The following is a 461373-nucleotide window of genomic DNA, read 5'->3' as shown; positions in this document are numbered from 1 at the left end:
CCCTTAAGCGCATTGCGGGTTATCTCCTGCCATTTAGGCAATGGCAGTAGTCTGTGCGCGATCAAAGGTGGTCGCTCTGTTAATACCTCTATGGGATTCACACCACAGTCAGGGGTAATGATGGGTACCCGAAGCGGGGATATCGACCCCTCGATTTTGCCCTGGGTAGCATTAAAAGAAGACAGGTCGCCGCAACAACTTAACGCCCTGCTCAATAACGAATCAGGTCTGCTCGGAATTTCTGGGGTATCGAACGATTTTCGCGATGTCGAGCAAGCATCTATTGCAGGCAATGCGCGCGCAACACTAGCGCTCACCCTGTTTGCTGAACGTATCCGCGCCACTATCGGCAGCTATGTAATGCAGCTCGGTGGTCTGGATGTCCTGCTGTTTACCGGCGGCATTGGCGAAAATTCCGCTCGAGCCAGAGAGGCCATCTGCCACAACCTGCATTTCCTGGGGCTGGACGTTGATGCCGAGAAAAACGGCCGCAACGCCACGTTTATCCAGACTGACCATTCGGTAGTGAAAGTTGCCGTGATCAATACCAATGAAGAACTGATGATTGCCCGTGATGTAATGCGCATCGGGTTACCGGAATATGCGGAGGCAGAAGCATGACAGGTAAAGTCTGGCTGGTGGGCGCAGGCCCGGGCGACCCGGGTCTGATGACCGTAAAAGGATTAAACTGCCTGCGTGAAGCTCAGGCCGTTGTTTTCGACAGGCTGGTTAACCCTATCCTGTTACAGGAAGCCCCGGCAGGTTGTGAATTGCACGATGTGGGCAAAGAGGCGAACCGCCACCCTATCCCGCAACCGCAAATCAATCAGATCCTCATCGATTGTGCACGCAGAGGGCTCAGAGTTGTGCGCTTAAAAGGCGGTGACCCGTTTGTTTTTGGTCGCGGGAGCGAAGAGGCGCAAGCGTTACGGGAGTGTGGTATCGAATGCGAAGTCGTGCCAGGCATCACCTCTGCCATTGGCGGGCTTGCAGCAGCGGGCATCCCGGTAACGCACCGGGACTTTGCCTCCAGTTTTCATGTCGTGACCGGGCATTTACAGGATGGTAAAGAACCGCAGGACTGGGGAAAACTGGCGGTTCTGCCGGGGACGCTGGTGATCCTGATGGGGATGTCGCAGATACAGACAATCTGTGCCGCTTTGATATGTGCAGGTAAACCAGCCGATACGCCTGCGGCTGTGGTGATGCGTGCCAGCACACCGGAACAGAAAGTTCTCTGTGCCCCGCTCTCTGCGCTCGCTCAAGAGAGCGAGGACGCCGGATTTCACGCCCCCGCGCTCATTGTGATTGGCAGTGTGGTGTCATTACGTGAAATTCTGGCGTTCAGCGGATCGGCGTGACACTATCCCGACGTTACGAACCACAATGAGAGGTTGAACTTGGCGCTGGCACAGTGTCCCGCATCCTGCGGCGAAATCATTCAGGGATGGATCCTGGGCAGTGAAAAGCTGGTTTCCTGCCCGGTCGACTGGTACAGCGAGGTTGAAATTACAACCGGTACGCCTTTGCCTGCTGAACGCCCCCTGGTACGGGCGATGGTAAAACAGGTGCTGGCACACTGGCAGCTACCAGCGTCATTAAGCAATGAAATCCGCATTGACTGCCGCTCGACCATTCCCGTTGCCAAAGGGATGGCGAGCAGTACTGCGGATATTGCAGCCACGGCAGTTGCCGCATCTCGTCATCTTGGGTTTACGCTTGATGACGTGACCCTCTCCCGGCTTTGCGTGGCGCTGGAACCCACCGACAGTACCGTTTTTCGTGCGTTGACCTTATTTGATCACAACACTGCACAAACGCGCATCTCCTGCGAACATGTTCCCGCGCTCGACGTTTTATTACTGGAAAGCCCGCTAACGCTTCGTACAGAAGATTATCATCGCCTGCCGCGTCGTGCTGCGCTGATGACCAGTGCTGACACTCTCGATAGCGCCTGGCGCAAAGTAGAGCGCGCCTGCCTGACAAACGATCCTGCACTACTGGGCGAAGCGGCGACGCAAAGCGCCATGGCAAGCCAGACGCTGTTGCCAAAACCCGGTTTTACTTCGCTGATGGGCATTGTTGAGCAGTGCGATTTGTACGGGCTGAATGTCGCCCATAGCGGTAGCGTTGTGGGACTATTTCTGGACAGAGAACGTCATGATCTGGCAAAAGTGCGCGCGTTACTCAGTAAGCCTGCATTGCGAGAGCACTGGCCGCAACAACATCTGTTGCGCATGGTGGAAGGCGGGGTAAGAGAACGGTGAGAGAGAACCTCTCACCGTCAGAGGATTACTCTGCTTTCGGCTCAACGGGTTTCTGTTCACCCATTGTTTTCAGTTTCTTGGAGATCTCACGGCGTTCTTTAGAGATCTCGGCGTTTTTGATGATGTAATCATCCACGCGGTCTTCGTAATCGCTTTTCATGCTGGCGATGATGCCCTGGATAGCTTCAACGCTCATACCCGGCTTGATATAGTCGCTCAGGTTGTCCAGCAGCAGTACACGTTTCTGGTTATCACGGATCTTTTTCTCAACATCCTGGATTTCGCGCTGCAGTTTATTCTTACGACGGAACAGACGAACAAACTCCAGAACGTCCTGGAATGAAGGCTTACTTGTTTCCATTTTGATACCCCTGCTAATGTGAGATTCGGATTCGTTAAAGCAACCGCCTAAGACCTTACTTTTAGCCGTTGCTGATGACAATGATTTTATCCTTTTCTCTATCATAACCCCAAATCGGGCTGAATCGAAACAGCCGGACTGCTTTTCCGAATTGTGTGAGGCTTATTTGCGCAGCGCCCGACACATTAAATGGGACATCAGCTCCAGTTGCCGCGCCAGTTCCATGCTCAGCCATACATAGCCGTGAATCGAATTCTCTGCCAGGGCATCGCCCTGATGTTCGCGTAGCAGGTCACGTAATTCGGCGACAATCTCTGTCAGCTTTTCAGTATTGGCCAGAATCGGCTGCGGATTTCCTTCATAGAGCGCGTGGGCGATGGTTAGCAGCGTCTGCTGCGTCATTTGCTGCGTTTCACGCAATGTACTGGCATTGAGCATAACGAAGTGGCTCGAACGGGAAGCCCAGTGCGCATTCATTTGTAGCTCCAGCACACACACCATATTGCGACTTACGGTCTGGATAGCTTCAAAAATGGCTTTCTGAATATGCGTCTCTTTACTGGCAGGAGTAATCAGGCCACGCATCTTCACCACGTCATTGAGAATTTTTTGCAGATGCTTGTCCAGACGCGGACGTTCAACAAGGTTACGCGAAAAACCAGCCTGATAGACCCGGTTAAAGGCCGTAACGTAGTTCGCCATTTGAATGCGCCAGTGCAGGAAGGCTCGCTGCGGCCAGATACCGGTGAACAGCATTGCCAGCAAAGAGCCCAGAATGACATCGCCGCTTCGCCACAACGCCGTATTCATATCCCCGGCCGGCGCGCCAACCACAACTGACAGCGTGATACCGATAAGTAATGCCTGATAGGGTTTTTTACCCAGCGCCAGCCAGCCACAGAGGAACATGGCCCCCGCACACCAGATGACCATCAGCGGAAGAGAGATCAGCTCAAGCTTAAGAGCAACAAGGCCCAGCGCGGAGCCGCAGATTGTGCCGCCAATACGCTCAAAGGCCCGGGGAACCACATTTCCCCAGAACGAAATCGGCCCCATGATCACCACCAGAGTGATGAGTGGCCAGGTGCCCTCGGGGACATTGAGCAGACGAACCAACAAAAAGGTCAGAATGAATGCCAGCGCAATACGTACGCCGTGCACCACGCGATAATGTCGGTAAAGGCGGATCTCAAAAGGACTGAGTGATTTGTCGGGACGCACACCCGCTCTCCAGTCAAAAAACAACGAAGGCGCAATTGTAGCGATCTTTCTGCGGCAAAGGTCACTGTTTAGAACAAAAAAAGGTTCACTGGTTAAAATCTAAACAAGCCACTTACCAGCGAACCTCATCAAAAGATTGTGCGATCAGAGAACTTTCGGTTCTACGGGAATATACATATCGATTTCCCAGTAGCCATCCTCCTGTGCTGAATTCAGATAGACCTCAAAGCAGGGACGTAAAGCAATCTGGTACTGCTCGTCAGCCATCAATTCATCAAAAAAAGCATTCCACGCCTGTTCGAACTCTTCGTTATATACGCGAGCACGCGCCACTGCGTTCAGGCCCGCCGGTATCTCCGTACGCATCACCCCTTCACTGTTTTCGGGAATGACGAAATCAGTCGGAACCGAAACAACCACATCAGCACGCAGCTTTTCAGGAGGCACTTCATCAGGATTGTCATAGTAAACCGTGATCCATTCCTGTGTCTGGACCTGTTTACCATGAACCCACATTGCTAATTGCTCGAAGCCTTTTTTAACGGTGACATCCCAGGGGCCGACCAGATGAAACCCGGCGATAGTGCGTTTATCAACCTGCTTTACGGTGTATGCCATGTTACCCTCCTCATTACTGTTCATTTGTACAGTATAGTAGAATCATGGAAACCCGGAACCTTTGAAAGATGAATTATGTGAGCGGACTCGCGTCACGGCCAGTCCGCATCAACATCAGGCCTTGTGATGCAGATAGTCGCTCAAACGCGAGAACCAGCCGCCTTTACCGACACTGTCCAGCGTCACCAGTGGCAAGTGCGCGACCACTTTGTCACGGTCATAAAGCTGGATTTCACCTACACGCTGATGTGCGGCAAGCGGCGCTTCCAGGCTTTTATTGTCCATGACGTAACGTGCCTTAATATTGGGCAGTTCCGCTTTCGGTAGCGCCAGCCAGAAGTCCTGATCGGTACCGACCGTCATCTGCTCTTTGTCACCGTACCAAATACGCTCACTGCCGACTTTTTTGCCCTTTTGCAAAATCTGCACGGTATCGAAGTTTTGCTGGCCCCAGTGCAGCAGCTTACGCGCCTGATCTTCACGTCCTTTCGGGCTTTCTGCCCCCATCACTACGGCAATCAGGCGGCGCTGCCCATCAACGCTTGATGCTATCAGGTTAAAACCGGCACCCGAGGTATGCCCGGTTTTCAGACCATCGACATTCAACGATGAATCCCACAGCAACCCATTACGGTTCTGCTGGGTGATACCGTTCCAGGTCAGGCTTTTCTCACTGTACATATGATAAAAATCCGGCTCGCCGCTGATAATGGCACGGGAAAGCACCGCCAGATCATAGGCCGAACTATGCTGGCCGGGCGCGTCCAGGCCATGTACGGTTTCAAAATGGGTATCACGCAAATTTAGCTTTTGCACATAATCGTTCATCATGCTGACAAACTGCGGCTGGCTTCCCGCCACATAATCGGCCAGCGCTACACAGGCATCGTTGCCCGAATCGACAATCAGCCCGCGGCTCAGGTCACGCACCGTTACGCGATCCCCGGCTTTCAGAAACATTAATGAAGAACCGTCAAAGACAGGATTACCCCGCGCCCAGGCATCTTTGCCGACCGTCACCACATCGCTGGCGCTGATACGGTGGCTATCGATAGCACGATCCACAACATAGCCAGTCATCAGCTTGGTCAGGCTGGCCGGATTACGCTGCTGATGTTCATTGCCTGCAGTGAGGATCTGCCCGGTGGTGTAATCCATTAAGACCCATGAGCCTGCCTGAATTTGCGGCGGCTGGGGAGAAATCGGCATATCATCTGCCAACGCGCAATGGATCGTCGCGGACAAAAGAGAGAAGGCAAAAAACAAACGGCATTTCAAAGAAATATCCTCATTTACGTCAAATTAGCCGTTCTTTTTACGCAACTTAATATGTCGATACTGGGACAAATTGCAAACAAATGTGACGAAAGTCATTTTTTTACGTCATGAATCTCTTCGGTTATGGCGCTCTGCCGCGGGTTTTCCTTCGGAAGATGCGACGCAATGGTTTACCATAGGCAGGTTATTGATCAACAGGATGAGCTCAGGTGTCTGATTCAACGGCAACGCCCACATATCTTTTCCATGACTACGAAACGTTCGGTACCAGCCCTTCGCTGGATCGCCCAGCACAGTTTGCCGCGATTCGTACTGACGCCGATTTCAACATCATTGGCGAGCCAGAAGTCTTTTACTGCAAACCGGCGGATGACTATTTGCCTCAGCCAGAGGCGGTGCTGATTACCGGCATTACGCCGCAACACGCCAAAGCGAACGGCGTTAATGAAGCTGACTTTGCCCGCCGCATCCATGATTTATTCACCGTGCCAAAAACCTGCGTGCTCGGTTATAACAATGTCCGCTTCGACGACGAAGTGACGCGTAATATTTTCTATCGCAACTTTTACGACCCCTATGCCTGGAGCTGGCAAAACAACAACTCGCGCTGGGATTTGCTCGATGTGATGCGCGCCTGCTATGCCCTGCGCCCGGACGGCATCAACTGGCCGGAGAATGATGATGGGTTGCCGAGTTTTCGCCTTGAGCATTTGACGAAAGCGAACGGTATTGAGCACAGCAATGCCCACGATGCGATGGCCGACGTTTACGCGACTATCGCCATGGCGCAACTGGTGAAAACCCACCAGCCGAGACTGTTTGATTATCTGTTGAGCCATCGTAATAAACATAAACTGGCGGCCTTGATTGATGTCCCGCAGATGACGCCGCTGGTGCATGTTTCCGGCATGTTTGGCGCCTGGCGTGGCAATACCAGTTGGGTGGCCCCGCTGGCCTGGCATCCGGAAAACCGCAATGCCGTGATCATGGTGGATCTCGCAGGTGATATGTCGCCGTTGCTGGAACTCGATGCTGACGCGCTGCGCGAGCGCTTGTATACGGCGAAAGCCGAGTTAGGTGACAACGCCGCCGTGCCGGTGAAGTTGGTGCATCTGAATAAGTGCCCTATCCTGGCTCAGGCGAAAACGCTGCGTCCTCAGGATGCTGAACGGCTGGGGATTGACCGTAAGCAGTGCCTGGATAACCTGAGCGTTCTGCGCAATAACCCACAGGTGCGCGAAAAAGTACTGGCTATCTTTGCCGAAGCCGAGCCTTTCGTTCCGTCGGAGAATGTGGACGCGCAGCTGTATAACGGCTTTTTCAGCGACGCAGACCGTGCTGCAATGAACATTCTGCTGGAAACTGAGCCGCGTAATCTCCCGGCGCTGGATATCACCTTTGTCGATAAGCGAATCGAGAAACTGTTGTTCAACTACCGGGCACGCAACTTCCCCGGCACCCTCGATGATGACGAACAGCAGCGCTGGCTGGAGCACCGCCGTCAGGTGTTTACACCTGAGTTTTTGCAGGCCTATGCCGATGAGCTACAGATGCTGTACCAGCAGTATGCCGAGGATAAAGCGAAGCTGACACTGCTGAAATCACTCTGGCAGTATGCTCAGGAGATAGTGTAGTCGTCGAATAACCGGCAAAAAAAACCGGAGGCCATAGCCTCCGGTTTTTTATTCAGTCATGACTTACTGAGCGATATCTTCATACTGCGGTACCGGGTTGCGGAAGCTTTTCGTCACGCATGCCAGGTAAACCAGACCGACACCGCCCCAGATCAGACCCAGAATCATTGAGCTCTGCTCCAGGTTAATCCACAGCGCGCCTACGGTGAGCGCGCCACAGACCGGCAGTACCAGATAGTTGAAGTGCTCTTTCAGCGTTTTGTTACGCTTTTCACGGATCCAGAACTGCGAAATCACTGACAGGTTAACGAAGGTAAACGCCACCAGCGCACCGAAGTTAATCAACGCAGTCGCTGTTACCAGGTCGAATTTAATCGCCAGCAGCGCAATCGCGCCAACCAGCAGTACGTTCCATGCCGGCGTACGCCACTTCGGATGAACATAACCGAAGAAACGGGTCGGGAAGACGCCATCACGGCCCATCACATACATCAGACGCGAAACGCCCGCATGTGCCGCCATACCGGAAGCCAGAACGGTGACGCTGGAGAAAATCAGCACGCCCCACTGGAAGGTTTTACCCGCCACATACAGCATGATTTCCGGCTGAGACGCATCCGGATCTTTAAAGCGCGAGATATCCGGGAAGTACAGTTGCAGGAAATAAGAGGCAACGATAAACACCAGGCCGCCAATCAATGCCGTCAGGAAGATGGCCTTCGGAATAACGCGCTCAGCGTCTTTGGTCTCTTCTGACAGAGAAGAGATGCCGTCAAAACCGAGGAACGAGAAGCACAGGATAGTCGCACCAGTAATCATCGGCACAACGTGCGCGCCTTCAGACCAGAATGGACGCGTGCTGGTCAGCGTACCTGCACCTTCACCGTGAGAGACACCGTAAATGATCAGACCAACGATAACGGCGACAATGCCCATCTGCAGAATAACAATCAGGGTGTTGAAGTTCGCCACGGTCTTGATGCTACGCAGGTTAGAGACGGTCATGAAGGCCACCAGCGCAACAACAAAGATCCACGATGGAACGGAAGGCACCAGCGCTTCAAAATAGATTTTCGCCAGCAGGATGTTGATCATCGGCATGAACAGATAGTCCAGCAGCGAAGACCACCCCACCATAAAGCCAACCGCCGGGCTGATGGATTTCTGGGCGTAGGTATATGCGGAGCCCGCAGACGGGAAACGGCGTACCAGTTTACCGTAGCTCAGTGCCGTAAAGAGAATGGCGACCAGCGCAAAGGCATATGCCGTCGCAACATGGCCGTCGGTCAAGCCAGAGACGATACCAAACGTATCGAACAGCGTCATAGGCTGCATATAGGCGAGGCCCATCATAACAACCGGAATCAACGTAAGTGTTTTACGTAATTCCACGCGAGAGGTCTTTGGAGTAGCGTTATGCGACATAGTTATCCCCTTTTACGGTGAACGCCAGCGCGTAAGCAAAAGATTGCCCCATTTCTTTATATTCCTCAGCGACAACGACTGTCGGTTTTTAGTAAATATCTATCCGGTACGAAGCCCGGCCTCTTGGATTGAATGACGTTTCTATAGTGCAAAAAAAATAACCGACGTCTTGTTAACGTCGGTTAGTTTCAATTTTTTTGCAGCGACATATTTTGCACCAAAGTGAGGCGTTTTGACAAGCCTGTGCGATGGTGCTCACAAAGCCGTAACACCTAACTTACTGAATTTAAATAATTCACTTTGAATTTGGGTAAATTAATAGCACTTTTTGCTAAAAGATAATCGCACTGTTTCGGCTAAATCGCGATTTTCCGCTCTCTCAGTGCATTAACCTGTTTAAAATCAGTCCAGTGGCATGGTCATCGGATTCGGATATTCGTACTCAAATCCCAGTTCGTGGCATATGCGGTTGCCATCAACCACTTTTCCCTTCTCGCCGGGCGCAGAGTCGAGGAATTGCGGCTCAGGTAAACCAAGCTTGCGTGCCATGGCCGGGTAAAACTGCGCTCGCGCCGGGTGCTCAGGTGCGCATAAATTATAGATATGCCCGCCCTTCGGCGCCAAAAGCAACAGCGTGATGGCCGATATGACATCCTCCAGATGGACAAGGTTTACCCCCTGTTGACCGTCTGGCGCCGTTTTTCCGGCAAAAAAACGTCCCGGATGACGGGCCGGCCCCACCAGCCCTGCCAGGCGCAGAATATCCACGGATGTCCCCGGCAAATTGTGCAGCCAGTCCTCAAGCTCTTTCAGTACGCGTCCGCTCGCCGTTGACGGATTGCGCGGCGAGTTTTCCTTTACTGTGCCATGGGTGTCGCCATATACCGAAGTGGAGCTGGTAAAAATGATGCGTGGAATGTGATAGGCCAGCGCGCTATCAACAATCTCTTGCATCGCTTGCAGGTAAAAAGCCTCGCCGGGGCCACTGCGTCTGGCAGGCAAAGTGATAACCAGCGCGTCAACATTCATTAATGCATCCAGATCGTCTGGCTCGCAGAACAGGTCCGGTTCAAGTTTCAGCACGTAGCTTTCAATGCCGCACATACGAGCCGCCTCCACGCCATCCTGAGTGGTTTTGCTGCCGGTGACCTGCCAGCCGCGTGCCGTTAATGACAGCGCCAGCGGCATGCCCAACCATCCTAATCCGACAATTGCGACCTTTTTCATGCGTCTCTCCCGACATTTCGCAGATTCCATTTTAAGGCTACGCCAGCCCGATGAAACTGACAATTCATACAACGAATATGAAATGATTTAATGATTAAAAAAAGCCCTTGCCTTTGATGGTGAAAGTGGTTTAGGTTAAACGACATCAAATGAATAAACATTCATCGAGAATTTTATGACAGGCGTTCAATTTAAACTTCACCATCATCACCATCATCCTGACTAGTCTTTCAGGCGATGTGTGCTGGAAGACGTTTGGATCTTCCAGTGGTGCATGAACGCAAGAGAAAGCCCCCGGAAGATAATCTTCCGGGGGCTTTTTTTTGGACCAAATTCAGCAGGATAATGAGGAAAACAGAATGTTAGACAATACCCGTTTGCGCATAGCTATTCAGAAATCAGGTCGCCTGAGCGATGACTCACGCGAATTACTGGCCCGCTGCGGCATTAAAATCAACCTGCATACACAGCGTCTGATTGCCCTGGCCGAAAATATGCCAATTGATATTCTGCGCGTGCGTGACGACGACATTCCGGGGCTGGTCATGGATGGCGTGGTCGACCTGGGTATTGTGGGTGAAAACGTCCTGGAAGAAGAGCTGTTGACCCGCCGCGCCCAGGGCGAAGATCCGCGTTACTTTACCCTGCGCCGTCTTGATTTCGGGAGCTGCCGCCTGTCACTGGCAACCAACGCCGACGAGGAGTGGAAAGGCCCGGCCTCACTTGATGGTAAACGTATTGCCACCTCTTACCCACACCTGCTCAAACGCTATCTCGACCAGAAAGGCGTCGCCTTCAAATCCTGCCTGCTGAACGGTTCCGTTGAAGTGGCCCCACGCGCCGGTCTGGCGGATGCCATCTGCGACCTGGTCTCCACCGGCGCTACCCTGGAGGCGAATGGTCTGCGCGAAGTTGAAGTGATTTACCGCTCTAAAGCCTGTCTGATTCAACGCGACGGCGATCTGCTGGATGGCAAACAAGAGCTGGTTGATAAATTACTGACCCGTATTCAGGGCGTGATTCAGGCACGTGAATCAAAATACATAATGATGCACGCGCCGACCGAGCGTCTGGATGAAGTGATTTCTCTGCTGCCGGGCGCCGAACGTCCAACCATTCTGCCGCTGGCAGGCGATCAGCAGCGTGTCGCGATGCATATGGTGAGCAGCGAAACCCTGTTCTGGGAAACCATGGAAAAACTCAAAGCGCTGGGCGCCAGTTCTATTCTGGTGCTGCCAATCGAGAAGATGATGGAGTAATCCACCTTACGATTCGCCCGGTGGCGCTATGTCTGCCGGGCCTGGACACCTGGGCCGGATAAGCGAACGCGCTACCCTGCCTATAAAGGAAAACGATTATGAGCTTTAACACAATCATCGACTGGAACAGTTGCAGCCCGCAGCAGCAACGCGAGCTGCTGATGCGCCCGGCGATCTCTGCCTCAGAAAGTATCACCCGTACCGTTGTGGAAATCCTCGACAACGTGAAAAGCAATGGCGATAACGCCCTGCGCGAATACAGCGCGAAATTTGATAAAACCGACGTTTCTGCGCTGAAAGTCACCGCGCAGGAAATTGCCGACGCCAGCGCCCGTCTCGGTGACGACATCAAGCAGGCGATGGCTGTGGCGGTGAAAAATATCGACACCTTCCACCTCGCACAGAAACTGCAAACGGTTGATGTGGAAACCCTGCCGGGCGTACGTTGCCAACAGGTGACCCGCCCTATCGCTTCCGTTGGGCTGTATATCCCGGGCGGTTCTGCGCCGCTGTTTTCTACCGTGCTGATGCTGGCCACGCCGGCACGCATTGCGGGCTGCAAAAAAGTGGTGCTCTGCTCCCCTCCCCCTATTGCGGATGAAATTCTCTATGCGGCGCAACTCTGCGGTGTACAGGAAGTCTTTAAAGTGGGGGGCGCGCAAGCGATTGCGGCTCTGGCATTTGGCACGGAATCTGTGCCCAAAGTCGATAAAATCTTCGGACCCGGCAACGCCTTCGTGACCGAAGCCAAACGTCAGGTGAGCCAGCGTCTGGATGGCGCCGCTATCGATATGCCGGCAGGCCCGTCAGAAGTGCTGGTCATTGCCGACAGCGGCGCCACGCCGGATTTCGTCGCCTCCGATCTCCTGTCGCAGGCGGAACATGGCCCGGACTCGCAGGTGATCCTGCTGACGCCAGATGCCGACATGGCCCGCGCCGTTGCGCAGGCTGTGGAACGTCAGCTGGAAGACCTGCCCCGCGCGGAAACGGCACGTAAGGCACTCTCTGCCAGCCGCCTGATTGTGGCCAAAGACCTGGCGCAATGCGTACAAATCTCAAACCAGTACGGCCCGGAACACTTAATTATTCAGACCCGTAGTGCACGCGATCTGGTGGATGATATCACCAGCGCCGGTTCGGTCTTTTTGGGCGACTGGTCGCCGGAGTCCGCAGGTGATTATGCCTCCGGCACCAACCACGTCCTGCCGACGTACGGTTATACCGCCACCTGCTCCAGCCTGGGGCTGGCCGATTTCCAGAAACGGATGACCGTTCAGGAGTTATCGCGCGAAGGCTTCGCGTCTCTCGCTTCTACTATTGAAACGCTGGCGGCCGCTGAACTGCTCACCGCCCACAAAAATGCCGTCACCCTGCGTGTTAACGCCCTTAAGGAGCAAGCATGAGTATTGAGGAACTGGCTCGCGCCAACGTACGTGCCCTGACCCCGTATCAGTCTGCCCGTCGTCTTGGCGGTAAGGGCGATGTCTGGCTGAACGCCAACGAATTCCCGACGGCGGTGAAGTTTAATTTCACTCAGCAAACGCTGAACCGCTACCCGGAGTGTCAGCCGAAAGCGGTTATCGAAGGGTATGCGCAGTACGCCGGGCTTAAGCCGGAACAAGTGCTGGTGAGTCGCGGCGCTGATGAAGGTATTGAACTCCTTATCCGCGCGTTCTGCGAGCCAGGTAAAGACGCTATTCTGTTCTGCCCGCCGACCTACGGTATGTATAGCGTCAGCGCAGAAACGTTTGGCGTGGAATACCGCACGGCCCTTACGCTTGAGGGCTGGCAACTGGATCTGCAAAACATTGCCGACCAGCTTGAGAACGTCAAACTGGTGTATGTGTGCAGCCCGAATAACCCCACCGGACAAATCATCAATCCACAGGACATTCGTGCCGTGCTGGAGATGACGCGCGGCAAAGCGCTCGTGGTAGCCGACGAAGCGTATATTGAATTTTGCCCACAGGCGACGCTGGCGGGCTGGCTTGAAGAGTACCCGCACCTGGTGATACTGCGCACGCTGTCGAAAGCCTTTGCGCTGGCAGGCCTGCGCTGTGGCTTCACTCTGGCGAATGAAGAGGTGATCAACCTGCTGATGAAAGTGATCGCCCCCTACCCACTCTCGACACCCGTGGCCGATATCGCGGCCCAGGCCCTGACCCCGCAGGGGATTGTGGCGATGCGTGAGCGTGTCGCGCAAATCGTGGCCGAGCGCGAGTATCTGTCAACAGCACTTCGCGACATTCCCTGCGTGGAGACGGTGTTTGATTCAGAGACCAACTACATTCTGGTACGCTTCAAAGCCTCCAGCGCTGTCTTTAAATCTCTGTGGGATCAGGGCATTATCCTGCGTGACCAAAATAAACAACCGACCTTGAGCGGCTGCCTGCGTATCACTATCGGCACCCGCGAAGAGAGCCAGCGCGTCATCGACGCTTTACGTGCGGAGTCTGTATGAGCCAGAAGTACCTTTTTATTGACCGTGATGGAACCCTGATTTCCGAGCCGCCATCTGATTATCAGGTCGATCGTTTTGACAAGCTGGCCTTTGAACCGGACGCGATTCCGGTTCTGCTCGCGCTACAAAAGGCGGGCTTCAAACTGGTGATGATCACTAATCAGGACGGTCTGGGCACCAGCAGCTTTCCGCAGGCCGATTTTGACGGCCCGCATAACCTGATGATGCAGATTTTCACCTCGCAAGGCGTGGTGTTTGAAGAGGTCCTGATTTGTCCGCACTTCCCGGGCGATGAGTGTGATTGCCGCAAACCGAAAGTGAAAATGGTGGAACGCTGGCTGGTTGAGCAAGCGCTGGATAAAGCGAACAGCTATGTTATTGGCGATCGCGCAACGGATATTGAGCTGGCGGCCAACATGGGCATTGCCGGGCTGCGTTACAACCGCGAAACCCTGAACTGGGCAGCCATTGGCGAGCAGTTAACCAAACGCGATCGCTACGCCCACGTTGAGCGCAAAACCAAAGAGACGCAGATTGACGTCAAAGTGTGGCTGGATCGCGAAGGCGGCAGCAAAATCCGCACCGGCGTGGGCTTCTTTGATCATATGCTCGATCAAATTGCCACCCACGGCGGCTTTCGCATGGAAATCGACGTTAAAGGCGATCTCTACATTGACGATCACCATACGGTGGAAGATACCGGTCTGGCGTTAGGCGAGGCGCTGAAACTGGCGCTGGGCGACAAGCGCGGTATCAACCGTTTTGGTTTTGTGCTGCCGATGGACGAATGCCTGGCACGCTGCGCGCTGGATATTTCCGGGCGTCCGCACCTGGAATATAAAGCAGAGTTTACCTATCAGCGCGTGGGCGATTTGAGCACCGAGATGGTTGAGCACTTCTTTAGCTCTCTTTCTTACACCATGGGTGTCACGCTGCATTTGAAAACCAAAGGCAAAAACGATCACCACCGCGTGGAGAGCCTGTTCAAAGTCTTTGGTCGTACGCTGCGCCAGGCCATTCGCGTCGAAGGCGATACCCTTCCCTCCTCGAAAGGAGTGTTGTGATGAATGTCGTTATCCTGGATACCGGCTGCGCTAACCTCAACTCCGTGAAATCGGCCATTTCGCGCCACGGCTACGAGCCGCTGGTGAGCCGCGATCCGGACGTGGTGCTGCGCGCCGACAAACTCTTTCTGCCAGGCGTTGGCACTGCCCAGGCCGCCATGGCTCAACTGCAAGAACGCGACCTGATTGAACTGATCAAAGCCTGCACCCAGCCAGTGCTGGGCATCTGCCTGGGTATGCAGTTACTGGGGCGTTTCAGCGAAGAGAACAGTGGCGTGGATTTACTGGGCATCATCGACCAGGACGTGCCGAAAATGGAAGATGTCGGTTTGCCGCTGCCACACATGGGCTGGAACCGTGTCTATCCGAAAGCAGGCAATCGTCTGTTCCAGGGGATAGATGACGGCGCGTACTTCTATTTTGTTCATAGCTACGCCATGCCGGTTAACCCTTACACCATCGCCCAGTGTCAGTACGGCACGCCGTTTACGGCCGCGGTGCAAAAAGACAACTTCTATGGCGTGCAATTCCATCCGGAACGTTCAGGACGCGCGGGTGCACAACTGCTGAAAAACTTTCTGGAGATGTGATGATTATTCCGGCTTTAGATTTAATTGATGGAACGGTAGTGCGCCTGCATCAGGGGGATTACGGCCAGCAGCGCGACTACGGCACCGACCCGTTGCCGCGCCTGCAGGATTACGCTGCGCAGGGTGCCCAGGTGCTGCACCTGGTGGATTTAACAGGGGCGAAAGATCCGGCGCGTCGCCAGATCCCATTGCTGAAAACACTGGTTGCCGGGGTGAATGTGCCGGTACAGGTCGGCGGCGGTGTACGTACCGAGGAAGATGTCGCCGCGCTGCTTGATGCCGGTGTCGCCCGTGTGGTCGTTGGTTCAACAGCCGTGAAATCACCCGAGGTCGTTAAAGGGTGGTTCGCGCGTTTTGGTGCCGATGCGCTGGTCCTGGCGCTGGATGTACGTATTGATGCCGCAGGCAATAAACAGGTGGCGGTAAGCGGCTGGCAGGAAGATTCCGGCGTCTCGCTGGAAGCGCTGGTAGACACCTACTTACCGGTTGGCCTTAAGCACGTGCTATGCACCGATATCTCCCGCGATGGCACGCTGGCGGGTTCGAACGTATCGCTGTATGAGGAAGTGTGCGCGCGGTATCCGCAGGTTGCGTTTCAGTCTTCCGGCGGTATTGGCGATATCAATGATATCGCGGCACTGCGTGGAACAGGCGTGAAAGGCGTGATCGTGGGTCGCGCGCTACTGGAAGGTAAATTCACTGTAACGGAGGCCATCCAATGCTGGCAAAACGGATAATTCCCTGTCTTGACGTACGCGATGGTCAGGTGGTGAAAGGCGTTCAGTTCCGCAATCACGAAATCATCGGCGACATCGTGCCTCTGGCGAAACGCTACGCCGAGGAAGGCGCTGACGAGCTGGTGTTTTACGATATCACCGCCTCAAGCGATGGTCGTGTGGTCGATAAAAGCTGGGTCTCTCGCGTCGCGGAAGTGATCGACATTCCGTTCTGTGTGGCGGGCGGGATCAAATCTGCTGACGATGCCCACAAAATTCTCTCTTTCGGCGCGGATAAGATTTCCATCAACTCCCCGGCGCTGGCGGATCCGGAGCTTATCACTCGCCTGGCCGATCGTTTTGGCGTGCAGTGTATTGTGGTAGGTATTGATACCTGGTTTGATGCATCGAGCGGCAAATACCACGTCAATCAGTATACCGGAGATGAAAGCCGCACCCGCGTGACCACCTGGGAGACGCTGGACTGGGTGCAGGAAGTTCAGAAACGCGGCGCCGGAGAGATCGTGCTTAACATGATGAACCAGGACGGCGTGCGTAACGGTTATGACCTTGAGCAACTGAAAAAAGTGCGCGAGGTTTGCCACGTCCCGCTTATCGCTTCCGGCGGCGCGGGTACCATGGAACACTTCCTTGAGGCCTTCCGCGACGCCAACGTCGACGGCGCGCTGGCGGCATCGGTGTTCCATAAGCAAATTATCAATATTGGTGAGTTAAAAACGTTCCTGGCAGGCCAGGGCGTGGAGATAAGGGTATGTTAACAGAGCTGCAACTGGCCCAACTGGACTGGGAAAAAACCGACGGACTGCTGCCCGCCGTGGTGCAACACGCGGTCTCCGGCGAAGTATTGATGCTGGGGTATATGAACAAGGACGCGCTGGCGAAAACGCTGGAAAGTGGCAAAGTCACCTTCTTCTCGCGGACCAAAGGACGTTTGTGGACCAAAGGCGAAAGTTCTGGCCATTTTCTGAATGTGGTGAACATTGCGCCGGACTGTGATAACGATACCCTGCTGGTACTGGTGAATCCCATTGGTCCAACCTGCCACACGGGAACGTCCAGTTGCTTTGGCGACAATGCCCATCAGTGGCTTTTCCTCTACCAACTGGAACAACTGCTCGCCGAACGCAAAACGGCAGACCCGGCCAGCTCATATACCGCTAAGCTGTATGCCAGCGGCACCAAGCGTATCGCGCAAAAGGTGGGTGAAGAAGGTGTGGAAACCGCGCTGGCGGCCACCGTTCACGATCGTGAAGAGCTGACCAACGAAGCGTCTGACTTGATGTATCACCTGCTGGTCTTGTTGCAGGATCAGAACCTGGATCTGACCACAGTTATCGAAAATCTGCGTAAGCGTCACCAGTAATTGCTATGGGGAGTGCCCGCACTCCCCCTCTTCCCCACTGAATTAACAGTTATCATTCTGCTTCTCAACAGGTATGATCCGCCTCATGGTTCAGCGCCGCTCCTGCCGCGCTGCATGTTTTGCATCACCAGACATTGAGGTTGAAGATGAAATTTTTGGTCACCGGCGCGGCCGGCTTTATCGGCTTTCACGTCAGCGAACGTCTGTTACAGGCGGGCCATCAGGTCACAGGGATAGATAACCTTAATGATTATTATGAAGTCAGCCTGAAAGAAGCACGCCTGAACTTACTGGCAAACGAAAACTTTCGCTTTGTGAAATTGGACCTGGCAGACCGTGAAGGGATGGCACAACTGTTTGCCGAAGAAAAGTTCGATCGCGTTATCCATCTTGCCGCTCAGGCGGGCGTACGTTATTCACTGGAAAACCCACATGTTTACGCCGAAGCTAACCTGATTGGTCATCTGAACGTGCTGGAAGGCTGTCGCCACAATAAGGTTCAGCATTTACTGTATGCCTCCTCCAGTTCTGTTTACGGCCTGAACCGCAAGATGCCTTTCTCTACGGAAGATTCGGTTGATCACCCGGTATCGCTTTACGCCGCAACCAAAAAAGCCAATGAGCTGATGTCGCATACCTATTCACATCTTTATGGTTTGCCGACCACGGGACTGCGTTTCTTTACGGTTTACGGTCCGTGGGGACGCCCGGACATGGCATTGTTTAAATTCACCAAAGCGATGTTGGAAGGCAAAAGCATCGATGTCTATAACTACGGTAAGATGAAGCGCGACTTTACCTATGTGGATGATATTGTTGAAGCCATTATCCGCATGCAGGATGTGATACCGCAGGCTGACCCGAACTGGACCGTTGAAAGTGGCTCGCCGGCCACCAGCTCAGCGCCTTACCATATCTACAACATCGGCAATAGCTCACCGGTGGAGTTAATGGATTACATCACGGCACTGGAAGAGGCGCTGGGGATTGAAGCGCAGAAGAATATGATGCCGATTCAGGCGGGCGATGTGCTGGAAACCAGCGCCGATACGCAGCCGTTATATGACACCATCGGTTTTAAACCGCAGACATCGGTTAAAGAAGGCGTGAAGAAATTTGTCGAGTGGTACAAGACGTATTACAACGCGTAAAAAAACGGCCCTGACGGGCCGTTTTTCTTTCTGGCTTAGTCGTTACCGAACAGATCGCGGGTATAGACTTTAGCTTCCACATCCGCCAGTTCCGGCGCCATGCGGTTTGAAATAATCACATCCGATTCTTTCTTGAACGTTTCCAGGTCACGGACAACGCGAGAATGGAAGAACTCGTCTTCCTGCATTACCGGTTCATAAATAATGACCTGTACACCCTTCGCCTTAATACGCTTCATAATCCCCTGAATAGAGGATGCACGGAAGTTATCAGAGCCGCTCTTCATAATAAGACGGTAGACACCCACCACCTTCGGCTTACGAGAGAGAATTGAATCAGCAATGAAGTCCTTACGCGTGCGGTTGGCATCGACGATTGCCGCGATAATGTTATTCGGCACCGACTGATAGTTTGCCAGTAATTGCTTAGTGTCTTTCGGCAGACAGTAGCCACCATAGCCAAACGACGGATTGTTGTAGTGATTGCCAATACGCGGGTCAAGACAAACCCCTTCGATAATCTGGCGCGTATTCAGCCCCAGCGCTTCGGCATAGCTGTCGAGCTCATTAAAGTAAGCCACGCGCATTGCCAGATAGGTATTGGCGAACAGCTTGATGGCTTCGGCTTCGGTGGAGTCGGTAAACAGCGTAGGGATATCTTTCTTGATAGCCCCTTCCTGTAGCAGGCCCGCAAAACGCTCTGCACGTGCTGAACGTTCACCAATGACGATACGGGACGGATGCAGGTTGTCGTAAAGCGCTTTCCCTTCGCGTAAGAACTCCGGGGAGAAGATCACGTTATCAATGCCGAGCTCTTCTTTGATGGACTGGGTGAACCCTACCGGGATGGTAGATTTGATAATCATCACCGCATCCGGGTTGATTTCGTGCACATCACGGATGACCGACTCGACGCTGGACGTATTGAAGTAGTTGGTTTTCGGGTCGTAATCAGTCGGGGTGGCGATAATGACATAATCGGCGCCACGATAGGCATCATGCTTATCTGTGGTGGCGCGGAAATTCAGTTGTTTTGTCGCCAGATACTCTTCAATTTCTTTATCAACGATCGGCGATTTTTTCTGATTCAGCATATCGACTTTAGCCTGCACGATATCCAGTGCGACCACTTCATGATGCTGCGCAATCAGGATACCGTTTGATAGGCCAACGTAGCCTGTTCCGGAGATTGTTATTTTCATTCGATAAGCATCTTTTGTAGTTTGAGTATATGGGTTGGAAGTAAAACCAACCTTGCCTGTTAATTTTGCAGTCGGAATATCAATGCCGTCAAGCAAGAGCAAGAACTAGTTACTGCCCTGTGATTGAACATTTAATTACTGTACGCTAAGTAGACAAAACATTAACTTACAGCACAATAGTTAACTTAGAATCTCCACAAAATAGGAAAACCCTCAATTAAAATGCTGTACTCCATTCGAGAAAATTCAGACTAATCGTCAAGGTAAGCTCACGCAATCACTTTCTGGCGTCAAAAGGTGCAACTGGTTAAAAATAAGAATAATTGCATGCCATTTTCACAAAAATAAAGTTGAGAAAAATCCTAATGACAAAGCAATAAAATGAACATGTATTTACGCTTGCTACGTCTTATTAAAGATCAACACAGCGGAGCTAGTTTGGGAAATAAACAACAGGAAGGAGACATGTTCAAAAAGGCATTGTTTATAGATATATAAGCAAAATATATGCGTAGAACAAGAACTGACAAAGAGGCTGTGAACAGAAAAAAATTTTAAATTGTGGCCGACAGAAACCTAAATTTTAATTCTCAGGGTAAGTGTTTTTAAAGAGAACGATAATTTATTGTTGAACACCATGCGCTATAACACAAACAACACAATGGCACATACGATGTCTTATAAGTCCTACTCATGGAAAAATCCTTATCTGTTAGGATGAGTAACATATTCGAATTTTCCATGAGTAGTATTGCAAATCCAGTCTATTATCGACCACCATCACAGGAGAAGTGTTTAGATGTGTAGTCAAAACTGACCGAGTTTTCTATTTGTTAAACTTTAAGTCAAAATTAATATTGCTACACATATAAAGATTATTGCCGCGAATACCTGCAAGACTGACAGAGTAATTACCGCTTAAATTTTTAATATTTGCAAGCGCTGAAAAACCCGCAGTACTGAGGTTAGAATGATGGAAAGCATCTGCAACATCAGGTCTATTGCTTACATCTGTAGCAAAGTATATTGCCTTACCCTCTTTAGACTTTAGCACGACCAGGCTTCTATCATACAATTCACCTTTCGAGCTTGACGCGGCAAGCCAGCCTTGCACCTGAAGACTCGATGCATCGTCCAGTTCCTGACTCTCAGCCTTTTTATTGTTGATTACATCGATGCTGCCATCACAATAGATAGGATTAACGCCAATGCTATTAGCTAATGTCTCTACCTTGTTGTAATTGACTATACGCGGTATCACATGTATTTGATTATTTTTAAGTTGAACGAACTTAGCTGTAAAAGTTTCATGAAGATACAATTTCGTATCTGTTTCAAACATTATAGCTTTTACCGACTCTCCTTGTACGCCCTCAGATGAAAGACCTGTTAGCAAAGGTGATGCCAATACGCCGCTCGTAGAATTGAGTATGTTCAGGCGAAACTCTTTAATATCACCACTCTCAAGTTTATATTTGACCTTAACGATACCGCCCCTAAAGAGAAGATTCTTGAGACGCCCTAACAGGGTAAATTGAAAATCCGGTTGTACTTTGATAATCGCATTATCTACTTGCGGTATCTTGTACCAAATCCCGAATTGCATTTCTTGTTGTGATAAGGATGTATATTCCTCTTTATTAATCTCAGCTTTTTGCTTCATTAACGCAACTGGAATATTACCACGCCCATGACTAATAGCAGTGATGTCATAATTATTTAAAATACTTGTGCTGGTAAGAGGATCTTCGTTAAGCGCGTATTTATAGTCAAAGCCTTCAAATATATTGCAATCTTTTGAATAGCACGTTAATCCACCAGTCCACAACACAAATTCTGGCCGATTATTAGACTCAAAGAAATCTTTATTCATTTCATCTAGTTGCGGCGTGAGCGTCATATAATTTTGAAATAGCGGACGAGTAATATAATTAAATTTATTAGCAATCATATACTCGTTATTATAAGGATAAACATCTATTGTGGAATCCTTAACTGTATCTCTAATCTGCTCATCTAATTTGTATTCAGCATACGTATTTGCCATTCGGTCATTATAATTTTGATCAAAATTAAAAACCGTTGAAAATGGTTTTATCGTAGCTGCCCCAGGAAACGTTTCATGTGTTGCCATGTATAGCAATGACACAAAACAAATTCCATACACAAGACGCCCAATCGGAAATTTTTCGCAAACAAGCACGAGCGACATAACGATCATTGGAACAACAAAATACGTGCTGTAGTGATCAGCCCGACCAAAGCCTAATTTAAAAAGAATGACCCATAACGCGATATATGTCAGTAGAATATATCTACGTACCGTTAAACACTGAATAATGAAACACGCAAGAACAATAAATGCACATACATAGGTCGCAAAAGTGTTTTCAACATCCAACGTCATATCAACTGCATTACCAAAATTAAGCTGCATGTTGATTTTCAGATAATTAACTATGCTGGCAGAATCATGGAAAATGATGAGTCCTATCACAACATATGCTACGGGTATGGAAATACAGAAAGCGATCAAAGCCTTGATTGCTTTCCTGGAAGGGAAATGACTAAGTAAGTATGTCGAGAAAATAGCTGTAGCGATCAATCCAAAAAAGAAACGAACATAAAATTCGGCGCCAACAATAACCCCAAGGACAATACAAATTGTCCATGATAAACTTATTTGACGTTTCCTGTAAAATTCAATATATGCTAAAACCATCAATGGCCAAAGGAATAACGCACAATTAACCTGTAATGTAAGAATAAAAATAAGAAATGCTGCCGCAAATGAAAAATATCTTTTAGAATCTATACAAATAAGAACAAGTACGGTCCAAAAGAAAGCAAAATTGATTGTTAAAAATAAAACCGCAGCCCAATACGTAATTTGATTAAATGGCGTTGCAACCCCACCGACGAGCCAATACAACGGACCATAACTAAACAAAAAATCCTGATTGCGCGCAAACATTGAATTTGTCAGATTTATCCATTGCTCCACATTACCAATAGAACTCGCAGGATAAAATCTTACAGATGAAAATATCAAAATAAATAAAGAGAAAAATATAAATAGTTCTCTTTGATGTCCATGTAAAGTAATTTTCAACTTGCTAAAAAACGGATTCATAACGGTTCTTCTCAGCGTTTATTATAATGTCCCAGGCAGGATTTAAATAAGATCTTCAATACAGCTAAATTACCCTTAAAGCTGCTGATTTTTGTCGGTACTTCCCCTTCCGGGTAGATACGTGAGGTCGGCAGTTCGATACAACGGAAACCGAGTTTTGGCGCAATATATGACAGATAGGCTAATAACTCATACGTCATAAATACATCACGGAATGGCGCAACACGCTCGTCCAGTAACATTTTACTGCTGTACGCGCGGAATCCCTGCGTTGTATCAGTCCAGTGGAAACCTGAAGCAATACTCAATACGGGTGCGTGGATGAATTTTATCGCGAAATCACGCGATTTAGGTGTATTAACCGCCACGCCACCATTCACAAAGCGAGAGGCCTGTACAAAATCATACCCCTGTTCTAACGCGGCGATAAATTCCGGGATAGGCGCAGGATCGTCCTTGTCATTACCGTCAATGGTAATAATATTCTTATAGCCTTTTTCCAGAACAAACGCGTAGCCGCAGCGCAATTGTGCGCTTAACTTACCTGGCCCCGTTTTTACTAACAAGCCGCTGACGTTAAGTTTTATTAAATTTTCTGTTTCCAGCGAGCCATCTGTACTACCGCCATCCACGATAATGATATCGGCAATGCCGCTAATATTCAGATTGTTCATCTTCGTGAGCAGGCTGACGATGCGGTTACCTTCATTAATGACCGGAATCACGACGCAAGCATCGTGCTTTTTTTCCGTCCACAGAGTGACATTGTATGCAGGAACTTCCCATTTTTTTTCGTGAGTCATAGCAAAATCCATTCTTCTCAAGCCGCTTTCGAGGTGATTAATGCAACACCGACGATAACAAAGGCAACACCCAGTATGGTCGTCCAGTGAAATGTTTCGTTAAAAACAACGACCGACAGTATTGCCACCGCTGCAACCGCACCAGTTGTGAGTACGGGGTGTGCAATGTTAAGTGGCAATACTGCAAGCGATGCGGCATACAGGACAAATGCGCCACCATACAGCGCCAGCCCTAACCAGAACGGCCAGTTTGTTAATGACGCGAGCGGGTCTGCCAGTGAAGGGAATTTACGCGGTGGCATCATTGCCATTTTAATTAAAACACTGGCTGAGGCATTACATGCAATGCCTAAAATGAGAATTAACCATTTCAAGGTTGTGGTACCTGTTTAGCGATATAAGGAAGTGACATAAGAAAGAGCGCGGCGGATAGAAACGAGATGCGACTCCTCTTTCGTAGCAAGCATTTCAATCGTGGCCGGAAAAGTTGCCAATTGCGTTTTTAACACTTCTGCCAGCGCGGCATGTCCGGGGAACGTATCGCCAACCGTTGCAAGTTGCGCCTCACTGATATGCACATGGCCGATAACATCCTTCGCCTGTGCCACGACAGCCTCGATACTTTCCCGGTTAATAATGACGGCCCCGGTATCAAGTTGCATTTTAATGTTGGGGTGAGCGATGGCCGTGACAACATCACAGGTCTCACTGCTTGTTGTCATAAAATTGGCGCCATAAACCGCCGGGTTGGGCTCCAGGCAGACAATGACACCCTGATCGGCAGCAATATTCCCAAGCCTGCGAAAAAACGTATGAGCAACACGCTCTGTTTCTGCAGCGCTGAGGCCGCTGCAATCACGATTTTTTGGCGAACCGAACACCAGTCGGGTGGCACCCAGAACGGACCCAATACGACAAATATCAGCTAAATGCTCCAGCAGTTTTTCCTGGACCGCTTGCGAACCAAATACATTTAACCCTGTGGTACCGAATAAGAGTGATTGCATGCCGATAATGTCAACCCCCTGCTCTTTCCACCAGGTCTTTACCGTCAGGATATCGGCGGTTGTTGCTTTGGCTGGCTCAGGGAAATATTTCCCAGGCGCAATATCGATAGCATCAACCTGAAACTCTTTAAGCAAAGACAATACGTCAACATCTTCACGAACATCCCAGGCAAGGTTTGAGATAGAAATTCTCATTTCTTATCTTCCTGAGCTTTCTTAGGTTCTGACTGCGCGTAATGTCTGACCGCCTGTAGCGTTTCCTTCGCAGAGTACTGGTAATGCGCGGTGCCGCCAAATAATGTGCCATATACGCTGCGCATATCATAAGAAACGGGGGACGCAGCCTGTTGTCGGGTGAATTCGAAACCAAAGCCTTCACCCGCAATTTGTGCAACAGAAACAGGTTCAGCGGTCAGATGAACAAGGGGGATATTATTTTCAAGCGCTTTGTTAATATCAAACCAAAGGTTAACCATCGGATAGAACTGAAAAACGCTACGGCTTTCAATTTTGTCGACATTATTATCATTAAGAAAATCGAAAATGATATTTTTACGCAGCCCGGGGCCGACGAGACCCGGTAATCTCACGATCACATGGCGTGAAAATTTTTGCGCAACAAACTGCTCAAGTCGGTAGCGATTCAGACCATAAGCATGCAGATCCTGCACATCAATCGGTGTATTTTCATCAACACCCACAGGGGTTTTGAAAACATCAACCGTACTGATTAAGACAAAGTTCTCGCATTCAATACTGTCGAGGCAGGCAATCAATGAGTCAATTTTCTCACGGTCACCCTGCGGATCGGCATTGGCAATCCATTTCTGCGCTGGAGCGCCAGCACAGACGACAAGATCGAATTTTTTACCTTTAATATCGTTGATATTTGTTGAACGATAAAAATCGTCAAACTGAGTTTGCTTCATCAATGTGGTGCCAACAAACCCGGTATATCCAATTAACGCCTTGGCCATATTCTCTCCTGTAATTATCGGTCGCGTCCGGTCTGCACAAGATTAGACTCTTCAGCAGTAGCATCGTTTAAAACGTTTACGCGGTCCTGATTAACCATTACCGCGCTGTTTTTCTCAAATACGACGGAATAAGCCGCTTGCTCGCTTCGATCATCCAGCAGTCGGCTGAGGTATTCACCAAAAAACGCCAGCATGACGAACTGGAGCATAAAAAGCACCGACATAAACAGAATGGTTGTCGTCCACCCTTCCACAACATGGCCATTAATGAGATTGACCACAATACTGTAGATAGCAAACAGCAACGCGCTTGTACTTCCGATGGTTCCAACAACTGACATCCAGCGCAGTGGCCGTGAAGAGTTAAAGACCATCAGTCGGACTAAATTACGAAAACCATACATAATTGATTTTTTAACATGATTTTCGCTAATTGGTTCATAAACCAACTCGCTTATCGGGTAGCCAGTCTTTTGGATACGCAGATAAAACTGGTGATGAAAACGGCCAGTATCCGTCACTGCATTCACCGCACGACGACTTAAGCAGCGCAGACCGGTAGAGTTTTTTGGAATATGGTAATCAATGGCACTCAGGATGCGCGACGCGGTATTACGCATGAAGCGATATACGCATGGCAGAGGCTGGTTAGAAACACCGACAACGACATCATAACCAGACTTACATTCTTCAACGGCGCGATGAATAACGTCGACCGGGTCGGTCAAATGATCATAAAGAACCACAAAATCGCCGATCGCATTTTCAAGCCCGGCAGCCCAAACCACATCATCATGTGCTGCACCGGAAAGCTGCATAAAGCGCACGCTGGGAATAGTCTCTAAAATTTGATCCACTGCGGACTTTCTCGGTACGTCACGATAAGGTCCTTTAGAAACAACTAAAATTTCGTAATCACTATAATTTACATCCAGTAATTGCTGGATCTGCCGTAATTTCGATGACAATTCACCCGAGAGATCATGTGTTTTTAAAACAACAGAAACAAAAGATTCGCTTTTCACTTGTGTAGTCTCTTTTTATTCTTAAATAACGTTCATTTTCTTAATTGCTTCAACGGCATCATATACGTTATCTATCTTGCCACCCATAATACAATGAAACCCATTCATGCCATGATTTGGTCTGAAAAGAATAGGACGAGAGTCATCTGTTTCACTACGTGGCAACAACGTTTTTACTTCCCAGAGCGACCGTTCATAACGACAATCATTGAGAATAGGCATATAGCGAGAGGCATCTTTAACCATATACTGCCATGCGCTGTTTCTCTGATCCTCATCAAATTTCACATGCGAGTCGCGGTATTTTTCACCCGGTGTATCGTGCCATTCATAATGCGGCGTATAGCGTACATGACTAAAAGAATGCAGGCCTACAGAAGGGAAAGGCATCACCGAGAAAAATGGGCCGCACATGATCGTAAACCCGGTTTTTTTTAATTCATCGGGCACATCAACCAGGCACATTTCCGTCATTTCATGCTTAAGTGGAATAAGTTCAATCCCGGAATTATCAAGCAAATAATTCAAATGTGAATAGGTGCAATTAAAGACATGATCAGCATGATGGGTCTCAACTTCCCCACTATTTATGTTGCGTACATATGCTGTAATTCTGTCATTACTGCTTTCGACTTTATCTACCGAGTAACCACAACGGTACTCTGCGGTAGAACTCTCCAGGCGTTGCAACATCATATCACGAAGCTTGAATGCATCGAATGCAAACTCTTTGACCGTAAAACAGGCATCGATCAATTGTGGGTTGACCATGTTCTGAATTTTAGCTGGCGCTACATCGCAATCGGCACCGATACGCTTACAAAACATACGGAACTGCCCTGCTGACACTTTGCCAAGCAATTCGCTGATTAAATAATACTTATCAAAATCAGAATCTACACAATCTCTAAATTCTTCAACAAAACGGGGGAAAGAGATGCGAGAGCGTAAAGCGGTTAATATACTTCGGGGATAGTGGTAACCATTATGCACACGAGCCTGATTATTATAAGACGCGCGGGACATATAGTTACTCTCTTTCTCAAAGAGTTTGACTCCGTGTCCTAACAGAGAAAATTGCTCGGCAAGGTACATGCCAAAAAAACCACCGCCGACAATTATTATATCTTTGCGCATGATTGCATTAATGCCTTTAATCAAATGAGATTTATGTTATTCCTTTTACATTCCAGAAGGTCAGAAATAACTTTAAATTAAAACTTATTTCAAAATAAGGCCATCCGTTTGGATGGCCTTGTATATTCTAATATTATAAAATTAACTAATTAATCAAGCCATTCCGTATGGAACACGCCTTCTTTATCAGTACGTTTATAAGTATGTGCGCCAAAGTAATCACGCTGAGCCTGAATCAGGTTTGCCGGCAGTACCGCAGCACGGTAGCTATCGTAATAGGCAACCGCAGCGGCAAAAGTCGGCACCGGAATACCATTTTGTACGGCATAGGCCACAACATCACGCAAAGCCTGCTGATACTCATCGGCAATTTTCTTAAAGTAAGGTGCCAGCAGCAGGTTAGCAATTGCCGGTGTTTCTGCGTATGCATCGGTAATTTTCTGCAGGAACTGTGCACGAATGATGCAGCCAGCGCGGAAAATTTTCGCGATTTCGCCATAGTTCAGATCCCAATTGTATTCGTCAGATGCGGCACGCAACTGAGAGAAACCCTGAGCATAAGAGACGATTTTACCGAGATACAATGCGCGACGGACTTTCTCGATAAACTGCACTTTATCGCCAGCAGGCTGAGCCTGCGGACCGCTCAGAACTTTAGATGCGGCAACGCGCTGCTCTTTCAGCGACGAGATATAGCGTGCGAATACGGATTCAGTGATCAGGGAGAGCGGTTCGCCGAGATCCAGCGAGCTCTGGCTGGTCCATTTACCCGTACCTTTGTTGGCCGCTTCATCGAGAATCACATCGACCAGATAGTTACCCTCTTCATCTTTTTTAGTGAAGATGTCCTTGGTAATGTCGATCAGGTAGCTGCTCAGCTCGCCTTTATTCCACTCGCTAAAAGTGGTGGCCAGCTCTTCATTAGACAGGTTCAGACCACCTTTCAGCAGAGAGTAGGCTTCTGCAATCAACTGCATGTCGCCATATTCGATACCGTTGTGAACCATTTTAACGTAATGGCCCGCACCGTCAGCACCGATATAGGTCACACAGGGCTCGCCATCTTCGGCAACGGCTGCAATTTTGGTCAGGATCGGTGCGACCAGTTCATAGGCATCCTTCTGACCGCCAGGCATGATGGATGGGCCTTTCAGTGCGCCCTCTTCACCACCGGACACACCGGTACCGATAAAGTTAAAGCCCTCAGCAGACAGTTCGCGGTTACGACGAATGGTGTCCTGGAAGAAGGTGTTACCGCCATCAATAATGATGTCGCCTTTTTCCAGATAGGGTTTCAGGGAGTCAATAGCAGCATCTGTGCCAGCGCCCGCTTTCACCATCAACAGGATGCGACGGGGAGTTTCTAAGGATTCAACAAACTCTTTCACGGTGTAATATGGAACCAGCTTCTTGCCGGGGTTCTCGGCAATCACTTCTTCGGTCTTATCGCGGGAGCGGTTGAAAACGGAAACGGTATAGCCACGGCTTTCGATGTTAAGCGCCAGGTTGCGCCCCATCACGGCCATACCAACAACGCCGATTTGTTGCTTAGACATTACTTACTCCTGTCAGGTGTGAACTCACGTAAGATTAGCAAAAGAATAATATTCCGAAAAATACTTTTTGAGCTCTAATTTGCAAATCTCTTAATAATACTTACTTTGATAACCGTGTTAACACAAATCAAGTGGGTTGTTTTAACCTGACTGATTTATAAGCAAGGATTTTTTTACCTAAAGCCATCCCTGGGATTTCAACATAATGATAAGTGAAGTATGACATAATTAGTGTTATTGTACTTACCGTTAACATTGCAATGCAAAAAGAAGCCTCACCAGACTCAATAGTAACAGAAATGTAATTAAAAAAGCCTGAGAGCTTCAAAAATAAAATAACGATTGAGTGATTGAGATAGATACTATAACTCGCCTTACCTAAGAATCGAGTAAAAACGTTGTTTAAAAAATGCGGAAAACCTACTACAGATATTGAAATCAAGATCAACCAAGCTAATGAATAGGTTATATATAGGTTTATAGTATTGTTATCAGAATAAAAGTAATTAAGCAGATAGATACCAACACACACAAGAACAAGCAATGATACTAAATTAGCATTCTTATTTAGTTTCCCTCGAATCTTCTCCATTTCCGGCATGAGCAAGTAAGCCAGGATACCACTGATAAAAAATGGCATGTGGTTGAGAATATTCATATATAAACTGGTGTATGGTGCTTCTATTTTTAACATCTGAACTGAAACATAACAAGCGATACCCCAAGCGAGGATAGCAATTGACTTCGTCCTAATAAAACAAATTAATAATGGATAAATCAAATAGAACAGCCATTCAATACCTAGTGACCATCCCGCCCAGACAAGGCTATCTTGCATTGTTGGGACCAGACTAAATAAAAAACTAAAGGATAAAAATGCAGCAAAAGGATCAGGAGAATGATTGTATAATATATAGACAATAAATGCTTCAACAAAAAAAGCCAAATAAAATAGCGGTGCTAATCTAAATATACGTTTCAAATAAAAAGAATGAAATTTATCTCTCGAAAAAACATTATCCCCATATGAATATGCTATTGAGAATGCACTTATAGCAAAGAAGAAAGTTACGCACGCAGTAAAATGACCGCCAATTTTCTCAATATAATGAGGAAACTTTAAACCTGAATTACCAATGAGATGTACAACAATAACTGATAACGCAGAAATCCCACGTAGAATATCTGGCCCATCAATACGTGGTTTGTGCTGAACTGTTGTCATAGAAGACATTAATCACCTATTTCAATGTAATAAGAACATGACCATAAAATCACGTTTAATTGTCCGACCAAATAGAAATGAGTTTTGATGTATATTCCGCAACACTTAGCGGTGACTTACATTTATTCCCAAGCCGCTGTAATTTATCGGGATCAGATAAAAGCCCTCTGAGCAGTGCATTTAACTTTACACTATTACCTGCTTCAAATAGAAGACCATTTTCTTCATTTTCAACCACTTCGGATATACCAGGTAGATTTGATGCAATTACCGGACAGCGGCATGCATGTGCAGAGTAAATAACTAACGGAGTATTTTCATACCAAATCGAAGGCACGACTAGTGCATCAAATTGCGCAATCACTTTGCCAATATCGGCATTCGGAAAAGTACCACAAAACTCAATATTGGAATTTCCCTGTGCAAGCTGTTTCAGTTCTTCAAAATAGTCCGGAAAATCTATGTTACTGCCATAGATTTTTAATTTAACCGATACTGGTGGTAGATCTTGCAAGGCTTTGATAAGAATATGGCACCCTTTATGAGGCGCTAACGTTCCAATAAAGCCAAGTTGTAATTTCTGATCTTCCTTAGTTGTTCGCTGAGCAGAAACGACGGAAGCAACATCAACGCCGAATTGACAATTATAAATAAGCTTACTGTTAACACCATATTTGACGAATAAGTTCGTCATGAAATCATTAGGTGAAACAATACCATTAAGTTTATTTAATGCTCCGACTGTATTACTTAATCTTTTGTTAAGCGCACGGACTTCATTACTCATCGGGTACTCAATAAGCTGACAATTCTTCGTGATACTTGAAACTTTAGCAAAAACAACATCTGGAACTTTGTCAATTAATCCACCTGCCAGCCCTTTTAATCTGTCACGGGTGAAATGTTTAATGCAGTTACCAGCATCCGAATCCGGTCCATCACAATAACGCCCTTCACCCAACATGAGTTGAGCTGTCGGACAGATCATCCAAAAATCGGTAGGTGTATAAAATTGGGGTATTCCCTTCATATAAAGAGAATCGATTAAACCGATGCCCAGGCGATTCAAATGAAAGTGGTGAACGCAATCCGGACGAAATTCCGTAACGATTTCATTAAAATAATGCTGAGCCAATAGGTTATAATACCCAATTTCAATCATCGACGTTTGCCCATGCATAGGCACATATGCATGATGAAACCGAGAAACAGTTATTCCTTCGTATTCAAATTGCTCAAAACGTTCAGCATCGCTAAGATTTGCAGCACCTGGATGCCCAGTAAAAATATGTACTTCATGCCCTATAGCAATCAGTTCTTTCGCCACTGAAAGTGTCAAAACCTCAGTTCCAGCTTTAAAATCAGGGAAGAACTGATGGACAGTAAGCAATATTCGCATAGAGTTTCACTCAATCACTGACTTGCAATTTATTTTTGCAACGTCTCTTTCATCCATGCTGCTGTACGCGTCAGGCCTTCTTGCATTGTTACTTGCGGTTCCCAGTTCAGCTCGTTTCGGGCAAGTTGATTACACAGCACACTAATATCAATATCAAACGAACGGCCAGGTTTATAATTCACCTGAACAGGTTGTGCGATAATACTTTTCATCATCTCGACCAACTCATTCAGACTAATACCTTTACCTGAACTAATATTAAAACATTCCTTATCGCCATTATAAGTAATGGCTTTGGCAAAGGCATCAGCTACATCGCTCACATGAATATAATCACGTTGGACGCTACCATCGCCCCAAATTTCGATCGGCTTATCTTTTAAGATATTATGCATAAAAATACCGATCGCACCCTGTGCGGTTTCAACGCGTTGCCGTTCTCCATAGGGATTTGCCACGCGCAGTGTTACAGCTTTGATGCCGTGCAATTTACTAAACATATGCAAATATTTTTCAATCGCCAGTTTCGTAATACCGTATGAAACAACGGGTTCAGTTGGGTGTTTTTCATCGATTGGAATATATTGCGGATTACCATAAACGGTTCCGCCAGATGAAATGAAAACTATCCGTTTCACCTGATGCTCAACCATAGCGTTCAGTAGATGCAAACTTGGTACGATGTTTGTCTCGACATCGTAAACAGGATCTTCATTTGAACTTTTGGGCAATGTCGTGGATACAAGATGAACAACACCATCCATACCTTCTATGGCATCGCGCAAATCATGTGTACTACTGAAATCACCGGTGGTCCACTCAACATGCTCATTTTCTGCAAAATGGCGATAAGGTGGAACGCGTGGGCGCTCAAAAATTCTTAATTGATGGCCATCCGCTAATAAACGCTCACAAATTGCTGATCCAATGAATCCACCACCGCCAAAGACCACAAGTTTCATTTTCCCTCCGAGTCACAATAATTTTGTCTAATCAAACTTCCACCGGATAAAGAATTATCCGGTGTTTAAAATTAGTTTACTGATACAGGCTAAATGTTTCTTCTGCCATAACCTTTGTTGTACGCAGATATTCTGTTGTCAAAGACAATTTTCTTAATAACCCAGGAGTCTGAATTATATAAGACAATTTTTTCGCCAGATCATCTGAATCACCACGTTTAAAGCTGAAACCATTTTCCCCTTCGGTTAGAAACTCGGTCATACCTTCAACATCAGAAACAACAACGGGAGTATGTGTCGCCAATGAATTTAAAAGTACCAGCGGACTGTTTTCATACCAGCGTGAAGGAATAACAAACAGATCGATATCGCGGAATATTTCAGCGGTACGCGATTGTTCGAAAGTCCCCATGAAGGTGATACCATCAACACCCTCACTTATTTTTCGCAACTCTTCCATATAGCTCAGAGACTGATTCGTTGGGCCATATATTTTGAGCTGAGCACTGCCTTTAGGAAGCTGTTTAAACGCCTCAATCAGTAAATCGGTGCCTTTGTGAGGCGCAATTTGTCCGATATAGCCGATGACTGGAATATGCTCATTGCTACGCTCTGGCTTCGGCAACCGGTCAATATCAATGCCAAACCAAATTTTAGTCATTGGAACCGAAATTCCATTACTTTCGTATGCTTTTTTCAGGAATGCTGTTGGGGCAACAGCGCCCTTATAGTAGGTATTGTACAAGTAGGATAAGGTTTCCGGGCGGCGGATAAGATCTTCGGCCAGCCCTTGTAAATAGCCATTTTTTAACAGGCCGGCTTTATGAGTACCTACAAGCCCTTTTGCAATGATAGTCGCAGCAGTTGGCATTGCCGCTTTTTTCATCCACCCACTGGCATAGCCATTTTGTGCTGACTCTTTAAGGTAACATGCAACACAGTTTGCACGTGAGGCAGATGGCCCGGCGCACAAATCTCCATTTGCAGCCTCCAGCTTATTATTGAAACAAAAGCCAAAGAAATCCGTAAATGTTGTATATGTTGGAATTTGCAATTTGCCTGTGACTTCCAACAATACAGCCGTATGGTTGATCAAATGTGTGATATGGACGACATCTGGTTTAAGCTCTTGCAGAACATCAGTCAGTACATCACGCATTTCAGGCTGATAGTATGTTTCCTTAATTCGCGAGTGCGGAATGGCATTTTTATCAATTGCTATTACCGGAATGTCATCCCATGTATAGCGATTAATCAACTCAGGTTGTTTAGGTTCCCCCTGAAACACGGCGGAAACGACAGCCACATCATGACCCCAATCACGATAATGTTTCGCTAAACCTAATGTATAGGTTTCTGTACCATAGAAATGGTCGGGGAAGAAACAATGTACAAAAAATACAATTTTCATATTGCGCCGTATTATTTTTCCGTTATCTCAGCATACAAACCAGCATAAGCGCTAATCATCGCCTGCACGGAGAAATGACCCACCGCCCGTTGTTGATGTTCACGTCCTAACATTGCACGCAGTTCGTCATTATTAAGTAAGTCAATGGCTATATCAGCTAATCTCTCAGCATCTCCGGCCGGTGCCAACATTGCTTTTGAATTCACAATTTCACTAATTGCGCCAACATCATAACCGATGACGGGAACGCGCATATTCATTGCGAAAGGACTGACTTGTCCAAAACTCTCTTTCCACACAGGAGCGATAAAGAGTGACATACGGCGATAATAATCAGGCAAAGTGTCATACTCGACATAGCCGGTAAACTCAAATTGTGCTTCCACGCCCGCTTCTTTTACTGCTTCCTGGAATGGTGCCAACAAGCTGCCGCCACCGACAATAAGAATTTTCGTCTGTGGCCGTTTCAGTGCGATCGCAATAAAAGGTTTAATCGCATCTTCATTCAATTTGTCGCGCTCAAGACGATAAACCATCCCAACACAATCTGGTGGAACAGGATCATCATCGTTACGCATGAAATGTGAAAAATCAGAACCTGGGTAAACAGTTACATGAGAATCATCCGGACGACCAAATACATGGCGTACATAATCACTCACATATACATAACGTTTAACCGCTTCCGAAAAATGAGGTGCGATAGGGGTATTAATATTCTCAATGACCGGAATATTGAGCACTCGAGCCGCTTCAATAGCCTGAGCATACCAGGGTTCATCCACATCCCCCCAATAATGGACGTGAACAAAATCAGGTTGCTTCCATTTAAAGTAGTTAATAAATGGCGTGATATCATTGCAGTCGCGTTGCTCATCAATCTGCAATCCGACGTAAGCTGGCGGGTTTGGCGCGTAGCTGGTCAGAACAAATTGCTCATAATCACTTCCCAAATATTCGACAAGATCAACAACCAGACGCGAGGACCCGCCAGTCATAAAGTTGGCGATGACATGGGCAATCTTCGGAGCACCAGGCTTCGTCACAGGCATTTTGACCAGATAACCCGTGTTTTCAGTAACCGGAGTTGTACTACTCTCGTCAACGGTTTCAACGGGTGCCCCCACCGGCTGTGGTCTACGTGAGAAACGACCTCGCAGCCATCCCGTTAGCGGAGATACCTTACGGCGCAATACCATAGGGGTCATTAAGGATGTGGCAAGGTAAGTCATATGCATGACCTTACGCGCTCCCCATGGCTGGTAAAGCATTACATTACGCAAACGCATTATACGGGTATGCATAATCGCATTTAACTGACTGATATTCGCTGATTGCTCCGCGATGGCCTGGTCCTTAAGTTGGATTGTGTGCTCAAGCCCTGCCAGTGTTTCTTGCTGCTTCGTGATGAGTGCGTTCTGCGCAAGAATCGTTGTTTCTTTCACCGAAACTGCTTTTTTGAGTTCTTCATTTTCAGCAGGCATTTTGCTGAATTCAAGAATGCGCTCGCGCATGAGTACGTTGTTTTGCGTGAGCAGGCAATTAAGATCGGCAGCAGTTTCAGCTTGTTCGGTTAAATGATCACTATTAAACAGCTGGTAAAGAGACTTGATAATCTCAATCTTCTTATCCATCGCTGGGTATTGCGTTACTTCACACCCAGAAATAATGGCAAGAAAATTCCAAAGCTGGGTATTTCTATCCTGCAATGCAGCCAATTCCTGGCTGTTTTCATCAAGAGAAGCGATCAGCTTTTTATTTTCTTCACGTAATGCATCAAGTGCCTGACTATTCTCATCTAACGAAGTCAGCAGATAGCTATTTTCCCCTTTCAGCGCATCCAAAGCCTGACTGTTCTCTTCAAGGGAATTCGCAAGAATTTTATTCTCACTTTCCAGATTTGTATGAGCTAATTCTTTGTCTTCAATGGTTTCGCTAAGTTTGGCATTCTTAGCTTGCAGTTCTGACACAGCAAGGCTGTTATCTTCCAGTGATCGGAGTAAACGGATATTTTCGCTCTGAAGAGAGACCAGCGCCTGGTTATTGCCTTCAAGGGAATTCAATAAACGTTGATTCTCTTGCTGTAAAGCCTCCAGAGATTTGTTATTACCCTCCAGAGAATTCAGAAGCTGAGTATTTTCTTCCTGTAAAGATGTTACGGATTTATTATTCCCTTCCAGTAAGGCAGCATATTTATTCAATGAAGAAATTTGCGACCTAAGCGCAACGTTAAGCGCTCTAAGTGATGCCGCCTGAGCCTGCGGGCTACGGCGCAACTGCAACCACCACCAGGGTTTATCTTTAAAACTATCCAGATTAACCAGGGCATATGCGCAATTACTTGCATAATCGAGAATCGACGATAATTCTGGTAAACCAAATTCTACCGGGTCGCGTAAATCACCCAGACTTTGATTCCAGTCAGCATTCAGAGCTCGATAAGCAAGTTCAATACCTGCTGCCCATTCTTCGCGCGCACCTGATTCATCATTGGAATTAAGCCGAATGACACCAAGGTATAAACGAGCTTCAACAACCCGGTTTGCTAACAAGGGGCTAAATACCAGCGGATCGATTGCAACACATTTCTCAAATGATGTGCGTGCCTGCGAATGCAGGCCAGCTTTTAACCACAATCTTGCCATCACGAAGTGGAGCGAAATCATCCAACGGATCGCGTGTGGTGTTACTGGTTTAAGAAGAACGTATTCATCAATGCGCTCAGAAATTTGCTTGAGTTCATCAATAGACGAGGGAACTGAACCATTTAATAATTGGTAAGCTCTGACGCAAAGCGCTGCACCCGTATCGGCGCTGTTATCATGATTGGTGTCATAAACAATTTCAGCAAGCTCTTTGAGCGCATCATCATTTCTTTGCCTCCAGCCAATATCGACCATGGCACGGACAAGCCAGGGATTTTTATAATCACGCGAGAAGGCTGTAACATTCCAGTCAGGATCGGAAAATGTTTTATGCTGTGTATCGTGATAAACAACCTCTTCGCCATTAAGCGGCGATTTCATCCCTACAGCCAGCCACCATTCTGATGCAGGTGCAGTGGATTCTTCAGCATCAGTCGGAATGCTATACAGCTCTCGTTTCGCAGCAACCCAGTTTTTACTTCCCGCTTTTTCTTTATAATGTGTTGCGGATTGAACAGTAATATTTTCCAACTGGAATTGCGCTTTTATCTGATCGCGCAATTTATCTAACGTATACACATGCAGGTGGAATGGGTTCGGATCTTCACCGGTTTCATCACTCCAGTCATTTGGCACGCTAACAATGATACGGCCGCCAGGCGTCAGAATACGCTGGAACTCTTTAAGCACGGTTTCAGGGTCAGATATGTGTTCAAGCGTTTCAAACGAGACCACAACATCTACTGAATGATCGGCAAAATCATAAAGTGCTTCTGGAAGCATTCCCGCAGAAAAGCTGAGATTACTCACATTAGGTACGAAATTAAGGTTGGCATAATCTATTGCATAATTGCTGCCATCGATGCCGATGGTTTTGCCAGCCATAGTCCCACACTGCAACAGATAACTACCATAACCCAACCCACATGCGGCATCGAGTACAGTATCTCCCGGGCGCACGAAGGTAGCAGCCCACTGGTAACGTGCGATATGAGCATCTGAACGTTCACCAGCTTCACGCGTCATGTCCATATGCAGGTCGCGCTCTTCTTTCAACGCTTCCAGCGGATAGCGCTCAAGAGCCGTTTCTGGAATACATTCCAGCAGGATAATTGCTTCTCCGCTTTCGCGTCCTAATGCTTCATAATCGTTGATCAGATAGTAAGAAGGATGCTTGCGAAGACCTTCGGCAAAGAAAATGCGTTCCCATTCATTACGCCCAAGCACAATGGAGCGCGGGTCATTTTCCTGTTGATTACCTGTGGTGACACGAAGATAAATCGAACGTTTCGTAACGCGCTTAATTTCCCGAACAGCCTGAGTCAGCTCATCCGGGTTGATGTATTCAAGGCTATAAAGCGCGACAGTTGTATCAAATGCCTTATCTGCATAAGGTAATTTCGATGCAACGCCAAGGGTAAAACGTTCTGGCATAAAACTATTGCCATATGCTACCGCTTCGCTTGAATCGTCAATACCCTGTGCATCCATCCCAGAGGAAAGCAGTTCCTGTACTAATTGGCCATTCCCTGCGCCAATATGAAGAAACTTCTGTCCACCACATGAGTTCAAAATTTCGCGTACTATAACGTCAGCGTTTTCAATATTCTTCATTTATTTAGCCTGTATTTCCAGGTTTTGGTTTTATCAAAGAGCTTATTGTAAATATTTGATTATTGGTTAAAGCAAGCCGCTTACCATACGCAGATCCGCCACACCACCAAAATGATATGACTGGGGTTGCGTATTGACGGTAAAGAAGGCAGCTTCGTCAATCCAATGAATCATCCTTTGTTCTGCATAATAAGGCTTACCCTCTTCCGTGATAGATACCTGGATTTCATAGAGATTTGGTCCCATGCCACAGATAAATTCGAATTTAACGCTGAATTCGCTACCCTGAGCAAATTCTCGTTGCCAGAAAACATCACCAGGTTCTGCGGCACCGCTAAGTATAGCCATATCCTGATTTAGAGTTCCCCAGGAATACATTTTCACGCCTTCTTTATTACGAATGCGTAAACCGACGTTCAGATGATTAAGCGCCGCATGTGTTTTACAACGCACAATAACTGTAACTTTATCTCGGGGATCAAAATTAGAAGCGGGTTCACCATCAGCATTAAAGAGAGATACATCAAGAACTTCTGCATCAAGATCGCCAAACGAATAAGCTTTCAGTCTCTCGGAAAACGCGGGGGTGGTTGAATCTTCGCTTGCCGAAGTAGCCGTATTGTCTTGTACAATACTCGGCTCAAGTTTTTCTTCTTCTGCTGCCTGCTGAATTTTTTCTTGCGTAGCAACACGCGCCTGCCGTGCTTTTTCCTTAAGATGTTCCGCCACCTGACTCAGTCGTTTTGATTCAACCTCATGTAACGACTTACGATATTCCAACAACGCATCTGCAGAGGTGCCGGAAAACTTCACGACTCCGTGTTCAAGGAAAATCGCTTTATTCGTCATGGTTCGAACTGACTCTTGGTCGTGCGAAACAAAAAGCAAAGTCGTGCCATTTGTGCGGAGTCTGTCCATACGCTCAAAGCAGCGCTTCTGAAATAAAGCATCCCCCACTGCGAGCGCTTCATCGACAATAAGAATATCGGGTTCAATGCATACCTGAACCGCAAATGCTAAACGCACAAGCATACCACTAGAATATGTCTTGGTCGGCTGGTCAATGAATTCACCGATATCGGCAAATGACAGAATCTCGTCAAATCGGTCATTGATTTCTGCTTCTGAAAGACCCAGTACCGCGCCATTCATATAGACGTTTTCACGGCCAGTAAATTCAGGGTTAAAACCAGAGCCAAGTTCCAGCAGCGCAGCAACGCGACCATTTGTCTTTACAGTGCCAGAAGTTGCGTTCAGCGTACCGCAAATTAATTGTAGTAACGTAGATTTACCAGAACCATTTTGCCCGATGATACCAACAGATTCACCTTTAACGATATCAAACGTAATATCGCGAAGAGCCCAAAACTCCCGGAACAAAGGTTTGGCATTTTGTCCTACAAGACGACGCAGGCCAGTGTAAATAGATTGCTTAAGTCTGTCAGAAGGACGATCATAAATTTGATAACATTTACTCAGGTTTTTTACCTGAATAGCAAAATCAGAGCACATCAGCAAACCCCTTACGCGTTTTCTGGAACCAGGCGAAACCAATCCAGGCAATAATAAATGCAGCAATCCAGTAGACGGCAAGAATGTCAAAATCGGGTTGTTTCCCCCAATACAGAACATTTCTCGTCTGTTCAATTACAGTTGTTAAGGGGTTAAAATACATCAACTGACGAAACTCAGGTGGCAGTATTTCAGCCGAATAAAAAACAGGACTTAGAAACATTAAAGCAGTCGTAAATAAGGTAATAAACTGATTAATATCTCGCAAATAGACCCCTAATGATGCCAGAATCCAACTTAGGCCCAGTGTAATTATCATTAGTGGTAGAAGAATGAGTGGGAAATACAACACGGTTAAATGCGGGACATCGAAGAAAACAAAATATGCCACTAACCATACCGCAAGGCTGATCATTGTATGAAATAGCGCAGAGCCCAGTGATACTACCGGCAATATTTCAAGGGGATAGACAACTTTTTTGACATAGTTTACGTTTGATAGTATCAACTGTGGTGCTTTATTTAAGCACTCAGAGAATAAGTTAAAGACTATTAAACCGGCAAATAAGACCAGTGCGAATTCACCTTTTGATGTACCGCCGCCATGCCAGCGGGCATTAAATATCTGGCTAAAAACAAACGTATAAACTGCCAGCATAAATAATGGATTTATCAGCGACCAGATAATTCCAATGGAAGATCCTCGATAACGCCCTTGAATTTCACGTATCGTAGTCGTTTTGATTAAATATCTATTACGCCAAATAGTTGCCAGCATTTCAAGCGGGCTTATTGGGAAAGATTGCATTAAAACACCCTATTAACAATAACTCCAAAACTACGAGTAAATCTTCGCAATTCTGCGATTAAATTTTTTTCAGCAATGCTGAAATAAAGATAGCAACCGTGTCTATTGCGCTTTGCCGATATACTCCAAGTCGTAAAAAATAAAATGCACGCAGGAATATATTCCCCGAATGAATAAGTTTAAACCAACCTATTCTTTTCTGATTTTCCGCTGATAAGAGGAAAAAACATTTTTCGAGTTCACGGATATGCGCGGCATTCCATGTGCGATATTGACCCTGCATGATTTTTTTAAATCTACACAGGCGAGCGCGAAAGCCGAGGTTCGAGCCGATAAGATTCTTTCCATGCTGCCTGTAACCCAGGCTGGGTTCAGGGTCATAAAAAATCTTACCACCTACGCCTGATATTAAAATATACATCCACCAATCATGACTGATGACGTCCGCAATTCCAGCCCGGCTAACAATTTCTCTCGCCGCCTGATTGATTACCATCGTATTCCCACCACCAATGTTTTGTACCAGAGCGTTGCGGAAAGACGGTGGGCGTTTAAAAAGTGGTGAAAGACCTAAGCTTTCGCCGGTATTGTCTACCAGATGAGTTCGAGAACAATACAACGCAGGAATATCAGAAGGGATGCTTTTTAGCCATTGAATAGCTCGTTCAAGTTTATCCTTGTACCAAATATCATCCTGGTCAGAAAAAGAATAATAGTCAGCTTTAATATCTTCTCTTAGCAATAATGATAAAAAATTGCTGACAAATCCTTGTCCGGGGCCAGCAACAACAGTAACTTTTGATACATTTCTGGTTGCAAACTCATCAATAATAGAAAGCGTATTATCAGTCGAACCATCATCAGAAACAATCAACTTCCAGTTTTTATATGATTGTTTTTCAAATGATTTGAGTTGCTCATTAATATATCGCTCACCTTGGTAGGTAGCCATCAGTATGGCAGCATCATCATTTGCAAATGTCATTAAACGTTATCTCGTAAAAACATCAAGTCAAAAACATCAAGGCTGACAAAGTATTAATTGGTAAATTCAAATCATTTAATTTTAGATGTTATTTAATTATAATTATTAATTATAATACAAGGCTTCTGAAAATGATTTTCCGGCTAAATCCTTCTGCGACAACTGAATATCCTTCACTTCTGGCCATTCGATATTAAGCGTAGGATCATTCCAAATGATGGAGCATTCAGTCTGCGGAGCGTAATAATTAGTCGCTTTATAAACAAATTGCGCTCTTTCACTTAAGGTTACAAAGCCATGGGCAAAGCCTTCTGGGATCCAGAGTTGTCGCTTATTTTCAGCACTTAAAATAACGCCAGTCCATTTACCAAAAGTGGGGGAAGACTTGCGGATATCTACTGCAACATCAAAGACTTCACCAGCTACACAACGCACAAGTTTACCTTGAGCACAGGGATCAAGCTGATAATGAAGCCCTCTTAATACCCCACGTTGTGATTCAGAATGGTTATCCTGAACAAATTCAACACTACGCCCTACAGCTTCATCAAATATTTTTTTGTTATAGCTTTCAAGGAAGAAACCGCGAGAATCACCGAACACTTTTGGCTCAAATATAATTACTTCTGGAATATCTGTTTTTACTATATTCATTTTTAACGCCTGATTATTTTTGTAAAATCTCAGTTACGACGCGCTCTACTCCAACCTTCCAGTCTGGCAAAACGACATTGAATGCCCGTTGAAATTTCTCATTTGACAGACGCGAATTTAACGGACGCTTTGCTGGAGTTGGGTAAGATGATGTAGGCACTCCGCTGACTTCTTTAATCATTAATGACTCACCTTTCTGGCGGGCCAATTCAAAGACATGCTGAGCGTACTCGTACCAGGTTGTTTCACCACTGGCAACAAGATGATAAGTACCATACAAGGACGAATCCAGGACCGTAGCGCGTATCGCTATGGCTGTACAATCTGCTAACAGTTCAGCGCCTGTTGGCGCGCCGTGCTGATCATTAATAATAGAAAGCTGCTCTTTCTCTTTTGCCAGACGAAGCATCGTTTTGGCAAAGTTGGCTCCGCGAGTCGCATAAACCCAACTGGTGCGAAAAATAAGGTGCCGGGAATTATGGCCCCTAATCGCCATTTCACCCGCTAATTTACTCTCACCATAAACATTTAATGGTTCCGGCTGCTCATTCTCAGTGCGATAGTGCTCGCCCTGCCCATTAAAAACATAATCAGTAGAGTAATGTATCAACAACGCACCCAATGCCGCTGTTTCTTTAGCGATAATTTCAACACTTGACGCGTTGAGCTGCTGAGCCAGCTCTTTTTCACTTTCGGCCTTATCGACTGCTGTATGAGCCGCCGCATTCACCACGACATCAGGCTGCACTGCGCGGATAGTTTGTGCGATACCTTCTGGTTTGGTTAGATCGCCACATAACTCAGTATCAAAAAAATCAACTGCGACAAGTTCACCCAATGTCGACAAAGAGCGCTGCAGTTCCCAGCCCACCTGGCCATTTTTTCCAATTAATAAAATCTTCATGATCTTCTCGTCCGCGCAGCCCAGTGACTATTTTTCGCTAATCAGCAGTTGCAAATAACGACCATAGTCTGTCTTCGACAACTTTTTGATTTGTTCTGCAACTTGTTCTTCGTTCAGCCAACCTTTACGGAACGCAATTTCTTCAAGACAGGCGACTTTCATCCCCTGGCGTTTCTCAATGGTATGAATAAATTGCGATGCTTCAACCAGGCTGTCATGGGTGCCCGTATCGAGCCATGCAAACCCACGCCCCAACAATTCCACCTGCAGCTCACCGCGGTCCAGATACATCTGGTTCAGTGTAGTAATCTCCAACTCGCCGCGAGCAGAAGGTTTCACCTGTTTTGCCATTTCGACGACATTTTTGTCGTAAAAATAGAGACCAGTTACTGCCCAGTTTGATTTTGGTTTAAGCGGTTTTTCCTCAATGGATAACGCAGTGTAATTTTTATCAAATTCCACAACACCAAAACGTTCCGGATCCTGTACCTGATAACCAAATACCATCGCACCAGAGGTTAACTGCGCTGCACTTTCCAGTTTCTTACCGAAGCTTTGACCAAAATAGATGTTATCGCCCAGCACCAGCGCACATGGCTCGTTATTAATGAATTCTTCGCCAATGATAAACGCCTGTGCCAGACCGTCCGGCGAAGGCTGTACTTCATAGGTGAGACGGATACCGAACTGTGAACCATCACCCAATAAACGCTGGAACGATGCCATATCTTCCGGCGTCGTGATAATCAGAATGTCACGAATGCCGGCCAGCATCAGTACAGAGATAGGGTAAAAAATCATCGGCTTGTCATACACCGGTAACAACTGTTTTGACACACCCTGAGTAATTGGATAAAGGCGAGTTCCGGAACCGCCAGCTAATACAATACCTTTCATCATTCCGTCCTTATAATTTTATTCTGCAAGCCCCAGGCGTTCACCAGCATATGAACCATCCATCACACGCTGCCACCAGTCCTTGTTAGTTAAATACCATTCAACCGTTTTACGGATACCCGACTCAAAAGTTTCCTGCGGTACCCAACCCAGTTCATCTTTAATTTTGCTCGCATCAATGGCGTAACGCAGGTCATGCCCCGGACGGTCAGTAACATAAGTAATTAAATCTGCAAAGCTACTAATGTTATTAGGTTTTGCGGTAATAATGTCATCCAAAATAGCGCAGATGGTTTTTACCACCTCTATATTCTTACGCTCATTGTGGCCACCGATATTGTAAGTCTCACCCGCAACACCTTCAGTGACGACCTTATATAAAGCACGTGCGTGATCTTCAACAAATAGCCAGTCGCGAATTTGCTCGCCATTGCCATACACCGGCAACGGCTTACCAGCTAATGCATTAAGAATGATCAGTGGAATAAGTTTTTCAGGGAAATGGTACGGGCCATAGTTATTTGAGCAATTTGTCACCAGGGTCGGCAAGCCGTAAGTACGGCGCCATGCGCGAACCAAATGGTCGCTGGACGCTTTCGATGAGGAGTATGGGCTGCTGGGAGAATAAGGCGTTTTTTCGGTAAACAGCGGCAGCACGGTTCCGGCAGGAACTTCATCAGGATGCGGCAAATCGCCGTAGACTTCGTCCGTTGAGATATGATGGAAACGGAACGCGGTTTTGCGGGGTTCATCAAGCTGCGCCCAGTATTTGCGCGCTGCCTCAAGTAGAATGTAGGTTCCTACAATGTTTGTCTCAATAAACGCGGCTGGCCCGGTGATAGAGCGGTCAACATGGCTTTCTGCGGCAAGATGCATGACCGCATCCGGCTGATGTTCCGCAAAAATCCGTTGCATAGCTTCGGCGTCACAGATATCGGCGTGCTCGAAAGCATAACGATTGCTGTTTTCAACCTCAGTCAGAGATTCGAGGTTGCCTGCGTAGGTTAATTTATCGACATTAACCACAGAATCTTGAGTATTATTAATGATATTACGAACGACAGCAGACCCGATAAAACCTGCTCCACCAGTGACCAATATTTTCACGAGAATATTCCGTTTACTTTGCTAGTTTAACTATGACGTTGATATACAAGGAGCAGACCATGGGGACACATTTGTTTAGACACGCTACCGCCCCTGGCTCAATAGCTACCAGCGTACTGTGTATAACCGCCAACAATTTCCATAAACATAACAGTGTTTCGGGTAGCGCAATGAATGCCGTTACCTGCACAAAATGTTAAACGACCATTTTCTGCTTAAACGCCAATGGAAACAAGGCAAATCTGAATCCAATAAGTAAATTCCGATCGGGGTGTAGATTTATTATCCGTTGATTTCACAGAATATGTATAAAAAAAGCAGAGAGGGCGGTCAAAGCCAAAAGCCTCAGTGACCACTCTCATCTGCCCTTTTGTAAGTTAATACTTATCTGTTTTTTTTCTAACTGATTACTGGGTCAAAAGTTTCTTAATACTTTCGCGGAATTTTTGACCTTCTTTCAGATTACGCAGTCCGTAGTTAACGAACGCCTGCATGTAACCCATTTTTTTACCACAGTCGTAGCTCTCGCCGGTCATCAGCATCGCATCCACGGACTGCTTCTTCGCCAGTTCCGCGATGGCATCGGTTAACTGAATACGTCCCCAGGCGCCTGGCTCAGTACGCTCCAGCTCCGCCCAGATTTCAGAGGAAAGCACATAGCGGCCCACCGCCATCAGGTCTGAATCCAGCGTTTGCGGCTGATCCGGTTTTTCGATGAACTCGACGATACGGCTCACCTTACCTTCGCTATCCAGCGGCTCTTTGGTCTGAATCACTGAGTACTCAGACAGATCGCCTTTCATGCGTTTTGCCAGAACCTGGCTACGACCGGTTTCATTGAAACGAGCAACCATTGCCGCCAGGTTGTAACGCAGCGGATCGGCAGAAGCGGAATCCAGAATGATATCCGGCAGGACAACCACGAACGGATTATCACCAACAATGGGGCGCGCGCAAAGGATGGAGTGCCCCAGGCCCAGCGGCTGTGCCTGACGAACGTTCATAATGGTCACGCCTGGGGGACAGATAGACTGCACCTCGGCCAACAGTTGACGTTTAACACGCTGTTCAAGTAACGCTTCCAGCTCATAGGAGGTGTCGAAGTGGTTTTCGACAGCGTTTTTGGAAGAATGTGTCACGAGGACGATTTCTTTGATCCCTGCAGCAACAACTTCGTCGACGATGTATTGAATCATTGGCTTATCGACGATAGGTAGCATCTCTTTAGGAATAGCTTTGGTGGCGGGTAGCATATGCATCCCCAAACCTGCTACCGGAATAACTGCTTTCAAATTAATCATTATGCCTTCCACCTGTAAATGATTGATAAATTATAGACCTTCAACTTCTTTTCGCCAGCGTCCACGGGACGAGTTGCCGCGAAATATGTTACGCCGATTGTCTTATAATTGCTGTAGATGTAATCCTGGCAGCGAAATAAAGTCACCAGGATTCATCGTAAAAGCGGCGAAAAACCGGCTACCGCGATGCTGCCGGCAAACGGAAGTTGAGATTTTGCACATTCACAACCTGATGATCGATACGATCGATATCAACGGAACTCTGCCCTTTTTCGTTCACCGCCTTAATATTGGCCAGCGAAAGCAAGGTATCCTGACGCGCCATAAAGCGTCCCCGCACATCCTTGCGTAAATCGAAGTTAAGCTTGAGCGCCGGCCCCACAGACGCCTCTTGCATGACATTGATGTTTCTCAGGAAAAGATGCTGCGGCTTGTTATGAAACTCCAGCGTTGCCCGCTGTAAGTTGAGATTGGTAATGGCCACAAATGAGGTGGCGTTACCGGACGATATCTGGATACCGCGCAGCTTGTACTGACTCTGTGCATTTTCCAGGTGAATATCGTTCAGTTTGAAATTTTGCGGAATGGACAAATAATCGCCTTTGATAACCCCGTAGCCGATGAGCATCCCGGCGCTGTTGACCATCGATACGTTGTCGATGACAAAATTGTCACAGCCATATATCGCCACCGTCGCGTTATCAATACCGGCTTTTTTGCTGAAGTCCGGCGTAATATTTTCTGCCTTAATGTTACGAATAATAAAATGTTTGCCGTTTTCAACATGGACCAGCTGTCGGCAATTGCTGCCGGTGATGTTGGCAACAACAAAATTCTTCACCGCCTGATCTTCCGGGTAGGTGTTATCGTAGGTACTGCCCGCCAGCCCAATGCCGATTCCCCAGTTGATTTTACCGTTGGTACAGTCAATGTGATCAATGACATGGTCGGAGATGAGGATATCGCGATCGTTAATGGCGACGTTCCATTCCACCGCGTCCCCCTGCAGGTAGCTAAAGTGGCTATTGGTGATTCGGGCGCCAATAATCTGATTATGAAAACCCTGGCGCAGGATGGCGTAGTTAGCTTTCGTGACGGTGATGTTATCGATGGTCAGATTGCGCATCACCTTCGGCTCTTTACCACCGATGTAGATTTGCGCCACCGGGCCATAACCGCTCATATTTAATCCCTGAATAACACAGTCTGAGCCGCGCACATCCAGCGTCAGATTGTACAGGCTACCGCCCTTCTCGCCGATGACCTTACAGCCATCCTGCAATACCAGACGCCCGCGGCCATTGCTTTTAATACTCCCTCGCACCAGCAGCGTTTTCCCTGGCGGGATGAAGACCCCGGTATTGAGATTTTCACACACCACCCCTTCCGGGATTTCGACCGTTTGCGCGTCGTTAAAGGCCTGCTTCAACGCCGCAGGCCAGTCGGTTGTCTGATAGCGACGGATATCCACCGTGTCGGCGCGCGCTGTGGCGACCGGTAAAAAAGGCAGCGCCGCAAGAGCGGCGCCAGCAGTCAGGAAACTGCGTCGGTTAAACGCAAATCGATGCTTTTTTTCAAACTCAGACATAGGACCTCGATTCAGAGCGCCTGTAGCAGCGTGGCAAGTTGCTGATTGATACGTTGCTGGTTGAAGTCGGTTTCGATTTTTTGGCGAGCGCAGGTAATCACCGGTGTGAGATCCTGACGCTGCATCGCGCTGAACTCAACGAGTTTATCCGCCAGCGTGCGGGCATCATTTTCTGGTACCAGCCAACCTGACTCCCCCGGGTTGATCAGTTCAGGAATACCGCTGTGCACCGTCGACACCACCGGAATACCCACGGCCATCGCCTCCATGAGCGCCACGGGAATCCCTTCCATATCGCCATCCACACCGGTCACCGACGGCAATAAAAAGAGATCGGCTTCATCCAGCATCGCTTTGACCTCATGGCTGGGCTTAAAGCCCGGCATATGGATCACATCATCCAGTTGGTATTGCTCAATCAGGGTGCGCAAGCGCCGCTCCCACGGGCCAATGCCCAAAATGGTCCAGGTAAAGGCCACGCCACGCTCTTTGAGCAAACGGCAGGCTTCAATACCCACATGCAGCCCTTTTTTCTCGGTCAGTCGCGCGACAGAGATCATCTGTAGCGGCGTTCCGGGGGCTTTCACCGGGCGCAGGGTAAAACGGGCGATATCCACCCCCATGCGCGAGATGGCAATTTTTTCTTCCGGACAACCCATACTGCGTAGCCGTCCGGCCCACAGCTCACTAATAGGCAACATCAGATCGCCCCGGCGAAAAAGCTGTTGATATTCTGGGGTATAGTGACTAAGTACATCCCGGTGCGAAATATCAATGCCGTGGAAAACAGTGGCAATCTTGCCCTGTAACAGACCCAGTTCGCGCAGTTTCGCCGCCGTAACCCCTGCCGGGCCAAAATGGGCAATAAAGACATCGGCACGAAAGACCTGCGGTGTCAGACCGCAGATGGCTGCCAGAATCAGGTTTCGTGCCTCATCACCGTAGCGCGACATATTGAGCGCTTTCCAGGTGGAGGCGCGCCCCGCGCCGCGTAATATCGCTTTTCCGCGATAGCGCAGTTTCGCCAGCTTGCCCTCTGGCTCGTCCAGTAGCCAGTGGGTTTTCTCCGCCAGGCGATACTCTGTCCAGGCGCTATGGGTGTTCTGCAAATCGCCCTTATGCAGCGCGACGATTTCCACCTCATAGCCCATGTTGATAAACGCCACTATCTGATTCAGAACAAAAGTTTCTGAGGCGAGCGGGAATTTCAGCAAGAAGAAGCTGACTTTCATTTCACCTCCCGAATGCGATCCAGCACCGATTTCACCATCAACGCGCCTTTCTCACGCTCGGCCGCCACGGCGGTAGCAAGGCGTTGATTGAGTGCAGGCAGTTGTCCGAGCGTGTCAGCCGCCATGGACGCCAGCGAGCCATCCAGCAGGTGGCGAATATCCACCGCCATCTCCGGCATACCGAGCTGCTGCATAATCCCGGCTGATTTGTGTTCGTAGTTAATGGCGATAGCCGGCGTACCGAAGTTCATCGAGATAATGGCAGAGTGCAGACGCGTTCCTACTGTCAGATCGCAGGCGGCGAGAATTTTGCCCATTTCGAGGTCGTTAAGTTCATCCATCACCACATGGTAGCGGGACGGGTCGCTAATATACTGACGCAGATTGAGCGCCACCATTCGGTCATCTTTGTTGTAACTGTCGATACCGGTACAGGTGGAGAGCGCGATCACCTGCCAGCCTGCATCCAGGATCCGGTTTACCACCTCAGCAAAGGCTTTTTCATAGGCTTGCTGGGTGGTATTGAGACGGCGGTCAAACGGGGCAAGTTCACGCAGCGTAATAGCGACGGTTTTCTGTTTCGCCGCCACATCCAGCCAGTGACGCACGGCATAGCTGGGGGTAAACGACGCATCATCTTCCACCAGCCAGGCGGTATCGACGCCCTGTTCGACTTTCTCGGTCGTGATTTCACTCTGCTTCATCAAATTCAGACTGACGCTCTCACGCAGGATCAACGCGTCGCAATGGCCAAAGACGTAATTAGCCAGTTGATTAAACTGCGGATCCTGGAACGGCCCGACGCTGTGACCAATCATATACAACGGTTTTTTGGCCATAAACGTACACAGAGCATGTTCGAACTGCGGGACGCCATAAAGGTCGACAAAAAAGGAGCCGCCGACCTGGATAATCGCATCATAGCCTGCCAGCAGGCGGACAAAATCGGTAAAGCCCTGGGCAATGGCAATGTTGCGCAGCTTTCCGCTGTCTGTCACCCGGGAAAGCAGAACCTGGTGCTGGTAGCGACGGCGCAGAACCTTTTTCACCCGCCCCACTAGCCCGGCGGCCGTATTGTGCGCTTTCATCTGGCTGTAAAGCGGGTCACCCATTACCGGACGGTTCAATAGCCAGGAAGAACTCACCGGATAGCGGCTCATTACGTCCACTTCCGCTTGTGGTTCGATGCGGGCAATCGCATCCAGCAACCCGCGCAAAATGGCGCTGTCGCCACGGTTGCCGCAGGTGTGATTGCCAAGAATTAATAATTTCATAATGACCTCTCAGAGAATTCCCCTCACCCTGGCCCTCTCCGCTGGGGCGAGGGCTGGGGTGAGGGGGAAAATGAATATCAACCTGCACGCAAGAGCGTTTTCATCTTTTCGTTGCGGCAAAACTGGCGCTTCATCTCCACCACCAGCGCATTGCGTGACAGCACAATCATCGCCGCGAACGCCAGCGCGCCCGCCGCCACCTGAACGGCAAGCAGTGCCGACACCGGCAGACGCCCGGCGAGTGCCAGCCCCAGCCCGTAGCTCACCACCAGCGTCGGCAGTGATAAATAGAACGGCAGCCAAAGACTCAGGATGTACTGGCGATAGCTGGATCCCAGAACAGGTTTGATCATCACGAAATAGCTCAGGACGGTGTTGATAATCTGCACCAGCAGAAAGCCCAGCGTGACGCCAATCGCGCCTGCCAGGTGACCGCCGACAATGATGGCGGGAATAAACAAAAAGGTTTTGAAGACATTAAATTTAAAGCTGATATCCACCCGGGCTTTGGCCATTAACAACGACCCAATCGGATTGCCGACCGCACGCAGCAGACCCACAATGCACAACAGTTGCAGGACAGGAATGATGCTGCTCCACTTCTCGCCAAACACCAGCGGCACGAAATTGTTCGACACCACCAGCAGCCCCAGCAGGATCGGGAAGTTAATGATCCCCACCACCGACAACAGCTTGTAAAAATTAAGCCGCAGCTTTTCCGTGTCATCCTGAATTTTGGCAAACGCCGGGAACAGGACGCGCGTAATAATGGGGTTGAGTTTCATTGGCGGAACGACGGCCACGTTATAGGCCAGGTTGTAACCGCCCGCGACGCTGGCCCCAAGGATGCGCGCCAGTACCAGCGTGGAGAGATTGGTGTTCAGGTAGTTAATGACGCTGTCCGCCGTAAGCCACGCGCCAAATTTGAGATTGGAGCTGACCGAACGCAGCGAAAAGTGCAGGCCAGGACGGTAGATCTTGCGGCCAAACCAGCCGAAGAGCAGCGTACGCACGGCGCTGTTCACCAGATAACCGAGGATAGCGGTCATTGCCAGCGGCCAGAAAAAGGCGCTGACCACCGTAAAGGTAAAACCTGCCAGCACCGAGACGGTTTCAATACTGCCGATCTTGTTAAACTCCAGCTCCTTTTGCATCAGCGCCCGGAACTGCTGACCATGCGGAATCAGCACAAAAGCCAGCGACAGGGTTTTTATCAGCGACGCCAGATCCGGGTTATGCAGCACGCCGGCAATCAGATCGCTGAGTAAAAAGATAGCCACACAGACCACCAGCCCCAGCCCGACATTCAGCCAGTACAGGGTGGTGAGTTCGAGGTGGCTTATCTCCTTACGCTGGATGATGGAGTTGGCAATACCAAAATCCGATAGCGTATCGGCGAGCGCGATAATCACCAGCGAGACGGTGAGCAGGCCAAACTGGTGGTTATCGATAATGCGCGCCAATACGGTCATCTGTACCAGGCCAAGCCCGATAATGGTCAACGTTGCCATGGCCGACCATTTCGCCCCGCTGATGGTTTTTTCACGTAAGCTCATGACCACTCCTTAATACGCCGCTTTATTCACAAACCCTTTAAAGATGGTCAGAAAAACGATTTTGATATCGAACCAAAGACTCCATTCACGGATGTACTCGAGGTCGAACTCAACGCGTTTTTCCATTTTTTCCAGCGTATCCGTCTCGCCGCGCCAGCCATTGATTTGCGCCCAGCCGGTAATACCCGGTTTCACTTTGTGACGCAGCATGTAGCCTTCAATGAGCTGACGGTACTGCTCGTTATGGGCCACCGCATGGGGGCGTGGACCGACAATTGACATCCCGCCCGTCAGCACATTGATAAACTGCGGCAACTCATCCAGTGAGGTCCGGCGCAGGAAGCTGCCGACTTTGGTCACGCGCGGATCGTTTTGCGTGGCCTGGGTCACCACCTTGTCGTTCTCCATCACTTTCATGGAACGGAATTTCCACACCTTGATGGGTTTACCGTCCATGCCATAGCGGGTCTGGCGAAAGATAATCGGCCCCGGGGAAGTCAGTTTCACCGCCAGCGAGATCCCCAACAGAACCGGTGAGATCAGCATCAGGATGAGGGACGCCAGCACAATGTCTTCGAGACGTTTGAGAATGCGGTTGACGCCCGACAGCGGCGTGTCATACAGCGGTACCACCGGCACTCCATTCACCTCTTCAATCCGCGAATGCAGAATATTGAAGGTGAAAACATCAGGTATCAGGATCACCGAGCAGGTGGTGTCCGCCAGTTGGCGCACCAGATGTTTGATGCACTGCGCGTCGTTCATTGACATGGCGATGTAGACGTTATGGATTTTCCCGGCACGGGCATCGTCAAGCAGTTGGTCATAATTGCCGACCCAGTCACTGCTCACGCCACCCGGTTTCGCGTCGTGATAGACACCGACCACTTCAAAACCCAGCCAGGGTTCATTACGAAAGCTCTCCAGCAGTTCTTGTCCGGCGGGAAGGTCGCCCGCCACCGCAACGCGACGCGTGTTATAGCCATGATTACGCAGCCAGCCGGCGGCAAAACGGATAATGCCACGGCAAATAATCAGCCCTGAGCTGCTGAGCAAATACCAGGCAAAATAGAGGGCAAAGGTATTGTTAAGTTCGCTGCGAAACGCCACCAGACCGGCGCTAAAGACAAAACTGAGGGTCCAGTTTTGCAGCAATAACACCAGCTCGGTCATAAACCGCACACCACGCCATGAACGATAAAAATCGGTCATGCCGCCGATCATCTGGAACACCACCAGGGTAATCAGCGCCATCAGCAGATGCTGATAAAAGAACGGCAACGTATTGAGCCTACAGACGATGTACAGGCCACCGAACATGATGGTGATGTCTGAGAATCGCTGCACGATAGAGATTAACGATGCATTCGTTTTGGCCCGGTCGCGCTTTTTTAGATTTGTCATCGTTGTACCTATTCATTCGTTTTCCCCCCACCGCAGCCCTCTCTCCTCGCGAAAGAAGGTTAGAGTGAGGGGGAAAAACAGGGATTACTGTTTCAACAACGCCAGAATGTCCTGTGTTCGCGCCTCCATCAGCGCAGTGTCGCCGCGCGATTCCACGTTCAGGCGCACAACCGGCTCGGTATTGGATGAGCGCAAGTTAAAGCGCCAGTCCGGGAAGGACATGCTGATGCCATCGGTACGGTCAACGCTAAGCGCAGAACCGGTGAAATGGGCTTCGACGCGGGCAATGGCAGGGGCGGCCTGATCCAGCTTTAAGTTGATTTCGCCGCTGGCCGGAAACGCCGCCATGCGATCGCTGACCAGCGCCTCCAGCGTTTTGCCCTTGAGACAGAGCAGCTCAGTCACCAAAAGCCAGGGGATCATGCCGCTATCGCAGTAGGCAAAATCGCGGAAATAGTGATGCGCGCTCATCTCACCGCCGTAGATCGCATCCTCTTCACGCATGCGCTCTTTAATAAACGCGTGCCCGGTTTTCGACATCACCGGCTTACCGCCCGCCGCGGTTACGACATCCACCGTGTTCCAGGAAAGGCGCGGGTCGTGGATGATCTTCGCGCCGGGGTTTTTCTCCAGGAATGCCTGAGCCAGCAGACCGACAATGTAATAGCCCTCGATAAACTGGCCGTTGCCGTCAAAGAAGAAGCAGCGGTCAAAATCGCCGTCAAACGCGATACCGATATCCGCGCGATGTTCGATGACCGCGTTGCGGGTATCGTCGCGGCACTCCGGGAGAAGCGGGTTAGGAATGCCGTTCGGGAAGTTGCCATCCGGGGTGTTATGTACCTTGATAAAGGTGACAGGAACATTGTGCGTCTTAAAGCGCTGCTCCAGGGCATCAATGACCGGTCCTGCCGCCCCGTTCCCGGAATTGATCACCAGTTTTAACGGTTTGAAATTCGCCAGGTCGACATAGCTGAGCAGGTGATCGATATAGGCATCACGCAGGTTGATTTGCCGATAGCTGCCGCGTTTTTGCGCATTCACCGGCGGGAAGTCATTCGCTTCGGCCAGGCGCTGAACATCGCGCAGCCCCGTATCACCGCTGATTGGACGGGCACCTTTACGGACGAGCTTCATGCCGTTGTAGTCCATTGGGTTATGGCTGGCCGTGACTTCAATACCGCCATCTACGCCCAGGTGGAAGGTGGCAAAATAGATCTCTTCGGTGCCCGAAAGCCCGATATCCAGAACATCCACACCCGCATCTTGCAGCCCTTTGGCCAGCGCCAGTTTTAATGTTTCGCTCGTTAAACGGACATCGCCGCCCAGCACGATGGTTTGCGGTTTTAAATATTCGCCGTAGGCCCGGCCAATCCGCCAGGCAATATCTTCATTCAGCTCTTCACCCAGCTTGCCGCGAATATCGTAGGCTTTAAAACAGGTTAATTTTTCCATCATTACCTCGTTTTCAGGCAACAGTTAGCCCTCTCCGGTGTGGAGAAATAATCAAAAAGAATTCATTTGTTATATCTATCCGACGTCGCGTTGCGGCAAATCAGCAGCGGCGCGAAAGATGTCGGACAGTGTCAGATGCGTCCGTAACGATCTTCAAACCGCACAATATCGTCCTCTTCGAGATAGGAACCGGAGCGTACTTCAATTAAATCGAGAGGTATTTTTCCCGGGTTCTCAAGACAATGGCGCGCACCGAGCGGAATGTAGACCGACTCGTTCTCACCCAGCAGTTTGATCTCGTCATTGATGGTGACTTTCGCCGTACCCGCCACCACCACCCAGTGTTCAGCACGATGGTGATGCATCTGAACCGAGAGCCCTTCGCCGGGTTTCACGGTGATGCGCTTCACCTGATAGCGATCGCCTGCGTCAATGGAGTCATATTTACCCCAGGGACGATAAACTTCACGGTGGATGTGGTGTTCATGGCGGCCATCCGCTTTGATTTGCTCGACCACTTTCTTCACATCCTGCACGTGGTTACGGTCCGCGATCAGCACGGCATCCTTGGTCTGCACCACCACAAGATCTTTCACGCCGACGGTGGTGACCAGACCGGACTCCGCATAGACGAAGCTGTTCTCGGTATCATGACTGATGACGTCGCCGTGATGGACGTTTCCCTCAGGAGTATGGGCGCTGATTTCCCACAAAGAGGACCAGGAGCCCACATCACTCCAGCCAGCATCCATCGGCACCACCACCGCATCGGCCGTTTTTTCCATTACTGCATAGTCGATAGACTCTTCCGGACAGGCCAGAAACGCGGCTTCATCAACACGGATAAAGTCCAGATCCGGATCCGTCACATCCATCGCGCGCTCGCAGGCCTCGTAAATATCGGGACGATATTTTCTCAGCTCCTCCAGATAGCGCCCGGCGCTAAACAGGAACATGCCGCTGTTCCAGTAATATTCACCGCTCGCCACATAACCCTGCGCGGTTTCCAGATTTGGTTTTTCGACAAACTGCGCCACATCGAAGGCCAGGCCATCGCCTTTGCCTGGGGTTACCTCGCCACGGCGAATGTAGCCATATCCGGTCTCCGGCAGGTCCGGTACGATGCCAAAGGTCACCAGTTTGCCGCTTTCGGCATAGGCCAGAGCCTGACGAACCGAGGTACGAAACGCTTCTTCATCCTGAATCACATGATCCGCCGCCAGCACCAGCATCAGCGGGTCGGAGGTCGGGTTATGACGTGTGATCGCCATCGCGGCCAGCGCGATCGCGGGTGCGGTGTTGCGCCCTGCGGGTTCAAGAATGATGTTCTCCGTCAGCTTGTTAAGCTGGCGCAACTGCTCGGCAACAATAAAGCGATGCTGTTCATTGCAGATAACCACCGGACTTTCACACTCCACCCCATCCAGGCGGCAGACGGTGGTCTGCAGCATGGTCAAATCACCTTTCAGGCAGAGGAATTGTTTGGGATACAGGACACGGGAGAGCGGCCACAGGCGGCTGCCGGAACCCCCGGCCATTACCACCGGATACAGTTGTGTTTGACTCATGATTTATCCCCATTCCCTTCGTAATTCAGACGTTCGTCTTGCGCATGGGCAGCCTGCCCTGCGCTCACCGTCGGATCGCGTCGGGAGATATCAGTCATAAACTGGGTTAACACGCTCTCTTTCTCGAGCGTGCGTTCGGCATATTCACGTGCCACCGTGTTGGTTTTGGGCATCAAAAGTGCCTGTTCGATGCCCGCCGTCAGCGCCGGCACGGATTCGGGTTCCACACACACGGCGATACCCGGCGATGCCAGACAAAGCTGGCCCAGCTCGGTGGACGCTTCGGCGGTGATAACGGCATTGCCGCCCACGGCGAGAATATTGGTCAGTTTCGATGGCAGCACGGCGTCCGCCGCGCCACGTTTTTGAATCACCAGATGGCAATCGGCCATCTTGAGCAGCGCTGGCAAGGCGTCGTAAGGCTGCAACGGAAAGAATTTCACGTTATCCAGCCCCTGTTGCAGGGCTTGCTTTTCCAGTCTCGCTTTGCCGCCGCCCTGCCCCACAATCACAAACAGCCACGGTTGTTCGCGGAGGTTAGCCGCAGCCGCAATCACATTTTCAAGCCCCTGCTTCTCACCGATATTGCCGGAGTAAAGAATGATTTTTTTATCCTCAGGCAACCCCAGAGTCTGTCTCAGTTGCGCGACATCCTGCGGATCAACGTCGCGAAAGCGGGCCACTTCTGACCAGTTCGGAAAGAAGATTATCCGCCCGGCTTCCACCCCTTTTTCCCGTGCTTTGTTCATCATTGAGCGGGAGATGGTGGAGACATTGTCGACATTGTGCAGAGCGCTGCGCTCAAACGCGGTAGCCAGTTTCGCCACTTTGCCGGTTTTGCCTTTCCCGGCCATCCCTAAGCCAAGCATGGCGTCGACTTCATAATCCTGAATATGCAATAGCGTGCGGGCACCGGTGAGTTTTGCCAGCAGACGCATGCCCGGTGTACAAAACAGCGTCGGTACCACGCCGATGATGCGATCCGGCTTCCAGCGTCGCTGTGCCATCAGCGGAAAAAAGCTGCTCACGGCGAAGCTGGTCAGATGGATCAGTCGTTTCAGTGTCGAGGGCTGTTTCGGTACATACAGTGGACAGCGCCAGACGGTCGCGGCACCGCTTTCCCGGCGATAACGCCAGGTGGAATACGCCTTACCCACCTGCCACTCCGGGTAGTAAGGCGGCGCGGTAATGACACGCACGTCATGCCCCTGCCGGGCCATCCATTCAACCATTTCGCCCGTGTATTTACCGATACCGGTTAATTCCGGCGCATAGTTGATGCCGTAAACAAGAATTTTCATAAGCCCGGTACTCCCCGCGCTTCCTTGAAATAGGCGCGGCTATTGTCATGTACCAGCGGATCGGCAATCAGCACATCGGGCGTCAGCCAGCGATAGTCATCGTGCTGTTCTGTCGGCAGCGCCAGCGTGGAGGCATCGACCCGTAAGCGAAAACCGAGCACGATGTAGTGGGTAGAAAAATCGCTGCCGGAAAAGTTGTCGTCATAGAAGTGCTGCCAGACGCCATAAAACTCTCCTGCCGACATCGGCAGGAGTACGCCCAGTTCAGCCAGCGTCAAACGTTCAAACGCGCTCGCCAGAGGTTCATCTTTTTGCACCCGTCCACCCGGTACAAACCAGTAACCCTGCGCCGGACGATTCGTACGCTTGCCGAGCAAAAACTCGCCGCTGTCGTTCTCCACAATAAGATCGATGGAGATAAGCGGAGTCGAACGCACGACCGTGGCAAAATCTTCCGGACGTAAAAACATGCTTACCCCCTGAACCGTTGCTGATTTTCGAGGAACCACTGGTAGGTGCTTGCCAGCCCCTGCTCCAGCGAGATCTCGTGATACCAGCCAAGCGCATGCAGGCGGGAGACATCCAGCAGTTTGCGTGGCGTACCATCCGGCTTAGTGGCGTCAAAGACCACCCGACCTTTGTAGCCCACGACCTGAGCGACCGTTTGCGCCAGTTCACGGATCGTGCAATCCAGCCCGGTGCCGACATTAATGTGCGACAGCATCGGTTCGGTATTCTCCTGCCACACTTCGCGATCCAGCTCCATCACATGAATGCTGGCTGCCGCCATGTCGTCCACGTGGAGGAACTCGCGCATCGGCGTGCCGCTGCCCCATACCACGACGTCAGGCGCATTGCTGAGCGTGGCTTCATGAAAGCGACGGAGCAATGCCGGGATCACGTGGGAGTTGCTCGGGTGGAAGTTGTCATTCGGCCCGTACAGGTTAGTCGGCATCACCGAGCGATAATCACGGTTGTACTGGCGGTTGTAGGACTCGCACAGTTTGATACCGGCGATTTTGGCAATCGCATACGGTTCGTTAGTCGCCTCCAGCGTCCCCTGAAGAAGCTCACTTTCCGCCATCGGCTGGTGCGCCAGCTTCGGGTAAATACAGGATGAACCGAGGAACAACAGCTTGTTCACGTCATGCAAATGCGCCGCGTGAATGATGTTGCACTCAATCATCATGTTCTCGTAGATGAAATCTGCCGGGTAGGTGTTATTGGCGACAATGCCACCTACTTTCGCCGCCGCCAGATAGACCTGGTCGATACGTTCGCTGGCAAAGAACGCCTGCACCTGCGCAGAATCCAACAGGTTCAGTTCGTCGCGGTTACGCAGTACCAGTTCTACGTCTTCACGTTGCGACAGCAGTCTTACGATGGCCGACCCGACCATGCCGCGGTGACCCGCGACAAAGATACGTTGTTTCGTCATTCTCAGGACTCCAGCGCGATGGCAACCTCGTAACCGTGAGCTTTCAACAGCGAATGTTTTTTCGCCGCTTCAAGATCTTTGGCTACCATCTCAGAGACCATCTCCTGCAGCGTGGTTTCCGGTTTCCAGCCCAGTTTTTCGTGTGCTTTGGTCGGATCGCCGAGCAGAGTTTCCACTTCTGCCGGACGGAAGTAACGCGGGTCAACGGCAACAATGACATCGCCCGGTTTCACGCCTGGCGCGTCATGGCCGGTGACGGAGACAACAATCCCCTTCTCTTCCACACCCTTGCCTTCAAAGCGAAGTTTGATACCCAGCTGCGCCGCCGCCATTTCCACAAACTGACGCACGGAATACTGCACGCCGGTGGCGATAACGAAGTCTTCCGGATGGTCCTGCTGCAGCATCATCCACTGCATCTTCACGTAATCTTTCGCATGGCCCCAGTCACGCAGAGAATCCATGTTGCCAAGGTAGAGGCAAGATTCGAGCCCCTGAGCGATGTTGGCAATGGCGCGGGTAATTTTGCGGGTTACGAAAGTTTCGCCACGGCGCGGAGACTCGTGGTTAAACAGGATGCCGTTGCAGGCGTACATGCCATAGGATTCACGGTAGTTTACGGTGATCCAGTAAGCGTACAGTTTGGCGACAGCATACGGAGAACGTGGGTAGAATGGCGTGGTCTCTTTCTGCGGGATTTCCTGAACCAGGCCATACAGTTCAGAGGTCGATGCCTGGTAAAAACGCGTTTTCTTTTCAAGGCCCAGGAAGCGGATGGCTTCCAGCAGACGCAATGTCCCCATCGCATCTACATCGGCGGTGTATTCTGGTGATTCAAAAGAGACCGCGACATGGCTCATCGCCCCAAGGTTATAAACCTCATCCGGCTGCACTTCCTGCAGAATACGGGTCAGGTTAGAGGTATCCGTCAGATCGCCATAGTGAAGGTGGAATTTCGGGTTACTGGTGTGCGGATCCTGATAAATATGGTCCACACGCTCAGTGTTGAATGAAGAGGCACGACGCTTGATGCCATGAACTTCATAACCCTTTTCCAGAAGCAGTTCTGCCAGATAAGAGCCATCTTGCCCGGTAACGCCGGTGATGAGAGCGACTTTAGACATATTTTATTCCTCTATTACTTATCAGAAGTTATTCAGTTTTTACGCGTTCGCGCGTTACCACTGCGGGGTTGCCACGGCAAATTGCATTTGCCGGAAGCGTCTTAAAAACACTGCTGCGCGCACCGACAACCGTTCCGTCACCAATACGCACGCCGGGAGCAACAAAGACATCCGTTGCCAACCAGCATTTATCGCCAATCACGATGGGCGACGCGGTAATATCAAAGTGCGCGCTCATAAAATCGTGACTACCGGTACACAAATAACATTTCTGCGAAATCACAGAATTAGCGCCGATTGAGATCTCGCCCAGGGTATATAAAACAGCGTCATCGCCGACCCAGCTGTAATCACCCAGCGTTAATTTCCATGGATACGTTATTTTCACTGACGGACGGATCACTACGTTTTTTCCGATTTTTGCACCGAATAAACGCAGCAGAAAGGCACGCCAGCGATACATAATTTGTGGCGACCAGGCAAATAATGTCGACTGCACCGCCCACCACAATTGAACCTTAATAGCACTCCCGCCCCGAAAGCCTTTCGGCACGGAGAATCCTTGTAAGTCTTGCATCGTGTTTCCTTATACGTTGCCCTTTATTCTTCAAGCTACCGTTGCGTTGACTAAATTCGTTTAACCGCACCGTTTACTTAAGTCAGCGCATCGAAATTCTCTGACTTGCCGTCATTCCGCAACTCGAATTACTCAGGGCATTCACATTACGCTTTGTTATATAAGGCTTTCGCTTTACCGGTAGTGCGCAGGCGTAACAGATACGATAATTCCGCCCAGAAGCCCGGCACATGTAATATTTTTCGTTGGACGTTGCGAGCATCCCGACATAATTCAAGGTTATTCGACGTAGAAACGCCACCCATAGAAAATTCGGATACCAGACCGTGCAGGCGTTTGAAGCGAAAGCCTGCTTTGAACATTCTGGCTGCCAGCGCGTAATCGGAAGAGACTTTATATTGTAAATCGTAGGGGTAGGTTTTCAGGCCGCTCATCGGGAAGAATATGGCCTGATGGCTGGCAGGCAAGCTGTGATAAATATACCAGCCACGTTTTGCACTACGGCGTATTTTTGTACCATCGCCGAAATCTAATAAGGCATCGCCAATGTACATTGCATTGTCACGTTCTTGTGCCAGCTGGCGGATAACTTCAACGCTTTCCGGATGCAGGATATCACCTGAATTGAGGAATAACGCGAAGCGGCCATTGGCCATACTGATGCCTTTATTCATCGCATCATAGATGCCGTTATCTTTCTCGCTGACGTAACGTAAGTGGTACTGCCCGTTGAGATTTTCCAGAAACTCTGCGGTACCGTCAGCAGAGCCACCGTCCACAACAATCCACTCGAATGCGATATCCTGCGCCTGTGCCAGATGGGCCAGCGATTTCCAGGTTTTCATCACGCCTTCATAATTACGAAACGCAACAGTAATAACGCTTAGTAACATGTGACCCACCTCGTCATATGCTCGAAATATTTAACGCCTTGCGGAAAATAAACGGGCAAACAATTAAAAATGCGTATTCAGGGCTAAAGATCGATCCCGTAAAAAACCACGATATAGGAGCGAACAGATAAAGCTGAACACGAAAATTCTGATTATTACCAAACGCATTGACAGTCATTCTTGCAACTTTGAACAAATACCAACCGGTCAGTAATACGGCAAACCATGAAAAATAGATAATTAACAGATACAAGCCATTGTCTATGGTTTTGCCGACATCTGCACCGTTAAAGATTCCGAATGATGCAACATATTCGTAAAGTGAGCCAAATCTTACAGCACCATCAATGTTTGTCAGGGAATATCCCACCATCGCCAGCGGTCCGATAATGCGATAATAAGAGGAGGAGCCTTCTGTTCCTAAATCACCGAGACGTTCCGCAATATAAGGAAAGGCGAACACCACCCCGACAACAAATACCGCCAGTGAAATAATTGCCAGCGGCAATTTCTTGCGTATCGCTTCCTTGTTTAAATACTGAAATGCCCATTCCAGTAGATAAAAAAGGATAAATGTCATTACCCCTGAAAACGATCCCGAAAGAACTATCCCTGTCAGAATCATAGCATCTGTCTTCGGCGTTTTGATACCAAACTGTTTGATGCTGAGCCAAATTGAGATTAATGCCAGGGCGAAGAATGCCGGTTCGAAATAGAGTGCCGTCGTCCTCTTACCACCAAATTTGATAAAATTCAGTACGTAGCTGTTACTGTAAATCAGATATTTCGAAATTATCTCCATGAGACTGCTGCCGCCAGAGAGAATAATTTGCGCCATTTCCGCTGCCGCCAGCATCACCACCAATGCAACCACTACATAAAAGAAGCGAAGTATTTTGCGGTAGTTATGCGGCGAAACCGTTTTGAAGCGAATACTCCATACCATGCCGATGATGATAACGATATAAACAAACAGCATCGTTGACGTCACATACTTACTGGCGTTCAGTGACTGCCCAAAAATGTAATTAAACAGCGTCAATCCGGCACCGGTGCCCAGGGCTATCATCAACTTTTTCAGATTGATTTTTTCCACATAGAGCAACAGCAACAGCGGTAAGAACGTAACGATGGTTATCGGAAAGCTTTCGCCAAGCTGGAAAATTTTCACGTTAACCAGCAAGTAAATCAGCGGCAGCAGGAGATAACTACAGACCCTGATAGAATGAGACATATTCCTCCAGCATCTGTTGCCCGCTATATGCGCGACGGCTGCGCGCCCGAAACGCATCCAGCGATGTGCCAAACACGGCCTGCGCGATATCGGCTTTATGAAGTTGCGCCAGCGGCACAACTTCCGCTTCGCTAAAGGTCTTGCCGCCCGACTTCTCCAGAACTTCACGCGCGGCATCACTGTGCGTGGCGATAACCGGCACGCCGATGGAAAGCGCTTCACACAAAATCAGCGGATAGTTGTCCACGCGTGAGGTAAAGAGCAGCGCATCCATCTGGTTGAGTTCGCTCATTAACTGACGCTTATCGGTCAGAAAACCGTGGTTGACTACGTTTGGTCCCTCAAAGGGAGAAAACTTGCCAAAGGTATGCAGTTCAACGCGCTCGCCCAGCGCCATCACGTCACGAACAAGTTGTTGATTAGTCTTACCGTCATAGCGCAAATCGTGGGCCACCACGGCGATTTTCGGTCGCCCATGGGTGACGGTAACCGGGGGCAAATCTGCAAGAATGGCTTCGGTCGCTACATCAATACCATTATTGATAATGCGGCAACGACCCGCGCCGTACAGGCTATTGAATGCCTCGGCCACATGCTGACTGGGGGAAATAAACTGGCAGCCCAGCGCCATCATCTCGTTAAACAAACGGCGTTTCTCATCCACCAGTTGCTGCGCGCGATCCACTTTTACCGGCGGATAGTTCGTCAGCGTCGGGCACTTTTTGCATCCCTGTTTCCAGCCTTCACAGCCATCAGTGAATGCACAACGCCCGGTGACGCTCCAGTGATCATGCAGCGTCCAGACAAAGGTCACATCAGGCTTATGCGCTTTCAGTCTCTGGCAGAACGCCACCAGGTCTTTCAGGTTCAGCCAGTAACTGTGCATCACGTGAAAGTGCAGCACCACCGGCCCTTTGGTGCGGCTGACGCTGCGATAGAGATTATTAAGATTGCCAAAGACATCGCGGTTAAACAGGCGAAACAGCGCCAGGTTTGCCATTGAGGTCAGACGCGGCGTCTGTTTAAACACATTGGGATACTGGTCATGGCTGACGCTTTTCTTGCCGCCTTTCCCGTAGCCGTAAACAAAGCGTGAATGCATGCCCTGCTGCAGCGCCCGCTGGTGTAAATCCAGCGCGACACCTGCCGCGCCGCCCTCTGCGAGGCGAACGTTAAATTGTAATATGTTCATTTGATTGCCTTCACCCGCGCTTTTTCACCCACCACCAGCGCATTATCCGGCACGTTGTCGAGCACAACGCTGCCTGCGCCAACCATGACGTTATTACCAATGGTGATATCACCCAGCAAGACCACGTTAGCCCCGAGTTCAACGTTGTTGCCGATAACCGGACAGGCCAGATTGTCTGCGCCACGATTACCAATGGTCACACCATGGCGAATGGTGAAATCATCCCCCGCGACCACATGCTTATTAATGACCACGGCGTAGCCATGATGAATGGTGAAACGACGGCCAATGGTCGCCGCCGCCTGGATCTCATAGCCAAACAGACATTCCGTCATAAAGCGGTAAACCACTAGCACGGGCGCCGCCCACAGGTTGTTGAGCACATTTTTCTTGCGCCATACGGAGCAAAAATGGGCGACGCGATAGGCCGCGACCATGCAGCACGGGCGCAAACTCCATTGATTAGCGCGAAAATCTTCTAATCGCATCATTTCCCTCGCAAACCATCAGCCAGACGCTTGCCATTGCGTACCGAGAAAAGCGTCAGCAGCGTGCGCCAGTTCATGCGCTTATTACGGATCTGGTAGAGCGTGAACAGCTGATATTTCTTGCTGGCGCGGTCAAATTTAGCTTTGTGTTTCCGGTAGAAGTGGAAGTAGCCCGAGAATTTTTTCGGCGACGAGGTAATCTGCATTTCACCGTGATTGATGTGCAGAATTTGCGTCGCTTTTTCGATTTTCCACGGCTCGCCATACTGCTCCACCATGCGCAAAAAGATGTCGTAGTCCTGTGCCGCTTTCAGTTGCGTATCGAACAGGCACTCCTTAAAGCGCCAGGACCAACTGAACACCTGGTTGCCCACAATGTTGCGCTTGTAGAACAACTTGCGGGAAAACGGCGATTTTGGGTAAAGCGGTAAGCTGGTCGGTTGTGAATAGACTTCGCCCTGACAGACATAGTCGTTGGCATAGAGAAAAGCCCGCGATACCAGCTGGTGTTTATGTTCCAGGAAAACAGACAGGCGGTCCGGCGTCCATTCATCGTCATCATCAATACCGGTAATAAACTCGCCTTTCGCCTGCATGATGGCCTGGTTGCGCACCGCGCAGGCGCCGGAATTAAACGCGTTACGGGTATAGGTCACACGCGGGTCATTCAATTCGGCCACATAACTCTGGAGTTGCTCAAAGGCAGTTGAGCAGTCGTCTACAATGATCAATTCCCAGTGGGTATAATCCTGACGCAGCACCGATTTGATAGCGCGAATAGCCAGTTGTTGACGGTTCCATGTCGGCATATAGATCGAGATTAACGGACGTTCTGTGGTCATTTTCTTCCCCGATTGATCAATATTCCTCTCACCCTCTCCCTCTCCCTTGAGGGGCGAGGGAAAGCTGTACGCCCATGTGCAAGCGAGAGCACTCTTTTCCCCTCTCCCCGGTGGGGTAAGGAAACGGTTGAGTCCATTTACAAGCGACTACGCTTTTCCCCTCTCCGCTGTGGGAGAGGGACGGGGTGAGGGGTTAGGGTTAAACGTTATTTGCTATCAGACTTGTATTCATATTCGTAATAGCCGTAATCCTGATAGCCGGTAGCACGGCGGAAAATGGAGTTCAGGATGACGCCTTTGACCTGAATACCGTTTTGCTCAAAGCGGCTCAGACTGGTCTGCACCTCTTTCACCGTATTCACCGCATAACGCGCGACCATCAACGTGGTGCCCGCGTGGCGTCCCACGATCGCCGCATCCGTCACCGCGAGGATTGGCGGGGTATCAATCAGCACCAGGTCATAATGTTTACTCGCCCAATCCAGCAACTGCGTGAAACGCTCGCTCATTAAGAGTTCGGACGGGTTCGGCGGGATCTGCCCACGCGGCACCAGATCAAAGTTCGCAATGGAGGTTTTTTTGGCACAGTTTTCAATACTGCCCTTGCCAACCAGAATATCCGACAGACCATTAACGTTATCGGTACCGAGCAGTTCGTGGGTATAGCCTTTGCGCATATCACAGTCGATCATCAGCACGCGTTTATTGGTCTGGCTAATCACCGCCGCCAGGTTGGCGCAGACGAATGTTTTACCAATCGACGGGCTCACCCCGGTCATCATCAGGACATTATTGGGTGCCTGCATCATGGCGAAATGGAGACTGGTGCGCAGGCTGCGTACCGCTTCAATCGCCAGATCCGCCGGGTTACCCACCGCCAGCAACTGGCGCTGTTTGTAACGTTTGCTGCCCTTGACGGTTTTGACCGTATCGCGCGCTTTTTGCCACTCCGACAGCGGAATGCTGGCATAAACGCTGATCCCCTGCTCTTCCAGCGACTGCGGGCTTTCGATACCACGATTGAAGAGTGAACGCAGAAGAACCACGACCACAGAGAGGATTAGCCCCAGGATAACGCTGCCGAGAATGATCAGCGCTTTTTTCGGTTTCAATACCCCAGGCTGAGTAATGGCCGCATCAACAATGCGTACATCCCCCACGGTGCTGGCCTCGGTAATACGCAACTCCTGTTGTTTGTTCAGCAACTGCATATAAACCTGCTGACCGGACTCCACATCACGCGTCAGGCGGACAATCTCCTGCTGCGTTTTTGGCATTGCCGTCACGCGGGTGTTGAGTTTGGCCTTTTCATCTTCCAGCGCTTTGCGTTTTTCCAGCAGTGTGCGGTAAGCCGGGTGCGCTTTGGTGTACAGCTTGGAAATCTCCGCCTCTTTAAAGGTCAGTTCGTTCAACTGCGCATCGATGTTAACCATCGAGTCGAGTACCGATTTCGCTTCCAGCGGCAGGTCAACGGAGTCTTGCTGCTGGCGATAGGTATTGAGTTTGTTTTCGGCCACGTCCAGTTTGGCGCGAACTTCCGGCAGTTGTTTATTCAGGAACTCCAGGCTCTTCGCGGCTTCTTCGGACTTACGCTCAACGTTCTGTTGCAGATAGTTGCGGGTAATGCTGTTAAGAATGTCGCGGATCTGATCGCGATCTTCGCCGGTATAGGTCAGGCTGAGCACACCGGTATCTTTACCGTTCTCGGTAACGCTCAGATTATTTTGCAGGTTATTGATCATTCCGAGCGTGGAGAATTTCGTCACGGTGAATTCGCTGTCGTTCGCCGCCTGAATAGCGCTAACCACCATAGTCACACCGTCCTTGCTTAACGGTTGCCCCACTTCGCCATGTGCGCTAAAGCCTCCGTCGCTGGTCAGAGAGTACTGTTTCGGCCCCAGCACCTTAAGGGTGAAGACCTGATCTTTCATCTCTTTAGGGAGGGTGAACGTCGTGACTTTGACCGTATCATCTTGCCGACCCATCAATCTGTCCCAGCCCGCGCCAAAAACCGGAAAGGTGTTTTTGGTCACGGCGATATCCAGATTTAAATCATTGACGGTTTTGCCCAGCACCAGCCTGGACTGAATCAACTGAATTTCCGCTTCCGACGCAGGGGGTTTGTTAGCCAGCGCCGAACCGATATCCTGCACCAGGGAATTACCGGTATTCTGCTCGATCTGTACCAGCGCATCCGCGCTGTAGATTGGCGTGGCAAACAGGCAGTAAACGATAGCGGCCACGGCAAATAAGCCGGTGATCCCCAGCACCCACCAGCGGGCCTCGACGACTGTACCGATTAATCGCCCTACATCGATTTCATCATTTCCCACCGTCGACGCGGCGGAATGGTGTGTTTTCTCTGTCATTGTTATCCCTGCTGAGCGTTCAGTGCCTGCGCCCACTGGCGGGCAGACTGGTCAAGTAAGGTGTAAACGGCCTCGAAGGCGTCGCGGCTTTTGCGATATGGATCGGGAATTTCACGTTCATCGTCCCAGTGACCAAACAGCATCACTTTGCCGCGCATTTCCGGCGCGATTTCGCACAGTGCGGCGATATGCCGTTTTTCCATGACCAGAATCAGGTCGAAATCACGGCACATTTTTCCGGAAACCTGCCGGGCGCAGTGCCCTTCAAGGGACAGATCGTTTTTTGCTGCCACGCGCGCTGCCTCCGCATCCGCGCTTTTACCTACCAGCGCTCCTAGCCCGGCTGACTCTACCGTCAATGCGGGCTGATACTTTTTCAGCAGCCGCTCCGCCGTGGGGGAACGGCAAATGTTCCCCACACACACCACCAGAATTTTGTTAAACATCGCCTATCACCAGGTGTGAATGTCGCGCGCCGTATCCGTCATGTAGCGAACGCCACTGATGGTTGGCAGCAACTGATTGATGAGACGGTTCCAGCGAGCAACCGGTGCGGTCGTCACATACACCACGTCATACGGCTGGAGGCGGAATTCGGTTGCCATCACCAGCGAGGTCGCATCGGACATATCAAGCTGATAAATGTTGGCAATCTTGCCGCCGCGACCGTTCTCGCCTTTGAGCGGACGAATCACGAAGATGCCGCTGGCGTTGGAGGTGGTCAGATCGATACCTTCGGCCTGGCCCAGCGCTTCGGTTAGCGTCATGCCACTGAAGTCCATTTTGAGGGTGCTCTGTTTTTTAACTTCACCCATCACGAAGACTTTCAGATCGTCATTACGCGGTACGAAAAGAATGTCCCCCGGATAGAGCAGGCGGTTTTGGCTCAAATCGCCGTTTTGCATCAGCGCCTGCAGGGAGATACGCTGTTCCTGACCATTATGTGTCAGCACCACGTTGCGCCAGTCGGCGGCATCGGTAAGTCCGCCCGCGGCATTAATGGCATCCAGCACGGTCAGCGGAACGTTAGTGATAGCCTGCTGACCTGATTTATTGACCTGTCCGGAGACATAGGCTTTTTGCGAACGGAAAGCGGCGATATTAACGTCCACCTGCGGGTCAGCGATGTACGTCGCTAAGCGGCTGGTAATATCACTGCGAATTTCGCCAAGGGTTTTGCCGACGACATGGACTTTGCCAATGTAGGGATAGAACATGGTGCCGTCGGGCTGTACCCAGTTACCGGTGTCGCTTGAACTGCGGTACTGGCCTGCAGGTGTGGTCAGTTCAGGGTGGTCCCAGACGGTGACGCTAAGTACATCCCCTGGGCCAACGCGATATTGATAGTTTGAGATTTCCTGATCCAGCGACATATTTGGCTGGGCGACATTCGGGCGCGGACGTAATTGCTCAACCAGACGAGGCGTCAATGGATAGACATTCACCATGCGGTCTAAATCAAAATCGGCGTCTTGTTGTTTAATCACATCTTTTCCCATTGTTGACATATTGCTACCGGGAAAGACTGTGCAGCCACTCATCAAGCTCATGGACACCAATAATGGTATCAATTTCGTTTTGGATTTCATCATTGATTAATTATCACTTTTGCAGAGTAATTATCCTGTGTATTTAAATAAGCGACTGGTCATCACGGAATCAGAATGCAGTTAATCGGAACGTAATATAACTGGTATCAGTCCTAAAAATCGCTTATTCAACCACATGCTATTGACAGAATAATCCAGACTTTTTGACATGCTGTCAGGCAGGCTACCGCCCTTGGCTTTCAGCTACCAATCCACTGATTAAACAGTAAGTTATTGAAAACACCCTTTTCTACTCCGACCCTGATAGAGAATATTCCTGGATGCCTTAAATAAGGCAGTCATAAGGATTTACGCTGTTTAGCTGCATTAAAAATAACTTCACAGGTATATTTGAAACATGCTGGAGGAATTGTTGCAGCTAAGCGAATTACAGGCAAGGCAACATCCCACCCTAAACATATTTTTAAGAATAATATTAAGAGCAAATATTTAGCTTTTTAGGATTTTATTGATATTGACAAAATCTTTACTGGCATTTACGCATGCGAAATATCCTAAAAACCATTTTCATCTGCTGACGAAAATAATCCCATTACTAATAAGGAAATAGATTTTTAATTTCTCTCCCGGGTCCAGTCAGAAATAAGATAAATCGCATACCGGCATTGCAATTTAGATTGGCTTTATCCATGATCAGATAACGACAATTGTTAGAATTGATAAGGTGTTACGCATACGATGGAATGGATTGCCGATCCATCAATCTGGGCCGGATTGATCACGCTGATTGTGATCGAACTCGTGCTCGGCATTGATAACCTGGTTTTTATCGCGATACTTGCGGAAAAACTCCCGCCGGCGCAACGCGACCGCGCCCGTGTCACAGGGCTGCTGCTGGCAATGGTTATGCGCCTGCTACTGCTCGCGTCTATCTCGTGGCTGGTTACGCTTACCAACCCGCTTTTTGCCTTCCGCGATCTCAGTTTCAGCGCGCGCGATCTGATTATGCTGTTCGGCGGTCTGTTCCTGCTCTTTAAGGCCACCGTTGAGCTCAACGAACGCCTGGAAGGTAAAGACAGCGATAACCCCACGCAACGGCGAGGGGCGAAGTTTTGGGCCGTCGTGGCGCAAATCGTCGTTCTGGATGCCGTTTTTTCTCTCGACTCGGTGATTACGGCAGTCGGGATGGTTGATCACCTGGCCGTCATGATGGCCGCCGTCATTGTCGCCATCTCGCTGATGCTGCTGGCCAGCAAAGCGCTGACGCGTTTTGTAAACAGCCATCCGACGATTGTTATTCTTTGCCTGAGCTTCCTGCTGATGATTGGCTTTAGCCTCGTTGCCGAAGGCTTTGGTTTCCATATCCCGAAAGGTTATCTGTACGCCGCGATAGGTTTCTCGGTCATGATTGAAGCGCTTAATCAGCTCGCTATCTTCAACCGCCGCCGTTTCCTGTCGGCCAACCAGACGTTACGCCAGCGCACGACAGAAGCGGTAATGCGCCTGCTGAGCGGCAGAAAAGAGGATGCGGAGCTTGATGCACAAACCGCGTCGATGCTGGTCGATCATGACAGTAGCCAGCTTTTTAACCCGCAAGAGCGTCGGATGATTGGCCGGGTGCTTAACCTCAATCAGCGTACGGTGAGCAGTATCATGACCTCCCGACATGATATTGAACATATCGACCTGAATGCCCCGGAAGAAGAGATTCGCGATTTGCTGGAGAAAAACCAGCATACGCGCATGGTGGTGACCGGCGGCAATGACGAGACCGATTTGCTGGGCGTGGTACATGTGATTGATTTACTCCAGCAGTCGCTACGCGGCGAGCCGCTCGACTTGAGAGTACTGGTCCGCCAGCCGTTGGTCTTTCCGGAAACGTTGCCGCTGCTACAGGCGCTGGAGCAGTTTCGTAGCGCGCGTACCCATTTTGCGTTTGTGGTCGATGAGTTCGGTTCCGTTGAAGGTATTGTCACCCTGAGTGACGTCATGGAGACCATCGCCGGGAATCTGCCGAATGAGGTGGAAGAAATTGATGCCCGCCACGATATTCAGAAAAACAGTGACGGTAGCTGGACCGCGAATGGCCATATGCCGCTGGAAGATCTGGTGCAATATGTGCCGCTGCCGCTGGATGAAAAACGGGAATATCACACCATTGCCGGGCTATTGATGGAATATCTGCAACGGATCCCGACGCCGGGGGAAGAGGTTCAGGTAGGCGATTATTTAGTGAAAACGCTGGAGGTGGAAAGCCACCGCGTTCAGAAGGTCCAGATCATCGCCCTGAATACGGGCGACGCGCTGGATTATCAGGTCTGACTGGCGCCGGGTCTCCCGGCGTTACAGTTTGTTGAGCAGTTTTTTCAGGTCTTTACCATTCTGGCTGTCTTTGTTGCGATCCGCCCACTCACTCAGTCGGCGTTTCGCTTCATCCTGCAAATGTTTACGCAAAATCTGATCAACCTGCAGGCTGTAATTCAGCGACTGCCATTTACCGTATACATTCAGCGGGATGTCGGTGGATTTCAGGTAGTCGATCAGTTTGCTGTCACCTTTCCAGCCCTCAAGTACGCGGATGGTAAAGTGGGTGTCACATTGCTCACGCACCAGGTCCATCTCACCCTGCCCGGACAGGCTCAGCAGCGGTGAACTGCCCTGCATATCCGCCAGCGTCATGACGCCTGTGTCCAGCGACACATCCGTGCTGAAAGTGTCGAGACGCGTCACGTTATCGTAATTTTCCTGTGCCTGCACATCGCTGCTGCGGGCAACCGCCTGCTGGACCAGCTGTTGGAAATTCAGCCCTTCCATCTGGCTGTCTTTGATCTCGACATGGGCATCGCCCTGCCAGTGGCGGCGAAAATCATCGGCATCAATCCGGCTACCCGAAAAATCGCCCGCCAGAGAGAGCTTACCCGTAAGGGCAATGGGATAATTGAACGCTTTCAGGATAGTGCCAATTTCGACGTTATCCAGCCGCGGCTGGAAGACTGCGCGGGAATTATCACGGCGCACATCCAGCATGCCAGGCAGCGAGATATCCCCGTCACCCATTTTGCCCTGTAAGGTAGAGATATTGAGCAAGCCGGCGTTATTAGAGAACTGTCCCTTGACGTTATCGAAGCGCATTCCGCGCCAGCGAATATTATTCGCGGTCAGGGATACCTGCGCGGTGAAATCACGAAGGCTGGTATATTCCGGCTCTATGTTATTAGCGATCACCGGTCGCGGCATACGCGCCTGCGCCTGCTGCCCTTGCTGGTCAGGAGAAGCATCAGTGGACGCGGTCTCTTTCGGCGCCAGCAGGTTATCCAGATTCAGCGTGTCGAACTGTAAATCCAGCAGCCATTGCGGTTTTTCGGAAAGAATGACACTGCCTTTGCCGCTAAAGGCGCTGTCGTTGGCGCTAAGATGCAGATCGCTCAGGGAGATTTGCTGACGATTGCCCTGCCACTGCGCGGAAAGGCTGCCCGCGCCTGTAATCCCCTGAGCCGGGACGTCGCCCCCCTGCAACAACCATTTCAGATCGCTGATGGTCGCCGTGAGATGGCTCGGGTAGTCGCTGGCATCCACTTGCGCTTTCAGGGATAACGAGAGATCGCGCTGATCGCGATTCACACGCCCCGAAAAATCCAGTGTCGCCTGATGGGCTGCATCCTGTTCCATCTGCAGGCGAATATCGCGCACGGTAATCTGTTCGTCGTTTTCATGTTGGAAAACCAGCACGCTATCGGCCACCTGTAGCCGGGCAATATCCCACGACCAGCCGCGATCTTCCGCGGCCTGCGGCAATATGTTCTCTTTCGGGGCAACCGGCGCATCATGCTCTGGCGCCGCATAGGTCTGCGGCGTCAGTTGAATAACCGCTCCCTTGAGCATCACCTGTTTCACCTGGAGCTGATGGGAGAGCAGCGGTAATAGCCCAACGTCCAGGCGCATATTGTCCGCTTTCACCACAGGGACTTCCGCGCCCGGTGCGGTCAGGGTTACACGCCCTGAGAGAATGCTCAGTTGCGGCCAGACGTGCCAGCGCAGGGGGCCGTCAAGTTTCAACTGATAGCCGCTACGGGCTTCAACCTGACGTACCATGTAGTCACGGAAATCGTTAGGGTTGACCATGACGACCAACGCCGAAAGGCCGGCTACCAGCACGACCAGTAAAATCATTAGCGTGGTTAACACTCTTCTCATGGCAGCCTCAGTGGGTACAAATCACTCAGTCTTTATCAATGCGGCTGGCAACCGCACCCTGCTGGTCGCGATACTTCGCGTCCTGGCGGCGGTTATACGGACGGTCGGCCGGGCCGGAGAGCGGCTCAAAGCTCAGTGCGCCGATCAGCATGCCGGGGCGTAATGCCAGCGGCAGTTTGCCAGAATTATAGAACTCCAGCACGATGCTGCCCGACCAGCCGGGATCGATTCGGTGTGCGGTGACGTGAACCATCAGCCCCAGACGCGCCAGTGAAGAACGACCATCCAGCCAGCCCACCAGATCGGCAGGCAACGTCACCGATTCAAAGGTCACGGCCAGCGCCAGTTCGCCAGGATGCAGGAAAAACGCTTCGCCGTCGGCAAGAACGATTTCATCGCTCATCACGCGATCAAGCGCCGCACTGACTTCGTCTTTCGGACCGCTCAAGTCGATGAATGCGGCGGTATGACCACGAAAGGTACGAAATTTGTTGCCCAGGCGGACATCGACAGTCGCGCCATTAATACGCTCAACGGGGGGACGCGGGGTAATCGACAGACGCCCCTGATCCAGCCAGGCTTCAATATCTCGGTCGCAAAGACGCATGGCACTTTCTCCTTTCGTGCATGACGCCCCTGACAATTCAGGGGCAAAGCAAAGTAAACTAAAGGGTACAGCCTATCATGTATTATTCAAAAAACTGGCTGATTTTGGCTTTCAGAATATCAATCGCGATACGGTTTTTACCACCGCGCGGCACGATGATATCGGCATACTGCTTGGACGGCTCAATAAACTGCAGGAACATCGGACGAACGGTCTTCTGATATTGTGCCATCACCGAGTCCATTGAACGGCCACGTTCGTTCACATCACGTTTGATACGGCGCATCAGGCAGATATCCAGCGGGGTATCAACGAAGATAGAAAAATTCATTTCATCACGCAGGCGCGCATCGGTCAGCAGCAGAATACCTTCAAGAATGATGACTTTTTTCGGTTCGATGTGGATAGTTTCCGGCGTACGGGTATGTTCGACATAACTGTAGACCGGTAATTCAATGGCCTGGCCGCTTTTTAGCATCTGCAGATGCTGGAACAGCAGACTATGATCCATGGAGCTTGGATGGTCATAGTTGGTTTTGACACGCTCTTCCATCGACAGATGGCCTTGATCTTTATAGTAACTGTCTTCTGGAATAACGCCGATATGCTCATCACCCACCTGCTCACGAAGTTCACGATAAAGCGTGCTGGCAATAAGACTTTTACCTGAAGCCGATGCGCCGGCGATGCCGATAATGACGCACTGATGTGACTTATCAGTCATAAATTTAGCGACCTGATTAACCTGGATGTAAAGGAAGGACGACGCCTGAGCGTCAAACGCGGCAATTATAGGGATTTCGCGTCCATGATACCAGTCGAATACGTCCAGTACGCCGTTCGGCAAAAAAGCCTTGTGCTTATGACGCAAAATCCACCTTTACGCAAATCAGAACGTTCAAATTAACAGCGCTTGTTGGCTTTTTCCCGGAAACTAAGTAATTAATAACATTATGATGTCAAATTCTGAGCGGACGGCATAGGAATTGTAAATTGTTTGTACTAGCATAATCCGAACTCATAATTAACTCGTCCGGACGCCGTTCCTGACAATGTAGGGATTGCGGATTAAGCGGTAATGATGAAACAAAATCAGCGAGTCTTGATGGCCACCCCTAACCTTATACTGCGTCTGTTCAGTTTGGGGCTGTTGTCGTTCATCTTTTCATTATTCTCGCTGGAACTGACCCACTTCGGAACTCACCTCTCGCCGCTATGGTTTCCCTCCGCTCTGATGATGGTGGCGTTTTATCGCCACGCGGGAAAGATGTGGCCAGGCATCGCTGTGGTCTGTTCAGTCGGCAGTGTCGCGGCGACCATGGTGATGTTCCCGGCAAGCACACTGAATCTCTGGTATACCGTCATCAATGTTATCGAAGCGGTGACCGGGGCAATGCTACTGCGTAAATTTTTGCCCTGGTATAACCCGCTACAAAATCTGAACGACTGGATACGGCTGGCTATCGGTAGCGCACTCATCCCTCCCCTGCTGGGCGGGACGTTAGTTTGCCTGATAGTCCCCACAGACAATCTCGTGCGCACTTTTATGCTCTGGTTCCTCTCGGAGGCCATTGGCGCGCTGGCGCTGGTTCCGGTTGGTATTCTTTTTAAGCCGCACTATCTGCTGCGCCACCGCAAGCGACAATTGCTTCTCGAAACGCTGGCAACCCTGGCCGTGACGCTCGGCCTGAGCTGGCTGGCGATGAACTATCTGCCCTGGCCGTTTACTGCGGTGATCGTGCTGCTGATGTGGAGCGCCATCCGTCTGCCGCGTATGGAAGCGTTCCTTATCTTTCTGATTACCGTAATGATGGTATCGCTGGTTGTGGCGGCCAATCCGCTGGTGCCCGTCACGCCAAAAACCAGTGTGATGTTGAACGCGCCATGGCTGCCGTTTTTGATGATCCTGCTGCCCGCTAACGTCATGACAATGGTGATGTATGCCTTCCGGGCTGAACGTAAACATATTAGCGAAAGCGAAGAGCGCTTCCGTAATGCGATGGAATATTCCGCCATCGGGATGGCGCTGGTGGGTATCGACGGGCAATGGTTACAGGCCAACAAAGCCCTGTGTAATTTTCTCGGCTACACCCAGGACGAATTGCGGCTAATGACCTTCCAGCAGCTTACCTGGCCAGAAGACCTGAATAAAGACCTTGAGCAGTTGGACCTGTTAGTTCGCGGGGAAATTAACACCTACTCGCAGGAAAAGCGCTATTACACCCGAAGCGGCGATTTGGTCTGGGCGCTGCTGGCAGTGTCGGTAGTACGCCATGCGGACGGCTCGCCGCGTTATTTTATCGCCCAGGTCGAAGATATTAACGATCTGAAACAGACTGAGTGGGTCAATAAACGGTTGATGGAGCGTATCACGCTGGCGAACGAAGCCGGGGGGATCGGTATCTGGGAGTGGGAACTGGAGCCGGATATCATCAGTTGGGACAAGCGTATGTTCGAACTGTATGAGGTGCCGTCGCACATCAAACCGACCTGGCAACTTTGGTATGAACGGATTTTACCTGAGGACCGGGAAGAGACCGAACGTATTATTCGCGACTCGTTGATGTCGCGGATCGCCTTTAAACTCGAGTTTCGTATTGCCGTAAAAGATGGCATTCGTCATATCCGTACGCTCGCCAACCGGGTACTTAACCGCAATGGCGAAGTGGAACGCTTGCTTGGCGTCAATATGGATATGACCGAGGTGAAGCAACTCAACGAAGCGCTGTTTCAGGAAAAGGAGCGCTTGCATATCACCCTGGACTCCATCGGTGAAGCGGTACTCTGTACTGACGTTGATATGAACGTCACCTTTATGAACCCGGTCGCCGAGAAAATGAGCGGCTGGTCGCAGGACCAGGCCATGTCGCAGCCGCTGCTGAACGTGCTGCGTATTACCTTTGGTGAAAGCGGCCCGGCGATGGAAAACATTCACAGCGGCGATATGTCGCGCACCGCCATCGAGCAGGACGTGGTACTCCACTGCCGTACCGGCGGTACATATGATATCCACTACAGCGTGACGCCGCTGAGCACCCTGGACGGGCAAAATATTGGCTTCGTACTGGTGATTCAGGATGTCACTGAGTCGCGTAAGATGTTGCGCCAGCTCAGCTACAGTGCCTCTCACGATGCCCTGACACATCTGGCGAACCGCGTTAATTTCGAAACCCACCTTAAGCGTCTGCTGAAAAGCGTGCAGGAGTTACACCAGCGTCATGCATTAGTGTTTATCGATCTCGATCGCTTCAAAGCGGTGAACGATACCGCCGGGCATGCCGCTGGCGATGCTCTGCTTCGCGAGCTCTCCTCACTGATGCTGAGCATGTTGCGCTCTACCGATATCCTGGCCCGTCTGGGCGGCGATGAGTTCGGCCTGCTGTTGCCGGACTGCAATGTCGAAAGCGCGCGCTATATTTCCGGGCGCATTATTGAGGCGATTAACGACTACCACTTTATGTGGGAAGGCCGCATGCACCGTATCGGCGCGAGTGCCGGGATCACCATTATTGATGAAACCAACCACCAGGCCTCGGAAGTCATGTCGCAGGCCGACATTGCCTGCTATGCGTCGAAAAATAATGGTCGCGGACTGGTGACGGTCTACGAAGCGCTGCAGGGACAGATGCTCCAGGAACGCAGCAAGATGTCGCTGGAAGAACAGTGGCGGATGATCAAAGACAATCACATCATGATGATTGCCCGCTGCGTCGCCTCGCCGCGCGTACCGGAAACCTGCAATTTCTGGCTGCTCTCTCTGCGCCTGTGGACCAGCGAAGGCGAAGCGATGGAGGAGCGCGCTTTCCGTGCCGGGTTAAACGAGCCGGAGTTGATCCGTGCTCTTGACCGCCGCGTATTCCATGAGTTTTTCCGTAACCACGCCACCGCCGTTGCGGCGAAAGGGCTGGGTGTTGCATTACCGTTCTCTGCTGCCGGGCTTTCCAATAGCAAACTGGTAGAAGAGGTGCTGGACCTGCTGGAGCGCGGCCCGATGCCGGGTCGCCTGCTGCATCTGATGATCAATGCCGATGCCCTTATGCGTCAGGGCAAAGAGATTATCGATAACCTGAAAAAACTACGCCATGCGGGCTGCCGTATCATCCTGAGCCACATTGGTCATGACCTGGAAATCTTCAACCACCTTACGCCGCACACCGCCGATTACCTTTTGCTCGACCAGGAGCTGGTGACAAATGTTCATGGCAACCTGATGGATGAAATGATGGTGACGATTATTCAGGGCCATGCTCAGCGTCTGGGCCTAAAGAGCATTGCCGGGCCAACAAACCAGCCGATGATGATGGATACGCTCTCCGGTATTGGCATCGATTTGATCTTCGGCGACACCATTTCGCAGCCTCAGCCGCTGGATATCATGCTCAACACCAGCTATTTCGCTATTAACTAACCGTGAGATGTGGCTGCCAGCCCTCGGTATACCAGATATGCAGCAACGCGTAAGAACGCCATGGCTGCCAGCGCTCAGCGTAGCGGCGAATCTGCGCGGGCGTCATCCCGGCAAAACGCTGCTTAATCAGATAATCATCCGCCAGGAACACATCTTTCGCCTGCCAGCCGCGAAGGGCGAAATAGTTGGCCGTCCAACGGCCAATCCCCGGAAAAGTTTGTAGCGCTTTCATCCCACGTTCTACGTCATCCGGCATCGTCAGGGGAAAGGTCCCGTCCAGCACCGACTGTGCGAGAAAGATAAGCGATTCCGCCCGCTTTACCGGCATACCTAATGCTTTAAGCGCCAGCGGATCGGCCTGCGCCAGTTGCAATGGTTGCGGGAACAGAACGAACTGTTCATCGAGCCTGTCGCCGTACAGGGCCGCTACGCGGGAAGTCAGCTTTGCCGCCATCGCCACGCTCACCAGCTGGCCTAAAATCGCGCGGACCGCCTGTTCAAACGGGTCCATGCAGCCAGGAAGCCGCAGGCCGGGCCGTGCGGCACCCACATCCCCTAACGCTTCTGTAATTATCTGTGGCGTGCAGTCGAGATCAAAAAGCTGGCTAAGTCGCTGCAAACAGAGATCAGCCACCGGTAGCAGCCCTTCACTCAGCGTAACGTTAAGGGTTGATGCAGTCATATCCGGCGCAGCGGTAATCACACCGCGATACCCGCCAAGAGCAAATGATCGGGTGTACGTAGTCTGCGTAATCACTTCAACGCCCGCGACCGTACGCAAGCGTAAAAAATCCAGAATCCATGCCCAGTCATAGGGCGGCTGCCAGCGCAGTGTGTACATACCATCTCCTGTCATCACCGGCTAAGAGCATATACGCATTCGTGATTTTGCGCTTTGCTTTGATATTCCAGTTGTCCTGCCGCGCGCATTCGGCTAAAGTCGCCCCCCTTCTTCACTGGCATGGGGATAAACACGTGTTTGTAGGTTTTGATTACGGCACCGCCAACTGCTCGGTCGCCGTTATGCAGGAAGACACTCCACGACTGTTAAAAATGGAAAACGACAGCACATTGCTGCCGTCGATGCTCTGCGCGCCAACGCGCGAAGCGGTGAGTGAGTGGCTCTATCGTCACCACAATGTCCCGGCAACGGGGAGCGAAACGCAGGCGCTGTTGCGCCGTGCCGTAAGCTATAACCGCGAAGAGGATATCGACGTCCAGGCGTCAAGCGTCCAGTTCGGCCTGAACTCGCTGCGCCAGTATGTGGAAGACCCGGAAGAGGTCTACTTCGTTAAATCGCCGAAATCCTTCCTGGGCGCAAACGGGCTCAAGCCACAGCAAATCGCCCTGTTTGAAGATCTGGTTTGCGCCATGATGCTGCACATTCGCCAGCAGGCTGAATCACAGCTTCCGCAGGCAATTGACCAGGCGGTTATTGGTCGTCCGATTAACTTCCAGGGACTGGGTGGCGATGATGCCAATGCCCAGGCGCAGGGCATTCTTGAACGCGCGGCAAAACGCGCCGGTTTTCGCGATGTCGTGTTCCAGTATGAGCCTGTCGCAGCCGGGCTTGATTTTGAAGCCACGCTGAGCGAAGAAAAACGCGTGCTGGTGGTGGATATCGGCGGCGGGACAACCGACTGTTCCTTACTGCTGATGGGCCCACAGTGGCATAACCGCCAGGATCGTGAAACCAGCCTGCTGGGCCACAGCGGTTGCCGTGTCGGCGGTAACGATCTGGATATCGCGCTGGCGTTTAAAAACCTGATGCCGTTGCTGGGTATGGGGGGACAGACCGAAAAAGGCATCGCCCTGCCCATTTTGCCATGGTGGAACGCCGTCGCGATTAACGATGTACCGGCGCAAACCGATTTCTACAGCGCGGCAAATGGCCGTCTGTTAAACGATCTGGTGCGCGATGCCCGCGAGGCGGATAAAGTCGCCCTGCTGCAAAAGGTGTGGAAGCAGCGCTTAAGCTATCGTCTGGTGCGCAGCGCCGAAGAGAGCAAAATCGCCCTCTCCGGGCAGATGGAAACCCAGGCGCAGTTGCCGTTTATCAGCAAAGAACTGGCGACCGCTATCGATCAGGTCGGGCTGGAAGCGGCGCTGAACCAGCCGTTGCAGCGTATTCTGGAGCAGGTTCAACTGGCGCTGGAAAGCAGCGACACGACGCCGGAAGTGATTTACCTGACCGGGGGTAGCGCGCGCTCACCGATTATCAAACGCGCACTGTCACAGGCTCTGCCGGGTATTCCGATTGCCGGTGGCGACGATTTTGGCTCAGTAACCGCCGGTCTGGCGCGCTGGGCGCAGGTAGTATTTCGTTAAGCATTAAATAAGCTCGCGTAAATCGCATCATGTTTTACGCGGGCATCCTTTCTTTCTGTAAAACGCATCAGGCATGACAGTTGCCTGTCTCTCATCAACGCCAAATCATTAACATCCAGATTCCTGGAGCCAATAATTCAGATAAATAAAATCCATAAGCCCTCATCTTTGATGGTTATTTCATCACATGAAATGGGTTAATTTCCCGACGAATAGCGCATTAAGAAAACAGTAATTTGTTACGCGGTAGCCGATAAATCATTTTGCCTCTTGCGGTATAAGCGAAGGCAGGCTGGAGTATGGCATTACGTATCAGCGCCCCGAAACCTGGTGATATGTTCGCAAAAAGCAGACATTGCAGATTTTCCCGTTGAAAAATCGCCCTAACGCAAATTAGATTCACACTCAGACGTTTCCAGACAGTACTTCATATTCTCTCCATTTTTCTGACGCCTGCGCTCACTAAACTAGTATTATTTCAGGCAATGTTTCTGGATGAGATACGCATAACGATGAAAGGCAGAAAGTCTTCCCGCCTGGTGATAGCAGCGGTGGTGGTCATTGCAGGTATTACCGCTATCTGGTACGGGTTCGGCCATAAGGAAACAACGCCTGCAGCCGGGGCAACAAATGGGCAAACGCAGCGTCCTGGCGCGGGCGGTGGCCGTCATGGCATGCGCGGTGGCGCGCTGCCGCCGGTACAGGCGGCAACGGCGACTCAACAAGCGGTTCCGCAATATCTTACTGGCCTGGGGACGGTCACGGCCGCCAATACGGTAACGGTACGTAGCCGTGTGTCAGGGCAGTTGCAGGCGATCCATTTTAAAGAAGGCCAGCAGGTTAAAGCCGGCGATCTCCTCGCAGAAATTGACCCCAGCGCATTCAACGTCGCACTGGCGCAGGCGCAGGGACAGCTGGCGAAAGATAAAGCCACCCTTGCTAACGCCCAGCGCGATCTCGCCCGCTATCAGCAACTGGTAAAAACCAATCTTGTCTCTCGTCAGGATCTGGATACGCAGCAGGCGTTAGTCAGTGAAACACAGGGCACCATCAAAGCCGATGAAGCGTCTGTCGCCAGCGCGCAACTCCAGGTCGACTGGAGCCGCATTGTCGCCCCTATCGACGGTCGTGTCGGCCTTAAGCTGGTGGATATCGGCAATCAGATCTCCAGCAGCGATACCACCGGTATTGTGGTATTGACCCAGACCCACCCCATTGATCTGGTATTCACCCTGCCGGAAAATGACATCGCCACCGTAATCAAGGCGCAAAAAGCCGGGCAAACATTAAGCGTTGAAGCCTGGGACCGTACGAACAAACAGAAGCTGACCACCGGTACGCTTCTGAGCCTCGATAACCAGATTGATGCCACCACAGGGACTATCAAGCTAAAAGCCCGTTTTGATAATCAGGATGACACCCTGTTCCCGAACCAGTTTGTGAATGCGCGTATGCTCGTCTCGACCCAACAGAATGCCGTCGTCATCCCGACTGCCGCCCTGCAGATGGGCAACGAAGGCAACTTCGTCTGGGTGCTCAACGATAAAAACCAGGTCAGCAAACATACGGTGACGCCGGGTATTCAGGACAGTCAAAAAGTGGTGATTGCCGCCGGGCTTTCCGCCGGTGACCGCGTGGTAACGGATGGGATTGATCGCCTGACCGAAGGGGCGACTGTGGAAGTGGTCGACGCCAAAAACGCAGACCAGATGCCCGCCAAACGTGAACGTCCGTCGAAAGGAGCGCAGTCCTGATGCAGTTGCTTCCGCCAGGCAGAACCGGCGGCCCTTCGCGCCTGTTCATTATGCGTCCTGTCGCCACCACCCTGTTGATGGTGGCGATTTTGCTCGCCGGGATCATCGGCTACCGCTTTCTGCCCGTCTCCGCGTTGCCGGAAGTGGACTACCCCACCATTCAGGTGGTGACGCTCTACCCCGGCGCCAGCCCGGACGTGGTGACGTCGGCGATTACCGCACCGCTGGAACGCCAGTTTGGTCAGATGTCGGGCCTCAAGCAGATGTCATCACAAAGCTCCGGCGGCGCCTCGGTGGTGACCTTGCAATTCCAGTTGACGCTGCCGCTTGATGTCGCCGAGCAGGAAGTGCAGGCGGCCATGAACGCCGCCAATAGTCTGCTGCCCTCCGACTTGCCCAACCCGCCGGTATACAGCAAAGTTAATCCGGCAGATCCACCGATCATGACGCTGGCCGTCACCTCTTCCGCCATGCCAATGACGCAGGTAGAAGACATGGTGGAAACCCGCGTGGCGCAGAAAATCTCCCAGGTATCGGGGGTCGGCCTGGTCACGCTTGCCGGAGGCCAGCGCCCTGCTGTGCGCGTCAAACTCAATGCGCAGGCGGTAGCGGCGCTGGGGTTGACCAGCGAAACGATCCGCACCGCTATCAGCAACGCGAACGTTAACTCCGCCAAAGGGAGCCTCGACGGCCCGGCCCGCGCGGTCACCCTGTCCGCAAATGACCAAATGCAATCCGCCGAGGAGTACCGGCGTCTGATTGTGGCCTATCAGAATGGCGCCCCCATCCGCTTAGGCGATATCGCAACGGTTGAACAAGGGGCGGAAAACAGCTGGCTGGGGGCGTGGGCCAACAAACAGCAGGCCATTGTCATGAACGTTCAGCGCCAGCCGGGCGCGAACATCATCAACACCGCCGACAGTATCCGCGCCATGTTGCCGCAACTGACCAGCAGCCTGCCGAAATCGGTTGAAGTGAAAGTGTTGTCGGACCGCACCACCAATATCCGCGCGTCTGTCTCCGATACCCAGTACGAATTAATGCTGGCTATCGCGCTGGTGGTGATGATCATCTATCTGTTCCTGCGCAATGTCCCGGCCACCATTATTCCGGGCGTCGCTGTACCGCTCTCGCTGGTGGGAACCTTCGCAGTCATGGTGTTCCTGGGTTTTTCCATCAATAACCTGACGCTGATGGCGCTCACCATCGCCACCGGTTTCGTGGTCGATGACGCCATTGTGGTCATTGAGAACATCTCGCGCTACATCGAGAAAGGCGAGAAGCCGCTGGCCGCCGCGCTTAAAGGGGCTGGCGAGATAGGCTTTACTATTATCTCGCTGACCTTCTCGCTGATTGCGGTGCTGATCCCGCTGCTGTTTATGGGCGATATCGTCGGGCGACTGTTCCGCGAGTTTGCCGTCACCCTGGCGGTGGCGATTTTAATCTCGGCGATTGTGTCGCTTACCCTGACGCCGATGATGTGCGCCCGCATGTTAAGCGCGGAGTCGCTGCGTAAGCAGAACCGTTTTTCCCGCGCCTCGGAGCGGTTTTTCGAGCGCGTGATCGCCGCGTATGGTCGACTGCTCGCCAAAGTGCTTAACCATCCATGGCTGACCCTGGGCGTCGCCATCACGACCCTGCTGCTGTCGATATTACTGTGGATTGTGATCCCGAAAGGCTTCTTCCCGGTGCAGGATAACGGCATCATCCAGGGCACCTTGCAAGCACCGCAGTCGTCGTCATTTGCCAGCATGGCCGAGCGCCAGCGCCAGGTCGCGGATATCGTGCTCAAAGACCCGGCGGTACAAAGCTTGACCACCTTTGTCGGCGTCGATGGTACTAACCCGGCGCTCAACAGCGCGCGGCTACAGATAAACCTTAAACCGCTCAGCGAACGTGACGATCGGGTGCCGACGGTCATCGAGCGCCTGCAACAGTCGGTGGCGAACATTCCGGGCGCAGCGCTCTATCTGCAACCGACGCAGGATTTGACCATCGATACCACGGTCAGCCGCACGCAGTATCAGTTTACCTTACAGGCCAATTCGCTGACGGCCCTGAGCGAATGGGTGCCGCAGTTGATGGGCACATTGCAGGCCTTGCCGCAACTCGCTGATGTCAGCAGCGACTGGCAGGATCAGGGGCTGGTGGCCTATGTCAATGTGGATCGCGACAGCGCCAGCCGCCTTGGGATTAGCATGTCCGATGTGGACAACGCCCTGTATAACGCCTTTGGTCAGCGCCTGATTTCTACGATCTATACCCAGGCGAATCAGTATCGCGTGGTGCTGGAACACAACACCGCACAGACGCCGGGGCTGGCAGCGCTGGATAATATTCGCCTTGCCAGCAGCGGCGGGGGTACCGTGCCGCTGAGTTCGATAGCCAAAGTTGAGCAGCGTTTCGCGCCGCTGTCGATTAACCATCTGGACCAGTTTCCGTCTACTACCATCTCCTTTAATGTGGCGGAGGGGCACTCACTGGGCGACGCCGTTCAGGCGATTATCGACAGCGAGAAGACGCTGAACCTGCCGACCGATATTACTACGCAGTTCCAGGGCAGCACTCTGGCGTTTCAGGCCGCGCTCGGCAGTACTGTCTGGCTGGTCGTTGCCGCCGTGGTGGCGATGTATATCGTGCTGGGCGTGCTGTATGAAAGCTTTATTCACCCGGTCACCATTTTGTCTACGCTGCCAACAGCGGGGGTCGGCGCGCTGCTGGCGCTGCTTATCTCCGGGAGCGAACTGGACGTTATCGCCATTATCGGCATTATTTTGCTGATTGGCATCGTCAAGAAAAACGCCATCATGATGATCGACTTCGCCCTCGCCGCCGAACGTGAAGAGGGCATGTCGCCACGCGATGCCATTTTCCAGGCCTGTCTGTTGCGTTTTCGTCCTATCCTGATGACCACGCTGGCAGCACTGCTGGGCGCGTTGCCGCTGATGCTCAGTACCGGCGTCGGGGCGGAATTGCGTCGCCCACTGGGGATTGGCATGGTGGGCGGTTTGATGGTGAGCCAGGTACTGACGCTGTTTACTACCCCGGTTATCTATCTGCTCTTCGACCGACTCGCGCTCTCTCTGCGTCGCCGCTTCCCGCGCCGTGAAGAGGAGGCGTAAATGAAGTTTTTTGCCCTCTTCATTTACCGCCCGGTGGCGACAATACTGCTCTCCATAGCCATCACGCTCTGCGGCATCCTGGGTTTCCGGCTGTTGCCGGTAGCCCCGCTGCCGCAGGTGGACTTCCCGGTCATCATGGTCAGCGCCTCGCTGCCAGGCGCCTCGCCGGAAACCATGGCCTCGTCGGTGGCGACGCCGCTGGAGCGCTCGCTCGGGCGAATCGCCGGGATTAACGAAATGACCTCCTCCAGTTCGCTTGGCAGCACACGCATCATTCTGGAGTTTAACTTTAACCGCGATATCAACGGCGCGGCGCGTGATGTCCAGGCAGCGCTGAACGCGGCGCAAAACCTTTTGCCGAGCGGCATGCCAAGCCGTCCGACCTATCGCAAAGCCAACCCGTCTGCCGCACCGATTATGATCCTGACGCTCACCTCTGATACCTATTCGCAGGGTGAGCTGTACGATTTCGCCTCTACGCAACTGGCGCAAACCATCTCGCAGATCGACGGCGTTGGCGATGTGGATATCGGCGGTAGTTCGCTACCCGCCGTGCGTGTTGGGTTAAACCCGCAGGCCTTGTTTAATCAGGGCGTCTCGCTGGATGCGGTGCGCACCGCTATCAACCAGGCTAACGTTCGCCGTCCACAAGGGGCGATTGAAGACGCGACCCACCGCTGGCAGGTACAGACCAATGACGCGCTGAAAACTGCCGCCGCTTATCAGCCGTTGATCATTCATTACAATAATGGCGCCGCCGTACGTCTGAGTGATGTCGCGTCGGTGACCGACTCCGTTCAGGATATCCGTAACGCCGGGATGACCAACGCTAAACCGGCTATTTTGCTGATGATCCGCAAACTGCCGGAAGCCAATATCATTCAGACCGTCGACAGCATCCGCGCTCGGCTGCCCGAGTTGCAAAAGACCATTCCGGCGGCCATTGACCTGCAAATCGCCCAGGATCGCTCACCCACCATCCGTGCCTCCCTCGCCGAAGTGGAGCAGTCGCTGGTGATCTCTGTCGCGCTGGTTATCCTGGTTGTCTTCCTTTTCCTGCGTTCCGGACGGGCGACGCTTATTCCCGCGGTGGCGGTCCCGGTGTCGCTGATTGGGACTTTCGCCGCTATGTACCTGTGCGGCTTTAGCCTCAATAACCTCTCGCTGATGGCGCTGACCATCGCCACCGGTTTCGTCGTCGATGATGCCATCGTGGTGCTGGAGAATATCTCCCGTCACCTGGAAGCCGGAATGAAACCGCTGCAGGCGGCGCTACAGGGAACGCGCGAAGTTGGCTTTACGGTGCTCTCCATGAGTATCTCGCTGGTGGCGGTTTTCTTGCCGTTATTGCTGATGGAAGGGCTGCCAGGGCGCCTGCTACGGGAGTTTGCCGTCACGCTTTCGGTGGCCATCGGCATTTCGCTGGCTATCTCGCTTACCCTGACGCCAATGATGTGCGGTTGGTTGCTGCGTAGCCGCAAAGCCCCGACCACCACGCGTAACCGGGGCATTGGCCGTTTGCTTCTCAGCCTGCAGCGTGCCTATGCAAAATCGCTTAAATGGGTGTTAAACCACGCGCGGCTGGTAGGGGTGGTACTGATTGCCACCATCGCGCTGAATATCTGGATGTATATCACCATTCCGAAAACCTTCTTTCCGGAGCAGGATACAGGCATCCTGATGGGCGGTATTCAGGCGGACCAGAGTATTTCGTTCCAGGCGATGCGCATTAAGTTACAGGACTTTATGAAGATCATCCGCGACGATCCCGCCGTGGATAACGTGACCGGCTTTACCGGTGGGTCGCGGGTCAACAGCGGCATGATGTTTATCACCCTTAAAGCGCGCAATGTTCGCAATGAAACCGCCCAGCAAGTGATTGACCGGCTGCGCGGGAAGCTGGCAAAAGAGCCGGGGGCCAGTCTTTTTCTGGTGGCCGTCCAGGATATCCGCGTCGGTGGACGACAGTCCAATGCCAGTTACCAGTACACGCTACTCTCCGACGATCTGAGCGCCCTGCGCGAGTGGGAGCCGAAAATCCGTAAAGCGCTCGCCTCTTTGCCGGAGCTGGCGGACGTTAACTCCGACCAGCAGGACAACGGCGCGGAGATGAACCTGACTTACGATCGCGAAAGTATGTCGCGCCTGGGGATCAACGTGCAGGAGGCCAACAGCCTGCTCAATAACGCCTTCGGTCAGCGGCAGATTTCCACCATCTACCAGCCGCTCAACCAGTACAAAGTAGTGATGGAAGTCGATCGACGCTATACCCAGGACATTAGCGCGCTGGATAAGATGTTTGTCATTAATAACGAGGGTAAACCGATTCCGCTGTCCTATTTTGCCCGCTGGCAACCGGCGAACGCGCCGCTGGCGGTCAACCATCAGGGACTGTCGGCGGCGTCCACGATTTCCTTCAACCTGCCAACAGGGATGTCGCTATCCGAAGCGAGTGATGCGATTGACCGCGCCATGACCCAATTGGGCGTGCCCTCGACCGTACGCGGCAGTTTCGCCGGGACCGCACAGGTCTTTCAACAAACTATGAACTCGCAGGTGATCCTGATCATCGCCGCCATCGCGACGGTCTATATCGTGCTGGGCATTCTTTATGAGAGCTACGTGCATCCGCTGACGATCCTCTCGACGCTGCCCTCCGCGGGCGTCGGGGCGCTACTGGCGCTGGAGCTGTTTGGCGCGCCATTCAGTCTGATTGCATTAATTGGCATTATGCTCTTGATTGGTATCGTGAAAAAGAATGCCATCATGATGGTGGATTTTGCGCTTGAAGCCCAACGGAAGGGAAATCTGAACGCGGAAGAGGCGATTTTCCAGGCCTGTCTGCTGCGTTTCAGACCCATTATGATGACCACGCTGGCGGCGCTGTTTGGCGCGCTTCCGCTGGTGATTTCGGGTGGCGACGGTTCCGAGCTGCGCCAGCCGCTGGGGATAACCATTGTTGGCGGTCTGGTCATGAGTCAATTGCTGACACTGTATACCACGCCGGTGGTCTATCTGTTCTTTGACCGCCTGCAACGCCGGGTTGCCCGTAAACGCAGAGAGCCTGTAACAGAGTGACAGAACTACCGAAAAATGTGCGTTGGCAATTGTGGATTGTGGCATTTGGCTTCTTTATGCAGTCGCTGGACACCACGATTGTCAACACCGCACTGCCCTCCATGGCGCGAAGTCTGGGAGAAAGCCCGCTACATATGCATATGGTGGTGGTCTCCTACGTACTGACGGTTGCCATCATGCTGCCTGCCAGTGGCTGGCTGGCGGATCGCGTCGGGGTACGTAATATCTTTTTTACCGCCATCATTCTTTTTACTCTGGGCTCACTGTTTTGCGCCCAGGCCAACACGCTTAATGAACTGGTGATGGCCCGCGTATTACAGGGCGTTGGCGGCGCGATGATGGTGCCTGTCGGCAGGCTGACGGTGATGAAAATTGTCCCGCGCGATCAATACATGGCGGCTATGACCTTTGTCACCCTGCCCGGCCAGGTGGGCCCACTGCTCGGTCCGGCGTTAGGCGGTATACTGGTGGAGTATGCCTCCTGGCACTGGATCTTCCTCATTAACCTGCCCGTTGGCGTGGTGGGGGCGATAGCCACCCTGTGGTTAATGCCGAACTACACCTTACAAACTCGTCGTTTTGATATCTTTGGCTTTTTGCTACTGGCATCGGGAATGGCAACGCTGACGCTGGCGCTTGACGGGCAAAAAGGGCTGGGGATTTCACCGCTGCTACTCGGCCTTCTGGTGGCGGGCGGCGTGCTGGCGATTGTTATCTATCTGCTGCATGCCAAAGGGAATGCGGGAGCGCTGTTTAATCTGCGTCTGTTTCGTACACCGTCATTCTCCCTTGGCCTGCTCGGCAGTTTTGCCGGGCGCATTGGCAGCGGCATGCTGCCCTTTATGACGCCGGTCTTTTTGCAGATTGGTCTGGGGTTTTCGCCGTTTCATGCCGGGTTAATGATGATTCCGATGGTCATTGGCAGTATGGGCATGAAACGCATTGTGGTTCAGTTAGTCAACCGCTTCGGCTACCGTCGTGCGTTGGTCTGTTCAACGCTGGGCCTTGCCGCCGTCAGCCTGCTGTTTATGGGGACCGCGCTGATGGGTTGGTACGCCCTGTTGCCCTTTGTGCTGTTCGCGCAGGGCATGATCAACTCCATGCGCTTTTCCTCCATGAATACCCTGACGTTGAAAGACCTGCCCGATGAACTGGCCAGTGGCGGCAACAGCCTGTTATCGATGATTATGCAGCTTTCGATGAGTATTGGCGTCACCGTCGCAGGACTGTTACTCGGGCTGTTCGGCCAGCACAATTTGTCCGTCGACAGCGGCGTGGCTCATCACGTCTTTCTCTATACCTACCTGTGCATGGCTTTCATCATCGCCCTGCCTGCCTTTATCTTTGCCCGAGTCCCGAATGATGTCAGTCAGAACGTGGTCATTTCCCGGCGCAACAGGAGTCAATCATGAAAATCTGGCGACCCGGTATTACCGCGAAGCTCTTTCTGGCTATTTTCGCCACCTGTATCGTGCTGCTTATCAGTATGCACTGGGCGGTGCGCGTCAGTTTCGAACGGGGTTTTATCGACTACATTAAACGCGGCAACGAACAGCGTCTGCAATTGCTCAGCGATGCCCTCAGTGAACAATATGCACAGCATGGCGACTGGGTTTTTTTACGCAATAACGACCGCTTTATCTTCCAGATCCTGCGGTCATTCGAGCGTGACAATGAGCGTGAAGGCGGACCTGGTGGTCCGGGGCAGGAGCGTGGTGATAACCACGAACATGAGCCGCCGCCAGGCCCGCCACCTGGCCCACCGCCTGAACCGGGCAACGGCATGCCGCCCCACGGCTGGCGGACACAATTTTGGGTGACTGATGCCTCGGGGGACGTGCTTGTTGGGCCGCGTAGCCCGCTACCGACCGACGGTACACGGCGGGCCATTACCGTTAATGGCCAGGCTGTTGGCTGGGTCATCGCCTCGCCGGTGGAGCGCCTTACGCGTAATACCGATATTAACTTTGACCGTCAGCAGCGACGCACAAGCTGGCTGATTGTCGCGCTCTCTACCCTGCTGGCCGCGCTGGCAACCTTCCCGCTGGCTCGCGGCCTGCTCGCGCCGGTAAAACGGTTAGTCGATGGTACCCACAAGCTGGCGGCCGGGGATTTCTCCACCCGCGTTAACCCTGGCAGTCAGGATGAACTGGGCAAGCTGGCGCAGGACTTTAATCAGCTTGCCAGTACGCTTGAGAAGAATCAGCAGATGCGCCGTGATTTTATGGCGGATATCTCCCATGAGTTGCGTACCCCCCTGGCGGTGCTGCGCGGCGAGCTGGAAGCCATTCAGGATGGGGTACGACAATTTACGCCGGAGTCGGTGGCGTCGTTGCAGGCGGAAGTGGCCACCTTAACCAAACTGGTTGATGATTTGCACCAGTTGTCCATGTCGGATGAAGGCGCGCTGGCGTACCAGAAAAGGCCCGTGGATGTGGTTTCATTACTGGAAGTGGCCGCCGGGGCATTTCGCGAGCGTTTTGCCAGCCGTAACCTGACTATCACGATGACGTTACCGGACAGCGCGGTGGTCTTCGGCGACCCGGACCGGCTGATGCAACTCTTCAACAATTTACTGGAAAACAGCCTGCGTTATACCGACAGTGGCGGCGGTATGCACCTCTCCGCCACACCGGAGGGCAATACGCTGGTCATTGATTTTGCCGATAGCGCCCCAGGCGTGAGCGATCTGCAGTTAGGCAGATTATTTGAACGCTTTTATCGCACCGAAGGTTCGCGCAACCGCGCCAGCGGTGGCTCTGGCTTAGGTCTGGCCATCTGCCTGAATATTGTCGAAGCCCACGGCGGCAAGGTCCGCGCCGCGCATTCGCCTTTTGGCGGGGTTAGCATTAAAGTTGAATTACCCCTGGAACGGGACATAGCGAGAAACGTATGACTGAGTTACCTATTGATGAAAATACCCCACGCATTTTGATCGTGGAAGACGAGCCAAAGCTGGGTCAGTTGCTGATTGATTATCTGCGTGCGGCCAGTTACGCGCCGTCGCTGATTAACCATGGCGATCAGGTACTGTCGTATGTGCGCCAGACGCCGCCGGACCTGATCCTGCTGGATCTGATGCTCCCCGGCACCGACGGACTGACACTGTGCCGTGAAATTCGTCGTTTTTCCAATATTCCCATCATTATGGTGACGGCAAAAATTGAAGAGATCGACCGCCTGCTGGGGCTGGAAATTGGTGCCGATGACTACATCTGCAAACCCTATAGCCCGCGCGAAGTGGTGGCGAGGGTGAAAACAATCCTGCGCCGCTGTAAGCCACAGCGTGAAATACAGGCGCTGGATGCAGAAAGCCCACTTATCGTCGATGAGGGTCGTTTCCAGGCAAGCTGGCGCAACAAACCGCTGGATTTAACGCCTGCGGAATTTCGTCTGCTGAAAACCCTCTCCAGCGAACCGGGGAAGGTCTTTTCGCGCGAACAGTTGCTCAATAACCTGTATGACGATTACCGCGTGGTGACGGATCGCACTATCGACAGCCATATCAAAAACCTGCGCCGTAAGCTGGAATCGCTGGATGAAGAACAGTCGTTCATCCGCGCTGTCTATGGGGTGGGTTATCGTTGGGAAGCGGATGCCTGCCGTCTGGCATAATGTTCTTTCGTGCAAAAACTTCATAAGGAATGTGTTATGTCTTTTATACGTCCGGCACTATGCGCGCTCGTGCTTCTGCCCTGTCTTGCCCACGCAGATGATAGCGATAAGGCACTCGCCGCCGAATGCGCAAAAGTTCCTGGCTACGTTCAACAGGGCGAAGCGGCTTATAAAGCCCGCCAGTATGCGAAAGCACAGGATGCCTTTGTACTGCAGGTCGCCTGGGGCGAAACCTGCCGCCTTGACGATAAGTTTCTCGCCACCGCTTACAACAATGTCGCCCTGGCCCTGATTCGCCTGGGCGACTATCGCAAAGCCAGCGCCTGGTTGAGCATCGCCCCGGATGATCCCAAATCGATTTACAACCTTGGACTGATAAAAGACAAGCTGGCGGCGCTGCCTGTTCCTGCCTCACCTGCCGGGGTTTACTGGCAGTATGCAGGCATGGGCGCATGGAATACCCTGACCCTGAAAGCAGAAAAAACCGCGAATTTCTACAAAGCGGATTTTGAGGGCTACTACTTCGGCATGATGGGGCTATGGAGTGGGCCGAACATGGGCGAATTCAGCGAGCCGGTACAGCTTAAAGAGAACAAAGGCGTCATCGCGCTGCGTGAGGAGGATTATATCCACTGTGATATCAGCCTTACCGTGGTCCCCAACGGGCTGGATCTGCAGACCGACCAGCCTGAACAGTGCGGGTTCGGGCATAATGTCAGCGCCAGCGGGCACTATATGCGAGTGGAATAACACGATTTACTCTCCCCTTCGCAGAGGCTACAATTCCCGCCCTAAATTTATGGGATCTCCCCAGCCGCCTCACCAGGTGAGGCGAATCTGACCTGTCATCAGAACGAGAACATCATGTTTAAACCGGAACTCCTCTCCCCGGCGGGAACGCTGAAAAATATGCGTTACGCTTTCGCTTATGGCGCCGATGCCGTTTATGCGGGCCAGCCGCGTTACTCGCTGCGTGTACGTAATAACGAATTCAACCACGAGAATTTGCAAAAAGGCATTAACGAGGCCCATGACCTCGGTAAAAAATTCTACGTCGTGGTGAATATCGCGCCGCACAACGCCAAGCTGAAAACGTTCATTCGCGATTTGCAACCCGTGGTGGATATGGGGCCGGATGCGCTGATTATGTCGGACCCAGGCCTGATAATGCTGGTGCGCGAGCACTTCCCGGAGATGGATATTCACCTGTCCGTGCAGGCGAACGCCGTAAACTGGGCGACGGTGAAATTCTGGAAACAGATGGGGCTGACCCGCGTGATCCTCTCTCGCGAACTGTCGCTTGATGAAATCGCCGAAATACGCGCCCAGGTGCCGGACATGGAAATCGAAATTTTCGTCCACGGCGCGCTGTGCATGGCCTATTCCGGCCGCTGCCTGCTCTCCGGCTATATCAACAAACGCGACCCGAACCAGGGGACCTGCACCAACGCCTGCCGCTGGGAATATAACGTTCAGGAAGGCAAAGAAGATGACGTCGGCAATATCGTGCACAAATACGAGCCGATTGCGGTGCAAAACGTTGAGCCGACGTTGGGTATCGGCGCGCCAACGGACAAAGTGTTTATGATTGAAGAGGCCCAGCGTCCGGGCGAGTACATGACTGCGTTCGAAGATGAGCACGGCACCTACATCATGAACTCCAAAGACCTGCGCGCTATCGCCCACGTTGAGCGCCTGACACAAATGGGCGTCCACTCGCTGAAAATCGAAGGCCGCACCAAATCCTTTTACTACTGTGCCCGCACTGCACAGGTCTATCGCAAGGCCATCGATGATGCAGCCGCAGGCAAACCGTTTGACACCAGCCTGTTAGAAACCCTTGAAGGGCTGGCGCACCGTGGCTATACCGAAGGCTTTCTGCGTCGCCACACTCACGACGATTACCAGAACTACGAGTATGGTTACTCCGTTTCTGAGCGGCAGCAGTTTGTCGGCGAGTTTACCGGCGAGCGTAACGGCGAGCTGGCGGCCGTAGCGGTGAAAAACAAGTTTCTCGTCGGCGACAGCCTTGAGCTGATGACGCCGCAGGGCAACGTTAACTTCACCCTGGAACATATGGAGAATGCCAAAGGCGAAGCCATGGAGGTTGCGCCAGGAGACGGTTATACCATCTGGATGCCGGTTCCCCAGGATGTGATGCTGGAGTATGCACTGCTGATGCGCAATTTCACTGGACAGACCACGCGAAATCCGCACGCTAAGTAATTAACCTGGGTTATTTTTTCACTCGACAAGAATCTTAGAATCGGATCACATACCGTTGCGGTTATTATGGGTATTATCCTCATCGCTGAAAAACATAACCCATAAATGCTAGCTGTACCAGGAACCACCTCCTTAGCCTGCGTAATCTCCCTTACGCAGGCTGATTTTTTTATCTCCCCTTTTTCCCAACCTTCCAGGCGCGCTTTCCGGTCGTGAGATACACTTTGCTCATGGTATTTTCGAAGAGCGAAAAGGATGAGCAATTTTCCAGGCAGTTTATTGATCCTCAACGGTAAAAGTGCGGGTGACGACATGTTGCGCGAGGCCATTCATCTCCTGCGCAGCGAAGGGATGGACATTCAGGTACGCGTCACCTGGGAAAAAGGCGATGCCGAACGTTATGTGGCAGAAGCCATTGCGCTTGGCGTCGAAACCGTGATTGCAGGCGGTGGCGATGGCACCATCAATGAGGTCGCCAGCGCGCTGGTACACAGTGAGAGCGACCACACACCCGTACTGGGGATTCTGCCTTTAGGCACCGCGAACGACTTTGCCACCAGCGCGGGCATCCCGGAGACTCTGGATAAAGCGCTGCAACTCGCTATCGTGGGCAAAGCGGTGCCCATCGATATCGCCGAAGTGAATGACAAAACCTGTTTTATCAATATGGCTACCGGCGGATTCGGCACACGCATTACCACCGAAACGCCAGAGAAACTGAAAGCCGCGCTGGGTGGCGTCTCTTACATCATTCACGGCCTGATGCGCATGGACACGCTTAAACCGGACCGCTGTGAAATCAAGGGCGAGGATTTCCACTGGCAGGGCGACGCGCTGGTGATTGGCATGGGTAACGGACGCCAGGCAGGCGGCGGACAGCAGCTATGCCCGGACGCCCTCATTAATGACGGCCTGCTGCAACTGCGCATTTTCACGGGCGATGAGATCCTGCCCGCGCTGTTCACTACTCTCACCCAGCCGGAAGACAATCCGCATATCATTGACGGTAAATCTGCCTGGTTTGAGGTAAGTGCGCCGCACGATATCACCTTCAATCTGGACGGCGAGCCACTCACCGGGCAGCATTTCAGTATTAACATTTTGCCTGGCGCGTTGAAATGCCGTCTTCCGCCTGACTGCCCGCTGCTGCGTTAAGCCTTACAGTAGATTGACGGCGATCGGCTGGTAAAAAAGAGCCAGTGATTGCCGCAAGAAGATATTTGCACGAAGAGAAGTGAAAAGCGCATCCCTCCCCGCCTTGCGCAGAGGGATGCGTGTTTTATGCGATAGTGACTTTCTTATCGAGATAAACGTCCTGAACGGCATTGATTAATTTCACACCGTCAGCCATCGATTTTTTAAACGCCTTACGGCCAAGAATCAGGCCCATGCCGCCCGCACGCTTGTTAATAACTGCCGTACGCACCGCATCGCTTAAATCAGTATCGCCGCCCGCTGCACCGCCAGAGTTAATTAATCCGGCACGTCCCATGTAGCAGTTCGCCAGTTGGTAGCGTACCAGATCGATAGGGTTATCACTGGTCAGCTTGCTGTAGACACGTTCATCGGTATAACCGAAATTTACCGCTTTGTAGCCGCCATTGTTTTCCGCCATTTTTTGTTTGACGATGTCCGCACCGATGGTTGCCGCAATATGGTTTGCCTGGCCGGTCAGGTCGGCGGAAACATGGTAATCCACGCCATCTTTTTTGAATGCCGGATTGCGCAGGTAAGCCCACAGCACCGTCACCATCCCCAGCTCATGGGCACGCTCAAAGGCGGCAGAAATTTCTTCAATCTGGCGGCGAGACTCCTCAGAGCCAAAATAGATGGTTGCACCAACGGCAACGGCCCCCATGTTAAACGCCTGATCGACGCTGGCGTAGAGCGTCTGGTCATATTCTGTGGGGTAGCTCAGGGTTTCGTTGTGGTTAAGCTTAACCAGGAACGGAATACGGTGCGCGTAACGGCGCGACACGGAGGCCAGCACGCCATAGGTGGAAGCCACACAGTTACACCCGGCTTCAATGGCCAGTTCAACGATGTTTTTGGGATCGAAATAGAGCGGGTTGGCAGCAAACGATGCCCCGGCTGAGTGCTCGATACCCTGGTCAACGGGCAAAATCGACAGATAACCGGTTTTGGCGAGTCGCCCGGTGTTATACAACGTCTGCATGTTACGCAGCACCGCTGGCGGACGGTTGTTATCCATCATTACACGGGTGACGTAATCCTCTCCCGGCAGGTAGAGTTGGTCGGCCGCAATGGTCGTGCAACGGTGTTGTAAAAGGGTGTCGGCATCGTTGCCTAGTAACTGCACAATATCAGTCATCGCTATACTCCCGTAAGCTCCGCACGAAGGCGGATATGGTTTGTCCTGACCCGATGAATGGGCAAAATAAGCCTGGTACCGATTGTCGAGGCTTGCCACCATAACGCCATTTTTCAGCATTTTCTGCTGGCACGTTTCGGGTTGTGGTTTACCGCTGTGCGGCGCTCAATATTTTTCCCCCGGTCCCCCTACCCGGCTGGCGCTGCGCTGAGCCGGGTGAAGTATTACGCGTAGCCTGATCGCCATCCGGGAACCGCTCCCTCACCACCACTGATGAAAATGGTGTACCGGGCCGATGCCCTGCCCCACTTCCAGCGTGTCTGCCTGGGCCAGTGCCGCCGACAGCCAGCGCTTGGCTTCATTGACCGTTGAAGCCCAGTCCGCATGACGTGGACGCAATGCCGCCAGGGCGGCCGACAGCGTACAGCCCGTGCCGTGGGTATTTTTGGTTTTTATACGGGGTGCGGTGAAACGCTCGGTGCCATTACGGGTAAACAGCCAGTCCGGACTTTCATCATTATCCAGATGCCCGCCTTTTATAAGCACCGCTTCGCATCCCAGTGCCAGCAGCGCTTGACCCTGTTCATGCATCTCGCGTTCGTTGCGGGCGTGAGGGGCATCCAGCAGCGCGGCGGCCTCGGGCAGATTGGGGGTAATCAACGACACCTGCGGCAACAGATGTTGTCGCAGCGCCGTTACCGCCGAAGGGGAAAGCAGCGGGTCGCCGCTTTTTGCCAGCATGACGGTATCGAGTACCACATTTTGCACCTGGTAGCGGCGCAAGCGCTCCGCCACCGCTTCCACGATATCTGTTTCCGCCAGCATGCCGATTTTAGTCGTATCAATGCGTACATCGCTGAACACCGAATCCAGCTGTGCGGCGACAAAATCGGGCTCAATACGATAGACCGACTGTACGCCGCGAGTATTTTGCGCCACCAGCGCGGTAATGACCGAGCAGCCATAGGCGCCCAGCGCAGAAAAGGTTTTCAGATCCGCCTGAATACCCGCCCCACCACTGGGGTCCGTTCCGGCAATAGTCAATGCGTTGATCCGCTTCATGCCAGTACCTCCCCATGAAGCGCATAGAGGGCGTCGAGAAACGCAGGAATAAAACTGCCAGGTCCGCGTGTGGTCGCCACTGCCAGACTGCCCGCCTGAGCCATAAACGCGCACGCCGCCGCCACGTTATACAGGCGATCGCCCGGCAAGGCGCAACAGGCGGCTACCACTGCCGACAATGCACAGCCTGCCCCCACCACGCGGGTCATCAGCAGATCGCCGCCCGTCACGCGCAGGGTACGAAGACCATCGGTGATGTAATCCACCTCGCCGGTCACCGCAACAATGGCCCCCGTCTGGCGGGCCAGCGCCTGGGCCGCAGGCAGCGCGGCAATCGCGGTATCGGTGGTGTCCACACCACGTCCTCCGGCACTCATCCCGGCGAGCGCCATAATTTCCGAAGCATTACCGCGCACGGCAGCAGGCTGCAAAGCCAGAAGCTCGCGACAAAAATCGCTGCGAAAAGTTAATGCTCCGACGGCAACCGGATCCAGCGTCCAGGGCTTACGCGCGGCGGTGGCGCTTAAAATGGCCGTCTGCATCGCATCGGCGCGTTCGCGGGTCAGCGTGCCGACATTAATCAGCAGCGCGTCCGCAATGGCGGCAAATTGCTGTGCTTCGTCGCGGTCAATCACCATCGCCGGGGACGCCCCCAGCGCCAGCAGGACATTGGCCGTAAAGGTCTGCACCACGTCGTTAGTCATGCAGTGAACGAGCGGCGTATGTTTACGAAATTGCTGAAGAATTTGCGCGATTTGCGCACGGTGAAGCAGGTCAGGTTGCATCGATTCGCTCCTGCCCGGCGTGAAGAAGGGATGCCGGGCAGGCATCTGACTTCCCTACGCTGGCATTATCCAGATCAGGTAATACGGGTATTTCTCAGCCCTTCGTGAAAAGGGGCACCCCGAGTCAAATAAAATCAATAAGTTGTGATTAACGTTTGTTAATCCCGGATCAGGATAAAGCCACGGAGAAGTCTTGTAAACGATAAACCCGTTTTCCTTACCATGGTATCAGTAAGTCGGCGCAGAAAACGGTGTGAGGAAACTTGATATGTCTGCTTATTCTGCACCCAGGACGAGCATTCTTTTTGAGAGTACACACATAGCATACTCCCGTTTGCCCTGCCCGGATGAGTTACTCCGCCACACCCACGACATAGTGGCCATCCTTGCTCTTGATCGTGTATCTGCGTGTATCATCACAAATCACAATCAGAGAACCACCGAACGCGGCGGGATAGACGCCCTCAACCTTGTTGCACTCATGTCCAGACTCGCGAATCAGCCTCTGGCTTTCCACTTTCAGTTGCGGTGATCCAGAATCAGCAAGAGCGCCAGCGCACATGCCCACGCCCAACATTACAGTTAGAATCCGTTTCAAAGCAGCCTCCTTCGCCGGGTAAGTAAACGTATCATCGGCAAAAAGTTAAAAGAAATTAATCAATTCAGTCGATAGAAAAGACAATTTTGAGCTTAAAAATAAATAGTAACCGGGTGCACAGATTTCAACGCAAGGAGGCGATGATTAAAACCACGGCCCCTGCTGTGCTCTGCTGCACACCGCAAAATGCCGCGCAAAGCACTCTGCCATAAGGAGTAGCGCCCTGTCACTGCCCCGCGTCAGAAATTTTCCGCACCGGGGTATTCCACGCTATTTTCACTCCTGCAGGATAAGTGCTCACCTCCCGCCCGGGTTTTTCACTTACCACCTGGCGAACTAGCATAAACACATCCCCTGACGAATAACGACATTACGGAGTATTTATGAAAGCAATCGCCATTACACAGGCCGCACAGAACGGCAGCAACCTTGATTTTTTAACCGACATTGAGTTACCGACGCCGAAAGCCGAAGGGCATGATGTGCTGGTCGAGGTGAAAGCCGTCTCCGTTAACCCGGTGGACACCAAAGTGCGTGCCGGGTTTAACGCCGATAAACCTCGTGTGCTGGGCTGGGACGCGACCGGTGTGGTTACCGCCATTGGCGATAAGGTCACGTTATTTAAGCCCGGTGATGAAGTCTGGTATGCCGGGGCATTGACCCGTCCTGGCAGCAACAGCGAATTTCAACTGGTGGATGAGCGCATTGCCGCCCGTAAGCCAGCCTCACTGGATTTCGCCTCTGCCGCGGCCCTGCCGCTGACCGCCATTACTGCCTGGGAAATGTTGTTTGACCGTTTAGGCGTGCGTGAAAATGGCAATGAAGGCGACGTGCTGCTGATTGTCGGCGCCGCCGGCGGCGTAGGCTCGATTCTGACGCAACTGGCGCGTAAGCTGACCCGCCTGACCGTGATTGGCACGGCATCCCGCCCGCAAAGCCAGCAGTGGGTCAGTGAGCTGGGCGCGCATCATGTTATCGATCACAGCAAACCATTAACCGAGGAGCTGGCGCGTATTGGCATTAAGCAGGTCAGCCACGTTGCCAGCCTCAACAACACGGAGCAGCACTATCAGCAGTTGATTAACGCCCTGCAACCGCAAGGTAAACTGGCACTCATTGACGATCCGCAATCCCTGGACGTTGTGCCTTTAAAAGTGAAAAGCCTCTCTTTGCACTGGGAATTTATGTTTACTCGCTCGATGTTCGAAACGGCCGATGTCGCGGAGCAACACCGTTTGCTGACGCGTGTTGCCGCGCTTATCGACGATGGGATTATCAAAACGACACTGGGAGAACACTTCGGCGCCATCAACGCGCAAAATTTGCGTAAAGCACACCAGTTGATCGAGACGCAACGCGCGGTAGGCAAAATCGTGCTGGAAGGATTTTCTGCGCACTAACGTGTTGCAATTCAGCCAGGATTTCTCTTAAAAACACCTTCATGTTCAGGCGGATAGCGAAAAAAGCGTTCCGCCTCGCCTGCTGTTCTCTTCTTTTGCTTACACTTTTTACCAAAGCCTTATTTTCATAACATTTTCGCGGTTGCGGCGTCGCCAGACAGTAGTTGATGATAAGTCCCGCGAAATGAGAACCCACGACACCTGGAGAGATTATGGGTAAAACAAAAATGTTACTTCTGGGAACATTGCTGGCAACAGCCAGTACCACTTTTGCTGCACCGCAAACCCCTGCCACGACAGGCGGAACCCAGTCTTATGAAGTGAAGGATTTTGTTGCTGATTTCACTAAATTCACCATCGGCGATACGGTACCCGAAATGTACCGTAGCGAAGAATACAACATTAAGCAGTGGAATCTGCGCAATTTACCCGCGCCCGATCCGGGCAGCCACTGGACCTACATGGGTGGAAACTATGTGCTTATTACGGACGCCGACGGTAAAATATTGAAGGCCTATAATGGCGATATCTTTTACCACCGTTAATTTCAGGAAATCCTATTGATTATTCGTCCCTGGCAAGAGAGCGACCGCCCTTTTCTGCGTACACTGTTCCTGCATTCCCGCAGAGCAAACTGGACATGGCTGGACGGTAGCGACTGGCAACTGGAAGACTTTGATGCCGTCACCCTTGATGAAACCATCTGGGTGGCGGAAGAAGATGGACACCGGCTGGGCTTTGCCGCCGTTTACGTGAACGACAATTTTCTGCATAGCCTGTTTGTTGACCCGGATGCGCAAGGCAAAGGGGTGGGCAGCGCGTTGCTGAAAAAAGTGCAGGCTGAATTTACCAGTACAGGTTCACTGAAATGTCTGACGCAAAACCGCCACGCGCTGGCATTTTATCAGCACCATGGCTGGCACGTTGAAGCGGAAGGCACATCGCCTGACGGGGACTATCTGCTCCTGCATTATCGGCTGCCCTGACGGGCAGCCTTATCAACTCATACCGCGCGAAATGCAATATCACCGGGAATGACTTCACCCTGCCAGTAAAGCTGCGCCGCAACGCGCCCTGCCAGCTTGCGATACAAACCGGTAAACTCACTGTCCGGACGACTTACGACCGTCGGTTGCCCCCGGTCGAGATCTTCACGCAGGCTAATATGCAGTGGCAGTTGCCCCAGCAGTTGCGTGTGGTACTGTTCGGCCAGCTTCTCTGCCCCGCCGGTACCGAAAATCGGCTCGTGATGGCCACAGTTGCTGCAAATGTGCATGCTCATGTTTTCTACGATACCGAGCACAGGTACTTCCACTTTCTCGAACATCACAATGCCTTTTTTGGCATCAATCAGGGCGATATCCTGCGGCGTGGTCACCACCACCGCCCCGGTAACGGGAATATTCTGCGCGAGCGTAAGCTGAATGTCGCCCGTACCCGGCGGCATGTCGAGGACCAGATAGTCCAGATCCGGCCACAGGGACTCTTGCAACAGTTGCAACAGCGCCTTGCTGGCCATCGGGCCGCGCCACACCATGGCATTATCGTCGGTAACCAGGTAGCCGATCGAGTTGGTCGCCAGTCCGTGTGCCATAATCGGCGCCATATGGGTGCCATCCGGCGAGGTCGGGCGTTCGCCTTCCGCACCCAGCATCATCGGGATTGAGGGACCGTAAATATCCGCATCAAGAATACCGACCTTTGCCCCTTCCGCTGCCAGCGCCAGCGCCAGATTGACCGCCGTGGAGGATTTCCCTACCCCACCTTTACCCGAGCTGACGGCAATGATGTTCTTCACCCCATTGACGCCAGGCTGATTTTTCACCCGTTTTAAGGTGGCAACATTGTGGGAGAGCTTCCAGTCAATCGCCCGGGCCCCCGTCAGTCGCAGTAACTCGGCACTGCATTGCTCTTTCAACTCTTCAAACGCGCTCCGCCAGACAAAAGGCATCACCAGTTCGATATGCACGGTGTCATCCAGCCAGGCAACATGATGAACCGCCTTAAGCGCGGTAAGATTATGCTTGAGGGTTGGGTGCTGAAAATTGGCCAGCGTTCCGGCGACGAGCGCACGCAAGGCTTCCGGGGATTTGGCCTGGGATTGAGAGTTCATCCCGACTCCTTGTTATGTTGTACTGAAAAGACATTGTTAAGGTTCAAGTTTACTCCACTGTCACCCATTTTTCATTTCTCAATAGTGCCCAATCGAGGTCGCGCTTTTATGGCACAACTTTTCCCTTTCAGGTAACATCAAGACCCCCTTTTTACTAAAGAAGAAGTAATACCCACTATGACTCAAGTCGCGAAGAAAATTCTGGTAACGTGCGCATTGCCGTACGCCAACGGCTCAATCCACCTCGGCCATATGCTGGAGCACATCCAGGCTGATGTCTGGGTCCGTTACCAGCGAATGCGCGGCCACAATGTCAACTTCATCTGCGCGGACGATGCCCACGGCACGCCGATAATGCTCAAAGCGCAACAGCTGGGCATCACCCCGGAGCAGATGATTGGCGACATGAGTCAGGAACACCAGACGGATTTCGCTGGCTTTAATATTAGCTATGACAACTACCACTCTACGCACAGCGAAGAGAACCGCGAGCTGTCGGAGCTGATCTACACTCGCCTGAAAGAGAACGGTTTTATCAAAAACCGCACTATTTCTCAGCTTTACGATCCGGAAAAAGGCATGTTCCTGCCGGACCGTTTTGTCAAAGGCACCTGCCCGAAATGTAAGTCTCCGGATCAGTATGGCGATAACTGCGAAGTGTGCGGCGCGACCTACAGCCCGACCGAACTTATTGACCCGAAATCCGTGGTGTCCGGTGCAACGCCTGAAATGCGTGATTCCGAACACTTCTTCTTCGACCTGCCTTCTTTCAGCGAAATGTTGCAGGCGTGGACCCGCAGCGGCGCGCTGCAGGAGCAGGTGGCCAACAAAATGCAGGAATGGTTCGATGCCGGCCTGCAACAGTGGGATATCTCCCGCGATGCGCCCTATTTCGGTTTCGAAATCCCTGGCGCGCCGGGCAAATATTTCTACGTCTGGCTGGATGCGCCTATCGGCTACATGGGTTCCTTCAAGAACCTGTGCGATAAACGCAGCGACCTGAACTTTGACGACTGGTGGAAAAAAGAGTCTGATGCCGAGCTGTATCACTTTATCGGTAAAGACATCGTCTATTTCCACAGCCTGTTCTGGCCCGCCATGCTGGAAGGCAGCAATTTCCGCAAGCCGACCAATCTGTTTGTGCACGGTTATGTGACGGTGAACGGTGCGAAGATGTCCAAATCTCGCGGCACCTTTATTAAGGCCAGCACCTGGTTGAATCACTTTGATGCGGACAGCCTGCGTTACTACTACGCGGCGAAACTTTCTTCCCGTATCGATGACATCGACCTGAATCTGGAAGATTTCGTTCAGCGCGTTAACGCCGATATCGTCAACAAGGTGGTGAATCTGGCATCCCGTTGCGCCGGTTTTATCGCCAAACGTTTCGATGGCGTACTGGCCGCTGAGCTGGCGGATCCGGCACTCTATAAAACCTTTACCGATGCGTCGTCCACCATTGCAGATGCGTGGGAAAGCCGTGAATTCGGCAAAGCGATTCGTGAAATCATGGCGTTAGCCGACGTTGCCAACCGTTATGTTGACGAGCAGGCACCGTGGGTAGTCGCGAAGCAGGAAGGTCGCGATGCCGATCTGCAGGCGATTTGCTCCATGGGTATCAATCTGTTCCGCGTACTGATGACCTGGCTGAAACCGGTTCTGCCGACCCTGAGCGAACGCGTCGAAGCATTCCTGAATACCACGCTGGTATGGGATGCCATTGAACAGCCGCTGCTCGGCCATAAAGTGAACACTTTCAAGGCATTGTATAACCGCATTGAGATGAAACAGGTCGAAGCGCTGGTTGAGGCGTCAAAAGAAGAAGTGAAAGCCGCTTCCGCGCCGGTCACCGGCCCGCTGGCAGATGACCCGATTGCCGAAACCATCAGTTTTGACGATTTCGCGAAAGTCGACCTGCGCGTGGCGCTGATTGAAAACGCCGAATTTGTCGATGGCTCTGACAAACTGCTGCGTCTGACGCTGGATTTGGGTGGTCAGAAGCGTAATGTCTTCTCCGGCATTCGTTCCGCCTACCCGGATCCACAGGTGTTGATCGGTCGCCTGACGGTGATGGTCGCTAACCTGGCGCCGCGCAAAATGCGCTTCGGTATCTCCGAAGGAATGGTAATGGCCGCAGGCCCCGGCGGGAAAGATATCTTCCTGCTAAGCCCTGATGAGGGTGCCAAACCTGGTCAACAGGTAAAATAAATCGCTGAAAGGCGCTGTGAAAACAGCGCCTTTTTTTTATTGCACTATTCTTCAATGGACAGGATTTTTCTAACAAAAGGGGCTGTATGAATATGTTTAAAAAAATGATCGCCATCGCACTGACTACTCTGGTTTTATTTGTCGTTAGCGGCTGTGGTGACAAAGAACAGAGTAAGACATTTAACTGGACGGATGGCAAAACCGAGATATCGCTGACGTATTACTATAAAGACGACGTGGTCTTACGTCAGACGGCAAAGAATAAGATTCAGTACGCCAGCCTGGGTGCGGCCAATAAAGAGGCTGCCATGCAGCGCCTGGGGCCAATCAGCGAAAAATACAAATCGATTCAGGGCGTGACGGAAAGCATCGATTATCAGGATACTTACGCGACAGAAACCCTGACCGTCGATTATACCAAAGTCGATCGTAACGCATTGCAACAGGTGCAGGGTGCGGCGTTCACCGGCGATGTGAAAGATGGCGTCAGTATGACGAAATCACAGCAGCTTCTGGAATCTCATGGTTTTAAAGAAGTGAAATGATGAACGTGCCAGCGCGTGATTCTCGCGCGCTGGCATCGCCTTTACTTAGCCGCCGCCTTCGCGTGTTCACGCACTGCCAGTCCCCGCAGGAAATAACGTAAGAACTGATCGCCGCATTCACGGAAATTTTTATGCTCGGTCGCCCGCATCATGGCGGTAATCTCCGGCATGGAGACGCGAAATTTCTGCTCGGTGAGGATCGCCAGAATATCGTCTGTTTTCAGCGAAAACGCGATGCGCAATTTTTTAAGGATGATGTTGTTGGTCATCTTACGCTCGGTCACCAGCGCAGGCTGAGACTCGTCTTTACCGCGGCGCTCATAAATCAGGCCATTGAGGAAGACAGACATCATAATGTCAGGACAGCGCTGAAAGCCCTCCTCATCTTCTTTGTGCAACCAGCCGACAAGCTGCTCGTCGCTCACCGGGGCGTCCGCCAGCGCAAACACGCGCTTGAGGTCGCCGTTATTCATTTTCAGTGCGTAGCGTAAGCTACGTAAGATATCGTTATTGAGCATAAAGCCTTCGAAAAAATCATCGTAAGCGCGCAGTCTACCATCAAAAGCTACAACCCCAGCGCTTCTTTTAGGTTCTTAAGATAGCGGCGGCTAACCGGCACGGTTTGTCCGTCGCGCAACAGCAATTCAGCCTGGCCGTTATCTTCCAGACGGATCTCTTTCAGATGCGCCATGTTCACCAGATATTGTCGATGGCAGCGCAGCAGTGGCGTACGGCTTTCCAGCGTGCGCAGGGTCAACTCGGTGAAGCCCTCTTTGCCGTCGTGGCTGGTGACATAGACACCACTCATGCGACTGCTCACAAAAGCAACCTCATCCATCTGCAGCAGATAAATGCGGCTATGCCCGGTGCAGGGAATAAATTTCAGCGAAGCCTGATTTTCCGGCAGTACCGACATATCCTGCACATTGCGTTCCTGACGCAGTCGGGTGAGAGTTTTCTCCAGGCGGCGCGCCTCAATGGGTTTGAGCAGATAGTCAAAGGCGTGTTCCTCGAAGGCTTTCACCGCATACTCGTCAAACGCGGTAAGAAAAACCACATACGGCCGATGTTCCGGGTCGAGCATGCCCACCATCTCCAGCCCGCTAATGCGCGGCATCTGGATATCAAGAAACAATACGTCCGGGCGCAATTTATGCACCGCGCCAATGCCCTCAACGGCGTTAGCGCATTCGCCTACAATCTCAATGTCGCTCTCTTCCTGCAGTAAAATACGCAGATTTTCACGCGCCAACGGTTCATCATCAACAATCAGCACTTTTAACATGCGCTTTCCTCCAGCGGGAGTCGTAGGGTAATTCGGGTAAAGATATCCGGCTCACAGGCAACCGAAATGCCGCATTCATCGCCAAAGCGCGCCCGCAGTCGCTTATCCACCAAACTCATCCCTAAACCACTGGCATCGGTTTTGGGCTGATACAGCCCGGCATTATCTTCAATATCCAGCACCAGATGGTCACCGTCCTGGCTGGCATTAATGGTGATTTCGCCTACCCCAAGCAGTTGCGACGTACCATGTTTAATGGCGTTTTCGACAATCGGTTGCAGGGTGAATGCCGGCAAATGGAGATGCGATAGCGCGTCCGGCACGTGCAGTTGAACCTGCAGCCGGGACTGAAAACGCGCCTTTTCAATTTGCAGATACGCATTAACGTGTTCAAGCTCATCGGCGAGGGTGACGATTTCCGACGGCCGCTTCAGGTTTTTACGAAAGAACGTCGACAAATATTGCACCAGCAGACCGGCCTGATCGCTGTCGCGGCGAATCACCGCCATCAGCGTGTTCAGGGCATTGAACAGAAAGTGAGGATTGACCTGAGCATGCAGTAATTTGATTTCCGACTGGGTCAGCAGCGCTTTTTGCCGCTCATACTGCCCGGCAAGGATTTGTGCCGACAACAATTGCGCAATCCCTTCGCCCAGCGTGCGGTTGATGGAGCTAAAGAGCCGGTTTTTCGCTTCATACAATTTGATGGTGCCCACAACGCGCTGGTTTTCCCCACGCAGCGGAATCACCAGCGTTGAACCCAGTTTGCACTGGGGATGCAGTGAGCAGCGGTACGGCACCTCATTACCATCGGCATACACCACTTCGCCACTTTCGATGGCTTTTTGCGTCCAGACGGAAGAGATAGGTCTGCCAGGCAGATGATGGTCGTCCCCCGTGCCGGTAAACGCCAGTAGCTTCTCGCGGTCGGTAATCGCCACCGCGCCGATATCCAGCTCTTTATAGAGCACCTGGGCGACCTTCATGCTGTTTTCTTCGTTAAACCCCTGACGCAAGATCCCTTCCGTCGATGCCGCGACTTTGAGCGCCGTGGCAGAAAACGCCGAGGTGTACTTTTCAAACATGGCCCGCTTGTCGAGCAGAATACGCATAAACAGCGCCGCGCCTACGGTATTGGTCACCATCATCGGGGCCGCGATGCTTTGCACCAGATGCAGCGCGCTCTCATAAGGTCGGGCGATAAGCAGGATGATCAGCATCTGCGTCAGTTCCGCGACGCAGGTAATGGCCCCGGCGGTAAGCGGATTGAAGACCCTGTCGGTGCGGCCACGCTTGATCAGAATACTGTGAACCAGCCCGCCGAGCAGCCCTTCCACAATGGTGGAAATCATACAGCTCAGCGCGGTCATGCCGCCCATTGAGTAACGGTGTAATCCGCCGGTTAACCCCACCAGCCCGCCAACCAGCGGGCCGCCGAGCAGGCCGCCCATCACCGCGCCAATGGCCCGGGTGTTGGCAATCGAGTCTTCAATATGCAAGCCGAAATAGGTCCCCAGGATGCAGAAGATCGAAAAGGTGACATAGCAGAGCAGTTTGTGCGGCAAACGCACCGTGACTTGCATCAGCGGAATAAAAAGACGTGTTTTGCTCATCAGCCAGGCGATAACCAAAAACACACACATTTGCTGGAGCAGCAGCAACACCAGATTAAATTCGTACATACCCGCAGCACCGCGTTGACTGAAAGCGCGTACCTTACATGGAGTCGCGAAGAGATTCTTTGAGGGTTTCCAAAAAAATGTTAATTCGTGCTCATTATCACAATCCTGAAAGGATAATGATACGAAAGGGATACATTTCGAACATTAAACAAACAATTCATCCTGGTTTAAGTCAGAGCGGCTAAAGTTAAAGTGGGGGATTTCTTGCAAAGGTGACATCATGGCGCTTTACACGATTGGTGAAGTGGCGATGCTATGCGATATCAATCCCGTGACTTTGCGGGCATGGCAGCGACGCTATGGCTTATTCAAACCGCAACGTACAGAAGGCGGTCACCGGTTGTTTACCGACGCCGACATCGACCGAATTCGCGAGATTAAACGCTGGATTGATACCGGGGTCCAGGTCAGCAAAGTGCAGACCCTGCTCAATAATGAACCCGAAAATGAACGCAATGGCTGGCGCGCGCAGCAAGAAGTCGTATTGCAGATTCTGCAAAGCGGCAACCTGCAACGGTTGCGTCTGTGGATCAAAGAGCGCGGCCACGACTACCCGGCAGAAACCCTGATAACCCGCCTGTTTATCCCTCTTCGTCGTCGCCTGCAATCCCAGCAGCCCGCCCTCACCGTGATGCTCAGTCTGCTGGATGGGGTATTGATTAACTATATTTGCGTCTGCCTGAATACAGCGCGCAAGAAAAACGGGCGCGACGCGCTGGTTGTCGGCTGGAATGTGCAGGATACGACCCGACTCTGGCTGGAGGGCTGGATGGCGAGCCAGCAGGGCTGGCGGGTCGACGTGCTGGCGCATTCGCTGAGTTATCTGCGCCCCGAGATGTTTGAAGGGCAGACCTTACTGGTGTGGTGCGGCGAGGCGCCCTCTTCGTCACAGCAAAAACAGTTGCACGACTGGCAGCAAAGTGGACATGCCATTTTTCCCCTTGGCATTTAATGGTTCATTAACAGCCCCGCTTCCTCGTATAATACTTTTCTTAACAAAGGAGCGAAAAATGAACCTGTCCAAACTTACCGTCATTGCGATTTTTCTGCTGATGGCGATCGGCGGCATCGGCGGCGTGATGCTCGCAGGCTATTCCTTTATTGTTCGCGGCGGTGCAGGCTGAATAACCGAGCCAGACGCTCGAACCCTCTGTCGACAATAATAGCGGCCAGGGCAACCAGCACGGCCCCTTGCACGACATAAGCCGTATTAAACCCGCTCAGCCCGATGATGATCGGCGTACCCAGCGTGCTGGCACCGACCGTAGACGCAATGGTCGCCGTACCAATGTTGATGATAACGGACGTGCGGACCCCGGTGATAATAACCGGCGCGGCCAGCGGCAGTTCAACCCTGAAAAGTTGCTGCAAGCTGCTCATACCCATCCCTTTTGCCACGCTGTGTACGCTCTCCGGTACAGCGGCAATTCCTGCCAGCGTGCCCTGCAATATCGGCAACACCCCATAGAGAATAAGCGCGATAATGGCAGGTTCGCGGCCAAATCCCATTACCGGTACCGCAATGGCCAGTACCGCCACCGGCGGGAAGGTCTGTCCTACTGCGGCAATGGTCTCCACCAGCGAGCGAAACTCACGGCCCCAGGGGCGCGTCACTAAAATTCCCGCCCCCAACCCAATGACGATCGCCAGCAAACTCGACACGCCCACCAGCCAGAAATGGGCGAGCGCCAGAGCGACAAAACTTTCCTGCTGATAGACGGGTCGTGGCAATTGGGGAAACAGCGAGCCAAAGAGCGCGCCGCTGTATGGCATCGCCAGCAGCAATGCGATGAACACGGCGATAAGCCAGAGCAGCGGGTCACGCAGATGTTTCACTCAGCGCCTCCGTTCTGAGCAGGTCGCGAAAATGCAGCGTGCCGCAGGGTACGCCTTGAGCATCGGCAACAGGCAGCACTTCGCACTGGCGGGCGACAAACAGCGATAAGGCTTCGCGCAATGTCATATCCTCGCGCAGGGGGTCTCCCGCCACCGTTTCCCCCGGTCGCATCCAGGTGCTGACATGGCGCAACGAAAGCAAACGAACGCCCAGTTCGCTGCGGCCAAAAAAGTCGCGCACAAACGGGGTTGCCGGGCGCGTTAACATCTCCAGCGGAGTCCCCTGCTGCACAATCGCCCCACTGTCCATCAATACCAGGTGATCCGCCAGTTGCAGCGCCTCATCGATATCGTGAGTAACCAGAACAATAGTACGACCCAGCAGACGGTGAATACGAATCATCTCCTGCTGCAGCGTACCGCGCGTGACCGGATCCAGCGCGCCGAAGGGCTCATCCATCAGCAATACCTCCGGGTCAGCCGCCAGCGCGCGGGCCACACCAACACGCTGCTGCTGTCCGCCGGAAAGCTGATGGGGGAAACGATCGCGCAGACTTTCATCGAGACCCAGTAAATCCATCAGTTCATCCACCCGCGCGGCGATTTTCGTCCGTGACCATTTTTGCAATTGCAGCACGGTGGCAATGTTGTGCGCCACCGTCCAGTGCGGGAACAGACCTATCGACTGAATGGCGTAGCCCATCCTGCGGCGCAGCTCCAGCACCGGCAGGCTGCGGATCTCTTCGCCGGCAAATAAAAGGGTACCTTCATCGTGCTCCACCAGCCGGTTGATCATTTTCAGGGTAGTGGACTTCCCGGACCCGGATGTCCCAATCAGCACGGAAAACGCGCCGGTTTTACATTCAAGATTCAGATCGCTGACCGCCTGTTGCCCGGCGAAAGATTTGCTGACATGCCTGAATTCAATCATGGCTGTTTTACCTCCAGCAGCGCGATACCCAAAGCAAACAGTGCGTCCACGACCACGGCGAGAGCAATAACCGGGATCACACCCAATAAGACAAGATCCAGTGCGCTACTTAAAAGCCCCTGAAACACCAATGCGCCAAAGCCACCGGCGCCAATGAGTGCCGCAATCACCGCCATGCCCACAGTTTGTACCGTCACCACCCGCAGGCTACGCAGCAAAATGGGTAACGCCAGCGGCAGACGGATATGTAAAAAGCGCTGACGACCGCTCATCCCCATCCCTTTGGCGCTTTCCAGCACATCGGCTGGCACCTGATTTAAGCCCGCCACCACACCGCGAACTAACGGCAGCAACGCATAAAGCACCAGGGCAATCAGCGCTGGCGTGATGCCGGTTCCCGCCACGCCAAGCGAACCCAGCCAGGGAAACTGCGCCACCAGCCCTGCCAGGGGGGCGATCAACAGGCCAAAAAGCGCAACGGACGGCACGGTCTGTATCACATTCAGTATGGCAAATACCGGTTGCTGACGCGCCGGATGGCGATAGCACCACAGGCCGATCCCCAGACCCAGTACCAGCGCGGGCAGCAACGTGCCAAACAGTAATTTCAGATGTTGCGCCAGCGCGTCGTTAAAGACGTCCTGCCGATTCACATACTCTTTAAGCAAAGAGAGCGAATCCAGTTGCCCACTGAGCAACAGCCACAGCGGCAGGAGCCAGATTTGCGCATGCAGCAGCCAGCGCCAGACCGGGTTAACGGTTAACCGCCGGATAGCATCACTGCTGGCCAGTAACGATAGCGCCAGCCACAGCCATAAGCCGCTACCGGGGGAGGTACGGGCGAGCGCACTGCCTGACTGCGCCAGATCGCTGGCCGCCCTGCCCGCGCACCAGACTAAAACGCAAAAGGACGCTTCGCTAAGCAGTAGGGCAGCCAGGCTCGCAAGCCGATGCGGGAGAAAGCTCAAAAGCAGTAGCGCCGCCGGGAAAAGCAGTCCCCAAGCGGCAAATGCGGGCCAGACCTGCCAAATTGCACGACTTTCCCCGGAGACCAGGCGGTTAGGGGCGTAATTCACGAAGGGCAGTGCCATTGCTGCCAGCGCCAGTACGACCAGCAGCAACAACACGCGATTATGACAACGTCGCTCCACGTTTATTTAATCAGTCCCTTTCCTTTCAGGTAATCGGCGGCCACTTTTTTGGCGTCGAGACCTTCCACTGCGATACTGGCATTCAGTTTCTGCAGCGTTTTTTCATCCAGACTGGCAAATACCGGTTTCAGCCACTCATCCAGTTGCGGGTAGGCTTTCAGCACGGCTTCGCGCACAACCGGAGCGGGCGCATAAATTGGCTGAACCCCTTTCGGGTCGGTCAGCGTTTGCAGCCCCAGCGCCGCCACTGGCCCATCTGTCCCGTAGGCCATCGCTGAATTCACACCGGATGTTTGTTGTGCGGCTGCTTTGATGGTCACGGCCGTATCGCCCCCCGCCAGCGACAGCAACTGCTGCTGGTTGAGCTTGAAGTTGTAAGCTTTTTCGAAGGCCGGCAAGGCATCGGTGCGTTCGATAAACTCGGCGGAAGCAGCCAGTTTAAACGTGCCGCCCTCTTTCAGATAGCGGCTGAGATCCTCAAGGGAGACCAACTTGTTTTTTTGCGCAACATCCTGGCGTACCGCGATAGTCCAGGTGTTATTGGCAGGCGCTGGCGTCAGCCACACCAGTTTGTTTTTCTCCGCATCCAGCTTTTTGACTTTGTCATAGCCTTGTTGCGCATTTTTCCACGCCGGATCGTTCTCCTCTTTAAAGAAAAACGCACCGTTGCCGGTATATTCCGGGTAGATATCCAGTTCACCTGAGGTTATCGCACCACGCACTACCGGGGTGGTACCCAACTGGACTTTGTTGACGGTTTTCACGCCATGGCTTTCCAGTACCTGCAAAATGATATTGCCCAGCAGAGCGCCTTCGGTATCAATCTTGGAACCCACCTTAACCGGCTCAGCCGCCTGTGCGCCTGCGGCCAGCATCAACAACCCTGCTGCGCTCCATTGCGAAAGTGATTTCATGCTCGTTCCCCATTGTTTTTGTGGTATCTGGATTTCTGGCTGTGCAAAAAGCGTAGTAGAGAATCGACCGGGAATAAATCAGTCGTTCAGATTTTGATGTTTCTGATTAGACGAAGCGGTTATAACGCGAAGGATTTAAAGATGAAAGGCCGCTAAAAAGCGGCCTCGGAAGATTACTGGAGGGTAAATTCGCCCTGTTTCACACGGGCTGAATCCAGACCGATAAAGACATTGAATTTGCCAGGTTCTGCATCGTATTTCATGCGTTGATTCCAGAACTTAAGCGCCTCGATATCGATCGGGAAGCTGACCGTTTTGGTTTCGCCGGCTTTGAGATCCACTTTTTCGAAACCGCGCAACTGCTCAACCGGGCGACTCATCGAAGCCGTTACATCCTGCAGGTACAGCTGAATGACCGTTGCACCGTCGCGTTTGCCGGTATTGGTGACATCAACACTGGCCGTCACTTTACCGTCGCGGGTCATCGTCGGCGCCGACATTTTCACATCGGAGACGCTAAACGTGGTGTAACTCAGGCCGTAACCAAACGGATAAAGCGGGCCGTTGGCCTCGTCAAAGTAACGGGACGTGTACTTGTTCGGTTTATCGGCATTATACGGACGCCCGGTATTCAGGTGGCTGTAATAGACCGGGATCTGTCCGACAGAACGCGGGAAGGACATCGGCAGTTTGCCGGACGGGTTGTAATCACCAAACAGCACATCGGCGATGGCGTTGCCGCCTTCGGTACCGGCAAACCAGGTTTCCAGGATGGCATCTGCCTGCTGGTCTTCTTTCACCAGCGCCAGCGGACGACCGTTCATCAGTACCAGCACCAGTGGTTTGCCCGTCGCTTTCAGCGCGGCAATCAGGTCACGCTGACTTTGCGGAATGGTCAGGTCCGTACGGCTTGACGCCTCGTGCGCCATCCCCTGAGCCTCACCGACGACAGCCACGACGACATCTGATTTCTTCGCCGCTGTAACGGCTTCATCAATCATCTCCTGCGGGCTGCGTTTGTCCTGCACCACAGCTGGTTCATACAAGTTGAGGAAATCGACAATGCCTTTATCCTCAGTGATATTCGAGCCACGCGCGTAGAGAACAGTCCCTTTCGGCCCCACGGCATTACGAATACCCGTCAGCACGGTCACGGATTGCCCCGCCACGCCAGCAGCGGACCAGCTCCCCATCATGTCACGTTTGCTGTCCGCCAGCGCACCGACCACCGCAATGGTCGCGTCTTTTTTCAGCGGCAACGTATCGAGACGGTTTTTCAGCAGCACCAGGCTTTCGCGCGCCACTTCACGGGCTTCTTTACGGTGCAGACGGCTTTCCGCATTGGTGTCTTTCGGATCGGACTCTTTCGGCCCCAGGTGACTGTACGGGTCATTGAACAGCCCCATGTCATATTTCACGTTGAGCACGTGACGGGTCGCGTCGTCGAGTTCTTCCATGGTGACCTTGCCGGATTTGATAAGCCCCGGCAGGTATTTGCTGTAGTACTCGTCGCTCATGCTCATGTTGATACCGGCTTTGAGCGCCACGCGTACGGCATCTTCCGGGTCGGCGGCGACGCCGTGTTTGATCAACTCTTTGATTGCGCCATGGTCGGAAACGGTGATGCCTTTAAAGCCCCACTCATCGCGCAGGACATCTTTAAGCAGCCAGGAATCGGAGGTGGCCGGCGTGCCGTTTAGAGAGTTCAGTGCCACCATCACCGCGCCGCTCCCCGCATCCAGCCCCGCTTTGTACGGCGGCATATAGTCGTTGAACAGGCGCTGCGGGCTCATATCAACGGTGTTGTACTCTTTGCCCCCTTCCACTGCGCCATAGGCGGCGAAGTGCTTAACGCTGGTCATCACCGAATAGCGATCCGCCGGGCTTTTGCCCTGCATGGATTTGACCATCGCGCGGCCCATTTCGGTGGTCAGGTAAGTGTCTTCGCCAAACCCTTCAGAACCACGGCCCCAGCGCGGATCGCGGGAGACATCGACCATCGGTGCCCAGGTCATGTTCAGGCCGTCATCTGCTGCTTCATACGCAGAAACACGACCGACGGTTTTCACCGCTTCGAGGTTAAAACTGGAGGCCAGGCCAAGGCTAATCGGGAACACGGTCCGCTGACCGTGAACCACATCGTAGGCAAAAAACAGGGGAATTTTCAGGCGGCTAAGTCGCATGACCTGATCCTGCATAGCGCGGATATCCGGGCGGGTCACGGTATTAAAGATGGCGCCAACCTGGTTTTTGGCAATCATGTCACGGATGGCTTCTTTCGGATTGTCCGGCCCGACGCTAATCAGTCGCAGTTGCCCAATTTTTTCATCCACCGTCATTTTTTTTAGTAATTCAGTGACAAACGCATCCCTTGCTTGCGGCGTCAGAGGATGGTTACCAAACATCTCTTCCGCCATCACCGGTTGCAGCGCAAGGCTTACGGCGACACCTACCGAACATAGCCATTTCATGTCGTTCACTCTCTCGTTTATACAGCCGCTCACGGGCCTGACCATGAAAAAAACGCAGTGTGCCATAATCGTAGTCTGGCTTGCAGAGTTATTCTCTGATTTTTCTGAGAATTCCTCACTTTCAGACACTATGCTTTAAAGCGAGAATGCTGTTTCACCACCAGGGAGAGGAAAATGTCTTCTACAACTTCCCAGCACCATATCGCTTTTACCCGTGAACTCGGACGTCTTGTTGGCGCCTCGCATGTCCTTACCGACCCGGCCAAAACCGCACGTTACCGAAAGGGTTTTCGCTCCGGTCAGGGCGATGCGCTCGCCGTTGTTTTTCCCGGCACACTGCTTGAATTATGGCGTGTGCTTAGCGCCTGTGTCAGCGCCGATAAGATCATCCTCATGCAGGCGGCGAATACCGGTCTGACCGAAGGGTCCACACCAAACGGCAACGACTACGACCGTGACATTATTATCATCAGTACGCTAAGGCTGGATAAACTGCATTTGATCGACGACGGTAAGCAGGTGCTGGCCTTTCCTGGCACCACGCTTTATTCGCTGGAAAAAGCGCTCAAACCGCTGGGCCGAGAGCCGCATTCGGTTATCGGTTCATCCTGTATTGGCGCATCGGTCATCGGCGGGATTTGCAATAACTCCGGCGGTGCACTGGTGCAGCGCGGCCCGGCGTATACCGAAATGTCGCTGTTTGCGCAGATTGACGAAAATGGGACGCTGCGCCTGGTGAATCATTTAGGCATTGAGCTTGGCAGCACGCCGGAACAAATCTTAAGTAAGCTTGATGACGAACGGGTGACCGATGCCGACGTGCGCCGCGACGGGCGTCATGGTCATGACCATGACTACGTTAGCCGTGTGCGTGATGTGAATGCAGATACACCCGCGCGCTACAATGCTGACCCGGACCGACTGTTTGAATCGTCGGGCTGTGCCGGCAAACTGGCGGTCTTCGCAGTACGTCTGGATACCTTTATCGCCCCCACGCGCCAACAAGTGTTTTATATCGGCACAAACCAGCCGGAGGTGCTGAGCGCGCTTCGCCGCCATATTCTTAGCGAGTTCACCCATTTGCCGGTGGCGGGGGAATATATGCATCGCGATATTTACGATATCGCTGAGCGCTACGGCAAAGACACGTTCCTGATGATCGATAAGCTCGGTACCGACAAAATGCCTTTCTTCTTTACCCTGAAAGGCCGTACCGATGCCCTGCTGGCAAAAGCCCCGGTATTTAAGCCGCACTTTACCGATCGGGCCATGCAAAAGCTGGGGCACCTTTTCCCCTCGCACCTGCCACCGCGGATGAAAAGCTGGCGGGATAAGTATGAACACCATCTGCTGCTGAAAATGTCGGGTGACGGTATCGCCGAGGCGCAACGCTGGCTGGCGGAGTACTTTGAAACGGCGGAGGGCGGGTTCTTCGCCTGTACCACAGAGGAAGGGAATAAAGCCTTTCTTCACCGCTTCGCTGCAGCGGGCGCGGCGATTCGCTATCAGGCGGTACATGCCGATGAAGTAGAAGATATTCTGGCGCTGGATATTGCCCTGCGGCGCAATGATAACGACTGGTTCGAACATCTGCCGCCGGAAATCGACAGCCAGTTGACCTGGAAGCTCTACTACGGCCACTTCTTCTGCCATGTTTTCCATCAGGATTATATTGTGAAGAAAGGCGTTGATACGCACGCGCTTAAAGAGCAGATGCTTGAATTATTGCGTCAGCGCGGCGCGCAATATCCTGCCGAACACAACGTTGGCCATTTGTATGAAGCGTCCGATCATTTAAAACGTTTTTACCTGGAAAATGACCCAACTAACAGCATGAACCCTGGGATCGGAAAAACAAGCAAAAGAAAAAACTGGCAATAGGCGACTGTCTCAATACTTCATCACTGTCTAACTGAGATATATGTTTAAGCCAGGCTGTATTGTGCTCTTCATTCGTACTAAAGTAGCTGGCCAGAGAAACGTTTCTCTGACCTGCTACATTGAGGAGCCACTCCATCATGTCTGCCGTTGATGTTCTGTCCGAAAACGCACTCGTGGTGCGTGATGCCACTCTTGATGATGTTCATGCGATTTCATCTCTCTATGCCTGGCATGTGCTACATGGCCGCGCCTCTTTCGAAGAAGTGCCACCCACTATCGACGAGATGCGCCAGCGTATGCACAAGATCGCCAGTGAGGGGCTTCCCTGGATGGTCGCGCTCTATCACGGCATCATGGTGGGGTATTGCTATGCGAGTCCTTATCGTCCGCGCCAGGCCTACCGCTATACCCTGGAAGAGTCTATTTATGTTGACGCCAGTATGACCGGACGTGGCATTGGTAGCATGCTGATGGATGCGTTGATCGCGCGCTGTGAAGAAGGACCGTGGCGGCAGATGATTGCGGTGATAGGCGACGGGCAAAACAACGCCGGCTCCCTGCGACTGCATAAAAAACACGGCTTCGAAATTGTCGGGCAGTTGCGCAGCGTCGGCTACAAGAAAGGTGACTGGCGGGATACGGTTATCATGCAGCGCCCACTCAACGAGGGTGACTGGACGCTGCCGGAATAATTAGTCGTTTTGCGCGGTTTGTGCGCCGTGGTTTTCCACCATTTGCGCCGCTTTCTGGCGCTTGTAGCTTAACGCCGCAGCAGGCACAGGCTGTGCTTTCCCGGTTTCAATCCAGGTACGTAGACGGCTGGCATCCGCAAAGTGGGTATACTTGCCGAAAGCATCCATGACCACCAGGGCAACCGGCTTATTGTTAATGACGGTGCGCATCACCAGGCAGTGACCGGCCGCATTGGTAAACCCGGTTTTGGTCAGCTGAATGTTCCAGTTATCGCGATACACCAGATGGTTAGTATTACGGAACGGCAGCGTATATCCCGGATTACTGAATGTCGCCATGTCTTCCCGCGTGGTGCTCAACTGGCCCAGCAGTGGATACTGCTTCGTGGCCACCAGCAGTTTAATCAGGTCGCTTGCCGTGGACACATTGCTGGTTGATAAACCCGTCGGTTCAACATAGCGGGTGTGGGTCATGCCCAGCGCCTTCGCTTTCGCATTCATCGCACGAATAAACGCGTCATATCCGCCAGGATAATGGTGCGCAAGGCTCGCCGCCGCGCGGTTTTCCGAGGACATCAGTGCCAGCAGCAGCATATCTTTGCGACTGATTTCACTGTTCAGGCGTACGCGGGAGTAAATCCCTTTCATTTCCGGCGTATGGCTGATATCGACTTTTATTTTTTCATCCAGCGGCAGATGAGCATCCAGTACCACCATTGCGGTCATGAGCTTAGTGATAGAAGCGATAGGACGCACCAGCTCCGGGTGGCTGGAATAAATAACCTGGTTAGTTTGTAAATCGACAATCATCGCGCTACCGGAGGCAATTTCAGGTTGCGCGGACGCCGTTGCCGCAGCGGTTTTTGCCAGCGCCTGCGGTGCGACGGGCACGGCAAACATAAGCGCGAGGCTTAATAAAGAAATTCGGATTTTCAGCATGGTGTGACTTCTGATGATTATTCATGCACGTAATTACGCACACCGCATCTGTTTTGGAAATGAATAACAGAAGCTGGCCCTGGCATAATAGCCGCCACGCCCGCATGTCGCCACACAAGATTCATTGCAGAAGATTGCGTTGCGGGTACTTCAACCAGCAACGCAATGTGATTAGAACAGACGGTAGCCGTAACCCCAAAGAATGACCGTGAGCGCCAGCAGCACTTCAAGGACCAGCACGCCAATCGCCAGAGTCGAGCTGGAAAAACTTAACCCTTCCTCTCTGTTGATATTGAGGAAGGTCGGTATCCCGACATAGAGCAGATAACCGGTATAGAAGAGCGCGACGGTACCCACCAGCGCACACAGCCAGACCAGCGGATAGAGCGCCACAATTCCGCTCAAAAATAACGGCGTTGCGACATAACCGGCAAACACCATACAGCGTGCCAGGGAAGGACGCTGAGGGTAGTTCCTTGCCATCCACCAAATGACTCGGCCCATCACCGCCACACCGGCCAGCATCAGGGCATAGAAGATCACAGCCAGATAAAACGCGGTAAACCAGTTCAACTGAACCACGCTCTCTTCACCAAAATTCCAGCCTATTTGGGTCGTGCCAATAAAAGCACAGATAACGGGAACGGCCGCCATGATCAGTACATGGTGGGTGTAGTGATGCGAAACGGTTTCGTTTTCGCCCTTGATGACCTGCATTTCACGATCGGGATGGGAAAAAAGTCCCCAGACATGGTTCATAACGCCCCCTTGCTGAATGCCCGAATACAGACTCCCTAAGTATACGTCACTCTGCTGGTTATTTTGTGTTCAGATCAAAAAATCCGTCACGACAATCGGTGCAGCGAAGCCGTAGTTATCGGCGCAATCAATTCATAGGGTGTATGCTTATGGGGTTTAACGGGAGAATTGTTGGACCTATGGATATGAATCATCTTATCAGCCAGTACGGCTATGCCGCGCTGGTTGTTGGTAGTATTGCTGAGGGGGAAACCATCACTCTGCTCGGTGGCGTTGCCGCGCATCAGGGGCTGCTGAGGTTTCCGCTGGTGGTTATGGCCGTTGCGCTGGGTGGGATGATGGGAGACCAGTTGCTCTATTTACTGGGGCGGCGGTATGGCATGAAAATTCTGCAACGCTTTTCCCGCCACCAGGACAAAATTCACCAGGCGCAACGCATGATCAACCGTCGCCCGTGGCTGTTTGTGATCGGTACGCGGTTTATGTACGGCTTTCGTATTATTGGGCCGCTACTCATCGGCGCCAGCCATCTGCCCCCGAAAATCTTCCTGCCCTTGAATATTTTTGGTGCCATCGTCTGGGCATTAATTTTCACGACGTTAGGTTATCTGGGCGGGGAAGTTATCGGGCCATGGCTGCATCAGTTTGACCATCACCTCAAAAAGCTGATTTGGCTGGTGCTGGCCGTGGTCGTGGTTTTTTCCGTACGCTGGTGGCTGCGGCATCGGCAAAAAAAACGCCGCAACCCACCGTCAGAGTAGTTAATGATGGCTGGCGTTGAACTGTGGATTCGCCAGCATAAAACCGCCGTCCACAATGAACGACTGCCCGGTGGTATAACTGGCATCCTCCGAACAGAGCCAGGCCACCAGGCTTGCGATCTCCTGCGTTTTACCGGGTCTTGCCAAAGGGATGATGGGCATGGAGCCCGGTTTGGCATCATCATCGCTCATATTATTCATTGGCGTCGCAATCGCACCGGGCGCGACCGCATTAACCAGTATGTTGTCACTTACAAGCTCCAGCGCCATGGATTTGGTTAATCCGCCCAGCGCATGTTTCGCCGCCGTGTAGGCGCTGGCCTCGGGTAGAGGGGTGTGTTCATGCACAGAGGTGATATTCACAATACGTCCCCCCTGCCCCTGCTTAACCATATGCCGGGCGGCAATTTGTGAACACAGCAGCGCCCCTTCGACATCCACGGTAAAAATCTTCCGCCACGCTTCCAGAGTGACATCCAAAAACGGTGCTTTGGTCATTGCGCCGGCATTGTTAACCAGGGCATCGACACGACCAAACGCGTTAATCAATGTCTCGATGGCATTGGCGCCGTCCGGCAGATGGCTTAAGTCGAGCTGGATAATACGGGCCTGTCTGCCGCGTGCTTCAACCTGTTGCGCAGTCTCGCGCGCCCCGCTGTCATCCGAGTGCCAGGTAATGCCGATATCAAAACCTTTTTCTGCCAGCATTAGCGCGCAGGCTTTACCGATACCTGAATCCGCTGCGGTCACAATAGCGACTTTCTGCATTGTCTTTCCCCTCCGGTCGTGAAGCCAAAACTTCAGTATAGAGAAAAGGCATATTTCTGAACGATTGCTACACTTTGCGGTGAGTTACACGATCAAGGGAGAGAAAAAATGTTGAAGGTATTGCTGTGGGTTATTTTGATTATCTTTTTGATTGGGCTGTTGGTGGTCACCGGCGTGTTTAAGATGATTTTCTAAAAACTCCCCCTCACCTCTGCGGAAGTGAGGGGTTATTTCGAGCGACGACCGCCGCTTAGCGCTTAAGCGATGCCCCGTTACTGCCGATCACCTCTTTATACCACCAGAAGCTTTTTTTACGGCTGCGAGCCAGCGTACCCTTGCCTTCGTCATCGCGGTCAACGTAAATAAAGCCGTAGCGTTTGGAAATCTCCGCTTTCGACGCGCTCACCAGATCGATAGGCCCCCAGCTGGTATACCCCATCACCTCCACGCCGTCGTCGATGGCTTCGCGAACCTGTACCAGATGATCATTGAGATAGCTGATACGGTAATCGTCATTGATAGTGCCGTCGGCCTGGAGTTTGTCTTTCGCGCCCAGCCCGTTTTCCACAATAAATAGCGGTTTCTGCCAGCGATCCCACATGACATTCAACAGCGTGCGCAGGCCAACCGGGTCAATCTGCCAGCCCCACTCCGAGCTTGCGAGGTGCGGGTTTGGCACCATGCTGAGAATGTTGCCGCGTGCTTTCTGGTTCAGCTCTTCGTCAGTGGTGACGCAGCCGGTCATATAGTAGCTAAACGAGATAAAGTCGATGGTGGTGCGCAGCGCGTCGCGATCCGCATCGGTAATGTCCAGCTTGATGCCGTTATCACGGAAGAAACGCCGCATATAACCCGGATATTCGCCACGGCACTGCACATCGCCAAAGAACTGCCAGGTACGGTTTTGCTGCAGTGTTTCCAGCACATCTTCCGGCTTGCAGCTTAGCGGATACATCAGGCCGCCGAGGATCATATTGCCGATTTTGGCATCCGGAATAATGTCGTGACAGGCGCTGACCGCCAGCGCGCTCGCCACCAGTTGATGGTGAATTGCCTGGAAGATCTCTGCTTTACTGCTCTTTTCCGACAGGCCAACACCGGTCATCGGCGCATGCAGCGACATGTTGATCTCATTAAAAGTCAGCCACAGTTTCACCTTGTGCTTATAACGTTCAAACACCGTGCGGGCATAACGCTCAAAGAAGGCAATAGTCTGACGGCTACCCCAACCACCGTAGCCTTTCACCAGCCCCCACGGCATTTCGTAATGGGATAACGTCACCAGCGGTGTCATGCCTTTGCTCAGCATTTCGTCGAACAGCTTGTCGTAAAATGCCAGACCTGCTTCGTTGGGCGTGGTTTCATCACCGTTAGGGAAAATACGCGTCCAGGCGATGGAGATACGCAGGCAGCTAAAACCCATTTCAGCAAACAGGGCGATATCTTCCGGGTAGCGGTGATAAAAATCGATAGCAACATCTTTCAGGCCGCTGTCGCCTGCCACTCGTTCTACCACGTCACCGAACACGCCTTTTGGTTGTACGTCAGAGGTGGAAAGGCCTTTGCCGTCTTCCAGATACGCGCCTTCCACCTGGTTTGCAGCGATAGCGCCGCCCCATAAGAAGTCATTCGGGAATGTATTCATTGATATCTCCTTTGATTAACGATTGACGGCCAGCAGCGGCATACCGGATTCCACCGATGTCGATGCCACGGTCGTCACAGCGCGATAGTCGTCACTGTTGCTGATAATGATGGGCGTTGCCAGATCGTATCCGGCTGAGAGGATCGCATCGCGATCGAACTCCAGCAGTAAATCGCCAGGCTGTACTTTATCGCCAACGCTGACATGCGCGGTAAAGGGCTTGCCCTCCAGCCTGACGGTATCGATGCCCACATGAATCAGCACTTCAATACCACTGTTGCTTAATAAACCGATGGCGTGTTTGGTCTGAAATAGCGACGCCACTTCACCAGCAAACGGTGCAATCACTTTATTGTCCGAGGGAATAATCGCTGCCCCCTGGCCGAGCAGCCCGGCGGCAAAGGTACTATCCGGCACCTGCCCGAGCGCCAGAACGGTGCCGGTCATCGGAGAGAGGATGTCGTCTTCACCCGGCACAACGGCAATCGGTTTTGCCACCACGGTCGTTTTCGGCATCCCCGCCACAAAGGTCAGGATGCACGCGAGCAACAGGGAAACTACGGTGCCCAGAATCCCCCCCCACAGCGTCGCGTCCACACCGCCCGGCGGGATCATCTGTGCCAGCGTAAAGACATTCGCAAAGCCAAACGAGTAAACGTGGCTGTTGCTAAAGCCAACAATCGCGCCGCCGATAGCGCCGGAAATACAGCCGAAAATAAACGGACGGCGCAGTGGTAGCGTCAAACCATAGACCGCGGGTTCAGTGATACCGAAGATACCGGCGGTAGCCGCCGAACCGGCCAGTATTTTCTGACGAGGGTCGCGGGTACGCAGGAAAATCCCCAGTACCGCCCCTACCTGGCCCAGCACCGCTGGCAGCAAAATGGGCAGCATGGTGTCCTGGCCGAATACGGTCAGGTTATTGATCATCAGCGGTACCAGCCCCCAGTGCAGGCCGAAAATCACACACACCTGCCACAGCGCCCCCAACGCTGCGCCAGCAAGCCAAGGCGCAAAGATGTAAATGGCCTGATAGCCGTACGCCAGCCCCTGGCTCAGCAAGGTCGCCAGCGGACCAATCACCAGAAAGGTCAGCGGAACCGTAATCGCAATACAGATCAGCGGACCAAAGAAGTTCTTCACCGCCGAATGGAGGTATTTATTGCATTGCCGTTCTATCCAGCAGCTAACCCAGGCGGCAAGAATGATCGGAATAACCGAACCACTGTAGTTGATAAAGGTAATCGGGATGCCGAGAAAGGTTTCGCTTATCGCCCCAGGCGCCTGACTTGCTTCAAAGGCTTTAATCATCAACGGGTGGGTTAACGCCCCGCCAATGGCGAGGGTGACAAAGGCGTTACCACCAAATTTCTTCCCGGCGGTGTAACCGAGTATCAGGGGGAAGAAGAAGAACAGCGCGTCGCTGGCAGCAAACCAGATTTGATAAGTTCCGCTGTTGGTTGTCAGCCAGCCGCAAACCACCGCCAGCGCCAGCAGACCTTTCAGGATCCCGGAGGCTGCCATAATACCGATAAAAGGGGTAAAAATACCGGAAACGATGTCGATTATGCGCCCAACAAGAGAGACTTTTTCTCCCTGAACCGGCTCCGCAACCGACGTTTCATCCGTAAGCCCGGCTTCATCACGCACCGCCTGCCAGACGTCATGAACGTGATTACCGACCACCACCTGAAACTGACCACCGCTTTCCACCACCATAATGATGCCAGGGTTGGCTTTCAGCCCGTCTGCGTCGGCTTTCTTATTATCTTTGAGCTTAAAGCGTAACCGGGTGGCGCAGTGCACCAGGCTGGTAATGTTCTCCTTGCCCCCGACGTGGCTGAGAATATCTTTCGCCAGCGCTTGATATTCCATGCTTTTTCCTTACTTCTTATGCCCGAAGGCTATGACTGAGATAAAAAAAAACCCGAGTCCAGCACCTCGCGGGCCGGGCTCAGGTTTTGCCTGCGAGATGCAGTTACAATCCTGTTTTACACTTCATGCTTCACGCTATTTTTAGCGTTTGTCTTTTCGTACACGCTCAATATGAATCGCCAGGAACATAATCTCTTCGGTGGTGAGATTCCGCTGATAGTTTTGTTCCAGATGGCGCGCCACCTTTTCTGCACAACGCCAGGCGCTGGCGTAGTTCTCTTTAACGGCCTGATGCAGCGACACATCATCATCTTCGACCACCGTGCGCGTTAACATCCGCTGCGAGAAAAATTTCAGGTGCGTGACGAACCGATGATAGCTGAGGGACTCTTCGTTATAGTCGAGTTTCAACTGATACTTCACGATATGCAGGATCTCCTGCATCACTTTGGTGATATGCATAACATCCGGCATATCACTGTTAAGCTGGGCGGTGACCAGGTGCAGCGCGATAAACCCGGCTTCATCTTCCGGTAATTCCACCCCCAGCCGTTTGGCGATGATCGCCCGCGCCTCTTGCCCAATCTGAAACTCTTTCGGGTACAGACGGCGGATTTCCCACAGCAGAACGTTGCGAATCACCTGGCCTGTTTTCAACCGTTCAATGGCAAAAAAACAGTGGTCTGTCAGGGTGATATAGAGGCTATCCTGTAACTTCCCCAGCCGACTACGCGCCAGATCGATAATCCGATCGCAGGCTGTCATCACCTCCAGCGGGATTTGATTGAGTAGCTCGCTTAAGCGTCTGACCAGTTCGTCACTCTGCAGGGCAAAAATCTTTTCGATTTTGCTGTCATCCAGCTCATCGCCGGTACGTTTCTGGAACGCGAGCCCCCGGCCCATAACGACCTGCTCGCGTTGTTGTTCATCCAGCACGACCACCACATTATTATTGAGTATTTTGGCGATTTTCATCCGAACCCCAGAAACAAAAAAACCTGACTTCCGGCAAATGCCAGAACATCAGGTTTAGCCTGCTTATGCAGTAACAATCCGTGGGAAACTCTATCAGGTTGCTCTGTTCACTCAATCGAAGCCATGCAAAAACGTGATTATGATCGCAGAGTTCAGGTATTTAACGCCTGAATCGCTCGCGCAATGTCCGGCGAGCTCTTAAGGGTGCGGATTTGTTCAAACAGTGAAATCGCGTCGACATACTCTTTGCGCAGATAGCCCAGCCACTGTTTGATGCGCGCCACGTGGTACATGCCAGTATCACCCTGCTTTTCCAGCCGCGTGTACTTTTGTAACAGCGAAACGACCTCGGGCCACGGCATACGCGGCGCGTTGTGTTTCACTACCCGGCTCAGGTTGGGCACGTTCAGCGCGCCGCGACCGATCATCACCGCATCGCAGCCGGTCGCCGCCATACAATCCTGGGCGCTCTGCCAGTCCCAAATCTCACCGTTCGCGACAACCGGAATGGTAAGTCGCTGGCGAATCTCACCAATGGCCTGCCAGTTAATCCGCTCGGCTTTATAGCCGTCTTCTTTTGTCCGCCCGTGAACCACCAGTTCAGACGCACCGGCCTGCTGAACAGCATCGGCAATTTCAAACCGCCGCGCTCCGCTATCCCAGCCGAGACGCACCTTTACGCTGACCGGCAGATGGGTGGGCACGGCCTCGCGCATGGCTTTCGCTCCGCGATAAATCAGCTCCGGATCTTTGAGCAGCGTGGCTCCTCCACCACTGCCATTCACCAGCTTCGACGGACAGCCACAGTTAAGATCGACACCCCATGAACCGAGTTGCACCGCGCGAGCCGCGTTTTCCGCCAGCCACTCGGGGTATTGTCCCAGCAATTGTACGCGAACCCGCGTACCGGAAGGGGTGCGACTTTGATGGTGCAGTTCAGGGCAGATGCGGTAAAACGATTTTGCCGGCAACAGCTGGTCAACCACGCGGACAAACTCGGTGATACAGTGATCGTAGTCGTTAACCTCGGTCAGCAGCTCGCGCACCAGCGAATCGAGCACACCTTCCATCGGCGCCAGTAATACACGCATACATTGCCCCTGAAAAAATGAGGCGACATAGTAGCGCCTCTGACTCAGGGAGGAAAGAGCGTTTCAAAACGCTCTTGCATCAGGCGGAACGCGGGTAGACGTCCGATGCCGGAAGGGTCAAACTCCCCTCGCCCAGGGGGCGCTGCATAATAACGATATCCAGCCAGCGGCCATGTTTGAAACCGACATTGTTCAGCGTGCCTGTCCGGATAAAACCCGCCCGCTGATGCAGACGCAGCGACCCCACATTTTCACTGTTGCCAACGACGGCAATGAGCTGGCGATAGCCGTGGTTTTCTGCCCATTCTATGGCTTTCGCCAGCAACGCTTTGCCTGCACCGCGCTGGCGAAATTGCTCATCGATATAGATAGAATCTTCCAGCGTGTAGCGATAGGCATAGCGCGTGCGATAGTGTGAAAGGTAGCAATAGCCTTTTACCATCCCCTCATCGAGGATAACAAACCACGGCAACCCGGCGCTGCGAGTCTTGTTCAAACGCGCCAGCATTTCGTCTTTGTCAGGCGCAGTGGTTTCAAATGAGGCGCTGCCATTCACCACATGCCAGGCGTATATTTGCTGCATTGCGCTAATATGCTGTTCTTCTGCTTCGATAATTTCCATTGTCCGGCTCCTGCTCAGGTATGTTGACAGGCTAGCCGTAACGCATAAGTCCAGACATAGCGCTGCGCTTATTACCCGTATAAGGAAAACTTTGGATGGCACACCTCAGTCTCGATCAATTGACGACCTACAGGCTGGTCATCGGCCGGGGCAGCTTTACTGCTGCAGCCGAAGCGCTGGGGATCTCCCAGCCTGCGGTCAGTTTGCAGATGCGCCAACTGGAGACCGCTTTGCAAACCCGCCTGATTGAACGTACTGGTCGCGGCGTTCGTCCGACACCGGCAGGGTTAACGTTACTGGCGCACTGCGAAGAAATTGAAAAAGCCGTCAGTGCTGCCGTGCAATCGGTCGCCATGCACAAGCTCGATATCAGCGGCACGGTTACCCTTGGCACAGGTGCTACGGTATGCATTCATTTTTTGCCAGCCCTATTGCAACAGTTGCGTAAAGACTATCCCCAACTGTCGGTTGGCGTCAGAACCGGCAATACGCAGGACATTGTTCGGGGCGTTGAGGAGAACAGTATCGACATAGGACTTGTTACCCTGCCCGCGATCAGCAGGAACCTGGACGTCACGCCAGTCATGGTCGATGAATTCGTTACCATCACAGCAAAACCGACCCTCGCTGAGTCTGAGGTAGAGACAGAAGAACTGCCGCTGATCGTTTTCGCTTCCGGGAGCAGCACACGCCAGCTTATTGACGGCTGGTTTCAGCGTGCCGGTAAGAATATGTCACCCGTGATGGAGCTCGGCAGTATTGAGGCGATAAAACGAATGGTGCGCGCAGGGCTCGGTTACAGCATTGTGCCGCGGATGTCGGTTACCCAGGCTGAGGATTGCGCAGGCTTAACCGTTGAGCCGCTGGTTCCTGCGCTGCACCGCACGCTTGGGCTGATTATGCGCCAGGATAAAGTCGTAGGTCGCGCAATGCGCGAAGTGATTCACCGCATCCAGGCGATACCCGCCGCAAAGAGTAAAGACAGTGTGTAATCCGCGAACGACAATCTTGTGGTAATGCCTGACGTTCCGGAATGGAATGTTTGGTATGCTCAGAATTCATGATGTGATCGGTAGCACATTTCCGACTTTAATTGTATGATGAATGCGTTTCATCAAGGGTATTCACCATGAGTAAATCACTGAACATTGTCTGGCAGTACCTTCGCGCATTTGTCCTGATATATGCATGTTTATACGCAGGAATTTATATCTCATCACTGCTGCCTATTACCATTCCCGGCAGCATCATCGGCATGTTAATCATGTTCGTCCTGCTGGCTTTGCAAATCCTGCCCGCCAAATGGGTTAATCCTGGCTGCTATGTGCTGATCCGCTACATGGCGCTCCTGTTTGTGCCGATTGGCGTGGGCGTTATGCAGTATTACGATATTCTGCGCGCGCAGTTTGGCCCGATAGTGGTCTCCTGTGCCGTCAGTACGGTGATTGTTTTTCTCGTGGTGAGCTGGACCACTCATCTGGCCCACGGCGAACGTAAGGTCATTGGCGAGAAAGGAAGTGAAGAATGATGGCGTATATCTGGTGGTCGCTGCCGTTAACGCTGGCGGTGTTCTTTGCCGCACGTAAGCTCTCCGCGCGTTTCAAGATGGCGCTGCTTAATCCCTTGCTGATTGCGATGCTGGTCATCATCCCGTTCCTGCTGGTCACCGGCATCCCCTATGACCACTACTTCCAGGGCAGCAAAATCCTTAATGATTTATTGCAACCCGCCGTGGTCGCCCTGGCATTTCCGCTTTATGAGCAATTACATCAGATTCGCGCGCGCTGGAAGTCCATCATTACTATCTGCTTTTTCGGCAGTATTGTGGCGATGGCGAGCGGAGCCGGTATTGCACTGCTGATGGGCGCATCGCCAGAGATTGCCGCCTCTATTCTGCCGAAATCGGTCACCACACCGATTGCCATGGCGGTGGGCGGCAGCATTGGCGGCATTCCGGCAATTAGCGCGGTTTGCGTGATTTTTGTCGGCGTACTGGGCGCGGTCTTCGGGCATACGCTGCTGGATGCCATGCGTATTCGCACAAAATCAGCTCGCGGCCTGGCGATGGGCACAGCATCTCACGCCCTGGGTACCGCGCGTTGTGCAGAGCTGGATTATCAGGAAGGCGCGTTCAGCTCACTGGCACTGGTTATTTGTGGGATTATTACGTCACTGATTGCGCCATTCCTGTTTCCCTTGATCCTCGCGATAGCGGGCTAAAATTTGCGATGTGTCGCGCATTTTTAATTTGAATTGCATACGTTGCATATACAGTGAGATGTTGATCACATATAAAGGCTAAACCGGCCCTTACACTACGATCCCATTACATTGTTATGAGGCAACGCCATGCATTCACGTTTTCACACTGCGTTTCCGACCCTTGCGGAGAATTTACAGGCCGCACTGGCACCGCTGCTGGCGGACGCGGATTTTCCCGCGATGTTAAGCGCAGAACAGGTATCGACTCTGCTTAACGCCACGGGGATGGACGAAGACGCATTGGCTTTCGCTCTGTTACCGTTAGCAGCAGCCTGTGCGCGTACTGAGCTTTCGCACTTTAATGTCGGCGCGATTGCTCGCGGCGTCAGCGGCACCTGGTATTTTGGCAGTAATATGGAATTTCTTGGTGCCACCATGCAGCAAACCGTCCATGCTGAGCAAAGCGCCATCAGCCACGCCTGGCAGCGCGGCGAAAAAGCGCTGGCCTCCATTACCGTTAATTACACCCCCTGTGGTCACTGTCGCCAGTTTATGAATGAACTGAACAGCGGCCTGACGCTTCGTATTAACTTACCGGGACGTACGCCGCATACCCTGGGTGATTATTTGCCGGATGCCTTCGGCCCTAAAGATCTTGAGATCAAAACCCTGCTACTTGATGACCAGGACCACGGGTTCACCCTGAGCGGAGATGCACTCTCTCAGGCGGCCATCGCAGCCGCTAACAAAAGCCATACGCCGTATACACAATCACCGTCAGGGGTGGCTATCGAGTGTCGCAATGGGCGCATTTTCAGCGGCAGCTATGCCGAAAATGCCGCGTTTAACCCGACATTGCCGCCGCTACAGGGCGCATTGAATCTGATGAGCCTTGCCGGGTACGACTACCCGGATATGCAGCGAGCGGTCCTCGCAGAAAAAGCCGATGCCCCTCTCACCCAATGGGACGCGACTGTCGCCACGTTGCGCGCTCTGGGTTGTCAGAACGTTGAGCGCATTTTGCTCGACTGATCCCTTAACTGCGGGCATTTTGCCCGCAGTGATGAAAAACCCCGCAATTGAACGCCCGTTTCTTGCGATTGCCGAACGGGTAAAGTAGCCTTGAGTGAAATTTAACCCTGTATCGAGTTTGTCCGCATGCTAAAGCGCTTTGTATACAGCCTGTTGGTCCTTATCGGCTTACTGCTGTTGTCTGCGCTCGGCTTAGACCGCTGGATGAGCTGGAAAACGGCCCCCTATATCTACGATGACCTGCAGGATTTGCCCTGGCGTCAGGTGGGGGTGGTGCTGGGCACGGCAAAATATTACCGCACTGGCGTGATTAATCAGTATTACCGGTATCGTATTCAGGGCGCGCTGAATGCCTACAACAGTGGCAAAGTGAATTACTTGCTGTTAAGCGGCGATAATGCGCTGCAAAGCTATAATGAGCCCGTCACCATGCGTAAAGACCTGATTGCCGCAGGCGTTGACCCTTCGGATATCGTACTGGACTATGCGGGATTTCGGACACTCGATTCGATTGTTCGTACGCGTAAGGTTTTCGATACCAACGATTTTATTATTATCACCCAACGCTTCCACTGCGAGCGTGCGCTCTTTATTGCCCTGCATATGGGCATCCAGGCGCAATGCTATGCCGTACCTTCGCCGAAAAATATGTGGAGCGTACGCGTCCGTGAATTTGGCGCACGTCTGGGGACGCTCGCTGATTTATATGTGTTCAAACGTGAACCCCGTTTCTTAGGCCCGCTGGAACCTATTCCCTCATTGCAGGAAGTCCCGGACGATGCGCAGGGCTACCCGGCGGTGACCGTCGAGCAGTTGCTTGATTTAGAAAAGAAAAATAACTAGATATCTCACAACTTCGTATCAGAAGACTGAAACACCGCGCGTAAGTATTTTAGCGGGGCGTATAAGCGAATACTTGCGCGCCATAAATTCCTGATGGTTGATATGTTCTTCTTCTTGCTTATTTAGCGTCCAGAGTCCGGTCAGCGCATTAAACGGCAATGTGACTTCGCCGCCCGGCGTCGAGACAATATACTCACCCGTTCGTAAGTAACCCGCCTGGCATTCAATCCGCAACTGCGATCTATTCTTCATTGAAAATTCAATTTTACTAAAGCCAGTTGGGATAACGGTATAAAACCAGGCGGGCAAATGAGTTATTGTCAGATCACCAAGGTCAGCAACAACAGCATTATCCCGCAGTAATTGCACGGATTTTAAATAGTAGTGATTTGAGGTTTGTCTTTCGTGCGGCGGGTAATCAACTTTAAAATACACAACATTCATAGGCGCTCCAGCTCAGCATTACAACGGCTTGCTCAACTATAGTATATAGCGTAAGAAGCAGGTAATACGCCAACATTAAGAATTGGCTTAAGCAACAACGTAGCGGCACTTAACTATTTTTTAGTGAAATTAACAAATAAATGAGTAAGATGCCTAAAATAATGAGCAGCAGACTGTAATGAACCACAGCTGCTGCAATGTTAATTATTCATAAACTGAGGGGTGTCAGGCAACTTTTTCTTCATACTTATGCAGACTAACCTGGAGATCATAAATGAGGCTTTTGACCTTCTCCGGCGTCAGACTAAAAAACTGCGACTCGAACGTTGAACCGCCCGGTGCATGAGGGGAAGTACTGTAACCAAAACGAATAACCACGCCATTCAAATCTTCCACTGTTCCCACCTGCCATCCATTAACGGGAAATGCAGGAAATGCTGATTCATTGTTCATCCTAATCTCCTTGTGAATGTTGTGACTCAAAGAGCGTAGCACCGAAATGAAAAAATTAACAATAGATAATAGGTGAACTTTTAACGTAAAAGTGAATTTATTATTCGATCTGCAATATCCTCACGTTTATTAATTATCAGCCTAAGTAAATTCTGAATATATGTTATTCAACAGGAGGTTATCAGTTAACACCTTGTTACTCTTATGTTCAAAAAAAGGACAAACGGAAAATATATCCTTGACGAAACACCTGTAAGAAATAACCGCCTCGCTAGTTATCGCTTTACAGAAAATAAAGAAATCTGCGTACTTCGTTTGTATAAAAATTAAAAAAAACGTTTCGTTATTTCTGTTCAGATAGCGCGAATCAATATTAAGGTCTACCTTAAAATTCTGGTTTGCAAAAGAGGAAAATAATTATGTCACCTGCGGATAAGAAACATCTTCATTACCCACGTCCTCCTTTTCCGGCACAGCCACAACAGCCGCCTGGATTAGCGTCCGAGATGAAACCTATTCCGGATCATGGGGAAACAAGTTATGTCGGTTCAGGAAGGCTGGCAGGTAAGCGCGCGTTAATTACCGGCGGTGATTCCGGTATCGGTCGGGCCGTTGCTATCGCTTTCGCTCGTGAGGGCGCAGACGTAGCCATTAATTATTTACCTGAAGAACAAGCCGATGCCGAAGCGGTGATTGCCTTAATCGCCGCAGAAGGACGAAAAGCAGTCGCGTTGCCGGGCGATGTGCGTGACGAAGCGTTTTGCCAGCAGCTCGTCGCCAGCGCCGTCCGGGAACTGGGAGGTCTGGAGATTCTGGTTAATAATGCCGGACGCCAACAATACTGCGAATCCATTGAGGATCTGACCACCGAAGCGTTTGATGCCACCTTTAAGACAAACGTTTATGCGCCGTTCTGGATAACCAAAGCCGCCATCCCCCATTTACAGGAGGGGGCGGTCATTATCAATACCACCTCGGTTCAGGCATACCAGCCCAGCCCTATTCTGCTGGATTACGCGCAAACCAAAGCCTGCGGCGTCGCCTTTACCAAAGCGCTGGCGCAGCAGCTTGGCGAAAAAGGGATTCGCGTCAACGCCGTAGCGCCGGGGCCATACTGGACAGTGCTGCAATCCAGTGGCGGTCAGCCTGAGGAAAAAGTGAAACAATTTGGCGCATCCGCACCGCTTGGCCGTCCCGGTCAACCCGTGGAAATCGCCCCGCTATATGTGCTGTTTGCCTCAGATGAAAGTTCATACTCTTCTGGCCAGGTCTGGTGCTCTGACGGCGGCACCGGTACGCTGTAATACCTGTGGCAGGCTTCGGCCTGCCATGGCTTTTGGGCTTACCCTTGGGTTTCCGGTTAATCATTTTCTTGGTACACGTTCAATCTCACCTCGGTTTTGCTTTAAATTTCTCATCTTTTCCGGCATTGCGCCCTGCTCCGCTTTTGCCCGCAATCTGCAATCCGAACGTAGACCTGCCGCCGTGAGCGCAAACGGTAAACGGGAGTAGATCATCAGCAACTTCCAGTCAGCGTAATGAAAAGACAGGTCATTTCCCTGCGCTATCGCCAATCCTGGTTACGCTTGATCCAGGCACTTATTTTTGGCGGCAGATGGCCGCCATACTTATGACCAGGAGAAAAGATGAAGAACGAGTCGTATACTCATCCGCCGCGTCATGATGGCTACGCGGGGCTGGGTGATTACGCTGCCATTGGCGATGGCCGTTCGGTGGCGTTGATCGCCCCTGATGGCGCGATTGACTGGTGGTGCGCCCCCAATATGGACTCCCCGCCACTGTTCGATCGCATTCTTGACGCCGCCAGTGGCGGTTTCTTCCAGATTGAACCCACCGGCGACTATCGCGTTGAACGCCGCTACCGGGAAAACAGCAATATACTGGAAACCTGCTATCAGACTGCATCGGGTAGCGTGATGTTAACCGAATCCCTCAACAGCAATTACGCCGGACGCCTGCCGTGGTGTGAACTGGCTAGACGCGTAGAGGGCCTCACTGGCGAAGTCGAACTGCGGGTGAGTTTTGTGCCGGGAACAGCAGCCTGTACCCGCTCTCCCTGGATTCAGAGCACCGACAAAGGCCAGGTCATCCACATTGGTGATTTAATGGCGATGCTGCGGACCTCTGACGATGTTTCCCTTACCCATTTCGATGACCACGCGATTGAAGGAACGCTTATCGCCCGCGAGGGCGTACGTTCGCTGGTGGCGTTGCTGGTCAGTCATAAAGAGCCGCTTGCGGTGCCGTCTCTTGAAAAGATTGACGGTCATATTGATATATCCGACCACGTCTGGCAGCTATGGTGCGAAAGCCTGACCTACCAGGGGCTGTTTCCCGAGCACGTCAAGCGGTCGGCGCTGGCGCTAAAGTTTCTGCTCTATTCCCCGACCGGCGCCCTGGCGGCAGCGCCCACCACATCGCTGCCGGAAGGCATCGGCGGCGAGAAAAACTATGACTACCGTTACGCGTGGACGCGAGATGCCTGCATGATCATCCGCGCTTTTACCGTTATCGGCGCGCTGGAGGAGTGCAAGGCGGCCTTCTCATGGCTTACCAACACGATCCTGCGCCATGACGGCAAAGTGCGCGTTTGCTATACCCTTGATGGCGGTATCGTTCCGGCGGAAAGCTACCCGCCGCTAAGCGGCTATAAAAACTCACACCCGGTGCGTATAGGTAATAACGCCCGCGACCAGCAGCAACTCAGTATGTATGGCGATTTGCTGGCTACCGCCCTGCTGTTTGTCCGCGCCGGACATGTACTGGATCTCACCACCGCCCGACTGCTCGCCGCGCTGGCGAATACCTGCGCCGATATCTGGAAACAGGAGGATTCCGGCATCTGGGAATTGCACGACTTGCAGCACTATACCCACTCTAAAATCACCTGCTGGATTACGCTGGATATTGCCGCACATCTGGCGCGAGAGGGGCATCTGGAAGCCACGTGGGTTGCCCGCTGGGATCGCGAAAAATCGCGCATCCAGGCGTGGGTTGAGGCACATTGCTGGTCAGAGAAAAAGCAGTCATACACCTTTTATGCCGGCAGTGATCGGCTCGACGCCTCGCTCTGCCTTACCTGGCATTATGGTAAGCATTGTAATGTGCAGCGCATGCGTTCCACCCTCAACGCCCTTGTTGATGAACTGGGGCATGGCGAACCCATGCTCTATCGCTACAGCGGTGTCGAGCAGGAGGAGAGCACCTTTGTCGCCTGTTCATTCTGGCTGGTGGAGGCGCTGGCGGAGATGGGAGATAAAGCCCGCGCGCGGCGCTATATGGACACTATCCTGAAGACGCTGTGCGATAAGGGTAACGTGGAGACGTTTAATGAGATGTTCGATGTGCGCAGTGGCGAGTGGCGCGGCAACGTGCCGCAGGGGTTGAGCCATCTGGCGCTGATTTGCGCCGCCGATGCGCTGTCAAAATAGCGGGTCGGAAACTCCCGGACAGGGCGTGATAACGCCTTATCCGGGCATATCCTCTCCCCGTGGGGAGAGGGACAGACAGCGTTACTTCTTACGGGCGTATTTCAGGGAGTCCAGCGCCACCGCAAAGATGATGATGCCGCCCTTGATGATGTACTGCCAGTACGGGTTGATACCGATATAGGTCAGACCGTAGTTGATAACGGTGAAGATAATCACACCGGTCACCACACCCAGAACCGTACCCACGCCGCCGCTAAAGGAGACGCCGCCCACCACGCACGCTGCGATGGCGTCCAGTTCGTACATAAAGCCAAGGTTGTTGGTTGCAGAACCGATACGACCCGCCTCCAGCATCCCACCGAACGCATAGAACACACCGGACAGGGCATAGATCATCAGCAGGTTCAGTGCCACGTTAACACCAGACACTTTTGCCGCTTCCGGGTTACCGCCGATAGCAAAAATGTTTTTACCGAAACGGGTTTTGTTCCACAGGACCCATACGAAAGCAACAGCAATCAATGCATAGAAGGTGATGTAAGACAGACGGAACGCACCCAGCGCGATAAAGCCTTGCGTGAAGGTTGAGAAGCCGCTGTCAAAACCGGAAATCGGCGATGCGCCCACGAAATCGTAGTACAGGGAGTTGATACCGTACACGATGATCATGGTGCCCAGGGTGGTGATAAATGGCGTCACGTTGAGGTATGCGATGATGATGCCGTTCACCAGACCGATGATCGCACCGATCACACAGACAATGCCGATGACCGCAATGATCGGCATCGTGTGCATTTCCGGGAACACTTTGTTGACGTTTTCCATCGACTGTAACAAGGTCGCCGCCACTACCGCCGCCAGCCCCACCTGGCGTCCTGCGGACAGGTCAGTACCCTGGGTCACGATAAGCCCTGCCACGCCCAGCGCGATGATAATACGCACGGAGGACTGGGTCAGAATGTTACTTAAGTTCAGCAGACTTAAGAACGTAGGATCCTGGAAAATAATAATCGCCAGTAACACTAAAAGAACAACGTAAATACCGCCGTCTTTCAGATAAGTGAGAAAAGTTTTTTTATTTAACGCACTCATGAGGAGCCCCTGATCTTAAAGGTGCAAAGACGCAAGACGGAGTATTTCGTTTTGCGTTGTCGTTTTAGTGTCAACAATTCCGGCAACGAGACCATTGCTCATAACCAGAATACGGTCAGTGATACCCAACAATTCAGGCATTTCAGAGGAAATAATAATAATCCCCTTATTTTTCTTCGCCAGCTCCGCAATCAGCTGATAGATCTCGAATTTCGCCCCAACGTCAATACCACGCGTTGGTTCGTCAAGCATTAAGATTTCCGGTTGCGTTAACAACCAGCGACCAATAATTACTTTCTGTTGGTTCCCACCAGAAAGCGATCCGATCTGGGTACGGTGGCCAGGCGTTTTCACGCGCATAGAGTCAATTACCCACTGGGTATCGCTCTTCATACGGGAATTATCCAGCAGACCGACTTTATTTTTATAATTCTGAATATTGGAAATAAGCGAGTTAAATCCGATATCCAGGTAAGCATAAATCCCGGTAGAGCGACGCTCTTCGGTAACCAGTGCGAAACCATTATTAATGGCTTCATTCGCATTGTGGTTATTAATACTTTTGCCGTGTAGCTTAATCGTACCCGTGGCTTTTTCACGAATACCAAACAATGTTTCTACGATATCGGTGCGTTTCGCCCCGACCAGCCCGGCAATACCCAGGATCTCACCTTTGCGCAGGTCAAAGGAGATATCGCGGATTGACGGCTGGCGCAATGACGTCAGATTACGCACTTCAAGAATCGTCTCCCCTGGCGTGTTCTGGCGATCCGGGAAGCGTTGGTTGAGCGAACGCCCTACCATCATCGCAATGATCTTGTCCATATCCAGCCCTTCGAGCGGCTGGGTCGCAATCCACTGACCATCGCGCAGGATCGTGATTTCATCACACAGCTGGAAGATCTCTTCCATCTTATGGGAGATATAAACAATACCGCAGCCGCGATCTTTCAGCTTACGGATAATTTTGAAAAGATGATTAACTTCTTTTTCGGTCAGCGAAGAAGTTGGTTCGTCCATGATGACAATTTTGGCATCGTATGAGAACGCTTTTGCAATTTCGATCATCTGCATTTGCGAAACAGATAATGTACCTACACGCGCACGCGGATCGATATCAATATCCAGCTCATCAAAGATGGCTTTTGTATCACGGTACATTTTGTCCTGATCGACAAACACGCCTTTGGTTGGGTAGCGACCTAACCACATGTTATCCATTACAGAACGTTGCAACACCAGATTAAGTTCCTGGTGAACCATTGAGATACCATTTTCCAGCGCTTCTTTTGCAGAATGGAAATCGATTTCTTTTCCCTGAAAAAGAATACTACCGGAGTCTTTCTGGTATATCCCAAAAAGGCATTTTAATAATGTCGATTTACCGGCGCCATTTTCACCCATTAATGCATGGATAGAGTGCGGACGCACTTTTAAATTCACATTATCGAGAGCCTTTACCCCTGGAAAAGACTTGTTGATATTGCTCATTTCCAACAAGAATTCACCGGACGACTGAGTATTATTGCTGACCATAATTGTACCTTGTTGGCCTGGCATATCGTATTATAAGGGCGCAACTATTATTGTTGCGCCCGGTGAGAACATGCTTAAAACGAATTATTTACCGATGAACTGAGACAGATTGCCCTGATCTACGCCAACGTAAGGAATACGAACAATTTTGTTTTCGATTTTCCAGTTGGTGCCGTCAGCAGCGCCTTTACCGTCTGCCAGGTTTTTCGCCAGATCGAAGGTCGCTTTCGCCTGGTTGTTCGCATCGTTCAGCACGGTACCGGCCATTGCGCCAGATTTAACCAGTGCCAGCGCTTCTGGCAGTGCATCCACGCCGAATACCGGAATGGAAGATTTGTTGTGCGCTTTCAGCGCTTCAACCGCACCCATTGCCATCGCATCGTTGTTCGCGATCACGACTTCAATTTTGTTTGCGTTCGGACCGGACAACCATGCGTCCATTTTGTCTTTCGCCTGAGCGGTATCCCACATCGCGGTATCTAACTGCAGTTGCTCAGTTTTGATGCCTTTGTCATTCAGCTCTTTGATAACGTAAGTCGTACGTGCTTCAGCATCCGGGTGACCTGGTTCGCCTTTCAGCAGAACGTACTGGATTTGACCATCTTTGTTGAGGTCCCAGTTTTTATTGTCAGCCCAATGTTTGGCAATCAGGTCACCCTGAATGATGCCGGATTCTTTGGAGTCGGTACCCACATAATAAGCTTTGTCGTAGCTATCCAGCGCTTTGCGAGAAGGCTCTTTGTTGAAGAACACAACCGGAACGTTCTGACCACGTGCTTTTTCGATAACGGTGCCTGCAGCAGCCGGGTCAACCAGGTTGATGGCCAGTGCTTTAACGCCTTTAGCCAGCAGAACGTCGATCTGGTCGTTCTGTTTGGACTGGTCGTTCTGGGAGTCGTTCATCAGCAGCTGTACGCCAGAAGCCTCTTTGGCGTCTTTCTCGATGGCTTTACGGACAACTGACATGAAGTTGTCGTCATATTTGTAGATGGTCACACCAATACGGGTATCAGCTGCATGTGCGGCTGCGCCAAAAAGCATGCTTGCCATAACAGCAGACAGAGTCAACACCTTCTTATTCATGGTATCTCCGGTTTTTTTATGCAGGGTAGTTCATGCGAATAATGATCGGCGGGACAGCAAGTTAATGAAACGTTACTGTTCGCCGAAGTTCACTCAAAAAATTCGTTCTTCCGTGTTCGGTAACGCTCCAATAATGCGCTTTCTTCGATGCTTCAGGCTGAATGACTCAGTGAAAGTGAATAATCACCGTTACATCGTGTTTCAGCTTCTAAAACGCTGACATCATAGTCACCGGCTTGTTAAGATACTGTGAATTTACTCACAGATTGAAAACGGTTACATCAACAAACATCATAAGTTAGTGATCGTTCCCACAGATTGACGTGCGGCGACGGAATGACGGCGCACCAGCGTTGGCATAAAGCAGTGCGTTGCCTCAGGATCGAGCTTGCCCGCCGCCCCCATCAGCGCCAGTTCGGTGGCCAGACGGGCCATTGACGCAATGGGATAACGCACCGTCGTCAATTGCGGATCGGTATAACGGGCAATCGGTATATCATCGAAACCAATCAGAGACAGATGCTGTGGCACCGCAATCCCATTATCTTTCAGCGCCGTTAACGCGCCGGCTGCCATGCTATCGTTATAGGCAAACACCGCAGTAAGCTGCTGGTTGCGACTCAACAGTTCGACCATCGCGGCCTCCCCGCCCTGCATATCCGGTGAGCCCATACCGACCCATGCATCCGGCGCGGCAATGCTCTGCTCTGCAAGCGCTTTAACCCAGCCCTCGCGGCGCATGTCGTTGTCTTCAATCTGATGGCTGGAGGCGAGATAGCCGATGCGGTGATGCCCATGATTGAGCAACATGCGGGTGGCCATCACCGCGCCGCTGATGTTATCCAGCGAGACACAACGGTGGACGTAACCGGGCACGACGCGATTGATCAACACCATGCCAGGGATTTGTTCCATAAACCCGGCAAGCTCTTCATCGCTTAGCGCTTTTGAGTGAACAATCAGCGCGTTACATCGTTGACGTATCAGCACCTCAATGGCGTGACGCTCTTTTTCCGCTTCATGATAGCTATTGCCGATAAGCACATATTTCTGGTGCTGTTGCGCCACGGTATCGACCGCCTTCACCAGCGCGCCAAAGAAGGCGTCGGAGACATCCATCACGACCACGCCGATAGTGTCGCTGACCTGCGTGGCCAGTGCCTGCGCGTTGGCATTCGGGCGATAGCCCAGTTGCGCAACTGCCTTCATCACGGCTTCCCGCGTTTCCTGACTGACCAGCGCACTGTTATTGAGCACACGGGAAACCGTCGCGACGGAAACGCCCGCCTGACGGGCCACATCACGAATGGTGATCATAGGGACCAACCTTTATGTTGATTACGGCAGCTCACAGATACCCCCTGTTTAGCAAGGAGGCTATTCTCTCAGTCGGCGAGAGGTTGCTGCGTGAGTGGCATCACACGAATGGAAACGGTTACATCCGTTTTGTTAATGATTGTGATCCAGATCGTTATCTGGATGTGCGCGGCAATGATGTCCCCGCAGCACGTGCGGTTAATTGCCGCCACAACCATTCCATCGGTCCCTGGCGGAAACGGCGCAGCCAGAGCACGGAGAAGAGAATATTGACGGCCCAGACAGGTGGAACGAAAGCCAGCAGATGCAAGCGATCAAACTTCATTACCAGACCGAAACGATAAAACAGGGTGGTACAAATGAGTGTTTGCAGCAGGTAATTGCTCAGCGCCATTCGCCCAACGCAGGCCACGGCATTAACCAGCCGCCAGCGGCACAGCTGTGGCCAGAAACCATAGATAATCGCGGTATATCCCAGGACCTGGATAGGTGCGCCCAGCTCACGCGGCGCTTGCAGAATAAATGCGCACCAGCGATAAGACCAGCCGAGCTGCCATTGAGCGATAATAGCCGGCAGGTTTATCGCAACGCCGAGCGCTATCAGAAACAATCCCGTACGGCGATAGTGCCGCAGGCTGAACTGCCCTTTCAGCCAGCCACTGCGCATCAGCGCCGCGCCCAGCAGCATCAATCCGGCCAACTCCCAGCCATACTGCGCCCCCAGCGCCAACAGGCCGCTGGATAGCATGTCCGCACGATTACCAATGGCCTCCATCATGCTGCCCGTGGTTTTCCACCAGACTTCATACTGGATATTGGCCGGCCCCGGCAGCCACGAGCGATTAGGTGCGCTGCCGGAGATAACCCCCAGCAACAGCAAGACCACAATGCCTATCAAATAGAGGGCAAGACCGGTATTGAACAGCGCTTTCACACTTTGCGCATCGCGAATCATGCGCCAGCTAATAAGCCCCACCAGCCCATAGGCCAGCAAAATATCGCCATCCCAGAATACCAGCGCATGAATAAAACCCAGCAGCACCAGCAACGTGAGACGCGACTGGATCCAGCGTTTGCCGCGAGGTAACAGCATTTGCAGACCCGCGCCAAACAAAAGCGCAAACAGGGAGAGGAATTTCACCTGCGCGAACAGGTCGAGCACCGCCCATGTCCAGGCGTCGCTTAAGGTGATAGTGCCGCTCCAGGCGGGGTTAAGGTAGGCCGCCTTTGGCAGTCCAAAGGCCGTGATATTCAGGAGCAGGATACCAAGAATGGCAATGCCACGAACAAAATCCAGCGTGACATTTCTCTCCATGTATCCGGCTCTCCAGGTTAATTAGTTGTGGTGACGTACAGCGCGCAGGAACTCCTGGCGAGTGTTCTGGCTGGATTTAAACAGGCCACCCAGCGAGGTCGTTGTGGTTGCGCTGGTTGCATCACGAATGCCGCGCGCTTTCACGCAGTAATGCACCGCGTCAATGGACACAGCGACATTATTGGTCCCCAGCAGCGTTTGCAGCGCCGTCAGAATTTGCTGTGTCAAACGCTCCTGCACCTGCGGACGCTGGGCAAAGAACTGCACGATACGGTTAATTTTCGACAGACCAATCACCGACTCTTTAGGAATATAAGCGACGGTCGCCTTCCCATCGATAGTAACAAAGTGGTGTTCACAGGTGCTGGTCAGCGTAATATCGCGCACCGTGACCATCTCATCCACTTTCATTTTATTTTCGATGACGGTGATTTTCGGGAAATTGGCATAATCCAGTCCCGAGAATATTTCATCAACGTACATTTTGGCGATGCGATGTGGGGTTTCCATCAGGCTGTCATCATTCAGATCGAGATTAAGGAGTTGCATAATCTCGGTCATATGACCGGCTATCAGGCGCTTACGGGTTTCGTTATCCATGTCGACAGGCGGGCGCAACGGGGTTTCAAGGCCACGGGCAACCAGGGCTTCATGAACGAGAGCCGCTTCTTTACTGAGTGATGACATTTTTTATTCTCCTGCAGGTGTGGCATCTTCGCCATGCAACGGGCGAAGCGAGCAATCATTGTGCGTGAGGTCACGCACAGAATCCAGTCTTCACGGTGATAATTAATGAAATTGCTCGTACCTTTCACGCCGTCCGTTTCCAGACCAAAATACCCCCGACCAGGAGCGCCAGCCCGGCCAGTCCCAGCGCGGGTTCCAGCCGCTGCGTAAGCCAGGTGGAGAGCGCAGAGGTCATCGGCCCAATCAATTGCCCTACGGCATAACCGGTGGTCAATAATCCCGCCATATACCGGGTATGGTTCGGTGCCAGTTCGCGGCCATACAGCAGCGATAGCTGTACCGCGCAAAGAAAACCCCCACCGACCAGCAGCGCGCCAATGACCAGCCCGCTCATACCTGGCAATACGCAAGAGGCCACCACGCCTAATCCTTGCAGCCAAAGCACAATAGCCAGCCGCTGATGGCTGTGACCAATATGGCGAAGAGCAATACTCAGCCCAATCCCGACAACGGCGGCAGCGCCAAACACCGGCCAGACAAACTGCGCAAAGAGACTACCGGGAAAGCGCAGCGCCGCCATTTGCGAAAGAAAGGTCGCGGGTAAGATGTAGCCAAACCCCGCCAGGCTGTAGCTCCAGACCAGTCGTTTCAGATCGGTCGTCAGATGTAGCGGTTCCGGCTGAGCACCGGAACGATGTAACTGGCCCGGACGCGGTAAATATCGGGCGATAAACGCCACCAGTACCAGCGCCAGTACGCCATAGACCTGCCAGGCTGCCGTTGAGGAGAGCGCCCGCGATTGAATCGCCACCGCCAGAAGACCGCTCAGGGCGATACCCGCGCCCGGTCCGGCGAATACTGCCGCACTCAAGCCGGGGCGGGCATAATGCGCCAGACGCTCGTTCGTCCAGGCTGCGGTAAGTACCATCGCCCAGCCGCTCATCGCGCCAATCACCAGACGTAACGCGCCGTGCGTAATGGCGTTATCCGCCAGCGCCGAAAGAAAGGTCAGCGCAACAGCACCCGCAACGCCAAGATACAGACGCATCTCAATATGTTTACTCGCGCGCATCGCATCCCACGCGCCCAGTAAATAACCGAGGTAATTCATCGCGGCAACCAGTCCGGCGCTGGTTAACGTCAGCTGTCCATCGCGAATCATCAGCGGCACCTGGGGCGTAAAAGCAAAGCGCCCTATTCCCATTGCAACTACCAGCACGATAAATCCGCAGAGCGCGATGCGTAGCGCCATGAAAACTCCAGACGTTAAAAAAAAGTAAAATTTATGATGCATTATGCTGCAGCGAGGTGAAAGTGAAAGTTACTCACAGGCACATGAATTATCTGTATTATGGGATATTGTCACGCTTTAACCGTTAACAAATAATGAAGGAGCCTTGCATGGAATTGCTTGAAGAGCACCGCTGTTTTGAGGGGCGCCAACAACGCTGGCGGCACGACTCCGCTGTGCTGAATTGCACCATGACGTTCAGCATTTTTTTACCCCCTGCGCATCCCACAACGCCCGCGCCGGTGCTGTACTGGTTGTCGGGCCTGACCTGTACAGATGAAAACTTTACCACCAAAGCAGGCGCGCAGCGCGTTGCGGCAGAGCTGGGTATTGTGCTGGTGATGCCGGATACCAGCCCGCGCGGCGACTATGTTGCCGATGCCGATGGCTATGATCTGGGCAAAGGCGCGGGCTTTTATCTCAACGCCACTGAGCAACCGTGGGCGGCGCACTACCGCATGTATGACTATCTGCGTGATGAACTCCCCGCGCTGATTCAGTCGCAATTTACCGTGAGCGAACGTTGCGCCATAAGTGGCCATTCAATGGGTGGCCACGGCGCGCTGATCATGGCACTGAAAAACCCGGGCCGTTTTACCAGCGTTTCCGCCTTTGCGCCGATAGTAAACCCGGCGCAGGTGCCCTGGGGCCAGAAAGCCTTTAGCGCTTATCTGGGCAACGACACCTCGGCCTGGCAGGCGTGGGATAGCTGCGCGCTAATGATGGCCAGCCACAGTCAGGATGCAATCCCGACGCTTATCGATCAGGGCGATGCCGATCAGTTCCTCGCAGACCAGTTACAACCCGCCCGGCTGGCTGAGGCCGCCCGCCAGACCGGCTGGCCACTTACACTTCGCGTTCAGCCTGGCTATGACCACAGCTACTACTTTATGGCCTCGTTTATTGAGGACCATCTGCGCTTCCACGCGCAATACCTGCTGAAATAATCACCGGAGGGCGATGCCCTCCACTTTACAATTCCTTACACTGATCCCTATCTGTTTGATAAGGCATGTTTTCCCTTGCCAGAAACATCTAATGCAAATGATTTCAATTATCAATTGCATTTACATAAATTCATTTTTTATCCACAATCCTTCCGCTTCTCCATCGTCAGAGTTCTTAAAAGACAAACACTTATCGTCTTCATGGTTTACCCGATGGACTTTTATTCATTTAAACGGAATGACAAAATGACTTTACCTCACGCTAAACTGTTGGCTATCGCCGTCTGCGCAGCCACCTTCCCCCCGTCACTTTTCGCGGCCGACGAGGACACCGTCGTCGTCTCTGCAACCGGGTTTGAACAGAAAATCCAGAACGCGCCAGCCTCTATTTCGGTGATTTCTAAACAGCAGCTTGAAGATAAAGCGTATCGGGATGTCACCGACGCCTTGAAAGATGTACCGGGCGTGGTGGTGACCGGTGGCGGCAGCAGCAGCGATATCAGCATTCGCGGCATGGCCTCGCAATACACCCTCTTTTTGGTCAACGGTAAACGAATCAGCACCCGTGGCACGCGCCCAAACAGCGATAACGCGGGCATCGAACAGGGCTGGTTGCCGCCGCTGGAATCCATTGAGCGTATTGAAGTGATCCGTGGCCCTATGTCATCGCTGTATGGCTCCGACGCCATGGGTGGCGTTATCAACGTTATTACCAAAAAAGTGTCCAATACCAAAGGCTGGACTGGCTCGCTTCATGGCGATGCGACGTTCCAGGAAAACAGCGATTCCGGCGATCTCTTCCAGACCAACGCCTATGCTTCCGGCCCATTGATTGACGGCCTGCTGGGCGCAAAAGTCACAGGGCTGCTGTCCCGACGCGCAGAAGACAAAATACTTAACGGCTATAACGAACAGCGCCTGCGCAACGGCGGCGTGACCTTCAATTTCACCCCGGATGATAAAAACGATGTTGATCTGGATATTGCCCGCGAATTACAGGATCGCAACAGCACGCCGGGTATGTCTTCGGCGGCGGAGACCTGCCGGGGTAACGTTTGTACCCCCAACAGCAAAAGTGAAAGCCGCTACGAGCACACCACTTACTCGTTAACCCACAGCGGTTATTACAGCGATTTCAACACCGTCAGCTACGTTCAGCAGGAAGAGACCAATAACCCTGGTCGCCAGATGAAGTCGTATAACACCCTCTTTAATAACCAGAACCAGATATTCCTTGGCAACCACACTCTCACGGTCGGCGGGCAGTATCGTTATGAGAAACTGCGCGATAACGGCAATCAACTGGAAGCGGCGTACGGGCTAAATAAACTCACCCGCTGGAGCTGGGCGCTATTTGCAGAAGATGAATGGGCGGTACTCGACAGCGTGACGCTGACCGGCGGCCTGCGTATGGACAAAGATGAAAACTACGGCACCAACTGGACGCCACGCGGCTACGGTGTCTGGCACCTGACTGACCAGTGGACAATTAAAGGCGGCGTGTCGGCAGGCTACCGCGCCCCGGATCTGCGCCAGTCTTCTGCAAGCTGGGGCCAGGTGACGGGCGGTGGTCGTCTGAACGGCATCATTGTCGGCAACCCCGATCTGAAACCGGAAAAAAGCCTGAGCGAAGAGCTGGCGTTGCTGTGGGATAACAACAAGAATCTCAACGCTGGCATCACGCTGTTTAACACCGATTTCAAGGACAAAATCACCGAAGTACGCCGCTGTAACAGCAGCGCCGATCCGGCTTGTACGATTGGCAGCGTGAGCTACGATTTTGTCAGCGATCGCGTTAACGTCGATAAGGCAAATATGCGTGGCGTTGAATCTACCTTCGGCTGGAACATCACGCGAGACCTGAACCTGACGGCCAACTACACCTTCACCGAATCAGAACAGAAAAGCGGTCAGTTCTCTGGCAAGCCACTTAACAAGATGCCGAAACATATGGTGAATACCACGCTCGACTGGCAGGCCACGCAGGATGTGGGTCTGTGGGGGCGGCTGAATTTCCGCGGTAAAACCTCGGAGTACTTAAGCCGTACCTCCATGTCCCAGGGTACGCCCTCTTACAGTCAGGTGGATGTAGGCCTGCGCTATAACGCCAACAGAAATCTGCTCCTCTCCGCCGGGGTGTACAACGTGCTGGACAAGCAGATTGATTACGACACCTATGACACGGTACTTGATGGCCGCCGTTACACCGTTGGCTTAACGTATAATTTCTGATAACGCTTGCTTAAACAAAAGCCCCGGCACTGTGCCGGGGCTATTGATTGGTCAGCGCAAAAGAGCCTGCACGTTACTTCTTAAAGCGTTCCGGAAACACCATATCTTTGTAGCTTACAAAGCGAGTGCCTTTCGACAGCTTGTAACCAAACCAGATGATCAGGAACAACGGGATACCAATATAGGTTGCCGCCACAGCGCCCCAGTCAATGGTATCGGCCAGGAAGGCCTGATAATTCTGACCCAGGGTGATGATCAGGCACAGAACAAATGCGAAGATCGGCCCCAGCGGGAAGAAACCTGAACGGTACGGCAGGTTATTCAGATCGTGCCCCTGCATCACATAGCCACGACGGAAACGGTAATGGCTAATGGCAATACCCAGCCAGGCGATAAAGCCCGTCATCCCGGAGGTGTTAAGCAGCCACAGGTAAACGGTCTGGTTGCCAAACATTGATGTCAGGAAGCACAGACCCGCAATCACCGTGGTGGCATACAGCGCATTACGCGGCACACCACCTTTCGACAATTTAGCGAAAATGCGCGGTGCTTTACCGTCGCAGGCCAGGGTGTAAAGCATACGGGTAGAAGCGTACATACCGGAATTACCCGCCGACAGTACCGCAGTCAGGATAACGGCATTCATCACCGCCGCCGCAGACAGCAGCCCCGCATGCTGAAAGACCAGGGTGAACGGGCTGACGCTGATGTCTTTTACATCGTTACGCAGCAGGCTCGGATCGGTATAAGGAATGATCAGGCTGATAACCAGGATGGCGAACACATAGAACAGCAGAATACGCCAGAACACCTGACGCACCGCGCGCGGAATGTTCTTTTCCGGGTCTTCGGATTCCCCCGCCGCGATACCGATAAGCTCGGTCCCCTGGAAGGAGAAGCCGACGATCATCGCCACGCCAATCATCGCCGCAAAGCCACCGGCAAACGGCGCATCGCCCGTCGTCCAGTTGCTCCAGCCCACAGGCTGTGTACCTTTGAAAATGCCCACGATCATCATTACGCCAACGACGATAAAGATGATAACGGTGGCCACTTTGATGAGCGAGAACCAGTACTCCGCTTCGCCGAAGCCCTTAACGGAGATGTAGTTGAGCAGGAAGATCACGCACAGGAACACCGCGCTCCAGATCCAGCCTGGCGTATCCGGGAACCACCAGGTCATCACCAGTTGCGAAGCCACCAGGTCAACGGCGATAGTCACCGCCCAGTTGTACCAGTAGTTCCAGCCGAGCGCGAAACCAAAGCCCTCTTCAACATATTGTTGGCCATACGTGGCAAAAGAACCGGATACCGGCATAAACGCCGCCAGTTCGCCAAGGCTGGTCATCAGGAAGTAGACCATCAAACCAATAAGGATATAGGAGAACAGCGCGCCGCCCGGGCCTGCCTGAGAAATCGTCGCCCCTGATGCGACAAACAACCCTGTACCGATTGATCCGCCAATGGCGATCATCGTCAGGTGACGCGCCTTGAGTTCACGGCGAAGCGTGGGCGCTTGTGTGGTATTCGTTTCGGAAACCATAAGAAAATGCTATCCATCCAAAAAATGAGGCGCGATTGTAGCAAACGAAAGGGCATCCTTCCGGCACAATCCACGTCTTATTAGAGACCTTCATGATAGCCTGCGGATTATAAGTAAAGCAGTGGATGATGCCCCTTACCCTTAGGGAGAGGGACAAAATCAAGGACTCGATCCCCTCTCCCTTGAGGGAGAGGGTTAGGGTGAGGGGGAAAATGCGGCTCTGGTGGTCATTCCGTTCACCTTATGTTCCGTGCTTTTCTATCGCGACAGAACCTGTGAACGTGCCAGGGTGGCTCACCGCCGCCACCCTGGCGACCCGGGCTCCCGGCCAGGAAAATCGCCGCTGGCGCGGTGCATTCGTCTTATGTCGTCTGACTTTCGGGTCGGGGACCAGCCTACATCCTTGTAGGCTATCCCCTCCGCCCGCTTCCCTGCGGGCGGCCCCGGTCAGCCGTCAACGCCTCATCGATTTTCAGCCGGACCCTGTCATCGCGGTAACGGTTTTATTCTCATGACGCGGTGTCATCGCTGTAAAACGTCATATGACCAGGGATTCCTCAGCCCTCAGGGAGAGGGAACCGATCGTGCTCGCATTTTTTTGTGGGGATCGCTTCCCCCCCTCAGAGTGAGGAAAAAAACACAGACTTAATTCAATCCCCGTACTGAGGCGATAAATTGCTGCAACTCAGGGGTACGCGGCTGGGTAAAGAACGACTGACTTTCCCCCTGCTCCCATACTTTTCCCTGATGCATAAACACCACCCGGTCGCCCACTTCGCGGGCAAAACTCATCTCATGGGTCACCAGAATCAGGGTCATCCCTTCGGCGGCAAGTTGCTCCAGCACGCGTAATACCTCACCCACCAGCTCCGGGTCCAGCGCCGAGGTTATCTCATCGCACAGTAACACTTTCGGTTTCATCGCCAGCGCACGGGCAATCGCCACGCGCTGCTGCTGTCCGCCTGACAAATTGGACGGATAATAATCGATTCGCTCGCCGAGACCGACCTTCTCCAGCATCTCGATCGCCAGCTTGCGGCACTCATCTGCCGGCAATTTCAGCACCCGCCGCGGCGCCAGCATCACGTTCTCCAGCGCGGTCATATGCGGAAACAGATTAAAACTCTGAAATACCATCCCCACCGATCGGCTGATCTCACGCGCCTGCGATTCCCTGTCGGTTACCGTCATCCCGCCAAGTTTAATACTGCCGTCCTGGTAGCCCTCCAGCCCATTCATACAGCGTAACAAGGTGCTTTTCCCGGAACCGCTGCGCCCGATGATCGACACCACTTCACCCATTTCGATATCCAGGCTTACGCCTTTGAGCACGTGGTTGTCGCCATAGTATTTTTGCACGTCATTAATGGTGATGAGCGGCATGGAATTTCTTCTCCAGATAACGGCTGTAACGCGACAGCGGGTAACACATCAGGAAATAGCCCAGTGCGACCAGGCCAAACACTTTAAACGGCGCGAAGGTGACATTATTCAGCATGGTGCCCGCTTTGGTCAGTTCGACAAAGCCGATAATCGAGGCCAGCGCCGTGCCTTTAATGACCTGGACGGAAAAGCCGACCGTCGGGGCGATGGCAATACGGATAGCCTGCGGCGCAATCACCCGAAACAGTGTCTGACCAAAACTTAACCCCAGACAGCGACAAGCCTCCCACTGCCCTTTCGGCAACGCCTTAATGCTGCCGTACCAGATATCCAACAGGAACGCGCTGGTAAAAAGGGTCAGCGCCAACGTTGCCGCCGTCCACGGGCTCACATCAATGCCGAACAGGGCAATACCGAAGAAAGCCAGAAAGAGCTGCATCAGCAGCGGTGTGCCCTGAAAAAGCGCGGCATATGCGCTAATCAGCCGTTTCGGCCAGCGCCAGCGGCTAATACGTAATACCAGCAGCGGTAATGTCACCAGCGTGCCGCAGACAAAGGCGATAAGCGACAGCAGCAAGGTCCAGCGCGCCGCCAGCAGCAGGTTGCGCAGAATATCCCAGTCGGTAAATGTACTCATCAACTCTCGCTCCCCAACCACTTCCTGCCCGCCGCCATCAGCACCTGACGCATCAGCAGTGACAGCGCCAGATACAACAATGTGGTGACCAGATACACTTCAAAGCTCAAAAACGTGCGCGACTGAATCAGGTTTGCGGCAAACGTCAGCTCTTCGTAGGAAACCTGCGAGACCACCGACGATCCCAGCATCACGATAATGCACTGGCTAACCAGCGCCGGATAAATACGCCGTAGCGACGGCGGCAGGATCACGCGGAAAAAGGTCTGTGCTTTCGTTAACCCCAGCACACGCGCCGCTTCCCATTGTCCTTTTGGTGCCACCTGGATCCCGGCGCGGATAATCTCCGTACTGTAGGCCCCCAGATTGACCAGCATGGCGATCAACGCCGCCTCGCCTGCCGTTAATTTCAGCCCCAGGCCCGGCAGACCGAAAACGATAAAAAAGAGCTGTACCACGAACGGCGTATTACGAATAAGCTCGACATACGCCCCCCAGATATGGCTCGCCAGCGTGGGCTTACCGCTACGCAGCGCCGCGCCCAGAATGCCGAGAGACACACCGCCGATGGTTGCCAGAATGGTTAACGTTACCGTGGTCCAAAGCCCCGCGAGTAGCTGCGGCCAGAAAGGCCACAGCGCGGCAAAATCAAGCGTTGTCGTCATGCCAGACCCTTACACGCCCAGGGTGGCGGGCAGCGGTGCCTGCATCCATTTCTGCGAGAAATTATTGAGCGTGCCATCTTTCAGCGCCTGTTCAATCAACTTGTCGACTTCGGCTTTCAGCGCAGGCTCGTTTTTCTTAAGCCCGATAAAGCACGGCGAATCTTTAAGCATAAATTTGCTGACCGGCGCTTTTTCCGGGTTCTGGCGGGCAATCGCGGCCACCACAACGTTACCCGTCGCCATGTACTGAACCTGCCCGGAAAGATAGGCAGAGATAGTGGTGTTGTTATCTTCGTAGCGTTTGACCTCGGCATCTTTCGGCGCCAGATCGCTTAACACCATGTCTTCTACCGCGCCGCGAGTGACGCCGATCGACTTACCGCTCAGCGCGGCAGCATCCGCCAGTGTGGCGTCTTTCGGGCCAAACACCCCGAGGAAGAACGGCGCATAGGCGCGACTAAAGTCGATCACTTTTTCACGCTCAGCATTCTTACCGAGGCTGGAGATAACCAGATCAACTTTATTGGTTTGCAGGTAAGGCACTCGGTTAGCGCTGGTCACCGGCACCAGTTCCACCTTCACCTTCATCTCTTTAGCCAGATACTCCGCCATATCGATATCGTAGCCCTGCGGCTTGAGATCGGTTCCCACCGAGCCAAACGGCGGAAAGTCCTGCGGTACAGCCACACGCAGTACGCCGCGTTTTTGAATATCCTGTAGCTGATCGGCCATCGCCTGCCCCGCACAGGACAACATTAATGCCGCACCCGCTGCCGCCATCATCCACTTCTTCATTCTTGTCACCTCATCGCTCATGAAACAAAAGATTCTTTGAATCACTTTTTGCAACTAATGTGCCAACGCGATAAAAACACTGTCTCGCCTGCTACAGCGGGAGTTAAGCGGTTATAAAGGAGAGATTAAGCCAGGCAGCGCCACACCAAAATGGTGCAGCCGCCTATTACTGGTGCAATCATATTTCGCAATAACGCAAAAAACGATTCAGTGCACTGGAAAGATGCTTTTGACGGTGATGAATGCGCCACAGAGTACGCACCAGACGAGGCAGTGGAACAGGGACTTCCACCAATGAACCCGCCTCAAGCTGTTCGGCAATCACGCGCCGCGACAGACAACTGATGCCAAGCCCGTGGCGCACGGCATGTTTGATAGCCTCGGAGTTGCCAAGCTCCATGCCGAGATGAAATTCAGGCAAATGAGACAGCAGCAGGTAATCGACAATTTCGCGCGTACCGGAGCCACGCTCACGCAGGATCCACGGCGCGGCGGCCAGGCGCGCCAGCGTGACGTCCTCCTGCAATAGCGGAGAATCCGGCGGCGCGAACACCACCAGTTCATCTTCAAGCCAGGGTTCCGCAATGATCTCGGCCGTATGGCAGGGTCCTTCAATCAGACCGATATCGACGCGAAAATCAGCCACCGCATTAATAACGTCCTGGCTGTTGCCTACGCTCATATCCAGCGGCAACTGAGGAAAATCTCGTCGATAGTGGGCAATGATTTCCGGCAGGATGTAATTACCAATCGTACTGCTGGCGTAGACGCGGATTGCCCCGTTTTCTTCCCGAAACAGTTGTTCAATTTCCGTCGCCTGTTCCAGCAGCGCCAGTGCACGAGGATAGAGCAAACGGCCATGTTCGTTCACCACCAGCCGCTTACCAACACGATCGAAAAGCTGAACGCTGAGTTGCCCTTCGAGGTCGGTGAGCGCGGCGCTGACTGCCGATTGCGATAACGCCAGCATTTGCGAGGCCTGCGTCGTGGAACCGCTCTTGAGCACCTCGGCGAAAACTTCGAGCTGCCGTAGTGTGATATGCATAAATTTTCACCATCGGGGCAAGGGTCGCTTACCACTTATAAAGATTAATTATAAATATATAATCAATTTTACCTTTAAACCAGAGCACCGTAACCTTTTCCCAGGAGAAAGGAGAAGGTTATGACTGAAATCACACATCATGTTTCACGCAAGAACGACATCGCGTTATTCGTACCGGGTCTATTGCTCAGTGCGGTCATCGCCGGGCTGGCATTGTGGCTGGGTAATATTCCCTCGGTTGCGGGTGCGGGGTTTAGCGCGCTAACGCTGGCAATTTTATTCGGCATCGTCGCAGGTAATACGCTTTACCCACGCCTCCATGTTCGTTGTGATGCAGGCGTATTATGGTCAAAACAGCATTTGTTGCGTCTGGGTATTATTCTTTATGGCTTGCGCCTGACATTTTCGCAAATTGCCGAGGTAGGCGTCAGCGGCATCACTATTGACGTTTTAATGCTCTCCAGCACCTTTATGCTGGCCTGTTTGCTCGGGCAAAAAGTGTTTGGGCTGGACAGAAAAACCAGTTGGCTGATTGGCGCAGGCAGCAGCATTTGCGGCGCAGCGGCAGTGCTGGCGACTGAACCGGTGGTCAAAGCCGAGTCCAGCAAAGTAGCCGTTGCCGTCGCCACGGTGGTGATTTACGGGACGCTGGCCATTTTTATCTATCCGGCAATCTATCCGCTGCTGGCTCACTGGTTCACCCCCGAAGCGTATGGCATCTATATGGGGTCAACCATGCATGAAGTGGCGCAGGTTGTGGCCGCGGGTCATGCTGTCAGCCCGGATGCCGAGAATGCGGCGGTCATCGCCAAAATGTTGCGCGTAATGATGCTGGCGCCGTTCCTGATCCTGCTCGCCTCCCGGGTTAAACAACTCTCCCCTGCGGCAAGCGGCGAAAAAAGCAAAATTACTATTCCGTGGTTTGCCGTGCTGTTTATCCTGGTGGCGGTGTTTAACTCGTTCCATTTGCTGCCGAAAGGTGTGGTTGATGTCCTGATTACCATCGATACGGTTTTGCTGGCGATGGCAATGGCCGCACTGGGGTTAACCACCCATATCAGCGCCCTGAAAAAGGCAGGAGCGAAGCCGCTATTAATGGCGCTGGCGCTGTTTGTCTGGCTGATTGTCGGTGGCGGTGCCATTAACCTGCTGGTGCACCATTTGATGGCATAAAACCTTACGTCTCTTCTCTGTTAACCCGCTATTATTGGAAAAATGTTTATTTGATTACGCAAAATCCTTCGCGTTGCATCCAGGCGGCAAATGAACGAATCCCCGGCGCGTAAAGAAGTACGTGACGGGGTGAGTGAAGCCAACAGTGATGTCGCGTGAAGGATGACGCGTATTGCGGGTTTAACAGGAGTCTTTACATGAAATACATCGGAGCGCATGTCAGCGCCGCGGGCGGTCTGGCCAATGCCGCCATTCGCGCAGCAGAAATCGAAGCCACTGCGTTTGCCCTGTTCACAAAAAATCAGCGTCAATGGCGTGCCGCACCGCTCAGCAGCGAGACGATTGATGAATTCAAAGCCGCCTGCGAAAAATACCATTATCAGCCGGGACAAATTCTCCCCCACGACAGCTACCTGATTAACCTGGGCCATCCGGTTGAAGAGGCGCTGGAAAAATCCCGCGACGCGTTTCTTGATGAAATGCAACGCTGCGAACAACTGGGGCTAACGCTGCTGAACTTCCACCCGGGCAGCCATCTGATGCAAATCGACGAAGACAAGTGCCTGGCGCGTATTGCCGAATCCATTAACATCGTGCTCGCACAAACCAAAGGCGTCACGGCGGTTATCGAAAACACCGCGGGCCAAGGTAGCAACCTTGGTTTTCGCTTTGAACATCTGGCCGCGATCATCGACGGCGTGGAAGACAAATCGCGCGTCGGCGTGTGCATCGATACCTGCCATGCGTTTGCTGCCGGGTACGATCTGCGCACCACCGAAAGCACCGCGAAGGTTTTCACCGAATTTGAACGCGTCGTGGGGTTCAACTATCTGCGTGGGATGCACCTCAACGATGCCAAAAGCACATTTGGCAGCCGTGTTGACCGCCATCACAGTCTGGGCGAAGGCAATATTGGTCATGACGCCTTCCGCTGGATCATGCAGGACGATCGTTTCGACGGTATTCCGCTCATTCTGGAAACCATCAATCCGGACATTTGGGCAGAAGAGATCGCCTGGTTAAAGGCGCAACAAAATGAAGAGGCTGCGGCATAAATGAACGACAGGGAAAAACAGATATTACAAATCCTGCGCAGCAATCCACTGATTCAGCAAAATGAGATAGGCGATATTTTACAAATCAGCCGTTCACGCGTCGCCGCCCACATTATGGATTTGATGCGAAAAGGGCTGATTAAAGGCAAGGGCTACATTCTGACCGAACAGGATTACTGTGTCGTGTTTGGCGCCATCAATATGGATATTCGCGGCGTTGCCGATATTCATTATCCGCAGTCCGCCTCCAACCCCGGTAGCATTCAGTGTTCTGCAGGCGGCGTCGGACGTAATGTCGCCCACAATCTCGCTCTGCTGGGCCGCGATGTGCACCTGATCTCAGCCGTGGGGGATGATTTTTACGGTGAAACGTTACTGGAACAGACCCGTCTGGCCGGGGTGAATGTGCAAAGCTGTATTCGTCTGCATGGGCACAACACCTCTACCTATCTGTCGATTGCCAATCAGCAGGAAGAGACGGTACTGGCCATCAACGATACCCATATTCTGCAGCAATTGACGCCGCAGCTGCTCAATACCTCGCGCGACCTGGTGATGCATGCGGGCGTGGTGCTCGCCGATTGCAACCTGACCGAAGAGGCACTGGAGTGGGTCTTCACCATGGCGGGGAATATTCCGGTCTTTGTCGATACGGTTTCCGAATTCAAAGCCGACAAGATTCGCCCCTGGCTATCGCGCATTCATACCCTGAAACCCACGTTACAGGAGTTGCAGATCTTGTGGGGGCAGCCGATTCGGCGCGAAGCAGACAAAATAGCGGCGGTAAATTCACTCCATGAACAAGGGGTGCAACGCATCTTCGTGTACCTGGACGATGATTCCGTATTCTGCTCTAAACGTGATGGCGAGCAGCTACTGCTGGCTTCACCGGATCACGCCTTCACTGACCGTTTCGGCGCGGACGACGGATTTATGGCGGGGCTGCTGTATAGCTTCCTTGAGGGGGGCGATTTTACGGAAAGCGCTCACTTTGCTATGGCCTGTGCGGCGATTTCCCGTGCCAGTGTGAGTATCAACAATCCTGCCCTGTCAGCAGAAAATGCGATGAGTTTGCTGAATACAAACAAAGCGGAGGCGTAAGAACGCACGCCAGTAGCGCTGGCGTGCGGTTGATTCAGGCAAGGCCGATAAAGAACCCGGCGATGGTGGCACTCATCAGGTTTGAGAGCGTTGCCGCCGCCAGCGCCCGCATCCCAAGCTGAGCGATTTCCGGCGCGCGCTGGGGGGCTATCGCGGAAAAGGCCCCGACCACTACGCCAATGGAACCGAAGTTGGCAAACCCGCACAGCGCAAACGAGATAATGGCGATGGTTTTGACATCCAGCGTGCCGCCCGTTTGCAGATAAGGTGAGAAATTGAGATAGGCCACGAACTCATTGATCGCCAGCTTTTGCCCAATCAGGCTGCCGGCCAGCGTCGCATCGTGCCAGTCTACGCCCATGATCCACGCCAGCGGGGCCAGCACATAACCGAAGATCCCTTCCAGCGTGGCATGACCGAAACCAAACCAGCCGCCCACGCCGCCAATGATGCCGTTTAATAGCGCAATGATCGCCACAAACGCCATCACCACCGTCGCCACACCCGCGGCAATTTTCAGCCCGGTCATCGCCCCGCTTGCCGCCGCTTCAATGATGCTTTTGGGCGGTGTTTCGGTAAACGAGAGATTTTCAAACGTGACCTGAGAGGTCTCGGTTGCCGGACTCAGCATACGGGCAAACAGGATACCGCCCGGGATCGCCATTAATGACGCGGCCAGCAGGTAGTCAATCGGCACTCCCATTCCGGCATAACCGATCATCATTGATCCGGCAATCGAGGCCATCCCGCTGCAAATCGCAGTAAACAATTCGTTGCGGTTAAGCTTATGGATAAACGGCTTCACGATAGCGGGGATTTCATTCTGCCCGAGGAAAATCGTGGTCACGGCGACGAACGATTCGATCTTACTGATGTTCAGCGCCTTCTGGAAAATCCCCCCCAGAATGCGGATCAGTAATCCCATCACGCCTATATAGTAGAGCAGGCTGATTAGCGCGGTAACAAAGATAATTGCAGGCAGTACGCGGAAGGCGAAAATAAACCCGGCGCCGTCAAACAACACATCCATTTTCGGCCCGACCAGCGAGCCAAAGATAAAAGCGCTGCCCGCGTCGCTGTAGGACATGACTTTATGAACGCCCAGCGCCGCCTGCTCAACCAGCCATTTGCCTGGCGGGAAATAAAGCATAATCCCGCCGATAGCGATTTGCAGCAGCAGTGCGGCGCCCACGGTGCGTAAGCTGATGCGCTTTTTATTTACTGACAGCAGAAAAGCGATGGCCAGTAATACCACCATACCCAGAAAACTTCTCATTATATCCATAATGATTTTCCCTTCATGCCAGGAAACCCGGCGTAAACGCCAGGTTTTGGTATGTCTGATATCCCTGCGGGCGACCGCTCGCTGCCCGCGCGTGGGTTATGCGAGACGTTGGTACTCTTTTGCGATTTCACATGCCAGCACGGCGTTGTTGAACACCAGCTGAATGTTTGATTTCAGGCTGTCGCCGCCGGTTAATTCAGCAACACGCGCCAGCAGGAACGGCGTGCTCTCTTTACCGACCACACCCTGCTCTTCAGCCTCTTTCACCGCCCGATCGATAGCGGCGTTGATTTTCTCTTCTGCCATCGCAAACTGCTCGGGAATGGGGTTCGCCACGACCAGGCCACCATTAAGGCCGGTTTGCCATTTCACCGCCATTGCGCGGGCGATCTCTTTGGCGCTGTCCAGACGAATGCTGACCTCAAACGGGCTGGTACGGCAGAAAAACGCCGGCAATGATTTTGTCTGATAACCAATTAGCGGCACGCCGAAGGTTTCCAGATATTCGGTGGTCAGGCCAAGGTCGAGAATAGATTTCGCCCCTGCACAAACCACTGTAACGTTCGTGTGCGCCAGTTCCTGCAAATCGGCGGAAATATCAAACGTATGTTCGGCGCCACGGTGAACGCCGCCAATACCGCCCGTCGCGAAAACTTTAATCCCAGCCAGTGCGGCAATAATCATGGTGGAGGCTACTGTGGTGGCGCCATTTAATCCGGCGGCGACCACAAACGGTAAATCGCGGCGGCTGACTTTTGCGACACTGTGTCCTTCACGACCTAATAATTCAATTTCGTCTTTCGTTAAACCAACTTTCATTACACCGTTAATAATGGCGATTGTCGCAGGTACCGCACCGTGTTTACGAATAGTCTCTTCGACTTCAATTGCCGTTTGCGCATTTTGCGGGAACGGCATACCGTGAGAAATAATTGTCGATTCCAGCGCTACAACCGGTTTGTTATTTTCCAGTGCTTCTTTTACTTCCGCAGAGATATGCAGTAATTCAGGGGAAATCGTTAATTCAGACATCTTGTTTCTCCACTAGCGATGTGACTTTTGAAAAAGATAAGTCAGGATTATTGGTATATTCGGACGCCAGCGCCATGGACGAACAGCCTTGCGCAAAACGCACCGAATCGATAAATGAAAAACCTGCCACCCAACAGGCCGCCAGACCCGCCATCATGGCATCGCCAGCCCCGGTAACATTAACGACCTGGGTTTTAATCGGAGGTGACCACCCACTGACGCCGCCGCGCTCGCTGTAATAGACACCGTCGCCGCCCATGCTCAGTACCAGCCGCTGCAGGCCGCGGGTGTGAAACCATTCGGCAACCTTTACCACATCGTCGCGCCCGGCAAGCGTAATGCCGCTGAGAGTTTCAGCCTCAAGGCGATTGGGTTTGAGGGTATGAATCTGCCCCAGCCAGTCGCGAATTTTTACGCATTTCCAGGCAGAGACCGGGTCGACAAAAACAGGCGTGTCGCCCGCATGGGTTAGTAGCCAGCCCAGTGCGTCTTCGCTGATATTACAGTCGACCACCACCACCCTGGCATCGCGAATAAAATCAATATGTTTTGCCAAAAAAGCCGCCGATAAATGCTCGGTAATATGCATATCGTTGATGGCAACCAGCATTTCACCGGTATTATCCAGAAGGGATAAATAACTCGACGTATTTTCCCCCGCTACAATCAGGCATTTTTCTATATGAACGCCCGCCTGACGGGTTTGATTGAGAAGAGATTGCCCATAAAAATCATCACCCACTACGGTGAGTAACCAGGACTCAGCTCCCAGCAAGGCAAGATTCTGTGAAATATTACGCCCCACGCCGCCCGGCGTGAATTTTATTTTACCCGGGTTGGAATCCGCGTAATTCAATACACCATGAGAATAACCGGCCACATCCATATTGGCGGAACCAATAGTGATTATATAATCCTTTTTACGCATAGAACGCCCTCTGGCAAAGAAATGCCATATCAATGAGATCGTCGAGATAACATAAAATTATCTATCGATGGCGAAAACCTTATTAGAGCACATGTTTATTTAAGAACATGTGCTCATCGTATACCTGATTTGCGTAAAGTAAACACATCAGAGGGAGCGAGGATGAATAGGTATGAAGGACATCACAAATTTATGGGGGACGAGCCTGAAACAAAATAAAGAAATGAGAGATTGGACACAAAAGACCAACAGGCATAATAAACAGGCGCGCCAGCAAAGCCAGACGCGCCACGGTAGCGGGTAAGTACGATAACGGTCCCGGCGCGGGTAACACGCCAGATTTAAGAGCGTTGCTGTCACAAGGGCATCGTACCGCTATGTCCAGCGCATTAACGCAAACGCGGGTTTCACTCAGTTATAGGTGACCGTGAAGGTCAACTTACCGTTGGCTTTCCCGCCTGTGACTGTGCTTGCGGTTTTAATGTAACGGGCATACAGCGGCAACGTGATACTCAGCCTTCCATCAGTAGGAAGAGTATATTCCAGCGGATTATTCAGATTGACTTTGCCAACTACACTTTCCGTAGTGGAAAGCTGGATCCCCACGCCCACTGCGTGCGGAGAATTATTGGCGCCGGTGGTGGCGATTTTTATTATTCCGTCAGTCGCGCTAACCACGCCGTCGTTGGGAGTCAGGGTGACAGAGGCAATATTACTTTTTATTGCAGCCGGCGAGGAAGTCCCCGTTCCGCTGTTCCAGGTATTGTTGGTCGCCCAGCCGGAGAAGGTGCCGCAATTCGTCAGCCTGATGCTGGCGTCTTTCCACGCGGTGCCGCTGCCGATACTGCCAAACACGCCCTGTTCGTGGGTTCCCAGTGGCACCGAAGTTGAAGGCGTCGAGATATCACAGGTCGGCGCATTCAGGCTCATGGCGCCGCTGAAGGATAAGCGCATTATTTCAGCCTCTCGCATATTGAACTGAATGACAGGAAAGGAGGAAATATCAATCACTCCGGAGCCGATAGTGTTGTCGATTTTTATTAGCGAGACGACAACATCATCATCACCCGATGTTAAATTATCAAAGTTTGTACCAAGGCTAATTACCGCACTATCAAAATACGCCGGGATATCGCGATTGCCCCAGCTTAACTGGAACCTTACGCCAATCCCCTCTACGTTGGTCTTATAAACCCCGGTACGACTCGACAGGGTTAATGTATTGCTATAAAAAGAATATATTGACCGCGCCCGAACGGCCGGGTTGCATGTCACCCGAGTCCATTCAGCCCCAGTAGTTTTGAATACTTGCTTAAATATCACGCCACCGACGGGCAGCGATGCGGGAACATTCAGCGTGCCATTTAGCGGCATGGTGTATTCTTTTACTGGCTTATTAGCAGTACACCCTGCCCTCGCGTTGGTTGCCCAGAGAATTGAACATAAACTTAACAGCAGTAAAGTTTTCCCCTGTTTTAACATCACCTGCCTCCCTGCCCCTCAATTGCGCGTAAAGGGGGAATATAGGGCAGAGCCAGCGCTAAAAAGTGAAATTATTTAGAGGCAAAATACATCACCTTTGGTGAAGCCTAACGCACCGCCTCGTATGAGTAACGGTGAAAATGTGAAATTCAGAATTAAGCGGAAGGGAAATATATGCAGGGTCAACGGAAGGCGTTGCAAAATAAAAAAGGCCGAACGTGTCGGCCTTTAAGGTCATAAACCGTTTTATGCCGCTTTGGCAACCGCTTCGGTTTCCGGACGTTTCAGGAAGGCGTAGACCAGGCCTGCCAGCAGGGTACCTGCAACGATAGAGAGCAGGTAACCGACAACCGGCGTGATAGCTCCTGGGATCAGCAGAACGAACAGACCACCGTGCGGCGCCATCAGTTTCGCGCCAATCGCCATGGAGATAGCGCCCGTCAGCGCGCCACCGGCGATACAGCAGGGCAGAACACGCATCGGGTCACGCGCCGCGAACGGAATCGCACCTTCGGAGATAAAGCACAGCCCCAGAACCAGCGCTGCTTTGCCCCCTTCCTGCTGCCCTTTATCGAATTTGTTACGGGCAACAATGGTCGCCAGCCCCATCGCCAGCGGCGGCACCATACCGGCAGCCATGATGGCGGCCATCGGTGCGTAAGTCTGGGTACTCAGCAGGCCAACACCGAAGGCATATGCCGCTTTGTTCACCGGACCACCCATATCGGTACACATCATGCCGCCGAGGATTGCGCCCAACAGGACGGCGTTCGCCGTACCCATAGTTTGCAGCCAGGAAGTCAGACCGGCCAGGATGCCTGAAACCGGTTTACCGATAAGGTAAATCATCGCCAGGCCAACAATCAGGCTGGAGAACAGCGGAATGATCAGGATCGGTTTCAGTGCTTCCATACTTGGCGGCAGCTTAACGCCTTTACTGATGGCTTTCGCCAGATAACCGGCAAGGAAACCGGCAATGATGCCGCCGATAAAGCCAGAACCGGTGCTCACGGCCAGCATACCGCCGATAAGACCCGGCGTCAGGCCCGGGCGGTCAGCGATGGAGAACGCAATGTAACCCGCCAGTACCGGCACCATCAGGGCAAACGCAGAACCACCACCGATTTGCATCAGCGCGGCAGCCAGCGTATCCGGCGTTTTAAATGCGGTAATACCGAAAGCAAAGGAAAGTGCGATACACAAACCACCGGCAACGACCATCGGCAGCATGTAAGAGACCCCGGTCAACAGGTGACGATAGGCGCCCGCGCTCTCTTTTTTACCTTCACTGCTCGCCGATTGCGTACCGCCACTCGGCTGATACGTTTTCGCTTCGGTTTGCGCTTTGTCTAACTCCTGCGCCGTTTTCTTCAGGGCCAGCCCCGTGGTGGTACGGTACATCGGTTTGCCAGCGAATTTCGCCAGGTCTACTTCGATGTCCGCAGCCACAATCACCAGATCGGCCTGAGCCACTTCTTCCGGCGTGATGGCGTTACCCGCGCCAACAGAGCCGCGTGTTTCCACTTTCACCCACCAGCCGCGTTTTTTCGCTTCGGTTTCAATGGCCTCTGCCGCCATAAAGGTATGAGCAACGCCTGTCGGACATGCAGTGACGGCCACAATACGTTTCGGACCACTGGTAGAGGTCGCAGGTGCCGCCGCCGGAGCCGTGTACGGGGAAGCGTGGTTCTTCGCTTCGCTTAAAAACAGTTCCGGATGAGCCACAGCGCGATTGATGTCGCCCAGCCAGACTTTCTTGCCGCTCAGCGCGCTGTCAGCCGGCACGCGGGAGCCCAGAACGATCGCCAGCTCAGCTTCACCGGGGTTATCGATAAACTGCACATTCGCTTTTTGTGCCGCTGCGCCTAACAGGCTTTTCGCCATATATGCGCGAGCTTGACCGAGTTCAGAATCAATTATCAGCAGCGTTTTCATTATGCTCTCCTGCTGTTAGTTAAAGGGTTTTAAGTCAACACGCGCCATCATCGCGGCTAACTGGGTACGATCGGTAATACCTACATTGCTCTGGCTAACAGCCAGTGCTGCCACAGCAGTGGCCAGACGCAACGTATGTTCACTGGACTCTCGCATTAACAGGCCATAAATCAGACCGCCAACCATTGAATCCCCTGCGCCAACGGTGCTTACCACCTCCATTGACGGCGGTTTGGCGATCCATTCGCCAGAAGCGTTAACCCACAACGCCCCTTCCGCGCCCAGTGAAATAACCACATGGGCAATTCCTTGTTCACGAAGCGCATGCGCCGCGTCGATCACATCTTTCAATTCTGGTAATTTGCGGCCTGCCCAAATTTCGAGCTCGCGACGGTTAGGTTTAACCAGCCACGGTGCAGCTTTCAGACCAGCAACCAGCGCATCGCGGCTGCTGTCGAAAATGATGCATGGGCACTGACTGCGCAGGCGCGTCATCCAGTCGGTAAAGGCTTCCGGGCTCACACCAGATGGCAAGCTGCCGCTGACACACACCATGTCGAACTGACCCAGCCAGGTCAGTGAATCATTAACAAAACGCTCCCAGTCTGCCGGTGTTACTTCAAAGCCGGAGAAGTTGAAGTCTGTCACTTCACCGTCTTTTTCCGTCAGCTTCACGTTGATACGGGTACGGCCCTGTACAATCTGGAAACGGTTAGCAATGCCCAGCTCGCTGAACAACTGCTGAAAACCGTCCTGGTTGTCTTTACCCAGGAAGCCGCCAACGGTAACGTCGATGCCCAGGTCTTTCAGGACTTTCGCCACGTTGATGCCTTTACCCGCAGCATGCAGGCCGGTGGTGCGAACCAGGTTCACTTCACCGCGTTCAATTTCCGGGGTAAACCCGACCAAATCATAGGCTGGGTTAAGGGTAATGGTGGCTACACGTCTGCTCATTATGCGCCCTCCCCCAGACCAGCAGCGATGGCGTCGCCAATCGCTTTCAGCGCTTGTTCAGCATCATCGCCCTGCGCGGTGAAACGCAGACGGTGACCTTTCTTCACGCCCAGCGCGACCACTTTCATCAGGCTACGACCATTGGCGGATTTACCGGTACCGTCGAGGTTAGCGACAGTCACTTCGCTATTAAATTGTTTGATGGTATTGACCAGCATGGTACCCGGACGGGCATGCAGGCCATGTTCGTTGCGCACCACAAACTCAGCGGTCAGCAGGTTATCAGCAATAGCGTCGTCGCTGGTCAGCAGCGCCAACAGGGTAGCGGCATCGGCGCTCAGAAGACGGTCCGCTTTATTATCGAGCAGCAGGTTGCTCAGGCGTTTGAGTACGGCAACCGGCTGGTCATCAGCCATTGCGACACTGACCAGCAAGGCAACGCTCTCACCATTCACATCAAAGGCTTGTGCAGCACGGCTGACAGCCACCGCGCTTGCCAGGTTGCCCTGCGCGCTGTCGTTCAGCCAGATACCCTGACCGAGGTTCAGCGGTTGTTCGTTAATCGCGCGTGCCACATAGACAGCATCAACCGCGCCCGCTTCTTTCAGACGCGCGGCGTTCAATGCTTGTAATGTCACCAGGTCACTGGCGACAACGTCAAGGCTCAGCGTGTCGTTATCCAGTTTCAGCGACGCCGCCTGCTGTTCGCCCATCAGCAAGGCACGCAGTTCTTCTGCTGTGGTCGCGGATTGCAGCTGTGCAGCAACGGAATCATCGCTCAGGATGTGGGTCAGTTGACGCAACAGGCCGAGGTGCTCATCAGAACTGGCGGCAATACCGATAGCCACATAGGCTACCTGCCCTTCACCCCAGAGAATGCCTTGCGGGAACTGGAATACTTTTACGCCGGTTTTCAACACCTGGTCACGGGTATCGGTCGTTCCGTGCGGAATGGCAATCCCGTTGCCGAGGAAGGTCGAGGTCTGCTGCTCACGCGCCAGCATGCCATCAACATAACCACCGGCGACGTTGCCTGCTTCTGCCAGTGCGGCGGCAATCTGACGAATCGCCTCTTCTTTCGTCCCGGCCTGCTGGCCCGGATGGATGTCCTGAACGGATAACTGGAACATGTAAATCCTCTCCTGCTGAACTGAATCGTTTCAGCTGACTTGAGAAATAATGCGCCACCCTGAGATGTGTTGAAAACAAGATGACGCTGAAACGTTTCGCGAAGTTTTGATCTTTCCGTTTCAGCTATCAAGAAAAGTCTCATTTTTGATTGCAAAATTACGATCTACTGCACATTTCATCCCCCGAATTCCCTTTTTTGCTGAACAAAGCTGACCTCATTTTTGCGTCATATTCAGCCCCCATCAGCAGGGTAATATCGGTGAAATAGTGTTCCGCTGTGGTGAGCAAAAAAGAGGCTGAAAAATACCTGTCTGTTTTTCGGTTGTTGCGGGTGATGCCTTATCGATACCGTTAAGACGCCACTTAACAGAGGAATGTGATGATGAATTTTGCCCTATTACACCAACAAGAAGAGCCGTTACTGATTGCAAATGTCTGGGATGTATCCAGCGCCAGAGCCGCGCAGACCGCAGGTTACAAGGCCATTGGCACCTCAAGTGCCGCCATTGCTGCGATGTATGGCTACGCCGATGGCGACGGCATCAGCTTTGCAGAACTCCGCCACCTGGTCGTCCGTTTGCGGGCGTGCTGCTCCCTGCCGCTGACCGTTGATATGGAATACGGTTATGGCGACAGTCACCACCAGATCATTGAGAACCTGCTCGATCTGGCTGAACTCGGTGTGATAGGCGTTAACCTGGAAGACAGCCGCGTTCAGCAAGGAAAGCGTGTGTTGCAGGATTCTGCTGAATTTGCCTCACTACTGAACGCCATTCGCCAGCGCATTGCTGACGAAAAGTGCAGTCTGTTTATTAATGCCCGTACCGACACTTTCCTGCTGGGTGTCGATAACGCGCTGCCTGAAACGCTGGCTCGCGGCAAGCTGTATGCGCAAAGCGGAGCCGATGGTCTGTTTGTACCCTGTATGACGCAACCGACGGATATTTCAGCCATTGCCGCAGCCATTCCCGTACCGCTCAACGTCATGTGTATGCCAACGTTGCCGGGCTTTGCGGAGCTGAAAGCACTGAGCGCGAAGCGTATTTCGATGGGTGATTTACTCCATCAGACAGCACAAAGCGGCATACAAGCACTGTTTGCTGATATTGTAAAAGCTCACTCTTTTGACGCGGTATTTGCCCATGCAGCAACACGATGAATCGACCTGTGATATCTGGTACCAGGCGCTGCTGGCTCGGGCAACGGATTATGCGGGGGTCTTTTTTGTCGGCGTAAAGACGACCGGCGTGTTTTGTATTTCGACCTGCCGGGCACGTAAGCCAAAGCGCGAGAACGTCATGTTTTACTCGGATTTCTCCGCCGCGCTGGCCGCCGGTTTCCGCCCGTGTAAAGTCTGCCGCCCGACGGAGAACGCCTTTACCGCACCGCCAGCCGTCGAGCGGGCGCTGGCATTACTGCGGAATTCGGGCAGCGTCAAAGTCAGCGATGCGCAGCTACGCGAGCGCAATATTAGCCCAGAGGCCATCCGCCGCTGGTTTATCAAAAACCACGGCATGACCTTCCAGGCGTACCAGCGCATGCTGCGGGTAAACACAGCGATGCAGGAGCTGAAATCAGGCCGTAAGGCTATCGAGACCGCCTACGACAGTGGCTATGATTCATTGAGTGGCTTTGGCTATACCTTTAAAAAGCTGACCGGCCACGCCCCCACGCATCGCGCACAGATTATTGTTATTCAGCGCTTCACCACCCCACTCGGCCCGATGTTCGTGTGCGCGACGGAAAACGGCGTCTGCCTGCTGGAATTTGTCGACCGACGGGCGTTGGAAACCGAGTTCAGCGACATTCAGCGTCTGTTTTCTGCGCGGATCATCGCCGGAGAGAATGAATATACCCGGCAGGCAGTAAAGGAAATAGGTGAATATTTTGCCGGTGAGCGCCAGAGATTTACCCTGACACTGGACGCACCGGGTACCGCCTTTCAGCAGCAGGTCTGGCAGGCCCTGCGTGAGGTGGGGTATGCCAGGGTAAGTCATTACGGCAGGATTGCTGAGCAGACGGGTAATTCGAAAGCCGTGCGTGCAGTGGCCAGCGCCACCGGTGCTAATCGTATTGCGATTGTGATTCCCTGCCACCGGATCCTCGGCAAGGACGGTGCAATGACGGGCTACGGCGGCGGTATTGCGCGCAAAAAATGGTTACTGGAACACGAAGCGAAATATCAGCATAGCGCTGAATAGCTTCCGAATAGCGTTAAGGTGCGGTCGCAGCTTCCAGGTTAATCAGGAAGGTCATGGCCGCGTCCCGATCGCTAAAACACATCCCGGCGCTCGGTTGCAGACTGGCGCAGACGGTTGGGCGCAGCGGGGAATTGAAGATTTTACACTTATAGTCGTCCGCAAGCTGTACACAACGCGTGTTGGCCGGCTTGCCTAATATGCAATTATTCACATTATTAAATTTATCCCTATGCCTCTAATTACAACGCAACACTGAATTTAACCTTACTAACTTGTTATATGCTTTTTTTTTAGATATTGTGTCTTAATGGTTATGCGTATAGACAAATCGATCAAATTCAAAATAGTTTGCTAATAGTTAACCAAGTAAATAATAACCAGAAAATAGTTATATTAGCTTCACACTCATTGCAATTTTTACAAGAATTTTAAAAGAAAAGTTATTATTTTATTATAACCACCACCTTAGTAAACCATTCTTATACATCCTTAAAAGGATAAAATGATGTCATACCTATTAACTATTAATATGTAAAAGGAATATCTAATGTTTAAGGTTAAATACTATAAAACTCAACTATCCACTAAAACTTACCCAATATTCAGTATTTCAACTGACAGTTGGGATGATTATGGAACTGTATGTACATTTCATCTTCGCTATCATAAAAGTATTTCTGATAGCACGGAAATAGGGAAGTTAAAAATATTACAAATAGATAAGGATAGCACAAAACTGCCAGATGAATTTCCTTGTCTAGATACAAATTATATCAGTTTGGGCCAAAGTCTTAACTTCTATAAAAGACTATTACAAACTGTTGGCCGCACCGAGTCAAAAAATGTTTTAGAAGCATTAAATGATATATCTTGGCAGCCTAATAAAAGCGAAAAATTTGAGGGTAAGTCTCAATACAGGAATGCTTTATTCAGAGAAAATAGTGCGCTCAATGCATTTAGATTTGGGAAGTCTATTATTTTGGGTGAGGAGTTCACTGAGGAATTCTCATTCAGATATACTACATCTATAGCAGGTGCAGAAAGCCAATTTAGTATTAATGTAGATTTTGACGAATCAGATCCATTACCAGGAAGGATTGTTGGAATTATTGGTCGCAATGCCGTAGGGAAAACACAATTAATGGCGTCCTTAGCAAAGGATTTAGTACAAGTAGGGAAAGTTTCGCAGAAAACCATAGACGATAAAGACAATAAATTTAATGATAAACGACCAATTTTCAATCGAGTAATAACTGTTTCTTATAGTGCTTTTGATAAATTTATCAGACCTAAAAACCCGCAAGCAAGTTATGTATATTGTGGAATAAGAAATGAAAAAGGTTCATTATCCAAATCCTCACTTATAGAGAATTACAAATCAAACTTTTCAAGAATAATTGAACTTGAAAGAACTGAAGAATGGTTTTTATTCGTTTCTGAAATACTTGAAAATACCAGCACCGAATTAGCTGCCAGACTTAAAGTGGATATTGAAGCAAGCAAAAATGATATCGATCCATTATCTTTTTTAAGCTCGGGTCAATCAATATTAGTTCATTTTGTAACAGCCTTAGTTGCAAGAATACAGGAAAATACATTAGTTTTATTTGACGAACCTGAAACACATTTGCATCCGAATGCTGTAGCTCATTTATTTAACGTATTAAACAAAATGCTCAAGGTTCATAACTCCTTTGCAATTATCGCGACACATTCACCTATAGTAATCCAAGAAATCCCCCGAAAAAGAGTTATACTCCTTACACGTGAGGGCAATAGTACAATATCTACTCCAATGCATTTTGAAACTTTCGGTGAAAATATATCTGAGCTAACTCGACATGTTTTTGATACAGTTTCCATTCCCAACCATTATAAAAAAGTTTTGAAACAACTATCGAAGTCGATGACTTTTGAAGAAATAAATAGCCTGTTTGATGATGGATTAGGGTTCAACGCTAAAGCATATTTATTGGCACAATACGGTGATCGTAAATGAAAAACATGAATCATCCATCAGCCACAACATCATATATTCAAAGGCATAAAGATGTTGTAACTGCCAAGGCTAATACAATTAAAGGCATAGCAAACACAACAAAATCGAATCTTCTTTTACTTGAACAACAAATTAGTGCTAGGTATGCTCTTTTCGAGCAAGCAATTGCCAATAATACTTTGTTCCATCTGAGCGAAGATATAAATCTCATTCGCCATAAAGACGATCTTTTAAGTTGCTACACTGGAAGAACCGCTAAAGTAAAAAAGATATTTAAGACCATTACAGACGCACAGCCTAAACGTTTTTTAAAGCGATGTCCTTATTGCGGCATAACATTGCCAAAAACATATGATCACTATCTTCCAGAGACAAAATTCCCTGAACTTTCTGTTCACGCCTTAAATTTAATCCCATGCTGTGGCACATGCAACCAGACTAAAAATAATGATTGGAAAAATGCCAACCACCGAACATTTCTATACTTCTACACTGATACAATCCCAAACTCAAACTATTTACTAATTAATCTTAACCATAATATAGCAGCTAGTACAGTAAGCGCTATTTTTTCAATTCAAAGGCCTCATAATATTACAAATGCCGTTTGGGATATATTAAAATCTCACTATGATAAACTAGGGTTGATATCATCATACAATGAATATGCTAATGATGAGATAACTGAGGTTTTTAACGTTTGTGTAAACCATCTTCGATATGGGGGAAATCAATTAAGTGACTTTATAAATGGCTTGGTTTCAGAAGAAGAAAATTTGTATGGTCTCAATCATTGGAGAGTTGTTCTGATGAAAGCGTTAGCACGTGATAATCACTTTCATTCTTTTGTTTCGGCAGTGGTTTGATTGGCTGCTACTCAGACCATTTTTGATATTATCAAAAATGGTCTTTATCCAAAATAACAAAAAACAAAATCTAATAAGTTGAGAGACATTCAATTTTTAACCAGTCAAATCACCTACCAATAAAAATAAATCATGGACTACCAAACTTGTGTAAAAAACTAGTTGCAATGATTCCCTTGTAAATAGTTTATCCAGAGAGTCTGCTTTAACCAGAGAAACACGATTACAATAACGTACGTGAGCATCAGTAATACTCAGCTAAAAAAACGATTTCTACAACCTATAGCTGTAAAAAGAAAATTAAGTAAAAACCTATTGTTTGGTGCTAAATTCTGGCTAAAGTGGGTAAAACGAGATACGGTCACACTCCATGTGTTACATTTCTTATACGCCCGTACATCCCAGTTTACCGATGCAACTAAACACGTTAAAAATGTCATTTCATATAACGGAACTCATCCGATATTCGTGTGCCTGCGTAACTTATCATTATTCTCTGTTTTAAACTTGCATTCCTGCTGTTAGCATCAGATCCATCTGATCAACACCATACGAAGGAACTGATAAACCATGAAATCAAAACTGTATTCGTATGTACGCTTTTCATCTGCGAAACAACGGGAAGGAAACTCGCTGGCGCGTCAGCAAGATATCGCGCTAAAAATTGCGACGCGCTTTGATCTCGAACTAGATACAACAGCTTTTCATGATCTGGGTATGTCCGCGTTTAAGGGGAAGAATGCTGATAAAGGAAAGCTGTCAGAGTTCATTAATCAAATTGGAGTTAAAATCCCAGTTGGATCGTGGTTAGTTGTTGAAAACCTTGATCGTCTTAGCCGTGATGACGCCTGGAGCGCTTTAGATCTCTTCAAAAGCATTCTTAGCAAAGGGATAATTGTCGTCACTGGAATGGACGAAAAAATCTATAGATACTCAGACGTAAAAAACAATCCGACCGATTTGCTCATTTCGTTGTTGATGTTCACTCGTGCACACGACGAATCATTAACGAAAAAGAATCGGGTAGAAGCTCAAGCTCGCTCTCTGATAAGAGAAAATCTAGTCAGAGATCCAGGATCGCCAGCAAAAGCTATAGAATCGGTCGGTCAGAATGTTTGGTGGGTAGACACGAAATCAGGCTTTGTTGTCCCCCACCCGACATTATTCGCCGCAGCCCAGAAAATTGTCGAACTCAAACAACATGGTGAAACGCTGCTCGGGATACAGCGATATCTTAACGAACATTATCCCTCCTCAAAAAAGAGGGTTTATAAAGATACAATAGGCCAAGATAAAGCTCCTAAAACAGAAAAATGGGGCAAGCATTTGATTAGGACTTTTTTGAATCCAACCGTTCATGGGCAAAAGGTCTTTACTCTGGATAAGCGGGATGAATTGGGTGCCGTTGTATATGATTCCGAATCAAATGAACCATTGAAAGAAACATTTACTATTCCTAATTACTACCCAGCCCTTATGTCGGAAGTAGAATATCTGACGCTTTTGAAATTAGATCGACATCGCGCCGTCACACGTAGCTCCTCAAAATATCCAGAAGGGAACCCTGAACCAGAAATTCCGCTACTCTCAGGAATCGGTATTCTTTTTTGCGGTAAATGCGGATCTTTTATGTTCAAAGCTGGTTCAACCGTAAACAAGTACCGTTATATATGTGGCTCAAAGATCGTTCAGGGTAAACCTTGCGGTAAGAAAGGGTTTACGTCATACCAGCTAGAACACAGCGTTTTGCAACTAATTTCCGATCACGTTTGGAACAACCACCAAGAGGACAAAACAGCTTGGTACGAATCTGAGATTAAACAGACATCAGAAGTTATTGATAAACTACTGAAACTGGCAACTTTAACGGACAGCCTCGAAGAGTTAGCAGAGCAGATTAATTCGAACAAACATAAAAAAGTAGCGCTTGAAAGAGAATTTCAGCAGTACAAAATCAACCGTTCAGAGATTCAAACTACAGGCTGGGAGCAATTCCGGCATTTCGATGTTCATGACACTAAAAATCCTGACCGTAAGAGGATTAGACTGAAAGTAAAGCAAGCCATTAAACGTATTGATTGTCATGACATTGATGAGCGACATGGTTATTTCGAAGTGACTTTCGCCGACGGAAAAAAACAGAGAATAGTGATTAAGTTCAATCGCAACCGATCACCTGGTGTTTCATATGTTGAAGCACAAACAGTCAACGATCATGACTTACTAAAAATGCAAGGACTTGTGTTGCACTCATTCATTGATGCACTGATTTCGCCTGAAAAATTTACGCAGCATATTAAGGACAAACACGAAGTCAGCATTCTAAACCCGACGTTTATCACCGAGCTTGAAGATGGTACAAACCAAGACAAAGGCAATGGAATGGCTATCAGAGTGAATAACTCTACAAGCAAATCATATGCAACTGTTAACGGTATTAAGTACGATATTAACTCACTGGAAGACTTAGAAAAACTTTCACGCTAAATTACTCCCCCCTTGCCGACCTGACAAGGGGAAACCAACCAACTCCTCCAATGACCATATCCCCGTCTACGTTACATCAGAACAGTCACTGAACCCTTCGAACCTCAATCGATCGGTTTTACAGATCAATTTTACAATATTGATAGATTTTATAGATCGATGTAAGATCATGATTCTTCGCTGGTGTTTCTCGTTAACATGACTCATGGGATGTGTGCTCTGCCCCCGATAGAGTACGATAGAAAGTAGGTATCCAGAATGACAATCCTTATAAAAACTTTAAAAATCATGGCATCAGGCGTTGTTCTCATTTCAGGTATTACTGCCGCCTCCAGTACCGTCTATTTCTTACCAGAGGCAAAATCAGCAGGTGTCGCCAGCAACGACCAAAATGCCCTGATGTTTCTCGGAATGGACAGGGATGTAAATCTGAAAGGGATATGCTTCGCGATGGCAAAGCAATCATCATCGATCATACCGCTGGTAGATATCACTGCTACAACTGATAACGGCAGATTCACGATGCATGGACTACGCCCAAAGAATAACGACGATACGAAGGAATTAGTCTGTTCACTTGGTTCAGAAGCAGGGGATTTCTTGAATGGCATTGCAAAGTCAATCACCGTTAACGTGAAACTAGATTTCAATGGCGAGATCCGCAATTACAGTTTCAACACTACAGAGTTCAGGAAAATACTGACTGCCAATGGTCAAGGAGTGTGGGACAAAGCAGCTAAAGACTACGCTCAGGGAGTTCGCGCACCAATTTTCTATAATAACAACCGCGAAGCAACCAGAAACAATGCAGCAACCTCAAATGTCGATACACACAGTTATAAAGCAAGCGATGAGAAACTAAATTCGGTCTGGAAAAACCTTAGCCCTGAAACTAGAAAACGATTACTCCCTTCCCAAAGAGAATGGATCAAGAAAAAATCCGACTGCCATAACGAACAGATATGCCTTATCGACATGACAAACAATCGCATTCGTGAACTAGAGTCTGAAAATGAGAAATAATGCACTGGCTTTGGTTTTAAAAAATGATTGGGTGACTTCACCTTCGGATCATACCTATAACGGAAAATACATTGTAGGACAATTTCACCTGACAGATATGTTCATCGTTGAATATATGAAACTGAAACATGGAATAGAAATACCTGATTCATGGATCAGTAACTGCTTCACTAATATATCTGATACCGATACACGTAAGGTTATGTATATGGAGGGCTGCGATATGCTATCTAAAGACACAATGAATGAGATCCGTAACGCAGTGAAACATCCGTCTGGCGACGTCAAAATATACCGCCATGGAAATAATATTGTTAAGATAAAACTTACGGAAGTTCATAATGAAATCACGAATTGAATGTTGCATAAAAAAAACAGTCATAACTGTTGCTATCGCCTTAAGTTTTTACGTGTTTCAGGGGATTGCTATAAACCCATGCCAAGCGAAATCAACTGTAGTAAAACCGACCTTAAATGCTGATACTGTTTCTTTACAACAAATCGTGCAATTATCCAGACCGTCTATCATCGATATACTTCCGAGACTTTATACTGCAGAAGAGGTTTATTCACGATTTAAAGAACATGAGTTTCGGGCAACTAACCATTTCAAAAATTGTCGATTAATGGTTACAGGCAAAATAAAAAGTATCGGCACTGTTACATTTAGTAGAAAGCCGTTAGTTACATTGGATATTTCTGATTCGAATGAAGGATTAAAGTTTGCTTTTGAAAATACAGATTATGATAAGGATAAGGTAGCAGCGTTAAACGTGGGAGACACAGTAATTATTGCAGGGTGGAATGCACGTCCTGGAACATTTGAAGGTATTTTTTTAGATGATTCGCAAATCATGACAGATATGATTTCAAAAAAGAAAAAGCAAATGCTAGCTGTAAATGGTGGCGTCTATGATCGGGATATTTGCCAGAAGTAACGTTTGTATATTTTCAAATGCAGGGACGAAATCCCTGCATTACTTGCTAGCAGATTAATTTATTTAATCAATACATGTTCTGTTGTATAGGATTTGATAAAAACAAAACCGACCGATAAGGCGGCTTCGTTCAACCATGAGTAAGGTATCTTCGGCGCTGGGGTTGCCATGAGTCGCAGACTGTATCCAGTTTTGTATCGCAACAAAAGTCCTGAAACCCTACTCGCTGTCAGCCGTCAGCCTTATTGAAGGTCCTGCTACAGGGGCAGTACTTTGACTTGGTGTCGTAGATTAAGATGTAAATGCTGTTGGAGTAGGCACATAAGGTTTGCTCGTTCGCCTTGGTTATCAGCTCCGGATTGTTCATAGTTATGCACCCGACATTGGCACTTAACGCAAAAAAGATAAATCTCACTAACAACATTTAACTTACCATCTCTCAACCTCCATTGAAGTTGGTTTCTGCCACCTTCCTCCAAGCGAGACGTATGTTGGATGCATGTCATAATCTGCAAAAAACAATCGATTCAATTTATTTCGAACGATAAAATCTATTATAAATCACAAAGAAAACTACAAACGGAAAAGTGAAAATGAGAAAAGTTATAGCGTTACCTTTGGTGCTCGCTTCGTTTACTTCAATCACTCAGGGTGCTCAGTCAGGTGAAATCCAGCCATACCCTGATTACCTGGCTGCTTATGTAAAAACGCTTGTTACTGCCGGGTGCGAACAGGCGCTGAAAGGTGATTCTGAGGATGCACTGATAAAGCAGGTAACGCAGGGCATGAAAAAAGGTACACCGAGCTACAACGCTGTGTACAATTCTGTCGTTGAAGGCGCAGATGCTGGCACTGCACTCAAATCGAAAGGGCGGCTGATAACGAAAGATAAGATCGCCATTGATAGTTGTGGTGGGGTCGCAGCCTATATCTCGATGCAACAAGATTTTATGAAAATGGTAGTTGATGAGATGACAACATCAGCACAATCGCAATCTGGCACCGGAAAACCAAAGGCGACATCTTCTGACGAAAGCGTGTATCGGACTACGGCGAAAGAGCTGGTTGAACTTTATAAAGCTAACGAGGTTGCAGCCGATGACAACATTGGTGGTCGTAAGGTGGAAGTGACTGGAACTGTTCAGGACATAACAAAAAATTTCGCGAATGATGTAGTGCTTAAACTTGAAAGTGATAATCGCTTCATGCCAGTCAGCCTGAGTATGGCGGATTCAGAGAAGGCGCAGGCGTCGAAATTGAAAAAGGGGCAGAAGATCATAGTTACTTGCGAAAAGATGCAGTTTTTCATCGGTGCACCGTCTGGCGGTAACTGCACCTTTAACTAATCTGTCATATAGTCTGCCGGGTAAATTCCCGGCATCCTACCCAATCCCCCGCCCGCGAAGGTTCATGAAGTACCCCCTCCCAAATTTCACCAGAAGCAAAATATCATCGGCGTATGTGCAGCACTGTCTGGCGGTTGTTCTTAGTTGATGAGTGTTGCATATGATGTTCCTGAAATATCGTGTCTCATTTGCAGATGCCCGTGTCGTTAATCTTTCCTAGAGTTGCGAAACGTTGCTGCCAATTCTGAAGCATCATTTGCTATTTTCCCTTGTAATACATTAGCGTTTCCTTGATGTTAGCTTCAGGATCAAGAAAAAGGAGGAAGGAAAGAGATGAATCAAAGAACAGTAAATGCTTTGTTATCGAGAGGGTTAGCCAGTGATCTTGCTGAAATCCTTTCAGCAAAGGGATTCACTCTCAGAAAACTACAACTAACCAAGGCTGATACTCTTCTTGGGATGGGGTTATCTAAGAATGACATAAGCAATATTCATGCTGGTGATCGCCCTCCTATACCAGAGGATACATTGTTTAGCGTTCTAAGCAGCAATCGAAGAACTTGCTGCGTCTGCTGGCGGCAAAATAAGCCGATTATTGTGCACCATATTAAGGAGTGGGCAGTCTCTCGTAGTCACTCAAAAGAAAATTTAGCTGTACTTTGTTTGGATTGCCACGACTTAGCTCATACGAAGAAGCAGCTAAGTCAGAATTTAACGGTAGGAGAGCTGAAAAGACACAAAGCTGAGTGGGAGCGTATTGTTGGAGAAGAGAAAAGCCGTACGCTTTTGAACCTTAAACAGTCCGGTTATTCAGCCCGTTGGGATTGGATAAATTGCCGCCGCCTTTTCGAGTTGGTGAATCGTTTAGGTATCAATATCGATATGACGAACGACGTTAATCATCTAAAAGACAAAGGTTTCGTAGATGGAAGAGGCTTCCTAACCGATGATTTGCAATGGGAGCTGGACAAGAGTAGGCGAGATTATTTTCTTGATTTTGGTTACGGATTCTCGGTTGCTAATTATCTTGATGGGCTCCTTGAGGCAGTAATAGGAGAGCTACCTGTGGTTGATATCACTCCTATTCGCAACAAACGACGTGAGGTCAAGGCACTTGTGGAAATGGGGAGCTTCATTTCCATTCAGGCACCTTTCAATTTTACTACTATCACTGACGGTAAACCTGCCTCGAAGGAAATAAAAACAGCTTATTGCCAAGGCTATGGTTTAAGAGTGGAGTTCACATTCCAACCATGGTACTGCACCAGTTGTAGCGCGAAGCATAGTGGTATGGCTGGTCGTCGTGTTCAGACTGTATTTGGTTTCGTGCGTGATATTACTACTACCCATGATGGCGAACTCGTAATCTCTCTTTCTTGTCTGGGCGCTGGTACTGGATTTAAAAGGCATGAACAAAGGGTGATTTCAGATTTTGAAGGTTATTACTAATTTTAGAACCTTTCCTCCCGGCTCCGGAAGTGTATCAATAGGCTATACCCGATAGAGATTGAGACTTAAAGTCTCAATAGAGTTTTATTTAACTCTATTGATAATATAATCACGTAATGTATCATATGGGTAATATTTTTATACTATAAAGAGAAACCATGATGGATGTCCGTATCTACTGCCGTGCATCTACGGAAGGACAACATGCAGATCGTGCAGTGGTTAGTCTGCGCGAATTTGCACAAAGCAAAAGCTGGCAGATTGCCGGAGAATATATTGAGAATGCCAGCGGTGCAAAGTTGGAGCGTGTGGAACTTATGCATTTACTGGCAGAAGCACAACCCAGCGATCTACTTCTTATTGAAGCGATTGACCGTCTCAGCCGTCTTCAACACGAAGAATGGGCTGAACTAAAAGCCACGCTGAACAGTAAAGGACTGGTGATAGTTTCTATGGATTTACCAACCAGTTGGCAGATGGTTGAAATGTCGGGTAATGACCTTACCAGTGGTATTCTGCATGCTGTCAATGCAATGTTGATCGACATTCTCGCAACAATGGCAAGGCAAGATTATGAAACTCGGCGCAAACGCCAGGCACAGGGGATCGCGAAAGCAAAATTGGCAGGTTTGTATACGGGTAAAGAAAAGGATATGGAAGCCCGTGAGACTGTTCGTGAAATGCTGGCGCAAAACGTTAAACCAGCTCACATCATGAAAGCAGCTGATATCAGCCGCGCCACGTTTTACCGAATCAAGAAGGAGTTAGTTAGTTAATTATATTTATAATAGCTCCGGCACGAACTGACATTTTCCTCATATAGAATGCAATCGAATCTTACAGTCAGTTCTGAGCGAGAAGCGGCAATTAATATATTTATTAAATTGGCCAAATTTCCCTCCCCACTCCCCTCATTACGATTAACGCTTGATATCGAAGTGTTAAATTACAGAAGACGCCGTGTGACAATACTTATGCATTACTTATATGCACTTGGTGCTGGTTAAAGTCCTGCAAGGTGCTTCATATTAAACAAGGAGTTACGATAAAACGTAACTCCTTTTAACTTTTTAAAATTATGTCCAGATGAGGATAATTATGAATCAACACTATTGGTGTCTCACATTTGTTCTAATTAATATTTTTTCAAATAATCATATGTTTCTATTTCCTTAGTAAAACTTAACCTTTAAGATGCAGGCACATATACTTTAAAAGATTTACAAACCTTAAAATAAATAATAGGCATTACTCTATAATTGAACTTTATAGACAATTCCATTCCTGTGAAAAAATATGGAAGTGGTTTTGTCCTAATAATCACCCAATCTATGCTTAAAGCTGTCTAAACAATAATTATTATATAATCAATCAAAGTAACATATTTTTGATTATAAATTCTTCAATGTTATCATCTATTAAATCGCCTTTAATTTTAATGGTCCCTTTACAACCAATCTCTATATAATACTCTTCGCGAAGATGTTTTAAATAAAAACCTATTTTCGTTAGCTTGGAGGGTATCTCTCCGAAGTATCTTTCCGTCTTAATAATTAAATCTGAGTTCGAAGAAATGACCATTTTCACTCGCGAGTCTTTGAAGAGTTCGTGACTGGTCAGTTCTATATCGGTTAAATTAACATCTTTGAAGTTATCTTTAAGAGACGATATAACCTCGTTAAGATTAATTATCTTATTAGCGATAACACATTGAAATTCTAGTGCCTTCAACAAGTCAGTTCTAAAAGGTATGATCGTCCTTGTTGGATTTACTATATATAGCGTATTACCATTTATTTTGGCTTCATTAATAGCATAATCAACTGTTCTATTCTCATACTCTTCCCCGAAAGGAGTGATAATTTTATCAATATTGATATTCTTTTTAATATGCCGATAGTAAACTCCGCTTTCATTGCTCTTATGTATGCTAAAGCCAGAGTTTACATCTTTAGTGAAGCGATACTGAAGTAATCGACTGACAATCTGATCATAATTTAAATTTGTCTCGAATTCATATAATACTAATCTTTTTTCCATCGTCGCATCTCATTATGGTAATGATGAATATACTTTCAAAGCGGTTTGATAAATTAGCTTACCTAATTTTTCTTGTTCGCTTTTCAATGGGTTTTCTGTTGTAACATTGAGCATATCCCTTGATGAATATTTTTGCACCGCCTTAACACAGTATTGTAATCCCTTAGCCTTGTTTTTATCATTAAATTCTATTTCTACTGTGTAACAATCAGACTTATCGGAACCAACCATTGGGATTATTTCGCGAATTTTCCATGTGATCTTGTAAATATAATAATTATCAACATTCAACCCCTTATATATTTTCGAGGTTAAAATTTGCCTCCCTCTAAGGATAGCATTCCTAACTTCTCCGGTGAATGCGTCCCCTACAGAATCGTTACTACTATCTGTATCAGTATTATTAATTGACGGGTTTTTTTGATCTTTTTTATCTTCGATTTTTTTTACAGCTACGGTTACTACATCAAACACATCATAATTTTCAATGCTATTAATCACTGAGATGAAAAAATGGTTTCTTTTTGATATACTTGAATATTCAAAATCGAACTCAATTGGTTTAAGTTGTGTTTCCAATTTTTCGGAAAGTTGTTTAATTAGTTCATCCTTAATAATAGCACCCACTTTATTAGCTGGGTAATTTAACATAGCACCCGTCTCATTTATGTCACATTCAATGATACCTTTACGGAAGGACTTTTGTCGCATCGGCGGTTTTGAATGGTCAAATTCTGTATATTCATAATTAATAACTACTTTTTTCTGCCCTTGTTTAGTAACTTCTGCTGTTATTTGATGTTGATCTAAAGTATTTTTTATTGCATCAAATGTTTGTACGATTTGAGTTGTAGTTACTTTTTTATTTATGTCAATACTAGACTTACTCTCTTTTTTATCCTGATTAGCAAGGAGCGATGATAGATAAATATAATCATAATAATCGAACCTGATGAATTTCAGCATCATTATTAATTCATCTTTCGTTGAAGAAGGAGAAACTATTATATTTCTTTCTTTAAGTAACTTAATTAAGTGCAAAGGTTTGATTTTCTGTGCGAGAAGACCATCTCTTATATTTTGGTCATTCATATAATAGATACTATGACCATGTTTCTTTTCTATGTTACTCACTTCAATACTCCAATCTCAATCGAAGAAAATTGTGGATTTACACGATCAATAGTTCCTTTAACCATAGTGTTGGCTAATGCTATTGCCTCTTCATCATCACGCCCTAACGCCTTATAATATTTACTGATAGCATTTAGTAAATTAAGAGCGGCATATGAATTTTTTTGTGTTAGCTTAATTCTAACATTGTTTGTATTATCTATTATTTGATAATAACTTAAAGCATCTATAAAATATTCAAATTCTTCTTGCTCTGAACCGTCCTTCGTATAATATATCAAGTAACCTGCTTTTTCTTTCTCACAGTCCGCATGTTTTACAATAATCCAAGGAGAAGTTAAAACATTTATTGTTGCAGGTTCTGAGTAGTCATCATCAAAGTGATTTTTAATAAGCATTTCGTTAGGATGATAGAAACTAAACTTGTTCTGTCTAGGTAATTCATCATTTCCTATCATAACCTTCATATCGCTCGCAATGCTATTCAAGGTGGTTATTTTATAAGGTGATAAAATTGAAACCATTTTACCACTGTCGAGATGGTTACTTTCACTATCAATCTCGGCCACTATATCGTCAAAGTCACCATTATAACTGCCACAATGATTATAAACGAACAACATTCCTAAAACTGAGAACGTCCCTATAGGGTTAAATAATTTCTTCCAATTCTTGTTATGAGGTGCGCAGTTAGTAGCATATGAAAGCGAATGAACAGCTTTATTAATTTGCTCCTTTGTTATTGACCCTTTTGCATAACTTTTTAGATCAGTATTTATATATTTAACTTCATCATCATAAGGGTCTCTATAATAAAAAACACAATCAGAAGGATGATCATTCTTCCCTCCATGCTCATCAGGGCTATCACAATCCCAACTATGATCAGAAACAATTTTTCTTTTCCACTTGAATATAGAAAATAAATTATCTGCTACTTTTTCAGCCATAGCTGATATATGTTTGGTTTCACTCATTAGATATTCCGTATTAAATTGTGAACATAGGGGAAATAACGCTACCGCCCTCAGTAAGAGGAAAACTGATAATGTAAAGGATGAGGTTGTAGTTAAGGTAGAACGTCTATGATTTTAAACCATAGTTTGTCCTTTGAAGCAACTGTAACTTAGAGTACGCACGCTGCCGACGATAGCGGATGACAACTTACATCTATCACCAACTGCCTGATCTTTTCCTGGTTGATTAACACATTGTAATGTCAGCAATGCACGCTCTTGCCGCAGAGCGGACTGACAGATTGGGTTAGGCTCTGCGCCTAAGCTGTGTCAAGCCAAATCTGCGCTAATACATTTTATTCGCATCTGACCAATATCATAAAGATATCGCTGAACTGCGGGATTTTATTTTGCATATACTGCATGCACTTTATCGAGCAGCATAATGATGATGTACACCAAGCTTAAAGATTAATAAATGATCCTATCTGGCATGCATCATCAAACGTTATGAGCGCGATTCTGAGCGGTTTTTATTGCATGGGTGCTGGGAATGTATTATCCGTAGTAGAAAAACGCTCTACGGGCTTGCTACGCAGGATTTTGTTATTCAACTTCGATGTTGTATAGATCCGTGAGCCTTTTCCTGTCTGGAACTTACTTTTTTCTTTTGCCAGATAGGATAACCAAAATATCGGGCCAACAAGCGATTCCGGATCATCACGATGAATGACGTAGTGATCAGGATAGTTTTTAGTGGCTTTAGACAAGTTTACCAGTGTCGCTTTTCCACCTGTAAGTTTCATCCAGATTTCAGTAACAACACCAGCGATCCCTCTGTCGGCAGTACCAAACCATTTTACTTGACGATGTGGAAGAGCAATCCAGCAATGGTAATGAGGCTGCAATGCATCTTCCTGTTCACAAACCCAACCATGAGCAAAGTTGATTATTGGATCTGATAAGCCTTGTGGTCTGTTGTATGTTGATTTCAGGCGCAGATGAAGTTGTTTAAAAAACTGGCGTACGTACTTGTTACCAGCTTCCACAGAGGTTAACTTCGGCAGGTGAAGATCAAAACGGGTAAGAAACACTCTACTATAAAGCATCTGCATTGCGTTTAGTTCGTTGACCATAGCCAGAAGAATATCATGCCGAACACCTGATCCGATTCTTGTGTTAATTGGGTATTGGTGACCATCATGAACAAAAAACTTTTCAGCAATGGTTTTGTAACGACCATATTCATGATAGACATTTCTAAAACTATTAGCTTCCAGTAAAACTGTTGATAGCTGAATTTGAGATTGTTGCAATTCTGTTAACATAATACCTTTCTTTACTTACGTATAAAATACACCATACCCTTCCCTAAGTTTAAGTTACTACCTAAAAACCACGGCAAAACACGTGCGTTTGTGATAGCACAAAGCCGCTTCATATTTGATTCTGGGGATGTATTTGGATGGAGGAAAAATTCGGAACAAAGTTTACGAAACTTAAAATGCCCCATGAATATACTATCAAAAAAATCACACTGAGTGCAAGTATTGATTTATCAGCGTAGGCCTACTAGGTAGCATTGGGGCAGGTTTCATCTTCGAGTTTGATTAAGTAGGTCATCGCATCTGTTCGATTCGTTGAACACATATCCAGAGACGGTTGCAGGCTACTGCAAACTTTAGGACGAAGGTTAGATCCAAAAATGTTACATAAATTATCATTAGATAACTGAACACACCTTACATTCGCTGGTTTCCCTTGTGGCATTCCTGGGATAGGGCTGGATATTGAAGGAGCAATGCAACAGGCCCCACAGTCAATTCGGCATTCCATTAGGACCTCTCAATTTCTTTGTATTCGAATAAAACATTAACACACTGCCACAATCGGGGCGATAGCATGTAACCTGACTTATTCCCCTATAAAATGGTCATCTGCCCTCTTGCATGGGTTAATGCTCCTTTAAAAATATGAAGCATATGCAGTAAAATCGATCAGTTACACCGCCCTAGCTTCTGATGAATTAAGCCCCTCGTTTTACAAGGAGTTACCATGAGCTTTTACATTAAGAAAAGCATTCGAGTCGGACCGATGAGATTTAACCTATCCAAATCAGGAGTCGGTGCATCTATTGGTATAAGAGGATTGAGGTTTGGTACTGGCCCACGAGGAAATTACATCCACATTGGTGCTGGCGGAGTCTATTATCGTGCTTCGCTTTCACCAAGTCTGGTCCCACAGAACAGAAAGAAGTTTCAGCACGTACCAGACGAATCCCCAATAGAACATGACACTACACATGCATCTCTTGAGGAAATCGAGTCATCCCATATCTCGGAAATCGTTGATTCAAGTTCCCGAGAACTGCTTGAAGAGTTGAACAACAAACGTAAGAAGTCGCAAATATGGCCCTTGGTCATGTGCCTTTCGATTGCGCTGTTACTTTACGGTTTTTCACAGGCATGGCCTGAGTGGTGCCTCGCTACAGGATTTATCGTAGGGGTAGCTTTCTCTATTTTTGCTTACATGTACGATCAGCTAAGAAAGACTACTGTTCTTTTTTATGACATTGATGATCAAATGATGGCATGTTACCAGCAACTTCATGATAGTGGAGCCAAGCTCGCAAGCTGCTCAAAAGTATGGCATATAGAAGCTTCTGGAGCCGTTTATGACCCCAAGTATCATGCCGGGGCTGGTAACTTACTACGCAGAAAAGTAACCTCTATCAGCAAATCAAAGCCTCCCTTTGTTAAAACAAATATTGAGACGATTGCCATCAATGTCGGTCGCCAAACATTACATTTTTTTCCAGATAGAGTACTCGTTTATGACCGTGAAGGTGTAGGTGCTGTAGGTTATAACCAGTTATTCGTTAATGTTGGTGATAGTCAATTCATTGAAAGCGAAACTGTTCCTAGGGATGCTTTAATCGTTGGCAGAACCTGGAAGTATGTTAACAAATCTGGTGGACCTGACAGAAGATTTAAAGACAATACAGAACTACCGATATGCCTATATGAAAATCTTTCGTTCACAAGTCATTCTGGGCTAAATGAGTTATTACAGCTGTCTAAAACCGGGCATGGTAAAGATTTTTCACTTGCAATTAAATCACTTAGCAAGAATGTCAAATCTTATTAATTAATTCGTTTTTATACTGCGAATAATTGACTGTTAGGCTTGCCCTGTGGCATACCGGGGATAGGACTTGAAATAGAAGGGGCGATACAACACGCTCCACAATCCGTACGGCATTCCATAATAACAACTCTCTGTTGGGCTGGCCGCCAAACTACCTGTTTTCCCCGTCAAACGCAAAACTCAGCGATTCCACTTGCCTGTAAAGGTCCTCGCGGGTACTTTGTCGCGATATTTTCGTTATTTTTAATTCACAGGATCCCACTGATGCCAAGAGCGAACGAAATCAAGAAAGGTATGGTGCTGAACTACAACGGCAAGCTGCTGATTGTAAAGAACATTGATATTCAGTCACCGAGCGCCCGCGGCGCAGCAACCCTTTACAAAATGCGTTTCTCCGATGTGCGCACCGGCCTGAAAGTCGAAGAGCGTTTCAAAGGCGACGATATCGTCGATACCGTGACCCTGACACGCCGTTTCGTTGACTTCTCCTATGTTGATGGCAACGAATACGTGTTTATGGATAAAGAAGATTACACGCCTTACACCTTCACGAAAGAGCAGATCGAAGAAGAGCTGCTGTTTATCCCGGAAGGCGGTATGCCGGATATGCAGGTGCTGACCTGGGATGGTCAACTGCTGGCGCTGGAGCTGCCGCAGACCGTTGATCTGGAAATTGTTGAAACGGCACCAGGTATCAAAGGCGCGTCAGCAAGTTCACGCACCAAACCGGCGACCATGAGCACCGGTCTGGTGATTCAGGTTCCGGAATACCTGACCACCGGCGAGAAAATCCGTATTCATATCGAAGAAAGCCGTTATATGGGCCGTGCGGACTAAGTCAGCCCATTAAAGTAAAAAAGGACAGTGAAAACTGTCCTTTTTTTATCTCAGCATGAAGCTAACGGATTATAACAGATCGCGGAACAGGGTTTTCTTAAGTGCCAGTTCCACGCCACGCACTTCCGCCATCCCTTTCAGACGACCAATTGCGGAATAACCCGGATTGGTTTTCTTACGCAGGTCATCAAGCATCTGATGACCGTGATCCGGACGGAACGGAATCGGACGCAGATCGCCCGCCTTCTTACGGCGCTGTTCTTCACTCAGGATCGCCGCCACAACCGATACCATATCTACATCGCCCTGCAGGTGTGCAGCTTCATGGAAGGTTTTCGGGTTATCTTCACGGCAAGTAGAACGCAGGTGCGTGAAGTGAATGCGATCGCCGAAAGTCTCAATCATATTCACCAGGTCGTTATCGGCACGTACGCCATAGGAGCCAGTGCACATGGTGAAACCGTTATTGATGCTATCAACCGCGTTTTTCAGCCAGTGCATATCCTCAATGGTAGAGACAATACGCGGCAGGCCGAGGATTGGACGCGGCGGATCGTCCGGGTGTACCGCCAGACGCACGCCAACTTCTTCTGCCACAGCGACAATCGCGCGCAGGAAGTAAGCCATATTTTCGCGCAACTGATCTTTGCTAATGCCATCGTACTCCGCCAGACGGGCACGGAACTGATCCAGCGTATACCCCTCTTCCGCGCCTGGCAGGCCAGCAATAATATTGCGCGTCAGTTTTTCAATTTCAGCGGCACTCATGGCTTCAAAATAGGCCCGCGCCTGCTGCTGTTCTTCTTCGGTATAATCAGCCTGCGCGCCATCACGCTTGAGGATGTAAAGTTCAAATGCGGCAAAAGCAATCTGATCGAAACGCAGCGCTTTTGAACCGTCCGGCAGTTCATATTCCAGATCGGTACGCGTCCAGTCGAGGATCGGCATAAAGTTGTAGCACACGGTATCGATGCCACAGGCTGCCAGGTTACGAATGCTTTGCTGATAGTTGGCAATCCAGGTGTCATACTGTCCCGTGTGCGTTTTGATATCTTCATGCACAGGAATACTTTCGACCACCGACCAGGTCAGCCCTTTTTCAGCCAGCAAGGCCTGACGCTGCTTAATTTCTTCTACCGGCCAGACCTGACCGTTTGGAATATGGTGCAGTGCCGTCACGACACCCGTTGCGCCAGCCTGACGCACATCATCTAATGAAACCGGATCGTTCGGTCCGTACCAACGCCAGGTTTGTTCCATCGCCTTTCCCCTTAAAGTTGTTATACCAATACAGCAAAGATTATGACGACTACCATACATGTTTAACGAATAGGGTCAAACGCCGCCATAACAATGATTGATCCAGCTCACATTACCCGGATATTTCAGGCACACCAATTCAATTTGCTGTCATATAACTTTACACTGCACTTTGTTAATTAATGGTTAAACAGGTGTATTCAATGCAAACAATTGCCTCCGTAACGCTGCCTGAAACGGTGCAGTTACCTCAGTATGATCGCCGTTCATTACGTTCGCGCATTGTTCATTTCGGTTTTGGCGCCTTTCACCGCGCGCATCAGGCGTTGTTGACTGACCGTGTGTTGAATGCGCAGGGGGGTGACTGGGGAATATGTGAGATTAGCCTGTTCAGCGGCGACCAGCTTATGGCGCAATTGCGCGCACAGGATCATCTCTACACTGTGCTGGAAAAAGGGGCAGAAGGTAATAAAGCCTACGTCGTTGGCGCGGTTAACGAATGTCTGAATGCCAGACTGGACTCGCTGTCAGCCATTATTGAAAAGTTTTGCGAACCGCAGGTGGCCATTGTTTCGCTGACCATTACTGAGAAAGGCTACTGCATCGACCCCGCAACCGGCAAACTGGACCTTACTCAGCCGCGTATTGCCCATGATTTGCAGGAGCCTTGCGAACCGCACTCCGCACCGGGCATTCTGGTTGAAGCGCTCTCGCGTCGACGTGAACGCGGCCTGCCCGCCTTTACCGTCTTGTCTTGCGACAATATTCCGGATAACGGTCATATCGTGAAAAACGCGGTGCTGGGTATGGCGCAGACCCGTTCCACTGAGCTGGCGCAGTGGATTGACACGCATGTCAGTTTTCCGTCAACCATGGTTGACCGTATCGTACCTGCCGCGACCGACGAATCACTGGCGGAAATCGCCGCTGAATTGGGTGTTGCCGATCCCTGCGCCATCAGCTGCGAGCCCTATATTCAGTGGGTCATTGAAGACAACTTTGTTGCCGGTCGCCCGCAATGGGAAGTGGCAGGCGTACAACTGGTACAAGACGTTCGCCCGTGGGAACAGATGAAACTGCGTATGCTGAACGGTAGCCATTCGTTCCTGGCGTATCTGGGATATCTGGCCGGCTTTGCCCATATTAGCGACTGTATGCAGGATGAGGTATTTCGCCGTGCCGCACGCCAGTTGATGCTTGGCGAACAGGCCCCGACGCTTAAGATTACCGGCGTGGATCTCAACGCCTACGCGGATAACCTGATTGCCCGCTTTTCCAACCCGGCGCTCAAACACCGTACCTGGCAGATAGCGATGGACGGGAGTCAGAAACTGCCGCAGCGTATGCTCGATAGTGTACGCGTACATTTGCAGCGCGAAAGCCGCTGGCCGTTGCTGGCGCTCGGCATCGCAGGCTGGATGCGCTATGTCAGCGGAACGGACGATGCAGGCGTAGCCATTGATGTGCGTGATCCTCTGGCCGACAAGATACGTGCTATCGTCGAGACCAGCAGTGAAAAAGAACGCGTGGGCGCATTGCTGGCGCTGAGTGAAATCTTTGGTACTGATTTACCTGCAGATCCGCGCTTCGTGGATGGGATCGAAAGCGCGTGGCAACAGTTGTGCTCGCAAGGGGCGCATCAGGCAGTACGTAGCGCCCTGCAGATTTAACATTTTCTGCCATTAAAAGGGGCGGAAAGTGCTTTATCCGCTCCTGCCCTTCTCTTTTTAGTCAATTTTCGTCAGGATTATTGCACTTATTATTGTGCGTAATTCTGGAGTGAACGTGACGAAAACGAATCTGATTACTGGCTTTCTTGGCAGCGGGAAGACCACGTCCATTCTCCATATGCTGGCAAATAAAGAGCCCAACGAGAAATGGGCCGTCCTGGTCAATGAATTTGGCGAAGTAGGTATCGACGGCGCATTACTGGCAGACAGTGGCGCCTTGTTAAAAGAGATCCCCGGCGGATGCATGTGCTGCGTAAACGGTCTGCCAATGCAAGTTGGCCTCAATACGCTACTGCGCCAGGGAAAACCCGATCGTTTACTGATTGAACCCACTGGCCTCGGGCATCCAAAACAGATTCTCGATATGCTCACCGCCCCCGTCTATGAGCCGTGGATCGATCTGCGCGCTACCCTGTGTCTCATCGACCCACGCCAGTTGCTGGATGAGAAAGTGACGGGCAATGAAAACTTTCGCGATCAGCTGGCGTCGGCTGACATTATTGTCGCGAATAAACAAGACCGCGCCAGCGCCGGGAGCCAGCAAGCGCTGGAAGCATGGTGGCAGCAACATGGCGGCGACCGTCTACGTATCAACGCCACACAGGGCAACATTCCCGTGTCGCTGCTGGATAACCCACGCCGCAATCTGCGCACACTTCCAGCCAGTGCCGAACATCACCACCACACCGGCGAAAGAAAAGGCCTGGCAGCGTTAAGTTTGCCGGAGCATCAGCGCTGGCGACGCAGCCTCAACAGTGGTCAGGGCCACCATGCGTGCGGCTGGATCTTTGATGCGGAGACGCAGTTTGACACCATTGGTTTGCTTGAGTGGGCACGCCTTGCGCCCGTGGAACGCGTCAAGGGTGTAATGCGCATTCCCGAGGGGCTGGTGCGCATTAATCGCCAGGGGCTGGATCTGCATATTGAGACGCAAAACGTCGCGCCGCCCGACAGCCGAATTGAGCTCATCACCGCCTCCGAAGCGGACTGGAATGCCTTGCAGGCCAGTTTGTTGAAGCTTCGTTTAGGTTAAGGACACTACTGTTTTGCCCGTGTTGTTTAAAAATGGTTAAAGATGAAGACTCGTTTACCTCTTATTTTTTTGCTTAATCTCGCTGGATTTGCGCTGTTCCTGTCATGGTATCTGCCAGTCAATCATGGATTCTGGTTTCCGCTGGATGCGGCAATTTTCCACTTCTTTAATAACGGCCTCGTTGAGAGTCGTGCTTTCCTGTGGCTGGTCGCGCTGACCAACAACCGCGCTTTTGACGCCTGCTCGCTTATTGCGATGGGCTGCCTGATGCTGTCGTTCTGGTTGCGTGAAGACCGCGTAGGACGTCGTCGTATTCTCATCATTGGCCTGACGATGTTGCTTTTCGCGGTGGTTATTAATCAGCTTGCGCAATTACTTATTCCCGTTAAACGCGAAAGCCCAACACTATTTTTTAACGGTATTCATCGGGTCAGCGAATTACTGAATTTCCCGACCAAAGACGCCTCCAAAGACAGTTTCCCGGGCGATCATGGTATGATGTTGCTTATTTTTTCTGCGATCATGTTGCGGTATTTCGGTAAAAAAGCGTTCGGCATTGCCCTGATTATAGTTGTGGTTTTCGCCTTCCCACGCGTGATGATTGGCGCTCACTGGTTTACCGATATTGCCGTTGGCTCTCTTTCTGTGGCGTTGATTGGTCTGCCCTGGTGCCTTATGACATCACTTAGCGACAAAATAATTAGCCTGTTTGATCGTTACCTACCGGGCAATTAAACAACTTTTATACACTTTAATAACACGATTGAACGTTAATCATCAGGGATCGTTTTCGATCCCTGACGCAAATTTGCCGAAATTTCGTGTTTTCTGTCATCACGCTGTCATAACAATCACTATTCAAATGAGTGAGTTGCATGATTTTTAACCCAAATTGCCGTTTTTTTAGCCATTCCTGATAATTAACTTTCTGTATCATAATTTCTTATAAAAAATCACAGAAAAGCGCTCGCAATGCCGGAGGTGATAGGGTAATCTCGGGTCTGCTTTGAGCAAATGAGCGATTATTTTCATAAAGAATAAATTTGTGCGTTCACCCACAGATTTGACCACTGGTAATTGTCTCATTGCATACAGGTAATTACTCTCGCTGCGTTGGCATTTTTTATAACGATATTTATCGTTAAGGACTTCAAGGGAAAATAATTAACATGGTCAAATCTCAGCCGATTTTGAGATATATCTTGCGGGCGATTCCCGCGGTAGCAGTGGCGGTTCTGTTATCAGCTTGTTCAACAAATACCGCGAAGAACATGCATTCTGAGACGCATGCTGTGGGCGAAGATATCTCTTCACTGCAAGCCTCTCAGGATGAATTTGAAAATATGGTGCGTAATCTGGATGTGAAAAATCGCATCCTCGATCAATATGCTGACTGGAAGGGTGTGCGTTACCGCTTAGGCGGCGACACTAAGAAAGGTATTGATTGTTCCGGCTTCGTCCAGCGCACTTTCCGTGAGCAGTTTGGTTTAGAATTACCGCGTTCAACCTACGAACAGCAGGAAATGGGTAAATCGGTATCACGCACCAGTTTGCGTACCGGTGACCTGGTGTTGTTCAGGGCAGGGTCGACGGGTCGCCATGTAGGTATCTACATTGGCAATAACCAGTTTGTCCATGCTTCGACCAGTAGCGGTGTGGTAATTTCCAGCATGGATGAACCGTACTGGAAGAAACGCTACAACGAAGCGCGCCGTATACTGTCCCGCAGCTAACGCATGTTTTCGTCGGTTATCCCTTGGCTGACGCGAAACGATAAAAGAACACTGCTTCGGCGGTGTTTTTTTATGCTCAATTTTCTTGCATGTTTATATGTCTCATTCAGTCTTTCCAGGCTATATTCCTGGAATATCAGACAGATCAAACGCCTGGCTTTTTCCGCTCAAATTCGCCAGATATGGATATAAGTGATGTTGACCCGCAACTTTTCCGCCAGCCGGAAAATTCTTCTGTTTAGCCTTCTGGTCGGTCTCTTCGCGGCTATTGCCGTTAGCGGTATTCAGTTTTTAGTCGTTCAAAAAAGACATGAACAAAAGCTGAATGCCGTACTCGCGGGCATGCAGCACTGGCTCACAGACTATTTTAGCGATATCAAAACCACCGCGGAGTCGCTCCAGCCGCTAACGCTCAATGAATGCGCAGATGTCGCCAGCGAGCTGACCTCGCGTGCCGCTTTTAGCATGAATGTTCGCGCATTTTTATTAGTTAAAAACGATAAGGCATTTTGTTCTTCCGCTACGGGCGAGATGCATGTTCCAATGAAAGATCTCTTACCGGAAATTGATCTGAATAAAAACTTTGATATGGTCATCTTATCCGGTACACCAATGATGCCGGATAAACCTGCGATTGCGATGTGGTTCCGCAGCACCTTGCTTGATGACCGCGGCGTTTTTGTCTCACTCAATGTTAACCTTACCCCTTTCCTGCTTTATACCTCACAGCAACAAGAGCTGAGCGGTATTGCCCTCGGTATCGGCAACAACGCGATCTCCACCTTCTCGACAGGTCTTGTCGATCTGCGGGCCGTGAAAACCACGCCGTTTCGCACGGCTCATCTTGCTGGCTTTCCGCTGACCATTCATCTTTATACCGAGAACTGGAAGCCCGAAGACATACAATTTGCCCTGCTGTTTGGCGGCATGATGGGTACACTGGTGGGTTTGCTGACCGCCTGGTATCTGTATATCCGAATGCGTCCTGGCAAAGAGATCCTTACCGCAATTAAACAAAATCAGTTTTATGTGGTGTATCAACCCGTGGTTGATTCCACCGAACTGCGTGTGCGCGGTGTCGAAGTGCTGATGCGCTGGAAACACCCCACCGCCGGCGAAATCCCGCCAGATGCGTTTATCCAGTACGCCGAGGCGCAACAGCTGATTGTGCCGCTGACGCTGCATCTGTTTAAGCTTATTGCCCACGATGCGCCGGTCTTACAAACGCTGCTGCCCCAGGGGGCCAAACTGGGTATCAATATCTCGCCCGGCCATTTGCATGTCGAAAGCTTTGCTGAGGATATTCGCCAGCTTACTCATTCCCTTCCGGACGACTATTTTCGTCTGGTGCTGGAAATCACTGAGCGGGATATGTTGCGCCAGAGTGAGGCGGTGAAATTATTCCAGTGGCTGCATGATGAGGGGTATGAAATTGCGATTGATGATTTCGGCACCGGTCACAGCGCGCTGATCTACCTTGAACGCTTCACCGTAGATTATCTCAAAATCGATCGCGGCTTTGTGAATGCTATCGGCACGGAAACCATCACCTCACCGGTGCTTGATGCCGTTCTGACGCTGGCGAAACGGCTGAACATGGCAACTGTTGCAGAAGGTGTCGAAACGCCGGAACAGGCCCGCTGGTTACGGGAAAATGGCGTTAATTTCATGCAGGGTTACTATTTCAGCCGCCCGATGACACTCGAACAGTTCACGATGTGGCATCCCCCGCAGTTTTCATCACGACTTTAAGCCGTTAATTATTTCACAACGGGCGCCCCCTCCCTTATTATTCAATGAGAAAACGTTGGCGCGCCCGACGCGCCACAGGTAAAGGATCCCGCCCGATGAAGTTTGTGCGCCTGTTTATATTAAGTTTGCTGCTGGTAGGCACAGTAACCTATGCGCAAACCATTAAAGAGAATTATGCGTTTGCCGTTATCGGCGAGCCTAAATACGCCATCAATTTCTCCCATTTTGACTATGTGAATCCGGCTGCGCCTAAAGGCGGAAATATTACGCTTTCGTATCTCGGTACCTTCGATAGCTTCAACCGTTTTGCACTGCGCGGTAATGCCGCCGTGCGCACCGAGTCGCTCTATGACAGCTTGTTTACCACCTCCGACGATGAGCCAGGCAGCTACTATCCGCTGATTGCAGAGGTAGCCCGCTACGCCGATGATTATTCATGGGTCGAGGTCTCGATTAATCCACGCGCGACCTTCCACGACGGCTCACCGATTCGCGCCAGTGATGTGGCATTCACCTTCAATAAGTTTATGACCGAAGGGGTACCGCAATTCCGTCTGATCTATAAGGGAACCACGGCGAAGGCCATTTCGCCGTTGACGGTGCGTTTCGAACTGGGTGAGCCTGGCAAGGAGAACATGCTTAGCCTTTTCTCCCTGCCAGTGATGCCTGAGAAATTCTGGAAAGATCATAAACTCAGCGACCCGCTCTCGTCCCCTCCCCTCGGTAGCGGCCCTTATCGCATCACCAGTTGGCGAATGGGGCAGTACGTGACTTACTCGCGCGTGAAGGACTACTGGGGGGCGACGCTACCAGTCAATCGCGGACGCTGGAATTTCGACAGCATCCGTTATGACTATTACCTTGATGACAATGTAGCCTTCGAAGCCTTTAAAGCCGGCGCGTTCGATATGCGCACCGAAGGCAGCGCAAAAAACTGGGCGACGCGCTATATCGGCAGCAATTTCGACCGTGGCTATATCATTAAAGATGAGCAGCCCAACACCTCCGCGCAGGATACCCGCTGGCTGGCATTTAATATCCAGCGGCCCGTGTTTAATGACCGTCGGGTTCGTGAAGCTGTCTCGCTGGCCTTTGATTTTGAGTGGATGAACAAGGCGCTGTTTTATAACGCCTACAGCCGCACCAACAGCTATTTCCAGAACACTGAATATGCCGCGCGTAATTATCCGGATGCCGCAGAGCTGATGCTGCTGGCGCCGATGAAAGCCGACCTGCCGCCTGAGGTTTTCACTTCTATTTATACCCCGCCAGTATCCAAAGGCGATGGCTATGACCGGGAGAATCTGCTGAAAGCCAGCGAGCTACTTAAGCAGGCGGGTTGGGAGATGAAAGACCAGAAGCTGATAAACACCCGGACCGGTAAACCTTTCGTTTTCGAGATGCTGCTGCCTTCTGGCGGCAACAATCAGTGGGTGCTGCCGTTTCAGCACAACCTGGCGCGGCTGGGTATTACGATGGACGTCCGCCAGGTCGATAACTCGCAGATAACCAATCGCCTGCGCACCCGCGATTACGACATGATGCCCCGCGTCTGGCGGGCGATGCCGTGGCCCAGTTCCGATCTGCAAATCTCCTGGAGCTCGCAATACATTGATTCAACCTATAACTCTCCAGGCGTCAAAAGCCCGGTGCTGGATGAACTGATCGCGCAAATTATCCAGGCGCAGGGAGACAAGCAAAAGCTGCTACCGCTGGGGCGGGCACTCGACCGGGTGCTGACCTGGAATTATTACATGTTGCCCATGTGGTACATGGCAGCCGATCAGGTGGCCTACTGGGACAAGTTCTCGATGCCTGGCATTCGCCCCGTCTATTCTCTGGGTTTTGATACCTGGTGGTATGACGTGAACAAAGCGGCAAAACTGCCCGCAGACAGACGCTAAGGAGACGGAATGGGCGCCTATTTTATTCGACGCTTATTGCTGATCATTCCCACCTTGTGGGCGATTATCACCATTAACTTTTTTATCGTGCAGATTGCCCCCGGCGGGCCGGTCGATCAGGCCATTGCGGCGATTGAATTCGGTAACCAGAGTGGTCTGCCGGGCAGTACGGCTGAAGGCGGCGGCGCCACGCATGCCCGTACCGGCGTGGGCAGCGCCACCAGCAACGACAGCCGCTATCGCGGCGGGCGTGGATTGGACCCCGAAGTTATTGCTGAAATCACCAAGCGCTACGGTTTCGACAAACCGATTCATGAGCGTTATTTCAGGATGCTCTGGGATTACGTCCGTTTCGATTTCGGCAATAGCCTGTTCCGCAGCGCCTCCGTGCTACAGCTAATCAAAGAGAGCCTGCCGGTTTCCGTCACGCTTGGGCTATGGGGAACGCTGATCATCTACCTTGTGTCAATTCCCCTTGGGATCCGCAAAGCGGTCTACAACGGTAGTCGGTTCGACGTCTGGAGCAGCGCGTTTATCATCATCGGCTATGCCATACCCGCATTCCTGTTTGCTATTTTGCTGATTGTCTTTTTTGCGGGGGGCAGCTATTACGATATCTTCCCGCTACGCGGGCTGGTTTCGTCAAACTTCGATACCCTGCCCTGGTACGGTAAGATTACCGACTACCTGTGGCATATCACCCTGCCTGTGCTGGCCACCGTCATCGGCGGGTTTGCGGCCTTGACCATGCTGACCAAAAACTCTTTTATGGATGAAATCCGCAAGCAGTATGTGGTCACCGCGCGCGCAAAAGGCGTCAGCGAAGGCGGCATCATGCGCAAACATGTGTTTCGTAATGCGATGTTGTTAGTGATTGCAGGCTTTCCGGCCACCTTTATCAGTATGTTTTTTACCGGTTCGCTGCTCATTGAAGTCATCTTCTCGCTTAATGGCCTGGGGCTTTTGGGCTACGAGGCCACCGTCTCGCGCGACTATCCGGTCATGTTCGGCACGCTTTATATTTTCACGCTTATCGGCCTGTTGCTGAATATTCTCAGCGACATTAGCTATACGCTGGTCGACCCGCGCATCGATTTCGAGGGACGCTGATGTTTCAATTAAGCTACGTCAATCAGACTCGCTGGGCGCGTTTTCGCCATAATCGCCGCGGCTTTTGGTCACTGTGGATTTTTCTGCTGATCTTTATATTCAGCCTGTTTGCCGAACTGATCGCCAATGATAAGCCGCTACTGGTGCGTTACCAGGGAAGCTGGTATGCGCCGGTCATTTTTGACTATAGCGAGAGCGAATTCGGCGGTCCGTTTGCTACGTCTGCGGATTATCAGGATCCCTGGCTGCAGCAACAAATCGCTCAACATGGCTGGATGCTTCAGGCCCCCATTCGTTTTGGCGCGCGCAGCATCAACTACGCCACCACTCAGCCTTTCCCCTCGCCGCCCTCGAAACAGAACTGGCTGGGTACCGATGCCAACGGCGGTGATGTGCTGGCGCGTATCCTTTACGGAACGCGTATTTCATTACTGTTTGGCTTAATGTTAACGCTCTGCTCCTGCATTATCGGCGTCCTTGCAGGTGCGCTACAGGGCTATTACGGCGGGAAAATCGATCTGTGGGGCCAGCGCTTTATTGAGGTCTGGTCAGGCATGCCAACGCTGTTCCTGATTATTCTCCTCTCCAGCGTCGTACAGCCTGGTTTCTGGTGGTTGCTGGCCATTACGGTGCTATTCGGCTGGATGAGTCTGGTCGGCGTCGTGCGCGCTGAGTTTCTGCGCACGCGAAATTTCGACTATATCCGTGCGGCGCAGGCGCTGGGGGTGAACGATCGCAGTATTATGCTGCGCCACATGCTGCCCAATGCAATGGTTGCCACGCTGACCTTCCTGCCGTTTATTTTATGCAGTTCGATTTCCACCCTTACCTCGCTGGATTTCCTTGGCTTCGGTTTACCGCTGGGTTCGCCGTCGCTCGGCGAATTGTTGCTGCAGGGGAAGAACAACCTGCAGGCACCCTGGCTGGGTATCGCGGCGTTTTTGTCCGTGGCGGTACTCCTGTCGCTGTTAATTTTTATTGGTGAAGCAGTGCGCGACGCCTTCGACCCTAACAAGGCGGTGTAAGATGACCCCTCCCCTGTTACGCATTGATTCCCTGTCTATCGCTTTTCGTCAGCAGGAGACGCAACGCACGGTGGTGGATTCGCTTTCGCTGCAAATTGAGGCGGGTGAAACACTGGCGCTGGTTGGCGAATCCGGCTCGGGCAAAAGCGTGAGCGCATTGTCGATTCTGCGTCTGCTGCCCACTCCGCCGGCAGTCTATCCGCAGGGCGATATCCTCTTTCATGGCGAAAGCCTGCTGCATGCCAGCGAGAAAACCTTACGCCAGGTACGCGGCAATAAAATCGCGATGATTTTTCAGGAACCGATGGTGTCGCTAAACCCACTGCATAGCGTGGAAAAGCAGCTTTATGAGGTCTTATCGCTACACCGGGGGATGCGCCGTGAGGCCGCCCGGGCCGAGATCCTGACCTGCCTGGACCGGGTGGGTATCCGCAATGCCCGTCAGCGCCTGGGGGATTTCCCCCACCAGCTCTCCGGTGGCGAACGCCAGCGCGTGATGATTGCCATGGCGCTGCTCACCCGTCCCGAGCTATTGATTGCCGATGAACCCACGACCGCACTGGATGTGACGGTGCAGGCACAAATCCTGACGCTACTGCGCGAGCTGCGTCAGGAGCTGAACATGGGGCTTCTGTTTATCACCCACAATCTGAGCATCGTGCGCAAACTGGCAGACAACGTCGCCGTGATGCAAAACGGTCTCTGCGTCGAGCAGAACAGCGCCAGCGCACTGTTTGCCGCGCCGTCCCATCCCTATACCCGGCGCCTGTTGAACAGCGAGCCCACAGGCGACCCGGTTCCTCTTGACCCGGACACACCTGCGCTACTGCGCGTCGACAATCTCGGCGTCAGTTTTCCCATCCGCAAAGGTATCTTTAAACGTGTGGTGGGCGAAAATCGGGTGGTCAATAATATCAGCTTCACCCTGCGTGCAGGCGAAACGCTGGGGCTGGTCGGGGAGTCGGGCTCCGGGAAGAGTACCACCGGGCTTGCTCTGTTGCGCCTGATTGCCTCGCAGGGTGCCATCAACTTTGGCGATAGCCCTCTGCACACGTGGAACCGCAAGCAAATGTTACCGGTGCGCCACCGCATTCAGGTCGTGTTTCAGGATCCGAACTCTTCGCTCAATCCACGGCTGAACGTTCAGCAGATTATCGAAGAGGGATTACTGGTGCACCAGCCGACATTAACGCGCGAAGCACGGGAGGCCGAGGTCATCAGAGTGATGAACGAGGTTGGTCTGGATCCGGAAACCCGCCGCCGTTTCCCCGCTGAGTTTTCAGGCGGTCAGCGCCAGCGTATTGCCATAGCCCGGGCATTAATACTGAAACCAGAGCTGATCATTCTGGATGAACCCACCTCCTCTCTTGATCGCACGGTGCAGGCGCAGATCCTCGCCTTACTGAAATCGCTCCAGCAGACGCACCATCTGGCCTATATTTTTATCAGTCACGATTTGCAGGTCGTGCGCGCGTTATGCCATCAGGTGATTGTGCTGAAACAGGGAGAGGTGGTTGAACAGGGAGAGTGCCGCCGCGTGTTTAGCGCGCCGCAGCAGGACTATACGCGCCAGCTTTTAGCACTAAGCTGACGCTCAGAAGGGATTCTGACTGGTGAAAGGTTCGGCGATCGCGACGCCAAAGTTTTTCAGGCGACAGGTCGCTGCAAACTCATCCTGGCAGCTCACAAACAGACAGGGTTCACCTTCGCATTCTACAACGGAGCAAGCCACTTCGATGTCACTCAGTGCCTGACTCAGCTTGTGCATCACTGGCCAGGCGCTATCGCCATCAGGACTCAATAGCTTCAGCGCCACAAGGCTTCCTTCCGCGTCATCGACATTTTGCGGAATCGGTTCAACCCTTGCGCCTGCAAAACCATCGAGCCAGCGGTAGCACTGGGGTAAACGGTGGATGATCGAGAGTTGTAATGTATTCACTTTCTGTCCCCGGAAGTACCAATAACTTCACAAATATTTCACATTTATATTAACACATTATTGACAAATCGTCTCGTCAGCGGCACATAAAACACGTAACGTCATGCTGTATGCGGGTTAGCGGTTCATTTATTAGGTTTTTATCGATGAACCCCGGCCCTTTTTTCGGCTATATGTACCCGTTTCTGAGATCTAACTCAACCTATTTTACTACAATGATGTGACTTTTTACATAAACGGATTTTACATAAAATAAACAAACATGTCCGAATGTATCTCTGATTTGGTTGATATGCATCAAAAAAGGGAACGTTTCCGCCCCCCTTTGTTGAAAGGTTACGGCTGTTTTTTGCCGCGGCTGGCGTAGAGGTAGAAGAGAACGGAGCTGGTTGCGCAGAAGGTGATGGACCAAATCATTGGCCATGCTGAGTTGAACGTCGACATAGAAAGCAGCGCGCCGACAATGGCGCCAATACCAAAACGAAACGTACCGGCCAGTGACGAAGCAGTACCGGCCATATGGGGAAATTCATCAAGAATGACCGCCATCGCGTTCGACGAGACCAGTGAAACACAGCCGACGAAAGCAGCCACGCCCACCACCAGCGACCAGAAACCCACGCCGAGCAGTGCCGTGATAACCATCCACAACGCCATAACAAACTGCACCCATAGCCCACTACGGAACATTTTGAGCGCACCAATGCGACGGACAAAGCGCCCGTTAATGATGGTCATCAGGAATAAGAACACAATGTTCAGCGCGAAATAGTAGCCAAAGTCCTGTGGCGAAACATGGTTGATTTCGATATAGACGAACGGTCCGGCGCTCAGGAAAGAGAACATCCCGGCAAAGCTAAAGCCGCTTGCCAGCATATAACTCAGCACGCGTTTATGACGAAACAGAGAGGCAAAATTGCCCACCGTCGTGCGCAAATGGAACGGCTGACGGCGCTCAGGCGGCAGGGTTTCACGAATAAACACGGCAATCATTGCCGAGACCAGCAAGCCCGCCACCGCCAGGATCCAGAAGATCATATGCCAGCTAAACCAAACCAGCACCGCGCCGCCGATCATCGGGGCAAGCAAAGGCGCTATGGTGGTTACCAGCATGACAAACGACATCATCCGCGAAAACTCTTCGCGCGGATACATATCGCGCATCAGCGCATTAATCACCACGCTGGCTGCAGCTGCCGCGAGACCATGAAAGAAGCGCATAGTAATCAATTGATCGATACTTTGCGCCAGCGCGCAGGCCACGGCCGCTGCGGCGAAAATCAACGTACCGCCGAGGATCACCGGCTTACGCCCGATGCTGTCCGCCATCGGGCCATACAGTAATTGCCCCAACGCAAAGCCCAGAATGTAGGTACTCAGCGTCATTTGGGCACTGCCCGCCGGTACGCCAAACTGCCCGGCAATCACCGGGAGCGCGGGCAGATACATATCAATCGATAACGGCATCAACATGGCCAGCAGGCCAAGAATAATCACAATGCTCAGTGATGAGTGTGGCCTGTTGGTCACATGGAGCTCCTGTAAGTTAACGCGCAGGCAAACCGACGCTGGCAATCTCTTCTTCTGTCAGTGCGCGGTACTCTCCCGGCGCCAGATCGTCGTCGAGGGTAATCGCGCCGATGCGTTCACGATGCAGCCCGACAACGTGGTTGCCCACCGCGGCAAACATACGTTTTACCTGGTGATAGCGCCCTTCGCTGATGGTTAAACGTACCTGCGTCGGGGCGATCACTTCAAGCTGCGCCGGTTGGGTCAGATCTTTTTCGTTATGTAACTGGACACCTTTAGCAAAGCGTTCCGCTGTATCTTCCGCCACTGGCGACTCCAGCTCGACCAGATAGGTTTTCTCGCAGTGATGACGCGGAGAGGTGATACGGTGCGACCACTGACCGTCGTCGGTCATCAGCACCAGCCCCGTGGTATCGATATCCAGGCGCCCCGCCGCATGCAGTTTATGCGCTACCGGCTCATCGAGAAAATAAAGTACCGTCGGGTGATCGGGATCGTCCGTTGAGCAAACATAGCCCTGCGGTTTGTTGAGCATGAAATAACGGGGGCCGGTCTGTTGAGCCAGTGCGTTACCCTCATACTCCACCTCGTGTTCAGGGAGTAATTTGAACGCGGCATCTCTGACGATTTCGCCGTCTACGGTAATGTGGCTGGCGCGGATTTGACGTCCGGCAATAGCACGGCTTACGCCGAGTTGCTGAGCGATAAACTTATCAAGTCGCATGAAGTTGTTTTGCCTGTATGGTGCTGGGAGCAGGACTTTCGTCCTTAAGAAGACTCAGGTGATTTACGCCTGTCAGTATAGCGGTCATTCTACGCCGCTCAAGGGAAAGATTCGTGGCATACTTGTGACATGATGTTGTCACACCATGAAGAGCATGACTTTTACCTTACGCCCTTATCAACGTGAAGCGGTAGACGCTACCCTCGCCCACTTTCGCCACCACGACGAACCCGCGGTGATTGTCCTGCCCACCGGCGCGGGCAAAAGCCTTGTTATTGCTGAACTGGCAAGGGTGGCGCGCGGGCGCGTGCTGGTGCTCGCACACGTTAAAGAACTGGTCGCGCAAAACCACACAAAATATCTCGCTCTGGGCCTGGAGGCGGATATTTACGCTGCGGGCCTTAAGAGTAAACAGAGTGAGGGCAAAGTGGTGTTCGGTAGCGTACAGTCCGTTGCCCGCAACCTTGACCATTTTCAAGGGGAGTTTTCACTGCTGATTGTCGATGAGTGCCACCGCATCAGCGATGATGATGAAAGCCAGTATCAGCAAATTTTACAACACCTGCGCAAAGTGAATCCCCGCGTACGACTGCTTGGCCTCACCGCGACCCCTTTTCGTCTGGGGAAAGGCTGGATTTACCGTTTTCATTATCACGGCATGGTTCGGGGCGATGAAAAAGCGCTTTTCCGCGACTGCATTTATGAGCTTCCGCTGCGCTATATGATCAAGCATGGCTATCTGACGCCGCCAGAACGCCTCGATATGCCCGTGGTGCAGTACGATTTTAGCCGTCTGCAGGCACAGAGTAACGGCCTGTTCAGCGAAGCGGATCTGAACCGTGAACTGAAAAAACAAAAGCGCGTCACGCCGCATATCATCAGCCAGATTGTTGAATTCGCAGAAAAACGCAAAGGGGTGATGATTTTTGCCGCGACCGTAGAACATGCCCGTGAAATCACCGGGCTGTTGCCGGCAGGCGAAGCGGCGCTGATTACAGGGGAAACGCCTGGCCCGCAGCGTGATACGCTGATTGAGGCGTTTAAGGCGCAACACTTTCGCTATCTGGTGAACGTGTCAGTACTCACTACCGGCTTCGACGCGCCCCATGTCGATTTGATTGCCATCCTGCGTCCGACAGAATCCGTCAGCCTGTATCAGCAAATCGTTGGCCGTGGCTTGCGGCTGTTTCCCGGTAAGACCGATTGCCTGATCCTCGACTACGCCGGGAATCCGCACGATCTCTACGCGCCGGAAGTGGGTGCGCCGAAAGGAAAAAGCGATAACGTACCCGTGCAGGTGTTTTGCCCGGCCTGTGGCTTTGCCAATACCTTTTGGGGGAAAACCACGGCGGATGGCACGTTAATCGAACATTTTGGCCGCCGCTGCCAGGGCTGGTTTGAGGACGACGACGGCCAACGGGAACAGTGCGACTACCGTTTCCGTTTTAAAAATTGCCCCCAGTGTAATGCGGAAAACGACATTGCTGCCCGCCGTTGCCGGACCTGCGACACCATCCTGGTCGATCCGGACGATATGCTCAAAGCGGCGCTGAAACTCAAAGACGCGCTGGTCCTGCGCTGTAGCGGGATGGACCTGCAGCACGGCGCGGATGACAAAGGCGAATGGCTGAAAATTACCTACTACGATGAAGACGGGGCGGATGTCAGCGAACGCTACCGCCTGCAAACACCTGCCCAGCGAACCGCCTTTGAGCAACTCTTTATCCGCCCGCACACCCGGACACCCGGCGTGCCGTTACGCTGGATCGTTGCCGCCGATATCCTCGCCCAGCAGGCGCTGCTACGCCACCCGGACTTTGTCGTGGCGCGTAAAAAAGGCCAGTACTGGCAGGTACGAGAGAAAGTATTCGATTATGAAGGACGCTTTCGCCGCGCCAATGAGTTACGCGGCTAAGTTCATCTCAGTGCGGCTTGTAACAGCGGGGGGATACGGGTATAATCCCGCCCGCTTTTGCATCCGCAAAGCAGATCACTTGCCTGTTGCTGGGTCGCCTGTAGCAGGAACTATTGAAGAGAGTTTTAAATGTTTACTATCAACGCAGAAGTACGTAAAGAGCAGGGTAAGGGTGCGAGCCGCCGCCTGCGCGCAGCTAACAAATTCCCGGCTATCGTTTACGGTGGGAATGAAGCTCCGGTTGCTATCGAACTGGACCACGACCAGCTGTGGAACATCCAGTCTAAAGCTGAATTCTACGATGAAGTTCAGACTCTGGTTATCGAAGGCAAAGAAGTAAAAGTGAAAGTTCAGGCTGTACAGCGTCACGCTTACAAACCGAAACTGTCTCACATCGACTTCGTTCGCGCGTAATCGCTGACAAGTTGAGAAAAACCCCGCTATGCGGGGTTTTTTTATATCTCATCAAACTCGATTAACGGTCTACCTGTTCGCGGCAAAATGCGTATCGGGATGATTTGCCCCTCACTCAAGGCATCAAATACCTTTTCGGTGCTCATCAGATCCGTACCTTGCCAGGTCTGGTCATCAAACTGAAAGTCGAACCAGACCTTGAGGCCCGTCGCAGCAATGCAGCATCGACAGGGAATTTCTGGCGTATTCCTTTACGCACAGTGCACTCAGTTGCCACCGGTTCTGCGCTGCAATTGATCGCGCAGATTCGGCGGCGTGCCCTTAATGGTCAATGTATCCGTCGCCGGATCCCAAAAAATACGCTCACCCAACAGTAAGGCATCGAAGTTAATGGTTAACCCACCACCGCTACCTGCATATTTGGTTAACTGGCGCAGCGTGCTGCGATCCGCCGGGAAACTCTCTTCAAGCTCATAGCCCTGCCCGGCGGTAAACTCTTCAAAACTGACTTCGCTTACGCCCGCCAGCTCTTTCGACAGTGACGCCAGTTCAATCTCTTCGCCTGCCTGCAACTGTTCATTACAGTAGGTATAGACCTGCTGGCGAACATCCTGACGTTCTGATTTATCGAGCTGCGCCTGCGCGGTAAAGTCATCCACTGCCTGCAACAGGCCGCGGTTCTGCGCTTTGGCGTTTAGCCCTTCGGTTGCACCGAGGAAATCCATGAAAAAGTCAGAAACCTTGCGTCCAACGCGCCCTCTGAGGAAGGTCAAATAACGCGTCGATTCCGGGTTGGTTTCCCACTCGGTTAAATCCACACGCGCCACGATATCCGCATGGTTGATGTCGAGATAATGCGTCGCGCTGATGTCCAGTTGCTCATTAACGCGCATACTGCTTAAATTATTCAGCACAGCGACCAGCAGGTATTCCACCGCCAGATAACGATAGTGGCAGAACAGCACAATGCCGCCGTCCGCAAAGGGATATTTTGCCAGTTCATCACGTAAGCGCCCCGTTGCCGCACGGCTGAACGCGAGAAAATCTTCCTCGCCCTGACGCTGAAGGCGTAATGCCTGCGCCAGTTCGCTGTCGTCGTTAAACAGGCCGTAGGCTTTACTTTTCGCGCTGTAAACCCGGTGTAACTCGGCGACCATCTCCTCAACGGGAGCGGTCGGTTCCAGCAAAGATTCGCGCAACACCAGTTCAAGGTTTTGCTCATCGCGCTTGATAAGCTGGTGCAGGGCAATCTGGTTGATGTCCAGACTCATGATAAACTCTCCTTTTAGACCGGGCGGTATTCAACCACCACGCAAGCAACTGTGCAACTGCTGATAAAAAAGCAGAAAAAAAGCTCTTGCTACGGTAATATGTTGCCCTTTATGAATAACTGATTTCGATTTATGCCACAAATTTCCCGCTACAGTGATGAACACGTTGAACAACTGCTAAGTGAGCTGGCCAACGTGCTGGAAAAACACAAGTCTCCGACCGACCTTTCCCTGATGGTTCTGGGGAACATGGTGACGAACTTGATCAATACCAGCATCGCCCCTGCTCAACGCCAGGCCATCGCAAAATCTTTCGCCCAGGCACTGCAGTCGTCCGTTAATGACGATAAAGCGCATTAAGGTAAACAGCGACAAGTTATGGTGACTCATCGTCAGCCCTACCGTGAAAAAGTCTCCCAGATGGTAAGCTGGGGGCACTGGTTCGCCCTGTTCAATATTTTATTGTCCATTGTGGTCGGTAGCCGCTATCTGTTTGTCGCCGACTGGCCGACAACGCTTGCCGGGCGGATATACTCTTACCTGAGCGTGGTCGGTCATTTCAGCTTTCTGGTGTTCGCCACCTACCTGCTGATTTTATTTCCCCTCACCTTTGTGGTGATGTCCCAGCGCCTGATGCGGTTCCTGTCCGTTATTCTGGCGACCATGGGCATGACGCTGTTACTTATCGATAGCGAAGTTTTTACCCGTTTTCACCTGCATCTCAATCCCATCGTCTGGGAACTGGTGATCAACCCCGACCAGAATGAGACGGCGCGTGACTGGCAACTAATGTTTATCGGCGTGCCGGTTATCCTGCTCGTTGAGATGTTGTTCGCCACCTGGAGCTGGCAAAAACTTCGCAGTCTGACCCGGCGGCGGCGCTATGCAAAGCCAGTGGCAGGGTTCTTTTTCGTTGCCTTTATTGCCACCCACGTTATGTATATCTGGGCGGATGCTAACTTCTATCGCCCTATTACCATGCAGCGGGCGAATCTACCTCTCTCCTATCCGATGACGGCCCGCCGTTTCCTGGAGAAACACGGCCTGCTGGATGCTCAGGATTATCAGCGTCGCCTGATTGAACAGGGCAGCCCGGAAGCCGTTTCGGTACAGTATCCATTAAGCGATCTGCGCTATCTGGATATGGGACCCGGGCAAAATGTTCTGCTGATCACGGTTGATGGCCTGAATTACTCAGGTTACGAAAAACAGATGCCAGCGCTGACCGCGTTTGCCGAACAGAACGTGACCTTTACGCAGCATATGAGTTCGGGCAACAGTGCGGACAGCGGCTATTTTGGCCTGTTTTATGGTATTTCACCGAGCTACATGGATGGTGTGCTGTCAGCACGTGTGCCTGCAGCGCTGATCTCTGCGCTCAATCAGCAGGGTTATCAGCTAGGTTTATTCTCTTCCAACGGGTTTAGCAGCGCGTTGTATCGTCAGGCGTTACTTTCTGATTTCTCGCTGCCTGCGGCAAAAACACAAACGGACGCGCAGACTGCCGATCAATGGATTGACTGGCTGGGTCATTATGCTCAGGACGATAACCGCTGGTTCTCCTGGGTAGCGTTAAACGGCACCACGCTCCCGGACGGTAATCAGCAGAGTTTTGCCCGTCGTTACAGTCGCGCCGTTGCCGATGTTGATACGCAGATTAACCGTTTACTGGATGCGCTGCGCGAGTCTGGCAAGCTGGATGATACGGTGGTGATCATTACCGCGGGTCATGGCATGCCTGCTGATAAGCCGGCCACTGACTTTGCGTGGTCGCGCGATAATCTCCATGTACCTCTGGTGATTCATTGGCCGGGCACACCTGCACAGCGCATTAACAAGCTGACCGACCACAAAGATGTAATGACGACGCTGATGCAGCGCCTGTTGCATGTCAGTACGCCAGCAAACGAGTATTCGCAGGGTCAGGATCTGTTTAACGCGACACGCCGACATACCTGGGTCACCGCAGCAAGCGGCGATGCACTGGCGATTACGACACCGCAGATGACACTGGTGCTCAATCAGAACGGCAGCTATCAGACCTGGAATCCACAGGGTGAAAAAATTCAGGATCAGAAACCGCAGTTGAGTTTGCTGTTGCAGGTCCTGACAGATGAAAAACGGTTTATCGCTAACTGATTGATTATTTATGAATCAGTTAGCGACCCGGTCACTTGCAATCAGCGGTGAAAAGGGTACTATTACCGCCACAAATCGGCACGTAGCGCAGCCTGGTAGCGCACTGTCATGGGGTGTCAGGGGTCGGAGGTTCAAATCCTCTCGTGCCGACCAAATATTTCACCGGTAAGTTTTTACGCGACCGGTTACCCCTTAAGAACCCGCATTCTCTCTGAGTCTGCGGGTTTTTTAATGCCTGCGATCCCCTCACGTCTTACCGTCCTCTCCCTTTGCAGACAAAAAACAATATCTATCGCGCTCACAGGCGATTGTTTGTCAGACCGCGTTTTCCCTTAATGCCTGATACAGATCTTTTCACATCTGTGTCCGGCTCAGCATTTTTCAACGCGTGAAATAACCTAAGCTCATTTAGGCTTTAGAAATGGCACGCTCATGTTTTGTGGGTGGGCAGGACTCATGCGGATCAGAGGCAGGGAATCACATGAAAAATGTCATTATTAGTATGATTGCAAAGATTTCCAGGATGGATGCGGAGGCAAAACAGCTGACGGCTCGCGTAGAGGCACAGTCACTGTTGCTCAGCGCCCTGGTACTCACGCTCGGGAAAAACGGCGGCGTTCGCGAAATCATTGAGAACGTTAAGAAAGCCATCAATACGGCGGTCGATGTCTCCGATACGCCGCTTAAATCCGATGCCGAAATGCTGCTCAGCGAATTTACCGATCTGCTTTCCGTTACCCAGTTGCTGGATGACGCTGAATCAGAAATCGATTTCGAAACACTGAACGACCTTTTATCGAATACTGACGATAGCCCCGAACAGAAATGATTACCGGAAGATCTGTCCCTGTCAGTTGCACGACTGAGGCATTAATTTGCCCGTATTTTCCCGCCAGCCATAACAGCTCGCTTTGAGCGCTGTTGGCTTTGGTTCATAAAGAACTAATAATCGCTCACCCGCTTCATTGATTTTCCAGCCGACGCTGGCTGCCGTCTTTTCTGCCAGTTGTACCGGCTGGTTTTTCGCATCCAGTCCATACAGTTCAACTTGCCCGGCGGCGGCACCGAATTGAAGCGTCACGGCCAAAAGAGCATTTCCTTGCCAGCGCCATTCAGACAGAGAGTACAGCGCAGGTGCCCAGGCATCCGGCCAGCTTGTTGACCATACCGGTGATGCAGCTCCTTTAGCCTGCTGATACAACGCAAGGTAGGAAGCGCGGGAATCTGCCTGCCCTTCCTGCCAGACGACCCAACGCAATGTTCCCTGTGGATCGGCATCCATGAGACTCAGATTGTGCACCGGTTCCGCCATGATGCGATTAATCACGTCAGGCGTTTTATTTTCCGATGCCTGCACTGCAGCGCTGGCGATAAAAGCCAGGGCGAAAATGCCCCCTGAAAATGGAAAACCGAATGTATTATTCACGGGATAACGAATCCTTGTGGCCTGCCTGATGGAAATTACGCGGATTATACCTTTTACTCTGGCGACCAGATTGTCAACACGCCAAAGCGCCAGCCATTTACGGCAAAAGTAGTGGGGATGATTTCAGGGGCAAAACGATTCTGTCATCGGTTTAAGCTGCTCAAACGCTAAGACAAAAAAACCTGCCGAAGCAGGTTTTTGCGATTACAGCGCGATATCTGCCGCGGGTTCATTCTCCGCAGGCACAACATGCGAGGGTTTTCGTACCGGCGGCGTGGCATCTGCCAACGGCGACTCGTCGCATTTCAGACCCAGCACGCGGCTGGTGTAATGCAACTCTTCATCCGACGCTTCAACGTTGCCATCAAGCTTCACGCCCAGGAACGGGATGATCTCTTTCAGTTTCGCCTGCCACTCAGGGGATGCAACTTTTTCCGGGAAAACTTTCTGCATCAGTTCCAGCATGATCGGCGCGGCGGTGGAAGCGCCCGGCGATGCGCCCAACAGCGCAGCAATGGTGCCCTCTTTGTCACTCACCACTTCGGTGCCCAGACGCAGCTCACCCAGCTTCTTCGCATTGCGTTTGATGATCTGTACGCGTTGCCCGGCCTGCCATAAACGCCAGTCCTCTTTTTTAGCCAGCGGATAGTACTCGCACAGGGCATCAAAGCGATCGTCGTCATTTTGTAGCACCTGATTCATCAGGTATTTCACCAGGCTGAAATTGGTCATCCCGACGCTTAACATGGGCAGGAAGTTAGAACTGTTGGTTGAGCGCAGCAGATCCCACAGCGAGCCATTTTTCAAAAAGCGCGTTGAGAAGGTGGCGAACGGCCCAAACAGCAGCACGCGTTTGCCATCAATAATACGGGTATCAATATGCGGTACAGACATGGGCGGCGCGCCCACGGTCGCCTGACCATACACCTTCGCCAGATGGCTGTTCACTACATCCGGGTTTTCGGACACCAGGAACTGACCGCCGACCGGGAAGCCCGCGTATTCCGCCGCTTCCGGGATACCGGATTCCTGCAACAGTTTCAGCGCGGCGCCACCGGCGCCAATAAAGATAAATTTGGCCTTGATGACCTGATCGACGCCGCTGTTTTTCAGGCTGGCGATGGTCACATTCCAGGTGCTATCTGCATTGCGTTTGATGCTACGAACTTCGCTACCCAACTTGAGGGAGAAGTTGTCTTTGCGCTGTAAGGAATGAATCAGCTGACGGGTAATCTCGCCGAAATTTACATCGGTACCGATTTCCGTACGCGTCGCCGCCACTTTCTGCTGCGGGTCGCGCCCTTCCATGACCAGCGGCGCCCATGCGCGGATCTGCTCGTGGTTTTCCGTATAGCGCATGCCACGGAATAACGTACTTTGCTGCAACGCTTTGTAGCGAGCACGCAAGAAGTTAACGTTGTCATCGCCCCACACCAGACTCATGTGCGGAACGGTATTAATAAACGAGCGCGGTTCGCTCAGCACACCGGTTTCCACCTGATGCGCCCAGAACTGACGAGAGATACGAAACGCTTCGTTAATCTCAATCGCCTTTTTGATGCTGATTGATCCATCCTGGTTTTGCGGGGTGTAGTTCAGTTCCATCAATGCGGCGTGCCCCGTACCGGCATTGTTCCAGCCGTTGGAGCTCTCTTCCGCCAGCGCGTCCAGCCGTTCCACCATGGTGATCGACCAGTTGGGCTCCAGCTCCTGGAGGTAGGTTCCCAACGTGGCGCTCATGATCCCACCACCGATTAAAAGCACATCCGTTTCCTGCTCTTTCGATGCGTTAGCTTTTGCTGCCACAGAGACAGCATTAAGCCCGACAGCCATCGAAAACAGTCTGGCAGTCATTCTTTTCATAATGTTAATGCCTTACTTTTAGTGCTGCTTTATTAGCAGTTATCGCGGGTAACTTCGTTAGCGCATCTAACCTAGCACGGGGGAAAGAGGATTTAAATAATGTTTAAACATTAAATAGTCATTACATAAATGTTATTAATAAGTTTAATAATTGCATTAAAAATAACCATGTTTACTGGCAACTTTTGTTAAGAAACAGTAGTATTCTCCACTTTGTCAAAGACATGTCATGCCATCCATTTATTGATGCCTGCGTCCGTTCACCCCTGCAAAAAGTTATGACTGAAAAATTATTCTCCCCGACAGGTCGGGTCAGCAGCGTGCTGCGCTCCCCTCAACTGCTGACGCGTGAAGCGCTGGCAGGCGTTATTACCGCTCTGGCGTTGATTCCGGAAGTGATCTCCTTTTCGGTGATCGCGGGCGTCGATCCCAAAGTCAGCCTGCTGGCTTCCGTCGTGCTGTGTATCAGTATGTCGTTGCTGGGCGGGCGTCCGGCGATGGTAACCGCAGCGGCCGGCTCCGTAGCGCTGGTGATTGGCCCGATGGTGCACCAGCACGGCGTGGAATACATTTTGCCAGCCGTTGTGCTCGCAGGCGTCATACAAATTATCTTTGGCTTAACGCGAATGTCGCGTCTGATGCGCTTTGTGCCGCAAGCGGTGATGACAGGTTTTGTGAATGCGCTGGGTATTTTGATTTTCTTCGCCCAGGTACCCCATTTCTGGAGCCGTGAGCCGCTGATCCTTGCCCTCTTCGCCCTGACCTTGCTGATTGTCCTGTGGTGGCCGCGGTGGGTGAAAAGCGTGCCCGCACCGCTGGTCGCCATCGTGGTGCTGACAATATTTACCGTCTTCACCGGGCAGGCGCTGCCCACCGTCGGCGACGAAGGCCCGATGCAGGGGGGGCTGCCCGGTTTAACGGAATGGCGGGTGCCGTTTAACCTCACCACGCTCGGCATCATCTGGCCCTGCGCACTCAGTATTGCTTTTGTTGGCCTGCTGGAATCGTTGCTGACCGCACGGCTGGTGGATGATTTAACCCACACGCCATCCGGCAAAAGCCGGGAAAGCGCCGGGTTGGGTATCGCTAATATTCTTGCGGGTTTTTACGGCGGTATCGCCGGTTGCGCAATGATTGGACAGACCATCGTCAACGTGGAAATGGGCAAAGGCCGCAGTCGTGTGTCCACCATCGTGGCGGGGCTGGTGTTATTACTACTGGTGACGGCACTGAGCGAGGTGATGGCGGAAATTCCGATGGTGGTACTGGCAGGCATCATGACTATTGTCGCCTGCAAAACCTTTAGCTGGCACAGTTTGCAACCAACGACGCTACAGCGTGCGCCGATTGCCGAAACGCTGGTGATGCTGGTGACCGTTGCGGCCACCATCAGTACCGGAAATCTGGCGATGGGCGTGCTGGCAGGTATGATTGCGATGGCTATTCTTCCTGCTCGTCTGCATAAGGCGCGTGGCGCTACAGCAGAAAAATCGTTGCCAGCCCAAGAAAAATAAAAAATCCCCCGGTGTCGGTAATCGCCGTGATCATCACGCTTGAACCGACCGCCGGGTCACGCCCGAAGCGCACCATCGTCATCGGAATCAGTACGCCCATCAATGCCGCCATCAGCAAGTTGAGCACCATCGCCAGCGTCATCACCCCACCCAGCGCGGCATCATCATAGAGTAGCCAGGTCACAGCCCCCATGATTCCTCCCCATACCAGACCGTTTACCAACGCCACACCCATTTCACGCAAGACCAGAAAACGAAAGTTACCCGGCTGAATGGTCTGCAACGCCAGGGCGCGAACAATCATGGTGATGGTCTGATTACCGGTATTTCCACCAATACCGGCAACGATAGGCATCAACGCGGCCAGTGCGACCAGTTGTGAAATGGTGTGTTCAAAACCGTCAATCACTCGTGAAGCAATAAATGCCGTGCAGAGGTTAATCGCCAGCCACGCCCAGCGATTTTTCACCGCACGAGTGACCGGCGCAAACACATCCTCTTCGGTACTCAGGCCCCCCATCTGACGCAAATCGTTGTCAGTCTCTTCGTAGACCACATCCACAATGTCATCGATGGTAAGGCGACCGAGTAATTTGCCGTCGGTATCGGTAACCGCAGCGCTAATTAAGTCATCGCGTTCAAAGGTGTGCGCTGCGTCTTCCGCATGTTCATCAGGCGAAAAGGTGACCGGATCGTCATTCATCACCTCGCCAACCCGGCAGGCGCCGCCTTTCAGTAAGATGGTTTGCAGCGCCAGCTCGCCAAGCAGGATGCCGTCACGTCCGGTGACGAAGAGTTTGTCGGTATTTTCCGGCATTTTGCCGAGTCTGCGTAAATAGCGCTGTACGGTGGCCAGCGTCAAATTCGGCCGCACGGTGATCACTTCAAACTCCATGATCGCCGCAACGCAGTCTTTGCCGTAGCGCATCACCTGGCGTACCCTGGCGCGATCGGTTGCCGGTAGGGTTGCCAGCAAACGTCCGGTCAGGTTTCGCGGCAGATGCTGCACCAGCCAGATTTGGTCGTCGATATCCAGCGTTTGCAGTGCATCCAGCAGTGCCTTATCGCTCATGCCGTCAATCAGGTCTTGCCAGACGTTTTCCGACGCTTCCAGCAAGACTTTGCCGCGTTTGTCATCTTCTACCAGCCGCCACAGCGCAAGACGCCCGTCTATCGGCAACCCTTCGAGGGTATCGGCTAAATCCGGCGCCGGTAAATGCGCCACCAACGCGTTGACTTCGGCTATGTCATTGTTGAGCTTATCGGCGTCAAACTGTTCCGCCAGGGTCAGCTCGCCAAGCAACGTTGCGGTAAGTGATTTTTCGGTGGTAAGGAGCCAGATTAAACGCGCGCGTTCCTGATCGCGTAATCGGCTACTGCTTTTTTTACTGACAGCCATTGGACATTCCCTGCGTAGTAACTCACTTTTCCGAGATAAAGGCGTACAGGTAAGCATAGCGGCAGGTGGTGTAAATATTAATACGCCGCGCGTACAGATGGGTAAATAGAGGCAGGTTATGGATTTTCCGGGCGTTTTCCCCCGGAAAGTCACCATTATGCGGTACGGGCAACCGCATCACGGGAGGCGAGTTCACGCTCCTCCCCGGTCAGTTCGCTCAATTGACCGTTACGCATTTCCAGTAAACGATCGGCATGGGTAAAGTAATGATCATCATGACTGATGGCGAAAATGGTTTTCCCCATTGCCTGCATCAGCGGTAACAGCACCTGGTAGAACTCGCGACGAAAGTGCGGATCCTGGTCGGCAGCCCACTCATCAAGCAGCAAAATATCACGCTCTTCTGCAAGTGCCAGCAGCAGTGCCACGCGCTTTTTCTGCCCTTTCGACAGTTTCAGATTGAGGATTTTACCGTCTTTGAGCTCCAGCTTATGCGCCATTTTCAGCTGTTGCAGCCATTTGTCCACCAGCGTCGGGTCCGCCTGTTGGCCATCAGCCCCCAGCAGTTGATCGAATAACCAGACATCGGTAAAGACGGCAGAAAACAGCTTGCGGTAATCCTCCGGTTTCTCCTTCGACAGCGGTTTACCGTCCAGCAGGATTTCACCAGAAACGGGTTCATACAGTCCGGTTAAGAGCATCGCCAGCGTCGATTTACCGCTGCCATTACCGCCAATAAGGAAGACCAGTTCACCTCGCTTGAGGGTGAGGTTTATCGGCCCCACGGAAAAAGTATTGTCTTGATAGGTAAACGTGACATCGCGCAGTTCCAGTGTTTCCCAGTTCGGGTAAATCTGTGGGCGCGGGAACTCAGCCTGATACGGCGCCAGCGAGAACTGCTTAAGTTTGTTAAACGCTACCTGCGCGCTCAACAGTGTCGGCAGTGCGCCGATAGCGGAGAGCAGAGGTGTGCGCAGGAACAAGAGTGTCAATGAGTAGGTCGCCGCGACGTTGGTATCCGCCCAACCCAGACTGTTTGCCATCCAGAACACAAGGCCAATCGCCCCCAGCATCATGATATTTGACCAGTTCACCGCGCTCAGGTGGAAAGTGTCGGCACGGATAATGTGATGACGATAGTCGCGGGCATCTGGCTGATACAGGTTGTTATAGATATGTCCGGCACGCTCGCGATTGAGCGTCAGTTCTTTGCGCCCTTCCAGTATGGTCTGAAAGTCGTTATACAGCTTGTCTTCGGTTTCACGCAGCGTCGCCATGTGTTTATAGACACGGGAAACCAGAATAAACCCGCCCCAGATAGTCAGTGCCATCCACAGCGCGGTGATCACCAGCATTTTACCGGACAACCAGGCCAGATAAGCCGATGAGCCGATCGTCAGGATAATCCCCTGCACCAGTTCCGGCAGACGCACAAAGGCGATGGTGATATTACGCACATCACTGGTCAGCCCGGCCAGCAACGAGGCGCTGCCAAGCTGTTCGATACGTTCAACAGGAGTGTCGAGTATGCGCTTGATAAACTCGCCGCGCAGACGATAGACAAAATGGTGACCAAGCGTGGTCAATGCCAGTTGGGAGCCCAGCGTCACCGCCATCAGCAACAGCAGTAAACCGAGGAACGCCGGCAACACGGCCAGCGACATATCCACCGTTTCAATCAGGCGGAGGTTAATAAAGGCAATAAGCCCAATGCCCAGCGCGGCGCTAAGCAACGTTAGCGCAATAACGGCAATAAAGGGCCAGCGGTACTGCCGCCAGACCAGCAGAAGAAGTTCCATCACAAAACCCGGTCAACCAAAACAGCCCGCAGTTTAAACGGCTGATTGTTAACATCAAGAATAATTCTTATTTTTATTCAATCTTTCTGGCCTGACGAAAAGTGAGGTTAAAACGACACGCCCCGGTCGCCGGATGATGCCCCGGCTTAAGCGGTAAAACGCCATGATAGAAAAGTCGGGACGCCCCGCCCCACACCACCACGTCGCCGTGTTCAAGCATTAAACGTTGTAGAGGATCATTGCGTTTAAGGCCGCCAAACTGAAATACCGCCGGTAAGCCAAGCGAGACAGAGACGATGGGCGCGCGTAAATCCAGTTCGTCTTTATCCTGATGCAGCGAGAGCTTTGCGCCAGGTACATAGCGGTTAATCAGGCAAGCATCCGGTCTGAAATCCGCATAGTCCGCGGCTACCGCCGCGTCATGGCACAATGCGGCGAAAGCGTCAGGGATTGCAGGCCAGGGATTGCCCGTTTGCGGATCAATCCCGGAATAGAGATACCCTCGGGCGTCGGTCGTCCAGCCCACTTCGCCGCAGTTGGTCATCGCCACCGACATGGTATAACCGCCAGGCGTCACCATATGGCGCAGCGGCGAGATCTGCGTAACCGCCTCTATGCCCGCCAGTAAAGCCTGCGTTTTTGCCAGCGCGAAACGCCGCAAAACCACCGCGCCGGGGGCGAGAGGTTCTTGCCAGGGTTCTTCATCAGCAAACAAATCAAGCATCATACCTCCTTCGATTCTGATTCCTGACGCAGAAGGCGGGCTTTACGCGTCGCCCCCCAACGATAACCGGACAACCCGCCGTCAGCCCGCACCACCCGATGGCAGGGCACCACAATCGCCAGCTTGTTCGCCGCACAGGCGCGGGCGACGGCACGCACCGCCCCCGGCTTACCAATGGTCTTCGCCAGTGACTGATAACTGACGGTTTCACCTGCCGGGATGGCGCGCAGGGCATTCCAGACCTGGAGCTGAAATGCCGTACCGCGCAAATCAAGAGGGAGCGTAAAAGGTGAAGCCGGATTATCGATACGCCGCACGACCTCCCCGACGAGTTCCACAAACTGTTCATCTGCCTGCTCGCGCCGGGCACCGGGGAAGATACTCCGCAATTCATCAAGCAGTGCGTCATCGTTATCAGCCAACAAAATGGCGCAGATCCCACGTTCACTTTGCGCCACCAGACAATGGCCCAAAGCACAACGGCTCAGGGCATAGCGAACATTGGTGTCGTCACCCCCACGCCGGTACTGACTCGCCGTCATTCCCAGCGCGGCATCTGCCTGCCGATAGTAGCTGCTGTTATCGGGAAAGCCTGCCGCCAGTACCGCATCGGTGATCGTGGCGCTTTCATTGAGCGCGTTGCGCAGGCGCTGCGCACGAAAAGCAAGTTGCCAGGCTTTCGGCGTCATGCCGGTTACGGACTTAAACAAACGATGGAAATGCCAGGGGCTCACGGCGACGGCATCAGCCAGAGTTTCCAGCGTCACATTCCCCTCCTGTTCCAGCAAGCGACAGGCCTTTTCCACTTTGGCGATACGTTGCTGCTGCGGATCCGCCCTTTCAGGCTGGCAGCGTTTGCAGGGGCGAAACCCGGCCGCCTGCGCGGTGTCGGCATCCGGGTAAAAGCCAACATTCTCGCGCAGGGGACGGCGTGAACGGCAGGAGGGACGGCAAAAAATACCAGTGGTTCGCACCGCAAAGACAAAATGCCCGTCGTGGCTGGCATCACGTGCGCAAACGGCCTGCCAGCATTGGTCATCGGTCAATGATTGTCGATATAACGTCGTGGATGTGTTCATCTCAGGCTCCTCTTTCAAGCATAGCCTCACTGTGCACAATAGCCCGGACGAAAAAACCCGCATTCTTGCTGTCTAATTTTTCTCGCTGACGAGGAACGCCGAAAACTGCGGCGACACCCAGGTGGTGAATTTGTCGCCTTCGCGCATGATCATATAAACCGCCAGCCCCTCTTTGCGCACGACCTCCTGCGCTTTCGCCGTACCCAGCACCATCAAACCGGTATCCCAGGCATCGGCTTCCAGCGCAGTGGGGGCAATGACTGTCACCGACACAAGATTATGATCGATGGGGCGGCCGGTTTGCGGGTCAATCACGTGGGAGATGCGTTTACCATCCAGCTCATAGTAGTTGCGATAGCTCCCGGAAGTACTGATGCCGTGTCCGTTAATATCCACCACCGCCTGCACGGCGTTTTCTTGATCGGTGGGTTTTTGTATCGCCACGCGCCAGGGATGCCCCTGCCCGTTCATACCACGGCTCACCAGCGCGCCCCCCACCGACACCAGATAGCGTGAAATCCCTTCATGCTCCATCAGACGTGCAAGGTGATCGGCGGCATACCCTTCGCCAACGGTGGAGAGATCGACGAAAAGATCCGGCAGATCTTTTTGCAGGTACTGCTGATGCGCCTCGTTGATGACCTTAAGATGTTGTAAGCCGGTACGCGCTTTGGCCGCATCGATTTGCGCCTGATCCGGCACTTTGTTCGGCTGCTTGTCCGGTCCAAAGCCCCATAAATTGACCAGCGGCCCAACGGTGATATCCATTGCCCCCTGCGTATGCGCTCCAACGCGCAATGCGATGGTGACGATATCTGCCATATCAGCACTCACCGGCCACGGTGCCAGACTGGCGGAATGGTTAAAGCGCATCAGCGCCGAATCGGGTTTCCAGGTTGATAACGCTTGATCGTCAGCATCAAGCTGCGCCTGGATTTTCTGCGTCAGGCTGTTCGCTTTCTCAGGACTTAACGCGATGGCGCTCACGCGCCAGAAGGTGCCCATCGTTTTGCCTTCAAGCACAGTGGGCTGTTCCGCCTGCGAGGCAGGGTTATCGCATCCGTTTAATAATGCGAGCGCAAGCAGCAGGCCTGCGCGCAGAAATGTCGTCGCCATCGTCTTTTCCCTATCCGTTTTGCGCCGCAAGAGTACACCAAATTTACCGGTGATGAGATGGATTTAAGCCATAAAAAAAGGGGCCGGATGGCCCCTTTGTCGAGAATTGCTGCTTAGAACTGGTAAACCAGGCCCAGGGCAACAATGTTGTCGGTGCTGATACCAGCCTGACGAGTGAAGGTGTTGTCATCCAGCAGGTTGATTTTGTAATCAACATAGGTGGACATGTTTTTGTTGAAGTAGTAAGTCGCGCCAACATCAACATATTTCAGCAGATCCTGGTCGCCGAAATCAGTGGTGCCGTTGGTAACATCTTTACCTTTGGATTGCAGGTAAGCAACGGACGGACGCAGACCGAAGTCGAACTGGTACTGCGCAACCACTTCGAAGTTTTGCGCTTTGTTAGCAAAGCCATAAACGGTGCTGTTGCTCTGAGAGTTACCGAAACGGGTTGCATTGTAGGTCTGGGTGTACTGCGCCGCCAGGTAGATGTTGTTGGCGTCATATTTCAGACCACCGCTATACACGTCTGCATTGTCACCGCTGCCATAAACGCCAGCCGCATTCTGGTCAGCAGTACGTTTAGAGGTAGACATTGCAGCGCCTGCGCTAAAGCCAGCGCCCAGATCATAGGTCAGAGATGCGCCGAAGCCGTCGCCGTTCTGTTTCAGAGTGCTACGACCGGTAGTGTTTTCACCGCCGATGCTGCCGTTTTTACCCTGATACTGCAGAGCAAAGTTCAGGCCATCAACCAGACCGAAGAAGTCAGTGTTACGGTAAGTTGCAACGCCGTTAGCACGGGATTGCATGAAGTTGTCAGCGCCGTAGGTATCGCCACCAAACTCAGGCAGGACGTCAGTCCAGGACGTTACGTCATAGATCACGCCGTAGTTACGACCATAGTCGAAAGAACCCGCATCGCCGACACGCAGACCCGCAAAGGCCAGACGAGTCCATGCCTGATCGCTTGCGCCTTCAGTGCTGTTTGCCTGAACGTTGTATTCCCACTGGCCGTAACCAGTGATCTGGTCGTTTACCTGGGTTTCACCTTTGAAGCCGAAACGAACGTAAGTCTGATCGCCATCAGCACCTTTGTCATCGGAGAAATAATGCAGACCGTCGACTTTACCGTACAAATCTAATTTGTTGCCGTTTTTATTATAAACTTCCGCTGCATTCGCTGCGCCCGCTACCAGCAGTGCTGGTACCAGGAGGGACAGTACTTTAACTTTCATGTTATTAACCCTCGGTTATATGCATTTTTATAGCCACCGCTCACTGATTAATCCTATTAATCAGCCTGCAAGTTCATTCTCCTTAAAAATACAGAATAATCCAATAAGAATATGATACGAAAACTTTGAAGATGTTTCATATTGCATTATAGATGTTTCAATTTGTAAATATCGGGGAACTTTTTTTAGCACAAATAGCTAAAGAATAAAGCACAAATAATCAAAATATAATTTAAGAACCAATAAAAACAATAAGTTACATGATTTACATGTTTTTAGCACTGATTGCAAAACCAATAAATTAATTCGGCACTAATATAATCCTCGCTATCATCATTAACTTTATTTATTACCGTCATTCGATTCTGAATGTCTGTTTACCCCTATTAGGACCGAATGCCTGGCATTCGGTTTTTTTTTACCTTTCTTTACGTAAAAGCATTTATTGCGTGCTAATCACAAAAAATCCTTAATGACTATTAAGTAAACAATATCCGTGCCAAAAAAGTCACAAAGAGATAATCCAATTCTTATTTTCTTGTTAATTCGTGCGATTTTTATCAGCGAAGCGGTAAATATTTGTACAGAAACGCATTAATTGTACATTTTTTAGCGTCTGGCTTATGCGCGTTTTTTTTCGTTCCTCATCAGGACATTTGCGCGAACGAGAGTCTGGAAATTCATTCATTACCCGATATACTGCCTGCTGTACACAGCTCTGCAACATCACACCGACAAGACCGCCGTCATTACTGGCAGGTTCTTACGGCATGGCAGCAACAGAGTCTCAGCGCAGACGCTGAGCCGTCTTCTGCAGTGTTGTCATTACGGGTTACACACACGAATGAGTCAATCGGACACCATGACCCCAGGAAAATTTTCGCTGATGCCGGGCAACCTTACCCGTTTCTTTCTTCTATTGATCATTGTCCTGCTGGTTACGATGGGCGTGATGATACAAAGCGCCGTTAATGCCTGGCTAAAAGATAAGAGCTATCAGGTTGTCGATATCACTCACGCAATGCACAAGCGCATTGATACCTGGCGCTACGCGACCTGGCAAATTTATGACAACATCGCGGCAGCGACCTCGGGAAACGCCAGTGATGGTTTACAGGAAACCCGTCTTAAGCAGGACGTTTACTATCTGGAAAAGCCTCGACGCAAAACGGAAGCGCTGATCTTCGGCTCCCATGACAGCTCGACGCTGGAAATGACGCAGCGAATCTCCACGTATCTGGATACCCTCTGGGGCGCGGAGACCGTTCCCTGGTCGATGTATTACCTGAATGGTCAGGACAACAGCATGATCCTGATCTCGACACTGCCACTCAAAGATCTCTCCTCCGGATTTAAAGAGTCCACTATAGGCAGTATTGTCGATTCACGCCGCGCGGAAATGTTGCAGCAGGCTAACGCGCTGGACGAACGCGAGAGCTTCTCCGCCCTGCGTCGCCTTGCCTGGCAGAATGGTCATTATTTCACCCTGCGCACCACCTTTAACCAGCCCGGTCATCTGGCAACGGTTGTCGCATTCGATTTGCCGATTAATGATTTGATCCCGCCAGGCATGTCGCTGGACAGCTTCCGTCTCGATACGGATAACGCGCAAAATAATCTGCGCTCCACCGATAAAGAGAGCGCAGACAGCGTGACCATCAATTTCAATAGTTCGAAAATCGAAATTGCCTCTTCGCTCAACTCCACCGGCTTGCGTCTGGTCTGGCAGGTGCCGTTTGGCACGCTGCTGCTGGAGACCTTGCAGAATATTCTGTTACCGCTGTTGTTGAATATTGGTCTGCTGGCGCTGGCGCTGTTTGGCTATACCACGTTCCGCCATCAGCCGGGCCGTCAGAGCGACGGGCTGGCCCCCACGGGGAACAGTAATGAGCTGCGCATCATGCGCGCGTTTAACGAAGAGATCGTTTCTCTGCTGCCGTTAGGCTTGCTGGTACATGATCAGGAAGCCAACCGCACGGTGTTGAGTAATAAAATCGCCGATCATTTGCTACCGCACCTCAACTTGCAAAATATCACCGCCATGGCCGATCAGCACCAGGGGGTGATTCAGGCCACTATCAATAACGAATTATATGAAATTCGCCAGTTCCGCAGTCAGGTGGCCTCACGCACGCAAATCTTCATCATCCGCGATCAGGATCGAGAAGTGCTGGTGAATAAAAAGCTCAAACAGGCGCAGCGCCTGTACGAGAAAAACCAGCAAGGTCGCGCAGCGTTCATGCAAAACATTGCCGACGCGCTCAAGCACCCCGTCAAAGCCCTGGCAGGAGAGGCCGCAGCCCTGGGTGACAAAGAGGGGAACCAGCTTGCCGATCATGCCGAAACACTGGCGAGACTGGTGGACGAGATTCAGCTGGCGAATATGCTGGAAAATGACAGCTGGAAAGGACAATCCACGCTGTTTTCCATTCAGGATCTGATTGATGAAGTAGTACCGCAGGTACTGCCTGTTATTAAACGTAAAGGACTACAGCTCCTGATCAACAACCACCTGCATGCTAAAGAGGAGCGTCACGGCGATCGCGATGCCCTGCTTCGCATTTTATTGCTGTTGATCCAGTACGCGGTGACGACGACACAGATTGGCAAAATCACCCTTGAGGTGAGTATGGACGAATCAGCGGAAGATCGCCTGACCTTCCGCATTCTGGACACCGGCAATGGCGTAAGCAACAGCGAGATAGATAACCTGCACTTCCCGTTCCTTAATTCCACTCAGAGCGATCAGTATGGTAAAGCCAATGCCCTCACCTTCTGGCTGTGCGATCAGCTGGCAAGAAAACTCGGTGGCCATTTAAATATCAAAGCGCGGGAAGAACTGGGCACTCGTTATTCGCTACATGTGAAAATGGCGGTGCGCGCTCAGCATGAGGAAGCCGAGGAGAAATTGCTGGACGACGTGGTCGCCATGATTGATATCACCTCCAGCGAAATCCGTAATATCGTGGTTCGACAGCTCGAAAACTGGGGGGCAAGCTGTATCTCGCCGGATGAAAGACTATTAAGTCAAGAGTATGACCTGTTTTTAACAGATAATCCGTCTAATCTTACATCCTCGGGCTTGCTTTTAAGCGATGATGAGGTCGGCGTGCGGAAAATTGGCCCCGGACAATTGCGCGTCAACTTTAATATGAGTAATGCAATGCAGGAAGCCATATTGCAACTTATAGAAGAGCAACTGGCACAGGAAGACGTTATGGAGTCGCCTTTGGGGGGCGATGAAAATGCCGAGCTCCATGCCAGCGGTTATTATGCGCTGTTTGTCGACACAGTACCGGATGATGTTAAGAGGTTGTATACTGAATCGGCGACAAGCGATTTCGCTGCACTGGCTCAGACAGCACACCGCCTGAAAGGGGTGTTTGCCATGCTTAATCTGGTTCCTGGTAAGCAGTTATGTGAAACGCTGGAGCATTTAATTCGTGAGAAGGATGTTCCAGGCATAGAAAATTACATCAGCGACATTGACGCTTACGTCAAGAGCTTGCTGTAGCAAGGTAGCCCAATACATGAACAATATGAACGTAATTATTGCCGATGACCATCCGATTGTACTGTTCGGTATTCGTAAATCACTTGAACAAATCGAATGGGTTAATGTAGTCGGTGAATTCGAAGACTCCACAGCACTTATCAATAATCTGCCGAAACTTGAGGCCAATGTTCTTATCACCGATCTGTCAATGCCCGGCGATAAATACGGTGATGGCATCACGCTGATTAAATACATCAAACGCCATTTCCCTAACCTGTCGATCATTGTTCTGACAATGAACAACAACCCGGCTATCCTGAGCGCCGTGCTGGATCTGGACATTGAAGGGATAGTGCTAAAACAGGGTGCGCCAACCGACCTGCCGAAAGCGCTGGCGGCATTACAGAAAGGGAAGAAATTTACCCCGGAAAGTGTTTCCCGCCTGCTGGAAAAAATCAGCGCTGGCGGCTATGGCGACAAGCGTCTGTCCCCGAAAGAAAGCGAAGTATTGCGTCTGTTTGCCGAAGGTTTCCTGGTCACCGAAATCGCCAAGAAACTGAACCGCAGTATCAAAACGATCAGTAGCCAGAAGAAATCAGCCATGATGAAACTGGGTGTTGATAACGATATCGCCCTGCTGAATTACCTCTCCTCAGTCACCCTGACCCAGACCGAGAAAGAGTAATCTCGACTACCCCGGCTCCCGCCGGGGTTTGTTTTTATCGCCGCGCTTTTCTTACTCGCGCGCTATAAAGCGCCAGCGTCTGTTTCAGCACATCCAGCGTGACCGGCTTCGACAGGCAGCTATCCATCCCCGATTCAAGACAACGCTGCTTCTCTTCCGCCAGCGCATTCGCCGTCACGCCGATAACCGGCAGGGTCATCCCCAACTCGCGGATACGTTGCGTCAGGCGATAACCGTCCATATTCGGCATGTTAACGTCGCTCAGCACAATATCGATAGCATTCTTACTCAGGACATTCAGGGCATCTACGCCGTCATTAGCTGTTTTGCACTGATACCCCAGCGAGCCAAGCTGATCCGCCAGCAGACGGCGGTTAATGGGGTGATCGTCAACCACCAGAATCATCATGTCGTCATTTCGCGCCTCGGCTGCGCCCGGCGGCGGCAGCGCGGCAGTGACTTCCGGCACCACCACCTCAACACGGTGAATACGCCCAAGGATCGCAATCAGGTCATGCGGCGATGCCACACTGACCAGCCATTCATTTGGCGCGCGCTCCAGCGGAATACCTATATGGCGACGGCAGAACAGGACGGCGGCACGCCCGCTCCAGGAGGTCGGCAACTCATCGTCTGTAATAAAGGTGTCGTTTGCTCCCAACGGGCGGCCATCATAGCGCTGGGTCTGAATACCGTTATGCGCCAGCAAGGTTTCCAGATAACTGTTAAGAAACGCATTGCGTACCGCCAGCCAGCAACAGGTATTCGCCAGCCCATCAACATCCGCAGGCGCAAGCTCAACGGCGTCATACAGCGGAATACGAATAGTAAACTGGCTACCCATACCCGGCTCGGTATCGACGCTAATATCGCCGTCCATCATGTTGATCAGTTTTTCGCAAATTGCCAGCCCCAGCCCGGTCCCCTGGAAGTTACGTTGCACCCCGGTGCCGACCTGGAAGAAGGGGTCAAACAGCCGCACCACTTCTTTGCCCGGGATCCCTACGCCGGTATCGCGCACGCGAATACTCAGATAGTGCTCATCCCGACGGACATGGAGAATAATGCAGCCTATATCGGTGAATTTGATCGCGTTACTCAGCAGGTTGGAGATGACCTGTTGCAGACGCATCGGATCGCCGTTCAGCGTGGCGGGCACATCCGGCTCGATAAAACAGTACAGGCCGAGCTGCTTGCGTACCACCAGCGGTGCATAGTTGGCCGCAATGTGGCTCATGACTTCACGTGGGGAAAACTCACGCGGCTCAATTTTGAGTTGTTCAGATTCGATTTTCGAGAAATCGAGAATATCGCTAATGATTTTCAACAGCAGACTGGACGAGTTATTCATCGCCGTTACCAGGCGGTCAACGCCCTTCGGCAACTCTTTGGTCTGCAACAGATCGAGGTTACCAATAATGCCATACAGCGGCGTGCGCAGCTCGTGGCTGACGGTGGCCAGGAACATCGATTTTGACTGGCTTGCCTGCTCCGCCGCCTGCGCCATCTCCTGTAACGACTCTTCCATTTTGACGCGCGCAGAGACATCCACCAGTACGCAAATGGCCACGTTTTCATTGCGATAGCGGGAGTGGACGAAGCTTATTTGCAAATTGGTATTGTTGCTGGTCAGGACATCCACAAAGTTCACCTGCTGTCCGCAGATAATCTGCGTTAGACGCTGGCGGTCTTCATGGGTAAGCATATTCAGGTAGTTATGCGCCAGTTCATTACTCAGAATGTTGGTGCCATCCTGAGTACGTAAAATGCAGATGCCCACGGGCGCCGAGGCGACGATTTTACGGTTAAACTGCTCGTGTTCTTCCAGACGCTGGGCGTCTGTTTCCGCCGGAATAAAAATTCGCCGCTCATACATGCGTGCCAGGGTAAACAGGGCAACCCCCACAAGGATGTTAAGCAACACCGCATTGAGGATCAGCATACGAATACGCTCAAGTACCATATCCACCGGCACCGAGTAGACAATACTTAGCGGCGAAGGCGGCAGGCTCTTTTTGAGGATAAGATCATGAAAGCCTGAGGTGTAGCCAAACCAGGATCGCAGTTGCAGCCAGCGCGGGTCCACCTCGATACGATTTTCCGCACCCGTCAGAGAAATCAGCGCATGCCCACTTTCATCAATAATGGTCACGCCCATCGGCAGGCTGCCCGGTGTGAAGAAATTCTCCATCCGAATGGATTGTTCCGTCCCCAGCAGCGCCTGCAGACGATTACCCAGATAAACTGGCGTCAACGCATAAAAATAGCCCACCCCCGGACGTGGCCCCTGACTCATCCAGTAGAGATTGTTGCCGCGCTCATCCTGCGGCGCGTTGCGGTATTTTAGAATGCGCTCATGCAGACTTTTAAGTGTATCGTCGCGTTCGACCGGCACATCACGCAGGCCAAAATCCGCCACACAGAGATTTTCGCTACCAATCAGAAATACGCGGTTCAGGTCGTACGCCGCCGAGAAGTTATCCCGCCAGTAGCGCATGAACCACGCCAGGGACTCCAGAGAACCACGCCAGGCGGTGCCCATTTTCGAGCAGTCGGAATCGGGAAATAGCGGCTGAAAATCGGGCACATCGGTTTTCGCATCCAGCCCACGAGAAGCAAGAATTCCGTTTTCTGCCGTCAGACGGTTTTCCGCGATGTATTTCAGCTCTTTCATGACATCAGAGGTACGCTGAATATACCGCTGCGCCTGATCGGCGCTGAGGTTGAACTCCTGGCGTATTTCCGACTCTTTATCACGCAGCGCGTTGACGATGTAGAACACCGAAAAGAGAGCAATTAGTAGCCAAAGCACCAGAGCCAGTGCGCGGAAAAGATAGCGCGAGACTTTCAGAGTGCTACGAAAAGAGACGAGGTATTTCAACCTGGGGAAACTCCGCCATGAGGGTGTAAAAGTGACTGAGGTTAAAGTAGCGGTAAAATGCCGGTGCCGCAATGGCAAAGAGAAAGGGCCGGAAAACCGGCCCTCAGCACAGATTACTCGTCGGCGTCGTCGTCAGCGGCACCATCGTCAACTTCCGGAGCGATTTCATCATCTCCTTCCGCGACGCTGCCATCAATGGAATCGAGTTCTTCGTCATCCACCGGCTCGGCCACACGCTGCAGACCGACCACGTTTTCGTCCTCAGCGGTACGGATCAGAATCACGCCCTGGGTGTTACGCCCTACCACGCTGATTTCCGACACGCGTGTACGCACCAGCGTACCTGCATCAGTGATCATCATGATCTGGTCGGTATCAGTTACCTGTACCGCCCCCACCACGGAACCGTTACGTTCGGTCACCTTGATGGAAATAACGCCCTGCGTACCACGTGATTTGGTTGGGTACTCGGTTTCAGCCGTACGTTTGCCGTAGCCATTCTGCGTCACGGTGAGGATTGCCCCTTCGCCACGTGGAATGATCAGCGAAACGACTTTGTCCTCGCCTGCCAGCTTGATACCGCGAACGCCTGTTGCGGTACGTCCCATCGCGCGAACGGCGTCTTCTTTGAAGCGCACCACTTTACCGGCGGCAGAGAACAGCATGACTTCGTCCTGCCCAGAGGTCAGATCGACGCCAATCAGTTCGTCGCCTTCATTGAGGTTAACCGCAATGATCCCGGCAGAGCGCGGACGGCTGAATTCGGTCAGCGCGGTTTTCTTCACGGTACCGCTGGCGGTCGCCATAAAGACACTCACGCCCTCTTCGTATTCGCGAACCGGCAGAATGGCGGTGATGCGTTCATTCGGCTCCAGCGGCAGAAGGTTGACGATCGGACGACCACGCGCCCCACGGCTTGCTTCCGGCAACTGATACACTTTCATCCAGTACAGACGACCACGGCTGGAGAAGCAGAGGATCGTGTCGTGGGTGTTGGCCACCAGCAGACGATCGATAAAGTCTTCTTCTTTAATCCGCGCCGCAGACTTGCCTTTACCGCCACGACGTTGTGCTTCGTAGTCAGTAAGCGGCTGGTATTTCACATAGCCCTGATGCGACAGCGTGACCACAACATCTTCTTCGTTGATCAGATCTTCGATGTTGATGTCGGCGGTGTTGGCCGTAATCTCAGTACGACGCTCGTCACCGAACTGATCGCGAATTAACTCCAGCTCTTCGCGGATCACTTCCATCAGACGATCGGCGCTGCCAAGAATATGCAGCAGTTCAGCGATCTGCTCCAGCAGCTCTTTGTACTCGTCGAGCAGTTTTTCATGCTCAAGGCCCGTCAGTTTCTGCAGACGCAGATCCAGAATTGCCAGTGCCTGCTGTTCGGTCAGGTAGTATTTACCGTCACGAATCCCGAACTCCGGCTCCAGCCATTCAGGGCGCGCGGCGTTATCGCCCGCACGTTCCAGCATGGCGGAAACATTGCCCAAATCCCACGGCTGCGCGATCAGACCGGCTTTCGCTTCCGCCGGGGTCGGCGCACGACGAATCAGTTCGATAATCGGATCGATATTCGCCAGCGCCACGGCCAGCGCTTCAAGGATATGCGCACGGTCGCGCGCTTTACGCAGTTCGAAAATAGTACGACGCGTCACCACTTCGCGGCGGTGACGCACGAACGCGGACAGAATATCTTTCAGGTTCATGATCTTCGGCTGACCATGGTGCAGCGCTACCATGTTGATGCCGAAGGAAACCTGCAGTTGGGTCTGGGAGTACAGGTTATTCAGAACCACCTCACCCACCGCGTCACGTTTGATTTCAATCACGATGCGCATCCCGTCTTTATCAGACTCGTCACGCAGCGCGCTGATACCTTCAACGCGTTTGTCTTTTACCAGCTCGGCAATTTTCTCGATCAGGCGCGCTTTGTTCACCTGATATGGAATTTCATGCACGATAATGGTTTCACGACCCGTTTTCGCGTCAGCTTCCACTTCGGCGCGGGCGCGAATATAAATTTTGCCACGTCCGGTACGGTACGCTTCTTCAATACCACGACGGCCATTAATAATGGCGGCGGTCGGGAAGTCCGGCCCTGGAATATGTTCCATCAGCCCTTCAACGCTGATGTCTTCATCCTCGATATAGGCCAGGCAACCGTTAATCACTTCCGTCAGGTTATGCGGAGGAATATTGGTCGCCATCCCGACGGCAATACCGGAAGACCCGTTCACCAGCAGGTTCGGGATCTTGGTCGGCATTACATCAGGGATTTTTTCCGTACCGTCGTAGTTGTCGACGTAATCAACGGTCTCTTTTTCCAGATCGGCCATCAGCTCATGGGCAATTTTCGCCAGACGGATTTCCGTATAACGCATTGCCGCCGCGGAGTCGCCGTCAATAGAACCGAAGTTACCCTGACCATCAACCAGCATGTAGCGCAGTGAAAATGGCTGAGCCATACGCACTATGGTGTCATACACCGCGGAATCACCATGGGGATGGTATTTACCGATTACGTCACCAACGACACGGGCAGATTTTTTGTAGGCTTTGTTCCAGTCATTGCCCAAGACGTTCATGGCGTAAAGTACGCGACGGTGAACCGGCTTTAGACCATCGCGGACATCTGGCAGCGCACGGCCAACAATGACCGACATAGCATAATCCAGATAAGAACTTTTCAGCTCTTCCTCGATGTTGACCGGTGTAATTTCTCTCGCAAGGTCGCTCATCTAACCGCTATCCCTCTACTGTATCCCGGATTCAAAGGTCGTAAATTATAACACAACCGTAATGAATCAGGTAAACGGAAAGACCCCGCAGGGCGCTTTATTAGCGCCAGCAGACTGTTATACTCATCCGTCTTGCTAAAAAAGGAGTACCTATCCCCATGAATGCCGAAAAAACGTCGGTTGCTCAAAACGTTGACCAGGCTGAAATCGCCAAATTTGAAGCGGTTGCCTCTCGCTGGTGGGATCTGGAAGGCGAATTCAAACCTCTTCATCGCATCAATCCGTTACGCCTGGGCTATATTGCAGAGCGTGCTGACGGCCTGTTTGGCAAGAATGTACTGGATGTCGGTTGCGGCGGCGGCATTCTGGCGGAGAGCATGGCGCGCGAAGGGGCGACGGTCACCGGACTGGATATGGGCTTCGAACCGCTGCAGGTGGCCAGGCTACATGCTCTGGAGTCAGGTATTCGCGTCGAATACGTTCAAGAGACCGTCGAAGACCACGCCGATAAACATCCACAGCAATATGATGTCGTCACCTGCATGGAGATGCTGGAGCACGTACCGGACCCACAATCGGTAGTCAACGCCTGCGCGCGGTTGGTCAAACCCGGCGGCCACGTCTTCTTCTCGACGATTAACCGTAACGGCAAAGCCTGGTTGATGGCGGTGGTTGGCGCCGAGTATGTGCTTAAAATGGTGCCCAAAGGCACCCACGACGTGAAGAAATTTATCAAACCCGCAGAACTGCTCGGTTGGGTGAATCAGGCCGGTTTACAGGAGCGTCATATCACGGGTCTGCATTATAACCCGCTGCTTAATGCCTTTAAGCTCGCCCCCGGCGTGGATGTTAATTACATGTTACATACAAAAGCAAAAAACGTCTGACGTCATTCACTATTCTTATAAAGATTGCGCTACATCATGTCGCGCGATCTTCCCTTCCCGATGAAGAAATCAGCGTTTGATCAAATTTTCATTTTTTTTTGCGAAATATTGACATCCCCGCCAGGCCTTATGCGACGTGGACTTAGCGTTTATCACTCTTTTGCAACCTCAATTTAACGTCAAAATCAACTCTTGTACTCAAAAGAATCCTTACTAGAATACTCACCATATAGCGTTTCTCTTATCTTAAACCCCCAACATATAGTATTTATCCACAGAGTTAGTCACAACGCGGTTCTGTGGATAATTGGGGGATATTTTTATTCACGGACAGGTAAATTTCACATGAATCAGAGTCTGCTGGTGACAAAGCGTGATGGTGGTACTGAACGCATCAATCTCGACAAAATTCATCGGGTGCTGGATTGGGCGGCAGAGGGGCTGAGTAATGTATCCATCTCTCAGGTGGAACTGCGTTCCCATATCCAGTTCTACGATGGCATCAAAACATCCGATATTCACGAGACCATTATCAAAGCTGCTGCGGACCTGATTTCCCGCGATGCGCCTGACTACCAGTACCTCGCCGCACGCCTGGCCATCTTCCATCTGCGTAAAAAAGCCTACGGCCAGTTCGAGCCGCCAGCGCTGTATGACCACGTGGTAAAAATGGTGGAACTTGGCAAATACGACACGCATCTGCTGGAAGACTACACGGAAGAAGAGTTCAAGCAGATGGACGGGTTTATCGACCACTGGCGCGATATGAATTTTTCCTACGCGGCCGTTAAGCAGCTCGAAGGCAAATACCTGGTTCAGAACCGTGTTACCGGCGAAATCTACGAGAGCGCGCAGTTCCTCTATATCCTGGTGGCTGCCTGCCTGTTCTCAGGATATCCGCGCGAAACGCGACTGAGTTACGTGAAGCGCTTCTATGATGCGGTCTCCACGTTCAAAATTTCACTGCCGACGCCGATTATGTCCGGTGTGCGTACCCCGACGCGTCAGTTCAGCTCTTGCGTGCTGATCGAGTGCGGCGACAGCCTGGACTCCATCAATGCTACTTCCAGCGCCATTGTGAAATATGTTTCCCAGCGTGCCGGTATCGGCATCAACGCGGGTCGTATTCGTGCGCTGGGTAGCCCGATTCGCGGCGGCGAAGCATTCCATACCGGCTGTATCCCGTTCTACAAACACTTCCAGACCGCGGTAAAATCCTGCTCTCAGGGCGGTGTGCGTGGTGGCGCGGCGACCCTGTTCTACCCAATGTGGCATCTGGAAGTTGAAAGCCTGCTGGTGCTGAAAAACAACCGTGGCGTGGAAGGTAACCGCGTACGTCACATGGACTACGGCGTACAGATCAACAAACTGATGTACACTCGCCTGCTGAAAGGTGAAGAGATTACCCTGTTCAGCCCGTCTGATGTCCCGGGTCTGTATGACGCCTTCTTCGCCGATCAGGATGAGTTCGAGCGTCTGTACACCAAATATGAGAAAGACGACAGCATCCGTAAACAGCGCGTGAAAGCCGTTGAGCTGTTCTCGCTGATGATGCAGGAACGCGCCTCTACCGGTCGTATCTACATCCAGAACGTTGACCACTGCAATACCCACAGCCCGTTTGACCCGGTGGTTGCGCCAGTGCGCCAGTCTAACCTGTGCCTGGAAATCGCCCTGCCGACTAAACCGCTGGACGATGTGAACGACGAAAACGGCGAAATCGCGCTCTGTACGCTGTCTGCTTTTAACCTGGGTGCGATTTCTGACCTGAATGAGCTGGAAGAGCTGGCGGTACTGGCGGTGCGTGCGCTGGACGCCCTGCTTGATTACCAGGACTACCCGATTCCGGCAGCAAAACGTGGCGCAATGGGCCGCCGTACGCTGGGTATCGGCGTGATTAACTTCGCTTACTGGCTGGCGAAAAACGGCAAACGTTACTCCGATGGCAGCGCCAACAACCTGACGCACAAAACGTTCGAAGCAATCCAGTACTACCTGCTGAAAGCGTCGAACGAACTGGCGAAAGAGCAAGGCGCGTGTCCGTGGTTTAACGAAACCACCTATTCCAAAGGCATTATGCCTATTGATACCTACAAAAAAGACCTGGACGGTATCACCAGCGAACCGCTGCACTACGACTGGGACGCTCTGCGTGAATCGGTGAAAACGTACGGTCTGCGTAACTCCACGCTGTCTGCGCTGATGCCGTCGGAGACCTCATCGCAGATCTCCAATGCCACGAATGGTATTGAGCCGCCGCGCGGTCATGTAAGCATCAAGGCGTCGAAAGACGGTATTCTGCGCCAGGTAGTGCCGGATTATGAGCTGCTGAAAGATAATTATGAGCTGCTGTGGGAGATGCCGAACAATGACGGTTATCTGCAACTGGTTGGCATCATGCAGAAATTTATCGACCAGTCGATCTCTGCAAATACCAACTACGACCCGTCACGTTTCCCGTCAGGAAAAGTGCCGATGCAGCAATTGCTGAAAGACTTGCTCACCGCCTATAAATTTGGCGTGAAGACCCTGTACTATCAAAACACCCGCGACGGTGCGGAAGATGCACAGGATGATCTGGTGCCGTCCATTCAGGATGATGGCTGCGAAAGCGGCGCATGTAAGATTTAATAAATCCCCTCCCCTAACCCTCTCCCATAGGGAGAGGGAACTCTTTCCCCCTCTCCCTGTGGGAGAGGGCCGGGGTGAGGGAAATCACACCACAGGACACACTCATGGCATACACCACCTTTTCACAGACGAAAAACGACCAGCTCAAAGAGCCAATGTTCTTCGGCCAGCCGGTCAACGTGGCCCGCTACGATCAGCAAAAATATGACATCTTTGAAAAGCTGATTGAAAAGCAACTCTCCTTTTTCTGGCGTCCGGAAGAAGTTGACGTTTCCCGCGACCGTATTGATTATCAGGCGTTGCCGGAACACGAAAAACACATTTTCATCAGCAACCTGAAATACCAGACCCTGCTGGACTCTATTCAGGGGCGTAGCCCGAACGTGGCGCTGTTACCGCTAATTTCGATCCCGGAACTGGAAACCTGGGTTGAAACCTGGGCGTTTTCAGAAACGATCCATTCGCGCTCTTACACCCACATCATCCGTAATATCGTCAACGATCCGGCGATTGTGTTTGACGATATCGTCACCAACGAGCAGATCCAGAAACGTGCCGAGGGCATCTCTGCCTATTACGATGAGCTGATTGAACTGACCAGCTACTGGCATTTACTGGGCGAGGGTACCCATACTGTCAACGGCAAAACCGTGACCGTAAATCTGCGTGAGCTGAAAAAGAAACTGTATCTGTGCCTGATGAGCGTTAACGCGCTGGAAGCTATCCGTTTCTACGTCAGCTTTGCCTGCTCTTTCGCTTTCGCGGAGCGCGAATTGATGGAAGGCAACGCTAAAATCATCCGCCTGATTGCACGCGATGAAGCGCTGCACCTGACCGGCACGCAGCACATGCTGAACCTGTTGCGTTCGGGTAGCGATGATCCGGAAATGGCCGAGATTGCCGAAGAGTGCAAACAGGAGTGTTATGACCTGTTCGTCCAGGCGGCTCAGCAGGAGAAAGAGTGGGCAGAGTATCTGTTCCGCGACGGCTCCATGATCGGCCTGAATAAAGATATCCTGTGGCAATATATTGAGTACATCACCAATATTCGCATGCAGGCGGTCGGCCTGGACTTGCCATTCCAGACCCGATCTAACCCGATTCCGTGGATCAATACCTGGCTGGTCTCCGATAACGTCCAGGTCGCTCCGCAGGAAGTGGAGGTCAGCTCTTATCTGGTTGGCCAGATTGACGCTGAGGTCGATACCGACGACTTGAGTAACTTCCAGCTCTGATGACACGCGTAACCTTGCGTCTGACAGGCACACAGGTGTTGTGCAAGGAAGAACACCCTTCTCTGCTGGTGGCGCTGGAATCACAGCGCGTAACGGTGGAATACCAGTGTCGCGAAGGTTACTGCGGATCCTGCCGCTGTCGCCTGGTCGCAGGCCAGGTAGACTGGCTGACCGAGCCGCTGGCGTTCATCCAGCCCGACGAAATATTACCCTGCTGCTGCAAAGCCAAAGGGGATATCGAGATTGAAATGTAAAAGGGCCGCAAGCGGCCCTTTTTATTGTCTTACCGGCGTTTAGCCGCGACTTCTGCGTGATGTTTGCGTTCGCCTATCATCACGACAATCAGCAAAAGTACCGCCAGAATACTGCCGCCAATCATCACCATAAAGCCGCCGTCCCAGCCGAAGAAATCGACGGTGTAACCGACAATCGCGCTGGCCGCCACCGACCCGCCAAGATAGCCGAATAAACCGGTGAAACCCGCCGCCGTACCGGCCGCTTTTTTCGGTGCCAGCTCAAGCGCATGCAGGCCAATCAGCATTACCGGACCGTAGATCAGGAAGCCAATAACAATCATGCACAGCATATCTATGGTCGGATTACCCGCCGGGTTTAACCAGTAGATGATCGTGGCAATGGTGACCAGCGTCATAAAGAAGACGCCGGTGGCGCCACGATTACCTTTAAACACTTTGTCAGACATCCAGCCGCAAATCAGCGTACCGGGGATGCCGGCATATTCATAAAAGAAATAGGCCCAGGAGGATTTATCCAGTGCGAAATGCTTCACTTCTTTCAGGTAGGTGGGCGACCAGTCCAGAATGCCGTAGCGCAGGAGATAAACGAACACGTTGGCGATGGCGATATACCACAGCAGGCGGTTCGGGAAGACGTACTGCATAAAGATTTGCTTCGCCGTCAGCTCCTCTTCCGCCTTTTCACTGTAATCGTCCGGGTAGTCGTTTTTATACTCTTCAATCGGCGGTAAGCCGCAGGACTGGGGAGTATCACGCATCATGGCGAACGCGAAGATTGCAACAATGATTGCCCCAAACGCAGGCATATACAGCGCCGCCCGCCAGTCGTTAAACCATGCCATACCCAGCAGGAACAATAAGGGAGGAATACCACCGCCCACGTTGTGCGCACAGTTCCATACAGACACTATCCCGCCACGCTCTTTTTGCGACCACCAGTGCACCATGGTACGTCCGCACGGTGGCCACCCCATCCCCTGGAACCAGCCACACAAAAACAACAGCACAAACATAATGGCAATGCTCGATGTCGCCCACGGGACAAATCCCATGAACAACATGACTGCCGCCGCCAGAATCAGGCCGGCGGGCAGAAAAACGCGCGGATTCGAACGATCCGACACGGACCCCATGATGAATTTTGAGAAGCCATAGGCAATGGAGATCCCCGACAGGGCAAATCCTAAATCGCCTCGCGAAAAGCCCTGTTCGACGAGGTAAGGCATGGCCAGCGCAAAGTTTTTGCGCACCAGATAATAGGCCGCATAGCCAAAGAAAATACCCAGAAAAATCTGCCAGCGCAGACGACGATAAACCGGGTCAATGCGCTCCTCAGGAAGTCTTTCTCGGTGGGATTCTGGCCGGAAAATACTCAACATATACGCCTCCGTGGCAGGGTTTTATCATTATAAATAACTGCAATGAGTGAAAACGAAACCATGATTTCGTTTTCAACGCTTTTACCCGGCAAATTCTAACGACAAAAGGCGATTTGTCGCACCTTATGTTACATATTTATGACAAAGCTCCACTTTCAGACATAAAACAGCCCTGGTTATTTTCGTTTTTTGCTCGAATATGCGCGATATCAAACAATCCATAGCAACAGTGTGGCTAAATGTTTCCATGGAATCCCGCTCGGAAGACGAAGAAATGGCTAACTCAAACGATTACGATGTCATCATCATCGGCGGTGGCGCGACCGGGGCAGGCATCGCCCGCGACTGTGCATTGCGCGGCCTGCGCGTGGTGCTGCTTGAACGCCATGACATTGCGACAGGCGCCACTGGCCGCAATCATGGTTTATTGCACAGCGGTGCGCGTTATGCAGTGACCGATAACGAATCCGCCCGGGAATGTATTGCAGAAAACCAAATCCTCAAGCGTATCGCTCGCCACTGTATTGAGCCTACAGACGGCTTATTTATCACCCTGCCGGAAGACGATCTGGCTTACCAGCCAGTCTTTATTGACGCCTGTCAGCGCGCGGGGATTAACGCGCAGGCCATTACGCCAGAGGAAGCGCGGCGCATGGAACCCAGCGTTAACCCGGCACTGACGGGCGCTGTTCGTGTTCCCGATGGCACCGTGGATCCTTTTCGCCTGACCGCCAGCAATATGCTTGATGCGCGTGAGCATGGCGCCACAATCCTGACAGGTCACGAAGTCTGCGGGTTAGTCCGCCAGGGCGACAGGGTTACTGGCGTACAATTGATGCACCCACAAACGCATGAGCTTTATCACCTGCATGCTCCTGTCGTGGTCAATGCCGCCGGGATCTGGGGCCAGCGCATCGCGGAGTATGCGGATTTACGTATTCGCATGTTCCCGGCCAAGGGCGCCCTGCTGATACTTGACCATCGTATCAACCAACATGTGATAAACCGCTGCCGTAAGCCGGCAGATGCCGACATCCTCGTGCCAGGCGATACCATTTCCCTGATTGGCACCACCTCCACCCATATCGACTATAAGGATATTGACAACATCCGGGTGACGCCCGAAGAGGTCGATATTCTGCTGCGTGAGGGGGAAAAGCTGGCGCCGGTGATGGCGCAAACCCGTATCCTGCGCGCCTATGCGGGCGTCCGCCCTTTGGTTGCCAGCGATGATGACCCGACAGGACGTAACGTCAGTCGCGGTATTGTGCTGCTTGACCATGCCCAACGCGACGGCATGGAAGGTTTTATCACCATTACTGGCGGCAAGCTGATGACTTATCGTCTGATGGCGGAATGGGCCACCGATGCCGTCTGCCGTAAGCTCGGTCACAGCACCCCCTGCATCACTGCGACAACGCCGTTGCCGGGCTCACAACAGCCTACAGAACAGGCGCTGAAAAAAATAATCTCACTGCCGGTGCCGCTACGTGGCTCGGCCATTTATCGCCATGGCGATCGCACGCCAGCTTCACTGGGCAGCGATCGCCACAGCCGTAGTCTGGTATGCGAATGCGAAGCCGTCACCGCCGGGGAAGTTCAATACGCCGTTGAAAACCTCAATGTTAACTCCCTGCTGGATCTGCGCCGCCGCACCCGCGTGGGCATGGGCACATGTCAGGGTGAGTTGTGCGCCTGTCGCGCTGCAGGCTTGCTGCACAGCATGCGGGTGACCAATGAAACAGAGTCTCTTAGCCAGCTTTCAGCATTCCTGAATGAGCGCTGGAAAGGCATCAAACCTGTCGCCTGGGGAGATGCACTACGAGAAAGTGAATTTACACGTTGGGTCTATCAAGGACTGTGCGGGCTGGAAAAGGAGCCAACAGATGAAATTTGATACGGTTATTATCGGCGGCGGCCTCGCCGGATTACTCTGCGGTATTCGATTGAGCGAAAAGGGTCAACGCTGTGCTATTGTCAGCCGCGGTCAGAGCGCACTCAATTTCTCCTCCGGCTCACTGGATTTGCTCTCCCGGCTTCCGGACGGGCAAGCGGTCAGCGACCTCACCGCCGGGGTGGATGCGTTGCAGCGTATGCAAAGCGAACATCCTTATGCCTTACTGGGTGCTGAAAAGGTACGCCACTATGCAAAAATGACCCAGACCATGCTGGCCGACTGCGGCCTGACGCTTAAAGGTGAGGCAGACACGCCACATATGCGTGTCACCCCGCTGGGAACGTTCCGCCAGGCCTGGCTAAGCCCTGATGAAATTCCTCTCCAGCCGACAAAAGATATCGCCATCGGGGTGGTCGGTATTTGTGGATTTCTCGATTTCCAGCCGCAACTGGCTGCCGCATCACTGAGAAAACATGGCATGAATGCGACCGCAGAAGAGATAACGCTGCCAGTGTTAGATCGTGTGCGGGATAACCCGAGTGAATTTCGCGCCGTCAATATCGCCCGCGTACTGGATGTGGCAGAGAATTTTGATGAGCTGTATCGCGCGCTGTTGCCGTTAAGCCGTCAGTACGATGTGCTCTACTTTCCGGCCTGTATTGGCCTGCAGGACAGCACCGTCTTTACGCGCCTCAATCAGCAGCTCTCGTGCCCACTGCGTTTGTTGCCTACCCTGCCGCCGTCGGTTCCCGGCACCCGCATGCAATCACGCCTGCAGCAACGCTTTATCCAGAGCGGAGGTACATGGATGCCTGGCGATGAGGTGATCCGCGCTGATATGGAGAAGGGGCGCGTGACCCAACTGTGGACGCGCAAGCACGAAGATATTCCGCTACGTCCCCGCCATGTGGTGCTCGCCAGCGGCAGTTTTTTTAATAATGGTTTAATTGCCGAACGCGATCGCATCCGGGAAACCATTTTTGACCTCGACGTATTACAAAGCCCCGGACGGGAAAGCTGGTATCGCGACAATGTCTTTGATGCCCAGCCGTGGCAACAGTTTGGCGTGATCACTGACGCAACGCTACACGCTCAGCGCCAGGGCGCGATACTGGATAACCTGTATGTGGTGGGCTCTGTATTAGGCGGTTTTGATGCCGTTGCTCAGGGGTGTGGCGGTGGCGTTTGTGCGGTTACCGCGCTGTATGCCGCAGAACAAATTTGTGCCCGGGGAGAGCTGAAATGACCACGACTCAATTTGAAAGCTGTATCAAATGCACCGTCTGCACTACCGTCTGCCCTGTCAGTGCGGTCAATCCGGCCTACCCTGGTCCGAAACAGGCGGGGCCTGATGGTGAACGTTTACGTCTTAAGGATCCGGCGCTGTTTGATGAGGCGCTGAAATACTGCACCAACTGTAAACGGTGTGAAACGGCGTGCCCGTCTGGCGTGAAGATTGGCGATATTATTCAGCGCGCGCGTTCACAATATGCCGTCAATCCGCCTTCTTTACGTAATGCCATCCTGAGCCATACGGATTTGATGGGGTCGTTATCCACGCCATTCGCGCCACTGGTCAATACCGCCACGTCACTTAAGCCCGTTCGCCAGTTGCTTGATAAAGCGCTGAAAATCGATCATCACCGGACACTGCCAAAATATTCTCATGGCACGTTCCGCCGCTGGTACCGCTCCGTTGCCGACAAGCAGAAAGCGTTTGACCAGCAGGTGGCGTTTTTTCATGGCTGCTATGTGAATTACAACCATCCGCAATTGGGTAAAGACCTGTTGCAGGTGCTGAACGCGATGGGAATCGGTGTGCAACTGTTACGCCAGGAAAAATGCTGCGGGGTGCCGCTGATCGCCAATGGCTATTTTGCCAAAGCGAAAAAGCAGGCAGAATTTAATATTCGGGCGTTGCAACAGAGCATTACAGGTGACGGCATTCCGGTGATTGCCACCTCCTCAACGTGCACCTTCACGCTGCGTGATGAATATCCGCATCTGCTGGACGTGGACAATCATCAGTTACGCCCGCATATCGACCTGGCAACGCGTTGGATCTGGCGCAAACTGGAAGAAGGCAATACGCTCAAGCTCAAGGCATTGCCATTGAAGGTGGTTTATCACACACCATGCCATATGGAGAAAATGGGCTGGACGCACTACACCCTGGATCTGCTGCGACGGATTCCCGGGCTGGAACTTACCGTACTGGATTCACGTTGCTGCGGGATTGCGGGGACGTACGGATTTAAGCGTGAAAACTACCCCACCTCGCAGGCCATTGGCGAACCACTGTTCCGCCAGATTGAGGCCAGCGGCGCGGATTTGGTCATCACGGATTGTGAAACCTGTAAATGGCAGGTGGAAATGTCCACCAGCCTTCGCTGTGAACACCCTATCACCTTACTGGCGCAGGCTCTGTGCTAAATGGTTAGCCCGCCGGAACCATTCCGGCGGGCCGAGAGTTAATAACTGCCCTTCATGACCGAAGGCGTTACCGCTTTAAATAACGCCAGACGTTGATCCAGCGCGCCGGTATAAAGCATGGTGTCCACACCAACCGCCACGAAGTTAGCTCCCCACTCCAGTACTTTCTTTGCCATAAGTGGATCGACCGCCAGAAAACCTGCCGCTTTCCCGGCGTCACGTATTTGCGTAATGGCCTGTTGAATGGCGCGTTGCACTACAGGATGAGCACTGTTGTCAGGATAGCCTAATGACGCAGAGAGATCAGCCGGGCCGATAAATACCCCATCGATACCCTCAACATGCAAAATGGCATCAAGATTATCCAGCGCCGCTTTGCTTTCAACCTGAATCAATAAGCACAACTCTTCATTAGCGCGGGCCATATAATTTTCGACCCGACCCCAGCGGGCGGCGCGCGCAACACTCGCCCCCACGCCACGAACGCCTTGCGGCGGGTAACGCGTGGCGGCCACGATATCCTGTGCCTGTTCTGCACTCTCCACCATGGGAATTAACAATGTACGGGCGCCAATATCAAGCACCTGTTTGATAAGAACACGGCTCCCCTCAACGGGCCGAATAACGGCCTGGCTGGCGTACGGCGCAATGGCCTGCAATTGTTGATAGAGATCCTGGATGGTATTCGGCGCATGTTCGCCATCAATCAGTAACCAGTCATACCCGGAGGTCGCTGCAATCTCAGCCATATACGATGTGGTGGAACTCAACCACAAACCAATCTGCGTTTCACCTTTTAGCAAACCTGCCTTGAACGGGTTGGATAAAATCGGATCCGTTGTCATTTCGCTTCCTTTTGGTCATGAATGCACGCTGTTCGAATGGGAAACAGGGCGTTTCACATTCAGGGTTAAAATGATCAGCGCGCCGGCAATCGCCACGCTGGCAAGGGTCAGAAGCCCGGCAGCACCACTGGCAAACAGGGTTTCGGCTTTCACACGGATGATGGGGGCCAGAAATCCGCCGACCGCGCCAAACAAATTCACAAAGCCAATACCTGCCGCCAGCGCCGTTCCGGACAAAAGCTGCGTGGGCATGGTCCAGAAAACCGGCTGCACGGCAATAAACCCCACCGCCGCAACGCATAAGGCAAGAATGGCCAACACCGGAGAGACCAGCCCGGACACGCCAATGCCGATACCCGCGGCTAACAAGGTCAGCGCGGCGATATTACGGCGTTCGCCTGTTTTGTCGGAGTAACGCGGAATCAGCCAGGTACCAAACAGCGCGGCGATCCACGGGATAGCCGTCACCACCGAGGCGGTGAATCCCACTTTTGTTCCCAACAACGCAGCCACCTGCGTTGGCAGGAAAAAGATCAGCCCATAAACCGCCACCTGGATAGTCAGGTAAATGAAAGCCAGTTGCCATACGCGACCATTACGCAACGCGTCGCTCAGGCGTGACGTCACTTTACTTTCCTCTTCGCTGGCCAGTTGAGCCTCAAGCACGGCCTTCTCTTGCGACGTGAGAAACCGCGCCTGAGCGGGCGTGTCGTCCAGCCAGAAGAAGGTAAAAATACCGGCGGTAACGGCAAGCAAGCCTTCTATCAGGAACATCCAGAACCATCCCGGATGCCCCATAAAACCATGCATTTCCAGTAATGCGCCGGACAGCGGTGAACCCAGCGTCAAAGCTAATGGCGCCCCCATGTAAAAAAGCCCCATGATGCTGGCGCGATTGCGCTGCGGGAACCACTGCGAGGTAAGGTAAATCATGCCCGGGAAAAAGCCGGCTTCTGCCGCCCCCAGCAGCGTGCGAACCACCAAAAACCTGGTTTCGGTATCGGCCCAGGCCATCGCCGCGGAGAGAAAGCCCCATACCAGCGTCGTCCCGCCAATCCAGTAACGTGCGCCGAATTTGCGCATCAACAGATTAGCCGGCACGCCGAGGAAGGCGTATACAACAAAAAAGATACCCGCACCGAGTGCATAGGCTTCGTTACTCAGACCGGTGTCTATCTGATACGTCTCTTTTGCAAAACCGATATTCGAACGATCGAGAAATGCCAGAACATATAACATCAACATAAAAGGGATTAAACGGGCGCGGTTTTTCTTTACCACGCTATCCAATAAGCTGGTATTCATTGTGACGACCTCATCCAGGGCTGCGCCGCGTGGTGGCGGCGCGGAGGAATTAATGGTTATACGGGCGCTTTAAATTGCAGTTGCGATTAAGCTCAACACCGAAGCCCGGTTTATCGAGCACACGCTTATGAATGCGTCCATTCACTGGCACCGGCTCATCTACCAGGATGGGATCAAATTGCGGACGCAGCGTAGAGCAGTCGGGGCTGGTCATTAAAAACTCACTGAATGGCGTGTTAGTAAACGTAATTACCGCATGGTGGGAATACACCGAAGAACCATGTGGCACGACAAGCTGCCCGCGCGCTTTCGCAATCGCGGCGATCTCAACCAGCGTCGTTAAACCACCGCACCAGCCGACATCGGGCTGCATGATATCAATCCCTGTTTCCGAGAGCGTACGAAACGATTGCAGCGTACCGTGATGCTCACCGCTGGTGACCATCATTCCGGCAGGCGCGTTACGCTTAAGTTCACGATAGCCCTCATATTGCTGCGGAGGCAGACACTCCTCGATCCATTTCAGATTGTAAGGGGCACAGGCATGGGCGAGTTTTGTTGCATAGTTAACGTCCTGGCTCATCCAACAATCCAGCATAAGCCAGAAATCTTCACCGCACTTCTCGCGATATTCAGCCACCATTGCCGCGTCTTTGCGAATACCCGCATCGCCATCATGGGGACCCCAGTGTGTCGGCATTTTGCCGCCAATAAACCCCATCTCCTTCGCAAGGTCAGGGCGCGCGCCGGTCGCATAAAACTGGATTTCATCGCGCACCGCACCACCGAGCAATTTATAAACCGGTAACCCGACAACCTTGCCAAACAGATCCCATAAGGCCAGGTCGACACAGGAAATCGTATTCATAACCAGCCCGCCAGACCCCGCGTAATACAGAGTGGAATTAAGCATTTGATCATGAATAAGCTTGATATCACTGACGCATTTCCCCTCGATAAAGCGGTTTAAATGCTTTTCAACGATAAAACAGCCCATCTCTCCGGCGGTGGAGACAGCAAACCCCGTCTGACCATTTTCGGCTTCCACCTCGACAATTAAGGTACCCAGCACGTTAATGCCGAAAGACTGCCGGGACTGCTCGTAAGCTTTATACTTGCTCATCGGCGTAGCGATATGATCATCAATCCAGTGATGGGCGCCCTGATCGTGATAATCACCACCCCCTGCACCTTTCTCTGCGCTAGCGCCTCCGATGAACCAGGCCCTGACGTGTTTAATTTTTGGTAAGTTCATGATGTTCTCCTTTTTATGATGCTTGCTTGTCGAAAGGGCTTTTCCACCCTAAAAGCCGGGAAATATCTTTTGCGCAGGTAATCGCCTTACCTGCGAGGTAATCCCTGTTTTCCTCATTGATTTGCAGCCGGGTTCCCACTACCGAGATGGCTGCCGTTAGCGCGTTGCGCGCATCAAACACGGGGGCTGCGACACAGCGGACATCGGGGTAATCTTCGCCATTGTCATAGCTCCAACCCCGGGCACGAATCAACGCCAGCTCATCGTGCAGTTGTTGGGCATTGGCAATGGTCGACAATGTCGTTTTTTCCCAGTGCAAATGGCGGATGATTTCATCGCGGAGTGCGGGCGGCTGCCAGGCCAGCAGACACTTCCCTATACCGGAGCGATAAAGGGAGAGACTTTTGCCCTCGTGAGAGCGCACGCTGATGGTGGAGGGAGATTCTATTTTGAGGATGTAATAGGCATTTGCGTCATCGATAATACCCAGATGACAGAGCAAACCGGTCTCATCCATAAGTTCAGTCAGCCGGGGACGGGCAATTTCGCGCAGATCCATTCTTGCCAACGCGTGTCCGGCAAGTTCAACGAGCTTTGTCCACAAGCAGTAGTTGTCATTGCTATCAATACGCAATAAACGCGCTTTTTTTAATTCCGCTAAAATTAAATAGGCGGTGCTTTTAGGAATGCCAGTCTCTTCAATGATTATCGCAGCGCTGCAAGGCCCAATACGTGCGATGAGATTAAGGATTTCAATTGCCCGACTGAGCGCGGGTACTTTACTTGATTCCAGCATATTGGACTCCAGTCCTGGATGTTGGAATCAGTGTTGCGGCTTACTGGACCCGGTTTTGTGAGAATGATCATAAAGTCATGGCGCTCCAGCATGCTGGACATCTCATGAATAAAAAACGTGAAGTGCTACGCAGATTTTTTCAGGGGGAGTACAACAGGCTGGACTGGAAAACGCCGGAAGCGCTATTTCTTCCGGCATAAAAAGATTATTCAACAAATAACGATTCGACGACGTTGATCCAGCCATGGTCGCTGGCAACGTCCTGACCATTGAGCCAACGGCGCAGGATATTCAGCGCCATCATCGCGCAGACTTCCTGACGTACTATCAGACTATGTCGGTTCGTATTAAATTTGACGCGCAAGGCATGTGTACCTTCAGGTGTCGCCAGCGCGAAGTTCAGATGCTCTTCCTCCAGCCCCGAGACGGTCAGCGCCAGCCCGGCCAAATGGCGATCGCGCAGTCCCGCAGCCCAACGGGCCGTCTGCACTAACGCTTCATCCTGCGAGGGGATGACTTCGCTGACCAGCAACGGCGCATCCGCACGCGATAGCTGCAATGCAACAAGGCCACCGGTGAACTGTTCGCTCAGCGTCAAACTAAGTTGACGTTCACGCAGCCGACCAGCAAGCAGTGCCGGTAAACCCACGGTGCCTTCGAAAATGAGGCTCTCACCGGCCACCCGCTTCACTTCCGGCCATAACGCCTCCATCGCCTCGCGATGCTCTGCCGGACCAGTCAGTTTCAGTTCAATAATGGGCATGGATGAGCGATAGCCCATCACCACACCCTCAGGTAACGTCAAATGCGACAGGTTTTGCGCCAGATCGCTTTCAGAACGGCCAAAGGTTGTCAGGCGCAGACAGACAGGTGGCTCAGGAAGTGTAAAGCGGGCGCGAATGCGCGGCAGAATTTCACGTTCCACCATCACCTTAAATTCCGAAGGTACCCCCGGCGTAAAGAACATCAGGCAGCGATTAAGCTGTACGGCAAAACCACAGGCGGTGCCAACCGGATTATCCACCAGTTCCGCACTGGCGGGAATTTCCGCCTGCTTGCGGTTGCTGGGCGCCATAACGCGTCCGCGCTCGCTAAAGAAGCGCTCCATCTGCGTCAGCCATTCTTCATGCAATACCAGCGCTTCGCCCTTCGCCGTTGCCGCCGCCAGCGCACTGAGGTCATCGCTGGTTGGGCCTAATCCACCATTAACAATAAGAATATCCGCCTGCTGGCTGCGTTCACGCAGAATGGCCACCAGGTCGTCGAGGTTGTCGCCAACGGTATTACGTCGGGTAAGCGGTAACCCCTGATTAAAGAAAAAATCTGCCAGCCAGGCGGCATTCGTATCCACGATTTGCCCGTGCAAAACTTCATCGCCGGTTGACAGCATCTCTACGTTTAACATTATTTTCTCCAGCAATAGAGGTTTAAACACTATACCGCATGAAGGGAAGAAAAGAGGTAAGAAACTGGCGCGGACGGACGCCGCGCCGAAAGATCAGAAGCTGGCGTTAACACCCACGTACGGGCCATCTGCCACCGCATTGTCACGATGGCCTTCTTTACCGGTCAGATCGACATAACGGTAACCGGCTTCAATGCTGAGTGGACGCATAATGGTCAGACGTGCACCGGCATTCGCTTCACGGTAGTCATTGACCCCGCTGGAGAGGGAATCCGGAGAGTAATAATATTCGCCAAAGAGGCGGAAGCTGTCGCTAATCTGCCACGCCAGGCCACCGCCTACGGCCAGCGCATAGCCTTCGCTCCCGGCATTCGGGTTGAGGTAAACGCCCTTGCCGCCCACAGTCCCCATAAACGGTCCCAGCGGAATGTTGTAACCCAGGCCCAGTCCGGCGATATCGCCATTATCATCGTTGTGCGCCCAGTTGCCGCTCAACGCCAGACCACTGGTTTCCGTTCCCATACCCACGCCGAGGTTGGTATAGTGCTCCCCCACCTGACCGCTCAAGCTCACGGCATTCGCCCCGGCAGACACCAGCAGAAGACTGGCAAAACCCAAACATACACTCTTTTTCATTTCTCTTATCCGCGCAACAATAGTCCACTGTTCCAAAGCGGCTGATTGTACGATCATTTTTTTTAAGAATACTGAACTAAAAATGATTTTTTACATCAATCCACTATTTTTACGCGTCTGTTTTCATTAAATGTGCCAGTAAAGGGCAATTTGCTCTTTTTTGGCAGCGTACTGCATCCCCGCAAGGTTAGTGGTATAAACCCTATACCCGTCATAAGGATAAGGACTAAATCATGCGTCAAAGGACAATTGTGTGCCCGCTGATTCAAAATGAAGGTGATTATTTGCTATGCAAAATGGCCGACGATCGCGGTGTTTTTCCCGGCCAATGGGCACTCAGTGGCGGAGGTGTCGAACCCGGCGAGCGTATTGAAGACGCGTTGCGCCGCGAAGTTCGCGAAGAGCTTGGCAAGAAACTTGTATTGCAACAGATAACGCCGTGGACCTTTAGCGACGATGTGCGCATAAAAACCTACGCCGATGGCAGCAAAGAAGAGATCTACATGATTTACCTGATTTTTGACTGCATCAGCGCGAATCGTGAAGTAGTGATCAATGAAGAATTTCAGGATTACGCCTGGGTGAGCCCGGCGGATCTGACAAAATACGATCTGAATGTCGCCACCCGCCGCACGCTAAGTCTGAAAGGGCTACTCTAAAAAAACGCGGCGCAGTTTTAATGTTTGAGCTGCGCCAGTGCAGCGTCACTCAGGCCAGTGAGACGCTGTACGACGGCTTTATCCATGCCACTGCGTAACATTTCACAGGCGATGCGAAGCGCTTCGGCTTTTTGTCCTTCCTCCCGCCCCTGCTGACGCCCTTCGTGACGTCCTTCATTACGCCCCTGACGAAAGCCTTTACGCCTGCCGAGTTCTTCCAGTTGTTCAGCGATAGTCATCAACGTCTCCTTATGTTGTGGCGAACGGTGCGCCAGTCGGCGAAGAAAAGCGCCTGGCGCTGGCGTGTTGCCTCTGCTCAGTAAATAGTACATTGCCGCGCGCAACTGCTGCGAAGTAGTGTATCCCAGCGACAATGTCGTGACCAGTTTGTCCAGCAACAGGGTCATATCCCGCAGACGAATATGTTTTTGTAATAGTTCGAGTAAGGCAACGCGTCGGTGCGTCATGATCTGCTCATCAGGCACAACGGTGATATCCACCAACGGAAATGACGCTGTGTACAGTTCATGCGCCTGCTGCGGTTGGCTGAACATATCCAGCCAACATAACGAAAAGGGATAAGGGCTAATGCGCCCATGATAAAAAAGCATCGGAATCACCAGAGGCAAGACCGTGTTTCCCGCATCAAGATGCCGCTGCATGGCCGCAATAGCATAACGCAGTAAGCGAAAGGCCATCAGCTTGTCGGGTGAACTCTGATGCTCAATGAGCACATAAATGTACCCCTCTCCCTGCCGGGTGGTAACCGAGTAGAGCACGTCAGAATGTGTTGCGCGCAGTGCCTCATCAATAAAACTCCCGGACTCCAGTTTCAATGTCGCGAGATCGCAAAGCTGACGTAGCGGCGCGGGTAAATGGAGCATAAGAAAATCGCGCGCCGTTTCTTTATGGGTAAGAAACTGTTTAAACAGCGCGTCATGCGCGGTGGTTGTGGCGGTGTTCTTCATGGCAATCCTTGCCTGATGTCATTTGTCAGGACACTACCACCCTCCCGTCGCTGCAGGGGATCTCAGCCCCAATTCTGGAAAGCATTACGCAAAAAATCTACAGTGCGGCGACCCATAACTGTAGCGCATGGCGTGATATTTTAATGCCGCCGGACGAGAGATGCTCCGGCAAGCGCAACCAGGCAACGGGCTGCTGGAAGCGTGCGAGCTTATCCTGTACCCAGGCGCTAAACTGCGAAAGTTCGATGTCGTCATCGCACTCCACCACCGCCACAGGTCGATGACCAAATTCACGGTCCTCGCGGGGAATAATAAAAACCTGCTGAATTTGCGGGTGCGCCACGATGACACGCTCCACCTCCTCCGGCTGGATACCTTCGCCGCCGCTGAAAAACAGATTATCCAGTCGTCCCAGAATAGTCAGACGGCCGTCGCGCAGTACGCCTTTATCACGAGTGGCAAACCAGCCCTCATCATTGAGCAACGGCAGTAACTCCCCGTCACGCCAGTAACCTGAGGCCATACTTTCTGCCCGCAGCCACACTTCATCGTCAACGATACGCAACGCTCTTCCCGGCAGCAGATAACCGACATCAGACTGACCATCCGCCGCTTTCCCGCACACCGTCGACGCGAATTCCGTCAGGCCATAGCCGCACCAGGTACGGATTCCACGCTCACGCGCATGTTCGGTCAGATCGACCGGGATCGCCGCGCCGCCCAGCAAAACGGCTTTAAGAGAAATATCCAGCGCATCATTCAGCAGGCGCCACAGCTGCGTGGGCACCAGCGACGCATGGGTACATCCTTGTAAAGCCTCTGCCAGAGTGCGCTCAGAGACGGTTAAGCGTGCGCCTGCCAGTAACCAGCGCCACAGAATTCCCTGCCCGGACACATGGAACAGCGGCAGCGACAGCAGCCAGTCATCTTCTGGCGCGAAAGGAATCATCGCCAGCACCCCTTCTGCGCTGGCAAGATGCGCCGCGCAGGTATGAACCGCCGCCTTGGGTAACCCCGTCGAACCAGAGGTAAGCGTCATCGACGCCAGCCGTTGCGGCTGCCAGTCGATGACATAAGGCTGGGCAAGAGGTTGCAGTTCAAGCGGCGACAAACCCGCAAAGGTGTTGCTATCCGCCAGATTAACGGCAAAACGCATCGTCAGGGCCGGCAGCAATGCCTCCAGCAACAGTGCGGGTAATTGTGGGTTTACCGGCAATACGCGTGCGCCACACTGCAATAACGCCAGCCACGCTAACACCATGTTGGGCTGGTTTCGCCCACGTAGCATGACGCCATCGCCCTCGCTTACCCCCTGAAGGGCAAAACCGGCGGCAAGCGCATCAACACGCACGCACAGCTCACGCCAGCTTAAGGTCTCGTCCTGCAAGCGAATAGCGGGCTCATCGCCACGCATTTCGCACCAGTAATGCCAGGGCCAGGTAGTGAACCTCATAGCAAGGGTTCCAGCGTCTCAACGCTATGGCAGGGTAATGGGCTATCCGGCCAGCGGCGCACAAGCTGAGCCTGCATCAGGCTTAACGTATCGAGACCCGGAAGCGTTTCAGGGGTAAGCCATGCGGCGATACGCGCCAGTTGGGTCAGGCCAAGGCTGGACTCGATTGACGAGCTGATAACCGCTGTCATCCCCAACTGCGTGGCCGCAGTTACCTGCGCCTGTACCTTCTCAAGACTACCGGTCAAGGTGGGCTTAATCACCACCGCACGCACGCCCTCTTCACGCTCAAAGGTAAAGTCAGCGTCGCGTAAACTTTCATCCCAGGCTATCGCTATGCCTGTTTCACGGGCGAAGGCGCGAGAATCATCACGGGTTTTACAGGGCTCTTCCAAAAAAGCAATGCGATCACGGTACTCAGGATTCACATATTTTGCGAATTGCTGCGCTTTGAGCGGCGTCCAGGCACGGTTAGCGTCCAGACGCAGGCGCAGGTCAGGCATCGCTTCCAGCAGTAAATTAGCGACCATGCCATCGCGTACCGCTTCATACAGGCCGACTTTCATTTTCGCCACTTTTTCGCCCGGCATGGCTGCCAGCGCGGCAAAGAGATCGTCCGGGTCGCCCGTACAAAGCGTTGCAGCACGATAGTTCGCCGCCTGCGGCAACGTGCCGCGCAGTTCCGCCAGCGCACAGCTGATACCAAAATCAACCGACGGCAATCCCGGCAATAGGCCACCATCTCCCGCGCTCCACCCCCTGGCCCAGCCACAGACGGCGGCTGTCGCCTCCTCAAGAGACTCCACGCTAAATCCCGGCAAAGGCGAAATCTCGCCCCAGCCTTCATGCGCGTCGTCCCGCAGATGAATAAACAGCCCGTCACGGGTTTTCAGCCGCCGGTCGCGCAGTACGACGCCCGCATCCATCGGTATCTGCCAGCGGTAAACGTGCGCGCTACGCATTACGGATTCCGTTTAAATTTGCTGAAGTCCGGCTGGCGTTTTTCGTTAAACGCGTTGCGGCCTTCCTGACCCTCTTCGGTCATGTAAAACAGCATGGTAGCGTTACCCGCCAGTTCCTGTAGACCTGCCTGACCATCACAGTCGGCGTTCAGTGCCGCTTTCAGGCAACGCAGCGCCATCGGGCTGTTCTGCAACATTTCACGACACCAGCGCACAGTCTCTCTCTCAAGCTCGGCAACCGGCACCACGGTATTTACAAGCCCCATATCCAGCGCTTCTTTGGCATCGTACTGACGGCACAAGAACCAGATTTCACGCGCCTTTTTCTGACCGACGATGCGCGCCATGTAGGATGCGCCCCAGCCGCCGTCAAAGGAGCCCACTTTCGGACCGGTCTGGCCAAAGATGGCGTTTTCTGCCGCGATCGTCAGGTCACACATCATATGCAACACGTGGCCACCGCCAATGGAATAGCCTGCAACGGCCGCAACCACCGGTTTCGGGCAGGTACGGATCTGACGCTGGAAGTCCAGGACATTCAGATGGTGCACGCCGGAGTCATCCTGGTATCCACCGTAGTCGCCACGGACTTTCTGATCGCCACCCGAGCAGAACGCTTTTTCGCCTTCACCGGTCAGAATAATCACACCGATGTTGTCGTCATAGCGCGCATCAGCCAGCGCCTGAATCATCTCTTTGACGGTCAAGGGACGAAATGCGTTGCGCACCTGGGGACGGTTAATGGTGATTTTGGCAATACCATCCACCGATTTGTGATAACGAATATCGGTATAGCCTTCCGAGCAGTCTTGCCATTCAATCGGTGCGTACAGCATGGTTTCATCGGGATAGATCATAATATGCCCTTTATATCGAGACGCAGAATTCGCGCCAGGCAGTTCGCCACGCTGTCGGGGCGTTCCCGATGCGCGTTATGCCCGGCGTCAACAATGAGATGACAGTTCGCGCTAACCTCAGTCGCCAGCGCGCGAAATTTACTGTCAAACTCACCACATAAATAATGAAATGGAAAAGGCGCTTTACGCAGCGCAGCGCGTAAATCCGGCTGTACGCCAAGCGAGGTCGCTTCCAGCATCGCGGCCAGCGCCGGGCCGTTGTTCCGGCTGCGTAACGTCACCAGACGTTGCCGTTGTTCCTCACTCAAAGACGCGAACACCTGTTGTTGGTACCAGTCGCTAAAAACATCGACAAGGGGTTCCATACGAAATCGCTGTGCCCATTGTCCATCGGATGTCTGTCGTTCCTGCCGCTCCGCTGCCGATGTCAGGCCAGGGTGTCCACCTTCGACAATGACGCCCAAAAGCCCCTTCGGCTGAGAGCAGGCAAAGTGCATCGCCACCCGCCCGCCCAGCGAATACCCTATCAGCCAGTATTTTAGTATGTTGTAACTATAAAGAGTGTCGAGCAGCGCATCGTCTAGCTGACAGAATGACGCCACGCTGCTATCCGCCGAATCACCATGGCCCGGCAGGTCAATATACAAGCGTGAATATGCCGTAAAACGCTCGCCGACGGGTTGCCATTCGCGGCTGTCACCCGAAAAACCGTGCAAAAAAATGAGCCACGGCTTTTGCGGCTCTCCTGGCATTACCCGCGCATTGAGGATCACAGCTGGCTTACCTGTGCGAGCAACTGTTGTAGCGTATGCGCGCCGTCAGTGTCTTTCACCACCAGTTCAATCAGCGTTGCCCCCGCTTTACTCCAGGCCCCCGACAGCGCTTGTTCAAGCTCATCCCAGGTGTGGGGATTATGGTATTTCAGGCCAAACATCGCCGCCGCATGCTCAAAACGAACGTGCTGCGGCATTAAATAAAATTGTTCACGCTCGCTTTGCGGCGTCGGCAACAGTGAGAAGATCTGCCCGCCGTTGTTATTGACCACAATCAGCACCATCGGTGCAGAAGGCTGGCGCAGTAAGGCCAGCGCATTCAGATCGTACAATGCAGACAAGTCGCCGATGATGGCAAGCGTAGGCCGCGCCGTGCCGCGCTGTACGCCTGCGGCAGTAGAAATCAGGCCATCGATACCGCTCGCGCCACGGTTGCTATAGACCGGGTAACCGACAGGTAGCTGCCCCAGCGCATCCACCAGGCGAACCACCAGGCTATTGCCGAGGAACAACTGCCCCTGATCCGGCAGATATTTCGCCAGCCGATGTGCCAGTTGCGCTTCGCCAAAGGTTTCACGCTGACGGGCAACCGTCTGCCACGCCTGGGCGGATAATTGTGGAATGTCAGTACACCAGGGCGCGCGTGATTCCGCCGGATGCAGCTCCAGCCACTCGGCAATACTGGAAACCAGACGGCGACCACGGTGGTGCGCCGGATCAAGCCGCCCGGCAACGGAGTCGATCAGCCAGTACTCCTGCGGCTCACAGGTCGCCTGCCACTGGAGCAGCCGCTTACCGGTCAGGCTGCTACCGAGTTGAACAACAATATGCGCGGCTTGCAGCTCACTCACCGCACGGGCGTTGCCCAGCCACAGGTCGGCGCACGGCAGCGGTTGTCCGGTTTGTGAAAGGACATCGCCAATAAGCGGCCAACCGAGCATTTTCGCCCATGCGGCAACCAGTTTGCCTTCCGAGGCGCTCATTCGACCCGCCACAACCACGCCGCGTTTCTGCCGCCAGAAAAACCAGTCGCGTTGTTTCGCGCTGCCAGTGTGCAAATCTTCACGCAGCCAGGGTTTGTCGTCCTGCCACCAGTCGCCGGGCGCTTGCTGCCAGGCAAGTCCCGTATCATCCATTTCACCGTACAGCGGTTCGGCAAACGGGCAGTTGATGTGCACCGCGCCAGTCTGTGCGGACGCCATAAGATGATCGACAGCAGAAAGCAACCAGCGGGCAGGAATATCCAGCGACGGACGCGGCAGCGCCAGTGATTGCGCCGGATGCGAGGCAAAGATCCCCGGCTGGCGTATCGCCTGGTTGGCACCACAATCAATAAGTTCGGGTGGCCTGTCGGCGGTAAGAAAAATCAATTTTTCCCCGGTGAGGCTGGCCTCGATCAACGCCGGGTACAGATTCGCTACGGCTGTACCCGAGGTGACGATCACTGCCACCGGGGTGCCGCTCGCTTTTGCGAGACCGAGTGCAAGATGCCCCAGGCCGCGTTCATCAAAATGCGTATGATGGATAAAGGACGGGTTTTCTGCCGCCGCCAGCGTCAGCGGTGTGGAACGGGAACCCGGCGCGATACAAATATGTCGCACGCCGTGGCGCGTTAAAGCTTCAAGGATCACCGCCGCCCAGCGTCGGTTAAAAGCACTCACTGACATAAGTTTGTCCAGTATCAATATTGTGGCTTAGTATAAAGAATCGAAAAGAATAGATTTTTGATATGGGTCGGTTATGCGTGTTTCATTATCAATAGTGAACGCAATCCCGCCGCTTTATTTTCGATTTCCTGCCATTCCATTGTCGGGTCGGAACCTGCCACGATCCCTGCACCCGCGTATAAACGCACAGTTGTACCACTGATTTTTGCACAGCGTAATGCGACACAGAACTCGCTTTGTTTGAGCGACAAGTAACCCGCCGAACCGGCATACCATTCACGCGCAAAGGGTTCATATTGCGTTATAAAGGCACGCGCCGCCTGGCGGGGCAGGCCCGCTACCGCCGCAGTTGGCTGGAGCAACGTTAAACACTCCGCATCATCTTTATGACGCATCTCGGTCCAGATACAGCGCCGTAGATGTTGCACTTTACGCAGTCGAACAATTTGCGGCGGCAACACATCCAGCGTAGCCGCTGCGCGCTGTAACCGCTGACAGATATCCTCAACAACCAGCATATTCTCGCGCTGGTTTTTGTCGTCATTCATTAACCAGTTACCCAACTCGGCAGCCCGGGTATCATCTGTGTCATTAGCGACAGTCCCTGCCAGGGCTTCGGTACGCAATGATGTCCCCCTTCTGCGCCACAGGCGTTCGGGAGACGATCCCAGGAACGCATTGTGCGGGTCGAAAGCGATAAAATAGTGAAAACAATGATGGTTAAGGCGACGGCTTGCCGCCATAAGGGCAGCAGCATTCACCGGTTGCGAGAAACGGTAATCCGTGGCGCGCGCGAGTACGACCTTATCCATCTCACCGCGCGCAATCGCCTGCGTGGCCTGAGTGACCAGCGCTTCCCAGCCCGATTGTTCCGGACAGTGTTGCTGCGAGACCAGTTCCATCTGCACATCTGGCAGTGATTTCGCCCGCACCAGGGCATCAATAAATGCACGAGCCTGCTGAGCATCGCCGCGTTGTGCGGCGTCATTTATGACAATAAGGCGTAAGAATGCCCGTCCCCCTTCCCGGCGCCATTCGAGACGCGGCAGGAACAGCTCGCCTTGTTGAGAGACAAACGCATTGAGCCCCCAGATACGCAGGTCATATTCGGGATTGTCGTCGAGGAAATGCCGGGCTTCTGCCAGTGAGGTAAAACGCAGCACCTGGCCCAACGCAGCAGCCTCATCTTCACCGCTACGTTGTTGCCAGTAGAATTGTGGGAAGCAGGACTGACTGGCTAAAAAAGTCAGTGGGTCGAAAGCATCATTGAGGGCAAAGGCAACATCAAAGACGTAGAATCCAGGTGAGTTGGCATCAATGCCAGCTAATTTCTCGCGTAATTGCTCCAGCGCAACTGAAATGGAATGCACGCAACCCCCTCCCGCTCAAAAACGCTTAGTATACGGGGTGACTGCGAAAATTAGCAGTACCCCCGTTTAGGGAGGGGATTTTTATTAACGACGGGCCAGCAGCAACCCTAAGACAAGACCTACAGAAGCCCCTACACCAATACCGTGCCAGGGGTTTTCGTGCACATAATCATCCGCGCGGTAAACCGCTTTTTTCGCCCGATAATAATAGGTATCAGAAGCGCTACTGACGCGGTTTTTCACTTCATGTAGCGCCTGTTCTGCGCGCGCTTTTAGCTCAATATATTTCTGGTCAGCGGGATCGCCTGAGGAGCGTAACACTTCTTCCAGCGTCTCGCTCAGCAGGGCCAGGTCATCATCGATACGTGAATCATAAAATTGATTAGACATCGGTTTTCTCCATGTTATGTACCTGTCCGCTAACTATAGACAATCACCGCTGGTTACGCCTGGCGCACTTCCCGCGCCATTCCAATGTGCAAGATGCCATCTTCGTCATAGATATCAGTCACCGGAACAAAACCAAAGCGGGCATAAAAATGTTGCAAATGGGCCTGCGCGCCCAGATACAGCGCGTGCTGCGGCCAGTGTTGCAGGCAGGAAGCTACCGCTCGTTCCATCAATTGGTACCCTAGTTTTTCACCGCGAACCTGCTCACTGACAATCACCCGACCTATTACAACAGGCTCCAGATCGTCTTCACTTTTCAGAATCCTCGCATAAGCCACCAGCTGATTCTCTTTCCAGCCGAGCAGATGGCGGTTTTGACCGACCAGGTCATCGCCATCGACATCAAGATACGGACAGGTTTGTTCAACAATAAAAACTTCACAGCGCAACTTAAGCACAGCGTAAAGATCAGTGACGGTCAATTCAGAATGGTGCAGGTCCTGCCAGCGAATCATGATGTGCTCCTTATTTGGTGTGACCTCGTTATACTAAATGCTTTGCCATTAACGCAAAGGGCGTAATGCATTGTGGAACTGATTTTTCTTGGCACCTCTGCGGGCGTGCCGACGCGCACGCGTAATGTGACCGCGATATTGCTCAATTTGCAGCATCCGACACAGGCTGGTCTGTGGTTATTTGACTGTGGCGAAGGGACACAGCATCAGTTGCTGCGAACGTCGTTTAATCCCGGCAAACTGGATCGTATTTTTATCACCCACCTGCATGGCGATCACCTTTTTGGTCTGCCAGGACTGCTCTGCAGCCGTTCAATGGCGGGCAATGCGCAGCCGCTGACGATTTATGGGCCGAAAGGTATTCGCGAATTTGTGGAGACCAGCCTGCGTCTGAGCGGATCGTGGACCGACTATCCTCTGACGATTGAAGAGGTCAGTGAGGGGCTGGTGGTGGATGACGGTTTACGCCGCGTCACCGCTTTCGCACTAAACCATCCGGTGGAATGTTATGGCTATCGCATTGAGGAGCATGACAAAGCGGGAGCCCTGGATGCACAGGCCCTAATTGCCCTTGGCATAACGCCCGGCCCGCTTTTCCAGCGCCTCAAAAGCGGCGAAACGGTGACCCTGCCAGATGGTCGTATTGTTCACGGTGAGGATTTCCTCGCCCCGGCAATACCCGGAAAAAAACTGGCCATTTTTGGCGACACCGCCCCCTGCCCTGCAGCGCTGCAATTAGCTCAGGGTGTCGACATAATGGTCCATGAGGCCACGCTGGAGTACGCCATGGAGGAAAAAGCAAACAGCCGTGGGCACAGCTCAACGCATCAGGCAGCACAACTGGCGCGGGATGCAGGCGCAGGTAGACTCGTTATTACCCACGTCAGTTCCCGCTATGACGCCGAAGGAAGTCAGCATTTACTGACTGAATGCCGTACAATCTTTGCGCATACCACCCTCGCAAAAGATTTTTATACCATTACGCTATGATGTGATATTGCGCACTCTACTTTTTCCGCAATGTGCCGATAACTGTCTTACCGCAGCCATTTCACATTGAGGGCACCATGGATAATTTCCAGAAAGATATTGATGACAGGGCGAATCTTACCCTGTCTAACCGTTTTGAGCTGTTGCTGTTTCGTCTTGGTGCCTCGATGAAGAACGAGAAATCAGAACTTTTCGGCATAAATGTTTTTAAATTGCGTGAAATCGTTCCGATGCCGACGTTTACCCGTCCTGCCGGGATGAAACCGCCGTTAATGGGGATGGTGAACATTCGCGATCAGGTGATCCCGGTTATTGATCTCTCCGCTGTTGCAGGCTGTAAGCCTGAGACTGGCCTCAATATTTTGTTAATTACAGAATATGCCCGTAGCGTGCAGGCGTTTGCGGTGGAGTCGGTGGAGAACATTATTCGTCTGGACTGGAAACAGGTTCATACGGCAGAGAAGGCCATTAACGGCCAGTATATCACCAGCATTGCCTGTCTTGATGAAGACAAAGACAGTAACAATCTGGCGATGGTGTTAGATGTTGAGCAGATCCTTTACGACATCTCACCGGCGGATCACGATCTGCACGGTAACCATCTTCCGGATAAGAAATTCAATATCAAACCCGGCGCCGTGGCGATTGTGGCAGAAGATTCCAAAGTGGCGCGAGCGATGCTGGATAAAGGGCTGCAGGCCATGCAGATCCCCAATACGATGCACATTACTGGTAAAGATGCCTGGGAGCGTATTCAGGTGCTCAGCCAACAGGCAGATGCCGAGGGCGTCCCTATCAGCGATAAGATTTCGATGGTACTGACGGACCTGGAAATGCCAGAAATGGACGGTTTCACCCTGACCCGTTTGATCAAGAGCGACCCGCGCCTTAAACATATTCCGGTAGTGATTCACTCCTCACTCTCCGGTAGCGCCAACGAAGACCATGTGCGTAAAGTGCAGGCCGATGGTTATGTGGCGAAATTCGAAATTAACGAGCTGTCGTCGGTCATTCAAGAAGTGCTTGAGCGCTCTGCGAGTCATATCACCGGGCCGCTGGTCAGTGGACAAAAAATCATGTCCAGGCCACTACTGGCAAAATAATTTCACCGTTTTTCTTTCAGATATAAAAAAACCGCCGATTCGGCGGTTTTTTATTAGCGGTAAGGCCTTACATTAGCGGCCTTGCCAGTTGTACCAGCGAAATCAGCGGCTGCGGATAGATACCGAGCAGCAGAACCAGCAACGCGGAGATCAGTACCACGACACCACCGGCGCTGTACTGCCAGTTACTCGGCGCATCACGATTAAGCTGTTGCGGTGCACTCAGGTAGAGGCTTACCGCGACACGCAGATAATAGTAAAGACCAATGGCAGAGCCCAGAACCACGGCCGCCGTCAACCACCACAGGTGTGCCTGCACGCCCACGGCCAGTACGTAGAACTTACCGATAAAGCCCAGCGTCATTGGGATACCTGCCAGCGACAGCATCATCACCGTCATTACCGCTGACAGAATCGGACGGTGCCAGAACAGGCCGCGATAGGAGAACAGGGATTCTGCATCCGGACCGCGATACGGGCTGGACATCAGGCTCACCACGCCGAACGCACCAAGGCTGCTGAACAGATAACCGGCCAGGTAGACCCCCACCGTTTCCATCGACATCTCACCGCTTTGCAGCGCAATCAGCGCCACCAGCAGATAACCCAGATGGGAAATGGAAGAGTAACCGAGCAGACGTTTAATATTGGTCTGGCTCAGCGCCATCAGGTTACCGAAGATGATGGAGACAAAGGCGATCAGACCCAGTACGACGCGGATGGCTTCGCTTTGACCTACCGGTGCGTACAGGAACAGACGCATCACGACGCCAAAGATAGCAATCTTGCTCGCCGTCGCCAGGAAGGTCGAAACTGGCGCTGGCGCCCCCTGATAGACGTCCGGCGTCCACAGGTGGAACGGTACCAGAGACAATTTAAAGCCAAGGCCAACAATCATCAGACCCAGACCGGTCAGCAACAGCGGTTCATGCAGCACATCCCCGGCAATGCTCTTGCCCAGCGCAACGAAGGACAAGTTGCCTGACTGTGCATAAACCAGCGCTATGCCGAACAGCAGGAAAGACGAGGCTGCGGCAGACAGGATGGTGTACTTGATACTGGCTTCCAGCGAACGTTTCTGACGGAAAGCGTAACCAATGAGCCCGAACAGCGGTAAAGAGATAAGCTCGATACCGAGGAACAGTGCGGCCATATGGTTGGCGTTCGCCAGTAGAATTCCGCCCAGCGCGGCTATCAGCACCAGTAAATAGAACTCTTCTTTGTTGTCGTTGTAGCCTTCAAGCCAGGGGTATGCAAACGTACAGGTGGCAAGGCTCGCCAGTAGCACCAGGCCGGTATACAGCATGGCGTAACCGTCGACACGCATTAATGGCGTCACGTCCATTGCGCCCGCCTGGCCAACAAACCAGAGCGACAGCAGAGCGACGTTCAGACCAATAACCGAGAGCGTGGCATTGAAGAAATGGTTGCGTCGCCACGCAATGGAGAGCATCACAACCACCACCGTCAATCCGACGATCAGCAGCGGTAGCAGCGCAATCAGTTGTTGTGGAGTTATTGTCATGGCGATTTACGGCCTTGTAGTAGAAACAGAATTAACAAACCACTGCTGGATATTACTCATCGCGGAATGCGAGGTATCCAGAATCGGCTGCGGATAGAAGCCAAGCAGTACCAGAAGTACAACCAGCGACAAAATCATCAACAGCTCGCGCAGTGACATCCCTGGTAACGCTTTACTGGCCAGCTCGCTTTTGGCTTTACCGAAGTAAGCGCGATGCAGCATCGCCAGTGAGTAAACGGACGCAAACACCAGGCCAAAGGTCGAAATAACGGTAATCACCGGAACAACCTGGTAGCTGCCGAACAAAATCATAAATTCGCCGACGAAGTTACCGGTGCCAGGCATCCCCAGGGTGGCAACTGCGAAGAACATCGACAGGGCTGGCAACCATTTAATTTTGCCCCACAAACCACCCATCATACGCATATCACGGGTATGCAGACGTTCGTACAACTGACCGCACAGGATGAAGAGACCGGCGGCGGAAAGACCGTGGGCAATCATCTGAATAACCGCGCCCTGATAGGCCAGTTGGCTGCCGGTGTAGATGGCAATCAGCACGAAGCCCATGTGCGAAACGGAGGTATAGGCGATCAGACGCTTGATATCGTACTGCGTGAAAGCCATCCACGCGCCGTAGAAGATACCAATCACACCCAGCCACATGGCAATCGGCGCAAACTCGGCAGAGGCGTTCGGGAACAGCGGCAGTGCGAAACGCAGCAGACCATAGGCCGCGGTTTTCAGCAAGATGCCCGCCAGGTCGACGGAACCAGCGGTCGGCGCCTGAGAGTGGGCATCTGGCAGCCAGCCATGCAACGGAACCACCGGCATTTTCACCGCAAACGCGATAAAGAAGCCCAGCATCAGCAGGTATTCAACGCCAGCAGACATTGGCGTTTTCAGCAGGTCTTCATAGTTGAAAGTCCAGACGCCCGTCGCGTTATGATGCACCAGTACCAGCGCCAGAATCGCAATCAACATCACCAGACCACTTGCCTGGGTATAGATGAAGAATTTGGTCGCAGCGGTGATGCGCGTCTTCCCGTCGGAGGCTTTGTGGCCCCAGAGCGCGATCAGGAAGTACATCGGCACCAGCATCATTTCCCAGAAGAAAAAGAACAGGAACATGTCGATGGCCAGGAACACGCCGATAACGCCGCCCAGGATCCACATCAGGTTCAGGTGGAAAAAGCCCTGGTATTTTTCGATTTCACGCCAGGAGCACAGTACCGCCAACACGCCGAGGAAACCGGTCAGCACCACCATCAGCAGAGACAAACCGTCGAGCGCTAAATGGATATTGATGCCAAAACGCGGGATCCATGGGAGTAAAAACTCAGATTGCCACTGCGGAATGCCAGCGGATTGCGTCAGTGAATAGCCGCCCTGCAACCAAAGTTGCAGGCCAAGCGCCAGCGTGAGTCCCATGGTTACCAGCGCTATCCAGCGCGGCACACGTACGCCGAAGCGTTCGGTCTGCCAGCACAGGAAGCCGCCAATGAAGGGAATTAATATTAGCCAGGGTAGTAACATGGCGATTTTTATTCCTTGTTAAAGTCCCTCAGGGACCGATTTTCAACGAATTCGACTACATTCACGTTTGATTGCGGGGTCTTTTGCCCGGTGGCGCTATGCTTACCGGGCCTGCAGACCGTAGGTCGGGTAAGCGTAGCGCCACCCGCCCCCCTGCTATCTCAACTCAACGCAATACCATCAGCAGCGCCAGAATCACCACTGCACCGATGCTCATCGACGCCACATACCAGCGCAGATAACCGTTCTCGCTCAGCAGCAGACCTTTGCCTGCAAAGCGGGAAAGAATCGCCGGGATGTTCATCAAGGCATTCAGCGGATCGCGTTTCAACAGCCATGCCACACCGAGGAATGGTTTGACGAAAACGCGATCGTACAGCCAGTCGAAACCCCACGCGTTGTACCACCAGGTGCCCAGCAGACGGCCCGGAGCGCTGTTTGCAATAGATGTCACCAGAGTGCGTTTACCCAGCCACAGCCAGGCAGCCAGCAGGATCCCGACGATAGCCACAACACCCGACGCCACTTCCAGCATGACCACGCTGCCGTGTGCAAGCTCGGTGGTTTCCGGCAGTACGCCATGCAGAGGCGGAACAATCATCGCGCCAACAAACGTGGACAGTACCAGCAGCACAATCAGCGGCAGATGGTGGGTAATCCCCTTCCCTGCATGTGCGTGAATTTGTTCTTTGCCATGGAAAACGATGAAAATCATACGGAACGTATACAGCGAGGTCATAAACGCGCCGACAAGGCCCGCTACCATCAGGTTGATATGACCGTTCGCTACGGCACCCGCAAGAATCTCGTCCTTACTAAAGAAGCCCGCAGTCACCATCGGCAGGGCTGACAACGCAGCACCACCCACCAGGAAGCAGACGTAAACCAACGGGATAGACTTACGCAGACCGCCCATCTTGAAGATATTCTGCTCGTGATGGCAGGCCAGAATTACCGAGCCGGACGAGAGGAACAGCAGCGCTTTAAAGAACGCGTGCGTCATCAGGTGGAAAATCGCCGCATCCCACGCCTGCACGCCCAGCGCCAGAAACATATAACCAATCTGGCTCATGGTGGAGTAAGCGAGAACGCGTTTAATGTCGGTCTGTACCAGCGCGGCAAAACCGGCCAGCAGTAAGGTTACTGCCCCGACAATCCCCACCAGATGCAGGATTTCCGGCGTTAACAGGAACAGGCCATGCGTACGCGCAATCAGGTAGACACCCGCGGTAACCATCGTTGCGGCATGGATCAGCGCAGAGACAGGCGTCGGACCCGCCATCGCATCAGCCAGCCAGGTTTGCAACGGCAGCTGTGCCGATTTACCAACCGCACCACCCAGCAACATCAGTGTCGCCCACTGCAGCATGGTGCTGCCGTTGGCGAAGTGCTGCGGTGCCAACTCAACCATTTCGCGGAAGTTCAGCGTGCCCAGTTCGTTATAAAGAATGAACAGCGCAAAGGCGAGGAAGACGTCACCCACGCGGGTTACGACAAACGCTTTCATTGCGGCAGCACCATTCTTCGGATCGGTGTAGTAGAAACCGATCAGCAGATAAGAACAGAGACCCACGCCTTCCCAACCGAGGTACATCAACAGCAGGTTATCCGCCAGCACTAAAACCACCATGCTGGCGATAAACAGGTTGGTGTAAGCAAAGAAGCGGGAGTAACCCTCTTCACCGCGCATATACCAGGAGGCAAACATATGGATCAGAAAGCCAACCCCGGTGACCACTGAGAGCATGGTCAGCGACAGGCCATCCAGCACCAGACTAAAGCTGATGTTGAAATTACCAACGGACATCCAGGTCCACAGCGGCTGGGTGAACCCCTGATGACCGTTATTGATAAAATCCAGTCCGACAATCGCCGTTACCAGTGCAGATAAACCGATAGAGCCGATCCCCACGGTGGCAGACAGATTTTCCGACCAGCGCCCACGTGAAAAAGAGAGCAGCAAAAAGCCAATCAGAGGAAAAATAATGGTTAAGGCGAGCATGTTCATCCACGCATCTCACTTACTGAATCGATATTCAGATTCTGACGGCGACGATGGAGTTGCAGCAGCAACGCCAGGCCAATACTCGCTTCGGCAGCCGCGAGGCTAATGGCGAGGATGTACATCACCTGACCGTCAGTCTGGCCCCAGTAGCTACCCGCGACGACAAACGCCAGCGCAGCAGCGTTGATCATGATCTCCAGACCAATCAGCATAAACAGCAGATTGCGGCGAATGACCAGGCCAGTAAGACCGAGAACAAACAGGACAGCGGCAAGGATCAGTCCGTGTGTTAAGGGGATCATGCATGCTCCTCCGTTTTTCTTTTCGCGCGATCGTCAGTGCGATTGCTCAGCACTTCACCCATGCGGTCTTCACGACCAACATGGAACGCGACCACCAGACCCGCCAGCAGCAGCATTGACGCCAGTTCTACCGCCAGAACGTAAGGCCCGAACAGCGTGACACCCACCGCTTTCGCGGTAATGGCCGCACCTTCGATACCCTGATCGTTAAGGCCGGAAATAGCGTAAATCATCACGCCCAGCAGAACGGCAGACAACAGCGCCGGGCCAACCCACACTTGCGGTCTCAGCCACTGGCGCTCCTGTTCGATTTCGCTGCCGCCCAGATTGAGCATCATCACCACAAACACGAACAGCACCATAATGGCACCCGCGTAAACGATGATTTCCAGCGCACCGGCAAAATAGGCGCCAAGCGAGAAGAAGACACCTGCAATTGCCAGCAGCGACACAATCAGGTACAGCAACGCATGCACCGGATTAGTATGGGTAATCACCCGTAGTGTCGCGAGGATGGCTACCAGGCCACAGATATAAAAAGCGAACTCCATTGCCCCTCTCCTTACGGTAACAGGCTCTTGACGTCGATAGGTTTGGCTTCGTTCTGCGCCTCGCCTTTATCTTTTCCGTCGATTGCCATACCTGCCATCCGGTAGAAGTTATATTCCGGATATTTACCCGGACCGGAGATCAGCAGATCCTCTTTTTCGTACACCAGATCCTGGCGCTTATACTCACCCAGTTCGAAGTCCGGGGTAAGCTGGATTGCAGTCGTTGGGCACGCCTCTTCACACAGACCGCAGAAAATGCAGCGTGAGAAGTTGATGCGGAAGAACTCAGGGTACCAGCGGCCATCGACCGTCTCTGCTTTTTGCAGAGAGATACAGCCTACCGGACAGGCTACCGCACACAGGTTACAGGCCACGCAGCGCTCGGAACCGTCCGGATCGCGCGTCAGCACGATACGGCCACGGTAGCGCGGCGGCAGATATACCGGCTCTTCCGGATACATCCGGGTCTCGCGTTTTGCAAACGCGTGCAGGCCGATCATCCAGATACTGCGCACCTGGGTGCCGAAGCCCACGAGTAATTCTTTTAAAGTCATGGTCTTTTCACCCCTTATTGCGCTTGCCAGAGAATGACAGCCGCCGTACCCAACAGATTGAGAAGCGTCAGCGGCAGACATACTTTCCAGCCGAAGGACATTACCTGGTCATAACGTGGACGGGGTAACGCTGCGCGAATCAAAATGAACATCATCATAAAAAACGCGGTTTTAATCGCGAACCAGATGAATGGCGGTAAGAACGGGCCATGCCAGCCACCAAAGAACAACGTCACCATCAGTGCAGAGATGGTCACGATACCGATGTATTCCCCCACAAAGAACAGACCGAACTTCATACCGGAATATTCAATGTGGTAACCATCGGCCAGTTCCTGCTCGGCTTCTGGCTGGTCAAACGGATGACGGTGACACACCGCCACGCCCGCGATAGCAAAGGTAATAAAACCGAAGAACTGCGGGATAACGTTCCAGATATCAGCCTGGTTGTTGACGATGTCGGTCATGTTGAATGAACCCGCCTGCGCCACCACGCCCATCAGCGAAAGCCCAAGAAACACTTCGTAACTCAGCGTCTGCGCAGAAGCACGCATCGCGCCGAGCAGAGAGTATTTGTTGTTACTGGACCAGCCAGCGAACAACACTGCGTAGACCGCCAGACCTGCCATCATCAGGAAAAACAAAATCCCGATGTTCAGATCCGCCACCACCCAACCCGGACTCACCGGGACAATGGCGAAGGCCAACAGCAGAGAGGTAAAAGCGATCATCGGCGCAAGAGTGAAGATAACCCGGTCGGTGAATTTCGGGATCCAGTCCTCTTTAAAGAACATCTTGATCATGTCCGCGACGATCTGCAGTGAACCACCCCAGCCTACGCGGTTCGGTCCGTAGCGGTTCTGGAACAGACCGAGCAGACGACGTTCGCCAAAACTCATGAGCGCGCCGCAGGTGACGACCACCAGCAGGATCACGACAGCCTTGATGATACCTAACAGAATGTCGATAACATCCGGTGTTAACCAACTCATGCTTTCGCCTCCTGCAGATTTTCAAGACGTGCTCCGGCCAGTACCGGCGCAATGCCTGGCATGCCCATCGGCAACCCTACCTGCCCTGCCGTCAGCCCTTCGGAAAGCTGCAGCGGCAGGCTGATAGTCTGACCGTCGTAGCTGAACGAAATATACGCGCCCGCATTCACTCCCAACTTCGCGGCATCCGCCGGGTTGAGTTTGATATACGGCTCCGGCATACGGCTCTGGAAGACAGGAGAACGCTGAGACAGTTCATCGCTGCCGAACAGATGGTAGTAAGGCGCAATCCGCCACTGACCGTCCTGCGGTTCAAAACCTGCCGGAACGGAAGTGAAGTAATCCAGGCCGGTAGCCGAGGCTTCAATCAACCGCACACCCGGATCGCCGTGGCGCAGAGAACCGCCCACCTCAGCCTGGAACTTGTTCCATGCCTGCGGGGAGTTCCAGCCCGGTGCCCATGCAAACGGAATTTGTGAACGCGGTGCGGATGGCTGGTTGTTCCCTTCCATCGAGAAGGCGAACATGGTGTCTTTATCCTGTGGCTGGCGCGGTTCATGAACGCTGATATTGGCGCGCATTGCCGTACGACCACTATAGCGGTGCGGCTCACGTGCCAGTTTCTGACCACGGATACGGAAGCTGGCATCCGGTGCGGCGTCTTTGATACCGGCAAACTGCGGCATTTTTTCAACCACAGCGTCGATAACATGGTCAAGCTGCGTCCAGTCCACTTCACGGCTCTGTACGGTGCTGTGCAGGGAGTGCAGCCAGCGCCAGCTTTCCAGCATAATCGTCTTGCTGTCGTAGTAGGCCGGGTCATAGACCTGGAAGAAGCGCTGGGCGCGTCCTTCGTTGTTGATAACCGTACCGTCGCTTTCTGCGAAGCTAGCCGCAGACAGCACCAGATGCGCATGGTCCATAATCGCCGTACGCTGATGGTCAATAACCAGCACCAGCGGCGCTTTATCCAGCGCGGCATTTACGCGACTGGCCGCAGCATGACGATGCAGATCGTTTTCCAGCACGATAACCGCATCCGCAGCGCCGGTTTCCAGTTCGGTCAGTGCGTCATCCAGCGAACCGCCCCCCATCATCCCCAGGCCGACGCTGTTGGTCGAACGGGCAATCATGGTGATACCAACATCAGCACCGCGGCCTTTCAGCGCTTTCGCCACGTTAGCAGCAGCCTGAATCACCGCCGCGCTGCCGGTATTGGTACCGGAAATGATCAGCGGTTTTTTCGCCCCAGCCAGCGCCTGAACGATAACATCAACCTTGCCACGCAGGTCGTTGCTCAGACCGTCGACAGCGGGAGAAGCCTCATCCAGCGCATGGGCAATAGCAAAACCTAAACGGGCCTGATCTTCAACCGGCGCGCGGTAGGTCCACGCGGCGATATCGTCCAGACGGGTATCGTCCACGTTGGTGACAAACAATGGGTGTTTGGCGCGCTGACCAATGTTGAGAATTGCCGCAATCTGCCAGTCAGCCACTTTCTGCGCTGCCGCCATTTCACGCGCTTTCCCTTTCACCGCCTGACGGACCGCCAGTGCGACACGCGCACCAGTCTGGGTAATGTCTTCGCCCAGCACCAGTACCGCATCGTAAGATTCAATTTCGCGCAACGCTGGGGTACGAATACCGCCCTCACGCAGCACGTTAAGCATTAACTGCAAACGTTCCTGCTCACCGCTAGCGATGCCGGTATAGAAGTTTTCTGCCCCTACCAGCTCACGCAGCGCAAAGTTGCTTTCGACGCTGGCACGCGGGGAGCCAATACCGATCACTTTCTTCGACTGGCGCAAAATATCAGCAGCCCCTTGCATCGCCTGCTCGGCGTTGAGGGTGATCAGATCATTGCCACGGCGCTGGACTGGCTGACGCGGACGGTCTTTCAGGTTCACATAGCCATAGCCAAAACGACCACGGTCGCAGAGGAAGTAGTGGTTAACGGTCCCGTTATAACGGTTTTCGATACGACGCAGTTCACCGTAACGCTCACCCGGGCTCGTATTACAACCCAGCGAGCACTGCTGGCAGATGCTTGGCGCAAACTGCATGTCCCACTTACGGTTGTAACGCTCGGAGTGGGTTTTATCGGTGAAGACACCGGTCGGACAGATTTCCACCAGGTTCCCGGAGAATTCGCTTTCAAGCGTGCCATCTTCCGGACGACCGAAGTAGACGTTGTCATGGGCGCCATAAACGCCAAGATCCGCACCGTCTGCGTAGTCTTTGTAGTAACGCACGCAGCGGTAGCAGGCGATGCAACGGTTCATTTCATGAGAGATGAACGGCCCCAAATCCTGATTACGGTGAGTACGTTTGGTGAAACGGTAGCGACGGAAGCTATGACCCGTCATCACGGTCATATCCTGCAGGTGGCAGTTGCCGCCCTCTTCACAGACCGGGCAGTCGTGCGGGTGGTTGGTCATCAGCCACTCTACAACGCTTTCACGGAACTGCTTCGCTTCTTCATCGTCGATAGAAATAAAGGTGCCATCGGATGCCGGAGTCATACAGGACATCACCAGGCGACCACGCGTGTCTTCCGCGTTTTGATATTGCTTCACCGCACACTGGCGGCACGCACCCACGCTGCCCAGCGCCGGATGCCAGCAAAAATAAGGAATATCAAGGCCCATAGAGAGACATGCCTGTAACAGGTTGTCCGCTCCGTTAACCTCGTATTCTTTGCCGTCTACATGAATCGTAGCCATTAGCGTGCTTCCAAATTAGAAATTTAACTCACCAGCGCGTTTTAAGCAGGTTCGGCTGAATCCCTTGAATAGCCTGGGTATTGCTGAACTGTTGCTTAATGCCTGCCTCGAATTCTTCGCGGAAGTATTTAATTGCGCTCTGCAGCGGTTCTACCGCGCCTGGCGCATGCGCACAGAAGGTTTTACCCGGTCCGAGGAAACGACACAGTTGCTCAAGTGTCTCGATATCCCCTGGCTGGCCTTCGCCACGCTCTAACGCGCGCAGAATTTTCACGCTCCACGGCAAACCGTCACGGCAAGGCGTACACCAGCCGCAAGATTCACGGGCGAAAAACTCTTCCAGGTTACGCACCAGCGAAACCATGCCAATTTCGTGGTCCACCGCCATTGCCAGCGCTGTACCCAGACGGCTACCCGCTTTACCAATGCTTTCGAATTCCATCGGCAGATCCAGGTGCGCTTCGGTCAGGAAGTCCGTCCCTGCCCCGCCCGGCTGCCAGGCTTTGAATTTCAGGCCATCGCGCATACCGCCCGCGTAATCCTCCAGGATCTCGCGAGCAGTGGTGCCAAACGGCAATTCCCACAGGCCTGGATTCTTCACACGACCTGAGAAGCCCATCAGTTTGGTGCCGGCGTCTTTGCTCTTCGAAATGTTCTGGTACCACTCAACGCCGTTAGCGAGGATCGCCGGGACGTTACACAGGGTTTCGACGTTATTTACGCAAGTCGGTTTGCCCCACACGCCGGAACTCGCCGGGAACGGCGGCTTGGAGCGTGGGTTGGCGCGGCGGCCTTCGAGGGAGTTAATCAGCGCGGTCTCTTCACCGCAGATATAACGCCCTGCGCCGGTGTGCACGAACAGTTCGAAATCGAACCCGCTGCCGAGGATATTTTTACCGAGCAGACCCGCTTCGGTCGCCTCAGCAATCGCGCGGCGCAGATGCACCGCCGCTTCAATATATTCACCGCGCAGGAAGATGTAGCCACGGTACGCTTTCAGCGCAAACGCGGAAATAAGCATGCCTTCCACCAGCAGATGCGGCAGTTGCTCCATCAGTAAACGGTCTTTATAAGTCCCCGGCTCCATTTCATCGGCGTTACACAGCAGGTAACGGATGTTCATGGATTCGTCTTTCGGCATCAGGCTCCACTTAAGACCCGTAGAGAAGCCAGCGCCACCACGGCCTTTCAGACCGGAGTCTTTGACCGCATTGACGATTTCATCCGGCGCCATGCCGGTCAGCGCACGCCGCGCGCCAGCATAACCATTTTTGCTTTGATATTCTTCCAGCCACACAGGCTGCTTGTCATCACGCAGACGCCAGGTCAACGGATGCGTTTCGGGAGTACGGATAACGTTTTTCATTTATACCGCTCCAGTAATTCGGGAATGCCTTCGGGGGTCAGATGTGCATGAGTGTCCTCATCAATCATCATGTTCGGCCCTTTGTCGCAGTTACCCAGACAACAGGTTGGCAGCAAGGTAAAACGACCATCGAAAGTAGTCTGGCCCGGTTTGATTTTCAGATGGCTTTCAATCGCAGACTGAATGCCCTGATAACCGGTGATATGACATACCACGCTGTCGCAATAGCGGATCACATGACGGCCCACCGGCTGGCGGAAGATTTGGCTATAGAATGTCGCCACCCCTTCCACATCACTCGCCGGGATACCCAGCACATCAGCGATGGCATAAATCGCACCGTCCGGCACCCAGCCACGCTGTTTCTGAACGATTTTCAGCGCTTCAATGGACGCAGCACGCGGATCTTCGTAGTGGTGCATCTCGTGCTCAATGGCTTCACGCTCTGCCGCACTCAGCTCAAAAGCCTCGGTTTCTGGTAATTGATTCTCGTGCATAATTAGCGGTCCACATCTGACATAACAAAATCGATACTACCCAGATACACAATCAGGTCGGAGACCAGACTGCCCCGGATGGCGGACGGGATCTGCTGCAGGTGAGCAAAACTTGGCGTACGTACGCGGGTACGGTAGCTCATCGTGCTGCCATCACTGGTCAGGTAGTAACTGTTAATACCCTTGGTCGCTTCAATCATCTGGAAGGACTCCTGCGCCGGCATAACCGGGCCCCAGGAAACCTGCAGGAAGTGGGTGATCAGGGTTTCGATATGTTGCAGCGTGCGCTCTTTCGGCGGCGGTGTCGTCAGCGGGTGATCGGCTTTGAACGGGCCTTCCGGCATGTTGTTGAGGCACTGCTCAAGGATGCGCAGACTCTGGCGCAGCTCTTCCACTTTCAGCATCACGCGGGTGTAGCAGTCGGAAATACCGCCGCCAACCGGCACTTCAAAGTCGAAGTTTTCATAGCCAGAGTAAGGACGCGCTTTACGCACGTCGAAATCAATCCCGGTAGCGCGCAGGCCTGCGCCCGTGGTGCCCCACTCCAGCGCTTCTTTCGCGCCATACGCGGCCACGCCCTGGGAACGACCTTTCAGAATGGTGTTACGCAGCGCGGCTTTCTCGTAAGAGGCCAGACGCTTCGGCATCCAGTCGAGGAATTCACGCAGCAGACGATCCCAGCCACGCGGCAGATCGTGTGCCACACCGCCGATACGGAACCAGGCCGGGTGCATACGGAAACCGGTGATCGCTTCCACCAGATCGTAGATTTTCTGGCGATCGGTAAAGGCGAAAAAGACCGGGGTCATGGCACCGACGTCCTGAATAAACGTCGAGATGTACAGCAGATGGCTGTTGATACGGAACAGTTCGGAGAGCATCACGCGAATCACATTCACGCGATCCGGCACGGTAATACCGGCCAGTTTTTCCACCGCCAGCACGTAAGGCATTTCGTTTACGCAGCCACCGAGATACTCGATACGGTCGGTATACGGAATGTAGCTGTGCCAGGATTGACGTTCGCCCATCTTCTCGGCGCCACGGTGGTGGTAACCGATATCCGGTACGCAGTCGACAATCTCTTCGCCATCAAGCTGAAGGATAATACGGAATGCACCGTGCGCCGACGGGTGGTTCGGACCGAGGTTGAGGAACATAAAGTCCTCATTATCGGTACCGCGCTTCATACCCCAGTCTTCCGGTTTGAAAGTTAGCGCTTCCATCTCCAGATCCTGTTTCGCTTTCGTCAGCTCAAACGGATCGAATTCAGTCGCACGCGCCGGATAATCTTTACGCAGCGGGTGACCTGTCCACGTCTGCGGCATCATAATGCGCGTCAGATGCGGGTGGCCTTCAATATCAATACCGAACATTTCCCAGGTTTCGCGCTCATACCAGTTCGCGTTCGGGAAAAGTTTGGTGAAAGTCGGTACACGCAGATCGTTTTCAGATAACGCCACCTTGAGCATGATATCGCGATTGCGCTCAATGGAAATCAGGTGATAGAAAACGGAGAAATCCGCGGCGGGCAAACCTGCGCGGTGTGTACGTAAACGTTCATCCATGCCGTGTAAATCAAACAGCATGACGTAAGGTTTAGGCAGTTTCTTTAAGAAATCGCCTACTTCCAGTAACTGTTCGCGCTTCACCCAAACAACGGGCACCCCGGTGCGGGTAGCCTGAACGGTAAAGGCATCCGGCCCAAAACGGTTGCGCAGCTCGCCAATGACCGGATCATCAAGGTGATCGCGGGTCTGCCATGTGGCTTCTTGCGCAGTTAAGTCAGTCATATTGTTCACCATTGCAAAAGGTCCGTGGTGACTGTCAGGTATGGCTCCGCGTTAGTTGATTATTAAAATGCGAAGTGTCTGCCATTACCTACAGGCGCAAATTAAATCTCGTCAGGTGTACGCAGATTCGTGACGGCAATACGTTCGCCGCGTTTACGCTCGCGCTCTGATTGCATATTGGCGCGATATACGCCTTGATCGCCAACGACCCACGACAGCGGGCGGCGTTCTTTACCAATGGATTCCTGCAACAGCATCAGGGCCTGCATATAGGCTTCCGGACGCGGCGGGCAGCCGGGGATGTATACGTCCACCGGGATGAATTTATCGACGCCCTGCACCACAGAATAGATGTCGTACATACCGCCGGAGTTGGCGCACGCGCCCATGGAAATGACCCATTTGGGCTCAAGCATCTGGTCATACAGACGCTGGATAACAGGCGCCATTTTAGTGAACGGCGTGCCCGCGATAACCATCAGGTCGGCCTGACGTGGTGAAGCACGTAACACCTCAGCCCCGAAACGCGCAACGTCATGCACCGCAGTGAATGACGTTACCATCTCAACGTAGCAGCAGGAGAGGCCAAAGTTATAAGGCCAGATTGAGTTTTTACGGCCCCAGTTAACCAGGTCATGGAGTTTGCCCATGAACACCGTTTTATTCACTTCCTGCTCAAGAGGGTCGGTTACGATCTCCTGTTTTTGCAGGGGGTAACGGTCGTTCTCACCGTTAGGATCTATGCGGGTGAGCGTATAATCCATCTTATTGCCTCGCGGTTAGCGTTGACGATTAGTGTAGCTGTCGGTTTCCGGATTGAGTCGTTCGCGGCGTGAACGCGCAGGCGTCCAGTCCAGCGCACCAATTCGCACCAGGTAAACAAGACCTGCCAGCAGCACTAAAATGAAAATTGCAGCTTCGACAAAACCAACCCAACCACTCTCACGAATGGAGGTTGACCATGCATATAAATAGAGCGCTTCAACGTCGAAGATGACGAAGAACATGGCCACCAGGTAGAACTTGGCAGACAGACGAAGGCGAGCTGAACCTACCGAATCGATACCGGACTCGAACGGGACGTTTTTGTGTCTTGCACGCGCCCGACCACCGAGAAACCGGCCGCCGACCAGCATCAGGCAGCACAGGCCAATAGCGACAATAAGAAAGATAGCGAATGCCCAATGATGAGCGATGATTTCAGTGGATGTTGACATACGCATTGCTTAACTCAAAAGGTAGCGCTTAATACCTCTGCTCTTCTCGGCAGATGGCGCCACATCGATTCATGGGGAGGAATAAAACCACACGTTCAGTGCGAATTTGACAAAGTCGGTCAAACGATGTGGGTTTTTACTCCTTTCTATAACCTTTTGTCAACTTTAACAAAAGTTTCCTCACATTAGTTTACATCGACAGCAATTCATTAACATTTAATGCCGTTTTCTTCTTTAACCTCAAAAAAGCCTGCAAACAATCAGGGTGTTGAATCGTGTCCGTTGTGAAGTTTTACAAATATTACCCTCTTATTTTGACAGGATTTTGCCTGGATTCCTCCCCCTCTATGGGAGTATTTTCTTGATCTGAGACACGCTTTTGTTAATTCATTCCTAAAAACGGCAACAAAATAGCTAGTTTTTTAACATGAATGTCCATTACCAAAAACTATAGAACAAAAGAGATGATATGACAGGTGGGTTAATTAAATAATTGATTTATTTAATTATTAAGAAAGGAAATGAACCATATAGCATTAATTTGTGCAAAAAATAAACCGATGACAGCATTTTTGCTGCCAGCGGCCTATTTTCACACTTACATTTTGTTACCAGTTTTTGGCGTCAGTGTTACCCAAAATCGCCCTCAATCACCAGAGAATCCCCTCCCCCTTCGGTAGCACTACTGCTGTAATGCCATGGATTCTGATAGTGCTCCATTGCCTCGAAAATCACCTGCGCCAGCTCATTTTGGCTAAGCGGATTATAGCAAAGAAGATATTCAGTCTCAGGCAGCAGAGGTAAGCCATCTGATTTACCCAACACCCGTAAATCTGGACTCATCATCTCTACAGGCCGTGCGGTTATGCCAAGCCCGGCTTTCACTGCCGCTTTTACCGCTGAAAGGGTGGACGCCACATAGGCGATACGCCACGGAATGTCCGCTCCATTAAGCGTATTAATCACAATATCGCGAAAAGGGCTTGGTTCATCTAACAGGACCAATGGCACTGCCTCACCTTTTTGCAATACAAACTCCGCAGAGCAGTACCAGTGCGTGGGTGAAGTCCGCAGCGTCAGGCAATCGTATTCACCTGGCCGGTTAGTGGTCACGACAAGATCGACATCATCTTCTTTTAGCCTGTCTCCGGCAAAGGGATTGCGTTTGACGCGCACATCCAGGGCGAGCTTTGGATAAACAGAACTAATACGATTAAGCAAGAACGGTAAAATAGTGTCGGCAGATTCATCCGAAGCGCCGATCGTCAACGCGCCCTGTAAATTGCTAAACATTAGCGATGTACATGCTTCATCATTGAAACGTAAGATCTTTCTTGCATAGCCCAGTAACTGAATACCGTGCTCGGTTAACAGCTTATTTCGACCATGACGGGCAAAAAGCTCCTTCCCTACTAACTGCTCCAGTCTTTGCATTTGCTGACTTACAGCTGACTGGGTGCGACAAACTGCGGCTGCTGCCGCAGCAAACGTGTTCAAATCAGCGACCGCAACGAAGGTTCTCAGCAGATCGAGGTCGAGATTCAGTATCGGACGATTTGCATTTATCATAATTTTTCACTTACGGGTTTCTCACTCGGAGTTACCCGGGTTTATGCTGTGCGCGTAAGATTTAAGCAATTCCCTTTTTAATGTGCATCCAGCAGAGTTATCACCCTGGTCAACTTGACAAAAAGTTCAGGTGTTTATAGTTCACAGTCTGGAGCAAGACAAACTCAACATCTTTATTCTGCATACTCCCTTCCTTATTGAATATATAAACCATGCGAATACTTGTTAATCCTTTTCAGGAAAAAACATTTTTTTGCAACATTCTTAGCCGTACATGGCGTGCACGTCATATACAGCCAATTCATATGGCTGACCGGGAGTAGAAAAACGAGTAATAACAGCAAACTAATAATAACAAATAGTCCACACAGAAAGCGCGGCTTTCCTGACAGAACCATTTTCGGGCATCATTTTAACCTAAAACCATTATATTTATAAGCATTATTGCGATTAATCTGATCGCCAAAAATCATCTCGCGAACGATTTAGTTTTATTAATATTAAAAAGGTCTACCCTTTCCATTCGCAATATTAAATAAACGTGAAAAATGAATCACCTTATGTATTAATAATACTTAACATTATCTTCACAGATTAGTCGTTTCTCGGGCAATGTGTTACTTTAAAAATGTATCACTCTCTATGTATTGAGAATGATTATGAGACGAAATCATTCTTCTTCATTGTTACACACACTGCATAACCTTTCTTTTTTAGCAGAAAAATCGACAAAAATCAGCGTAAGAAGAACCATAAACTACAAATAATATCTTTTACACTGGTATATAGAGATTTAACCAATAATGGTAGTTTTAAAAACGTTAATTGTGATGTGGTTAAGGCAAAATCTTGTTCTGTCCACCCTTCAAAACCTGCGCTCGTGGGAGTACATTGTTCGGTGCTGACTTCCACGGCAGGAAGTGGCACTCACAGCTAAAAGGTCAAAGATTCATGTCCTCCATCGAAAAATCCAGCAAATTAGACAACGTCTGTTATGACATACGCGGGCCGGTTCTCAAAGAGGCGAAACGCCTGGAAGAAGAAGGCAACAAAGTTCTTAAACTAAACATCGGCAACCCGGCGCCTTTTGGCTTTGAAGCGCCAGATGAAATCCTGGTCGACGTCATTCGAAATCTGCCAACCGCGCAAGGTTATTGTGACTCAAAAGGGCTGTACTCCGCGCGTAAAGCCATCATGCAGCATTATCAGGCGCGTGGCATGCGTGATGTTACCGTTGAAGATATCTATATCGGTAACGGCGTTTCTGAGCTAATCGTACAATCAATGCAGGCCCTGTTGAACAGCGGTGACGAAATGCTGGTTCCGGCGCCGGACTATCCTTTATGGACAGCGGCAGTGTCGCTTTCGAGCGGCAAAGCCGTGCACTATCTGTGTGATGAATCCTCTGACTGGTTCCCGGATCTCGATGATATTCGTGCGAAAATAACGCCGCGCACGCGTGGTATCGTCATCATTAACCCGAACAACCCCACCGGTGCAGTCTATTCAAAAGCGCTGTTGATGGAGATTGTTGAGATTGCGCGTCAGCATAATCTCATTATTTTCGCCGACGAGATCTACGACAAAATCCTTTATGACGATGCCGAGCATCACTCTATCGCTGCGATGGCACCGGACGTGTTTACGATTACCTTTAACGGCCTTTCCAAGACCTACCGCGTTGCGGGATTTCGTCAAGGCTGGATGGTGCTGAGCGGACCGCAAAAACACGCCAAAGGTTATATCGAAGGGCTGGAAATGCTGGCCTCAATGCGTCTTTGCGCTAACGTCCCCGCACAACATGCGATTCAGACCGCACTTGGCGGCTACCAGAGTATCAGCGAGTTTATCGTGCCTGGCGGGCGCCTTTACGAACAACGCAATCGCGCATGGGAACTGATTAACGACATTCCTGGTGTGTCTTGCATGAAGCCGAAGGGAGCACTCTATATGTTCCCGAAAATTGACGCTAAGCGCTTCAATATTCATGACGATCAGAAAATGGTGCTTGATTTCCTGTTACAGGAAAAAGTTCTTCTGGTTCAAGGAACTGCTTTCAACTGGCCATGGCCGGATCATGTGCGCATCGTCACGCTGCCGCGCCTGGATGATTTGGAAATGGCGATCACCCGCTTTGGTCGCTTCTTGTCAGGTTACCACCAGTAATTGTGTCAGGGGGAGGATTTGCATCTTCCCCCACTCTCTGCGCACAATGACTCACCGTCGCAGTAACAGACAAGGTTAACTATGAGTCAAAGCCATTTCTTCGCGCACCTCTCCCGTCTCAAATTAATCAACCGTTGGCCACTGATGCGCAATGTGCGTACTGAGAACGTCTCCGAACATAGTCTGCAGGTCGCCATGGTGGCACATGCACTGGCAGCGATTAAAAATCGCAAATTCGGTGGTCAGGTTAATGCGGAGCGAATCGCGCTGTTAGCGATGTATCATGATGCCTCGGAAGTATTGACCGGTGATTTACCCACCCCGGTAAAATACTTCAATTCGCAAATCGCCCAGGAATATAAAGCCATCGAAAAAATTGCCCAGCAGAAGCTGGTTGAGATGGTACCTGAAGAACTACGCGATATATTCTCTGCGCTGATCGATGAACATTATTACAGTGCTGATGAAAAATTGATCGTTAAACAAGCAGATGCACTCTGCGCATATCTAAAGTGTCTTGAAGAATTGTCTGCCGGAAATAATGAATTTATGTTGGCAAAATCGCGGCTGGAGAAAACCCTGGATGCCCGTCGAAGTCCTGAAATGGATTACTTCATGCAAGTTTTTGTACCCAGTTTCCATTTATCGCTGGACGAAATAAGCCAGGATTCTCCGCTTTAATACGCGTCTTCCACTGTAGACCTTACCCACTGTCCAAAAACGTTTATCCCGGCGATCGCATTGCCGCCGGGATAAACGTTAAAACGGAAACAGGACAGGGATCAGCACGACACATACCCCCATGACAAGAAGGGTAAAAGGCACGCCGATTTTAACGAAGTCGCTGAATTGATAATTGCCGGGACCAAGAACCAGTGTATTGACCGGTGATGATACCGGCGTCATAAATGCTGCCGAGGCGGCCATCGCGACAACCATCGCGAAGGGATAAGGTGAGACCCCCATCGATTTTGCCGTCGCCAGTGCGATAGGCGCCATTAAGACCGCCGTCGCGGTGTTAGAGATAAATAGCCCGATCGTGGCGCACAAGACAAACAGGCACACCAGCATCATATATGGCCCATAGCTGCCGCCGAAATCGAGTAAGGCTTTAACGACCAGATCCACCCCACCCGTTTTTTGTAACGCCAGTGCGAAAGGCATCATCCCGATGATCAGAATAAGGCTTGGCCAGTGAATGGCCTTATAGGCGCTCTCAGCATCAATACAACGGAATTTCCCCATCAACAGGCAGGCCATGATCGCCGCCACCGGGTTGGGAATTTCATCTGTCAACATCAGTGCAACCATCAGCACCAGGCAGAATATGGCATGAGGTGCCTGGCTATGCGCAGGAGAGACAGCACTCTCTTCCACGGGCATATTGAGCACCAGAAACTCTCGTCCTTTCTGGCCCAACTGGCTAATTAACTTCCAGTTACCGACCACTAATAAAATATCCCCGAGTTGCAGGGGTTCATCAACAACGACGCCAGACATCGCCTCGCCGTCACGTTTCAGCCCAACCACGTTTAATCCGTAACGAGTACGAAAACCAATTTCACGTACGGTTTTGCCTAACAGTTCGGTCTCGGGTATCGGCGAAACCTCCGCCATCCCCACATCCAGCGCCTGGTCGGAAAAGTATTCACCGCGCAAAATCATCGGTTCGAGCAGTTGTTCGGCGCAGAATTGGCGTAAATCGACATCTGCGGCGGACATATCAATGAGTAAAACATCGCGGGCGCGAAATTCTGATACCCCATTAACATTGACAATCACGCGCCGAAAGCGCCGCCAGCGTTCAACGCCGATAACATTTGCGCCATAGCGTTCACGCAGTTTCAGATCATCCAGTCGCTGACCGATTAAAGGCGATCCAGGGCGAATGGCCAGCCGCCTGGCCCGCCCTGTAAGGCGGTATTCTTTAATCAAATCGCGGAAAGAGCGCCGTTTCCAGCCATCACGCTGACTCTCTTCTTTTTCGCTTTTAAGCATAAAGCGCATCAGCAGCATATAGACAATGCCCATCAGCAAAATCACCAGCCCCAGCGGCGTAACGCTAAAAAAACTAAATCCGGTCAACCCCTCACGCAGTAGTTCACTGTTGACCACCAGGTTTGGCGGCGTCGCCACCAGCGTCATCATTCCGCTGATAAGCCCGGCAAAACTGAGCGGCATCATTAAACGGGAGGGAGAAATTTGCATACGCATACAGACGCTGAGCACCACCGGAATGAAGATAGCCACCACGCCAGTGGAACTCATAAAAGCGCCCAATCCTGCAACGGTGAGCATCAGCAGAACCAGCATTTTGATTTCGCTGCTGCCGGCCATTTTTACCAGCCATGACCCCATGCTGGTCGCCACCCCGGTACGCACCAGTCCGTCACCAATGATGAAAAGCGCTGCGATCAAAATAACGTTGGGATCGCTAAAACCCGACAACGCCTCGGTCATCGTCAACGTCCCGCTCAGAATAAACGCCACAATGATCAGTAACGCCACCGCATCCATGCGCACTTTACCCGTCGCAAAGAGGACGACAGCTATCATCAACAGGCATAACACCCAGATAAGCTCACCGTTCACAACATGTCCTTGTTTAAAATGGGGTGATTCATCTTGCCATAAAAAAGCCCCGACTGTGCGGGGCTACATCATGACTCAGGCTTTTCGTCTGACAATGACACAACCATCAGGCTGCTTTGCCACGGCCACTTCATCCAGGCGAGTAAGCACGAAGTCCGCCTCATCCAAGCGAGGCGAATCGGCAGGTACATTCACCGCGATAACATGGCAATCAGCCGCCAGGCCAGAAAGCACGCCGGCACCTGCATCTTCCACCACCACACACTCTTGCGGCGGCAAACCAAGCAGTCTTGCCCCAAGGAGATACGGATCCGGCTCAGGTTTGCCACGGGTAACCTGCTCTGCCGTGACAAACACGTCCGGCATCGGCAAACCCGCGGCGCGGTGGCGAGCATGAGCAACAGGGATGGATCCCGACGTCACAATCCCCCACGGGATATGGGACTCATTGAGATGGTTCAATAACTCAAGCGCGCCGGGCAAGGCTACAATACCTTCGGTATCCGTCGCTTCAATATCCTCAAGCCAGGTGAACTCCGCTGCAATGTCCTCTTCGGAGCGACCGGCCATAAAGTGACGTAACGAAGTTATGGCCTGTTTGCCATGGATAAAATTCAACACGTCGTCATGATCGATGCCGAAGCGGTCAGCCCAACGACACCATGACCGCTCTACAACGGGCAACGAATTTACCAGGGTGCCATCCAGGTCAAACAGAAATCCTTTGCACTGCACGCGAGCCTCCTCAGGCATTGATAATTTGGTTAATTTCATTAGCGCTCAGATGGTACTGGCGCGGGCAGGAGTGCCATACATTCAGCATGCGCTGGTATTTTTCCCACATGGGCGTCTGTGCATTAAAACCGTGTGTACCGGCGTCGAAATGGGTATATCGCCCTTCAATATTGACCATAAAGCGTACATAACCGAGATAACGCGCTTCGGTAGCGGCATCAAAACCTAAGAAGGTGACGCGGCGTTCATCAATAGATTGCGCGTCTTTCAGATTGGCCCAGGAGACGTGCAACGCATGATACATCTCCATAATGTCGATAACGGTGCGGCAGGTTTCTTCAGTAAGTTCGCCGAACTCACGATCCAGCTCACGCATTTGCAGACCATAGCCACGCTCGATAATGGTCTGCAGGCGACGATAGCGCTCAGCATTAGCAGGATCCATCATGGTCATCATTTTATACTGATTAGACAAAATCAGTCGTTGGGCATTGGTCATTTCCATCTTACGACTCCTGTGCGCGTTGAAAATTAAAAAAAAGACACGGTAACTATTAATGGTTACTGTGCCTTTTTTTACAGACCGTTTCGATGATCAATCACAAGTCATCAAGGAAAGTTTTATCGAGTTGTTTGAAGGCGCGCTTAAGCGTGTCAGCTAATGCCTGATAGTCGGGTTTGCCTTCGACAGGCGCCAGTGCCTGACCCGCTTCCTGCAATTTACCGCGTACTTCATAAAACCAATGAAGAATCGTTGGGGGCAAAGGCGTGACGGAACGCTTACCAAGCCACCACAGCCCTTGCATTGGCAGGCTAAGGGCAAACAGGGCCGTAGCGACAGCCGGACCTAACTGGCCGCCAAGGGCGATTTGCCAGCACAGCGTAAACACAGCAACGGGCGGCATAAAGCGAATGGCATAACGGGTGGCGCGTATAGTCCGATTTTCTATAAATAGCGGGGCGAGGCTTTTTTCCATGGGCCAGGTCTTCGCATAGTGCTGCCCGCGACGAAACAATCCAAAAAAACTTACGGGGCGATTTTCTGAAGTGGACATGGCGTTACCTCAACTTCACATATAAAAATTAAAATAATTGTGCAAAACAACAACTGTGCATGACAACGTTAAAATTTTTTGTCAAATGCGCACGGTATCAGGTATCCTGTGCCTGCCTTAACAGGCCGTAGACGAAGTGTGGTCGCTCGTCAACTTTGAAGTCCATTATGCCACTGTCTGAAATTTGCGCAAAATGGCATAAAATCTTAAGTATTCTTTCCATCATGCCAGAAAATTAATCAGGCATGATGTTAATCATAAATGTCAGCGTCATCATCCGTTATTCTGTGAGACTCACTGACGTTTTTTTAGCCACGTATCATAAATAGGTACTTCCATGTCGAGTAAGTTAGTACTGGTTCTGAACTGCGGTAGCTCCTCACTGAAATTCGCGATCATCGATGCAGCCAACGGTGAAGAGTACCTTTCTGGTTTAGCCGAATGTTTCCATCTTCCTGAAGCGCGTATCAAATGGAAAATTGACGGCGGTAAACAAGAAGCGGCTTTAGGTGCAGGTGCCGCTCACAGTGAAGCGCTGAACTTTATCGTTAACACTATTCTGGCACAAAAACCAGAACTGTCCGCACAACTGACAGCAATCGGTCACCGTATCGTGCACGGTGGCGAAAAATACACCAGCTCCGTGGTTATCGATGAGTCCGTTATTCAGGGCATTAAAGATGCAGCCTCATTCGCACCACTGCACAACCCGGCTCACCTGATCGGCATCGCGGAAGCACTGAAATCTTTCCCGAGCCTGAAAGAGAAAAACGTTGCCGTTTTCGACACCGCATTCCACACCACCATGCCGGAAGAGTCTTACCTCTATGCTCTGCCGTACAAATTATACAAAGAGCACGGCGTTCGTCGTTATGGCGCTCACGGTACCAGCCACTACTATGTGACGCAGGAAGCCGCTAAAGTTCTGAACAAACCGGTTGAAGAACTGAACATCATCACCTGCCACCTGGGCAACGGTGGTTCTGTATCCGCCATCCGCAACGGTAAATGCGTTGATACTTCCATGGGTCTTACCCCGCTGGAAGGTCTGGTCATGGGTACCCGTTCTGGTGATATCGACCCGGCTATCATTTTCCACCTGCATGACACCCTGGGCATGAGCGTTGAAGCTATCAACAAAATGCTGACCAAAGAGTCTGGCCTGCTGGGCCTGACCGAAGTCACCAGCGACTGCCGTTATGTAGAAGATAACTACAAAGATAAAGAAGACGCAAAACGTGCAATGGACGTTTACTGCCACCGTCTGGCGAAATACATCGGCTCTTACACTGCGCTGATGGATGGTCGTCTGGATGCGGTTGTGTTCACCGGCGGTATCGGTGAGAACGCAGCAATGGTGCGCGAACTGTCCCTGGGCAAACTGGGCGTTCTGGGCTTCGAGGTTGATCACGAACGTAACCTGGCCGCGCGTTTCGGCAAATCAGGTTTCATCAACAAAGAAGGTACCCGTCCTGCGGTGGTTATCCCAACCAACGAAGAACTGGTCATCGCGCAAGACGCGAGCCGTCTGACTGCCTGATATCACACCGCCAGCTTAGCTGGCGGTGCTGTTTTGTCACTCGCCAAACAAAGAGGATAAACCGTGTCCCGTATTATCATGCTGATCCCTACCGGAACCAGCGTCGGTCTGACCAGCGTCAGCCTGGGCGTGATCCGTGCTATGGAACGCAAAGGCGTTCGTCTGAGCGTCTTTAAACCTATCGCCCAGCCACGCGCTGGCGGCGATGCGCCAGACCAGACCACCACCATCGTACGCACCAACTCCGGCCTGCCAGCGGCAGAACCGTTGAAGATGAGCTACGTTGAGTCCCTGCTCTCCAGCAACCAGAAAGACGTGCTGATGGAAGAAATCGTCGCGCGCTACCACGAGAACAGCAAAGACGCTGAGGTTGTGCTGGTTGAAGGTCTGGTCCCGACTCGCAAACATCAATTTGCTCAGTCGCTGAACTTTGAAATCGCAAAAACCCTGAATGCGGAAATCGTGTTCGTGATGTCTCAGGGCACCGATACTCAGGAACAGCTGAAAGAGCGTATCGAACTGACCCGCAGCAGCTTTGGCGGCGCGAAAAATACCAACATCACCGGCGTTATCGTTAACAAACTGAATGCGCCGGTTGACGATCAGGGTCGTACTCGCCCGGACCTGTCTGAAATCTTTGATGACTCGTCTAAAGCGAAAGTCATTAAAGTTGATCCGGTAAGCCTGGCGGCTTCCAGCCCGCTGCCGGTACTCGGCGCAGTACCGTGGAGCTTCGACCTGATTGCGACCCGTGCAATCGACATGGCGCGTCACCTGAACGCAACCATCGTCAACGAAGGCGAAATCAGCACCCGTCGCGTGAAATCCGTGACCTTCTGTGCGCGTAGCATTCCGCACATGCTGGAACACTTCCGCGCTGGCTCTCTGCTGGTGACATCCGCAGACCGTCCAGACGTGCTGGTAGCAGCATGCCTGGCCGCAATGAACGGTGTTGAAATCGGTGCGATCCTGCTGACCGGTGCCTACGAAATGGATCCGCGTGTTGCTAAGCTGTGCGAACGCGCATTTGAAACCGGCCTGCCGGTATTCATGGTTGACACCAACACCTGGCAGACCTCTCTGAGCCTGCAGAGCTTTAACCTGGAAGTACCGGTTGATGACCATCAGCGTATTGAGAAAGTGCAGGAATACGTTGCCAGCTACATCAATGCCGACTGGATCGAGTCTCTGACCGCTACCTCTGAACGTAGCCGTCGTCTGTCTCCGCCAGCCTTCCGTTACCAGCTGACTGAGCTGGCTCGTAAAGCCGGTAAACGCGTTGTGCTGCCAGAAGGCGACGAACCGCGTACCGTTAAAGCGGCCGCTATCTGTGCTGAACGTGGTATCGCCACCTGTGTTCTTCTGGGTAACCCGGAAGAGATCAACCGCGTTGCTGCGGCTCAGGGCGTTGAGCTGGGCACCGGTATCGAAATTGTTGATCCGGAAGTGGTACGTGAAAGCTACGTTGCCCGCCTGGTCGAACTGCGTAAGAGCAAGGGTATGACCGAAGCGGTTGCCCGCGAACAACTGGAAGACAACGTTGTTCTGGGTACCCTGATGCTGGAACAGGACGAAGTTGATGGTCTGGTTTCCGGCGCGGTTCACACTACCGCGAACACCATTCGTCCGCCGCTGCAGTTGATCAAAACAGCACCGGGTAGCTCACTGGTCTCTTCTGTGTTCTTTATGCTGTTGCCGGAACAGGTTTACGTTTACGGTGACTGCGCAATCAACCCGGATCCGACCGCTGAGCAACTGGCAGAAATCGCGATTCAGTCTGCTGATTCCGCTGCTGCCTTTGGCATCGAACCGCGCGTGGCGATGCTCTCCTACTCTACCGGTAACTCCGGCGCGGGTAGCGATGTTGAGAAAGTCCGCGAAGCAACCCGTCTGGCGCAGGAAAAACGCCCGGATCTGGTTATCGACGGTCCGCTGCAGTACGACGCCGCCGTTATGGCCGACGTTGCGAAATCCAAAGCACCGAACTCACCGGTTGCAGGTCGCGCTACCGTGTTCATCTTCCCGGATCTGAACACCGGTAACACCACCTACAAAGCGGTACAGCGTTCTGCTGACCTGATCTCCATCGGGCCGATGCTGCAGGGTATGCGCAAACCGGTTAACGACCTGTCGCGTGGCGCACTGGTTGACGATATCGTCTACACCATCGCATTGACTGCGATTCAGTCTGCTCAGCAGAAATAAGTGCCGTAAACTGAAAAAAGCTCCTGCATGCAGGAGCTTTTTTTTAGCTGAGTGAAAACACCTTTCCTCGGGGGACAAAGGGCAGTCGACGATTCTGTGGCAATAACCAGGCATGCTCCATTTTCACCGAAACATCATTCTCGCAAAACCCGTCGGTAATAATCAGTAGCGGCCCGCCCCGCGGGAAATCTCCGCGCAACGCCAGGCTCTCCAGTAATTCAATACCAGGCTGCAAAACGGTACCGCCTCGCCCTTGCAGCGTAAAATGGTGAAGAAGTTGTTCCGGCTGGACCCACCCGCGATCGTAAGCTTTTGCGTCACAACAAATAAAGCGCACGGCAAACACCTCGCGCGCCAGTGAATAACTGGCGATGGCGCCAAGCGCCTTGCCCAGCAATTGAGGATCCATCGATCCGGACGTATCCAGAACGACGCCAAAAACGCGCGAATGTCTTTCTTCTTCTGTCGGGGGCTGAATGGCTGGCCGGGGAATATGCGGTGTCGCACTCTGGCGGCGAGACGGACGCGCCCAGGTACGACGTCGCTCAGGCGGCGGGAAATGCTCATCGAACCACTCAGCCAGTGCGACATCCCAGGGGACAGGCGGTTGCGCCAGGCTGCGGATTTCTTCAATCAATCCCGCAGGCAACGCCCCCCGGCTCTGCCCATACAGACAACGCTCCATCCCCTGATACAAGGCCCGACGACAGTAGGCCTCGGCATTCATAAATCGCGGATCGCCGCCCTCGCCCAGGATATCGCCCCCCGCCCTGCCTCTCAGGGTGATAAGCTTGCGTGATCGGCGCATATCCATGGCGAGCGAATCATAAATTTCTTCTGCCGACATTCCCCTGAACTGAGCGTCATAGAGCAATCCCAGTTCCGGTGGCGCGCCCACCTGCATCTCAATAAGCCAGTCGTTGATGATAAAATCGCAGGCCACGTTCCACAGTTCCGCATCACGTCCGCGGCGACGGGAGGCATGGTTTAATCCGGCATGTAACAACTCGTGGGCAAAAACAAATAGCATCTCCGCCTGGGTTAAGCGGGCCGTCGGGTTGATCCAGATTTTGCCAATCCCGACGTCAATCGCCGCCACGGCAATATCATACTGGCTGCATAACGTCGCATCTTCTTCAATGTCGAATCCTGCCGCCAGCGCACCCAGTAAAGGATAAAGGGTCATTATCTGTTGCCGGGCTTTCTGCGCTAACGTCAGCTTATATTTCTGCCCCTGCTGCGGCTGGTATCCCCCCACCTGTTCGAGTGCCTGGCTGACGCTATTGCTCAGGCCATCCGCCAGCAGTTCCTGCCAGTTAACGGCGTGATAGCGCGATGATTTTTCAACGTAGACAAAATGACGTTGCTCGCCGCAATAAATGCTCTGCCAGCGGGCAAGGGATTCCGGAATACCCTCTTCCTGCAACTGGCGAAACAAAAGCTCAGCGTCGCTGTGGATCGCTTGCGGAAAAAGGTAAGACTGCAACTCTTCAGGCAACGGACCGATTTTTAACCCTTCGCAAAAATGCATCGCGGCTATCAGTACTGCCAGCTCCCAGGTTGTCGCAGGCGTCCGGGGCGTTATATAACCAAACCCCAGCGCCGTCAGCGCCTGGGCAACCATTCGTGCCCATTGCTCTGGCCGGGCATGACGCTTAGCATTGAGCCACAAATAGCCGTCATTGCTGATTGCCAGCCAGTTTTTCGCACTCACCTGCGCGTGAGTATGGTCAAAACGCACATAGATGTGGGCGAAAAGGGGGGAGAATAATGGATGCAATGCGATAATCTGCAATCCGGCCTGACAGGCATCCAGCGCAGGGTTGCGCTCCGCTTTGCGTTTCATTGTCCTTAATTCCTTACTGCCAGGCGCGGAAGATCGCGTGCAACCTCCAGTAAAAACCAGGCAGGAAGCTTTTTGCCCTGTTCGTCTTCACTCATGACAGATTGCGCAATTTCTACGCTAATTCGCGCCAGCGTTTTCAGGCAATCTTTCGCTCTTATGGCAAGTTGCCTGTGTTCATTACGCAATGTCTTGTCGGTTTCTGGCAGCTCTTTATAAAGATGCGTCCGGAAAGATTGCGCAAGGAAATAGAGAATGTCGCGATCGGCAGGATCGTCCGGCCAGTTCGCATCGCCTTTAAGGATGGAGGAAACGGTATGTTTTTGGCGAATCTGTTTGATAAACCCCTTAAAACTCGCCGCATGCGCGGGTGATAAAAGGCCATAAATCAGCGCTTCCAGCATCTCATCACTGATAGTCTCGCCAAACGATTTAAGGGCATCAGAAAGCATGTGCCAGCTGCGTGGCGTCGAAAAAGGTTCTTCATGCTTCGGTGGCTCATTCCAGAGTTGATCCGGACGTAGCTGAATGTACTCCACAACCCAGGGGTGAATAGAGGATTCATTGATAGCCCAGTGCAGCCACTGACGATGGTCGGCGCGCAGATGAACATGCACCATGCGGTTGATTAACGCCGAAGGCATCGGTTTCACGATGGCCGCATCCTTTGCTCGGTTCCCGGCGCCAATGACAACGGTGCCTTCCGGCAGCCGATACTCGCCAATACGCTGTTCCAGAATTAACGAATAAAAGGCTTTCTGAATTTCATGGGAAGAGGCATTCAGCTCATCCAGGAATAAAACGAAGGGCTTATCACGAACGATATTTGCCGGGGGATAAAATCGCGAACATTGCCCGTCAATTTGTGGAATACCCAGCAGATCTTCTGGAGCAAGCTGGCTACCCAGTAGCGAGACGCACTCCATGCCGACTTCATCAGCAAAACGTCGCACCAGCGCGCTTTTACCAATCCCCGGCGCCCCCCATAAAAATACAGGGCGGGTAATGGCAACATTAAGGAGAAATTCAAAGGTCTGATCTGGCGTGAGTTGAATGGCAGAGAGCATGTAAAATTCCTTTTTCGTTATATTTTTTGTAACCTTTCAAAATAGTACAAAAGCCAAAACCCGTCACCTGAAATTTTCCTGCTATTTTTTGCGCGTAAAAAAACCACGCTGATTATTCATCGGCGCGGCTCATTCAGTTATTCAGTTCAACACTTTTTCAGGCCAGGCTTTTCGCCATAACCCTATTCTGTTTCTTCGGCTTTTTCGACAGAGTTGCTGGCATTACGGCTCATCCACAGCGCCAGCGCTTTTAGCGAATCTTGCGTGAATTCATCACAGCGGGCGGTGATCTCTTCCGGCGTCATCCACCAGACCTCGCTCACTTCCTCTTCCTGCAGGGCAAATGGGCCGTGGGAAACACAGCTAAACAAGCCGCCCCAAACCCGGCAGTGCTCGTCCTCGAAATAGAATGTGCCATGTTCAGCAAACGGGACACCGGCAATACCAAGCTCTTCTTCGGCTTCACGGCGAGCGGAATCCAGCAGCACTTCGTCAGCCTGCACAACGCCGCCTGCAGTGGCATCCAGCATACCCGGCATAAAATCTTTGGTTTCCGTACGGCGCTGAACCAGGATCTTACCCATACCATCATGGACGACGATATAGGTCGCGCGGTGACGCAAACATTGCGCGCGCATTTGCTCGCGACTCGCCTGGGCGATGACCTCGTTGTCCTCGCTGACAATATCCACCCACTCCGTGCCTGTAAAATGATTCGGTTCCACCATCAGAAATGTCTCGTCATTGCGCTCTTATGGCGCGTTTTAGTTGAAGGGTAACTTACGGATTAATCGCGACCTGTGCAATAAGCCGCTTATCATTCAGTGCCATTACGCGCAAAACACCCTCTTCCAGCATGCCGTAACTGGCGTCGAATCCCCCTTTGGGAATACTCACCGAGCCCGGATTAAAGTGAACAATGTCCCCCTGCCGCTGAGCCACCGGCAGATGTGTATGACCATAGACCAGCACATCGCCCTGCGCCAGCGGCGGTAGATTATCCGGCCCGAACAGGTGACCGTGGGTCAAAAACAGCCGCTGCGTGGGTAAGAGTACCTGCTGCCACGGGGCCGTAATGGGGAAATTGAGCAGCATCTGATCGACTTCGCTGTCGCAGTTACCGCGTACTGCAATAATGCGCGATGCCTTTTCATTCAGCCGCTCCGCCACCTGCGCGGGCGCATAGCCTTGCGGCAGGGCATTTCTTGGCCCGTGATTGAGTACATCGCCCAAAATCACTAACCACTGTGCCCCGCTTTCAGCAAACAGCGCCAGTACGCGTTCGGTGGCGGGCAGCGAGCCGTGAATGTCGGATGCGAACATCAGTTTCATCACTACACCTCAGATTAAAGAGAATGCCGTATCATACCGCAAGCGCGGCCAGGTCTCAGCCCGCACGCTTCGCCGACAGTGCGACATAGCGTTGTATCGAGGAACGCTGCCACTGGAAGGTGGCGTAATCCACCAGACGCTCCGGCACCTCATCACCATTCATCACCAGGCGATTAATCATCAGGGCCAGGTCGGCATCGGCGATACACCACTCGCCAAAAAGATTCTGTTTACCGTGCGCCAGCAGCTCCCCGGCAAGGGCAAACAGTTTGGCGGCGCTCTGCTGGCCTGCGGCGCTGAGCGGCGCTTTCTTCGCCCCGGCGAAAATCACGTCGGTGCTGCGCTCTTCGCGAATCGGCATGAGATCGCTGCGGATCCACGCCTGTACCTGACGGGCACGCGCGCGTTTTTGTAAATCGTGAGGATAGATACGTTCGTATTCCGGCGGCGCAAAGCGCTCTTCCAGATACTCGTCGATTGCCGAGGATTCGCTGAGCTCAAAACCGTCAATTTCCAGCACCGGTACGCGGCGAGTAAGGTGATAGCCAGTCCATCCCGTCTTCTGCTGTTCACCGTGTTGCAGATCAATCGTTTTCAGGCTAAAGGGCAGCCCCTTTTCCTGGAGCGCTACATAAGCAGACATGACATAAGGGGAGAAAAAATCCGCATCTGACCACAACGTGATTGTCGACTCGCTCATAACATCCTCTCAACGATTAGGTTTCTCATCAAAATATAACGTCTTGTTAAGACTGTCACTTGATGAAAACTCACGTGCGATAAGTAACGCTTATATCCAATAAAACCGCTATTGCAATACAGGAAACAAATGATTGATCTCTTTCACGCGTCGACGCCAAACGGGCAAGGAATCACGCTGGATAATTATCCGACGGTAAATAACGGGTGTGAGCACATTCGCGCCCAATGCGGGAGCATACGCGCGCAGGCAAACGCACAGCAAATCTCAATGGCAGCAATATTTTCCTTGTGTATGATGAGATTGTTATTACTGAGGGAAGCCTGCAATGTCACAACCAGACGCCATTATTCGGATTAAAAATCTGCGCCTGCGCACATTTATCGGTATCAAAGAAGAAGAGGTCGCCAACCGTCAGGATATTATTATCAATGTCACTATTCATTATCCGGCCGATAAGGCCCGCGCCAGCGAAGATATCAATGACGCGCTAAACTACCGCACGATAACTAAAAGCATAATTCACCATGTCGAGAGTAACCGCTTCTCGTTACTGGAAAAATTAACTCAGGATGTGCTGAATATCGCACGCGAACATCACTGGGTCACTTATGCTGAGGTTGAGATCGATAAACTTCACGCATTGCGTTACGCCGACTCTGTGTCCATGACCATGAGTTGGCGTCGTCAAGCGTAGCCCTGGAGGTTGCATGAAGATTCTGATTACCGGTGGTACAGGCCTGATTGGTCGTTTTCTGATTCCTCGTTTACAAGAGCTGGACCATTCCATCACCGTGGTAACACGCGATCCCGCCAAAGCGCAGCAGACGCTTGGCGATACGGTTGCGCTGCTACCGGGTCTGGACGATCTCACTGATCTCAATGATTTCGGCGCCGTCATCAATCTGGCAGGCGAGCCGATTGCCGAAAAGCGCTGGACCGATGAGCAAAAACAGCGCCTGTGTGAAAGTCGTTGGAAAATAACCCAGAGGCTGGTCGACCTCATCTTAGCCAGCGCGAATCCGCCGGAAGTGTTTATCTCTGGCTCCGCCGTGGGCTATTACGGCGATACCGGGGATGCAGTCATCACGGAAGACGAGACGCCGCATAACGAATTTACTCACGAACTGTGCGCCCGCTGGGAGCAGATCGCCAGCGGCGCAGAAAGTGAACGCACCCGCGTCTGTTTACTGCGTACAGGCGTCGTCATTGCGCGTAAAGGCGGGGCGATTGCCAAACTGTTGCCGCTCTTTCGCGTCGGCCTTGGCGGCCCGGTCGGCACCGGGCACCAGTACATGTCCTGGATTCATATCGACGATATGGCCAATGGCATCATCTGGTTGCTCAATAACGACCTGCGCGGCCCGTTCAATATGGTCTCGCCCTACCCGGCACGTAACGAGCAGTTCGCTCACGCGCTCGGACATGCGTTGAACCGCCCGGCGGTTATGCACGCCCCGGCCGCCACCGTGCGCCTGATGATGGGTGAATCCTCGGTGCTGGTCCTTGGCGGCCAGCGCGCGCTGCCAAAGCGCCTTGAAGCCTCCGGATTTGCGTTTCGCTGGTTTGATTTAGAAGAAGCGCTCAAGGATGTGGTGACGCCCCCACCATTATAAGGTGTTTACCCGCGCCATTCCGGTGCTAAGCTAAAACGCTTTGCTTCCGGAATGGTGAACCCCTTCATGATATTGACCACTGCGCGCCTGACGCTCTCTGCGTTTACTGAGGCCGACTGGCCCTTTTTCCTCGCCCTACGCCAAAGTCCGGACATTATGCGCTTCATGGGCGCCATTGCCTGTGAAGAGGATATCCGCACCCTGTTTATAACTCGCCTGAACGAGAGCCACGCCCGGGTGATTCGCGACAAAAATGACGAACCACTGGGTGACATTGGGCTGAGCATCAGCACGCAATATCCGCAGGAAGCCGACGTCGGCTACGCTATTGCCCCTTTCGCGCAAGGGAACGGTTTCGCCAGTGAAGCACTGAAAGCCATACGGGATTACGCCTTTACGCACACCCGCGTCACGGCGCTGAACGCCTGGGTACTGGCGGAAAATCAGGGTTCGGTGCGGCTACTGGAAAAACTCGGGTTTACGCGTACCCAGGTGCTGGAAAAGGGCTATACGATTAACGGCGTGGATTATGACGACTGGGCTTATCGGCTGGAAAAAACGCGATAAGGCGCAGGTACACTGCGCCTTATGCCTGCTTACACGCTCTGTTCCACCTCTTCCGGGGAACGCCCCTGACGTACACGTTTGGGCTGCGGCACTTTGATGATAAAGGTCAGCACGCCGGCGAAGATATACAGCCCGGTGTAAGCCCATACCACGCCCACGATATCGAAAAACGGCAGTAATGCGGAGGCAATCGCCGGGGCGACAAAGTTGCTCATCCCGGCAGAGAGGTTGTAGATGGAGACTGCCGCGCCTTTGTGATGCGGTTCCAGTGTCGGGAAGACCGCTGTCATCGGGACGAAGGCCGCGACAAAAATCCCCAGCATGATTGCCGGAATCAGCGCCACCGCGAAGTTATGCCCGGCATAGACCGGCAGGTAATAAAATGTCAGGCTGGAGATGGCCATTCCCAGGCAACCGAACCAGCGCACCTGGCGGATCCAGCCAATGTATTCCCCGGTTATCCCCCAGAAAATATTGGTGAAGATGGTGACGAAGAAGAACACCGCCCAGATTTGCAGCCATTCAGAAATGCTAAAGCCCAGTCGGTCTACAAACAGCAGTGGCATCACAATCGCAAAACCAAACAGCGACAGCGTGTTGATGATACGGATCAGACAGGCATAAAAAATGTCGCGGTTAGTAAACAGAATGGTACCTGCACGGGAAAGCTCGGTCATTTTGTCACGCAGCGGCAAATTCACCCGCGAGCGATCCACCGGCACATTGCGCAAGCTAAAGAAGGCCACCAGGCCACCGCAGCCGACCCAGACGATGGCGAACCACAGCGTTCCCGTTTCGCCAAACATCGGAATGGTCAGGCTTGGCAGATAGCTACCAACCACGCCGATCCCGATAGAGTACATGGCCCAGAACCAGCCCGTCGCCGCCGCCAGATTCGGGCGCGGCAGCACCTGGACCAGCATCAGCATGAAAGAGTAGATAAACATCGGATAGGCCAGACCGCGAATGCCATAGAACAGCAGCATCAGCGGGTAGTTACGCATTCCCAGCCCCATCGACATAAACAGCGCATGCATAATGACCCACAGGACACAGCCAATGGTCATGGCGCGCTGTGGGGTAATAAGCTCCGCCACCACGCCGGATGCCCACGCCGCCAGCGCTGCCGCCAGGCCGTAAATCGTAAAGACGACAGCCGACTGCGCGGGCGAGAAGCCCATATCGGTTATGTGTTTTGATAAGAAAGCCATTTCAAAGCCATCGCCAGCCATAAAAATCGCGATAGCCACAAATCCCCAGAGCAGTTTTTTCGGTAAGCCAAACCAGTATTCATTAGATTGCATAACAATCTTCCTTTATAAGCCGGGAGATGGGCCCCGGCGAGGGTACAGAGGCCGGGGCAGGAAATTTAAGGCAGTAGCGTGCGGGCAGCCTGCTGCTGCTGATAGAGCAGACGGAACAGCGCCAGCCGCTTAACCAGCCATTCGCCGCGTTCAGGCTGTGGCGTAAACCGGGCGACAACCGGGGGCTTGAGGCAGACCTTCGCCTCGTCGCCGCCATCCGCCAGCCAGGCCAGACGCGCAGCCCCCAGCGCCCCGGAAGAACTTGCCGGGTGCGTAACCATCGGAATGTTCAGCACATCGGCAATCAGTTGCGCCCACAGCGGGCTCCTCGCGCCACCGCCCGTCAGGCTGCACCGGGAAATCGAGGCGTTACCCAGCACGTTTAGCCCATCAGCCAGCCCAAAGGTCACCCCTTCAATCACCGCATACCCCAACAGCGCACGGCTGGTTTCATGGCGCAGATTGAAGAAGCTTCCCGCTGCCAGCGGATCGTTATGCGGCGTGCGTTCTCCCGACAGATAAGGCAGGAACACCGGCGCGCGTTTCAGTTCCTCATCCGATAGTTGGGCAATCTCGTCCATTAACTGGCTTTCGGTGACCGAAAGCAGATTACAGATCCAGCGCAGACAACTGGCGGCACTCAGCATCACGCTCATCTGGTGCCAGCGACCGGGAAGCGCATGGCAGAAAGCGTGCACGCCCGAGTTTGGGTCAGCGTGAAGCGCATCATTGACCACGAAAATCACCCCGGACGTCCCGAGAGAGATAAACGCGTCGCCCGGCGCCACCGCTCCGACGCCCACGGCAGACGTGGCGTTATCCCCCCCGCCCCCGGCAACCACCACTGAGGAGCTTAAGCCCCACTCGGTTGCCAGCGCGGCACGCAGCGTTCCGCTGGATTCGCTGCCTTCCACCAGTGATGGCATCTGGCTGCGATTGAGGTCAGTCATAGCAAGCAGTTCATCTGACCAGTCGCGTTTTGCCACATCCAGCCACAGGGTGCCTGCCGCATCGGAGGGATCGCTGACAAACTCACCGGTTAAACGCCAGCGCAGGTAATCTTTTGGTAGCAGTACTTTTGCCACCTGGCTGAACACGTCCGGCTCATGACGGGCCACCCACACCAGCTTCGGTGCGGTAAATCCCGGCATGATCATGTTGCCGCTGATAGCCATCATTTCCGGGTGATGCTCACTCAGCCATGCGCACTCGTCGGCGCTGCGGGTGTCATTCCACAGAATGCAGGGACGCAACACGTTACCGTCATTATCAAGCAGTACCGCACCGTGCATCTGACCCGACAGACCGATGGCGCGAATGGCCGCCCACTGTTGTGGATGCTGCTGACGCAGTTCGGTAACCACGCGACCACAGGCCTGCCACCAGGCTTGTGGGTCCTGCTCCGCCCAGTGCGGATGCGGACGTTGCACGGTCAGCGCCGCATGCGCCGAGGCGACAATCTCACCGTCGCCGTCAATCAACAGCGCTTTTAATTCTGAGGTACCAATATCAATGCCCAGATACATAGCGCCCCCTTACACTGCCGCCAGTTGCAATTCAGGTTGTTTTATCCACAGCTCAAGCTCCGCGACGGTACGACGCAGCAGGGTTAAGAAATCGGCGGATTTCGCCAGACCGGCAAATAGCGCGTCGTCTGCCGCCCACACCGCCAGCGGATCGGGGGCATTGAAAACGGCATGCACGGCATCGGGTTGCATCACGCCATCCTGATAGGTATAGGGCAGTGAACCGTTAGCCCAGCGTTTCAGGAACAGGAAGAACAGCGCAGGCAGCACGGCGGTCGCTGACGGGGTTTCGCCGCGTTTGTAGCATTCGACAAGCGTCGGGGTAACCATCCCCGGAATTTTGGATAGACCATCGGCGGCGACGCGCTGGTTAGTGTCTTTGATATACGGGTTGCTAAAGCGCGCCAGCACCACATCGCGATACGTCGCCAGATCCAGCGGGCTTGGCGTCAGCGACGGAATGACATCACGCGACACATATTCCCAGGCCATCTGGCGAATAGCGCTCTGGCGGGTGCTCTCATCAATAAAGCTCAGACCAATCAGCGTCCCCGCCCACGCAATGCAGCTATGGGTAGCGTTAAGAATGCGGATTTTCGCCTCTTCCCAGGGCAATACGGATTCCACCAGTTCCACTCCCACCTGTTCGAGCGCCGGGCGGCCATTGATAAAATCATCTTCAATCACCCACTGAATAAAGGATTCCCCCATCACCGGCACCGCATCTTTAATGCCGGTTGCCGCCAGTACGCGCTCGGCCACATCCGGCGTCGGGCGCGGGGTAATGCGGTCGACCATGGTATTGGGTGACGTGGTATTTTTTTCCACCCACTGATACAGATCGCTTTCGCCCTTCGCCTGCAAGAAAGAGAGAAAACCGTGGCGGAAGCGCTCGCCGTTATGCCGCAAGTTATCGCAGTTCAGCAAGGTAACAGGGTCGCCATGCTGTGCAATACGCTGCTTAAGGATGCGGGTCAGCGCGCCGTAAAGGGTGCGAATTCCGCCGTTCAGGTCGGCCTGAATATCAGCCTGTTGCTGATCCAGCTCATGCTCAGGTGTCAGGTAGTAACCGCTTTCCGTAACCGTAAAGGCGATGACGCGCGTTTTAGCATCGGCCCCCTGCTTCACCAGCGCGCTAATTTCGCTATCCCAGGGCAATACTTTACGAATTGAGGTGATGGTTTCGTACTGCCGCTCACCCTCCGGCGACACGGTTTCCAGCACATATTCACCGTTTTGCGCGGCGAGATGGCCCAGCAGCACACTGGCGTCATCGCGAATATTTCCCAGCGCAATACTCCAGCGGTCATCCCCCTGCTCCATCAGTTTGTGCAGATACCACGCCTGATGAGCACGATGAAACGACCCGGCACCAATATGCATCCACACCGCTTTTTTCTCGGACATAATCATCACCTCAATTTGAGCATTTGACAGTTTTACGGGCTTATGCCCGTTTGTTGTATGTATGTTAGTAGTGAGAGGCGAAGGTTTTCTGCGATGAAACTCACGAAAACAATTTTTGCCCTTTAAACTGACATTTGCCCATTTTTGTGAATACGACCATTGCGCGTACAATGGCGGCAGGAAATCAGGGGAATGAGTGATGAACAAAGAAGAGAAAAAACAGGAACTCGCCGCCCGTGCCGCATGGATGTATTACGTGGCGGGATTAACACAGCAGGATATTGCCTCGGCGCTGGGTCTGTCGCGCCAGGTGGCGCAACGGCTCATTTCTGCCGCTCGCGAAACCGGGATGGTCACCGTCAATATCAGCCATCCGGTGACCCGCTGTCTGAAACTGGCGCACGACCTGCAAGAAAAACATGCCCTCAACCTGTGCCGCGTGGTGCCCTCTGCCGGGCTGGAGGACGAGGCCATTCAGCAGATGCTGGCCGTGGAAGGGGCGCAAGTGATGGCGCAATTTATCTGCGAAGAGAAACCGCAGGTCTTTGGCGTCGGCTCCGGTAAAACGCTGCGCGCCGTGATTGACGCCCTGCCGTCGCTGGAGCGGCCGCAGCATCAGTGCGTGTCCATGATCGGCGCCATCGCCCGGGATGACTCCGGCACCCGTTACGATGTACCGCTGAAAATGGCGGAAAAAATGCAGGGTAAGTATTTTTTCATTCCGGCTCCGCTCTATGCCGACAGCCCGGAAGATAAAAACAGCTGGTGTCAGCACCAGATTTATCAGCGTGTTGCCGCCAGAGCGCTTAATGCGGATGTCACCTTCCTTGGCATCGGCGAGGTCAAATTAGGTTGTCCGCTCAACACCGAGGGGTTTATTACCGACGCCCAGGTCAAAGATCTGGAGACGCAGCATGTCGCGGGTGAAATGCTTGGCCATTTCTTTAACCATCAGGGCGTACGCCTGGATTCCGAGCTGGATGCGATGCTGACCAGTGTGCCGCTCACCAGCCACACGCAACGAAAAGTGGTCGGGTTTGCCGGAGGGGAACGTAAGCTTGCCGCCATTCGCGCAGCCCTGGTCGGTGGCTGGGTCAATGGGCTGGTGACCGACGAAGATACCGCGCTGAAACTGCTGGCGGAATAAGCGGCTACCGGCGAGCGCCGGTAGCCCGAAGATTACTTGAGCGAACCTTTGAGGAACTGCTGCAGACGTGGGCTTTTCGGGTTGCCGAACAGCTCATCCGGCGCGCCCTCTTCTTCAATTTTGCCCTGATGCAGGAAAATCACATGGGTAGAGACATGGCGGGCAAAGCCCATTTCATGTGTCACCACCACCATGGTTTTCCCCTCTTCCGCCAGTTGTTGCATGATACGCAGCACTTCACCCACCAGCTCCGGATCCAGCGCGGAAGTGGGTTCGTCAAACAGCAACACCTCCGGTTCCATAGCCAGCGCACGTGCAATAGAGACGCGCTGCTGCTGACCGCCAGAGAGATGCACCGGGTATTTCGCCTGCTGAATACCATCAATACCCACTTTCGCCAGGTATTTCACCGCACGCTCGCGGGCCTCTTGTTTGCTCAGACCCAGCACCTGAATTGGCGCTTCCATGACGTTTTCCAGCACCGTCATGTGGCTCCACAGGTTGAAATGCTGAAATACCATCGTCAGGCGAGTACGCAACAAACGCAGTTGCTGCTTATCGGCTACGCGTAACTGACCGTCTTTATCGCGTACCAGATTGATGTTTTCGCCATTGACGATAATCGTCCCTTCGCTTGGCTTCTCAAGGAAGTTTATGCAGCGCAGAAAGGTACTTTTACCGGAGCCTGACGAGCCAATAATGCTGATCACATCCCCGGCATTAGCCTGCAGCGACACCCCTTTCAGCACCTCATGTTCGCCGTAGCGTTTATGCAAATCGATAACGTTTAATTTATTGTCAGACATGATGTTCTCAGTGCGTCGAAGAAGGTTTTATATGCTGCAGCCAGCGTTTTTCCGCCTTGCGGAACAGGCTAATCAGCGCATAAGAAATGATCAAATACAGTACTGCCGCAATACCAAACGCGGTGAACGGCTGGTAAGTCGCGGAGTTAATATCACGGGCGATTTTGAGCAGATCCGGCACCGTCGCGGTAAAAGCCAGCGCGGTCGAGTGGAGCATCAAGATCACTTCGTTGCTGTAGGCCGGCAGCGCAATGCGCAGCGCCGAGGGCAGAATAATACAGCGATACATTTTCACCGACGAGAAACCATAGGCGCGGGCGGCTTCAATTTCCCCGGCCGGTACCGAACGGATCGCGCCGGCGAAAATCTCCGTAGTGTAAGCACAGGTATTCAGGGTTAACGCCAGCACCGTACAATTAAGACCACTGCGGAAAAACGCATTCAGCAGCTCCGTTCCCTTCACAATTTCCAGCGTGTACATACCTGAGTAAAACACCAGCAACTGCACATACAGCGGCGTACCGCGAAAAATGTAGGTGAACAGCCAGATGGGAAATTGAATATATTTGTTGCTGGAAACGCGACCAATGGCCATAAACACCGCCATTATTCCGCCCATCACTACCGAGGAAATCAACAGCCACAGGGTAATAGCCACCCCGGTGAAGCGGTAACCATCGGTCCACAACAGCGATTTCCAGTACTCCTGAATAATCTCGATCACAGGTCAGCCCTCTTCACACCTACTGAGTAGCGACGTTCGAGAAGAAGCAGTACGCCATTAGAAACGGTGGTAAATACCAGATAAATCAAGCCGCACACGACGGCAAAGTAGAACGGCTCCCAGGTACTTTTCCCGGCGAGCTGCGTGGCTTTCACCACATCTTCCAGCCCCAATAACGACACTAACGCCGTCGCTTTGAGAATAACCTGCCAGTTGTTGCCAATCCCCGGCAAGGCAAAGCGCATCATGGCCGGAAATAAAATACGGCGGAAGGTCTGTGAGTTGGTGAAACCAAACGCGGTGGCAGCCTCGATATGCCCTTTCGGCACCGCCATATAAGCGCCGCGGAAGGTTTCGGTGAAATAGGCACCATAAATAAACCCCAGGGTGATAATACCCGCCACCATCGGATCAATATCGAGTTGCTCCATACCCATCGCATCGGTCAGCGTGTTGAGGGCTATTTGCAATCCGTAAAAAATCAGCAGCATCAGCACCAGATCGGGCACGCCGCGAATCAATGTTGTGTAGCCTTCAAACACCAGCGCTAACGGACGGTTTTTAGAGAGCTTTGCGCCCGCACCGGCCAGGCCAATCAGTACCGCCAGCACCACGGAACTGATAGCCAGTTCCAGCGTGACAAGGGCACCATGAAAGATAACTTGAGAAAAACCATACAGCATGCAGCCTGTCCTGTCGTATTCGTGTCTGCCGCGTCTCTTCCCCTTCCGGGCGGAAGGGGTCGCACGTTAAACACGCGTGGAATTAACCACCATAAACATCAAAATCAAAATACTTTTTCGCCAGTTTTTCGTAAGTTCCGTCTGCACGCATTTCCGCGAACGCTTTATTCAGCGCTTCACGCAGTTCGTTATCGTCTTTACGAATACCCATACCGGTGCCGACGCCAAATAGCTTCTCGTCTTTAATGGACGGACCGCCAAATTTGTAGTCTTTACCCATCGCCGTTTTCAGGAAACCTTCGCTGGCGGCCACTTCATCCTGAAACGCAGCGTCAATACGGCCTGCGGTCAGATCAGAATAGATATTGTCCTGCCCCTGGTAGGAGACGATTTCAATACCCTGCGGTGCCCAGTGAACGTTACCGTATGTTTCCTGCGTGGTGCCCTGCAATACGCCAATGCGTTTGCCTTTCAGCTTCGCGATATCGGGAACGATGTCGGAGTCTTTCGCCACGACCAGACGAGAATCCGCAGCATACAGTTTGTCGGTGAACGAAATTTCCTGTTGGCGTTTTTCAGTAATTGAGAGTGATGACATGATGGCGTCGATTTTTTTCGCTTTTAGCGAAGGAATCAGCGCGTCCAGTGGGTTTTCAATAAAGACACACTGGGTTTTGATACGCGTGCACAGCTCTTTCGCCAGATCGATATCAAAACCAACCAATTCACCCTGCGAATTTTTCGATTCGAAAGGAGCATAAGTTGGGTCAGTGCCGATGCGGAGTTTTTGCGGGATTGCTGCGAATGCGCCTGAAACGCTGGAGATAGCGAGCACCAGAGAAAGTGATAACACCAGTTTTTTCATAATTATCCTCAACAGACTGTCTTTCCTAAGGGATTTATTAGAAGAATACGGTGTCGCTATCGTGCCATCATATGGCACGGCAAGGCAAAGCATTCTGCCCGCCCGGCGGCTTTTTTGCATGGTTTTTGCTTAACTATGCATCATTGCGCCATTTCGGTGCATCAGCCGCACCACTTTGAAACATCACGCGTATTTATGCACCATCCTGGCAAGCCAAAATGGCGCATCATTTATCCCAAAAAACAGGCTGCTTTACTCGCCGTAGACGTTAAAGTCGAAATATTTCTTCGCGAGCTTATCGTAGGTACCGTCTTTACGCATTTCAGCGAAGGCTTTGTCAAAGGCCGCTTTCAACTCGGTGTCATCTTTACGCAGACCGATCCCGGTACCGTCGCCAAAATATTTTTTATCTTTAACGGACGGACCGGCGAAGGCAAAATCTTTACCGGCAGGCTGTTTCAGGAAGCCTTCGCTGGCAGCCACTTCGTCCTGGAATGCAGCGTCCAGACGGCCTGCGGCGAGATCAGAGTAAATCAGATCCTGGTTCTGGTAGGCCACCACGTCGATACCTTTAGTGCGCCAGTTGTCGTTCGCATAACCTTCTTGCGTAGACCCCTGCAATACCCCTACGTGTTTGCCTTTCAGGGAGTCCAGCGTCGGCACGATCGGCGAGCCTTTTTTGGCAATCAGACGGGAATCAGCGGCGTAGAGTTTGTCGGAGAAGGCAATCTCCTGCTGACGTTTTTCGGTAATCGAGAGAGAGGAGATAATCGCGTCAATTTTCTTCGCTTTCAGGGACGGGATAAGCGCGTCAAAATCGCTGCCAACCCAGGTACATTTGACCTTGATGCGGGTACACATCTCATTACCGAGATCGATGTCAAAACCGACAAAATTCCCTTTCGCATCTTTAGAAGAGAAAGGTGCGTATGTCGCATCCGTACCGATGCGTACAGTCTGGGGAAGCGCTGCGTAAACACTGGATGCCGCGGACAGGCCCAGCAGTAAAGACAGAGCAATAACCGTCTTCTTCATACATTACCCTCAAGTATTCTGATTTTATTTTGTGCTGCGTTGTGTTGTGTGTTGCTGCGAGTTTACTTGCACGTCTTATGCCAGATTTTTAGCGCTGAAAAACAACAGCGTTAAATTTGTTAATAAAACGTTGCAAATTACCCTTAATGGTGAAAGATAGCAGGTCTGCCGAACGAACCGGAGTGTTAACAGGGGAAAAAAGGAATTAAATGTTGAGGATATGATCACGATTGCAAAAACGCCCTAAAAAAGGGCATCGGGCAAGAATGTGCACTATCTGGAGGCATTTCCTCCCTGCCAGCGGATGAATAAATCTTCCGGCAGAGTAATATCAAACTGATCCAGGACACGATTCACGGTCTGGTTAATGATGTCATCCAGCGATTTCGGCGCATGATAAAACGCAGGTACCGGCGGCATGATAACGGCGCCCAGTTCCGCCGCTTGCGTCATCAAACGCAGATGGCCTAAATGCAGCGGCGTTTCACGCACGCACAGCACCAGCGGGCGACGCTCTTTTAACACCACATCCGCCGCACGCGTCAGCAGGCCGTCGGTATAGCTGTGGACAATGCCAGAGAGCGTTTTTATCGAGCAGGGCAACACCACCATGCCCGCAGTCTTAAAAGAGCCGGAAGAGATGTTGGCGGCGATATCGCGGGCATCGTGCACGACATCCGCCAGAGCCTGAACATCACGCAGGGAAAAATCAGTTTCGAGGGAGAGGGTCTGACGCGCAGCCGGGCTCATCACCAGATGGGTTTCAATGTCCGCCACGTCGCGTAATATCTGCAACAAGCGCACGCCGTAAATCGCACCGCTGGCCCCTGAGATCCCCACAATGAGTCGTTTCATATCCGTCGCCTTTATCTACACTGAGGCAGACTTTGCCGCATTATGCCAGCAGTTGCAACTGATGAGCGCCCCCTCCGGACGGAGAGGGCGAAACGGGTCGATTACCCTTCGTTGTGCATCTCTAAGTTTTCCACTTCGTTCTGACGCTGTACCGCTTTGGCATCATCATTACGCAGGGAATCGAGATAATCGAGGTACTGCTGGTTAACGTCTTTGGTAACGTACACGCCGTTAAATACCGAGCATTCGAACTGCTGGATATCTGGATTTTCCGCGCGTACGGCGTCGATCAGATCACTCAGATCCTGGAAAATCAGGCCATCAGCGCCGATGATCTGGCGAATCTCATCCACTTCACGACCATGCGCAATCAGTTCGTTTGCGGTCGGCATATCGATGCCGTACACGTTCGGGAAACGAATTTCCGGCGCCGCAGAGGCGAGGTACACTTTCTTCGCTCCGGCTTCACGCGCCATCTCAATAATCTGCTCAGAGGTGGTACCACGCACAATGGAATCATCCACCAGCAGGACGTTTTTGTCGCGGAATTCAGCGCGGTTCGCGTTCAGCTTACGGCGGACAGATTTACGACGCAGTTGCTGACCCGGCATGATAAAGGTGCGGCCAACGTAGCGGTTTTTCACAAAACCCTGACGGTACGGCTTACCCAGAATACGGGCGATTTCCAGCGCGATATCGCAGGAGGTTTCCGGGATGGGAATGACCACGTCGATATCCAGATCTTCCCATTCACGCGCAATCTTCTCGCCAAGCTTCGTGCCCATATTGACACGCGCGCTGTAGACGGAGATTTTGTCGATGAAGGAGTCCGGACGCGCAAAATAGACGTATTCGAACAGGCACGGGTTGCTGACCGGATTATCCGCGCACTGGCGGGTAAACAGCTGGCCTTTTTCGGTGATGTAGACAGCTTCGCCCGGCGCGATATCACGCAGGAATTCAAAGCCCAGCGTATCGAGAGCCACGCTTTCGGACGCTACCATGAACTCGGTGCGGCCATCGCCAATATCGCGTTTGCCCAGCACCAGCGGACGAATACCGTTCGGGTCGCGGAAAGCAACCATACCGTGGCCGATGATCATCGCAACACAGGCATACGCACCACGAATCTGGCGGTTGGTCGCGGCGACAGCGGCGAAAATGTTATCTGCTTCCAGCGGGTAATGGCGGAAGTTATCCAGCTCGCTGGCGAAAATGTTCAGCAGGATTTCTGAATCAGACGTGGTGTTGATGTGGCGGCGTTTTTCTTCAAACAGCTTTTTACGCAGCTCGTGGGCATTGGTCAGGTTGCCGTTATGGGCAAGCGTGATGCCGTAAGGGGAGTTAACGTAAAAAGGCTGAGCCTCGGAGGCGCTGGAGCTGCCAGCGGTTGGGTAACGCACATGGCCAATACCCATGTTGCCCTGAAGACGCTGCATATGGCGGGCTTCGAAAACATCGTTGACCAGACCATTTGCTTTGCGCAGACGGAAACAATTATTTGCATCGATCGTGATGATGCCAGCGGCATCCTGACCACGGTGCTGAAGCACCGATAACGCGTCATAAATCGACTGGTTGACCGGCATAACACCGGCGATACCGACAATACCGCACATACGTCTTTTCCTCGTTAAGCCACATCTCAGAGCGATTACGCTCTGGGCAAGAAACTTGACGAACTTTGCAGATAGTCAAAGAACCATCTGATGATGAAACTGAATTGCGGGATAAGCTGCGACTTCTGCCAGTCTTCGCTTTTTGACAGGCCCGTAAAGGTATCGAGAAAGAACAGAATGGCGGCGACGATTAGCACCCCGCGTAGCGCGCCAAAACAGATCCCCAACACCCTGTCTGTACCCGACAGGCCGGTTTTCTCCACAAGTTGACCTATCACGTAATTGACGATAGCGCCAACAATCAGCGTCGCGATGAACAGGATGGCGATGGAAATCCCATTGCGCACCAGTTCGTCTTCAAAGCCCGTAAACCAGACTGACAGGTAAGTGTAGTAATGACTGGCAACAAAGAAAGCACAACCCCATGTCACCAGTGATAACGCTTCACGAACAAAGCCGCGGATGAGGCTAACCAGACAGGAAAAACCAATCACCGCGATGATGGCGTAATCAATCCAGACCATATGTGTCCCACGATTTACGCCCTGTCGTCCAGTTCGGGGCGCATTCTAACAGAAAAAGAAAACGTTTGCGTAGGGATTTCCTTCCCGCGCGTAAATAAAAATGGCGCTGAAAAAATATTCAACGCCATCGAATCTTTAGCCTCTTCGGGCGTGTTTTATTGGTATCAAAAACCCAATCTCCCTTCCCTCCAGGCCTCTCCCTGAAAGAGCGAGAAGATCGCTCCAGTGCCGCTTTTCACCCCCTCCCGTTGGGGAGAGGGACAACGTCAGGGGGTACAAAACGCACACTAGTTCGCGCTATAACCCATTACCACGCCGCTCAAACCTGACAGCTGTTTAAGCTCCTCAAGCGAACCCTTGAGTTTATCTTTCGATGCGTCCGGACCCACCAGAATGCGGGTGATTTTACCCTGTACTGGCGTGGTTGGCGCGGTATAAACGCGATAACCTGCGCCGCGCAGTTTACCGACAATCTCATTAACTTTATCGGCGTTCTTAAGCGCACCCAGTTGCACTACCCAGGCTTTCCCTACTGGCGCCGATTTATCTGCAGTGGGCGCCTGATCCGCAGGCGGGGTTGCCGCTACCTGCTCTGCGGGTTTCTGTGGCTGTGGCTTCGGCTTCTCAACCGGTTTTGGCTGTTCAGCCGGCTTCGGCGCGACGGGTTGCGTCGTGACATCCGGCGTCGTCGCCCCACTAACAGCACGACGAGAGGCATCCAGCGACGGCGCTGCCGCATCGCCAGCCTGCACCTCTTCCGCCGCCCCTTCCGGCGGCTGAGCCGGGAGCGCCTGCGTGGCCGCAGGCATCATATCCGGTTCATCGCGATCCCCGGGTTTGGGTACCAGAGGAATGGCGGCGAACTCATCCTGATAATGCTTTTTTTGCCCGTCCAGCAGCCCGGGAAGAATAATTACCCCGAGCGCAACCAGCACAATGGTTCCCATCAAACGGTTCTGAAACTTACTTGCCACCGGTTCTCCCCGCTTCCATCGCTTCCATGACATGTGCCACCGTATGGAATGAACCACACACCAGCACGGTATCTTCTGCTGTGGCCTCCGCCATCGCTGCCTGCCAGGCCTGCGCAACGTGTTGATACGCTTTCCCTTGCGGTAAGTGCGCCATCAATTGCTCTGCCGTCGCACCGCGTGGCCCCTCCAGAGGGGCACAATACCAGCTATCGACCACAGGCTCCAGACAGGCGAGCGTTCCGGCGATGTCTTTATCGTGCAGCATGCCAATGACCGCCAGCACGCGGCCGCGCCCGGGCTCTGCCGACAGCCGCCCGGCAAGGTAAGCCGCCGCATGAGGATTATGCGCCACATCCAGAATAAGACGCGGGTTATGACGCACAATCTGGAAGCGACCAGGCAAAATCGCAGAGGCAATACCGTCACGGATAGCCTGCTCGCTCACCGTCAGCCCGCTTGCCCGCAGTGCCGCAAGCGCGGTCGCCGCATTGGGCTGCGGCACCTGCGGCAGCGGTAAACCTGTCAGCTCGCCCTGGCCGTCGCGAAAACGCCACTGCCCCTGCTCTACTTCATACTGCCAGTCCACGCCACGGCGCATCAGCAGAGCGCCTTTTTCCGCGGCGACTTCGCCAATGGTGTACGGCATATCGCTTTCGCCAACCACCGCCGGTTTACCGCCACGGAAGACGCCCGCTTTTTCGCGACCGATACTTTCTCTGTCTGGCCCCAGCCAGTCGGTATGATCGAGCGCAATGCTGGTCACGACGGCGACATCCGCATCAACCATATTGGTGGCGTCAAGACGCCCGCCCAGTCCCACTTCGAGGATAACGACGTCCAGCTTCGCCTGTTTAAACAACCACAGCGCCGACAGCGTACCGTACTCAAAATAGGTTAATGAGGTTTCACCGCGCACGGCTTCAATTTCGGCAAAAGAACGCGTGTGGTCGAGCTCAGCCAGCTCCTCACCCTGTACGCGAACGCGCTCGGTATAGCGGATAAGATGCGGCGAACTGTAGACACCCACGCGATAACCGGCCGCCAGAAGAATGGATTCAAGGGTACGGCACGTCGTGCCTTTGCCATTGGTTCCCGCAACGGTAAAGACAAACGGTGCCGGTCGCAGAACATCAAGACGCGCGGCAACCTGGCTTACGCGCTCAAGTCCCAGGTCAATGGTTTTGCTGTGCAGGTTTTCCAGATAAGAAAGCCACGCGGCCAGGGGCGACGTGGCTTGCAAAATGCGTTTATTTTCCATGATGCCCGTAGGATGTTTGACGATGTAAAAAGCAAAAGGGCAGCGCCGTGATGGCCCTGCCCTTCGGTATTATCAGGCCTCGGCTTCCTGATCGGGCACCGGGGGCACCACCACGCTTTCACGCGGCGCATCCGGGTTCGGTGCTGGCTGATTGGTCAGCTTCGCCAGAATGCTCGCCAGTTTCAGGCGCATTTCCGGACGACGAACGATCATATCGATCGCCCCTTTTTCAATCAGGAATTCACTGCGCTGGAATCCCGGCGGCAGTTTTTCACGCACGGTCTGTTCAATCACGCGCGGACCGGCAAAACCAATAAGCGCTTTCGGCTCGGCAATATTCAGATCGCCCAGCATCGCGAAGCTCGCGGAAACGCCACCCATGGTTGGGTCAGTCAGTACGGAGATGTAGGGCAGGCCGCGCTCTTGCATCTTCGCCAGCGCTGCGGAGGTTTTCGCCATCTGCATCAGCGACATCAGCGCTTCCTGCATACGTGCGCCACCCGAGGCGGAGAAACAGATCAGCGGGCAGTTATCTTCCAGCGCCTGCTCAACGGCACGAACAAAACGCGCACCCACTACAGAGCCCATGGAGCCGCCCATAAAGGCGAATTCGAACGCTGCCGCGACAACTGGCATGCCATGCAGCGTACCTTTCATTACCACCAGCGCGTCTTTTTCGCCGGTCTCTTTCTGTGCCGTCGCCAGACGGTCTTTATATTTTTTGGAGTCACGGAACTTGAGCACGTCTTTCGGCTCAAGTTCGCTACCCAGTTCCACCATTGAACCTTCGTCCAGCAATGTATGCAGACGGTTACGCGCAGTCATGCGCATATGGTGGTCACACTTCGGGCAGACCTCAAGGTTACGCTCCAGCTCGGCACGATACAGTACCTGACCGCAGCTATCGCATTTCGTCCACACACCCTCAGGGATGCTCGCCTTGCGGGTGGGGGTAATATTGCTTTTGATTCGTTCAATCCAGCTCATTGATAACCTTTATACATGAACCTGGTAGCCCATAAATGGGGCACATTAAAACATAACAGTTCGCAACTTGGGATAAAAAAGTGGTCGAACCGCCATAGACATCTTATTTTGCCTGTCGCGCTGCCGCTCGACGGTGGCGAATGATCTCAATCACACCAGGAAGTATAGACACCACGATAATCGCGACAATCAGTAACTTAAGATTTTCCTGCACCATCGGCAACGTGCCGAAGAAGTAGCCAGCATAAGTAAACAGCAGCACCCATAACAGCGCCCCGATCACGTTGAACGCCGCGAAATGGCGATAGGACATATGTCCCATCCCGGCAACGAAGGGAGCGAACGTGCGCACAATGGGGATAAAGCGGGCAAGAATAATGGTTTTGCCGCCGTGTTTCTCATAAAACTGATGGGTTTTATCGAGATAGCTGCGACGGAACACTTTCGAGGTCGGGTTGCTAAAGAGCTTATCGCCGAACAGGCGCCCTATCGTGTAATTCACCGCATCGCCGAGAATGGCCGCAACAAGCATCAGCATCACCATCACGTGAACGTTGATGTCGTTCGTGGGCAGTGAGGCCAGCGCGCCCGCGACGAACAGCAGCGAATCCCCCGGTAAAAACGGCGTGACCACCAGACCGGTTTCGCAGAACAAAATCAGAAACAGAATCGCGTAAACCCAGATACCGTATTGCGCGACCAGTTCCGCCAGATGAACATCAATGTGCAGAATGAAATCAATAAGAAAGCGAATTACGTCCATATTGTCTATGCCTTGGTTGATTGCGACTAGTCCGCGAGAAACAGCGGACCCATTGGCGGGTGGGGTAAGTTGAAACGGTCCGGATAATCCACCGATACCAGATACAACCCTTCAGCTCTCGCCGTTGCTGCCGCCAGCGTTCTGTCCTTAGCCGCCAGTAGCTCTGCTATCCAGCTCTCCGGCTGGTTGTTGGCACCCACTTCCATCAGGCTACCGACAATATTTCTTACCATATGATGTACAAAGGCATTCGCTTTGATATCCACCACCACATACACACCGTAACGCTGAACGTTAATGTGCATCATGTTGCGCCACGGCGTGCGCGACTGGCACTGTACCGCGCGAAACGAGGTAAAATCATTTTCACCCAGCAGGCACTGCGCCGCACGCTGCATACGCTGTGCATCAAGGGGCAGATGGTAATGCGTAACCCCCTGGTTCAGTACTGCCGGACGTAAACGATGATTGTAGATAACATAGCGATAACGACGCGCCGTCGCGCTAAATCGCGCATGGAAATCGTCGGGCACATCTTTCACCCAACGTACCGCGATGTCTCCAGGTAAATTCGCATTTACGCCCAGTGTCCAGGCCGCGTCTTTACGTACCGCGCGGGTCTCAAAATGGACCACCTGCCCTGTGGCATGCACTCCTGCGTCGGTACGCCCGGCACAAAAAACCGTCACCGGCTCATTGGCGACCTGCGACAACGCTTTTTCCAGCTTTTCCTGCACGCTGCGTACTTCTTGCTGACGCTGCCAGCCGTAATACTTACTGCCGTCGTACTCAATGCCGAGGGCAATTTTCAGCAGCGGTTGTTCCACTACGTCTGACATTAGTACAGGTACTCCTGTACCAGTTTCTCAGCGATCTTCACCGCCATCAGCGCCCCACCAAAACGTACGTTATCTGCCACCGACCAGAACTGAATCTGTTCAGGCTGGCCATAATCGTTACGTACGCAGCTGACGGAAAGATGCGCGCTACCGGAAGCATCGCCAACCTGGGTTGGGAAATCATTCTCTTCGGACAACACAATATCTTCGCCGCGGGCAAACGCATCACGGGCCTCTTCTGCCGCCAGCGGGCGTAGCGCTTCGAAGCTGACCATCTGCGCGTGACCATAAAATACCGGCGCACGGACACAGTTTGCGGATATCATCAGCCCGTCGTCCTGCAGAATTTTACGTACCTGATCGACCAGACGACGCTCTTCCGGGACGGCACCTTCACGGTCCGGCAGAATCGGCAGCATGTTAAATGCCATCTGACGGCCAAAGAAGTCGTCTTCATCAATAGGTATGCCGTTAAGCAATTTCGCGCTCTGTCCGGCAAGGGCATCCACCGCCTGTTTACCCTGCGCCGACGCGGAGAGCAGGCTGGTCACGCCAATACGTGACAGGCCGCCTTCGTCGATCAGCGGTTTCAGCGCGGTCAGCAACTGGCTGGTCAGGCTATCCGGCACGGCAATGACATTTCGGTTGCGGTAATCCGCCAGTACAAACGGGTTCACCTCCGGCACAACCAGCGGCACATCCGGCTCCAGCGCGAACAGACCGCTGGTATCAATCACCAGGCAACCAGCGTTGGTGGCTTCTTCAATATTCTCGGCAGATGCCTGGGCACCGGCGACAAAAAATGCCAGCTGCGCCTGCGTCCAGTCAAATTCAGCAACGTCCTGAACGCGTACGGTTTTTCCGCCAAAACGCAGCGTCTCACCGGCGCTTTCATGACGCGCCAGCGCATACAAATCGCCCACCGGGAACTCACGCTCCGCAAGCGTTTCGAGTAAGGCTTCTCCGACAGCGCCCGTCGCGCCCAGTACGGCAATATTCCAGCCTTCAGACATGGTGATTTACTCCAGAAAAAAGCGTACCCGCCGGATTATCCGGCAGGTAGCATTAAGATGACATTAACGAATTGGGTGATGGACAGCGTTGAAACCCAGCTTTTGCAGCAGTGTAGCCGCCTGGTTGTCATCACACTGCACATACAGCGATGACCATTCCCGACGCTCAAGATAATTTTTACGCAGCTTGTCGAACTCACCCGGGATGCCCGCCACTTTTCGCAGCAGCGCATCGTCGCGGCGCACATCATACACCAAATGAATGAGTCTTTTCAGGATCGACTGATCGAGCGGACCGTGAAGGGTAATGCGACCGAACTCCGGCGCAGGCAGCAGCGTATCCAGCGCAACCTGCTGGCGCTTGCCGATAAAATCGCTAAACGCTTCGAACACCTGCGTGGTGCCGCGCGCTTTTCCTTCCAGCGTATACCCGGCGATATGCGCGGTACCAATATCCACTTTTGCCAGCAGCGCCACGTCGAGATCCGGCTCGGGTTCCCAGACATCGAGAATAACGCTGAGCGACTGACCAGCCTCCAGACGGCGTAACAGGGCGGCGTTATCGACCACCGGGCCACGGCAGGCATTAATCAGAATAGCGCCAGGTTTCAGACGGCTAATTACCTCTTCGTCCGCCAGATGCCAGCTTTTATACGGCCCGTCTTTAAACAGCGGCGTGTGAAAGGTCAGCACATCGGCGTCGCGCACCAGCGCGTCGAGCGGCAGAAACTCGCCATCATCGCCACGGTCGGCGCGCGGTGGATCGCACAGTAATGTTTTCACGCCCCACGCTTCAAGACGCGCCTGCAAACGACTCCCCACGTTACCTACCCCAACAATCCCGACGGTGCGATCGCGCAGATCGAAACCGTCACGCTCTGCCAACAGCATCAGGGACGAGAAAACATATTCCACAACCGCAATGGCATTACACCCCGGCGCGGCAGAGAAACCGATCCCTGCCTGTTGCAACCATTGCTCGTCAACGTGATCGGTACCCGCCGTTGCCGTACCCACGAATTTAATCGGCGTACCGCTGAGCAGCGCTTCATTCACCTTCGTCACAGAACGCACCATCAGCGCGTCCGCATCAGCCAGTTCCGCTGCCGGAATAGGACGACCAGGCACAGCTTTTACCTCACCCAGACGACGGAACAAATCGCCAGCATAGGGCATATTTTCATCAACAAGGATTTTCACGTTACAGTACCGGTTAGAGAACGGGAGTTAAGCTGTTAAGTGTGCCATAATCTCGCAGCCAGGCATACCTGCAATGCCGCTACACCACGTGCGAGACCCAGAGGATTTCCATGATGCAACCCATTCAGGGCACGCCCGCGCGCCCTCCGGGGCAAGAGCCTACGCCCCCAACTTTGGCCGCCGGAGAGCAGCCGTTATCGACAATCCAGCGCACCGTGCTGGAGCGGTTGATTATTCGCCTGGTCGCGCTCACGCAACAGCAGAGCGCCGAAGTCTGGGCCGGGGTAAAACATGATTTGGGGTTAAAGAACGATGCGCCGCTGCTGTCACGCCATTTCCCGGCAGCGGAGCAGAATCTCAACCAGCGTCTGGATACCGCCACGCAGAATCACACTACCCGCCAGGTTATCTCGCAGCTGACTGAATTACTCGGCCAGGGGAACAACCGTCAGGCGGTTAGCGACTTTATTCGCCAACAGTTTGGTCAGACGGCGCTGAGCCAGCTTACGCCGGAGCAGCTTAAAACCGTGCTTACGCTACTGCAGAACAACCAAATTTCGGTACCTCAGCCCTTGCAACGTCCGGCGACAGACCGCCCGCTGTTGCCCGCTGAGCACAACTCGCTCAACCAGGCGGTGACAAAACTGGCCGCGGCGACAGGCGAATCCGGTAAATTGATTTGGCAGTCGATGATGGAATTATCCGGCGTGAAAACCGGTGAGCTCATTCCGGCAAAACATTTCACCCACTTAATGACCTGGCTGCAGGCGCGACAGACATTGAGTACCCAGACGTCACCCACACTGCAAAGCGTACAAACCGCGCTTAAGCAGCCGCTGGATGAGGTGGAGTGGCAAACTATCACCGATTATGCCCGGCAGAACTGGCAGGCCACCCCGCAAATGGTGCTGACAACGGCGCAAGTGCAGGACATTCTCAATCAGGTTTTTTTACATCGCGCAGAACGGACATCGGGCGTACTGGAAGCACGCAATATTCAGCCGATCTACAGCCCGCTCTTCGCCCCGATCATCGAAAGCGTCAAAAACCTCTCAACCCGGCCAGGTCTGTTTTTGGTCGCGTTGCTTATTGCCTTCGCCCTTATCTGGCTGGTTATCTGAAAGAATCCCCTCCGTCGGAGGGGATTTTCATTAAAGATTTTCACCGTTACTTTTAATGGTCTGCTGGTACCACCAGAACGACTTCTTACGGCTGCGTTCAAGCGTACCGTTTCCTTCGTTATCTTTATCGACATAGATAAAGCCGTAACGTTTTTTCATTTCGCCGGTTCCTGCGGAAACCAGATCAATACAGCCCCACGGGGTGTAGCCCATCAAATCCACGCCATCTTCCACCACCGCCTTTTTCATTTCGCGCAGGTGGTTTTGCATATATTCAATGCGGTACTGATCGTTTACCGAACCGTCACTCTCTTTCTGATCGATAGCGCCGAAGCCATTCTCGACGATAAACAGCGGCAGTTGATAAAGATCGTAGAAATAGTTCAGTGAATAACGCAGGCCCACCGGGTCGATTTGCCATCCCCAGTCCGATGCTTTCACATACGGATTTTTCACCAGACTCTTCGTTTCGTCATAGTCCAGTTGTGGGTTATCCGCAGTGGCTTTGGTGGCGAACGACATGTAGTAGCTAAAACCGATATAGTCCACGCAACCCCGTTTCAGGATCTGCAGGTCTTCATCGGTAATATCGAGATTAAAGCCTTTACGGGCGAAATAATTAAGCAGATGACGCGGGTAATAACCGCGAACATGCACATCGGTAAACCAGTAGCGGCGGTGCATCGCCGAGACGGACATCATCATGTCGTCCGGGTTACAGGTAAGCGGGTAGACCGGGCACATGGCAATCATGCAGCCAATCTGGAAATCAGGGTTAATCGCATGCCCCGCTTCCACCGCCAGCGCACTGGCGACAAGCTCATAGTGCGCCGCCTGGTACATGACCGGCTCCCGATCCTCGCCTTCTTTGTATTTAAGACCGGAGTTGGTAAACGGGGCGAAATCTTCGTGGTAATTGGCCTGATTATTGATTTCGTTGAACGTCATCCAGTATTTCACTTTGCCTTTATAGCGAGTAAATACCGTTTTGGCGAAACGCACAAAAAAATCAATAAGCTTACGGTTACGCCAGCCACCATATTCAGTGACCAGGTAATAAGGCATTTCAAAATGCGAGAGCGTAATCACCGGTTCAATATTGTATTTCAGGCATTCATCGAAGAGATCGTCATAAAACTGCAGACCGGCTTCGTTCGGTTCTAATTCATCCCCTTTCGGGAAAATACGTGTCCAGGCGATGGATGTACGAAAACATTTAAACCCCATTTCCGCAAAGAGTTTGATGTCCTCTTTATAGCGATGATAAAAGTCGATGGCATCGTGGTTGGGGTAATTTTTTCCCGGTAATACGCCATCGGTAATTTCGCGCGGAATGCCGTGCGCCCCGGCAGTCATTACGTCAGCGACACTCACCCCTTTGCCGCCTTCCTGCCAGCCGCCTTCAAGCTGATGCGCCGCCACCGCGCCGCCCCACAGAAAATCTGCTTTAAACCCAGGCATACGTCTCTCCTTTCTCTAAAAAGTAGTAAAAGAATAACTTACGTACGAAGATAGCCTGACTATAGCAGCATTATAACTACCTGAGAATGTTGCAAAAAATTATATCAGTGGAATATGTTACACCAATAAAACAATATGTTTTTTCTGTGGCGTGGCGCGTATTTTTAGTTATTTTCTGGAGCCAAAAATAGCATTCAGAATTATGAGGAAGTGGATTATTTATTTCCGGCCCTCATTATGAAAGCCGGAACAGGCGATTATTTTCGAAATGAAATCAGCGTCACCACAATGCCGCTGGCCGCCGCAATTGCCGCGGCCAGGAATACCGACGGATAGCCCAGCGAGGTCGCCAACAGCCCGGTAAGTGGCCCGGTGATACCATACGCAATGTCCTGAAATGCCGAATACCCTCCCAGCGCGGTACCCCGAACCTGCGGAGCAACGCGTTTTACCACTTCAACGCCCAGCGCCGGGAAAATCAACGAACAACCACAGCCGGTCAATGCCGCACCGGCCATTGCCAGCCAGGCGTCCGGCGCCTGCCAGAGCAGCAACAGACCCACCGTTTCCACCATCAACGAAACAATAGCCACCCGCACGCCGCCAAAGCGATCCGGCATCCAGCCAAACAGCAGACGCATCAGAACAAAGGCGCCGCCAAATGCCGTCAGCGTAAAGCCAGCCATTTCCCAGCCATTGCTGGCAAAGTAAAGCGAAACGAAAGTACCGATAACCGCGAAACCTACCCCCTGGAGCGCGAGACCAAGGCCCGGCTGCCAGATTTGGCCGACCACGCTCCACAGCGAAGGACGTACACCCGGATGAGCAGGCGTTTTTTGTACGCCGCCATTAAATGCCCATGCCAGCAGCGGCAAGACCATGGTGATCGCCGCCAGGGTGGCAAAGCCAAACCGGCTATGAATGAGCAGGCCGAGCGGCGCCCCAACAGCCAGCGCGCCGTAAATGGCCATACCGTTCCAGGACATCACTTTGCCTGAACGTTTAGGACCAACCAGCCCCATCCCCCAGGCGAGCGTTCCGGTGAGTAGCTGGCTTTCGCCAAAACCCAGCATTAGCCGTCCGATAATCAACAAGCCAAATTTTGCCAGAGCGCTTATCGGTAGCCATGCCGCCAGCAACCAGGCGACGCCGGCGAGCGCACAGGCAAACATTCCCTGCAACGCCGAGCGCTTTGCGCCAAACTGATCGGCCAGCCGCCCGGCATAACCCCGTGTCAGGACGGTTGCCAGAAACTGGATACCGACAGCGATGCCCACCATGGTGTTGCCGTAACCGAGTTCGTTATGCACAAAGAGCGGGATGACGGGCAACGGTAACCCGATGGTCATATAGGTAAGGAAAACGGCAACCACCAGTCGTAGTAGCGAACCCGTGCCGGATGAGGAAGAAAGTGTTTGAGTCTCTACAGACATGCATTACTCCGTACCGCAGAGTAAGGCGAGGAAAAAAGCCACGCCCCCTCCACCTGATGTTCAGGATTAAGGTGCGTTGGATAACGTTAAACGCTTACGCATTATCAGGACGACAATGTTGCGCAGGAAGTTTGCCTGCCCGTGTCGCGGCTTGTCAATGCATAAAAAAAGGGAACCCATTGGCTCCCTTTTTAATATTCAGACGATTACTTGAGCTTACGCATCACCAGCGTGGCGTTAGTACCGCCGAAACCGAAGCTGTTGGACATAACCGTGTTCAGCGTCGCGTCAGTCGGTTTGGTGACGATATTCAGGCCAGCAGCCTGCTCATCCAACTCGTCGATATTGATGCTCGGCGCGATAAAGCCGTGTTCCAGCATCAGCAGAGAGTAGATAGCTTCCTGCACGCCAGCTGCACCCAGAGAGTGACCGGTCATGGCTTTGGTCGCAGAGATAGCCGGGCTGTTGTCGCCGAACACTTCACGAATCGCGCCCAGTTCTTTCACGTCGCCTACCGGAGTAGAGGTACCGTGAGAGTTCAGGTAATCGATTGGGGTATCAACATCGTGCATTGCCATCTTCATGCAGCGCACTGCGCCTTCACCTGACGGCGCGACCATGTCAGCGCCATCCGACGTTGCGCCGTAACCCACAATTTCAGCATAGATGTGCGCGCCACGAGCCAGCGCATGTTCCAGCTCTTCAACCACAACCATACCGCCGCCGCCTGCGATGATGAAGCCATCACGGTGCGCGTCATAAGTACGGGACGCTTTTTCCGGGGTTTCATTGTATTTGGTCGACAGCGCGCCCATTGCGTCGAACTCACAGGCCATTTCCCAGCCCAGCTCTTCGCCGCCGCCAGCAAAGACGATGTCCTGCTTGCCCAGCTGAATCTGCTCAACGGCGTTACCGATGCAGTGTGCGGAAGTGGCACAGGCGGAACTGATGGAGTAGTTCACACCGTGGATTTTAAACGGGGTGGCGAGGCACGCGGAAACCGCAGACCCCATTGCTTTGGTCACCACATACGGACCAACAGCTTTCAGGCCGCGCGGGCTGCGCATAGCATCCGCACCGAAGACCTGCGCTTTTGAAGAACCGCCGGAACCGGCAATCAGGCCGACGCGCGGATTGTTCTGGTAAACGTCTGCGCTCAGGCCAGCATCCGCAATCGCTTCTTGCATGGAGAGATAAGCATAGATAGAGGCATCGTTCATGAAACGAACCACTTTACGGTCAATCAAACCGGTCGTATCCAGTTTGACGTTACCCCATACGTGGCTGCGCATTCCGGAATCTTTGAATTCCTGAGAGAAAGTGATCCCTGAGCGTCCCTCACGCAGAGAGGCCAGGACTTCCTGCTGGTTATTACCGATGCTGGAAACGATGCCCAGGCCAGTAATCACTGCACGTTTCATTCAATACCCCTGTAAGTCGCACTAATTTAAGTTTTCGTGTCGCAAGATAGCGTACAGTTGTACGCCGAACAAGTCCGATCAGACAATTAATGGGTAAATTTGCGCCCTGAGACGCACATCGTTAAGATCGTGGCACAGCCTGTCCGCCGAGTAACTTACGTGAAACAAACCGCTATACAATCTGCCAACCTGGAATTCAACGCTGAGGGTACACCTGTTTCCCGAGATTTCGATGACGTCTATTTCTCAAATGATAACGGGCTGGAAGAGACCCGCTATGTTTTTCTTGGTGGTAACGGTATACCCGAGCGTTTCGTCGCGCATCCCCGCCCGCTGTTTGTCGTCGCGGAAAGCGGTTTTGGCACCGGGCTCAATTTCCTGACCCTCTGGCAGGCGTTTGATGCCTTTTCCCGCGCCAGTCCGCAGGCTACCCTGGAAAGATTACATTTCATCAGTTTCGAAAAATTCCCTTTAACGAAAGACGATCTTCGCCTGGCGCACCAGCACTGGCCCGAGCTGGCCCCCTGGGCGGAACAACTGCAGCAGCAGTGGCCGTTGCCTTTTGCCGGTTGCCATCGCCTGTTACTGGACGGCGGTCGCGTGACCCTGGATTTATGGTTCGGCGATATCAACGAATTGACTGAAACGTTAGATGATTCGCTCAATCAACAAGTTGATGCCTGGTTCCTCGACGGCTTTGCGCCGGCGAAAAACCCGGATATGTGGACGCCCGGGCTGTTTAACGCAATGGCAAGGCTGGCGCGTCCCGGCGCGACGCTGGCCACTTTCACCTCCGCTGGTTTTGTCCGCCGTGGGTTGCAGGACGCCGGGTTCACCATGCGCAAAAGCAAAGGGTTTGGCCGTAAGCGGGAAATGCTCACCGGGGTGATGGAGAGCGCCATCCTGCCCGCGCTGCGTATGCCATGGTTTGCCCGCACTGGCACGAAAAAGCGCGCGGTTGCAATTATCGGCGGCGGTATCGCCAGCGCGCTGCTATCGCTGGCCTTGTTACGTCGCGGCTGGCAGGTCACGCTCTACTGTGCCGATGACGAACCCGCACAGGGCGCTTCCGGCAATCGGCAGGGCGCGCTGTATCCACTGCTCAGCGCGCACGACCCGGCGCTGGCCCATTTTTTCCCCGCCGCGTTTACCTTCGCCCGCCGCCTGTATGACACTCTGCCCGTCGATTTCGATCATCACTGGTGCGGTGTCACTCAACTGGGATACGACGAAAAAAGTCAGCAAAAAATTAGCCAGATGCTGACGCTGGGCCTGCCGGACGCCATCGCCCATGCGGTCAGCGCCGAAGCGGTCGCGCAAACGACGGGGGTAGAAACCGGCTGCGGCGGCATTCATTATCCGGCGGGGGGCTGGCTGTGTCCGGCGCAATTAACAGCGTCAGCGCTGGCATTAGCCCAGCGTCAGGGATTATGCGTGCACTACGGCCACCGGGTGACAAACCTCGCTCAACAGGATGGCAAATGGCGGCTGGATTTTGCCGATAGCAGCCAGCGCACTCATGACTGCGTCGTACTGGCTAACGGTCACCACATCAGCCACTTTACTCAGACCGAAAAACTGCCGGTTTACCCGGTTGGCGGACAGGTCAGCCATATTCCCACAACGGCGGCACTGAGCGACCTGCGTCAAGTACTCTGCTATGACGGTTATCTGACGCCGCAAAACCCGCGCAATCAGCATCACTGTATTGGCGCAAGCTACCACCGTGGACAAGAGGAAGCCACCTACAGCGAGGAGGATCAACAGCAAAATCGCCAGCGTTTGCTGAACTGCTTCCCGCAGGCGCAGTGGGCGATGGACGTCGATGTCAGCGGCGGTGAGGCGCGCTGCGGTGTGCGCTGCGCAACCCGGGATCATCTGCCGTTAGTCGGGAATGTGGCGGATTACGCGGCAACGCTGGATGCCTATGCCACTCTTGCGCAAGAGAGAACGGATATGATAAGCGCACCGGTTTTTGACGGGTTGTTTATGCTTGGCGCGCTCGGCTCACGTGGATTATGCAGCGCGCCGCTGGCGGCGGAGATTCTGGCCTCGCAAATGAGTGAGGAGCCGTTGCCGCTGGATGGTGAAACACTGGCAGCGCTGAATCCTAATCGCTTATGGGTGAGAAAGTTGTTGAAGGGAAAACGGGTTAAGTGAGCCCGGGTGCGATGAGCCACCCAGGCCACGTTCACAGGTTCTGTCGCGACAGAAAAGCAAAGACCATAAGGTGAACGGAATGACCACCAGAGCCGCAGTTTCCCCCTCACCCTGGCCCTCTCCCTCAGGGAGAGGGAACCGATCGAGCTTGCATTTTTGTCGGGATCCCTCTCCCCTCTACGATCGGGCACCGAACCCGTAGCCCGGATAAGGCGTTTATGCCGCATCCGGGATCGGTGCTTCTTACTGTGCTTGCGCCTTTCGGAACAGCGTGTCCCACATTCCCAACACCAGCGCCTGATCCGGCGGAGAGAGCTCGCCCGCCTGAATGGCTTTTTCCAGACTCGCCGACACACGGTCATGCAGCGCCGCGGATGAGTGGTCTTCACCCGCTTCCAGTTCTGCGACCGCCAGCGTCAGATGCCCACGCAGATAACCGCCAGCAAACAGCTCATCATCACTGGCGTGCTCTACCATGTCATCAATTAACGCCAGAATGCGCGATTCAAATTCTGCGATCATCTTCTTTCCTCAGTTATAAATCTTCCGGCCATGGGAAGTGTTCCGCCTTTAGCTCAGGCGTGTGATAGTAATCTTGCAGCGCTTTAATAAAACGCGCCGGACGCGCCGGGATCCCTTTGTCGAGATATTCCATCACCTGCGCATGCACGCGGCGCTGGAATACAACGCGGTCCGGTTCAAAATCCCCTTCCAGGTTGTCACAACTGACGTTAAACGGATAACCCGCCGCCACACAGAACAGCCAGTCAAAAGCCTGCGGTTTAACCTCAACGTCCTCAAACTGACACTGGGTCGCCGCATCACGCCCATCCGGGCAGTACCAGTAACCAAAGTCCACCCGCTCGCGACGGGCTTTCCCGGCGATACACCAGTGGGAGATCTCATGCAACGCGCTGGCGTAGAACCCGTGAGCGAAGACGATCCGGTTATAAGGGACTTCTTCATCAGCAGGAAGATAGATCGGTTCGTCGTCGCCTTTAATCAGACGGGTATTAAAATCGTCGGCAAAACAGCCGTCAAAAAGGGTGATCAGTTGTTCGTAATGATGTGTTGTTGTGTTCATGCACTCACCCCCAGAAACTGGAGGATCTCCTGCCCATGGCTGTCATAAAGTAATTTTGCGCTCATCACTGCCGAGACGATAACAATCATCGGGCGAATGAGTTTTTGACCTTTGCTGAGCACCAGACGTGAGCCCATACGCGCGCCCAGAAACTGGCCCGCCAGCATCACAAACCCCGTTGCCCAGATAACCTTGCCGCCAATAATAAACAGCAACAGCCCGCCAATATTGGAAGTGGCATTCAGCACCTTGGCGTGCGCGGTGGATTTAGCAAGGTTAAAACCCGCCAGCGTGACAAACGCCAGCGCATAAAATGACCCGGCGCCGGGACCAAAAAAGCCATCGTAGAAACCCACGCAGCCGCCCGCCACCAGCGCAAAAGGCAGGCCATGCAGCCGACGTTGACGGTCTTCTTCACCCAGTTTTGGCATTAACAAAAAGTAGAGACCGATACAGATAATAAGGACCGGCAAAATCTGGCGCAGAATATCAGACTGAACATGCTGAACCAGCAGCGCGCCCGACGTTGAACCAATAAAGGTCATCAGAATATTGAGTTTCTGATCGGCAAGACTCACCACTTTACGGCGCAAAAAATAGAGCGTGGAAGAGATGGAGCCACCGCAGGCCTGCAGTTTATTGGTAGCCAGCGCCTGCGCCGGGGTCATACCGGCGGCCAGCAATGCAGGCACGGTCAGTAAACCACCGCCACCCGCTAACGCATCAATGAATCCCGCCAGCGTGGCGACCAGAAAAAGCACCACCAGAAGCAGTGGCGACACCATAAATATCTCTTGAAATGCATCCATTACAATACGTGCTCATCCAGTAATGCCTGACAGGAAGCAGGCAGCGGCGGGGGTGTCGTCTTCTCAGGCGTCGTAGAAGGTTTGGCCGGTTTGAACCAGCTTTGCAATTCCGCACCACAGCCGTCGCCATCTGGTGGCAAAGGCTGATCCTGGCACTCAAGGCTATCTGCCGGGCAGCGCAAACGGACATGCATATGCGCGCGATGCTGGAACCAGGGGCGCACTTTCCGCAGCCAGTCGCGGTCTGTACCGGCGTCCAGACACAGCTGCTGCTTAATGGCCGGGTTGACGAAAATGCGCGTCACATCATTATCTTTCGCCGCCAGCTTAATGAGGCTGGTAATTTCGGGTTTCCATAACGAAGGCACTACCTGCTTGCCATCGCTGGAAACCAAATCCAGTGCCTGCGGTTTTAACAATTGCGCTGCGGTCCAGCGTGCTTTTGGCAGTTGCAGAAAAATGTCCACATCCAGCCCCGTCTGGTGACTGGCGTGACCGCCGTTAAAACGTCCGCCGGCCGGCATACCCATATCGCCCACCAGCACTGTCCCAAGCCCCAGGTTATGCACCTGATTACCCAGACGCTGAATAAACAGAATCAGGTCCGGATGACCAAAGTAGCGTCGCTGATCGGTACGCATCACCTGATAGGTATCGGATTGCAGCGGCAGTTCATGCGCGCCAACAATACAGCCATTCGAGAAGGCGCCGATCGATTGCGTTGCGCCCGCAACTGGATGGGTGATTTTCTGCCAGGGCGTTGCCGCCTGGCAGGTCAGCGTTGCGAAAAACGCCAGCAGCGCAATTGCAATTCTTTTCATTGGTTACCAGCGAGGAATAGTGGTCGTCACATCGCCATTTTGCGCACGCTGACGCATAAAATGGTCCATCAGCACAATGGCCAGCATCGCTTCGGCGATCGGTACCGCGCGAATACCGACACACGGGTCGTGACGTCCTTTGGTAATCATCTCTACTTCTTCGCCAAAGCGATTAATCGTGCGCCCCGACACGGTAATGCTTGAGGTCGGTTTCAGTGCGATATGGGTAACGATCTGCTGCCCGCTGCTGATACCGCCCAGAATGCCGCCCGCGTGGTTGCTCTGAAAACCGTCTTTGGTGATTTCATCGCGATTCTGGCTACCGCGCAGGTTGATCACGCCAAAGCCGTCGCCAATCTCAACGCCTTTAACCGCGTTGATGCTCATCATCGCATGGGCGATATCGGCATCCAGACGATCAAATACCGGCTCACCGAGGCCTGCCGGCACACCGTCCGCCACAACAGTGACTTTCGCGCCGATCGAGTCGCCCTCTTTTTTAAGCCCGCGCATCAGTTCGTCCAGCGCGTCGATTTTGTCCGGATCCGGGCAGAAGAACGGATTCTGTTCGACCTGTTCCCAGTCTTTCATCTCCAGCGGAATATCCCCCATCTGGGTCAGACAGCCACGGATCACGATGCCGAATTTATGCGCGAGGAATTTTTTGGCAATTGCCCCAGCCGCCACACGCATTGCGGTTTCACGAGCCGAGGAACGGCCACCGCCACGATAGTCGCGCAGGCCATATTTTTGCTCGTAAGTGTAATCAGCATGCCCCGGACGGAACACATCTTTGATTGCGCTGTAATCCTGGGAGCGCTGATCGGTATTCTCAATCAGCAGGCCGATGCTGGTACCGGTGGTCACGCCTTCAAACACGCCGGAGAGAATTTTCACCTGATCCGGCTCACGGCGTTGGGTGGTATAGCGTGAGGTTCCGGGGCGGCGTCGATCCAGGTCATGCTGGAGGTCGGCTTCGGTCAGTGGAATGCCCGGCGGTACACCATCGACGATGCAGCCCAGCGCGATGCCGTGCGATTCGCCGAAGGTCGTTACGCGAAAGAGTTGTCCAATAGTATTTCCTGCCATCACGGCTCCGTTGTCGTCGTTATGTTATTAGCGTTTTAATCTTTATAAATGCTGAAATGTTGCTGTGCGGCCAGCAACTGCGCTTTGGTCAGCATGAAGACACCGTCACCGCCATTATCAAATTCAAGCCAGGTGAACGGCACATCCGGATATTGTTCCATCAGATGTACCATGCTGTTGCCCACTTCACAAATGAGCACACCATTATCGGTAAGGTAATCCGCCGCACACGCCAGAATGCGGCGCGTCAGTTTCAGACCGTCGCTACCGGAGGCCAGCCCCAGCTCCGGCTCATGGCGATACTCTGACGGCAGATCAGACATATCCTCTTCATCAACATACGGCGGGTTGGTCACAATCAGGTCGTACTGCACTTTCGGCAGGTCACGGAACAGGTCGGAGCGAATCGGCGTGACGTGATGAATCAGCCCGTGGTCTTCAATGTTGTGTTCTGTTACCGCCAGCGCATCCGGGGAGATGTCCACCGCGTCCACTTCCGCCTCCGGGAAGGCGTAAGCGCAGGCAATGGCGATACAGCCGCTACCGGTACACATATCCAGAATGTGCTGCGGTTGTCCGTCGATAAGGCCGGCGAAGTGGTTATTGATCAGTTCACCAATCGGCGAGCGCGGCACCAGTACGCGCTCATCAACGTAAAACTCATGGCCGCAGAACCAGGCTTTATTGGTGAGATAGGCAACCGGGATACGTTCATTGACGCGGCGAATGACGCGCTCAACGATACGGTGACGTTCGCTGGAGGTCAGGCGCGCGTTGCGCATCTCTTCCGGTATATCCAGCGGCAGGTAAAGGGTTGGCAATACCAGTTGTACGGCTTCATCCCACGGGTTATCCGTACCGTGACCGTACCAGATATTTGCCGCGCTGAATCGGCTTACCGACCAGCGCAACATGTCCTGAATGGTATGCAGTTCACTTACTGCTTCATCAACGAAAATTTTATCCATCTTATCCTCCAGGACACGCTCGCAAGAAATTCGGCGGCTAGTTTGCCATGAAGACGGCGATAAATCAGCATTGTCGCTTCGCGTCGCGGCCTAAAAATGCATTTTGCTGAACAGCAGGGAGCGAGTCGGGTACACTAAAAGAAATAAAAGATGAGATGCGCAGATGAAAAAGAAACCATCGCTTAGCGAGGAGGAGCAGACGCTGTTCCGACAATTGATGACCGGCACGCGTCAAATAAAACAGGATACGGTAGTGCACCGCCCGACACGTAAAAAAATCACTGAGGTTCCGGTGAAGCGCCTGTTGTCGGAGCAGGCAGATAACAGCCATTATTTCTCTGATGAATTTCAGCCATTGCTGAATACCGAAGGGCCGGTGAAGTATGTGCGCGACGATGTCAGCCATTTTGAACTCAAGAAGATCCGCCGCGGTGATTATTCCCCGGATCTGTTTCTTGACCTGCACGGCTTAACGCAGCTACAGGCCAAGCAGGAACTGGGGGCGCTGATCGCCGCCTGCCGACGTGAACATGTCTTTTGCGCCTGCGTCATGCACGGGCACGGTAAACATATCCTTAAGCAACAGACGCCTCTCTGGCTGGCACAGCATCCGCATGTAATGGCGTTTCACCAGGCTCCCAAAGAGTACGGTGGCGATGCTGCGATACTGGTGTTGATTGAAGTCGAAGAGTGGCAGCCGCCAGAGCTTCCCTGAACGCAACGGACAGACAGAAACGTAAAAAGCCGCACAAGTGCGGCTTTTTTTCACGGTCCGGCGAATCAGATTGCTTTTGGCATTCTCAGGTTGCAGGGACTCATTTGCCAGTTGTAAACGCCTTTACCGCTCTCATCCAGCGTCACGCTGGCAATCGCGGAGGTGGTAAACATTGGCGGTGTTTCACCCGGGCAAAGCTCGGACACCAGATAACCCACCAACGGCAGGTGAGAAATCACCAGCACGGAAGAGGTACCTTCGTTTGCCAGCGCCTGGAGATAGGCACTGACCAGACCAACATCACCACAAGGGGTCAGTTCGGGCAGGACATCCACGTTGTCGGGCAGGTTCATGCATTCACCCACCTCACTTAGCGTCTGTTCAGCACGAAGAAACGGGCTGACCAGAACACGTTCGACATCCACTTTTTGACCTTTCAGCCAGGTTGCCATCTGACGCGATTCGTCACAACCACAAGGGGTTAAGGGACGAACTGAGTCGCTGGCTGCATCGAGGGCTGCATCGCCGTGACGCATGATAAAAACTTGCATATTGCACCGCTTTTGTTAACCAGAAGCATTAACACTCCCCGCGTGAACAGTTCCATTACGACAGGAAATATCAATGGCCGGGCATTTTGCCTGATCCATTCGATGAATGAAACGCTGTTTTTTACCTCAATGGCGTAAGTATAGTCAATGACTGTTTACAAAATAACCATCGCTGTTTCATTTAAAGCTGGATTTACCCTTTTTTGACCTTAACTTACAAAATCAGTTTCCTTCTTGCCCCAAAAAGTTTCGCCTCGTTCAGCCATTTGTAACAAAAGCTGACAAGGAGCAAAACGTTCCCCATAAAGCGAAGCCAGGCGCTGTAGAGTTGCGACAATATCACCCGCGCCAAGGGTATCCATATAGCGGAACGGGCCGCCCAGGAAAGGCGGAAAACCGATGCCAAACACCGCGCCAATATCACCATCGCGCGGGCTGCGGATCACCTTCTCGGCGAAGCAGCGTGCAGCCTCGTTAAGCATCATCATGACGCATCGTTCGGCAATCTGTTCTGCCGATAATTTGCCTGTGCCAGAAGCCCCCACAAGCGGGTAAATTGCCGGGTCAGGCTGTTTCTTGCTTTTACGCCCTTTCTTACCGTAAAGATAGAAACCACGCTCATTTTTTCTGCCTTTGCGATCGTCATTCAATATTGCAGAAACGACGCTTGCAGGGGCGCTAAAACGGTCACCGTAGGCAGCCTCCAGCACAGGGATAATTTTGGTCCCCGTGTCGATGCCCACCTCATCCAGAAGTTGGATAGGGCCGACAGGAAAGCCAAATTTTACCAGCGCTTTATCGATATTCTCGATACGTTCCCCTTCGCTCAGCAGTCGCATCGCTTCGCTCATATAAGGCGCCAGAATACGGTTCACGTAAAAACCCGCTTTGTCCGCCACGACAATCGGCGTTTTACCCTGCTTCTTGGCCAGTTTCACCACTGTCGAAATGGTCTGTTCATCGGTGCCGGCATGGGGAATAACTTCCACCAATGGCATCTTCTCCACCGGGCTAAAAAAATGTAATCCGATAACGTTACCGGGGCGCGCCGCTTTGGCAGCAATATCGCCGATGGGCAACGAAGAAGTGTTGGAGGCAAAAATGGTCTGCGGCGCGCACTGTGCTTCAACCTCCGCGACCATCTGTTGCTTAAGGTTCAAATCTTCGAAAACGGCCTCGATAACCACATCCCGATGGGAAAAACCGCTGTAGTCCGTGGTACCGGAAATGCGGGCCATTTGCGCGTCACGTTCAGCAGATTTGAGATGGCGGCGACGCACCTTTTTATCAAGCTGTTCCCAGCTATATTTCAGCGCGTGGTTAATACCTTTCGGATTAATATCTTTTATGCGAACAGGAAGGTTACCCTTCCCTGCCGTCACGTAGGCAATTCCGCCGCCCATCAACCCGCCACCGAGAATACCGACAGCACGAAGCGGACCGGCCGCAACCGGGCTGCCAGGGTCTTTTTTTACCTCAGTGCTGATAAAGAAAATATGCCGTAGCGCCTGTGATTGCGGCGTCATTGCCAGCTGACCAAACGCGCGCGCCTCCGCATCATAGCCACTGCTACTGCCCTGACTTAAACCCGTTTCGATAACATTCAAAATACGGGTCGTCGCGGGGTAATTGCCCTGGGTTTTTTGCTCTGTTTTTTTTGCGACCATGCGGAATAACAGCGCACGTACCAGCGGCCCGGCCAGCAGGCGTTCACGTACCGGCAGGCTGCGGCTGGCAGGACGACCTTGTGTAGCAAGCTCTGCGGCGGCATCCAGCAAGATAGAAACCGGCACGACATCATCCACCAGCCCCGCTTTTAACGCCTGACGCGCGCGCAGTTGCTTACCAGTAAGGATCATCTCCAGCGCGGTGCTTACTCCGACCAGACGCGGCAGTCGCTGGGTACCGCCGGAACCAGGCAACAGCCCAAGCTGAACTTCAGGCAGCCCTAAGACCGTCTTCGCATCATCGGTACAAATACGGCGGTGACAGGCTAATGCCAGTTCCAGCCCGCCGCCCAGGCATGGACCATGAATGGCGGCGATCACCGGGATCGACAGAGCGTGGATCTCGGCCATGATCTGTTGCCCCTGGCGCGCCAGATCTTCGGCCTCTTTGGCCGTTTTGCAGCGATCAATCATATTGATGTCCGCACCGGCGATAAAATTATCTGGTTTTGCGGAAATGAACACCACGCCACGTATCTGTTTATTTTCGCGGATTTGTTTGAGAATGGCGCGAACCTGGCTGCCAAACTCGGCTTTTAGCGTGTTCATCTTTTCGCCGGGAACATCAATGCTGACAACGGCAACATTGTCCGGGCGGACACTGAGTGTAAATGCTGAGGTCATCTCCATTATTCGGCCTCCAGAACCATAGCTGCCCCAAGCCCACCTGCGGCACAGGCAGTGACCAGACCAAATCCACCGCCGCGTCTGCGCAGTTCATGCAAGGTTTGGGTGATCATCCGCGCCCCGGTCGCCGCAAAGGGATGCCCGTAAGCAATCGATCCCCCCAACACGTTAAATTTGCTGTCATCCACCTCGCCCGTTGCCTGTGTCCGGCCTAATACATTGCGGGCAAAGCGCTCGCTGGCCATCAGTTTCAGGTTGGTCAGGGTTTGCGATGCAAACGCTTCGTGCATATCCAGTAAGGTTAAATCCGCCATCGTCAGCCCCGCCCTGTCGAGTGCCAGCGGCGTCGCCCAGGCGGGCCCCAGCAACATGTCCTGCTGTACGTCAATGGCGGTGAAGGCATAACTTCGCAGGTATCCCAAAGGCTGCAAACCCAGCTCTTTCGCCCGCGACTCGGTCATCAGGATCACCGCTGCCGCACCATCGGTGAGTGGCGTGCTGTTCGCGGCGGTCACAGTACCGTGTCGGCGATCAAAGGCCGGACGCAGTTTGGCATAGTCCGCGAGGCTGGAGTTTTGCCGGACATTATTGTCCTGGGTTATCGGTTCGCGAAAAGGTGGTGCATAGGCGGTCATCACTTCATCCGCCAGCTTGCCTTCCGCCCAGGCCTGTGCCGCATACTGGTGAGAACGATGGGCTAACGCATCCTGTTCCTGACGCGTGATGCCGTAGGTTTTCGCCATCTGCTCTGCGGTATCCCCCATGCGTAAACCGGTGGAATATTCTGCCACCGCAGGCGGCACTGGCAAGAGATCACGTAGCCGTAAACGGGAGAAGAGCTTTAGTTTTTGTCCTGCACTGCGGGCTTTGTTGGCATCGACCAACACACGTGCCAGTTTTTTGCTCACGCCGATGGGCAATACAGAAGAAGAATCAGCACCACCCGCGATACCCGCGCGAATCGTCCCCGCCATCAGGCTTTCGGCAACGTTTGCTACGGCCTGGAAACTGGTGGCGCAGGCGCGGCTCACACTGTAGGCATCGGTATGCACACTCATGCCCGTTCCTAGTACGATTTCTCTTGCGATATTAGGGGCTTCCGGCATTTGCACCACCTGGCCAAAAACCAGTTGTTCAATGATTTCCGGCGGGATTTCACTTCGGGCAAGGAGCTCGCCCACCACCATTTTGCCAAGATCGATAGCCGGGACACCGTGAAATACCGTTGCCTGACGGGCAAATGGCGTACGTAATCCACTGACAATGGCGATGCGGTCGCCCTGACGGGTGACAAGCGGTAATGCCTGACTCATAACACTCCCCTGTTAACAGCATGATGCACTAGTGGTCTGACCTGATAACAGTCTTAACTAATTATTTACATTTAGCCAATGAGGGAAAGAAAAAAGTGGGAGGTAAAACACAGAGATGATTGAAAAAAACGCTCCCGCAGAAGCAGGAGCGCAGGCAGGAAGATTAACGCAGACCCAGCTGGAAAATCAGGGTTTCCGCTTCGCAAGCAAAAACAAAATCGATATCCAGACGCACACCGCCGTCAACCTCAGTGAACGTCGAAGTGATTTGGCATGGATCTGACTCTACGCCACGCGCGCGCGCCGTCAGCGCAGCCAGTGTCTCTTCTGCATCGGTGCGGTTTGTGAACACACGGCTATAAGAGGCGGTGCAATCGGAGTTGTCCATGATGGTACCAACATCCATACAGCAGCAAACCGGGGTTTCATCAGCACTGCATTTACTCATTGTGATTTCCTCTGAATTCGCACCCAAGGTGCCAAATAAACGTTGTGCATATTTTACCCCCCTCAATAACCTGTCTCCAGTCGATAATGTGAGGAAAGTCCCTAAGTGACCGAAATCACACTTAAAAATGATCCAGAACAAAAACCACCCATAATCATGAGCGACGCTGGCCGCAATTTTGCCACGCAGATCCCGTTTCGAAGATCACAATTGAAAAATTTTATATACAAGCTTGCAACATTTCCTCTGGTCAGACCTATACTCTCGCCACTGGTCTGATTTCTATGACGTACCGCAGACCCTACACTTCGCGCTCCTGTTACACCACGTAACATAGTTTAAATAAAAATAACCGGATGAGGTTTTGGTCATGAGCCAGAAAAACCTGTTTACCAAATCTGCACTCGCAGTTGCAGTGGCAATCGTCTCAACCCAGGCCTGGTCCGCAGGCTTCCAGCTCAACGAATTTTCTTCTTCTGGTCTTGGCCGCGCTTATTCCGGCGAAGGCGCAATTGCAGATGATGCGGGCAACGCCAGCCGCAACCCTGCTCTGATTATGATGTTTGACCGTCCGACGTTCTCCGCTGGCGCTATTTTCGTTGATCCGGGTGTTGATATTTCAGGCACATCACCATCAGGTGCCAGCCTGGATTCGAAAAACATCGCGCCAACAGCATGGGTTCCAAACCTGCACTTCGTCGCACCAATCAATGATCAGTTTGGCTGGGGCGCGTCCATTACCTCTAACTACGGTTTAGCGACCGAGTTTAATAGCGACTACGCGGCAGGCGCATATGCCGGCAAAACAGACCTGGAAACCCTGAACCTGAACCTCAGCGGTGCTTATCGTCTGAATAACCACTGGAGTTTCGGCCTGGGCTTTGATGCGGTATACGCCAAAGCGAAGATTGAGCGTTACGCAGGCGATCTGGGCAGAATCGTTGCGGGTTCAGGCGCGTTGCCACCGATTCCGGGTCTGGCGCAGCAGGTTGCAGGTATCCCGGCTGATACGCAGATAGCTTATCTGAAAGGTGATGAGTGGGGCTTTGGCTGGAACGCCGGTATTCTTTACGAAATCGATAAAAACAACCGTTACGGCTTAACCTACCGTTCTGAGGTGAAAGTCGACTTTGATGGTGATTACAAGAGCAGCCTGCCTTCGGCCTATAACCAAATCCTCGGCAACTTCGGTCTGCCAATGGGCACCAATGGCCGTACAACCGGTGGTTCTCTGACCCTGAACCTGCCGGAGATGTGGGAAATCTCAGGTTATAACCGCGTTGCGCCGCAATGGGCTATCCACTACAGCATGGCCTATACCAGCTGGAGTCAGTTCCAGGAGCTGAAAGCGACAAACAGCAACGGCCAGACCCTGTTCTATAAAGATGAAAGCTTTAAAGACTCTTACCGTATCGCACTGGGTACCACCTACTATATGGACGATAACTGGACCTTCCGTACCGGTATCGCCTTTGATGACAGCCCGGTTCCGGCAGACAAACGTTCTATCTCCATTCCGGATCAGGACCGTTTCTGGCTGAGCGCAGGTACCACGTATGCGTTCAACAAAGATGCGTCTGTGGATGTCGGCGTATCCTATATGCACGGTCAGAAAGTGAACTTCCAGGAAGGCCCGTACAAATTTAGCTCAGAAGGGCGTGCGTGGCTGTATGGCGCGAACTTTAACTACGCATTCTGATTTATCGCAGGCATAAAAAAGGTGAGCTTCGTGCTCACCTTTTCGTTTATTCGGAATCGATTTCCTTGAGGTCGCCCTGAATCGCCTGAGCATTCGGGTTATCCTGCGGCTTGAGCTTACCGCCATTGGCGATAAAGTCATGACGCTGGAAGTAGGCTTCACGCACCATGATGTACGGGTCGGAAGACTGACGCAGCAGGCCGTCGGAATCCAGCAACTGAGCACGTGTTTCAATGCCTTCCACCGTCCATTTACCGACCGACAGCGGCCAGGTCAGCCAGGACAGCACCGGATAGAGCGTATCCGCCATATCACCGCCATCTTCACGTAGCGTAAAGCTGCCGTAGAAAGGCAACTGCATATAAGGCCCATAGCCAACGCCATAATGACCCAGAGTGCTACCAAAACGGTGCGGCTCAACGCGCTGCAATTTCGGGTTCGACATACCGGCCACATCCATCAGGCCACCCATACCCAGTAAGGTGTTGAGGAAGAAGCGCGTAAAGTGAACCATCCCCTGATAGGGATCGCCCTGCAGGAAGTAGTTCACCATGATGGCCGGTTCTTCAAGGTTGCTGGTGAAGTTGCTCAGGCCGTTACGCGCGGGCTGCGGCACATAATCACGCCATGCCACCGCAACGGGACGCACAACATACGGGTCCAGGACATTAAAGTTGAAGTTGTACATGGTGCGGTTAAATCCTTCCAGTGGATCTGAACGCCCCTGCGTGTCTCCTGAACTGGCGCAGCCCGCCAACAGTGTGGTTGCCAGCGCAATCGCCGACACACGAAATTTCATAGGTGTCTCCCTGAAGAAAATGGCTTTCGCTGAGTGCCATCCAGAAGGGCACAAACGCAATCTGCCTCGGTTCGCGTCATAAACATGCAAGGCATTGTATCAGCACGCCTTGTGTTGTCTACGCAACGTGCGAATCTCATATTGAGCATAGTCGCAGTTTGCCCCCTCGTTTCGTGACAATGTTATCTCATCTTCGCCAAAGCCATATCGCCATAGTTGCCATCGCCACCAAATTCGGAGGATCCCGCCAGACCTGGTAAAAAAAGCCGCTACGCTTAGACCATGGGTCACACGTAGACAGAGGCAATATGGACGGCATCAAAGACGAGAAAATTGACAAGCACACCGATGAAATTGAAGTCGAAAGCGAAGAGAAAATAGGTGGCGAGCATATTGAGGTAGATGAAGAGCGCCTCCCCTCACGCGCGATGGCTATCCATGAGCATATCCGTCAGGACGGCGAAAAAGAGCTGGAACGCGACGCCATGGCCCTGTTTTGGTCCGCCATCGCCGCCGGGCTGTCGATGGGCGCCTCGTTGCTGGCAAAAGGGATTTTTCACGTTCAGCTCGCAGGCGTACCGGCTGCCTTTATTCTGGAAAACCTCGGCTATACCTTCGGCTTTATTATTGTGATTATGGCCCGCCAGCAGCTTTTTACCGAAAACACCGTTACCGCTGTACTGCCGGTGATGCAAAAGCCTTCATGGGTCAATTTCGGCCTGATGATGCGCCTGTGGAGCGTTGTGCTGCTGGGGAATCTCATTGGTACGGGTATCGCGGCGTGGGCATTTGAATATATGCCGATTTTTGATGAGCCGACGCGCGACGCGTTCGTCAAAATTGGTATGGATGTGATGAAGAATACGCCGATGGAGATGTTTTCCAACGCCATTATTTCCGGCTGGATTATCGCGACCATGGTCTGGATGTTCCCGTCTGCGGGTGCGGCGAAAATCGTGGTTATTATTCTGATGACCTGGCTTATCGCCCTGGCCGACACCACCCATATCGTGGTGGGCGCGGTGGAGATTTTTTATCTCATCTTTAATGGCAACATCCACTGGAGCGAATTTTTCTGGCCGTTTGCGCTGCCCACCCTCGCCGGAAATATCTGCGGCGGTACGTTTATCTTCGCGTTATTGAGCCACGCGCAAATTCGCAATGACATGATTAACAAGCGCAAAGCCGAAGCAAAAGCCAAAACGAAACAGGAAACAGCCGAAAACAGGGGCTGACTGGCGACACTTTAACCACTCGGGCGCAGGACACTTAACGCAAAGGCGAAATGACGTTATACTCCTGCCGCCTCGTCCCCTTAGTTAAATGGATATAACGAGCCCCTCCTAAGGGCTAGTTGCAGGTTCGATTCCTGCAGGGGACACCATAGACACCTCTTCTGCTGTCTGGCGAAATCACCCTCCCGATGCACGCCATGCCACCGTCAGTGGGTCATACTGGCCTGTTCATTTCCAGGTTTAGCCTTTCGCAACCTTTTTACGGTGGTGATGGTGTAACCACATTTAATCTGCCTAATCTCCATGGGCGAATGCCGATTGGTTTTGGTCAGTTAAACACGGTTATTCATAACATTAGCGATACTGGCGGTACTGACAATGTACAGTTGACGCCAATATTGATTAACTGTCTGAGGGATACCACACCCATTTATCCGCAACTGAACCTTGTTCCTCACACTTAAATCCCAGAGCCAGATATAAGCGTTGGGCATCGTGATTCATTCGCCAAACGGTAGCGCTGAGCGGGCAGCCAACTTTACGGGCAGCAACCTGTAATTGCTGTAAGATGAGTCGTCCATAACCTTGTCCACGCGCTTCCGGCAACATGGCAATGAATATCACCCTTGCCTCATTGTGACCAAAATCGACCATCACGGTGCCGACATTCGAACCTGCACGCTCCACCATAAAATGCATGGCATTGGGGTGCTGTTCGCCGCTGGATTGCTGCATCATATGCCACTGTTGCTGGCGGACAGTCTCTATAAGCGCCTGTTCACCATCAATCCATTGCAAATCCGGTCGAGCGCTCTGATAAATTTGCTCAATCAACGGCATATCCGATGCGCGCGCAGGACGCAAAGATAATACGTCTATTGACCTCGAAACCACGGGTTTAGACACCATCATGACTCCTTTATGCATAAATCCTGCCGCCAGGCGGATTACAACCCGGCCTCCCGACCCACACTGACAACCAGCCACTGCCAGGCGCGTTGTAAAAAACTACGATGCTCGCTCTGTAACACCACTTTTCCCGCCAGCTCACGCTCTGGCGAAAGGCGTGTTTCGCAGGCGTCCAGACGAACGCGAAAGATGGAATTAACAGGCACAAGACGCTCATTGATGATCTGCACCGGAATACCACCGCCATACACCGATGCCAGCAAAGGTTGGTCAAGCGTCGTTTGGTTAAGTCTGTCAACCTGACCGACTTTACAGCGAATCGCCCGCGTTTCGCCGCTGTCCGGCACAAAGAACGCGGCATCGCCGGGGTGCAGGGTCGTTACCGTATCTTCATCCACCCACCCTTCGCCACGCATGCCCTCTTTGCCAAGGATTTGCATCAACCGTTCGCCCTGAACCACCACGGTGCCTGGCTTTAACGTATCGCTGGCATCCGCTACGCGCCCTGCGAAAGGGGCGGTTAATGTCAGTCGCGCTTGCTGACGCAATAAACTCTCAATTTGCTCCTGTGCTGCCAGTGCGAGCTTTTTCAATGCCGCGCCTTGTTCATCAAGCCCCTGAGAAAAGGGCTGCTGAGCAACCTGCCAGGCGAGATTCGCAGCAATAATCTTAGCCTGCGCTATCTGGTAATCAAGGCTGTCCGATGTCAGTACAGCCAGTACCTGCCCTTGCGCCACCCAGTCGCCATCATGAACATTCACCTGCCCGACCCGCGCATCCTCCGGCACGTAAAGAGCCTGTGATTGTGCTGCTTCCATTACCGCTGGCGCGGAAACGCCCCGCTGCCATGGCACGGCAAAAAAAAGCACTATCACGCACAGGAAAAACAGCGTACGCCAGGTTCTGAATCCCCAACGTAAATCATGGCGCCGCCGCCACCAAACCTGTAATTCATTAACGAAGGGCCGCACCACAAACCACCCCAGTTCCACCATCAGTAATATTATCCCCAGCGTTTTAAAAAAAAGGTGATAAACCAAAAACGCGATGGAGGTGAAGATGACCAGTCGGTATAACCAGGTCAGCCAGGCAAAAATAAGTAAACCGCGTCGCCGTGAAGAGGAGAAATGCTCCGGCTCGGGATCATCCAGTCCCAGCAATACGCGTCTCAGGTGCCAGCGTGCCAGTGCAAAGGCCCTGGCATGCAAATTTGGCATCTGTAGCAGGTCCGATAACAAAAAATAGCCATCGAAGCGCATGAAGGGGCTGGCATTAATAGCAAGGGTCGCCAGCCAGGTGGTGCTGGCCAACAGAAAAATACCGGCGCGTATCGGGCTGTCGGGTAAGAAGCACCAGAGTAATGTCGCACAGGAGGCCAGCGTCAGTTCGGCCATCATTCCGGCGCCGCCAATCAACAATCGCTGGCGGCGCGACGGCAATTTCCACGCATCATTGGTGTCGGTATACAGCACCGGGACCATCACCAAAAAAGCGATACCCATGGCAGGCACCCGACAACCAAAATGGCGAGCGGTAAACGCATGCCCCAGTTCGTGAACCACTTTAGCGATGCTCAGGGCCACCGCAATCCCTACCGCAGCCATCCAGCCGCCGTAGCCTGAAAACGTATGTGTAAATGCATCCCACTGCTGAGACACCATAAACAGGCCGCTGAGGGTTACCAGCGCCATTACCCACCAGAATCCTGGACGAAAAACCCAACGGATCCAGGGTAACAAGCGAGCCAGAAGCGCATCCGGGCGAATCAGAGGAATACGGAAAAACAGATAGTGGCTGAGCAGCCAGGATAAATATCCCCGATGGCGATGCTGATGCACACGCCACAACTCTTCACTCGACTGCGTTTGCAGTAACTGGTTTTCACGCAGAAATTGCACCAGGTGGTGGATATCGTGCATATCCAGCGTCAATGTGGTTTGTGCATTGACGACCTTTATCAGGCGCCCGGCATCACGCGCGCCCCAGCGTGACAGCATCTCAAAGCTGGCCCACCCCAGCAGAAAAAAACGGTTTGCCGCCGGGTCGTGCAACACCCAGCCAGGGGAGCCATCCTGCTGATCCGGCCCGGCATGCAGAGTCAGTTCCTGACGCAATGGAGGAAGCAGGAAATTATCCATGCTACCACCCAAGCCACTGTCGGGCCGCGGTCAAAGGTCGCCGCAGGGCGTAGTAGCCTAAAGGAACCCAGTCGCCATAAATACGCGCGGTTCCCATTTGTCCAATCATGGGTGTCTGTTTTGGCGCAAGGAATTTTGCCTGCAGGCGATAGCTAAGCACATTGCCATCACTGACCTCCGCTTTATAGGCGATTCTTACCAGGGTCGCGTCAAAGGCGCTAAAGGGGGATGCGTTTGGATAAAGTGTCACTTTCGCCCCCGGTTGCAGATGAATGGCATCGGCGGCGGGCAGCCAGGCCGCCAGTTCCACACGTTCAGGATCGGCCAGGGTCATGACTTTTTCACCGACGTTTACGGCTTTCCCCTGCCATTCATCGGCATCGGAAAATACCACCACACCGCTGCTCGGGGCGGTCACGTTAAGTTTATCCAGCGCCTTCCCGGCATAATCCGCAGAGATATCTTTCGCCGCCAGACGGGATTTATCCTCAGCAAGTTCCAGCTTATTTTTGTCGCTGGTCACCGCCATCTGCGCGCTGATCCGAAAGCGCTCTTTTGCCGCCAGCGCCTCCTGTTTTGCCAGGGCGAACTGCCCTGCCAGCACCGTTGCGTCAAGGGCGAAAAGCGCCGTTCCCTTCTGAACAACCTGATTCGGCTGTACCAGCACTTTATCGATAACCCCAACGACGGGCGCACGAATTAGCTCTGGATCCGATGGCACAACCTCTGCCCGGGCAAGCACACTCATACGCACGGGTATGCACAACACGACCAGCGGCGCCAGTAACCACCATTTCCGACGCGGCGAGGCTTTCAACCAGGCCTGAAACTTCTGACGCTTATTGAGGTGAGGCAGATGCTGAACCAGCGCAAAACGATAACCATGGATCAGCTCCTGAGCGAGATGGAGGGTTTCGTCATCCCAGGGCTCATCACTGGCAAATAATAATGCCCCCGCAGACCCCAAAGGGAACCAGACGGCATGGGCGGGTAGCCACTGAGACCAGTCCACTGCCAGAGACTCAGGTAAAGCCGCAGCCGTTAATGTCACATAGGGCGGCAATTCAGGATGGTGTTGATGAAGAAAGCGAAAAACACCGCTCAACCACTGTAAATACGGTGACGTGGCGTCAACTTCCGCAAGTCCGGAGACAGCGACAACCTGGCGGCGCAGCCCCTCCTGCCAGAACGCCGCCTGGCGATAAACCAATAACTGACGGGACTCATTTACCATAATGAATCCCAGACGTAGCGGACTTTGCGCTTCTCTCGCCAGATGCAGAAGGTGCAGGAGTACCGCCAGCCCGTTATGTTGCGCTTGTTCCATATCGACCTTAATTAAAGTTTGCCCACCCACTCATCCCGGGTAACAAATTCTCTGCATTCCCGGTGATAACGCCAATCACCGGAATGGTCTGGCTGACAGGGTCGATTTGCGCGCCTGTACGCTTGATTTTTGCCGGGAAGGTCTGCCCCAGTTCATCAATCGTCACCTGGAAGGTGGCGCCGGAATTTAAGCGCGGTAACCATTTTGACGGCACCAGCATACGTAGCTCCAGATCCTGGGTTGCCACAATATCAAGAACCGGTGCACCGGGCGTCATATATTGCCAGGCTGCGGCATGTCGTTTTGAAACACGTCCATCAAAAGGCGCCGTAATCGTGCATTTAGAAACCAGCGTTTGCATATAGCTGACATCCGCTGCCGCCTCATCAAGCTTTCCTTTTGCCTGGGTCAGTTCCAGCGTGCCGACAGAATTGTATTTCGCCAGTTGATTGTTCACCTTCAGCAACTGGCTGGCGGCTTCCTGTACGGCCTGCGCCTTACGCAGTTGCGCGCGATAGGTCGCACAATCGAATTCAATCAGTGTCTGCCCCTGCCGAAAGCTGTCCCCTTCGGAGACTTTCAGTGCGGCGATGCGCGCCGCGATTTCGCCGGAGAGCGTGACCGCATGGGGAGAGAGCAGTTCCACGCGAATCCCCCCCTCGCTATTGCCTGCCGGTACGCTTTCCGCCGCTGGCGATGAGCTGGTCGGTGCGCCAACCGCGCCGGCGCTCAGTACCCCAGCCATCAACCACAGCGCGTATTTCTTCATTGTTTATCGCCTGCCATTTGCTTATTCACGCGGGCTGCAACGCCTTTAAAGGCCTGATCCAGCGACGCAACATCATATCCCCGGGTATCCTCCGGCAACGGATCAAGCCCAAGGCTGGCCCCCATTTGTCCGTAGGCGTTTTGTAATGCACCATAGGACTGATAAAGCCGTAATGACGAGTAAACCGCGTTGGCATCAGCCAGAATACCTTGCAAACGTGCCGAAGCGCCGCTCTCTACCGCATGGCGTGTCTGCTCATAAATCGATTGATCAACCGTATTCAACTGGCGTTCCAGTTCGAACTGTTTGGTTTTACCTTCATAATCCAGCCAGGCGATATTCACCTGGGTCAATACCGCCATGCTCAACGCCAGGCGCTGGGCATCGTTGACCTGTTTTTCCGCCTCAGCCGCTTTGGTAATCGGCCCGGCATTAAACAGATTGAGCAGGTTCCAGCTCACACGCAACCCGGCGTATCCCCAGGCGTTGTTTGTCAGGAATTTATTGCTGTCATAACTTTCCCCAACGCTCAGCTCAATACCCGGCAGTAATTTGGCGATCGCTTTACGGGTTTCCAGGGCGCTGATGCGCTGACTGTAATTTGCTTCCACCATTTCAGGGCGGTTAAGCAGGGCAATATCTTCCATCTTTTCGACGGGGATCCCCAGTTTAGGTACCGGCATATCATCAGATACCGCGACACTGAAATCGACCCCAGGAGAAATATTCATTAATGCTGCCAGCCGCGGTTTTGCCTGAGCCAGCGCGCTACGTACCGCCGTTAGCTGACGGATAACGTCTAATAACTGACGCTGGTAATTCAGGGCCTCCAGAGGGGAACGCAGTTTTAAGCTTTCAACTTGCCTGGCATCATCCAGCGCCGACTGGGCCTGGGCCAGCAAGGTATCGATTCGCCCTTGTAATTGCTGCGCGCCTGCTGCCTGCCACCAGGCTTCGCGTACTTGCTGAACCAACTGTTGCCCTACCCGGCGCTTACGTTGCTCCAGAATCAAAACGCGGTCAGCCTGTTGCTGTGCTGTGTAATAACTCACGCCAAAATCCAGCACGTTCCAGCTCAGACTTAAATCCGCCATACGGTCTTGTTTTTCAGTTGAGATAGATGGCGCAAGCGACTGTTCGCCAGTGGCGACATTTTGCGATGAAGAGGCGTTGTCTTTGTCCCGGGCGGTATAACCGGCAGAGGCAGCAAGTTTGGGTAACATATCCAGATTCGCCACATCCAACTGACGTTGCCCCATGGCCTCTTCCATAAGTTTGACGCGATAATCCATATTGTATTTCAACGCCCGGGCCATGGCATTTTCCAGGGTCACCGGTGCGGTTATTTTTTCCTGACTGCCAAATAGCGTTTGTTTATCTGCGGCGGCAGTAGCCTGCCGCTCTTTGAGGCTCACCGGATGTGGTTTGACCATGCACCCTGACAGCAACAGAGCGACCGCAAGAGGGAGAAGGACAAACCGGCCTGGATGACGTTGTGCGGATAACGTACCTTGCATGCTACCACCCTTACTATGTTGGTTAATTTTAGTTATAAAAAAACAGTAAATTAGATATTCGCCAACCATTACACCTGTTTTTCTGGTGTCACCAGTCGCCCTGTCAAAACGGTCTTTTGAGCGGCGATTTGTTGATCCAGGCCGGGCTTGCCCGGTGATGAATGGAGACTTGCCGAGGGGGTCGCTTCCCGCGCCCCGGCGACTTTCAGTTCCAGATGGCTGGTGCCTGAATGCCCTTGTTTATCCACTACCCGAATTTCAATAGAGACGGGTTGTTTCCACCCGGCGGGCGGCTGTCCGGAAAATCGCCCGGTTGCTGGATCGAATTTAATCCAGGAAGGCAGCGGCATACCGTTACTCTGGCGCACGGTCACCGTTAAATTCGCCAGAGATTCACGGGTTAAAATCGTGCCTGCCGGGAGTGAAACGCTAAAGCTTTGACCGGATACGACCCCTACACTGCCCACATCCGCCCGCACTTCAAGGGCTGCCGTCGGGCTACTGGTAATAGAACCGATATAAGAAGGCGATGCCGTACCGCCCGGAACCGCAAACTCGCCAAAGGCTGGGGTAACGGAAAGCGTTAGTGGTAAGGTTGCGTTTCCTGTTGCCAGCAGACCGCTGCCGGGCAAACTTAACGCCGGGTTACTAATACCATTAAGGGTGGTTAAAACAATATTGGGCGCAATGGGCGAAGAGGTGGCTTCGTGAAACAGGCCTGCCATTGGGGAGTTCAACGGCGATTGCAGCGCTATCGCCGGTGCCGAATTACCCTGTACCACAGGCGTTACCCCGGAAGGCGTTGCCGGGGTCACAGGCGTAACAGCAGGCGCCACCTGGTACACCGGTACATTGCCCGGCAAGCCTGACAACGTATTACCCGCTATATCTTTAACGGCGCCGCTTACAAATCCCAGCGTTGCTGTCCCCGTCCCCTGGACACTCAACACCGCCTGCCATGTCGTGGCATTGATCTGAGTAACCGAAACGATATTCGCCTGGGCATTGCCCGTTACCAGCGTCTGCAACTCATTTGCAGATAAAGCCTGAACCGGTTTCGTGAAAGAGATGGTATAGCCGACCTGCCCCTGAGCCCCTGTAAGCGTATTCTGCGCCGTAACCGCCTGCACCTGAGGGGCGGTGGTGTCCACCGTAAAGGTTACAGGCGCCGTCGCGGCACTGACGTTGCCTGCGGTATCTGTCGCGGTGGCACGTACCGTATGCGGGCCGTCCGGTAGCGGTCCTGCGAGGTTATACTGCCAGGCACCCGTGCCGTCCGCCGTGGTGGTGCCGACCGCCGTCCCGTCAATATAAACGGTCACCAGGCTGCCCGCGGTCGCCGCGCCTGTCAGGGAAGGCTGGTTATTCGCGGTCACCCCGTCACTGGCGCTGGCACCGGTATCTGTGGCGGCGGTCAGCGCAATGCCTGCCGGCGTTGCCGGGGCGGTGGTGTCCACCGTAAAGGTCCAGGGCGTGGACGCCGTACTGACATTGCCTGCGGTATCTGTCGCGGTGGCGCGTACCGTATGCGGGCCGTCCTGCAGCGGCCCTGCGAGGTTGTACTGCCAGGCCCCCGTGCCGTCCGCCGTGGTGGTGCCGACCGCCGTCCCGTCAATATAAACGGTCACCAGGCTGCCTGCGGTTGCCGCGCCTGTCAGGGAAGGCTGGTTATTCGCGGTCACCCCGTCACTGGCGCTGGTACCGGTATCTGTGGCGGCGGTCAGCGCAATGCCTGCCGGCGTTGCCGGGGCGGCGGTGTCCACCGTAAAGGTCCAGGGCGTGGACGCCGTACTGACATTGCCTGCGGTATCTGTCGCGGTGGCGCGTACCGTATGTGCACCGTCGGGCAGCGGTCCTGCGAGGTTATACTGCCAGGCACCCGTGCCGTCCGCCGTGGTGGTGCCGACCGCCGTCCCGTCAATATAAACCGTCACCAGGCTGCCCGCGGTCGCCGCGCCTGTCAGGGAAGGCTGGTTATTCGCGGTCACCCCGTCACTGGCGCTGGTACCGGTATCTGTGGCGGCGGTCAGCGCAATGCCTGCCGGCGTTGCCGGGGCGGCGGTGTCCACCGTAAAGGTCCAGGGCGTGGACGCCGTACTGACATTGCCTGCGGTATCTGTCGCGGTGGCGCGTACCGTATGCGGGCCGTCCTGCAGTGGCGTCGCAACGTCATACTGCCAGGCGCCCGAGCCGTCCGCCGTGGTGGTGCCGACCGCCGTCCCGTCAATATAAACGGTCACCAGGCTGCCCGCGGTTGCCGCGCCAGTCAGGGAAGGCTGGTTATTCGCGGTCACCCCGTCACTGGCGCTCGCGCCGGTATCTGTGGCGGCGGTCAGCGCAATCCCTGCCGGCGTTGCCGGGGCGGCGGTGTCCACCGTAAAGGTCCAGGGCGTGGACGCCGTACTGACATTGCCTGCGGTATCTGTCGCGGTGGCGCGTACCGTATGCGGGCCGTCCTGCAACGGTCCTGCGAGGTTGTACTGCCAGGCACCCGTGCCGTCCGCCGTGGTGGTGCCGACCGCCGTCCCGTCAATATAAACGGTCACCAGGCTGCCCGCGGTCGCCGCGCCAGTCAGGGAAGGCTGGTTATTCGCGGTCACCCCGTCACTGGCGCTCGCGCCGGTATCTGTGGCGGCGGTCAGCGCAATCCCTGCCGGCGTTGCCGGGGCGGCGGTGTCCACCGTAAAGGTCCAGGGCGTGGACGCCGTACTGACGTTGCCTGCGGTATCTGTCGCGGTGGCGCGTACCGTATGCGGGCCGTCCTGCAGCGGCCCTGCGAGGTTGTACTGCCAGGCACCCGTGCCGTCCGCCGTGGTGGTGCCGACCGCCGTCCCGTCAATATAAACGGTCACCAGGCTGCCCGCGGTCGCCGCGCCAGTCAGGGAAGGCTGGTTATTCGCGGTCACCCCGTCACTGGTGCTGGCACCGGTATCTGTGGCGGCGGTCAGCGCAATCCCTGCCGGCGTTGCCGGGGCGGTGGTGTCCACCGTAAAGGTCCAGGGCGTGGACGCCGTACTGACGTTGCCTGCGGTATCTGTCGCGGTGGCGCGTACCGTATGCGGGCCGTCCTGCAGCGGCCCTGCGAGGTTGTACTGCCAGGCACCCGTGCCGTCCGCCGTTGTAGTGCCAACTGGAGAACCATCGATATAGACCGACACCAGGCTGCCCGCGGTTGCCATCCCCGTCAGGGAAGGCTGGGGATTACTGGTCACCCCGTCACTGGCGCTGGCACCGGTATCTGTGGCGGCGGTCAGCGCAATGCCTGTCGGGACCGCTGGTGCGGTGGTGTCAATCACTACCGACGCGCTAGCGGAAATCACACTGTTTACGCCACCGAGCGTGGCCATTGCGCTAACCATATGGCTGCCCTCACTCAGCACACCAGGAGGGGTAAATGACCAGACGCCGCTGCCATCCGCCGTTGTGGTGCCCACTGAAACAGCATCGACATACACAGTCACGGTACTTCCCGCCTGAGCCGTTCCGATAAACGTTGGCTGAGTATTGCGGGTTATGCCATCAGAAGCGCTGCTCCCCGTATCGCTGGCGGCCGTGATCCCGGTGACAGACGGTACGGGAATGGACATCGAGATAGCGCGCGTTACGGCCGCACTGTTTTTGATTCCGTCGTTCACCGTGATACTGATGACCCGGGTCGCTGTATTAGGCGTTGTGGCCCCATCGGCCCAGGTCACCGCGCGTAATGCCGACTGCCACTGGCTAACAGTCGCAGTAGCACCAGAGGACGTCAGCGTTAATACCCCCGTGCCGCTATTATAACTGGCAAAGATATTGCCAAATGTCGCGCCACTGGTATTGGTAAAGGCCAACACATCCTCTGCGGAGTGGAAGTTGCCGGTAATAGCGACGGTGGCGCTGGAAAAGGTGGCGTTATCCAGGTCTGATAATGTCAGCCCGCTGTCCACTGCAACAGGCGTACCAGGGGTACCCAGCATATAGGTGGTACCAGGGCCGGATGTCGTTGCAACAGGCGTTTGATCCGTACTGGCGACTGTCACGTTTCGTGTCGCAGCGAGACTGGTTTTGGTGCCATCGTTGACGCTAAAGCTGACGGTTCTTGTCGCGGTATTAGGGGTGATTGCCGTATCCGTCCAGGTCACGGACCGCAATGCCGCCTGCCACTGGCTAAGGGTTGCGGTAGCACCAGAGGACGTCAGCGTTAATACCCCCGTGCCGCTATTATAACTGGCAACGATGTTGCCAAATGTCGCGCCACTGGTATTGGTAAAGGCCAACACATCTTCTGCGGCGTGAAAGTTGCCGGTGATGGCGACGGTGGCGCTGGCAAGCGTGGTGTTATCTGAATCGCTGATCGTAATTGCGCTGTCGATGACAACAGGCGTCGAGACGGTGTTATCCCCGGCGGTAAACGCAACACTGCCGCCACTGGTCGTCACTATCGGCGTCTGATCTGTCGCGGTAACGGTTATCTGCCGCGTCGCCACAGCGCTGTTTTTCGTCCCGTCATTGACGGTAAAACCCACCGTCCGGGTCGCCGTATTGGGCGTCACCGCAAAATCCGTCCAGGTGACCGCCCGTAATGCCGCCTGCCACTGGGCAACTGTTGCCGTCGCCCCGCTTGACGATAACGTCAGTATACCGGTCGCACTATTATAACTGCCGACAATATTGCCAAAGATCCCGGCATTGTTATTGGTGAATGCAAGGACATCCTCGCTGCTATGAAAATTACCGGTAATAGCCACGGTTGCCGAAGCGAAGGTCGTATTGTCCAGGTCTGATAAGGTCAGTCCGTTATCAACAGCCACGGGTGTCGACGCGGTATTATCGCCGGCGGTAAACGCTGCGCTGCCGCCGCTGGTAGTGACTATCGGTGTCTGATCGACAGCCGTTACCGTGACCGTCCGTGTGGCGACCGGGCTACTGTTGCTGCTGCCATCAGTGACCTGGAAACTGATAGTGCGGGTGGCTGAATTGGGCGTCACAGCGGTATCCGACCAGGTGACCGCTCGCATTGCCGCCTGCCACTGCGCAATCGTCGCCGTCGCGCCACTTGAGGTTAGTGTCAAAACACCGGTTGCGGCGTTATAGGAAGCGACGATATTGCCAAAGGTTGTCGTGTTGGTATTGGTGAACATCAGAACGTCTTCACCACTATGAAAATTCGAGGTAATCGATACCGTGCCGGAAGCCAGCGTACTGCTGGCATGATCAACAATGCTCAGCCCGCTATCGATAACCACCGGTGTTGAAGCGCTATTATCCCCTGAGGTAAAAGCGGCGCTGCCGCCGCTGGTGGTAACCAGGGCATTATTGTTCATGGCAATGGTGACACTGGATGCACTGCTGGTTTGCCCGCGGCCATCATTAACCACCACTTGTATTGTACGGTTTCCCGTTGTCGGCGTGGTGGCGCTGTTGTAATACGTCAGGGCATCAACCAGCGTCGAGACACGACCGGCTGTCGCATTTGCGTTAAAGGTAATACTCAGATTATCGCCATTAATTCCATCACCGTTGACGGCAATACTCCCGATAGCGACGCCGCCAACGGAAATAACACTGCCTGCGGTCGTGCCATTGCTGGCGGTCACCGTCCCACTGGTATCGATACCCAGAACATCTTCTGCGCTATGGCCGTTAGCGGTTATCTGTACTGTCAGGTTGCCGCCATTGAAACTCGTCGTATCGCTATCAGTGACCGTTGCAGCGGTTCCGCTGTCCAGATGCACGGCAGTCCCACCCGCATAAAATGTCCCGCTATCGCCATTAAGATTGTTGATAACAGGCGCGACATCCGCAGCAACGGTGACCATACGCGTTACGGTGTTACTGGTATTACTGGAGGCATCGGTAATGGTAAAAGAGAGTGTTCGGGAACTGGTATTTGGCGACAGAGAACTGTCCTGATAGGTCACCGCTTTCAGCGCTGCCTGCCACTGCGCTGTCGTAGCCGTACTGCCAGAAGAGGTTAATGTCAGCAGGCCCGTTGCACTGTTATAAGAACCGATAATATTGCCGTAAGTCGTGGCATTCGTATTGCTAAAGGCCAGCACATCTTCGCCACTGTGAAAGTTTCCGCTGATCGCAATTGTCGCGCTTGTCAGCGTAGAGGCGGCGGTATCGGTTAGCGTAATCCCGCTATCGATAGCAACAGCGTTTCCCGTACCGCTGCTGTATGCTGCGCTACCACCGCTTGCCGTTAATACCGGGCCGGGGAAATGGAAGTTGGTGGCATTAATCGCACCGATACCAATTAAGCCATTAATAATGTGCCCATTTGCCGCCGTCACGCGAAAAGAATCAATGCCCTGAAAAGAGGAATTAGAAGACACATTGAACGTGGCCATATTGCCACCGTTGTAGACGTCATCAACATTCAGGGTTAACACCGCACCACTGACCGCGGAACCATTCAGATAACCCGTTAATGTGACACTCCCCGTGCTAAAACCTGAATCATACCCATTCATCACCACGCCAATAGAGTTCAGCGTAAACAAAGAACCATCATTGGATTTAACCGAAAAATAGGTGATTTGTTTTGTGCCATCGCTCAGGGCATCGACGGTTTCTACCGTACTGGAACCATCTTTTTCCACAATAATCATTTCGTTCTGACCATCAGATGCTGAATTCATCTGCATGGTAAAATCCCAGCCCAGGTAATTAGGCGCCGTTAGCGATGACTGGCCTGTGGGAACGGTAATAATGGAACCATCGATGGAATCAAAGGTGGTTGTTCCTGATACAGGGCGGGTAAGGAGGCCGTCGTAGCCGACTAAATCCAGGGCCGCGACATGTAACTTATCGGTGCTGTATTCCAGTGTCCAGTTACCGCCCAATGCTGCGGCGCCGGTGGGATCCGTAGAACCCGCAACGGCATGTTGCGTATCCTTAGCTAATGCGCCAATCAATGCGGCGCCGTCGCTGCCCTGCGCAATACTACAGCCATACACTAAAATCTCGCCATCCGCGTTCAGCGCCTGGCCGATGGTCGCCAGTTCACTTTCATAATTCGCTATATTGGAACTGTTGAGCGCCACCGTCCCCAGCATCAGGTCATTCTTTTCACCATGTGAAAGAATATGCATGGCGCTGTAACCACTATGGGTACTGGACCAGGCGGCGATTTGCGCCAGACCATCTTTCGAACTGTCCAGCACGACCACTTCATAACCGGACGGCAGTTGATTGATCAGAGATTGATAATCCTTCACATCCGACTCGACAAATACCACCTGTGGCCCGGTGGCACTGCTCGTGCCGGAGGTTACGCTGGCACCGGAGGTCTTGCTGGTATCTTGTGTTGTTGTATTGGATGTTGAAGTTGTTGGGCTGGAGGTTGAACTGCTTGCTGAGGGAGATGTGCCGGAAGTCGCTTTGCTGGTCTCGGCTGTTGAATTCGCCGCCGCGGTATCCGTATGCGTCACACTCACCGATGCCGTGGTATGGGATGCCGTATCAGTGTGACTGGCATCCGCTGTCGTGGGCGTTGCGGTGACGGCAACACCATCAAACATCATTCTTGGCTCCAGCGCCTGAAGCAACAAGCGCCGGGGTTCAGGGGCAGCCGTTGAATTAACGATCGTTTTTTTTCCAGAAAAGACTTTCCACCACGACATAATCACTCCCCTTAAGCCAGAAGGTATTTGCCTTAAAAACCCGCAACGTAATCCTATCGGCAGCAAAGAATTTTACTTTACTCTTACATTTATTTACCAATCGGGAGAAAAGCGCATAAAAATAGTGGGAATCAGGTGGTTAGCTTTCTTAAAAAAAATTCAGAAGAGAGAAATCCGTCACATATTTTTCAGAATGTGACGCCGGTGTTACGTCTGTAAGCCACCAAAGCAAGCCGAATGCCGCCCCCTAAAGTAAGAGACACCATTGCCCACGCATCTCGTCATGCCCATAACCCTGCTCCATCGCATCACACCGGGCATGCTCGCGGGGGGAATAGACTCGCCCTGCCCAGCGTTCCCTGCTAGCGGAACGGCTAAAACAGACGCTGGCAAATATCATTTTGAATGCGGTACAGGCAACGATGGAATGTGTCGTCCAGCGACAGATTACGCTAAGGGATAATGTGGGGGGCACGTCAGCGGAACAGCTTTCGGGTCTGTTTTGTCCTTTTCATTGCACATTCATTGCGCAAAAGCCGTTATGGGACCGGGAGCAGTAATAGGGCAGCGCCTTTAGCGCCGCGGAAAGGGGTTGAGTGGCTTATATCTTCAGTAAAAAATGCAGAACGTGAACAGCCAAAACCCCGTTTAACTAAATTTCCGGGCTGCGTTCATGATGTCATCCGATGAAAGCTCTCTGTCAGTAGCGACACGAATCTCCAGATGATCACCCGTGAGTGAATGAATGCCTGCGTGCATAATATTCAGGGTCGCTTTCTCGCCGTTAGGATATTCACAATCAACGGTCTTGTCGCTGGCATTTCTGTCAATGGCTCTGACGGGCTGAGAGTTGAAAAAAACCAAAACTTTTGCTGACATAAGTCGGTCCTTAATTACGTGAAGCAGGCGAAATATCTATACGGTATGTGTTGCTGTGATATTCCTGACCAGCGGCACAGGATGCATTGTCGCTAATGAACTGTAACAGTCATTGGTCACCATTACGGTTTTACAAAAAATACATTTTGCACCGTATGGGTTAGTTTCTGTTACATCAAAATGAGAAACACGATATTGCGAACCGTGACATTTTGGACAACGGAGATGAATATTAGAAATAATGAAAGTGTCCTTAAAGTATAACTACATTAATAGCCGAAAGACCTTTCGGGCCGTTTTCGACTGAGAATTCAACTTCTTGATTTTCTTCAAGCGTTTTAAATTCATTACTTTGAATTGCAGAAAAATGCACGAATACATCTTTGCTGCCATCTTTTGGAGTGATAAAACCAAAGCCTTTTTCAGGGTTGAACCACTTTACGTTACCTGTCGTTTTTGAAGACATATTTTTTTACCTATAAATGTAAGCCTTTCGGCATGCAGGGTCCGATTACAGATTAATCGCATAACTTTCAATGAAGACTCAAAAAAAGAGGTATCTCAGGATACTTAAAATGAGGGCAAAAAGGGAATGCTTTGGACTGGTCTGTGTATCAAACCGACAACTCATTAAGGCATGTCATATCATATTATGCAAGTTTTATTTTCCAGGCCGTTCTCACCTCGCTACGTTCGAAAGCATCCAGTACCTTAATTTCTGGCGGCCCGTTTCTGACGCAGCGCTGTCACCCTGCCCTTTAACGAAAAATCTGCCAACAATATTCCAGGTCTGGAAATGACAACGTTAATAGAAAGTCCCTGACCAGAAGGGATCATACCCCTTTTTAAACGGAAACGAAAAAATGATCATGGGCAATCCATGCAGGGATAGTGTATGGTTACAGCCCATTTATCAGGAATGACCCTATGCCACAACGCAAAGATTCAAAAAATAACCGCAACTATCTCGTCAAATGCACCTGCCCTCACTGCACTAAACAGTCAGAACATAGCTTTACACGAGTTCAGAAAGGCTTGTCATTGATGTGCCCTCATTGTAGTAAACTATATAATCAAGAAAAAACAGCCTTTGCTTAAGTCCTGTATATCCTGGCAATAAACCAAGGAATAGCAGAGCATATAACACTTAAGTATTAACTTCGTACGAAACTCTCCCGTCTGGCTTTTTCTCACAGGCGGGCACTACCGAAGTAACGTTCCTTTTTTACACTCAAACAATCCTGTATACCTTCATATTTTCCAGAGGAATTATCTCAATTTCTCGCACGTACAAACTGTAACAAAAATAAGCGCAACAGCCAACAAACAAATGCTATAAATATTACCAGGATGGCAAACATATAGCGTAAAAATAAGGAGTAAATATGAAAGTCGAACTAACAGCCCGATTTATGGCCAGAGTGCATTTATTTCTGGCATTAATCTGGGCAGTGCTGACAATTCCAACATTATTATGGTGGAAGAACAGCATACTCTGGGTTTCACTGATGAGTATTTACGCTATCGTCATTTCTCACCTTGCAGCCTATAGCGCCGCACATGCCGAAAAAGCCGCCAGTCAGGCATTGAATGAGAGTGGCGAAGCGAATAAAAAAATACATGCAAAAAATACCGAGGCCGCCGGACAATAATTAATCATGCAGAGCCTCGCCTGCCCTGCAGGTGGGGGAGGATAAGCTAGCGCAGCGATGTATGATGCCCAATAACCCTCATTTGATATTTGTTTCCAGACGTTGCGGCAGAAAACCTCATAACTGAAAAATAGTGAACAATATATTCTCGCCACCCTGTCCGGGTAACGTGACTTTTCTGCTAATACCCGTCCGGTCGACTTTCCGACCAGAGTCAGGCCGCACGCAGCTTTTAAAAAATATATTTTATTCAGAAAATCAAGGAACTATTCATCCTTTTTTTTGAGCAGAGGAACTCTGTTGACATTGATAATATGGCGAAGCCGCTGGGCCATTTTATTTTTCTCTTCTTCTGAAACTTCGGTGCAACACTCCGCCAGCTCCTGCCAGAGAAAAAGTGCACCCTCGGCCATGGTGTACCATGTATCGGCCACTCGACCGTACTCGGGGTCACATTCCCTGATGGCCTTGTCCATCATAAGATTCAATACTTTCTCGGTATGATCGGTTATCACATCAAGCCGCATAATTTATCTCTCCACGATACATTATGTATGGGATATGTATGGGATAGCGTAACGGTATAAGATCGTTAAAAATATTTATATACTACTGAATAATATATTTTCAGAATAAGCCTAAATTCTTATTTTTGAGACGGCGCGCAAAAAAGAACGCTTCTATATGCGGACCGCTGAATAACCCTGACAAAACATAATGATCGTTAAGATGCCCTGCAGAGAGGATTGTGAGCCATACAGCCTCGCACGGTAAAGAAGATGCGTTCTCCTTCTCAATTGAAGTATCACTGAATAAAGTGTAACACATACTTAAACTGCATTTTCCCGGGCAGGCGGGAGACCAGAAAAAAAAGAACAGGTTATTCTAAAAACGCCATACGCTGCGTTAGCGAGGGAAACAGACAGAATACGTTTCAGAGGAGATGCCACGGCTTATGCTCTGACTCCTTACCATCACCTTCTTATATGAATAACAATGCGGTTTTTCATAATAATAAAGTTGTAAAGATTGACCCGAAATGTGTCGATAGAACTTATAAGACACCACAACAAATAAGGAAAATAACGATATGTCATGGATTTATCGTATTCCTATGAGAATGAAGTTATTTATCGCCTTATTTCCTCTGCTACTTGCGGTGATATGGTTTGCCGGCTCAGGCATGCTCAGTCGTATCGGCACTGAGCGACAGATGGAGACTATCGGCCAGTTGACAACATTTGCCCGCAGCGCGGGAGATGTTGTCCACCAACTACAGCGTGAACGAGGGATGAGCGCCGGTTTTATCGGCGCGCGCGGACAGCAGTTCCGTGATGAAATCATTGTGCAGCGGAAGTTAACTGACGACGCACTGGTAAAATTAAACCAGGCGTTAGCCAGCGCTGATACGGATGTCACGCAGGGCAACGTTGCCGCCACGCTGAGCATGTTTAAGGACAATATTCAGTCCCTCGACGCCACGCGTAATGCGATAAGCGCTCTGAATATAGACGCGATAACATCAACACAGTTTTATACGCAGACTATCTCCGGGCTACTGAGTTTCGTGGGTGGAATAGGTCAGTTAAGCGCGTCCGGCCCAATGGTTAATGAGTTGGCCGCTTTCTATAGTCTGCTGAATCTCAAGGAGCAGGCCGGGATCGAGCGTGCACTGCTCACCAATGTCTTCTCGGTTGATCGTTTTAGCAACGGTCAATTCCGTATGCTCAGTGATGTGGTGGGTAAACAAGAGGCCTGGTTGACCGCCACCCGACGCTTTAGCAGCGTGAGTCAGGCAGCAGAGCTGGACAAAGCCCTTCAGTCTTCCGAAGCCGCCCACGCTCTTGAGTTGAGAACGATTGCCTTAAATAAGGCGCAGGACGGCGGATTTGGCGTCAAACCGACTGACTGGTTTACTGCCCAGACCAGGCGCATAGAGATACTTCGGCAGGTGGAAACGCAGGCTGCAGATGCGCTTCTGGCGCATTCGGCCGCACTGGCTCACAACGCGCGTATTGACTGGCAATCTTTCCTGGCGATAAGTCTGATAGCCCTGTTCATTGCTATCGCCTTTGCCGTGATGGTGGTGCGCAGTATTCAACAACAACTGAACAAAACGCTGCAAACTATTAATGAAATGGATGGCGATTTGACCCGCCGCCTCGATGTGCCAGGTAGCGACGAGCTCTCTGCCCTTAATCGTGCCTACAATCAGGCAATCGAAAACATTCAGCATATCGTGCAGGAAATTAAATCGGGCGCGGAGATACTCAGTAACGCCAGCAGCAATATCACCGACGGTAACCAGGATCTGGCCCAGCGTACCGATGAGCAGGCAGCATCAATCGTTGAAACCGCCGCCAGCATGGAACAGATATCGACTGCCATTTCCCAGACGGCACATAACGCCAGTGAGGCGGAGCAACTGACCCAGTCGATGGCAAATGATGTACTGCATGCGACCCGTGTTTCTAACGAGGCCAGCCAGAGCATGTCAGCTATTCGTTCTTCCAGCGACAATATTTTCCAGATCGTGGCGTCAATTGATGAGATCTCGTTTCAAACCAATTTACTGGCACTCAACGCCGCGGTTGAAGCAGCCCGCGCAGGCGAGCTGGGTAAAGGTTTCGCCGTTGTGGCGGCGGAGGTTCGTCATCTCTCCCAGCGCTGTGCCAGAGAAGCCAGCCTGATTCGAGAGTTAGTTAATCAGAATATGGATAAAATTGGCGAAGGGGTGGCGCGGGTTTCAGCGTCCGAAGCGGCACTGAAAGCGGCGGCGGATAATACCGGGCGGATGAAGCAATATGTCAGTGATATCGCCCGCGCAGCCAATGAACAGTCTCTCGGCGTGTCACAAGTGCATCAGGCATTGAATCAACTGGAGCAGGTTACTCAGCAAAACGCGGCGCTGGTTTCCGAGATGGCAACGGCCAGTCAAATGCTTGACGCGCAGTCAAAAGCGATGTCCACGCTTGTTGACCGCTTTGTATCCTGAGATACCGGGAAGCAGACATCAGGTCCATCCGGGTGTCTGCTGCCCGCTCCGGATTAAACAACGCTTAAAGGTCTTTCACTCGACCTGCATCTTGCATTAGCCGTAAACACGACAAAGCGTCCCGGTGATACTCAGCATCCAGTCACCGGTCACTGCCGGAATAAAGACTGACTGCCCCGTATGAAGCGTCACCGTTTCGCCGGAAGGATGCTGCAATAACGCCAGGCCATCAATCACCAGAATGATTTCTGCACTGGCGGTCTGCATGGCAATATCACTAACGTTGCTGAATACATCAAAACAAAAATCCTCCACCGGAACGGGGTAATGGTATCTTCCCGATTCGCTTAACGGACGCATGCGTAATTGCTCCCCATCGACCGGTTCGAATACCGTGCACGCCACCAGCTCCGTCAGGTTAATTTTTTTAGGTGTTAAACCCGCGCGTAAGACATTATCTGAACTGGCCATGACCTCCACGGCAACGCCATGAACATAAGCATGCAGCGTACCCGGAGAGAGAAACATCGCCTCCCCCGGCTGTAATGTCAGGCAATGAAGAAACAGCGGCGCGAACAGGCCAATATCGTCAGGATAATACTGATGCAGGCGTAAGATAAAGGTCGCCACATTATCGTCAGACTGTTCCCTGGCGTTCTCGATAAGCCGTTTTAACGCCTGCTTTTTTTCATCCTGTGGCAACTGCATCAGGAGGACAAAAAATGCCTGCAGCGTTTGCGCACAGGGAGAGAGAGCTAACTGCTTTAGCGCACCATCGAGCGACGGGATATTAAGCGGCGTGAAATTGTCCACGATGTCAGCCGGCGGGCGAAAACCGTTCATCGCCATAAACGGGGTCAGCGCATAAACCAGCTCGGGTTTATGGTTATCATCATTATAGTCAGGCGGGCTTACGGGATGGTGTTGCTGGCGCTGAAACCCCGCCTGCGCCTGCGCTTTTTGCGGATGAACCTGAATCGACAACGCACTTTCTGCTGCGAGGATCTTAAGCAGATATGGCAACTCGCCGAACTGCCCGGCGATTTTACTGCCGAGCATAGCCTGTTTATCCCCGGCAATCAGTTCCGCCAGAGAACAGGAGCCGTCTTCACAAACAACCTGAGAAATCCCCGCCGGATGCACGCCCATCCATAATTCTGCCTGCGGCTGGTCATCAGGATTGGGGATATGAAAACGCGCGCTGAGCGCTGAGCGACTCCCCCACGGATAGTTCTTCACCATATTCACGAGCGGATAAAAACAGTGACTCACGTCGTTTACTCCTCGTCGGTGAACTGGTTGGTTTGTGCGAGCGCCTTAAACCATAACCCGTTGCGCTTAATGTGCCGCTCCCCCGTTTCAATATCGAGGCGATAAAAACCATAGCGGCGCTTGAAGGAATTAATCCACGACCAGTTATCAATAAAGGTCCACTGGTGAACGCCAAAACAGTTCGCACCATCCGCAATAGCACGATGCAGCTGAATTAAATGCTCCTTCATCAAGCCAATACGGAAACTGTCGTCGATAACCCCATCGGCCTGGACCGGTCCCTCTGATTCGAGATCCATGGCAATACCAATCTCTGCCAGGTACCATTTAATATTGCCGTAGTTGTCGCGGATATTTGCGGCGATGTCGTAAATCGCCTGGGGCAAAATTTCGTTATTATCCCGGTATGGGTTAAAGCGCCCGTGCGGATTCACATAATTTTCGAAATAAAATTCTGGGGTGAAATAATCGAGGGTGTAGGCAGACTCCCGTGCTTTTACACGCCGGGGGACATAATAATTGACGCCAAGAAAATCGATATGCGACGAAGTAATCAGGTCAACGTCGGCTTTGGCCACCTCCGGCAGGCACTTATTCGCCACGAGGATTTCGCATAACGCTTTCGGGAACTGATGTTTCACCAGCGGATCGAGAAAACTGCGGTTGAACAGTAAATCGGCATACGCGGCGGCTTTTTTATCTTCAACAGAATCATTGCGGGTGTAGGACGGCGTCAGGTTCAACACCACACCAATCTCGCCGCCCAGTGCCAGCTGTCGATAGACCTGAACCGCCTTTGCATGTGCCAGCATAATATTAAATGCCACCTGCGCCGCCAGCTTGCCATCTTTTTTGCATGGATAGTGGAAGTCGTACAAATAGCCCCCTTCAACCGGCACAATCGGCTCGTTGAAGGTTATCCAGTATTTCACTTTATGGCCGAACAGAGTGAACGCGGTCTGTGCAAAACGGGCAAACAGGTCAGCGACTTTTGCCGATTCGAAGCCACCGTATTTTTTCTGTAGCGCTTCGGGCATATCAAAGTGGTAAAGGTTGATCATCGGCTCAATGCCGTTGGCGATCATCTCATCCAGATATGCATGGTAAAAACGCACCGCGTCGGCATCGGGCTCACCCGTTTCAAAATCGGCAATCAGCCGCGACCACTGAATCGAGGTGCGAAAAGAGTTGAAGTTCAACCCTTTCATTAACGCCACATCGTCTTTGTATTTGCTGTAGGTTTCACATACCTTTTGCGGCCCCATTTGCTGATAAAACCGCTCAGGGTGTTCAGCAAACCAACTGTCCCAGATGGAGTGATGTGGCTTACCTTCTACGCCTTCGGTTTGCGGGCCAGATGCTGCTGCACCCCAGAAAAATCCGTCCGGGAATTGATACCGGGTCATAACGCCTCCTCAGATAAAAAAAGGCTGCGCCCAACGGACGCAGCCAATGTCACTACTCTGCAGTCACTTCAATGGATTTAATAAACATGTAGCCCCAGTCGCCCGGGAACCTGCCGAAGCTAATGGTGTTTGTGCCCGCGTTTAACGTCACAGGCAAAACCATTTGCTGGCCTTTTTCGTCGGTCTGCGGGAATTCAACCGCGATGGGCGCCCCTTCGTTAACGACAAATGAATTCTTTTTACCACCCCATTTGCCGTTGAAGGTCACGTGTAACGCGAAGCGCCCCTCCCAGGGGACCTCCACCTGCCAGGTAACCTTGTCTCCCTCACTGGCGAACGGGCCGAGAAAACCGTCATCGCCAATGACAAGCTGGTTTTCACTGGCTTTAACCACATTCAGTTTGCCTTTACTGACGTCCAGTACGCCGCCGCCAAAAGTACAGTAATCAGCGGGTGATTTACCGACGGCCTCTTTCACCGTGACGTTGACGGTTTTGCGGGTGCGCAATAGACCATCGTCAGCCGTAAACGTCAGTGCATAGGTGCCAGGCGCTGAGAACCAGGCGCGGGTTTCAGCTTTACTGCTATCGCACAGATGCACCTTGTCATTGCCGTTATTGCTCCAGCTCAGCGCCAGTTTGCGGTCAGGAAGATTATCGTCTGTCGCGCTGGATTTCAGCGCCACACCTTTATCCTGAGTGGTCGTCAGGGAGGAAGCTAGCGCAACGACCGGGGCTTTATTCTCCTGCGTGTGCGTCACGCTAATTACGTTCGACGGTGCAGACACCCCGCTCTCGTTTTTGGCAATCACGCGGTAGTAATAGGTTTTCCCCAACTGCAAATTGCGGTAGTCGTCGCGGAACAAAGCCATCGTTGCCGGGTTCCATTCGTTCACCCCGTCAGAGATATCTTTGCCAACTACCTGCCAGGGTCCGGTTGCCGATGTGGCACGCTCAACATCGTAGTCGCGCCCGACGGCGGCCCCCATCCATTTAATGGCAAAAGGAGAATCGGTCTCACGCAGATGCGGCGCATCCGGTACGGGGAGCGCAGGCGCTTTATCTAAACCCGCAAGTTGCGCCGAGGCTGTGCGAACCAGATTTACCACCTCCATTTCCTGATTCGCTTTGCCCTCTACCGGGAAGCCCGGCAGGTGGTAGCTGTAGTGGCCGGTGAACTCTTTGTGCCAGTAAAAACCGCCGTTATGGCGATGGCCGCGGAAGCCCCAGATAAAGCCGCCAACGGCTTGCGCACCATCGACTTCGCTGTGCACAATCGACTGCATAATGTCATTGAGCTGCGCGTGGTCGAGCAGGCCAAATTCGCCGACCAGATAGGCTTTTTTACCGCCGATGGCCTGCAGATCTTTACTGACCTGATCGGGGTGATTATTCCCGGCATTGGTGTAGTAGTGGTTGCTGACGATATCGATATTCGGGTCGGTCAGGGCAAACGCGTTTATCTTTTTATAGGTGCCGTCGACGATAAGCTGATGCGGTGCCCACTTACGGATCCATGCCGCCGTTTGCTTGAGGAAATCGGCATTGGTATCTTCCAGCTCATTGCCCGTTTCCCAGGCCATGATCGCTTTCTCATCGAAGTAGGCTCGCCCGGTCACCGTGTTAGTACGGGTAGTAACCTGACGAATCACGTCCAGATAGGCCTTAAAGGTTTTACTGTCCGTACGGTAAAAATCCTCCGGTTTTTCATGATAGAACGCGGCCAGTTGTTCACGACCGCCCCACCACCACCAGTGGTCGATAAAGGGCAGAATTAAACGCAGCCCCTGCTTGTCCGCCTGCGCAATCATGTTGTCGTAGACTTTCATCGCCTCTTCATTCAGACGCGGCATACCGTCTGGCGTTTCAGGTGCGAGGATATGCGTTGCGCGCCCGCAGGCCACATCGTTTTCCTGCTGAACCGAAAGCACATAGACTCGCTGCGCTTTGGCACCGGTTTGCACCATCGCACGGATCCAGTTTTCCTGTTCTTCTGCAGTTGGCCATTTGAAGTACTGCCCCCAACCGCGCGGATCGGCTTTGCAAACCCCACGCGCATCATCCTCAATACGATGCAGCTCCGGCGCGTGGATACCGGCAAAGCGGAAAACCCTGTTGCCGTCTTTCAACTGCGCACCATCACGCGTGATAAAGTTTTCGAAATGCGACTGTTCTGCGGCCATGGCCCCAGCACTTCCCAACACCGAGAGCATCGATACCAGTAGCCATTTACGTAAAGGTTTAGACATGTTCATCTCTCCTTAGAACCACACTTCCGCCTGGACGCCGAAGTTCACGGTGTCCGTACTGCCGCTGCGGCTGTACCCCCCGGCGGTGATGGTGTTGGTGCTCCAGTCGTAGTTGCCGTCCAGCGCATCAGATACGCCTTTATCCCATTTGGCATACGTCACGAAGAAGCGCAGCTGCGGGCGGCTCCAGTAACCCGAGTCGAAGGTCAGGGTTGGCGCAACGGTCACTTTCGTCAGCCCTCCTTTGCCTTTGCCATTCACGCCTTTGTAGTTTTCGTCATCCAGATATTCGTAGCCCACTTCATACTGCATGGCGAAATTCCTGGTTATCTGGTGATACGGGCGAACCCCGGCAACCCAGCGCGTGCGGCCCCAGCCATCGGCATCGCTGCTCCACCAGCGGTAGTTTTTATCTTTCTGGTAATAGGCGAAGGTCGAGATATCAACGTTGTTTACTGATGCCATGCTGTCCAGCACAACACGCCACGACTGGGTATCGTCCAGGTTGGCCCAACCCCAGCCGTTTTTACCCAGCGAATCCCCCGCCCCCAGGCCACGCCCATACTGCATAACCAGTTTTGAATAACCGCCGGTCAGCCCCCAGAAGCCGTCAAAGTTGTAAACCCCGGTGATGCCATAGCCTTTTTCAGCAGACGTTGGGTGGTTTTCATTGCGGTTCATGTGATGGCCGACGAACTCCAGATCCAGGCCGGTGCCGCCGATTTTCTTCAACCACACGTTGAGGGAGTAGTCATCCGGATAGCCCTGATCGCCCTTATCAACGGGATAAGCTTTGGTTTCATCCGTTGGAGAGAAGGCGTAGATACCGGCATCCAGGCTGGCAAAACCGAGATCCAGATGATCAAAACCGCCGCCGGTCCCGTTGTACTGAATATATTCCCAGTCGTACTGGTGGCTGGAAGTATTGGAGCTGCTGTAGCGTTTGCCGCCCCAGAAGGTGATGTCCGGCGCGAAGTCGAGGTTGCTTAATTCAACAAACCCCTCGCGGAACTGCGCGTCATGGCCATCGTCGTCCCGGCAGTTCCAGTCAGCGGTACATTTGCTCTGGTGGGTAATGTTAGCCTGGATTTTTGCCACAGCTCCTGAGGTTGATTTCAGGGTAACCTGCGGAATTAATTCGATTTTGGTGTCTTCTTCGTTCCCCAGACGCCATTTCCCATCGGGCATCAATCCTACGGAGTCGACACGGTTGCCATCGGAGTTCGCCAGAATGCCGGAACGAATATAACCGTGAAGCGCGAAGTCATATGCCTTGACCTCCTCGGCCTGTGCGTTCGTGCAGAGCGCAGCGTTAATGAGTAAGGCCAGAGGTATTAATCGGTTCAACCTGTTCATGATTTTCCTTTTTCTTTTTTTGAGTGAAAGAGCGTCTGTATGGCGCGGATGGAAATTTACGGATCAAAAAAGGAAATGTACATCCAGTTATGGAAAGCGCTTTCCATAATTGCCGGTTCAAATCACAAAATCGACAATCATGGCGATGAAATCGTGATTAAAATCACACAACTGAGCATGGGATATAAAAAAGCCAGCACGATGATCGTGCTGGCCGGGAAACAGCGGCGGGTTTACTTGCTCTCAGCGTCCATCAGTTGGCGTTCATAGACGTTGAAGAATGGGCGATAGATCATCCAGGAATTGAAGAACGCAAACAGGCACATAAACATGTTTTTCCAACTGCCGTTTGCGGACCAGGCTGCGCCGAGCGGTGACGGCATTGACCAGGGCAACATCGCCACGGCGCGGTCCAGTACGCCAAGGTGGGTAAGATACCAGGCAATACAGGCATTGATGGCCGGAACGAAGATAAAAGGGATTAAAAATATGGGGTTAAGGATAACCGGAAAGCCAAACAGAATGGGTTCATTGATGTTAAAAAGCGAGGGAATAAAGCCAATTTTCCCCACACTTTTCAGTTGCCGGGAGCGACTGCGCAGCGCCATAAAGATCAGGGGCAACGTCGAACCGATGCCACCAATCAGCAGGTAAAAATCCCAGAACCCTTGCAGATAAATATGGGGAAGCTGTGCCTGCCCGCTCGCCAACGCCTGCTGGTTTTCAAACAGATAGGTCATCCAGAAGGGGTTCATAATACCGGTGACAATCAGTGCACCGTGGATACCAACAAACCACAATAAATTGCAAATAATCAACGAGATGAGGATGGCCGTCAGCGTATCTGAGGCAATAATCAGCGGGCGAAAAGCTTCGCTGATCAGATTAGGCAGGATCATCCCAGTTGTCAGTTTTAAAGTGATATTCACCGCCGTGATAGACAGCATCACCACCAGCAACGGCACCAAAAGCTGGAAGCCATTTCGCGTCATCATCGGTACCTCATCCGGCAGGCGTATACACCAGGCTTTTCTGTAGAAAAGCCGAATCACTTCAATACTGTAAAAGCTTGAAATCAATGCGCTAAATATCCCTAACCCACCCAGAAAAACGTTGTTCCCATCCGTCGTTTTAAAACCGATAAACAGCAGAAAAGTAAGGCACCCGGTCAGGCCAGATAACCTTTCCGGCAGCTGATATTGCTTGGCAAGACTGGCGCTGGCCCCAAAGGCAATGATCAACGCTACCAGACCAATCGTCAGTTCAAAGGTGGGCAAGAGCATCGGGCGAATAACCTGGTAATAGCCGCCGAACCACGAGAAAGGGTCGATGGAAACGGGCGGAAATATCAACGGCACCATCAGGCTACCGACGATCACGAAAGGCATTGCCAGCGCAAAACTGTCACGCATTGCGGTGATGTGCTGACTGCGGGTGAGCATGTTGGCAAAAGGGGTAATGCGCTGCTCGATCAGCACAACAACAACATTCATAAACTGAATGTTCATGATGGAACCTATTTAATCCACGAAGTCGCAGGATCATCGCTTACATCGATCCAAAGTGAAAGTCTCAAACTGGTGATCGTGCTCACATTTAATGCATCCATATTTGGAAAGCGCTTTCCGTTTTGAATCCGCAAATCTATAGTGCGCCCATAATCGTCACTCAGTCAGGAGTCTTTTCATGAAAAAAATCATGCTTTGTTGTTCCGCTGGCATGTCGACCAGCTTGCTGGTGAAAAAAATGGTGGAAGAGGCGGAAAAGCGCGGTCTGGACGTTGATATCAAAGCCTTTGGTGTCGCGGAGTTCGAGCAGCAGGTAGGACATTACGAGGTCGTTCTTCTTGGCCCGCAGGTGAAGTACATGCAAAAAGATCTGCAACACAAAGCGAATGCCTACGGTATCCGCGTTGAGCCCATCAACATGATGGATTACGGCATGCAAAAGGGTGCAGCAGTTTTAGATTTTGCCCTTTCATTAATTGACAATAAAAAATAAGGGACACGCCATGAGCTCTCTGTACTCGAAATTAATCGCCGTGATTGAGCAAAAAATCACGCCGCTGGCCGGTGCCGTCGGCCAGCAAAAATACGTTACCTCCATCCGTGACGGCTTCATCCTTGCGCTGCCGTTTATGATTGTCGGTTCTTTTATGCTGGTATTTATTTTCCCGCCCTTCTCCCCCGACACCACCTGGGGATTCGCACGCGCCTGGCTGCAGTTCTCGCTCGACCATCGCGCCAACTTGATGCTGCCGTACTATTTCAGCATGGGCATCATGACGATATTTATTTCCGTTGGGGTTGCCGCCAGCCTCGCCCGGCATCACGAACTGGATCCGTTGACGTCGGGCATGTTATCGCTGATGGGCTTTTTGCTTATCGCCGCGCCGTTAAAAGAGGGACAAATCTCGACGGCCTATTTTTCCGGCCAGGGGATTTTCACCGCCCTGTTGGTCGCCATCTATACCACGGAGCTGTATGCACTCCTGCGTCGTAACAACATCACCATCCGCCTGCCGCCAGAAGTCCCGACCGGGGTGGCGCGTTCGTTCGAAATTCTTATCCCGGTTCTTGCCGTGGTGCTGACGCTGCACCCGCTGAACCTGATTATCGAATCGCAATTTGGCATGATCATACCGGAAGCGATCATGTCGCTGGTTAAACCGCTGGTCGCCGCGTCGGACACCTTACCGGCCATTCTGCTCTCGGTACTGGTGTGCCAGATCCTGTGGTTCGCCGGGATCCATGGCGCGCTGATTGTCACCGGCATTATGAACCCCTTCTGGATGGCGAACCTATCCGTCAACCAGGCGGCTATTGCCGCTGGCACCGCCATTCCACACATCTATGTACAAGGTTTTTGGGATCACTACCTGTTGATTGGCGGCGTGGGCTCAACCTTACCGCTGGCATTGCTGTTGATTCGCAGCAAAGCCGTGCACCTGCGCACCATCGGCCGTATGGGCATCGTTCCTGGCCTGTTCAACATCAATGAACCCATTTTGTTTGGCGCGCCGATCATTATGAACCCGCTGTTCTTTCTCCCGTTCGTGCTGGTGCCGATGGTCAATGCGACCCTGGCGTACCTGGCACTCGACTTCGGTCTGGTCGCCCGCGTGGTCTCGATGACGCCATGGACAACGCCAGCCCCGATTGGCGCATCCTGGGCGGCGAACTGGGCATTCAGCCCGGTCATTATGTGCCTGATTTGTATGGTCACCGCTACCGCCATGTATTTCCCGTTCTTTAAAGCCTACGAAAAACAGCTACTTGCACAAGAGGCTGCTGAAAATCAGCCAGCCAGTGCTTTAGGGCAGTCAGAAACCGCATAACTGCAATAACCGAACTCAGAGGATGTTATGGAATTAGAAGAGCAAGTCATGGGTATTATCATCAATGCCGGACAATCACGCAGCCTGTGCTACGAAGCGCTGCAAAGTGCCAAAGAAGGCAATTTTGCTGATGCCGACGAAAAAATGCAGCAGGCACAGCATTTCGCCCGTGAAGCACATTTAGTCCAGACCCAGCTCATTGAAGCCGATGAAGGCGAAGGCAAAACCAAAATGACGCTGGTGATGGTGCATGCCCAGGATCACCTGATGACCTCCATCCTCGCTAAAGAGTTAGTGACGGAACTTATTGAGATTTACCGCACCCGCCATTGAGTGGCACCGAAGGGAGGCCCTGCCTCTCTTCTTTTTACAGGAGGATGACAATGCTTCACCTTGGCCTCGATATTGGCGGTACAAAAATGGAAGCGGCACTGCTGGACCACAACGGCGCGGTTCGCTTTCGCGAGCGGCGCCCGACGTATAAAACCGACTACCCAGGATTTCTTCATCATCTTGCCGAGATGGTGGAATACATCAGAACCGAACAGCAGAGCGACTTTACCCTCGGCATTGGGCTGCCGGGCGCGATAGACCCGGATACAGGGCTTATCAAAAATTGTAATTGCCTGGTGCTGAATGGCGAAAATCTGGCGAAAGATCTGGCTTCTCGCCTGGAGCAGCCGGTTTTCCTGGCCAACGATGCCGACTGTTTTACCCTCTCCGAAGCCATCGATGGTGCAGGCCAGGGCTACGGAACAGTGTTTGGCATTATTATCGGTACCGGATGCGGCGGAGGTGTGGTGGTAAACGGTCAGCTACTTAGCGGCCCCAACGCCATTGCCGGTGAATGGGGGCACAACCCGCTGCCTGGATGGACGCCAGAGAAAGATGGCCCGGTTCAGCACTGCTACTGCCTGCATGAAAACTGCGTTGAAAGCTATCTTTCCGGCACTGGATTTAGCCGACGTTTCAATGAGCAACAGGGAAGCACATTGAGCACGGAGGCGATCATTGCCGCAGCAGAAGCCGGCGACCCGCTGGCGCTCGCCCACTATCAGCACTTTATCGATGCCTTTGCGCGCAGTATCGCCGGGGTTATCAATACGCTGGATCCCCATGCCATTGTCATCGGCGGCGGACTTTCTAATGTGGCCTCGCTTTATCGCGACCTTCCCCCGGCCATCGAAAAGTATATTTTTTCGTCCTCTTGTCACACCGCAATTGTGAAAGCCAAATTCGGCGATGCCAGCGGCGTACGCGGAGCGGCATGGTTGCCAACGCTTCATTCGCAGCCAACCCATACGCCGCGCTGGACGGCGTAAGTGACTAAACCAGGTCTACATTTATGGTACTATTGGGAGAAAATCGCCATACAGAAAACACCATGCCTACTATTGATGATGTTGCAAAATTAGCCAATGTTTCCCGCGCCACGGTGTCTCGCGTACTGACCGGCACACGTGGCGTGCGTGAAGATAGCCGTGAAGCCGTATTAAAAGCCGTCGAAGTGCTCGACTATCGTCCCAGCTTTGCGGCGCAGACCCTGGCCAGTAATACATCAGGCTATATCGGGATGGTGTTGCCCGCACATGAAGCCAGTTTTAGCGCGACGCTTTTGCCTCGCCTCTCGCTTGCGGTGAAAGCGCTCAATAAATCCCTTCTTATTCAGTATGTTAACGATGAAAACGAGCAAAAAGCGGCAATCCACAGCCTGAATCACCAGTGTGCTGCGGTGGTCACGCTAAGCAGCGCCAGTAGCGATATGCCGGCAAATGTCATCGCCTTTGATACCTTTTCCACCAAAGGAAGCGCCAGCCAGGGCTATAACTATGCCTTTGCAGCGGAAAGCGCCTGTCGTTACGTGCTGGGAAAAGGACACCGGAGTATTGCCCTGCTCGTTGATAATGAAGATGACGCCGCCAGCAAGCAGATGCTGGAGGGCTATCGCAGCGTTTTGCAGAATTACTCCCTGCCCTTTAACCGCCAGCTGTTGGTCATGGCGAACAGCAACATCGAACAGGCGTTGTTAAAGCTCATAAATAGTTTTACGAAATACACGGCAATCATAGCGAAACGCGACAGTTACGCCGCCGAGGCGATGCGGTTATTGCGTGAATTTAATATCGCCGTACCGCAGGAAGTCTCTATTGTCAGCCTCGAAGACTCGCCCCTTGCGTCTTTACTTTACCCACCGCTGACCTGCATCGCTTACCCTGTCGATCAATTGCTGGAACAGTGCATTCAACGCATTCAGTCCTTGATTGATGGGCATCCGGTCTTCGTTGAAGAGGGCAAATCGATCACCGGACGCCTGGTAGCACGCGCATCCGTAACCGATATTAACGCGGTGTGAAATTCTCATTAGCGTAAACGGGCGCAGTGGAAAGGCCTCGACATAAGGAGCACAATGTTATCTTTGTAGATGACTTTACCGGCTCCCCTCTCCCCCTTTACACCATCAGCGCACGACATTCCGCCATGAGATATTCGCGCTCACGGCGATGTTCGCTAAAACGGCCTCGTCGCCGAGGTGCGAATGGAAAAATCCACAGGAATAGCGTCATCCTGGTCAACATCCATTACGCTCACCGCGCTGTCCCCCGTGCCGGGGTGGCAAGCCATTAACGCCTGGGCTTTTTCCGGTTGCCCCGCCAGGTCGTATGCCTGCGCCAGATCGCGTCGCCAGTTGGCGTTCCATGGGCAAGCCTGGTGTCCCTTTTCCATATGCGCGATGCCATCGGTCAGATGCCCTTTGCGAACGCAAATCAGGCCCACCATGAAATGCGCACTCGCGTGTTCGGGCACGTGGTGCAGCAGGCGCCTAAAGAGCATCTCGGCGTCATCAAGTTTCCCCTCACGATAGCGCGCGATACCATCGGTCAGCATTCCTGGCACGGGCAGGCTCACCATCTCAACAGGCTCATGCACAATCTTCGCATTGGTGCCCGCGATAAGCGGCGTCAGAAAATCTGCGTAACGCCGCCAGCGCTCGCGCGCGGTCTGATAGATAGGCTGACGCACCTGCCACACGCTGGCCGTTTTGACCGGCCTGTCCAGTTCAGAGGTGTCGAGCACCTGCGGCTCCCACTGCACGCCCACATAATCCAGCAAACGACGCGCCTCTCGCTCTGGCTCAGAGACCACGTCTTCATAGCGCACTTCGAGAATGTCGCCGGGGAACAGCTGGTTCCAGTGGTGCATCATCAGGTTGTGGTCAGCCAGCTGTTCACCAATCCACTGCAGGTTATAGGCAAAGCCCATACCGCCATGCTTAGCCGCGTAGTCGGTGAAATAGTTGGAGATAGCGATATCGCGCGGGTCGCGTCGCACCGAGATGATTCGCGCGTTCGGGAACAGCAGCTTGATAAGACCAATGTTCTCGAAATTGTGCGGCAGTTTGTCCACCACATGGCGGATCTCAGGTGCGTTATCAGGCAATGTTTCCCGCAGTTCCTTGAGCAGGCTGGCGGTAATACCCGCCACAACATCGGCCGACAGGTCGTCCACACAGTCCGGATAATGGCGTCCTGACCCCGTAGTACGTTCCCAGCGTTCCAGACCGGCGATGGTACTGGGGATCACGCCAAGTTCGCCTGCGCCGTGGATTTGGCTGTGTCCTGCCAGGATCTGCTCGACCAGCGTGGTACCGGAACGCGGCATACCCAGCACGAATATGGGAAGCGTTGAATCGTTGCCGATGCCGCGTCGATTTTCATATAGCGAACGGCTGAACGCATGACGGATACGCGCGCAGTTTTGCCGATGCGCAACCGGATCGTAACTTAGCAGTGCGCAGCTGGCGGCATTGGCGTCGTTGGCCAGGGCGAAGGCTCTGGCGTACTCTTTGCGTTTTTCCCAGGCGGCAGCCAGTTGCAGCAACAATCCAGGCTGTACCGGACCAGCAAGGCCTGGCCGACGCGCCAGGTTTTCCAGGCGAATCAATGTCTCTTCATCTTGTGGGAAACGTCGGGCATTGATCAGCGCCGCATGACCGCGTGCCGGGTCGACAGCCAATACCTGCTCGAACAACGCGATGGCCTCGTCGATGCGCCCCAATTGCATATACAACTGCCCCAGCCCCTGCAATGCGGGTAGCAGGAGAGGATGCGCCTGCAGAATTTCGAGGTATCGCGCCTCGGCCCCGGCGTAGTGCTGCTCCTGCGCATCCACCCCGGCCAGTGCCGCTTGCGCCTGGGCCTGCCAGTGGCCGATCTGCGCGGCATCCATATCGGGTGATGGCGCCAGCGCCCCGGCCTCCTCAATAGCCAGTTCGGCCATCTTACGTGCCAGCGCCGGATAACTTTGGGTAGCGACGCTGGCCAGCTTGAGGCGCAAAGGCAGTGTCATTTTTTGCTGTTGTCCGGCCAGATGGAGGGCACGGTGCAGCAAGGCGATGGCCTGAGGCATACGCCCCTGCAACTCCGCCAGTTCAGCATGCTGTTGGTACAGGTCCGGATGTTCCGGGTAATGCCGCAGACCACGGCGCAGCGCATCCTCGCCCTGGGCATGGCGCCCACGCTCAGCCAGACGCTGCACATAACCGGTCAACAGGCCGCAGTAATCATCCACGGCCAGTTCAGCATGATGTGCGTCCAGCCAGGCGTCAGCGCAGGCGAAGTCCTCACGGGCCAGCCACAGCTCCAGGCGCAGGCCGCGCAGTTGCTGGTCGTACAGCGCCGCCTGAGATGCGGGCCAGTGTTCCCGCTCCGCGGCCCAGAAAACGTCGGCGGCGCTCAGTAACGTCTCGGCCTGCGCCAGGTCCTCGTTTTGCAGGTACAGACGCAACAGTTGCTGATAGACGGCGATGCGTGGTTGCTGGCGCAAACTGTATTCATACAGGGGAATAGCCTCCTCCCCCCGTTGACGTTGCACATAGCAGGCAGCCAGACGCGCCAGCAGAAGCGAGTGGCCTGGCGCCTCTGTGCGGGCAGCTTCCAGCAGCGCCTGCGCCGCGTCCAGTTCCCCAAGAAGCAAGTGCACTGCGGCCAGGTCGACGCGGGCGTCGACCTCCAGTGTTGCCGGGACCAACACCGCCAGCGTCTGGCGCGCCGCCTCTGGCTGGCCCAGATGAGCCTGGGCCAGGGCCAGCAGCACCTGTTCGGCTGGTGAAATTACCGGCAGGTTATAGCAGGCCTCACGCAGCGCCTCGAATTGCCGCATATCAACCAGACGGCGTAGCAAAGACAGAGAACCCGTCATGGCAGCGCCAGCCCTTGCGAGGTGAGAACGCCGGCAGGCATCGCCTGCAGATACACCTGAGCAAACGCATTGTCCGCATCCGGATTTGCCGCCCAGGTGCCGTTCCAGAGATCCACGTTCTGCATACCATTGCGCGTAAATTGGCCGTTTGCGGCAATTCCGGCTGCCTTAGAATGAGACGTAGAGAACCCCGCTACCCAGCCAATGGAATTCGCAGGGTGATTCACCATCGTCACTTGACCACCTAAACCTCCCTTAACCGCGCTGCCGCTGCCCACCAGCACAATTTTGTCGTCCGTGCCCAGATTCTGGGCTCCCGACCACATCTCATTGCTATCCAGCTCAACCAGCGAACTGGAATTGCTGTTGACCTTGATATAGATGGTGTAGGCGGTATTAGCGTCAAAGACGCGCCCGTTGTGATCGGAACTTTGTCCCGTCGTCAGGTCAAACACCACAATGGAAGGATCCCCGATCGAGGCGGAAGCGGTCGTGAAATTCAATCCCGTCGACGTGCTGATACCTGCATAATTATTCCCCGCCGCGTCGTGCAGCGCGGTGCTGTCGATCTGGACGTGGTAGTTCGCACCAGCCGCCAGATCCGTTGTCGGGTTGACCGTCACCGTGTGGCCGCTGATGGTAACCTGCGAGCTGTCGGTGATATCGATGACCTTGTTCAGACTGCTGTTGCCGTCGTTGACGAGGGTGATATGACCGCTGCCGGCCAGCACGTTCTCATTGAAGGTCAGTGTCAGGTTAGAACCCGTGGCAACGCTGCCGCCGTTATCCTGCGGCGTGCTGCTGGAGAGCACAGGCGCAGAGCTGTCTACCGTCAGGCCGGTGCTGTCTGCCGCAGTAGTAGAGGTGTGGCTCGCCGTGGTGGCCGTGACCGAGACGTTGAGACCGTGTACATCGTTGATAGAGCCGGCGGTAATGGTGTATTGGGCCGTATACTTACCATCGCCAGCAGTGACATCGCCGTGGGTGCCGTCGTCGTACGCCGTCGCCGGCGTGCTGGCACCAAACTGGCTGAAATCCATAGTGACGCCGGTCACTGTGCTGGTATTGGCGTCGCCGCTGGACGAGTTATCCCACACAGCAGTGACGGTGTCGCCGATCTTGTAGGTAGTACCGTCTGCGCCACCTGGCGTGGAGGTGATGGCGATATGGGCATCGGTCACTATCGGTAACGCTGGAGCAGGGCCTGCGTTCAGGCCAATCTGATAGATATCGCCGACAGCATAGCCGGCCTTACCGCCATCGCTTGTGTCGGAATCAAAGACGACGGAATAGGTGATGTCATAGCCGCCCGCACCATCGGAGACGATCCGTGGGTTATACAACTGCCCGCCCTGGGGCACCGTAATACCGCTGTCGGTGACGGCACTGGTCAGCTCGCCGGTGGTTTTCGAAATGGTAACCTGGCTCAAACCGCCATGGCCGTCGGGGAATACGAACACCAGATCCGTGCCGTTGTCATAGGCCGTGGCCGATGCCGCCACGGAGCCGTTGCCGTTGCCGATCCACGCCAGCTCGTCATGGAGCGTTTTGTCCATCGCGCCAACGTCCACGGCATGATAGCTCTGGGTCCCCATGCCATAAACCGCGTTGCTCTGTACGTGGGTGGTGATCAGCGTACCGTTGTTGTTATAGAGCGTGACCTCCCAGGTCGCGGTCCGGTATTCCTGGCTGAAGACGGCAAACCCGCCATCAAAAGCAACGACGTTGGTCGGCGAACCCTGCTCGTCATTCCAGTTGACGCGCTGCCAGGTCGTGCCGCCGTCGAAGTTAGCCAGCGTGCCGGTGGCGTCGAGCTTGAAGATGAAGGCGCCGATAGGCGTGGTTGTCGCCGTCTGACCCGGCGTGCCTATCCAGTCGTAGACCTCGGACGCCAGTACATAACTGCCATCGCTCAGTGCCGTCAGCACACCCGGCGTCAGCTGGAATTTCATCAACTGCACTGCCGGGCTGGCGACGCCGCCGAAATTGGCGCTCGTGCTGTTGCCGCCAATCAGGGTTTGCGCGCCCTGGGTGAAGTTGAGTCCGCTGCCGTTGTAGTGGAAGACAGAGATAGCTTCCTGCTGATCGGTCCCGGCCCCCATCGTCTGGTAGGCGATCGCGAAATCACCGCCATTCGCGCTGCTCTGCGCCGCGATGGTGACCCCGGTGCCAGGTGCTGCCAGGGTGTTGCTGGATTGAAGGTTGCCACTGTTGTCATAGATCGCGTAGTGGACGCTATAGTCATTCCAATTCGTGACATCCACCTGCGACCAGGCCACGACAAAGCCGCCGTTGGCCAGCGCCTTAACCTGTGTATCCAACATGGTGTAGCCAGCGGGGACGCTGATATCCAGGGTCTTGACGACGTTGTTGTTCGCGTCCAGCACCCTGACGACGCCGTCATACAGCGCGCCGGTTGGATCCCAGGTGATATTGTCGCCGCCGGTCTGCTTCATGTACTCCATGACCGTGTAGCCGTTACTCAGCTTCTCCAGACCGACGTTGACAGTCATCTCGATGGAGGTGTCGGTGGTACTGCCCGAGACCGTCGCGCTGCCATTAAGGCCAGCACTGACGTTGAGGGTGACAGTCTGGCTGCTGTGGTTCCCGGCGGCATCGGTCGCGGTAACGATGAAGTTATAGCTGCCCTCGATAGCGGCGCTGTTCAGCGTGACGACGCCGGTGGTGGGGTTGATGGAGAAATTGGCGAGGCTGTCCGCGTCCAGGCTATAGGTGATCGCATGGGCGTCCGTGGCGTTGGCGTCGTACACCTGGGTGCCAGCCGCCGTGCCGCCAACAATGGTGGCGCCGGTAGCGGTGGCGCCGCCTGCGATAACGGGCGCGGTGTTGTCCACAATCACGCTGCTGCCGGAAATGATGGAAACATTGCCTGCCGCGTCCACGGCATAAGCGTGGTAAGTGCCTTCGGCGAGACCCGTCAGCGCCAGCGTGGTGCTGGCGTTTGCCGCGACGGCGACGCTGTTCACCAGGTTATCGGCAGCGTTGGTGAGGCTGCTCAGATTCGTCACGGTCACGCTATCGCTGACCAGGTATACCGTACCGGCCTCGGTGCTCTGCACAGTCACCGTCTGGTTGCTGTTCTCCACGCCATCCACGTCGCGGGTGAGCGTGACGCCAGGCGGCGTGGTATCGACGACGTTGTAGGTGACGGTATGCGTGGTCTGGTTGCCAGCGGCGTCGGTGGCGGTAACGGTGAATTGCGCGCCGGTCGCTTTGGCAGGACTGGAGAGCAGCGTAACCACGCCAGTGCTGGCGTTGATGCTGAAATGCCCGGTGTCGTTCAGGCTGTAAGTGACACCGTGCGCGTCGGTGGCGGCAGCAGTGTAGACGGTATCGCCGACGGTAGTGCTATCGGTAATATCGGCGGCGGTAGCTGCGCTGGTGAAGACGGGCGCGGTGTTGTCCACTATCACGCTGCTGCCGGAAATAGCGGAGACATTGCCGGACGCGTCCACAGCATAAGCGTGGTAGGTGCCTTCGGCGAGACCCGTCAGCGCCAGCGTGGTGCCGGCGTTCGCCGCAACGGCGACGCTGTTCACCAGGTTATCGGCAGCGTTGGTGAGGCTGCTCAGATTCGTCACGGTCACGCTGTCGCTGACCAGGTATACCGTACCGGCCTCGGTGCTCTGCACAGTCACCGTCTGGTTGCTGTTCTCCACGCCATCCACGTCGCGGGTGAGCGTGACGCCAGGCGGCGTGGTATCGACGACGTTGTAGGTGACGGTATGCGTGGTCTGGTTGCCAGCGGCGTCGGTGGCGGTGACGGTGAATTGCGCGCCAGTGGCGCTGGCCGGGCTGGAGAGCAGCGTCACGACGCCGGTACTGGTATTGATATGGAAGTGCTGGGTGTCGCTCAGGCTGTAGGTGACGCCGTGCGCGTCGGTGGCGGCAGCGGTGTAAATGGTATCGCCGACGACAGTGCTGTCAGTAATGTCAGAAGCGGTGGCCGCGCTGGTAAAGACGGGCACGGTGTTGTCCACCAGCACGCTGCTGCCGGAAATGACGGAAAGATTGCCTGCCGCATCGACGGCGTAAGCGTGGTAGGTGCCTTCGGCGAGGTTTGCGGCAGAGATAGTTGCGCGGGTATTGGCTGTGACAATCGTGCTGGCCCACTGGTTGCTGGCGGCGCCCGTAATGTCGCTGAGCTGGCTTACCTGCACATTGTCGTTGACCAGATAGATGGTGCCGCTTTCGGTGCTTTGCACGGTGGCGTGGCCATCGTGATTGAGCACGACGAGGTTTTCGTGGGTGCTGCCATCGGCGTTAAATTTCTGCACAAAGAGGTGATAGCCTGAAATGCCGCTGGCAGCACCGTACCAGGTCACCATGTATTCGCCGTCTGTACCGACGGCGGTGACTTGTGGAAAGAGGTCGGTCGCGCCGCTGGAAGCTTGCAGTTGCACGACACCGCCCACCAGGCCACCACTGGCATCGAATTTCTGCACATTGACGTCCCAATTCGAGCTGCCCAAACTCATCCAGGTAACGACGTAGCCGCCATCGCCCAGCGCCGTGATGCGCGGTAGTTCATCGTAGTTGTTGCTCGTGTTGTTGTTCGGTGCGTCCAACTGCACGGCAGCGCCCACTTTGCTGCCGCCAGCAGAGAACTGTTGAACAAAGACAATGTAATCGTCGGAGCCGTTTGTGTTGGTATATTCCATCCAGGTGATGACGTAGCCACCGTCGGCCAGCGCTGCGACGAACGGGTAGGTATAATCGCTACCGAAATTACCGTTACTCGCGCTGTCCAGTTCGACGATGCTGCCAACCCTGGCGCCAGTGGCATCGAACTGCTGCACATAGGTGCTGCTATTGTAGTTCGAGTTGCTGTAGTTGTAGCCGGACCAGGTGACGACATAGCCGCCGTTAGCCAACGCCGTGATCTGCGGCAGGTTTTCGTAGTTGGAATTGTTTCCCGTCGTAGCGTCCAGCACCACCGGGTTGCTAGTGGAAGCGGTACCGGTGGCATCGAACTGCTGCACGTAGATGTGGTAGTCGCCGGAGGTTTGGCCCTGCCAGGTCAACACATAGCCGCCGCTGTCCAACACGGTGACCTGCGGACTGGCATTGTTAGAGGAGCCCGGCGCAGCCAGTGGCACGGTGTTGCCAACTGCGACACCCGCGTCATCAAAGCGCTGCACGTAGACGCCACCGTTGTTGATGTACCATGTCACGAGATAGCCGCCGTCGGTAAGCGTCGCGATCTGCGGAGCGATATCCTGCGCAGAAGCGGCCCCATCAAGTTGCACGGCTGCGGATATTGGGCTGCCGTCAGCATTGAACAACTGCGTATAGATGCTGCTGTCAGTGCTGGCGCCGTTCTTGCCGGTCCAGGCCACGGCATACGCCCCGGCATTGTTAATGGCCGTCACACTGATGACACTGTCCAACTCGTTTGAGTAAGTGTTGGTCGCACCTGATGCGAGCTGTACGGGATCACCCATCGCCACACCCTGAGCGCTAAGGCGCTGCGCATAGATCCCGTAGCTACCATTGTTGTTGCCTGCCCATGTCACCAGGAAGCTGCCGTCGCCCAGCGCGGTGGTGTCGAAACCGTTGGGGTAAATGTAGCTGGTCGCCGGGCTCAGCATCACCGGCCCCGTCGAGCTGCCGTCGAGCGTGACAGTCGGTGCGATTTCGTCCACATCGGTGACATTAACGGTGACGGTCTGCGTGGTCACATGGCCTGCCGCGTCAGTGGCGGCGACGATGAAGGTGTATGCAGGCGCGTGGGTGCCTTCATAGTCGGGGCTGGCTTTGAAAGTGACCGCCCCCGTTGCCGCGTCGATGCTGAAATACTGGGCGTCTGCGCCATTGTTCAGGTCAATCAAGCTGTAGGTGACGTGCTCACCACCATCGGCGGCGTCATTATCGACGGCCTGCGCGGTATAGATGGCGGTGCTGGCGGCGGTATTCTCGGCAACGCTCACCGTGGCGGTGGCAAAGCTGTCGCTGCTGTTGCCGGTGGTGAAGCTCGGAGCCTGCTCATCGAGGTTGTTAACCGCCAGCGTGACCGTCCGGTCGCTGGCATTGCCTGCCGCATCGGTGGCAACAACGGTGAAGCTGTAGCTGGCTTTGCTTTCAAAATCCGGGTTGCCGGTCAGCGTAACCGCACCGGTGGTCGGGTTGATCGTCAGACCCGCGTCGCTGCCCGCTTTGAGCGAGAAGGTCACCCCAGCGCTGATATCACCGTTGTCGGTGGCCGTGGCGGTGTAAATCACCTGACCCGCGCCGCTGTTTTCGTTGATCGCCACGGCTGTCGTGCCGCTGGTGATCGTCGGCGCCACTTCGTCGAGGTTGTTGATCGCCAGCGTGACCGTGCGGTCGCTGGCATTGCCTGCCGCATCGGTGGCAACAACGGTGAAGCTGTAGCTGGCTTTGCTTTCAAAATCCGGGTTGCCGGTCAGCGTAACCGCACCGGTGGTCGGGTTGATCGTCAGACCCGCGTCGCTGCCCGCTTTGAGCGAGAAGGTCACCCCACCGCTGATATCGCCGCTGTCGGTGGCCGTGGCGGTGTAAATCACCTGACCCGCGCCGCTGTTTTCGTTGATCGCCGTGGCTGTCGTGCCGCTGGTGATCGTCGGCGCCACTTCGTCGAGGTTGTTAACCGCCAGCGTGACCGTGCGGTCGCTGGCATTGCCTGCCGCATCGGTGGCAACAACGGTGAAGCTGTAGCTGGATTTGCTCTCAAAATCCGGGTTGCCGGTCAGCGTGACGGCTCCGGTAGTCGGGTTGATGGTAAGCCCCGCGTCGCTGCCCGCTTTAAGCGAGAAGGTCACCCCACCGCTGATATCGCCGGCGTCGGTCGCAGTGGCGGTGTAAATCACCTGACCCGCGCCGCTGTTTTCGTTAATCGCCGAGGCTGTTGCCCCGCTGGTGATCGTCGGCGCCACTTCATCGAGGTTGTTGACCGCCAGCGTGACCGTCTGGCTACTGGCATTACCGGCTGCATCAGTGGCGACAACGGTGAAGCTGTAGCTGGCTTTGCTTTCATAATCCGGGTTGCCGGTCAGCGTGACCGCGCCGGTGGAGGCGTTGATACTGAACAGCGCGCTGTCACCGGTGGTGCCCAGGCTATAGCTGAATTGACTGGGGTCGGTAGCGACAGCTGTCCAGACTACCTTACCGGCCCCGATGTTCTCATCCACACTGGTCGTCGTGGCGCTGCTAAAGACAGGCGCATGGGTATCAATAATGAGGCTGACGCCGCCGGATGCATCACTGGCGGTCGCTGCGCCTTTAATCAGCAACGACTGCGCGCCATCGGACAGATTGTTAGTGCTGCCAAGTGTGATTCCGGCAGCGACGGTGTCCAGGATGGTCTGGGTGGTCGCGCCGGCGTTGGCTTCTGCACCGGAGAAGGCCGCCAGCAGGAGGCCATATTTTTCACCGGCACTCAGGCCATCGGCAGCATCAAAACTACCGCCGTTGGTAGCGGTAACCGTCGTGTTCAGAATGTTATCCACGCCAAACAGGTTGCTGATAGCCGTTGCCGTGTCGGTCACCTGGGTTGCGCTCAGGGTGGCGGGATTGTCAGGCGTGCCACCGAGGGCCTCCTGGGCCTTGGTATAGGCGAGCGTGGTCAACACGTTAACATTGAGCACAAGAGTACTGTTGTTTCCGGAGATAACACCCATACTCCAAAGCTGAGCAGAGAGGTCTTTACCCGCGCCAGTGGCTTCGTCCAGGTAGTCAGCGGCACTGCCGCTGTTGATGAGTTTCACAATAACGACGCCGGTGTAACTGCCCGCAGACACGGTGACCGAGCCATCGGCCCCCAACGTCCCCGTGCCAATCAGCGTTTTGCCATCGGCCTGATAAATCTCTACCTTCAAATCGTTACTGCTGAGCGCCGGGCCGCCGACAAAATTAAGCTGAACGGCGTTCTGGACCGGGGGTTCACCCCCGCTGTTATCGCCACCCTTATCATGCCCGCCATGGCCACCGCTTGCCGCAGCAACCCCGATCACGCCCCCCAGTCCGAGGGCACCGGCGATATAGCCCGCGTAAGAATGTGATTGCGGGAGGTAGGTGATCGGATGGCCGGTCACTACCGAGCCATCCTGCAGGCCAGCTAAGATACCTTCCAGCCCGGGGTGGCCTGAGGTCATGCTGGCCAGCGCGTCAGGAGAACCGTGTGCATAAAGAACATGGCTGCCGTCAGTCAGGGCCGCCCCTTCGGTGCTCCCCGGCGTAATCACCTGGGTAGCGGTGCCATCGGCAGGCAGGGTTACACTGGTATCGCTTTCGCTATACCAGCCCTGTAAGGTCAGCGTGGTGCCATCGGCATAGTCCAGTTGCAGATCCTGCCCGTGACGTGAAGCCACGACGTCATCGGCCAGTTTTTCCTGATCATTTTCACCCTGGCGTTTAAGCACCCGGTAAGATTCACCCGGCGCAGCCTTGTGAATATTGGTCTGCCCGGCCTGCAGGGTGATGCGGGATTTACCGGTACTGAGCGTATATTGGCGTGGCTTCATCTGGGTCTCGGGTTTCATAATGTGTTATCTCCATCTGGGGCGGACAGGAAAATCGGGTTGCAACGGCCACCTGCGGTGTCATCGCTCCTGGAATGATTCACTGAGTGTTTTACGCAAAGGTTTAAGTAAAAAATCCATCAGCGTGCGATCACCGGTACGGATGTCGAGCTGGGATGTCATGCCCGGCAGGATGTCAAGCTGACGGCCCGTCGTACTGCGCACAAGCTGCCCATCTTCCTGACGGTCTGACAGACCTTCTGCATGGCTTTTCAAACGAACATGGACGCGGTAGTAGATCTCCTCGCCACGTGACGTGTTTTCTTTAAGGGTGTCGGCCGAGACGTAAATCACCTCCCCCTGCAATGCGCCATAAATGGTGTAATCGAAGGGATCAAGGCGCACAGTGGCCGGCAGTCCAACCTGAACGCGGGCAATATCAGCAGGCAGAACTTTGGCCTCTATGATGAGGGCATCATCTGAGGGGACGATCTGCATGATCTCATCGCCGGCACGTAATACCCCGCCCAGCGTGGTGACGCGGACATTTTTAACAATCCCAGGCCCCATGGCCGTAAACACCGTATCGTGTACCTGCTGGCGACGACCGGCCATCTGTTGCAAGGTCTGGCCCAGATCATCTTCTGCCTTGGTGAGATCGGCCCGCGCATCATCCAAAAACTTATTGCGCCGACCCAGCAGGCGGGCACGAGCCTCATTAAGCTCGCGCTGTGCATTAAGCCGCTCACTGGCGCTCACATCGCCAGAGCGTTCCAGCCCGTTCACCAGGCTGAGCTTCTGGTTGGCTAAATTCACGGCGGTTTGCAGCGCGGTGATATCCTCCTGCAGGCTCTGACGGCGTTGCAGAAACAGTGCGCGTTCAATATCGGCCTGTTCGCGTAACGCCGGACCAGGATCGGCAGGGAACTGGGGAGCGGATTGTCCCGTTGATTCTGCGCGAAGTCGGGCAATGCGCGCCCTGAGACCGGCGATGCGCGCGTCCACTTCACCCGCCGCCGCCTCCACGCGAGTTGGATCGAGACGAGCCAGAATCTGCCCCGCCTTAACGTGATCCCCCTCTTTAACACGCAGCTCGGAAAGTACGCCGCCATCGACGGTCTGGATGATCTGCACCCGACTGCTGGCGATCACTTCACCGTGTGCCCGTGCGACTTCGTCAATGCGAAAATACATGGCCCAGATGACAAAACCCAGCACCAGTACGGCCATGCTCCAGATAAGCCCGGCGGGCACTTGGCTACGGTAGTAATTTTCCAGACGATGCACGCGAGCGGCGTCAGCGACCTCGTCGTCAAACAGTTCAACGGCCATTAAGGACTCCTGCTGAATGTGATGCTGCGGGCATGTGTGTTTTCACGTTCGTTACCTCAGCGGCGGGACGCAAGCCAGTGGCGCGGGCCATCAGTCCTGGTAACACCTTGTCGGGAGGACCATCGCGTACGACAGTACCTTCCTGTACGACAAGCACGCGGGTAGCAAAATTAACGGCCGCCATCGGACGGTGAGTGGCGACGATGAGGATATCTTCCGGTTGCAGCCTGGCTTGTAATGCTTTCCAGACTCGCGTCTCCGCTTCGCCATCAAGCGATGCCGTCGGTTCATCCAGAAGCCAGATACGAGGACGGGACATCAACACACGCGCCAGGCCAACAAGCTGGCGCTGACCGCCAGAGAGGCCTGAGCCCCCCTCACTGATAGGCATATCCATACCCAGCGGATTACTGGCCGCCACCTGATCCAGCGCCAGATCGCGGGTGATGTCTGTCAGCGTGGTGTCGCTGACTGCGCCTGCGAGCATCAGATTGCTTCGCAGCGTCCCTTTGAAGAGCTGCACCGCTTGTGGCAGATAGCCAACCTGAGCGCTGACCACCTGGGGATCGATCTCCCACAGATCCACATCGCCCAGGCGGACACGCCCCTCTCCGGGGCGATACAGCCCGGCCAGGATCTTGAGCAACGTTGATTTACCACCGCCAACAGGGCCCAGCAGCAGAACACGTTCACCGGCGTGAAAGTGGAGTGCAGGAATATTGAGTTGTTGTACCGGAGACTGCGGAAAGGCAAAGCGCAGCTTTTCGACACTAATATGTTCTGGCAGGCGATCGGGCAGCAGCAGGGTCTGTCCGGCGCGGCGCTCTGTAGGTTTACGCAGCAGATTATTCACCATATCCAGCGCCTCCCTCACCTGTTGCCACTGCATCAGATACTGAACGCCCTGGCTCACCGGCCCGATGACACGCCCCCCCAGAATACTGCACGCGACCATGCCCCCGGTGGTCAAATATCCGGCTTCAACGCCCCATACCCCGACAACAATGCCCATGATATAGGCCAGCGTCGACAGGCTGCCGGTGGTGTTCGTACAGAACTGGGTGAGGGATTTTTGTTGAATACTGTAGCCTGCGATGGAATGACTGAGCGTCTGCCAGTCTTGTGCAAAACGCCAGCCAGCATGACTGGCGCGCAGGGTTTCGGCACCGCGAATACTGTCGACTAACAGGCCCAGACGCTCATTGCTGCGCAGCATCTGTTGGCGCGTGAGACGGCGTAAGCGCAGACGGGTATACAGACCCAGCGCCAGCGCGATGGGGAGCATTCCCAGGTAAACCCAGCCGACAGGCCCCCCGATCAGACCAATAATCCCGATAAACAGCAAAGCGAACGGCAGATCCACGATTCCAAAGACAAGACCGGCAGAGAAAACCTGTCGTACCGAATCCAGTGCCCCCACCTGCGCGGCCAGCGTGCCCAGGCTACCGGGCTGCTGGTCGAGTTGCAGGTGCAACAGATGCTCATAAACATGCTGGGAAAGGCGTTTATCCACACTGCTGGCAACGCTGTCCATGATGTGGGCACGCAATGTTTTGAGCAGCCAGTCCAGCCCCACAACCAGCCCCATCCCCGCCACAAGCGTAGTCAGTGTCGCCCATGCCAGGGTGGGCACGACACGATCGTAGACCTGCATGGCGAAGAGGGATGTGGGAATGGCCAGAATGTTCACCAGCAGCGTGGCGGCAGCCACCCGGAACACCCAGCGGCGATCGCGCAGCAGTTCTCGCCAGACCAGACGCATGGCCGGATTTTCGCTGTCAGAGAGGTTCTCTGACTGTACGTGTGAAGCCAGGCTGAACCAGAGTACAGCCGTTTCGTCACCCGCCGTCGTCCCCGGCGCGCCGGTCACAATGTCGTCTACCGCCAGCGTTCGGGGTTCGACACCTTCACGGGTCAGCGTAAGGGTATCGGCTCCCCCCTCCTCGTTGTGTCGTTCGGCCAGCCACCATGTCTGTTCGTGCCACATCAGGGCCGGGAGGTGACGTGGATCAAAACGCCGCCAGGGGAACAACGCCAGCCGGATATCTTTCATTCCCGCGTCTGACAGTAAACCGCGCACATAATCCTGCGGGCGATCGGTCAACGGAGGAACGGTCTGGGCGCGCGCATACGCCTGCGTTAATGCCGCTTTATTCACCGGGGCGTGTAGCTTGTCCAGCAAGGCCAGTAATTCAGAGTGAGGAACAGGTATCATCAGGGTTGGCTCGCAGACGTGTTAGCAAATTGTGTGCCCGTGGTCAGGGCGCCAGTGGTATCGTCCATACGACCCGTGCGTGCGGCCAGCCGCAGGCAATCGACCCGCCATGCCGATCGTATCGATACCAGCGCTTGTTGTTGTTCAGTTAATTCGCGAACGGCGTTCAGTACATCCAGCCAGCTCTTGTAGCCCGATTCGTACTGGCGACGAAACGATGCCAGCGTGCCGCTAAGTTCGACAACAGACTGCTCATAACCGGCCATCAGCGTCTGGTTAGCATCACGCTGATCAAGCAACTGGCGTGTCTGAATATCTTCGCTGTGGCGTTGTTGGGCCAAATCCTGCCGTGCGGATTCCACACGCTCCAGCGCCGCGTTCTGGAGGCCGCGGTTCACCAGTCCCAGCCCCTCCATCGTGCCGGTCACAACAACATTGACCGTATTATTATTTCTCTGGTTGGGCATACCGGAATATTCGTTGCGAGCGGCTTGCAAGGAGACGGTCGGCCGCGACGAGGTACGCTGACGTTCCACATCAGCTTCGGCCAGCGTGACCGCCGCTTCACGTGCTCGCACCGTCGCACTCTGGGCAAGGATTTGTTCCTGTATAGACGTATCGGCGGGCAACGTGAGGATGCTGCCAGGGACGGGTAGTTCGCTGGCGATCGGTACCTGAGTCAAGGATAACAGCGTGGATTCGGCGGTAAGCAGGTCCGATTTGGCTTGTTCTAACGACGCGCGTGCCTGTAACAACCTTGCCTTCGCCAGGCTGACATCAGCCGGAGAAGCCAGGCCTCCCTGCGCGCGGCGCTGGATCTGTTCCTGCAACGCCTGATGATTGTTAACGTTTGATTCAGCAACGGTAAGCCGCTCGCGAACACCCTGAATATTCGCGTAAGCCACCGCGGTATCTTCCAGCAATTGACGACGGGTAGCCCAGGCCGTGGCTTGCTGAGCAACGGTGTCATTGTCGGCGTAGTCAATGGCGCTGTCGATACGCCCAAAAGCCCATAACGGTTGCGAAACACTCAGCGTGGTCGTACGGGAATCAGTGTAACCCGAAATTTGCCCTGTCCCCGCACTGGCGCCAAGCGTGGGCAAACGTGCCGCGCGGGCGCTGTCGGCGCTGGCCTCTTTAGAACGCACAAGCGCCTGCTGACTGGCCAGACTGGGGTGATGGAGCATAGTGCTCCGCAGCGCGGCAAACAGACCGCCCGGCGAGGTATCCTCAGAAAGGTGCGCCGGGGACGAAAGTGTTCCGGCCTCAACCTGGGTCACAGAGATGATAAAGGGTAAAAAGAGACTGATTACACTGAGGTTGTAATAACAGTGACGACCTGAACGAAAGCCCATTGAGTGAAGAGCCCTTTATTAAAGAAAGATAAAAGACCCGTCGAAACCTGATGTTGCTCATGTTATCCCGACGTCACCGTGAGTGGATAAATGGCGTGGCCGGAATAACGAGTCATAAATAAGAAAAAGACTATTGCTTCACATCATAATTACCCATCGTTAACATGTATGTCAAGGTATGTAATCGTGTAATAAAAACTGTAAAACATAGTCAATTATTAAGTTAAGTTTACCTAACGCAAATATTCGCTCGAGCAGCAAAATAATCACCGATGGGCTATTTGATGAATGTGCGCACAACCCGCGTGTGACTGTAGCGTGGAAAGTGTAGCGCTCTCAGTTCGGATCGGATGCCCACGTGCCGGAAGCGTATACAGGATGTGCGCCAATGACAGACTTTAGTGCGGTTAAAATGAAGATTAATGACCGGATGATATTTTCGCTGCGAAAACATTTACCCCCCTGCAAGCACAGACAAGCTCGCGGGGAAGTTGTTAACGACATCCCTGACCCGGCACCCGTGTCGATTTTGGTAAGCGACTTACAGGCCAGACCATGTTCGCCGGCGATGAGATTCAAAGAAAGTTACCCGAGGCAAAAGTGACCAACACCTTTACTACCCTTTTCGCTCTGTTAGCAGAGGATTAACGCTTTTGGATTATTTCTCTGCGCCGGGAGTACTGGCGCCAGCAAAGATAAATGGCGGGTAATACTTATTTATTCTCTGCTGTCTATTTGCGATGGAGAACAAACAAGTATTACCCGCATCATTACCCCGAAAATACCACTGGCGACTAATACTGAATATTTGCCATCGCTTTATACCGTTCAGGCAACGCGCTGTTGAGGACCAAAATCTTTTGGAGAATATGGAATGAAGATGTCCCTTTCGCGCGTTCTGCATCGGTAATGGCAGAACGTATCGTCGCCGCGGCAGCTGAGATGCGATGAAAATAGGCTTCGGATTCAGGCGTCTGCACCTCACCTGAGACGGCATAACGCACCGCAGGCCAGTGTGTGAAATCCATGACCGGCCAGGCTTCTTCTTCCGCCGGGGTATTGGCAGATAATAATTGTTCTGCTTTTTTCACGTCTTGTTGTGCGGCAGAAAGCAGTGCTAAGCGATATTTCATTTTTGACAGCGTATCACCGCTCTCTTGTTGTTGCGAAAGCGATGTAATAAAAGCCGATAAATCATCACCTGATGACTGTTGATGGTCATCAGTGCTTCTTTTAATATCAGGTGAGTTCGAGGTATTGTTTAATGCCAATTCAATTAAATAATTCAACATCTCTAATGTCATCTTATGTACCTTATAAAACTGACAGCCTTTATTCGATATTCAGCGAGGGTATTTTTATAGACTGATTTCAATTTCTTTACTCAGAAAAACAAATACCCGCATCCCAAAGATACTGAAACAATATATCGCAACAGGAGAACCTTTTTATTTTACTACCGATAAATGCCAACAACTCTCCACCAGGTTAATCGTGCATTCGTCAATTAAAAACCGCCCTGTCTGATTTATTGTCTCAGTATTGTTGAAAGATTCTCGTTTGCAAAACGATAAAAACTACAACTTAATGTGAGTTAAACTCAAAATAGAAGCGCATGCATAAGCGTATAAACAGCAGGCAAAGAGGTGGCATTAAAGTCAGTGGGATGGGGGGATTAAGACCATAAAAAACAGAAGGTTATTAATCTGCATTTCATTAATGTCTGACAAGAACAGAGCCGCGCGCTCTATCCAAAAAAGCCTGCATATCGCAGGCTTTGTATTCTTACCCTTTAGCGCTCACGGAACGCTTCTGCTTTGGCGCGAAGAATAGGCTTGAGCAAGTAGGCCAGTATGGTTTTCTTGCCAGTAATGATATCCACCGAAGCAACCATTCCCGGAATAATTAACAGCGGTTTTTCATCCGTGCCGAGGTGATTTTTATCAGTACGCAGGCGAATAATATAAAAACTCTTACCGTCTTTGTCGGTCACCGTATCAGGGCTTATCTGTTCAAGTTTGCCCTTAAGCCCACCATAAATGGTGTAGTCATAGGCGGTGAATTTCACCGTCGCCTCCTGCCCCGGTCGCAAAAAGGCGATGTCCTGCGGGCGAATTTTGGCCTCAACCAGCAGCGTGTCATCAAGCGGAACAATTTCCACAATGTCATTGCCCGGCTGTATCACCCCACCAATGGTGTTCACCAGCAGTTGCTGGACGATGCCGCGAACCGGCGAAGTCACCAGCGTGCGGTTCACCCGGTCAGTGATCGCTTTACCTGATGCTTCAATTTTACTCAGATCGGTACGGGCCTGGTTCAGTTGTTCCAGCGCTTCGCTGCGATAGCGCCCTCGCGTTTCACTGACCTTATTTTCAATCTCTTTGATTGCCGCCTGCGCGCGCGGAATAGCAAGGATGACGGAGTCCAGTTGCCCCTGCGTCTCAACCCCGGCGCGACGCAGACGCAGCATTTCCACTTTTGAGATAGCGCCTTTTGCCACCAGCGGTTCAGACATGGTGATCTCTTGCTGCTGTAACTCAAGACTACGGCGGTACTGCGTCAGCTTGCCCTGGAAATCGAGCAGTTCCTGTTTCTTCTGAACCAACTGTTCATTCAGCCCGGCAAGTTCACTCTGAATACGTTTATTGACGCTGGTGAACAGCGCCATTTCCCCGCTGGCGATTTCCGGCGCCTGGCTGCTAATTTCCGGCGACAGCGTCAGTTCGCTGGCATCATCAAGCTGAGCGGTCAGGCGCTGGATCCGTGCTTCGAGCGCCAGTTTATCGGCCTCGCTTTCTCCGGCATTAGAGCGAAACCGGGTATCGTCCAGACGCAACAGCGGCGCGCCGGCTTGTACCACCTCACCTTCATGAGCAAAAACTTCGGCAACAATCCCACCTTCAAGGTTCTGGACTTTCTGCAGACGGGATGAAGGAATGGCCCGCCCTTCCCCGCGAGTCACTTCATCAATCTCAGCCAGCGAGGCCCAGACGATCATGGCAATAAAGAAGGCGAAAATGGCCCACAAGGTCACGCGCACCACGCGTGGCGCATCATCAAGCAGTGCTTTATTGACCTCATTGGTGGTAAACGTCGCCGACGGTTTCTCTCCGGAGAGCCAGTTCATCAGGCGGCTAAGCGCATCAACGATTCGCATGAATTTGTCCCTTTTTCAGCGCACTCATGACGCTCTCTTTCGGACCGTCAGCAATGATCTTACCGTTATCGACAATAATCAGACGGTCAACCAGCGACAGCAGCGACGCACGGTGCGTCACCAGCAGCAGCGTCTTGTTACTGATAACCGGCGCCAGCGCTTTTTTGATCAGATCTTCACTGGTGTTGTCCATTGAACTGGTGGGTTCGTCCATCAGCAATACCGGCGGGTCGAGCAACAACGCCCGCGCCAGCGTAACCGCCTGACGCTGCCCGCCGGAAAGGCTCATTCCACGCTCGCCAACCTGCATGTTGTAACCAGAAGGATGACGGCGGGCAAATTCATGAACCCCGGTCAGGTTCGCGACCCGCAGCATGGTTTCATCATCAACATAGCTTGCGCCATAGAGCAGATTTTCCCGCAGCGTGCCGTTAAATAAGTGGATATCCTGCGGCGCGTAGCCAATGTTATGCCGCAGATCGTGCACATCTATCTGACGGAGATCGATACCATCGATCAGCACGCTGCCACTGTCCGGCTGGTAAAAACCGACCAGTAATTTCGCCAGCGAGCTTTTTCCTGAACCACTGCGACCAATAATGCCCACCTTTTCACCCGGCTGGATGACCAGGGAGACATTACTCAGTGAGGCGTACTGGTTGCCGGGATAGCAAAACGTCACATCACGCAGTTCAATCGCGCCCGAGAGGGTTTCACGCTTAAGCGGTACCTCACCCTCCTGTACTTCCTGCTCCAGCCCCATCATTCTGTCGATGGTGGATTTCGTCATGCGCGCGCGCTGGTAACGGGTAATCAGGCTGCATAGCTGACCGATGGGCATCATCGCACGGCGATGCAGCAGGTAGCAGGCAATCAGCCCGCCCATACTGAGATTCCCGTCGATGATGACGTAGACCCCGGCGACAATAATCGCCACGCCGCTGGCCTGCTGCAGCCAGGAGGTAAAATTCACCGCCACGTAGGAGAGTAATTTCACCCGCAGCTCCAGTTTGCTCAACTGGCCGGTGAGATGCTCCCACTGGTACTGGCGCTCACTCTGCGCATTATTGATTTTGATAGCGTCAAGGCCGGTCAATGTCTCAACCAGCATCGCCTGACGTTCGTTGGCCAGTTGATAGGTTTTCTGTACCCGCGACATGAGCGGACGCTGGATAAGCCAGCTCACCAGTAACGCCAGCGGATAGGTAAGCAGCGGGATCAGTACCAGTGGCCCGCCAATAATTCCAGTCACCAGTAAGATCAGTAAGGTAAAGGGGAAATCGATAAAAGCCGTCAGGGTGAGTGACGAGAGAAAATCACGAATCGACTGGAACTCCTGGAAATTCTGCGCGAAACTGCCCACCCGCTTAGGACGCAGCTTCATCTTCATCCCCAGCAGTCGCTCAAACAGCGCAGAAGAGACCACCAGATCGGTCTTTTTACCCGCCAGATCGAGGCAAATCCCCCGCAGGATTTTCAGTACAAAGTCGAAAACAAACGCGATACTGATACCAATAGCCAGTACCCACAGTGTCGCGGTTGCCTGATTAGGCACAACCCGGTCATAAACGTTCATCACAAACAGCGGGGCGCACAGCGCCACAAGATTGACCAGAAAGCTGGCGATCACCGCATCGAAGTAGAGGAATTTTGAGAGCTTAAGGGTGTCCTGAAACCAGGCGGTTGTCCGCGGCAGCGCGGCCGTTGGCTGGGCATCGAACTCATGTTCCGGGGAGAGGAAAATCGCCCTGCCGCTGTAATTTTCCGCCAACGTTTCCCGTGATAGCGTAATTTCACCGCCTTCGGTTTCGCTGGGCAGCAGACGGGCCTGCTGGTTGTCATCCCAGCCAATTAATACGGCCGCCTGATCGTTTTTCAGTAACAGAATGGCAGGCAGCGACAGCGCGGTAATGTTATCAAGCGGGCGTTGTATCACCCGCGCTTTCAGCCCCGCACGCCCCGCGGCACGTGGAAACGCCTCCAGTGTCAGCGAATGAGATTCCAGCGGCAGCCCGGTCGTCAGGACGGTGCGGCTGGTCGCGATATTATGCATTTTGCAGATGATCATCAGCGCGTCCAGCAACGGATCATCATGGGCTTGCCGGGGATCGTGCCTGACCGGGGCTTCCGGGGAAATATCGACGTTCTCAGGCGTGTCAGTATCAGGCGTCATTCTTTGTCTCAGTATTCTGCAGACTCAGGCCGCAGGTCAAAAACAGCGGGATGATTGCCGGTTTTATGCCGTCAGTCACCCCACAACTCATCAGAGCCGTATCAGTGCAGTTCCGGCAGTTCCGCCTGCGTACGCTGAGCCTGATCAAGCGGCTCTGAGGCAGACGGCGGCTGAATGTGCAGACTTTTAAGCAGTTCTCCCGTGCGGGCACTGATGCGATAGGTGGTAAACATGTCGACAAATTGCAGTTCAACGTAACGACGCTGTGCAGTGAAGACTTCATTTTCACTGTCGAGCATATCGAGCAGCGTACGATCACCCAGGCTGAACTGCTCCTGATAGGCGCTACGCACTGTCACGCTACGTTCAGCATACTCTTTGGCGATCGGCACCTGTTGTTCGGCATTGTTCTTCGCATTCCAGGCAAGACGCAATTCCTCGTTTAACTGGCGCAGGGCATTATTTTTCACATCCTGCGCCTCTTTCATTTTGTAGGCGTAAGAGGTGAGCGTCGCTTGATCGCTGCCACCGTTGTACAGGTTGTAGCGCATACGCACCATTGCCTGCCATTCCTGGTTATGCCCGCGCGTACCGTCAATGTTGTTATCCATCGTGCGACCGACCTCAACGTTAACATTCGGGTAAAAACGCGATTTCTGCGCGTCATATTGTTGGCGGGTTGCTTCCACATCGGCATCAGCCTGCTTAAGCAGCGCGTTGTTTTCGAGCATCACTTTGCGGGCGGCTTCCAGCGAGGCGGGGATGGTAATCTTGCCAGGCATCACCAGCGTGTCGGCATCTTTACCGGTAACGCTTTGATAGTTAGCCCTGGAGTCCTCAAGGTTGGTTTGTTCGGTCAGAAGATTGTTACGCGCCTGGGCCAGGCGAGCTTCCGCCTGATCGTAGTCAGCCTGGCGTCCTACTCCCTGGGTGGTGCGCAGGCGTATTTGGTCAAATACACGCTCGTGATTGTGCAGGTTGTCTTCCGCCAGTTTTACCATCTGCTCGCGCATCAGCACATCAAGATAGCTTTGGATTGCCTGCAGGGCGGTGCTTTCACTGGTATTCATTACGGTCCAGGCGCGCGAGTTTACCGTTGCTTTCTGACGCGCGACCTCGCTGGTGGTCGCAAAGCCATTGAAGACGTTTTGCGTCAGGTTAATAGCGGATTCGCTGCGGTTCAGGTTGCGTAAATGCTCACCTGCCGCACGGGTCGTGGAATTGTCGGTTTGTTCCCAGCCGCTACCGGCGGTGAGATCCAGCGACGGCAGATAGCCGCCTTTGGCGGCACGAAGATCCTGTTCCGCAGAGTATCGGCTGTTTGCCGAAGCGCTAACTTGTGGGTGCCATACCAGGCTGTCTTTTACCGCCTGCTCAAGGGTGGTGGCCTGACTCTGTGTCGCGCACACGGTCAATGCTGCCCCCAGTAAAAACGGGCTACCATATTTCATTCTTGTCTTCCTTTTCGTTATGCCTCTGTGTGAGTACCACCCACCAGAGAAAATGCCACGGAACCGGAGGAGAAATTACGTTCTGGCTGTTTTTCATCGCTCGTAATTCCTCGCCAGGCCTGAATTCACATTGTGGTGATTTGCCGCTTAGCCTCCCGGCGGAGCTAAGCGGCGACTTATCAGGTTATTTCTTCCGGTTTAGAGATGAGGTTATCCACCATCGCTTCGTGGCCAGCGTCGTAACTATCAGTATTCGCTGTCGTGCCGCCTTCGGCCGGGACATGCTCGGCTTCCGTCGGGTTATTCGCGGTTTCACTTTGCGGCCCCGCCTGAATCAGGCTGCTGAGGTCGTGATGCGTTTCATCATGGATGATGTCGCTAAAATTCAACGGCGGGTCATTTTCTACAGTGGCAGTCGGAGGGGATGCCGTCTCAGCCTGCTCATCGACAGAAAGAGGCGTCGGCGCGTTATCCGCTGATGCCGTCGGTGTCTCTTCGTGACCGGATGTGTTATCGGCAGCCAGCGGACTGAACATTAAGCTTGTGTCATCAATTAACGATGCGCTGTGGCTACTGTCAGTGAGTACGCTATGGTCCACTTCCGTCGTTTGCGTATCCCCTGCGGCGCTACTGCTCATCCGCGCCTGGCTGTCGGTATCCCACAGCGAGCCATTGTCTGAATGGTTCTCATCGGCGATATGAGTCAGCGACATATGCGTCTCATCAGAAGCTTCCGCGAGATGGCTTACATCCGCGCTATCACTGTGGCTGTCGCTGACGTGCTGCCCACCCTCTTCACCATCAAAGGTGAAATGGTGTTCGAGTTGATCGGACGCGGTCGAGTCGACATCCAGGGTTATATCGCCCAGAGTGCTCTTACCATCCGGTAATTCAACGCTGACCTGCCCGGAATAGTGTGTCGTGTCGCTTGCAAAGGTCAGAACATAGACTTTGTTGATCGCATCATAAGCGACATCCGTGTAATTGCCGCTAAAGGTCGCGTGTTCCGGAATCCCGCCAACCGTGATCGAATTGAGATGGTCGCTGCTGTCAGAACTTTCGAGGTTAACGTCAAGATTCAACGTTACTGAGTAGCTTGTGGTGGTGCTGCCGCCGTGGGATGAAGATGGCCCGTCACCAAAGACCACGCCTTCGATATGGTTAGCATTTTCAAAAGGATGCTTACCGTTCTCATCGGTAATCTGAAGATTATCAATATCGTTGTTCTGATGGTTCTGTGGATGAGCGACGCCCGTTACCTTGTAGTCCTCGCTGTTCCCCTGAACAAAAATATAGTCTTTGCCGACATCGCCTTCCGTTACGTTGCCGTTGCCCGTGATCCCTTTGAGGGAGACGAAGTTATATTTGCTGTTCGGCCAGTCACTCTGTTGGTAATAACCGCCCGTATGGTCACCGACAACGAAGATATCGGTGTGACCTTTTGCGCTGTCGTCAGTATTGGCATTACCGCTGCTGGTGTAATAGTGAATCTGCGACGCGCTGGCGGATTTCGGCACGACGTCGCCCTTGATGGCGCCATCCGGGCTATCCGGCGTCAGCCAGACATGCACGTTACTGCCGATCGCCACGATTACGCCGTTCTGCACATCATACCCGTTCGGGTTCCCGCTGCCGCCATTGATATGGGTGATCGTATTATCTGACGTATCGGTTGTTTTGCCGCCCGGCGTGATCGTCACGGTCAGCGTCACATCGGTATCAGAATCTGCATCGGCGTCGGCGTCGGCGTCGGCATCCGCATCAGCATCCGCGTCGGCATCAGCATCGGCGTCGGCGTCGGCGTCGGCGTCGGCATCTGCGTCGGCATCGGAATCTGCATCCGCATCAGCGTCTGCATCAGAATCGGCATCTGCATCTGCATCTGCATCTGCATCGGCGTCGGAATCAGCATCGGCATCAGAATCTGCATCGGCGTCCGCATCGGCATCAGAGTCAGAATCCGCATCGGCATCAGCGTCTGCATCGGCATCGGCATCGGCGTCTGCATCCGAGTCCGCATCGGCATCAGCGTCAGAATCGGCATCCGCGTCAGCGTCGGCGTCAGCGTCAGAATCGGCATCCGCGTCAGCGTCGGCGTCAGCGTCAGAATCGGCGTCGGCGTCGGAATCAGCATCGGCATCCGCATCAGCATCTGCGTCGGCATCCGCATCGGCATCGGCATCGGCATCGGCATCGGCATCTGCATCTGCATCAGAATCTGCATCAGCGTCCGCATCGGCGTCAGAATCCGCATCGGAATCTGCATCGGAATCGGCATCGGCATCCGCGTCCGCATCGGCATCCGCATCTGCATCAGCGTCTGCATCCGCATCAGCATCAGAGTCAGAATCGGCGTCGGCGTCGGCATCCGCATCGGCATCAGAATCTGCATCGGCGTCTGCGTCGGCGTCGGCGTCGGAATCAGCATCGGCATCCGCATCAGCATCTGCGTCGGCATCCGAGTCCGCATCGGCATCCGCATCCGCATCGGCGTCTGCATCCGAGTCCGCATCGGCATCAGAGTCGGCATCGGCATCAGAGTCGGCATCCGCATCTGCGTCGGCGTCGGCGTCAGAATCCGCATCGGCGTCGGAATCAGCATCGGCATCCGCATCTGCATCGGCGTCCGCATCGGCATCTGCGTCCGCATCCGCGTCAGAGTCGGCATCCGCATCCGCATCCGCATCTGCGTCGGCGTCGGCGTCAGAATCGGCATCTGCATCGGCGTCCGCATCCGCATCCGCATCGGCGTCGGAATCGGCGTCGGCGTCGGCATCGGCATCGGCATCGGCATCGGCATCAGAGTCCGCATCGGCGTCAGAATCAGCATCTGCATCTGCATCTGCATCTGCATCAGAATCTGCATCGGCGTCAGAGTCAGAATCGGCATCCGCGTCAGAATCAGCATCGGCATCGGCATCCGCATCCGCATCCGCATCGGCGTCGGCATCCGAGTCCGCATCGGCATCAGCATCCGCATCGGCATCCGCATCGGCATCGGCATCAGCATCGGAATCAGCATCAGCATCAGCATCAGCGTCTGAATCGGCATCCGCATCCGCATCGGCGTCCGCATCTGCATCCGCGTCAGAATCCGCATCCGAATCGGCATCGGCATCGGCGTCCGCATCAGCGTCCGCATCCGAATCGGCATCGGCATCGGCATCGGCGTCAGAGTCAGAATCGGCATCCGCGTCAGAATCAGCATCGGCATCGGCATCGGCATCGGCGTCAGAATCGGCATCGGCGTCGGAATCAGCATCGGCATCCGCATCTGCATCGGCGTCCGCATCGGCATCTGCGTCCGCATCCGCGTCAGAGTCGGCGTCCGCATCGGCATCTGCGTCCGCATCCGCGTCAGAGTCGGCATCCGCATCCGCATCTGCGTCGGCGTCTGCGTCCGCATCGGCATCCGCATCAGAATCTGCATCAGCGTCCGCATCGGCATCGGCGTCAGAATCCGCATCGGCGTCGGCGTCGGCGTCGGCGTCGGCGTCGGAATCAGCATCGGCGTCAGAATCCGCATCCGCATCGGCATCCGCATCGGCGTCAGAATCCGCGTCCGCGTCGGCGTCGGAATCAGCATCGGCGTCCGCATCTGCATCCGCGTCGGCGTCGGCATCCGCGTCCGCATCGGCATCGGAATCCGCATCCGCATCTGCATCTGCATCTGCATCTGCATCAGCATCAGAGTCTGCATCGGCATCGGCATCGGCATCAGAATCAGCATCCGCATCCGCGTCAGAATCCGCATCGGCATCCGCATCAGCATCGGCGTCCGCATCGGCATCTGCATCGGCGTCAGAATCAGAATCCGCGTCAGAATCCGCATCGGCATCGGCATCGGAATCGGCGTCGGAATCGGCATCAGCATCAGCGTCCGCATCGGCGTCAGAATCCGCATCCGAATCGGCATCGGCGTCAGAATCGGCATCGGCGTCGGAATCAGCATCGGCATCCGCATCTGCATCGGCGTCCGCATCGGCATCTGCGTCCGCATCCGCGTCAGAGTCGGCATCCGCATCGGCATCCGCATCGGCGTCCGCATCGGCATCGGCATCAGAGTCTGCATCAGCATCCGCATCTGCATCCGCGTCAGCGTCGGAATCAGCATCCGCATCGGCATCCGCATCGGCATCCGCATCAGAATCGTCTGGCGGGTTCGTATTGGGATCGGCAGGCGTTGTCGCAGTGGCAACGCCAGGTTCAAGCTGCGTTAATTCTTGTGGGCGTTCGGCATCAGGAAAATCAAGGCCAATCGTCGGGTATCCAGCCGAAGGGTCAACAACCTGACCGGTTAAATCAAGGACCACATGCGTGTGCGATCCGCCGCCGCTACCGCCAGCGTCACCGCCGCCAGTACCCCCCGCCTGAGGACCCGCTGCCGGCGCTTCAAGGGTTTGCGTCGGATCCTGCCCGTCTGCAATCGCCTGTTGTATGGCGGCCACATCCTGTTGCTGGGTAGCCGTAGGCTCAGTGGTCACGCTTCCCGTACTGTCCCAGTGACTGTCACGGCCAAGGTCCAGCTGCTTGCCATCCGCCAAAGACAATGTGATTGCGCCAGAAGCCCCGGTCTCGACCTGTTCTCCTTCGAGGATCCTGTCACCTTCAACCAATAAACGCTGGCTGCCATCAGGTGCTATTGCAAACACTTGTCCTATTACCGCTTTGACGATCCCAGAGACGCCGCTCATGTGTAGTTCCCTCAATCCTGTTCTCGCCCAATTCATCCACTGACCAGGCGTAGAATGCTAAAAGAGAATTTAATTAGTATTTGTAATGCAACATGTAACAAAGGTAATGAAAGCACGTTCCGGCAGGGAATTTATTGATGCCGTTTCGCTTAAAGACCTTATATTAATAGATGACGTGAATGAATAGTAGTCCGGGCAGGAATTTAGGGTAAAAAAAAGGGACTTTGTCAATAGTCCCTGTGTCGTACATGATATATATTGCGTAAATAAACATGACGAATTATATCAATCCTTCATCGTCATCATCGGAAATTAATCCTTCCAGACCACTTAACGAACGACGCGCCTGTGCGCGGTTGGTCAGTTTTGTCTGGGCGATCGGCGGCAGATCGGTAATGCTGATTACGCCTTTACTCATCAGGACTTCAATCAGATCTTCCAGCACGCGAACCATCTCAAGATCGCTCTGGCGCAATTGCAGTAACGATGCCTCACGAATTTCTCTTAGCCGCATCCATTCGTCTATTTCTGCAGTGCTAACTTCACTTTGTTCTGTCATGGCATGAAAAGGGACACGTTCAACCTGAATAATACGTCCCTGTTCATCACGTTCTATGTAGTACATTTTCAGCCTCTTTTGAACCTGACTGGTTAATTTGCACCCAATGTGCTGGCATCAGCAAAATAGCGTCCCATTGCGCCATACAGACCGATATTTTCGAGAACCGCCAGTTCGCCCGCCGTTTCCACACGCTCAGCAATCAGTGGCAAATTAATTTGTCGGGTTGCCCAATAAATGGCCTCGATAAACAATTTTTTATCTTCTTCGCTATCAATATTGCGAATGTAGCTACCGTCCACTTTGAGCCAGGCGAGCCCCCATTGCGGTAAATTTCCGATGAGGTGGAACCGGCCGCCGAAATGTTGGATCCCTAAACGGCAGCCCAGCGCCTTAAGCCGTTTGACCAGAATATTGACCCGCTCAGCATCGGGCAGCTCGTTTTCATCCAGTTCCAGCGTCAGGCGGGATGCTAACTGCGGCGCGTTCATCAAGGGTTGCAGCAGCGCATGGAGGCTTCTGTCATCAGCAACGCTGGCACCGCTAATACTCAGTGCAAATGGGCGGTTTGATTTTTCCATCTCACGCAGGGTCTGTTGCAACATCACGATATCCATGCGGCGGCTGAGATCGAGACGGTGGATCCACGGCATAAAACGTCCTGCCGGGATCAGCTCGCCTTCCGGCGTTCTGATACGGGCAAGCACTTTATGATGCAATACGACGTGTGCATTATTGCACTCATAAACAGGCTGTGAGAAAAGCTCGAACGCACCGTCTGTCAATACCGCATCCAGGCGGGTGTACCAGCTGTGATGATCCTCTTCGCTATCACCTGTTGCCGTTTCCATGTTGGCAAAAAAGCGCATTTCGGTTTCCGCCATCGCCAGCGCCTGATCCGCCTGCATCAGTATCGTCTGTGGCTTATCGCCAACCTGGAAAGGGACCAGAGAGAAATGGGCTACCGGTGTCACGTCGCTCATTCCCGTTTCAGACAGCGCCTTAAGCTGGGTACTGAGGGCGCTAGTCAGGTTATCGAGTTCATTATGCAAGAACTGTGGGGCAAGAATCGCAAACTCCCCGCCCCGAACACGAGCCAGAAAACCTTCATTGCGGAAATAATGTTTTTGCAGACCGTTCAGAATATCCGCCACGGCTATCAGCAACTTATCAGTTTTCGCACCACCAAGACGCTGGTTAAGACCGATAAGATCCTGAACCCGCAAGAGGATCAGGTGCCCCGAGTCATTCTCTTCATCGCTCAGACGCGACTGCAATTGCATATCAAAAGCACGACGATTATTCAGGCCTGTCAGGCTGTCGTGGTACGCCTCCCGGCGCAAGGATTCGGTGCGCTGCGCCTGCTCGCCAAATAACACCTCAAGTTGCGTCACCATCAGGTTGGTTGCTTCAACGACCCGACGCAGCTCCGGCGTTTTCGGCAGTGCGGGAACATTCAAAAATTCGCGGCGACAGATAGCCATCGCCTGCTCGACAATATAATTAAGCGGTCGCAAAAGACGGCGCAACAGCAGCGTCACGCCGAGAATACATAACAGACTGCAGCCGATAAGCCACAAGAAGCTGGCGACCATATTGTCCCAAAGACGCGCCAGGGCGAACATCGGATGGCTGACCACCTCAACCCTGGCAACCTGCGTCCAGCCATCCGTGACAATAGCGTCACCTTCCCCAGGGCTCAGATTTACCATGCGCACGAACCAGTTCGGTACGCTGGCGCTTTGTGGGTTATCGGTGCGCTCAATGATGGGTTTATTGGTTTTAATATCCACCACCCGAATACGGTAAAAATAACCGCTGTCAAAGATGGAGTTGACCATCAGCTCCGTCATTGCCGGATCATCAATATGGGTCGTCAACGACAGACCCAGCGCCGTTGCCGCATCCTGTGCGTGGGCACTGAGCTGATTCCGGTATTGCTCTCGGGAACCCTCCAGAGAAACAAAAAAGTTGCCGCAGAAAATGACGAGCGTAAATAAACAGATGCCGATCAGTAGCTGCTTATAAAGGGACATGGCCACATCCTATTCATTAATTTCAAATCCTTCTGCACGCATTCTGGTGAGAAGATCCTGCCAGCGGGAGAGTCGCTTACTGTCCCCCACGCGTTTAGTGCCACCGGATTGCGGCAGCCACAGCCCTTCCCCATTAAAAGCATAAACCGGGAGCAGATCCGTACGCTGTGTGGCAGGCAAGATGGCGGTTTTCAGGTTATCCAGTACTAACGGGATCGCATCAGGAGTGGAATACCACGTCACCACCATATGCGCCTGGTTCAGCTGAAGTGCTTTAACGTAAGTAATACGCAACTGGTTGGCGGGAACCCCCATTTCACGCAGCGTAAAATATTTCGCCAGCGCAAAATCTTCGCAATCCCCTGCCCCTTTACGTAAAAATTCAATCGGCGTTGCCCAATAATCCTGCTGCTTCCAGACAACGATGTCATCTTTGAAAGCCATTCGGGCGTTAAAAAACCGGTTTACCTGATTTAATTTATCCTGAATGGTGCCCTGCGGTGGATTTTTAAGCAAGGCGGCCCACTCATCAATCCGCTGCCTGGCGGCTGGCGTCGCCGGTCCGTATAACCGTTCAGTTTGCGTTGAGATGGCGCTAAAGTCCCAGCCCGCACCCAGCCCAGGAGAGAAAATAAGCAACACCGCCAGCGCGAAGGATAACCCGCGTCGCAGCGTTGTACGCAACAAAGGGCCGTTGGGGCGCCGCATACGTCAGCCTGTCCGGGTAATATTGCTAACGAGCATAGTCAGTTGCATGGCGCGCTCACTTCCTCGTCAGACAGCGTATGCCAGCGTTTACGGTACGCAACATAGCCGGAAAGGTAATGCTCAACATCATCGATTCGCACCCGGTAGCTATGGTGACGAATAAAAAAGCTGCCGACGATGCGCGGCGGGTTTTTAAAAAACATGGCCAGTTCCGGCCAGAAAAAGCCATTCGCCAGGTAACGGGCCCGGGTTTCCAGCGCCTGGTTGAACACGGTCATATCGAAGTCTGCTAACAGGTGTTGATACGGCGAAACGGCAAGCCGTTCTATCATCCGCGAGGCGGCCATCATCAACTCCAGCAGCGTAGGGTAAGTAGTAATACGTTCCTGCACAAAATCGAGATGGCCGCGCACGTTATCCAGGCCGAACCGGTAATAGCGTTCCTGGGGCCGGTACAGCGTCAGCTCATTAACACAGTAACTGAGCCAGTGGTCATGAGCCTGCCAGTGCTTCTGCTCGATAAAATAATCCATTGCCCGCTCGACCATCTCCAGCCAACGCGGTGTCTTTGTCAAACCATAGAGTCGCATCAGGGCAAAAGCGGCTTCACCGTCGTAATAGATAATGCGGTGCTCCGCCTTAAGCGATAAATCTCCGGCGTTGAGCACGTGCACGAAGCCACCGTTGTGCGCATTCTGCATAAAACCAATACCCGCCGCCAGCCTCGCCATCGCATCCAGATAGCGCTCATCATGGGTCAGTTCGGTATATTTCGCCATCGCCAGGATACAAACCGCATTGCCACCCAGTTTGATCTCATCGCCCGTATCTACCAGGAAGTCGGCTTCGCTACCATCGGGCAAGGCACAGGTACGAATAAACGTGGTACACAGAGAATCCAGCGCCCGCTCAATGGCCGCAAAATGCGCTGGCTGTTGCGTCACTTCCCACCCTTCAAGCAACGCGTAGGTCGAGCTGGCATGACGCAAGGCATTGTAGGTTGGAATGGCGCGATCAAAGCAGGGAAACCAGCCGTAGTGGTAACGTCCGGAAGACGTTACCTGGCGTGCCAGATAATCTGTCGCTGAGTTAATCATCGGCTCCAGCGCGGTCTTCTGCCAATCGGGCAAGTGGCGATAACCGCTGTTACGTCCGTCAGATTCAATGGCAAATAGCCGCTCGCCATCGCAAAACAGCGCGCGGGTAGTGAAACGCCACAGCATCTGGTCAGGCTGTTCAGGCCAGTTCAACACCGCGCCAAAACGACGACGGGAATAATGGGCAAGGTTACTGGCGTTAGGGGTGGCGACCCCATGCTCGCCGTTATAGAGCAGCGCATTGGCGGCGATTTCTTGCTCCAGCATGGCATAACAAAATGCCGGATCCAGGCTCAATCCAAAGCGAAAATAGTTACGTTTGGTCTTAGCCAGACGAGCCTGCAGCGTATCCCAACGTAGCGCATCGACGTTGTCGACCATGTCAACCCGCAGCCAGCAGGCCTTGAGACCGCTCTTTTTACGCCACTGTTGCAGCGCCTGCGTTCCCTGCTGCCAGGCCTTGTCGAACGTCTCACCGCAGCCGCGTACAACATGAGCACGGCTTTGACTGTCGGATACGCTAAAGAAAATGATCCAGGACGGGCACAGAGACGGTTTCGCCGCAACATCCAGCGTCTCCATCACCGGGCGGGTTTGCGCAAGTAAGTGGCTGAGCGACATTTGACTCCTTAATTGCTCCCGGGCATCCCCAGTCCTGAAAATCCTTGTATCATAATAACATTATGAATGCTTGGTTGTGTATTCTGTACATCTATATCTTTGCCGTTGAGGCGGTGCTGTGAGGCCCTTTTACGCCCTTTTTTTGTTACTGCTTGCCAGTGTGGTCGCGCATGCCGACACGCCGCTACTGTGGAACCAGCCCGCTAACCCGCAAACATGTCCGGTTGGCGATGATGCCGTATGGGTGCAATACGCGGGTGGCGCAGCCTGTATTCGCTACTTTAGCGCCGGTACACTGCGCAATGCGCCCCTGGCGCTGGTGATATTTAAAGGCGATCGGGTATCGCTGATTAAGCGCCCGCCACAAGAGATACCCGCCAATACAGCCGACGCGCAACGCCGTCAGGCGCAGGCCATTTTTCGTCGCACCGGGCTACCCACATTGATTATTGCCCGTCCGGGAACCTATGGTTCCAGCGGCAACCATTATCGCCGCCGCCAGGTAGAAGAATTTCGCGCGCTGAATGCCGCCGTTGATGCCATCAAAGCACGATACGCTATTCAGCGTTTTATCCTTAGCGGACACAGCGGTGGCGCAACCGCCGCATCGGCGCTGCTCACATTGGGACGCCGGGATATTGACTGCGCCGTACTGACCTCGGGCGCATGGGGGTTGCTGGAACGGGCCGAGCGTATGCGCAAAGAACGTGGCGAGCCATCGGCGCCGGAACTGGACGGTACCGGGCTCGCTAACCCCTGGGACCCGCTCGACCACATAGCAGAGATAGCAAACGATCCCACACGGTTAATCCTGGTGATCGGCAACCGGCAGGATCGCAACACACCGTTCGATCTACAAACCCGGTTCGCGCAAGCTTTACGTGAATTAGGTCATCGGGTGAAACAGCTTGAGCGCCCCGCCGTTGCGCCGGAGTACCATGATTTACAGGGCAATCCTGAGGTTAACGCGATTGCCCTTTGCCCGCACCACGGGCCCGGCCCTGAATGAGTAAGGAAACAGCCATGCGCCAGAAACCACCTCGCTCACGCAATACAGACAGCAACATGCCGGGCTGGACCGCCGCTGACCTTAAGCAATTGTTGCCCGGCAGCCTCTGGCACAACCGCCCGCATGCCCGTTGGTGTGCGGGTGACATCGCCATTTTGCATGACAACACACAGTATGCGCGCCCTTGTCTGTTTGTTGCTATCGACACCGAGACCTGGCTGCGAGGTTCAGGTAATACCGGCATTTACGCGGGCTGGAAGGATACCCACACCCTGCTGCCAGAGCAGGCTTCCCGCTACTGCGGGGCGATAGTCCAGCGCAAACTGCCAGGCTTACCGCCTGACTTTCCGCAACTGGTGGTGGAGGACAGTTATCAGGCGCTTCACTTACTGGCCGAAGAAGCACGGCGGCGATTTAACGGTAAACTGGTGGCGATCACGGGGACAGTCGGCAAAACGTCGACCAAAGAGATGCTGGAGACGATCCTGACCGGCAACCTGTCAGTGATCACCAGTCGCGGCAACCACAATACCCGTACCGGCGCATCCGTCACCCTGGCACGCGCGGCATCAAATCCACAGGCCGTGGTAATGGAAGTGGCTATCTCCGCGCTCTGGATGCGTAACGGAGGCATCGGGCATCGCATTAAGCCGCACATCGTTATCATTACCGAAATCGGCATGACGCAGGTGGGCAAGAACGTGACCACCCTCAATGACGTGGCACGTTATAAGGCGCGCATCAGCCATGGTCTCATCCCCGGCGGTTATGCCATTTTGCACCGCGATATGGCCGAGTATGCGACGGTGGCGGCACGCGTTGAGCGCGACGGCGCGCGGATTATTAGTTACGGGTTCAACCCGGATGCGGATGTGCGTATCACCGCGATAACACCAGAGGATAACGGAAGCCGGGTCACGATCGCTTTTCATCAGCAAATCGTTAGCTACCGACTGTCCGTGCCCGGTAACGGCGGCGCGCTCAATTCAGTAGCTTCGCTGATTGCCGCCGATCTGCTGGGCATTAGCCTGTCGCAGATTGTCGCAGGCCTTGAGGAGTATCGCGGCGATGGCCAGCATCTGTCTGTCACCCCGCTGGCGCTGCCCGGCGGCGGTACAGCCACGCTGATTGATGACAGTTATAACGCCGAATATCTTTCGATGCTCAATGCCTTTGCGGTGGCGGCACAACGAGCCCGTACTCACGGCGGACGCATCATCGCCCTGCTGGGACGCATTGTGAACCTCGGCGATCAGAGCCAGGCCATTCATCGTTCTCTGGCGAAACCTTTGCTGGAAGCTGGCTGTCAGCACGCTTTTCTGCACGGCGAAGAGATGGCGGCCTTACATGAGGTGCTGCCGGAAGCGACGCGGGGAGGTCATTTTCTCACCGCACAGGCGCTGGTTGACGCCGCTGTTCCCCTGCTGCGCTCCGGCGATATTGTGCTGGTAAAAGGCAGCGTGCGAAATTCTGATTTCAGGCAGGTTGTCAGACTACTGAAAACCCGGCTTGCCGCCCCACCCGCGCTGCATAAAGGGCACATCGCACGTCTGCTTATCAATCTCTCCACCGGTGAGCAGCGCGTCACTGAACGGGCCGATAGCCCCTTCACGTCGCACTATCTCAGCCAGTTATTGCTGGCCTGTTATATCGCCGATCGCCTGTTAAATAAAAAAACCACGCTGCAGACTGCCATCAACGTGCGGGAGATAGCGGCAGAGATCCTGAAAGGTAACCCGGCGCTGGCGCTAAAACGGGGGGACAAACTGACCGTGAAGTCACTGCTGCAGGGAATGTTGCTGCATAACGCCTGCGATGCGGCTATTAACCTGGCAGAACATCTGGCAGGCAGCAGTGCGAAGGCGCTGGGCCTGTTGCGGGAACTGAGCGCCGTTATCGGCATGCCTCACACACATATCAATACTGTCTCCGGCCGCGCACGCCCAGGTCAGCACAGCGCACTGTCGGATATCGCCAGACTTATGCGCCACTTCTACGTGCGTTATCCGCACTTGTTGCCCTGGTTTTGCGAGCATGAAGCCGTCATCGGTGAGCGCATCTATCGCAAAACCGGCAATCTGCACGGTGACGGTAGCGCATGGGGGCAATTCAGTGCCGGAAACTGGGGGTTCGCGCTGCAATGGTTCGCAGGCGATCTCTGGCTGGCTTGCGCGGCGGGGGCACGCGATGCCTTCCATCTTGATTATCTGCTGGATGAACTGCTGGCGCAGGCAGACACAGCATACCGGCCAGGCCTCAGTGCTCCCGCCGTTCGGCAGATTGCCTCACCCACCGCGACGCTGACATTTCTGGGGGATACTTATTTCGGCGAGTGGTACACCGAGCGGCGTAAGGCCCGCGGCATTGATGACGCGCTCCAGCGCCACGGCTATGACTATAGTTTTGCGGCTATCGCCCCCCTTCTTCGCAATAGCGACGTCACGCTCGCCAACGTTGAAGCGGCGCTGACTACCGATCTCAGTGCCAGTCTTGCTGGGCGCAAACCGTTCTGCCTGACAGGCGATCCGGCTGCTTCTGTCGCCGCCCTGCGCAAACAGGGTATCGACGCGGTGGCGCTGGGCAACAATCACGCGATGGATGCCGGATTGCCCGGCTTGCACAGTACGCTCAAGGCTTTTCGCGAGGCCGGTATCGCCTGTGTGGGCGCCGGAATAAACGCGAGGCAGGCGCAAGCGCCGCTGGTCGTCACGGTGGGCAAACGAACGTATAAAATTTTCAGCGCCTACTGGTATCGACGCTATATGGAAGAAGAGTGCGCCTTCTATGCCCGCCCTCGTCGCGCGGGCGTCGCCTGTATCAGTGGCGGCCTGATGGAACAACTGCGTCAGGAGAAAGCGAGCGCTAACCCCGCCACGCTCATTGTTCTTGCCCACTGGGGTCTGGATTATCGCTGGACCACTGCCGGACAACGCATACTGGCTAAGCAACTGAGTGATGCCGGTGCCGATCTGATTATTGGCTCCGGCCCCCATATGGCAGGCGAAGCCGCGCAGGTGGATCAAAGTCTGGTGATTTACAGCATCGGAAATGGAGTATTTAACAGCAACGGCGAATATCAGGAACGCGATATGCCGGCTTACGGTTTTATCGTCCGTCTGTTCGTGGGCGGCAGGCAGCCGCACATTCAGTTGCTGCCGATATTTACTGACAATAAAAAGACCTTCTGGCAGCCACGCCCGGTGAATAAGACGGAGTTTTCAGCACTGCTTACGCACCTGATACAACAGGGAATGCCTGTTATTCGGGAAGGTGAAACGGGTACGGGCTGGCGTGCACTGACCAGCAATAATGAATGCATGCTGACCATGCCGCTGAGCGAATGTTTTGGCGAGAGTTAACCGTTTTGGCATAAAAAAAGCATCTTACACAGTGGATACCCCACTTTTCAGATGCAGTGTCGTTATGGTCTGATACTTATCGTCTGTTTAACGGACGATAAGTCCCTAAAGCATTAATTGTGCTGTGATTTCATCGCACTTTGTTTGTAAAAGCACTCTGTATTTCGGGATGTCTTCAGTCTGGCACTGCAGAACAATGCAATATCCCTCAATCCAGACTTTAATATCCTGACTTACAAAGTGGCTTTGAAATATACGCGCCCATTCGTCACTCGGTACACCTTCCAGTTCGAAATATTTAAGCGCGCCGTTCCCACGTAAACTGCGATGCTCATCCAATCCAATTATTTTCATTCGGTTCATCCTTAAGCAAAACAGTAGAGATAGTAATGCCTGAAAGATGAACAAATTAAGGAGATCATAAAAAGAATATGAAAATCAAACTTAACGAAAACTTTTGTATATTACGCCTGATAATTTCGGTTAATAACGCGTAAATTCTTAAACACAAATAAACAGGAAACAGATATCGCTGGCGCGCCATACAAAAGCGCAAACGCAGTGCTACGTTTGCTGAAAAATTTAACGTGGTTTTTAAATCGGTCCAGCGAACACCGGAGCGCCTATTTACTCTGGGCTGCGATACACCGGGATTCGCCGGGTAGTCCCGGTAAGGTTATCAAAGATATCCACTTCCGCAGTGGCGATCGCCATGCCAGTTTTTCGCAGTCTTTGCACATCGGCAGCAATACGCTGGATGCCAAACCAGAAAAGCCCGTCAAGCGCCGTGACCGGCAGCCCTCTTTCCAGCGCCAGTTTTAACCGTTCGCGCGGGGCTTTTACCTCTTTGGCGATTTGCTGATAAGGCGTAGCCGCTGACCCTGAGGCATCTACCCGCCGGATGCGGGTTGAAAGACGATACTGGAATGCATCCGGTATGTCGCTTAAATCGTTTTTCAGGCTGTAGACGCAGCCAAAGCGTTTACCATTAAAAATGACGTTTTTCTGACCGATTTGCAGCTCATCGCGCAGGCTGGCAATTAACTGCGGCGCGCGAATTAACAGTAAACGGAAAGGAAGCTCGAAGCTGGTTACGTAGTCCACGTTGAGTAGCGCGATGCGCAGTCGCTCTTCGGCATTAGCCTTTGTCTGGCGGCACTCGTCAAGCGTATCAGCCCACTGACGAGCGATGCGGGGAGATTCATTCAGTTCGGTGAAGCTATATTTTTCGATCTCATAATCAATCCGATCCACCACTGCGCCTCCCTCATACCTGCGGATAAGTGTAAGTCTGCCGGGCGGTTATTTTAGCAACGAAGCGGCGTGGTCGAAAGCACTCTCGCGTTCAGACATCTCATCCCGCAGATAAGCAGCAAAACGGGGTATCCGCGCAGATACCCCGCTCAGGCACGGGCGTTACGACGAGACTGTCAACGCGGCATTAACGCAAAGACACCCCAGCCGAGGAATTCACGCGTCCAGGTAACATGGCGTTCTGGCGCTGCCGTGAGCGTCGCACGAACCTCTGGCGCGAAATCATCATCCGGGTTGGCCTCAAGCCAGCGGCGCATCGTCAGCCACTTCGCCGCCTCATACCGGTCCCATCCTTCCTGGTCTGCCAGTACCATCTCGACGACGTCGTAGCCCTGTTCATTAAATGAGGCGACAAGCTGAGGTAACGTATGAAAGTCTGCTATCGCGTTGGCGAAACAAGCCTGAGCTACCTCTTCCGTCGGCGGTAGCTGCCGCCAGTAGGGTTCACCAATCAGGATAATCCCTCCGGGACGAAGGCTTTTTTGCAACAGCGCAATAGCCCCGGCTACGCCGCCGCCGATCCAGGTGGCGCCAACACAGGCTGCAACATCACATTTTTCATCCGCAACAAAACCTGCCGCATCGCCATGAATAAATGTCACGTTTTCGCTCACGCCAAGCGCTTCGCTACGCTGTTTGGCCTGTTCGCTGAAAAGCTGGCTCATATCAACGCCGACACCCGTGATCGCATAATCGCGTGCCCAGGTACAGAGCATTTCACCCGAACCGCTGCCAAGGTCGAGGATGCGCATGCCCGGTTTCAGGCGCAGTACCGCACCGAGTGTCGCAAGTTTTTCTGGCGTGAAGGGGTTATGAATGCGGTGTTCACTTTCGGTAATGGTGAAAATACGGGGGATATCCAATGCAGAAATTCCTTTTACTGTTGATGTAATAACCCATAACCATACTGGTTGTGGCGATTAAAAATATATCACCCTAACCTAAACGTTATCTCAACAGTACGAAATATCGCCTGTCTGTTTCGTGATTACGCCCGCATTCATACGCCAAATGTGTAATCTGCTGTATGACAAACGTCCCTCTTTGGATGACATATCATGAGATGGTTTCATCAGCCCAGGCGAGAGCATCCCCCATCGCATCAACAGTAGCCCAGCCTGGAATATTCAGTTTTATGGCCTGTTGCTGCACCGCTTCCCATTCACCACGCTCATAATTTTGCGCAAGGCAAAGGACGTCATAAAGCGTACCCTGTTTATGTATCAGCGCATTGCGAACGGATGAAGGGAGCGCGATTTGCTCGAAAATCTCCTCAAGCGGGATCTCCAGCATGGTATCGAGTAATGAAAACAATCCGCATAAGAACGCCCCCTGCGCACAACCCGTGGAAAGGGTACGCTCGACAATAATTTCGCAGAATTTTGCCCGGGACAGCGAGAGATGATAAAGCTCATTGGTATCTTTATTAGAGAGATTGGCCAGACAAACCAGCGAAACAAAGCGAGTTAACTCACTTCTGCCCAAATAGATGGCAATTTTCTTAAGCGTTAAGTTATCGACACCGTTTATGCCACTAACGCGATGTACGATATTTCTGGCATATTTTAAGATCTTGTAAGTCAAAGACAAATCCTGTTCCAGGATACGCCCGATTTTATCAAAATCTAACTCCGGCGCGTTTACTTCGTTCATCAACTGAAAGAGATGTGCGGCTTTATGTGGCAGGCGTTTGCTCTGAATAATTTCCGGCTTACTGTAAAAATACCCCTGGAACAAATGGAAGCCCTGGTCTTTATATTGTTGAAACTGATCATAAGTTTCAACTTTTTCTGCCAGCAGGTTTTTTTTCCCTAACTGCAATGCATGGCGTTTCAGAAACCCATTGATTTCATCAAACGTATTTGCCTTAACGTCAAATTTCAGGATGGTGATATAGGGCAAAAAACGATCCCATGAATCGTCCATCGCAAAATCATCTAACGCCAGTGTATAGCCCGAGGCGAAGAGATAGCGCACGGCCTCGAACAACGCATCATCAGGAACAGCGTCTTCAAGTATTTCAATGACGACGCGCTCGCGGGGTAAGGTGTCTGCCATACCCTGAACAAGCATTTGATAGGGGAAGTTAATAAAAGAAATATTTTCCCCAACAAACCGAAAGGTTGGGATGCCCAAAAACTGGTCGGAGATCATTTGGCTGGTTGCATAATCAGCCGGCACGTTTGGAAAATAATTATTCATGCCAGAACGAAACAGGAGTTCATAGGCTACGGTATGCAAGTCACGGTCGAATATCGGCTGTCTGGCAACAAAAGAGTCCATAGCTTTCCCCTAAGTATCTATTAGATTAAGTGAACAAGAAATTAAATTTGACTTAAATCTGATTGTTCATTTATTTAATTGAATCAATTGAAAGATACTTTTTCTCGCGCAGCCAAATTCAAGCTAAGTAAATCATCCCCACTTTCAGTTTCAGATAATACAATTAGCCTGCAAATCAAATTCAACAAAAATCATGAAGTTTCATTTTAATAGCAAATTATTATCACCTCATTCACTACCTGTTAAACATATAAATAATGTTATACGTAGTTTTATGGCAAAAATGAGAGACATCGCAATTTTTCAACTTATGATAAAGCCAGTGTAAAAATAGAGGTTCACGTTTTTTATTCAGTAAACATCGCTCTTTCTGCTTCGCACGCTGCACGCCTTACGAGAAAAAAATTTCCGTTCATATTGTCGTGTTGGCTCGCTTTTCAACCCGCTCCCTAACAGTAAGTGTGCTAACGATCACAAAAATAACCTTGTAATTCAACGGTGAAATTACAGGTTACAAGACTGTGACAATGCGTCGCTCAACGGGCATTCATTCCGGAAAGAAATTAATCTGTCGCCAAAGCCCGACACTCTGTAAGTTGCGGAAAGTATTTAAAAAAATGCCTCTTGTAAGGCGTAAAATTTAGGCGTACATTAGCCCCGTCTGGTGCGATATGCACCAAGAATTCTGAGATGGAGCTGTGGCCGAAAGGGAGAAAATTCCCATTTTCAGTTTGGCGTAGTTTCACCTCTCTATACTCAGTCCTGATCTGGTCATGAATGCATACTTATGTATGCGGAGCGATGAAGCGTGAAATATTTCTTTATGGGCATTTCGGTGATGGTCATTGTTTGGGCCGGTACATTTGCCCTGATGATCTGAGCGACGTTAGTAGAACGAAAAGAAGAACAGGAGCCATTTGGCTCCTGTTTTCATTTGTGCGGTACTCTTACTGTTCTGTGTCTTCCGCCGTGGATTTTGTCGTGGCGGGAAGCACGCCGTCGGCACGGAACATCGCTTTGATGCCCCTTACCGCCTGACGAATACGATCGCGGTTTTCAATCAGCGCAAAACGCACATGCGTATCGCCATAATCACCAAAACCGATTCCGGGTGATACGCAAACTTTTGCATCTTGCAGCAGCTTTTTAGCGAACTCCAGCGACCCCATGGCGGCGTAAGGTGCCGGGATTTTCGCCCAGACGTACATTGATGCCTTCGGCATCTCTACCATCCATCCGGCTTCATGCAGGCCTTTTACCAGCACATCACGGCGACGCTTATACTGCGCGGCAATATCGTGCACGCACTGCTGATCCCCTTCGAGCGCGGCGATCGCGGCCACCTGCAGCGGCGTAAAGGTACCGTAATCGTGGTAGCTTTTAATACGAGCAAGAGCATTGACCAGCGTTTTATTGCCGACCATAAAGCCGATACGCCACCCGGCCATATTGTAGCTTTTGGAGAGCGTAAAGAACTCGACTGCCACGTCGCGAGCACCGGGGACCTGCATGATCGATGGCGCTTTCCAGCCGTCATAGACGATATCTGCGTAGGCCAGATCGTGTACCACCAGTACATCGTAGCGTTTTGCCAGGGCGACCACTTTTTCGAAGAACTCCAGCTCCACGCACTGGGCGGTGGGGTTAGAGGGGAAGCCCAGAATCATCATCTTCGGTTTCGGGTAGCTTTCGCGAATCGCACGCTCCAGCTCATTAAAGAAATCGACCCCTTCCACCAGCGGCACAGAACGCACCTGGGCGCCGGCAATGACCGCACCATAAATATGGATAGGGTAGCTCGGGTTGGGCACCAGAACCGTATCGCCATGATCCAGCGTTGCCAGCATCAGATGCGCCAGCCCCTCTTTCGAACCGATGGTGACAATTGCTTCGCTTTCCGGGTCGATATCGACCTGATAGCGCTCCTGATACCAGCGCGAAATGGCGCGGCGCAGACGCGGAATTCCGCGTGAAGTGGAATAACCGTGCGTATCCGGGCGCTGGGCAACCGTACAGAGTTTTTCAACGATGTGGGCGGGCGTCGCGCCATCAGGGTTACCCATGCTGAAATCGATAATATCTTCACCGCGCCGACGCGCAGCCATTTTCAGTTCAGCAGTGATATTGAAAACATAAGGGGGGAGACGATCGATACGCGTAAAACGGCGTTCAGGACTGAATTCAGCCATAACTTCCTCAGATTAACGTTAGCGCCCGGACCGTCCGAGCGACGCCGCCACGATTGTGGCGTTTGCTGAACATAGCCTGAAAAAAAACCTGCTGTCGAGAGGAAACGTAAAAAAAATTTATGACTACAAAAGAGGAAGTCAAAAAAGTGCGCAAAATAAAATTTTGGCAAAGAAAGAAAATACACACCCTTAAATTTAACAAATTGATATCAATGAAGTTACGTTGTGATAAGACATTTTTTCACATGTGGCGAAACATCTTTCGATTGATATCAATCCCCTTTTAGGGAATAGGTTTTTCCTCATTGCCAAATGCACGCACCTGACTGGTCATTGGTGGCGATGTTTTTTATCATAGCTTTTTCACGCCTTTTACATGAGCGTTCTCGTGCACGAAATATTCAACATGCTGCTGGCGGTATTTGATCGCGCGGCGCTGATGCTGATCTGCCTTTTTTTCCTGATCCGCATCCGCCTGTTCCGCGAGCTGCTGCATAAAACGGCGCATACGCCAAAAGAGTTACTCGCCGTTACGGCTATCTTCTCAATGTTTGCGCTGTTCAGCACATGGTCCGGCGTACCGGTCGAAGGCTCGCTGGTGAATGTGCGTATCATTGCCGTGATGTCCGGCGGCATCTTATTTGGCCCCTGGGTGGGCATCATTACCGGGGTGATCGCCGGGATACATCGCTACCTGATTGATATCGGTGGCGTCACCGCCGTACCTTGCCTTATTACCAGCATTATTGCCGGTGTTCTTTCCGGCTGGATAAACCGCAAGATCCCTAAGCAAAAGCACTGGAGCGTGGGCATCATCGCCGGGATGGTGTGCGAAACCCTGACCATGACGCTGGTGGTCCTTTGGGCGCCGACGACCGCACTTGGTCTGGATATCGTGTCGAAAATTGGCGTACCGATGATTTTGGGCAGCGTCTGTGTGGGCTTTATCGTTTTGCTGGTACAAAGCGTGGAAGGTGAAAAAGAAGCCATTGCCGGACGTCAGGCCAAACTGGCGCTGGATATCGCCAATAAAACCCTGCCGCTGTTTCGCAATGTAAATAGCGAATCCCTGCGTCAGGTGTGCGACATCATTCGCCGCGATATTAATGCCGACGCCGTAGCCATCACTAACGCCGACCATGTACTGGCCTATGTTGGCGTGGGAGAAGACAACTACCGGGACAGTGACGATATCATCAGCCCAACGACACGTCAGGCGATTGATACCGGGGAGATCATCATTAAAAACAATGATGAAGCCCACAGAACACCGCAGATCCACTCGATGCTAGTGATCCCGCTATGGGAAAAGGGGATCGTCACTGGCACGCTTAAAATTTACTATTGTCACGCGCATCAAATCACCTCTTCATTGCAGGATATGGCGGTTGGTCTGTCGCAAATTATCTCCACACAACTGGAGGTTTCCCGTGCCGAACAGCTACGCGAGATGGCCAATAAAGCGGAACTGCGCGCATTGCAAAGCAAGATCAACCCACATTTTCTGTTTAACGCCCTCAATGCTATCTCCTCCTCTATCCGTCTTAACCCGGACACCGCCCGTCAGTTGATTTTCAATCTGTCTCGCTACCTGCGCTACAACATTGAATTAAAAGACGATGAGCAGATTGATATCAAAAAAGAGCTCTATCAAATCAAAGACTATATCGCCATTGAACAGGCCCGTTTTGGCGACAAGTTGACGGTTATTTATGACATTGACGAAGAGGTGAGCTGCGTCATTCCCAGCCTGCTGATTCAGCCCCTGGTAGAAAATGCCATCGTTCATGGTATTCAGCCCTGTAAGGGAAAAGGGGTGGTAACCATCAGCGTGGCGGAATGCGGCAATCGCGTGCGTATTGCCGTACGCGATACGGGGAACGGTATTGCGCCCGAGATGATTGCCCGCGTGGAAGCCGATGAAATGCCTGGCAATAAAATCGGTTTGCTCAATGTCCACCAGCGTGTGAAGTTACTGTATGGCGAAGGGCTGCATATCCGTCGGCTGACGCCCGGTACGGAGATTGCGTTTTATGTGCCCCTGCACACCATACCTGTGACCTCGCCGGCCACGCTGTTGCCTTAACGGGAGAAGTGAATGAAGGTCATCATTGTTGAAGATGAAATCCTGGCGCAACAGGAGTTGAGCTGGCTTATCAAAACGCACAGCCAGATGGACATTGTAGGTACATTTGAGGACGGTCTCGACGTGCTGAAATATTTACAGCACAACAAAGTCGACGCCATTTTTCTCGATATCAATATTCCCTCTCTGGACGGCGTCCTGCTGGCACAGAACATTAGCCAGTTCGCCCATAAACCCTTTATCGTGTTCATTACTGCCTGGAAAGAACATGCGGTAGAGGCATTCGAACTGGAAGCGTTTGACTATATTCTCAAACCTTACCAGGAATCTCGCATTATCAGTATGTTGCAAAAGCTGGAAACGGCCTGGCAGCAACAAACCGGCAGCAGCGCGAGCCCTGCCCCACGGGAAAATGCGACCATCAATCTGGTGAAGGATGAGCGCATTATCGTCACCAGTATTCATGATATCTATTACGCAGAAGCACATGAAAAGATGACGTTTGTCTACACCAAACGTGAATCCTATGTCATGCCGATGAATATTACGGAATTTTGCAGCAAGCTCCCGGCGGCGCACTTTTTCCGCTGCCATCGCTCCTACTGCGTCAATCTGGATAAAATTCGCGAAATTGAGCCCTGGTTCAACAACACCTATATCGTGCGGCTGAGAGACCTTGATTTCCAGGTGCCTGTCAGCCGCAGTAGGGTAAAAGAGTTCAGGCAGTTAATGCATCTTTAGAGATAATATCCCAGCGACTGACGCAGGTGCGCGCCGGCGCCCAGCAGGCCGGGATTATCGTGAGTAATCAGGAAGACCGGGATGTCCTGAACGTAGGATTTGAAACGCCCTTTATCTTCAAAACCGCCGCGGAAACCGGAGGCGGTGAAGAAATCCAGGAAACGCGGAACGATCCCTCCGGCGATATAAACACCGCCGAACGTACCGAGATTCAGCGCCAGGTTACCGCCGAAACGCCCCATAATGACACAAAACAGCGACAGCGCGCGGCGACAGTCGATGCAGGTATCAGCCAGAGCACGCTCGGTTACATCTTTAGGCTGCAGGTTCTCCGGCAGTCGTCCGTCCGATTTCACAATCGCGCGGTAGAGATTTACCAGCCCCGGACCGGACAGCACACGTTCGGCAGAAACATGGCCGATCTCCGCGCGCAGCTCTTCCAGAATGATGCCCTCTTCTTCGCTGTTCGGCGCAAAATCTACGTGTCCGCCTTCACCCGGCAGACTGACCCAGCGCTTATCGACATGCACCAGATGCGCCACGCCAAGGCCCGTGCCCGCGCCATATACCGCGATAGGTTTGCCTTCAACCGGCTCACCACCGCCGAACTGGGTCAGGTGCTCTTGTTTCAGCATCGGCACCGCCATAGAAACAGCGGTGAAATCGTTAATGATTTCCAGATGCGCGAAGCCAAGGTTTTTTTTCATCTCAACGATAGAGAAGGCCCAGGTATGGTTGGTCATCGCCACCCAGTCACCGGTAACTGGACAAGCAATGGCGATACAGCCATCTTTTACATCTGCCTTATGCTCATCGAGGTACACGCGTACCACCGCCTCAAGGCTGGGATAATCAAGGCCGGAATAGGTTTTGGCCCGGGAGATCTCTCCGCTACTGAGATCGCAGAGCGCTAAGCGTGCGTTCGTGCCGCCCACGTCCCCTACTAAAGCATATTTTGTCATTCTTTTACGGCTCCGCTAAAGTCAGAATAAATCTTTGGCACACTGTAAATTCAAGGCGCTGTAACGACAACGAACATAGCATGAGTGCCCCGGGATTATCGATCTTCGTCACAAATTAACATTATGGTTTCAGCAAGGTTTGCACTCAGCGGATATTTTCCACGAGTGTGCTGTGACCCTGTGCTCCGTTAAAAGGAAATGAACATGCTCCATCCGCGAGCCAGAACGATGCTGCTGCTGGCGCTTCCCGCGCTGATTATCGGCGTCGCATCCAGTCTGGTGTTATTGCTGATCATGAAAGTTGCCGCCGTTCTGCAATTGATTCTCTGGAATGGGCTGCCTTATCGTCTGGGGTTAACCCCTGACTCCCCTTTCTGGGTGATCATGATGCTGACCCTGACCGGTCTGGCGGTCGGCCTTGTTATTCGTTACAGCGCCGGACACGGCGGTCCGGATCCGGCAACCGAGCCGCTGATTGGCGCACCGGTGCAGATCTCTGCCCTGCCTGGCTTGCTGGTTGCCCTGGTGCTTGGCCTGGCCGGTGGGGTGAGCCTTGGACCGGAGCATCCTGTTATGGTGCTTAATATCGCGCTTGCTGTTGCGCTCGGTGGAAAATTATTCCCGCGTGTAGCCCCCCTCGACTGGACTATTCTCGCGTCTGCCGGAACGATTGGCGCGCTGTTCGGCACGCCCGTGGCAGCCGCGCTGATTTTCTCCCAGACGCTAAATTCAAGCACGGATCTGCCGCTGTGGGATCGCCTTTTCGCCCCGCTGATGGCCGCCGCCGCGGGTGCCCTGACCACCGGGCTATTTTTCCATCCACATTTCGCTCTGCCTGTTGCGCATTATCCGCAGATGCATCTGGTGGATATCATCAGCGGTGCGGTCGTCTGCGCCATCGCCATTGCGCTGGGGATGGTGGCGGTCTGGTGCCTGCCGCGTTTGCATCAACTCATGCATCGCCTGAAAAGCCCTGTACTGATGCTTGGAATCGGCGGCTTTATTCTGGGCGTGCTTGGCGTGATTGGCGGCAATATCACCCTGTTTAAAGGGCTGGATGAAATGCAGCAAATGGCATTTTCACAGACCTTTAGCGTGACCGATTACCTGCTGTTCGCGGTAATAAAACTGGCGGCGCTGGTGGTGGCTGCGGCCTGTGGTTTTCGCGGGGGCCGCATCTTCCCGGCGGTATTTGTCGGTGTCGCTCTCGGCCTGATGCTGCATGAACACGTCGACGCCGTCCCGGCAGCGATCACTATCTCCTGTGCCATTCTCGGCATGGTGCTGGTCGTCACACGCGACGCCTGGCTGAGCCTGTTTATGGCGGCGGCCGTCGTGCCGGATACCAGTCTGCTGCCATTGCTGTGCATTGTGATGCTACCCGCCTGGCTGCTGCTGGCTGGCAAGCCCGTCATGATCGCCCCACGCAAAAAATAGTGCGTAACGGCAGAATTTAACAGAGGGAATCAGCGAGAACCGACAAGCTGGTGTAAGCTCGAAGGCCATTTGTGTAAACGTATACACTGACATTAAGGGCATATGTATGGTTTATCTGGCCTCCGGGGATCGCTATCAGAAAATGGAATTTCGCCGCTGCGGTGACAGTGGCCTTAAGCTTCCGGCTATCTCACTTGGGCTGTGGCATAACTTTGGCGACGCCACGCTCATTGAAAATAGCCGTCAGTTACTCAGACATGCTTTCGACCTGGGGATAACCCATTTCGATATTGCCAATAACTACGGGCCGCCTCCCGGCTCTGCCGAACGCAATTTTGGTCGTCTGCTACAAGAAGATTTTTTGCCCTACCGGGATGAACTGATCATCTCCACCAAAGCAGGCTATACCATGTGGGATGGCCCCTATGGCGACTGGGGTTCACGCAAATATCTGATTGCCAGCCTCGATCAAAGCCTGCGCCGGATGGGGCTGGATTATGTCGATATCTTTTATCACCATCGTCCGGACCCTGAAACGCCGCTAAAAGAGACCATGCGCGCACTGGATCATATTGTCCGCCAGGGCAAAGCGCTGTATGTCGGCTTGTCGAATTACCCGGCCGATCTGGCGCGCGAGGCCATCGGAATACTCAACGATCTGGGTACGCCCTGCCTTATCCATCAGCCCAAATATTCTCTGTTCGAGCGTTGGGTAGAAGACGAACTGCTGACGGTACTGCAACAAGCGGGCGTCGGCAGCATTGCGTTTTCACCGCTGGCAGGCGGACAACTTACCGACCGCTACCTGAATGGAATTCCGGCAGATTCACGTGCCGCCAGCGGCAGCCGCTTCCTCAACCCCGATCAGATTACGGATGAAAAACTGGTCAAAGTCCGCAAACTTAACGATCTTGCGATTAGGCGTGGGCAAAAATTATCGCAAATGGCGCTGGCCTGGGTTCTGCGCGGAGATAAGGTGACCTCTGTGCTGATTGGCGCCAGTAAAACCAGCCAGCTTGACGATGCCGTCGGTATGCTGGCCAATCGCCAGTTTAACGACGCGGAATGTGCCGAGATTGACGCCATCCTGAATAGCGTAAAATAGCAGCACTTTTAGCAAAAAGTGCTGTCATTACGCATTTAGGAGTTCCGCCGAAGATGCGGACATAAACGTTACATAATATTGCTGCAACAGACCCGATCGTGAAGGAGAAAACTATGTTCAGGTCACTGATTCTCGCAGCAGTATTAATGGCATGTGCCCCGCTGGTCGCTAACGCTGGCGAAATAACACTGCTGCCTTCTGTAAAATTGCAAATTGGCGATCGCGACAATTACGGCAATTACTGGGACGGCGGTCGCTGGCGTGACCGCGACTACTGGCATCGTAACTACGAATGGCGTGACCATCGCTGGCGTATGCATGACCGTGGCTGGCACCGTGGCTGGGATAAGCGTGACGCTTACGAACGCGGTTACCGCGAAGGCTGGAATGATCGCGATGACCGTCGCGGTCCGGGACGTGGTCACGGCCATGGTCACTGGCGTTAATAAACAGGCTGTCAGTAAAAAGGAGCGCATGCGCTCCTTTTTCTTTGACACCATTTCAGGTTTACACCCCTAAGGCGGTTCCCACCAGCAGCCAGCCATTTAACGCTACAACCAGGATAACAATCAGCCAGCCAACGCGTTTGATGGTTGGCGTATTCACCAGTTCGCCCATTAACGCGCGGTCACTGGTAAACATCAGCAGTGGTACCAGCGCCAGGGCGATGCCGAAACTGAGCAGTACCTGGCTCATCACCAGAATGCGCGTAGGATCAAGCCCCATCAGGATAACGACAAACGAGGGCATCATAGTGATAGTCCGACGTACCCATAATGGAATGTGGAAACGCACAAACCCCTGCATCACCACCTGACCGGCGAGCGTCCCTACCACGGTGGAGGAAAGTCCGGCAGCCACCAGGCTGAGTCCAAACACGGTTGCTGCCGCATGGCTCAGCAACGGTTCAAGCGTTAAATAAGCTTCATCCAAATCGGCAATGCCGGTATGTCCATTGAAGTGAAATGCCGCAGCGGCCGTCGCCATCATCGCCAGATTGACAAAACCGGCGATGGTCATCGCGATGCCCACATCCCACTTCGTCGCGGAATACCGCTCGCGGCGCGTTCCTTCATGCAGATACTGGGTCAATGAAGAGTGAAGGTAAATCACGTGCGGCATAATAGTCGCGCCTAATACACCGGCGGCAAGGAACACCGCTTCGGTACCCGGCAGGGTTGGAATGAAGATGCCTTTACTGAGCGGCGCCAGTTCAGGACGAGAGAAAACCAACTCAACAATATAGGCCGCAGCAACAAACAGCAGCAGTCCGCCAATGACTTTTTCCAGCGGTTTCTGCCCGCGGCGTTGCAACATCAAAATTAAAAAAGTGGCAATCCCGGTTAATACGGCGCCTTGCAGCAGCGACACGCCGAGGATAAGTTTAAAACCGATGGCGGCGCCGATAAACTCGGCGAGGTCGGTGGCCATGGCGATAATTTCCGCCTGAACCCAGTAGAACCAGACTAAAGGACGCGGGTAATGGTCGCGAATTTGTTCCGCGAGGTTCTTACCCGTAGCAATCCCCAATTTTGCTGACAGCAGTTGGATCAGCATAGCCATCAGGTTTGCCCAGACAACCACCCACAGCAACTGGTAACCGAAACTGGCCCCGGCCTGAATGTTAGTGGCGAAGTTGCCCGGATCGATATATCCGATCGCCGCAATGAACGCAGGTCCCATTAACGCGAGCCTTAACTTGCGCGCTGTACGCCCACTGCTACTCTCAACGCGACTGTTGTTCATTTATTGCCCCTAAATATAGCCTTTGCTATGTTTCATGCTACCAAAATGAGAATGATTATCAAGTTCATTTAGAGTAGATTCTATTGATTTATTCGATAGACAGAAACGATGACGGGCCGGCTGTTTTTAAGACTGGGACAGTGAGATGCAAATCACACCGTCTTGTTAAGAGTCTAGCATTTCAGTGCAACTTTTCACTCTTTTACTTAACATAACAGAAATGTATGGTGGATCACTATTTTTGAGTCTGGTCACAGGTCATTAATATACTGTGTGTTTGATCTCGTTTTCTTTCCGCTTGTTACATAGAATGTGCACGAAAATTCTACCCGTCTCATATTTGGAGCAAATATGTCCCGCGTTCTGCACTTTGTTCTGGCGCTTGCTGTTGTCGCGTTGCTTGCATTACTTGTAAGCAGTGACCGCAAAAAAATCCGCCTTCGCTTCGTTGTCCAACTGCTCGTGATCGAAGTCTTGCTGGCCTGGTTCTTCCTGAACTCTGACGTGGGTCTGGGTTTTGTGAAAGGCTTCTCCGAGATGTTTGAAAAACTGCTCGGATTTGCCAATGAAGGGACAAACTTCGTCTTCGGCAAAATGAATGATCAAGGTCTGGCATTCTTCTTCCTGAAAGTACTCTGCCCGATTGTCTTCATTTCTGCGCTGATTGGTATCCTGCAACATATCCGCTTACTGCCCATTATTATCCGTGCTATCGGTACCGTCCTGTCCAAAGTCAACGGTATGGGCAAACTGGAATCATTTAACGCAGTCAGCTCCTTGATTCTGGGTCAGTCTGAAAACTTCATCGCTTATAAAGATATCCTCGGCAAAATGTCACGCAACCGCATGTACACCATGGCGGCAACCGCGATGTCTACCGTTTCGATGTCAATCGTTGGCGCGTACATGACCATGCTGCAGCCGAAATATGTGGTCGCAGCCCTGGTTCTGAATATGTTCAGCACCTTTATCGTGCTGTCACTGATCAACCCGTACCGTGTCGATGAGAGTGAAGAAAATCTGCAGATGTCTAACCTGCATGAAGGACAGAGCTTCTTCGAAATGCTGGGTGAGTACATTCTGGCAGGTTTCAAAGTCGCGATTATCGTTGCAGCGATGCTGATCGGCTTTATTGCGCTGATTTCTGGTCTGAACGCTCTGTTTGCTGCCATTCTTGGCATCTCCTTCCAGGGGATTCTGGGCTACATCTTCTACCCAATTGCCTGGGTAATGGGTGTACCGTCGTCAGAAGCACTGCAGGTGGGGAGTATCATGGCAACCAAACTGGTATCCAATGAATTCGTGGCCATGATGGATCTGCAGAAAATCGCATCCACCCTGTCTCCGCGTGCGGAAGGCATTCTGTCCGTCTTCCTGGTTTCCTTCGCTAACTTCTCCTCTATCGGTATTATCGCAGGTGCGATCAAAGGCCTGAACGAAGAGCAAGGTAACGTTGTATCCCGCTTCGGTCTGAAACTGGTTTATGGTTCAACGCTGGTGAGCGTCCTGTCCGCTTCTATCGCGGCACTGGTACTGTAATTCAGATAAACCGGGGGCAACCCCGGTTTATTCCTTCCCGACGGCAGCTAACGGCTGCGGTTTCCCCAGCAAGTATCCCTGCAGATAATCCACCCCGGCATTCAACAGCAAAGCGCGCTGTTCCTGCGTTTCGACATATTCAGCAACCACCGTCAAAGACTTCGCTTTTGCCAGATCGCAAATCGACTTCACAATCATCGCATCCTGCGGGTCGTGGGCGATATCCCGCACAAAGCACCCATCAATTTTGATGATATCCGCCTCCAGACGCTTTAAGCGCTCGAAATTGGCAAACCCTGTACCGAAGTCGTCAATGGCGATTTTGAACCCGGCCTGACGCAGTTGCTGAATGTTCTGCACGCTATATTCCGAATGTGAAAACGCCTGCTCCTCAGTGATTTCAATAATGATCTCGCGGGTAGAAATCGCGTAATCCTTAAAAAGCCCGAGCAATTTCTCGGCAAAATGTTTTTGCATCAGCGTCAATGGCATCAGATTTACTGAGAAACGCTGACGAGGTTCAGTACGGGACTGCGGGTTTGCCTGCATCCATTGCAACAGGGTTTCGATAACCTGCATATCGAAGCGGGTGCTGAGATTAAACTGTGCAATCACCGGAATGAAGTGCGCAGGGTTCATCACGTCTCCATCACTAACCAGACGCGTGAGGATTTCATGGTAACCCTCCCCCTGTGCGTCAAGGATGGGTTGGGCATACAGTTGCAGTGAGCACTCATCCAGCGCACGTTTAACTTTATTGAGCAATATTACACGCTCGGTCATCTGATCAGACACGACGTCGAGGCTATGGGTCAACGCCAGCGCCTGGGGGGTGGTACAAGCCTGTTCAGAGAGCCAGCTCAACTGCCCTAACATAGGGTGCAATGTTTCCCCGGCTCCGTTAACGTCTCCCCATGAGGCGCCGAACTCGACATCAAGGGCGGTATTTTGCCAGTGAAACCGCTGGCTATTGAGGTAATCCAGCATGTGCTGCAAGCGGTCAGCAGCCTGCGAGCCTTCAAGTACCAGTAATAATTCACTACCAGGCAACTGGAACAATAACTCCGTGGGCTGTAATAATGGGCGCAATGCATGCGTGACGCTTCGCTTGAAATAGATACGCATCATCATTCCGTAATGTCGGCTTAAAAATTCCAGATTTTTCATATGAAAACAGCAAATAGTCTGATTCTTATTTTTCTCCAGATGCAATTCCAGCGCGCGTAGATTAGGTAAACCGGTTAATGGGTCAGTTAATGCCTGCGCCCTCCAGCGTTTTCTGATCCATACGCTACGATGATATACACGGGTCATATAGATTAAACAGATGGTAAAACAGATCAGTACCGACATAACAAACGCCAGCGAGTATTCCGTGTTAACACCATGCAGAAAATTGCGGTTACAGGCGGCCAGCACAAAGGCAGATATCGCCCAACTCAGCATAATGAGCGGATAACTTAATTTGCTGATACCTAACGTAAAGAGAATAAAAATAAGCGGAACAAGATACCCTGCGACAAAGTCGGAATGATAAGGTGCACACAAAATTGTAAGAATCGATATCAGTGAGGACACCCATAGTGAAATGAATAATCTTCTCTTTTTTGAAAAGCAGGGTTTCAGGCTTTTACGCCAAAATATGCGCCCATAATGCGGACTGACAATCATCCTTAATGGATAATAAAACATCATCGTGAAAATCAGCGAAGCGCAGATAAGACTTTGAATATCAACAATAGAATAGACTACAGACGCGGAACCAAAGTAACTCGACAGGTAGACCGGAAACGCAAACCATTTACCCGCTAAATACATCGAAAATTTTATTCCTGCCGGGGCGACAAATCCCATCCAGAAAATACGCAGCGCCATATTTTTATTCGGAATGCCATAACGCCAGCGTATACCTATCTTCCAGCGGACCATAGCACATACGGCAAACACCGGAAAAGTCTGGCAAAAAAGCAGTATAACAGCCTGATTAAATGGCAGAGATAATAGCCATTCGTTAACAATAGCAAAGCTGATAATAATTGGCAGAATAGCGTGACGGCCAAATAACAACATCATCGCAAGCGTAACACTTAACGGAAGCCAGGCGAGATAAACATAGTTCGAATCTATAATTGCACGCGGAGAGATATAACGAGACACCGGCACCGCAATTAGGCACAAAATAAACGCAACAATAAATTTTTGGATACTTATGTATATTTTAGATTTCATTGTCGTTAATAAACTGATCTCACCTGCTCATTTTTTATCAGGCACGAATAATATGTTTATTCGCAGCGCGAAGCAAGGAATAACACCGCTGTATACCGTACTATGCCGATAGCATTAATAAATCCAAAAGGTCTGACTAAACCTGAAAAGGATTTACATGAGGAGACAAAAACAGAAAATAAAAAACCCCCGCCGTAGCGAGGGTTCAAATTTTGGTGGAGCTAAGCGGGATCGAACCGCTGACCTCTTGCATGCCATGCAAGCGCTCTCCCAGCTGAGCTATAGCCCCACAATGTTCTTTACGCACCAAACCACCTGGGTGGAGAATTTGGTGGAGCTAAGCGGGATCGAACCGCTGACCTCTTGCATGCCATGCAAGCGCTCTCCCAGCTGAGCTATAGCCCCATCGCGTAAAGCGTGTCGTGTTGACGGGCGGCATAATATGAATTCCCTCGCCAGGTGTCAACGGCAAAATCATCAGGTCGCAATCAATCGCTGAAAAAGCATGCAAATGAAAGACATTGCGAAACATCTCGCAGCCAGTAGTTAAACATGTCACATTTTCGCATAAAATGATGCTATAACATTATTCACTAATTATCCCTACAACCACTCTGGAAATAACATGCTCAAGGAACGAATGACCCCGGAAGAGCTTGCGCAGCTTACCGGCTACAGCCGCCAGACCATCAACAAATGGGTGCGAAAAGAAGGCTGGGTCACCTCCCCTAAACCAGGCGTACAAGGTGGAAAAGCCCGGCTGGTGCATGTTAATGAGCAAGTTCGTGAATTTATCCGCAATGCCCAACGCTCCGCCCAGGAAATAACTTACTCCCCTCTTAACGCTAAAGACCCTACTCTGGAAACACTGCTTCTGACGCTGGCCAAAGAGATGACCATGCCCGAGCAGAAACAGCTTTCCTCTTTGTTACTTCGCGACGGCATTAGCGGTTTGCTGTCTCGTCTGGGTATTCGTGAACAGAAATAAGATGAAACTACCTGATAAAATGACGACTGAGGAATTGGCGGATTTTCTCGGCGTGGCAAAACAGACGGTTAATCGTTGGATCCGCGAGCAAAAATGGTCCACAGAGAATTTGCCCGGGGTCAAAGGCGGTCGCGCGCGTCTCATTCATATCGATAAGAACGTTCGTCATTTCATTATGAAAACACCCACCATGCGTCAACGCCACGCACCGGCCACGTTGGCTGAACCCTTTCCACAATATGAAGCTGATAAACAGACCTCAGCGCTGCTGAAAATTAATGGTGTGTTGCAAAACATGACACCGCATGAACAAGAACGGCTGGCGGTATTACTCGCGCGCGAAGGCATTCAGGGTTTTCTGCGAAGGCTGGGCATTACAGCGATAGATGCGGAGTAAAAAAACGGCAGGTTAACCCTGCCGTTTTCGTTTTGATGTGTCGTCTTACTGCTGGCTTTCGCGCTCAGCAATAAAAGTCAGCGCCTTGTTGATACGCTCAATGCTACGAGATTTACCAATCGCATGTACGGTAACATCCAGTGCGGGAGACTGACCCGCCCCTGTTACGGCAACGCGCAGAGGCATACCGACTTTCCCCATACCAACTTCCAGCTCATCAGCCGTTGCCTGGATCGCGTGGTGTACATTTTCCGCAGTCCAGTCCGTCAGCGCGGCGAGTTTATCACGCACCACTTCCAGCGGTTGACGCGCGACCGGACGCAGATGTTTTTTCGCCGCATCGGCATCAAACTCCGCGAAATCTTCGTAGAAATAACGGCAGCTTGCCGCAATTTCTTTCAGCGTTTTGCAACGCTCACCCAGCAGTTTCACCAGATCCGCCAGTTGCGGACCATTACGGGTATCAATTTTTTCCTGCTCAATGTGCCACTGCAGATGGGTCGCCACATACTCAGGCGCCAGCGTGTTGATATAGTGGTGGTTCAGCCACAGCAGTTTGTCAGTATTAAACGCACTCGCAGATTTACTCACCGCGCCAAGTGAGAACAGTTTAATCATCTCTTCACGGGAGAAAATCTCCTGATCGCCGCTGGACCAACCAAGGCGTACAAGATAGTTCAGTAGCGCTTCCGGCAGGTATCCATCATCGCGATATTGCATCACGCTGACTGCGCCATGACGTTTGGAGAGTTTTTTACCGTCGTCACCGTTAATCATGGAAACGTGCGCATAAACCGGCACCGGCGCATTCAACGCTTTCAGGATGTTGATCTGACGCGGCGTGTTGTTGATATGGTCTTCACCACGAATAACGTGCGTAATCTGCATATCCCAGTCGTCGACAACTACGCAGAAGTTATAGGTCGGAGATCCGTCCGTACGACGAATGATCAGATCGTCGAGTTCCTGATTGCTGAATTCGATCGACCCGCGGATCTGGTCGTCAAAAATAACGGAACCGTCCTGCGGGTTGGCAAAACGCACCACGCAAGGCTCATCAGCAGCATGTTCGCGATGATCGTGACGGCAGCGACCGTCATAACGCGGTTTTTCGTTATTCGCCATTTGCTCTTCACGCAAAGCTTCAAGGCGCTCTTTGGAACAGTAGCATTTATAAGCCGTGCCGGCTTCCAGCATCTCATCGATAACCGCGTTATAGCGATCAAAACGTTTGGTCTGAAAATACGGACCTTCATCCCATTCCAGATTCAGCCAGTTCATGCCATCCATGATGGCTTCAATAGCTTCTGGCGTTGAGCGCTCAAGATCGGTGTCTTCAATACGCAGCACAAACTCACCATTGTGGTTACGTGCAAAAAGCCAGGAGTAAAGAGCAGTACGCGCGCCGCCGACATGCAGATAGCCAGTCGGGCTTGGCGCGAAGCGAGTTTTGATTTTCATGAAAAGGCCTTACGTTTGATAAAAATGCCGACAACCGGCAAATCCTGGAAAATTGAGGTCGCAATATTCTATCACTGTGGGGTGATTCCTCAATGTTGTTGCCGCAATCACCCGCTTCTATGTGTATTTTGTATATAAATCATGCGCCCACGCCTGATTCAACAGCGGTTTGTTTAATTTTACGACGAACGAACAATTTCTTTTGAAAATGCGTTGACTCATTTTCAACTCTCCCTATAATGCGACTCCACACAGCGGGGGTGATTAGCTCAGCTGGGAGAGCACCTCCCTTACAAGGAGGGGGTCGGCGGTTCGATCCCGTCATCACCCACCACTACTTAGGTAGTCTCCGCCGTGTAATGTAAGAAATTGAGAAGTGGGTGATTAGCTCAGCTGGGAGAGCACCTCCCTTACAAGGAGGGGGTCGGCGGTTCGATCCCGTCATCACCCACCACTTTCTCGCCAGCTGGATTTCTTACAACAAATGAAGTACCGAAGTGGGTGATTAGCTCAGCTGGGAGAGCACCTCCCTTACAAGGAGGGGGTCGGCGGTTCGATCCCGTCATCACCCACCACTTCGGGTCGTTAGCTCAGTTGGTAGAGCAGTTGACTTTTAATCAATTGGTCGCAGGTTCGAATCCTGCACGACCCACCAATGTAAAAAAGCGCCCTAAAGGCGCTTTTTTGCTTTCTGCAATATAAAAGATTCAACCCTACGCTACCGCATTCTTTTCTTTCCGTTCCGCTGAGCAGGAAGAATAAGCAAATCGTTAAATCCGTACACGTGACTCAACAATAACCCCGCAAAAACAACAGAAAAGCAGTCAATAAAACTGACTTATCCCACACAGTAAAAACAATAAAATTATTAAATTCTCTGCAGGCAGGACTGACAACGTTTTCCATAATTTATACTCAATGTGAAGATATAATGTCTTGAGCGCGGCACGGATCCGCCTATTCCAGCGGTACTTTTCACCATTAATGGTGTTTTGGGCAAGAAGAGGAGAGAAACATGACAACAATTCAGGCAACCACATCGACGGTGATTTCCAGCAGCATCAGCGGTGGTAACAGCAGCACCAGTAGCACTGGCAGCTCGTCTTCCTCGGGCAGCGATATCGCTTCGCAAATCAGTAACATCACCCAGCAAATCTCTAAATTGACTCAGCAATTGAAAGATCTTGCGACATCGGGCAGTGCCGATACCGACAGTCAGAAACAAAGGGAACTGCTACAGGCTGAGATCAAGCAGCTACAGGCACAATTGGCCCAGCTGCAGTACAAACAGGCAGAGGAAGCGCAGAAAAAAGCTGATGAAAAACAGACCCAGTCCACTGCTAAAGCAGAAGGTGTGAACACCCCTTCTGACAGCAACCAGATCGATATTTACATCTGATTAAACAGCGGATCTTCTTCGCGGGCCTGGGTCAAACACCGGGCCTGTTCACGCACCACATCCCATAAAGCCTGCGCGGCGCCTGAAAGAGAGCGATTTTTTCGCTGCACCAGCATGATCTTCCGCTGAATCTCTGGTTTTAAGCGTTTCACACACAATTGGCTCCCCTGTGGCAACGGTAACGCCAGTGCGGGCATAATGCTGATGCCAATCCCCGCCTCCACCATTGGAAACAGTGTGGCCGGGTGCCCTATCTCCTGAACGATAGTGGCCGTAATACCAAATTGTGCCAGAGCGGCATCAATTAATGGGCGGCTGCCAGAAGCGTAGTCCTGAACCACGAGACGTGAATCTTGCAGTGCAGACCAGGGTATATTTTGCAAAGTCGCCCAGGCGTGATCCTGACGACAAAGCAAAAAGAATGGCTCTTCAAGGATCTCTTCGCACTGCAAATCACTCACCGGACCGGGATCGATAACGATGCCAAAGTCAACTTCACCATGGCGGATACTCTCCAGTACCCACTGTTGGGGTCGATCATGCAGCATAAAATCGATCTCGGGATAGAGACGATTACTCTGCGCAATACATTGCGGGATCAAATGTGCCGAAATCGTCTGACTTGCCGCAACGCGCACGGTGCCGGACAATTGCTGACCCACGCGTCCTGCGTCACGCAATGTGTTATTCAGTTCATCAAGTAATCTTTCCAGTCTGGCTGCGAGCTGCTGCCCGGCTTCTGTCAACACCACTTCGCGGGTAGTACGATCGAGTAAGCGGACACCTGTCTGCAGCTCCAGCTCTTTCACACTGTGGCTTACCGCCGATTGGCTCAACCCTATGATATCCCCCGCCCGACTAAAACTCCTGGCGTGCGCGACCGTGACAAAAACACGAAGTTGACGTAATGAATAATTCATCTAATAAATTCATATATGGATGCAATAAATCAATTTTATTTCTCAAAACAAAAAACGCAAACTGTTGGCACCGAATTTCTGGAGCGCTTATGAAACTTTTTCGTGTCCTTGACCCTTTTACACTGACGCTGGTGTGCACCGTTCTGCTGGCCACGTTCTTCCCGGCCCGTGGCGGCTTTGTTCCCTTTTTTGAGGGGCTGACTACCGCAGCCATAGCGTTACTGTTTTTTATGCATGGCGCGAAACTGTCTCGTGAAGCGATCATCGCCGGGGGTAGCCATTGGCGACTGCACCTGTGGGTGATGTGCAGCACATTCATTTTATTTCCCGCCTTAGGGGTACTCTTTGTCTGGTGGTCCCCCGTCAATGTGAGCCAGGAACTCTACACCGGTTTCCTTTATCTGTGCATTCTGCCGGCAACCGTGCAATCGGCTATTGCGTTTACCTCGCTTGCCGGGGGAAATGTCGCAGCCGCGGTCTGTTCCGCCTCTGCCTCCAGCCTGTTAGGCATTTTCCTCTCCCCGCTGCTGGTTGGTCTGTTAATGAATCTGCATGGGGCTGAAGGGAGCCTGGAACAGGTTGGCAAAATTATGTTGCAACTGTTGCTGCCATTTGTCCTTGGGCATCTGTCGCGTCGTTGGACGGGTGCATGGGTAGCACGTAATAAGAAGTGGATTTCGAAAACCGACCAGACATCCATTCTGCTGGTAGTCTATTCTGCGTTTAGCGAAGCTGTCGTTAATGGGATCTGGCACAAGGTAGGCGTAGGTTCATTGCTGTTTATCGTGGTGTTTAGCATTGTTCTGTTGGCGATTGTTATCGCTATTAATATCTTCGCGGCCCGCAAGCTCGGGTTTAATAAAGCGGACGAAATTACCATCGTGTTCTGCGGCTCCAAGAAAAGTCTGGCCAACGGTATCCCGATGGCCAACATTCTGTTCCCGACATCAGTGATTGGGATGATGGTGCTGCCGCTGATGATTTTCCATCAGATTCAACTGATGGTCTGTGCGGTGCTGGCACGCCGCTACAAACGCCAGACAGAAAAACTGCAGGCGCAGGAAACGGCTAAAGCCTAACGGCGTTTCAGGGGCTGCACCAGATGCGTCAGCCCCTCCGTTTTAATCAGCAAAGCCAGCTGCATAAGTTCGCCCAGATGCCCGGCAGGAAACGAATCCTTACGGGCAAACCACAGCAGGTACTCCTCGGGTAAATCAATCAGCTTACGTCCCTGATACTTCCCGAATGGCATCTCTGTGTTCGCAATCTCAATGAGCTGTTCTTTTTCCATTTATACACCCAGCAGTCGTAACATTTCCGCTTCATCAATCACCGCAATGCCCAACTCCTGCGCTTTCGCCAGCTTAGAACCTGCGGCTTCACCGGCGATAACCAGATCCGTCTTTTTCGATACGCTGCCCGCCACTTTCGCGCCAAGCTCCACCAGCCGGGCTTTGGCATCATCGCGGGACATCTGACTGAGACTACCGGTCAGCACCACGGTTTTACCAGCAAACGGGCTATCTATCTCTTCGGCGTTGATGACGACCGGCGCAGGCCAGCGGACCCCCTCTGCCAGCAATTGACCGATCACATCGCGATTGCTCTCTTCGGCAAAAAAGTTAAAGACATGCGCCGCGACAACTTTGCCTACATCGGGTACTTTTTGCAGCTCCTCAATAGAAGCCGCCTCCAGCGCCTCCAGCGTACCGAAATACGCCGCAAGCCCTGCCGCTGTGGCTTCACCAACTTCACGGATGCCCAGCGCGTACAGGAAGCGGGCAAAGGTGGTCTCTTTTGCGTTTTCTAACGCTGTTACCACGTTTTGCGCTGATTTTGGTCCCATACGATCCAGGCCGGTAAGCTTACCTGCCGTCAGACGGAAAAGATCGGCAGGAGTATGGACATACTCTTTCTCTACCAGTTGGTCGATTATCTTATCGCCCATTCCATCAACATCCATCGCCCGGCGGGAGACAAAATGTTTCAGCGCCTCTTTGCGTTGTGCCCCGCAAATCAGGCCCCCTGTGCAACGAGTAACCGCTTCGCCTTCCACGCGCTCTACATCCGAGCCACACACAGGACAGTGAGTTGGAAATTCAATTTCCCGGGTGCCCTCCGGACGCTCAGACTCCACCACATTGACCACCTGGGGAATCACATCACCCGCGCGACGAATCACAACTTTGTCGCCAATGCGCAGACCAAGACGGGCGATTTCATCTGCATTGTGCAACGTGGCATTACTCACCAGCACACCGGCGACATGTACCGGCTCCAGCCGTGCCACTGGCGTAATCGCCCCCGTGCGCCCTACCTGAAATTCGACATCACGAACAAACGTCATCTGCTCCTGAGCCGGGAATTTGAACGCCACGGCCCAACGCGGCGCGCGAGCAACGAAACCAAGCTGTTCCTGGAGCGCCAGTGAATTGACCTTAATGACCACGCCATCAATATCAAAGCCCAGCGTAGGGCGGTCCTCTTCAACCTTGTGATAAAAAGCCAGCACCGCCTCTGGCGAGTCACACAGTGTCACCCTGTCGCTTACCGGTAACCCCCACTCTTTAAAGCGCAGCAAGCGTCCAAGATGCGTATCCGGCAGATCACCGCCTTCAAGTACGCCCACACCGTAACAAAAGAAAGTAAGTGGTCGCTTCGCCGTTATACGCGGGTCAAGCTGGCGCAGGGAGCCAGCGGCCGCATTACGTGGGTTAGCAAATACTTTGCCGCCGGTGCGACGCGCTTCTTCGTTAATTTTTTCAAACCCGGCCTGAGGCAAGAAAACCTCGCCACGCACTTCCACACGCGCCGGTATATTGTCGCCATGAAGTTTCAACGGAATGGCACGGATCGTACGTACGTTGGTGGTAATGTCCTCACCGGTCGTGCCATCGCCTCGCGTTGCGGCACGCACCAGGACGCCGTTTTCATAGAGGATACTGACAGCCAGCCCGTCAAGTTTCAGCTCGCAACAGTAGATGAGTGCATCGGTACTTTTCAGTCGATCCTGAACGCGTTTGTTGAAAGCAATAAAACTCTGCTCATCAAAGACGTTATCAAGCGACAACATCGGGATTTCATGGCGCACCTGGCTAAATGAGGCCAGCGGCGCGGCCCCAACACGCTGTGTGGGCGAATCCGGCGTGATGAGTTCAGGATGCTGCGCTTCAAGTTCGCGCAGTTCACGCAACAGCCTGTCATATTCCGCATCCGGGATCTCAGGCGTATCCATGACATGATAAAGATATTCGTGATGGCGAAGAGTGGTTCGTAGTTCGGTGAGTTGTTGTTCGATTGATTCCATGTCGCACCATCAATGATAAAAAACCCCCGACGGGCGGGGGTTCTGGGAGAATTAACGAGGTAACCGCAGCCGTTACGCGTTTGCGTCCCGGACTTCACGAATTCTGTCCTGATACTCACGCAACTTCTGCGGGGTCATCATGCGACGCTGGTCATCGAGCACTACACCGCCAACTTCATCGGCGATGTACTGCGCGGCTTGCAGCATCAGTTTAAAGTTTTGCAGCTCGTCGCCGTAGGATGGCACTTGCATAAACATGGTGATACCAGGCGTGGTTATCTCACTCATGCGCTCTGGATCAAATGTTCCTGGGTTCACCATATTGGCCAGGCTGAACAGCGTAGGTCCGCTGCCGTCAGGGCTGAGATGGCGATGGAAAATGCTCATGTCACCAAATTTAAAGCCAACCTGCTGAATGCTGTTGAGCAATAGCTCGCCTTGCAACACGCTTCCCTGATGCGCCGCGACGTTCATAATAATGACCGTCTCTTTCCGCTGCGGTTTTTCCACAACCGGGACTTCTTCACTATGCTCGGGTTCAGGCTCAGGCTGTGCGACAGGCTCGTGATGCGACGGTGCTGCTGATGTAAACACGGGTTGCTGAGGCTGTGTATGCGCCGGTGCTCCATGCTGAGTAAACTCGCGCTCACGCGGCTCCTGAACAGGCTGCGTCGGTTCTCCCTGCGGTGCTCGCTGTACTGGCTGAGCAGGCTGTTGCACATGACGCTCTTCATGCTGGGCAGGTGCAGTTGCGCGAGGCTGCGCCGACGCGTATGGAGGTTGATACTGATGCTGTGGTTGTTGACGCGGAGCCTCAGGTTCGCTTCCCGCTTTCGGCGGCGCGTTTACCCGATGAACGCGGACTTCGCCCACGCTGTCGTCATCTTCTTCGACATCCTCGTCGTAAGCGTCATCGTCGTCATCACGTCGCGACTTCATACGTTTTAACGGTCGATCGCGGAACATTGAGGAACGTTCTTTACGACTGGTCCAGAAACCGTGAACCAGTAAAGCGATTATGGCGATCGCGCCAACAATGATTAATATCAGACGCAAGTCCTGCATCATTATATTCTCTGTTGTTCTAACACCTTGCCAACACGGCAAACATTTACTCACTAAGAGTATTTGCCGATTACGTCAAGTGCAAGTGTACACATGCCTTTCACAGCATAAAGATGAACGAAATTGTGCTTTTTGCTGTTTTTTCGAACATTTCCGAACGGGTTTTTTCACCTGCGAACAGATAATATAGGTTTTTGCTTTTCTGGCTGTAATAAAAGGAGTATTGCCCGGCTATGGTTTCCTCTTCCCCAACCTCATCACGCAGCGGCGTTTTTTATTTTTCTCAAGGCTGGAAGCTCATCACGCTGCCGGGTATTCGCCGTTTCGTGATTTTACCGCTTCTGGTCAATATCATATTGATGGGGGGCGCGTTTGCCTGGTTATTTACCCGCCTTGATAGCTGGATCCCCGCGCTCATGAGCCATGTACCTGGTTGGCTACAATGGCTAAGTTATTTACTTTGGCCCATTGCGGTGATTTCAATCTTACTGGTGTTTAGCTATTTCTTCTCCACGATTGCCAACTGGATTGCCGCGCCGTTCAATGGCCTGCTCGCCGAACAGCTTGAGGCTCGCTTAACCGGCGCGACGCCACCGGATGCTGGCGTGACCGCCATCATTAAAGATATCCCGCGCATTATGAAGCGTGAATGGCAAAAGCTTGCCTGGTATCTGCCGCGCGCGATCGTTTTATTGCTGCTCTATTTCATTCCGGGTATCGGTCAGACCGTCGCGCCTGTGTTGTGGTTTTTGTTCAGCGCCTGGATGCTGGCCATCCAGTACTGCGATTACCCGTTTGATAACCACAAGGTGCCGTTCAAAGAGATGCGTGTCGCGTTGCGGACACGTAAGGTCACGAATATGCAGTTTGGCGCACTTACCAGCCTGTTCACTCTGATTCCCGTGTTGAATCTGGTTGTAATGCCCGTCGCCGTCTGCGGCGCAACGGCAATGTGGGTCGACTGTTATCGCGAAAAGAATGCCGCATGGCGCTAAAGGAATTATTCCGGTTCTTATTCCATACTGGTTACCATTATTTCGGCTCAGCATATAGATATGCGAATTCCTTACTTCCCCGGGGACAGTAAGTGGGTATGCTGGGGTGGTTCCCAAATTTCATACAGTTAAGGACAGGCCATGAGTAAGATTTTTGAAGATAACTCGCTGACTATCGGTCACACGCCGCTGGTTCGACTGAACCGCATCGGTAATGGACGCATCCTGGCAAAGGTAGAATCCCGTAACCCGAGCTTCAGCGTTAAATGCCGTATCGGTGCCAATATGATTTGGGATGCCGAAAAACGCGGCGTGCTGAAACCGGGTATTGAACTGGTTGAACCGACCAGTGGTAACACCGGTATCGCACTGGCGTATGTTGCTGCAGCGCGCGGTTATAAATTGACCCTGACGATGCCGGAAACGATGAGCATCGAACGCCGTAAACTGCTTAAAGCGCTGGGCGCGAATCTGGTGCTGACCGAAGGCGCGAAAGGCATGAAAGGCGCTATTCAAAAAGCAGAAGAAATCGTCGCCAGCGATCCGTCTAAATATCTGCTGCTGCAGCAATTCAGCAACCCGGCTAATCCGGAAATTCATGAAAAAACCACCGGCCCGGAAATCTGGGAAGATACCGACGGTCAGGTGGATGTATTTATCTCTGGCGTGGGCACCGGCGGTACGCTGACAGGCGTGTCTCGCTATATTAAAGGCACAAAAGGCAAATCAGACCTGATCACCGTCGCGGTTGAACCGTCCGACTCCCCGGTTATCTCCCAGGCGCTGGCGGGTGAAGAACTGAAACCGGGCCCGCACAAAATCCAGGGGATTGGCGCAGGCTTCATTCCGGGTAACCTCGATTTAAAACTGATCGATAAAGTGGTGAAAATCACCAACGATGAAGCGATCAGTACTGCACGCCGTCTGATGGAAGAAGAAGGTATACTTGCAGGTATCTCTTCCGGTGCTGCCGTCGCTGCTGCACTGAAATTACAGGAAGACGAAACCTTTACTAACAAGAATATTGTGGTTATCCTGCCGTCCTCTGGTGAACGTTATTTGAGCACCGCGTTGTTTGCCGATCTGTTCACTGAAAAAGAACTGCAACAGTGATGCCAGAATGTTAAAACAGCGCAAAAAAGCACCTGAGAAGGTGCTTTTTTGTGGAGCACATCAAAGTTTCACCCCTCCTGGCATTGATTAGACTCCTCGGGTCTGGTATTTAACCATCACATTTATTTTGATGCGCGAAATTAATCGGTTTCCGATTTCACGAAGCTGAATCGATTTTATGATTTGGTTCAATTCTCGCTTTCGCTGCATAATGTTTAATGACGTGCGAAACGTCAAAGGCCAGAAGCGCCAGCACCGGATCGTGTTTTCCACGCTTCTGAGTCGTATACCGTAACGCCGGCGCTAACGATACAGGCTAAAGTCCAGCCGCCAGGCTAGACTTTAGTTCCACAACACTAAACCTATAAGTTGGGGAAATACAATGTTCCAGCAAGAAGTTACCATTACCGCTCCGAACGGTCTGCACACCCGCCCTGCTGCTCAGTTTGTTAAAGAAGCAAAAGGCTTCACTTCTGAGATCACTGTGACTTCCAATGGCAAAAGCGCCAGCGCAAAAAGCCTGTTTAAACTGCAAACTCTGGGCCTGACTCAGGGTACCGTTGTGACGTTAACCGCAGAAGGCGAAGACGAACAAAAAGCAGTTGAACATCTGGTTAAACTGATGGCAGAACTCGAGTAATTTTCCGGGTTCTTTTAAAAATCAGTCACAAGTAAGGTAGGGTTATGATTTCAGGCATTTTAGCATCCCCGGGTATCGCTTTTGGCAAAGCACTTCTGCTGAAAGAAGACGAGATCGTCATTGACCGGAAAAAAATTTCTGCCGATAAGGTTGACCAGGAAGTTGAACGTTTCCTGAGCGGTCGTGCCAAGGCATCAGCGCAGCTTGAAGCGATCAAAACGAAAGCTGGCGAAACTTTCGGTGAAGAAAAAGAAGCCATCTTCGAAGGCCACATTATGTTGCTCGAAGATGAGGAGCTGGAGCAGGAAATCATAGCCCTGATTAAAGATAAGCACATGACTGCCGACGCGGCGGCTCATGAAGTTATCGAAGGTCAGGCGACTGCCCTTGAAGAGCTGGACGATGAATACCTGAAAGAACGTGCGGCTGACGTACGTGATATCGGTAAACGTCTGCTGCGCAATATTCTTTGCATGCCTATCATCGACCTGAGCGCCATTCAGGACGAAGTGATTCTGGTTGCTGCTGACCTGACCCCGTCAGAAACCGCACAGTTGAACCTGAACAAAGTCCTCGGTTTCATTACTGACATGGGCGGTCGTACTTCCCACACCTCTATCATGGCGCGTTCTCTGGAACTGCCTGCGATTGTGGGTACCGGCAGCGTCACCGCTCAGGTAAAAAACGACGACTATCTGATTCTCGATGCGGTTAATAACAAAGTGTATGTTAACCCGACCGAAGAAGAAGTTGAGACGCTGCGCAGTACGCAGGCTCAGGTAGCCGAAGAGAAAGCCGAACTGGCTAAACTGAAAGACCTGCCAGCCATCACGCTGGACGGCCACCAGGTAGAAGTCTGTGCCAACATCGGTACCGTGCGCGACGTCGCAGGCGCTGAGCGTAACGGCGCGGAAGGTGTTGGTCTCTACCGTACCGAATTCCTGTTCATGGACCGCGAGTCTCTGCCGACTGAAGAAGAACAGTTTGCTGCATACAAAGCGGTGGCGGAAGCCTGTGGTTCTCAGGCCGTAATCGTGCGTACCATGGACATTGGCGGCGACAAAGAGCTGCCATATATGAATTTCCCGAAAGAAGAAAACCCGTTCCTGGGCTGGCGTGCAGTGCGTATCGCCATGGATCGCAAAGAGATCCTGCGCGACCAGGTACGTGCGATTCTGCGTGCTTCCGCTTTCGGTAAACTGCGCATCATGTTCCCGATGATCATCTCTGTTGAAGAAGTGCGCGCACTGAAAAAAGAGATCGAAATCTACAAACAGGAACTGCGTGACGAAGGCAAAGCCTTTGACGAGACAATCGAAGTTGGCGTGATGGTCGAAACCCCTGCCGCCGCCACAATTGCTCGTCATTTAGCCAAAGAAGTTGATTTCTTTAGTATCGGTACCAATGATTTAACGCAGTACACTCTGGCAGTTGACCGTGGTAATGATATGATTTCACATCTTTACCAGCCGATGTCGCCGTCTGTACTGACTCTCATCAAGCAAGTTATTGATGCATCTCATGCAGAAGGTAAGTGGACCGGTATGTGTGGTGAGCTTGCAGGCGACGAACGTGCTACACTTCTGTTGCTGGGGATGGGTCTGGATGAATTCAGTATGAGTGCCATTTCTATCCCGCGCATTAAGAAGATTATTCGTAATACTAACTTCGAAGATGCGAAGGTTTTAGCAGAGCAGGCTCTTGCCCAACCGACAACGGACGAGTTAATGACGCTGGTTAACAAGTTCATTGAAGAAAAAACAATCTGCTAATCCACGAGATGCGGCCCAAATTACTGCTTAGGAGAAGATCATGGGTTTGTTCGATAAACTGAAATCTTTGGTTTCTGATGATAAAAAAGACACTGGAACCATTGAGATTGTTGCTCCGCTTTCCGGCGAAATCGTCAACATAGAAGATGTTCCGGATGTTGTATTCGCTGAGAAAATCGTTGGTGATGGCATCGCTATTAAACCAACTGGCAACAAAATGGTAGCGCCTGTTGACGGTACTATCGGCAAAATCTTTGAAACCAACCATGCCTTCTCTATCGAATCCGATAGCGGCATTGAGCTGTTCGTTCACTTCGGTATCGACACCGTTGAACTGAAAGGCGAAGGTTTCAAACGTATCGCAGAAGAAGGTCAGCGCGTCAAAGTCGGCGACCCGGTTATTGAATTCGATCTGCCGTTGCTGGAAGAGAAAGCCAAGTCTACCCTGACGCCGGTTGTTATCTCCAACATGGACGAAATCAAAGAACTGATCAAACTGACCGGCAGCGTTACCGTTGGTGAAACCCCCGTTATTCGTATTAAGAAGTAATTCTTGATGCATATAAAAATGGCACCCTTGCGGTGCCATTTTTGTTTGTTACGCCGGAAGAATCAGCTCGTCGTAGCCTTTCTCCAGCGTATAGCGCATAACGTCTGTCACGCGTGCGCCTGCACGATCCACCGCATCCGCCAGGGGTTTTCCCTGGACAATATTGCTGACCAGTTCAGAGCAGAACAGATCCCCGGTTCCTTTTAAATCCGCCGCAATTCGTGGGTGAGCACTTATTTCAACGCTCTCCTTCGTCACCAGAACCACATGAATGCAGTTTTCATCAGAAGGGACCGGCGCGCTGGTTATTGCGACCCACTGCAATGTGTCAGAGAGCAGCCCTTTCGCCGCTTCTACCGCGCTTTGCATGTCACGGCACCGTTTACCGCTCAGAATTTCGAGTTCGAAGACATTCGGCGTAATCCCCTGCGCCAGCGGCAACAAATGGCGGCAATAGGCTTCGGGAATTTCAGGCTTCACGTACATGCCGCTGTCGATGTCGCCGATTACCGGGTCGACAAGCACCGGCAGATGGGGATGCTTTTCTTTTAACGCTTTCAACCACCCCGCGAGAAGCTCAATCTGGCTGGCGCTGCCCATGTAGCCTGTTGTGACCGCTTTCAGTTCGCGCAAGATATCGCGCTCTTCCAGCGCCTGCAAATAGCCGCTGAACCACTCGTCAGGAATGATGCCACCATAAAAGGTATCGTAATGGGGCGTATTACTAAAAAGCACAGTTGGCACTGCCGTCACACTCAGACGGTGCTGGCGGATATTCGGTACCGCGATACTGTTGCCTACGCTGCCGTACACGACTTGCGACTGTACAGCAACGATATCGGTCTGCTGCGCACGCGTTTTGTCCCGAAATAAGATCATTTCCATACTAGATCCCTGCTCCCTGTGAATAGCTTTCTTCGCCAAATACGCCCGTTGAGAGATAACGATCGCCACGATCGCAAATGATAGCAACAACAACCGCGCCCGGATTTGCTTTCGCAATGCGCAGTGCGCCAGCAACCGCGCCACCCGAACTCACACCACAGAAAATACCCTCCTGTACCGCCAGTGCACGCATGGTATTCTCGGCATCACGCTGATGGATATCCAGTACTTCATCCACCAGCGAAGCATTGAAAATACCCGGCATATACTCCGCAGGCCAGCGACGAATGCCCGGAATGCTGCTTCCCTCTTCCGGCTGTAAACCCACAATAGCGACGGCTTTTTCTTGCTCGCGCAAAAAACGTGATACGCCAGTGATAGTCCCGGTCGTCCCCATACTGGAGACAAAATGGGTGATTCGTCCCGCCGTCTGTTGCCAGATTTCTGGCCCGGTGGTCGTATAGTGTGCGTAGGGATTGTCGGGATTATTAAACTGATCCAGCAGCTTGCCTTCACCGCGCTCAGACATAGATAGCGCCAGATCGCGCGCGCCTTCCATGCCCTGCTCTTTGGTGACCAGAATCAGTTCTGCGCCATAGGCGCGCATCGCAGCGCGACGCTCCTGACTCATGTTGTCCGGCATCAGCAGCTTCATGCGATAGCCTTTCAGCGCGGCAATCATTGCCAGAGCAATACCGGTGTTGCCACTGGTCGCTTCGATCAGGACATCGCCCGGTTTGATTTCGCCGCGCTTTTCCGCCTGCACAATCATAGATAACGCGGCTCTGTCTTTTACCGAGCCCGCCGGATTGTTCCCTTCCAGCTTGACCCAGATCTCGCTACCGTTATCAGGCCCAAGACGTTGCAGTCTGACCAGCGGCGTGTTGCCGATGGTTTGCTCTAATGTATTGTTCACTCACCCTGTCCAATAAAAAAGCCCGGTCGCGCATTCGCTTACCGGGCCTACAGGTCTGTGCGTTCTGATGCACTCCCTCATCCCTCTTCGACAAAACGAGGGCGCAAATACTATAAACAGCCCGAGGGTTGTTTTGCATTTACCGTGTAGGCCGGGTAAGCGCAGCGCCACCCGGCAACAATTTCAGATGCAATAACCTATCAGGCAGATTCTGCGAGAGCAAGCTCCTCGCGGTTTTCGATCCGCTCATTACCCGAGTAAAGGCGCGCATTCTGCAAACCGACAAACAGGCGTTCGCCGCGTTCTGGCGCGTCATTTCCGGTCAGTACCACGTTCAAAGGCTCGTCATGCCAGCCCAGCGGCTGTACCACCAGTTGGGTGTAATGACCTTTAGGAGTAGCTTCCAGCACCTGTACCGGCAGCGGGGAATCCAGGCTGGTACGGCGGCTGATGTCGACCTCCCACGGGCGCAGAAACAGATCGACCTCCCCCTGATGCGCAGGTGTGTAACCCAGCGGCCAGCGATGCGCCCCCACATGAAATTGGCCACCGCTGATGGTGCCTTTCAGACGGTTAACTTCGCCCATAAATTCCAGCACGAAGCGGGTAGCCGGCTCGCGCCACACCTGATTAGGTGCATCGGCCTGTTCAATATTGCCCTGGCTCATCACCACCACGCGATCCGCGACTTCCATCGCCTCTTCCTGATCGTGGGTCACAAAGACGCTGGTAAATTTCAGCTCTTCATGGAGCTGACGCAGCCAGCGACGGAGCTCTTTACGCACCTGCGCATCCAGAGCGCCAAAAGGCTCATCAAGCAGCAGAATCTGCGGCTCTACCGCCAGCGCACGCGCTAACGCAACGCGCTGTTTCTGCCCGCCGGAAAGCTGGGCCGGAAAACGATCTGCCAGATGAGCCAACTGGACCATTTCCAGCAGCCGGGTGACTTTCGCTTTGATGGTTGCGGAATCAGGACGCTCACGCCTCGGCAGCACGGTCAAACCGAAAGCGATATTGTCGAACACAGTCATATGGCGGAACAGCGCATAATGCTGGAAAACAAACCCCACTTTGCGCTCGCGCGCATGAATGCGACTTACATCCGTACCGTGAAAACGAATACGACCGCTGGTTTGATGCTCAAGACCAGCGATAATGCGCAGCAGCGTGGTTTTCCCGGAGCCCGACGGCCCCAGCAGCGCGACCATTTGACCCGAAGGGATATCCAGCGAGATATCATTCAGCACCTGGGTGCGACCAAACGACTTCTTAATATTGGCAATCTCAATGCTCATGATTTCCCTCCTGCCGCGCGCGTTTTTCTTGATTGTTCAAACGCCATTGCAGCGCACTCTTTAAAAACAAGGTCAAAATAGCCATCAGTGTCAGCAGGGCGGCTGCGGTAAATGATCCCACCGCATTGTAATCCTGCTCGAGTAATTCAATTTGCAGCGGCAGTGTGAGCGTCTCACCGCGAATGGAGCCTGACACGACGGATACCGCGCCAAACTCACCGATAGCGCGCGCATTAGTCAGTACCACACCATAGAGCAGCGCCCAGCGGATGTTTGGCAGTGTCACACGCTTAAACATCTGCCAGCCTGAGGCGCCCAGCAGGACCGCGGCTTCATCTTCCTGGCTGCCCTGGCTCAGCATGACAGGCACCAGCTCACGCACCACAAACGGACAGGTCACGAAGATAGTCACCAGCACCATGCCCGGCCAGGCAAACATAATTTGCAGGTTATGCGCATCGAGCCACGGACCCAGCGGACCATTGGAGCCATAAAAGAGCAGATAAACAAGACCCGCCACCACAGGGGACACTGCGAACGGAATATCGAGCAGCGTGAGCAGCAACTGGCGACCCGGAAAATCAAAGCGCGTCACCAGCCAGGCCAGTAACGTACCGAACACCAGGTTCACCGGAACCGATATTAACGCAACCAGCACCGTCAGCCAGATGGCGTGTAGCATGTCTGGATCGGTGAGATTCTGTAATACCGGCAGCAACCCTTTGCTAAAGGCCTGCACAAAAATGTAGACCATCGGCACCACAAGAATGAATGCGGAGACCACAATTCCTGTGCCAATCAGAAACCATTTCCCCCAGTTAATTCGGGAGCTGTCATAGCGTTTCAATTCAGTAACTTCCGCCATTAGTGACCTACCACACGTCGACCAAAACGACTTTGCAGCGTATTGATAGAAAACAGCAACAATAGCGAGGCCGCCAGAATCACTGACGCAATCGCACTGGCCGCCGGGTAATCAAACTCCTGCAGACGCACAAAAATCATCAGCGAGGTCACTTCGGTTTTCCACGCAATGTTCCCGGCGATAAAAATCACCGCGCCAAATTCGCCAAGGCTACGGGTAAAAGAGAGCGCCACGCCCGCCAATAGCGCCGGGGACAGTTCTGGCAACACGACCTTGCTAAAACTCTGCCAACGGGTTGCCCCGAGCGTCTCAGCCGCCTCTTCGTACTCCGGACCAAGCTCTTCCAGAACAGGTTGAACGGTACGCACCACAAACGGGATGCTGGTGAAGGCCATCGCCACCGCGATACCGAGCCAGGTATAGGTCACTTTGATATCGAACTTTGCCAGCCATTCGCCGTAAAAACCGTTGACCGAAAACAGCGACGCCAGCGTCAGGCCCGCAACGGCCGTGGGCAATGCAAACGGTAAATCCATCAGCGCATCCAGCAGCGTACGTCCTGGAAAGCGATAACGGGTCAAAATCCAGGCCATCAGCAGGCCAAACACGCCATTGAAAAGCGATGCCACCAATGCAGACAGCAGCGTCACTTTATAGGCGGCGACAACCTGTGGGTTACTGACAACATCCCAGTACTGCGACCAACTCATTTGCGCCAGTTGCATTACCAGCGCACTTAACGGCAACAGCAAAATCAGGCAGACAAACAGCAGGCTGGTCCCGAGACTTAAGGTAAAACCGGGCAGCACACGTCTGGAGGAGACTGCAAACATTACTTACGCCCCGCCGCCAACAATTTATCTAACTCACCGCCGCTGGCGAAATGTGTTTTCATCACATCAGGCCAACTGCCGAATTTATCTTCCACACGGAACAGCTCAGTCTGCGGGAATTTATCTTTCAGTTTGTCCATTACCTGCGGGTTATTCACGCGGTAGTAAAAGTCAGTGATGATGGTCTGTGCCTGCGGGCTATAGAGGTAGTTGAGGTAGGCTTTTGCTGCCTTCTCAGTGCCATTCGCCTCGACGTTTTTGTCGACCCACGCCACCGGGAATTCCGCCAGAATGTTGGTCTTCGGAATCACCACTTCAAAGCCCTGATCTTCATATTGCTTACGGATGTTGTTCACTTCCGATTCAAAGCTTATCAGCACATCACCCAGACCACGTTCCGCAAAGGTCGTAGTCGCACCACGACCCCCGGTATCAAATACTTCGACGTTTTTCAGGAACTGGGTCATGAACTGTTCGGTTTTTGCTTTATCACCGCCGTCCGCCTTGTCCGCCGCGCCCCATGCGCCTAAATAGGTATAACGAGCATTACCGGAGGTTTTCGGGTTCGGGAAAATCAGCTTCACGTCCGGGCGTACCAGATCGCTCCAGTCGTGGATATTCTTCGGATTGCCCTTACGCACCAGGAAACCCATGGTGGAATAAAACGGTGAACTGTTATTCGGCAAACGGCTCTGCCAGTCAGCCGGGATCAGGTTGCCTTTGTCATGCAGGATCTGCACGTCAGTCACCTGGTTGTAGGTCACGACGTCCGCTTTCAGGCCCTGTAAAATCGCCAGCGCCTGCTTAGAGGAGCCTGCGTGAGATTGTTTAATCGTCAGCGTGTCGCCTGCGTTATCTTTGGCCCATTGCTGTTCAAACGGGGTATTGAGGGCGGCAAACAGCTCGCGTGAAACATCATAGGAACTGTTTAACAACTCCGTTGCCTGCGCCTGCGAGACCAGTAAGGCCATCGCTGCCAGCGTCAGATATCCTTTTTTCAGTAAGTTAACGGCCATTGCGCACCCTTATAAGATGATGACGATACAACCATCAGTTTATTTATAACGGGTATGAAACCAGTAACGGTTTTATATACCGTTTGGTGCTTTGGAAGTTGAAAAGGGAATAAGGGTGCGGCCTGTTGTCCTCACCCCAACCCTCTCCCTGTGGGAGAGGGCAAAAAGGACTTACAGCGACAACAGGCGTTCTACAGAAGGAGCAAAATAGTAGCCGCCGGTCACCGGTTTGGTGAAACGCAGCATCGCGTCGCGTTTACCGTCAGCGTCGCCAAACATGCTCAGTAACTGCTGTTCAATGTTATATAAACGCGCACAATAGGCACAGAAATAGAGGCCGTGGGTTCCACTGGCAGTGCCGTACGGCAGGCTCTGACGGACAATTTTCAGACTCTTGCCGTCTTCTTTTAAATCGACGCGGGTCAGGTGTGAAGTGACCGGACGCGCATCACCATCAATCTCTTCGTTCGCCACTTTGGTGCGGCCAATCATCATCTCCTGGTCGCCGACACTCATGCGATTGAGCTGTTTGAGGTTATGTTCCCAGCGCTGTACCAGTACATAGCTGCCGCCAGCATCCACCCCGTCTTTGATGACGGCGACATCGCGACGTATTTCATCACCGGCCGGGTTTTCAGTACCATCGACGAAACCACTCAGGTCGCGGTCTTCAACCCAGCGAAAACCGTGAGTCTCTTCTTTCACTTCAAGGGTGTCGCCAAACGCGGCCAGCGCCGCCTGCGCGACGGAAAAATTGACGTCATGACGCAGAGAAAGGATATGGATAAGGACGTCGAACTGTGTGGCAGGAGCCAGACCTTTACCCAGCGGTGTAAAATTCTTCAGCTCTTGCGCGCCTTCGCCGCCGCTCAGCTCGCGCCAGGTATCATGGCCAAATGCCACCACCGCGCCGAGGGCCGCATCCGGGAATGTTGCCTGCAGCGTAGCCAGTTTGTCGATAAACATCCGACAGCCTTCACGCAGGCCACGCTTATCGCCTGTCACATTCGCTTCAATCCAAATCGCCGCACGGCAATGTTCTGGCAATATGCCGCTCTGAACCTGAGACATCATTCCTCCTGAAAAAAAGATGCCACGCAACCGTGGCATTGATGGGCGTATTGTACCCGTTTTTTGTTCAGGACGCGGCGCGTAGGATCAAATTAGCGACGCCAGATAATTTTGTTTAATTTCCAGCTTTTGAGCGCATCGTCAGACGGCATTAACCCTTCTGGACCACGCCAGTCGCCGGTAAACACATAGCTAATATGCGCACTGCCCGGCGCCTTACATTCAACACCTTTGACATCATCACCCGTCGCGGCGACACAATGACCAAATGCTTTATCGTAAAGCCCGCTAAATGCGGTGCCCGTCTTGACCCCGTTAGCCGTTTCAATACTGCTGTCGAGGACATCCACCTGGCTTACGGTGCCGTTTTCTCCATTCACCACCAGCGCAACCTTGTCGTCTTTTAACGCTTCAACGTAACGGACGATTTTGCCTTTCTCCGTTTTCATCCCGCTGCGCAGGTGATAATTACCGTTCAGCGCATCGTTGATCGCCTTTTCATCAAGCGCCGTATTCGCCGCGATCCCCCCAACGCCCTGTTCACTCACCTCGATGGATGAGCCAAACCAGTTCCAGGGCAAGGCTGCAGACCAGTTGACCGAAGAGAGCGTTGAACAACCGGACAATGCCAGTGCCAGCGCGCAGACGCTTATACGCAGGGATTTCATCTTTACATCCTTTCTTGTTAACTTGACGGCTATTGGAGTGCCGGAACAGTAAAAAGTGCCCGTTAATGATGATCTGGTTGAAAACAGGCCTGACAGCGAGGATTACTCAGCAGCCACACGAGCGCAATGATGTCAGCTACGACGAATCCCAGCCCGATGCCTGTTATCGCCTCGCCATTGAACCACAGCAGCGGCTGCCAGAGTAATAATGCGGCTTGCGCGATAATCAGCAACAGACGCATCACACGCCAGAGACGCGGCAAGAGGTGCCTGCGGCCACTCAGTAAAAAGGTGAAAACGGCCGGAACACCAGGCAACAGGCCCAGCCAGAAGGTGTCATGATCGGGATAAAACAGGGTTAACAGCGCATCACCCTGCCCCCTCGATGCTGCAGCAATCACAAATAAAACCCAGGTTCGCGCCTGTAATAACAATACACACCAGAATAAAAACGGCAGCCGCAAACGACCATGGCTGTCAAAATCAGCAGGTGTTAACTCAATATTCTTCATCTTCAATCAGGCGCTTACCTAAACTCAGCGAGTCAGCATGCTCATAGCCCAGGCGTTCATACATTCCCAGAACCACGTCATTGTCTTCACGTACCATGATATTGATTTTGGGGCAGCCACGGGCAATCAGCTTTTTCTCCAGACGGCTTAATAACGCATTGGCAATACCACGTCCGCGAAATTCCGGATGAACCCCCAGATAGTAAGCCGAACCACGGTGCCCGTCATAACCGCCCATGACGGTGCCGACGACTTCGCCGTTGACCTCGGCGACCAGGAACAGACTGACGTCGTGATTGATCTTACGTTCAATGTCCATTTCCGGATCGTTCCACGGGCGCAGCAGTTCGCAGCGCTCCCACAGGGTGATGACTTCTTCGAAATCTTCCTGGCGAAAAACGCGTATTTCCATGGTGTTACCTGCCCTTTTTTACGGTCAAAGAGAGATTATCGCGCGACCAGCCGCCGTAGCCAATATGCAGCGAAATCGCAGCAGGAAAATGGCATAATGTCACTCTGTCACGTATTGAAATGAAAAGTAAAACATTTCTTAGTAAGGACTGTCGTAACGGCAAACCCAATACGATATAACTCCAGGGACTACGGATAAGAAGAACAGGCTGTATGAGCACTTTCAAACCCTTAAAAATATTCACCTCGCGTCGTCAGGTTCTGAAAGCTGGCCTTGCCGCGTTAACGCTTTCAGGCATGTCGCGGGCTATCGCAAAAGACGATTCATCCCTTAAAACCAGTAATGGTCATAGCCAGCCGAAAGCAAAGAAGGCCGGTTCCCGGCGTATCGTGATGCTTGATCCGGGCCATGGCGGCATTGATACCGGCGCAATAGGCGGCAATGGTTCGAAAGAGAAACATGTTGTACTGGCCATCGCCAAAAACGTCCGTACTATACTGCGCAATCGGGGCATTGATGCGCGCTTAACGCGCACCGGCGATACCTTTATCCCGCTTTATGACCGCGTGGAGATTGCCCACCAGCATGGCGCCGATCTGTTTATGTCTATCCATGCAGACGGTTTTACCAACCCCAGCGCGGCAGGCGCATCGGTCTTTGCCTTGTCCAACCGCGGGGCCAGTAGCGCGATGGCGAAATACCTTTCCGATCGCGAGAACGCCGCCGATGATCTCGCGGGTAAGAAAGCAAAAGATAAAGATCATTTGCTGCAACAGGTACTGTTTGATCTCGTTCAGACCGATACCATTAAAAACAGCCTGACGCTCGGATCGCATATTCTGCGCCAGATTAAACCCGTACACCGTCTGCACAGCCGGAACACGGAACAAGCGGCTTTCGTGGTGCTGAAATCGCCATCCATCCCTTCGGTACTGGTGGAAACGTCGTTTATCACCAACCCGCAGGAAGAGAAGCTGCTTGGTACCACCGCATTTCGTCAAAAGATAGCCAATGCGATAGCTGACGGTATTATCAGTTACTTTAACTGGTTCGATAATCACAAGGCCCATTCGAAGAAACGCTGATGACCCTACCGGATACCCGCGACGTAAAATCCTTTCTGCTGACATTGCAGGATGACATTTGCCAACAGCTTTCCGCGCTGGATGGCACCGCTTTCGTTGAAGATGAGTGGCAGCGCGATGCCGGCGGCGGTGGCCGCAGCCGGGTTTTGCGTGAGGGCGCTATTTTCGAGCAGGCGGGGGTAAACTTTTCTCATGTCACCGGCAGCGCAATGCCCGCCTCGGCAACAGCACATCGTCCGGAGCTGGCCGGACGCAGTTTTGAAGCGATGGGGGTTTCGCTGGTGGTGCATCCGCGTAATCCGTATGTACCGACCAGTCATGCCAATGTGCGCTTTTTTATTGCCGAAAAACCCGGTGCCGACCCGGTCTGGTGGTTTGGTGGCGGGTTTGATATGACGCCCTTTTACGGTTTCGAAGAAGACGCCATTCACTGGCACCAGACGGCGCATGACTTGTGCCAGCCCTTCGGGAATGATGTCTATCCGCGCTATAAAAAATGGTGTGATGACTATTTCTTTCTTAAACACCGTAACGAGCAGCGCGGGATTGGCGGGCTGTTTTTCGATGATTTGAACACGCCGGATTTCGACACCTGCTTCGCCTTTATGCAGGCTGTTGGCAAGGGCTACACCGATGCCTATCTGCCGATTGTTGAGCGCCGTAAAGCTCTGCTTTTTGGCGAGCGCGAACGCGCATTCCAGCTCTATCGTCGCGGACGTTATGTGGAGTTTAATCTGGTGTGGGATCGCGGCACGCTGTTCGGCCTGCAAACCGGTGGGCGAACAGAGTCGATTTTAATGTCGATGCCGCCGCTTGTGCGTTGGGAATACAACTATCAGCCTGAAGAAGGCAGCCCGGAGGCTGCCTTAAGTGCGTTTATACAGGTTCGGGACTGGGTTTAACTTCCCGAGCAATCGCGAAGCCCGGGTAAAGCAACCGCCGCATCCGGGAAAACCCCGATGCGCTACGCTTATCGGGGTTACAAGATAGCGCTCCAGTTACAGCGGCTGTGTCTGCGCTTCTACCACCGCCAGCGCCACCATATTAACGATTCGCCTTACGGAGGCGATAGGCGTCAGGACATGCACTGGTTTCGATACCCCCATCAGCACTGGCCCCACCGTCACACCTTCCGAGCTGGATACCCGTAGTAAGTTGTAACTAATACGGGCGGCCTCGACGTTTGGCATAATCAGGATATTCGCCGAACCTTTCAGCGGGCTGTCCGGCATACGTTCATGACGGATACTCTCCACCAGTGCGGCGTCCCCATGCATCTCTCCGTCAATCATCAGGTCTGGCGCACGTTCACGCACCAGGTCGAGGGTTTCGCGCATTTTCAGCGCGGCGAGTGATTTTGAAGAACCGAACTGCGAATGGGACAACAGCGCCACTTTCGGCTCGATACCAAAGCGGCGCACGGTTTCTGCCGCCAGCAAGGTAATTTCCGCCAGTTGTTCAGCGCTCGGGTCTTCATTCACGTAGGTGTCAGCGATAAAGGTATTCCCGCTGGGCAACAATAAGGCGTTCATCGCCCCGGCCGCATGCACGCCTTCGCGGTAGCCGAAGATCTCCTGCACGACGCTAAAGTGTTCGTGATAATCACCAATGGTGCCGCAGATCATCGCATCCGCTTCACCGCGATGAACCATGATCGCGCCAATCACCGTGGTATCGCTGATCACCGCGCGCTGCGCCTGTTCCTGAGTGATACCGCGCCGTTTCATGATGCTGAAATACTCGGTCCAGTACTCTTTGAAGCGAGGGTCCGATTCATTGTTGACGATTTCAAAGTCAACGTTGGGTCGAATTTGCAGCCCCAGTTTCTGGATTCGCATTTCGATAACCCCCGGACGCCCCACCAGAATCGGCTTCGCCAGCCCCAGAGTGATCAGCTCCTGCGTCGCGTGCAGTACGCGTGGCTCTTCCCCTTCTGTCAGCACAACGCGTTTTGGCGCTTTACGTGCCTGCGAGAAGATAGGCTTCATAAACAGATTGGTTTTGTAGACAAACTCGGTGAGCTTGTCGACATACGCATCAAAATCAGCGATTGGTCGGGTTGCGACGCCGGAATCCATCGCCGCTTTTGCCACGGCGGGGGCGATCTTCACAATCAAACGCGGATCAAACGGTTTCGGGATCAGATAATCCGGGCCAAAGCTCAGATCCTGATCGCCATAGGCGGAGGCCACCACCTCACTCTGCTCGGCATGGGCCAGCTCGGCAATCGCATGCACTGCCGCCAGCTTCATCTCTTCGTTAATCGCCGTCGCCCCCACATCCAGCGCACCACGGAAGATAAACGGGAAGCAGAGTACGTTGTTGACCTGGTTAGGGTAATCGGAACGACCGGTACAGATGATCGCATCCGGGCGAACCTCTTTCGCCAGCGGTGGCAGAATTTCCGGTTCCGGGTTCGCCAGCGCCAGAATCAACGGCTGACGCGCCATTTTTTTAACCATCTCCGGCGTCAGCACTTTCGGCCCGGAGCAGCCGAGGAAAATATCCGCACCTTCGACCACATCGGCCAGCGTGCGCTTACCATCATCTTCCACCGCATAAGCCGCTTTGGTTTCCGCCATATTGGCTTCGCGGCCTTTGTAGATAACCCCTTTGGAGTCGCATACGACAATATTGTGTTTCTGCATGCCCAGCGCCACCAGCAGGTTCATACAGGCGATTGCCGCCGCCCCTGCCCCGGAAACCACCATGCGTACGTCAGAGAGAGTTTTCTCTACCACGCGCAGGCCGTTCAGAATGGCTGCGGTACTGATGATCGCCGTCCCATGCTGGTCATCGTGAAAAACGGGAATGTTCATGCGCTCGCGCAGTTTTGCCTCGATATAGAAGCACTCTGGCGCTTTGATATCTTCCAGGTTGATGCCACCGAAGGTCGGCTCCAGCGCCGCCACTACATCGATCAGCTTGTCCGGATCATGCTCGTCGACTTCGATATCAAAAACATCAATGCCGGCGAATTTCTTAAACAGAACGCCCTTGCCTTCCATTACCGGTTTCCCGGCAAGGGCGCCAATGTTGCCCAGCCCAAGTACGGCAGTGCCGTTTGAGACGACGGCAACAAGATTGCCACGCGCCGTATACTTGTAGGCTGCCAGCGGATCTTTCTCGATTTCAAGACAGGGCGCCGCAACACCCGGCGAGTAGGCCAGCGCCAGATCGCGCTGGGTGGCCAGGGGCTTCGTTGGCGACACCTGAATTTTCCCTGGATGCGGGAACTCGTGGAAATCGAGGGCACTTTGTTTGAGTTGGTCGTCCATTTGCTGTTCCTTTACGCGTATCTTTCAGATAATTGAAGCGTGATAACCGTCCTGATGCGCCGCCTAGTATGCCCTCAGCCACGCCCGCAAACTTTGAACACAACCAAACTCTGACCATGCCATAACAAAAATTGTTATCAATTCATAACACCAATGTTACAACCCGTTGAAAGCAAGACACTCCTGGTCTGCTATGCTTTTTTGTTATGCACAACACGATTCCGATAACAACACTCTCGAAATCATTCATATAACACCTTGCTTTTTAAGGAGTATTTTTCTATGAATTATTTAGACGGCATCAAACAGTTCACTACCGTGGTAGCCGATAGCGGCGATATTGAATCCATTCGACATTATCAACCCGAAGATGCAACCACCAACCCCTCTCTGCTACTGAAAGCAGCCTCGCTGGACCACTTTAAGCACTTGATTGAAGACGCAATTGTCTATGGCAAAAGCCATGGCAAAACCCAGGAACAGCAGGTCGCGGAAGCCTGCGACAAGCTGGCGGTCAATTTTGGTCAAGAAATTCTGAAAAGCATCCCCGGACGTGTTTCAACCGAAGTGGATGCACGTCTCTCCTACGATAAAGAGAAAAGCGTCGCCAAAGCCCGCAAGCTGGTACAGCTCTACGAGGAGTTGGGCATCGATAAATCACGCATCCTGATCAAACTGGCGTCGACCTGGGAAGGGATCCGCGCGGCGGAAATCCTCGAAAAAGAGGGGATCAAGTGCAACCTGACGCTATTGTTCTCCTTCGCCCAGGCTCGCGCCTGTGCCGAAGCCGGGGTATTTTTAATCTCCCCGTTCGTTGGCCGTATTTACGACTGGTATCAGCAACGTAAACCCATGGACCCTTACGTCGTGGATGAAGACCCCGGCGTGAAATCCGTGCGGAATATCTACGATTATTTCAAACAGCATCGCTACGAAACCATCGTTATGGGCGCAAGCTTCCGTCGTACGGAACAGGTGCTGGCGCTGGCAGGCTGCGACAGGCTGACCATCTCGCCTGACCTGCTTAAAGCCCTGCACGGCGAGGAAGGCGTCGTTGAACGAAAACTGGTTCCGACGTCGCAAACGTTCCCGCGCCCGGAACCCCTGACCGAAGCGCAGTTCCGCTGGGAACATAACCAGGACGCCATGGCGGTGGAGAAACTGTCGGACGGCATCCGCCAGTTCGCCGTTGACCAGCGCAAACTCGAAGATCTTATCGCCGCCAAATTTTAACCCTTAGCAAGGAGAGAGTTATGTCTCGTAAAGAGCTCGCCAACGCCATTCGCGCCCTGAGTATGGATGCGGTACAAAAAGCGAATTCCGGCCACCCTGGCGCACCGATGGGAATGGCGGATATTGCCGAAGTCCTCTGGAACGATTTCTTAAAACATAATCCGACAGACCCGACCTGGTATGACCGCGACCGCTTTATTCTGTCTAACGGCCATGCCTCTATGCTGCTCTATAGTCTGTTGCACTTAAGCGGTTATGACCTGTCCCTGGATGAGTTAAAAAACTTCCGTCAGTTGCATTCGAAAACGCCGGGTCACCCGGAGATTGGCTATACGCCAGGCGTCGAAACCACCACCGGCCCGCTGGGACAGGGGCTGGCCAACGCCGTCGGGCTGGCGATTGCCGAACGCACTCTCGCCGCACAGTTCAACCGTCCTGATCATGAGATTGTCGACCACTACACCTACGTATTTATGGGTGACGGTTGCCTGATGGAGGGGATTTCCCATGAAGTCAGTTCCCTGGCGGGCACCCTTGGGCTGGGCAAACTGATCGGTTTTTACGATCACAACGGGATCTCCATTGATGGTGAAACCGAAGGCTGGTTTACCGACGATACGGCCAAACGTTTCGAGGCCTACCACTGGCATGTGGTACATGAAATCGACGGACACGATCCCGAAGCCGTGAAAAAGGCCATTCTGGAAGCGCAAAGCGTTAAAGATAAACCATCGCTGATTATCTGCCGCACGGTCATCGGTTTTGGCTCCCCTAATAAAGCCGGGAAAGAAGAGTCCCATGGTGCTGCGCTTGGGGAAGAGGAAGTCGCCTTAACCCGGCAGAAACTGGGCTGGAAATACCCGGCATTTGAGATCCCAAAAGAGATCTATAAAGCATGGGACGCGCGCGAAAGCGGCGAAAAAGCGCAACAGGCGTGGAAGGAGAAATTTGCCGCCTATGAAAAGGCCTATCCGGATCTGGCTGCGGAATTTAAACGTCGCCTGAGCGGCGAACTGCCCGAAAACTGGGAGCAAACCACGCAGGCATATATTGAGAAGCTGCAGGCGGAACCGGCAAAAATTGCCACCCGCAAAGCGTCACAAAATGCCCTGAATACAATGGGTCCGGTGCTGCCGGAGCTGCTCGGCGGCTCCGCCGACCTTGCTCCGAGTAATCTGACTATCTGGTCGGGCTCCCATTCATTAAAAGAAGATCCTGCCGGGAACTACATCCACTACGGCGTGCGTGAATTCGGGATGACCGCAATCGCCAACGGCATCGCCCATCACGGCGGCTTTGTGCCGTACACCGCCACCTTCCTGATGTTTGTGGAGTATGCGCGCAACGCGGCACGTATGGCGGCGCTGATGAAAGCCCGACAAATCATGGTCTATACCCATGACTCTATTGGTCTGGGGGAAGACGGCCCTACTCACCAGGCGGTGGAACAACTGGCCAGCCTGCGCCTGACACCGAATTTCAGTACCTGGCGCCCCTGCGACCAGGTGGAAGCCGCGGTCGGCTGGAAACTGGCGGTCGAGCGTCATACAGGCCCGACGGCATTAATTTTGTCCCGACAAAACCTGGCGCAAATGGACCGGACTCCGGAGCAGGTGAAAGCGATCGCCAAAGGCGGTTATATCCTGAAAGATGCCAATGGCAAGCCGGATATCATCCTGATTGCCACCGGCTCTGAGGTTGAAATCACGGTAAAAGCGGCGGAGAAACTGACTGAGGAAGGGCATAAAGTCCGCGTGGTATCGCTACCCTCAACCGATATTTTTGATGCTCAGGATGAGCAATACCGCGAATCGGTCCTGCCTTCTGATGTCAGCGCCCGTGTCGCCGTTGAAGCCGGTATTGCCGATTACTGGTACAAATATGTCGGGCTGAAAGGCGCCATCGTCGGTATGACAGGCTACGGTGAATCCGCACCCGCCGATAAGCTTTTCCCGTACTTCGGTTTCACCGTGGAGAATGTGGTCGAAAAAGCCAAACGCGTGCTTAACGTGTGATCCACAGGGTGGGCCAGGCATCTGGCCCATGCCAGTTATCACATTCAGGCTCTTCGGCGTAACGCGTCAGGCGAAAGCGCTGGCCATCAAAACGCCAGCGCGTCATCACGCCGCAATCCGCTAACCCGCGTCCTTTGGCAAGCGTAGTCAATTCGCGGGTTTTCTCATCAAATCTGGCATTCATCAATTCCAGTTCATTCGTGCCGCGCGAAGGGGTAAACGGCAGGTGCAGACGTAGCGGACGTGAAGAGAACGGCTTTTCCCGCGACACCATCCAGGCTAAATCCACCGTGTTATACGCGCCTGCTTCACAATCAATAATCAGCAGGGCCTTATCATCCGTTAACGCGGTGACCCGGACCTCGCGGCGCATAGGATCAAGCGAACACTGGCTATTATTCATTCGCCAGTTGCCATAATCGAGTAAGTCATTGAGTTCTTGCTGCGTCAACGGGGAGGGGCTGGAGGCAGTGAGGGCGACTTCTTTAAGGGCCGGGGCCGGTGGTACGCTCAGCGGCGGATCGTCCCCTTTTTTAATCCACGCCGTTTCGCTACCGACGCGTTTTTGCTGGGCGTCGATAAACAGCAATGCCGCTTTTAACCCAACGAGGGAAATCATTCCCTTCCCGTCTTGCAGAGCAATCGCCTGGGCTTCCTGAATGGTTTGCAAAAAGTCAGCAATCGTCTGTGCGTTATCCGTCATTAAATGCCATGGGGTGATTTGCCAGCGTTGGGCGGCAAGCGCGAGCGGTTTACCGTCCAGGCGCAGACGCGGCGCAATCGGCGCCTCTTTTAAAGAGGGAAGCTCTTTGCCGCCCAGATCAATGCGCAAAGCGGCACTGGTTTGCGCCCCGGCGCTGCGTGCCAGGGTCATCACAAGCCCATGATGCTCACCCGTATTTCGGGCAACACAGAAATTTTGATTATTACAGGTTACTTGCCAGTCGGAAAAAGTCTGCTGTGCGGGTGCAGCCCACAGAAACGTTATCGGGCACACACCCAGAATGAAAGCAAGCAAAACGCGGTAACGCATGAACAAAACAGCCCCGGAAGAGAATCGCAACACACAACCTGCGTATCTTCGTGTTCCCGCGTCTGTCGCTCAATCGGATTTGTCGGATAGATTTATCTAAAATTTATTTTTTAACCTTAGCAAAATCAATACATTAGACCAGACGACTGTAAATATTGCAGTAAAATCACCGCCTTGCCGTCTCGTATCTCGCCGCTTTTCATCATTTCAAGGGCCTGTGCAAAGGGGAGTTCCAGCACCTCAATGTCCTCATCCTCGACGCCGCCGCCGCTATTAGCCCGGATGCTGTCGTCATAGCGAGCGATGAAGAAATGGACGATTTCGGTGACGCCGCCAGGAGACATATAGAGTTCGAAGACCTTACGAACCTCGCTCACCGCATATCCCGTCTCTTCAACGGCCTCTTTGCGAATACAGACTTCCGGTTCATCGTCGTCCAACAGGCCGGCGCAGGTTTCAATCAAGCGACCATCTTCGTTACCGTTAACCCAGGTTGCGACACGGAACTGGCGAATGAGGACCACGCTCTTCTTATCCGGGTTATACAGCAGGATCGTGGCGCCATTTCCCCGGTCATAGACTTCGCGTTTATGGCGAATCACGTCACCATTTTTGCGGGTCAGATCGTAGGTAATATTGCGAAGAATAAAATAGTTATCTGAAAGGACTTTATCTTTAATGACTTCAATGTTGAACGACATACCGACTCCACAACGTAATACGGTCACGCTCATATTACGCTGCGAAGCCGGTTTTGTCGCGACGGGTAATCAGTGACCTTTCGGGGCTTTAACGCCCAGCCAGTCCATCATCCCCTGCGCAGCATGGCGGCCTTCTGCCATTGCCGTCACCACTAAATCAGCACCGCGAACCGCATCGCCACCGGCGAAAATTTTCGGGTTGCTGGTCTGGTAACGGTAAACGCTGTTGACGTTAGCCGCGATACGTCCCCAGTCATCAACCTGCACTCCGTGTGTTTCCAGCCACGGCATGGAGTGCGGATTAAAACCAAACGCCATAATAACGGCATCTGCTGGCATCACAAATTCACTGCCTTCGATTGGCACCGGACGGCGACGTCCCTTCGCATCCGCTTCACCCAGTTGTGTGCGCAGCAGGCGAACCCCCGTGACGCTGCCCGACTCATCCAGCTCAAGCTGAACCGGCTGGACGTTAAATTCGAATTCAGCCCCCTCTTCCTTCGCGTTTTTTACCTCTTTTTTCGAGCCCGGCATATTGGCTTCATCGCGACGATAGGCGCAGGTCACTTTGCTGGCCCCATGACGCAGCGAGGTACGTACGCAGTCCATTGCCGTATCACCGCCCCCCAGCACCACCACATTCAACCCGGCGGTATTGATAAACGGCTCTTCTGGCGAATCCGGCAGTCCCATCAGTTGTTTGGTGTTGGCGATGAGGAACGGGAGCGCATCGTAGACACCCGGTGCGTCTTCATTCGGCAAATTCGCTTTCATCGACCGGTACGTACCGACGCCGACAAATACGGCGTCATATTCGTCAAGCAAGGTTGCCAGGGTAATATCCCGACCAATTTCACAGTTCAGTTCGAAGCGAATCCCCATTGTGCTGAAAATTTCCCGGCGACGCGCAAGCAGTGATTTATCCAGTTTGAAGGCCGGGATACCGAAGGTCAGCAGGCCGCCGATTTCCGGATGGCGATCAAACACGGTGGCGCTCACGCCGTTGCGCGCCAGCACATCGGCACAGGCCAGACCGGCAGGCCCCGCGCCAATGATCGCAATGCGTTTATCTACCGCAGCCACATGATTGAGGTCAGGCCGCCAGCCTTTTGCCAGCGCCTGGTCGGAAATATAGCGTTCAATATTGCCAATAGTGACCGAGCCGTAGTCGTCGCGAACAGTACAAGCCCCCTCGCACAAACGATCCTGCGGGCAGACGCGCCCGGTGACTTCCGGCAGGCAGTTAGTCTGATGGGATAATTCCACAGCCGCGGTGATATCCCCGGCTTTCACGCGTTCAATCCACTGGGGAATGTGATTGTGCAGTGGGCAGGTCCACTCACAGATGCTGTGTTCACCGCACTTAAGGCAGCGTTCCGCCTCCCGCTGGGCCTGATCGGCACGGAATGGCTGATAGATTTCAGCAAAACCCGTTTTGCGCGCCGCCAGCGCCAGCTTGTCTGGCTCTCCACGCGGCGATGTTTTGAGCATCTGTTTGACCTTGCGATCGTTAAACGCCGGGACCAGAGCCGCTATGCTGTGCCACGGCTGGGCTTCCTGGCTGGCCGCACGTATACGGCGCGCCTTCGCCAGGTCTGCAAGATCATCACGGCTGACGACCTGGATCGCGTCTGCCGGGCAACGTTGCGCACAGGCGGGGCCGTCGGCGCGGTCGACACAGAGGTCACATTTGTGTGCGGTAGCCTTTACCATGCCGTTCCCGACCGGAGTGACGAGGATTTGCATGGTGCCAAAGGGGCACGCCACCGCACAGGATTTACAACCGATACATTTGTCCTGGTTAACTTGCACCGAATCATTTACACGACTAATTGCGCCGTTCGGACAACTGCGGGCACAGGGGGCGGCTTCACAATGATGACATGTTACCGCGCTGCGCTGGCGTTTATTCTTTACGACCGTAATTCGGGGATGAAAATGTTCGTGACTTAAAACGTGCTGTTCCTGATTATGCGCCATTACACACGCCACTTCGCAGGCACGACACCCTATACATTGCTGGCTGTTAGCCATAATAAAACGATTCATGGCGACCTTCTTTTCTGGTTTAATAAACCTTATTTTTTATATGACCAATGTATTTACCTGGGCTATTCAACGCAGGCAATGTACATTTGCCCAGAAGCGTTACTTAATTGTCACGGGCATGTTGCAGATCAATTTATCGTGGCAAAAATAAAAATTAGTCTCATTTGATGAGCCGGCCGGCGATGCACTTCGTCCGACACTCTTGGATAGCGGGAACTGCTGTTGTGACTGTAAAACGACCTGTTTCATCCAGCCTTGCCAGAGCCTTTTTTTATATCGTCTTGCTTTCGCTACTCTCAACGGGAGTGGCGTTATTGACGCTTGCCAGCAGTCTGCGCGACGCAGAAGCCGTTAATATCGCCGGTTCTCTGCGTATGCAAAGCTATCGTCTGGGGTATGACCTGGAACGTGGCGCCACAGAATTAAATGCCCATCGCCAAATCTTTCGCCAATCGCTGAACTCACCGGTTTTACGCACATTAAATCGCTGGTATGTGCCTGAAATTGTTGGGCAACGCTATGCGCAATTGCAGGAAAGCTGGCAGGAGATGGATGCCCGATTAGGCGCAGCGGACACCGTATGGTATCAGCAAAATATTCAGCAATATGTCGAGAACATCGACCAGTTTGTTCTGGCGTTGCAACACTATTCGGAACGAAAAATGTTGCTGGTGTTGGGTATTTCGCTCATCGGTGCGATGGGGATTTTCCTGCTGGTCTTTTTCACGCTAAGGCGTATTCGCCAGCAGGTCGTCAAACCCCTTACGCAACTGGTAGTGGCCAGCCAGGAGATTCAGCAAGGACATTTTACCTATCCGTTACTCAATACCCATCTGGATAACGAACTGGGGCTCCTGGCGTCCACTTTTGACCGCATGTCGGGTGAATTGCACAAACTCTACCGCACACTCGAAGCGCAGGTCGCAGAGAAGACGCATGATCTGCAGGAAGCCCATCGACGCCTCGAAGTGTTGTATCAATGTTCGCAGGCGCTTAACACCAGCCAGATCGACGTGATGTGTTTTCGTCACATTCTGCAGATAGTCTACGAGCACGAAGCGGCAAGCTATCTGGAGCTAACGATGGGCGATCACTGGTCTATTCATCACGGCGAAGCGCAGGAAGACCTTCCGATTAACACGTTACCGGTCGGCATGCAGGACAACGTTTTTGGCGAGTTACGCTGGCAAAGCACCCATGTCCAGGCCTCTATACCATTGCTGCAAAGCGTAGCCACTATTATGGGACGCGGGTTCTATTTTAATCAGGCGCAAAAACAGCAGCAGCAACTGATGTTGATGGAAGAACGCGCCACCATCGCCATGGAACTTCATGATTCTCTGGCACAGGTGCTTTCTTACCTGCGTATTCAACTGGCATTGCTCAAACGGGCGGTACCCGAGGAAAACGCGCCCGCCCAGACCATCATCGCCGATTTTTCACGCGCCCTGAACGATGCCTGGCGTCAACTGCGGGAATTATTAGCGGCCTTCCGTCTGACGGTCTCCAAAAGCGATCTGCCCGCCGTACTGAATGAAGCAATGGAACACCTGCAGAGCCAGACCACTGCGAAGCTCGAACTCGATTGCCGTCTGCCGACGCTTATGCTGGATGCCCAGCAGCAGGTCAATATCCTGCAGATAGTGCGCGAAGCGGTTATTAACGCGATTAAGCATGCAGATGCCACTACCATCACCGTCAGTTGCGTGACTGACCCGGACGGTCAGTATTCCGTTTATATACGCGACAACGGCAAGGGAATCGGCAGTACTGATGAGCCTCAGGGACACTACGGATTGAACATTATGCGCGAACGAGCAAGTCGTCTTGGCGGTACGCTGACCTTTGCACGCCCAACCGGCGGCGGGACATTAGTCGAGCTTCGTTTCCCGGCGCCACGCAGTCTCAAAAGTCAGCAAACGTAAGGAAAAGAAAAGAATTCCAGAAATGGAAGAAGCAAAACGGAGATTAAAGGTACTCTGCATAATTGTGCCTTGAAAAAGAATGATAATTTACATTTTCTCCTTTTTTTCTCCACGTTTGCTTTATCTGTTCCCGCTACATTGAGCACACACTCATTGATTCCAGCAATGTCAAAATAACAATGCGCAGCAAAACAACGAGGTCTTGTTTCTGATGGCGAATTTTTTTATTGATCGCCCCATTTTTGCGTGGGTACTGGCGATCCTGATCTGTTTGACCGGAACCCTTGCCATTATTTCTCTACCCGTAGAGCAATATCCTAATCTGGCCCCACCCAATGTCCGTATTACCGCAAACTATCCTGGCGCGTCAGCCCAGACGCTGGAAAACACCGTGACGCAGGTTATCGAGCAGAACATGACCGGCCTCGATAATCTGATGTACATGTCGTCACAGAGCAGCAGCGCCGGGCAGGCCACCATTACGCTCAGTTTCACCGCCGGCACAGACCCCGATGAGGCCGTCCAGCAGGTACAAAACCAGCTACAATCTGCCCTGCGTAAGCTACCCCAGGCAGTGCAGAACCAGGGGGTGACGGTACGAAAAACCGGGGATACTAACATCCTGACGCTGGCATTTGTCTCCACCGACGGCTCGATGGATAAACAAGATATTGCCGACTACGTCGCCAGTAACATTCAGGATCCTATAAGTCGCGTGAATGGTGTTGGCGATATCGACGCCTACGGTTCGCAGTACGCCATGCGTATCTGGCTCGACCCTGCAAAGCTTAACAGCTACCAGATGACCACCGACGATGTGACCAGCGCGATTAAATCCCAGAACGCCCAAATCGCTGTTGGTCAGCTTGGCGGTTCGCCATCGGTAGATCGTCAGGCGCTGAACGCCTCAATTAACTCACAATCGCTACTCCAGACACCTCAGCAGTTTCGTAATATCACGTTGCGGGTCAATCAGGATGGATCGGAAGTGCACCTTGGCGATGTCGCAGAGGTTGAGCTGGGCGCGGAGAAGTATGACTTCCTGAGCCGCTTTAACGGTCTCGCCGCCTCCGGACTTGGCATTAAGCTGGCCTCCGGCGCGAATGAGATGGCGACCTCGGAATTAGTGCTTAAACGTCTGGATGAGTTGTCACAATATTTTCCGCATGGTCTGGAATATCGGGTCGCCTACGAGACAACCTCTTTCGTTAAAGAATCCATTATCGACGTGGTGAAAACGCTGCTCGAAGCTATCGCGCTGGTCTTCCTCGTGATGTATCTGTTTTTGCAGAATTTCCGCGCGACGCTCATCCCTACCATTGCCGTCCCGGTGGTGTTGATGGGGACCTTCGCCGTTCTCTACGGCTTTGGCTATAGCATCAACACCCTCACTATGTTTGCGATGGTTCTCGCCATCGGCCTGTTGGTGGATGACGCGATTGTGGTGGTGGAAAACGTCGAGCGTATCATGAGCGAGGAGGGCCTTTCGCCCAGGGAAGCGACCCGAAAATCGATGGGGCAAATCCAGGGTGCGCTGGTGGGTATCGCGATGGTGCTTTCGGCGGTGTTTGTCCCCATGGCATTCTTCGGTGGGACCACCGGGGCGATTTATCGTCAGTTCTCCATCACTATCGTTTCAGCCATGGTGCTGTCGGTGCTGGTGGCGATGATCCTGACGCCAGCCCTGTGCGCCACGCTGCTTAAACCGCTGCATAAAGGCGAACACCACGGGGAAAAAGGTTTCTTCGGCGCGTTTAACCGCATATTTAACCGCAACGCCGATCGTTACGAAAACGGCGTGGCGAAAATTCTCCACCGTAGCCTGCGCTGGATCCTGCTCTACGTTTTGTTGCTGGGCGGGATGGTCTTTTTATTCCTGCGCCTGCCAACGTCTTTTTTACCGCTCGAAGACCGCGGGATGTTTCTGGCATCCGTACAACTGCCAAGCGGCGCAACGCAGCAGCAGACACTGAAAGTGGTGCAAAAGGTTGAAGACTACTTCTTCAAAAACGAGAAGAACAATGTCGCGTCCGTGTTCTCCACCGTCGGCTCAGGCCCTGGCGGGAACGGACAGAACGTCGCACGTATGTTTGTACGTTTGAAAGACTGGGGCGAACGCGATCCGAAAACCGGAAACTCCTTTGCCATTATTGAGCGCGCCACCAAAGCCTTTCGTCATATTAATGAGGCCCGTGTCATCGCCAGTAGCCCTCCGGCAATCAGTGGCCTGGGCAGTTCTGCCGGATTCGATATGGAATTGCAGGATCACGCCGGAGCTGGCCACGACGCGTTGATGGCGGCGCGGGATAAACTGATTCAAATGACCGACAGCAATAAGATGCTGACTCGCGTGCGTCACAACGGCCTCGATGATAGTCCGCAATTACAGGTTGATATCGATCAGCGTAAAGCGCAGGCGCTGGGGGTCTCAATTGATGATATCAACGACACGCTGCAAACCGCCTGGGGTTCAAGTTATGTGAATGACTTTATGGATCGCGGCCGCGTGAAAAAAGTCTACGTTCAGTCAGCGGCAAAATACCGCATGCTGCCGAGCGACATTAACCTCTGGTATGTACGCAACAACAGCGGCGGTATGGTGCCCTTCTCAGCCTTTGCCTCATCCCACTGGGAAACCGGATCCCCGCGTCTGGAACGCTACAACGGCTATGCTGCCGTCGAGATTGTGGGTGAAGCGGCACCGGGCATCAGTACCGGTACGGCCATGGATACCATGGAAAAACTGGTGAGTCAGATTCCCGGCGGTTTCGGTCTGGAGTGGACGGCGATGTCCTACCAGGAGCGCTTATCAGGCTCACAGGCGCCGGCGCTTTATGCTATCTCGCTGCTGGTGGTGTTCCTGTGTCTGGCCGCGCTGTATGAAAGCTGGTCAGTGCCTTTCTCGGTGATGCTGGTCGTACCGCTCGGGGTCATTGGCGCTCTGCTCGCCACCTGGATGCGCGGGCTGGAAAATGATGTCTATTTTCAGGTGGGTCTGTTGACGGTTATCGGGCTATCGGCGAAGAACGCCATCCTGATTGTCGAGTTCGCCAACGAAATGAACCAGAAAGGTCAGGACCTGCTTTCTGCCACACTGCATGCCTGCCGTCAGCGTCTGCGCCCTATTCTGATGACCTCTCTGGCCTTCGTCTTTGGCGTTTTGCCGATGGCAACCAGTACCGGCGCAGGTTCCGGTAGCCAACATGCGGTGGGCACCGGGGTAATGGGTGGGATGATTTCAGCAACCGTACTGGCGATCTTCTTTGTTCCTCTGTTCTTTGTGCTGGTCAGACGGCGCTTCCCGCTGAAAGAACGTCAGGAATAATGCTCAAATAAAAAGGCGGCCTGTTCAGGTCGCCTTTTATTGCGTGATTAATTTCACACTTTTATCGTTTAAAGCAGTCACTGCTTTTATAATTCCTCTGGAAATTATTTACGAAGCATGCCTTCGATAAAGTCTTTCCAGTTCCCCAGTTCACGTTCAATCATAACTACCTCTCTTATTATTATGCGTATTCTACGAGAACTCGACATCGCTGTGAAGATATTTAAACCAATTACTTTGATTGGCCTCTCATAGTATTTGCATCGACGAAATAACTATGCGCCAGTATTCGGCTATTTAATGTGAGCGATAGCAATATTCGGACACATTTCACCTTAACCCTGATGTATGCTGGGCCACAGCGTGATTACGCTGTAGTCAGAAAGTATCTTTGAAGTAGCTAATTAGATGATTTTTTTGCCACCAGGTGAATTTTTTGTTTATTTAACCACCGGGACAGGCTTTCGGTCGAGGCCATTTTTACATTATTAATTACCACCCTTACTATTTCTTCAAACTAGTACATATTGCTGATGGCAAACTCTGGCTGATGAATTTAATAACCGGAAGTATGATTACCCTGCGAATGAAATGATATTATATGTTTTTTCGCCCAATATTATTCTAATTTATTGGGCAATTAACCAAAGATAAGACAAAAGGATTCACCATGCTCACTCTGTTCGGCATCAAAAACTGCGACACCATCAAAAAAGCCCGCCGCTGGCTGGAAGCACATCAGGTCGATTATCGCTTTCACGACTACCGCGCAGATGGCCTCGACGCCGATTTGTTGCAGCAATTTATCGCGGAACTGGGATGG

382 protein-coding genes, 8 tRNA genes, 3 pseudogenes, 1 riboswitch and 1 other annotated feature (2 of these 395 cut by a window edge) are annotated in these 461373 nt (G+C 52.6%); of the genes and pseudogenes, 144 read left to right on the top strand and 249 right to left on the bottom strand.

Translation table 11 applies throughout. The features are described 5' to 3' along the window. The 3 genes in view from L2097_RS02690 to L2097_RS02680 are tightly spaced (at most 39 nt apart) and all read left to right on the top strand, a layout consistent with a single transcriptional unit that may run on beyond the window. Window positions 1–621: the 3' portion of an acetate/propionate family kinase gene (locus tag L2097_RS02690; RefSeq protein WP_165158326.1), read on the top strand. It extends 588 nt beyond the left edge of the window; the window shows 621 of its 1209 coding nt (coding positions 589–1209); the start codon falls outside the window, past its left edge; it ends in the stop codon at window positions 619–621. Further along, window positions 618–1361: a uroporphyrinogen-III C-methyltransferase gene (gene cobA, locus L2097_RS02685; RefSeq protein ID WP_047369645.1), complete on the top strand. Its 744-nt coding sequence runs from the start codon at window positions 618–620 to the stop codon at window positions 1359–1361. The genes L2097_RS02690 and cobA overlap by 4 nt, the downstream gene beginning before the upstream one ends. Window positions 1362–1400: 39 nt before the next feature. Then, the gene (locus L2097_RS02680) at window positions 1401–2267 is read left to right on the top strand and encodes a GHMP family kinase ATP-binding protein (protein WP_047369644.1); all 867 of its coding nucleotides are present in this window, start codon (window positions 1401–1403) and stop codon (window positions 2265–2267) included. A gap of 25 nt (window positions 2268–2292) precedes the next feature. Here the strand turns inward: L2097_RS02680 and L2097_RS02675 are convergent, their stop codons facing one another. The 4 genes from L2097_RS02675 to dacD form a co-directional block, all read right to left on the bottom strand. Next, the gene (locus L2097_RS02675) at window positions 2293–2628 is read right to left on the bottom strand and encodes a DUF496 family protein (protein ID WP_047369643.1); all 336 of its coding nucleotides are present in this window, start codon (window positions 2626–2628) and stop codon (window positions 2293–2295) included. 162 nt (window positions 2629–2790) lie between these two features. Then, a complete protein-coding gene (locus L2097_RS02670; protein ID WP_047369642.1) occupies window positions 2791–3849 on the bottom strand; it encodes an FUSC family protein in 1059 nt (352 codons plus the stop codon). Window positions 3850–3993: 144 nt separating this feature from the next. Continuing rightward, entirely contained in the window at window positions 3994–4467 is a 474-nt protein-coding gene (sbmC, locus tag L2097_RS02665) for a DNA gyrase inhibitor SbmC (RefSeq protein WP_085006461.1), read from the bottom strand. A gap of 114 nt (window positions 4468–4581) precedes the next feature. Beyond that, a complete protein-coding gene (gene dacD / locus L2097_RS02660) occupies window positions 4582–5745 on the bottom strand; it encodes a serine-type D-Ala-D-Ala carboxypeptidase DacD (RefSeq protein WP_047369640.1) in 1164 nt (387 codons plus the stop codon). Window positions 5746–5954: 209 nt separating this feature from the next. On the opposite strand from dacD, the gene sbcB reads away from it, so the two are divergent. Next, complete coding sequence (gene sbcB / locus L2097_RS02655; RefSeq protein WP_250352071.1) at window positions 5955–7379, top strand: exodeoxyribonuclease I; 1425 nt, start codon at window positions 5955–5957, stop codon at window positions 7377–7379. A gap of 63 nt (window positions 7380–7442) precedes the next feature. Here sbcB and L2097_RS02650 read toward each other — a convergent pair whose 3' ends face one another. From L2097_RS02650 to L2097_RS02645, 3 genes are all read right to left on the bottom strand, one after another. Continuing rightward, a complete protein-coding gene (locus L2097_RS02650) occupies window positions 7443–8804 on the bottom strand; it encodes an APC family permease (RefSeq protein WP_250352070.1) in 1362 nt (453 codons plus the stop codon). Continuing rightward, window positions 8794–8856, bottom strand: coding sequence for a membrane protein YoeI (yoeI, locus tag L2097_RS25740; RefSeq protein WP_103245917.1), 63 nt, complete (start codon window positions 8854–8856; stop codon window positions 8794–8796). The genes L2097_RS02650 and yoeI overlap by 11 nt, the downstream gene beginning before the upstream one ends. 350 nt (window positions 8857–9206) lie before the next feature. After that, window positions 9207–10031, bottom strand: coding sequence for an SDR family oxidoreductase (locus L2097_RS02645; protein WP_103278823.1), 825 nt, complete (start codon window positions 10029–10031; stop codon window positions 9207–9209). A 175-nt stretch (window positions 10032–10206) separates the two neighbouring features. Here L2097_RS02645 and hisL point away from each other — a divergent pair, with 175 nt between their 5' ends. The 10 genes from hisL to L2097_RS02595 all read left to right on the top strand — a co-directional run bounded on the left by hisL (window position 10207) and on the right by L2097_RS02595 (window position 18656). Next, entirely contained in the window at window positions 10207–10257 is a 51-nt protein-coding gene (gene hisL / locus L2097_RS02640; RefSeq protein WP_103245916.1) for a his operon leader peptide, read from the top strand. Continuing rightward, window positions 10233–10356, top strand: a sequence feature (His leader region). Its footprint overlaps the gene before it by 25 nt. A 34-nt stretch (window positions 10357–10390) precedes the next feature. Next, the gene (hisG, locus tag L2097_RS02635) at window positions 10391–11290 is read left to right on the top strand and encodes an ATP phosphoribosyltransferase (RefSeq protein WP_041851935.1); all 900 of its coding nucleotides are present in this window, start codon (window positions 10391–10393) and stop codon (window positions 11288–11290) included. Between the two features lie 98 nt (window positions 11291–11388). After that, a complete protein-coding gene (hisD, locus tag L2097_RS02630; protein ID WP_250352069.1) occupies window positions 11389–12693 on the top strand; it encodes a histidinol dehydrogenase in 1305 nt (434 codons plus the stop codon). Continuing rightward, on the top strand, window positions 12690–13751 hold the full coding sequence (gene hisC, locus L2097_RS02625) for a histidinol-phosphate transaminase (RefSeq protein ID WP_165158320.1): 1062 nt from the start codon (window positions 12690–12692) through the stop codon (window positions 13749–13751). Before hisD ends, hisC begins: the two co-directional genes overlap by 4 nt. Continuing rightward, on the top strand, window positions 13748–14815 hold the full coding sequence (gene hisB, locus L2097_RS02620) for a bifunctional histidinol-phosphatase/imidazoleglycerol-phosphate dehydratase HisB (RefSeq protein WP_041851938.1): 1068 nt from the start codon (window positions 13748–13750) through the stop codon (window positions 14813–14815). The genes hisC and hisB overlap by 4 nt, the downstream gene beginning before the upstream one ends. Further along, window positions 14815–15405, top strand: coding sequence for an imidazole glycerol phosphate synthase subunit HisH (hisH, locus tag L2097_RS02615; RefSeq protein ID WP_250352068.1), 591 nt, complete (start codon window positions 14815–14817; stop codon window positions 15403–15405). Before hisB ends, hisH begins: the two co-directional genes overlap by 1 nt. Next, the gene (hisA, locus tag L2097_RS02610; RefSeq protein ID WP_047369633.1) at window positions 15405–16142 is read left to right on the top strand and encodes a 1-(5-phosphoribosyl)-5-[(5-phosphoribosylamino)methylideneamino]imidazole-4-carboxamide isomerase; all 738 of its coding nucleotides are present in this window, start codon (window positions 15405–15407) and stop codon (window positions 16140–16142) included. The genes hisH and hisA overlap by 1 nt, the downstream gene beginning before the upstream one ends. Further along, window positions 16124–16900, top strand: a complete 777-nt coding sequence (gene hisF, locus L2097_RS02605) for an imidazole glycerol phosphate synthase subunit HisF (RefSeq protein ID WP_250352067.1) — start codon at window positions 16124–16126, stop codon at window positions 16898–16900. The genes hisA and hisF overlap by 19 nt, the downstream gene beginning before the upstream one ends. Then, window positions 16894–17505, top strand: coding sequence for a bifunctional phosphoribosyl-AMP cyclohydrolase/phosphoribosyl-ATP diphosphatase HisIE (hisIE, locus tag L2097_RS02600; RefSeq protein ID WP_047369632.1), 612 nt, complete (start codon window positions 16894–16896; stop codon window positions 17503–17505). Before hisF ends, hisIE begins: the two co-directional genes overlap by 7 nt. Before the next feature lie 146 nt (window positions 17506–17651). Beyond that, the gene (locus L2097_RS02595; protein ID WP_165158317.1) at window positions 17652–18656 is read left to right on the top strand and encodes an NAD-dependent epimerase; all 1005 of its coding nucleotides are present in this window, start codon (window positions 17652–17654) and stop codon (window positions 18654–18656) included. A gap of 35 nt (window positions 18657–18691) precedes the next feature. On the opposite strand, the gene ugd is transcribed toward L2097_RS02595, so the two are convergent. From ugd to L2097_RS02385, 42 genes are all read right to left on the bottom strand, one after another. After that, window positions 18692–19858, bottom strand: a complete 1167-nt coding sequence (ugd, locus tag L2097_RS02590) for a UDP-glucose 6-dehydrogenase (RefSeq protein WP_085006469.1) — start codon at window positions 19856–19858, stop codon at window positions 18692–18694. Between the two features lie 826 nt (window positions 19859–20684). Beyond that, entirely contained in the window at window positions 20685–22991 is a 2307-nt protein-coding gene (locus L2097_RS02585; RefSeq protein ID WP_250352066.1) for a hypothetical protein, read from the bottom strand. Window positions 22992–23002: 11 nt separating this feature from the next. Continuing rightward, window positions 23003–23794, bottom strand: coding sequence for a glycosyltransferase family 2 protein (locus L2097_RS02580; protein WP_250352065.1), 792 nt, complete (start codon window positions 23792–23794; stop codon window positions 23003–23005). A 17-nt stretch (window positions 23795–23811) separates the two neighbouring features. Then, complete coding sequence (locus L2097_RS02575; protein WP_085006472.1) at window positions 23812–24168, bottom strand: DMT family transporter; 357 nt, start codon at window positions 24166–24168, stop codon at window positions 23812–23814. A gap of 15 nt (window positions 24169–24183) precedes the next feature. Continuing rightward, on the bottom strand, window positions 24184–24996 hold the full coding sequence (locus L2097_RS02570) for a sugar phosphate isomerase/epimerase family protein (protein ID WP_250352064.1): 813 nt from the start codon (window positions 24994–24996) through the stop codon (window positions 24184–24186). Then, window positions 24993–25778 carry an NAD-dependent epimerase/dehydratase family protein gene (locus L2097_RS02565; RefSeq protein ID WP_250352063.1) on the bottom strand — a complete coding sequence of 262 codons (786 nt, stop codon included), beginning with the start codon at window positions 25776–25778 and terminating at the stop codon, window positions 24993–24995. Before L2097_RS02565 ends, L2097_RS02570 begins: the two co-directional genes overlap by 4 nt. A 14-nt stretch (window positions 25779–25792) precedes the next feature. Beyond that, a complete protein-coding gene (locus L2097_RS02560; protein WP_250352062.1) occupies window positions 25793–26803 on the bottom strand; it encodes a glycosyl transferase family 2 in 1011 nt (336 codons plus the stop codon). A gap of 21 nt (window positions 26804–26824) precedes the next feature. Next, window positions 26825–27940 carry an FAD-dependent oxidoreductase gene (locus L2097_RS02555; RefSeq protein ID WP_250352061.1) on the bottom strand — a complete coding sequence of 372 codons (1116 nt, stop codon included), beginning with the start codon at window positions 27938–27940 and terminating at the stop codon, window positions 26825–26827. 149 nt (window positions 27941–28089) lie between these two features. Next, window positions 28090–29496 carry an NADP-dependent phosphogluconate dehydrogenase gene (gene gnd, locus L2097_RS02550; RefSeq protein WP_047369629.1) on the bottom strand — a complete coding sequence of 469 codons (1407 nt, stop codon included), beginning with the start codon at window positions 29494–29496 and terminating at the stop codon, window positions 28090–28092. Between the two features lie 127 nt (window positions 29497–29623). Then, window positions 29624–30730 carry an acyltransferase family protein gene (locus L2097_RS02545; RefSeq protein ID WP_250352060.1) on the bottom strand — a complete coding sequence of 369 codons (1107 nt, stop codon included), beginning with the start codon at window positions 30728–30730 and terminating at the stop codon, window positions 29624–29626. 46 nt (window positions 30731–30776) lie between these two features. Beyond that, entirely contained in the window at window positions 30777–32120 is a 1344-nt protein-coding gene (locus L2097_RS02540) for a glycosyltransferase (RefSeq protein WP_250352059.1), read from the bottom strand. Between the two features lie 29 nt (window positions 32121–32149). Beyond that, window positions 32150–33082, bottom strand: a complete 933-nt coding sequence (locus L2097_RS02535) for an NAD-dependent epimerase/dehydratase family protein (protein ID WP_047369626.1) — start codon at window positions 33080–33082, stop codon at window positions 32150–32152. 76 nt (window positions 33083–33158) lie between these two features. After that, window positions 33159–34493: a glycosyltransferase family 4 protein gene (locus tag L2097_RS02530; RefSeq protein WP_250352058.1), complete on the bottom strand. Its 1335-nt coding sequence runs from the start codon at window positions 34491–34493 to the stop codon at window positions 33159–33161. Window positions 34494–34504: 11 nt separating this feature from the next. Further along, window positions 34505–38752, bottom strand: coding sequence for a methyltransferase domain-containing protein (locus tag L2097_RS02525; RefSeq protein WP_250352057.1), 4248 nt, complete (start codon window positions 38750–38752; stop codon window positions 34505–34507). Between the two features lie 66 nt (window positions 38753–38818). Then, window positions 38819–40264 (bottom strand): ABC transporter ATP-binding protein, encoded by a 1446-nt coding sequence (locus L2097_RS02520; RefSeq protein ID WP_047369623.1) that lies wholly within the window; start codon window positions 40262–40264, stop codon window positions 38819–38821. Next, the gene (locus L2097_RS02515; protein WP_250352056.1) at window positions 40254–41072 is read right to left on the bottom strand and encodes an ABC transporter permease; all 819 of its coding nucleotides are present in this window, start codon (window positions 41070–41072) and stop codon (window positions 40254–40256) included. The genes L2097_RS02520 and L2097_RS02515 overlap by 11 nt, the downstream gene beginning before the upstream one ends. Before the next feature lie 58 nt (window positions 41073–41130). Further along, window positions 41131–42057, bottom strand: coding sequence for a glycosyltransferase family 2 protein (locus L2097_RS02510; RefSeq protein ID WP_250352055.1), 927 nt, complete (start codon window positions 42055–42057; stop codon window positions 41131–41133). Between the two features lie 105 nt (window positions 42058–42162). Beyond that, a complete protein-coding gene (gene rfbC, locus L2097_RS02505; protein WP_250352054.1) occupies window positions 42163–42711 on the bottom strand; it encodes a dTDP-4-dehydrorhamnose 3,5-epimerase in 549 nt (182 codons plus the stop codon). Between the two features lie 13 nt (window positions 42712–42724). After that, window positions 42725–43615 carry a dTDP-4-dehydrorhamnose reductase gene (rfbD, locus tag L2097_RS02500; protein ID WP_250352053.1) on the bottom strand — a complete coding sequence of 297 codons (891 nt, stop codon included), beginning with the start codon at window positions 43613–43615 and terminating at the stop codon, window positions 42725–42727. A 27-nt stretch (window positions 43616–43642) separates the two neighbouring features. Continuing rightward, a complete protein-coding gene (gene rfbA, locus L2097_RS02495) occupies window positions 43643–44512 on the bottom strand; it encodes a glucose-1-phosphate thymidylyltransferase RfbA (protein ID WP_250353116.1) in 870 nt (289 codons plus the stop codon). 18 nt (window positions 44513–44530) lie between these two features. Further along, window positions 44531–45619, bottom strand: coding sequence for a dTDP-glucose 4,6-dehydratase (gene rfbB / locus L2097_RS02490; RefSeq protein ID WP_047369617.1), 1089 nt, complete (start codon window positions 45617–45619; stop codon window positions 44531–44533). A 407-nt stretch (window positions 45620–46026) separates the two neighbouring features. Next, window positions 46027–46920 carry a GalU regulator GalF gene (galF, locus tag L2097_RS02485; protein WP_041851958.1) on the bottom strand — a complete coding sequence of 298 codons (894 nt, stop codon included), beginning with the start codon at window positions 46918–46920 and terminating at the stop codon, window positions 46027–46029. A gap of 178 nt (window positions 46921–47098) precedes the next feature. Further along, window positions 47099–48508 (bottom strand): colanic acid biosynthesis protein WcaM, encoded by a 1410-nt coding sequence (wcaM, locus tag L2097_RS02480; RefSeq protein WP_047369616.1) that lies wholly within the window; start codon window positions 48506–48508, stop codon window positions 47099–47101. An 11-nt stretch (window positions 48509–48519) separates the two neighbouring features. Next, window positions 48520–49740, bottom strand: a complete 1221-nt coding sequence (gene wcaL, locus L2097_RS02475; protein ID WP_085006484.1) for a colanic acid biosynthesis glycosyltransferase WcaL — start codon at window positions 49738–49740, stop codon at window positions 48520–48522. Further along, window positions 49737–51014 carry a colanic acid biosynthesis pyruvyl transferase WcaK gene (wcaK, locus tag L2097_RS02470; protein WP_047369614.1) on the bottom strand — a complete coding sequence of 426 codons (1278 nt, stop codon included), beginning with the start codon at window positions 51012–51014 and terminating at the stop codon, window positions 49737–49739. Before wcaK ends, wcaL begins: the two co-directional genes overlap by 4 nt. 77 nt (window positions 51015–51091) lie before the next feature. Then, entirely contained in the window at window positions 51092–52570 is a 1479-nt protein-coding gene (gene wzxC / locus L2097_RS02465; protein WP_250352052.1) for a colanic acid undecaprenyl disphosphate flippase WzxC, read from the bottom strand. A gap of 9 nt (window positions 52571–52579) precedes the next feature. Next, the gene (gene wcaJ / locus L2097_RS02460) at window positions 52580–53974 is read right to left on the bottom strand and encodes an undecaprenyl-phosphate glucose phosphotransferase (protein WP_142517905.1); all 1395 of its coding nucleotides are present in this window, start codon (window positions 53972–53974) and stop codon (window positions 52580–52582) included. A gap of 84 nt (window positions 53975–54058) precedes the next feature. Then, on the bottom strand, window positions 54059–55429 hold the full coding sequence (gene cpsG / locus L2097_RS02455) for a colanic acid biosynthesis phosphomannomutase CpsG (RefSeq protein ID WP_250353115.1): 1371 nt from the start codon (window positions 55427–55429) through the stop codon (window positions 54059–54061). 131 nt (window positions 55430–55560) lie between these two features. Beyond that, window positions 55561–56997 (bottom strand): mannose-1-phosphate guanyltransferase, encoded by a 1437-nt coding sequence (gene cpsB, locus L2097_RS02450; RefSeq protein ID WP_250352051.1) that lies wholly within the window; start codon window positions 56995–56997, stop codon window positions 55561–55563. Next, window positions 56994–58298, bottom strand: coding sequence for a colanic acid biosynthesis fucosyltransferase WcaI (wcaI, locus tag L2097_RS02445; protein WP_047369610.1), 1305 nt, complete (start codon window positions 58296–58298; stop codon window positions 56994–56996). The genes cpsB and wcaI overlap by 4 nt, the downstream gene beginning before the upstream one ends. Beyond that, on the bottom strand, window positions 58295–58768 hold the full coding sequence (locus L2097_RS02440) for a GDP-mannose mannosyl hydrolase (protein ID WP_047369609.1): 474 nt from the start codon (window positions 58766–58768) through the stop codon (window positions 58295–58297). Before L2097_RS02440 ends, wcaI begins: the two co-directional genes overlap by 4 nt. A 2-nt stretch (window positions 58769–58770) precedes the next feature. Continuing rightward, window positions 58771–59736: a GDP-L-fucose synthase gene (fcl, locus tag L2097_RS02435; RefSeq protein WP_047369608.1), complete on the bottom strand. Its 966-nt coding sequence runs from the start codon at window positions 59734–59736 to the stop codon at window positions 58771–58773. A gap of 2 nt (window positions 59737–59738) precedes the next feature. After that, entirely contained in the window at window positions 59739–60860 is a 1122-nt protein-coding gene (gmd, locus tag L2097_RS02430; protein WP_041851967.1) for a GDP-mannose 4,6-dehydratase, read from the bottom strand. 28 nt (window positions 60861–60888) lie between these two features. After that, window positions 60889–61437: a colanic acid biosynthesis acetyltransferase WcaF gene (gene wcaF, locus L2097_RS02425; RefSeq protein ID WP_085006487.1), complete on the bottom strand. Its 549-nt coding sequence runs from the start codon at window positions 61435–61437 to the stop codon at window positions 60889–60891. Between the two features lie 146 nt (window positions 61438–61583). After that, window positions 61584–62330, bottom strand: a complete 747-nt coding sequence (gene wcaE / locus L2097_RS02420; RefSeq protein WP_047369606.1) for a colanic acid biosynthesis glycosyltransferase WcaE — start codon at window positions 62328–62330, stop codon at window positions 61584–61586. Between the two features lie 13 nt (window positions 62331–62343). Next, entirely contained in the window at window positions 62344–63564 is a 1221-nt protein-coding gene (wcaD, locus tag L2097_RS02415; protein WP_085006488.1) for a colanic acid polymerase WcaD, read from the bottom strand. Further along, on the bottom strand, window positions 63539–64756 hold the full coding sequence (gene wcaC, locus L2097_RS02410; RefSeq protein WP_250352050.1) for a colanic acid biosynthesis glycosyltransferase WcaC: 1218 nt from the start codon (window positions 64754–64756) through the stop codon (window positions 63539–63541). The genes wcaD and wcaC overlap by 26 nt, the downstream gene beginning before the upstream one ends. Then, a complete protein-coding gene (gene wcaB, locus L2097_RS02405) occupies window positions 64753–65244 on the bottom strand; it encodes a colanic acid biosynthesis acetyltransferase WcaB (protein ID WP_250353114.1) in 492 nt (163 codons plus the stop codon). The genes wcaC and wcaB overlap by 4 nt, the downstream gene beginning before the upstream one ends. After that, on the bottom strand, window positions 65244–66086 hold the full coding sequence (gene wcaA, locus L2097_RS02400; RefSeq protein ID WP_165158294.1) for a colanic acid biosynthesis glycosyltransferase WcaA: 843 nt from the start codon (window positions 66084–66086) through the stop codon (window positions 65244–65246). The genes wcaB and wcaA overlap by 1 nt, the downstream gene beginning before the upstream one ends. 206 nt (window positions 66087–66292) lie before the next feature. After that, complete coding sequence (gene wzc / locus L2097_RS02395; protein WP_047369601.1) at window positions 66293–68455, bottom strand: tyrosine-protein kinase Wzc; 2163 nt, start codon at window positions 68453–68455, stop codon at window positions 66293–66295. 2 nt (window positions 68456–68457) lie between these two features. Beyond that, on the bottom strand, window positions 68458–68901 hold the full coding sequence (gene wzb / locus L2097_RS02390) for a low molecular weight protein-tyrosine-phosphatase Wzb (protein WP_085006492.1): 444 nt from the start codon (window positions 68899–68901) through the stop codon (window positions 68458–68460). 6 nt (window positions 68902–68907) lie between these two features. Then, the gene (locus tag L2097_RS02385) at window positions 68908–70047 is read right to left on the bottom strand and encodes a polysaccharide export protein (protein ID WP_047369599.1); all 1140 of its coding nucleotides are present in this window, start codon (window positions 70045–70047) and stop codon (window positions 68908–68910) included. A gap of 696 nt (window positions 70048–70743) precedes the next feature. Between L2097_RS02385 and L2097_RS02380 the strand changes: the two genes are divergently transcribed. After that, window positions 70744–72327: a TerC family protein gene (locus tag L2097_RS02380; protein ID WP_047369598.1), complete on the top strand. Its 1584-nt coding sequence runs from the start codon at window positions 70744–70746 to the stop codon at window positions 72325–72327. Between the two features lie 21 nt (window positions 72328–72348). Here L2097_RS02380 and asmA read toward each other — a convergent pair whose 3' ends face one another. The 3 genes from asmA to udk form a co-directional block, all read right to left on the bottom strand. Further along, window positions 72349–74199, bottom strand: a complete 1851-nt coding sequence (gene asmA, locus L2097_RS02375) for an outer membrane assembly protein AsmA (protein ID WP_250352049.1) — start codon at window positions 74197–74199, stop codon at window positions 72349–72351. Between the two features lie 25 nt (window positions 74200–74224). Further along, window positions 74225–74806, bottom strand: coding sequence for a dCTP deaminase (gene dcd / locus L2097_RS02370; RefSeq protein WP_047369596.1), 582 nt, complete (start codon window positions 74804–74806; stop codon window positions 74225–74227). 82 nt (window positions 74807–74888) lie between these two features. Continuing rightward, on the bottom strand, window positions 74889–75530 hold the full coding sequence (udk, locus tag L2097_RS02365; protein WP_041852052.1) for a uridine kinase: 642 nt from the start codon (window positions 75528–75530) through the stop codon (window positions 74889–74891). Between the two features lie 354 nt (window positions 75531–75884). Between udk and L2097_RS02360 the strand changes: the two genes are divergently transcribed. After that, window positions 75885–79214: a diguanylate cyclase gene (locus tag L2097_RS02360; RefSeq protein ID WP_250352048.1), complete on the top strand. Its 3330-nt coding sequence runs from the start codon at window positions 75885–75887 to the stop codon at window positions 79212–79214. Here the strand turns inward: L2097_RS02360 and alkA are convergent. After that, window positions 79207–80055: a DNA-3-methyladenine glycosylase 2 gene (gene alkA, locus L2097_RS02355; protein ID WP_250352047.1), complete on the bottom strand. Its 849-nt coding sequence runs from the start codon at window positions 80053–80055 to the stop codon at window positions 79207–79209. The genes L2097_RS02360 and alkA overlap by 8 nt on opposite strands. Window positions 80056–80189: 134 nt before the next feature. On the opposite strand from alkA, the gene yegD reads away from it, so the two are divergent. The 10 genes from yegD (at window position 80190) to yegS (ending at window position 96492) form a co-directional block, all read left to right on the top strand. Then, complete coding sequence (gene yegD, locus L2097_RS02350) at window positions 80190–81542, top strand: molecular chaperone (protein ID WP_047369593.1); 1353 nt, start codon at window positions 80190–80192, stop codon at window positions 81540–81542. A 512-nt stretch (window positions 81543–82054) separates the two neighbouring features. Continuing rightward, entirely contained in the window at window positions 82055–83296 is a 1242-nt protein-coding gene (locus L2097_RS02345; RefSeq protein ID WP_047373218.1) for an MdtA/MuxA family multidrug efflux RND transporter periplasmic adaptor subunit, read from the top strand. Further along, window positions 83296–86418, top strand: a complete 3123-nt coding sequence (locus L2097_RS02340) for an MdtB/MuxB family multidrug efflux RND transporter permease subunit (protein WP_250352046.1) — start codon at window positions 83296–83298, stop codon at window positions 86416–86418. Before L2097_RS02345 ends, L2097_RS02340 begins: the two co-directional genes overlap by 1 nt. Beyond that, on the top strand, window positions 86419–89496 hold the full coding sequence (gene mdtC / locus L2097_RS02335; protein WP_250352045.1) for a multidrug efflux RND transporter permease subunit MdtC: 3078 nt from the start codon (window positions 86419–86421) through the stop codon (window positions 89494–89496). Continuing rightward, entirely contained in the window at window positions 89493–90908 is a 1416-nt protein-coding gene (locus tag L2097_RS02330) for an MFS transporter (protein WP_047369590.1), read from the top strand. Before mdtC ends, L2097_RS02330 begins: the two co-directional genes overlap by 4 nt. Continuing rightward, window positions 90905–92392: an envelope stress sensor histidine kinase BaeS gene (baeS, locus tag L2097_RS02325; protein ID WP_250352044.1), complete on the top strand. Its 1488-nt coding sequence runs from the start codon at window positions 90905–90907 to the stop codon at window positions 92390–92392. The genes L2097_RS02330 and baeS overlap by 4 nt, the downstream gene beginning before the upstream one ends. Then, a complete protein-coding gene (gene baeR / locus L2097_RS02320) occupies window positions 92389–93111 on the top strand; it encodes an envelope stress response regulator BaeR (RefSeq protein WP_085005295.1) in 723 nt (240 codons plus the stop codon). Before baeS ends, baeR begins: the two co-directional genes overlap by 4 nt. 36 nt (window positions 93112–93147) lie before the next feature. After that, window positions 93148–93861, top strand: coding sequence for a tetratricopeptide repeat protein (locus L2097_RS02315; RefSeq protein WP_250352043.1), 714 nt, complete (start codon window positions 93148–93150; stop codon window positions 93859–93861). A 114-nt stretch (window positions 93862–93975) separates the two neighbouring features. Next, a complete protein-coding gene (trhP, locus tag L2097_RS02310) occupies window positions 93976–95337 on the top strand; it encodes a prephenate-dependent tRNA uridine(34) hydroxylase TrhP (protein ID WP_047369586.1) in 1362 nt (453 codons plus the stop codon). Between the two features lie 255 nt (window positions 95338–95592). Next, window positions 95593–96492, top strand: coding sequence for a lipid kinase YegS (yegS, locus tag L2097_RS02305; protein WP_047369585.1), 900 nt, complete (start codon window positions 95593–95595; stop codon window positions 96490–96492). 124 nt (window positions 96493–96616) lie between these two features. On the opposite strand, the gene fbaB is transcribed toward yegS, so the two are convergent. The 4 genes from fbaB to L2097_RS02285 all read right to left on the bottom strand — a co-directional run bounded on the left by fbaB (window position 96617) and on the right by L2097_RS02285 (window position 100114). After that, window positions 96617–97669, bottom strand: coding sequence for a class I fructose-bisphosphate aldolase (gene fbaB / locus L2097_RS02300; RefSeq protein WP_250352042.1), 1053 nt, complete (start codon window positions 97667–97669; stop codon window positions 96617–96619). A gap of 261 nt (window positions 97670–97930) precedes the next feature. Beyond that, complete coding sequence (gene thiD, locus L2097_RS02295; RefSeq protein ID WP_047369583.1) at window positions 97931–98731, bottom strand: bifunctional hydroxymethylpyrimidine kinase/phosphomethylpyrimidine kinase; 801 nt, start codon at window positions 98729–98731, stop codon at window positions 97931–97933. Next, window positions 98728–99516, bottom strand: a complete 789-nt coding sequence (gene thiM / locus L2097_RS02290; RefSeq protein WP_250352041.1) for a hydroxyethylthiazole kinase — start codon at window positions 99514–99516, stop codon at window positions 98728–98730. Before thiM ends, thiD begins: the two co-directional genes overlap by 4 nt. Before the next feature lie 34 nt (window positions 99517–99550). Then, a riboswitch (TPP riboswitch) is annotated at window positions 99551–99648 on the bottom strand. A gap of 220 nt (window positions 99649–99868) precedes the next feature. Then, on the bottom strand, window positions 99869–100114 hold the full coding sequence (locus L2097_RS02285; protein WP_047369581.1) for a hypothetical protein: 246 nt from the start codon (window positions 100112–100114) through the stop codon (window positions 99869–99871). Between the two features lie 383 nt (window positions 100115–100497). Between L2097_RS02285 and L2097_RS02280 the strand changes: the two genes are divergently transcribed. The 3 genes from L2097_RS02280 (at window position 100498) to L2097_RS02270 (ending at window position 102500) form a co-directional block, all read left to right on the top strand. Continuing rightward, complete coding sequence (locus tag L2097_RS02280; RefSeq protein WP_250352040.1) at window positions 100498–101514, top strand: zinc-binding alcohol dehydrogenase family protein; 1017 nt, start codon at window positions 100498–100500, stop codon at window positions 101512–101514. A 212-nt stretch (window positions 101515–101726) separates the two neighbouring features. Then, window positions 101727–102059, top strand: coding sequence for an RcnB family protein (locus tag L2097_RS02275; RefSeq protein ID WP_047369579.1), 333 nt, complete (start codon window positions 101727–101729; stop codon window positions 102057–102059). Window positions 102060–102074: 15 nt separating this feature from the next. Then, on the top strand, window positions 102075–102500 hold the full coding sequence (locus tag L2097_RS02270; RefSeq protein WP_085005300.1) for a GNAT family N-acetyltransferase: 426 nt from the start codon (window positions 102075–102077) through the stop codon (window positions 102498–102500). 17 nt (window positions 102501–102517) lie between these two features. Here L2097_RS02270 and apbC read toward each other — a convergent pair whose 3' ends face one another. Further along, window positions 102518–103627, bottom strand: a complete 1110-nt coding sequence (gene apbC, locus L2097_RS02265) for an iron-sulfur cluster carrier protein ApbC (protein ID WP_085005301.1) — start codon at window positions 103625–103627, stop codon at window positions 102518–102520. A 177-nt stretch (window positions 103628–103804) separates the two neighbouring features. On the opposite strand from apbC, the gene metG reads away from it, so the two are divergent. Together metG and L2097_RS02255 are read left to right on the top strand one after the other, a co-directional pair. Then, window positions 103805–105835, top strand: a complete 2031-nt coding sequence (metG, locus tag L2097_RS02260) for a methionine--tRNA ligase (protein WP_142517883.1) — start codon at window positions 103805–103807, stop codon at window positions 105833–105835. An 86-nt stretch (window positions 105836–105921) separates the two neighbouring features. Then, a complete protein-coding gene (locus L2097_RS02255; protein ID WP_047369575.1) occupies window positions 105922–106380 on the top strand; it encodes a YehR family lipoprotein in 459 nt (152 codons plus the stop codon). Between the two features lie 41 nt (window positions 106381–106421). On the opposite strand, the gene L2097_RS02250 is transcribed toward L2097_RS02255, so the two are convergent. The 3 genes from L2097_RS02250 to L2097_RS02240 are packed head-to-tail and all read right to left on the bottom strand — an operon-like array spanning window position 106422 to window position 109347. Then, window positions 106422–106898, bottom strand: coding sequence for a YehS family protein (locus L2097_RS02250; RefSeq protein ID WP_047369574.1), 477 nt, complete (start codon window positions 106896–106898; stop codon window positions 106422–106424). 47 nt (window positions 106899–106945) lie between these two features. Next, on the bottom strand, window positions 106946–107665 hold the full coding sequence (btsR, locus tag L2097_RS02245) for a two-component system response regulator BtsR (RefSeq protein ID WP_047369573.1): 720 nt from the start codon (window positions 107663–107665) through the stop codon (window positions 106946–106948). Then, window positions 107659–109347: a sensor histidine kinase gene (locus L2097_RS02240; protein WP_047369572.1), complete on the bottom strand. Its 1689-nt coding sequence runs from the start codon at window positions 109345–109347 to the stop codon at window positions 107659–107661. The genes btsR and L2097_RS02240 overlap by 7 nt, the downstream gene beginning before the upstream one ends. Before the next feature lie 220 nt (window positions 109348–109567). Here L2097_RS02240 and mlrA point away from each other — a divergent pair, with 220 nt between their 5' ends. Together mlrA and L2097_RS02230 are read left to right on the top strand one after the other, a co-directional pair. Next, window positions 109568–110299 (top strand): HTH-type transcriptional regulator MlrA, encoded by a 732-nt coding sequence (gene mlrA / locus L2097_RS02235; protein WP_047369571.1) that lies wholly within the window; start codon window positions 109568–109570, stop codon window positions 110297–110299. Window positions 110300–110357: 58 nt separating this feature from the next. Further along, complete coding sequence (locus L2097_RS02230; protein WP_075203650.1) at window positions 110358–110471, top strand: protein YohO; 114 nt, start codon at window positions 110358–110360, stop codon at window positions 110469–110471. On the opposite strand, the gene L2097_RS02225 is transcribed toward L2097_RS02230, so the two are convergent. From L2097_RS02225 to bglX, 5 genes are all read right to left on the bottom strand, one after another. After that, window positions 110446–111183, bottom strand: coding sequence for an ABC transporter permease (locus L2097_RS02225; protein ID WP_047369570.1), 738 nt, complete (start codon window positions 111181–111183; stop codon window positions 110446–110448). The two genes, L2097_RS02230 and L2097_RS02225, sit on opposite strands and share 26 nt — an antisense overlap. Then, window positions 111167–112114: an ABC transporter ATP-binding protein gene (locus L2097_RS02220; protein ID WP_250352039.1), complete on the bottom strand. Its 948-nt coding sequence runs from the start codon at window positions 112112–112114 to the stop codon at window positions 111167–111169. The genes L2097_RS02225 and L2097_RS02220 overlap by 17 nt, the downstream gene beginning before the upstream one ends. Continuing rightward, a complete protein-coding gene (locus L2097_RS02215; protein ID WP_082137115.1) occupies window positions 112111–113205 on the bottom strand; it encodes an ABC transporter permease in 1095 nt (364 codons plus the stop codon). The genes L2097_RS02220 and L2097_RS02215 overlap by 4 nt, the downstream gene beginning before the upstream one ends. A gap of 62 nt (window positions 113206–113267) precedes the next feature. Beyond that, window positions 113268–114179 carry a glycine betaine ABC transporter substrate-binding protein OsmF gene (gene osmF, locus L2097_RS02210; RefSeq protein ID WP_047369567.1) on the bottom strand — a complete coding sequence of 304 codons (912 nt, stop codon included), beginning with the start codon at window positions 114177–114179 and terminating at the stop codon, window positions 113268–113270. Between the two features lie 173 nt (window positions 114180–114352). After that, window positions 114353–116650, bottom strand: coding sequence for a beta-glucosidase BglX (gene bglX / locus L2097_RS02205; RefSeq protein ID WP_250352038.1), 2298 nt, complete (start codon window positions 116648–116650; stop codon window positions 114353–114355). A 174-nt stretch (window positions 116651–116824) separates the two neighbouring features. Here bglX and dld point away from each other — a divergent pair, with 174 nt between their 5' ends. Then, a complete protein-coding gene (gene dld / locus L2097_RS02200) occupies window positions 116825–118531 on the top strand; it encodes a D-lactate dehydrogenase (protein ID WP_250352037.1) in 1707 nt (568 codons plus the stop codon). A gap of 137 nt (window positions 118532–118668) precedes the next feature. Beyond that, complete coding sequence (locus tag L2097_RS02195) at window positions 118669–119223, top strand: GNAT family N-acetyltransferase (protein WP_047369564.1); 555 nt, start codon at window positions 118669–118671, stop codon at window positions 119221–119223. Here the strand turns inward: L2097_RS02195 and pbpG are convergent, their stop codons facing one another. Then, window positions 119224–120162: a D-alanyl-D-alanine endopeptidase gene (gene pbpG, locus L2097_RS02190; protein ID WP_047369563.1), complete on the bottom strand. Its 939-nt coding sequence runs from the start codon at window positions 120160–120162 to the stop codon at window positions 119224–119226. It abuts the gene before it with no gap. 171 nt (window positions 120163–120333) lie between these two features. After that, complete coding sequence (locus tag L2097_RS02185; protein ID WP_047369562.1) at window positions 120334–120921, bottom strand: Yip1 family protein; 588 nt, start codon at window positions 120919–120921, stop codon at window positions 120334–120336. A 179-nt stretch (window positions 120922–121100) separates the two neighbouring features. Here L2097_RS02185 and L2097_RS02180 point away from each other — a divergent pair, with 179 nt between their 5' ends. Then, complete coding sequence (locus tag L2097_RS02180; protein WP_047369561.1) at window positions 121101–121682, top strand: DedA family protein; 582 nt, start codon at window positions 121101–121103, stop codon at window positions 121680–121682. Here the strand turns inward: L2097_RS02180 and L2097_RS02175 are convergent, their stop codons facing one another. Then, entirely contained in the window at window positions 121683–122450 is a 768-nt protein-coding gene (locus L2097_RS02175) for an SDR family oxidoreductase (protein ID WP_047369560.1), read from the bottom strand. It lies immediately after the preceding gene. Between the two features lie 111 nt (window positions 122451–122561). Between L2097_RS02175 and L2097_RS25835 the strand changes: the two genes are divergently transcribed. After that, complete coding sequence (locus L2097_RS25835; protein ID WP_090085588.1) at window positions 122562–122645, top strand: small membrane protein YohP; 84 nt, start codon at window positions 122562–122564, stop codon at window positions 122643–122645. A 55-nt stretch (window positions 122646–122700) separates the two neighbouring features. Here L2097_RS25835 and L2097_RS02170 read toward each other — a convergent pair whose 3' ends face one another. The 5 genes from L2097_RS02170 to L2097_RS02150 all read right to left on the bottom strand — a co-directional run bounded on the left by L2097_RS02170 (window position 122701) and on the right by L2097_RS02150 (window position 128658). Next, window positions 122701–124095 carry a glycoside hydrolase family 1 protein gene (locus L2097_RS02170; protein WP_250352036.1) on the bottom strand — a complete coding sequence of 465 codons (1395 nt, stop codon included), beginning with the start codon at window positions 124093–124095 and terminating at the stop codon, window positions 122701–122703. A 15-nt stretch (window positions 124096–124110) separates the two neighbouring features. Beyond that, on the bottom strand, window positions 124111–125970 hold the full coding sequence (gene bglF, locus L2097_RS02165) for a PTS beta-glucoside transporter subunit IIABC (protein WP_250352035.1): 1860 nt from the start codon (window positions 125968–125970) through the stop codon (window positions 124111–124113). A 141-nt stretch (window positions 125971–126111) separates the two neighbouring features. After that, a complete protein-coding gene (bglG, locus tag L2097_RS02160; RefSeq protein WP_047369557.1) occupies window positions 126112–126945 on the bottom strand; it encodes a transcriptional antiterminator BglG in 834 nt (277 codons plus the stop codon). Window positions 126946–127097: 152 nt separating this feature from the next. Beyond that, entirely contained in the window at window positions 127098–128036 is a 939-nt protein-coding gene (gene dusC, locus L2097_RS02155; RefSeq protein ID WP_250352034.1) for a tRNA dihydrouridine(16) synthase DusC, read from the bottom strand. A 79-nt stretch (window positions 128037–128115) separates the two neighbouring features. After that, a complete protein-coding gene (locus L2097_RS02150) occupies window positions 128116–128658 on the bottom strand; it encodes a GNAT family N-acetyltransferase (RefSeq protein WP_250352033.1) in 543 nt (180 codons plus the stop codon). 95 nt (window positions 128659–128753) lie between these two features. On the opposite strand from L2097_RS02150, the gene L2097_RS02145 reads away from it, so the two are divergent. From L2097_RS02145 to sanA, 5 genes are all read left to right on the top strand, one after another. Then, the gene (locus L2097_RS02145) at window positions 128754–129650 is read left to right on the top strand and encodes a LysR family transcriptional regulator (RefSeq protein ID WP_250352032.1); all 897 of its coding nucleotides are present in this window, start codon (window positions 128754–128756) and stop codon (window positions 129648–129650) included. A gap of 137 nt (window positions 129651–129787) precedes the next feature. Further along, window positions 129788–130186: a CidA/LrgA family protein gene (locus L2097_RS02140; protein ID WP_047369553.1), complete on the top strand. Its 399-nt coding sequence runs from the start codon at window positions 129788–129790 to the stop codon at window positions 130184–130186. Further along, window positions 130183–130878 (top strand): CidB/LrgB family autolysis modulator, encoded by a 696-nt coding sequence (locus L2097_RS02135; RefSeq protein WP_085005314.1) that lies wholly within the window; start codon window positions 130183–130185, stop codon window positions 130876–130878. The genes L2097_RS02140 and L2097_RS02135 overlap by 4 nt, the downstream gene beginning before the upstream one ends. 129 nt (window positions 130879–131007) lie before the next feature. Further along, on the top strand, window positions 131008–131892 hold the full coding sequence (gene cdd / locus L2097_RS02130; protein ID WP_085005315.1) for a cytidine deaminase: 885 nt from the start codon (window positions 131008–131010) through the stop codon (window positions 131890–131892). Window positions 131893–132018: 126 nt separating this feature from the next. Beyond that, entirely contained in the window at window positions 132019–132735 is a 717-nt protein-coding gene (gene sanA / locus L2097_RS02125) for an outer membrane permeability protein SanA (protein ID WP_047369550.1), read from the top strand. Window positions 132736–132753: 18 nt separating this feature from the next. On the opposite strand, the gene L2097_RS02120 is transcribed toward sanA, so the two are convergent. Together L2097_RS02120 and L2097_RS02115 are read right to left on the bottom strand one after the other, a co-directional pair. Continuing rightward, window positions 132754–133179: a hypothetical protein gene (locus L2097_RS02120; protein WP_047369549.1), complete on the bottom strand. Its 426-nt coding sequence runs from the start codon at window positions 133177–133179 to the stop codon at window positions 132754–132756. A 225-nt stretch (window positions 133180–133404) separates the two neighbouring features. Then, complete coding sequence (locus L2097_RS02115) at window positions 133405–133632, bottom strand: BssS family protein (protein ID WP_047369548.1); 228 nt, start codon at window positions 133630–133632, stop codon at window positions 133405–133407. A 419-nt stretch (window positions 133633–134051) separates the two neighbouring features. On the opposite strand from L2097_RS02115, the gene L2097_RS02110 reads away from it, so the two are divergent. Together L2097_RS02110 and L2097_RS02105 are read left to right on the top strand one after the other, a co-directional pair. Continuing rightward, entirely contained in the window at window positions 134052–134936 is an 885-nt protein-coding gene (locus L2097_RS02110) for an SDR family oxidoreductase (RefSeq protein WP_047369547.1), read from the top strand. A gap of 342 nt (window positions 134937–135278) precedes the next feature. Next, the gene (locus tag L2097_RS02105) at window positions 135279–137084 is read left to right on the top strand and encodes a glycoside hydrolase family 15 protein (RefSeq protein WP_047369546.1); all 1806 of its coding nucleotides are present in this window, start codon (window positions 135279–135281) and stop codon (window positions 137082–137084) included. 81 nt (window positions 137085–137165) lie between these two features. On the opposite strand, the gene mglC is transcribed toward L2097_RS02105, so the two are convergent. From mglC to L2097_RS02070, 7 genes are all read right to left on the bottom strand, one after another. Next, the gene (mglC, locus tag L2097_RS02100) at window positions 137166–138176 is read right to left on the bottom strand and encodes a galactose/methyl galactoside ABC transporter permease MglC (protein WP_047369545.1); all 1011 of its coding nucleotides are present in this window, start codon (window positions 138174–138176) and stop codon (window positions 137166–137168) included. Between the two features lie 15 nt (window positions 138177–138191). Then, on the bottom strand, window positions 138192–139712 hold the full coding sequence (mglA, locus tag L2097_RS02095) for a galactose/methyl galactoside ABC transporter ATP-binding protein MglA (protein ID WP_047369544.1): 1521 nt from the start codon (window positions 139710–139712) through the stop codon (window positions 138192–138194). 84 nt (window positions 139713–139796) lie between these two features. Continuing rightward, a complete protein-coding gene (gene mglB, locus L2097_RS02090; RefSeq protein WP_047369543.1) occupies window positions 139797–140795 on the bottom strand; it encodes a galactose/glucose ABC transporter substrate-binding protein MglB in 999 nt (332 codons plus the stop codon). A 291-nt stretch (window positions 140796–141086) separates the two neighbouring features. Next, window positions 141087–142112 carry an HTH-type transcriptional regulator GalS gene (gene galS, locus L2097_RS02085; protein ID WP_047369542.1) on the bottom strand — a complete coding sequence of 342 codons (1026 nt, stop codon included), beginning with the start codon at window positions 142110–142112 and terminating at the stop codon, window positions 141087–141089. Window positions 142113–142266: 154 nt separating this feature from the next. Next, window positions 142267–143427, bottom strand: a complete 1161-nt coding sequence (gene yeiB, locus L2097_RS02080) for a DUF418 domain-containing protein YeiB (protein ID WP_047369541.1) — start codon at window positions 143425–143427, stop codon at window positions 142267–142269. 21 nt (window positions 143428–143448) lie between these two features. After that, complete coding sequence (gene folE, locus L2097_RS02075; RefSeq protein WP_039079972.1) at window positions 143449–144114, bottom strand: GTP cyclohydrolase I FolE; 666 nt, start codon at window positions 144112–144114, stop codon at window positions 143449–143451. Window positions 144115–144238: 124 nt separating this feature from the next. Then, entirely contained in the window at window positions 144239–145366 is a 1128-nt protein-coding gene (locus L2097_RS02070) for a YbfB/YjiJ family MFS transporter (RefSeq protein WP_142517863.1), read from the bottom strand. Window positions 145367–145515: 149 nt separating this feature from the next. Between L2097_RS02070 and fghA the strand changes: the two genes are divergently transcribed. Together fghA and L2097_RS02060 are read left to right on the top strand one after the other, a co-directional pair. Next, the gene (fghA, locus tag L2097_RS02065; RefSeq protein WP_250352031.1) at window positions 145516–146352 is read left to right on the top strand and encodes an S-formylglutathione hydrolase; all 837 of its coding nucleotides are present in this window, start codon (window positions 145516–145518) and stop codon (window positions 146350–146352) included. Between the two features lie 246 nt (window positions 146353–146598). Continuing rightward, window positions 146599–148584: a ligand-gated channel protein gene (locus tag L2097_RS02060; protein ID WP_250352030.1), complete on the top strand. Its 1986-nt coding sequence runs from the start codon at window positions 146599–146601 to the stop codon at window positions 148582–148584. A gap of 73 nt (window positions 148585–148657) precedes the next feature. Here the strand turns inward: L2097_RS02060 and L2097_RS02055 are convergent, their stop codons facing one another. The 6 genes from L2097_RS02055 to yieE form a co-directional block, all read right to left on the bottom strand. After that, a complete protein-coding gene (locus tag L2097_RS02055) occupies window positions 148658–150127 on the bottom strand; it encodes an amino acid permease (RefSeq protein ID WP_085005321.1) in 1470 nt (489 codons plus the stop codon). A 645-nt stretch (window positions 150128–150772) separates the two neighbouring features. Further along, on the bottom strand, window positions 150773–151510 hold the full coding sequence (locus L2097_RS02050) for an amino acid ABC transporter ATP-binding protein (RefSeq protein WP_047369536.1): 738 nt from the start codon (window positions 151508–151510) through the stop codon (window positions 150773–150775). Beyond that, window positions 151491–152147, bottom strand: a complete 657-nt coding sequence (locus L2097_RS02045) for an amino acid ABC transporter permease (RefSeq protein WP_047369535.1) — start codon at window positions 152145–152147, stop codon at window positions 151491–151493. The genes L2097_RS02050 and L2097_RS02045 overlap by 20 nt, the downstream gene beginning before the upstream one ends. Continuing rightward, window positions 152147–152812 (bottom strand): amino acid ABC transporter permease, encoded by a 666-nt coding sequence (locus L2097_RS02040; protein WP_085005322.1) that lies wholly within the window; start codon window positions 152810–152812, stop codon window positions 152147–152149. The genes L2097_RS02045 and L2097_RS02040 overlap by 1 nt, the downstream gene beginning before the upstream one ends. 9 nt (window positions 152813–152821) lie before the next feature. Then, on the bottom strand, window positions 152822–153607 hold the full coding sequence (locus L2097_RS02035) for a transporter substrate-binding domain-containing protein (RefSeq protein WP_047369533.1): 786 nt from the start codon (window positions 153605–153607) through the stop codon (window positions 152822–152824). Window positions 153608–153785: 178 nt separating this feature from the next. Then, window positions 153786–154652 (bottom strand): DNA-binding transcriptional regulator YeiE, encoded by an 867-nt coding sequence (gene yieE / locus L2097_RS02030; protein WP_047369532.1) that lies wholly within the window; start codon window positions 154650–154652, stop codon window positions 153786–153788. A 120-nt stretch (window positions 154653–154772) separates the two neighbouring features. Here yieE and L2097_RS02025 point away from each other — a divergent pair, with 120 nt between their 5' ends. The 3 genes from L2097_RS02025 to L2097_RS02015 all read left to right on the top strand — a co-directional run bounded on the left by L2097_RS02025 (window position 154773) and on the right by L2097_RS02015 (window position 157981). Next, a complete protein-coding gene (locus tag L2097_RS02025) occupies window positions 154773–155825 on the top strand; it encodes a YeiH family protein (protein ID WP_047369531.1) in 1053 nt (350 codons plus the stop codon). A 197-nt stretch (window positions 155826–156022) separates the two neighbouring features. After that, window positions 156023–156880: a deoxyribonuclease IV gene (gene nfo, locus L2097_RS02020; RefSeq protein ID WP_229220436.1), complete on the top strand. Its 858-nt coding sequence runs from the start codon at window positions 156023–156025 to the stop codon at window positions 156878–156880. Then, window positions 156881–157981, top strand: a complete 1101-nt coding sequence (locus L2097_RS02015) for a sugar kinase (protein WP_250352029.1) — start codon at window positions 156881–156883, stop codon at window positions 157979–157981. It begins immediately after the preceding gene. 34 nt (window positions 157982–158015) lie between these two features. Here L2097_RS02015 and L2097_RS02010 read toward each other — a convergent pair whose 3' ends face one another. From L2097_RS02010 to L2097_RS02000, 3 genes are all read right to left on the bottom strand, one after another. Beyond that, on the bottom strand, window positions 158016–159266 hold the full coding sequence (locus tag L2097_RS02010) for a NupC/NupG family nucleoside CNT transporter (protein ID WP_250352028.1): 1251 nt from the start codon (window positions 159264–159266) through the stop codon (window positions 158016–158018). Window positions 159267–159362: 96 nt separating this feature from the next. Then, window positions 159363–160298, bottom strand: coding sequence for a pseudouridine-5'-phosphate glycosidase (locus L2097_RS02005; RefSeq protein WP_047369527.1), 936 nt, complete (start codon window positions 160296–160298; stop codon window positions 159363–159365). Beyond that, window positions 160291–161226, bottom strand: coding sequence for a pseudouridine kinase (locus L2097_RS02000; protein ID WP_250352027.1), 936 nt, complete (start codon window positions 161224–161226; stop codon window positions 160291–160293). Before L2097_RS02000 ends, L2097_RS02005 begins: the two co-directional genes overlap by 8 nt. A 172-nt stretch (window positions 161227–161398) precedes the next feature. Here L2097_RS02000 and L2097_RS25670 point away from each other — a divergent pair, with 172 nt between their 5' ends. Continuing rightward, complete coding sequence (locus L2097_RS25670; RefSeq protein WP_277922260.1) at window positions 161399–161530, top strand: hypothetical protein; 132 nt, start codon at window positions 161399–161401, stop codon at window positions 161528–161530. Window positions 161531–161637: 107 nt separating this feature from the next. Here L2097_RS25670 and L2097_RS01995 read toward each other — a convergent pair whose 3' ends face one another. The 4 genes from L2097_RS01995 to fruB form a co-directional block, all read right to left on the bottom strand. Continuing rightward, window positions 161638–162708, bottom strand: coding sequence for a fimbrial protein (locus L2097_RS01995; RefSeq protein ID WP_250352026.1), 1071 nt, complete (start codon window positions 162706–162708; stop codon window positions 161638–161640). A 246-nt stretch (window positions 162709–162954) separates the two neighbouring features. Beyond that, complete coding sequence (fruA, locus tag L2097_RS01990; protein ID WP_250352025.1) at window positions 162955–164643, bottom strand: PTS fructose transporter subunit IIBC; 1689 nt, start codon at window positions 164641–164643, stop codon at window positions 162955–162957. Between the two features lie 15 nt (window positions 164644–164658). Continuing rightward, on the bottom strand, window positions 164659–165597 hold the full coding sequence (fruK, locus tag L2097_RS01985) for a 1-phosphofructokinase (protein ID WP_047369522.1): 939 nt from the start codon (window positions 165595–165597) through the stop codon (window positions 164659–164661). Further along, entirely contained in the window at window positions 165597–166727 is a 1131-nt protein-coding gene (fruB, locus tag L2097_RS01980) for a fused PTS fructose transporter subunit IIA/HPr protein (protein WP_142517797.1), read from the bottom strand. The genes fruK and fruB overlap by 1 nt, the downstream gene beginning before the upstream one ends. 383 nt (window positions 166728–167110) lie before the next feature. Between fruB and L2097_RS01975 the strand changes: the two genes are divergently transcribed. Then, window positions 167111–167887, top strand: coding sequence for an isocitrate lyase/PEP mutase family protein (locus L2097_RS01975; protein WP_502799301.1), 777 nt, complete (start codon window positions 167111–167113; stop codon window positions 167885–167887). Further along, window positions 167871–168929, top strand: a complete 1059-nt coding sequence (locus L2097_RS01970; RefSeq protein WP_250352023.1) for a bifunctional transcriptional activator/DNA repair enzyme AdaA — start codon at window positions 167871–167873, stop codon at window positions 168927–168929. Before L2097_RS01975 ends, L2097_RS01970 begins: the two co-directional genes overlap by 17 nt. A 13-nt stretch (window positions 168930–168942) precedes the next feature. Here the strand turns inward: L2097_RS01970 and L2097_RS25735 are convergent. Continuing rightward, window positions 168943–169122: pseudogene (locus L2097_RS25735) on the bottom strand (YkgJ family cysteine cluster protein); the annotation flags it as partial. Between the two features lie 354 nt (window positions 169123–169476). On the opposite strand from L2097_RS25735, the gene L2097_RS01965 reads away from it, so the two are divergent. The 9 genes from L2097_RS01965 to L2097_RS01925 all read left to right on the top strand — a co-directional run bounded on the left by L2097_RS01965 (window position 169477) and on the right by L2097_RS01925 (window position 179813). Then, window positions 169477–170928 carry an ATP-dependent nuclease gene (locus L2097_RS01965; protein WP_250352022.1) on the top strand — a complete coding sequence of 484 codons (1452 nt, stop codon included), beginning with the start codon at window positions 169477–169479 and terminating at the stop codon, window positions 170926–170928. Continuing rightward, window positions 170925–171794 carry an HNH endonuclease gene (locus L2097_RS01960; protein ID WP_250352021.1) on the top strand — a complete coding sequence of 290 codons (870 nt, stop codon included), beginning with the start codon at window positions 170925–170927 and terminating at the stop codon, window positions 171792–171794. The genes L2097_RS01965 and L2097_RS01960 overlap by 4 nt, the downstream gene beginning before the upstream one ends. Before the next feature lie 570 nt (window positions 171795–172364). Next, window positions 172365–174281: a recombinase family protein gene (locus L2097_RS01955; protein ID WP_250352020.1), complete on the top strand. Its 1917-nt coding sequence runs from the start codon at window positions 172365–172367 to the stop codon at window positions 174279–174281. A 258-nt stretch (window positions 174282–174539) separates the two neighbouring features. After that, the gene (locus tag L2097_RS01950; protein WP_250352019.1) at window positions 174540–175304 is read left to right on the top strand and encodes a lysozyme inhibitor LprI family protein; all 765 of its coding nucleotides are present in this window, start codon (window positions 174540–174542) and stop codon (window positions 175302–175304) included. Beyond that, the gene (locus tag L2097_RS01945; protein WP_250352018.1) at window positions 175294–175662 is read left to right on the top strand and encodes a hypothetical protein; all 369 of its coding nucleotides are present in this window, start codon (window positions 175294–175296) and stop codon (window positions 175660–175662) included. Before L2097_RS01950 ends, L2097_RS01945 begins: the two co-directional genes overlap by 11 nt. Further along, a complete protein-coding gene (locus tag L2097_RS01940) occupies window positions 175646–176242 on the top strand; it encodes a hypothetical protein (RefSeq protein WP_250352017.1) in 597 nt (198 codons plus the stop codon). Before L2097_RS01945 ends, L2097_RS01940 begins: the two co-directional genes overlap by 17 nt. 593 nt (window positions 176243–176835) lie before the next feature. Continuing rightward, entirely contained in the window at window positions 176836–177588 is a 753-nt protein-coding gene (locus tag L2097_RS01935; RefSeq protein ID WP_250352016.1) for an OB-fold protein, read from the top strand. Window positions 177589–177921: 333 nt separating this feature from the next. Beyond that, entirely contained in the window at window positions 177922–179037 is a 1116-nt protein-coding gene (locus L2097_RS01930) for an HNH endonuclease signature motif containing protein (RefSeq protein WP_250352015.1), read from the top strand. A gap of 161 nt (window positions 179038–179198) precedes the next feature. Then, window positions 179199–179813: a recombinase family protein gene (locus L2097_RS01925; RefSeq protein ID WP_250353113.1), complete on the top strand. Its 615-nt coding sequence runs from the start codon at window positions 179199–179201 to the stop codon at window positions 179811–179813. Window positions 179814–180408: 595 nt separating this feature from the next. Here L2097_RS01925 and L2097_RS01920 read toward each other — a convergent pair. The 5 genes from L2097_RS01920 to L2097_RS01900 form a co-directional block, all read right to left on the bottom strand. Beyond that, window positions 180409–181077 (bottom strand): hypothetical protein, encoded by a 669-nt coding sequence (locus tag L2097_RS01920; RefSeq protein WP_250352014.1) that lies wholly within the window; start codon window positions 181075–181077, stop codon window positions 180409–180411. Between the two features lie 12 nt (window positions 181078–181089). After that, entirely contained in the window at window positions 181090–182211 is a 1122-nt protein-coding gene (locus L2097_RS01915) for a hypothetical protein (RefSeq protein ID WP_250352013.1), read from the bottom strand. Continuing rightward, window positions 182208–183188, bottom strand: a complete 981-nt coding sequence (locus L2097_RS01910) for a PD-(D/E)XK nuclease domain-containing protein (RefSeq protein ID WP_250352012.1) — start codon at window positions 183186–183188, stop codon at window positions 182208–182210. Before L2097_RS01910 ends, L2097_RS01915 begins: the two co-directional genes overlap by 4 nt. A 512-nt stretch (window positions 183189–183700) precedes the next feature. Then, entirely contained in the window at window positions 183701–184495 is a 795-nt protein-coding gene (locus L2097_RS01905) for a YagK/YfjJ domain-containing protein (protein ID WP_250352011.1), read from the bottom strand. 244 nt (window positions 184496–184739) lie between these two features. Then, window positions 184740–185003, bottom strand: a complete 264-nt coding sequence (locus L2097_RS01900; RefSeq protein WP_071845851.1) for a YkgJ family cysteine cluster protein — start codon at window positions 185001–185003, stop codon at window positions 184740–184742. 219 nt (window positions 185004–185222) lie between these two features. On the opposite strand from L2097_RS01900, the gene L2097_RS01895 reads away from it, so the two are divergent. After that, window positions 185223–186314, top strand: a complete 1092-nt coding sequence (locus L2097_RS01895) for a DUF4236 domain-containing protein (RefSeq protein WP_047369511.1) — start codon at window positions 185223–185225, stop codon at window positions 186312–186314. Window positions 186315–186349: 35 nt separating this feature from the next. Here the strand turns inward: L2097_RS01895 and L2097_RS01890 are convergent. Beyond that, a pseudogene (locus L2097_RS01890) lies at window positions 186350–186433 on the bottom strand (YkgJ family cysteine cluster protein); the annotation flags it as partial. 145 nt (window positions 186434–186578) lie between these two features. Between L2097_RS01890 and yeiP the strand changes: the two are divergent. Then, window positions 186579–187151 carry an elongation factor P-like protein YeiP gene (gene yeiP / locus L2097_RS01885; protein ID WP_039079953.1) on the top strand — a complete coding sequence of 191 codons (573 nt, stop codon included), beginning with the start codon at window positions 186579–186581 and terminating at the stop codon, window positions 187149–187151. A 69-nt stretch (window positions 187152–187220) separates the two neighbouring features. Here yeiP and uxuA read toward each other — a convergent pair whose 3' ends face one another. After that, window positions 187221–188411, bottom strand: coding sequence for a mannonate dehydratase (gene uxuA, locus L2097_RS01880; RefSeq protein ID WP_142517795.1), 1191 nt, complete (start codon window positions 188409–188411; stop codon window positions 187221–187223). A 203-nt stretch (window positions 188412–188614) separates the two neighbouring features. Between uxuA and L2097_RS01875 the strand changes: the two genes are divergently transcribed. From L2097_RS01875 to yejF, 9 genes are all read left to right on the top strand, one after another. After that, window positions 188615–190081, top strand: coding sequence for a mannitol dehydrogenase family protein (locus tag L2097_RS01875; RefSeq protein ID WP_250352010.1), 1467 nt, complete (start codon window positions 188615–188617; stop codon window positions 190079–190081). Between the two features lie 115 nt (window positions 190082–190196). After that, the gene (locus tag L2097_RS01870) at window positions 190197–191174 is read left to right on the top strand and encodes a CobW family GTP-binding protein (protein WP_250352009.1); all 978 of its coding nucleotides are present in this window, start codon (window positions 190197–190199) and stop codon (window positions 191172–191174) included. A gap of 42 nt (window positions 191175–191216) precedes the next feature. After that, window positions 191217–191909: a phosphatase PAP2 family protein gene (locus tag L2097_RS01865; RefSeq protein WP_047369507.1), complete on the top strand. Its 693-nt coding sequence runs from the start codon at window positions 191217–191219 to the stop codon at window positions 191907–191909. A gap of 434 nt (window positions 191910–192343) precedes the next feature. Next, window positions 192344–192907, top strand: a complete 564-nt coding sequence (gene mepS / locus L2097_RS01860; protein WP_039079949.1) for a bifunctional murein DD-endopeptidase/murein LD-carboxypeptidase — start codon at window positions 192344–192346, stop codon at window positions 192905–192907. Between the two features lie 195 nt (window positions 192908–193102). Then, on the top strand, window positions 193103–194659 hold the full coding sequence (gene pdeN, locus L2097_RS01855) for a cyclic di-3',5'-guanosine monophosphate phosphodiesterase PdeN (RefSeq protein WP_250352008.1): 1557 nt from the start codon (window positions 193103–193105) through the stop codon (window positions 194657–194659). Window positions 194660–194754: 95 nt separating this feature from the next. Continuing rightward, complete coding sequence (locus L2097_RS01850) at window positions 194755–196563, top strand: extracellular solute-binding protein (RefSeq protein ID WP_085005340.1); 1809 nt, start codon at window positions 194755–194757, stop codon at window positions 196561–196563. 9 nt (window positions 196564–196572) lie between these two features. Further along, entirely contained in the window at window positions 196573–197673 is a 1101-nt protein-coding gene (locus tag L2097_RS01845) for a microcin C ABC transporter permease YejB (RefSeq protein ID WP_047369504.1), read from the top strand. Continuing rightward, window positions 197673–198698 carry a microcin C ABC transporter permease gene (locus tag L2097_RS01840; protein WP_047369503.1) on the top strand — a complete coding sequence of 342 codons (1026 nt, stop codon included), beginning with the start codon at window positions 197673–197675 and terminating at the stop codon, window positions 198696–198698. Before L2097_RS01845 ends, L2097_RS01840 begins: the two co-directional genes overlap by 1 nt. A gap of 1 nt (window position 198699) precedes the next feature. Beyond that, window positions 198700–200289 carry a microcin C ABC transporter ATP-binding protein YejF gene (gene yejF / locus L2097_RS01835; protein WP_085005343.1) on the top strand — a complete coding sequence of 530 codons (1590 nt, stop codon included), beginning with the start codon at window positions 198700–198702 and terminating at the stop codon, window positions 200287–200289. Window positions 200290–200292: 3 nt separating this feature from the next. Here the strand turns inward: yejF and L2097_RS01830 are convergent, their stop codons facing one another. The 3 genes from L2097_RS01830 to rsuA all read right to left on the bottom strand — a co-directional run bounded on the left by L2097_RS01830 (window position 200293) and on the right by rsuA (window position 202891). Beyond that, complete coding sequence (locus L2097_RS01830) at window positions 200293–200637, bottom strand: YejG family protein (RefSeq protein WP_047369501.1); 345 nt, start codon at window positions 200635–200637, stop codon at window positions 200293–200295. 336 nt (window positions 200638–200973) lie between these two features. Beyond that, the gene (locus tag L2097_RS01825; protein WP_047369500.1) at window positions 200974–202167 is read right to left on the bottom strand and encodes a Bcr/CflA family multidrug efflux MFS transporter; all 1194 of its coding nucleotides are present in this window, start codon (window positions 202165–202167) and stop codon (window positions 200974–200976) included. Between the two features lie 16 nt (window positions 202168–202183). After that, window positions 202184–202891, bottom strand: coding sequence for a 16S rRNA pseudouridine(516) synthase RsuA (gene rsuA, locus L2097_RS01820; RefSeq protein WP_085005344.1), 708 nt, complete (start codon window positions 202889–202891; stop codon window positions 202184–202186). A gap of 154 nt (window positions 202892–203045) precedes the next feature. Between rsuA and radD the strand changes: the two genes are divergently transcribed. After that, on the top strand, window positions 203046–204806 hold the full coding sequence (gene radD / locus L2097_RS01815; RefSeq protein WP_250352007.1) for a DNA repair helicase RadD: 1761 nt from the start codon (window positions 203046–203048) through the stop codon (window positions 204804–204806). Between the two features lie 129 nt (window positions 204807–204935). Continuing rightward, entirely contained in the window at window positions 204936–205220 is a 285-nt protein-coding gene (gene rplY, locus L2097_RS01810) for a 50S ribosomal protein L25 (protein ID WP_047369497.1), read from the top strand. A gap of 80 nt (window positions 205221–205300) precedes the next feature. Here the strand turns inward: rplY and L2097_RS25730 are convergent. Together L2097_RS25730 and yejK are read right to left on the bottom strand one after the other, a co-directional pair. Beyond that, a pseudogene (locus L2097_RS25730) lies at window positions 205301–205423 on the bottom strand (hypothetical protein); the annotation flags it as partial. A 63-nt stretch (window positions 205424–205486) separates the two neighbouring features. Beyond that, complete coding sequence (gene yejK, locus L2097_RS01805; RefSeq protein ID WP_039079938.1) at window positions 205487–206491, bottom strand: nucleoid-associated protein YejK; 1005 nt, start codon at window positions 206489–206491, stop codon at window positions 205487–205489. Between the two features lie 132 nt (window positions 206492–206623). Between yejK and L2097_RS01800 the strand changes: the two genes are divergently transcribed. The 4 genes from L2097_RS01800 to iraP all read left to right on the top strand — a co-directional run bounded on the left by L2097_RS01800 (window position 206624) and on the right by iraP (window position 209459). Continuing rightward, window positions 206624–206851, top strand: a complete 228-nt coding sequence (locus L2097_RS01800; RefSeq protein ID WP_039079937.1) for a YejL family protein — start codon at window positions 206624–206626, stop codon at window positions 206849–206851. An 18-nt stretch (window positions 206852–206869) separates the two neighbouring features. Then, entirely contained in the window at window positions 206870–208630 is a 1761-nt protein-coding gene (gene yejM, locus L2097_RS01795) for an LPS biosynthesis-modulating metalloenzyme YejM (RefSeq protein ID WP_047369496.1), read from the top strand. A gap of 76 nt (window positions 208631–208706) precedes the next feature. Beyond that, a tRNA-Pro gene (locus tag L2097_RS01790) sits at window positions 208707–208783 on the top strand. A 328-nt stretch (window positions 208784–209111) separates the two neighbouring features. After that, entirely contained in the window at window positions 209112–209459 is a 348-nt protein-coding gene (gene iraP, locus L2097_RS01785; RefSeq protein WP_047369494.1) for an anti-adapter protein IraP, read from the top strand. Window positions 209460–209480: 21 nt separating this feature from the next. Here iraP and L2097_RS01780 read toward each other — a convergent pair whose 3' ends face one another. Continuing rightward, window positions 209481–210056, bottom strand: a complete 576-nt coding sequence (locus L2097_RS01780) for a hypothetical protein (RefSeq protein WP_250352006.1) — start codon at window positions 210054–210056, stop codon at window positions 209481–209483. 204 nt (window positions 210057–210260) lie between these two features. Beyond that, window positions 210261–211919, bottom strand: coding sequence for a malate dehydrogenase (quinone) (gene mqo / locus L2097_RS01775; protein ID WP_250352005.1), 1659 nt, complete (start codon window positions 211917–211919; stop codon window positions 210261–210263). A gap of 278 nt (window positions 211920–212197) precedes the next feature. Between mqo and L2097_RS01770 the strand changes: the two genes are divergently transcribed. After that, window positions 212198–213433 carry a SulP family inorganic anion transporter gene (locus tag L2097_RS01770; RefSeq protein ID WP_047373214.1) on the top strand — a complete coding sequence of 412 codons (1236 nt, stop codon included), beginning with the start codon at window positions 212198–212200 and terminating at the stop codon, window positions 213431–213433. On the opposite strand, the gene mgtE is transcribed toward L2097_RS01770, so the two are convergent. The 6 genes from mgtE to L2097_RS01740 form a co-directional block, all read right to left on the bottom strand. Then, a complete protein-coding gene (mgtE, locus tag L2097_RS01765) occupies window positions 213396–214832 on the bottom strand; it encodes a magnesium transporter (protein ID WP_047369491.1) in 1437 nt (478 codons plus the stop codon). The genes L2097_RS01770 and mgtE overlap by 38 nt on opposite strands. Window positions 214833–214987: 155 nt before the next feature. After that, a complete protein-coding gene (locus L2097_RS01760; RefSeq protein WP_250352004.1) occupies window positions 214988–216631 on the bottom strand; it encodes a multidrug ABC transporter permease/ATP-binding protein in 1644 nt (547 codons plus the stop codon). Between the two features lie 73 nt (window positions 216632–216704). Continuing rightward, the gene (alkB, locus tag L2097_RS01755; RefSeq protein WP_250353112.1) at window positions 216705–217355 is read right to left on the bottom strand and encodes a DNA oxidative demethylase AlkB; all 651 of its coding nucleotides are present in this window, start codon (window positions 217353–217355) and stop codon (window positions 216705–216707) included. Next, window positions 217355–218434 carry a bifunctional DNA-binding transcriptional regulator/O6-methylguanine-DNA methyltransferase Ada gene (gene ada / locus L2097_RS01750; protein ID WP_250352003.1) on the bottom strand — a complete coding sequence of 360 codons (1080 nt, stop codon included), beginning with the start codon at window positions 218432–218434 and terminating at the stop codon, window positions 217355–217357. Before ada ends, alkB begins: the two co-directional genes overlap by 1 nt. A gap of 72 nt (window positions 218435–218506) precedes the next feature. Next, window positions 218507–219550 (bottom strand): FAD:protein FMN transferase ApbE, encoded by a 1044-nt coding sequence (gene apbE / locus L2097_RS01745; RefSeq protein WP_250352002.1) that lies wholly within the window; start codon window positions 219548–219550, stop codon window positions 218507–218509. 113 nt (window positions 219551–219663) lie between these two features. Continuing rightward, window positions 219664–220785 (bottom strand): porin OmpC, encoded by a 1122-nt coding sequence (locus tag L2097_RS01740; RefSeq protein ID WP_250352001.1) that lies wholly within the window; start codon window positions 220783–220785, stop codon window positions 219664–219666. A gap of 844 nt (window positions 220786–221629) precedes the next feature. On the opposite strand from L2097_RS01740, the gene rcsD reads away from it, so the two are divergent. Together rcsD and rcsB are read left to right on the top strand one after the other, a co-directional pair. Next, window positions 221630–224299, top strand: coding sequence for a phosphotransferase RcsD (rcsD, locus tag L2097_RS01735; protein ID WP_085005372.1), 2670 nt, complete (start codon window positions 221630–221632; stop codon window positions 224297–224299). Window positions 224300–224315: 16 nt separating this feature from the next. After that, window positions 224316–224966 carry a response regulator transcription factor RcsB gene (gene rcsB / locus L2097_RS01730; RefSeq protein ID WP_039079923.1) on the top strand — a complete coding sequence of 217 codons (651 nt, stop codon included), beginning with the start codon at window positions 224316–224318 and terminating at the stop codon, window positions 224964–224966. A 34-nt stretch (window positions 224967–225000) separates the two neighbouring features. Here the strand turns inward: rcsB and rcsC are convergent, their stop codons facing one another. Both rcsC and gyrA read right to left on the bottom strand, forming a co-directional pair. Next, window positions 225001–227847 carry a two-component system sensor histidine kinase RcsC gene (gene rcsC / locus L2097_RS01725; protein WP_047369485.1) on the bottom strand — a complete coding sequence of 949 codons (2847 nt, stop codon included), beginning with the start codon at window positions 227845–227847 and terminating at the stop codon, window positions 225001–225003. A gap of 113 nt (window positions 227848–227960) precedes the next feature. After that, window positions 227961–230594 (bottom strand): DNA topoisomerase (ATP-hydrolyzing) subunit A, encoded by a 2634-nt coding sequence (gene gyrA, locus L2097_RS01720; protein WP_250352000.1) that lies wholly within the window; start codon window positions 230592–230594, stop codon window positions 227961–227963. Window positions 230595–230752: 158 nt separating this feature from the next. Here gyrA and ubiG point away from each other — a divergent pair, with 158 nt between their 5' ends. The 4 genes from ubiG (at window position 230753) to yfaE (ending at window position 235601) form a co-directional block, all read left to right on the top strand. Beyond that, on the top strand, window positions 230753–231481 hold the full coding sequence (gene ubiG / locus L2097_RS01715) for a bifunctional 2-polyprenyl-6-hydroxyphenol methylase/3-demethylubiquinol 3-O-methyltransferase UbiG (RefSeq protein ID WP_047369483.1): 729 nt from the start codon (window positions 230753–230755) through the stop codon (window positions 231479–231481). Between the two features lie 345 nt (window positions 231482–231826). Beyond that, window positions 231827–234112, top strand: coding sequence for a class 1a ribonucleoside-diphosphate reductase subunit alpha (gene nrdA, locus L2097_RS01710; protein ID WP_047369482.1), 2286 nt, complete (start codon window positions 231827–231829; stop codon window positions 234110–234112). 104 nt (window positions 234113–234216) lie between these two features. Then, a complete protein-coding gene (gene nrdB, locus L2097_RS01705) occupies window positions 234217–235347 on the top strand; it encodes a class Ia ribonucleoside-diphosphate reductase subunit beta (protein WP_039079918.1) in 1131 nt (376 codons plus the stop codon). Continuing rightward, window positions 235347–235601: a class I ribonucleotide reductase maintenance protein YfaE gene (gene yfaE / locus L2097_RS01700; RefSeq protein ID WP_250351999.1), complete on the top strand. Its 255-nt coding sequence runs from the start codon at window positions 235347–235349 to the stop codon at window positions 235599–235601. Before nrdB ends, yfaE begins: the two co-directional genes overlap by 1 nt. 29 nt (window positions 235602–235630) lie before the next feature. On the opposite strand, the gene glpT is transcribed toward yfaE, so the two are convergent. Continuing rightward, on the bottom strand, window positions 235631–236983 hold the full coding sequence (glpT, locus tag L2097_RS01695; RefSeq protein ID WP_047369480.1) for a glycerol-3-phosphate transporter: 1353 nt from the start codon (window positions 236981–236983) through the stop codon (window positions 235631–235633). 274 nt (window positions 236984–237257) lie between these two features. Between glpT and glpA the strand changes: the two genes are divergently transcribed. The 3 genes from glpA to glpC are packed head-to-tail and all read left to right on the top strand — an operon-like array spanning window position 237258 to window position 241313. Then, on the top strand, window positions 237258–238880 hold the full coding sequence (gene glpA / locus L2097_RS01690) for an anaerobic glycerol-3-phosphate dehydrogenase subunit A (RefSeq protein ID WP_085005399.1): 1623 nt from the start codon (window positions 237258–237260) through the stop codon (window positions 238878–238880). Beyond that, on the top strand, window positions 238870–240126 hold the full coding sequence (gene glpB, locus L2097_RS01685) for a glycerol-3-phosphate dehydrogenase subunit GlpB (protein ID WP_250351998.1): 1257 nt from the start codon (window positions 238870–238872) through the stop codon (window positions 240124–240126). The genes glpA and glpB overlap by 11 nt, the downstream gene beginning before the upstream one ends. Beyond that, window positions 240123–241313: an anaerobic glycerol-3-phosphate dehydrogenase subunit GlpC gene (gene glpC / locus L2097_RS01680; protein WP_250351997.1), complete on the top strand. Its 1191-nt coding sequence runs from the start codon at window positions 240123–240125 to the stop codon at window positions 241311–241313. Before glpB ends, glpC begins: the two co-directional genes overlap by 4 nt. 38 nt (window positions 241314–241351) lie before the next feature. On the opposite strand, the gene yfaU is transcribed toward glpC, so the two are convergent. From yfaU to L2097_RS01650, 6 genes are all read right to left on the bottom strand, one after another. Next, complete coding sequence (yfaU, locus tag L2097_RS01675; protein WP_085005376.1) at window positions 241352–242158, bottom strand: 2-keto-3-deoxy-L-rhamnonate aldolase; 807 nt, start codon at window positions 242156–242158, stop codon at window positions 241352–241354. A gap of 15 nt (window positions 242159–242173) precedes the next feature. After that, window positions 242174–243463: an MFS transporter gene (locus L2097_RS01670; protein ID WP_047369476.1), complete on the bottom strand. Its 1290-nt coding sequence runs from the start codon at window positions 243461–243463 to the stop codon at window positions 242174–242176. Between the two features lie 49 nt (window positions 243464–243512). Next, window positions 243513–244718 (bottom strand): L-rhamnonate dehydratase, encoded by a 1206-nt coding sequence (rhmD, locus tag L2097_RS01665; protein WP_047369475.1) that lies wholly within the window; start codon window positions 244716–244718, stop codon window positions 243513–243515. Window positions 244719–244731: 13 nt separating this feature from the next. Beyond that, a complete protein-coding gene (locus L2097_RS01660; protein WP_085005377.1) occupies window positions 244732–245514 on the bottom strand; it encodes an IclR family transcriptional regulator in 783 nt (260 codons plus the stop codon). Between the two features lie 205 nt (window positions 245515–245719). After that, complete coding sequence (locus tag L2097_RS01655) at window positions 245720–246919, bottom strand: nicotinamide mononucleotide deamidase-related protein YfaY (RefSeq protein WP_047369473.1); 1200 nt, start codon at window positions 246917–246919, stop codon at window positions 245720–245722. A 93-nt stretch (window positions 246920–247012) separates the two neighbouring features. Next, the gene (locus L2097_RS01650; protein WP_047369472.1) at window positions 247013–247555 is read right to left on the bottom strand and encodes a YfaZ family outer membrane protein; all 543 of its coding nucleotides are present in this window, start codon (window positions 247553–247555) and stop codon (window positions 247013–247015) included. Between the two features lie 233 nt (window positions 247556–247788). Here L2097_RS01650 and nudI point away from each other — a divergent pair, with 233 nt between their 5' ends. Further along, window positions 247789–248214, top strand: coding sequence for a nucleoside triphosphatase NudI (nudI, locus tag L2097_RS01645; RefSeq protein ID WP_047369471.1), 426 nt, complete (start codon window positions 247789–247791; stop codon window positions 248212–248214). Window positions 248215–248231: 17 nt separating this feature from the next. Here nudI and L2097_RS01640 read toward each other — a convergent pair whose 3' ends face one another. The 9 genes from L2097_RS01640 to L2097_RS01600 all read right to left on the bottom strand — a co-directional run bounded on the left by L2097_RS01640 (window position 248232) and on the right by L2097_RS01600 (window position 257169). Beyond that, window positions 248232–249182 (bottom strand): Rpn family recombination-promoting nuclease/putative transposase, encoded by a 951-nt coding sequence (locus tag L2097_RS01640; protein ID WP_250351996.1) that lies wholly within the window; start codon window positions 249180–249182, stop codon window positions 248232–248234. 97 nt (window positions 249183–249279) lie between these two features. After that, window positions 249280–250635, bottom strand: a complete 1356-nt coding sequence (menE, locus tag L2097_RS01635) for an o-succinylbenzoate--CoA ligase (protein ID WP_250351995.1) — start codon at window positions 250633–250635, stop codon at window positions 249280–249282. After that, complete coding sequence (gene menC, locus L2097_RS01630) at window positions 250632–251597, bottom strand: o-succinylbenzoate synthase (RefSeq protein ID WP_250351994.1); 966 nt, start codon at window positions 251595–251597, stop codon at window positions 250632–250634. Before menC ends, menE begins: the two co-directional genes overlap by 4 nt. Next, window positions 251597–252454, bottom strand: coding sequence for a 1,4-dihydroxy-2-naphthoyl-CoA synthase (gene menB, locus L2097_RS01625; protein WP_079496254.1), 858 nt, complete (start codon window positions 252452–252454; stop codon window positions 251597–251599). Before menB ends, menC begins: the two co-directional genes overlap by 1 nt. Then, entirely contained in the window at window positions 252451–253227 is a 777-nt protein-coding gene (gene menH, locus L2097_RS01620; RefSeq protein WP_047369466.1) for a 2-succinyl-6-hydroxy-2,4-cyclohexadiene-1-carboxylate synthase, read from the bottom strand. Before menH ends, menB begins: the two co-directional genes overlap by 4 nt. Continuing rightward, window positions 253224–254894, bottom strand: a complete 1671-nt coding sequence (menD, locus tag L2097_RS01615) for a 2-succinyl-5-enolpyruvyl-6-hydroxy-3-cyclohexene-1-carboxylic-acid synthase (RefSeq protein ID WP_250351993.1) — start codon at window positions 254892–254894, stop codon at window positions 253224–253226. Before menD ends, menH begins: the two co-directional genes overlap by 4 nt. A gap of 71 nt (window positions 254895–254965) precedes the next feature. Then, window positions 254966–256264: an isochorismate synthase MenF gene (gene menF, locus L2097_RS01610; RefSeq protein ID WP_502799284.1), complete on the bottom strand. Its 1299-nt coding sequence runs from the start codon at window positions 256262–256264 to the stop codon at window positions 254966–254968. Window positions 256265–256348: 84 nt separating this feature from the next. Further along, entirely contained in the window at window positions 256349–256654 is a 306-nt protein-coding gene (gene elaB, locus L2097_RS01605) for a stress response protein ElaB (RefSeq protein WP_039079901.1), read from the bottom strand. Between the two features lie 53 nt (window positions 256655–256707). Further along, on the bottom strand, window positions 256708–257169 hold the full coding sequence (locus L2097_RS01600) for a GNAT family N-acetyltransferase (protein WP_047369463.1): 462 nt from the start codon (window positions 257167–257169) through the stop codon (window positions 256708–256710). 72 nt (window positions 257170–257241) lie between these two features. Between L2097_RS01600 and rbn the strand changes: the two genes are divergently transcribed. Continuing rightward, the gene (gene rbn, locus L2097_RS01595) at window positions 257242–258159 is read left to right on the top strand and encodes a ribonuclease BN (protein ID WP_047369462.1); all 918 of its coding nucleotides are present in this window, start codon (window positions 257242–257244) and stop codon (window positions 258157–258159) included. Window positions 258160–258236: 77 nt separating this feature from the next. Then, window positions 258237–259262 (top strand): chemotaxis protein, encoded by a 1026-nt coding sequence (locus tag L2097_RS01590; protein ID WP_039079898.1) that lies wholly within the window; start codon window positions 258237–258239, stop codon window positions 259260–259262. 67 nt (window positions 259263–259329) lie between these two features. On the opposite strand, the gene nuoN is transcribed toward L2097_RS01590, so the two are convergent. The 14 genes from nuoN to lrhA all read right to left on the bottom strand — a co-directional run bounded on the left by nuoN (window position 259330) and on the right by lrhA (window position 275892). Next, on the bottom strand, window positions 259330–260787 hold the full coding sequence (nuoN, locus tag L2097_RS01585; RefSeq protein ID WP_047369461.1) for an NADH-quinone oxidoreductase subunit NuoN: 1458 nt from the start codon (window positions 260785–260787) through the stop codon (window positions 259330–259332). Window positions 260788–260793: 6 nt separating this feature from the next. Continuing rightward, entirely contained in the window at window positions 260794–262323 is a 1530-nt protein-coding gene (nuoM, locus tag L2097_RS01580) for an NADH-quinone oxidoreductase subunit M (protein ID WP_085005385.1), read from the bottom strand. A 166-nt stretch (window positions 262324–262489) separates the two neighbouring features. Continuing rightward, on the bottom strand, window positions 262490–264331 hold the full coding sequence (gene nuoL / locus L2097_RS01575; RefSeq protein ID WP_250351992.1) for an NADH-quinone oxidoreductase subunit L: 1842 nt from the start codon (window positions 264329–264331) through the stop codon (window positions 262490–262492). Then, window positions 264328–264630: an NADH-quinone oxidoreductase subunit NuoK gene (nuoK, locus tag L2097_RS01570; RefSeq protein WP_047369458.1), complete on the bottom strand. Its 303-nt coding sequence runs from the start codon at window positions 264628–264630 to the stop codon at window positions 264328–264330. The genes nuoL and nuoK overlap by 4 nt, the downstream gene beginning before the upstream one ends. Next, window positions 264627–265181 (bottom strand): NADH-quinone oxidoreductase subunit J, encoded by a 555-nt coding sequence (nuoJ, locus tag L2097_RS01565; RefSeq protein ID WP_047369457.1) that lies wholly within the window; start codon window positions 265179–265181, stop codon window positions 264627–264629. The genes nuoK and nuoJ overlap by 4 nt, the downstream gene beginning before the upstream one ends. A gap of 11 nt (window positions 265182–265192) precedes the next feature. Continuing rightward, window positions 265193–265735: an NADH-quinone oxidoreductase subunit NuoI gene (gene nuoI, locus L2097_RS01560; RefSeq protein WP_047369456.1), complete on the bottom strand. Its 543-nt coding sequence runs from the start codon at window positions 265733–265735 to the stop codon at window positions 265193–265195. 14 nt (window positions 265736–265749) lie between these two features. Beyond that, a complete protein-coding gene (gene nuoH, locus L2097_RS01555; RefSeq protein WP_039079884.1) occupies window positions 265750–266727 on the bottom strand; it encodes an NADH-quinone oxidoreductase subunit NuoH in 978 nt (325 codons plus the stop codon). Next, a complete protein-coding gene (gene nuoG / locus L2097_RS01550) occupies window positions 266724–269450 on the bottom strand; it encodes an NADH-quinone oxidoreductase subunit NuoG (RefSeq protein ID WP_250351991.1) in 2727 nt (908 codons plus the stop codon). Before nuoG ends, nuoH begins: the two co-directional genes overlap by 4 nt. A 28-nt stretch (window positions 269451–269478) precedes the next feature. Next, window positions 269479–270816 carry an NADH-quinone oxidoreductase subunit NuoF gene (gene nuoF / locus L2097_RS01545; protein WP_047369453.1) on the bottom strand — a complete coding sequence of 446 codons (1338 nt, stop codon included), beginning with the start codon at window positions 270814–270816 and terminating at the stop codon, window positions 269479–269481. Further along, complete coding sequence (gene nuoE / locus L2097_RS01540) at window positions 270813–271313, bottom strand: NADH-quinone oxidoreductase subunit NuoE (protein ID WP_039079881.1); 501 nt, start codon at window positions 271311–271313, stop codon at window positions 270813–270815. Before nuoE ends, nuoF begins: the two co-directional genes overlap by 4 nt. 2 nt (window positions 271314–271315) lie before the next feature. After that, window positions 271316–273118 (bottom strand): NADH-quinone oxidoreductase subunit C/D, encoded by a 1803-nt coding sequence (gene nuoC, locus L2097_RS01535; RefSeq protein WP_250351990.1) that lies wholly within the window; start codon window positions 273116–273118, stop codon window positions 271316–271318. Window positions 273119–273207: 89 nt separating this feature from the next. After that, complete coding sequence (gene nuoB, locus L2097_RS01530) at window positions 273208–273870, bottom strand: NADH-quinone oxidoreductase subunit NuoB (RefSeq protein WP_039079880.1); 663 nt, start codon at window positions 273868–273870, stop codon at window positions 273208–273210. 15 nt (window positions 273871–273885) lie between these two features. Beyond that, window positions 273886–274329 (bottom strand): NADH-quinone oxidoreductase subunit NuoA, encoded by a 444-nt coding sequence (nuoA, locus tag L2097_RS01525; RefSeq protein ID WP_039079879.1) that lies wholly within the window; start codon window positions 274327–274329, stop codon window positions 273886–273888. A gap of 624 nt (window positions 274330–274953) precedes the next feature. Beyond that, window positions 274954–275892, bottom strand: coding sequence for a transcriptional regulator LrhA (gene lrhA, locus L2097_RS01520; protein WP_047369452.1), 939 nt, complete (start codon window positions 275890–275892; stop codon window positions 274954–274956). Between the two features lie 951 nt (window positions 275893–276843). Here lrhA and alaA point away from each other — a divergent pair. Together alaA and yfbR are read left to right on the top strand one after the other, a co-directional pair. Continuing rightward, complete coding sequence (gene alaA, locus L2097_RS01515) at window positions 276844–278058, top strand: alanine transaminase AlaA (protein ID WP_142517754.1); 1215 nt, start codon at window positions 276844–276846, stop codon at window positions 278056–278058. Window positions 278059–278139: 81 nt separating this feature from the next. Continuing rightward, on the top strand, window positions 278140–278739 hold the full coding sequence (gene yfbR, locus L2097_RS01510) for a 5'-deoxynucleotidase (RefSeq protein ID WP_047369450.1): 600 nt from the start codon (window positions 278140–278142) through the stop codon (window positions 278737–278739). A 78-nt stretch (window positions 278740–278817) separates the two neighbouring features. On the opposite strand, the gene L2097_RS01505 is transcribed toward yfbR, so the two are convergent. From L2097_RS01505 to yfbV, 4 genes are all read right to left on the bottom strand, one after another. After that, on the bottom strand, window positions 278818–280650 hold the full coding sequence (locus L2097_RS01505) for an SLC13 family permease (protein ID WP_250351989.1): 1833 nt from the start codon (window positions 280648–280650) through the stop codon (window positions 278818–278820). A 75-nt stretch (window positions 280651–280725) separates the two neighbouring features. Then, entirely contained in the window at window positions 280726–281403 is a 678-nt protein-coding gene (locus L2097_RS01500; protein ID WP_250353110.1) for a sugar phosphatase, read from the bottom strand. Continuing rightward, window positions 281396–281890, bottom strand: coding sequence for a YfbU family protein (locus tag L2097_RS01495; protein WP_047369447.1), 495 nt, complete (start codon window positions 281888–281890; stop codon window positions 281396–281398). The genes L2097_RS01500 and L2097_RS01495 overlap by 8 nt, the downstream gene beginning before the upstream one ends. Window positions 281891–281984: 94 nt before the next feature. Continuing rightward, window positions 281985–282440, bottom strand: a complete 456-nt coding sequence (yfbV, locus tag L2097_RS01490; protein WP_047369446.1) for a terminus macrodomain insulation protein YfbV — start codon at window positions 282438–282440, stop codon at window positions 281985–281987. Window positions 282441–282777: 337 nt separating this feature from the next. Here yfbV and ackA point away from each other — a divergent pair, with 337 nt between their 5' ends. Beyond that, complete coding sequence (gene ackA, locus L2097_RS01485) at window positions 282778–283980, top strand: acetate kinase (RefSeq protein WP_085005392.1); 1203 nt, start codon at window positions 282778–282780, stop codon at window positions 283978–283980. Window positions 283981–284043: 63 nt separating this feature from the next. Then, entirely contained in the window at window positions 284044–286185 is a 2142-nt protein-coding gene (gene pta, locus L2097_RS01480) for a phosphate acetyltransferase (protein WP_047369444.1), read from the top strand. A 43-nt stretch (window positions 286186–286228) separates the two neighbouring features. On the opposite strand, the gene L2097_RS01475 is transcribed toward pta, so the two are convergent. The 5 genes from L2097_RS01475 to yfcF all read right to left on the bottom strand — a co-directional run bounded on the left by L2097_RS01475 (window position 286229) and on the right by yfcF (window position 291127). After that, window positions 286229–288031: a vWA domain-containing protein gene (locus tag L2097_RS01475; RefSeq protein WP_250351988.1), complete on the bottom strand. Its 1803-nt coding sequence runs from the start codon at window positions 288029–288031 to the stop codon at window positions 286229–286231. Between the two features lie 5 nt (window positions 288032–288036). Then, window positions 288037–289095, bottom strand: coding sequence for an AAA family ATPase (locus tag L2097_RS01470; RefSeq protein WP_047369442.1), 1059 nt, complete (start codon window positions 289093–289095; stop codon window positions 288037–288039). A 182-nt stretch (window positions 289096–289277) separates the two neighbouring features. Next, the gene (yfcD, locus tag L2097_RS01465; RefSeq protein WP_039079867.1) at window positions 289278–289823 is read right to left on the bottom strand and encodes an NUDIX hydrolase YfcD; all 546 of its coding nucleotides are present in this window, start codon (window positions 289821–289823) and stop codon (window positions 289278–289280) included. A gap of 52 nt (window positions 289824–289875) precedes the next feature. Further along, complete coding sequence (gene yfcE, locus L2097_RS01460) at window positions 289876–290427, bottom strand: phosphodiesterase (protein ID WP_047369441.1); 552 nt, start codon at window positions 290425–290427, stop codon at window positions 289876–289878. Window positions 290428–290482: 55 nt separating this feature from the next. Then, the gene (gene yfcF / locus L2097_RS01455) at window positions 290483–291127 is read right to left on the bottom strand and encodes a glutathione transferase (protein WP_047369440.1); all 645 of its coding nucleotides are present in this window, start codon (window positions 291125–291127) and stop codon (window positions 290483–290485) included. A 328-nt stretch (window positions 291128–291455) separates the two neighbouring features. On the opposite strand from yfcF, the gene folX reads away from it, so the two are divergent. The 3 genes from folX (at window position 291456) to L2097_RS01440 (ending at window position 293310) form a co-directional block, all read left to right on the top strand. Continuing rightward, window positions 291456–291824, top strand: coding sequence for a dihydroneopterin triphosphate 2'-epimerase (gene folX, locus L2097_RS01450; RefSeq protein ID WP_047369439.1), 369 nt, complete (start codon window positions 291456–291458; stop codon window positions 291822–291824). Window positions 291825–291837: 13 nt separating this feature from the next. Continuing rightward, the gene (locus L2097_RS01445) at window positions 291838–292743 is read left to right on the top strand and encodes a TIGR01777 family oxidoreductase (protein ID WP_085005395.1); all 906 of its coding nucleotides are present in this window, start codon (window positions 291838–291840) and stop codon (window positions 292741–292743) included. A gap of 66 nt (window positions 292744–292809) precedes the next feature. Beyond that, a complete protein-coding gene (locus L2097_RS01440) occupies window positions 292810–293310 on the top strand; it encodes a GNAT family N-acetyltransferase (protein ID WP_085005396.1) in 501 nt (166 codons plus the stop codon). 29 nt (window positions 293311–293339) lie between these two features. Here the strand turns inward: L2097_RS01440 and L2097_RS01435 are convergent, their stop codons facing one another. The 3 genes from L2097_RS01435 to dalD form a co-directional block, all read right to left on the bottom strand. Beyond that, entirely contained in the window at window positions 293340–294614 is a 1275-nt protein-coding gene (locus tag L2097_RS01435; RefSeq protein ID WP_047369436.1) for an MFS transporter, read from the bottom strand. A gap of 65 nt (window positions 294615–294679) precedes the next feature. Beyond that, window positions 294680–296140, bottom strand: coding sequence for a xylulokinase (xylB, locus tag L2097_RS01430; RefSeq protein WP_250351987.1), 1461 nt, complete (start codon window positions 296138–296140; stop codon window positions 294680–294682). A 9-nt stretch (window positions 296141–296149) separates the two neighbouring features. Continuing rightward, window positions 296150–297547, bottom strand: a complete 1398-nt coding sequence (gene dalD / locus L2097_RS01425) for a D-arabinitol 4-dehydrogenase (RefSeq protein ID WP_250351986.1) — start codon at window positions 297545–297547, stop codon at window positions 296150–296152. Between the two features lie 199 nt (window positions 297548–297746). On the opposite strand from dalD, the gene L2097_RS01420 reads away from it, so the two are divergent. After that, complete coding sequence (locus L2097_RS01420) at window positions 297747–298694, top strand: sugar-binding transcriptional regulator (RefSeq protein WP_250353109.1); 948 nt, start codon at window positions 297747–297749, stop codon at window positions 298692–298694. Window positions 298695–298726: 32 nt separating this feature from the next. Here L2097_RS01420 and hisP read toward each other — a convergent pair whose 3' ends face one another. From hisP to pdxB, 15 genes are all read right to left on the bottom strand, one after another. Next, complete coding sequence (gene hisP / locus L2097_RS01415) at window positions 298727–299500, bottom strand: histidine ABC transporter ATP-binding protein HisP (RefSeq protein WP_047369432.1); 774 nt, start codon at window positions 299498–299500, stop codon at window positions 298727–298729. A gap of 7 nt (window positions 299501–299507) precedes the next feature. Next, window positions 299508–300224 (bottom strand): ABC transporter permease, encoded by a 717-nt coding sequence (locus L2097_RS01410; RefSeq protein WP_047369431.1) that lies wholly within the window; start codon window positions 300222–300224, stop codon window positions 299508–299510. Continuing rightward, window positions 300221–300907 (bottom strand): histidine ABC transporter permease HisQ, encoded by a 687-nt coding sequence (locus L2097_RS01405; RefSeq protein ID WP_039079856.1) that lies wholly within the window; start codon window positions 300905–300907, stop codon window positions 300221–300223. The genes L2097_RS01410 and L2097_RS01405 overlap by 4 nt, the downstream gene beginning before the upstream one ends. An 82-nt stretch (window positions 300908–300989) precedes the next feature. Then, on the bottom strand, window positions 300990–301772 hold the full coding sequence (hisJ, locus tag L2097_RS01400; RefSeq protein WP_250351985.1) for a histidine ABC transporter substrate-binding protein HisJ: 783 nt from the start codon (window positions 301770–301772) through the stop codon (window positions 300990–300992). 252 nt (window positions 301773–302024) lie between these two features. Next, window positions 302025–302807 (bottom strand): lysine/arginine/ornithine ABC transporter substrate-binding protein ArgT, encoded by a 783-nt coding sequence (argT, locus tag L2097_RS01395; RefSeq protein ID WP_085007779.1) that lies wholly within the window; start codon window positions 302805–302807, stop codon window positions 302025–302027. 273 nt (window positions 302808–303080) lie between these two features. Further along, a complete protein-coding gene (locus L2097_RS01390) occupies window positions 303081–303662 on the bottom strand; it encodes a UbiX family flavin prenyltransferase (RefSeq protein WP_047369429.1) in 582 nt (193 codons plus the stop codon). A 101-nt stretch (window positions 303663–303763) separates the two neighbouring features. Beyond that, window positions 303764–305281: an amidophosphoribosyltransferase gene (purF, locus tag L2097_RS01385; protein WP_047369428.1), complete on the bottom strand. Its 1518-nt coding sequence runs from the start codon at window positions 305279–305281 to the stop codon at window positions 303764–303766. A gap of 35 nt (window positions 305282–305316) precedes the next feature. Beyond that, complete coding sequence (cvpA, locus tag L2097_RS01380; protein ID WP_039079851.1) at window positions 305317–305805, bottom strand: colicin V production protein; 489 nt, start codon at window positions 305803–305805, stop codon at window positions 305317–305319. Between the two features lie 287 nt (window positions 305806–306092). Then, complete coding sequence (dedD, locus tag L2097_RS01375; RefSeq protein ID WP_250351984.1) at window positions 306093–306779, bottom strand: cell division protein DedD; 687 nt, start codon at window positions 306777–306779, stop codon at window positions 306093–306095. Beyond that, window positions 306769–308037: a bifunctional tetrahydrofolate synthase/dihydrofolate synthase gene (gene folC / locus L2097_RS01370; protein WP_047369426.1), complete on the bottom strand. Its 1269-nt coding sequence runs from the start codon at window positions 308035–308037 to the stop codon at window positions 306769–306771. Before folC ends, dedD begins: the two co-directional genes overlap by 11 nt. Window positions 308038–308109: 72 nt before the next feature. Beyond that, entirely contained in the window at window positions 308110–309024 is a 915-nt protein-coding gene (accD, locus tag L2097_RS01365) for an acetyl-CoA carboxylase, carboxyltransferase subunit beta (RefSeq protein WP_047369425.1), read from the bottom strand. A 103-nt stretch (window positions 309025–309127) separates the two neighbouring features. Then, window positions 309128–309787 carry a DedA family protein gene (locus tag L2097_RS01360; RefSeq protein WP_250351983.1) on the bottom strand — a complete coding sequence of 220 codons (660 nt, stop codon included), beginning with the start codon at window positions 309785–309787 and terminating at the stop codon, window positions 309128–309130. A gap of 26 nt (window positions 309788–309813) precedes the next feature. Continuing rightward, window positions 309814–310626, bottom strand: coding sequence for a tRNA pseudouridine(38-40) synthase TruA (gene truA, locus L2097_RS01355; RefSeq protein WP_250351982.1), 813 nt, complete (start codon window positions 310624–310626; stop codon window positions 309814–309816). Continuing rightward, entirely contained in the window at window positions 310626–311639 is a 1014-nt protein-coding gene (locus L2097_RS01350) for an aspartate-semialdehyde dehydrogenase (RefSeq protein WP_250351981.1), read from the bottom strand. Before L2097_RS01350 ends, truA begins: the two co-directional genes overlap by 1 nt. Window positions 311640–311702: 63 nt before the next feature. Further along, a complete protein-coding gene (gene pdxB, locus L2097_RS01345; protein WP_085007287.1) occupies window positions 311703–312839 on the bottom strand; it encodes a 4-phosphoerythronate dehydrogenase PdxB in 1137 nt (378 codons plus the stop codon). A 113-nt stretch (window positions 312840–312952) separates the two neighbouring features. On the opposite strand from pdxB, the gene flk reads away from it, so the two are divergent. After that, on the top strand, window positions 312953–313960 hold the full coding sequence (gene flk, locus L2097_RS01340; protein WP_142517809.1) for a flagella biosynthesis regulator Flk: 1008 nt from the start codon (window positions 312953–312955) through the stop codon (window positions 313958–313960). A gap of 30 nt (window positions 313961–313990) precedes the next feature. On the opposite strand, the gene L2097_RS01335 is transcribed toward flk, so the two are convergent. The 3 genes from L2097_RS01335 to fabB all read right to left on the bottom strand — a co-directional run bounded on the left by L2097_RS01335 (window position 313991) and on the right by fabB (window position 318275). Continuing rightward, window positions 313991–315421, bottom strand: a complete 1431-nt coding sequence (locus L2097_RS01335) for a 6-phospho-beta-glucosidase (RefSeq protein WP_047369420.1) — start codon at window positions 315419–315421, stop codon at window positions 313991–313993. Between the two features lie 257 nt (window positions 315422–315678). Then, window positions 315679–316854 (bottom strand): MFS transporter, encoded by a 1176-nt coding sequence (locus tag L2097_RS01330; protein ID WP_085007286.1) that lies wholly within the window; start codon window positions 316852–316854, stop codon window positions 315679–315681. Window positions 316855–317060: 206 nt separating this feature from the next. Further along, on the bottom strand, window positions 317061–318275 hold the full coding sequence (gene fabB / locus L2097_RS01325; RefSeq protein ID WP_047369418.1) for a beta-ketoacyl-ACP synthase I: 1215 nt from the start codon (window positions 318273–318275) through the stop codon (window positions 317061–317063). Between the two features lie 159 nt (window positions 318276–318434). Between fabB and mnmC the strand changes: the two genes are divergently transcribed. Then, entirely contained in the window at window positions 318435–320435 is a 2001-nt protein-coding gene (gene mnmC, locus L2097_RS01320; protein WP_250351980.1) for a bifunctional tRNA (5-methylaminomethyl-2-thiouridine)(34)-methyltransferase MnmC2/FAD-dependent 5-carboxymethylaminomethyl-2-thiouridine(34) oxidoreductase MnmC1, read from the top strand. A gap of 243 nt (window positions 320436–320678) precedes the next feature. Here mnmC and L2097_RS01315 read toward each other — a convergent pair whose 3' ends face one another. The 6 genes from L2097_RS01315 to prmB are packed head-to-tail and all read right to left on the bottom strand — an operon-like array spanning window position 320679 to window position 325206. Beyond that, complete coding sequence (locus L2097_RS01315) at window positions 320679–320957, bottom strand: YfcL family protein (protein WP_047369416.1); 279 nt, start codon at window positions 320955–320957, stop codon at window positions 320679–320681. A gap of 13 nt (window positions 320958–320970) precedes the next feature. After that, window positions 320971–321519 carry an elongation factor P hydroxylase gene (locus L2097_RS01310; protein WP_085007283.1) on the bottom strand — a complete coding sequence of 183 codons (549 nt, stop codon included), beginning with the start codon at window positions 321517–321519 and terminating at the stop codon, window positions 320971–320973. Then, window positions 321516–322328, bottom strand: a complete 813-nt coding sequence (locus L2097_RS01305; protein ID WP_047369414.1) for a sulfite exporter TauE/SafE family protein — start codon at window positions 322326–322328, stop codon at window positions 321516–321518. Before L2097_RS01305 ends, L2097_RS01310 begins: the two co-directional genes overlap by 4 nt. Further along, window positions 322328–323149, bottom strand: a complete 822-nt coding sequence (mepA, locus tag L2097_RS01300; protein WP_047369413.1) for a penicillin-insensitive murein endopeptidase — start codon at window positions 323147–323149, stop codon at window positions 322328–322330. Before mepA ends, L2097_RS01305 begins: the two co-directional genes overlap by 1 nt. A 3-nt stretch (window positions 323150–323152) precedes the next feature. Then, window positions 323153–324238, bottom strand: a complete 1086-nt coding sequence (aroC, locus tag L2097_RS01295; protein WP_047369412.1) for a chorismate synthase — start codon at window positions 324236–324238, stop codon at window positions 323153–323155. Between the two features lie 35 nt (window positions 324239–324273). Beyond that, the gene (gene prmB, locus L2097_RS01290) at window positions 324274–325206 is read right to left on the bottom strand and encodes a 50S ribosomal protein L3 N(5)-glutamine methyltransferase (protein WP_047369411.1); all 933 of its coding nucleotides are present in this window, start codon (window positions 325204–325206) and stop codon (window positions 324274–324276) included. 163 nt (window positions 325207–325369) lie between these two features. Between prmB and smrB the strand changes: the two genes are divergently transcribed. Continuing rightward, window positions 325370–325921, top strand: a complete 552-nt coding sequence (smrB, locus tag L2097_RS01285; RefSeq protein WP_047369410.1) for an endonuclease SmrB — start codon at window positions 325370–325372, stop codon at window positions 325919–325921. A 65-nt stretch (window positions 325922–325986) separates the two neighbouring features. On the opposite strand, the gene sixA is transcribed toward smrB, so the two are convergent. The 4 genes from sixA to L2097_RS01265 all read right to left on the bottom strand — a co-directional run bounded on the left by sixA (window position 325987) and on the right by L2097_RS01265 (window position 330587). Beyond that, the gene (sixA, locus tag L2097_RS01280) at window positions 325987–326472 is read right to left on the bottom strand and encodes a phosphohistidine phosphatase SixA (protein ID WP_047369409.1); all 486 of its coding nucleotides are present in this window, start codon (window positions 326470–326472) and stop codon (window positions 325987–325989) included. Window positions 326473–326681: 209 nt separating this feature from the next. Continuing rightward, window positions 326682–328829, bottom strand: a complete 2148-nt coding sequence (gene fadJ, locus L2097_RS01275; protein ID WP_250351979.1) for a fatty acid oxidation complex subunit alpha FadJ — start codon at window positions 328827–328829, stop codon at window positions 326682–326684. Beyond that, the gene (gene fadI, locus L2097_RS01270; RefSeq protein WP_250351978.1) at window positions 328829–330139 is read right to left on the bottom strand and encodes an acetyl-CoA C-acyltransferase FadI; all 1311 of its coding nucleotides are present in this window, start codon (window positions 330137–330139) and stop codon (window positions 328829–328831) included. Before fadI ends, fadJ begins: the two co-directional genes overlap by 1 nt. A gap of 163 nt (window positions 330140–330302) precedes the next feature. Then, window positions 330303–330587, bottom strand: coding sequence for a YfcZ/YiiS family protein (locus L2097_RS01265; RefSeq protein ID WP_039079828.1), 285 nt, complete (start codon window positions 330585–330587; stop codon window positions 330303–330305). A 370-nt stretch (window positions 330588–330957) separates the two neighbouring features. On the opposite strand from L2097_RS01265, the gene fadL reads away from it, so the two are divergent. Then, entirely contained in the window at window positions 330958–332286 is a 1329-nt protein-coding gene (gene fadL, locus L2097_RS01260; RefSeq protein ID WP_047369406.1) for a long-chain fatty acid transporter FadL, read from the top strand. A gap of 46 nt (window positions 332287–332332) precedes the next feature. On the opposite strand, the gene mlaA is transcribed toward fadL, so the two are convergent. Further along, complete coding sequence (gene mlaA, locus L2097_RS01255; RefSeq protein WP_250351977.1) at window positions 332333–333085, bottom strand: phospholipid-binding lipoprotein MlaA; 753 nt, start codon at window positions 333083–333085, stop codon at window positions 332333–332335. A 308-nt stretch (window positions 333086–333393) separates the two neighbouring features. Here mlaA and L2097_RS01250 point away from each other — a divergent pair, with 308 nt between their 5' ends. From L2097_RS01250 to L2097_RS25725, 3 genes are all read left to right on the top strand, one after another. After that, complete coding sequence (locus L2097_RS01250) at window positions 333394–334320, top strand: formate/nitrite transporter family protein (protein WP_047369404.1); 927 nt, start codon at window positions 333394–333396, stop codon at window positions 334318–334320. Window positions 334321–334394: 74 nt separating this feature from the next. Next, window positions 334395–334469 (top strand) — tRNA-Arg (locus L2097_RS01245). Window positions 334470–334508: 39 nt separating this feature from the next. Continuing rightward, a complete protein-coding gene (locus L2097_RS25725) occupies window positions 334509–334784 on the top strand; it encodes a tail fiber protein (RefSeq protein WP_350028990.1) in 276 nt (91 codons plus the stop codon). Here the strand turns inward: L2097_RS25725 and L2097_RS01240 are convergent. From L2097_RS01240 to cspE, 9 genes are all read right to left on the bottom strand, one after another. Then, on the bottom strand, window positions 334723–335247 hold the full coding sequence (locus L2097_RS01240) for a GNAT family N-acetyltransferase (protein WP_197688013.1): 525 nt from the start codon (window positions 335245–335247) through the stop codon (window positions 334723–334725). The genes L2097_RS25725 and L2097_RS01240 overlap by 62 nt on opposite strands. Before the next feature lie 20 nt (window positions 335248–335267). Continuing rightward, window positions 335268–337367, bottom strand: coding sequence for a site-2 protease family protein (locus L2097_RS01235; protein ID WP_250351976.1), 2100 nt, complete (start codon window positions 337365–337367; stop codon window positions 335268–335270). A gap of 1 nt (window position 337368) precedes the next feature. Then, complete coding sequence (locus L2097_RS01230; protein ID WP_085007279.1) at window positions 337369–338694, bottom strand: efflux RND transporter periplasmic adaptor subunit; 1326 nt, start codon at window positions 338692–338694, stop codon at window positions 337369–337371. A 7-nt stretch (window positions 338695–338701) separates the two neighbouring features. Continuing rightward, window positions 338702–339463 (bottom strand): efflux RND transporter periplasmic adaptor subunit, encoded by a 762-nt coding sequence (locus L2097_RS01225; RefSeq protein ID WP_142516252.1) that lies wholly within the window; start codon window positions 339461–339463, stop codon window positions 338702–338704. Next, window positions 339460–340980, bottom strand: a complete 1521-nt coding sequence (locus L2097_RS01220) for a TolC family protein (RefSeq protein WP_142516251.1) — start codon at window positions 340978–340980, stop codon at window positions 339460–339462. Before L2097_RS01220 ends, L2097_RS01225 begins: the two co-directional genes overlap by 4 nt. Window positions 340981–341048: 68 nt before the next feature. Further along, window positions 341049–348587 carry an Ig-like domain-containing protein gene (locus L2097_RS01215; RefSeq protein WP_250351975.1) on the bottom strand — a complete coding sequence of 2513 codons (7539 nt, stop codon included), beginning with the start codon at window positions 348585–348587 and terminating at the stop codon, window positions 341049–341051. A gap of 648 nt (window positions 348588–349235) precedes the next feature. Next, window positions 349236–349466 (bottom strand): hypothetical protein, encoded by a 231-nt coding sequence (locus L2097_RS01210; protein ID WP_047369397.1) that lies wholly within the window; start codon window positions 349464–349466, stop codon window positions 349236–349238. Window positions 349467–349502: 36 nt separating this feature from the next. After that, complete coding sequence (gene ymcF, locus L2097_RS01205) at window positions 349503–349709, bottom strand: cold shock small protein YmcF (RefSeq protein WP_071845846.1); 207 nt, start codon at window positions 349707–349709, stop codon at window positions 349503–349505. 10 nt (window positions 349710–349719) lie between these two features. Next, entirely contained in the window at window positions 349720–349932 is a 213-nt protein-coding gene (gene cspE, locus L2097_RS01200) for a transcription antiterminator/RNA stability regulator CspE (RefSeq protein ID WP_047369396.1), read from the bottom strand. Between the two features lie 461 nt (window positions 349933–350393). On the opposite strand from cspE, the gene L2097_RS01195 reads away from it, so the two are divergent. Both L2097_RS01195 and L2097_RS01190 read left to right on the top strand, forming a co-directional pair. Then, the gene (locus L2097_RS01195; RefSeq protein WP_222708274.1) at window positions 350394–350564 is read left to right on the top strand and encodes a YnfU family zinc-binding protein; all 171 of its coding nucleotides are present in this window, start codon (window positions 350394–350396) and stop codon (window positions 350562–350564) included. Between the two features lie 287 nt (window positions 350565–350851). After that, window positions 350852–351118 carry a monooxygenase gene (locus L2097_RS01190; RefSeq protein WP_250351974.1) on the top strand — a complete coding sequence of 89 codons (267 nt, stop codon included), beginning with the start codon at window positions 350852–350854 and terminating at the stop codon, window positions 351116–351118. A gap of 266 nt (window positions 351119–351384) precedes the next feature. On the opposite strand, the gene L2097_RS01185 is transcribed toward L2097_RS01190, so the two are convergent. Then, the gene (locus L2097_RS01185) at window positions 351385–351645 is read right to left on the bottom strand and encodes a hypothetical protein (protein WP_047369394.1); all 261 of its coding nucleotides are present in this window, start codon (window positions 351643–351645) and stop codon (window positions 351385–351387) included. Window positions 351646–352208: 563 nt separating this feature from the next. Between L2097_RS01185 and L2097_RS01180 the strand changes: the two genes are divergently transcribed. Beyond that, a complete protein-coding gene (locus tag L2097_RS01180; protein ID WP_250351973.1) occupies window positions 352209–354113 on the top strand; it encodes a methyl-accepting chemotaxis protein in 1905 nt (634 codons plus the stop codon). Window positions 354114–354209: 96 nt separating this feature from the next. Here L2097_RS01180 and manA read toward each other — a convergent pair whose 3' ends face one another. The 4 genes from manA to L2097_RS01160 are packed head-to-tail and all read right to left on the bottom strand — an operon-like array spanning window position 354210 to window position 360395. Further along, window positions 354210–355385 carry a mannose-6-phosphate isomerase, class I gene (gene manA, locus L2097_RS01175; protein WP_250351972.1) on the bottom strand — a complete coding sequence of 392 codons (1176 nt, stop codon included), beginning with the start codon at window positions 355383–355385 and terminating at the stop codon, window positions 354210–354212. 5 nt (window positions 355386–355390) lie between these two features. Next, window positions 355391–356791: a glycoside hydrolase family 1 protein gene (locus L2097_RS01170; RefSeq protein ID WP_250351971.1), complete on the bottom strand. Its 1401-nt coding sequence runs from the start codon at window positions 356789–356791 to the stop codon at window positions 355391–355393. 52 nt (window positions 356792–356843) lie between these two features. Beyond that, entirely contained in the window at window positions 356844–359039 is a 2196-nt protein-coding gene (locus L2097_RS01165; protein WP_250351970.1) for a CBM35 domain-containing protein, read from the bottom strand. 12 nt (window positions 359040–359051) lie between these two features. Beyond that, complete coding sequence (locus L2097_RS01160; RefSeq protein WP_250351969.1) at window positions 359052–360395, bottom strand: maltoporin; 1344 nt, start codon at window positions 360393–360395, stop codon at window positions 359052–359054. A 39-nt stretch (window positions 360396–360434) separates the two neighbouring features. Between L2097_RS01160 and L2097_RS01155 the strand changes: the two genes are divergently transcribed. Further along, window positions 360435–360665, top strand: a complete 231-nt coding sequence (locus tag L2097_RS01155) for a hypothetical protein (RefSeq protein WP_085007169.1) — start codon at window positions 360435–360437, stop codon at window positions 360663–360665. On the opposite strand, the gene L2097_RS01150 is transcribed toward L2097_RS01155, so the two are convergent. Continuing rightward, window positions 360629–361903 (bottom strand): PTS sugar transporter subunit IIC, encoded by a 1275-nt coding sequence (locus L2097_RS01150; RefSeq protein WP_250351968.1) that lies wholly within the window; start codon window positions 361901–361903, stop codon window positions 360629–360631. The genes L2097_RS01155 and L2097_RS01150 overlap by 37 nt on opposite strands. Before the next feature lie 178 nt (window positions 361904–362081). Here L2097_RS01150 and L2097_RS01145 point away from each other — a divergent pair, with 178 nt between their 5' ends. The 5 genes from L2097_RS01145 (at window position 362082) to L2097_RS01125 (ending at window position 366085) form a co-directional block, all read left to right on the top strand. Further along, a complete protein-coding gene (locus L2097_RS01145; protein WP_039079806.1) occupies window positions 362082–362396 on the top strand; it encodes a PTS sugar transporter subunit IIB in 315 nt (104 codons plus the stop codon). A gap of 10 nt (window positions 362397–362406) precedes the next feature. Continuing rightward, window positions 362407–363732 carry a PTS sugar transporter subunit IIC gene (locus L2097_RS01140; RefSeq protein WP_085007167.1) on the top strand — a complete coding sequence of 442 codons (1326 nt, stop codon included), beginning with the start codon at window positions 362407–362409 and terminating at the stop codon, window positions 363730–363732. Window positions 363733–363759: 27 nt separating this feature from the next. Beyond that, the gene (chbA, locus tag L2097_RS01135) at window positions 363760–364065 is read left to right on the top strand and encodes a PTS N,N'-diacetylchitobiose transporter subunit IIA (RefSeq protein ID WP_039079804.1); all 306 of its coding nucleotides are present in this window, start codon (window positions 363760–363762) and stop codon (window positions 364063–364065) included. A gap of 50 nt (window positions 364066–364115) precedes the next feature. Further along, the gene (locus L2097_RS01130) at window positions 364116–365054 is read left to right on the top strand and encodes an ROK family protein (protein WP_250351967.1); all 939 of its coding nucleotides are present in this window, start codon (window positions 364116–364118) and stop codon (window positions 365052–365054) included. Between the two features lie 62 nt (window positions 365055–365116). After that, window positions 365117–366085: a LacI family DNA-binding transcriptional regulator gene (locus L2097_RS01125; protein WP_250351966.1), complete on the top strand. Its 969-nt coding sequence runs from the start codon at window positions 365117–365119 to the stop codon at window positions 366083–366085. A 155-nt stretch (window positions 366086–366240) separates the two neighbouring features. Here the strand turns inward: L2097_RS01125 and L2097_RS01120 are convergent, their stop codons facing one another. The 14 genes from L2097_RS01120 to L2097_RS01055 all read right to left on the bottom strand — a co-directional run bounded on the left by L2097_RS01120 (window position 366241) and on the right by L2097_RS01055 (window position 398827). Beyond that, window positions 366241–368931 (bottom strand): sulfotransferase, encoded by a 2691-nt coding sequence (locus tag L2097_RS01120; RefSeq protein WP_250351965.1) that lies wholly within the window; start codon window positions 368929–368931, stop codon window positions 366241–366243. Then, entirely contained in the window at window positions 368928–377450 is an 8523-nt protein-coding gene (locus tag L2097_RS01115; protein ID WP_250351964.1) for a cadherin domain-containing protein, read from the bottom strand. Before L2097_RS01115 ends, L2097_RS01120 begins: the two co-directional genes overlap by 4 nt. 60 nt (window positions 377451–377510) lie before the next feature. Then, a complete protein-coding gene (locus L2097_RS01110) occupies window positions 377511–378761 on the bottom strand; it encodes a beta-barrel domain-containing protein (protein ID WP_250351963.1) in 1251 nt (416 codons plus the stop codon). Next, window positions 378751–380976, bottom strand: a complete 2226-nt coding sequence (locus tag L2097_RS01105; protein ID WP_250351962.1) for an ATP-binding cassette domain-containing protein — start codon at window positions 380974–380976, stop codon at window positions 378751–378753. The genes L2097_RS01110 and L2097_RS01105 overlap by 11 nt, the downstream gene beginning before the upstream one ends. Continuing rightward, complete coding sequence (locus L2097_RS01100) at window positions 380976–382331, bottom strand: TolC family protein (RefSeq protein WP_085007160.1); 1356 nt, start codon at window positions 382329–382331, stop codon at window positions 380976–380978. Before L2097_RS01100 ends, L2097_RS01105 begins: the two co-directional genes overlap by 1 nt. Window positions 382332–383125: 794 nt before the next feature. Continuing rightward, complete coding sequence (locus L2097_RS01095; protein WP_047369388.1) at window positions 383126–383635, bottom strand: hypothetical protein; 510 nt, start codon at window positions 383633–383635, stop codon at window positions 383126–383128. Between the two features lie 488 nt (window positions 383636–384123). Continuing rightward, window positions 384124–385488: an HlyD family type I secretion periplasmic adaptor subunit gene (locus tag L2097_RS01090; RefSeq protein WP_047369387.1), complete on the bottom strand. Its 1365-nt coding sequence runs from the start codon at window positions 385486–385488 to the stop codon at window positions 384124–384126. Then, window positions 385475–387661 (bottom strand): type I secretion system permease/ATPase, encoded by a 2187-nt coding sequence (locus L2097_RS01085; protein WP_052958811.1) that lies wholly within the window; start codon window positions 387659–387661, stop codon window positions 385475–385477. Before L2097_RS01085 ends, L2097_RS01090 begins: the two co-directional genes overlap by 14 nt. A gap of 101 nt (window positions 387662–387762) precedes the next feature. After that, window positions 387763–389112 (bottom strand): TolC family outer membrane protein, encoded by a 1350-nt coding sequence (locus L2097_RS01080; protein WP_047369386.1) that lies wholly within the window; start codon window positions 389110–389112, stop codon window positions 387763–387765. 179 nt (window positions 389113–389291) lie between these two features. Further along, complete coding sequence (locus L2097_RS01075) at window positions 389292–393806, bottom strand: retention module-containing protein (protein ID WP_250351961.1); 4515 nt, start codon at window positions 393804–393806, stop codon at window positions 389292–389294. 280 nt (window positions 393807–394086) lie between these two features. After that, window positions 394087–394431: a hypothetical protein gene (locus L2097_RS01070; RefSeq protein ID WP_047369385.1), complete on the bottom strand. Its 345-nt coding sequence runs from the start codon at window positions 394429–394431 to the stop codon at window positions 394087–394089. 26 nt (window positions 394432–394457) lie between these two features. After that, complete coding sequence (lapD, locus tag L2097_RS01065; protein WP_047369384.1) at window positions 394458–396401, bottom strand: cyclic di-GMP receptor LapD; 1944 nt, start codon at window positions 396399–396401, stop codon at window positions 394458–394460. Window positions 396402–396410: 9 nt separating this feature from the next. Next, entirely contained in the window at window positions 396411–397109 is a 699-nt protein-coding gene (gene lapG / locus L2097_RS01060; RefSeq protein WP_082137011.1) for a cysteine protease LapG, read from the bottom strand. A gap of 38 nt (window positions 397110–397147) precedes the next feature. Further along, complete coding sequence (locus L2097_RS01055; RefSeq protein ID WP_250351960.1) at window positions 397148–398827, bottom strand: Mur ligase; 1680 nt, start codon at window positions 398825–398827, stop codon at window positions 397148–397150. A 118-nt stretch (window positions 398828–398945) separates the two neighbouring features. Between L2097_RS01055 and L2097_RS01050 the strand changes: the two genes are divergently transcribed. Then, window positions 398946–399836 carry an alpha/beta hydrolase family protein gene (locus tag L2097_RS01050; RefSeq protein ID WP_250351959.1) on the top strand — a complete coding sequence of 297 codons (891 nt, stop codon included), beginning with the start codon at window positions 398946–398948 and terminating at the stop codon, window positions 399834–399836. A 14-nt stretch (window positions 399837–399850) separates the two neighbouring features. After that, the gene (locus tag L2097_RS01045) at window positions 399851–403195 is read left to right on the top strand and encodes a CapA family protein (protein ID WP_250351958.1); all 3345 of its coding nucleotides are present in this window, start codon (window positions 399851–399853) and stop codon (window positions 403193–403195) included. A gap of 105 nt (window positions 403196–403300) precedes the next feature. Here L2097_RS01045 and L2097_RS01040 read toward each other — a convergent pair whose 3' ends face one another. The 4 genes from L2097_RS01040 to L2097_RS01025 all read right to left on the bottom strand — a co-directional run bounded on the left by L2097_RS01040 (window position 403301) and on the right by L2097_RS01025 (window position 406792). Then, window positions 403301–403549, bottom strand: coding sequence for a hypothetical protein (locus L2097_RS01040; protein ID WP_250351957.1), 249 nt, complete (start codon window positions 403547–403549; stop codon window positions 403301–403303). A 273-nt stretch (window positions 403550–403822) separates the two neighbouring features. Next, the gene (locus L2097_RS01035) at window positions 403823–404452 is read right to left on the bottom strand and encodes an ECs1377 family protein (protein WP_250351956.1); all 630 of its coding nucleotides are present in this window, start codon (window positions 404450–404452) and stop codon (window positions 403823–403825) included. Window positions 404453–404625: 173 nt separating this feature from the next. Next, window positions 404626–405372 carry an SAM-dependent methyltransferase gene (locus L2097_RS01030; RefSeq protein ID WP_250351955.1) on the bottom strand — a complete coding sequence of 249 codons (747 nt, stop codon included), beginning with the start codon at window positions 405370–405372 and terminating at the stop codon, window positions 404626–404628. 193 nt (window positions 405373–405565) lie between these two features. Further along, window positions 405566–406792, bottom strand: coding sequence for an EAL and HDOD domain-containing protein (locus L2097_RS01025; protein WP_142516233.1), 1227 nt, complete (start codon window positions 406790–406792; stop codon window positions 405566–405568). A gap of 808 nt (window positions 406793–407600) precedes the next feature. Between L2097_RS01025 and ypdK the strand changes: the two genes are divergently transcribed. Continuing rightward, window positions 407601–407672, top strand: a complete 72-nt coding sequence (gene ypdK, locus L2097_RS01020) for a membrane protein YpdK (RefSeq protein WP_099458783.1) — start codon at window positions 407601–407603, stop codon at window positions 407670–407672. Window positions 407673–407739: 67 nt separating this feature from the next. Here ypdK and alaC read toward each other — a convergent pair whose 3' ends face one another. Continuing rightward, window positions 407740–408981 carry an alanine transaminase gene (gene alaC / locus L2097_RS01015; RefSeq protein WP_229221967.1) on the bottom strand — a complete coding sequence of 414 codons (1242 nt, stop codon included), beginning with the start codon at window positions 408979–408981 and terminating at the stop codon, window positions 407740–407742. A 388-nt stretch (window positions 408982–409369) separates the two neighbouring features. Between alaC and L2097_RS01010 the strand changes: the two genes are divergently transcribed. Both L2097_RS01010 and L2097_RS01005 read left to right on the top strand, forming a co-directional pair. Continuing rightward, entirely contained in the window at window positions 409370–411067 is a 1698-nt protein-coding gene (locus L2097_RS01010) for a sensor histidine kinase (protein WP_047369378.1), read from the top strand. Between the two features lie 12 nt (window positions 411068–411079). Further along, window positions 411080–411808 carry a LytR/AlgR family response regulator transcription factor gene (locus tag L2097_RS01005; RefSeq protein WP_047369377.1) on the top strand — a complete coding sequence of 243 codons (729 nt, stop codon included), beginning with the start codon at window positions 411080–411082 and terminating at the stop codon, window positions 411806–411808. Here the strand turns inward: L2097_RS01005 and glk are convergent. Then, window positions 411805–412770 carry a glucokinase gene (gene glk / locus L2097_RS01000; RefSeq protein WP_047369376.1) on the bottom strand — a complete coding sequence of 322 codons (966 nt, stop codon included), beginning with the start codon at window positions 412768–412770 and terminating at the stop codon, window positions 411805–411807. The genes L2097_RS01005 and glk overlap by 4 nt on opposite strands. Before the next feature lie 204 nt (window positions 412771–412974). Between glk and L2097_RS00995 the strand changes: the two genes are divergently transcribed. From L2097_RS00995 to ypeC, 3 genes are all read left to right on the top strand, one after another. Continuing rightward, window positions 412975–414207, top strand: coding sequence for an ion channel protein (locus L2097_RS00995; RefSeq protein ID WP_085007636.1), 1233 nt, complete (start codon window positions 412975–412977; stop codon window positions 414205–414207). A gap of 106 nt (window positions 414208–414313) precedes the next feature. Beyond that, window positions 414314–415312 (top strand): L-glyceraldehyde 3-phosphate reductase, encoded by a 999-nt coding sequence (gene mgrA / locus L2097_RS00990; protein WP_250351954.1) that lies wholly within the window; start codon window positions 414314–414316, stop codon window positions 415310–415312. Window positions 415313–415425: 113 nt separating this feature from the next. Continuing rightward, window positions 415426–415758, top strand: coding sequence for a DUF2502 domain-containing protein YpeC (ypeC, locus tag L2097_RS00985; protein WP_047369373.1), 333 nt, complete (start codon window positions 415426–415428; stop codon window positions 415756–415758). Between the two features lie 61 nt (window positions 415759–415819). Here ypeC and L2097_RS00980 read toward each other — a convergent pair whose 3' ends face one another. Continuing rightward, window positions 415820–417058, bottom strand: coding sequence for an Nramp family divalent metal transporter (locus L2097_RS00980; RefSeq protein WP_047369372.1), 1239 nt, complete (start codon window positions 417056–417058; stop codon window positions 415820–415822). Window positions 417059–417409: 351 nt separating this feature from the next. On the opposite strand from L2097_RS00980, the gene L2097_RS00975 reads away from it, so the two are divergent. Continuing rightward, the gene (locus L2097_RS00975) at window positions 417410–418597 is read left to right on the top strand and encodes a NupC/NupG family nucleoside CNT transporter (RefSeq protein ID WP_047369371.1); all 1188 of its coding nucleotides are present in this window, start codon (window positions 417410–417412) and stop codon (window positions 418595–418597) included. Between the two features lie 27 nt (window positions 418598–418624). Here the strand turns inward: L2097_RS00975 and L2097_RS00970 are convergent, their stop codons facing one another. From L2097_RS00970 to L2097_RS00960, 3 genes are all read right to left on the bottom strand, one after another. Next, window positions 418625–420826: a bifunctional diguanylate cyclase/phosphodiesterase gene (locus L2097_RS00970; protein ID WP_250351953.1), complete on the bottom strand. Its 2202-nt coding sequence runs from the start codon at window positions 420824–420826 to the stop codon at window positions 418625–418627. Between the two features lie 213 nt (window positions 420827–421039). Beyond that, window positions 421040–421115 (bottom strand) — tRNA-Ala (locus L2097_RS00965). Between the two features lie 40 nt (window positions 421116–421155). Then, window positions 421156–421231: transfer RNA gene (locus L2097_RS00960), tRNA-Ala, on the bottom strand. Between the two features lie 220 nt (window positions 421232–421451). Between L2097_RS00960 and L2097_RS00955 the strand changes: the two genes are divergently transcribed. After that, window positions 421452–421814: a YfeC-like transcriptional regulator gene (locus L2097_RS00955; RefSeq protein ID WP_047369369.1), complete on the top strand. Its 363-nt coding sequence runs from the start codon at window positions 421452–421454 to the stop codon at window positions 421812–421814. Between the two features lies 1 nt (window position 421815). Next, entirely contained in the window at window positions 421816–422211 is a 396-nt protein-coding gene (locus tag L2097_RS00950; protein ID WP_250351952.1) for a YfeC-like transcriptional regulator, read from the top strand. Between the two features lie 45 nt (window positions 422212–422256). Here L2097_RS00950 and gltX read toward each other — a convergent pair whose 3' ends face one another. After that, window positions 422257–423672 carry a glutamate--tRNA ligase gene (gene gltX / locus L2097_RS00945; protein WP_250351951.1) on the bottom strand — a complete coding sequence of 472 codons (1416 nt, stop codon included), beginning with the start codon at window positions 423670–423672 and terminating at the stop codon, window positions 422257–422259. A gap of 258 nt (window positions 423673–423930) precedes the next feature. Between gltX and L2097_RS00940 the strand changes: the two genes are divergently transcribed. The 5 genes from L2097_RS00940 to L2097_RS00920 all read left to right on the top strand — a co-directional run bounded on the left by L2097_RS00940 (window position 423931) and on the right by L2097_RS00920 (window position 425071). After that, a tRNA-Val gene (locus L2097_RS00940) sits at window positions 423931–424006 on the top strand. A gap of 44 nt (window positions 424007–424050) precedes the next feature. Further along, window positions 424051–424126: transfer RNA gene (locus tag L2097_RS00935), tRNA-Val, on the top strand. A 45-nt stretch (window positions 424127–424171) separates the two neighbouring features. After that, window positions 424172–424247, top strand: a tRNA-Val gene (locus L2097_RS00930). Window positions 424248–424251: 4 nt separating this feature from the next. After that, window positions 424252–424327, top strand: a tRNA-Lys gene (locus L2097_RS00925). A 360-nt stretch (window positions 424328–424687) separates the two neighbouring features. Further along, the gene (locus L2097_RS00920) at window positions 424688–425071 is read left to right on the top strand and encodes a FlxA-like family protein (RefSeq protein ID WP_047369366.1); all 384 of its coding nucleotides are present in this window, start codon (window positions 424688–424690) and stop codon (window positions 425069–425071) included. Here the strand turns inward: L2097_RS00920 and L2097_RS00915 are convergent. Beyond that, on the bottom strand, window positions 425062–425991 hold the full coding sequence (locus L2097_RS00915; RefSeq protein WP_047369365.1) for a LysR family transcriptional regulator: 930 nt from the start codon (window positions 425989–425991) through the stop codon (window positions 425062–425064). The genes L2097_RS00920 and L2097_RS00915 overlap by 10 nt on opposite strands. An 89-nt stretch (window positions 425992–426080) precedes the next feature. Between L2097_RS00915 and L2097_RS00910 the strand changes: the two genes are divergently transcribed. Next, entirely contained in the window at window positions 426081–427070 is a 990-nt protein-coding gene (locus L2097_RS00910; protein ID WP_047369364.1) for a bile acid:sodium symporter family protein, read from the top strand. Here the strand turns inward: L2097_RS00910 and L2097_RS00905 are convergent. The 3 genes from L2097_RS00905 to zipA form a co-directional block, all read right to left on the bottom strand. Next, complete coding sequence (locus L2097_RS00905) at window positions 427067–427282, bottom strand: DUF3820 family protein (RefSeq protein WP_085005471.1); 216 nt, start codon at window positions 427280–427282, stop codon at window positions 427067–427069. The genes L2097_RS00910 and L2097_RS00905 overlap by 4 nt on opposite strands. Next, complete coding sequence (gene ligA / locus L2097_RS00900) at window positions 427283–429298, bottom strand: NAD-dependent DNA ligase LigA (RefSeq protein WP_250351950.1); 2016 nt, start codon at window positions 429296–429298, stop codon at window positions 427283–427285. A 72-nt stretch (window positions 429299–429370) separates the two neighbouring features. Further along, window positions 429371–430366 carry a cell division protein ZipA gene (zipA, locus tag L2097_RS00895; RefSeq protein WP_250351949.1) on the bottom strand — a complete coding sequence of 332 codons (996 nt, stop codon included), beginning with the start codon at window positions 430364–430366 and terminating at the stop codon, window positions 429371–429373. A 230-nt stretch (window positions 430367–430596) separates the two neighbouring features. On the opposite strand from zipA, the gene cysZ reads away from it, so the two are divergent. From cysZ to crr, 5 genes are all read left to right on the top strand, one after another. Next, complete coding sequence (cysZ, locus tag L2097_RS00890) at window positions 430597–431358, top strand: sulfate transporter CysZ (protein WP_047369360.1); 762 nt, start codon at window positions 430597–430599, stop codon at window positions 431356–431358. Window positions 431359–431499: 141 nt separating this feature from the next. After that, a complete protein-coding gene (gene cysK / locus L2097_RS00885; RefSeq protein ID WP_047369359.1) occupies window positions 431500–432471 on the top strand; it encodes a cysteine synthase A in 972 nt (323 codons plus the stop codon). Window positions 432472–432853: 382 nt separating this feature from the next. After that, window positions 432854–433111, top strand: a complete 258-nt coding sequence (gene ptsH / locus L2097_RS00880; protein ID WP_039079738.1) for a phosphocarrier protein Hpr — start codon at window positions 432854–432856, stop codon at window positions 433109–433111. A 44-nt stretch (window positions 433112–433155) separates the two neighbouring features. Then, entirely contained in the window at window positions 433156–434883 is a 1728-nt protein-coding gene (ptsI, locus tag L2097_RS00875; RefSeq protein WP_085005468.1) for a phosphoenolpyruvate-protein phosphotransferase PtsI, read from the top strand. 40 nt (window positions 434884–434923) lie between these two features. Continuing rightward, window positions 434924–435433 (top strand): PTS glucose transporter subunit IIA, encoded by a 510-nt coding sequence (gene crr / locus L2097_RS00870; RefSeq protein ID WP_039079736.1) that lies wholly within the window; start codon window positions 434924–434926, stop codon window positions 435431–435433. 48 nt (window positions 435434–435481) lie between these two features. Here crr and pdxK read toward each other — a convergent pair whose 3' ends face one another. The 10 genes from pdxK to L2097_RS00820 all read right to left on the bottom strand — a co-directional run bounded on the left by pdxK (window position 435482) and on the right by L2097_RS00820 (window position 443906). Further along, window positions 435482–436318, bottom strand: coding sequence for a pyridoxine/pyridoxal/pyridoxamine kinase (pdxK, locus tag L2097_RS00865; RefSeq protein WP_250351948.1), 837 nt, complete (start codon window positions 436316–436318; stop codon window positions 435482–435484). A gap of 1 nt (window position 436319) precedes the next feature. Next, entirely contained in the window at window positions 436320–437234 is a 915-nt protein-coding gene (gene cysM / locus L2097_RS00860; RefSeq protein WP_047369356.1) for a cysteine synthase CysM, read from the bottom strand. 200 nt (window positions 437235–437434) lie between these two features. After that, window positions 437435–438529 carry a sulfate/thiosulfate ABC transporter ATP-binding protein CysA gene (cysA, locus tag L2097_RS00855; RefSeq protein ID WP_047369355.1) on the bottom strand — a complete coding sequence of 365 codons (1095 nt, stop codon included), beginning with the start codon at window positions 438527–438529 and terminating at the stop codon, window positions 437435–437437. Beyond that, window positions 438519–439394 (bottom strand): sulfate/thiosulfate ABC transporter permease CysW, encoded by an 876-nt coding sequence (gene cysW, locus L2097_RS00850; protein ID WP_047369354.1) that lies wholly within the window; start codon window positions 439392–439394, stop codon window positions 438519–438521. The genes cysA and cysW overlap by 11 nt, the downstream gene beginning before the upstream one ends. Beyond that, complete coding sequence (cysT, locus tag L2097_RS00845; RefSeq protein ID WP_047369353.1) at window positions 439394–440227, bottom strand: sulfate/thiosulfate ABC transporter permease CysT; 834 nt, start codon at window positions 440225–440227, stop codon at window positions 439394–439396. The genes cysW and cysT overlap by 1 nt, the downstream gene beginning before the upstream one ends. Continuing rightward, window positions 440227–441243 (bottom strand): sulfate ABC transporter substrate-binding protein, encoded by a 1017-nt coding sequence (locus L2097_RS00840; protein WP_047369352.1) that lies wholly within the window; start codon window positions 441241–441243, stop codon window positions 440227–440229. Before L2097_RS00840 ends, cysT begins: the two co-directional genes overlap by 1 nt. 171 nt (window positions 441244–441414) lie before the next feature. Then, the gene (locus L2097_RS00835; RefSeq protein WP_250351947.1) at window positions 441415–442314 is read right to left on the bottom strand and encodes a Dyp-type peroxidase; all 900 of its coding nucleotides are present in this window, start codon (window positions 442312–442314) and stop codon (window positions 441415–441417) included. Between the two features lie 92 nt (window positions 442315–442406). Further along, window positions 442407–442982 carry an RpoE-regulated lipoprotein gene (locus L2097_RS00830; protein WP_085005463.1) on the bottom strand — a complete coding sequence of 192 codons (576 nt, stop codon included), beginning with the start codon at window positions 442980–442982 and terminating at the stop codon, window positions 442407–442409. A 62-nt stretch (window positions 442983–443044) separates the two neighbouring features. Further along, complete coding sequence (locus L2097_RS00825; RefSeq protein WP_085005462.1) at window positions 443045–443494, bottom strand: DUF2919 domain-containing protein; 450 nt, start codon at window positions 443492–443494, stop codon at window positions 443045–443047. Beyond that, the gene (locus L2097_RS00820) at window positions 443481–443906 is read right to left on the bottom strand and encodes a GNAT family acetyltransferase (RefSeq protein ID WP_047369348.1); all 426 of its coding nucleotides are present in this window, start codon (window positions 443904–443906) and stop codon (window positions 443481–443483) included. Before L2097_RS00820 ends, L2097_RS00825 begins: the two co-directional genes overlap by 14 nt. Before the next feature lie 212 nt (window positions 443907–444118). Here L2097_RS00820 and amiA point away from each other — a divergent pair, with 212 nt between their 5' ends. Further along, a complete protein-coding gene (gene amiA, locus L2097_RS00815; RefSeq protein ID WP_047369347.1) occupies window positions 444119–444991 on the top strand; it encodes an N-acetylmuramoyl-L-alanine amidase AmiA in 873 nt (290 codons plus the stop codon). Further along, complete coding sequence (gene hemF, locus L2097_RS00810; protein WP_047369346.1) at window positions 444991–445893, top strand: oxygen-dependent coproporphyrinogen oxidase; 903 nt, start codon at window positions 444991–444993, stop codon at window positions 445891–445893. Before amiA ends, hemF begins: the two co-directional genes overlap by 1 nt. A gap of 96 nt (window positions 445894–445989) precedes the next feature. Here the strand turns inward: hemF and maeB are convergent, their stop codons facing one another. Continuing rightward, complete coding sequence (gene maeB, locus L2097_RS00805) at window positions 445990–448269, bottom strand: NADP-dependent oxaloacetate-decarboxylating malate dehydrogenase (protein ID WP_250351946.1); 2280 nt, start codon at window positions 448267–448269, stop codon at window positions 445990–445992. A gap of 282 nt (window positions 448270–448551) precedes the next feature. Between maeB and tal the strand changes: the two genes are divergently transcribed. Both tal and tkt read left to right on the top strand, forming a co-directional pair. Beyond that, complete coding sequence (gene tal, locus L2097_RS00800; protein WP_250351945.1) at window positions 448552–449502, top strand: transaldolase; 951 nt, start codon at window positions 448552–448554, stop codon at window positions 449500–449502. A gap of 20 nt (window positions 449503–449522) precedes the next feature. Further along, a complete protein-coding gene (gene tkt, locus L2097_RS00795; RefSeq protein WP_250351944.1) occupies window positions 449523–451517 on the top strand; it encodes a transketolase in 1995 nt (664 codons plus the stop codon). On the opposite strand, the gene L2097_RS00790 is transcribed toward tkt, so the two are convergent. The 3 genes from L2097_RS00790 to aegA form a co-directional block, all read right to left on the bottom strand. Next, entirely contained in the window at window positions 451507–452550 is a 1044-nt protein-coding gene (locus L2097_RS00790; protein WP_250351943.1) for a DUF1176 domain-containing protein, read from the bottom strand. The genes tkt and L2097_RS00790 overlap by 11 nt on opposite strands. A gap of 125 nt (window positions 452551–452675) precedes the next feature. Further along, the gene (nudK, locus tag L2097_RS00785; RefSeq protein WP_250351942.1) at window positions 452676–453251 is read right to left on the bottom strand and encodes a GDP-mannose pyrophosphatase NudK; all 576 of its coding nucleotides are present in this window, start codon (window positions 453249–453251) and stop codon (window positions 452676–452678) included. A gap of 69 nt (window positions 453252–453320) precedes the next feature. Continuing rightward, complete coding sequence (gene aegA, locus L2097_RS00780; protein WP_250351941.1) at window positions 453321–455300, bottom strand: formate-dependent uric acid utilization protein AegA; 1980 nt, start codon at window positions 455298–455300, stop codon at window positions 453321–453323. Between the two features lie 224 nt (window positions 455301–455524). Between aegA and narQ the strand changes: the two genes are divergently transcribed. Both narQ and acrD read left to right on the top strand, forming a co-directional pair. Further along, window positions 455525–457225 (top strand): nitrate/nitrite two-component system sensor histidine kinase NarQ, encoded by a 1701-nt coding sequence (gene narQ, locus L2097_RS00775; RefSeq protein WP_250351940.1) that lies wholly within the window; start codon window positions 455525–455527, stop codon window positions 457223–457225. 211 nt (window positions 457226–457436) lie between these two features. Next, the gene (acrD, locus tag L2097_RS00770; protein ID WP_085005458.1) at window positions 457437–460550 is read left to right on the top strand and encodes a multidrug efflux RND transporter permease AcrD; all 3114 of its coding nucleotides are present in this window, start codon (window positions 457437–457439) and stop codon (window positions 460548–460550) included. 104 nt (window positions 460551–460654) lie between these two features. On the opposite strand, the gene ypfM is transcribed toward acrD, so the two are convergent. Then, window positions 460655–460714, bottom strand: a complete 60-nt coding sequence (gene ypfM / locus L2097_RS00765; RefSeq protein ID WP_015572204.1) for a protein YpfM — start codon at window positions 460712–460714, stop codon at window positions 460655–460657. A 506-nt stretch (window positions 460715–461220) separates the two neighbouring features. On the opposite strand from ypfM, the gene L2097_RS00760 reads away from it, so the two are divergent. Further along, on the top strand, window positions 461221–461373 hold the 5' end (the start) of the coding sequence (locus L2097_RS00760) for an ArsC family reductase (RefSeq protein WP_047369337.1). 204 nt of this gene lie beyond the right edge of the window; the window shows 153 of its 357 coding nt (coding positions 1–153); the start codon lies at window positions 461221–461223; its stop codon lies off the right edge, out of view.

Source organism: Citrobacter sp. MNAZ 1397, from assembly GCF_023613995.1.
Classification (GTDB): domain Bacteria; phylum Pseudomonadota; class Gammaproteobacteria; order Enterobacterales; family Enterobacteriaceae; genus Phytobacter; species Phytobacter ursingii.
This window is presented reverse-complemented; position numbering and strand designations above follow the sequence as displayed.

Excerpts from the sequence above, each read along its gene's own strand:
- cobA (WP_047369645.1), top strand. The coding sequence starts at position 618 with ATGACAGGTAAAGTCTGGCTGGTGGGCGCAGGCCCGGGCGACCCGGGT.
- L2097_RS02675 (WP_047369643.1), bottom strand. The coding sequence starts at position 2,628 with ATGGAAACAAGTAAGCCTTCATTCCAGGACGTTCTGGAGTTTGTTCGT.
- sbmC (WP_085006461.1), bottom strand. The coding sequence starts at position 4,467 with ATGGCATACACCGTAAAGCAGGTTGATAAACGCACTATCGCCGGGTTT.
- L2097_RS02650 (WP_250352070.1), bottom strand. The coding sequence starts at position 8,804 with ATGTCGCATAACGCTACTCCAAAGACCTCTCGCGTGGAATTACGTAAA.
- L2097_RS02645 (WP_103278823.1), bottom strand. The coding sequence starts at position 10,031 with ATGAAAAAGGTCGCAATTGTCGGATTAGGATGGTTGGGCATGCCGCTG.
- hisG (WP_041851935.1), top strand. The coding sequence starts at position 10,391 with ATGTTAGACAATACCCGTTTGCGCATAGCTATTCAGAAATCAGGTCGC.
- hisD (WP_250352069.1), top strand. The coding sequence starts at position 11,389 with ATGAGCTTTAACACAATCATCGACTGGAACAGTTGCAGCCCGCAGCAG.
- hisC (WP_165158320.1), top strand. The coding sequence starts at position 12,690 with ATGAGTATTGAGGAACTGGCTCGCGCCAACGTACGTGCCCTGACCCCG.
- hisB (WP_041851938.1), top strand. The coding sequence starts at position 13,748 with ATGAGCCAGAAGTACCTTTTTATTGACCGTGATGGAACCCTGATTTCC.
- hisH (WP_250352068.1), top strand. The coding sequence starts at position 14,815 with ATGAATGTCGTTATCCTGGATACCGGCTGCGCTAACCTCAACTCCGTG.
- hisA (WP_047369633.1), top strand. The coding sequence starts at position 15,405 with ATGATTATTCCGGCTTTAGATTTAATTGATGGAACGGTAGTGCGCCTG.
- hisF (WP_250352067.1), top strand. The coding sequence starts at position 16,124 with ATGCTGGCAAAACGGATAATTCCCTGTCTTGACGTACGCGATGGTCAG.
- hisIE (WP_047369632.1), top strand. The coding sequence starts at position 16,894 with ATGTTAACAGAGCTGCAACTGGCCCAACTGGACTGGGAAAAAACCGAC.
- L2097_RS02595 (WP_165158317.1), top strand. The coding sequence starts at position 17,652 with ATGAAATTTTTGGTCACCGGCGCGGCCGGCTTTATCGGCTTTCACGTC.
- ugd (WP_085006469.1), bottom strand. The coding sequence starts at position 19,858 with ATGAAAATAACAATCTCCGGAACAGGCTACGTTGGCCTATCAAACGGT.
- L2097_RS02585 (WP_250352066.1), bottom strand. The coding sequence starts at position 22,991 with ATGAATCCGTTTTTTAGCAAGTTGAAAATTACTTTACATGGACATCAA.
- L2097_RS02580 (WP_250352065.1), bottom strand. The coding sequence starts at position 23,794 with ATGACTCACGAAAAAAAATGGGAAGTTCCTGCATACAATGTCACTCTG.
- L2097_RS02570 (WP_250352064.1), bottom strand. The coding sequence starts at position 24,996 with ATGAGAATTTCTATCTCAAACCTTGCCTGGGATGTTCGTGAAGATGTT.
- L2097_RS02565 (WP_250352063.1), bottom strand. The coding sequence starts at position 25,778 with ATGGCCAAGGCGTTAATTGGATATACCGGGTTTGTTGGCACCACATTG.
- L2097_RS02555 (WP_250352061.1), bottom strand. The coding sequence starts at position 27,940 with ATGCGCAAAGATATAATAATTGTCGGCGGTGGTTTTTTTGGCATGTAC.
- gnd (WP_047369629.1), bottom strand. The coding sequence starts at position 29,496 with ATGTCTAAGCAACAAATCGGCGTTGTTGGTATGGCCGTGATGGGGCGC.
- L2097_RS02545 (WP_250352060.1), bottom strand. The coding sequence starts at position 30,730 with ATGTCTTCTATGACAACAGTTCAGCACAAACCACGTATTGATGGGCCA.
- L2097_RS02540 (WP_250352059.1), bottom strand. The coding sequence starts at position 32,120 with ATGCGAATATTGCTTACTGTCCATCAGTTCTTCCCTGATTTTAAAGCT.
- L2097_RS02535 (WP_047369626.1), bottom strand. The coding sequence starts at position 33,082 with ATGAAACTTGTGGTCTTTGGCGGTGGTGGATTCATTGGATCAGCAATT.
- L2097_RS02530 (WP_250352058.1), bottom strand. The coding sequence starts at position 34,493 with ATGAAAATTGTATTTTTTGTACATTGTTTCTTCCCCGACCATTTCTAT.
- L2097_RS02525 (WP_250352057.1), bottom strand. The coding sequence starts at position 38,752 with ATGAAGAATATTGAAAACGCTGACGTTATAGTACGCGAAATTTTGAAC.
- L2097_RS02520 (WP_047369623.1), bottom strand. The coding sequence starts at position 40,264 with ATGTGCTCTGATTTTGCTATTCAGGTAAAAAACCTGAGTAAATGTTAT.
- L2097_RS02515 (WP_250352056.1), bottom strand. The coding sequence starts at position 41,072 with ATGCAATCTTTCCCAATAAGCCCGCTTGAAATGCTGGCAACTATTTGG.
- L2097_RS02510 (WP_250352055.1), bottom strand. The coding sequence starts at position 42,057 with ATGACATTTGCAAATGATGATGCTGCCATACTGATGGCTACCTACCAA.
- rfbC (WP_250352054.1), bottom strand. The coding sequence starts at position 42,711 with ATGAATATAGTAAAAACAGATATTCCAGAAGTAATTATATTTGAGCCA.
- rfbD (WP_250352053.1), bottom strand. The coding sequence starts at position 43,615 with ATGAAGATTTTATTAATTGGAAAAAATGGCCAGGTGGGCTGGGAACTG.
- rfbA (WP_250353116.1), bottom strand. The coding sequence starts at position 44,512 with ATGAAAGGTATTGTATTAGCTGGCGGTTCCGGAACTCGCCTTTATCCA.
- galF (WP_041851958.1), bottom strand. The coding sequence starts at position 46,920 with ATGATTAATTTGAAAGCAGTTATTCCGGTAGCAGGTTTGGGGATGCAT.
- wcaM (WP_047369616.1), bottom strand. The coding sequence starts at position 48,508 with ATGTCTGAGTTTGAAAAAAAGCATCGATTTGCGTTTAACCGACGCAGT.
- wcaL (WP_085006484.1), bottom strand. The coding sequence starts at position 49,740 with ATGAAAGTCAGCTTCTTCTTGCTGAAATTCCCGCTCGCCTCAGAAACT.
- wcaK (WP_047369614.1), bottom strand. The coding sequence starts at position 51,014 with ATGAAATTATTAATTCTTGGCAATCACACCTGCGGCAACCGTGGCGAC.
- wzxC (WP_250352052.1), bottom strand. The coding sequence starts at position 52,570 with ATGAGCTTACGTGAAAAAACCATCAGCGGGGCGAAATGGTCGGCCATG.
- wcaJ (WP_142517905.1), bottom strand. The coding sequence starts at position 53,974 with ATGACAAATCTAAAAAAGCGCGACCGGGCCAAAACGAATGCATCGTTA.
- cpsG (WP_250353115.1), bottom strand. The coding sequence starts at position 55,429 with ATGGAAAAATTAACCTGTTTTAAAGCCTACGATATTCGCGGCAAGCTG.
- cpsB (WP_250352051.1), bottom strand. The coding sequence starts at position 56,997 with ATGAGTCAAACACAACTGTATCCGGTGGTAATGGCCGGGGGTTCCGGC.
- wcaI (WP_047369610.1), bottom strand. The coding sequence starts at position 58,298 with ATGAAAATTCTTGTTTACGGCATCAACTATGCGCCGGAATTAACCGGT.
- L2097_RS02440 (WP_047369609.1), bottom strand. The coding sequence starts at position 58,768 with ATGTTTTTACGTCCGGAAGATTTTGCCACGGTCGTGCGTTCGACTCCG.
- fcl (WP_047369608.1), bottom strand. The coding sequence starts at position 59,736 with ATGACGAAACAACGTATCTTTGTCGCGGGTCACCGCGGCATGGTCGGG.
- gmd (WP_041851967.1), bottom strand. The coding sequence starts at position 60,860 with ATGTCTAAAGTCGCTCTCATCACCGGCGTTACCGGGCAAGATGGCTCT.
- wcaF (WP_085006487.1), bottom strand. The coding sequence starts at position 61,437 with ATGCAAGACTTACAAGGATTCTCCGTGCCGAAAGGCTTTCGGGGCGGG.
- wcaE (WP_047369606.1), bottom strand. The coding sequence starts at position 62,330 with ATGTTACTAAGCGTTATTACTGTTGCGTTTCGTAATTATGAAGGCGTG.
- wcaD (WP_085006488.1), bottom strand. The coding sequence starts at position 63,564 with ATGTCTCATTCTATCAGGGTCTGTAGTTATCTCCTGCTGCCGCTGATT.
- wcaC (WP_250352050.1), bottom strand. The coding sequence starts at position 64,756 with ATGAACATATTACAATTTAACGTTCGCCTCGCAGAGGGCGGCGCGGCA.
- wcaB (WP_250353114.1), bottom strand. The coding sequence starts at position 65,244 with ATGCGATTAGAAGATTTTCGCGCTAATCAATGGAGTTTGCGCCCGTGC.
- wcaA (WP_165158294.1), bottom strand. The coding sequence starts at position 66,086 with ATGACCACAGAACGTCCGTTAATCTCGATCTATATGCCGACATGGAAC.
- wzc (WP_047369601.1), bottom strand. The coding sequence starts at position 68,455 with ATGACAGAGAAAACACACCATTCCGCCGCGTCGACGGTGGGAAATGAT.
- wzb (WP_085006492.1), bottom strand. The coding sequence starts at position 68,901 with ATGTTTAACAAAATTCTGGTGGTGTGTGTGGGGAACATTTGCCGTTCC.
- L2097_RS02385 (WP_047369599.1), bottom strand. The coding sequence starts at position 70,047 with ATGATGAAATCCAAAACGAAATTGATACCATTATTGGTGTCCATGAGC.
- L2097_RS02380 (WP_047369598.1), top strand. The coding sequence starts at position 70,744 with ATGGAATGGATTGCCGATCCATCAATCTGGGCCGGATTGATCACGCTG.
- asmA (WP_250352049.1), bottom strand. The coding sequence starts at position 74,199 with ATGAGAAGAGTGTTAACCACGCTAATGATTTTACTGGTCGTGCTGGTA.
- dcd (WP_047369596.1), bottom strand. The coding sequence starts at position 74,806 with ATGCGTCTTTGCGACCGAGATATTGAAGCCTGGCTGGATCAGGGGCGT.
- udk (WP_041852052.1), bottom strand. The coding sequence starts at position 75,530 with ATGACTGATAAGTCACATCAGTGCGTCATTATCGGCATCGCCGGCGCA.
- L2097_RS02360 (WP_250352048.1), top strand. The coding sequence starts at position 75,885 with ATGATGAAACAAAATCAGCGAGTCTTGATGGCCACCCCTAACCTTATA.
- alkA (WP_250352047.1), bottom strand. The coding sequence starts at position 80,055 with ATGTACACACTGCGCTGGCAGCCGCCCTATGACTGGGCATGGATTCTG.
- L2097_RS02345 (WP_047373218.1), top strand. The coding sequence starts at position 82,055 with ATGAAAGGCAGAAAGTCTTCCCGCCTGGTGATAGCAGCGGTGGTGGTC.
- L2097_RS02340 (WP_250352046.1), top strand. The coding sequence starts at position 83,296 with ATGCAGTTGCTTCCGCCAGGCAGAACCGGCGGCCCTTCGCGCCTGTTC.
- mdtC (WP_250352045.1), top strand. The coding sequence starts at position 86,419 with ATGAAGTTTTTTGCCCTCTTCATTTACCGCCCGGTGGCGACAATACTG.
- baeS (WP_250352044.1), top strand. The coding sequence starts at position 90,905 with ATGAAAATCTGGCGACCCGGTATTACCGCGAAGCTCTTTCTGGCTATT.
- baeR (WP_085005295.1), top strand. The coding sequence starts at position 92,389 with ATGACTGAGTTACCTATTGATGAAAATACCCCACGCATTTTGATCGTG.
- L2097_RS02315 (WP_250352043.1), top strand. The coding sequence starts at position 93,148 with ATGTCTTTTATACGTCCGGCACTATGCGCGCTCGTGCTTCTGCCCTGT.
- trhP (WP_047369586.1), top strand. The coding sequence starts at position 93,976 with ATGTTTAAACCGGAACTCCTCTCCCCGGCGGGAACGCTGAAAAATATG.
- yegS (WP_047369585.1), top strand. The coding sequence starts at position 95,593 with ATGAGCAATTTTCCAGGCAGTTTATTGATCCTCAACGGTAAAAGTGCG.
- fbaB (WP_250352042.1), bottom strand. The coding sequence starts at position 97,669 with ATGACTGATATTGTGCAGTTACTAGGCAACGATGCCGACACCCTTTTA.
- thiD (WP_047369583.1), bottom strand. The coding sequence starts at position 98,731 with ATGAAGCGGATCAACGCATTGACTATTGCCGGAACGGACCCCAGTGGT.
- thiM (WP_250352041.1), bottom strand. The coding sequence starts at position 99,516 with ATGCAACCTGACCTGCTTCACCGTGCGCAAATCGCGCAAATTCTTCAG.
- L2097_RS02280 (WP_250352040.1), top strand. The coding sequence starts at position 100,498 with ATGAAAGCAATCGCCATTACACAGGCCGCACAGAACGGCAGCAACCTT.
- L2097_RS02275 (WP_047369579.1), top strand. The coding sequence starts at position 101,727 with ATGGGTAAAACAAAAATGTTACTTCTGGGAACATTGCTGGCAACAGCC.
- apbC (WP_085005301.1), bottom strand. The coding sequence starts at position 103,627 with ATGAACTCTCAATCCCAGGCCAAATCCCCGGAAGCCTTGCGTGCGCTC.
- metG (WP_142517883.1), top strand. The coding sequence starts at position 103,805 with ATGACTCAAGTCGCGAAGAAAATTCTGGTAACGTGCGCATTGCCGTAC.
- L2097_RS02255 (WP_047369575.1), top strand. The coding sequence starts at position 105,922 with ATGAATATGTTTAAAAAAATGATCGCCATCGCACTGACTACTCTGGTT.
- L2097_RS02250 (WP_047369574.1), bottom strand. The coding sequence starts at position 106,898 with ATGCTCAATAACGATATCTTACGTAGCTTACGCTACGCACTGAAAATG.
- btsR (WP_047369573.1), bottom strand. The coding sequence starts at position 107,665 with ATGTTAAAAGTGCTGATTGTTGATGATGAACCGTTGGCGCGTGAAAAT.
- L2097_RS02240 (WP_047369572.1), bottom strand. The coding sequence starts at position 109,347 with ATGTACGAATTTAATCTGGTGTTGCTGCTGCTCCAGCAAATGTGTGTG.
- mlrA (WP_047369571.1), top strand. The coding sequence starts at position 109,568 with ATGGCGCTTTACACGATTGGTGAAGTGGCGATGCTATGCGATATCAAT.
- L2097_RS02230 (WP_075203650.1), top strand. The coding sequence starts at position 110,358 with ATGAACCTGTCCAAACTTACCGTCATTGCGATTTTTCTGCTGATGGCG.
- L2097_RS02220 (WP_250352039.1), bottom strand. The coding sequence starts at position 112,114 with ATGATTGAATTCAGGCATGTCAGCAAATCTTTCGCCGGGCAACAGGCG.
- L2097_RS02215 (WP_082137115.1), bottom strand. The coding sequence starts at position 113,205 with ATGGCACTGCCCTTCGTGAATTACGCCCCTAACCGCCTGGTCTCCGGG.
- osmF (WP_047369567.1), bottom strand. The coding sequence starts at position 114,179 with ATGAAATCACTTTCGCAATGGAGCGCAGCAGGGTTGTTGATGCTGGCC.
- bglX (WP_250352038.1), bottom strand. The coding sequence starts at position 116,650 with ATGAAATGGCTATGTTCGGTAGGTGTCGCCGTAAGCCTTGCGCTGCAA.
- dld (WP_250352037.1), top strand. The coding sequence starts at position 116,825 with ATGTCTTCTACAACTTCCCAGCACCATATCGCTTTTACCCGTGAACTC.
- L2097_RS02195 (WP_047369564.1), top strand. The coding sequence starts at position 118,669 with ATGTCTGCCGTTGATGTTCTGTCCGAAAACGCACTCGTGGTGCGTGAT.
- pbpG (WP_047369563.1), bottom strand. The coding sequence starts at position 120,162 with ATGCTGAAAATCCGAATTTCTTTATTAAGCCTCGCGCTTATGTTTGCC.
- L2097_RS02185 (WP_047369562.1), bottom strand. The coding sequence starts at position 120,921 with ATGAACCATGTCTGGGGACTTTTTTCCCATCCCGATCGTGAAATGCAG.
- L2097_RS02180 (WP_047369561.1), top strand. The coding sequence starts at position 121,101 with ATGGATATGAATCATCTTATCAGCCAGTACGGCTATGCCGCGCTGGTT.
- L2097_RS02175 (WP_047369560.1), bottom strand. The coding sequence starts at position 122,450 with ATGCAGAAAGTCGCTATTGTGACCGCAGCGGATTCAGGTATCGGTAAA.
- L2097_RS02170 (WP_250352036.1), bottom strand. The coding sequence starts at position 124,095 with ATGAATACATTCCCGAATGACTTCTTATGGGGCGGCGCTATCGCTGCA.
- bglF (WP_250352035.1), bottom strand. The coding sequence starts at position 125,970 with ATGGAATATCAAGCGCTGGCGAAAGATATTCTCAGCCACGTCGGGGGC.
- bglG (WP_047369557.1), bottom strand. The coding sequence starts at position 126,945 with ATGAAAATCGCCAAAATACTCAATAATAATGTGGTGGTCGTGCTGGAT.
- dusC (WP_250352034.1), bottom strand. The coding sequence starts at position 128,036 with ATGCGTGTATTACTGGCGCCGATGGAAGGTGTGCTCGATTCGCTGGTG.
- L2097_RS02150 (WP_250352033.1), bottom strand. The coding sequence starts at position 128,658 with ATGGAAATTATCGAAGCAGAAGAACAGCATATTAGCGCAATGCAGCAA.
- L2097_RS02145 (WP_250352032.1), top strand. The coding sequence starts at position 128,754 with ATGGCACACCTCAGTCTCGATCAATTGACGACCTACAGGCTGGTCATC.
- L2097_RS02140 (WP_047369553.1), top strand. The coding sequence starts at position 129,788 with ATGAGTAAATCACTGAACATTGTCTGGCAGTACCTTCGCGCATTTGTC.
- L2097_RS02135 (WP_085005314.1), top strand. The coding sequence starts at position 130,183 with ATGATGGCGTATATCTGGTGGTCGCTGCCGTTAACGCTGGCGGTGTTC.
- cdd (WP_085005315.1), top strand. The coding sequence starts at position 131,008 with ATGCATTCACGTTTTCACACTGCGTTTCCGACCCTTGCGGAGAATTTA.
- sanA (WP_047369550.1), top strand. The coding sequence starts at position 132,019 with ATGCTAAAGCGCTTTGTATACAGCCTGTTGGTCCTTATCGGCTTACTG.
- L2097_RS02120 (WP_047369549.1), bottom strand. The coding sequence starts at position 133,179 with ATGAATGTTGTGTATTTTAAAGTTGATTACCCGCCGCACGAAAGACAA.
- L2097_RS02115 (WP_047369548.1), bottom strand. The coding sequence starts at position 133,632 with ATGAACAATGAATCAGCATTTCCTGCATTTCCCGTTAATGGATGGCAG.
- L2097_RS02110 (WP_047369547.1), top strand. The coding sequence starts at position 134,052 with ATGTCACCTGCGGATAAGAAACATCTTCATTACCCACGTCCTCCTTTT.
- L2097_RS02105 (WP_047369546.1), top strand. The coding sequence starts at position 135,279 with ATGAAGAACGAGTCGTATACTCATCCGCCGCGTCATGATGGCTACGCG.
- mglC (WP_047369545.1), bottom strand. The coding sequence starts at position 138,176 with ATGAGTGCGTTAAATAAAAAAACTTTTCTCACTTATCTGAAAGACGGC.
- mglA (WP_047369544.1), bottom strand. The coding sequence starts at position 139,712 with ATGGTCAGCAATAATACTCAGTCGTCCGGTGAATTCTTGTTGGAAATG.
- mglB (WP_047369543.1), bottom strand. The coding sequence starts at position 140,795 with ATGAATAAGAAGGTGTTGACTCTGTCTGCTGTTATGGCAAGCATGCTT.
- galS (WP_047369542.1), bottom strand. The coding sequence starts at position 142,112 with ATGATCACCATTCGTGATGTGGCCCGTCAGGCGGGCGTTTCCGTCGCG.
- yeiB (WP_047369541.1), bottom strand. The coding sequence starts at position 143,427 with ATGGAGAGAAATGTCACGCTGGATTTTGTTCGTGGCATTGCCATTCTT.
- folE (WP_039079972.1), bottom strand. The coding sequence starts at position 144,114 with ATGTCATCACTCAGTAAAGAAGCGGCTCTCGTTCATGAAGCCCTGGTT.
- L2097_RS02070 (WP_142517863.1), bottom strand. The coding sequence starts at position 145,366 with ATGGCGCTACGCATCGCGCTCTGCGGATTTATCGTGCTGGTAGTTGCA.
- fghA (WP_250352031.1), top strand. The coding sequence starts at position 145,516 with ATGGAATTGCTTGAAGAGCACCGCTGTTTTGAGGGGCGCCAACAACGC.
- L2097_RS02060 (WP_250352030.1), top strand. The coding sequence starts at position 146,599 with ATGACTTTACCTCACGCTAAACTGTTGGCTATCGCCGTCTGCGCAGCC.
- L2097_RS02055 (WP_085005321.1), bottom strand. The coding sequence starts at position 150,127 with ATGGTTTCCGAAACGAATACCACACAAGCGCCCACGCTTCGCCGTGAA.
- L2097_RS02050 (WP_047369536.1), bottom strand. The coding sequence starts at position 151,510 with ATGCCGCTCATCACCATTAATGACGTGCAAAAATACTATGGCGACAAC.
- L2097_RS02045 (WP_047369535.1), bottom strand. The coding sequence starts at position 152,147 with ATGAGTACATTTACCGACTGGGATATTCTGCGCAACCTGCTGCTGGCG.
- L2097_RS02040 (WP_085005322.1), bottom strand. The coding sequence starts at position 152,812 with ATGACGACAACGCTTGATTTTGCCGCGCTGTGGCCTTTCTGGCCGCAG.
- L2097_RS02035 (WP_047369533.1), bottom strand. The coding sequence starts at position 153,607 with ATGAAGAAGTGGATGATGGCGGCAGCGGGTGCGGCATTAATGTTGTCC.
- yieE (WP_047369532.1), bottom strand. The coding sequence starts at position 154,652 with ATGCATATCACACTACGGCAGCTCGAAGTTTTCGCCGAGGTGCTCAAG.
- L2097_RS02025 (WP_047369531.1), top strand. The coding sequence starts at position 154,773 with ATGACTGAAATCACACATCATGTTTCACGCAAGAACGACATCGCGTTA.
- nfo (WP_229220436.1), top strand. The coding sequence starts at position 156,023 with ATGAAATACATCGGAGCGCATGTCAGCGCCGCGGGCGGTCTGGCCAAT.
- L2097_RS02015 (WP_250352029.1), top strand. The coding sequence starts at position 156,881 with ATGAACGACAGGGAAAAACAGATATTACAAATCCTGCGCAGCAATCCA.
- L2097_RS02010 (WP_250352028.1), bottom strand. The coding sequence starts at position 159,266 with ATGGATATAATGAGAAGTTTTCTGGGTATGGTGGTATTACTGGCCATC.
- L2097_RS02005 (WP_047369527.1), bottom strand. The coding sequence starts at position 160,298 with ATGTCTGAATTAACGATTTCCCCTGAATTACTGCATATCTCTGCGGAA.
- L2097_RS02000 (WP_250352027.1), bottom strand. The coding sequence starts at position 161,226 with ATGCGTAAAAAGGATTATATAATCACTATTGGTTCCGCCAATATGGAT.
- L2097_RS25670 (WP_277922260.1), top strand. The coding sequence starts at position 161,399 with ATGAAGGACATCACAAATTTATGGGGGACGAGCCTGAAACAAAATAAA.
- L2097_RS01995 (WP_250352026.1), bottom strand. The coding sequence starts at position 162,708 with ATGTTAAAACAGGGGAAAACTTTACTGCTGTTAAGTTTATGTTCAATT.
- fruA (WP_250352025.1), bottom strand. The coding sequence starts at position 164,643 with ATGAAAACGCTGCTGATAATTGATTCTGAACTCGGTCAAGCTCGCGCA.
- fruK (WP_047369522.1), bottom strand. The coding sequence starts at position 165,597 with ATGAGCAGACGTGTAGCCACCATTACCCTTAACCCAGCCTATGATTTG.
- fruB (WP_142517797.1), bottom strand. The coding sequence starts at position 166,727 with ATGTTCCAGTTATCCGTTCAGGACATCCATCCGGGCCAGCAGGCCGGG.
- L2097_RS01975 (WP_502799301.1), top strand. The coding sequence starts at position 167,111 with ATGAATTTTGCCCTATTACACCAACAAGAAGAGCCGTTACTGATTGCA.
- L2097_RS01970 (WP_250352023.1), top strand. The coding sequence starts at position 167,871 with ATGCAGCAACACGATGAATCGACCTGTGATATCTGGTACCAGGCGCTG.
- L2097_RS01965 (WP_250352022.1), top strand. The coding sequence starts at position 169,477 with ATGTTTAAGGTTAAATACTATAAAACTCAACTATCCACTAAAACTTAC.
- L2097_RS01960 (WP_250352021.1), top strand. The coding sequence starts at position 170,925 with ATGAAAAACATGAATCATCCATCAGCCACAACATCATATATTCAAAGG.
- L2097_RS01955 (WP_250352020.1), top strand. The coding sequence starts at position 172,365 with ATGAAATCAAAACTGTATTCGTATGTACGCTTTTCATCTGCGAAACAA.
- L2097_RS01950 (WP_250352019.1), top strand. The coding sequence starts at position 174,540 with ATGACAATCCTTATAAAAACTTTAAAAATCATGGCATCAGGCGTTGTT.
- L2097_RS01945 (WP_250352018.1), top strand. The coding sequence starts at position 175,294 with ATGAGAAATAATGCACTGGCTTTGGTTTTAAAAAATGATTGGGTGACT.
- L2097_RS01940 (WP_250352017.1), top strand. The coding sequence starts at position 175,646 with ATGAAATCACGAATTGAATGTTGCATAAAAAAAACAGTCATAACTGTT.
- L2097_RS01935 (WP_250352016.1), top strand. The coding sequence starts at position 176,836 with ATGAGAAAAGTTATAGCGTTACCTTTGGTGCTCGCTTCGTTTACTTCA.
- L2097_RS01930 (WP_250352015.1), top strand. The coding sequence starts at position 177,922 with ATGAATCAAAGAACAGTAAATGCTTTGTTATCGAGAGGGTTAGCCAGT.
- L2097_RS01925 (WP_250353113.1), top strand. The coding sequence starts at position 179,199 with ATGGATGTCCGTATCTACTGCCGTGCATCTACGGAAGGACAACATGCA.
- L2097_RS01920 (WP_250352014.1), bottom strand. The coding sequence starts at position 181,077 with ATGGAAAAAAGATTAGTATTATATGAATTCGAGACAAATTTAAATTAT.
- L2097_RS01910 (WP_250352012.1), bottom strand. The coding sequence starts at position 183,188 with ATGAGTGAAACCAAACATATATCAGCTATGGCTGAAAAAGTAGCAGAT.
- L2097_RS01905 (WP_250352011.1), bottom strand. The coding sequence starts at position 184,495 with ATGTTAACAGAATTGCAACAATCTCAAATTCAGCTATCAACAGTTTTA.
- L2097_RS01900 (WP_071845851.1), bottom strand. The coding sequence starts at position 185,003 with ATGGAATGCCGAATTGACTGTGGGGCCTGTTGCATTGCTCCTTCAATA.
- L2097_RS01895 (WP_047369511.1), top strand. The coding sequence starts at position 185,223 with ATGAGCTTTTACATTAAGAAAAGCATTCGAGTCGGACCGATGAGATTT.
- yeiP (WP_039079953.1), top strand. The coding sequence starts at position 186,579 with ATGCCAAGAGCGAACGAAATCAAGAAAGGTATGGTGCTGAACTACAAC.
- uxuA (WP_142517795.1), bottom strand. The coding sequence starts at position 188,411 with ATGGAACAAACCTGGCGTTGGTACGGACCGAACGATCCGGTTTCATTA.
- L2097_RS01875 (WP_250352010.1), top strand. The coding sequence starts at position 188,615 with ATGCAAACAATTGCCTCCGTAACGCTGCCTGAAACGGTGCAGTTACCT.
- L2097_RS01865 (WP_047369507.1), top strand. The coding sequence starts at position 191,217 with ATGAAGACTCGTTTACCTCTTATTTTTTTGCTTAATCTCGCTGGATTT.
- mepS (WP_039079949.1), top strand. The coding sequence starts at position 192,344 with ATGGTCAAATCTCAGCCGATTTTGAGATATATCTTGCGGGCGATTCCC.
- pdeN (WP_250352008.1), top strand. The coding sequence starts at position 193,103 with ATGTTGACCCGCAACTTTTCCGCCAGCCGGAAAATTCTTCTGTTTAGC.
- L2097_RS01850 (WP_085005340.1), top strand. The coding sequence starts at position 194,755 with ATGAAGTTTGTGCGCCTGTTTATATTAAGTTTGCTGCTGGTAGGCACA.
- L2097_RS01845 (WP_047369504.1), top strand. The coding sequence starts at position 196,573 with ATGGGCGCCTATTTTATTCGACGCTTATTGCTGATCATTCCCACCTTG.
- L2097_RS01840 (WP_047369503.1), top strand. The coding sequence starts at position 197,673 with ATGTTTCAATTAAGCTACGTCAATCAGACTCGCTGGGCGCGTTTTCGC.
- yejF (WP_085005343.1), top strand. The coding sequence starts at position 198,700 with ATGACCCCTCCCCTGTTACGCATTGATTCCCTGTCTATCGCTTTTCGT.
- rsuA (WP_085005344.1), bottom strand. The coding sequence starts at position 202,891 with ATGCGACTTGATAAGTTTATCGCTCAGCAACTCGGCGTAAGCCGTGCT.
- radD (WP_250352007.1), top strand. The coding sequence starts at position 203,046 with ATGACTTTTACCTTACGCCCTTATCAACGTGAAGCGGTAGACGCTACC.
- rplY (WP_047369497.1), top strand. The coding sequence starts at position 204,936 with ATGTTTACTATCAACGCAGAAGTACGTAAAGAGCAGGGTAAGGGTGCG.
- yejK (WP_039079938.1), bottom strand. The coding sequence starts at position 206,491 with ATGAGTCTGGACATCAACCAGATTGCCCTGCACCAGCTTATCAAGCGC.
- L2097_RS01800 (WP_039079937.1), top strand. The coding sequence starts at position 206,624 with ATGCCACAAATTTCCCGCTACAGTGATGAACACGTTGAACAACTGCTA.
- yejM (WP_047369496.1), top strand. The coding sequence starts at position 206,870 with ATGGTGACTCATCGTCAGCCCTACCGTGAAAAAGTCTCCCAGATGGTA.
- iraP (WP_047369494.1), top strand. The coding sequence starts at position 209,112 with ATGAAAAATGTCATTATTAGTATGATTGCAAAGATTTCCAGGATGGAT.
- mqo (WP_250352005.1), bottom strand. The coding sequence starts at position 211,919 with ATGAAAAGAATGACTGCCAGACTGTTTTCGATGGCTGTCGGGCTTAAT.
- L2097_RS01770 (WP_047373214.1), top strand. The coding sequence starts at position 212,198 with ATGACTGAAAAATTATTCTCCCCGACAGGTCGGGTCAGCAGCGTGCTG.
- mgtE (WP_047369491.1), bottom strand. The coding sequence starts at position 214,832 with ATGGCTGTCAGTAAAAAAAGCAGTAGCCGATTACGCGATCAGGAACGC.
- L2097_RS01760 (WP_250352004.1), bottom strand. The coding sequence starts at position 216,631 with ATGGAACTTCTTCTGCTGGTCTGGCGGCAGTACCGCTGGCCCTTTATT.
- alkB (WP_250353112.1), bottom strand. The coding sequence starts at position 217,355 with ATGCTTGATTTGTTTGCTGATGAAGAACCCTGGCAAGAACCTCTCGCC.
- ada (WP_250352003.1), bottom strand. The coding sequence starts at position 218,434 with ATGAACACATCCACGACGTTATATCGACAATCATTGACCGATGACCAA.
- apbE (WP_250352002.1), bottom strand. The coding sequence starts at position 219,550 with ATGGCGACGACATTTCTGCGCGCAGGCCTGCTGCTTGCGCTCGCATTA.
- L2097_RS01740 (WP_250352001.1), bottom strand. The coding sequence starts at position 220,785 with ATGAAAGTTAAAGTACTGTCCCTCCTGGTACCAGCACTGCTGGTAGCG.
- rcsD (WP_085005372.1), top strand. The coding sequence starts at position 221,630 with ATGAGTCAATCGGACACCATGACCCCAGGAAAATTTTCGCTGATGCCG.
- rcsB (WP_039079923.1), top strand. The coding sequence starts at position 224,316 with ATGAACAATATGAACGTAATTATTGCCGATGACCATCCGATTGTACTG.
- gyrA (WP_250352000.1), bottom strand. The coding sequence starts at position 230,594 with ATGAGCGACCTTGCGAGAGAAATTACACCGGTCAACATCGAGGAAGAG.
- ubiG (WP_047369483.1), top strand. The coding sequence starts at position 230,753 with ATGAATGCCGAAAAAACGTCGGTTGCTCAAAACGTTGACCAGGCTGAA.
- nrdA (WP_047369482.1), top strand. The coding sequence starts at position 231,827 with ATGAATCAGAGTCTGCTGGTGACAAAGCGTGATGGTGGTACTGAACGC.
- nrdB (WP_039079918.1), top strand. The coding sequence starts at position 234,217 with ATGGCATACACCACCTTTTCACAGACGAAAAACGACCAGCTCAAAGAG.
- yfaE (WP_250351999.1), top strand. The coding sequence starts at position 235,347 with ATGACACGCGTAACCTTGCGTCTGACAGGCACACAGGTGTTGTGCAAG.
- glpT (WP_047369480.1), bottom strand. The coding sequence starts at position 236,983 with ATGTTGAGTATTTTCCGGCCAGAATCCCACCGAGAAAGACTTCCTGAG.
- glpA (WP_085005399.1), top strand. The coding sequence starts at position 237,258 with ATGGCTAACTCAAACGATTACGATGTCATCATCATCGGCGGTGGCGCG.
- glpB (WP_250351998.1), top strand. The coding sequence starts at position 238,870 with ATGAAATTTGATACGGTTATTATCGGCGGCGGCCTCGCCGGATTACTC.
- glpC (WP_250351997.1), top strand. The coding sequence starts at position 240,123 with ATGACCACGACTCAATTTGAAAGCTGTATCAAATGCACCGTCTGCACT.
- yfaU (WP_085005376.1), bottom strand. The coding sequence starts at position 242,158 with ATGACAACGGATCCGATTTTATCCAACCCGTTCAAGGCAGGTTTGCTA.
- L2097_RS01670 (WP_047369476.1), bottom strand. The coding sequence starts at position 243,463 with ATGAATACCAGCTTATTGGATAGCGTGGTAAAGAAAAACCGCGCCCGT.
- rhmD (WP_047369475.1), bottom strand. The coding sequence starts at position 244,718 with ATGAACTTACCAAAAATTAAACACGTCAGGGCCTGGTTCATCGGAGGC.
- L2097_RS01660 (WP_085005377.1), bottom strand. The coding sequence starts at position 245,514 with ATGCTGGAATCAAGTAAAGTACCCGCGCTCAGTCGGGCAATTGAAATC.
- L2097_RS01655 (WP_047369473.1), bottom strand. The coding sequence starts at position 246,919 with ATGTTAAACGTAGAGATGCTGTCAACCGGCGATGAAGTTTTGCACGGG.
- L2097_RS01650 (WP_047369472.1), bottom strand. The coding sequence starts at position 247,555 with ATGAAAAAGAGTGTATGTTTGGGTTTTGCCAGTCTTCTGCTGGTGTCT.
- nudI (WP_047369471.1), top strand. The coding sequence starts at position 247,789 with ATGCGTCAAAGGACAATTGTGTGCCCGCTGATTCAAAATGAAGGTGAT.
- L2097_RS01640 (WP_250351996.1), bottom strand. The coding sequence starts at position 249,182 with ATGAAGAACACCGCCACAACCACCGCGCATGACGCGCTGTTTAAACAG.
- menE (WP_250351995.1), bottom strand. The coding sequence starts at position 250,635 with ATGAGGTTCACTACCTGGCCCTGGCATTACTGGTGCGAAATGCGTGGC.
- menC (WP_250351994.1), bottom strand. The coding sequence starts at position 251,597 with ATGCGTAGCGCGCACGTTTACCGCTGGCAGATACCGATGGATGCGGGC.
- menB (WP_079496254.1), bottom strand. The coding sequence starts at position 252,454 with ATGATCTATCCCGATGAAACCATGCTGTACGCACCGATTGAATGGCAA.
- menD (WP_250351993.1), bottom strand. The coding sequence starts at position 254,894 with ATGTCAGTGAGTGCTTTTAACCGACGCTGGGCGGCGGTGATCCTTGAA.
- elaB (WP_039079901.1), bottom strand. The coding sequence starts at position 256,654 with ATGTCTAATCAATTTTATGATTCACGTATCGATGATGACCTGGCCCTG.
- L2097_RS01600 (WP_047369463.1), bottom strand. The coding sequence starts at position 257,169 with ATGATTCGCTGGCAGGACCTGCACCATTCTGAATTGACCGTCACTGAT.
- L2097_RS01590 (WP_039079898.1), top strand. The coding sequence starts at position 258,237 with ATGGATAATTTCCAGAAAGATATTGATGACAGGGCGAATCTTACCCTG.
- nuoN (WP_047369461.1), bottom strand. The coding sequence starts at position 260,787 with ATGACAATAACTCCACAACAACTGATTGCGCTGCTACCGCTGCTGATC.
- nuoM (WP_085005385.1), bottom strand. The coding sequence starts at position 262,323 with ATGTTACTACCCTGGCTAATATTAATTCCCTTCATTGGCGGCTTCCTG.
- nuoL (WP_250351992.1), bottom strand. The coding sequence starts at position 264,331 with ATGAACATGCTCGCCTTAACCATTATTTTTCCTCTGATTGGCTTTTTG.
- nuoK (WP_047369458.1), bottom strand. The coding sequence starts at position 264,630 with ATGATCCCCTTAACACACGGACTGATCCTTGCCGCTGTCCTGTTTGTT.
- nuoJ (WP_047369457.1), bottom strand. The coding sequence starts at position 265,181 with ATGGAGTTCGCTTTTTATATCTGTGGCCTGGTAGCCATCCTCGCGACA.
- nuoI (WP_047369456.1), bottom strand. The coding sequence starts at position 265,735 with ATGACTTTAAAAGAATTACTCGTGGGCTTCGGCACCCAGGTGCGCAGT.
- nuoH (WP_039079884.1), bottom strand. The coding sequence starts at position 266,727 with ATGAGTTGGTTAACACCGGATGTTATCGACATTCTGTTAGGTATCATC.
- nuoG (WP_250351991.1), bottom strand. The coding sequence starts at position 269,450 with ATGGCTACGATTCATGTAGACGGCAAAGAATACGAGGTTAACGGAGCG.
- nuoF (WP_047369453.1), bottom strand. The coding sequence starts at position 270,816 with ATGAAAAACGTTATCCGTACTCCCGAAACGCATCCGTTGACCTGGCGT.
- nuoE (WP_039079881.1), bottom strand. The coding sequence starts at position 271,313 with ATGCACGAGAATCAATTACCAGAAACCGAGGCTTTTGAGCTGAGTGCG.
- nuoC (WP_250351990.1), bottom strand. The coding sequence starts at position 273,118 with ATGGTGAACAATATGACTGACTTAACTGCGCAAGAAGCCACATGGCAG.
- nuoB (WP_039079880.1), bottom strand. The coding sequence starts at position 273,870 with ATGGATTATACGCTCACCCGCATAGATCCTAACGGTGAGAACGACCGT.
- nuoA (WP_039079879.1), bottom strand. The coding sequence starts at position 274,329 with ATGCGTATGTCAACATCCACTGAAATCATCGCTCATCATTGGGCATTC.
- lrhA (WP_047369452.1), bottom strand. The coding sequence starts at position 275,892 with ATGATAAATGCAAATCGTCCGATACTGAATCTCGACCTCGATCTGCTG.
- alaA (WP_142517754.1), top strand. The coding sequence starts at position 276,844 with ATGTCCTCCATCGAAAAATCCAGCAAATTAGACAACGTCTGTTATGAC.
- yfbR (WP_047369450.1), top strand. The coding sequence starts at position 278,140 with ATGAGTCAAAGCCATTTCTTCGCGCACCTCTCCCGTCTCAAATTAATC.
- L2097_RS01500 (WP_250353110.1), bottom strand. The coding sequence starts at position 281,403 with ATGCCTGAGGAGGCTCGCGTGCAGTGCAAAGGATTTCTGTTTGACCTG.
- L2097_RS01495 (WP_047369447.1), bottom strand. The coding sequence starts at position 281,890 with ATGGAAATGACCAATGCCCAACGACTGATTTTGTCTAATCAGTATAAA.
- yfbV (WP_047369446.1), bottom strand. The coding sequence starts at position 282,440 with ATGTCCACTTCAGAAAATCGCCCCGTAAGTTTTTTTGGATTGTTTCGT.
- ackA (WP_085005392.1), top strand. The coding sequence starts at position 282,778 with ATGTCGAGTAAGTTAGTACTGGTTCTGAACTGCGGTAGCTCCTCACTG.
- L2097_RS01475 (WP_250351988.1), bottom strand. The coding sequence starts at position 288,031 with ATGAAACGCAAAGCGGAGCGCAACCCTGCGCTGGATGCCTGTCAGGCC.
- L2097_RS01470 (WP_047369442.1), bottom strand. The coding sequence starts at position 289,095 with ATGCTCTCTGCCATTCAACTCACGCCAGATCAGACCTTTGAATTTCTC.
- yfcD (WP_039079867.1), bottom strand. The coding sequence starts at position 289,823 with ATGGTGGAACCGAATCATTTTACAGGCACGGAGTGGGTGGATATTGTC.
- yfcE (WP_047369441.1), bottom strand. The coding sequence starts at position 290,427 with ATGAAACTGATGTTCGCATCCGACATTCACGGCTCGCTGCCCGCCACC.
- yfcF (WP_047369440.1), bottom strand. The coding sequence starts at position 291,127 with ATGAGCGAGTCGACAATCACGTTGTGGTCAGATGCGGATTTTTTCTCC.
- folX (WP_047369439.1), top strand. The coding sequence starts at position 291,456 with ATGTCACAACCAGACGCCATTATTCGGATTAAAAATCTGCGCCTGCGC.
- L2097_RS01445 (WP_085005395.1), top strand. The coding sequence starts at position 291,838 with ATGAAGATTCTGATTACCGGTGGTACAGGCCTGATTGGTCGTTTTCTG.
- L2097_RS01440 (WP_085005396.1), top strand. The coding sequence starts at position 292,810 with ATGATATTGACCACTGCGCGCCTGACGCTCTCTGCGTTTACTGAGGCC.
- L2097_RS01435 (WP_047369436.1), bottom strand. The coding sequence starts at position 294,614 with ATGCAATCTAATGAATACTGGTTTGGCTTACCGAAAAAACTGCTCTGG.
- xylB (WP_250351987.1), bottom strand. The coding sequence starts at position 296,140 with ATGTATCTGGGCATTGATATTGGTACCTCAGAATTAAAAGCGCTGTTG.
- dalD (WP_250351986.1), bottom strand. The coding sequence starts at position 297,547 with ATGTCCGAGAAAAAAGCGGTGTGGATGCATATTGGTGCCGGGTCGTTT.
- L2097_RS01420 (WP_250353109.1), top strand. The coding sequence starts at position 297,747 with ATGAACAAAGAAGAGAAAAAACAGGAACTCGCCGCCCGTGCCGCATGG.
- hisP (WP_047369432.1), bottom strand. The coding sequence starts at position 299,500 with ATGTCTGACAATAAATTAAACGTTATCGATTTGCATAAACGCTACGGC.
- L2097_RS01405 (WP_039079856.1), bottom strand. The coding sequence starts at position 300,907 with ATGCTGTATGGTTTTTCTCAAGTTATCTTTCATGGTGCCCTTGTCACG.
- hisJ (WP_250351985.1), bottom strand. The coding sequence starts at position 301,772 with ATGAAAAAACTGGTGTTATCACTTTCTCTGGTGCTCGCTATCTCCAGC.
- argT (WP_085007779.1), bottom strand. The coding sequence starts at position 302,807 with ATGAAGAAGACGGTTATTGCTCTGTCTTTACTGCTGGGCCTGTCCGCG.
- L2097_RS01390 (WP_047369429.1), bottom strand. The coding sequence starts at position 303,662 with ATGAAACGACTCATTGTGGGGATCTCAGGGGCCAGCGGTGCGATTTAC.
- purF (WP_047369428.1), bottom strand. The coding sequence starts at position 305,281 with ATGTGCGGTATTGTCGGTATCGCCGGTGTTATGCCGGTCAACCAGTCG.
- cvpA (WP_039079851.1), bottom strand. The coding sequence starts at position 305,805 with ATGGTCTGGATTGATTACGCCATCATCGCGGTGATTGGTTTTTCCTGT.
- folC (WP_047369426.1), bottom strand. The coding sequence starts at position 308,037 with ATGGAAAATAAACGCATTTTGCAAGCCACGTCGCCCCTGGCCGCGTGG.
- accD (WP_047369425.1), bottom strand. The coding sequence starts at position 309,024 with ATGAGCTGGATTGAACGAATCAAAAGCAATATTACCCCCACCCGCAAG.
- L2097_RS01360 (WP_250351983.1), bottom strand. The coding sequence starts at position 309,787 with ATGGACGTAATTCGCTTTCTTATTGATTTCATTCTGCACATTGATGTT.
- truA (WP_250351982.1), bottom strand. The coding sequence starts at position 310,626 with ATGTCAGACGTAGTGGAACAACCGCTGCTGAAAATTGCCCTCGGCATT.
- L2097_RS01350 (WP_250351981.1), bottom strand. The coding sequence starts at position 311,639 with ATGTCTGAAGGCTGGAATATTGCCGTACTGGGCGCGACGGGCGCTGTC.
- flk (WP_142517809.1), top strand. The coding sequence starts at position 312,953 with ATGCAACCCATTCAGGGCACGCCCGCGCGCCCTCCGGGGCAAGAGCCT.
- L2097_RS01335 (WP_047369420.1), bottom strand. The coding sequence starts at position 315,421 with ATGCCTGGGTTTAAAGCAGATTTTCTGTGGGGCGGCGCGGTGGCGGCG.
- L2097_RS01330 (WP_085007286.1), bottom strand. The coding sequence starts at position 316,854 with ATGTCTGTAGAGACTCAAACACTTTCTTCCTCATCCGGCACGGGTTCG.
- fabB (WP_047369418.1), bottom strand. The coding sequence starts at position 318,275 with ATGAAACGTGCAGTGATTACTGGCCTGGGCATCGTTTCCAGCATCGGT.
- L2097_RS01315 (WP_047369416.1), bottom strand. The coding sequence starts at position 320,957 with ATGATCGCAGAATTTGAATCGCGCATTCTGGCGTTAATTGATGACATG.
- L2097_RS01310 (WP_085007283.1), bottom strand. The coding sequence starts at position 321,519 with ATGAACACAACAACACATCATTACGAACAACTGATCACCCTTTTTGAC.
- L2097_RS01305 (WP_047369414.1), bottom strand. The coding sequence starts at position 322,328 with ATGGATGCATTTCAAGAGATATTTATGGTGTCGCCACTGCTTCTGGTG.
- mepA (WP_047369413.1), bottom strand. The coding sequence starts at position 323,149 with ATGAAAAGAATTGCAATTGCGCTGCTGGCGTTTTTCGCAACGCTGACC.
- aroC (WP_047369412.1), bottom strand. The coding sequence starts at position 324,238 with ATGGCAGGAAATACTATTGGACAACTCTTTCGCGTAACGACCTTCGGC.
- prmB (WP_047369411.1), bottom strand. The coding sequence starts at position 325,206 with ATGGATAAAATTTTCGTTGATGAAGCAGTAAGTGAACTGCATACCATT.
- smrB (WP_047369410.1), top strand. The coding sequence starts at position 325,370 with ATGAAAAAGAAACCATCGCTTAGCGAGGAGGAGCAGACGCTGTTCCGA.
- sixA (WP_047369409.1), bottom strand. The coding sequence starts at position 326,472 with ATGCAAGTTTTTATCATGCGTCACGGCGATGCAGCCCTCGATGCAGCC.
- fadJ (WP_250351979.1), bottom strand. The coding sequence starts at position 328,829 with ATGGAGATGACCTCAGCATTTACACTCAGTGTCCGCCCGGACAATGTT.
- fadI (WP_250351978.1), bottom strand. The coding sequence starts at position 330,139 with ATGAGTCAGGCATTACCGCTTGTCACCCGTCAGGGCGACCGCATCGCC.
- L2097_RS01265 (WP_039079828.1), bottom strand. The coding sequence starts at position 330,587 with ATGAGTAAATGCAGTGCTGATGAAACCCCGGTTTGCTGCTGTATGGAT.
- fadL (WP_047369406.1), top strand. The coding sequence starts at position 330,958 with ATGAGCCAGAAAAACCTGTTTACCAAATCTGCACTCGCAGTTGCAGTG.
- mlaA (WP_250351977.1), bottom strand. The coding sequence starts at position 333,085 with ATGAAATTTCGTGTGTCGGCGATTGCGCTGGCAACCACACTGTTGGCG.
- L2097_RS01250 (WP_047369404.1), top strand. The coding sequence starts at position 333,394 with ATGGACGGCATCAAAGACGAGAAAATTGACAAGCACACCGATGAAATT.
- L2097_RS25725 (WP_350028990.1), top strand. The coding sequence starts at position 334,509 with ATGCACGCCATGCCACCGTCAGTGGGTCATACTGGCCTGTTCATTTCC.
- L2097_RS01240 (WP_197688013.1), bottom strand. The coding sequence starts at position 335,247 with ATGCATAAAGGAGTCATGATGGTGTCTAAACCCGTGGTTTCGAGGTCA.
- L2097_RS01235 (WP_250351976.1), bottom strand. The coding sequence starts at position 337,367 with ATGGATAATTTCCTGCTTCCTCCATTGCGTCAGGAACTGACTCTGCAT.
- L2097_RS01230 (WP_085007279.1), bottom strand. The coding sequence starts at position 338,694 with ATGGAACAAGCGCAACATAACGGGCTGGCGGTACTCCTGCACCTTCTG.
- L2097_RS01225 (WP_142516252.1), bottom strand. The coding sequence starts at position 339,463 with ATGAAGAAATACGCGCTGTGGTTGATGGCTGGGGTACTGAGCGCCGGC.
- L2097_RS01220 (WP_142516251.1), bottom strand. The coding sequence starts at position 340,980 with ATGCAAGGTACGTTATCCGCACAACGTCATCCAGGCCGGTTTGTCCTT.
- L2097_RS01215 (WP_250351975.1), bottom strand. The coding sequence starts at position 348,587 with ATGTCGTGGTGGAAAGTCTTTTCTGGAAAAAAAACGATCGTTAATTCA.
- L2097_RS01210 (WP_047369397.1), bottom strand. The coding sequence starts at position 349,466 with ATGTCAGCAAAAGTTTTGGTTTTTTTCAACTCTCAGCCCGTCAGAGCC.
- cspE (WP_047369396.1), bottom strand. The coding sequence starts at position 349,932 with ATGTCTTCAAAAACGACAGGTAACGTAAAGTGGTTCAACCCTGAAAAA.
- L2097_RS01195 (WP_222708274.1), top strand. The coding sequence starts at position 350,394 with ATGCCACAACGCAAAGATTCAAAAAATAACCGCAACTATCTCGTCAAA.
- L2097_RS01190 (WP_250351974.1), top strand. The coding sequence starts at position 350,852 with ATGAAAGTCGAACTAACAGCCCGATTTATGGCCAGAGTGCATTTATTT.
- L2097_RS01185 (WP_047369394.1), bottom strand. The coding sequence starts at position 351,645 with ATGCGGCTTGATGTGATAACCGATCATACCGAGAAAGTATTGAATCTT.
- L2097_RS01180 (WP_250351973.1), top strand. The coding sequence starts at position 352,209 with ATGTCATGGATTTATCGTATTCCTATGAGAATGAAGTTATTTATCGCC.
- L2097_RS01170 (WP_250351971.1), bottom strand. The coding sequence starts at position 356,791 with ATGACCCGGTATCAATTCCCGGACGGATTTTTCTGGGGTGCAGCAGCA.
- L2097_RS01165 (WP_250351970.1), bottom strand. The coding sequence starts at position 359,039 with ATGTCTAAACCTTTACGTAAATGGCTACTGGTATCGATGCTCTCGGTG.
- L2097_RS01160 (WP_250351969.1), bottom strand. The coding sequence starts at position 360,395 with ATGAACAGGTTGAACCGATTAATACCTCTGGCCTTACTCATTAACGCT.
- L2097_RS01155 (WP_085007169.1), top strand. The coding sequence starts at position 360,435 with ATGGCGCGGATGGAAATTTACGGATCAAAAAAGGAAATGTACATCCAG.
- L2097_RS01150 (WP_250351968.1), bottom strand. The coding sequence starts at position 361,903 with ATGAACATTCAGTTTATGAATGTTGTTGTTGTGCTGATCGAGCAGCGC.
- L2097_RS01145 (WP_039079806.1), top strand. The coding sequence starts at position 362,082 with ATGAAAAAAATCATGCTTTGTTGTTCCGCTGGCATGTCGACCAGCTTG.
- L2097_RS01140 (WP_085007167.1), top strand. The coding sequence starts at position 362,407 with ATGAGCTCTCTGTACTCGAAATTAATCGCCGTGATTGAGCAAAAAATC.
- chbA (WP_039079804.1), top strand. The coding sequence starts at position 363,760 with ATGGAATTAGAAGAGCAAGTCATGGGTATTATCATCAATGCCGGACAA.
- L2097_RS01130 (WP_250351967.1), top strand. The coding sequence starts at position 364,116 with ATGCTTCACCTTGGCCTCGATATTGGCGGTACAAAAATGGAAGCGGCA.
- L2097_RS01125 (WP_250351966.1), top strand. The coding sequence starts at position 365,117 with ATGCCTACTATTGATGATGTTGCAAAATTAGCCAATGTTTCCCGCGCC.
- L2097_RS01120 (WP_250351965.1), bottom strand. The coding sequence starts at position 368,931 with ATGACGGGTTCTCTGTCTTTGCTACGCCGTCTGGTTGATATGCGGCAA.
- L2097_RS01115 (WP_250351964.1), bottom strand. The coding sequence starts at position 377,450 with ATGAAACCCGAGACCCAGATGAAGCCACGCCAATATACGCTCAGTACC.
- L2097_RS01110 (WP_250351963.1), bottom strand. The coding sequence starts at position 378,761 with ATGGCCGTTGAACTGTTTGACGACGAGGTCGCTGACGCCGCTCGCGTG.
- L2097_RS01105 (WP_250351962.1), bottom strand. The coding sequence starts at position 380,976 with ATGATACCTGTTCCTCACTCTGAATTACTGGCCTTGCTGGACAAGCTA.
- L2097_RS01100 (WP_085007160.1), bottom strand. The coding sequence starts at position 382,331 with ATGGGCTTTCGTTCAGGTCGTCACTGTTATTACAACCTCAGTGTAATC.
- L2097_RS01095 (WP_047369388.1), bottom strand. The coding sequence starts at position 383,635 with ATGACATTAGAGATGTTGAATTATTTAATTGAATTGGCATTAAACAAT.
- L2097_RS01090 (WP_047369387.1), bottom strand. The coding sequence starts at position 385,488 with ATGCGAATCGTTGATGCGCTTAGCCGCCTGATGAACTGGCTCTCCGGA.
- L2097_RS01085 (WP_052958811.1), bottom strand. The coding sequence starts at position 387,661 with ATGACGCCTGATACTGACACGCCTGAGAACGTCGATATTTCCCCGGAA.
- L2097_RS01080 (WP_047369386.1), bottom strand. The coding sequence starts at position 389,112 with ATGAAATATGGTAGCCCGTTTTTACTGGGGGCAGCATTGACCGTGTGC.
- L2097_RS01075 (WP_250351961.1), bottom strand. The coding sequence starts at position 393,806 with ATGAGCGGCGTCTCTGGGATCGTCAAAGCGGTAATAGGACAAGTGTTT.
- L2097_RS01070 (WP_047369385.1), bottom strand. The coding sequence starts at position 394,431 with ATGTACTACATAGAACGTGATGAACAGGGACGTATTATTCAGGTTGAA.
- lapD (WP_047369384.1), bottom strand. The coding sequence starts at position 396,401 with ATGTCCCTTTATAAGCAGCTACTGATCGGCATCTGTTTATTTACGCTC.
- lapG (WP_082137011.1), bottom strand. The coding sequence starts at position 397,109 with ATGCGGCGCCCCAACGGCCCTTTGTTGCGTACAACGCTGCGACGCGGG.
- L2097_RS01055 (WP_250351960.1), bottom strand. The coding sequence starts at position 398,827 with ATGTCGCTCAGCCACTTACTTGCGCAAACCCGCCCGGTGATGGAGACG.
- L2097_RS01045 (WP_250351958.1), top strand. The coding sequence starts at position 399,851 with ATGCGCCAGAAACCACCTCGCTCACGCAATACAGACAGCAACATGCCG.
- L2097_RS01040 (WP_250351957.1), bottom strand. The coding sequence starts at position 403,549 with ATGAAAATAATTGGATTGGATGAGCATCGCAGTTTACGTGGGAACGGC.
- L2097_RS01025 (WP_142516233.1), bottom strand. The coding sequence starts at position 406,792 with ATGGACTCTTTTGTTGCCAGACAGCCGATATTCGACCGTGACTTGCAT.
- alaC (WP_229221967.1), bottom strand. The coding sequence starts at position 408,981 with ATGGCTGAATTCAGTCCTGAACGCCGTTTTACGCGTATCGATCGTCTC.
- L2097_RS01005 (WP_047369377.1), top strand. The coding sequence starts at position 411,080 with ATGAAGGTCATCATTGTTGAAGATGAAATCCTGGCGCAACAGGAGTTG.
- glk (WP_047369376.1), bottom strand. The coding sequence starts at position 412,770 with ATGACAAAATATGCTTTAGTAGGGGACGTGGGCGGCACGAACGCACGC.
- L2097_RS00995 (WP_085007636.1), top strand. The coding sequence starts at position 412,975 with ATGCTCCATCCGCGAGCCAGAACGATGCTGCTGCTGGCGCTTCCCGCG.
- mgrA (WP_250351954.1), top strand. The coding sequence starts at position 414,314 with ATGGTTTATCTGGCCTCCGGGGATCGCTATCAGAAAATGGAATTTCGC.
- ypeC (WP_047369373.1), top strand. The coding sequence starts at position 415,426 with ATGTTCAGGTCACTGATTCTCGCAGCAGTATTAATGGCATGTGCCCCG.
- L2097_RS00980 (WP_047369372.1), bottom strand. The coding sequence starts at position 417,058 with ATGAACAACAGTCGCGTTGAGAGTAGCAGTGGGCGTACAGCGCGCAAG.
- L2097_RS00975 (WP_047369371.1), top strand. The coding sequence starts at position 417,410 with ATGTCCCGCGTTCTGCACTTTGTTCTGGCGCTTGCTGTTGTCGCGTTG.
- L2097_RS00970 (WP_250351953.1), bottom strand. The coding sequence starts at position 420,826 with ATGAAATCTAAAATATACATAAGTATCCAAAAATTTATTGTTGCGTTT.
- L2097_RS00955 (WP_047369369.1), top strand. The coding sequence starts at position 421,452 with ATGCTCAAGGAACGAATGACCCCGGAAGAGCTTGCGCAGCTTACCGGC.
- L2097_RS00950 (WP_250351952.1), top strand. The coding sequence starts at position 421,816 with ATGAAACTACCTGATAAAATGACGACTGAGGAATTGGCGGATTTTCTC.
- gltX (WP_250351951.1), bottom strand. The coding sequence starts at position 423,672 with ATGAAAATCAAAACTCGCTTCGCGCCAAGCCCGACTGGCTATCTGCAT.
- L2097_RS00920 (WP_047369366.1), top strand. The coding sequence starts at position 424,688 with ATGACAACAATTCAGGCAACCACATCGACGGTGATTTCCAGCAGCATC.
- L2097_RS00915 (WP_047369365.1), bottom strand. The coding sequence starts at position 425,991 with ATGAATTATTCATTACGTCAACTTCGTGTTTTTGTCACGGTCGCGCAC.
- L2097_RS00910 (WP_047369364.1), top strand. The coding sequence starts at position 426,081 with ATGAAACTTTTTCGTGTCCTTGACCCTTTTACACTGACGCTGGTGTGC.
- L2097_RS00905 (WP_085005471.1), bottom strand. The coding sequence starts at position 427,282 with ATGGAAAAAGAACAGCTCATTGAGATTGCGAACACAGAGATGCCATTC.
- ligA (WP_250351950.1), bottom strand. The coding sequence starts at position 429,298 with ATGGAATCAATCGAACAACAACTCACCGAACTACGAACCACTCTTCGC.
- zipA (WP_250351949.1), bottom strand. The coding sequence starts at position 430,366 with ATGATGCAGGACTTGCGTCTGATATTAATCATTGTTGGCGCGATCGCC.
- cysZ (WP_047369360.1), top strand. The coding sequence starts at position 430,597 with ATGGTTTCCTCTTCCCCAACCTCATCACGCAGCGGCGTTTTTTATTTT.
- cysK (WP_047369359.1), top strand. The coding sequence starts at position 431,500 with ATGAGTAAGATTTTTGAAGATAACTCGCTGACTATCGGTCACACGCCG.
- ptsH (WP_039079738.1), top strand. The coding sequence starts at position 432,854 with ATGTTCCAGCAAGAAGTTACCATTACCGCTCCGAACGGTCTGCACACC.
- ptsI (WP_085005468.1), top strand. The coding sequence starts at position 433,156 with ATGATTTCAGGCATTTTAGCATCCCCGGGTATCGCTTTTGGCAAAGCA.
- crr (WP_039079736.1), top strand. The coding sequence starts at position 434,924 with ATGGGTTTGTTCGATAAACTGAAATCTTTGGTTTCTGATGATAAAAAA.
- pdxK (WP_250351948.1), bottom strand. The coding sequence starts at position 436,318 with ATGGAAATGATCTTATTTCGGGACAAAACGCGTGCGCAGCAGACCGAT.
- cysA (WP_047369355.1), bottom strand. The coding sequence starts at position 438,529 with ATGAGCATTGAGATTGCCAATATTAAGAAGTCGTTTGGTCGCACCCAG.
- cysW (WP_047369354.1), bottom strand. The coding sequence starts at position 439,394 with ATGGCGGAAGTTACTGAATTGAAACGCTATGACAGCTCCCGAATTAAC.
- cysT (WP_047369353.1), bottom strand. The coding sequence starts at position 440,227 with ATGTTTGCAGTCTCCTCCAGACGTGTGCTGCCCGGTTTTACCTTAAGT.
- L2097_RS00840 (WP_047369352.1), bottom strand. The coding sequence starts at position 441,243 with ATGGCCGTTAACTTACTGAAAAAAGGATATCTGACGCTGGCAGCGATG.
- L2097_RS00835 (WP_250351947.1), bottom strand. The coding sequence starts at position 442,314 with ATGTCTCAGGTTCAGAGCGGCATATTGCCAGAACATTGCCGTGCGGCG.
- L2097_RS00830 (WP_085005463.1), bottom strand. The coding sequence starts at position 442,982 with ATGAAATCCCTGCGTATAAGCGTCTGCGCGCTGGCACTGGCATTGTCC.
- L2097_RS00825 (WP_085005462.1), bottom strand. The coding sequence starts at position 443,494 with ATGAAGAATATTGAGTTAACACCTGCTGATTTTGACAGCCATGGTCGT.
- L2097_RS00820 (WP_047369348.1), bottom strand. The coding sequence starts at position 443,906 with ATGGAAATACGCGTTTTTCGCCAGGAAGATTTCGAAGAAGTCATCACC.
- amiA (WP_047369347.1), top strand. The coding sequence starts at position 444,119 with ATGAGCACTTTCAAACCCTTAAAAATATTCACCTCGCGTCGTCAGGTT.
- hemF (WP_047369346.1), top strand. The coding sequence starts at position 444,991 with ATGACCCTACCGGATACCCGCGACGTAAAATCCTTTCTGCTGACATTG.
- maeB (WP_250351946.1), bottom strand. The coding sequence starts at position 448,269 with ATGGACGACCAACTCAAACAAAGTGCCCTCGATTTCCACGAGTTCCCG.
- tal (WP_250351945.1), top strand. The coding sequence starts at position 448,552 with ATGAATTATTTAGACGGCATCAAACAGTTCACTACCGTGGTAGCCGAT.
- tkt (WP_250351944.1), top strand. The coding sequence starts at position 449,523 with ATGTCTCGTAAAGAGCTCGCCAACGCCATTCGCGCCCTGAGTATGGAT.
- L2097_RS00790 (WP_250351943.1), bottom strand. The coding sequence starts at position 452,550 with ATGCGTTACCGCGTTTTGCTTGCTTTCATTCTGGGTGTGTGCCCGATA.
- nudK (WP_250351942.1), bottom strand. The coding sequence starts at position 453,251 with ATGTCGTTCAACATTGAAGTCATTAAAGATAAAGTCCTTTCAGATAAC.
- aegA (WP_250351941.1), bottom strand. The coding sequence starts at position 455,300 with ATGAATCGTTTTATTATGGCTAACAGCCAGCAATGTATAGGGTGTCGT.
- acrD (WP_085005458.1), top strand. The coding sequence starts at position 457,437 with ATGGCGAATTTTTTTATTGATCGCCCCATTTTTGCGTGGGTACTGGCG.